We start from the raw sequence: 461,373 nt of genomic DNA on the forward strand, positions 1-461,373 counted from the left end.
ATCTGGTCCATGGCACGCCATCTTTTCAGGTCCATGAAGCGTAATCCTTCCGCCATCAGCTCGTTGCGGCGCTCGCGACGAATGTTGTACAGCGTTGCCGAAACGAGCCGGTTGCCTGAGTAAGCGCCCCAGTCATTGGTTTCCTTGGTCATCTGGGTTGCGGCGATCGTTTTGTCGATATCCGTACTCACTTTGGCACGTGCCCTGATTTGCTGCCAGTAGGTAGTTGCATCGCCGTCCAATGCGCTTGTTTTCTCATAAACTGCTTCTATGTAGTTCAGGTAAGCTTCTACCGCCCTGAAAGTGATCGATCCGGTATATCCGGCGCCGTTTCCGCAATGCGCGGCGTCGTATGTGAGTCCCTTGCGGATCGTGTAGCCGGTGGAGTATTTTTTCTCGTAGCTCGATTCCCAGATTTGCGGCGTCGGCTCGATTTCCGTGGCGTGCGTACCCTGGGCCAGGTTTAGCAGCACATTCTTCTGTCCGGGCTCTTTCAGGAACAGGTTCAGACGGCCATCGCGCCCTTCGCGAACGGTGCTGATGAAGTCGTCCCCCTTGTAGCCACTGCCGGCTGCGTAGATAGGAAGGCCGTTGGCCATCAAAAAGCTCTCCACCATGCTCCGGGTCAGTCCATTGGCATAGTTACCTGCTTGCGCATTCACAGGCACATTGTGCGTGACGAGCGTGCGGTTATACTGGCGCCAAAGCAGTACTTCGCTGTATTGCGACATGTTTTCGGCGCTGAACATGTTAAAATAAGGGTTCTCGTTGTTAGCCGAGAGAATGATGCCGGTGTTATTTACCAATGGCACTTTGGAAGCCACCTCTTTGGCTGCGGCCATAGCCTGAGTCAGGAAGTAGTCTATCTCGCCGTCGATGCTTCCGGATGGGAACTGGTAGTTGGCGTTATATTCCTTCGCAGCTCCGGGCCAGTCGGTTCCTTTGGGTACAAATGCGGTTCCTTTGAAATATTTGAGCCAGGTACCTTCAAAAAGCGCTACGCGCGATTTGAGCAGGTAAGCCACATTGCGCGAAAGGCGGTTGGTTCCTCCAACGGGCGCAGTAGGTTGCATCATGAGCGCGGCCGAATCAAGGTCGGAGATGATGAATCGGGCCACCTCGTTACGCGGATTGCGGACGCTGGCGGCTGCGAGGGTTTCCTGGTTGTCGGGCAGCGTGGTGCGTAGGATCGGGAAGTCGCCCAATGCCTGCAATTTTTTGAAATATTCAAAAGCACGCAGGAAATACACCTCGCCGATATAGTGACGGATGTTGGCTTCATTACCCGTAATTTCCCCGTTTTTCAAACGTGGTACTGCCGTTTGGAGGAAGTAATTGACCTGGAAAATATTCGCGAAGTTCCAGTCGCCGGCCGTGGAAGGCACACGCCACAATCCCGGCATATACTTGTTGTCCAGCGCGGGGATAGCCATATCGTCGGTGTTACCGTCGTAGCCGAACGTGCCGAAAGACCAGTTGGCGTGGGATGGAAGAATGTCCGGGTAACGTCCTACGGCATAAGCCGCAAGCTGGGACTCTTCGCGCAGGTAATCATCAGGAGTAATGTTGGACAGCGGTGACTGGTCCAGGTAATCGTTGCAGGACGCCGCCATCAGTCCACAGACGATCGCCAATGCCGTGCTTAGTTTTTTATACATTGTTCTGCTCATTGTGACTGATTTAGAAGGTTAAACTGAGGCCCGCGGCGTATACTTTCGATAATGGGTAAACACTTCCGCCCGAGCCTCCGTCGATGGTTTCCGGGTCAAACATTTTGGCTGTTTTCGTCCCTGTGAGTAGGTTCTCGCCCGAGATGTAGAAACGGAGCTTCTGGATCGCCAGCTTTTTGGTGAGCGCCGACGGCAGGGTATAACCGAGCTGAATGTTTTTCAGACGGATGTAGGAAGCGTCCTGCAAATAGCCGGTTTGGGTCTGCTGGTTTTTGCCGCTGCCGAAAATGGGGCGTGGATAGTAGGAGTCCACATTGGCGCCCAACGGGTGGTTAGGATCGGCACGGTAGTAGTCTTCGTGCTCCACCAGGCCCGTCGAGAACCAGATGTTGCTGGTAGCGCCCCAGAAGAAGTAGCTTCCCTGCCAGAAATCGCGTTTCATCACACCTTGTACGAAGCCGCGGAAATCGAAGCCTTTCCAGTCAAGGTTGATATCTACGCCGAATGTGTAGCGGGGCGTGCTGTTACCGATCAGGCGTTTGTCGCCGGGGTTAGCCAGCGTGTTGGCACCCTCGTTGATCACACCGTCGCCGTTCAGGTCGGCATACATGATATCGCCGGCTGCCCATTGCGAGCCGAATGCACTTTGACCACCATTAGGCAGGCTGGCCAGGTGAAGATCCATTTCTTCCTGGGACCTTGCAATGCCGACGGTCTGGTATCCCCAGATATCGTTCATTTTTTGTCCTTCGCGGTACCTGGCCAGGTCGTTGGTAGGGTTGGGGTATTTCGTAATGGTGGTTTGGTAATCCGAGAGCAGGAAGCGCACATTATAGCCCAGGTCGTTTTTCAGGCGGTCGTTCCAGGCGATCTCAAATTCCCAGCCATTGGTTTTCAAGTCGGTATTGTTGGTATTGGGAACAGCGGTTCCGAGGATGTCCGGCAATGTAGGTGCGGGGCCGACCATATTGACGGTTTTTCGCGAGAACCAGTCAAATGATCCGGTCAGGCGATTGCCCAGCAGGCCGAAATCAAGCCCCAGGTCGTAGCTCTTGATCGTTTCCCAGGTCAATGTCGAGCTGATCAGGCCGGGAGCGCCTGCGGTATTCGGGCGGGCACCGCCGATCAGCCAGGCGCCATTGGCGGTGCCGATAGGCTGCGTCACGTAGGTAGGATAGAAGTCTGTCGACCCATCCGCGGCTTTCTGGTTACCCAGTTGGCCGTATGATCCTCTGAATTTCAGGTTGTTGATAAATGAAATGTTGTCGGCAAAGAAGCTTTCGCGCGCCATATTCCATCCCACCGACACGGACGGGAACAACGTCCAGCGTTGTGCAGCACGGTATCGCGACGAGCCGTCATACCGCAGGTTCCCTTCGATCAGGTATTTGCCGTCGTAATCATAGTTAAGGCGTCCGAAAAAGCCGGCTGTTGCCCAGCGGTGATAAGCGCCGCTCACGGCAGGGGCTACCACAAGCCCATTCGCGTCGGTTCCGTTGGTCGTGTTGATCGTCGGTAGTTCGGGCACCATAATGCCGTTGCGGGTGGCGCTCAGGTTGCGGAACTTGGTAAGCTCGGTCTGAAAGCCGCCCATTACCTTGAAGAAATGCTTTTGGCCCAATGTCAGGTTGTACTCCGAATACAGGTTGGCATTGAAGTAGTTTTCCTTGTTGGCATATTCGTACACCTCGGAATTACGGCTATAAAGCACCGGGTTACCTGCCACGTCATAATTGTAGGTGCGTTGTACATCCCAGTGGCGGAAGTCGTTGCGGGTGCGGTAGTTGATCTCGCCGAAAGTTTTCCATCCTTTCACAGGTTCGAGCACCAGTTGGAGTTGCTGGTAAAGGAAATCGGTCTGGTTGCGGTCTTTACCCCCTTTGTCCATTCCCAATGCCGGCGAAGGCGAGCTGAACAGATTGCCATTCGGGTCGTACAGCGGCAATGTCGGCCAGCCCTGACGTCCCAGGTTTTCGTAGAAACCGTTGGTCAGTTGGGACGGACGGTTGTAATCTTCGCGGATGAAGCGCGTCGAGTAGTTTACCGACAACTCATCGGTCAGCTTGGTATTGATTTTCGCGGTGGCACCGTAGCGGGTAAAATCGTCCTGGTTGAAGCTCATGAGCCCTTGCTGGCCCATGTAGTTACCCGAGAGGTAAACCTGCGTTTTGTCGTTTCCGCCGCTCAGGCTGAAATTGTGCTCCTGCGAAAGCGTGCGTTTGCGGAACATAGCCTCGTACCAGTCCACATTGGCATTACCGGAAGCATAGCCATCCGCCCAAACCGATGGGTTGGTAGGGTTCGGAATGGTGGTAGTGCTAATGGTGCCATTCTGATAATCTTTAATGCGCTGCAAATGCTCGGCACTGAAATGGGGCGCGCTGCCGCCGTTCTGGCCCGCGTCGTTGAAGTACAATGCGAAAGTGTAGGAATCCATCATTTTCGGCATCAGCACGGGCGTCGTCGAGCGCAGGCTATTGTTGTAGTTGATCGACAGCTTGCCGGACTTCCCTCTTTTGGTCGTCACCAAAATTACTCCGAATGCGGCCCGCGAGCCGTACACGGCAGCAGCGGCGGCATCCTTCAATACCGAAATGCTTTCGATATCCTGGGGGTTAATAGCATTGAGCGAGCCTTCCATTCCGTCCACCATGATCAGCGGGCTCGACGAAGAGTTTCCGATGGTTCCGGTGCCACGGATGTTGATGCTCGGGTTGCTGTCTAGCGAGCCATTGTTTTGTGAGATGTTCAAGCCCGTTACAAGACCCTGCAATGCCTGGGTCGCATTGCGGACGGGGCGGTTTTCGATCGCCTTCGCATCCAGGCTGGCTACGGCGCCGGTCAGGTTGACCTTTTTCTGGGTACCAAAACCTACCACCACTACTTCTTCCAGATTGCTGCTCTGGCTGTTCAGCGTGACGTCGAGGTTAAGCGCACCCTTTGAAGCCGCCTGGCGCTCCGCCAGATTGATTTCGGTAGGTTCATAACCGATAAAAGTAAAAACCAGAATAGCGTCGGGGGCTACATTGAGCTTGTAGTCGCCGCTGGCGTCGGAAATGGTCCCGGTGGAGGTCCCCTTCGCCAAAATGCTGACCCCGGGCAGTGGGCCCTGAGTGTCGCGGACTTTGCCCGAAACCGATACGGTCTGCGCGTGAGCGGCAGCGGCGGTTAAGACGAAAATGAATAAGGCGCAGGACAAAAACCTGCGCAGATCAGGTAGCTTTTTTTTCATCATGGAGATGGGTTTAATGTGAGGCGTTTGAGGTTGGGTGTGAGGCTAGGGCTAGTTTCTTGTCATATTTACACTTTTTAAATTGGTGGCAGGGTTCCATCTTTTTCGATTGCTGTTAACTTTGTGTTATGAGGCAGTTCTTACTTTTAGACAATTTTTGCCCATACGCCAGGAAGTCACAACTAATCATAAGAATAGTTCAAATTTAGGTTCTGTGCGGCGTATTGAAGGGGTGTTTTTCGTCAATTACAGGGTGTTTTTCAAAATTCATGTAAACATTCTGTTAGCAAAGTACAATTAGTAATTTCTTAGGCCTAAGGCGGTTTTCAGACGGACACCCTGGTATATTTCTTGGAATGGAAAGAAGTAATATGATAGCGAAGGTAGTGCGGCGGGGCGCCTGGTTGATGGTTTTTATGGCCGCATGCGCGGCTGTAAATGCACAGCGTGCAACGGAAAATTTCAAGTTCGATCACCTGACGGTCAACGACGGATTGGCGCACAGCGACGCCATGGCGGTTACCCAGGACCGCCAGGGATTTGTGTGGGTAGGGACCAACAATGGGATCAACCGGTACGATGGCTACCAGTTGAGCACATATAACCTTCCGGCCGTGAACGCGGCGGGGACGTCCGCCAACCGGGTGCAGGTCGTGCATGTGGATGGGGCGGGCAGGATTTGGGCGGGTACCGAGGGTTCGGGCATTTACTTTTATCAGGCGGATGCGTTCGTCAGCATTCAGGAAGCGTTTTCGGACGAGATAGGAGCCGGCTCCCGGCGGTTGGTTTGCCAAACCAGCATTCGCTCCATGGCCAGCGACCGGATCGGTAACCTGTGGGTGGCCACGGCCGATTTCGGTGTGGTAAAGATTCGCTTCGACGAAGCCCGCCGCATTGTTGCCGTGTCGCAAATTCCGCTCACATCCGCACGCGCATACCATGCGTTGAATGTGCTGCCCGACACGTCCGGGCATATCTGGATCGGCACAATGGGCAGAGGCCTCTGGGTGCTGGCGCCCGGCGCGAGCATCGCGGTAGCGGTAGCCACCCTTTCCGAACCGGACATCCGCGCCATGTACCAGGATGAGTCCGGACGCGTCTGGATCGCCTCCGACCAGTATCTATATCAATGCCAGAGAACGGGCAATGCGATTACATTCGACCGTATGCCCTACAATTTTCGTGGTACCCAATGCATTTCCAGCGATTCGTACCGCCGCCTGTGGATCGGGACCAACTTCGGTTTGGTGATGCTTCGGCACGTTCCCGACGATCTGCAATCCCTTTCCGCCGTCGATTTTCAAGTGTTTTTGCCGGATGAAAACGCACCGGGCAGTATCAACTCATCGCGGGTGCACCAGGTTGCCCAGGACTCTTTCGGCAATCTCTGGCTGGCCGCATCTTCGGGCGGGCTCAACCGGCTTCATCTGAACCCGAAACCTTTCGGGCATCTGTACCGGCAGAAGGGCATTACCTCGCTCGCTAATAACTATGTCAATGCCATCGCGAAAGACGAATATTCGGGGCTGATCTGGCTAGGTACCCGTAATGGGCTATCCATTTATGATCCGGTGACGGCCAAGTATCAAAATCTGATGCATCGCTCGGCGGGCGGGGGCAACAGCGGCGTGGATGTATCGGCCATATTGATTACCGACCGTTATGCCTGGGTCAGTGCGCGGTATGCAGGTCTGCACCTGGTTGATCGCCAGAATGGTTTTAAAATTATCCGTACACTCAAAACGGACCCTTATCCATCCTCTTATGTGAGCATCGAACGGTTGGCGGAAGACGCAAAGCATCGCGTGTGGGCGGCAGGCGTCGGCGCAGGGCTATTCCTGTACAATTCCGATGGGGCGCTCATTGCCAATTTCAATAAAAACAATAGCCCCATAGCCAGTGATGAGTGCAGCTACGTGATCTGTGAGCCTGGTTCGGACGTGATCTGGGTCAGCACGAGGAATGCGGGCGTGTTGCAGCTCCGGCTCGATGGGAACAAACTCGTGATGCTGGCACATTTTAAGCATGAGCCGGGAAACGGCAACAGTCTCAAAGTCAACTATGCCTGGCCATTGCTCAGGGATCAGGATGGTTCGGTATGGGTCGGGACCATCGGTGGCGGCCTGCATTGTATCCGGCGAAAGGGCAGCAAAATGTTGGTCGAGCGCTACGACGGACAGGTAGCGGCTAACGACATTGAGAGTATTCTGAAAGACAGTGAGGGAAATTTGTGGCTAGGGTCGGATGGTCTTTACAAATTCAATCCCGCAAATCGCGCCGTATGGCATTACCGGGTAGGGGACGGGCTGCAAAGCAATTCGTTCAAAATCGGCTCCGCGTTTAATGCAAAGGACCGCACGATGTATTTCGGCGGGACCAACGGCGTCACTTTCTTCGATCCCGGGGATATCGCATCTAATCCGACTCCTCCGCTTGTGAGGATTACGGGCCTGAGCGTGCTGAACAAAGGTACCGGGGGAGGAGAGCAAATGGGTACCTCCATGGTGCGGCGGCCATTCAACAGTGCGGAAGGTGCGGAGATCAGGGCTTCCGAGAATGAATTTTCCATTGAATTCGTGGGGCTGAGCTACCTCACACCGGAAAAGCAACGGTACGCATTCATGCTCGCAAATTTTCACAGCGACTGGGTATACCTGCCTGCCAACCAGCGGATCGTAAGCTTTGCCAATTTGCCGGCGGGCGAATATGTATTTAAAGTAAAGGCCAGCAATGGTGACGGCGTGTGGTCGGCAGAGCCTGCTACATTGAGGATACGGATTCTTCCTCCCTGGTACCTGTCATGGTGGGCATATGGTATTTACCTGGTGATGGCCGTTGGGGCGCTACTGCTTTACAAGCGGGTGGCCACCAGCCGGATCAAACTGAAGAACAAACTGGAAATACAGCAATTGCAGGTCGAGAAGGAAAAGGAGATTGCCGAAATGCGAACGCAGTTCTTTACCAGCGTTTCCCACGAGTTCCGGACGCCATTGACCCTCATCCTAGGACCGATGGAAGAATTTATCGCGTCCATGAGCGGCTCCGAATCCATGAAAGAGAAAGTGACGCTCATGCACCGCCAGACCCGCAAACTATTGGACCTGGTCAATCAGCTGCTCAGTTTCAAGAAGGCGGAATCGGGCTATGTGAGCCTGGCGGCCAGCGAGCAGGATGCGACCGGGTTTGTCACGGAGATTTACCAGATTTTCGCCGCGAAAGCCCGTGAATGCAGTATTGATTATGTTTTTGAGGTACCCGGCCATCCTGTGTTCCTGTTTTTTGACCCCCATAAACTGGAAATCATTCTGACTAACCTGCTATCCAACGCATTCAAATACACGCCGTCCAATGGCAGGGTGAAGTTGCAGGTTTCCGTACATGGACAGCCGGAAAGAGATGCGGTGTGGAGCGGGAGGGAGATAGTCGATAATTATCTGGAAATGACCGTTTCGGACTCTGGTTCAGGGATTGCAGGCGGCGAGTTGGATAAGATTTTTGATCCCTACTACCAGGCCACCCACACGGGGCCGGATATGGTCGGAACGGGAATCGGCCTGGCGCTGGTCAAAGAATTCGCGCAGGCGCATCATGGCGAAGTTACAGTCCTCAGCGAGGTGGGCAAAGGCTCCGCATTCACCGTGAAATTGCCTTTCGGAAGCGCACACCTTACCGACGCCGAAATCGCCCGCGAGCGGCCTGCCGAACCGCTGTATGCCCGTCAGGAACCGGACATCGCGGGAGGGCCGGCGCCACTGGCGGGGCAGGGCGGCAAGGTGCTCATCGTAGAAGACAATGAGGATCTCGGGGAATATCTGAAAGGTGTTTTTCAGGGACATTACCAGGTGACGCTGGTCGGCGACGGAGCGTCGGCCTGGGAACTGATGGAAGATTTGCAGCCCGACCTCGTACTCAGCGACATCATGATGCCCGGACTCAATGGTTTGCAGCTTTGCGAAAAAATTAAACACAATCCCAAAACGGCCCACATTCCGGTGGTGCTCCTGACTGCCCGCGCTGCCGCCGTGCAGGAACTGGAAGGGCTGAGCACCGGGGCCGACGACTACATTGCCAAACCGTTTAATGTGCAGTTGCTATCGGCCAAAATCCGCACGTTGCTCCGGAACCGGGACATTTCGAAGGACTTCTACCAGCGTCAGATCCTGCTTCAACCCGCCAGCATTGCGATACCTGACGAGGAGCGGCTTTTCCTGGAAAAGGCTATGAAAATCGTCGAGACGAATCTCACTAACCCGGAATTTAATGTACAGGCGCTGGTGAGCCAAATGGCCATGAGTCAGTCGGTGTTTTACCGGCGGATTAAAAGCCTGACGGGCCAGTCGGTGATCGAGTTCATCAAAGACATTCGCCTGAAACGCGCGGCGCAGCTACTGAAAAGCCCGCATATACGCATTTCGGAGGTGGCATTCCAGGTCGGTATCGAAGACCCGAAGAACTTTCGTGTATCATTTCAGAAACTTTACGGAAGCAGTCCGTCTCAGTACGCGAAGCTGCATAGGGAAGGAAGGGAAGGCTACGCCGACCATATTGTGGCGGATAAGGACGAATGGGATTGATCAAAAACACCTCCTAGTTGCCGAAAAATACCCGTCCATGAAGGGAAGTGCGGGCTAGTTTTGTCATTCCAAAACCAATGATGACATTCCAATGCTCAAATTCCTGAACCCATTCCTGATTTGCGCTGCACTCGGCGGTGCCCCTGCGTATGCCGATGCCGAAACTATCGACAGCACTGCCAGCCACACGACCGGTGATAAACAATTCCAGCCAGGCGCCGTATGGACCGATACCGACGGCAATGTGATCAATGCGCATGGCGGAGGCGTACTTTACCGCAACAAGGTGTATTACTGGTATGGCGAAATCCGCGGTGAGAAAGAATCGAAAGGGGTAAATGTGTATTCCTCCAAAGATTTGCACGAATGGAAATATGAAGGACTGGCGCTGGCCACGAGTCAGGATTCCACCAGCGACATTGTCCAGGGCTGCATTATCGAGCGTCCGAAGGTAATTTACAATGCAAAGACGCGAAAATACGTCATGTGGTTTCACCTCGAACTGAAAGGGAAAGGTTACGAAGCCGCGCGAGCCGCCGTGGCGGTAAGCGATAAGCCTACCGGTCCATTTGTGTTTCAGAAGAGCTTCCGCCCCAATGGCAACATGTCGCGCGATATGGGGCTCTTCGTCGATGACGATCAGAAGGCCTATCACATTTACTCGTCCCGCGAAAACTACGACCTGCGTATCTGCGAGCTTACCGCCGATTATCTGTCGCCCACACCGAAGGATTCGCTCTTGTTTAGCAATCACCGCGAGGCGCCGGCACTCTTTCGTCGCGGGGATCAATATTATCTGATCACCAGCGGCTGCACGGGCTGGGCTCCCAACAAGGCGAGTATTCACGTAGCCCGCTCGCTGTTTGGCCCATGGACAAATACCGGCGACCCCATGCGCGGGCTCAAATCCGAGCTCACCTTCGGGGGGCAATCCACCTACGTGCTCCCCGTGGCGGGAAGGAAAGACGCATTTATTTTTATGGCCGATATCTGGAAGCCTTCCGACCTGAAAGACAGCCGCTACATATGGCTGCCCATCCGGTTTGAGGTCGGGCAGCCGCTGATCGAATGGCGGGATCAGTGGGATCTTTCGCAGATGGGGAACTAAAAGAGGTTCTATCTTTACCCTCCGCTTTTTCGGCCTGGTCACTTTCCGGTAAAGCTTGCCGCAATGCATTCCCCTGCCGGATCCGTTCGGCGTCAGACTAGTCGAGTAATGGGTCGGATGAGTACAATAGCCGTCGCACACGATACCCCACATTATCCCCCAATCCCATCTCCCGCAAACGCCAGGCATTGCATGGCGGCCAAACTCCATTGCGCAACGCCGTTGGTGGAGATACCAGGCGCCTCCTCCAACGGATTCAAAACATCCGGTGCCTGAATGAGCATGGTACGGTCGATAAGCTCGCGGGTGCCGCCCTGCCCGCGATTAAACTCCTGCCAGGCACGTTGGGCCAGCTTTTTATCGCCCGTAACTTTTGCGGCAAATGCAGTGAGCCGTGCGTGCCCCTGCTGTAAATTCAGCTTTTTAAGGCTTTCTCCCAATGCGGCTTTCTGCTCCTCCGGCGTCGCGTTGTAGAGGCGGCAATAGTCTATCCAGGCTTGTTTGAATGCCTTATCATCGACCAGCCCCGTGAGTTCGTAGCATATTTCCGCCAGGCCGAATACGGCGCTCAGGTGCGATACAGAAATTTTCCCGGCCGGTTCGCGTTGGAATGCGCCGGTATGAAGGTTCAACAAAGATGATCCCGTGAAAAAGCCATGCGGCTGGGCGGCGATGGTGCGCATGCTGTTGAGCAGTTTGTCGCGGATGGCCTTGTTCTGCGTGCGCTCCCATTCTGTGAGCCAGGCACTGGCTATGGCACCCCAGTCGGTACCGAAGGATACGGTGGCAAAGTCGGAGTTTTCGGTGTTTTTAGGCGCGGCGGCATTTACTTTCCGTACCGGAACGATGGTTTGCAAGGTTTTCACGGCGTCGATCTGCTCGCGCACAAGGTCGCCTGTGCGCTCGTCGGCGGTGAGATAATAGAAAAACCGCCGGTTGGTAGCAGTGCTGATGCGCAGCTGTTTGGCGCTGCAACCCCAATGCATCACATTGTGCCGTGACCCGAGTGGCGCGAACGGGCCGAGATGGTGCACGTCCACCTCACCCGTATGGCGCGTCATGGCTTCGGCCAGGCGAAACGCATCGGCGCGACCGGTGCGGAGGAAATGGTACCAGAGCCAGATGTCGGTCGATAGCTCGGAGTTGTCCCAGGCAAAGCCGCCGACATCATATTTCCACACGTGGCGGTCGGTGTCGTAGGAATGCATGAAATCGCCATAGTTCCAGAAACCATACCAATGCCGCTCGTCCACCTGTTTTTGGTAGTAATCAAAATAAAAATCGAGCTGTTTCTCGATCTTTTCTTTGGCCGGCACAGAGCGGTCGGGCAGGCTGAATGCGCCGCCGAAAACGCCGGTTGCCGCCAGGTAAGCAGGAGTAGGGAGCAGCGCCGGCGGCGACTGGATCTGTCGCCCAATGCCCGCTAGTGCCGCATTGTCTGGTGTAGCCGGTAAAGCCCAAAGCTGTATTTCGCTCGTGCGCGCCACGCCGTAAGGCCTACCGAAGCCCGGCTCGTAATCCTCGTAAGTGATTTCCAGCCCTTCGAGCTGTTCGGCGTAGGTATCCTGACCCATGCCGTCGTGGTAAAACCGCATATCCATCGGCTCCGCGCGTGGTGCCCACAGCCAGAGCGTCACTTCACCGTTTTCTTTGTCGGCATTGCGGATATCGAGCTGGGCGGGGTGACTTTGCCAGAAGTTGCGGATGCCGAATGCCATCCCACCCGCCGGCGTTCCCAGGTAGCCCGTCCCCGCCGACCGTTTCCCGTAGGCTGATTGCAGCCAGCTATGGCCCGGTTTGGTTTGTTTTTGTATTTCAAATGCGTCGGGTGTAGGCTGGAAAAGCGTAAAGCTGCCGAACGCGGGGATGTATGGCAGTCTTTTGGATACATTATCCGGCAGTTGCTCGTTGCCGGGCGTTGCTTTGCCTGCCACCTGCGCTTCGGTGAATGCCTTGCCCGGGTCGCGGCGCAGGCCGGTGAGCCCCCGTACGGCTTCCGCGAAAATGCCGTCGTTCTGGCCTACGAAGCGGATATGCCGGTTATGCAGCGCCTGGTTTTGAAAAGGGACATCAAACCGAATGCCGATGCCGCGGATGAAATCTTTGTTTTCGTCGGCATCATAAATAATGGTATGCATCAGCCGCACCGACTCGCTTTCAGCATAAAAATAAAGCCGTATGGTGAATGGCAACAATGGGCGTTTTGCATCTGCGTGGCTGCCTTCCACTTTCACGACGGCCCGGACAGGGCCGTTTTGCTCAACGGTCAGTTTGGAAATCTTGCCCTCCAGGCGATTTACAGAAAAGCTCGTCTCTTCATCATCAGCGCTTTGTTGCTGCACCAGCAGCACCAGACGTGCACGAGTGGCAGTGGTGTTGTTTTCAACGGAAAGCGTTTCGAACAATGCATTCCCATCTTTTGCAATCACGCATTGCAGCTTGCCGGTATCGACCTTGAAGTGCGATGCCGTTTCCGCGATCAGTAGCTTATCCGACTGCTTTTTGGCTTGAATGGGTTGAATGGACCAGTTATCCTGCGAGGCTTCCGTGTGTGCGAGCGCATGCGCGGTCCATTTGAGCGTGCCGTCGGGCCAGTAGGCGAGGGGCCAGCTCTGAATGGGCTTCTCGACACGGTCGGCTAGCAGCGCAAACCCGCTATTGGCCTTCACGGCCCCTTTCGGCCAGGGTACGCCCCAGGTAGCGCCCTGCACAGGCGCGCCGGGCTTTTCGAGCCAATGCAGCGGGGCAACAGGCGCTAATGCAGATGACGCCAGAGCGGGGCTCACGGCGAGATGTCTGGCGGATGCGGCTGCCGCGGCGGCTATCAATGAGTTTTTTACAAATTTTCTGCGCGTTACTTTCTTCATGTCAATACAGGATAAGGGCTTTTTACGTGCTTGCCGCAATGCTATGAGATGGCAAATTATAAAAGTTTTTTAGTATATCGGTATTGTAGATTAAATAGATTATATACTTTTGTGTCGATCCTACAATTAATCTATAAAATTGTATATTTTGAATATATAGTTGATGAATTGGTGAAATTGGGCATGTTTCATAGGATTTTGTCAGCCGCATTTAATAATCCAAAATAAGCTGAACTCGTCAGCAGAGCCGACATGATCGCAACATATCGGTGCATTTGCAGACAATTCCTTCCCGTGTAGAACCGCCCTGCACGGATAGGGGATGCTTTATTCAAATAATTCAAAAAAATCTCAATGAGTACCAACACCAGCGACCACAGGTCACCGATTTTATGAAGCAACTTTTTTATCATCTCAGCATCGTCGTCTGCCTGGCGGGGGCGTCGGTCGTGGTGCATGCGAAGCCCGCCGACACGAAGCGCCCGGCAGCCGCAGCCCGTGTCCGCAGTGCCGAAAGGACATTGAAGGGTACCGTCAAAGACGACAAGGGTGAGGGGCTACCTGGCGTGAGCGTGGTTATCAAGGGTACCACCCGCGGATCGCTTACCGACGAAAAGGGAAATTTTGAACTCGCTGTCCCTGAGCAAGGTGCAGAGCTTGTATTTTCTTTTGTGGGTTATGTGCAACAGCAGATTGCCGTGAAAAACGAATCGCAGCTGAACGTGGTGTTGCTTTCGGACACAAAGGCGCTGGACGAATTCGTGGTGGTTGGGTACGGAACGCAGAAGAAAAGCGATGTGACCGGCGCGATTTCGAGCCTTTCCGAAGCGCAGATCCGCGAAAGGCCTGTGCAGAACGTGGTGCAGGCCATGCAGGGCAAAGTAGCGGGCGTCGATATTACGACCAACCAGCGCCCCGGCGAGGTAGGGCAGATCCGCATCCGAGGTAACCGGTCCATCAATGCCTCCAACGAACCGCTTTATGTCATCGACGGCGTGCCGCTCTCGGCCAGCGAGGTGACCGCCATTAACCCGAACGACATTGCTTCCGTCGAAATTCTGAAAGATGCTTCTGCCACAGCCATTTATGGCTCCCGCGGTGCGAACGGGGTGATCCTGATCAATTACAAGGAAGGTAAAAAAGGCAGGACCAATATCAGCTACGATGTCAGCTACACTTCAACGAAAATCCATTCGATGACCGACTGGATGAACGCCGGGCAGCTCCTGAACTGGCAGCGGCAGGCGCATATCAATGGCGGTACCTACACCGGCAAATACGGCACCGCGCCCGACCCGAATTTTGACATTCAAACATTTGGCGGCGGCGAGGAATATGGGATCAACAGCATTCGCACCGCTTACGAGTGGAACGAAGACGGCACCGTGAAACTCCGGGCCGCTACCACTGAGGAGCAGGCCGCCGGCTATGCCGCACAGGTACCGGTTTATAACGCCGCCAACCTGTTCGACCAGAAATGGGGCGACCTGGTGACCCGTACCGGCCGGACGCAGAACCATTTGCTCTCGCTCTCGTCGGGTACCGATAAGTCGCGGGTCTATTTGTCGCTGGGCTATCTCAATCAGCTGGGGACGCTGAAAGACCAGGATTTTAATCGCTATTCGCTCAATCTGAAAGGAGACATTACACCCCGAAAATGGCTGACAGTCGGCCTGGCACTGAATGGCGTGTACTCGTTGCAGAACTACGGAACATCCGAAAACGCATCGAACAGCGGCGCCAAGGACTCCTACGGACAGGCGCTCGCGCTCATGCCTTATGCACGCGCATTCGATGATAACGGCCAGATATTGAACACCAACCGGGAAGGCTTGTCGGCGCACAATGTGCTGCTGAACATCAATAATTCCACCAACGAGCATAAGCTGGCCTCGCTGCTTTCGAATGTATATGCCGAGATCCGTTTCACCGACTGGCTGAAATTTTCGAGCAAATTCGGGGCGCAGTACAGCGATAAGGAGTATGGCTCTTTTTATGGCGCAAATTATACCAACCCATTCAGCGCAGTAGGCACCGCGCCGTTGATCGGTTATAATTCACACAACAAGTCGCTCGGATGGACGTTGGAAAACCTTTTGTTTTTCGATAGACAGTTTGGCATACATCATTTGGGTGTGACCGCATTGCAATCCTTGCAGCAGAACACCAACAATTCCATCAACATCCGCGCCCAGGGCATAACCTTCCCGTCGTCGCAATGGTACAATCTCGCAGCGAACGCGATTGGCAATCCGATGGGCTATGGGACCTCGTACAGCCGTTCGGCGCTGGCGTCCTTTATGGGACGTATCAACTACGGTTTGCTCGACCGCTTCCTGGTGACCGTCACCGGCCGTTGGGACGGTGCTTCTGTGCTCGCCGAAGGCAACAAATGGGAGTTTTTCCCGTCGGCTGCATTGGCGTGGAAGCTGGAAGAGGAGCAGTTTGTGAAGCAGATCGACTGGATCAGCCAGTTGAAGCTCCGGTACAGCTGGGGCCGCACGGGTAATTCTTCGGTAGCGGCCTATTCAACCGGCGGTTCCATTATCGGCGCGGCCTACGTTTTCAACGAAACGCAATATGCCGGCTACAAGTCGGCAACAATGCCCAATAGTGCATTGCGCTGGGAAAAAACGGCGCAGCAGAACATTGGTCTGGATTTTGGCTTGCTGAGAAACCGGATTTCAGGTTCGATAGAAATGTATAAGGCCCAGACAAGCGATTTGCTGATGTCACGCTCGATCCCGCCGGTGCTGGGTTACACAAGCATTTTGAGCAATGTGGGCAAAACCGAAAACCGGGGGATTGAAATAACTATTTCCTCTGTGAATGTGCATCAAAAGGATTTTACCTGGAAAACCGATTTAAACTGGTCGGCGAACCGCGAGAAGATCCTCGAACTGACCAACGGTGCTACCGACGACCTTGCCAACGGCTGGTACATCGGTCAGCCGATCTCGGTTTTCCGCGATTATCAGTACGACCGTCTCTGGCAGAACACGCCCGAAGACCTGCGCCTGATCGAATTATACAAGAAGATCGGCAACATTACCGCATTGCCGGGCCAGGTGAAAGTCAAAGACCAGCCGCTGGTGCAAGTGGGAGAGGGGGCAAACGGTTCCAAATCGGTGACATTGGCGAGCGGCGAGGTGGTGAATTACCTGGATAACGGGTTTGGCACGATCAACGACAGCGACAAATCGATTCTCGGTAGCAACCGCCCGTCATGGACCGCAGGTCTGACCAACACATTTGGCTACAAAAACTTTGAACTAAGTTTCCTGCTGCAAGCGCGCATGAACAACCTGTACTATGGCGCATTACAGACCTATGGCCGCCGGGTTGAGAATGACACCTGGAGCCCGACCAACGCCGGGGCAACCTATCCCCAACCGACCACGGCGACATTTACCAACTATAATTATGTACGCAATTATGTGAACGGCTCGCTGGTAGCATTGCGCAATGTGTCGCTGACATACACGCTCGACCAGGCCATTGCAGATCGTTATAAAATCGGCAGCGCACAGATCTACGCGCAAGTGCTGAACCCGTTCATGTGGGGCGGAGCGGCTGTGAAAGCGGGGTTAAACCCCGAAGATCTCACCGGCTGGGATACCACCGGAGGCGCGCAGTCGGGCGGGCAGACGAACAACACCATCCTGAACCGCAGCCTGGTGCTGGGACTTAGAATTACCCTTTAACAAGCATTTCTACCGATGAAAAAATACATCTTACCCATTCTCTTTTTGCTCCCGCTGAGCTCATGCAAGGAGTTTCTGGAAGAAAAAATGGTGTCAACCATTACACAGGACTATTTTGAAACCGAAAAAGGCGCCGAGGAACTTGTGGTAGCATCCTACAATACCCTTCGCTGGAAATACGGTTTCATGGAAGGCCCTTATCTGTTTGAAACCGGCACCGACATCACCGAGCCAACCGACAACAACTGGGCGACGATCAGCCCGGCCGTGTGGGCGCCTGCGGGTGAGGCGGGCAGCTATGCCAATAACCTGATGGGCTATTACGCGACGCAGCTGCTCGGGAGTTATCCTATTATTAATGACTGCAATAAGGCTATCGAGATCATTACGGAAAAGGCGCCGGGCAAATTTGGCTCGGACAAGCAATATGCTAACCAGCGGCTGTCCGAGGTATATTTCCTGCGTTCATGGACCTTCTATATGCTCGTGACACAGCTCGGTGACGTGCCTATGCCGCTACGAAGCAACAATTCCCTGCCAGCTGTTTTCAATTTTCCAAAATCGACTTCGGCGCAGGTGTACAGCCGCATCATCGCCGATCTCCGCTTCGCGCATGAGCATTTGCTTGCAGTCCAGGCCGAGCGGGGGCGCATTACAAAAGGTGCTGTATCGCATTTGCTCGCCAAATTGTACCTGCAACGGGCGCAGGGCCAGGAATTCAAACAATACCGCAATGCCGACGGTACCGTCAATCCCGCGGACGCCAATGCGCATCTGGGACTGCTTTTCAAAGGCCAGGGGACAGCTGACCTGGATTCGGCCCGCATTTTCGCGACCGAAGTGATCGACGCGTATGCATTGTCCAACGGCGGGCAGTTCGGCGGTCTGGCAGCCAATTACTGGGATCTGTTCAAAACGGCGCGCGGCGATTGGAGCAACGAAAGCAATAAGGAAATCATCCTGCAAGCCTCATACGGCAACAACCTCGACAATGGCCGTTACGGCATGCGTACCACCGCCGCATTTACCTGCGATTATACCAATGCGGCCTGGAACATTCCTTCCAAAACCTGGGCCTACGGCCTCCGCAAAGGCACGGGCTTTCTGCCCACCGACTGGGGTTATGATGTTTTTACAGACAAAATCAATGATTCCCGCTTCGAAAAAAGCTTCCAGATCGAATACCAAAGCGCCTCGTTCGACAATGCGAGCTTGCAGGACGGGCCTGGTCTGGCTTATACCGATGCCAACAACAAGTCGCTGGCGTGGACGGCTGAGGAGGCCAATTATTTCAACACCAACATTCAGGCCGGTTACAACCGTCCTTCATGGGGCGGGCGCAAGGCAGTGGCCGGTCAACGGAAAGTAGGGCAGGGCGACCTGGGGCTGGTGTTTTTGGAAAATACCAAAGAAACCGCCATCGACATTAACCAGGCACTGGCCCAGCCTTATGTGTTGTACCCGCGTTGGGTGAAAAAGGGCGGTGAATATTACTATCGCAAAACGGGCGTCGACCGCTTGTCTTCCAACACCGGCCTGCTGATCGGTCGTACGATCCGGCCGTCGTCGCGTAAGTTTATCGACCCGAACCGAAGTACGGTGGACAACCACTTCGGGACGCGTGATGTGGCGATATTCAGGCTGGCGGAAACCTACCTGATCCGTGCGGAAGTGTATGGCAGGCAGGGCAATTATGCGGCGGCGATCGAGGATATCAATGTGCTGCGTGCCCGTGCGGCTTACAAAACCGGCGAAAGTCGTGCGGAGGTGCTGGCGAGGTTATATCCGGGATCGGAAAACCTCACGGCCGCTGAAAAAAGCTATCCTTACGCTGCCGCGATGGACACTTATGCTAAAATCAAAGTCGATGTGTCGTACTGGGACGGTGCTTCGGACAAATCGCGGCTGGAAAATTATCCACCTGAGGCGAACAGTTCTGCGAAGCGATTTATTCACTTTATTTACAACGAATACTCGCGCGAATTCAACTCGGAACAGATTGTGTACGAGGGCATCCACCATGCAGGCATTCAGCTGGAACGCGTGCTGCACCACAATCAGCTCGCATCGTCCAAAACCGGCAACTGGCCCGTGGCCGACAATCCGGTGAATGCGAACGGGCAGAATGGCAACGGCAAGGGTGTTTTCCGCGCCAAGGATACATTCAAGCCGTTCCCGCAGTCGTACATCAACATGCTGACCGACGAAAAAGGCGCACCGCTAAGCACCGACGCCATCCGGAATTACCAGAACCCGGGTTACAATTGATTTTTTGAAATACAAATAAAATGCTGATGCTGAAAAGGTTAAATACATGGGTGCTGCTCATGTTGGTCGGCGCCCGGGCTATGGGGCAAACGTTTGAAAGGCCCAACATCGTTTTTATCCTTGCCGACGATCTCGGCTATGGCGATCTCGGTGTGAATGGCCAGAAACTCCTCCGTACTCCGAACATCAATCCACTGGCCAAAGAAGGCATGAGATTTACCGACTTTCACGCAGGCGCGCCCGTGTGCTCGCCCTCCCGCAGCGTGCTCATTACCGGGCTGCACACGGGGCATACCACCATTCGCGGGAATGCGACCATCCGCGGCGGTATTGCAGGTAGCAAAGGCAAGCAGACCGTTCGCAGGACCAACCTCACCGCTGAGGATTTCACGATCGGGAAGCTGATGGGGCAGTCGGGCTACACCACCGCGCTCACCGGTAAATGGCACCTGGACGGCTACGATACCCTCGCCACACCCATTCACCGCGGATTCGACCAGTTTTCGGGCTGGCTGATTGCCTACCCCGGCACTTATGCCAACGGCTACTGGCCCGCGCAACGGTATATCAATGGGGAGCTCAAAAACGTGGACCGCAACCAGAACGGCCGGAAAGGCTACTACGCCGACGACCTCACGACTGACGAAAGCATTGCATTCATGATGGCACAGCGCGGGTCGAAAAAGCCTTTTGTGCTGATGATTAACTACAACAGCCCGCATTCGCCCCTCGACGCTGTGGACAGCACGGTGTTCCAGAAGGAAAATTGGCCGCAGGATATGAAAATCTACGGCGCCCAGGTGCATCACCTCGACGAGAATGTGGGGCGCATCAAAAAGTGCCTGATCGAAAGCGGCTTAGCGAAAAACACCATTGTTTTCTTCTGCTCCGACAACGGCCCGCGCTCCGAAGGTACCCCACAGCAAACCGCCGTCGCCGAGTTTTTCGACTCCAACGGCCAGCTGCGCGGCTACAAGCGTGACCTGTACGAAGGCGGCATCCGCGTTCCGATGATCGTGTGGGCGCCGGGAATGGTAAAACCAGGCACGGTGAGCAAGGAACCGGCCTACTTCGCCGACATTATGCCGACATTTGCGGACATCGCCGGGTCGAAAGTGCGGTACAGCACCGACGGCGCCAGCGTGTTGCCGGCCATCAAAGGCAAATCCGCCGCGAAGCCGCGTTTTCTGTATTGGGAATTTTTTGAAAGGGGATTCGAGCAGGCCGTCCGCTACGGGAAATGGAAGGCTGTGAAAGCCAAAGGAAGGCTGGAACTGTTCGATCTGGACAAGGACATCAGCGAAACGAACGATGTAGCAGCGCAGCATCCGGATGTGATCGCCAGCATTGAAAACTATCTGAAAACCAGCCGGACAGAATCTCCGTTCTGGCCGGTGGAGGTAAAATGAAGGGATATTTAAAGCCAACAGGCAGGGCAGCGCTGGGCGTTGCGCTGCTCTTTTATATTCATGCCCATGCGCAGCCCGAGGGTGGGCAACCAGTTCATGCCCAAACAGCAATCCGGCAGACAGCTGGCAGCAACGTAGCCCATATGCCGAAAGGAAAGCTACTGTATTCCGACGACTTCACCGGCGAACTGGACACGACCCGCTGGCACCCGGAAATCGAGCCGGTAGCGGGCAGGCATTCGGAGGTGCTGACTGAAAATGGCCGACTGATCCTGAACACTGCCGGAGGCGTCACCGTATGGTTCAAGCCCCGGCTGGAAGGAAATATCCGCATTGAATATGACTGGACGGTGCTCGTCGACTCCGGGCAGAACGACCGGCTATCGGATCTGAACCAATTTTGGATGGCGACTGACCCACTTGATACAAATCTGTTTACTCGGCAAGGAAAGTTTGAAAGTTATGATTCGCTTTCACTTTACTATGTCGGATTTGGCGGGAACGGCAATACGACCACGCGTTTTCGAAAATATCGCGGGGATGGGACGAAGCCATTGTTGAAGGAATATCTGGATTCCGGGCATCTGTTGAAGGCAAATCATACCTACCATATTGTTATAACCGTCGTTGACGGGCGGACTACTTTTTCGGTGGATGGGAATGTGTTGTTTGATTTTGCGGACGCGTCCCCGCTGACAAAGGGGTGGTTTGGGTTCCGGTCTACCGCGGCGCGGCATGGAGTGGGTGGGTTTCGGGTTTGGCGACCGAAGTAAGTAAACCGTAAACATTACTCCTATTCTCTGGTATTTCTTTCAGTGTGAGACGTTCCGGTAAAAAGAAGTTTTCGTTCTGATAATCTTGGTACAGGCAGAGAAGATTCGTCATGAAAGTAAACATTGTTTACCAAATATGAGTGACTTAGTCTCTTATTTTGGGAAAATAAAAAAAATCAAAATGAAAAAACTGGAATTCGACGCTGGGTCCTATCAAGGGCAGGTTTTACCGCTTCTAAATGCAAGTCTGGCTTATTGTTTCAGACACAATTTGACCAAGCTCGTCTACACATTTAGGGGGAGCGGCAGAATGGAAAGCTATCCATCGAAAATGCGTGAATCGATTACCGTTAAGATGCGATATCCAAATGGTAAGATATTTAAGACGTACACTTTTGAAGGGTATCTTGAATGGCAATTCAAAGACTGCATTCAATTTGAGGTTATCCCTGGGACGATTGTCATCAGTTAAGCTTTTACGACTCCAAACTGACCTCGGGAATCCTTTCATGAACTCAGTTCGTGATCATTATGAAAAGCGGTCGCTGGCTTGCTTGACCACAGGATAGATGACCTTTGGGACATTTTTAAATCATTGCAAGGAGGTGGTATTTTTCTTCCAGCGTGTTGAGTGAATGAGGGGCGGCATCCCGTATACAAAGATAAAAGCCAGATAATCATACAAATTATCTGGCTTTTGTCTTGCCATGGAATGATGTAGCCTTCTGTGCAACCTCCTTTCGTTATGCCGTTACATCCCTCCGGGATTGGTGGAAGTGAGGGGGCACCCTTTTTCTACCAATGTTACGTGCCTGACGGCACTATCATGCAAAATACCAAATCGCGTTAGCGATGTGATATTGGTAGAACGATAGAATTAAGCTCATTCGTGAATGCCGTAAGCATGTAACATTCGTTAGACGGCTTTACTTGCTTTGAATACAATGCTCAGATGCCCGACGCTGCCTGATTGAAAGGATTTATCCTTGGGTGTTTCACGATTTCGTCAATTCACTACCAATGTTACCTGCCTGAGGGCACTATCATTAGGGACTGTGAATGCAGTAGGCATATAATCTGGTAGGATGATATTACTTGTCATCGTAGTGACCTTTTGCTGCGATCACATGGACGGTAATGGTTTGATCAATAACCTGGTAGACAAGCCTGTGCTTTTTGTCTATCCTTCTTGACCACAATCCGGCGAGGTCGTGTTTAAGCGGTTCTGGCTTGCCTATACCATCGTACGGATGTTCTCCGAGCTCTTCAAAGAGCCGACTAATGCGCCTGATCAGCGCTTTGTCCCCGGTCTTATATAGAAGTGAAAGGTCTTTTTTTGCTTTGTCAGAAATTGTTACAAAATATCTGACCATATGTTTTTGAGGTCGCGGATGGAAGTCACTCTTCCGGCCTTGACATCCTCAATGCCCTCCTTAATGGCATTCAGAATCCTGGGGTCCGAAAAGAAGACATCAGTTTCAATACTTTCATCGAGAGGCGTGAGTAAAACTGATTTCTTGTTCTTTCCCCGGTGAATAATCACTCGTTCCGTCTCGGCCAAATCCAGATAATCCTTCTGTTTTCCCCGAAATTCTCTTGCTGATATGATTCGCATGGGTGTACCTTTTTGTGTACACGAAGATAGGCAGAAGGCAACTACGATACAACCCCCTGCTGTCCAAATTTAATGCCAGAATGCCGCAGGCATGCAACAGCAACCAAATACCCGCCCCAATCAACTTTAACATTTCATTAACCATCGTTAACAAGTCCTTTGAACACGCCCGAATAAAAACCGGTATGTTTGCCAAAAACCTTGATAACCAATAGAGAAATGGCAAAAAGTTTATACCTGTTTGCATTGCTGGTGGTGGCTTCCTGCGCGCTGTGTGAGGGGCAAAATGTGACGAACCTGCCGAAAGGCGGGAGTATTTCCGACACTATGCGCACCGTCACTTCGCACGGACCCGAGCGCATTACGCGTAACATTATTCAGGACCGGAATGGGAATATCTGGATTGCTGCATTTGATGGAATTTTCCGGTACGATGGCAATTCGTTTACGAACATCACCAACCAGGTGAGTTCGGCTCGCTTCTTTTCGGTTTTGGAAGATAGGCAGGGCAACCTCTGGTTCGGCACGATCGGTTCGGGCGTTTATCAATATGATCCCAAAAAGGCGGACGGACAGAAATTCCGGCATTTTACGACGGCCGAGGGGCTTATCGACAATCGGGTGCCGCATATTTATGAAGACAAATCCGGCCGTATCTGGTTTGGGACGCTGACAGGGGCGAGTCGCTTCGATCCGGGACAGGTAGTCGGGAAGCAATTTCAAAATTACCGCATGAATGGCGCGTGGCCTTTTACGGGCCTTGAGAACGGCGATCTTCCGCCGGATGACCACGATGATGTCAATTCGATCATCGAGGATAAAAACGGGAAGTTCTGGTTTGGGACAAGAGGCGACGCCCGCATTTTTGATGGAAAAGCATTTACCGTCATCAGGCATGAGGGGCAGACGTTCACAAACGTCCGTACGATCATGGAAGACAGGAGGGGAAATGTCTGGCTGGCCGGCGGGGATGGGTTGTGGCGTTACGATGGCAGTACATTTACCAATTTTACAGACGATTTTGTAGGGTTTGTCTATGAAGACCGGGCGGGAAATATCTGGACGAGTTCACAAAGCACGTTTAGCGGCAAATGGGGCATTTCGCGCTACGATGTAAAATCCTTGTCGGATAAAAAGCCGGTGGCAACCAAAATAGATTCGGACTATAAAGCTAATGAACAGATGACTTTCGGGCTGATGGAGGCTAACGACGGCAGCATCTGGTTTGGCTCTTTGGGGGGCGTGTACCGTTATGATGGTAAGACAATTAAAGACTTTAAAGGTAAATGATTCGTCGATAGCGTGTCGGGTCGACAAGCAACAGCCCGGCAATCACGCTGATTGCCGGGCTGTTGCTGTAGGAGTGCATGATTCAATCCTACTTATAACCCTCATTCTGTACCAGATTGGGGTTGCGATCGATCTCGCTCTGCGGAATCGGGAACAACACCTGGTAATCAAATGCCGTTTTGCCCCGTCCTTTGGCGAGTTCGATAAACTTCCCATGACGGATCAAATCCTGCCGGCGAAGCTCCTCGGTGAAGAATTCCCAACCTCGCTCTTTGAGAATGTGGGCCCGGAACGCGTCTTTGGTGCCAAATGCGGAAACCGATAACGCGGGAAGTCCGGCTTTGGCCCGGACCTGGTTGATGAGCCCGACGGCCGCAGCGCCCGGGCCGTCGAGCTCGTTCAATGCCTCGGCTTTGCTGAGCAGGATGTCGGCGTAGCGGACAACAGGGAAATCATTGCCGAGGTCGGCGCCCGTAGCGGGCAAATCTTCTTCAAATTTGAAACTACGCTTGTCGTCCTGGCCGAGAACGATGTGCTTGCCGCTCAGGTCGTCGTATTCGGTCAGGAATGCCTCGCGCCGCTGGTCTTTCGGGTCGAACGAGTCGTAGAAGCCCGAAAGGGTTTTGAGCTGTGTGGCATAGTTGGCCTTGGCGGCGCCTTTGTATTTGTAATTAGGCGGGGCGGCATGCGGCAGATAATTGGTACCAAGCCCCGGCTGAGCCAAATGAGGCCTTACGTAAATAAATTCGCTGTTTTTCTCATTGGCGAGCTTGAACAGGTCCGTGCGGTTGGCCGAGTTGAAAAGGCTGTACGCATTTAAATCGATCACCTTTTGGGCGGTTTCGTTCGTCTTTTGCCAGTCTTTGTTGTTCAGGTAAAATTTGGTCAGAAAGGCGAGAGCTGCGCCTTTGGTAGCGCGGCTGTATTGCCTGGCGGTGACGGGAAGGATATCGGCCACGGCGGTCAGCTCGTCGGTGACGAATTTTATAAATTCTTCCTTACTGGCACGGGTAGGGCGGTCTTCGCTGCTGCTGATGCTGTTGGTGATGAGCGGGGTTGGGCCGAAAAGGTCGTATAGCGAAATGTAGCCGCTCGCACGCAGGAAGCGGGCTTCGGCAATAATCTGCTTTTTGCGCTCCGGGTCAAAATCGATATTGGGCACGTTGTCTATCACGAGGTTAGCGCGGTAAATAGCGCTGTAATAGCGTGTCCAGGCCACGTCGAAAAACTCGTGGGAGGCATTCCAGGTGAAATCTTCGAGCGGCTGCGCGAGCCCGCGGAGCCCGCCTTCGCGGATGATGAGCAGGTCGGTGGTGACCTCGGCCATCACGAGTATGTTCCGGAAGCCGTCGGTTCCCTGTTTCTGTTCAAGGGCGTAGGCAGCATTGAGCAATGCCTCGGCATCGTCAGCGGTTTTGAAGAAATTATTAGGGCCAAAAGAAGAATACACTTTCTCTTCAAGCGGCTGATCGCAGGCCGCGGCACCAAGTATTAACAGTATATAAAGAAGTTTTTTCATTGATTTTCAGAAAATTAGAAATTGATACTCACGCCCGCGGTGTAGGTGCGCGAAAGCGGGAACGCATTGTAGTCGGCGCGGACGTTGGAAGTCCCGAATGCGCTCACCTCGGGGTCATAACCGGTGTATTTGGTAATTGTAAAAAGGTTCTGGCCGGTTAGGTACACCTGCAAACCTTTGATGTGCCGCCATTTGGCCGACGGAAAGTTGTACGTCAGCTGTACCGATTTTAACCGCAGGTACGATGCATTCTCGACGGCCCGGCTGTTCACATTGCTCGTGTAGGAAACGGCCACCGGCACGCCCGAGGAATTGGCATTGGTCGGGTTGGCCGGTGTCCAGCGGTCTGTGTAGCTTTCGGCGAGCCGGTTACGGCGGAAAGAGATCGGGTTCTCTGATTCGGTCCGGTTAAGGTTAAAGAGTTTACTGCCCTGCACGCCCTGGAAGAAAAACGAGAGATTGAAAGCACCATAGGTGAAGTCGTTGTTCAGGCCGTAGGTGAAATCGGGGAACGGCGAGCCGAGAAGTGTCCGGTCGGCCGAGTTGATCGTGCCATCCTTGTTTACATCGCGGTATTTGTACTCACCGGGACGGGAGAGTGGCTGTGGGGATTTTGAAATCTCTTCCCCCTGCTGGAATACGCCATCCACCACGTAACCATAGTAAGCATTGAGCGGATCGCCTTTGCGGATAATGGTGAAATCGTTGGTAAACCCGGCCGAACCGCCCAGAATGTAAGGCAATGTGCCGAGGTCGGTCACCTCGTTTTTCACGATCGAGAAGTTCAGGCTCGACCGCCAGGTAAATGGCGCCGTCACGTTAACAGATGTCAAGGTAAAGTCGAAACCGGTATTTTTCAGTCCGCCCACGTTTTTGAATGTAGTCGTAAAGCCGCTGGTGCGAGGGATCGGGAGTTGGAGAAGCAGGTCTTTGGTTTGTTTATGGAAATAATCGATGCTGCCCGACAGCCGGTTGGCAAACAGGCTGAAATCCAGACCAATATCGAGTTGAGTGGTCGTTTCCCATTTTAAGTCCGGATTCGGAAGCTGAGTGGTCGAAATACCCACATAAGGCGCACCGTCAAAAATGGCCTGCCCCTGCGGACCGAGCAGCACGAGCGATTTGTAGCTGCCGATATCCTGGTTACCGGTCACGCCGTAGCTCGCGCGGAGTTTCAAGTCGGTAATGGTGTTGATGTTTTTGAGGAAAATTTCGTCCTTCAAGCGCCAGCCAACGGCTACCGATGGGAAAATGCCGTACTTCTTGTTATCCCCGAACCGCGACGAGCCGTCGGCGCGAATGGAGGCTGTGAGCAGGTATTTGTCGAGCAGGTTGTAGTTGACGCGCCCCAAATAGGAAAGCAACTGGTTCTTGGTACGACCGGAACCGAGCGAAAACGTGGTTTGCGCACCCGCGGCAAGGTTGTCAGTGCCCAACGCGTCGAGCGGGAAGTTTTGTGCCCCGGCGGAAAGCGAGCTTACGACAAATTCCTGATAGGTATATCCACCGAGAATTTCGAGCTGATTATCCTTGTTGAGCGCCTTATTGTAGCGTGCCGTAAATTCCACCAGGTTGTTCGAAGCATTGCTCGTGAGCACGCTCGCGATGCCTTTCGTCCCCTCGGCGCGTTTGGTGAGGCGGGAGGTGAAAATATCGCGGCGCGAGTCCTGGCGGTCAGTACCGAAATTGATCCTGGCGGAAAGCTCCGGCAGGAAGTAGTATTCTGCAAAAACGCTGGCAAATGTGCGGTTGGTGGTGGCGAAATCGCTCACTTCGCGTGCGAGGCCTACCGGGTTTTCCAGGTTCACAATCTGCGTCTGGGTCCAGGTGCCGTCCGGATTTTTGATGGTGAGGGTAGGATCCTGGAAAATGGCGGTGTTGATTACCCCGGCACCTTCATTTACGCTCACACCATTAGGAACGAAATCGTCCTTCACCTGGCTGGAATTGAGATTTAAGCCGAATTTGAACTTGTCGCCGGTATAGTTCAGGTTCACGCGGCCGACATACTTTTTAATGCCCGAGCTGATCACGACGCCCTTCTGGTCGAGGTAGTTCAGCGAAGCATAGTAAGTGAATTTGTCCTGGCCGCCGGAGAACGAGAGCTGATGGTTCTGCAAATAGCCTTTTTTGAAAATTTCATTCTGCCAGTAAGTGCCCTGGCCTACTGCGGCGATCTGCTCAGCGGTAAACTCCGGGGCTTGTTTCTGGTCGGCGCGCAGGTCATTGAGCAGCGCCATATATTGCTGCGCGTTGAGCATGGGAACGCGTTTGGTCACTTCCGACACCGCGCCGGAAAGTGAATAATTCACGTTCAGCTTACCCTTTGTGCCCTTTTTCGTTGTGATCAGGATCACGCCATTTGCGCCACGTGAACCGTAAATCGCTGTTGCCGAGGCATCTTTCAGGATCTCCACCGATTCGATATCGTTGGGGTTCAATGCATTCAGCGGGTTACGCGGCGCCTGCTCATTTACGAGCGTGGAGCCCGGCACCACCGAGGTATTGTTTACAGGCAGGCCGTCTATCACATACAATGGCTCATTATTCGCATTAATAGAATTGGCGCCGCGAATGCGGATCGTAACGCCGCCACCCGGCTCCGAGCTCGACTGCGTCACCTGCACGCCTGCGGAACGGCCGGCAATGAGCTGGTCTACGGATGTTTGCACGCCTTTGTTAAAATCCTTGCTATCCAGCGAATTAACGGAACCGGTCAGGTCTCGCTTTTTTTGCGTGCCATAGCCGACTACCACGAGCTCGTTCAGCTGCCGGGTATCGTCGCTAAGCTGAACGTCAATCTGAGAACGTCCCTTCACTTCGAGCTCCCGGGTAATGTAGCCGATGGCCGAAAACACGAGCACGGCATTGCTTTCGGCATTGATCTCGAACTTGCCGTCGGCATTGGTGGTAGTGCCGGTCGACGTATTTTTAACCAGGACATTAATGCCCGGCAACACCGATTGGTCGGTAGCGGATGTCACTTTTCCTTGAATGGACACAGACTGTGCGTGGCTTTGCAAGGACGCAATGCCGGCCATGAGGGCACAAATCAATCGGCTGGGATGGGAACGGAGAAATGGAATCATGGGTGATGCTTTTGTAACTATACTTATTTGATGGGCAAAGTAAAGTTATTTTAAAATTTTAAACTACTAAATTGGTAGATTAAATAGTTTGACTAATTTTGTGCACCAGCCACCACCAAATTACGCTTCCTATGTCCGGACGGGCAGGGGGCGACTTCACTCACTTAATTAACCATTGTCATGAAAAGGCAATTTTTTTACATTTTGGAGCTGGTATCGATTTTCTTCCTGGCCGCATTTACATTCGGCGACAGTCCCTACGAAAACGAGATCCGCCAATGGCATGAAAAGCGTATCGAGAGCCTGAAAGCGGAGTCGGGCTGGCTGAACCTGGCCGGCTTGTACTGGCTCAAAGAAGGTTCCAACACGTTCGGTAGCGCAGAGCAGAACGACATTCTTTTCCCGGCCGACAAAAGCCGTCCGTTCCTGGGGGAAATTGTTTTGGAGAAAGATAAAATCACCCTCAAAGCGAAAGCGGACGCGCAGATTTTTAACGGCGATCAGCCGGTGACCGAGCTCGACATCAGCCCTGCGGGCAAGCCGGTAACCTTGAAGCACGGCCCGTTGCGCTGGTTTGTGATCAAGCGGGGCGAGAAGTATGCGATCCGCCTGCGCGACCTGGAAAGCGAATACCTGAAAGGATTTACGGGCATCGAGCGCTATCCGGTCCAGGAGAAATGGCGGGTGAAGGCGCAGTTTGTGCCGACCAAAGGCCGCACGGTGAGCATTACCGACATTACCGGCCGCACCGACGAGCAGGCTTCACCCGGTAAATTGGTATTTACCGTCGATGGGAAAGAATACAGCCTGGATGCCGTGGGTAAGCCCGAAAACCTGTTTATCATCTTCGCCGATCAGACCAACAAGCACGAAACTTACGGCTCGGGCCGCTTCCTGTACTCATCCGTTGAGGCCGACGGCACGGCCTGGCTCGATTTCAACAAGGCCATTAATCCCCCTTGCGCGTTTTCACCTTATGCGACCTGTCCGCTGCCGCCGAAGCAAAACAAGCTGGCGCTGGCCGTGGTGGCAGGCGAAAAGCGCTACGGCGATCATTGACAGCTCTAAAAATTGCACGCATTTATAAAAACCATCACCATGCGAAAGCTTACTTTTCTGCTCACGCTGTTGTTCTGCGCTGCATTCGCTGCGCAGGCACAGCATGTTGCTCCCGGAAATATCGTGAAAGCCGATGACCAGGCATTGGCCAAAATCAAAGCCGGCAAGGCTTACCTCGTAGATGTACGCACGCCCCAAGAATTCGACGGCGGACATTTGCAATATGCAGCCAATATCAATTTTAACAGCCCCGACTTCAAAGCGCAGATCGCCAAACTTGACAGGCATAAGCCGGTGTACCTCTATTGTCGCTCGGGCAACCGCAGTGGAAAGGCAGCAGACACGCTCAAAACACTCGGTTTTCACACCTATTACAATATCGGCGGTTTCGAACAACTGAAAGCCGACGGGTTCCCGGCCGAGCAACTGCAAACACAGGCAGCGCGGAAATGAAAAAGGAGTCGGGACGAAGCGTAATCACTGAAATTCGGCCAGCTCGGGCGTGCGTATATCTATATCCGGTATCGCTTCACAGTTAAGTTTATATCGGGACTTCCGCGTTTCAGCGGGTGAAGGAATTTTGCTGGCCATCATCCTGGGGACAGGCGCTTTTGCCGGTCCGGGCGTGCTGACAGGTAAAGTGACAGGCGGGGATGGCGCGGTCGCCGGGCGATCATTTTCCACAGCGAACTGGATGCTAGAATGGTCAACATCACGTCGTCTATGTGAAATGAAAGATCTCATCCAGGCTGACAACGGTGACCTTGTTTTTGGCGGTTTTCGGTGCTTCTGATAATTTCTCGGCCAGTATCTTAGTTGGCATCGGACGAAACTTCTTGAATAATCCAAGGCCATTAAAAAATCGGAGCATGGATGCGCTGGCATTTTCACCAAACCGGTCTGAATTCTTTCGGAGCAACAGGCCCGGTTTGAATATAATCAGGTTTTCAAAAGCTAGTTTTTTTATCTCTTCTTCCAATTCGCCTTTAAGCCTCGAATAGAAGACATTGCTGTCGGGTGAAGCACCGTAAGCGGATAAAAGCACCATTTTCGGCACGCCATTCCTGCGTGCAATTTGGGCAAATTCTAGCGGGATTTCATAATCGATATGTCGTTGCTTTTCCTTCGATCCCGCGGCTTTGAGCGTAGTCCCCAGGCAAGAAAACAGCACATCGCCATGAATCTGGCCGGATACGTCTTTCAGATTATCGAAATCTGTGAGTACCTCGGTGAGTTTGGAGTGGGTGATGCCCGTGGAGCGGCGCACGAAAATCGCCACTTCGCGGTAGTCGGGATCACTTATAGTAGTATCCAGAAGATCTTTGCCTGTGGCACCCGTAGCACCGATGATGATTGCTTTCATATCCTATAAATTTAGTAGTTGATAAGTCTTTTTTTAGCAAAAGGTGGCGACATTTATTGATCGCCACCCCAGTGAAAGCCGCCGGTAGGGCGAGAAATTGATTTTTACTTTCATGGCCGTGTTATTGCGCGATTTTGATCAACAGATCCGACACGGTGCGGGGCTGCGAAAGGAAGGGCGAATGGCTTGTATTCACCGGGTATACCGCCCTGATACCGGCCGTGGCGATCATTTTGTCTTGCAAGCCCGGGCTGATCACTACGTCCTGCGTCGTTTTGATGTAAGCCTTTTCCACCGAGCCGAAGTTGGCACTGGTCAACGACACTTTATCGCCAAATGGGATAGAGGGTTCCGCGCGGTAATTGGCCAGTACCTGGTCTTTGGCGGCTTGTGAACCGTCGCCGATAAATAATGCGGTAAGGGCTTCACGCTTCACGTCGAGCGTCAGGTGGTCTGCGGACAGGACAAGCTGCGGGCCGAGCTTAGAGTCCGGATCGCTCTGCGAGAGCTCGCCCAGGCTTTGTCCGGAAGCCGGAAGAAATGCGCCGATGTACACCAGTTTGCTGATTTTGCCCGGGATCTTTTCAGCTGCACCCGTTACCACCATGCCGCCCATGCTGTGACCGACCAGGATCACTTTGCCGTCTGTTTGGGCAAGGGCGTCGACTACCTTATCGATATATACGTCCAGGCTGAGCGTATGCGCCGGGCTATTGTCGCTTCCGTGGCCGGGCAGCTCCACTACGATTACTTTGTTGCCCTTACTTTCTAAATCTGCCCGTACGGCGTCCCAGACGTAGGGAGCTTGCCAGGCCCCATGCACCAACACGTAGGTATTGGCTTTTGAAATGGCGGGCTCATCGCTTTTTGCACAGGATGAGCACGCGAAAACTGCAAGCACTGCGGATAGCAGTGACGAAATCGTCTTTTTCATTTTGAATAAAAGTTTGATTGTTAAAGATATGAGTATGCCTACTTTGTTTGACGGTGTTCGGCGGTTTCCGTTTTCTTGAATTACCGCTCGCAGCTAGGTGCGGGAATGTCAAAACCGTTCAGAATGGTGGCAATCAGGCAGTAGCCTCCGACCAGGAAGAAGAGCTCGCCGGAGGCCAGTGTGGAAATCACCGGCGGCGCGTCGGAAACAATGATCGCCTTGCCATCTGCGTCGTGGCCTGTCACAACGCGTCTGACTGTGTTTTGCTGCGTGTTCATGATTTTGATGTTTAAAGAGTTGGCGAATGATTTAATGTCTTTTTGCTTTTTTGAATACAAATACCCCCAGGTAATGGAAGATGATACCAGTGCCCCAGGCGCCTGTCTGCCATAATGGCCAGAGATAAGCCTGGTTGGTAACAGACCAGATGAGCCAGAGGGCCGGCACCGAAATCAGGAACACAAGCACGTGGATATTGAAACCTTTTTTGAAATCGACGGGAGCAGTAGCGCCCATTTGTTTTCCGTGTAGCATGACGTTTAATGGATTGAGGTTTTATGAAACAGAGTGATATGTTGAAATGAGTTTGCGGCCGAGCTTGGCTACCTTTTCAAGCCATTTGAGCCGCTGCATGTCGGTTGTTTTCCGCATGAAACCGAAAGTGGTAAACCGGATCGGGTCGAAGCCGACGTAGCCGAACACGATGTCTTTCAGGATCTGGTACTGCGATGCGCGGTAGATGATGTAGTACCACCATTTGGGCGTATCCATCGTGACCAGGACCCGCATGCTTTTGCCTTTCAATAATTTGTCAGGGAATATTTGGCCTGACTGGTGCTTGAAGGCAAAGCCGGGAAGCAGTATCCTGTCGATAAACCCTTTCAGCTTGGCAGGCATGAAACCCCACCAGTTGGGATAGGCCAGTACCACGTGGTCGGCCCAGCTCAGGAGCTCCTGCGCATTTTTGAGGTCGGCTTCGAGCGGCATGTCCGAGCCGCTGCGGTATCCGTCGTGCAGGGTTACGTCGAAGTTCAGTCGGGATAGGTAAATCGTTTTGCAGATTGCGTCGGCGCTTTCGGCGCCCATTTCGTATGCATCGAGTAGTGCCTTGCAGAAGGAATTTTCGGATGGGTGGCCCAGGATGAGTAATATGTGCTTTGCCATTGCATTATCATGTTTAAATTGACAATACAAAGTTGCTACCCGGGCGGCGGGCGTACCTGACACAAATGTGTCAAAAAACTATTGATGTGCTAATTTCTGTCGGATGCGGGTAAGCGTCTGGCGTTCGATGCCGAGATAGCTGCAAAGGTGGGAGAGGGACACCCGGTTGAAAAGGCCGGGATGTTTTTCGATGAACGTCAGATAGCGCGCTTCGGCGGTTTGAAAGATGAAACTTTCAATGCGCGCCTGCTGGCGCTTTAAAATCTCTTCGGCTACTAGCCGACCGTACCGCTCAAAGCCGGTCGATTGCTGGTAGACCCATTGCAAATCTTCATAGGAAAGGCAAGCCATGACGGTCGGTTCCAGGCACTGGATCGTGTAGTTGCTGGGCTGGCGGGTCAGAAAGGAGTGGTAATGCGTTGCATAATCGCCTGCCTGGTAGAATCCCACGGTTATTTCATCACCCGCGGAATCGACGTAAAATGACCGGACCAGACCTTCCGTGATGAAACCTATTGCCTTCTGGACATTGCCGGCCTCGATAAAAAATTCCTTCTTTTGAAAATTCTGAAATGAGAGTTTCGAAGCAAACAATGATAGCTCGTGATCCGTTAACGAAGGACAAATTTGCTTTAAGGACAAAATATATGCCTGCTTTGCTGATTCCATGAAGAGCCTACTTTTTCAATTAAAACCTGCCCGGATATAAATTTACTCCAAGAGGGAGGTGCATTCTAATGTAACCTATAAATTCCATCTATGTGACTTCGACATCGGAATAATCGGTCGTGGCTGTTGCGCAACTCAGGAAGTGATATCTTACATAGACTTCCTGATCCTTATTACACCTGGTATGCCAAGCGAAACTGATGGCCCTGAGGGCATTCCAGAAGTTCCAGAAAAGGGTTACGCAAGCGAATCGTCCAGGGCAAATCGGTTAAAAAAACGTGACAAATTAGCGTGGATAAGTTGGTATGAATTCGGTTCGGGCATTAGAGGGAACTTTGGGTACAGCGGGTTTCGCTGTCAGATGGCGCGGTACAATTCGTAAAAACGTCTCCTTTTTACCGACTTTTGTATCCCAATAGTCAGTCAGCTTATGCGGAGATTTGCCTTGTATTTAACATAGTAGAAAGCAATGGCAAAAACAATTTTTATTACAGGGGCGTCCCGCGGATTGGGACGCATTTGGGCAGAAGCATTTTTGAATGAAGGGCATCAGGTAATCGTAGCGGTAAGGAATACGGATTCACTGCAGGCGCTGGTTGAAAAGTATCCATCCCGTTTGCTTGCTTTAAAATTAGATGTAACTGATAAAAAAGCCGGATTTGAAGCTATTACAGCTGCAAAAGCCCATTTTGGAAAGATCGATGTGCTGATAAATAATGCCGGATACGGACACATTGGCGCGATTGAGGAGCTGAATGAGCAGGAGATCAGAGAGCAGTTTGAAACCAATGTTTTTGGCTTGTTATGGCTCACTCAGGCAGTAATACCCATCATGCGTGAACAAAATTCAGGCCATATTATCCAGGTTTCAAGCGCATTAGGATTGGTTGCGTTTCCGACGCTTGGCATTTACAGCGCATCCAAGTTTGCCGTCGAGGCGATCAGTGACAGCCTTGCGAGTGAAGTGAGCGGCTTCGGAATAAAGGTAACGATTGTCGAGCCAAACGGTTATCTCACGGAGTTCGCCACTTCTTCCGGAGTACAAAGTGAGCCGATAAGTTTGTACGATGGGGTGAGATCTGCGTTGAATGAGACAAACAATCTGGAAGATTGGGGCGTGCCGGAAGCGACCGCCGAAGCCATGCTCAAACTTATTAATTCGGAAAACCCGCCTTTGAGATTGATATTGGGTAAGGCCGGTTTACAGTGGATTAAACACACATATGCAGAGCGCATGAGAACGTGGGAAGAATGGCAGGATGTTTCCATTGCAGCACACGGCAAATAACACTTTAAATGGTAGCCCTTTCAACGGGGCTACTTAACCGATTCTCAAAATGAACCATTTCGAAAGTATCAGCGCATTCAACCAGGCTACCGGGATGAAACCGCCGGAGCATCCAATGTTTAGTATTCTGTCTGCCAATAAAGACGACTATTGGGCCGGCGACTTTGAGTTTATGGCCGATTTTTACATTATTGGTTTTAAAAAACTGGTTTCGGGAAGTGTGCTTTACGGGAAAACCAAATATGACCACGACCTTGGGACGATGTCATTCTTCAAGCCGCGTCAAAAAGTTACGTTTAAGGATGTACACCTGGAAGAAGCCTGTTTCCTTATTCTGGTTCATGAGGATTATCTGTCAGGTTCGGTGCTGCACAATGAAATAAAAAAATATCATTACTTCGATTATGATATTAATGAGGCGCTGCACCTTTCGCCAAGTGAGGAGGAGACGATCTGGACGCTGATGCAAAACATGAACAAGGAGCTTCATAACAATACGGATGCATTTAGTCAAACCATCATTCTGAGTCATTTGGGAACGCTCCTGAAATATGCGGAGCGTTTTTACAAAAGACAATTTATCAACCGGGCGGAGATTACGGGAGCAATTGCCACCCGGTTCAATGAAATGCTGGCTGCCTATTTTGCAGGAGATGAAGCTCATAAATCTGGTCTTCCGACCGTGAGCGCACTTGCTGAGAAGCTGCATTTGTCGCCGAGATATCTGAGTGATCTGCTCAGGCAGGAGACAGGTAAAACGGCATTGGAGCTGATTCACTTGTATTTAATTGCCGAAGCTAAAAATCTGCTGAAAGGAACAGGTTTGAATATCAATGAAATTTCTTCCGTACTGGGTTTTGAAAACCCCAACTATTTCTCCCGTTTGTTTAAGCGAACGGTCGGGCTTACACCACACGTTTTTCGGCAGCAAAGTTTGAACTAACGAACGCCTATTTAACTACTACCCGCACCCGGTCCAGGTTTTGAATGCGGGTATATGGGGTTTTGGCGTTTCCGTCCCGCTGGGCGGCAACCCTGAGCGTTGGGAAATAGGTACCGGGTTTTGAAAACTGATAGGTAGCCTCTATTGTGACGCGGGAACCACTCTTGCTCGCTGGTGTGATCTTGCCTGCGACAGGGAATGCATCAGCATTTTCAAAACTCCATCCGGGCGTCCTTTCGACCTCTTTGGACAGGCCTTCGAAATTCCAGGCGGCGGCAACGACCTTTCCCATGTTTTCAGGGACTTCGACTTCCGCTTTAAATGTGACAGATTGGCCGGCATTGATCTCAGCCCGCTTGCCTCCATTCGCCATTAGCGTAACGACAGGCTGAATGCCTTTCCGTTCATTGGCAGTGGGTGGTACAATCACCTGGCCTGCATCAATTTTGTATTGAGTGGTGGCAGCCGGAGCGATGTCTTTTTCAACCCAGGCACTCAGATCAAGTAATGCCTGCTGCAATACACCCAGGTAACCCACCGTCCGGGTTGGATCGTCTTCAATGGGCACATCTCCGTGAAGCGCGTGGTCGGTGTACCATAGTCTGAAATTGTCATTCAGCTTGTCACCGAGATTGGCCTGCACCTTAGAGCGATACCAGTCTGCTTGCCAGGGGAAAGCTTCCCGGTCCCAAAGTGACTCTAATAATATCATTTTACCTGTAAACTTACCGGTTGGCAGCACGCCGGCAGCTCCACGTGTGAACAGCGGCCCAAGTAGCATTGGCCGCTGCGGATAAAGCGGTTTGCCCTCTTTGTCAAGGAATTGATCATAGACATAGTATTCTTTGCCAGGCACTTGATGACGATGGTAAGTCTGAACAGCCAGGAAATTGGAATTGTCGACCTGAACCCGGTCGCCGGGCTTTACCTGCGCAAGCAATGACGCTTCGGCGGGACCCAGTACTACTTTGTCTCCTGCGATTTTGGTTATCTGTAATGTTTTGCCCGCACCTGCACCGCTTAATATCAGCAAATCACCTCCCAGAAAATCAATGTCAGGTAGCACATCTGTCAATTGAAAAGCGACCGGCATTCCTTTATCCACGCCACCGATGGCTTTCCAGGCGGCATCGGCTGTTCCCCGCTCGGCAGGCGACATGGCCTGTGTCAGTCCCAAGCTTACCGCCTCGTCAATCGTAATTCCTGCTTTTATAAGGCTTTGCTGCTGAATACGGGCTTTGGCCAAAGACGCGGGTGGGTTAGCGCCCAAATATCCTGGTGTATTCCAAAAGTCTTTGTCAAAATAGGTTTTATCAGCCCTGACCACGCCCTGGTACAGCACTAAAAAACCATGAATACCCATTTTTTTATAACCAAACCAGGCTTTTGGCGGAAAACCCATCCTGGTTACTTCCAGGAGCGCTTCTTTTTCTTCCTGATTCAATGTGGCATACATATCGCCGCTTCCGCCCGGCTCCAAGGCATCGATAATTTGCGGAAACTTATCTTTGAGCACGCGCATGGCATGCATACGTACGGTGAAAACATTGGGAATAGCCATCGGTGAACCCAGTACATACGGCACTACGCCATCCCAAACGCCGTTCGTATTTTCAATGCTGCCCACCGTTCGGTATGCGCCTCCGCTCCCTCCAAACGCGTAACCATACGGCCGCTTGCCGCCGTAAATTTCCGTGGCTATTACCCTGGAAAACTGCGCGGTAGCAGCGTTTACCCTAAAAGCACCCAGGGTGGGATCTGCTGATTCAGGCTTGGCAAAGTCGATGCGTCCGCCACCATTTGTTTCGATGAAATATGAGTCGTGTGTGATCGCAAATCCTATTTTATCTTCCTCGCCGGAAGCTCCCTGCGACAGATTTTCGTTATCGGGGAAAGGTGTAATGTACTGGAAAAAGCGGCCCTGGTAGCGTTCCTTCGGTGGGAAATACAATGAGAAACGTGCGCCTGTGCCTTGGAAACCGCCATGCACATAGCGATGGCGAACGGGTTTATCCCGCCACTCGTCAACGTCTACATACGGCTTTGCAAACAAAGTATCCTGGGTAGTAAACTTTTGAGCAAGCTTGCTGCTCATCGGCAGCAAACTGGTTTGTGCGTGCGTGATCATGCCGTGGGTAAGCAAGAAACACACCCAGAGGTTACGAAAAGTATTGGCTGGCATCGCTGTATGTTTAGTGTTGATCGGTGACTGTCGGGTTTTCTGCCGACTCGGATATTGTAAGCGTCTGAATGTGCTTTTCCAGTGCTTTTAAGCCTTCTGGCGTACATAGGCCCCGGATATAGTTGGCCGTTGTTTGCAGTAAAAGATCCATGGCAGATAAGCCGAGCTTTGTAAAAGCTTCGTTTGCCACGGACGCGCGGTGCAGCACGAATACGCTTCGTAAGGCAACTTCGGGCAGGATGTCGCTACGGAAAGCACCCTGCACCATTGCCCGGTTGATGACCGACAAAAAATGTTGTTCGAATTTTGGCCCAATGACTTTCTCAACCTTCCGTGCCAGGCCCGGATAATAGTATTCAAGATCCCTGTAAAACGATTGGTTGATCTGATATTCCATTTCAACGGCGATTTGCCAGATTTCAAAAAAATGACACGCCGCATTTTGCTCATTGGAAAGATTTAAGAGCTTCTCATATTCTGTATGATGATACAAATACAAGGCTTCTTCCAGCAACCCTTCTTTACTCTGGAAGTATTTATAAATGGTTTTAGTAGAAATACCCAGCCAATCAACGAGTTTCTGATTGGACATTTCCCTAATACCGTGTTTCAGAAACAGGGTTAGCGATTTTTGTAATATTTCCTCCTTCATGGCACCTGATTTTATCCTGAATCCTATGCAGGCTCCAAAGTCATGTAATTGATAATCTGATTATTTCAGCCTTTTTGCCGTCGCCTCAAAGTCGTGCACTGTACCTTTTAAGTGATCCTGATCAACTTTTGTCAGATCCAGAATAGTTTCACCTCCTTGTGAGGACTCGAAGTAGACGACCAGCTTTTCAGCACTTTCTTCGACTCTCAATATTTTGCGGCTGCTGCTGGAAGGATCCGACTTTTCGATGAGTTCTCCCGTCAGTTTTCCGTCTTTTCGGATCAATTCGGTCAGAAACGTGACATCACCTTTAGGTGAGTTTAACACGGTAACTTCCCACTTCCCCGCGAAGAAGTCAGAGGTCTGCGAAAAACAGGTAATACTGGCACTTAACAATAAGGAAAAAATGATACTTGCGATTCTCATGATTTATTGTGTTTGAAGTGGAAGATAACCGGAGTTTGATAGAATAGTCGGCAAGCACTTTACTGGAAATTATTATTGCACCAATAATTTCCAGTAAAGGTGATGGAAATTTTTTAATAAAAAAAAGTTTCCATCAAAATGTTAACCGCGACAGGCGGGACATTGGGTGCGAAGAGGATTGGTGAGGTAATGCAGCCAGTATCTTACAGGCAGTAACAGGTGCCGGGTAGGAGTGGCCGTTCTGATCCTTTGGTTAAATTGAACCCAACCTGGCAGCAACGCCCGCCCGTCGGCAATTATATGAGGGGCATGAGCGCCACGTCGGCTATCGTTCATAGATATCAGCAGAAAACAGATCTAAACCTAAAATTATGAGAACGGTCAATCCCTGGATCAACTTCAATGGTAATGCAGAAGAAGCATTTACTTTTTACAAATCGGTCTTTGGCGGAGAATTCACCAAGATCGTCCGTTTCAAAGACCTGGCTAGCGATGAGTTTCCCGTGCCGGAAAGCGAAGCAAATAAAATAATGACGATTGCTTTGCCTTTGGGAAAACACAATGTGTTGATAGCCAATGATGTTCCGGAGTTTATGGGACGGGTAAACGAAAACGAAAACAGGTCGAAAATCGTAATCAGCGCAGAAAGTCGTGAAGAAGCGGACAGGTTGTTTGACGGACTATCAGCGGGTGGAAATATTGAAGGGCCGATGAACGACAGTCCGTGGGGCACTTATGCCGGAATGTTCAGAGACAAATACGGGATTGAATGGATTGTGGAATTTGACCCGAGTTATAACGGGTAGGCTTGGCTGGAAAATGCCGTTTTGGGCTTCCTGAGCGTTGATCACACTTAGATCGTTTAGCCGCGGAGCCGGCTACCTGTTTGTAGAAAAGCAGATTGGTGGTTTGTTACAAAGGCCCCAGCGGGGCCTCCTGATTCCTGATTAATTACATTTCTGAGGTGGCTCCTCCGGAGCCGGATAATACCCGTTAAATTCAATTTTCTATAAACAGGTTGCTCCTCCGGAGCGAAATTTGGCATTTGATAAATTACTTGAAATCAATTTTCACACACTGAGACCTTCTTTTAAAGGCAGGGCATTCACGATTTCCAGCAGTCTGTCTGAAAGCTTAGCTGCCATATTTTTTTATCTCAAATCATCAGGTATCAGTCCCTGTTTTTCACAATATATACCGATCCCGCCGGATCGGTGATCCAATGCATGTTCTCGGGAAGTTCTTCCAGTTCGTCACACGTCGAAATGCCTTGCGATTTCAGGTATTCAGTCGCTGCCGGGACATTATCCACATTAAGTTCCAGCCACGTTTCGGAATGCGTGTAATTGTCGACGCAATCCAGCCACATCACATTGCTGCCAAAGCTAACCCGGTGGGTTCTTGAAACCGTAGGGTTTTTGATAGGGCGTTCCTCCACGTCGAGTCCCAGTATCTCGCGATAGAAGCGAACCGTTTCGTCGTATTTGTTCTTCGGGATTTTTACGGCAATGTTAATGCCGCCTTCAAATTTGATTTCCATTGAATTTCCTTTTTTTGTTCGGCAACGTTTCATTCATCCTTCATTGCAAAGCTAATGTCGGCTACAAACAAACAGGTGGGGCAGAAAGGACAATGATGCGGGCGAATCGGACATTCAAATGGTATACCAACCAAAGTGAGGATATAGGGTACGCTGAGATGACGGCATATGCGGGTAAGTGTGTCGACTATCTGTCCCAGCCAGCTGCCGGATAATAAGTAAACGTTGTTAGCTTTGTTACAGTTACTTAAATTCAATCCAATTATTCATCCGGAATTCCGCGCTTCCTTACGGCTTACTTTGACGACTGCTGCGAAGCATATGAAAAGGTAAAAAATCCAAATTAGTTTTCTGCTGTTGAAATGCGTGCTTGCGCTTCTTTACTGTCGGTACACCCTTCTGTGTAGGTGGCAGTTGTCATATGCTGCTTACTGTTTTTTGTAAGCAAACCCCCAATGCGTAGTAAAAATAGATTCCTACAAAAAATGGCCAAGCAAAAGAAAGAACCCTCCAAGGGCCTGTCAGGCAACGATGATCGCCTGATAGAAAATTTAAAAAAATTCGTTCGTACTCAGGGCGCGGATTACCTCAATGATGCGAACATCTCTTCCATCGGTATTGGTTACAAGGAGGTGTCCGGCAAGCCGACAAAGGAAGTCTCTATTCAGTTTACCGTGCGGAAAAAGGCAGTGCCTGAAATGCTTGACGAGCTTGAAACAATTCAAATCCCCAAGTCATTTATTATTGATGGGGTCGAGGTTCCAACGGATGTAATCCAGCGAACCTATGATCCATCATTTCGTGTGGTTGGAGAAAATGTCGTTAATTCCAGGAAAACCAGGCTCGATCCCATTGTGCCTGGGGTAAGTGTTGCAAACGTGAAGGTAAGTGCAGGCACAATCGGTGGAATTGTATTTGATCGTGAAAACGGAACGCCATATATTCTGAGCAACTGGCATGTGCTTCATGGACCCGAGGGCAATATCGGAGACGACATTGTACAACCAGGTCCACACGATGACAATAGAATAAACCTCAATAAGTTGGGTAAACTAGTCCGCTCGCACCTGGGTGCCGCAGGCGACTGTGCTATTGCCAGCATTGAAAGCCGGTCCGTTAATCCGGAGATCTTCGAGCTGAACGTAATACCGGAAAAACTCGGAGAGCCAGAATTGGGCGACAAGGTTGTTAAAAGTGGCCGCACGACCAATGTAACGCACGGAATTGTCACGCGTATCCACACCATTGTTAAAATCGACTACGGGCGCCCGGTCGGTGAGCAATCGATTGGTTGCTTCGAAATCGGTCCGGATAACGACCATCTGCCCGATGATGGCGAAATTAGCCAGGGCGGTGACTCCGGATCGCTGTGGTTGTTTAAAAGCAGTAACGGAAAACCATCGAATATCCTGGCAGGATTACATTTTGCCGGAGAAGGACAGAGCGATCCGGATGAGCATGCTTTGGCATGCTACCCGCGTTCGGTGTTTGACAAACTAAACATATCACTCACGTCAATTCAACCGGGCTTACCGCAGTTACAGAAAGTTGGTTACAGTCGCAGCTTTCTCGGGCCCGAGGTTGATACACCGCGAATGTCGCCGAACAAACGGAACGATACCGTTAAGGTCGATGGAGCAGAAGTGATCCATTACACACACTTTTCGCTGGCTCAGAGTAAATCGCGTCGGTTTGCATTTTGGGTTGCCTGGAACATCGATGGGAGCCGTATCAAGAAGATTAGCAGAAACGACATAAAATTCGATTTTGATCCCCGGATTTCGAAAGAGCATCAAGTGGGGGATGCATTGTACGCAGGCAACCGCCTTGATCGTGGTCATATTGCCCGACGCGCCGACCTCGTTTGGGGGGATGATACGGAAGCCCGCCAGGCCAACAAGGATTCTTTTTACTTCACCAATATAACCCCTCAGATGGATAACTTCAACCAAAGCGCACTGCGTGGCATTTGGGGGGAGCTTGAAAACAGTGTATTCGAGGAGGTCGATGTGGATAACCTCAGAGTGAGTGTTTTTGGTGGCCCGGTGTTTAGCAGCGGCGACCGGGAATTCCGGGGTGTAAAAATTCCGCGCGAGTTCTATAAAATATTGGTATACGTAGAGGCTGGTAAACTCAAAGCCCGGGCCTTCATCCTTACTCAAAATCTGAGCCAACTGGAAGTGTTGGACTTGAAAGAGTTTCGCGTTTTTCAGGTTAAGCTAAGTGAAATTGAGGAGCGCTGTGATTTTACCTTGCCCGACAATTTAAAAGAGGAGGACGACTTTGCGGAACTCCTTGAAAGAGTGCCCGAAGCAGTAGCCGATCGCGAGCCGTTAGCTTCGTTGTCCGATATCATTTGGTAATGAACCTGCGATCTTCGAATTTGATCAAAGCCCGACTAAAAGGCCTGATTTTTTAAATGCATGCCGATAATGGCCCGCTTTTCTGTTGGTTTTCGGGTGCTATTGCAAAACGGGTTAGAAAGCACTTCTTAGCGCGCTTTCTAACCCGCTTTCGCTTTATGCGGCTGCATTCTCCCCCTTTAAGCACGGTTTTCCCGGCTGCCGGACAGGCTAAACGGTGCGCTAATCACCGATGATTCCTCAGGAAAAGAAACACCTTTCGCTAAAATAGTGAAAGGTGTATTGCATTACTCAACGTCTAGCACCCGTTGCGCAGAGCGTAAATGACTGATTTATTGGTGAATGGATTATTGCTTTACAAATCGGAGATTCTCGGTAAAGTTCTTGCCTCGTAAAACAACATGGTACAGCCCGGGAGGAAGGCTTTCCATATTCATTTCATACCCACTGTTGTATTTGTCGCTCAGAGGAAGCGAAACGACGGTCCGCCCGGTCTGATTGATGATCCGGATATCGAAGGCCTGACCTTTATGCAGCAACGGGTGGAATTTTAATTTTCCGCTGGTGGGGTTGGGATATACAGCGAGGACGTTCGCGGTACTCTTGATTTCGAGCGCGCGGATCTGTGAGTATTCGTATTTACCGTCGTGATCGAGCTGTTTCAAACGGAAATAATAGGTTCCGGCTGACAGGTCGGTAACGGAATACGAGTAGTGGTGGGCAGATCTTGAATCACCATAACCGTCTACGAAGCCTACTTTGACGAATTTTCTGGCATCCAGGCTCATTTCAATTTCAAAACCTGCATTGTTGGTTTCTTCGGAGGTTTCCCAATGAAGCAGCGCAGCATTTTCGCCGTTCGCGGCCGCATTGAATGATACCAGGGTAACAGGCATCGGGGAGCCGATTGTGAAATTGACGTTAGAAATGTCAAAGAAAACGTTGGGCGTATTGCCCAGGGCAGTACTGTTGCTGGCCGCGATCTTTATCCTGGCCTTATCCGTATTGACCAGTGGCAGAACTACCACTGCCGTGCCAAGCAAGTTCAGTACCCCTGATGCCAGTACCGTGGGAAATGTCACCCCGCCATCTGTCGATAGGGATATGTCAACCAATGTGCAGTTTACGGGCGCGCCGGCTGTTCCGTTAACACTCCAGGTAACCGTTATGGGGCCGGCCAGGGGATATTGTCCAACTGGTCCGAGCAAGCTGCCGGGCGTGTCGTTGGTGATCAAAAAAGGCCCCGAATTGCCGTCCACGTTCACGGTCACCTCCGCTGAGGCTACACCGCTGTTGTTATCGCGGACCGTTAATTTATGTGTTGTAACAACGCCGACAGAAGGCAACTTGTCGCCAATGGCGTAGTTTAATCCATCCAAAATAGAAGTCAACCTGGGAAAGTAGCGGGTTCCGGCAGCTTGCGGGGCATACGATCTGAAAAACGGCGGGCGGGAAGCGTCGGAAATTACAGTGGCTGTAAGCGCCTCCTTGTTAGCTTCGTCGCTGATATTCGTTCCTTCCCACGAGTAGCTCAAAATATCCCCCGGATCCGCGTCGGTGGCCGAGCCGCTCAATGCAAACGGCGTCGATTTCGGGATCGTGAAGCTTGTTTGCATAGGGTCGATGACGGGAACGGCATTATTAGTGGCTGTGGAGGTGTAGCACGACAAGGTTGAAATAAAGGTATTGGCCTGGTCGTAGTTGACCGCGTGAAAGTTCAGGATAGGCGCGTAACTTTCTTCATAGTCGTCATTTCCGACTAGTCCGTCCGACGCATTGGTATTATTGCAGGTGTAACCGTAACTCATAATGGTTGTGCCCGAGCCAGGTTCCACGGAAGTGTCATAAGCCCTGGTGGTGCAAACGGGCACATTGCTGTTGTAGCTGTGGCTCATGTCGAACTGGTGGCCTACTTCATGCTGGATGAGCTGTTGGTCGAACACATCCGCATAAGAGCCGTCGCCAACCCCGGAAACTCCCTGCCCTTTGGACGAGGCATCACATACCGAGCCGCGCGCGGCGATCCCGCCGCCTGAACCGCCCGCATAACCGAGTACGTGTCCGACGTCATATCCGCTGGTGATCACGTTGTCAAGATTAGCCTGGTTTTCGTCCAGCATTTTGCTTTGGTCGTCATTGGTGTAAGGGTCGGTGGCGGCGTCGGTGTACACCACCGTTTCGTCGCTGACCAGCGTGAACGATACGCTCAACTCTTTTCTATATACGCCATTCATGTTATTGACATAGTTGGTGAGCGCAGCGTAAGCCAGAGCAGCCGTTCCACCTTTTTGCGCGGTGAACTCCGCGTCCGCCGCCATAGCCAGCCTGAATGTTCTTAAAGTAGCCCCGGTTGAAGCTGTTGCCGAGCTTCTTTTGTTTGCTCCGTCTAACTTCAATTTATTTGCGCGGCTTTCCACGTCGAGCGTTCCGCAGCGGTTGTTGGATGTTTTTTCGGCGGCATTTTTTGGATTGATTGCATCCCGCGAAAAATAGCTTCGGTAGGTACTATCGGCCGCGTTTGTATTGGTCTTTTCAAAATAAACGGCATCGTTTCCAACACCGAGGATAATCGCACTGAATCCTGCGACAGTAAAATTGATACGAACCGAATACTCCTTTTTTACAACTCCATTTCCGGCGTAAGTCTTGATTTCGGGATGTTTTGCGGCAATTTCCGGCGAAAGAATGGGCGACTCGAAAATCTCGAAAAGTACCGCATCTCCATCCGGGAGGGGAATTTCCAGCGCTAAACCACGGGTCGATTTACTTTTAAATTCCATCGGCGCACTGAGCAGGTAACTTCGCAGATCTCCCGTTTTTAAATGATAAAGGGAAAATTTGGAGATTTTCTTTTCGACCGTTTGACCGGTCCGCGCATTTGCGTCGGCAGGAGAGAAAAACCCTGTTTGGGCGGCCGCGTCCTGAATCCCAAGGATCGCCAGGAAAGCGATGAGGTGTTGGTAAATCTTCTTTTTCATGTAGAAATTTTAATATATCCGGAAAACGATTGAGGTTAACGATTATAATGGGGGTATTTACGCTTCAACAGGGCTGCTCATATGCCTTTAATTCCTGTCGGCGGAGTGAAGAAGTATGTTGGCAGCGCAAAAAGTAAGGCAACGTAAAAGCGAGTTTGACGACGTCATGTTTCATATCGCCGGGCAAATCTAATGCAATTTTCTATCGACCCTCAAAGTGGATATATCAGAATTCCTGAATTTTGACACAAGTTAATAAGCATTGTTATCCGCGTTGCGGATTTTTAATAAGGTAATACGTCAGTGTGCCTGCGACTCCTATTGTTGTTCACTGTTAATATGCCTGATAAAGACAGACGGCGTTACTCCGGTAAAGTCCTTGAATACCGCCGCAAACTGACTATGGGAAGAAAAGCCTGACGCTGTGGCCAGGGTACTAATCTTATGCTGCCTCCATACCGGATCGTTTTTTAGCATGTCAATTACAAAATCGATACGAAGTCTGTTTATGTAATTATTGAAATCGGTCTTTTTATATTTTTTAACCAAATATGAAAGGTACTTTGTGTTAGTGTCGAGTTGTGCAGACAAGGATGCCAGCGAAAACCCATTTTCAAGAAAAGTATTGGATTTTTCAAATTCAACCAGCTTTTCCAATAAATGCCGTTCGGTTTCAATCGGCATCATCCGCTTTTCGGTATTTTCATCGCTGCTTTCTGCTTGGTCTTTTTCAGTGCCATTATTATGAAAAGATTCGTTAAATGGTGGCATACTCACTGCATCTGTCGGGGGCTGATGATCCGGTCCCAGAATTTCTTTTGTATTTAATCGTGCGAGAATATTCCTGACCTGGGTTAGCTCACGTTTTTGTTTTCTTTGGTATAGCATAAAGAAAACACTTCCGGAAAGTATCAATAAAATGGAAGCCATGATAGCGGCATTTTTCGTGTTACTTATCGTTTCCGCTTTTTGCCCATCGCGTTCCAATTGGGTGTACATTCTATTGAGCAATTGCGTCCGTTTATCTAATAGGGTGTCAGTTATTGAAATACTCTTTTCTTTTGCCGTCGTGAGCTTTTGCCGGTCCTTTGTCAGTGAGTAGTACCGTTTTGAGAGCTCGTAGGTGGCGTCTTTTAATTGCAGGTACTCCGATTCGTCGGCAAAACGCTCGGCTTTGTCCAGGTACTTTTTCGCCTCCGTTAAGTTACCTTTTTCCATTAGCGTTTCGGCCAGGCCTTTGTAGATCAGGCCCGTTACGTAGTGAAGTGGGGCCGACGGGCTCAGGGACAAAGCCTTATGGTAATGAACGAGGGCCGTATCATACCGGGCAAGCAGACGATAATTGTCTGCCAGGAGCCGCTCGTTATTCATAATATTAAATTCTCTGTTCTTCTCGATCAGCAGAATGCTTTTCCCCGCCTCCTGAAAATGGGTTATTGCCTGTTTATAGTCTTTTTCGTCCATACTGGTAAAGCCAAGTTCCTGCAAAAGCAACCCGCGCGTACTGTTCGCTTGCGCGTGGTCGGTTATTTTGGGGACGATTTCCAGTGCTTTTGAAGAATAGTTTCTTGCCTTGCCGTACAGCTCCATCATTCGGTACAACCCTGCCAGGTACCCGTTTGCCCTTGCCTGCCAGGCGTAATCGGCACTTTCGTCAGCGAGTTGCTCGACTTTCAATGCATATTCAACCGACTTATCCAGCTGCTCCTTTTGCTGATAGAGCCTGGCTATGAGCATCAGGCACCGGAGGCGATGCGTAGATGTGGATGATGATCGATACAATGAATCGGCCGAGGCGACTGCGGCATCAAGATTTGTATTGGCCGACTCCTTCCAAATCTTGTCATACACCTGATCAAAGGCTGGTTGCTGGGCATTGGAAAAAAAGCCGGTGACCAATAATATTCCAATTAACGGGTTCGGGATGCGTCTTCTGATCCCAAGGATTAGCCGGGTCAACATAATTCGTATACAAAATATTTAGTAAGAGGACGGTTTCCTAAGCCGTTCACGGCCCTGTTGCAAAGTCCAGATAGGGAAACCTGGCAGGCAAAGGTATTTGCTTTACGTGTAATGTGTAAACTTGAAACGATGATGATCGAATTCCGGCAGCTATCATTGATGATTTAGCCTTATTCAAAATAAAAAACCGCCCGTTTCCGATTCTACGGTAAACGGGCGGTCGCCTTAAAGACCCGGTCGGTTCGTTGAATAAGCTCTACCTAGATTCTGACCGGATGATAGATGTTCACTTCCAGTGGATTATCTCCTAAAACTTCGACCAGATAATACTTGCCTGCGGCGGTTTTGCAGGCGATAATGGTCTTGGCAGGCATATAGTTTGTCCAGAATGCGGAGCCTGCCGGGGCATTTGCGATAGGCACCTGGTTGAACGACAGGGTGGCCAGGTACGCCGGGGTGATGGATGCCACGTCTACGATTTGAAGATTGTGGAACGACACTTTCACCGGCTTCAATGCGGCATAGCACCCGTAGGCACCCCAGCCGATGTCGCCGCCGTTCTCAGCGGTAATTGCAAACGGGCTGAGCAGATTGAATCCCGTTCCTTGCGACGTTGTCAGCGTTTTTACGAGCCTGAATGCGGATTGGTAGGGAGCGATTTTGCCCGACAGGCCGCCTCCTGCGAATGCGGCCGCGTCGGATTGTGCATTTGCGAGCTCAGTCGTGCCGGGGCTGCCGGCTGGTGTCGGCTCCTGGGGGTTGCTGCAATTGAAAAGAAAGCCTGCGATTACAAAAAGTGCAAAAAATTCAAAATTTTTTTTCATGACTAATAAATTGACTTAATTATGTAAATAGAAATTTAATTCGAGTTATTTAACGGTATAGTTCAAATATTTCGAAACCAATTGAGAGGTTTTTGATATGGGACTATCCCGGTTTTATTATAAATCTGAAACAAACGTAGAATGCAATGGCGAAGGTTTGGTACTAATGCTATCCATCGGTCACTCTACGTTATTTACCGGTGGATTTTTTAGGATTTTCGGCTTGCTACCAAAAACAATGATAATTGTTGATGCTAAGGCCGGCGGCGTTTCCATTGTCAGTACCGGAAAGAACTTTTCGATACATTCTGCCATTGTATCCACTTTAATAATAAAAATGTCAATGAATAGGTAAGTTGCTGTTTTTATGGGCTTTATCTTATTGTGTCCACCGTGTACTAGCTAACTTATGAGCGCGTCCGATTTGCTTAGAGTGATTTCGCTGTCGTCTGTCCTTCTTACAGCAATGGCTTTTTCATGTCAGGACCATAACGTTCCGGATCCGGAACCGGTCGCCAACTGTAAGCGCATCGACGGAACCGACCGCGCGTTGCCATGCGAATTTGAAATTACAAAGCTGGAATTCCTGCGTAACAACACCAACAATGTGGTCAGGACATTCCTGCCGGGCGACAGTACGATCGGATTGCCGATTAATGCGTCCCTTCGTTACGTTTGGGGTTCCATGCATGCTGGTTTGCAGATGACATACCGGATGCGTGTATATGTTAAACGGATAGCGCCCGCATCGTTCCAGCCGGTTGGAGGATATGAAATCCAACCTTACCAATTGTCGCCTTCCGGACCTCCGGGAGATCCTCTTCCGCCAATATGGGATGATCTTATTGGCGGACCTTATGGGCTGAATCCCCCTGCGGCGACGGCAAACGATCCGCTTGATATGAGCATGGCCGTGGGCGAGACCCGTAGCTACGTGACCACGCTTGATTTAATGTACAATGTCGAATATTTGCAAGGGCAATATTTCGGGCACCTGATGATCGGGATTATCAATAACACCACTGCTTTGACTCTGCTGGCGCCACCTTACAACTATAACAGGCTGAGGGATATTCACGAAACGAGGATCGCAGTTAAGCCTAATCTGGATTGCGAACCCGGGGCGAATTGCTATTAATGCAGCAAGCGGAGGATCTTGTTGTCCCGTCAAACCTTCAAGAAATTTCGCTTCGACCCAATAAATATCTCCATCTCGCGAAAAGAAAAAGTATTTACCATCACTTGTGACGAATGGACAGAATTCGTATGCACCGGTGTTAATTGTAACGCGTAGCTTGACGCCTACCAAAAGCAACGGCCCAAATTGCTCCAAGCAATGGCTTGCCGTGAATTTAAAAAGTATGTCTGCTAACGAGCGCCCCCGCGTTTTAAAAACATGTTCCAATCCTTTGTGATATCGGCACTGTTCCACGCCTGGCCTGATATATGGCCGTAATCCTGACGAGGACTACGGCCTTTTGTATTACAGTTTAATCAGATTAAGGGTCGCCAACGGCCCTTTTGCTTGTTGCAGCTTGCTGCCGGTAGCCAAATCGCCCAGATCGACCGGTGCGAAGCCGATCGATTCGATGAGCTGGCTCACCTGCGCTTTTGCGCCCGGATCATTGGAAGAAACAAAAAGTACCCGGTTGCCGCCTGCGAGGTGCGGATCTTCGGCCAGCGTTTTATAAAAAATCGTATTAAATGCCTTGACCACCTTTGCGCCCGGGAGAAGTGCCGCCACTACCTCGCTGGATGCTCTCTGTCCGAGGTCTTCCACTTTAAAGTCCGGTGCGTAAGTTATAAAATGGTTTGTCGCATCAATAACTGTTTTCCCATTCCAGTCCACGATTTCTGTGAGAGTCCGTATTTGCGACCAGGGTAGTGAAAGTAGAACGATGTCCGCGTTGGCAGCTTCCCGGACGGATCCTGCGCGTGCATTTTTGCCAAGTTCGGCTACAACACCTTGGAGCGATTCGGTTCCGCTTTGGTTACTGAGTATGACCTTGTGCCCCGCTGCTACCAAATGGCGGGCGACGGTCTGGCCGATGTGGCCGGCCCCTATAATTCCTATTGTCTGTTCCATGATTTTAAGAGGTTTGGCTGACCCCGGAAACGGGGCCAGGCCAGTTTTTGTATGACTATAATTCTGTGAGCGGACTCAAATGCCCTCCGGTGCAGAGGATGAAGCGGGAACCGGAGTGGCAAGCAATTGCAGTTCCCAGGTCAGGCTTGTTCCCACGTTGCCCATGTGGTCGACGAGCATTTCTGCCAGCGCCGGCACGGTTTCGGTGCGGGCCCAGTCGCGCTGCAGTTCCGAGGCAAATACTGTCCAGGTAATGGGTACAGCACCTGCTTGTACCATCCGCATCACGGCCATTTCATGCGCTTCAAGGCTTACGCCGCCGGATGCGTCGGTCACAATGTAAACTTCGTATCCTTCGCCCAAAGCCTGGATAACAGGCATGGCAAGGCATATTTCCGTCCACAAGGCAGCCATTACAATTTTCTTTTTCCCGGTCGCTTTCACCCAGTCCGTCACCCTGGTGTCTTCCCAGGTGTTGATGAAGGTGCGGTCAATGGGCTTTTGATCAGGAAAAATGTCTTGCAGTTGTTTGATCAAGAAGCCGCCCCGGTGTTCGACTACCGTTGTGAAGAGAGTAGGCACGCCGAATGCTTTTGCGGATTTGGTCAGTCCCACGACGTTATTGATAATCGTCTGGGTGTCGTGGCTTCTGAGCCCGGCAAATTGGAATGGCTGGTGATCGATCAATATCAATGCACAGTTGTCCGGTGTCAGCAATGCTCCAAGTCCTGCCTTCGTGTTCAATGCGGTGTTCGCTTCCATGATGTTTTGTTTTTTTGAGTTAAGAATTTGATCGTCTCGAATGCCGCCTGTTGTTTTTCGTTTGGTCGTTTTCGATGATGCAAAGTTGGGGTATGGTTGCGACGGGAATTTTGACCTGGATTAAGAAATGCAGTTGATATGGATCAAGAGAAATGTGCTTTTTTAGATTATCGGATGGTTCGGCCTAAAAGCGAAAGACCGCCTCAGTAACTACCAAGGCGGTCTTTCACTTTCTAAATCCGCTAGCGGGCCAGTACCTGCTTTCGCACCCTGCTCATGGTTTCTGGGGTTAGGCCAAGGTAGGATGCGAGCATGTTTTGGGGAAATCGCTGGATAAATTCGGGGTTAGCCGCCATCAAATACCGGTATTTTTCTTCGGCTGTCATAGTAATGCCCGCTTCAATCCTTTTTTGGGCGGCGATCGAATGGTTTTGGTCCAGGATATGCGCCATTTTAAGGAAAGAGAGTGACTGTTCTTTTAAAATGTTCAGTTTATCGAGAGTAGTCACCAACAGTTCCGAATCTTCAACGGCATCGATGTTGTACCGGGACGGCGTCTGACCAATAAGGCTGCTACGGTCGCTGATCCACCAGTCTTCGATGGCGAAATTGGCTATGTGTTCAAAACCGTCGTCGTCAATGCTGTATTGCCGTAATGCGCCCGTGACCACGAAAGCCATATACCGGCAAACGGTGTCCTGATGCAGCAAGAACTGACGTTTCCTGAGGCGCTTGACCTCAAATGCTTTTTCTATGAAAACAAATTCTTCGTCCGGGATCACGGCAGACGTCACACGATCGATGTATTTGCGCAGCTTGTCGTACATGTTTAATAAAAAGGCCTTTAAGCAGTATGTTTCGGGTTGCCCGAAATTAGCCTTTTTCTTCCTAATCGAAATAAGCGGGACAGAAGTCCGAGCCAGCAAGTGTAATAAGCAATGCCCTTTCACTTTGGCAAAGTCCTAGAATTTAAATGAAATACTCGCCAGCAACTGCCTTGGCGACTGAGGGTCGAAGTTCATTCCCCAATATTTCCGATTGGTCAGGTTGTTCAGTTTAAGGCCGAAACGGTAGCGTGGCTGATCGTAGAAAAGCGTGGCGTCCCATCGCGTGTACGAAGGGATCGTCAGCGCACCCAGTTCATTGTTCTCGTAGATCGTGCTCAGATAATTTCCGCCTGCGCCAATCCCCAGGCCTTTCAGCGGAGATGATACAAGCCGGTAGCTTGCCCACCAGTTGAACGCATGTTTCGGAAAGCCATATTTAAGCCCTTCGTTGGCGGCCGTCGATTTTTTGTATTCCAACTCATTGTAACCATAGCCTAATAGCACGTTCAATCCATTGACGGGGCTCAGCGTGATATCCGCTTCAATACCCCTGCTCACATTCGAACCGTCCTGAACTGAAAACGCAGTATTGCTAGGGTTGGGGCGAATTACATTCGTGATATCGATGTTGTAATAACTCACCGAACCAACGATGCGGTTGTTCCAGGTATTCAGTTTCGTTCCCACTTCCCATTGGTTTCCGAACTGAGGTTTGGGCGTGAAAATCGATTGGTCGGGCTGGGTAATAGGCGCGATGTTCTGAAAGCCGTTCATGTAATTGGCGAAAATGGCGACTTTGTCTTTCACTGGCTGATAGACGAGACCGAATTTCGGAGAGAAGGCAGTTTGCTCATAGCCCCCGGTACGTTCACCGCCGTTTGTGGAAGTTCCTTTGTTATTGAAATGGTCCACGCGCAAGCTGACCATTGCCATCAGTTTATCGGTAACGTTGATCACCTCGGAGAAATAAGCGCTGAGTGTCTGTTGTTTGGATTCCGTAATGTTGACCGAACCAATGCCTGCAACCAACTCGTCGATCCGTGCAAGCGACATCGGTTTAATGGACCTCCTTACGTTGATCGTATCGTAGGTAATCGTGCCGTACGCCTGGTTTTTATTGATCAGACCGTACACGTCGACACCGGCAACAATGCGGTTTCGGAGACCGCCGATGGCAAAGTCGCCCGTGAAATATTGCTGAAACTGGGTAGAAGTACTGAAACTGTTACGCCCCGAGGAAAGCCTGCGCACAACCGTCGAGTCGCTCGTCCAGACTGCCGGATAAAAGTAGTTTACATTATCATAGCGTACGTTGCCAAGTGCATACTGAGTGGTGGAAGTCCAGCTTTTTGAAATTTTGTATTGTGCCTGAATGTACGCATTGGACGTTCCCATCTGCAACAGCGGGTCATTGCTGTTGATCGACTGACGATAGCCGAGCGGCATATCCTTGATGTTTTTGAAACTCACATTCGCAAATGAGTTTGAAGGCATCGTGCTGCGCTGCGTTCGGTAAAACTCAGTTTCAAAAAGCAGGGTAAGCCGGTCGCTGGCTTTGTAGCTCAGGCTTGGAGCCACAGTTACAGCCCGCGCCATACCGAATGCCTGAAATGAGTTTTCACGATGCCCGGCCGCATTGACGCGAAAGAGCAATGTTTTGTCTTCGTTAACCGGCGTATTTAGGTCCACCGTGATCCTGTTCAATCCCCAGCTGCCGGTAGAATAGCCAATTTCGCCGGCTGCCTTTTCAAAGGGTTTTTTGGTAACCAGATTGGTAAAACCACCGAAAGAGATCAGGCTCGATCCGAACAATGTCCCCGACGGGCCTTTAATCGCCTCGACCCGCTCTACGTTTACAGGATCAATCCCCGCGCTGAGCTGTGCAGCCATGCCATTCCTGATCTGGCTGGTGACCCAGGAACCGCGCATGACCATATAAGTAATCCCATTATTCACACCACCGAAAGAAACCGTCGCACCGGGCACATTCCGGAGCAGGTTTTTGTAATCGACTGCGATCTGTTCGACGGCAAGCTCTTTGGTTACGACATTGTACACCTGCGGATTTTCGAGGTTTTTCAAAGGAAGCCGGGCTACGTAAGGGGTTTCTTTCTGCCCGAACTTATTGATATTGCCGGTAACGGTCACCTCTGACAGCGTTTTTGTCTCCTCCTTCGACCGGTTCGTTTCGGCGGTAGGTTTTTTTTCGTCGTCGGCCGTTTGCTGTGCGGTCAGATTATTCATACAGAGTAATGATACGAGCAGGGAGAGCAGGTATTTCATGTTGAGGAATGTTTAAAATTTAACGGTTACACTGGCGGAGAAACGTCTTGGGGTCTGCGGCTGCAAAGACGTATTCCAGTATCTTTCATTGTTGAGATTGTCTAATTTGAACCCGATCCGATAGCCCGGCTGATCGAAGAAAACGGTGGCATCCAGCACCGTGTAAGCCGGGATTGTGAACTCGCGGGACGTATTGTTGATCACAAACTGTTCGCCGCTGTAATTGAACCCCACGCCCAGGCCCAGGCCCTTGGCCGCACCCGAAGTGAGGCGGTAACTGGCCCAGGCATTGGCTGTGTTTTCGGCGCCCGAGTTAGTCGGGCGGCGCCCATTTACATTTTCGTTGGCTTTCACGAGCTTACTCGCATTATATGCGTAGCCTGCGAGAATGTTCAGTCCATTAACGGGGTTGATGATCAGTTCAAAATCGACACCCTTGCTCGTCTGGTTTCCGTCCTGGATCTGAAAACGGTTTCCATTGACGGGATCCCGCTCCATATCGCTACGCACCTGGTTCACTACCCGAATATCGTAGTAGCTGATCGTGGCGCTGATTTTGTTGTCCAGCACATCCAGTTTCACCCCCGCTTCCGTCTGATTGGCAAACTGGGGTTTGAAATTGGAAACGCTTCCATCCGGCTGGTTTACAGGTGCCACGAACTGGTACCCGTTCATATAGTTGGCAAACAGGGCAACCTTGTCTTTGACAGGCTGATACACCACACCGAATTTTGGTGACAATGCCGTTTGCTTGTATAGCCCGGTCGTAGCATTCGTGGAATAGCTGTAAGAACCTTTATTATCAAACCGGTCTACCCGAAGGCTGAGCATTACCATCAGGTTTTCAGACAGATTGAAAACATCGGAAACGTAAGCGCCGAGGTAATTGTATTTAGATGCGCTTCCGCTGTTGAGGGCAACCGTAGCGACTTTGTTTTTGAGCTCGTTGATGCTGATCGCCGCGTACCGTTTGCCCGGGTTGACAAAATTGACCGTGTCGTAAACCGCTCCACGCGTGTTGGGAAAGTCGAAATGCATCGAGCTGTAATCTAAACCGGCCACGATGCGGTTGCGAAAGCCGGCAATTTTAAAATCGCCGATAAAATTCTGCTGGACCTGCGTGGCAACCTGGCGGGTAAACTGATCCCAGATATTGCGGGTGACCGTGGAATCTGTTATCGTATTCAGTGTCATGGCGGGAAATTCAAATTCCACCAGACTGGTGCCGATATTGGTCTGAGAGATCCACTGGCTGCTTATTTTATAATTGATCTGCGAATACAGATTTTGTGTCCGGGTAGAAGCAATGATCGAATTGTTGGTGAATGATTGCTTGTACCCGATTTTCAGCTGGTCAATGCGGGACGCTTTCACATTGGTGGAGGCGGTGGTATTCCCATAAATGTTGGTGCCCTTTCTCCCGTAAAGTTCGGCATCAAAAAGAACCGACAAACGATCATTCACTTTGATGGACAGGCTGGGTGCAACCAGGTAGGTCTTGGAAAATCCGGCGTCCTGAAAGCTCTTTTCACTGTGAAGCGCCGTGTTCAGCCTGAGTAAGACGGTTTTCTCATCGTTCAATGGCGTGTTGATATCGGCTGTGAGGCGGTTAAGGTCCCATGATCCGGTTGTGAATGAAACCTGTCCTTTGAAGACGTCGAAGGGCTTCTTCGTTACCCGGTTGAAAAGTCCCCCGAAAGTAGACAAGCTTGCGCCGTACAGTGTGCCGGACGGGCCTTTGATGGCTTCGATCCTTTCCAGGTTGGCCGGGTCGATTTCAGCAACCGAAGAGGTGCCAACGCCATTTCTGGCTGCATTGCCGAGGTTAAAGCCCCGCGTAACATTCATGTAACGCCCGTTGCTGGAATGGGCCACGCCCGTGTTGGCACCGGGTATATTCTTGAACGCGCTTTTGTAGTCCGTCACGATCTGCTCCTGCATGATCTCTTTGGAAACCACATTGTACACCTGCGGGTTTTCAATGTTTTTCAAGGGCAACCGGGCGACATGCTCCGACTCTTTTTGTGCAAAACGGTTGGTGTTTCCCCGCACGAGCACCTCTTGCAGCACCTCCGCATTTTCTTTCAGGGAAATGGCCGGAACGGTCGTCTCACCGCTTACTTCTATACGTTGCTCGGTGGTACTGTAACCAACCAGCTGAATGGACAGGGTATGAATGCCCAAGGGTACTTTTTTGAAACGAAAATTACCCTTGCTGTCGGTAATCGTGCCGATCTGCAAGTCCTTAATGCCTACTGTTACAAACTCTGCCGGCTGTCCATCGGAAGTAAGGACTTTGCCTCTCAGACTTCCGTTTTGCGCCACGGATTGAGCCATGGGAAGGATCATTAGAAAAAATATCAGGTATAATCTGCTCATTGTTAAGATGGTGGAGTGGAAAATTAATTGTTATATATTAATAATTAGACTAATTATAATTAACAAAACTAGGCACGGGAAACCGCCGATCAAAATTTCCTGGCAAGTATTATCTGAAAATGGAGATCTTAAAAGCTGGTCTAAGGAACAGATTCCACGATTCGCATGTGGCAACCCGGAAAAATGATCCACATTGGGTAGGAGGGGAGATGGATTTAATCCTCGACGGTTACAAAATATGACGGACCAGTAAACCGCTGAAAACTGGCACATCTTTTTTGACATCAATAGCCGTTCATCGTGAATGCGGCCGGAAACCCGGAAACAAATGGGCGGCCAACGTTATTTGTCATTAAGAGATTTGGAGCAATGAAACCAGCGCATTCGAACGCCAGAATTGTTTACTATACCCATCCATTGTGCCCGGTCAGTTGGCGTATGCAGGAAAACTGGCAGGAATTCATATCAACATTCGGCCGCCTCCTGAGTTTCAAATTTTGTATGGCGACATGGAAAGCCGAAGATGAAAACCCCGGTGCCGGCTGTAAAACCGCTTACGTGAAGGCATGTCAGGCTGTGAAGGCTGCTTCGCTGCAGTCGCAATGGGCGGCCCATTTTTACCTTGACGCGCTTCGAAATGCAGCCATGGCCGAGCAGCGGGATATTTCCCAGGTGAACGTTTTAGTCGACATCGCCAGGGAAGTCAGTCGGACACACCGGAACGTGTTTGATTTACAACGTTTCGGAGAAGATTTTAATAGTCCCGCTACGCGTCGCGCATTACATGATGACGAGCTGAAAATCCGCGTCAACAAAGTCGAACACATTCCCACCATCACATTCACGGTAGACGGTAAGGGCATCAAAGCAACGGGGTTGGTTACCACCGAGGAGTTAAAGCGTATGCTCGGAAGAATCACGATGCAAGTATCCGCGAACCGGTCTCCCGGAGAGTCGATTAATCGGTGAAAAAGCATCCTGAGAACGAAAGTAAAGGCCCGGCGTGCCGGGGCGCCACCGTCACCGCTCCTTATAGAAGTTCGCGAGCGAGGATTTTTTTACAGGATAATGGCACTAGTTCGTCACCGACGTGCCATACTAGCATGGTACTTGTGTGCTTGGCGGCCGTTATGGGGCTAGGAATAGCTGAAAAAGGTTTCCGTTGGTTAATTTTTGCTACCTTGGAACCCGGTTAAACGTCTGTCAAATCGGCTCATGGAGATACTACCAACAGCAACCTACCTGGGAAATACCTCGGCAACCTGCCTGACAAATGGTATTTGGACAAGTGTAACCTGCTATACGCCGGAAAATCTTCCTAATGTGTCCCTGCACGCCCATGCGAACCCGCATGTAACAATGCTTTTGGCAGGGGCAACCCTGGAAAAACGGCAACGAAACGAGTGTTATCGCCGGGCAGGCGAAGTGGTTTTCTTCCATGCCGGTGAACCACACCAAAACACTCAGACCATTCCGGGCTCACGCAATTTTAATATCGAATTTGCCCCTGATTTTTTTGAAACTTACGGTGTCGGAGAAGAGCATATCAGTGAGGCTATCCACAATGATCCATTTGCTGCACTTGTGTTCCTGAGGGCATACCGCCATTTTTTGCATCACGATCTTTGGGCAGGCGATTCGATCGCAATGGCGGTTTTCAGCTTGCTGGGTACCCGGATTAAGATTTATAACCAGCCCCCCAGGTGGGTACGGCAAATTTCGGAATTGCTGGCAGACCGCTGGAACGAGCATGTGAGTTTGCAAGAGCTTTCCCTGGAAACGGGCGTTCATCCCGTGACTATTTCGAAATATTTTCCGAGGTATTTCGGCGGCACTTTGAGCGACTACATGCGAAAGCTGAGGGTCAGAAATACCCTTGCAATGATTAAAAATACGCCCCACAAGCTGACGCATATCGCGTACGAGGCCGGATTTGCAGACCAGTCGCATTTCACAAAGGCTTTCAGGGAGGTAACAGGATTTTTACCCAAAGAATACCGGGCCATATGACGCGCTAAGCTGATACAATTTTTTGTGATTGAGGTGCAGCAACTTTGTCTGAAAACCCAATCAACCAAACCTATGTTGTCCATTAGCCGCGCGTGCTTTTATTTAAGTACAATCTTCTCCATTATTAGTTTTCAAAGTGTTTTCTCCCAAGGGCTTCCACCCGGGGAAATCGATGCAGCCATTGCCAGTATGGCCCAAAGTATTGACACCGCCTACGTTTTTCCTGAAAAAGGACAAAAAATAGCAGCGTATCTTCGATCAGAGCACAAGCGGGGTAGTTTTAGTAATGCTAAAAACTGGAAAGACCTGGCCGCGGCGATTTCCAAAAGTTTACAGCAGTTCAGTCAGGACGGGCATTTATATGTCAGAAATGATCCCCAAACCGTCAAAGAGCTGCAAAGTCCGCCGCAGGATCAGCCAGACAGTACCCCGCAAAAAGTTGCCTTTAATCCCTTTTTCGATGGGAAGGACGTTGTCGAACGGAATTTTGGTTTTCGCGAGGTAAAAGTGCTGGAAGGCAACATGGGTTATATTAAAATCTCGGAAATCAATATCTCGGTTAAAAGTCTGCCCATACTATTTGCCGCCATGCGCCTTGTGGCAAATAGCAAAGCGTTGATCATTGATCTGCGAAACAATGGGGGAGGGGGCAGCAATGTGGGTAGCGTGCTGGAAAGCTTTTTTCTTCCGGCGCAGACGCCTTTGCTCGATTTCAAGACCAGAAACGGAAGCAGTCATATGGAAAAAACAGTTGACTGGCTACTTGAACCCCGGTATGAAAAGCCCTTGTTCATTTTGGTTAACCAGGGTACGGCGTCTGCCGCCGAAGCATTTGCCTTTGCCCTGCAAAAGCACCGACGTGCCAAGGTGGTGGGGCGGAGATCGGCCGGCGGCGCGTTCATGAACTCATGGTATCCGGTCAATGAACACCTCTTTATCTCCGTTTCCACAGGTGCACCGACTTTGCCCGGTACTAATCAAAGCTGGGAAGGGGATGGCATCCAGCCTGACTATCCGGTCGCTGAGGGAGCAGAGCTGACCACGGTCGCCGGGTTGCTGAAATAAAACACCACGCGGACCGCCGATCCAATGCCGGGAAAAGTATTCATTCTTGACTAATGCGATGCCACACACCAGCTCCCGTGATGCGAGGGCTGGTATGCGGCATGCGCTGTTGTTGATCAGGCTATTTGACGTCGGGGTATTTTCCGAGGATCTGCATGGCCTCTTTTGCGAACTGTTTGCTAAGGCTACCTGCGTCGTTCACAGGGTTCTCCATGGACCCGCGCCAGAGCAGTTCATTATTTTTTGCGTCGATCACATCGATGATCAGGGTGCCATCGGTATAGTGCTCCTGATGATAACCCACGTTCCAGGGATTATAGTATCCCGCGTATGCTATCGGGATCAACTGGCCGTGGAAGTAGTAGGCCCTGGGCCCGAAACCATATCCATAATAGGGGTAAGCCGGTGCATTGGGTACATTCTCGGTCTTCTGCGCCGTAAAAATATGGTACATCAAAAGCAGGTCGGGGTTTTGGTCGTCCTCGACGATACCTTTTTTGGCAAATTCGGTTTTGACGGCTGAACGGATGTTTTCCTCCGTGATGGAATTGGATAGCTCGGGAAGCTGCGAAGTTTTTTCTTCGGGTTTTACCCATGTGTATTTTTTATAGCTGGCCAGGTGAGCGGAATCTACCTGATCAACCTTAACTGAGGCGCAGCCGGCCAGTGCAAATAACATGGCAGCCACGATGGCATTGATGCTCGTTTTCATGAGTGGGCAGGTTTTATAAGCGTGATGCGAAAATTTTGGAAGTGGCTAGATATTCTTTTTGATGTAGGCTTTCAGCTTCGCGGTTTGTTGCTTCAAATCTGCCCTGGCTTTTTGGGCATCCGCGTCGGCGCCATGTTCTGCGGTTTTAAGGAGAGCGCGTGTTTCGGCGATCAGCTGCTTGCCTTCCTGTTTGACAGATGCCTCAGTGTCGGCAGTTTTTCTTTCCAGTCCGTCCAAAGCCGTCCTGAGATGATCGTTGGATTTGACATCAAACTCGGGAAGGTTTTCCCATTTTTCGATAGTATAATGCGTAACCATCAATTCAGCTGGCCAGAAGCCCTTTTTAAGTTCCGCCGACGTAAGCTTACCTTCGCCGGCAAGTTTTTGCAATAGCTTCAAATGGCCGACGGATTTTGCGAATTCGACTCTGAGCTCGCCCTTGTCCTGCACTCCTTCCTTTTGAATGGCCGAAATTCCTTCACCGATTTCCCGGGTTGCTTTTTTATAGTCTTTACCGTCCAGGTATTTCACTGCCGTATCGAAATGTCTTTCCGATGGGGCCAAAACCGGTTCCGGGATCTCCTCGGTTTTGTAAGTGGTATCATAGGCGACTTTGTCGTCTTTGAGTGAATCGGCCTGGTATTGTACTTCGGCTTTTTTCTTGCTTTCACACCCTGTTTGCAGGATGCCAATGCTCAGGGCCGCTATTGTCGTCGAGAAAATGGTCCTTGTTTTCATGATTTCAAGTTTTTGGTTAGACAGGTCTGTTGTCAATTTGGCTGCCGCCAAAGTCAAACGAAAGTAGAGGCTGTCGCCGCAGCTGGCAATGCATGATCGTTGAAAAGCGGGAAAGTGTCGTTGAACGCTACGGATGGATCGTTGAACCCCCGGGCAGGCACGGTATGCGATCGATCCGGCTGGAATGGTCAAATGCAAAAACGCCGGGTTTGGCCCGGCGCTTTTGTATTACTCGATAGGGAATCGTGGCTTTTTACTTCCTGACCGCTACTTTATGTGACAATTCTGAACCGTCGGCGTGCTTTGTCACGAGGACGTACATGCCCGGAGCAATGCCTTTCAGATCGATTTCTGTCTGCGCTTTACCTGCGCTGTAAATCGCCGTCCCGCTGGCCGTTATTAGTTGGATACCGGTGATCGCGTTTTGCGAATTGGAACGGATGAAGAGCCGCTCGCTCGCGGGGTTCGGGTAAATAGAAACACTTTCTTCGGCATTTTCTGCCATTTCGGCAGCCATGCGCAAGCTGGGTACCATTTCCTGCGGTGGCGGAGAGACGCTTTTTCCTGATACCAATGTGGAAGGGTAGCGCCACGGGCCGTACATCTGGCCGGTTATAGCAAGTACCGGGTCGAATTTCACCCTTGCCCTTACTTTCGTGCCCGGCGAAAGTTTTGTTACAGTCGCGACGATGTTTCTATTTCCAAAAGAAGTTCCCAGATCGACATAGGCCGGTGTCGATCCTGTAAACTGTACGCTGCTGGCAATAGATGTGTTGGGAGAGCGTGAAAAAGGCTGCGAAGGAATTTTTGTTTCCCAAACTACCTTGGCCTTGGTTCTTCCCAGGAAGGACTTGATCACGAGATTGATATCGAACGTTGGATTTGCATCCTGCCCGGGAAGACCTGGCGCATAGGGTGTGAGCGTGCCGGCATTGTGAACGGTGAGGTTGCCCATCCTTGCTGGCGGATAAGATTGTTCGTTCGACGAGACAAATTCTCCACCACCGAAAAAGGTCCGAATCCTTCCGGCATCCTGAGCAGTCGGTGTATCGAATCCAGGTATGCCGACAATAATATCCGAAAACCCGTCGCCGTTGACATCACCGGCGCCCGACACTGAAGTGCCCATTTGATCCATTACAGCCGCGCCTCTTGCATACCAGCTGGTAACGGTCCCGGTCCCGCTGGCGCCCCAGTAGTTGCCCGGGAGAACATCAAAGCCGCCGAACTGGGTTGCCGGTGAATAGTATCCGGGCGAACCTACGACCACGTCGCTGTAACCATCACCGTTGAGATCACCTGCGCCGGAAACGGAGGTCCCAAAAGCAGCATTGGTCCCTGAGCCGTAATAGAAACTTTTTAATGTCTCCTGAAACCCGCCCGGTTGGCCGTGGTACACTGCAACGGCACCTGCTTTCGAAAGACCATGACCAGGAATACCTATGACGGCATCCAACAAAGCATCTCCGTTCACATCGCCGGCAGCCGCCACCGAAGCCCCGAAATGCGCATAAGCATTATCATTCTTGAAGTAGGTAGTGGAATTGTCGACGCCATTGGCAGAACCGTAGTAGATCCACGCAACGCCACCTTCTACCGCAGCCGTATTCGTTGTCGGCGCTCCCACGATCAGGTCGTCGAACCCATCGCCATTGCTATCGCCCAGGCCGGCTACCGCGGCGCCCATGCTGGCGTTATTGCTTTTGCCCGGGAGGATTTTGGGGGTAGTGATCAAACCTGTTGCAGCGCCGTAATACACGAATGCCGCCCCTCGTACTTCATTGTTTACCTTGTATTTCGGTGCACCGATCACGATATCTGCATAATGGTCGCCATTCAGATCTGTGGCACTGGAAACCGCAGCTCCAAATAATGAGCCGTTGGATGGTTCTGTGAGCGTAACGTAATTGATGGTGTCGGGGCCGGTCGGCGTACCGTAGTAAATCCTTGCTTCGCCTCCGTTTCCGGAGTTGGTGTAATTAGGGTTGCCAATAATTATGTCGGCATAGCCGTCGCCATTAATATCGCCTGCACCTGCAACGGTACGACCGAACGTGATGGTCATTCTTTCTGTATACCAGGCCTCGTTAATGCCGTACTCCGAGCCGTAAGCGATTAAGGTCCTGCCCGAAGCAGCGGGGTCGGTCCCCGGTGCGCTGATCAGTACGTCATCGAACCCGTCGCCATCAATATCACCGGCGTCGGCCACCACCGACCCGAACCGCCTTGAAGCCACCGAATCGGTCAGCCAGGTTCCAGAAGATTCATTGCCGGGTATGCCACCTCCGTGGTAAATCAGTGCGGTACCTTCGTCGGTCTGTCCATTGTCATAAGGATATGCACCGATGATCAGGTCGCTATAACCATCTCCGTTTACATCACCGGCAGGTGCCAGTGCCGAGCCCAGCCAGGCGTCCTGTTGCTGACTGGTGATCGTTACATCGGACCAATTATACTGCTTGGAAAAACCACCATAATAGACGAATGCGCCGCCTTCGTTAAGTTTCTCACTGTCGTAATACCGCGCCCCAACCATAAAATCGGAGAATCCATCGCCGTTCGCGTCGCCCGCTCCGGCAACTGCCCATCCAAATTGTGCTTCCCGCTGATTTAGCGTGATCATCGTCTTGCCATATACCGGCTCTGACGGATCGGTTCTTCCGAAATACAGGAATGCTGCGCCCTGGTTCACTTGTGAGGCATCATACAAGTATGCACCTATAATGATATCGGCATAATGATCGCCATTTACATCCCCTGCCGGAGCAATGGAGTGGCCGAACCGTGCATCGACCTGGTCGGATTCGAGTCGGTAAGGATTAGTTGTGACCAGACCGGCAGCACTTCCTCTATAAATAAAAACGGCACCTTCGTAAGCCTGTCCGTTCGAATACAACCGTGCGCCGACCATTACGTCCGTATAACCATCCCCGGTTAGATCGCCGGCGGAGGCTACCGAATAGCCCATCATGGCACCGGCCTGATTAGCTTCCAGTGTCACCGCAGCTAAACTGACGCTTGCAGTATTACCATAAAAAAGGAATGCCGCCCCTTCGTTGAGCTGGCCATTGTCGTACTGATGCGCCCCGACCAGGATATCGCTACGCCCGTCGCCGTTAACATCCCCGGCCATGGCCACGGAGATACCGAAGTTTGCACCAGTTTGATTGATTTCCAGGCTTTTAGCTGGTGTTGTGCCGATGCCTGTCGCACTGCCCAGGTACACGAACACTGTACCCTCGTCTGTCTGACCGCCATCATAATAAGGCGCTCCTACCAGGATATCACTGTAACCATCCCCATTTACATCTCCTGCCGTAGACACCGAGGTGCCCGATTGCGCATTCACCTGGTTGCTTTGCAGGACCTTCGCCGCCAGGCTGATGCCTGCCGCTGTTCCCGGAAACACGAACGCAGCGCCCTCGTCGGCTTGCCCGTTGTCATATTTCGGCGCCCCCACGATGACATCGCTGTATCCGTCTCCGTTCACATCGCCGGCAGTGGAAACGGAATAACCCATCCAGGCATAGCTCTGATGTATTTCAAGGACCTTATTCGCATAAACAGCACCACTATTTGTCAGCGGGTCGATCGTTACGGGGAAGCTTGCGTTTTCTACCGCCACTTTAATTGCAATCCGGTTGTTGGCGTAGGCGAGTGTGGCGTCGAGGATTTTGCCGTCGGCATCCCAGCATTTTAATCCATTGTAAACAAGCTTATTCGGCTGGCCATCCTCAGTGGCTCCCGTTACAAAATGGAGTTCATTTTGGCCCACATCACGTACTGTCGCGCCTGAAACAGCCAGTTTTACTTCGAGCGACTTCACACCTTCGGGAGCCTGCTCAATAATGAAATTCTGACGGATACCTTCTTCGCTATTAATAAATTCTTCTGAAAAATGACCGTGGTCAATCACTGCCTTATTTTCAGAATGCGTAACGGCGCTTTCCGGCGCTGCGGCATAGAGCAGTTTATTGTCAGCGAATATCCCTTGATTCAAAAGTTTTACCGTAAATCCCGAATGGGTCGAATCGACGCGTTTCCGGATCGTCAGGGCGCCGGGCTCGTAGGTTGCGCGCAGGTTTTGTTTGCGGTTAGGACTTTGGAAACTGCGCGTCTGATGGTCGTAAGTGATGTGATATTCCCGGCTTGCAATTACGTTCCTGATGTTACGAATAGCCGCGCTGTCGGGAAGAAGGGCTTTATCGTTTGCAGTCGCTGTTTGGGAAGGTTTGTTTGGTGTTTTTCCGGAAGAAAAAGTTTTGTCATCCTTTTGAAGGATCCAAATGCAAAATGCAAATAGAGGAAGAAAGAGGTACTTGTAAATTTTTTTCATTGGCAATTTTAATGAACAATAAAGAATGGGTAATTATCAGAGAGTAATAAGCAATTGGCACGACGAATATAACTAGAGTTACTAATTAATAGTTAATAAAACGCCCGCAGATCGATGATTTGCGGGCGTTTTGTTTTTGTTCAGAATCCTGCTATCGCCCTTGCCGGGCGAAGGCGTTTAAAACCAACCGGCTAAAAGCTGTGCGGGTAATAATGGTTGACAACCGTACCGTCCTCCATTAAATCCACGATGGCGTAACCGGGAGGCGTCTGTTTGTAGTAACATTTGCCGGCAGATTCCTTATCTCCGTCTTCCCACCAATATCCGCTGAGTGCGCCATTGCAGTAGTATTCGACATTATTGTAAACGGCACTGTCCTGCAAATGGATGTGCCCGCTCAGACAAGTAATCTTTTTATCCTTGTGCTTATCAAACAACCCGCTGATGTACTTCGCGTCGGTGTGGTTACCCCCGTCGATAATGGTGCACACGCCAAGTATGGGATAATGGCTCAAACACATTACGGGGGTTCCGGCAGGTAATAGGGCAAGGTCGTTTTCAAGCCATTTACGCTGTTCGGTATCCAGCGAACCGGAGTTGTTGTTACTATCGAGTATAACAAAATGCCATCCTTTTTTATCGAAGCTATAATAGCGGCCTGGGATGCCCAGTTGTTTTACCACATGTTCCTTTCCGTACATCGCATCCTGCTTGTCGGGCGCGGCCCACCACATGTCATGGTTGCCAAGACAGCTGTGCATTTCATATTCCTTGAGTTCACTCCGCAATGTTTTCCAAATGTCCCACTGCTCGTTTACTCTTTCGCGGGTAATATGGCTGTAATCGGCTGCGTAAATGGTATCGCCTCCATTGAGGAAAAAATCGATCTTGTGTTTTTTAATTTCTTCGATGCATTGGAGAAAACGATTGGGCGCATGGTGCTCCGGCCGAATATGTATGTCGGTAATATGGGCAACACGCAACACTCTTTTCTTTTTTGCGCTTTGCCCGCTTGCAAAGGCACCGCTGCCGCCTAGTGAAAAAGTGCCCGCCGTTAAAGCAATATCTTTTAAAAGTTCTCTTCGTTTCATAATTAATATTTAGGATAACCAGCCATCTTTTCAGCCGTCTTTTTCGGTTCGACAGCCCGGATCTCATTCCCTCGTCGTCATTCCCATCCCGGGGATTGTTTCAAGTTTTTATTAAGAATTGTTTGTTCCAGGGGGACCGGGAAGTAATAGTATTTGGATTCATTGAAGTTGCGCGGTTGTTGCTTGTCGCGACCAAACATAATGTGGCCGGAGGTGCCCTGCGAAAGGTAAAAACTGCCGTCGGTAAGGTAATATTTCACAATTTTAGCTTTCACATCGGCGGGTAGTCCTGCCAATGGAGCCTCATCTCCTGCGGCTTTAAGTATGGCAATATCTTCGACCCCGTCGCCGGTGACGTCTATACCTCCGAGCGCTGGTACATAAATCCCCCTGGTGTCCTGGCCCAGCAGCGCGCCGCTTTTCCAGCGATAGAGATCGTCGAAACGCAGGCCCTCGCAGGCCATTTCGGTTCGCCGTTCGCGACGTATTTCGAGGATCAAGCCCTTCCCGGCTCCTGCCACGGCAGGGTACCGGCCAGCCAGATAAGGATCAGGCAATGCATTTGCGGCCGCCAGGTTTAGGTCGGGCATTCCGACACGACGTCGCAGCAGGTTGATCGTCTTATCCAGGTCGCCTTGTGTAATCGTGCCCAGCTCAGCCTTTGCCTCTGCGTGAATCAATAGTATTTCAGCATAGCGGAAAATGGGCAGGTCGGTATAGTTCAGGGCCCAGCCTCCTCTCAGCGCCGGGTCACGCGGGTAGAATTTTAGTTGAAGATAACCTCCGAAACTCGGCTTGATCACGTAAGGGGCGTTGGTAGCCGGTACATTAGAGAATCCCGGGGGCATTATCGTTTCAGCCATCCGCGGGTCGCGATTGCGGAACACTTCGGTAAATGTTTTTTTGTCATATCCTGCCTGTGAAGTAAATGCCGTACCGTCCTTCATCAGAAATTCGTTGGCCAGGCTTCCGCTTAATGCCCATTGCCAATCCAGTACCACGTGGGTGTTGTTGGCCACTCCGTCTTCCTTGCTGTTTTTTTGAAGAAATATTACCTCTTTATTTGCGGATAGATTGTTGCTTGAAAACAGCGTACGGAAGTCAACAGCGCCGTTTCCCGTGTTATGGATCTCAAAACCACCTTCTTCTATGATTTTTTGGGAAGCACTTACGGCCCGTTCCAGAAAACGGGATGCTGTCCCTTTTAAACCCAGCTCGTCGTGATAAGTTCTGTAAGTGCCTTCGTGCAGGGCCACTTTTGACAGAAGGGCTAGCGCTGCCCACCGGGTAATCATCGTCTTGTTGGTACGTGCCGGCAAAACATGGGCGGCGGCAAATTCCAGGTCGTTCATCACCGAGTCGACAACGAGTACTCTCGGGTCTCTTGCCTTGTAGAGCATTTCCTCGTCTTCGGTGCCCATTACGTGAGAGTACCAGGGCACATCGCCGTACCGTTTAACCATCCGGTAGTAGAATAGGGCCCGGAAAAAGCGGGCAACCCCGATGTAATGGTTAATCACAGCCGCGTCTCCGGTGGTCTTCGACGTATTGTCGAGCATGTAATTAATCCGGCGAAGCTCGCCCCATGTGTTCCAGCCTCCTACGTTGCCGGGTGTTATGCCGCCGCGTATAAGGTTATCCGTCTCGTTGCCTCCGGTATTAATGGAGATATTGTCGGAATACAAGTCTTCCCAGCTGGCCCCCAGGCTTCCATAAAGGCCGTTGGTGTAAGTTTCGAGGTCGGCTGGCGTATTGAAAAACTCTTCTTTCGTGATAGCCGTTTGCGGGTTTCGCTGAAGGAAATCATCTTCGCAGGACGACAGCAGAAAAAAGCCCGCCAGGATTGTCAGATATGGAATTACTTTCATTTCAGTAAGGAATTTCAGTGTTAGAAATTAAAATTCAACCCGCAGGAGTAAGTGCGTTGGAACGGATAGGCCGCATTTCCAAATGATTCGGGATCCAGGCTCACTTTGAGGTGGGAAATCTCAAAAAGGTTTTCTACGCTGATGTAAAAACGGACCTTGTCCAATCGGGCCTTCCTGAGGAGGGTTTGTGGCAGACTGTATCCAAGCGTGAGATTTTTCAAGCGGGCATAGGCGGCATTTTGCATGTATCGCTTGTTGGGTATTCCCAGCTGTTCCATATTATCCTCGGCAGCATACGCACGAAGGGCAGGGAAATAGGCATTGGGGTTTTCGGGTGTCCAGTGATCCATATTCTGTACCGTCACATTCGTCCACGGCTGGGAGTATACCCCCCAGAAGTAAATGTTAGAGCCGCCCGGATACCACTCCCGCTTTCCGATTCCCTGCAGAAATGCCCTGATGTCAAATCCTTTCCAGCCTCCCGACAGATCAATTCCGTAAGACAGGCGAGGGCTGCTGTTACCAATTTTGTACAAGTCACCGGGGTTGTCGACCGTACTGTTCCCCTTGTCGACAACGCCGTCGTTGTTGCGGTCTTTGAATTTAGGATCCCCGACAAAAAACTGATAAGACTGATCGTCGGTACCCATTGCCCGTTGGTCGGGATGGTTTTTTAACTCCTCCTGATTCTGAAAAAAACCTTCGATTTCAGCTCCCCAGATTTCGCCGATTTCCTGTCCGACATAATAGTTGCTGAGAAGTCTGGTGGGGTTGTCGAACCGGGTAATTTTGGTCTTGTTGTCGGCAAGCGAAAAGTTGACATTGTAAAAAAACGGGGAACCCGCGAGCTCTCCCTTGTCCCGCCAGCTTAACCGAAGCTCCCATCCGTCGGTTTTAAGGTCACCGGCATTGACGCGTGGCACTCCGGTCCCGAAAACGGCCGGAAGTGTCTTGCCGGCGATCAGCATATCCCGAGTATAGCGGGTGTATTTATCGAAATTAAGTTCGAGCCTGTTGCTGAAAAAGGCAAGATCTACGCCCATATTAAGGGTTGATATTGTTTCCCAGCTGAAATTATCGGAAACAGCACCGGGCGCGTTGACGGTCACAGGGCGTCCGGTGCCCAGTATCTGACCCACCTGGGCACTGCTCATGGTAGGGATATAGTCGTAATTTCCCACCGCGCTCTGGTTGCCCAGAGATCCAAACGACCCTCTTACTTTAAACAGATCCAGTTTCAGGCTATTCCTGATCGGGTTGAAGAAACGTTCCTCCGATACCAGCCACCCTGCAGAAGCGGATGGAAAGAAACCCCATCTTTTGTTTTCAGGGAACCTGGACGTACCATCGTATCTTCCGTTCAATTCGAGGAGGTAGCGGTTTTTAAAATTATAGGCTAACCTGTAAAACAGACCACGGAGGGCATAATCACCGATGTTCTCCGATACCTGCATGGTGCCGGTGCTCAGTCCTATCGACGGAAGAGCATTGGCTATTAGATTGTTGCGTCGTGCAGTATAAGTTTTTGCAATCCTGTATTCCTGGTTGTAACCGACAAGCCCCTGAATGAAATGGCTGCCAATATTTTTATGGAAATCCGTATAAAGGTTATAAACCGTATAGTTGGTGTTGGTACTGCTGTTCTGTGCCCAGGTAGTGGTGCTGCCGGTAAACGCCACCGGATTGTTGGGGCCTGTTTTGTAGCCTATCGGAATATCAAATGAGTTTGTAAAGGATGCTCCGCGGCGGAATGTCGCTTCGCCCTTCACATCCCACACATCTTTGATCAACGCAGCATGAAAGGAAAAGGTGGTTTGAAAATCGTTGGTTTTAGTATCGGCCCTTCCGCCTTCCGACAGTCGGCCCAATAAACCGGCGCCTGCGGAGGTCCAGCTTCCGTCGGGGTTTTTCGGGACGTCCAACGAACTGGTTCTGTTTACATTCCAGAAAAAGTCGCCGTTTATGAATACCGGCGTATCATATTTGCTTCCTGTCAGCAGGGTGTTATTGGAAAAAGTAAGCCATTTGGTTGCATTCAAATCGACTTTCCCCCGTGCGTTGTAGCGGTTGTATATGTCGTTTCCGTAGCGCAGCATGCCATCCTGCCGGTAATAGTCGCCCGAAAAATAGTAGCTTACCTTATCTGATTTTTTTGACAGGCTTAAATTGGTGTTATACGTAGGCGCGCTGCTCATGTACGCCTCTTTCATCCAGTTGGTGGCGCCATAATAGGCCCAGTTGGCCGGATTGGTAGGGTCGGGGATGACGGCAGGCAGGGAAGGATCGGCCGATCGCTCTTTCGCATACGCACGTACTGCATCCGGATACAAGTTGTAAAGAGGCACCGCAGCGTCGTGTTTGTATTGCATCACAAGGTATGGATCGGTCACCAGGTCAGGTAACTTACCCACCGTTCTGAAGGCCATGTTGGCATTAAGGCTGACGTTCATTTTATTGCCTTTGGCCGTTTTGGTCGTAATCAGTACCACTCCGAATGCAGCACGGGCCCCATAAATGGCCGCTGCGGCGGCATCCTTCAAAACCGACACCGTCTCAATGTCGTTGGGGTTGAATAACGCAATTTCGCTCATGGTGAAGGGCACATTATCAACCAGTATCAACGGTTCGCCACCATTGATACTCGTGAAACCGCGGATGTTGAAATTAGCCGCCGTGGTAGCCCTGCCATTGCTTAATGCGATGTTCAGGTTTGGAATAAGTCCCTGTAATCCAGCCCCGAGACTGTTAAGCGGCCGGCTTTCCAGCTGCTGAGCGGTGACTGCGTCAACAGCACCGGTAAGGTTTGCTTTCTTTTGAACGCCAAATCCAACAACGACGACCTCATTCAGGTTTTTATCCCCGGGTACCAGGCTGATCCGGAGCTGGCCCGAACCGGGCGCCTTCACTTCCTGGGTGATATAGCCGATGAAAGAGATCACGAGTACCGAATGCTCGGTTACTTCAATGGAAAACCTCCCATCCTCGTCGGTAGTTGTTCCGGAGTTGCTGCCTTTGATACGAATATTAGCCCCTGGCAGCGGCCCTCCGGTTTCGTTCCTCACTTCCCCTTTCAATAAATCGGGTAAGGCTGCCTGGCTATGAGAGCTGATCACTACCAGGTTATTGTTGAGAACTTTATAATAAAGCGAGCTGTTTTTCAGAGCGTTATCCAGCACTTGCTGAACAGACTGGTTTTCAACTTCCACATCTACCCTGGCATTTTTCGGCAACCTGGTGTCCTCGTATAAAAAGCGATAGTCGGTCTGCCTCTGAAGCATGGAAAACAGCTGCTTCAGATCTATATTTTTAGCCTTAATGCTGACCTTGTTCTGTCCGTAGCCTATTGCAGAGACTTGCAAACACACTACAATCGACAGTATTGTAGTTAATTTCATGACAATGAGCAGTTTGCGAAATTTGGCATGGTTATCCCACAACGATTGGGGCACAATCATTTTTTTCATAATTTTACAGTACTTAAAGTTTTAAGAAATGATACAGACGTCCGCTCAAAGAAGTATTGTATCGTTTTTGAAATGAATAAGCATAGAAAGAGATGTTAGCGCATCTCTTTTTTTATGCAAAAGGGTCGGGTCAGGGTTAAGCCATAGGGTAGGGTTTAGGTTATTTAATGATTATGGTCCTTCCGTTCTGTTCAAAATGGAAGGGAATGATGATCTGCAATGCCTGAAGGGCTTCCACTACACCTTCATTATTAAAAACCCCGGAAAATTTTCTTTGCCTTAGGCCGGGCTCACTGATCTGAATATCAACATTATACCACTTTTCCATTTTGTCGATCACCTTTTCGAAAGGCTCGTTGTCAAATACGAGAACATTGTTAACCCACGATACTTCCGGTATCACCTTTGCCAGCGAACTCTCTTTTAGCGCTTCGATCCGGTAGTGTGGTGTGACCTTTGGAGTACGCCCTTTTACATTTTCTGACGCAACGCTGTTCAAGGCAGTTTCAGGGCCGTCGACTGCGATCGTTATCTTTTCGTTCGGTTTCAACTGTATTTTGTGGTTGGGGCGGGAGAGGTCGGTAAGTTCCACCGATCCGTGGATCAGGGAAGTCTCGACCTTATCGCTTTGAGGGTAACTCTTTACGTTAAACGCCGTACCCTTGACGAGGATGTTTACGCCTTTGGCATGCACGGTAAGCGGTACGCTGGCATTGTGTGCCACATCAAAGAAAGCTTCTCCGGTGAGCACGATTTCTCTTTTTTGTTTTCCGAAATCGCTGTTATATGTCAAACGACTTTCCCCGTTGAGCCACACGGAGGTGCCATCCGGCAGCACTTTTTTCAGTCGCTTTCCCCGTTCGGTTTGCACGACAATATTTTCCCGCTTTCTTTCTGAGGGAACTCCCGCCAGATCATCTTTTCTGCTCCATCCGGTATAATAAATTGCGGATACGGCTACGAGCAGGATGCTGGCTGCGATGGATAGCCATCGCCCATGTTGTGCATATGTGAAAACGAACGGCTTGCGGGTGCGGGGCGCGGCCGAATTGTCCCAGTTTCTTTCCGGGAACTGCTCTTCCAGCTTTTGCCGCAGATTTTCCCAGGCCCGGTGTTTTCCGTCATTGTTTTTTCTGAGTGCCTGGGGCTGCTGAAAATAAAAGCTGTATAATTCGACCTTAGCGGCAAGTTCGGGGTCATTTTTAAGGTGACCGTCCAATGCCGTTAATTCATCTTGGGTGGCTTCTCCGGCGAGCTTTCGCGCAATCAGTTTCCAGACTTGATCGTTTGTCATTAGTGTCAGTTCAGATAGGACTTCTGAACTAAGGATCCCAAAACGGAGAGAATCACCTAAATGGCGGGAAAGTTTTTTTTTAAATTTACTGATTCAGCAGAGAACCAATCGATTCAGTGATCTTTTTCGTGGCGATCGCCATCTGAGCGTCAATCGTCTTGACGGAAATATCCAGTATCTGGGCGATCTCCTTGTATTTGAGGCCGTCCTCCCGTACCATCTTAAAAATTACCTTGCATTTGGGCGGCAAGCTTTCAATGGCACGTTCGATCTGCATGACAGTTTCGTTGGAGATCAGTAATTCTTCCGGAGATGCCGTGCCTGCCGCTTCGCCTTCATTCACCAAATCCTCCCAGTTAATCTCACACCGGCGGTTTTCACGAGCGACCGATTTGAGCGAAAGGTTTTTTACCGACACATAAAGGTAAACCTGAATATTGTTGACTTCCCGTAACCGCCCGCGGTTGCCCCACAAATTGACGAACGTATCGAGTACCACTTCCTCGGCAATCTCCTTGTTTTTCAGGATCGTGTATGCGCATGCAAGCAGAAAGTCGTAAAGGTATAAAAACAGCTTCCTGAAGGCCGATTGGTCGTTAAACAGAGCAATTCTCTCGGTCCAATGTCGAAGCTGTTCCTTCATTTTAGAAAATGTGAAATTTCAAGATAAAATGTAATCTTAGTCAATTGCCTCAATTTTCAAAAATTAAATTTTTGTGAACTCCGTTTTCCTGAGCCTGCCGGACCGCCGCCGATACTGCCATTCGCAACGTCGCGACAGATATTTTCATGGTTTAATATATATTAACAAAATAAATTCGGATTGCCCTGCTTTTTAGTAATTATCCCATGCGTTTAACGCGCTTGTTCACTAATTTACCCCTATTTTACTTTTGGTTGATCTTCTTTTAAAGTGCGTTTTATACCAAATCAATTTCGTTTTGTAAATATATACTTTACTTTTTAGATAACCCCAAGTTTTGGCTTTATCTTTTGCCTTTTTAGGTTGGTAAGATCCTTATTTCCTGCTGGTTTCGAAGACTACTAATTTTATCTGGGTACCGATTGCCCCTATACGTGCTTCATCTCGCCAGTCGGACGGGATTTCCTGCGTAATCCTGTTGATGACAATGCCTCGGGAGTGGACGGCTGTCAGCAGCAGTTGCTCTTTTTTGGCATTACGGAGTAGCACGCTGGACCGGGCATCGCCGCGCAGCAGCAGGCCGCTTTCCTTCGGGCTTTGAGACTGAAAACCACCTTTCCCATTACCGAGCAGCAGAAGCCCGGTCGATGCGTCCTGCCTGCCCATATTTACTTCATTCGGGTAGAAGTTGCCCGTCAGGATCACATCCTTATTCCGGTCTGCGTTTACATCTGCCACCACGATCCCGAATACCGGTGCCATCTGCGCCTCCACGGGCAATGCCGAGACTTTAAACCGGCCATTTCCCTGGTTTTCGATATAGGCGGATTGTAAAAAGGTGGCCTGTGTTTTGTAGGCACCGTTTTTCTCATCGTCACTCAGCAATTCGTCAAAGCTGGTTTTTGCGTAGTCGATATAATGCGGGAATTTCCTCCGGAACTGGATCACCTGTTGGTTCAGCGCATCGCGCGGGACACTTGGATAACTTGTGCCCTGGATAAAATAGCCCATCAACGGATCGAAAGTGCCGTCGTTGTTGAAGTCTTTGGCGACGATCGTCACCGGTTCGGTTTGCGAGGCGCGGTAGAAAGTGTTGATTCCTTCGTTGCCCGCTATCAGATCGATGTCGCCATCGCGGTCGAAATCCGCTGCGGCCAGGCTATTCCACCAACCGGAATAAGGACCCAGCGCAGCCCTGGCCGCCTGCGTTTCCCGGAACCGGGTTTTATGATTTTTAAAAATGCGTATGGGCATCCATTCACCGGCAAGGATCAAATCGTCGAGACCGTCCTGGTCCGTGTCGGCCCAAACGGCGGCACATACCATCCCGGCCGACAAAAGTTCGGGGCAATAGGCTTTGGTAATGTCTTTAAAATTGATTTTGCCTCCGCGGGAATCGTTGCGAAGCAGATAGGCGCGGGCCGGTAACGGGTATTTACCGGGAATCATCCTGCCCCCAATGAAAAGGTCCTGGTCGCCATCCTTATCAAAATCGTTGGATAGCACACACGAGCCGCTTACCGGAATGGCGGGTAACGCTCCCGGGGGAGATTGGGTGAAATTTCCCCTGCCATCGTTCACGTAAAGCTGCACTTCGTAGAATGCGCGGTCGGTTTCCGGCATCTCATTCCCGCCATTGACCACAATCAGGTCTTGATCCCGGTCACCGTCGGCATCGAAGAATGTGGCGGAAATGTTTTCATGTAGCGAATCCTGAGCGATGGCCTTTTTGGCAAATGTCCCCGACGGTTGCTGGAAATAGATGAAAGGCTTCCCTTTCTTGTAGCTTGTACCTGCGAAAAAGTCATCAAGCCCATCCTGATTGGCATCGCCTACCGCAATGGCAAAGCCGCTTTTGGAAAGCATTTTGTGCAACGCGGCCGTTTGTTTGAAATCGATGAAATCGGACTTTTCATGCACATAATCAAGTTTCAGATCACGGGTAATATCGGTGAAGAACGGATCAGCCCGTGGCGCCTCCGTTCGGGGTACTGCTTCGGCGTCCTTCTGCATGAGCTGCAATCGCTGGTCGGCGGCAATTTGATATAGTTTCTGTGACTTCCCGCCGGGCCAGGTTACCAACAGACTGTCGATCGCCGTTCCGTTCGCCAAACCAAAATGCAGGCCGGTATTCATCGATGAGAGGAAACCCCGCGCGGGGAACATTTCCGCGAACTGCACCTGCTTCCCCTGCCAGATCGTGACGGAACTGCCTACGCCATCCAGATTGCCTCTATTGCCTTTTAAGATCAAGCTGAGGAAGTGCGTGCCGGATTTTTCCCGGCTTTGGTTTTGATAAATAAATGGTTCGGAATCAATATTGTTGACGACCAGATCCAGGTCACCGTCGCCATCCAGGTCGGCATAGGCGGCACCGTTGGAATATGATAGTTCGTCGAGCCCCCAGGCTTCCGATGCATTATCGAACGAAAGGTTCCCCGTGTTTTTATACGCGTAGTTCGGGATTTTCACCTCGGGCACTTTCTTGATGAGCTCCAGTGCATTCAGTTGCTTGAAATTGTTGGTGCCAAAATTTGAAAAGTCTTCCTTGAACTGGATAAAATCGCGGTCGGTCACATCGCGACGGTAGCCGTTTGTGATGAACAGGTCTTTCAGCCCGTCGTTGTCGTAATCGGCGATGAGCGGCGCCCAGCTCCAATCTGTTTTCGATACGCCGGCCAGCAGCCCTATCTCGGAAAATAGCGGGACTTCAGGTTCGTTTTGACTGTTTTTTTGAAAACTGCCCAGGTTCAGTTGCAGCGTGTTCCGCATGTATTGCAGCTGGTAACCGTATTGCGGCGATATGCTCATTTCCTTGCGGTCGTAGTCCTGCCCTGCAAGCATTTTCTTTTGCCGCAGGTTGTCTTCCGGGAGCATATCGAGCTGAAAAATATCCGGGTAGGTGTCGTTGTTAATGTCGGCAATGTCCACGCCCATTCCGAAAAGGCTTGTATGCCCGGTGGCCTCGCGGATCACATTGTTGAAGGAAGGCTTGGTTTTCGCCCTGGCATTCAGGTACAGCATATCGCTGCTGATGAAGTCGTTGGAACAATAGATATCCGGATAACCGTCTTTGTTCAGATCGCTGATCGCCAATCCCAGGCCAAGGCCCTCGTATCGAATGCCGGCTTGTCTGGAGATATCGGTATATCTGGGCACGCCCCTTGCGTCGGCTCCCTCGTTAAGATAAAGTTTTCCCGTACTGGGGTAGGAGCCGTCGTTGTATGTCTGCCGGATGAAATTCGGGTTTTGCAGGTCCGGGGCGGTGTTCATCAGATAGGCATCCAGGTCGCCGTCCAGGTCGGCGTCGAAGAAGGCGGTTTGGGTAGTGAACGAGTTGTCGTTCAACCCGTATTCCCTGGCAAGCTCCCTGAACACCGGCACGCCGCTGGGGCCGTTTCCCTGGTTTACAAACAGCAGGTTTTCCGAGTCGGGCATCTTGATGTGTTTGGCAACACTGATGTAGATATCGAGTAGGCCATCCTGGTTGATATCCACCATCGAAATGCCGCTGCACCAGCGTGTTGTGGCTACGCCGGCTTTTTCAGTAATATCTTCAAATGCCCATTCCCGGGAGAGCGTATCGATTTTACTAAGGTATAATTTGCTGCTGACCTGATTGCCGCCAAAGAAAATATCAGGTTTGCCGTCCCCATTCACATCGCCGACACCCACACCGCCTCCGTTGTAGAAGTTCGTGAAAGTGAAAGGGTTGATGGAGTCATTCGGTGTGAGGCGGTTGACGAAAGTAATGTGTGTTTCCCCGGAAGTATGGCCGGTGAATAGTCTGTCGTTTCGCTTCTTGCACGACTCCAATGAGCCGGATGCCCATAGCGTAACGAAACAAAAGACACCGGTCATCAACCGGTGCCATTGTGCATTACGATTACTGCTTACGGGCTTAGTAGCCCGGGTTTTGGTCTTTGGCTTCAATTTTCGCATTGTTGTCTACTTCCTGTTGCGGGATAGGCAACAGCTCATGTTTTTTGGCCTGGAAATATGCCAGGGGCTCGGTTTTTAGTTTGTTGAGCTTTCGCCATCTCAGAATGTCGCGGTTGCGGATCTGCTCGCCATTCAGCTCTACGCGCCGCTCGTGCATGATCGCCGCGAAAACCTGGTCTTTGGTCGTTACCGGGTATTTGGCGGTAGGGTAGGCAGGCATCGAAACGCTTTTCCTTGCCCTGATCATGTTCAGGTATTTAACGGCCTGAGGAATGTTACCGAGTTCGTTTTCCACTTCCGCCAGCGAAAGAATGGTTTCCGCGAAACGCATAATACGCTGGTTGATCCCACCGGTCAGGAACGATTCATTCATTTTGTACATCAGCGAATATTTTTGCCAGCTCACCTTTTGGGTTACGCCATCAACGACCGACGCGTTGCCATTCTGTTGTCCATCCGTAAGGGTGGAAGCCCCGTTGTTATACTTCTCCCCGGTGAAGTAAAATGAATCGTCGTAGCGCGGATCGGTTTTCGCGTCGCCTTTGGTGGCTTTTTCAAACTCGGCAAGCAACCCGTTCGATGGGATCACATTACGCCATCCTATGGCTGAATATTCCTGGGTACGAACAGTTTCCGTACCGGCCGTAGCGCCGTTGCCGTCTCCATCCCAGTTGTAAACTCCGCCCGAGGGATAGAAGTTGACCTCGAAAATCGATTCTTTATTGAACTCGGTTTCTTCCAGGAAGTTGTCGTTGTAGTTGTCGACCAATGCATACACGTTGGAGTCGTAAACCTTCATCAGCTCGGTTTTGGCGCTCTGGTAATTGCCCTGCTGCATGAAAACACGTGCCAGCAGCATTTGTGCGGCGCCCTTGGTTGCCCTGCCCTGGTTGGCAGCATTGTAGGTCGCCGGCAATGCATTCTGGATTTCCTGCAGTTCGGTGGTGAGGTAGGCGTATACTTCGGCCTCCGTCGACCTGGGCAGACTGCCGTCTACGTCCTTTACGTAGTTTTTGTACAACGGCACGCCACCCCACATGCTTACGAGCTCGTAGTATGCATATGCGCGCAGGAAACGTGCTTCCGCAAATAGCCGGGCTTTGTCGGCATCGGTCAGATCGGTTACCTTGTCGGAATTGTCGACAACCGAATTGGCGCGGTGAATTAGCCGGTAATATGCCAACCAAACCGTTCCCATGACCGAATTGCCCGTGTCGTGCGTGCCTAGCAGCAACTGGTTGCGCGGGGTTTCAAGCTGACCGCCTCCGGCAGCCATGTCGTCGCTCCGCAAATCGTGCAGGAAAAACCATTCGCGTGCCACCAGATTGTTGGCTTTCAGCATCGAATACACACTTGTGACGCCACTCGTGAGCTCCGACCCATTTTTATAATAGCCCTCCACAGTTACCCCGTTCGGATTGCTTTTGTCCAGCACGTCTTCGTTGCAGGACAGAACCATACCCATGAATAGCGAAGCGGCAATGATGATATTTCTTTTCATTTCAATTCTTTTAAATGCTGATTAGAAACCGAAACTTAATCCTACCTGCAATGTTCTCGGCTGCGGGTACATCCCGTAGTCGATCCCGTTTATCAGCTGTGTACCGGTAGCCGTCGAAGAGCCGTTGACGCCAATCTCAGGGTCGAGGCCGGAATACTTGGTCAGTGTCAGCAGGTTGGTGGCCGATACGTAGACCCTGGCTTTGGTGATCGTATTGCGCGTCAGTGCGGCTAGCCCCTTCGAAGGGATCGTGTAGCCGATGCTGAAATTCTTGATACGCATATACGACCCGTTTTCGATGAAACGGTCGCTGGTACGGCTGTTGTTGTTGGGATCGCCGCTGACGGCCCTGGGAACATCGGTGTCGGTGTGGGTTGGCGTCCAGGCATCGAGCACGTCGGTACCGGCGTTGAACAACCGCAGCATTCCCTGTTCGATGACCTTGGTGCCATTGTAAATTTTGTTCCCCTGCACGCCCTGCAAATAGAGCGAGAAATCGAACCCTTTGTAGCTGCCGCCGAAATTGGCCCCATAGCTGAATTTGGGTATGAAGCTTCCCAGGTACTGCCGGTCGTTGGCGTCGATCAGGCCGTCGCCGTTCAGGTCCTTGAACCGGATATCGCCGGGAGCAGCGGCAGGCTGGTATTTCGTCTGGTCGTTGCCGTCGATCGCGTTATACTGGGCGATCTCTGCTGCGCTCTGGAAAATGCCATCCACTTTCCATCCGTAAAACGACTGGATCGGGTGTCCGGCTTGGGTTTTGGTGATATCGAAACCGCCGAAATCATCGTTTTTGCCGTTAAAAAGCGCTGCGCTTTCGGTAGCAAGGCTTACCACTTTATTTCGGGTGATATCCATGTTCACAGAGGCATTCCAGGTGAAGTCGCCGTCCGTTTTGTTGTACCCCAACTGGAACTCGTAGCCCCAGTTTTTCATCTTGCCGATGTTGGATAGCGGCGAGGACGAATATCCCAGGGAGTTCGGGATCGGCACTTCGAGCAAAAGCCCGTCGGTATTGCGGTTATAGCGTTCCGCTGTGAATGTAATGCTGTTGTTGAAAAGAGCCAGGTCAATACCCAGGTTGGTCATTTCGGTACTTTCCCATTTGAGTTGGGTGTTGCCCAGCGAGCTGAAATACGATCCCAGCAACTTGTTGCCGCCAAACACGTAGTTGGAATTATCGGCCTGTACCAGCGATTGCCATGCGTAGCTGCCGATGCCGTTAAAGCCGGTTTGTCCGTAGCTGGCCCTGATTTTCAGTTCAGATATAGCCGGAATGTTTTTCAGGAATTCTTCCTCGCTGATACGCCAGCCGAGCGATAATGAAGGGAATGTTCCCCATTTGTTGCCCGGTGCAAACCTCGACGAACCGTCGCGGCGCACAGAAGCGCTGAGCAGGTATTTTCCGTCATACTCGTAATTCAAACGCCCTACGTACGATATGAGGGCACTTTCATCGAGTGAGCTGGTCGCATTCGGATTGGAAACACCCTGCATCTCATCGATGTCGTTGTTCGGCCGGTAACCCGAGCCGTTGAGGGTATTGGTCCGGAAAGTCTGCCTGTCCACGATCGCGGTGACGTTCAGCATATGTTTGCCGAAGGTTTTGTCGAACGTAAGTTGGTTGGTGACGACCGGCGAAAAATAGTTGGTTCGGCCATTCCGTATTTCATACTGCGTCCGCGATTTGTACCCGTCGTTATAGATCGGGAATTGTTCGTTGGATAATGCGCTCACCACGTCGGCGCCAAAGCTGAAACGGTATCTCAAAAAGCTCGTCAGGTTAACCTCTGCGAACAGGGATGCCAGAACCTTAATGCGTTGGTTACGGGATACGTCCATCGTGGCAATCCGTAGCGGGTTGTCAGGATCGCTGCCGTCGGCGGCAGTAGGGGAACTGTATCCGCCTGGCTTGGTCGGGTCGGTGACAGGCCAGTAGGGGAGATTGCGGATCGCCTGCATGACGAGCGTGCGGCCGCCGCCGAAGCCCTGCTCACCGCGCGTCTTGTCATAGGAAAATGTAAGCGTCTGGCCGATTTTCAGGAATTTGGCCACCTGATGGTCTGAATTGATCCGGAAATTGGCACGTTTGTAATTGGTGCCCACCAGAATGCCTTCCTGATCGAAATAGCCCGCCGACGTAAAGAAACGCGAGACATTGTTGCCTCCGCTCACCGAAAACTGGTGCTGCTGAACGGGCGAATTTCTGAAAAGGACATCCTGCCAGTCGGTATGGGTTTGCGCAAAAGTCTGCGAAGCACCGGGGTAAACCGGCTGGTTAAGATCGGACAGCCTGCCGGGCATTGCGATGCCTGCATTGCCCAGCAAAGCGGTGGCGTACTGAATGTACTGATCGGTATTGAGGAGGTCCAGCTTTTTCCATGCCGATTGCGTTCCGAAATAGGAGTCGACATTGATATGCAGCTTCCCGTCTTTCGATCCTTTTTTCGTGCTGATGATGATAACGCCGTTCGAAGCCCTTGAACCATAGATGGCTGCCGAACTTGCGTCTTTGAGAACTTCCAGGGACTCGATGTCTTTCGGATCGAGGTTGTTGAGGTCGCCTGACGGGATGCCGTCGATCACATAAAGCGGCCCGGAAGCGTAATTAATGGAGCCGATGCCCCTTATACGCACGATAGGTGTTTGTCCGGGGCTGCCATTATTCACGACGCGGACGCCCGGTATACGCCCCTGAAGCGCCTGCTCGGTGCTAACCACCGGTAGGGCGGTCAACTCCTTGGGCGATACGGACGAAACGGCGCCCGTCAAAGAAGATTTCTTCTGTGAACCGTAGCCAATCACGACCATTTCTTCCAATGCCTGGTTTTCCATAGACAGCTTTATGTCGATCCGCGACTGACTGCCCACGGTAACCTCCTGCTTTCCGTAGCCTATAAAGCTGAATACCAGTATGCTACTCTCTGAAGGCACCGTGATGGCGAAATCCCCCCGCGCATCCGTACTCGTGCCGATGCTGGATCCTTTTAGCGTGACATTGACTCCGGGTAAGGGCTCGTTATCTTCGGTCGTCACCCGGCCGGTTACCTGCTTGTCCAAACGCACAGCCGCCACCACCTGGCCCGATGCGACCCAGGCCAGTAATAGCAGCACCAGGGCAGACCGGAACCTTGTTGCAAAATTCCGTTGTAAAAGGTCTCTCATAGGTTAATTTGGTAAATGTTAAATAGACACTTATTAATAATGCAGAAAAAATTTCCATGCAGCGTACTGCATTGCAAGGACTAAGCTCCATCAGGACCGGAAGGCTGCGATCAGGAAATCGAAAAGCAGTGACTTTGTGATTGTGATGGATTTAAATGACAAATAATTGTACTCGTCAAAGGTTAGATAATTTTAGTCAAATGTCAATAGAACACTTAAAGGCATACCCGCTCTCAACGGTTTCTCGGGGTGGTTTGAACATTTGTTCCTATTATTTGAACAAATGTACTCACGGTGGTCTGGGGGGCTGCGGTACTTTTGCCCACCGTCCGGGTCAGGACTCAGATTACTAAATGATGATCAAACGTTTTATCTCCGCAATCCTGGTTGCAGGCATTTTTTCCGGCCATTCTGCCCTGGCCCAAACCACATTGGTCAATCCGGTCTTAACGGGTTTTTATCCGGACCCGAGTGTGGTCCGGGTGGGCGCAGACTTTTACCTGGTCAATTCCACATTCTCTTACTTTCCCGGCATTCCGGTATTTCATAGTAAGGACCTGAAAAACTGGAAGCAGATCGGGAATGTGATCGACCGGCCTTCCCAGATGGATTTCATGGGTGAAAAACTGACAAGGGGGCTTTTCGCTCCGGCTATCAGCTATCACAATGGTACTTACTATGTTACCTGTACCGATATCGACCATGACGGAAACTTTATCGCGACGGCCAAAAATCCGGCGGGCCCATGGAGTGACCCGGTTCGTGTGCCGCAGGTACGCGGGATAGATCCGTCACTGTATTTCGACGATGACCAGAAAGCATACATCGTTTATAACAGCGATGCACCCGATAGAAAACCTTTGTATCCCGGGCACAGAACGATCCGCATTTTTGAAATCGATCCGGTTACATTGAAGGTGATTGGCGAGGAAAAACAGCTGGTCAACGGCGGTGTGGATCTGAGCAAGAAGCCGGTGTGGATTGAAGCACCGCATATCCTGAAAAGAAATGGGTGGTACTATTTGTATGCCGCAGAAGGCGGTACTTCGGTGAATCACACGGAAGTGGTTTTTCGCAGCAAGTCGGTTTCGGGGCCGTATGTCCCCTATGAAAACAACCCGATCCTAACACAAAAGGGATTGCCGGACGACCGTAAAGATCCGATCACTTCGGCAGGCCATGCGCAGTTCGTCGAAGGCCCCGACGGAAAAACTTATGCTATTTTCCTCGCCGTAAGGCCTTATGAGGGCAATTTCTATAACACGGGACGGGAAACTTTCATCGCACCGGTCGAGTGGAAGAATGACTGGCCCATTATCAATCCATCGGGCAAAGAGATCAAATATGAATATGCTGTCAATTATCCGGAGGTAAAACAAAAAGATGCGCTCCCGCAGGCCGGCAATTTTCAATATACCCTGACTTTCGAAAAGGCATTGGATCCCGCGCTGCTTTTTATGAGGACTATCGACCAAAATTCTTTCTCGTTATCGAAGAAAGCCGGGTTGACGATGAAGTTAAAACCTGAGACGATTATGGAAACGGGCAATCCTTCGTTCATCGGCAAACGTCAGCAGCATTTGTACTGTACCGCGGAAACGGAACTTGAGTTTTCAGCCGGATCTACCAGTGAAAAAGCGGGACTGACCATTTTTCAGGACGAATCCCATTTCTACTTTTTAAGTAAATCGGTTGAAAACGGCAAGCCCGTCGTACAGCTTTTTAAAAGCGGTACTGATGGAAAAAACATGGATTTGCTTGCTCAAATGCCTGTCGCAGACGTTTCCGGTCCGGTTAAACTGCGTATCGTAGCCGAAGGAGGTACTTACAGTTTCTATTTTTCAAAAGGCAATTCCTGGCAGTTACTCAAAGACAAGCTGGACGCGAAGTTCCTGAGCACCCAGGTTGCGGGAGGCTTCATCGGCTGTTTGTTCGGCATGTACGCCACCTCGTCAGGCGCGCAAACGACCAACACTGCTTCTTTTAAATATTTGAAATACAGCGGCAACGATCCGATGTTCAGGAAGCTGCCGCAGTAGTATGGCCCGTACCAGATAATCCATAAAAAACATAAAATACTCGTCAATGAAGCAGTTACAGTTGCTGGATTACATCATTTTCTTTGTTTACTTCATTATCGTTTCAGTATACGGATACTGGATTTACAACCGGAAAAAAAGTGAATCGGCATCGACCAAAGATTTCTTCCTCGCCGAAGGTTCACTGACCTGGTGGGCGATCGGCGCTTCTCTGATTGCTTCCAACATTTCTGCCGAACAGTTTATTGGCATGTCCGGCAACGGGTTTTCAATGGGGTTGGCCATATCCAGTTATGAATGGATGGCGGCGGCGACACTTGTGATCGTTGCGCTCTTTTTTATGCCGATATACCTGAAAAACCACATTTTCACAATGCCCCAGTTTCTTAGCCAACGTTATAACCCAACGGTGAGCCTGATTATGGCGATCTTCTGGCTGGGTTTATATATTCTGGTTAACCTGACTTCCATACTTTATCTGGGGGCTCTGGCGGTTTCCGGTATTTCCGGGCTGGATTTTAACTTTTGTATGTGGGGACTCGCCATTTTTTCGATCGTGATAACCATCGGGGGAATGAAAGTGATCGGCTTTACCGATGTTATCCAGGTGTTTTTTCTCATCATCGGCGGGCTTGCGACAAGTTATATCGCCATTAATCTGGTATCGGAAAACTTCGGTACGGCAGGCTTGTTGAATGGCCTGAAAATGATGAAACAGCATCATGACGATCACTTTCACATGATCTTCAAGCCTGGCAGCACGCATTACATGGAATTGCCGGGGCTGACGGTACTGCTGGGCGGGATGTGGATCGTGAACCTGAACTACTGGGGCTGTAATCAGTACATAACCCAGCGCGCCCTGGGAGCGGATCTTAAAACCGCCCGCAACGGACTGCTGTTCGCTGCTTTTTTGAAACTGCTTATGCCTGTAATTGTCGTATTGCCCGGGATTGCCGCGTATACCCTTTATAACCAGGGATTATTTCAACAGGAAATGACTGAAAACGGTGTTATCGTGGCAGACAAAGCGTATCCGGTACTCCTGAACTTGCTGCCGGATGGTTTAAAGGGGCTCTCTTTTGCCGCATTGACAGCCGCGATAGTCGCGTCTCTTGCTGGGAAGGCCAATAGTATTTCAACGATTTTTACCCTGGATATTTTCAGGAACTACATCGGTAAAGACAAATCTGAGGCACAGCTTGTCGCCATCGGGCGTATTGTTATCGTCGTATCGATGATCATGGCTATCCTGATTTCCCCCTACATGGGAATAGACAAGGCGGGAGGTTTTCAGTTTATTCAGCAAATGACGGGCCTGCTGTCCCCGGGCATTTTTGCGTCGTTTATCATGGGCTTCTTCTGGAAACGCAGCAACTCGGCCGGCGCCTTGTTCGCGATTGTCGGCGGCTTCATCATAGCCTTGGGTATGCACAACAACTGGCTCCCTTTTGTCGACTGGACACAAGTGCCTTTTTTGGATAGAATGGGTTGGGTGTTTGTGATCTGTGTCGTGGGAATGTTTGTATTGAGCTATGTTTTGCCGGATGAGAAAAAGGGCCTCGTTATCGATGCCTCGATGTTCAAGGCCCATCGGAGCTTCGTACTCGGGTCGGCTATTGTTCTGGTGCTCCTCTTTGGTCTGTATGCATTCTTTTGGTAGGACTAGCGCCGCTCAGCTCGTCGTTATGCGCTCGCTCTGAATGCTTTTTAGTACTTCATAGCTGTGGATACGCGCTCCCGGATCGTAGATGTGGCTGGTAACCATCAACTCGTCGAGTTGGGTATGCTTCTGAAAGTAGGCGAGGTCGCGGCCTATGGTCTTTCTGTCGCCGATAAATGTATACTTCATCATCTGTCTCACGGCCGCTTCCTCGTATTCTCCCCAAAGCCCTTCCATGCTTTCAACGGGTGGCTGCAAAGCCCGGCGCTTGCCTGTTATGATTCCCGTTGCGAGCTGGAAAAACGAAGTCGCAAGCCGCTCGGCTTCCTCATTCGTGTCGGCGGCGATCACATTTACACAGGCCATCACGTAAGGTTGGGCAAGATATTGCGATGGCCTGAAATTCATGCGGTAGAGTTCTAGCGCGCTCATGAAATGTGTGGGTGCGAAGTGGCTCGCAAATGCATAAGGTAATCCGAGATGGGCCGCGAGCCGCGCACTATCGGTACTCGATCCCAGGATCCATATCGGTATTTCCAGCCCTTCCCCTGGGATAGCTCGTACCTTGGCACTTTTGTTTTCTGCTGAAAAATAGGTTTGCAATGCGATCACATCGTCGGGAAAATCCTGGGCGGATTCCATGTAGTTACGCCTGAGCGCCCGTGCGGTAACCTGGTCGGTCCCCGGGGCGCGGCCCAACCCTAGGTCAATGCGGCCCGGATAAAGCGATGCCAGGGTGCCGAACTGCTCGGCCACCACCAGCGGAGCATGATTAGGCAACATAATACCGCCGCTGCCGACACGTATTGTATTTGTGCCGCCGGCAATGAAGCCGATCAGTACCGAAGTGGCCGTGCTGGCCACGCTTTCCATATTATGGTGTTCGGCGAGCCAGTACCGTTTATAACCAAGTTCCTCCACACGCTGCGCGAGCCGCAGACTGTTCCTGAAAGTTGTAGCTGCACTGTTCCCTTCTGTGATCGGAGCGAGATCAAGAATGGAAAATGGTATATCCTGAATAAGTTTGTCTGCCATGTCGATTCATTAATACTGAGAATGCTGCTAGTAAAAAGCATTTAATCAGCTTCCGAGTTCCTTTTTGGCCGAACAAACGGCTAATCAACAGACAAGGATGCCGGTGTGTCGGTTGTTGCATACCCTTGGTTCGGTGATGAACCAAAGTCTAACAGCTGATTGTGCGAAAAATTCAATGAATCACCCTGATTACTCTATGAATTCCCGGTTCTGATCTACGAGCGGGTTGGTTTTCAGATAAGTGGCTTATTTTCTGGTGTTTAATGGGTTGTTTGGTCGCTCTGTCGTTGTTTAGTGCCTGTCCGTCGAATCTATTTTGAGGGGTGAAGCGGGGTGTTTAACATTGTATCGGAAGTCGGGAGCGGAGTCGTTCCCGGCGGGTCTTAAACAATCATATTTAAACAGAAGCATCCATGAAAACGCTCATCACATCCGTACTTTTAACAGCCTCTATCGCTCTTTCCGCAACCGGATATGCAAAACCCTCGACAATAGCCTTCAAACCCGGAATGGAAGAGGTCGAAACCAGATTTTGGGTGGTAACCACGACCAATGGAAAAATTGAGGTTAACGTTATCAAAGCAGAAAAAGAAGTGTCTGTCAATGTGATTGATCAGTTCGGGCACACATTGGCATCTAAAACCATTGAAAAGGGCGACGCCGCTACCCGTACGAAATTTGACCTTAGCCAGCTGCCCGACGGGGCTTACAGAGTTGTGTTGATCGACGGCAAACACAAAGAAGTGAAAAACATCGAGTTAAACACCCGGTCGGTAGAGGCTCAGCGCATTGTTTCTTTGGGATAGCAGGCACTGGCAACCATTTGGCACGCCCGGCTTATCACCGGGTTTTTGCAAGGGTATGAACGTGAAATTGTGTGACGACCGGGTGAAACAAGTCTTTCAAACAAGCAGCGCGGCATGGTCATCCGGCTCTTCGCCCCGCAGGATCCGGTCGATATTTTGCAATGTTACCTGGGCGATCTCGGCAAGTGCTTCTTCGGTAAAAAATGCCTGATGGGCTGTCACGAGTACATTTGGGAAGCTCATCAGGCGCTGGATGGTATCGTCTTCTATGATACTTTGCGACAGGTCTTTAAAAAACAATTTTTCTTCCTGCTCGTACACGTCTATTGCCAGATTGGCCACATGTTTGCTCTTTAAGGCGTCAATGGCATGCGCTGTATTGATCAGCCCGCCACGGCTGGTGTTGATCAATGTCACGCCAGGCTTCATCATGGCCAGTGTACTTTCGTTGATCAGGTAATGCGTGCCGGGAGTCAGGGGGCAATGGAGAGAAATGACATCGGACGAGCGAAGCACCGCTTCTAGTGTATGGTACTCGATACCTGACAATTGCAGTTCATTGTTGGGAAACGGATCGTGCGCGAGAACCCGGCAGCCAAAACCTCTCATAATCCTGCAAAAAGCGCTCCCGATTTTACCCGTGCCGATCACACCAATTGTTCTGCCGTGTAAATTGAACCCGAGCAGACCGTTTAATGAAAAGTTCTGTTCCCGTACCCGGTTGTATGCTTTGTGGGTTTTACGTATTAGTGTCAGCAGCATTGCGACCGTGTGCTCGGCCACAGCCTCGGGAGAGTATTCCGGAACCCGGCACACGCGTATCCCATGGGCCCGGGCGGCATCCAGGTCCACATTGTTGAAGCCGGCGCATCTCAGTGCTATGACTTTGACGCCCTTCTCCGCCAACACCGAAATGACCCCGGCATTCACCTTGTCATTCACGAACACGCAAACGGCCGCCTGGTCGTTTACCGCATTCGCGATGTGGGGGCCCAAATGGGTTTCCAGATACTCGATCTCAAATCCGTAAGCGCGATTGTAGATATCGAAAAACTGTTTGTCGTAGGGCTTTGCGGAGAAGAAGAGAATTTTCATGCGTGGTTGTCAATGGCATTCAGGCGGTAATTTACTTTATATCGTTACTAAGCCGAAAGGGTTGCATCCGGGGGTATCCGGCTTCCTATTCCGTACGCAAGCTTTTCACGGGATCGAGTAGTGCCGCGCGAATAGCCTGATAGCTTACTGTAATAAGCGTGATTGCCAGCGTTCCCAAGCTCGCGGTCATGAAGATCCACCAGGAGATTTGGGTGTGATAGGCATATTTTTCGAGCCAGCGATCCATCATATACCAGGCGATGGGTGTTGCCAGCAGGCAAGAAACGGCCACCAGCATGATGAAATCACCTGAAAGAAGTTGCCATAGACTACTAACGGATGCTCCCAGCACTTTGCGGATCCCAATCTCTTTCGTCCGTTGTTCTGCAATGAACGATGCCATTCCGAAAAGTCCCAGGCAACTGATGAAGGTCGCCAGACCTGTAAATATGGCGGCCAGCCTGCTGATCCGTTCTTCGGCAGCGAATTTTAGCGCATATTCCTGATCCGCAAACTGGAAACTGAACGGTGAATCCGGACTGTATTTTTTGAAAGTAGTTTCAATGTTTTTCAGCGCTGTGGCGGCGTTGGATCCGGGGTTAAGTCGCGCCGTCATGAATCTGCCGGCCTTTGGATGGATGAAAAATATAGACTTTTTGACGGGATCATAAGGAGATTCCATCACCATATCTTTAATTACGCCAATAATTCTGAAACGCCTTCCATCCCAGGTTACAGTTTCTCCAATGGCATCATTGAAATCCCGTTTCCCAAGGCCCATAAACTTAACCGCCGACTCATTGACCACAAACCCGGCAGAATCCGAAGACAGGCTCCTGGTAAAATCACGCCCTCCGATGAACTCCCATCCGACTGTTTTTCCAAAGTCATGCGAAATGCCAATCGTCGCAAACTCGGAGTGCAGGCCGGGATCTTTCCCTTTCCAGTCGAAACCTACATTGGCCGAAAAAACCTCCGTAGGCGGGGACGCCGATTCTGCTAACGAGGTCACGCTCCCGGTTTTAACAAGATCATCGAGCACAGCATCAAAATGGGTATGAATGTCCTTGTTATTAACGAGCATAGTCACCAGGCCCCGCCTGTCGTAGCCGATAGGGCGGTTTTTCGCATGCAGGATTTGCTTGTAAACAACCACGGTCCCGATCATCAGCATCACTGAAACCGTGAATTGAAGGACGACGAGGATTTTTCGGGGCAGTGCCGCACGAAGCCCCAAAGTGCTCCATTTACCTTTCAGCGCCTTGATGGGTTGAAAGGAAGACAGGTAAAAAGCGGGGTAGGAGCCGGCAATGAATCCCGTGAGAAGTGCGAAAGCGATTACGCTGACCAGAAAGATCGGGTCCTGCCAGGGAATCTGCATTTGCTTGTCGGCAATTTCATTGAAGGCCGGCAAAGCCAAGCGGGCCAGCACCAGCGAGATCACGAAGGCAAGCAGTACAACCAGGAACGATTCACTGAAAAACTGGCCGACCAATTGGCGTTGCATCGAGCCGATCGCTTTACGGATGCCGACCTCCCTGGCGCGTTTTCCTGAGCGTGCCGTGCTAAGGTTCATGAAATTAATGCATGCCAGCAGCAGTACAAATACGCCAATGGTGCCAAAAAGCCATACAAATTCAATGCGCCCACCCACATTGCTGCCATTCAGCCATTCGGAATGCAAGTGCCAGCGACTCATGGGATGCAGCAGGATTTGGGGCTTGAATTTCAACTCATCTTTGCCGGTTTTTCTAAGTTTGATATCCCTGATTTTGTCTGAAACTGCATTTACATCGCTGTTTTTCGAAAGCTGTACGAGGATCTGAAAGGAGCTGTTTTGCCATTCATTATTTTCCACCGCCTCCTTCACCCATTCGGTAGAAGAAACAAACAGATCGAATGGGGCTATGAACGCCAGTTCGTGAAACTCTGAGTTATAAGGAATGTCTTCGTAAACTCCGGTCACCCTCACATCCAGGTTTTTATTGATTTTCAGCATCTTATCTATCGGGTCGGAATGCTTGAAAATCGCTTTTGCCGTCGATTGGGAAAGCAGGACCGTGGCAGGATCTTTCAGCCCGGAAGCACTTCCGCTGACCATTTTGAGGGAAAGCATTTCTGCCGCACCTGCCGACATGAAGTTACCTGGTTTTGTAAAACTCGAACCATTGTAGGCCAGTGCGTGCCTTTGGAGCCAGGAGGTAATTACTACACGCTCTAAATCATCCCCGAAGTTGGTTTGCAACTCCCTGAACAATGGCGCAGGAACATTGTTGCCGGTATTAACCTCCCCGTCGAGCGTTTGCTGCTGCATTACCCGTGCGATCCGGTCGTAGTGTTGATGGTATTTGTTGTAAGAGAATTCGTCGTAGATCCACAGGCCAATCAGCATGGCGACCATCATTCCAACCGCAAGTCCGCCGATATTGACTGCCGAGTACGTCTTGTTCCCGGCAAGGTTACGCCAGGCTATCTTGAAATAATTGCGAAACATCACTGGTTCGGGTTGATTGTTTACAAAATATCAGCTAAATGCGGGAATAACAATGCTCTCTACTTTCTTCCACGTAATGCTGTGGGAGCCGTCATTGTCCGTGGGATTGTGATGAAGTGTGAGTACCACCAGGTCGAGATCCGGGACGATGTACAGCATTTGCCCTCCATAACCAGCCGCATAAATAACCGGGAACGCTCCGGTAGGGGTCCTGGCGGTTCCGCGCCACCACTGGTAGCCATAGCCGAAATCCTTATTTCCCTGGTTCGTCGGAAGGATAAATGCCGTGCTCTCCCTGATCCAGGTTTTCGAAACAACCTGCCGGCCGTTCCATCTCCCGCTGTCAAGCACCATCTGCCCGATTTTCAACAAGTCCCTCGGCCTGAGGAAAAGCCCGCCGCCGGTGTGAATTTTACCGCCTATGCTGGTCCAGGCGAAGTGATTTATTCCCAGAGCTTGGAAAAGTGTTTCTTTGGCGTAATTATCTGCCGGTTTTCCAGTCGTATGCAACAACACGCCGCCCAGAAGGATGGAAAGGCCGCTGTTGTATTCGAACCTGCTTCCCGGCTTATCCACAGGGTCGGGTTTTTTAGACAAAACATATTTGTAAAGATCGCTGCTCTGATTCATCCGCACAGCGTCATTCTCGGGGTTGGAATAGGGAATGTCCTCCTTCCAATCCAGGGCCGCGGACATCGTTAGCGCATGCCGCAATGTCGGGGATGAAGCATTTGTCGGGGCAGAATCGGAGTATTGCGGAAAATAGCTTTTCAACGGCTCGTCCAGATTTTTGATCAGTCCCTGTTCGCGCGCGATGCCAAACAGAAGTGAGGTTACACTTTTTGTAGCCGACTGAATGCTGTGCAGCCGCTCCCGGCCGCCCAGGTAAAAGTATTCTTCGAGGATCAGCTCTCCATGCTGTGCCACCAGGAAGGCGTCGAGACCATGGAATTTGCCCAGCAGAGTTTGCTCGAACAACTCGTTCAGTGGTTCCGAATCTGCCACGGACTTGCGTAAAGGTCTCACCGGCCACCCATCGCCCGTTACTATTGGAGGCTGGTATATCCAGCTTTTGACCGGCTGCCCGTTTTTGCCTGCCCTGGCGGGTACCTGCGCCGACCAGTGCGGAACTTTGGTAAAAGTCAGATTTTCAGGCTTTTGGTTGGGGATATTCAGCACACCTTTGATGGTCTTTTTGTCGTCATAAAGCGACCCTTTAAATGCTGCACCGCCTCCCAGATTCAGCTCGATCATTGAATCTTGCACATTCACAGCTTGTAACTGGCTAGCGGCCATCAGTTCCGGTATCTCGAACCGTCCGCTCCATTTACCCGTGATATCCTGGCTCAGTTGGATATCCAGGGCGCTTTTTAATCCGGGGACCGTCTCCAATTCGGTGTGCCATATGCCAGCCACTTCGCGCCCGCCCGGTAAACAGGAGGTGGTAAGCAAGAAGACCCAAATGAATTTGCAGTACTTGTTGATCGATTTCAACTGGCTAAGACGGTTGGCGATTCAAAATGTAACCAATTAATACAAAGAAATAAAATAAAGTTTATACGCAGCACCTTATATCCCGATCATCCATTTGTATTCTTCCAAATTTGAGATGACGTTGATCAACGACGAGTCGTTTTGAGCGGATGCGGTAAAGTTCAATCGTTGCTGTTTTGTATATTTTCAATATTTTTTGCAACGAAATAAAGCAGGTTATCGCGAAATCCTTTTCTTTGTCAAAAAACTTCACATCATTTATCCAACGGAGATCAACCGGGATGTCTACTTTTACGAGAGCTGAATCAGATTTGAGTGGTGAACTGCTTATCTGGCATCGTTTCAGGCAAGGGGATATGCAGGCTTTTCAGTCGCTATACCAACGCCATGTTAGAAGTCTGACCAGCTACGGCCACCGGCTGACGCCCGACAGGCAGTTGCTCGAAGATGCCATTCACGACCTTTTTATTGACCTTTGGCGGAGAAAAGAGCATCTTAACGATGCGGATAACATCCGGTTTTACCTCTTCCGGGCATTGCGTAACCGGCTTTCGCGCAACGGCAGAAACAATATCTTCGAGCAAGCCGAGGATATCGACGGATTCCTCGACTACCTGGTCGCGCTGTCCAGTGAGCAGCAGCATATCGACTCCGAGGGCGCAGAGGTACGCACGCAGCGCGTGCGCCAGGCGGTCGAGAGTCTTTCGGACCGGCAGAAAGAGGTCATTAACCTCCGTTTTTACCACGGAATGAGCCTTGATGAAATTTCAGAGCTGATGGGTTTATCCAAACAAGGCGTGAGTAATCTGCTCTACAAAGCCTATGCCGTGCTCCGTACACGGCTTGGTGAACTGACGATTATCTCGCTGTTGGTGCCTATGGGCGAAATGCACGCGTGGATGGTGTAAAATGATTTTGAGAAAATTGCCGGAAGATAGGTTAGTTTTTAACCATAGTTGTACCTCTTAGTTGTGCGCGTACCATTTATCCCTGACCATGAATGATGAAAGTTTAAATATCGAGGATCTTTTAGGCAATGACTCTTTCATAAGCTGGGTGCTGCGAGACGAAGATGCACTATTATGGGAGGCAATTCTCCGGTCTGATCCGGGCAAAAAGGAGCTCGTGGAAAAAGCATCGAAGATCGTGCTGGCATTGCACCGGGCCGAGGAGGAGGTAGTTCCTTTGATGGACCAGCAAAAGCTTTGGGCAAGGATCGAATCGACCGCAGAGAGCCGGGAAGAACTGCCGATACATGTCAAGCAGGAGCGGAAAATGTTCAAATTGCTGCTGATCGCAGCGGGTGTGGCGCTTATTGGCACATTAGGCGTTTTCCAAATCATGCGCAACGACGGCAAACGCGTTACCTATAAAGAGCTGCTTACCCATGCCAAAGTGGAAAATCAGCTTATTGAAAAGCAAAACCAGGGCAATGCGGCCATGGAGCTACGGCTCGAAGACGGCACGATTATTACTTTGGGCAAAAATAGCAAGCTGAGCTACCCGGCGCATTTTCAAAAGCAAAAACGGGAGGTTTTCCTCAGTGGAGAGGCATTTTTTAATGTAACCAAAGACCCTTCACGGCCATTCCTGGTTTATGCCAATGAGACCGTGACGAAGGTACTGGGAACGAGTTTCGAGATCAGGGCATTTGAAAACAGTCAGGATGTGACCGTGCACGTCAGGACCGGGCGGGTGTCGGTGTACAGGCAGAGCCGTATCCAGACGGACGATCCTGAAACGACCGGATTGGTATTATTGCCCAATCAAAAAGGGACATTTAACCGCGACAGTGAAGTGCTGGTCAAAAACCTCGTTGAAGAACCATTGCCTATCGCTCCGATTGCCGAGACGAAAAAGACCAGGTTCGATGAAGTTCCGGCCACTGAGGTTTTTGCGGAAATTGAAAAGATATACGGGGTACAGATCCTCTGCGACCATGAGTTGCTGTCCAAATGCATTATTTCGACCTCTATTCGCAATGAGTCGCTGTATGATAACCTGGATGTCATTTGCCGGACGATCGGCGGAACCTATAAAGAAATCGACGCGCAGATCGTGATCGATTCGAAAGGCTGTTACTGATGATGGTGATACCTTTCTCTGACTGCCACTTTTCCGGATAATTGATAAAAAAACAAAAAATAATTTCATCACAAGGGTTAGTTTTTTTCGGGACCTGTACCTGTATAAATAGAGCGGCCGGATGTTTCCGGTGCTATTCATTTTGCAAGCATGTTCCGTTGCTTACACCGGTGGTCCGGTAGAGGATTGCTATGTCTATTTTTTTGCAATGGCCTCATTGCGATTGTCACCTAACTTAATTCAAATATGGAAAACAGATTGGCTACCTAGGAAAAATGCGCCATCGAGGACAGTTTGCCGCACCCGGCGGACCGGGATGTTTATTCAAAAATGAAAATCAAAACAGGTATGGGCATTTTTACGAATGAAAAAAAGGTTTTTCAGTTCCTGTGCACGACGATGAGGCAACTGTTCATTGCCGGGTTCGCGCTCGCGCTCGCAGCGGGACTAAGCTACGCGTCACCCACGTACTCGCAGGAGTTGCTCAAACAACGTATATCAATTAGCGTTAGGAATGCATCGTTAAAGACGGTCCTGAAAAATATCGAAGAGCAGGGGGACCTTTCCTTCTCGTATCAAAAGCAAGTGATTGCCACCGACGAGAAAATCAACCTGGAAGCAAAGAATGAATTGCTGGAAGATCTTCTGAAACGTGTGCTTTCGCCGAGGAACATCATGTACCAGGTGGTGAAAAGCAATCAGATCATTCTTTCCAGGGCACCCGATGAGGGAAAAGGGCCAACCGGCATGCTGCCCGGCAATGTGGCGGAACCATTGATGGAAAAGCAGATCGCCGGAAAAATCACCGATGAAAAGGGGGAAGGGCTGCCAGGAGTAAGCGTGGTATTGAAAGGGACGCAAAAAGGAACGACTTCCGAGGCGGACGGCACCTACCGCCTTGCCATTCCGGATAACGACGCGGTGCTGATCTTTTCCTTTGTAGGCTATATTTCCGAAGAGCGGCAGGTAGGCGCCCAATCGATTATGAATGTCGTGCTGAAAGTCGATAACAAAGCACTGGAAGAAGTGGTAGTGACGGCCTACGGACAGAAGCAGCGCAAAGAGGCGGTGGTGGGCGCGGTGACGACGATCCGTCCGGGTGAGCTGAAAATCCCTTCCAGTAACCTCACGACCGCCATCGCGGGCCGGCTCTCGGGCGTGATCGGTTACCAGCGGAGCGGCGAGCCGGGTGTCGACAATGCCACATTTTTTATACGCGGCATTACCACATTCGGGTACAATAATTCGCCTCTGATATTGGTCGACAACGTAGAACTCACCGTGACCGACCTTGCCCGGCTGCAACCCGATGATATTGAAAGCTTTTCGATCCTGAAAGACGCCAGTGCGACGGCCTTGTACGGAGCCAGGGGGGCGAACGGGGTTGTGTATGTGACCACCAAGCAGGGGAAAGCGGGAAAAGCGAAGATCAACTTTCGGGTGGAAAACTCTGTTTCCATGCCGACCCAGAACGTGGAGCTGGCCGATCCGATCACCTACATGAAATTGTATAATGAGGCCCAGCTGACGCGCGATCCGCTCGCGGCGATCAAATACCCTCAAAACCAGATCGAAAACACCGGCAAGGGCAACAATCCCTACATCTATCCTTCGACAGACTGGCGCGATGTCCTGTTTAAAAAATATACTCAGAACCGCCGCGGGAACCTGAGCGTATCGGGCGGCGGAGAGGTGGCCCAGTATTATGTGGCGACCTCGTTCAGCAATGACAATGGAATGTTGAAAGTGGATAAGATGAATAACTTCAACAATAACGTCAAGCTCAACAGCTACTCGGTCCGCTCCAATGTCAATATCAATCTGAGCCCGCAAACGCAGCTGATTGTACGGTTATACGGAAATTTCGATGATTACAACGGACCTATCGACGGCGGCTCGGGTATCTACCAGAAGGCGCTGAAAACCAGTCCCACGTCCTATCCCGCCTATTACGCTCCCGACAAAGCCAACGAGGCCACAGACCATATTCTGTTCGGGAATTTCGATCTCGGACAATACCTGAACCCTTACGCGGATATGGTGAAAGGATACAAACAATATTCAAGGTCCAAAATGCTGACGCAGCTGGAACTGGCCCAGAAACTTGACTTTGTCACAAAAGGACTTAGCATAAGGGGTATGGCGAATATCAACCGGTCGTCGTATTTCGACGTCACAAGAGCCTATAATCCCTACTTCTACCACGCCGCCTCGTACGACAAGCAGGCGGACACCTACACGCTCAACTGGCTTAATCAACAGGCTAGCAACGAATTTTTCAGTGAGCCCGCCACGGAATACCTGAACTACAATCCGGGGGCCAAAAACCTGGAAAGTTTCCTTTACTTGCAGGGTACGCTGGATTATTCGAGGGTTTTCCGCGAGGTGCATTCGGTGAATGCGACGATGGTGACGACATTGCAGCAGAGCCTGAAGGACAATTCGAGTGTGGGGCAGGTACAATCCTTGCAACAATCGCTTCCCAGCAGGAATACGGGCATTTCCGGACGATTGTCCTACTCGTTCGATAACCGGTATTTCGCCGAGTTCAACTTCGGTTATAACGGCTCGGAACGGTTTCACAAGTCGAAGCAGTTCGGTTTTTTTCCGACCATCGGCGGTGCCTGGGTCATATCGAACGAGGATTTCTGGAAGCCGATGGAGCGCATTGTGAACAAACTGAAAATCCGCAGCTCGTACGGTCTCGTGGGCAACGATGCCATCGGAAGGCCCGATCAGCGTTTCTTCTTTCTTTCGGAGGTTAACCTGAATAATTCCTCGAGGGGGGCATCTTTCGGGTATAATTCGAGCTACACCCGTAACGGCGTGTCGATCAGCCGGTATGAGAACAAGGATATTACCTGGGAGACCTCCTATCAGACCAATTTGGGACTTGAATTTTCCATTCTTCAGAAACTGAATGTGATCGCCGAAATCTACAAGCAGAGACGTGCCAATATCCTCATGGAACGTGCTTCGATCCCTACCACAATGGGACTCGCCGTCACGCCTTCGGCCAATGTGGGGGAGGCAAAATCAAAAGGGTTTGACCTGGCGGTGGATTTTAACCAGAATTTCAAAAATGGCGCCTGGCTGGTTGCAAGAGGAAACCTGACAATGGCAAGGACCGTGTACTCCATTTTTGAAGAGCCGGACTACAAAGACCGTTACCTGTCGCGGGTTGGGCAGTCTATCAACCAGCCCAGGGGACTGATCGCCGAACGGCTTTTCATTGATGAGAACGATGTGAAAAATTCTCCCCGTCAGAACTTCGGGGTGTATGGCGCCGGCGATATTAAATACCGGGATATTAATCGTGATGGCCAGATTACCAATGCGGACTTTGTCGCGATAGGCCACCCGGAAACGCCCGAAATCACCTACGGCTTCGGTTTGTCCGCGGGCCACGGACAGTTTGACCTTTCGCTTTTCTTCCAGGGGCTGGGTCGGGAGTCCTTTTTCATCAACCCGGTCGCTTCGGCCCCTTTTATCAATTATAATAAAGATAATAACGGGGATGGTAATCTGTTTCCAGCAAACCTGATCGGTGAGAATGCTTTGTTAAAAGCATTTGCGGACAGCCACTGGTCGGAGGAGAACGGCGACATTTATGCAGTCTGGCCCCGGATGTCGACAGTTGCGAACGAAAACAATTCACAGCGAAGCACATGGTTCATGCGCGACGGCTCATTTATACGCCTGAAAACGCTGGAAGCGGGGTACACCGTCAAGGGCCGTTTTCTGGAAAATCTGAAAGTGACCAATTTTCGGATCTACTTCAACGGGACGAATTTACTGACATTCAGCAAGTTTAAATTGTGGGATCCCGAAATGGGCGGAAATGGCCTGGGCTACCCGGTCCAGAAGGTTTTCAATATCGGTTTGAATATGAATTTCTAAGCATCATATTATGAAATTACTGTACACCAGTTTTTGCCTTACGGCCTTACTTGTCCTGATTACCGCGGGCTGCCGGCAATACCTCGATATTGTCCCGGATAACGTAGCGACGATCGATAATGCATTTAAAATGCGTGCGGATGCGGAAAAGTACCTTTTTACCTGCTACAACAACCTGCCGCAATTCGGCAACGAAGGCGCCGATCCCGGTTTTATGACGGGCGACGAATTCGCGACCGTGTACCCGGTACTCGGAAATATCAATGGTAACCTCTACCGGATCGCAAGAGGTGAGCAGAACATCGTTTCGCCTATCGCCAACTTTTGGGACAGCAAATATTTCCAGGCGCTCCGCGAATGCAATATCTTTCTGGAAAACATCGACAAAGTCCGCGACCTCACCGAATTTGAAAAGAAACGTTGGGTGGCCGAGGTGAAATTCCTGAAAGCCTATTACCATTATTACCTGGCCAGGATGTACGGCCCGATCCCGATCATCAAAAAGAACCTTCCTATTTCAGCGTCGGTGGAAGAGGTAAAAGTAAAAAGGCAACATGTGGATTCGGTTTTCAACTATACCGTAGAACTGATCGACGAAGCTGCGCAGGATCTTCCGGTGGTTTTACCTAATGAATTTTCCGAACTGGGGCGTATTACCAGGCCCATTGCGCTGGCGATCAAGGCCGAGATACTCACCACGGCCGCCAGCCCGCTTTATAATGGCAACCAGAACTACGCCAATTTCAGGAATAAGGATAATGAACCGCTGTTCAGCAATACGGCTAGCCCCGAAAAATGGCAGCGGGCCGCTCAGGCTTGTCGGGAGGCGATCACCGCCTGCGAAGCAAACGGGCACAGGCTTTATGAATTTGTGCCCCGTTCGGTAACCACGAAGGTTTCGGATACTACCCAGCGCCTGATGTCGATCCGGGCGGCGGTAACCGACAAATGGAACGTGGAGCTCATCTGGGGTGCTTCCAATTCTACGGGTGGCGGCAGCCGGGGTTTTCAATCATTGGCGCAGGCCCGGCTCAGCCCGTTTACCGGCACGATCCCCAATGAAAGCATTGGTTCTATGCTCGCCCCGCCGATCCACATCGCCGAAATGTTCTACAGCAACAATGGCGTGCCGATAGAAGAGGACAAGAGCTACAAGTATGGGACCCGTTTTACTGCGTTGCGGAAGGCATTGCAAAGCGAACGGTACTATATCCGGGAAGGCTACACGACGGTACAGCTCAATTTCGATCGCGAACCCCGGTTTTATGCCGACCTGGGTTTCGACGGGGGGATTTGGTTCGGGCAGGGCAAAAACGACGACGACAATACCTGGGTACTCGAAGGAAAACTCGGACAAACAGGTGGCAGACAAGGTGCTTCGCTGTATTCTGTGACGGGCTACTGGCCCAAGAAACTGGCCAATTATAACAACACCATCAACGACCCCGCACAGCAATACAACGTGGAAGGCTATCCCTTTCCGATCATGCGCCTCGCGGACCTGTACCTGTTGTACGCGGAAGCATTGAACGAGTCGCAGGGACCATCCGCAGAAGTGTATGCCTGGATCGATAAGGTCCGGACGCGGGCGGGCTTGAAGGGAGTAGTGGAATCGTGGACCAAATACTCTAATAAACCCTCCAAATTCAGCAGCAAAGAAGGTTTGCGCGAGATTATCCAGCGCGAAAGGTTGATCGAACTGGTTTTCGAGGGAAAGAGGTTCTGGGACCTGCGGAGGTGGAAAGTAGCGGAAAATTATCTGCAAAGGTCGGTGAATGGCTGGGATATTGCCCAGCGCGAGGCGGTCAACTACTACCGGGTCAAGCCGATTTACACGAGTAGTTTTAGTCTGAAAGACTATTTCTGGCCAATCTCCGAGAACTCCCTGATCGTCAACCCGAACCTTGTCCAAAACCCAGGCTGGTAAACACTGCTGTCTATGAAAAAGATAACGATATTATTATCAATCGTGTGGGCGCTCGCATTGCTGAGCTCCTGTACGGATGCCGACGACATCCGCAAACCCCTGGGCGCGGACACCGAGAAGCCCGGCGTGGTGACCAATACCTCGGTAGTCAATTTTGCCGGCGGCGCTACCATCACCTATTCGCTCCCGAAAGATGAAGACCTGCAATATGTGGTGGCCGAGTATGCGATCAACAAAACCACGGGTAAGATGAGCGAAGCGAAGGCATCGCACTACACCAATAAACTGACTGTCGAGGGCTTCTCTGCCGGCGGTGATTATGAGGTAACCTTATATTCGGTCGATAAAAGCGACAATAAATCGGAGCCTGTCAAGGTCAGGATCGCGCCCCAGGAGCCGCCCGTCCAGACCGTTTTCAACTCCCTGCAACTGGGTGTCGACTTCGGCGGACTGAATGTTGCTTTCAATAACCCATCCGAAGCCAAGCTGGCGATCGTAGTGATCACGGCAGACAACAATGGGGATTACATCCCGGTCGAGACGCTGTACACGCAGGTCAAAGGCGGCTCATTTGCCGCCCGGGGATTTGATACGCTCAGCAGGAAGTTCGGGGTATATGTGCGCGACCGCTGGAACAATTACTCCGATACAGTTTACAAGGAAGTAAAACCATTTTTTGAAAAGAAACTGGATAAAACCCGCTTCCGCGAATATGTGCTGCCGACAGACGAAGAGAGCGGTTACGGCTGGCAGCTACCGTTTTTGTGGGACGATCTTGTGTCGGAACCCGGCTTCCACACCATCCCGCTTTCCGACCGCGATATGCCGATCCACTTCACATTCGACCTGGGAACCGCGGCAAAACTAAGCCGGTTCAGGCTGTGGCAACGACAGGGCGACTGGTTTTATAAACACGGTAATCCCCGTAAATGGACGATGTGGGGCAGCGAAAAAGCACCTAATCCGGACGGAAGTTTCAACGGCTGGACCAAGCTCATGGATTGTGAATCGATCAAGCCGTCGGGGAGCCCTTATGGCGTGAATACCGGCGACGATATTGCCTATATGTCGGCCGGGGAGGAGTTCGTGTTTCCGCTTTCGGCACCCAAAGTGCGCTATATCCGCATGCAGATCCATCAGAACTGGTCCGACACCAAGTTTGTCCATTTTACCGAACTCACCTTCTGGGGCGATACCAAATAATTTAAAACTGAGATATGATGGTTATCAAACATAAAATCGCAGGACTACTGGTGCTTCTTTTCGCGTCGGCCTCTTGTACCGATTGGGACGATTTCAAAAAATACCAGGCAGGCGGGGAGATCGTCTACCCCGGGCGGGGCGATACCGTATTGGTAGCGTCGGGAAGAAACAGGACGCAATTGCTGTGGGTCCTTAGTGCGGACCCGCGCGTGACCGGTTATAAACTTTACTGGAACAACAAGGCCGACTCCCTGGAAGCGGCCGTGCCTTCGGACCTCATCGGCGACACGGTCAGGATCATGATCGATCCGTTGGCAGAAGGGTCGTACAACTTTGAGATGTACTCGCTCGATGCAAAAGGGAACCGGTCGGTGCCGCTGCGTTTCAACGGCAGGACATTCGGGGCGAATTATGAAAATGGCCTGCTCAACCGCACCATCAGCACGGCTTCTTATGACTCGACCCTGAAGATGTTGCAGGTAAGCTGGAATACACCCGACACGGTAAACATCAATACCGAGCTGAAATACATTGCCACTGACTCAAAGACGAAATCCATACTAGTCGGGCCCAATGTGCAGGAAAGTAAAATACCTGACTGGAAACCCGGAACGATCCTGAACTACCGGTCGTCCTTCAAACCGGATAGCAAAGCCATCGATATTTTTACCGTTACCCGTTACGACACCATGTCGGTGCGGAAGCCGGAATGACCGGGGCAATCGTCGCGTGATGGGAAATATCAAAAAGGGGATACAAGCCGGCATCCCCCTTTTTGGTAAAAAAAAGCTCCCACTTAATCTATTCCCTGTGTTATCGTCCAGGTGTTATCCGCATTAAGCGTAGCATTCATTGAAAAAATACCGTAGGGGAATTCAATCTTCACCGGACTGTTGATCTCCGACGGGTCCAGTACCTGGCCTTGTTTAAGATTTCCGAATGTAATCCAGTATTCAAAGCGCGGAGTGAATACGAAATTCATATTGGGTTGCGCCTGTACTGCAACGGTAGGTACGCCGGACATCCCAATACCTACGCTGGCCTGGCGGATCGCAGTGGTATTGGCGGAAATAATGCACAGAGAACCCTGCTGGTGCCAATCCTGTTGATTTGCAAATTTGTAATCACGTTCTTCTTTGATGAGTGTTATTTGATTTCTACCGGTCAGATCGGTGGGAGCATTTTCTCCCGGATAAAAAATGACACCCGGCCTTAGCTCGCCGGTTTTGGCCCAGAAGAAATAGAGGTCGGTATTCCATGATATGGCCAATTGCGTATGCGGAGCGGCCGATTCCACACGCCATGCCAAAGGGAAAACATCCGGATTGGGACTGTTGTGATTTTGCTGGAAGACGCAAAAGCTACCTGATGAGCTGGAATTGTTAACAAAATTGATTGTGAAGGTTGCCATAATTTGATAGATTCTAGGTTAAAAAAAATGTTTCCTGTTACCTAGAATTTGTAACCCAATTTTAGAAAGCATTTCATTTATCAATCTACTTCTATTTCTTATTAATAGTAGTTTGACAAAAAATGCCTGTAAAGTTACTCCCTGGGGACGATACTAAGAATGCGGGATAAGGAAACGGGCTGCCTGGAGTTAAGTCCCCGGGCGGCCCGTTTTAAGGTAATCCAGACGTTTGCCGGTTAATTCCAGGCGTTTGCTATGTCTTTGGCCACATTTGGATTGTAATTCTTTTCCACGTCAGGTATCGGAAAAAGTACGTTTTTGTCCTGGAAAGGTTGCTTGCCATCTCCCGGTTCAGCCGCGCGTTGCGCGTTGATCGTCTGCTTGGCAATTCCCCAGCGGATCAGGTCGAAATACCGGCTTTGCTCGCCGCAAAGTTCTACCTGGCGTTCACGCATGAGGATTTTCAGCGCGTCCGCCTGTGCGCCCAATGCAGTGTAAGCGACGGCGCCCGAGCGTTTCCGTACCTGGTTGATCAGCGCCAGCGGGTCGGCACCGGTTTTTCCCTGCTGGATCTGCGCTTCGGCAAGCATCAGCAATACGTCGGCAAAGCGGATCACCTGCCCGTTAATGGAGCTTTGCGGTCCTCCATAAGAAGCGACTTCATTATAGTACTGGTATTTTTTCCAAACATAATATCCCTGGGGATCGTCGGCTTTGAACGGGAAATCGATCGGTCCGCCGGCGCATTTCTGGCAATACTGGGTGTCGCCGCCACTTTCCTTGCTGCCATAAAATGTAAACTTCGCACGCGGGTCCACGTAATTGGCGCCGGTAGCCGGGTTGGCATATTGAAACGATTTGACGGTAGTAGTCGAAATGTAAACATTAAACCAGTCTTTGAAACCATATTCCTGCGCACGGTCGGAATGGGTGGCCTTGCCGCCCCATGTTTCCTGCCCGCCGAAAACGTAGTACTGGTTGCCAATTCCCCAGTCGGTCCATTTCGCATTCATGATCTGGAAAATGTTTTCAGGACTGCTCTGGTTCGTCGAGCTGAACAGGTTCTCGTACGACGGGTCCAGCGAATATGTGAAAGGCGCGGTAGTCAGTTGTGCCAGCGTGGTTTCCGCCTGCGCCCACTTTTTCTGGTACAAATAGGATTTTCCGAGCAAAGCCACTGCCGCCCCTTTGGTAGCCCTGCCGAGTCCCGTTGCGGCGTCATAAGATACTGGTAAGTCGGCTGCCGCCAGTTTGAGATCGCTTTCGATCGTCGCCCAGATCGCTTCCGTGGAAGCACGCGAAGGGTAATTGTTCGCCACGGTGCTGTCGTAAGCGGTGATCAGCGGTGCCTTGCCCCACAGGTTGACAATGTTGAAATAGGCATACGAGCGTAAAAACCGTGCTTCGGCAATGTACTGTTTCGCGGCCTGCTGGTCGGCCGGTGCCGCGGGGTTCCATACTCCGGCTCGGTCGATTACCACATTCGACCGGAGGATCAGCCGGTAGAGGCTGTTCCAAAGTTGGCCGATCTGCGCCTGGCTGGTACCGAACGAGTAGTCGGCGAGTTGCGCCATGTCGCCCTGCAGGTTGGTTGTCTTCTTGGCTTCATAGCCGAGCATATCGAAAATAAAGTAATACTCGCGTGCCCAGAGTCCGTTGTGCAGTAATGTAGCATAGGTTGCGATGACCGCCTGGTTGAGCCCCTCAGACGATTTAAAATAGGTGTTGTAATCGTAGGCGCTCTGGCTTTCCAGTTCCAGTTTGGATTCATCACATCCGGCCAGCTGAAAAGCAGCGATTAGTCCTGTCAGAAAATATATGATCTTTTTCATGTTCACTTCAAGTAAGTTTTCTCCTAACCATTAAAACCCAAGCTGCAGACCACAAAGTAATGTCCTCGGCTGCGGCAACTGCTGGCGGTCGTCGATACCGCGCGAGAAGATGTAGCTGCCGCCGTTCTGCGTGCTTACCTCTGGGTCGTAGCCTTTGTATTTGGTGAAAGTCAGAAGGTTTTGTGCCGCCGCATACACCCGGATACTTTTAAATACCTTGCCGCCGCCAATACCTTCAATCAGGTTCTGAGGCAGGGTATAGCCTAATGTGACGTTGCGTAGACGCAAATAGGCGCCGTTTTCGAGCCACCAGTCGGAGGGGCGCAGGTTACCGTCGCCCGTCGCGCTCTGTCCTGCACGCGGGAGTTCAGCCACATCGCCGGGCTTGCGCCATCTTTTCAGGATTTCGGTAGAAGCATTATGCCCGGTCGATTCATTTTCTGTCACGAATTTGAAGGCATTCAATATTTTCAGACCCGAAACACCTGAAACTACCACGTTCAGATCGAAGCCTTTGTAGCTCGCACCCGCATTGAAACCATAGACAATTTTGGGAATAGGGTTACCGAGGATCTTCTGATCCGTGGAGGTCACTTTCCCGTCTCCGTCGAGGTCTTTGAAAATAAAGTCGCCCGGCAGCAAACCTGCCTGGTATTTGGTAGTCGCATCGCCCGCCTGTTCCGCCGCTTTCGCATTCAAAGCATCGATTTCGGCCTGATCTTTGGCTACGTGAGATAGTTCATAACCAAAGAACGACCCGATCGCCGACCCTGCGGCCGTATAGGTGAAGGTAGGGAGGTTACTAAATGCCCCGGCCTGAATAGGAGCGGCAAATTCGCTTCCGAGCGAATTGACAATGTTCTTGTTGTATGCCAAATTCGCGCTCACATTGTACTGGAAACCTCCCCGTGCCTGGTCGCGGTAGCCTACCGAGAACTCAACGCCCTTGTTTTGCGCGCTGGCTGCATTGGCATATTTGCTGGGTTGCCCGCCGCTGGCCGATGCTCCCGTACTTCCGGAAACCGGTACACTCACGAGCAGGCCGGAGCTTTTGCGGTTATACCAGTCGACGGTAATGCTCAGCCTGTTGCTGAGAAAGCCGAGATCTAAACCAATGTCGGTCTGGTCGGTCGACTCCCAGCGGATATTCGGGTTGGATAATGTATTGATGGTGGTACCCGGGCTGAATCCTTCGTTTGTGCCCAGCGAATACACCAGGTTACCATTAGGGCTACCGCTATAAGTAAGTACCGACGTCACGCCTGTGGTCGGGATCGTGTTGTTACCCGTCCTGCCAAGCCCGAAACGCAACTTTCCGTCACTCAGGAAGTTCAGATTGTTTTCAATGAAAGCTTCATCGACGAAGCGCCATGCAACACCCAGACCATAGAAATTCCCGAAACGGTTGTTGGCACCGAAGTTCGAGGCACCGTCGCGGCGGAAACTTCCCGTGAGAATGTATTTGTTGTCGAAAGTATAGCCTAAACGTGCAAAATAGGAGATAACCGAAGAGCGCGCATAGCCATAATTAGAACCGGTAACTGCCTGCGACTGGGCCACGCTGATGTTCTGAATGGCGTCGTTCGGGATTTTCGTACCGGTCGCATTCAGGCCGGATGAATTTCCAGGGTCGAGATAGCTGTTACCGAGCGTTGCAGAAACACTGTGTTTTCCAAATACCTTATTATAGGAAAAGTAGTTTTCAAGCGTATAAAAAGAGTAGTTGCTGAAACCCAGCGTTGCCTGTTGCGGATTGGTCAGGTTATTGCCCCCGGTGTAGCCATATTGGTAGCTGCGGTTCTTGCCGCCACCGATTTCGGCGGAAAGCTGGGTGCGGAACCGTAAGCCGGCAATGATATCCACTTCGGCAAAAACCTGCGGGAAGAACACGAAGCCGGTGTTGACGGGATGGTTTAGGTTAATGGCCGCGAGCGGGTTGTTCCCATTACTGAAATCGTCCACGTTGGTGGTATTGGAATAACCGCCGGGAATAGCCGGGTCATAAATAGGTTTATAGGGGGCGTAGTAAACCGCGTCGGAAATGCTCGCCAGCTGGCCGTCGTCTTTGGTATACCGGATATTCAGGCTTTGTCCCAAATGAAACCGGCCGAGGGTTTCGTCCAGCGCAAACCGGGCATTCAGCCTGCTGTTGGTGAAGTTCTTGACAATGGCCTGTTGTTTGATATAACCGAGAGAGAAATTATAAGCTACTTTTTCGCCGCCGCCGCTGATATTCAGGTCGTTTTGTGAGACAAGCCCCGATCTGAATATTTCTTTCTGCCAATCGGTACGGTCTGTGGTGACCTCCGAGGTGTTGAATTTTTCGGGCAGGGCCGAATTGGTTGTTGCCGCGAAGTCTCTCAGAAGATCAATATACTGTGATGCATTGAGCAAATCCAGCGTCTTCCAGGCCTTGGCAACGCCCCATTGGGTGTTGAAGTTGATGCGCGGCGCGCCCGATTTACCTCTCCGGGTAGTAATGATCACCACGCCGTTGGCAGCTGCGGAGCCATAAATGGCGGTGGATGAGGCGTCTTTGAGGATTGTGATATTTTCAATATCCTGGGTCGCCAGCGTGTTGAACATCGTTTTACTGCCCTGGATACCATCGATGACGTAAAGCGGATCGACGCCGGTAAAGGAACCTGTACCGCGGATAAGGATCTGGGCGTCGGAGCCCGGTGTTCCGTTCGATTGCAAAACCTGTACGCCAGCCGATTTTCCGATCAGCAGTTGCGAAGGATTGGTAGCCGTGGTAGCACCGGCGTCTTTTGAAGATACGATATCCACAGAGCCGACTACATCCTGTTTCCGCGAGCTTCCATAACCGATCACCACCACTTCGTTGAGCGATTTATCGTCGGGCGCCATTGAAACATTGATTACCGCCCGGTCGCCCACAGCGATTTCCTGCGTTTTATAGCCTACGAAACTGAATACCAGCACTGTTTCTGTATGGTTCACTTCAAATTGGAAGTTGCCGGCAGCGTCCGTCAGGGTACCAAGCTGGGTTCCTTTCAGGCGTACACTCACGCCCGGGAGGCCGTCGCCGTTCTCGTCGCTCACCTTGCCTTTGAGCAGCTGCGCGAGCATGTCCCTCATTTGAATGGTGAGTTGCCCGGCGCTTTTGGTTTGCAGTTCCTTGCTGGCTTTGAGCAATATGCGGCCCGAGGGCGTAACCTGGTAGGAAATCTGGAGTGGTGCCAGCAGCGTTTGCAATGCGGCCGACAGTTTCTGGTTGACAACGTGGATAGCGACCGGACGCTCGGCGCGGATTGCCTTATTGCTGTAAACAAATTTTACGTTCGCTTTCTGCTCCAGTTGGTCGAGCACCGTCGCCAGTTCCACCTTGTCGGCGTGGAGCGTTACGTTTCGTTCCAATACCTCCTGCGCCTTGCTGACGTGCGCCGCGTAGGTGAGACTGGAAAAAACGATTGAAAAGATAAGCTGGGCCAAAGAAATTCTCATGAGCAAGCAAAGCGATGCCCGGTTTTTTCGGTATCGGTTTTTTTTCATAGTTTAGAAAGGTTTTTTATAACTAATGAATATCCCGCTGCTGCATCTTGGCGGATTCCCGGCAGCAGGAAAGTACTGACCGGCAGGATAGTTTTCTGCCGGTTTCTTTTTTGACTTTGGTCACATTTATCGCATAGGGTCGTATTTAGGTTAAACAAAAATTTATTTGCAGCCGGCCGCTGACACCAGGATACGTGTACCCTGAACCTCGTAAGAACCGTCGTTGGATTGGCAAATCAGATCGAGCTGGTCGAATAGCGACATGTTTGTAAGATCACCGGTAAACGTACACTCATTTACCGCTTCCCCCGAAACCACGATGTCTACACCATAGGCATCTTTCAGGCGTTGAAAAATCTCTGGCAATACAGTGTTTTTATAAATCGCGGGAGGTAGTTCGGCATGGGCTGTCAGCAGCACGGGTTTGTCGACCAGGCTGGTCATCAGGTGCCCGCTTTCTTCGAAATAAGTCACACGCTGGTTCGGGGTCAGGATCACACCTTTGTTAAACCGGTGCTTGCCTGGGGATGAAGGTTTGTCGGTACTAATGCTTTCGTTTTCAAAAACAGAAACCTTCCCGCATACCACTTCAACCTGCATCTGGTGCTCTTCCCCGGCTTCTTTTACCCAGAAACTGGTTCCGAGGACTCTGGTCACCAACTTTCCGCTGTATACGAAAAACGGGCAGTGGCTGTTTTTGGTTATGTTGAAAAAAGCATCGCCGCTAAGCTCAACTTCGCGTTTACCGGCAGAAAACTTACGCGGGTAGGTCAGTCCGGCGCCAGGCGCAAGGGTTACCTCGCTGCTATCGTCCAGCTTGATAGGCATGGGTTGGGCGGTATTGTTATGGGTAGAAACCAGGCCTTCACGACTCGCTTCCGGCAACAATGCGCCGGTTACGGACTTTCCCTGAGAGGATCGGCCCGAATAAAAATAAAACAGCGATAGCGACACGATCAGCGCGGCGGCGATGGAAGAAAACATACGCACCGTATTCCGGGAGAAGCGTGGTAACATTACCGTTCTCCTTTCCGGTACTTTGCGGTCGTGTTGAATGGCTATCCACATCCGGGCTTTCAGAAGCGATTTTTCGGTATCCGAAAGCTCGGTTTGCGGCACATCGCTTTGTACCTGTTCGTACCATTGATGGATACGGTCTTTTTCCGCGGGGGTACATCGTCCCTCCCGGTATTTCAAAAGCAGGTTTTCGATTTCGTTATAGTTCACAGGTTCAGGGGTTGGCTGGCACAGACTACCTTTTGTCTGGTTTAACCTCTAAACCGTATTGGTAGCCGGTTGTCCCTGAATGTTTTTAAAATATCCTGGAAAATTAATGTAAAATGTAGAATTTGAAGCCGAACTTCTTCTTAAAATGCAACGTGGAGACGACGCCAGTGCAACGCCGCTTAAAGCCGGGATCAGGAAAAAAGGCTGAGGAGCAGTACGAGCAACGTTTCGTTCAGATATTCACGGACGGCCTTGGAGGCTTTACCCAGGTGGTACTCGACCGTCTTGTCGGAGATGCTCATGAATTCCGCGATCTGCGCAACCGTCCAGCTCTCTATCCGGCTGAGTTTGAATATCTCCCGGGTCCTGGCCGGAAACGGTTTAAGGCCCTCGTCGATATTGTGGAGCAGTTCGTTATAAGCCACCTCATCTTCGGTACAATGCTCATGCTGACTTGCAAAAGCCTGATAATAGGCAAGATACCGGCTTCTTGGCCCGGCTTTCCGGATGTAATCGATGACCTCGAAGCGGACAGCTGAGAAAAGGTAGTAATTCAATGCGGTAGTCCGCAGGTTGTGCCGCTCGTTCCAAAGGCGGGTGAAAATGTCCTGGACGATCTCTTCGGCGATATGTCGTTGGCCGAGTTTATGAAATGCCGCCCGGTACAGCGGATACCAATACTGGTCGTAAATAGCCGTAAACGCCCATTCATGTCCGGCGCACAAAGCTTCCAGCATTTGCTGGTCAGAAACTGGTTGGCTATCCGGCATTACAGTGAAGAGGTGTCAAATTTACATTTTTCCCAAAGTTATATTTTTTAGGTTAATATTTACATTCATGTCCCGCACATAGACACAGCTATTTTTTCATGAGCCCATGCTTGAACTGAAAGCTCGCTGCCTGGTACCAGGCTACCGCCTCGTCAGTCAAATGTCCGTTCGGTAAAGTCTGGCGGGCGGATCCGTCTTTAAAGTCGGGTGTGAATGTTTCAGTAACTCTCTGGGGCTTCAATACGATCAGAGAATCGTTTTTGACATATCCGAGGCTTTGATAAGTGCTTACGAATGCCCGTTCCCGGCCTGTTTCGAGTTTGAAAATATCGTATCCAAAGAACTTGCTGCGGTAAGAGAAATGGAGCAGTCCCAAAATCGTCGGCCCAATATCGATCTGGCTCATGAGCCTCGGCATGGTCCCCGCCTTGATAAAACCCGGTGCGTAAACCAGCAAAGGGATCTTGTACCGGTTGACCGGCAGGTCGGTCTTGCCGGCGCTGGACGCGCAATGGTCGGCCACAATGACGAACACCGTATTCTTGAACCAGGGCTTGCTTCGAGCCAGACGGATAAACTGACCGATCGCGAAATCCGTGTATTTGACAGCGCCTTCCCGCCCCGTGTGCGACGGGATATCGATCCTGCCTTCCGGGTAGGTATAGGGACGGTGGTTGGAAGTGGTCATAATGTGGGCGAAAACGGGTTTGCCCGCCCGCGTCGCCGCGCTGATTTCCCGGCTGGCCAGCTCAAAAAGATTTTCGTCGGCAACTCCCCAGATGTTTTCATAATCGATTTCTTTTTTTGAAAGCGCTGTCCGGTCTACAACCCCGTAGCTGTTGTGACCAAAGAAATACCCCATGTTATCGAAGTACCCATACCCGCCATAAATGAAGCGGGCCTGATAGCCTTTACTCCGCAGCACGCTGCCCATCGAGAAGAGGTCCTCGTTATGGGGCCGGCGCACAATCGACTGGCCGGGGGTGGGCGGTGTGCATATTGATAACGCTTCCAGGCCGCGGACTGTACGGGTACCTGTGGCGTAAAGATTGGTAAAAAGCAGGCTCTGGCCGGCGAGAGAATCGAGGAACGGAGTAATTCCCTGCTTATTTCCGAAGCTGCCGAGAAATTCGGCACTCAGGCTTTCAACACTGATCAGGACGATGTTTTTATGCAGTTCCGTGCCCGTGTTGACAATGTCTCTTTCGATGGAGTATGGCTTACCGTCAATAAAGTGGCTTTCCGGCGTTTTGACCAACTTATGAATCAGAGAGGATACCTGTTTGTCATCCAGTTTGGTATAGAACTGGTTGTAATCCAGTTCATTATTGCGGTAGGCAGCAAATAGCTCGTACATTCCGTTGCCGGCAAGCTCGTTGACGTAGATATTACTGCTGAACTGCCTGAACTTGTTATCCACCATCACAAAAGCTGCTGCCGCTGCAAGGAAGTACACGCCCAGCACGAGCGACCGCCTACCAAAACCCATCGGAGGAAAAGCCCATCGGGTGGCGCTCCATCGGGTGGCCACCCGGGATATCAACACGGTTAATAACGCTGCAAGCACCAATAGCACACCGACGATCACCTCTACCGGGTAAGACTGGCGTATATTCCCCACGACTTCCTGCGTATAAACCAGGTAATCGACGGCGATGAAATTAAACCGGGAGCCGAATTCGTCCCAAAAGACCCACTCGGAAACTGCATTCAACAAAAGCAGGAACACGAGGATGAAGAGCAAAACGAAAGAAATTATGCTGAATCCGGCCTTGCCTGTATACCTCCGGGGGACCACCCAGCCGAGAAGCATCACCGGAAGAATGAAATACAGGGAATTGACCAGGTCGTAAAACAGACCGATGCCAAAAATGCCGAGCATATTGGCGACATTGTAATCCACGCCGTTCCCGGCTTTCAGCATGAGGGTAATGCGGGTCAGCGTGGAAATCCCGGTGAGCAATGCGGCTAACAGGATAGCACGCGTCAGAAAATCTGATTTTGAATTGGATGTGCCTGTTTTTGTAACTCCCTGGGTGGCAGTGGTCATTTCTTGCAGAATTGGGTGGTGTCAGTCAGGCTTGAATACCCGATTTGTGCGTGAACCTACCCTTGAATTCTGAATTCTTTTTGAATTTTATACAGCAAGCCTGCCATGCATGCCGTACAAGTGATCAGTTTAGAGGTGTTGGCGTGCTACTTATTCGTATTGATAATCAATATTCCATTAGCACCCCTTGCGCCGAATGCGGCGGAATTTCCGTATCGGACGGCAGATATGGATTTGATGTCGCGGACGGTCATGGAATTCAATATCGGAATAACGGTGTCGGTGCCGTTGTAAAAGACATTATCCAGCATTAGTGCCACGGTATTATCAAAGCTGGCATTCGCATTGAGATTCGTGTTGTTCTCCACAAAATGGACTTTGTAGTTATTGGATGCAGCATCGAAAGTGACGCGCAGTCCGGGGATTCTTTTCAACAGATCAAAAACGGAACCCGAGTTATCACTTTCGCTGATCGACATAACATAGTCGGGCTTAATTAATCCGTCTTCTTGTTTTGCCGCATTTTGTATTAAACAATCTTTGTTTAAAAGGGTTTGCTGGCTTTCAATTGCGGGTAATTTCAAATCTGTGGCGATTGTTTCTTTGGCCCGATTTGGATTTTGAATGAGGGTAATCGTAGTGGGGGGAGTCTTGTCGTCGGGGAGGGGATAGTCAATCGGGAGCATTTCGGCGAAGCCTTCTCTGGCCCAGGCGTCGTGAATAGTGATTCCGTTCGGCGTTATTAACCATCCGTTGTCCGTAAATGTGCAGTATAGATTGGGCAGGATTATCTGGGAATATTTGAATGGATAGTCAGAAAAAACCGAAGCACTATTGTAAAGCCTTCGTTGAAACACCAGCAACGGATACCTGGAATGTAAAACAAAATACCCTTTGGTTTTATCAAATACGCAGACGGAATCGGCGGTGACAGGAGAGAAATTGCCACCGGTTACCTCCTTTTCCAGGGGGATTTTTGTCAGATAGAACTCCCTGGTCGTTTTCATGGTGAATATCTCAATACCATTGGCTTCCAGGGTGTTTTTTGAAAGCGACACAAGAAAATTGCGGAACGAATCCCTGAAAGCCATGCCGCGGTTGTGGATTTGCTTTCGCTGTTTCTCCGGTTCGTCGGCAGGCCAGGATTCGAAGAATTTATACCCGGAAAGGAATGTTTTTCTTCCGTTCGACTCAAATTTGTTCATGTGAAATGTGACTTTGTACCCCAGCGCCGGGTTTTCAATCACAATGGGCTCGCTGCTCACTGCCGTCAGAAGCCCGGTCGCTTCGTCGATACCAAGCGTGATCGATTCCTGGTTCAGGATTCTGCATTGCCTCGCAAAGGGGGAATCGCCCAGCAGACCGTTTTGGAAAATCCTCCATTTCCGACGCCAATGCTTGTCGTGCTTTCCCTTGATGATGACTTCCCGTATCGTATTGTTCAAATCAAGCTTGAACACGACATTCGCCGTCCGGCCCGGGATTGCCTGCAACTGTTTTACTTCCGGCTTATAGCCTACGAATGAAGCGACCAGCTCCGCTTTTTTGTACCGCGCCGGAACATTCATGCGGAATTGGCCGGCTTTGTCAGTCGAAGTGCCGATGGAAGTATTGTTGATGTAAACGGAGACTAACGGCAATGCTTTTCCGGTCTCGTCATAAACAGTACCCGCTATCTGCCACGTCTGGCCCTGGGAACGGCAAGGGCTGGTCAGAAAGAGCAAAAGCACGCAAAAGCAGCACAATAGCCTGCCGTAAGCGCCGGCTGCCGATGCACAGTAAGATTGACGAAGTCGGCTATAAAACATAGTTCACTGTTTCAAGCATGCTATTCAGTGGTAAAATAATAAACTTGGGTTACAACTGATAATGGATCGGGAGCGTCTACCTGATAAAACTCGTCGTCATGAAAACACTTTCACTTTTTATCTTAGCCCTGTTCGTATTCGTGCAATGCAAGAAGGAAAACCGCGATCCGGCACCTGAAATTACATCGATTGTTGGCAAATGGCGCATAGTGGAATACAGGGAAACTAGCGGAGACTCCATCGTTACGCGTCCGGTACTGAAAGCAAATTCTTATATCTATGAATTCCGGTACGATGGGGTACTTTTGAATGGAAACGGATATGTGCCATGCTGCCTTCCATCGGAATATTCTTTAAACGGAACAACTTTCGTGCCGAAGCCCGCCACGCCCGTTGAGTTAGATCCTATTTGCGCGACTTCCTTGTGTGGGATCTGCCCTGATATAAAACTGACGCAAACTGCCCCGGATAGCCTGATCATGGAAGCGTGCGGAGGAGCTTTGAGCGTCTTCGTCCGTGAAAAGTGACCCGGCGAATTTTATGAGGTGCCTGGACTGACCGATCGCTTTTTGTCATAACCGGAAATGCCTTGTAATTTCACCTTTTGAAATAATCAATCGGCAAGGCCATGGATTTAACCAACATTTTACAGCAGATCGAGTTTATCAAGGAGATCGACAAGCTCAAATACATACAAAGAAAAACCAGGCTCTTCAATAGCGACAGGAACGAAAACGACGCCGAACACAGCTGGCACCTGGCGGTGATGGCCATTGTCCTGGCCGGGCATTCCAATGTGCCGGTCGATATTCTCAAAGTTGTCAAAATGGTGCTGATACACGACATTGTCGAGATCGACGCAGGCGACACCTTCATTTACGATACACAGAAGAACCACACGAACACCGACGATGAGCGCCTTGCAGCAAACCGGATTTTCGGAATGTTGCCCCCGGAGCAGGCCAGCGATCTGATCGCCGTCTGGGAGGAATTTGAAGCGGGAGAAACCGCCGAAGCCCGGTTCGCGCGGGCAATGGACCGCCTGGAACCACTTCTGCAAAACAGCTCCAATGGTGGCGGTACCTGGAAAGAGTTCGGGGTGAAATATGAGAAGGTATACGAGAAAAAGAAGGTGATCAGGGAAGGATCGGACTCGCTTTGGGCCTACGCCGAAGCGCTGATCAACGAAAGTGTCGAAAAAGGGATCCTGGAAAAGTAGCAGGGCACTCCTCCTGGCCCGATAGCGCCTCGCCTTTGGTCTACATTATCGGCGGTTGGTCTACAATATTTTTCATGAACGGGGTATTTGTCTTCCTTTACACATCTCGTTCAAGATTAAATATTGTGCTATGATAACTTACAGGAACTTATTCATTGCCATCTTTTTAGTGGCCGCATTGGCATGCTTCACCCGTGAGCGCGGACTGGCGCCTCTGAAAAACATATATGCATGGAAACAGGTGCTGCCCCCGGGTAACGGATCGCATGCCTATGAATGGAAACCCGGCACATTCCCGATGGGGGTCATCCCGCATGTCGCATTCGGCGGGAAGCTCTGGATGACGGGCCAGAAGGCATCCTGGTCTTCGCCGGACGGTATTACCTGGACGCGCCACGAGAAAAAGGACTGGGGCGAACGCATTTATCTATCGGGCATTTACTTCGCCGGTAAGCTCTGGATGTATGGCGGAATGCGCTACCAGGAGCGGCAGTTAATCAATGAAATATGGTATTCCAAAGACGGCTCCGACTGGCAGCAGGCGGGCAGTGCTGCCTGGGCGCCGCGGAAAGGACATGCGCTCGTTGTTTTCAAAAACAAACTGTGGCTTTTCGGTGGTACTTCCAAAATATCGCGGGATTTCGAATCACTGGAAATGAAAAATGACGTCTGGTCGTCGTCCGATGGGCTGACCTGGACCCGGGAAGTGCAGCAGGCGCCCTGGGCTCCCCGGGATTCGCCGCAGGTGGTGCTGCTGCGGGATGCACTTTATCTGATAGGCGGCCAAGGAATGGCCGACGTCTGGTGTTCGACGGACGGGAAAAACTGGACGGAAATCACGCCGGAAGCTGGCTGGAAGAAACGCTTCGACATGGGCGTACAGGCGTACGACGGCATGCTGTGGCTATTTGGCGGCCGGGATATGAACCCCGACCACCATAAGGGCGCCCTGAACGACGTATGGTTTTCCTCGAACGGGGCCGATTGGGGCCGTTATGCCGAACATGCCCCGTGGAGTGTCCGCAGCGGGGGCAACAGTGTGGTATTTCAGAACCAGCTGTGGATTTACAGCGGTAAACACACCGGCGCCGATCCGGTTTGGAAAGGGGATGTATGGGTGCTGCAAAAAGTCGGAAAGCACTGACGACGGAATCCCATACCCGAGCAATTGTCTCCGTATGGTGATATAGGAAAAATTAAATTAAAAACTTTAATCACAATAAATGACTAAGAAATAGCGAAGCCTGTCTTTTAGTTTCCGAGGGGCATATTCCCGGGGAAATCCATGAGGTCGCTAATGAAGAAGCTTGCTTTTGGGAACGGTGGAAAAATGGTAGTTGCGGCATTCTCATGCCTGTTGCTGCTGCTGGGATGCGGCGTTGAAAAGCCGGAAGAAGTGGCGCTGGCATTGAAGGAAATACCCGGCGAGCTGGATTTTAACTACGACGTCAAACCGATTCTCTCCGACAAATGCTTTGCCTGCCACGGCCCCGACTCCAAAAAACAAAAAGCCGGATTACGGCTGGATACCGAGGAAGGTGCTTATAAAGCGCTGGAAAATATAGAAAATCGGCAGGCGACCTTGTGGCCCGCCGGTGCCCGGCATGCAATCGTTCCGGGCGATCTGTCTGCCAGTGAAGTTTATGCCCGTCTCATTTCGCAAGACCCGGATGTGAAAATGCCGCCACTGGCTTCCAACCTTACATTATCAGTTAAGGAAATAGCGGTACTCACGCGGTGGATCGAGCAGGGAGCTAAATACAAACCGCATTGGTCGTTCATCAAACCCGAAAAACCCCGGTTGCCCAAACCGGCGCTGGCAGGGTGGGCGCGTATGCCGATCGACAACTTCATTCTCGAAAAGCTGGAAAAGGCAAAACTGTCGCCATCGACCGAAGCCAGCCGCGAAGACCTGATCCGCCGGGCCAGTTTCGACCTGACCGGCCTGCCGCCCACACTCGCAGAAATCGACGCATTCGTGGCGGATAAGTCGCCTGATGCCTACCCGAACCTGCTCGACCGCCTTCTGCAATCGCCTGCCTACGGAGAAAGAATGGCCAGTGAGTGGATGGACGTTTCGCGCTATGCCGACAGTGACGGTTACCTCGACGATAAACACCGCGACTTTTCACCCTGGCGCGATTGGGTCATCAGCGCCTTCAACCGCAACATACCCTATAACCGGTTCGTGACCATGCAGCTCGCCGGCGACCTTTTACCTGACAAAACCAAAGAAACCATCCTGGCCACGGCATTCAACCGGCTGCACAAGAAAAGCTCGGAAGCCGGGATTGTATTTGAGGAATACCGCGTGGAATACAATGCAGACCGCGTGCAAACCCTGGGGCAGGGCATCCTGGGCCTTTCGGTACAATGCGCGCGCTGCCACGATCACAAATATGACCCTATCAGCCAGGAGGCATATTATAAAATGTTCGGGCTTTTCAATAGTACCAACGAAACCGGAAGCCCTGTCTACGGCCCCGACCAGACACCTGGTCCTGCATTACTCCTTACCACGAAGGAAAATGAAGAAATGCTCCGGTTTTTCGACCGTAAGATCACAGGACTGACTAACCAGCTCACCAGTAGTAAGGACAACCCGGGAGATCAGCTGAGCAAGTGGCTGAATAGCGGAACACCGTCTGAAAAGCTGCTCGGTCAGAAGATCCGTGAAAGCTTGGTAGCCTATTACCCATTTGAAAAGATCACCCAAACGGCCGATGGCAAGACGGTCATGCCCAATGCGATCAATCCAAAGCAACTTGCCCAATGCAATGAAATCATCCTGAAACCCGGCGTGAAGGGCAATGCCTATTTTGTGTCGGATTACAATTCTATTAAGCTGGGCAACAACATCGGCTGGCACGAAAGGACGGAGCCCTTTTCGGTTGAACTCTGGATTAATCCGAATACCGTCTATCCCGACGCAGGCATATTTTACCATTGCGAAGACCTGCGCCTTGGCTATAAGGGCTATTCGCTGCGGCTGGTAAACAATAAATTACAGTTCATCATCGCGCATTCCTATCCGCAAAACGCCATTCAGGTAAGCACGCTCGCGCCAGTGCCCGTGAAGAAATGGACGAAGGTTACCGTGACTTACGATGGTTCCAGCAAGGCGGCCGGGACAAGGATTTATGTGAATGGAGAACCGGCGAAAACGGTGGCCGACATTGATCATCTTTACAAAGGTATTTTGTATGAAAAAGATATTCATACTTATGGTTTTCAGGGCTTTATGGTCGGCCAGCGGAACCTGCTTATTCCTTTTAAAGACGGTGGGATTGACGAACTGAGGATTTACGATAAAGCGCTGACGGCCCTTGAAATCTTGTATAACCATAATCCGGAAAAGGCGGCCGGCATGCTGAAAGCGCAGGTTTCCCCTGATCAGCAGGCGATGGTGAAGGATTTTTATAATGCGCATTTCAATGCAAAGGCCCTGTCGTTGCGCGATAGCCTGAAAGCGAGCATGGACGTGCAGAACCGGTTGATTAACAGCATCCCGGAACTGATGGTCATGGGCGACCTTCCCAAGCCGCGGCCGACTTACGTGCTTGCGCGAGGCGCCTATAACGCACCTGGTAAGCAGGTGACACCGGGTGCGCTGGATGCAGTAATGCTTTTTGAAGGAAAATTTCCCCAAAACAGGCTGGGACTGGCGCGCTGGCTTTTCGACAAAAACAACCCGTTGACGGCACGGGTATTCGTTAACCGGATCTGGCAAATGCATTTCGGAAACGGCATCGTGCGGTCTTCCGCAGACTTTGGTAACCAGGGTAACCTCCCGTCGCATCCCGAACTCCTCGATTGGCTGGCCGTCGATTTTATGGATTCCGGTTGGAATATTAAAAGGTTGCATAAGCTGATCATGCTCTCGGCAACCTACCGGCAAACGTCCAGGACAACGCCCGAATTGCTTGAAAAAGACCCGGATAATACCCTGCTGGCAAGAGGTGCGCGATTCCGGTTTACGGCTGAAATGATACGCGACAACTCGCTTGCGATCAGTGGGCTGCTGGTAAAACGGATTGGCGGCAGAAGCGTTTATCCATATCAGCCGGCAGGCCTGTGGGACGAGCTGAGCGACAAGGTGTGGCGTTACAAATACCAACAGGAACCCGGCGAGGGACTGTACCGAAGAAGTCTCTATACGATCTGGAAACGAACTTCGCCACCACCGTCGATGCTGATCTTCGACGCGCCCGAACGAGGAGAATGCGTAGCGAAGCGCCGCTCGACCAGCACGCCCTTGCAGGCATTGGTGCTGCTGAACGACCCGCAGTATGTGGAGGCGTCCAGGGCATTGGCGGAGAATGTCCTGCACAAATGCAAGTCGGGCGGAGCTAATGCCACAAGCCTCGCATTCAGGTTGATAACCGGCCGGAAACCCGACCGGACTGAGCAAAATATTCTCGCTGATTTTTACACGGAAGAACTCAAACGCTTCCGCGCCCAGCCCGCACAGGCGCTCGAATACCTGCGTACGGGCGAGCGAAAGTGGGATACGACGCTGCCGCCCGCGGAAATAGCCGCACTGGCAACGGTTTCCAATTCGATCATGAATACCGACGAGGGGCATACCCGCAAATGATATGGTTATGGAAGATTTGAAAAAGGTATTAACGCAACTCAACCGCCGCGATTTTCTCACAAAGGCAGGCCTCGGTTTCGGTTCAATTGCACTTTCAAGCATTTTGCAGGCTGGTACCTCGCCGGGTGCTCGAAGGAGCGAGGAAGGCAATAGTGAATCGGCCGTGACGCCGTTTGTACGCGGCCCGCATTTTTCTCCCAAAGCCAAGCGGATTATTTACCTGTTCCAAAGCGGCGGGCCTTCGCAGCTGGAAACATTCGATTACAAGCCCGCGTTGGCCAAATGGCACGGCCGCGAAATCCCGGATTCCATTAAATCGACGCAGCGAAACTCGGGGATGGTAGCAGGTCAGTCGACGTTTCCCTTGGTCAAATCGATTTATGATTTCAGGCAATATGGCCGGTCCGGCGCGTGGGTGAGTGAGCTTTTGCCCTATACGGCCGGCATTGTGGATGAATTGTGTATCGTGAAATCGGTATTTACGGAGGCGATCAATCACGAGCCGGCGGTGATGTTCGTACAGACCGGCTCCCAGCAGAGTGGCCGGCCATCGATGGGCTCGTGGCTGAGTTACGGATTAGGCTCCGATAATCAGAATTTGCCGCATTTTATGGTGTTGATATCCAAGGGCATAAGCGGCGATCAGCCGTTGAGTACCGCGGCCTGGGCCAATGGATTTCTGGCGTCGCACCACCAGGGTGTGCAACTCAGGGCGGGGAAGGATCCGGTACTTTACCTCCAAAACCCGTATGGGGTGCACAAGGAAGACCGGCGCCGCGCATTGGACCGCATTAAGGAGCTGAACGAGCACCAGTACACGCTTTGGGGCGACCCGGAAATTCAGTCGAAGATCAGCCAGTATGAAATGGCGTATAAAATGCAGACTTCGGTGCCCGACGCGGTGGATACCTCCGGTGAGCCCGAGTATATCTACAAAATGTATGGGGAAGATGCGCGCAGGCCTGGCACTTTCGCTGCAAATTGCCTTCTAGCCCGGCGTATGGCCGAGCGCGACGTGAAGTTTATACAGCTTTACCACATGGGTTGGGACCAGCACGGCGACTTGCCGAAAAACATCGCCAAACAGGCCAGGGATGTCGATCAGGCCTCGGCAGCGCTGGTGAAAGACCTGAAACAGCGGGGACTACTGGAAGATACACTGGTAGTTTGGGGTGGAGAATTTGGCCGTACCAGCTTTTCACAGGGCAAGCTCACGGCCGACAATTACGGCCGCGACCATCACCCCGGCTGTTTTTCGATGTGGATGACTGGCGGCGGCATTAAAACCGGCCAGGTTTACGGTGAAACGGATGAGTTTAGCTACAATGTCGTGAAAGACGGTGTGCATGTACACGATTTCCAGGCGACATTGCTACACCTGTTCGGGCTCGATCACGAGAAGCTGGTATTCAAGCATCAGGGCCGTCGGTACCGGCTCACGGACGTGCACGGAAAGGTCATTAAGGGACTGATCGCCTAACCCACCCATCCCTGACCCCTCCCGACTACATCTGACCCTCCTGACTATTAATGACCCCTCCTGACCATCCCTGACCGTCATTTAGTTCCGGTAAACCAGTCTTCCACGATGCACGAGCGCTTTCACAGGCGAAATACGTGCAACAGCCTCGGCCGAGCAGCTTGCTTCCACCAGCACAACACTCGCTTCGTCGCCAGCCTTTGGCCATTGCTGTTTCCCTTTGTCGTCGAGCGGCAGGATATCGCCGGTAGCCAGTTTCAGGCAGCGCGACAGGTCCAGTTCCGTCGAATGGCCGTAAAGTTGCGCCATCAGGTTCGACTTCTGCAATACGCTTCCCGATCCGAATGTATTCCAGTGATCCACAATGCTGTCGTTGCCCGTCATCACCTTTACGCCGTAACGGTAGAGCGTCGGAATAGGCATGATGGTACTGCCGAATGGAATGGTTGAAATCACGCCTACGCGTGCGTGAGCGAGCTTTTCGGCAGTTTCTTCCAGTTTCGGCTTTTCGAGCCGCGCGAGTACGAAGCAATGGCTGAGGAACGTTTTGCCTGCCAGTGTCGGATTTTCGATTACTTTTTGGGTCAGGTATTCTACTGTCCGCAGGCCCGGCTCACCGCCTTCGTGCAGGTGAATGTCTATGCCTTTTCCGTGGTCCAATGCAAGTTGTACGATGAAGTCGATCTGCTTTTCGACGCTGCCGTCGATGGCATTAGGGTCGAGGCCGCCGATGAAGTCGATATCCATTGCCGCGGCTTCTTTCATCAATTGTTCGGAATGCGAATAGAAAACCCCGTGCTGCGGAAATGCGACGAGTTCAGTCCCGAATGTAGCCTTCTTATTTTCAATCGCCTTTTGAAGATTTTTCAGCGAATCCAGCTTCGAAGTCGGTTCGATATTGACGTGACTTCTGGCAAAGTTCGTCCCTTTCGATTGCAGCAGTTCGATGATCTTTTCGGCGCGGTAGGTCGAAGTTTTCAGGAGTTCGGGTAACGTTTTCCGCTCAAATTCGATCATATCCTTCACCGACCGGTTTTTCGCCAGCCGTGCCTTCCACGGGCCTCCGTAAAAAGTTTTATCCAGGTGAATATGCATATCCCTGAACGCCGGCAGCATCAGTTGTCCTTTGGCATCCGTAGCATCGGCTTTGGGATCGTTAGGGAGCACAGCGCTGATCTTCCCGTCCTCGATCCTGACAAGGAAAAGGCCGGTTTCGGTGGCGATTACTTCTCCGTCTTCATACACGAAGCCGGTTTCCAGCCGCACATTTTTCAGCGTCCATTTTTTTGCCGGCTTGTGGCCGGTTCCCGCTTGCTGCGCCGCGCCGGAAGCAAATGTACCAGGCTTTTTGACGAGTATTTCGCCCGCCAGCAACAGACCGGAACTTTGAATAAACGTTTTGCGGGAAATGGATTCCATGTGTATGGGATTAAGGTTTATGCAAAATTAACCCCGATAGCGCTTTGAAACGATGCGCTATTTATCCCATAACTTGTAGAATTTATAACGCATTGCGAAAAGCACGTGGCGAGAGGCCTGTCTGAGCCTTAAAGAAGTTGGAAAAATGAGGAAGATCACTGAACCCAAGTTCAAAAGCGATTTCCTTCGCGGATTGTCCTGAAACCAGCAGGAGGCGCTTTGCTTCCAGGCCGACGCGGTTATGAATCAGGAATGTAGCCGGTACATGTAAATGCCTTTTGCAGAGAATATTCAGGTAGTTGGGCGAGATATTGAGCTGGTCCGCATAGAATGCCACGGTCTTGTGGGTTTTGAAATGCATATCCACCAGCGCGTGGTATTTAAAAAGGATAGGGTTGGCACGATAGGCGCCGATATCCTCGTAGATGCGCTCGGCTTCGCGGCTTACCAGTTGCAAAGCCATCCGGCTGCGAAGTTGTACCATATCCCAATCGACAGCAGCCGCACCCAGTTCGCTTTCCAGGGATTCCAGCTCGTAGCATATTGCCTGGAAGACGTCGTGTGGTAAACCGATCACCTGGTGGTTCCGGTAGGATATAAACGACAAACGCAGGAAGTTGGAGGATGTCTCAAAAGCGCGCCGCCCGACCATCAGCTGAAATCCCGAGGTGTCCTCGTCGAGCTCCCAGCGATGTACCTGGCCCGGAAACAGCAAATGCACCTGGTTGCCCTTCACGGCATAATCAACGAAGTCAATGGAATGCGTGCCGCCGCCTTTTTTCACGACAAAAAGCATGAAGAAGTCGTGCTTGTGCGGCTTCTCGATCCGGCTCTTGCCGTCTACCTCATGGCGCAAAAGCTTATAGCCCGACTCCGCAGAAGAGTCGAAAGCATCGATGCCAAGTGTCGGAAATGCCGTTTTTGTATTCATAGGCTGAATTTACAAAAAATGCGGCTAGGGGGTTCCCGGTTCTTATTGTAAGGTCAAACAGCTTTATCGCGCCGCGCCGGACGCCTGCGGTTGGTGGTACGATTTCGAATATCTGCCCGGTTTTGGAGCCAGGGATTATCATTTTACTACATTTGTATATAAAATCTATAATTTTTATAGACTATATAACCAATCGTTGTAAAGAGGCATGAAGACTTATCAACTTAAACTAACTTATCCTGAAACGCTTAGCGTGCACCACATCACGACATTGGTAGAGTCGGTGCGGGGTGTGAAGATCCAGCGGCTGAATATCATCGGACGCGGACGAGAGTTCGTCGGAGTCCTGGTGGTAGAAGCTGCGGGGCTGCTGCATTATGATTCGCTGATCGAGCGGATCCGGTCGCGGCAGGAGGTACTGCTCGACGAGCCCGAGGTGGCGGCATTGTGACCTTTAAACGGTTGCAACGCCCTCAGGATCGGGATGGTAACAAATGGGCCATCCGATCTTTTGTAGTAAAATGACAACCACCGAAGATGCTTAAAACATTTAAAATCTGCATTGTTCTCAACGTGATGCTGTCGCTCGGGGCGGCCGTCGCAACGGCGGCCGTCGCATCGGCGACCGACTCCAAAAAGCCCAACATCGTGATCATTATGGCCGATGACCTGGACAGCCGGCAACTGAGCTGCTATGGCGGCCAGAACCTGAACACGACCCATATCGATGCGCTGGCGAAGGACGGGTTGAAATTCCATAACCTCTTTACCTCGGAGGCCATGTGCGTGCCTACGCGGGCGTCGCTCTTCACGGGGCTGTATCCCGTGCGGCATGGCTCGTTCCAGAACCACAAGCCGGTGTACGACAACCTGAAAAGCGTCGGCCATTACCTGGCCGACCTGGGTTACCGGGTAGGACTTACCGGCAAAGACCACGTTACGAAGCCGAAAAGCGTTTTTCCATTCGATATTGTGAACGGCTTCGAGCCCAACTGTGTGGCGCTAACAGACGAGTACCGGCTCGACGACGTGAAGCAATACATAACCACGAGCGACAAGCCTTATTGCCTTTTTGTAATGAGTATCAATCCCCACGCGCCGTGGACGGTAGGCGATACCACCGAATTTGACGCTGCCAAACTCAAACTTCCCGCCAACTGGGTGGACACGCCCGTGACGCGCCGGCAGTTTGTGAAGTACTTGGCGGAGGTGCGTCGGCTCGACGACCAGGTGGGGGAGATCAATGCATTGCTGAAAGAGACCGGGCAGGACAAAAACACGATCCTGATCTTCCTCGGCGAGCAGGGCGCCCAGTTTCCCGGTGCGAAATGGAACCTGTACGACACCGGTCAGCGCAGCTCGATGCTCATCAAATGGCCCGGAAAAGTGAAACCGGCCTCCGAAACCAAAGCATTGGTCCAATACGAAGACATTACCCCGACGCTGATCGACATCGCGGGCGGGAAACCCGTTGCAGGCCTCGACGGGCGCAGCTTTCTGCCTGTTATCTCCGGCAAAAACAAGGAAGCGCGCAATTACGTTTACGGCATTCATAACAACATTCCCGAGGGCGATCCTTACCCGATCCGCAGCATCCGCGACCATCGGTACAAGCTGATCCTTAACCTCGCTTCCGACAAGCCATACTACAACCGCTTCATGATGGACCGCAACCGCAAGGACCGCAATACGGTGTGGTTTTCGTGGGTGGACGATACCGCCGATCCGAAGGCCAAAGCGATCACCAGCCGTTTCGAAAACCGGCCAGCCATGGAGTTTTATGATACTGAACAAGACCCGTTTGAACTGAAAAACCTGGCGGCCGATCCCCAATACGCGCAAAGCATTGCCGGGCTGCGGACAGCGCTCGAAGGTTGGATGAAGCAGCAGGGCGACGAAGGTGCTTCCCTGGATAAGGTTTACCCTAAAAAACAGGAGGCTAAATAAGGTGGCATCGTACTCCCTTAAAATATCGATTTGTAAATAGATTTTTATGCTGAAAAAAGTAGTTCTGGCGGCGCTGCTCTTCTCGTTGGGACAATGGGATGCCCATGCACAGAAGAAGCAGGCCCAGGCACCGAACATCGTCCTGATCGTCTCCGACGACCACAGCGCGCCGTTCCTGGGCAGTTATGGTTACCCGCAGATCAAAACACCAAATATCGACCGGCTCGCGCAGGAGGGCATCCGCTTCAACCGCGCGTACACGACCGCCCCGCAATGCGTACTCTCGCGGGCGGCGATCATGACCGGGCGCAACACGCTCGATGTGCAGATGACCCGCTTTTCCGCCCCGCTGGACGCGTCGGTAACGGCCTATCCCGAACTGCTGCGCAAAGGCGGCTACTACACAGGCATTCTCGGGCGGAACTTTCACCTGGATGGCAACCGCCGCGTGCCCGAAACGGTGACCGTTTTGGAAAAATATGGTTTGGAAACCTTTAAAAACCGCGTCGATTACCTGAATGTGACCGGCAACCGCGATAGTATTTTCCAGCAATACACCGAATTCCTCGATAAGGCGCCTAAGAACAAGCCTTTCTTCGTGCAGGTAGGTTACAGCGACCCGCACCGGATTTTCACTGCCAAAGATTTCGAGCCCGACCCGCAAACGCTCACATTACCCGCGCATTGGCCCGACACCAAAGGCGTAAGGGCGGATTTTGCTTCCTACCTGGGCGAAATCCAGCGGCTCGACAGCGACGTGGGCCGCGTGCTCGAAGACCTGAAAAAACGCGGACTGGAACAAAATACGCTCGTCGTCTTCATCGGTGATAATGGCGGTGCATTGCTGCGCGGCAAGGGCACATTGTACGAGCTGGGCATTCACGTGCCGCTGATCATCCGCCATCCGGGGCTGATCAAAGGCGGGCAGGTAAGCGAGGCGCTCGTGTCGGGCATCGACATTGCGCCTACTTTCCTGAGCGTGGCCGGAATCCCGGTTCCGAAAGATATTACCGGCAAAAGCCTCACGCCCGCATTCACGAACACACAGTATGCCGGCCACGACTACATTTTCGCCGTCCGCGGCGCACACGGGCAGGGGTTGCCAACCAATTCTTCCAATTTCGACCTCGGCAGGACTATTTTCAACAAAAAATACAAGCTGATCTACAATGCGATCTGGCAGATTCCCTACCATCCCGTCGATTTCGCCGGGCAACCCTTTTGGCTGGATCTGAAACAACAACACGCCGAAGGCAAGCTCGACGAGAAATACGACAAACTCCTCTTCGCCGATCGCCGCAAAATGTTCGAAATCTACGACCTGCAAGCCGATCCGGATGAAACCAATAACCTGTCGGGCAAAGCGGAAGTGGCTGCGATCGAGCACGATCTGAAAACCCGCTTGCAGGAATGGATGATTTTGAACCGGGATTATTTACCGCTGCCTATTGCGCCGGAGAATTGAGGTTTGCGGTTCATGGCCCCAGCAAATGCCATGAGGCGCCACCGACCAGATTGAAATTATTAACCACCAGTAAGCCTGTTGCCGATGTTTCGCCGTCAGTTCCTCCAAAATGCTGCCACACTGCCCACACTCGCGCTGGATTTTCCAGCGAAGGATGCGAAGCTTCTTATCACGGGTATCCGCATTCAGGAAGTCAAAGTGAACCAGCGCGGCAATTGGCATTTTGTCGAGCTTTTGACCAATAAAGGCCTTACTGGCCTGGGGGAAGCTTCGCATGGGTTTTCGGCAGCGGTGAAAGACGGCGGGAGCCAGTTGCGAACGGAGCTGAACAGCTTGTTTCAACTTGTAAAAGGGGAATCGCCCTTTGCGGTAGAGCAGTACCGGCAGCGGGGTTTTCAGAAGGCATTTGAGCGCGGCAAGATTGCCATTACAGCGTTTAGCGCCATTGAGCATGCGTTGTGGGACTTAAAAGGAAAGGCGCTCGGCGTGCCGGTGTACGAGTTGCTCGGCGGGAAGTTGCGCAATGCGTTGAAAGTGTATGCCAATATCAACAGGGCTACGAACGGGCGCGACGCCAATGGCCGCAGGCTAATCGGCGCGTTCCAGGCGAATGCCGAAAATGCCTTGAAAAGCGGCTTCAAAGCTGTGAAACTGGCGCCTTTCGATGATATGAAGCCTTTGAAAACCTCCAATGAAACCCAGATCGCTTCCGATATCGACTATGCCGTCAGCTGCATTGAGGCCGTGCGGCAGACCATAGGACCGGATACCGATCTGCTGATCGACGTCCACAGCCATTTGAACCAGGAGCTCGCCATTGCTACGGCCAAACGTTTGGAGAAATCCAAATTGTACTGGTTTGAAGAGCCCGTCGACCCGCAGCAATTCCCAGCCGAAACCCGCGCTATTACCGAGGCAACGGTGCAGCCATCGGCCGGTGGAGAGTCGATTTTCGGCAGGCAAGGCTTTGCGGAACTGATCGCCACGCGCGCGCTTGACGTGATCATGCCCGATGTGAAGCATTGCGGGGGCATCCAGGAGCTGCGTTTTATGGCTGCCTTGGCCGAAACGGCGGGTAACATCGCCATCGCCCCGCATAATCCCAGCGGTCCGGTTTCCACGGCCGCTAGTGTGCAGGTATGCGCTTCTATTCCCAATTTTTCCATTTTGGAATATGCCTATGGCGAAGTCCCCTGGCGTGCGGAACTGCTATCGCCCGCAGAACATTTCGAAAATGGCTCGATCCGCGTGCCCGACGCGCCGGGGTTGGGGCATACATTGAATGCAGCGCTGGTTAAGAAATACGCGGTTTGATGATTGGCATCGTGCATCAGGTGGCTCCGATGGAGCCTTGGCATATCGCATGTATATTATTTTATAAACAGGATGCCGCGCTGCGGCCGAGCGATCGGCAAACCTTCGTCGGCAATCCATAGTCGGCGGTCGAACTCAGCCGATCCGCTTCGCATTCGTCGCCTCCACCCATTCACAAACCTCGCATTCCGCGCAGTTGACGAGCTTTCCTGCGCCTTCGCCGCTTGGCACGTTACCGCGGCGGACGCTGCCGCATTTAGCGCAGGCAATGTAATCGCAATTTTCGTTGCCGGTGAGCTTGCGTTGCAGCTCGTCGGGGAAAATGGGCAGGCCATATCTGACCTCGTCATCGGCATAAAAAAGAACGCTGAACTCGCCGGATGTTTCGATCAGCACGGTGCGGACCTGGCCGAGGTGCTCCACATTGCGCAGGCGCAGTTCGGCGAAAAATTCGTCCTGCGAAAGTCCCGAATTCCGGAACGAGTCGGTGAGTAATTTGCCGTTGCGGATCACATAAAGCGGTTCGCCTTCGAGGATTTTTTCAACTTTGACAAAACGGTCGGAAAGGCGGGTAACGAGCGTATAAAGCGAGATGACGACGAGAAATACGATGAATGCAGGCAAAATGCCCACATCTTCATAAAACATCGGATCGCCTGCGGCGGAACCCAATCCGATAATAAGGACCAGTTCAAAAATAGATAGCTGCTTGATCCCCCGCTTTCCCGACGCCCGGAGCGCCAGCAGGATGATCACAAACATAATAATGGTCCGCACCACCACTTCCAACAGGAACGTAAAGGGATGGTCGTGCATGAGGATTTTCCTCAGTTCGGCAAATTCGGGCATATCAATAGCATTTACCCCTATACGTACAAAATGTATGCCGCGGGGCGGATAATGCCTCGGCCGTTCCGCGACCCCGATAATCACTCCAAGCGGGAGCTGTTCAGCGGCGACCAAAATGCCAGACAGACCGCGACGCAAGTGCAGGGCACATTTTCAATTGCTATCTCGGTGCCGATGAGCAAATTAATTGTCAGTAGGCTAAAATGGTAATGTAAAAGAGGTCTGTAAGATTGCTTGCAGACCTCTTTACTTTTTATTTCCGCAGAAAAAACCGGCTTGTCGCTTCGGTACCGTCCTTGCGGGCCACTTTCAGCAAATAAGTCCCTCCGGGTACATTTTTGATATCCAGCTCGCCGTCTGCAGCCACTTTAACGTCCTGATGGAGGCGACCGGAGAGATCGGTCAGCATCACCCGGGTAATGCCAGAGGGATTGCTGACGTACACTGGTCCGCTGGCAGGGTTTGGAAATACCCATTGTCCGGCGCCGTGCCACTCGACAAGCCTGATGCGGCTGTATGCGTGCGTGCCGTCGCGGTCGATCATGTTGAGGCGGTAAAAGTTTCGCCCACCGGATGGTTGCGCATCGGTAAAGTTGTATTCTTTACGTACAACGCTTTCACCGGTTGCTTTTACGGTTCCTGCCACGGCCCAGGCCTTGCCATCGATGCTGCGCTCGATCTCAAAACGGTCGCTGTTGATTTCCTCCGTCGTAACCCACGTCAGAAGCGCCGTCTGGCCCTCGGGTTTTGCGTCGAAAGAAGCCAGCGTGACCGGCAGCGGAGTGACGCGTGAAGCTAATGTGTAGGCCGTATAGGCGTCGGGCACCAGGGGGCTGAGGGTTGTGATGGACCCCGCCGTTAGGCTGCTGGCACCGCCGAGGATGGAAGTAGCATCAACCTTCGAGGAGATCGGTACCCATTGTGAGCCGTTCCAGCCCGCGATCGTCAGCTTGTCGAGCTGTGCGCCTGTGAGACCGGTAACATTGCTGCCGGCATCCCAGGTAAGCGTAATCGCTGTGGAGTTTGTACCGTTGATATCCCAATATTCGATCGTACTGACGGCTTGCAACGTACCGTCAAATGTAGCGGATGGAAAGGGGCCGCCAGCTGGAAGTACGGGGTAATTACCGCCTCCGAGGTCATCGGTAATGGCCGAGGTGGGGTCCGAATGATAGTAGGCGCCATGGGTGGCATCGGCCGCTGCGGCGAACGGGCCGTAGAAACCGTTGTCGCCCACCGGGAAAACAAATAGGGAAGTTCCATATTTGCGCACATAACCATCCACATGCGCGGCATCGGATGCGCCGGTATGCGAGGCGGTTTCGGTGAAATTAAGCACGCCATTGGGATCGGACCGCACTGTGCCGATAATGCCGGGCAATGCACCGCTACCTCCGTTCCCAAAGTCATGCGCCCCGAAGAAGGTCATCTGAGCGCCTCCGAAAATATAGGTGTTGCCCGAACTGCCCTGCTGGGCCCGGGCCGTTCCCGACAAGGCGATCAGCGCAAGGAATGCACCTCGATGCACCCACGATCCTGAGTAAGTTGCTGTTTTCATATTACCGGGTCGGGTTATTTGCCAATGGCTGTGCCGGAAGCATTGTTATTAGAAGCACTTTTCAGCAGTCTGCGCAGCGACGACACTTCTTCCTGCGAGAGGTTTTTTTGGGAAAGTTCGGCCGTCAGCGATGCATTTTTTGCTTTCAGTTCAGCCAGTTGCGCCTGCAACTGCTCGATCAACGCCTGTTGCTCCTGAACCGCCTTCACGATCAGTGGGGTGACTTTTCCATAATCCACGAGCCACGGTTCTGTTTTGGGGTCCTTACCGCCGATGGTCACCGCATTGGGGAATATTTTGTAAAGGTCCTGAGCGAGGAAGCCGGTAAGCCGGTTTTTCTTTTCATCGATTTTGTAGTTGTAATCCGCTACCCGGACTTTCATCAGGTCGGCCAGGCCATATTTTGTCTTACCGATGTTCTCTTTTAGGCGAATGTCGGAAGTAGTATTGTATTGCACGGAGTTCACATTGTTGGCCGGGCTGCTGATGGAGCCGATGGTATTGCCCGAACGGTTGAATATCTGCCAGTTCAACGCTTCGCCTCCCCCGATCGTCTTTGTCAGATACAGGTTTGCGCCTACCGATGAGCGCTGTACGGCGAGTGTACCGGCTGGATTGAGTTCGACGCCGTCCTCGCTGGAAGTACCCAGGATCATCGCACCGGTAAATGCTCCTGCGGGCATAACACGGGTGACGCCCGCTACCTGCAGACGGGAGTTAGGAGCGGTAACACCCGTTCCGATTCCGACCAAACCGGCTTGGGTAACCGCCATGCGTACGCCACTGTGGTCCTGAATGGTAAAAGCGAGATCTCCCAGGGAGGCATCGCTGCGCATGGCGATACGCATAGGGTAGGTATCGCTGGTCGTGTTGGTAAAATCGATATAGCCATTGGTAACTCCTGCATTCGCCGATGGGTCGCGGAAGAGTTTGATCCCGCCATCCGGTGTTATTCTCGTGCTTTTCAGGTTGTCGGTCGTGCGTGCTTCCACATGCCCGTTCCGGTAAATCCACGCGCCTTTGGTACCGCCGGCATCGTTGGTTGTTCCTTTGAGATACCAGGCGGTGCGATTGGGCGATACATAGCTAGCCCAGCTGCCGCCTTTACAGATGAACTGCTGCCCGAAGGTCGGACTGGTTTCCAGCGTGTCCGTATACAGTTCGCCGTCCGTACAACTTCCGGCCGGCTGGCCTCCGCCGAAAGTATACGTGTAGTTCGATTCGCTGGAAGTAGCCACCCATTTCGTTCCGTCATTATAATAAAAACCGGGTGTAACGTCGTTGGCAGTAGCTGTGTTGTAGACGGTCATACCGGCCACATGTGCGTTGAGCGGGGAGGGATTTGTAGTTTGCGTAAGTGGAAGACGGGGCAATAATAATCCCTTGCTGGTACTTTCGACTTCGAGCATGGAATTGGGGTTAATGGCAGTCGGGTTATCACCGATCTTCACCTGGGCAAACAGGGGCGAAGCACAGAGGCTTAGTCCGAATATCGCTGCCGCGACACGTAGATTCTGGATTTGTAAAAGTCTGATTTTCATAAGTTAAAATTATTTAGAGGTTAAAATTTTAAGGCATGCACCGCATGATGAACGTTCTCAGAACGGCGCTGTCGAAATATTTCTTAACCGAAAGGTCAGGACTCGTGGATGAATTTGTTGTACCCGAAAAGGGCGGTTTTTGTAGAAAAATTTCTATAAAACATATTATTATGTCATGCGCTTCCGTAAATCAATTGGATTGTTTATTAGAGGAATTTCCAGGAGATATGTAGTACTTCGGGGGCGAAAAGTAGTAATTGTGGGAAATACACATATTTTAGTAAATTCATAGATAAACAGCATCTGGCGCGCAATAATTGAACAATGAGAATCCTCCTGACTGCGCTGATTTTTCTTATCCTGTACGGCTTCCCAACGGCTGCGCAGCCGGAGCGTTTTATTGTTTCACAGTACAATACCGACAATGGCTTGCCCCAAAACAGTGTAAAAGACGTCGCATTCGATGAATGGGGCTATTGCTGGCTTGCCACGGAAATGGGGATGGTACGATATGACGGCCAGCGGTTTGTAACTTACGGGACCTCAGAGGTGCCGGGCTTGAAATCCGCTCGTGTGGAGGGGCTGGCGAGTGATGCGCGCGGTACGCTATACGCGAGGCAGTACGGAGGGCAGATCATCAAAGTAGCGGTTTCGGGAAGCCACGCCGCACCCGGGCCGGTTTTGTTGCCGGCGTGGTCGCTGCATGTGGGTCGGGATGGCATGGCGGTCGACGATAAGGGAATGCTCCGTAAGCTGGCCTATTTCTACGGACACCTGGGACAGAAGCCATTCCTCTTTTCTTCGAGTATTTCAAACAATGAAGTTTATCTCAGAAACGAGCACAGCCTGCTCTATTTGTCGCCCGGGCTGAGCGCGCCGGTGGAAATCAGGGATTACACGGGCCGTAAGCCGGTACATGCCCTGTTCGGCGGGCAATTTCTGGCGTCTATACTACCCGGAAACCGGGTCGAGGCCTGGAAGAATGGCAAGCCATTGCCTGCCTACACATCGATTGACGGGTCACTGGCCTCCAATGCTCTTTTTCTTTCCGGCGATTTTCTCACCTTTCCCTGTTCCGGCGGCTTTTACGCATACGCTGGCGATACCCTTTACAAAGTCGCCCTTCGCAACGGACGTCTGCATTCTGAAATCGAGCTGGCGGGTATTCATGTACCTTTTTTAAGTTGTGTCCGCTTCGTACCGGAACAGCAGGCATATTACCTCGGTTCGATCACAGACGGACTGTTTGTGGTACAAAAAAAGCAGTTCACCGGTCCGCCGTTTCCATCTCCTGTTCTGGGTGGAAGCCTTTACGCGCAGGTCAGGGCTGGCGACGACCGTCTGATCGTGAAAAACCTGCTGATTTCGATGAGTCAGCCGCCACGGCAATTGCCGATTGACTCGGGTATTGCTTCCTGGTTTTTCGCACCGGGTAACGGGCAGCTATATTATGAGCAGAATTACAAGCTCCGTAAGCTGGACATTGCGGGTGGCCGGAGCCAAATCGTGGCATCGGAACAAGGGATCGTCCATATGAGTCAGGCCGGAGACGGACGTTACTTTTTTGCTTCGGCCAGGGGATTTGGCAAAATCGAGCATGACAAGAGTGTTGGGTTCAAGGAGTTTCCGCAAAAAGCAAATATCCTGTTTGCGAAGCAGATCCGTCCCGGCCATTTCCTGGTTTGCACTGAAAAAGGCCTGAAATGGTATGATTACGAGCGTAACCGAATCGATAGATCAGTGCTGGAATCCATGTCGATACGAACCGTACACGCGGAATCGGCCGGCAAGATATGGATTTCGACTTATGGAAAGGGATTCTATTTCATGCAGAACAAAAAGCTTCATCGCATGCCCGCAGGCCCGCGACAAGCTCTTACGACCGTTCATTCTTTCATTGAGGATGGCCACGGCTATTTCTGGTTGCCAAGTAACAATGGCCTTTTTAAAGTACGGAAAAGCGAATTGCAGGCATATGCCGAACGGCGTCAGGACAAGGTCAATTTTTTCCGCTTCGACCGTTCCGACGGCCTTCCTACCAATGAGTTCAACGGCGGGTGCGATCCTTCGTATGTGTGGTTGAAAGACAGTCTTTTATCGCTTCCGTCAATCAAAGGACTGGTTTGGTTCTATCCTCATAAACTCAAACCCTATTACCCCGACCGTGGTATTTTTGCCGACAGCCTTACGGTGAAGGGCCATCGGGTTGCACTCAATGCAAAGGGCATTACGCTCTCACCCGATTTCAAACGGCTGGCTGTCCAGGTATCGTCGCCTTATTTCGGCAATCCCGAAAACCTCGATCTCGAATACCAGGTTGCCGGGCTGGATCCCGATTGGCACAAAGTCGAGAAAAACGGGCAGATTAATATCACCAGTCTTCCGCCCGGCGATTACAAACTTCTCGTGCGGCGGAACAGTGCGGATATTACCGATAGCGCGACCCGTTTTGTGCTGCCCATCGATGTGGAGCCCTGGTTCTATACTACCTGGTGGTTTTACCTGTTTTGCATTTGCTTATCGATCGGGATTGGTTATCTGCTATTTAAACGACGGCTCACCAAGCTGCAAAAAGAGGCCCAGGAGCTCGAAAATATCATCTCAGACCGGACGCGTGAGCTAAAAAATGCAGTGGACGAGCTTGCCACCTCGGAAATGGCTTTGCTGGAAAGTAACCGGTTCAAGGACCATGTGATTACGATGGTGCTCCACGACATGCGGTCGCCGCTCCGGTTTATCTCCCTCATCAGCGGCAAACTTTTGAAAAACCATACACACCTTACGCCTTCGGACCTGGACGCGTACCTGGGCGACCTGCATATGGGCACGCAAAACCTGCTGGGTTTTACCGAACAGTTTTTTATGTGGATCAGCACGCAGCAGCAGGGGTTCAGGATTAATAATAACCTGTTCCCCGTAAATGCTTTATTTGAGGAGATCGCCTCGCTGTATAAAGAGCTTTTTAAGGTCAATCGTAACCGGCTTACTATCGTCCATACCGACCTGGAATGTGTTTCGGATTATCAGATACTCTCGGTCGTGATCCGGAACCTGATCGATAATGCCAACAAAAACACCTATGACGGGGAAATCCGGCTCTCATGCCGGGAGGAGAACGGCCGGCTCCTGATAACGATCAGCGACACGGGCCTCGGACTGAACGACGAGCAGATCGCCCTGTTCATGAGCCGCGACAGGCAGGCCGGTAACCGCGGTACGGGGAGTCTGCTGATCCACACCATGCTCGATTACATCCAGGGAAGCATTTCGATCGCCAGCGAGCCGGGGCGGGGGAGTACCTTTACGATTCTCCTTCAAAATCTGCATCAATTTGATACATCTGCGCAAGATGGTTCAGTTCTAGCAGGTTCTTGATTTCCAGCTTGTCGAAAATACGGCAACGAAAGCTGCTGGCGGTGGAGGCGCTGATAGAAAGCGTGTTGGCAACTTCGAGTGCGCCATAGCCTTTGAGCAGCAGCAACGCCACTTCGAACTCGCGTTTCGAGAGCTTATCGAAGGGCGTGTTGGCCACATTACCGACCAATGCGTTGGAAAAAATCTCGTTCTGAGACCTGGAAATATACTTCCGGCCCTGGCTTACCGCATGGATCGCCTCGGCCAGTACTTCGTCCGGTTCGGTTTTGTTAACGTACCCGAATGCGCCTTCGCGTAAGAAGCGGGCAGCGAAAACTTTGTCGGGCTTCATCGTCACGATCAGTATTTTAAGATTCGGCCGGATGCGCAAAATATCCGGGATCAGGGCAAGTTCGTTGGTTTCGGGCATATTCAGGTCCGTGATCAGCAGGTCGAATTCCTGCCCGGTAATTTTCCCGATCACTTCACGCCCGTTTTCGGCAAATTCTACGATCACGCTGAACCCCAGGACTTCTTTGACGACCATCTGCAGCCCCTTTCGGACAAGCTGGTGATCGTCGGCTATGAGTATGGAAAGTGGCATATTTAAACGGGCCTTTCAGGATTACAGTTTCATCGTAATGACTGAAATTAACGCTTTTTACACTGAATTACAAAACGGCGGAAGGGCATTAATGTGATAATACCGAGGCCAGTTCGATAATGTTGATGACATTTTTCTTCAACATCACAGTCCGCTTGATGGTGCTGACCGTGCTGTGTCTGACATTCAATGCCGCCGCTATTTCCGAAGTTTTCATACCACTTATCAGCAGGTTCGCCACCTGTTGTTCACGGGGAGAAAGCTTGTTCGGTTTTCTTTGCAGATTGTATTTGAGGAAGTTGCGTATCTGCGCCTGGTTGCCCGGGTCGAACAGGTATTCGTAGCTAAACTTATTCAGCGTGCCTTCGCAAATGTACCGCCGCGATTCCAGTACTTCCCGGAGGCAAGTCTCCGTTTCCTGGTCGGTACTTCCCTTGGAAATGCACGCGCTGGCCCCGGAAAGTACCAGCGAGAGTGCCTTTTTGTAAAGGTTATCATTGTACATAATGACCCACGGAATGGTATTATGCCGCTGGATTATCCTGCTATCGATGCCTGTTTTTTCATTCACACCAGCGACTACCAGGTCAATTTTATGGTGCAAAAGATGCTTAGAAAGGCCACTAATCGTATGCGTTTCAAAGAAAGTAAACTCGTTTCCGAGATTTTTGAAAAACTCCCTAAGACCCGTCAGGGTAATAGGATGCGAGTCGTATAAAATTACGTGAAGCATATAATGATGCGTAATTACGAAGAGGTTTGCCGGCATCCGGCTTTTGGTATACGTTAGTCGAGTGTCTGGATCGCCTGTACGAGATTGGTCACGGAAAGCTTGCGGAACGCGCGTGCTTTAAGGGTGCTTACGGTACTGGTCTGTATCTGAAGGCGGTCGGCGATCTCACCCGTTTTCAGGCCCGTTTTCAGTAGCGATGCCACCTCCCGTTCACGGGTGGTAAGTTCGCGGACACGCGGGCGATAGCTTTCGGCGCCATTTCGGATAGCTCTGAACCGCCAGTATTCGGCATTCACATGCGCCTGGGTGGTGGCGCATACGTGACGGCGCCGTTGAAGTACGGCCGAAATGCCTTCTCTGAGTGCCGTGTCGGTGCATTTTTTCGATATGCATGCTCCTGCGCCGAGCGCCATCAGGTCCATGGCGTTTTCCGCACCTTCTTCGGTGTATAGCACGGCGGTTTTGGGAAGTATGGCGGAAATCGCCTGACTGTCGAAGCTTTCCGTTTCATTGACGCTCAGGATCACGAGGTCGAAGCGTTGGGTGGTCGCATATTTGTAAAACTGACGTGTGCGGCCTGCTTCGGTCACTTTTATCCGCATATCCATGGTATCCAGCAATAGCCGGATCCCTTTGCGGGAAATGGGGTGCAGATCAAATACTAATACTTTAAGGGTGCTCTCGGATTTCATTATCAGGGGTGGTCGGTTATTATTGCCGGTACAAATATTCACCAACGGCGCATGATTTGTAGTGGCTCTTCGCCGACGCCTTTGTGGCTTTGGAGCCACAAAGGCAAATTCTTCCCTCCCTCTGGAAACCTGAAAACCGCCCCTAGCTAATTGTTCTCCTGAACCGGTACAGAAACGGCGCCTTGTTGGCCGCCCCGGTAAACTTCTTTTCCAGCCTTTCCAGCACATCCAGGTCGAGGATCTTTTTCTGAAAATTGTTTCGTGCGAATGCCCGATCAAAGATTGATTCGTAAAGCTCCTGCAATTCGCGCATTGTGAAAGTTTCGGGCAGCAGGTTAAATGCAATGAGCTTCTGGTCGAGGTTGAGCTGCAAAGTTTCCAGCGCGCAGCTCACCATTTCGGCATGGTCCATGATCATCGGCGGCAAATCCCGCACCGGGTACCAGTCGATGGATTCGTCGAGGTCGGTTTTCCGTGGCACTACTTTGTTGATATCCACCAGTGCGTAATATCCGATGGAGACAAACCGCCTGGTAATCCAATCGAACTCCTTCCGGTCGAACCGCTCGTCGCCCAATGTATCGCCATTCAGTTCGATCAGGCGTTCGAGGAACCGGATGTTCGAGCGCGGCGAGTTGCCAAAAACCCTGAATTGTTCGAGATATATGTCCTTAATGCCCGTGCGGTCTTCCAGAATGCGGCGTGCCGCCTCGTCGATCCCCTCGTTCTGATAAATAAAACCACTCGGCAAGGCCCAGAAATCGCCGCGAAAGTTCAGCTTAGGTACCAACACGCTTAGCTGCGAATCCTGATAGCCAAAAATGACGCAGTCGATGGAAAGCTGCTGAATGTAACCCTGTCCGCTCGGTGATTGTATGTCCTTCATGTAGTAGTCTCCCAATTTTAACCCAACAATATCGCAGATACGGCCCTCCCGCCCAAAGCGGAAGGCGGAAACATTTTACCGACCTGTTCCGGATCAATACGCGTATTTACGTTAATGTGACCAGTTATTGTATTGTTTAGGTAATTAATAGTATAAAATTTATTGTCTCAAAGATAGACAATAATGCTTTTTACCGTACATTTGAATGTCACTAATTCAAACGATTAACCAGATGAAGAGAAAATTACAGGGAGTGCTGCTTTGCTGTGCATGGCTCCTCGTAGGTCAAGTTATGGCACAGGCGCCTAAAATGCAGGTGCTGGTTTTCAGCAAGACGGCGGCGTTCAGGCATCAGTCGATCGGTGCCGGGAAAAAGGCGCTCAGCAAAATGGCGACCGAGAAGGGTTTTGGCGTCAGCTTTACGGAAGACGCTGCCCAGTTTAAGGAAAGCAATCTTAAAAAATACAACGCCGTAATTTTTCTGAATACAACCGGGGATATTCTCGACGCCGATCAGCAAAGCGCATTCGAACGCTACATCCAGGCCGGAGGGGGCTATGTGGGCATCCATGCGGCCAGCGATACGGAATATGAATGGCCGTGGTACGGTGCATTGGCCGGAGCCTGGTTTCTGGACCATCCGATGCCCGACAATGTGCAGAAGGGGAAGTTTATCGTAACCCAGAAAAACCACTGGGCGACACAAGGAATGCCCGACGAGTTTGAGCGAACCGACGAATTTTACAGTTTCAAGAATATTTCTCCCAAAATCAATGTAGTTCTGAAAATCGACGAGAAAAGCTACAAAGGCGGTAAAAACCCGGATTTTCACCCGATGAGCTGGTACCAGGAGTTCGACGGAGGCCGGTCGTTCTACACTGCCATGGGGCATACCGACGAAACCTTCGAAGAGCCGCTTTTTCTGAACCATCTTTGGGCGGGCATTCGCTATGCCACCGGCGGGGACGCACCCAAGCCGTTAGATTTTGCCAAAGCGCGTCCGGAAGAAAACCGTTTTTCAAAAGTGATCCTGGCCGAAAAGCTCGACGAGCCTATGGAACTGAGCGTGCTGGGCGATGGACGCATTCTGTTTATCCAGCGGAAAGGAGAGGTACTTCTTTATCATACCAAAACCAAAGAACTGAAAACCATTGCCAAACTGCCGGTGAGTACGAAATATGTGAGCAAGGAAGGTAAGGAGTCGATGGGCGAAGACGGTTTGCTGGGGCTGAACAAGGACCCGAATTTTGCGCAGAACCATTGGATTTACCTCTATTATTCCGACCCGAACGAATCCAAGAACGTACTGGCCCGCTTTGAGCTGAAAGGCGACGAGCTGGACCTGGCTTCGCGCAAAATACTGCTGGATGTGCCTACGCAGCGCGAAGAATGCTGCCACACCGCGGGCTCCATTGCCTGGGACAAGGACGGCAATTTGTACCTTTCCACCGGCGACAATACCAACCCGCATGGCTCGAACGGATACAGTCCGAGCGACGAGCGCCCGGGGCGCGAGGCGTGGGACGCACAGAAATCATCGGCCAATACCAACGACTTGCGGGGCAAGATCATACGCATCAAGCCGCAGCCGGATGGTGCGGCTGGGGGCGCGCCCTACACCATTCCGGAGGGTAATCTTTTCCCGAAAGGAACGCCCAACACTCGCCCTGAAATTTACACCATGGGCCATCGTAACCCCTTCCGGATTTCGGTAGACCAACGCACGGGCTACATATACTGGGGGGAAGTGGGGCCTGATGCCGCCAAACCCGATGCCAACCGCGGCCCGGCTGGCCACGACGAGGTGGGGCAGGCCCGGAAACCAGGCAATTTCGGCTGGCCGCATTTTGTAGGCGATAACAAGGCTTACAACAAGTATGATTTCACGGCGAACCAGTCTGGGGAGAAGTGGGATGCAGCCGCACCGACCAACAATTCGCCCAGCAATACGGGCCTGAAAGTACTACCGCCAGCACAGAAAGCATTTATCTGGTATCCCTATGACGCCTCTCCGGAGTTTCCGCTCGTAGGTGCGGGCGGGCGCAACGCGATGGCCGGGCCTGTATTTTATTCGGACGATTTCAAGAACGCATCCGGTGCTTTTCCTGCCTACTACAATGGCAAGCTGCTGGTGTATGAATGGATGCGGGGCTGGATTATGGCCGTTACGATGGATAAGGAGGGGAGTTATACCTCGATGGAACGCTTCATGCCCAGCTACAAATTTTCCAATCCAATGGATATGGAATTTGCACAAAACGGAGACCTGTATATGCTCGAATATGGTTCGGGCTGGTTCTCCGCCAACGACGACGCCCGCCTGATCCGTATTGAATACAACGGCGGTAACCGTAAGCCGAAGATCGAAATGGCTGCCAGCAAACAAGGCGGCTCCGCGCCGCTGGCGTTGAAACTGACCGCCGCCGGTACCGACGATGCCGACGGTGACGCATTAACCTATTCATGGAAAATCACCTCCAAAAACGGGTATATTAAAACCATGAATACCCAGGATGCACAGCTGACACTCGCCAAAACCGGGCTTTACAAGGCTACATTGACGGTAAATGACGGGAAAGGCGGTATTTCGACGCAGTCGCTGGAAGTTACCGTCGGTAATGAAGCGCCGGTACTGAGCCTGGATATGCCGGGGGCCAACAAGTCGTTTTTCGTGCCAGGTAAGCCGTTTCTGTATGACGTGAAAGTGAAAGATAAGGAGGACGGAACGCTAGGAAGCGGCATCGATGCCGATGCTGTGGCCGTGAACATCGATTACCTGCCCGAAGGCTTCGACAAAGTGGCGATTGCCCAGGGACACCGCTCCGCCGATGAGGCAGCCGGCGGAGCTGCAAGGTTTGCAACAGGTAAGAAACTGATTGAAGCGAGCGATTGCAAGGCCTGCCACAGTATCAGCAAGAAATCGATAGGCCCCGCTTACACGGAAGTCGCGCGGAAGTATAAAGGCAACAACTCAGCGGTGGAAATGCTCACAAAGAAGGTGATCAACGGCGGGGGCGGCGTTTGGGGTGAAACGGCCATGGCCGCGCACCCGCAGCTTTCTGCGACCGACGCTTCGGAAATGGTGAAATACATTCTGAACCTTTCCGGCGACGTGGGAGCGAAAGCCTCGTTGCCTGTAAAAGGAAGCTATACCGCCGCATTACCGAATGGCGACAAAGGCAAGGGCGTTTTCGTGGTGCGTGCAGCGTATCAGGACAAAGGTGCAAAAGGCTTGCCCGCCCTTCGTTCGGAGCAGACGTTCGTGCTTCGGAATTCGGTACTCGACGTGCATGGCTTCGACGTGTATGAGGATGTAAATAAAATGGCGTACGGCGGCAATAACCTCGCCATCCCTGCCAAATCCGGCGCGTACATGGGCTTGAAGCAGGTCGACCTGAATGGCGTATCGGCCTTCCGCATCATGGCCATGGCCCCCAAACCGCAGCTGAATGCGTTGGGCGGCAAGGTGGAGCTGCGGCTGGATAGCCCTACCGGCAAGATAATAGGCGAATCGGCTTTCCTTGAACCGACAGACAAGATGGACTTCAAGCCATCGACCCTGGACATCCCTGTGAAACTTCCGGCTGGCGATGGCAAGCCGCACGATGTATATATGATTTTTGTAAACCCTTCGAAATCATCCGGCAGTCTGATGGTGGTAATGGGTGCACAGGCAGTGCTGGAATCGACGCCGCAATAGCAGACGTACCGGATAGGGATTTTCCTGGATGAGGTTGTATCAAGTAGTGTTAAGTTGTCACCCTGAGCGAAGTCGAAGGGTATTTGCATCGCGCATTTGCCCTTCGACTTCGCTCAGGGTGACAATGAAGTATTTTTGATACTACCTCTTGCTGTTCTATTTGTTTACGACTTGCGCAACTTCCACGCGATCGAGCGGATTCCGGGCGGGGCCGGTCAGAACTTCTCCCTGGCAATTGAACCGTGCACCATGGCATGGACAATCCCAGCTCTTTTCGGAGTCGTTCCATTGTACAATGCATCCCGCATGGGTACATACGGGATCAATTACGGTAACTTCGCCGCTTTCATTTCTGTAAATACCTACCTTCTGACCGTCATATTCGACGATCTTGCCGCTACCGGCGGTGATCTCGGCCAGTGAATCGATTTCCTCGATGCCCAAACGGTCTCCTACGAAGCGACCAACGACGTCCGCATTTTCCTTGACAAATTCAGTGAAGCCCGCCACCGGTTTGACCCTTCCGGGATCGAATAGTTTTTCATACGGACTGGCCCCCTTCAAAATCAGTTCGCTGAGTACAATCGCCGAAACGGTCCCGAGGATCATTCCGTTGCCGTTGAAGCCGGTTGCGGTGTAAATGCCGCCCGAGGCCCCCGGTAGCTGCCCGATGTAAGGAAGGCCATCGGCCGGAACGTAATATTGCGCCGACCATTGCGTAGCGATCTCGTCCACCGGGTAACATTTTTTGGTATAATCAATCAGGTCGGCGAATGCCTGTACCGGATCGCCGTGGCCGGTTTTGTGGTCGTGCCCGCCTGCTACGAGGTATTTCTGGCCGTCGATCATGTGCGTGCGGAAGTAGTGGTAGGGGTCCTGCATGTCATAAATCAGGACATCGGGGTAAGCGTCTTCTTTTAACGTTGCCGCGATGACGTAGCTGCGATAAGGCGCATTGCGGAAATGCAGCACATTGACACCCCCTGGCGGAATGTGCGTCGCATACACGACCGATCTCGCCCTGATCTCCCGGTCGCCTGAATATGCCGTATGGTATTCGTCGTTCGAATCAATGCGGTCTATGAGCGTGTTTACAACTACCACGCCGCCAAGGTCTTCGAATGCTTTTTGAAGGCCCAGAATGTATTTTAATGGATGGAACTGTGCCTGCTTGTCGAAAACGACGGCTTTCCGGAACGGCAGGGGCGCAGGCGCATCGGGCGCGGGCCCGGCCGTCACCCCTGCACGCAAGGCGCTTTGATAGAGATCGTCGAGTTGCTTGGTTTCCTTGTCCGTTTCGGCATATACATAGGCTTGTTTCCACTCAAAATCGCAGTCGATCCGGTGGGTTTCCACCAGATTATGAATGAGCGCTACCGATTCGGCAATGGCCTGGGCGAACTGGCGGGCTTCTTCCTGCCCGAAATCGCTTTCTACTTCTGCAAACGTCGTGTCTGCAAAAGTGTTAATATGAGCCGTGGTACCGCCTGTCGTGCCATATCCCGGCGAATGGGCATCGGCGACGATGCATTTGCGGCCCTCTTTTTGAAGCAGTAAGGCCGTAGTGAGGCCGGTAATGCCCGCTCCAACGACAAGTGTATCAAATATTTCGGAAGCAGATGTGGTTGCCCGTTGCGGACTTTCGGCCGTTACGCCGGCCTGCCAGAGGCTGTCGTTGGCGCCATCGCGTTCCATACGCTTGGTGGCGGTACCGGCCTTTTGTATATTGTTGAAGTTTGATGATGTGTTCATATCTATTTAAATTGTTGCGTGCATCCCGGACAAAATCCATGCCAGTGCTTTCCGTTGATTGACAGACCTATGACCCCAAAAACCGCCCTGCTGCTGGCATTTATTGCCCTGAAATTCCTGTTACAATATTTCCTCATTATTCCCGGTTACGAACTGCACCGCGACGAGTACCTCCACCTCGACCAGGGTAACCACCTGGCGTGGGGTTTTATGTCGGTGCCGCCGGTTACCTCCTGGGTCGCCTGGCTCATTGGTGTTTTGGGGAATGGCATATGGACGGTCCGGTTCTTTCCGGCATTGTTCGGAGCGCTGACGATGCTGGTGGTCTGGAAAACAGTCGAACGGTTAGGCGGGGGTTTATATGCCTGTCTGCTTGCCGGGTCCTGCACCCTGTTTTCGGTTTTATTGAGGCTAAATCAGTTGTTTCAACCTAATTCCGTCGATGTCCTGTGCTGGACGACGCTTTATTACTTTCTGATCTGTTTCATACAGTCCCGGGACCGTCGCTGGCTCTATGGCTTTGCAGCCGTGTTCGGGATTGGTGTTTTAAATAAATACAATATCATATTCGCCGTCGCAGGCCTGCTTCCGGCCCTGCTGCTCACACCGCAACGTAAGCTGCTGCTGAACAAACACATTTATCTTGCCATGTTGCTGGCATTCCTGATGATCCTGCCTAACCTCATCTGGCAGTACCAGCACAATTTCCCCGTTTTTCACCATATGAAACTGCTGGCCGAAACCCAGCTCGTGAATGTAAAACGCGCCGATTTTTTAAAGGAACAACTCTTGTTTTTCATAGGATCATTATTCGTCATTGCGGCAGGATTGTATGGTTTATTAAGCCACAAACCCTTTGCGCCATTCCGCGTGTTCTTTTTCTCCATCATCATTACGCTTGCAGTCTTTACCTACCTGCGTGCGAAAAGCTATTACGCCATAGGCATCTACCCGGTTTACATTGCCTTCGGGGCGGTATACATTGGTGCCAAAGTGAATGCAGTCTGGCTACGCGGGGTCTTTGTTCTGATTCCCGTTGTTCTTTTTATACCGTTGTTCAACGTAGCATTTCCGAACAAAACACCTGAACAGATCGTCGCCAATCCCGGGCCTTATCAAAAGCTGGGCCTGCTGCGGTGGGAAGATGGCAAGGATCACCAGTTGCCCCAGGACTTCGCGGACATGCTGGGCTGGCGGGAGCTGGCGGCCAAAGTCGATGCAGCTTACGCGTCAATGCCCGATCGGGAGAGGACACTCGTCCTTTGCGATAACTATGGGCAGGCAGGGGCTATTAACTATTATACCAAACAGGGTGTCCGCGCGGTAACTTTTAACGCGGACTACGTGGATTGGTTCGACCTGACCAAAAAATACAAGCACCTGGTCAGGGTTAAAAACTGGTGGGAACGGGGAGCGGAAATGAAGGAAACCGGTCCTTTGTTCGCGACGGGTTATGCAGCGGATTCGGTCGGCAACCGCTATTCCCGGGAGTGGGGGACGACGGTCTTTATCTTTCGCGACGCCCGGATCGATATTAATGCGAAAATAGAAGAAGAAATTGCTGAGGAGCGATGGTAACCGGCACAAAATCTGGCGGGGAAAAGGCAAAATAAGAATGTTTTAAAATAGGATTATTGAAAGAAAATGTATAGATTGATATAGGTTTTTAGTTTCATACACACGCAGTTACAGTTTGTTAAGATTTTAGTCTATTAAACTTAACTTATATGAAACCTCCTCTACAATCCTTTCTGAAAATGGTCCTTTTTTACACCATTTTCCTGATCAGCACTGTTCACACTTTTGCTCAAACCTGGAATCAGATTATCAAAGTTACCGCGCAAAACAATGACGCTTCTTCGGCAAGAAGTGCCAACGATGAGTACGGATATGCTGTGTCAATATCCGGAAATTATGCTATCGTTGGATCCTATGGTGAAGGAGAGGACGGAAATGGGTTAGATACGGTTGCATTGACGGGAGCTGCCTACATCCTTTACAACAATGCCGGAAACTGGGTCCAGGTAAAAAAGATCACAGCACCTGTCCGTGAGTACGCTGACAACTTTGGGGTTTCTGTCTCAATCAACGGGGACTATGCCATTGTTGGCGCTCACCAGGAGGATGACGATGCGCTGGAGACTAATACTTTGTTCAATGCAGGGTCGGCTTATATTTTCAAAAAGGACCAGGGAGGGCCGGACAACTGGGGTTTGCTGAAAAAAATTACGGCTTCCACACGTGATGTACAAGACAGATTTGGTTATTCGGTATCGATCAGCGGCAATTACGCCATTGTAAGTGCGTATTTAGAAGATGACGACGTGAATGAAACCAATACGCTGGACAATTCGGGGTCGGCTTATATTTTCAAAAAGGACCAGGGGGGTACGGACAACTGGGGGCAGGTAAAAAAAATAACGGCTTCTGTACGCGGCATCGTAGATTGGTTCGGCGTTTCTGTCTCCATAAGTGGCGACTATGCCATCGTGGGAGCCAATTTTGAAGATGAAGACAGCCTGGAAACCAATAGTATGGATGGATCAGGATCCGCCTATATTTTTAAGAAAGACCTGGGAGGGGCTGACAATTGGGGACAAGTGAAAAAAGTCGCGGCCTCCGACCGGGCTAGCGGCGACTCTTTTGGCTGGTCTGTATCGATCGACGGCGATTATGCCATTGTTGCGGCTTATACCAAGGGCGGTTATATTTTTAAGAAAGGTCAGGGAGGGGCCGATAATTGGGGGCAGGTACAAAAAAGGCCCGGCGGGGGCGCTTCGGTGGCAATAAGCGGTGATTATGCGGTGATGGGTGGACAAGGTTCGGCTGATTTTTTTGAGAAAGACCTGGGAGGGCCCGATAATTGGGGGACGATGCAGAATATCACCCACGGTGGCAATTTTGGTGTTGCGACATCGGTGAGCGGAGATTTTACCCTTGTAGGTGCATATTCAGACGATAACTTCGGGGCTGCTTATATTTTCAAATTAGGGCCGCCGCTGCCGGTTACACTGATCACTTTTGAAGCTGTTAAGAAAGAAAACCAGGTGCTGCTGAGCTGGGCGACAACCATGGAAAGCAATTCGGCATACTTTGATATTCAAAAAAGTGTTGATGGCCATATCTGGAAAACGCTGGGACGTGTATTGGCGGCCGTTAATAGTGATCAGCTTAGGTCGTACGCTTTCCTGGATAAAAATCCCCTGGATGAGGACTCCCCGGGCCACGTATACTTGTATCGCCTTAAAATGGTGGATCTCGTCGCCGGTGCGCTGGGGTGGGACGGCATGGACGGCAGTTTTGCTTTCAGCAGGATTATTAGTCTTTCATTTGCTCATAACTGGCGAACCATCCTTTACCCTAATCCCGTATCCGACAAACTATATTGTGATCCGGCAGAGGCAGCAAAATTAGAGTCGATTACAATGGTCAACAGCGCCGGACGGATCATGTTACGGTCTTTTGAAGGTGCCAGGGCAGGTATTCCCGTCGATCGGCTCACGCCGGGCATTTACGTGGGGCAGATCAGGGAAAAAAGCGGAGCTGTGCAGTACCAGAAGATAGCCGTGGTGCGATGACCAGCGCACCCGTTTAGAGTTTCATACACACGCTGTGATAGTTGTTTAAAGTTTTCAATCTTTTAAACTTAACTGACATGAGACCTCCTCTGAAATCTTTATTGATAGTCGTTTTCTTTTACGTCATTTTTCAGGCTGGCACTCTGAATGTATTTGCTCAAAGTTGGGATCAGATTATCAAAATTACGGCAAGTAACAATGGAGGTTCGTCGGCAAGAAGTATCGATGACAGCTATGCATATTCGGTGGCGATATCCGGCAATTATGCGATTGTTGGTGGCCTTAGGGAAAATTCCGATGCAAACGGGTTAAATAGTCTTTCGGGTGCCGGGGCCGCCTATATCCTGTTTAATGATAATGGCAATTGGGCACAGATAAAAAAAATTACGGCGCCGATACGTGGTTTCGGGGATTCTTTCGGCCTGTCTGTGGCCATGGACGGAGACTACGCCGTCGTTACCGCTTTTATCGAAGATGAAGACGCCGCTGAGACTAATACGGTGCAGGATGCGGGCTCTGCCTATATATTCAAAAAAGACCAGGGCGGAGCAGATAACTGGGGGCTGGTAAAAAAGATCACAGCTCCGGTCCGAAGCGTGGCCGACCAGTTTGGTTCTTCAGTCTCGATCAGCGGTGACTACATCATTGTGGGGGCTTTTAACGAAGATGAAGACGCTGATGAACTCAATTCTTTGAACGATGCGGGTTCTGCATACATATTCAGAAAGGATGAGGGTGGTACAGAGAACTGGGGGCTATTGAAAAAAATATGTGCCGGGACCCGCGCGGCTGATGACTGGTTTGGGTACTCGGTATCCATTAATGGCGCCTTCGCCATTGTGGGGGCCTACCGGGAAGATGAAGACGCTCTGGAAGCCAATACCTTAAATTCGTCGGGTTCGGCTTATGTTTTCGGGAAAGACCAGGGCGGGACTGATAACTGGGGATTAGTGAAAAAGCTCACCGCGGCAGTACGTGCTGCCGGCGATACTTTTGGCAGTTCGGTGTCCATCAATGCTGATTATATCATCGTAGGGGCTCCGTCGGAAAGCGAAGATGCTTCGGAAGCCAACTCGCTCTTTTCTGCCGGTGCTGCTTATATCTTCAAAAAAGACCAGGGTGGAACGGACAATTGGGGCCAGTTGAGGAAGATCGTTCCAGCTATTCGTGCCACAAACGACATTTTCGGGGGTGCGGTATCCATCAACGGTTCGTACGCAATTGCCGGTGCCCAGGGCGAAAGAGAGGATGCGTCGGAAGCCAATACCTTAAACCGGGCGGGAGCTGCTTATATCTTTCGAAAAGATCAGGGCGGCTCCGATAATTGGGGGCAGGAGCAAAAAATCGTCGCGGCCGTGCGTGCCGCAAGCGACGACTTTGGTGTTTCGGTGGCTATTGGCGGGGCTTATGCGATCGTAGGGGCCTGGCAGGAAGATGAAGATGCGCTGGATGCCAACAGCATATTGAATGCAGGGTCCGCCTATATTTTTCACACCAATGGCCCGCTTCCCGTTACACTGGCCACCTTTGAAGGGGTTGAAAGTGAAAATCGGGCGCTGCTGAGCTGGGTGACGACTGCGGAAAGCCATTCGGATTACTTTGACATTCAAAAAAGTGGTGACGGGCGTATGTGGAAGGGTTTGGGACGTGTGTCGGCGGCCGTCAACAGTGACGATCTCCGTTCGTATGCTTTCACAGACGATAATCCTCTGGACGAAGATTCTCCGGGCAATGTAAGCTTCTACCGTCTCAAAATGGTGGATATGGATGGAAGTTTTGCTTACAGTAGGATTATCAGCCTGTTATTTGTAAAAAACGCCGGCGCAGTTCTTTACCCTAATCCCGTGTCTGACAAACTGCACATTAATCCCGCCGAGGCAGTCAGAATCGAATCCATTATGATGATGAATAATGTGGGGCAGATTGTGTTACAGTCTTTTGGAAACGATAAGGCGGGCATTGCCGTAAATGTTCTCGCTCCCGGGATTTATCTGGCGCAAATCAGGAAAAAAGGGGGAGCTGTCCGGTTTCAAAAGGTGATTGTGGCACCGTGAACAACCACCGGCATTACCCGATGATTTTCGCCCGGTGCGCCAGGCCCCAATAATGCAGTTCTTCCAAAACTTTTTCGAGCGACGCGCCGTGCTCGGTGATGGAATATTCTACCGTCGGAGGAAAAGTGTCGAAGACGCGCCGGTTAATCAGCTGGTTCATTTCCAATGCTTTCAGTTCTTTGGACAGTATCTTGTCGGTGATGCCGGTCACTTCCGCCGAGAGCTGCCGGAAGCGTTTCGGCCCGGACGACAGCGCGAAAAGGATCAACAATTTCCAACGCCCTTCCAGCGCTTCAAGGGCGTCGCGGATCGATAATGCGGTTTTGGGGCAACCGTTTCCTGTCAGCATTTCAAGTTTTTGATGATGTAGGTTCCATTACTACCCGTTCGGATAGTACTATCCAATCGGGAAAGTACTATCGAACGGAAAGCGAAGGTAAATACTTTTGCTTTCTCACAAAACATCATCTTATGTCGATCAGGAAATCTTCGAAATTGCTGCATACCGCGTTGTGGATTACGCAGGTGCTGCTAGCGGTTGTGCTCATCTGGGCCGCTTACATGAAATTGTTCCAAACGGCGGAAGCACTTTCTGCCATGTGGCCATGGACGGGGCAGGTACCGCCGGTGGTAGTCAAACTTACGGGCCTTGTCGATTTGCTGGCTGGTCTCGGTCTGGTGTTGCCTGCATTGTTGAACATTTGGCCCGCATTAACCTATTTTGCGGCCGTGGGCGTGGTACTGCTAATGGTTTGCGCCATGGCCTTTCACCTTTCGAGAGGCGAATCGCCCGTGTTCAACGTGGTGTTTGCCGCGTTTGCAGCATTGGTAGCGTGGGGCAGGTGGCAACCTGCCGCCTCCCTTTGTTAAACTAGTTAAAATTTTTTTTCAAGTTTTGTCCAGATCTGAAAAGTCGGTTGTCATTAGGTTTTTTAACTCAAAAAATTCTCAGAAAATGGAAACCAGACTTAATTTCTTCGAAAAAGGACAAAATGCAGTGAAGCCGCTTTTCAATCTTAACGGCTATATCAAAAAATCGACACTCGGTCGCCAACTGGTGGAGCTGATCGACTTCCGCATATCTCAGATCAACGGATGTGCATACTGCCTTGATATGCATTCCAAAGAGCTGCGTGCCATGGGCGAAACCGAGCAGCGTCTGTATGGCCTGAGTGCATGGCGCGAAGCGCCTTATTATACCGACCGCGAACGCGCCGCATTTGCATGGGCCGAAGCGGTAAATGCCTTGCACGTGACCGACGAAGTATATAAGGAAGTAGCCGCACAGTTTACCGAAGAGGAAATCGTGGACCTGACCATGGTTGTTTCTGCGATCAACAGCTGGAACCGTATCAACATCGCATTCCCGGCCGGTATCGGAACTTACCGCGTAGGCATGTTCGGTTGATTTGCCAAAACTGATTAGATTTCGCATTCAAACTGATTAGCCACTTTTTTAAAACGGTACCGAATCATGGACGAGTTCTTATTGGTATTCCGGCGCGATTTCCAGAACCGGGAAATTCAGCCATCCCCCGAGCAATTGCAGGAGCATTTCCAGAAATGGCATGCCTGGTATGATAAAATGGCCTCCGAAGACCGGATCGTGCTCCGGAGGCGGTGGGACGGGGAAGGGCTGGTGGTGGATGCCCGGAAGACCGTGCTCAATGGTCCTTATGCTGAGATCAAGGAGGCGATCGGCGGGGTGGTGATCATTCGGGCAGCGGATTACGATGAGGCTGCCGAGTTTGCCAAAGCCGTGCCCATTCTCGAAATCGGCGGGACTGTGGAAATCAGGAAAGCACTCTGATTGCAGTTTGCTGGCCCTTTTTTGATATTTTAGGGGCTGACCATCGACGCCCGGCTTTACTGGCCGACGCGCGACGGTCAGTCTCTAAAATATATCATGGAGGAAAAAGAACTGCTGCCACACCTTTTCAGGACCGAATATCGCAAACTAGTGGCCGTGCTCTGCTACCTTTTTGGGATCGAGCATGTCGAAATCGCCGAGGACATTGCGAGTGATACATTTTTAGCTGCCGCCGAAACCTGGGCTATCAAAGGAGTGCCCGAAAACCCGGCTGCGTGGTTGTATACCGTCGCGAAGAACCGGACGAAGAACCATTTGAAGCGCAATTCGGTGTTCGAGCAGAAAGTGGCATCTGAGATCCGCTATTCGTCGGACAAGGAAGCGGAGATCGAAATCGATATGTCGCCAAAAAATATCACGGACAGCCAGCTGGCGATGATTTTTGCCGTTTGCAGCCCACTGATCCCGGCGGATTCGCAGGTGGCCCTCGCGCTGAACCTGCTTTGCGGGTTTGGTGTGCAGGAGATTGCGGATGCCTTTTTACTGAACAAGGAAGTCGTGTACAAGCGCATCCAGCGCGCGAAGGAGAAATTGAAGGAGGGAAACATCAGTATCGAACAGCCAAGTGTGGCCGAGATAAGCGAGCGGCTGGATACGGTACTGACCACGATTTATGTACTTTATTCCGAAGGTTATTATTCTATTTCCCAGAATGCTACATTGCGTAAGGAGCTTTGTGCGGAGGCTATGCGGCTTAATTTTCTATTAGTTGATAACGAGCTGACCAATCGCCCGGAAGCAAGCGCATTGCTTTCGCTGATGTGCTTCCATTCTTCGAGATTCGAGGCGCGTATGAATCAGAATGGCGAAATGGTGCTCTACGAAGATCAGGACGAATCGCTGTGGAACCGGGAACTCATCGAACGAGGAGCGTATTACCTGAGCCGAGCTTCCACCGGTGAGAAGCTCAGCCGCTACCATCTCGAAGCCGGCATTGCCTATTGGCATACCCATAAGGAAGATTCGCACGAAAAGTGGGAGAACATCCTCGACCTGTACAACCATTTGCTGGCCATCGAGTATTCGCCTATTGCCGCCTTGAACCGGGTTTATGCTTTTGCCAAAGTCAATGGGAAGGAGGCGGCGATTGTAGAGGCGCGGCATTTGAACCTGACCAATAACCATTTTTACTACTCGCTGCTTGGTAATCTCTATGCGGGTATCGATGAAGCACAGGCCATTGTCCATTACGAGACGGCCATCAGCCTGGCGCATTCGGATTCCGACAAGGCGATCCTTTTCAGGAATATCGCACGTTTGCAGGATAATGCGGGTTGATATTTTATATTAGCCCAATCTAATCTTGTCAATATGTCAAAGTTATTTTCACCTGTTACGATTAAAAGTATCCAGTTCAAAAACAGGATCATCGTTTCCCCCATGTGCCAGTACTCGTCAGTCGACGGGTTTGCCACGGACTGGCACCTTGTTCATCTCGGCAGCAGAGCCGTGGGCGGAGCGGGCCTGATCATCACGGAAGCGACCAGCGTGTCGCCCGAGGGCCGCATTTCGCCCGAAGACCTGGGAATATGGAAGGACGAGCACATCGAAAAACTCGCGCAGATCACCGCGTTCGTTAGCGCGCAGGGATGCGTGCCGGGTGTGCAGCTTGCCCACGCAGGCAGGAAGGCGAGTACCGCCGTGCCCTGGAAAGGTCGTGCCGAAGTGCCTCAGAGCGAGGGCGGATGGCAAACGGTTTCCGCTTCCGCGATCCCATTCTCGGATACGTACCCCAAACCGATCGCATTAGACGCTGCGGGTATCGATAAAGTAGTCTCCGACTTTACTGCCGCCGCTAGAAGGGCGTTGCAAGCGGGTTTTAAAGTGATTGAAGTCCACGCCGCCCACGGTTATCTCGTTCACCAGTTCCTGTCGCCGCTCAGCAACCACCGCACCGACGAGTATGGTGGAAGTTTCGCTAACCGTATCCGCCTGTTACTGCGCATAATCGACGGAATCCAGACCGTCTGGCCGGCCGATCTGCCATTGTTTACACGCATTTCAGCCACCGATTGGGCAGAAGGCGGCTGGAATCCGGACGAATCCGTACAACTTGCACATATCCTCAAAGAAAAAGGTATCGACCTGATCGATGTGTCGTCGGGTGGACTGGCGGCTCACCAGCAGATCACCGTCGGTCCGGCTTATCAGCTGCCGTTCGCCTCACGTATCAAACGGGAAACAGGCATTCTGACGGGCACCGTTGGTATGATCACCAATTCCTTGCAGGCCGAGACTATTCTTGTGAATGGCGATGCGGATATGATCATAATGGCAAGGGAAATATTGCGGAACCCTTACTTCCCATTGGAAGCGGCCCGGGATTTGAAGGAAGGGGTTGCGTGGCCGGTCCAGTATGAGCGGGCTAAGTGGTGATGGATATCTTCGATTACCCCGCACTTTCCGGCCACGCCCTGCTTACGCGTAAGCCAGCCTGTTGAGGATCGGCGAATTATCGATAATAGGTTTCATGCGCAGATCGGGCGCAATTTCAATGTAGGAAATGACGCGGATATCTTTGTAATCCGGATTAAATTCCTGAAAATCCCTGATCAGCATGTCTTCGGAGAAGTGTGATTTTGCTTCAAAATCGTACGAACTGGTTAAAATTACCCCATCTTGTTGGGCCGACATGGTAAGCATATATTTGGGCATAAGGCTATTGATATGAGTGGTTTTATGTGAAAAAGGTCGTTTGCGACAGGGAAAGGCTCTCCCTTACCTGCCATTCATGCAAAAACCTTGCCGTAGAGAGGGCTTTACCTTTTTAGAAAAACAGGGTTTCTTTGCTACCACGGTAGATGATATTTATGAAAGATCTCAAAAACGAAAAAACATTAGCCGCCAAAGAAGCGGTCAAGTACCTTTCCAACGGGCAGGTCGTCGGCCTTGGCTCCGGAAGCTCGGCCTATATTGCTATTGCAGAAATCGGGGAGCTCGTGAAGAATGGGCTGGATATTAAAGGTGTTCCTACGTCTGAAAAGACGAGGGAGTTGGCCGAATCATTGGGTATTCCTTTGCTGAAAATCGAGGATGTCGATTCGATCGACATTACCATCGACGGCGCTGACGAGTTTACCGAAGATTTGCAGCTCATCAAAGGCGGGGGAAGTTTTCTGCTGAAAGAGAAGGTGGTTGCTTCGCTGTCCAAACAGGAAATCATTATTACTGATTCTACCAAGAAAGTAGAACTGCTTGGCAAGTTTACGGTGCCTATTGAGGTGATTCCCTACGCGCGAAACTATGTTTTGGGACAACTTAAAAAGTTGAATGGTGCCGGGAAAATTCGACTCGTTGAGGGTAAACCATTGATTACAGAACAAGGAAACCTGCTGATTGACGGAGATTTTGGATTGATCCAGGATCCTGCATTACTGGCGGATCAATTAACCCGCATTGTTGGCGTCGTGGAGCATGGGCTGTTTATTAATATTGCCACCGAGGTGATAATGGGTGTGGATGGTGGTACCGAAACATTTACCAAAGCCTGAGCAGCATTTTTGAAATAAAATACAAAAGCCGTCGGATCTGGTCTGACGGCTTTTTGTGCTTACTACACTTAACAAAGACGCTAACTATAGTGTATGTAGGTCTGAGTGGAATCTATTTCCAGCCGCCGCCGAGGCTGCGGTAGAGGTCTACGCGCGCTACGAGCGATTGGCTGCGGATGAATGCGAGGTTCAGTTCGGCCTGCAAGGCATTGCCCTGGGCCGTGATCACTTCCAAATAGTTGGCCATATCGCTTTGGTAGAGCAATTGCGCATTGGAAATGGCCTGTTGCAGGATATTCACCTGGTTGCTGGCAATGGCTTCCTGCTCTTTCAGTTTTTTGGTTTGAACCAGAGAATTGGAGACTTCGCCCACCGCATTCAAAACCGATTGCCGGAATTCCAGTACCGATTGCTCACGCTCTATTTTGGCCACTTCCAGGTTGGTTTTCAATTGCCTTCTGGCGAATATCGGCCGTGCTATGGTACCGGCTGCAATCCCGAACAACGATCCGGGAATGTTGAACCAGTTGCTCGATTTGAACGATTCGATACCACCGCTGGCCGAAATTATAAGCGACGGGTACATGCTCGCCTGAGCTATGCCCAGCTCTGCATTCGCGATCAGTACCGACATTTCAGCGGCGCGAACATCGGGTCGGCGGCTTACGAGCGCTGCCGGTACACCGGTAGCAAGGCTGTCGTTCGCCTTGAAATCGGCCAGTTTTACTTTGCGGTCGATCGCGTTCGGCATTTGGCCGGTCAGCACTTGCAATGCATTTTCCTGAATGGCTATATCCTGTTCCAATTGCGGAATGAGCAATGCGATGGCTTCGCGCTGCGCTTCCGATTGTTGCACGGAAAGCGAGGTTACTTCACCGGCGTCTTTCAGCAGGTTGGTCAGTTTCAGGGTATTGTTGCTCAGTTCCAGGTTGTGTTTGGCAACTTCCAGCTGTTTGCCGAGCATGAGCAGGTTGAAAAAACCTTTTGCGATATCGGCCACGAGGCGGGTCTGGACCGCTTTGGTAGCTTCATAAGTTTGCAGGTACTGGCCCATGGTGGCTTGCTGCTGGCGGCGGATCTTGCCCCAGATATCGGCTTCCCATGACAAATCTACCGAGGCAATGTAGTTCTCGATATGGCTCGATTTCAGGAAGCTGCTGGCGCTGAGTCCGTTCAAACTGTTGTTCGAAGGGCGGTTATAAGTGCCGGCAACACGCAGGTCGAGGCGGGGAAGTTGCAGCAATCTCGCCTGTTTTACCTGCTGTTGTGCGATATCGATGCGTTTCAGCGCGATTTGCAGGTCGTAATTGTAGGCAATGCCGCGCTCGATGAGCCGTTGCAGCGTTGTGTCGGGGAAGAATTCCTTCCAGCCCATATCCGCGATGGTGGCGGTGTCGCCATAAGGCACACTGCGGTATTCGGTGGGCAGTGCCAGTTCCGGGCGCTGGTAGTCCTTGCTCACCTTACAAGAGGCGAGCAGGGTTACCAGCAGAATCAGAACGGGTATTTGCGTTAATCTAAATGTATTTTTCATGATGTTATTCTAATAATGGACTAGTGCGCTTCTGCCTCGACCAGTTTCGGCTGTACGGGTTTTTTAACGACTTTTTCCTGCAAATACTGGAATATCACGTACAGGACGGGGATCACAAATACCCCTAGGATTACGCCCGTTAGCATACCGCCTACCGCACCGGTACCGATCGACCGGTTACCGAGGGCCGAGCCACCGGTAGCGCGCATCAGCGGCAACAGACCAACGATGAATGCGAACGAGGTCATCAGGATCGGGCGCAAACGCAGGCGGGAAGCTTCCAGGGCCGATTCGACGATGGTCATACCTGCTTGCCGGCGCTGCACGGCATACTCGATGATCAGGATCGCGTTTTTCGCGAGCAGACCGATGAGCATGATCAGACCAACCTGTACGTAGATGTTGTTTTCAATACCCATCCAGTTGATAAACAGCATTGACCCGAATACACCGAGCGGGATCGTCAGGATCACGGCAAACGGCAGGATGTAGCTTTCGTACTGCGCTGCGAGCAGGAAGTACACAAACACGAGGCTCAAAACGAAGATCAGGATGATCTGCGAGCCTGAGTTGATCTCTTCACGCGTCATACCGGTCCATTCGGTTTTGTAGTTGTTCGGCAGGACCTTCTCGGCTGTTTCCTGCACAGCGCGGATGGCATCACCGGTACTGTAACCCGGTTTCGGCGTTCCGTTGATCATGACTGCGTTGTACAAGTTGTTGCGGGTCACGGTTTCTGGTCCGAACACACGTTTCAATTTTACCAGCTGGTTGGCAGGTACCATTTCACCTTCGGTGTTTTTAACATAAATACCATCCAACGACGACGGATTCTTGCGGTACGACGGATCGGCTTGCGCCATCACTCGGTAATATTTCCCGAACCGGTTGAAATCCGACACAAAACTGGACCCGTAATAGATCTGCAACGTTTGCAGCAGCTCGTTCACAGGTACATTCAGCTGTTTGGCTTTATTATTATCGACTTCCAGCATAAACTGCGGGTTACCCGTGGCAAATGTCGTGAATGCGTAGGCAATCTCGGGGCGTTGCATCAATGCGCCAATGAATGCATTGGTAGTTGTGCTCAGTTTTTCCAGCGAACCGTTTCCACGGTCTTGGAGCATAAACTCAAAACCACTGACGTTACCGAAACCATCGACAGTCGGGAAGGTGAAGAAGAATGCATTCGCATCGTTCACCGCCCGCACCTGCTGTGACATCATACCAACGATCTGGTTGAAATCCTGTACCTCGCCGCGCTCTGCCTTCGGTTTCATGCGGATAAATCCTACACCATAAGGCGATGCATTGGAGTTGGAAATGATGTTCATACCCTCCACAATATACCGCTGATCGGCGATAGGGGAGCGTTTTACGATACTATCCACCTGTGCCATCGCTTTGGATGTACGATCGAGCGAGCTGCCCGGAGGCGTGTTGAGCGCATACAGGAGGAAGCCCTGATCTTCGGTTGGAATGAAACCGGTTGGAGTGGTTTTGGTGAGCCAAAGTGTTGTCCCTGAGATTACGACCAATCCGATGATGGTCACCCATTTGCGACGGATCAGGAATTGCAGGCTTTTTACGTAGCGTCCGGTCATTGACTCAAACCCTGCATTGAATGCGGCGAAGAAGCGAGCTGCAAAACCTTTGCGGGTTCCATTTCCTTCTTCCGCATGCGGGTTTTTCAGGAACAATGCACAAAGCGCGGGGCTGAGTGTCAATGCGTTCAGCGCGGAAATCAAAATGGCTATGGCTAATGTAAATGCAAACTGCCGGTAAAACACCCCGGCGGGACCCTGCATAAATCCGACCGGTACGAATACTGCGGCCATCACGAGGGTGATTGAAATGATCGCACCTGAAATTTCATTCATGGATTCAATCGTAGCGCTTTTCGCCGCCAGGTGCGTTCGCTCCATTTTGGAGTGCACCGCTTCGACGACCACAATGGCATCATCGACCACGATACCGATGGCGAGTACCAACGCAAAGAGCGTCAGAAAGTTGATCGTGAACCCGAAAAGCTGCATGAAGAAGAACGTACCGATAATGGCTACCGGAACCGCAATGGCCGGGATCAATGTCGAGCGGAAATCTTGCAGGAAGATGAATACAACGATAAACACAAGGATGAATGCTTCCAAAAGTGTCGAACGTACCTGGTTGATCGACTCGTCGAGGAAGTCCTTCGAGTTGTACATGATGGTCGTTTTCACGCCTTTTGGCAACGTTTTGGAGAAATCGTCGATCAGTTTTTCGGCCTGGATCAGAATGTCGTTCGCATTGGTACCGGCGGTCTGGAACACAGCCACACCGGAAGAGGCATTGCCATTCAGTTTACCATTCGAAGAATAGGTATACGAGCCGAATTCAACCCGCGCCACGTCTTTGAGGCGGATCACCGAGCCATCGCTATTGGCTTTGATGATAATGTCCTCATATTCTTTGTTCTGCGTGAGTTTTCCCTTGTATTTCAAAACATATTCGAAAACCTCTTTGCTCGCTTCTCCCAAACGGCCCGGGGCCGCTTCAAGGCTCTGTTCACGAATGGCACCTGTTACTTCCTGAGGCGAAAGTCCGTAAGCTGCAAGACGGTCCGGTTTGAGCCAGATACGCATCGAATAATCGCGCGTACCGAACGGCTGCGCCTGACCGACCCCCGGTATACGTTGTAGCTGAGGTACGAGGTTGATCTTAATGTAATTCAAAAGGAACGTCTCGTCGTAAGTACTGTCGTCGCTCGAAAGCGCCACGAACATGATGATCGAGTTCTGCTGCTTCTGCGTGGAAATACCGGCTTGTACAACTTCCTGCGGAATCTGGCTTACCGCTTTGGAAACGCGGTTCTGCACGTTTACCGCGGCGATATCGGGATCGGTACCCTGTTTAAAGTACACGTTCAGCGCCATGGTACCGTCGTTGTTGGACGATGACGTCATGTACGTCATGTTCTCAACCCCGTTCACGGCTTCTTCGATAGGCGTTGCCACTGCGCGGGCAACCACTTCGGCGTTCGCGCCGGGATACACGGCGGTCACCTGGACCGTCGGCGGTGCGATGTCGGGGAATTTCGTTATCGGCAGCGTAGTGAGCGATATGATCCCCAGGAGCAATATCAGGATGGATATTACCGTCGAAAGGACGGGCCTTTCTATAAATTTCTGAAACATATTGTTTGAATTTGTCCCCGTTCACGGGGCTCATGATCGAGTGTTTTGGCAAAGCGGGAGCGGTCCATCGCATTGGTTAATGCGATGGTGCTCTGCTAATTGGTGTGGAATTCGTAAACCTTTTACACCCCGGCTGCTTAAATCGGATTGGCGTGCAGCAGACTGTCCATCGACATTTTCTGCGGAGCGATGGCCATTCCGTCGCGCAACCTGTCAAGTCCGGCGTATACGATCTTTTCTCCCGGTTTCAAACCTTTGGAAATCAGGTAGTAGCGCCCGCTGCGATCGGCGACCGTAACAGGACGGCCTTCGACTTTATTGCTATCGAGCACGGTGTAAACAAACACCTTGTCCTGCAATTCGAATGTAGCTTCCTGAGGGATCAGTACCGACTTCGTAAGCTGACGCGGAATGCGGATCCTGCCGGTGTTACCCGAGCGCAGCAAACCGTTTCCATTCGGGAACGTCGCGCGGAAGTTGATCGCACCCATGGTTTTATCGAATTGTCCTTCAACGACTTCTACTTTTCCTTTTTGCGGGTAAGTGCTGTTGTCGGCCAGTACGAGCTCAACCGGCGGGATGTTTTTGATCTTCTGTTCAATCGTATTGCCTTCGAATTGCTGCTTGAAGTCGAGGAAATCGAGCTCGCTCATCGAGAAGTAAACATGGATCTCTTTCGTTTCGGAGAGGACCGTCAGTGCTTCCGTGGTGTTCTTGCCCACAAGGCTACCCGTTTTGAAAGGAATGGTGCCGATATAGCCATCAGCCGGTGCGGTAACCGAAGTATAACCGACGTTGATCTTCGCTGCATCCACGGCCGCCTGCGCCTGCGCGACGTTAGCCTTGGCCGCATCGTAAGCCGCTTTCGCGGTTTTTAGCTGAACGTCCGATACCACTTTGTTGGCCACCAGTGGGGTAAGCTTCTCGACATTGATCGAAGCGCTTTCCAATGCGGCTTTTGCCGATTGCAGACTGGCTTTTGCAGTATTGAGTTGCTCGGTATACGGACGGGCGTCGATATGGAACAGGACTTGTCCCTTGCGAACATATGCGCCTTCGTCTACGGAAATACGGTCGAGGTAGCCATCTACCTGCGGACGGATTTCGATATCGCGGCTTCCTTCGATGGAAGCAGTGAATTCGCGGTGCGCGGTCACTTCGTGATCGCTAACGGTGATAACCGGCAGGGCCTGTGCAGGTGCTGCCGAAGCGGGAGCATTGGCGGTGGATGAACCACAGCTATATATGGCTGCGGAGCCCGCGGCCAGCAACAGGAATGCAGCTAGCCCTTTTGCTGTTTTTAGTTGGACGGTTTTCATGGATGTGGACATTTTTGCGGTGATAATCAGTTGTTTGTGAATAGGTAGTGAAGTTATTATTACTAACGGTGTTAACCTAAAAGGAAAAAAATTACAGGTTTTTGATGAAAGCATTAACAGAATCGTCCATTACTTTTTTGTTCATTTGAGAGTCGTCGATATCCGAGCAACGCATCATTACGATTGAAATCAGACCGTGGAGTACTGACCAGAACGCATGAATTTTAAAGCAAGTTTCCTCATCGGAAGATTTTTTATCGGTAACGATTCCTTCAATTGCCTCTCCTATGTGGTCGCGGAAGCTGTTGAACTCCGGTTTTGCCTTGCCCGGGCTTGAACAGGGCATTCCCAAACCGTACATGAGCTGATAGTATTCGGGATTTTTAAAAGCAAAGTTCCAGTAAGTCTCGGCATGGGCCCTTAACCGCTCTTCCGGATCCGCATGTTTGCGCTTGTCTTTTTCCAGCAATCTATCGAGTAACCGGAAACCGTCCATAGAAAGTTCAAAGAGAATCGCTTCTTTATTTTCGAAGTGATCGTAGATCACCGGTACGCTGTATTCGATGGCGTCGGCTATCTTCCTGATTGACAGGGATTGCCAGCCTTCTTCTTTAACCAATTGCAAGGCTACCGCCAGGATATTGGTCCGCATATTTTCTTTCTGCCGTATTTTTCGTTCGAGGATTCCCATGGTAATGCAATATTTACCTAACGATGTTAGCAAAGGTACGACGGCTTTTTCAGAATATCAATCGCCGACCGGTATCGTACAGGTTACCTTTGCACTGACTAGTTAGCGATTAAAATCGTGCCCGAACGGAATGGGTCAGGGAGCGGCTGCCTGTGCGACAGGCATTTCGTTGTTGCCAAAAAGCCGCTCCTCCATCTTGCGATCGTGCCCGTACACATCCCTGCGGAACTGCAAATTGCCGTGCTGATCGACCCAGGAAGTGAAATAGCCGATAAAAACCGGCACCTCGTTTTTGCCGCGGAGCCGCACATATTTTTCTTTTCCCGCATTCATCGCCGCCGTAATTTTTTCGTCAGTCCAGGTACTGTCGCGGCGCAGGAGCCATTCCGCCATTTTTTTAGGTTCTGAAAGCCGGATGCAGCCGTGGCTGAATGCCCGCTGACTTTCCTTGAAGAGACTTTTGCTTGGCGTATCGTGGAAGTAAATGCTATAACTGTTTGGAAATAAGAACTTTATAAGTCCAAGTGAGTTCGATTTTCCCGGTTTCTGCCGCACCGATCCGCCGTTCCACTCCATGTTGTGGCGTGCCAGATAGTTCGGGTTTTTCTTGATTCCCGGCAGAACTTCCTTTTTGAGAATGCTAGCAGGCACGTTCCAGTATGGGCTAAACACGATCTGATTTAAAGTACCTGAAAAAATGACAGTACTATTGGCCTCCGAACCTACCACTACCGCCATATCGAATGACAATTTGCCATCTTCGTAAGCATGTAAAGTAAATTCGGGGATGTTCACGAGAATGTAATCGGTAGGAGGAGCGGCGGGCATCCAGCGAATGCGCTCCATATTAATGAGCATCTGGCGAATGCGGCTCGCTACGGGCACATTTAATTCCCTGAAAAACGCCGGGCCAGCGACGCCCGTTTGTTTTTGCCCGACACGCTGCTGAAAATGCCTAACGGCGTTAGTAAGCGTGGTATCAAAAACAGGTGTGCTATCAGGCTCGGGAAGGTCGCCAAGTAAATGCAGCCGGGCTTTCAATACGCTCACGAGCGTATCGCGATCGCCCTCACGGAGTTTTTTCGAAGCGGCGACAGTATCCGGTTCGCCGTTCCGGGTCAGTTCGTAATATTGTAATACTTTTTCTTTCAGTAAATTATAGTGACGGTTCACGGGTTCATACGCCGTTACGTTTTGCCCTTTGTTTTTCAAAAGTGAATCCAGAAAAACTTCCGGGTTCAGCTTCCGGCGGGGAATAAACCAGTTCAGTTCCTGCGTGTTGATCTTGTGGTCGCCGGAATAGGCGAGGTCGGTGTAGCGGAAAAATTGTTCCGTCAAGGCAAGCTCGGCGTCGACTACCAGCGCATTATCGGGACTGATCTTTTTCAACTGGGAAAGTGAATCGATAACCTTATCGAGCGACGGATTGTACAGCGTGCTATCGCCCGAGTAATGGATGTAATCGTTGCGCAGGCTCTGGAAAATGGGTACAAATTCAGCCACGCCATCGGGAAAAAACCAGGCATACTGGTAATTCCGGTGATTGTAAAAGCTCCGTAGTTTGGCATTCAGGCTATCGCCGAGCGAATGTGCGGTGATGTAGGAAGCGAGGGCCGTCGTATCGATAAAAAGTTCTGTGAAAGAATTTTCGACCGTAATGGTGGTGTCGCGGACGGCAATCTCTCTTTTCGTTTCCGACGTCTGTCGGCAGGCGGCCCCAACAAGTGCCAGGGCCATGAATAATGCGATTTTCTTCATATAGGTACAAGGTCGCGGATCGCTCCAATATAATGTCTTTGCCGTTAGAAATCCCATTCTGACCGAAGGATTATCAAAATTGGAGGCCCCACCCGGCCCATATAGTTTCGCCGGAGATTTGGTTTTTTGTTGTTGATTTGGACCCGGACGCTAAGCTGCTGATACTTAGCTCCGGGTTTTTTTGTGTTTCAGGATTTGTCCCGATACGACGTCAACAGTGCGCGGGAGCGGACAACTTTCAGAGCGGCGCTCCCGGAATCTTCTTTAATCATTTTCAGCGAAAAGGTTTGCCGAGCCTTCGGAATTAGATTTTTATTATAATCACACAAACCCCTTACACGAGCGCCGGATTCACATTTAATTTGTCATGATTTTTCCGGTACACCAATTCAACGAACTCATGACACTTCTCAGTTTTGCACTTCGGATCAAGGAAGTCAGGGACTTACAGAATACCTATGCAGCCACACGGGATATCGACGTTCTCGCCCGTCTGAAAGATATGGAAAGAGAGCTCGACAGGTTGATACACAGCATTGTAACTACGCCGCGTAACCCCTTCTAATGTTCTTGCCGGCGGCGTGAAACTATAACGCTTGACGTCGCCGGCGTTCCTTGCCCGAACGATGGGTAATATCGGACAACTGGTAACTTTTAAAAGCAACCAATCTGATCCGACCTATGGCCCATTCACGCCGCGACTTTCTTAACACCGCTTCGGCTCTTGCCGCCGGAGCCGGTCTTTCAGCCCTTGTTCCCTCGTCCGTTTCTGCTTTTGCGCCGGTTTCGCCTGCCGATAAAATCCGCATTGGTGCCATCGGCGTCAACGGAATGGGCTGGGCCGATCTGAATGCGATCCTCAAAAACCCGGGCACTGAGTGCGTGGCACTTTGCGATGTAGATAAAAATGTGCTTGATAAACGGGCGGCCGAATTGGCAAAAGGGGGCGCGAAAGTTAAAACATACGGCGATTACAGACAGTTGCTGGCCGACAGGGACGTCGATGCAGTGGTGATCGGCTCGCCTGACCATTGGCATTGCCTGATGATGGTCGAGGCCTGCCAGGCGGGGAAGGATATTTATGTTGAAAAACCGATCGGGAATTCCATTGCAGAATGTCGTGCGATGGTCGCGGCCCAGCAGCGCTACAACCGTGTGGTGCAGGTAGGTCAATGGCAGCGCAGCCAGAAGCATTTCCGCGATGCCATCGACTTTGTGCATTCCGGCAAGCTCGGGAAAATCAGGTTGGTGAAAGTATGGGGCTATTTTGCATGGGTCAACCCGATCACCAAACTACCGGACGGGGATCCGCCAGCGGGTGTGGATTACAAAATGTGGCTGGGTCCGGCTCAAAACAGGCCGTTCAATGCAAATCGTTTCCATTTCAATTTCAGGTGGTTCTGGGATTATGCGGGCGGGCTTATGACCGACTGGGGCGTGCATTTGCTCGACTATGCATTGCTGGGTATGAAAGCCGCCAACCCCAACAGCATCATGGCCGCGGGAGGCAAATTTGCTAACCAGGATTCCGGCGCCGAAACCCCCGACACGCTCACAACCGTGTTCGAATTCGACGATTTCAATATCCAGTGGGAGCACGCCATGGGTATCGACGGTGGCCCATACGGTCGGCAGCACGGCATAGCCTATATCGGCAACAACGGTACACTTGTACTAAGCCGCGATGGCTGGGAAGTAATTCCCGAAGGCAAACGCATGGAAGCCGTGCCGTTTCAGAAATCAGTGGATAACGGGCTTGACCTGCACGCGAAGAATTTCATCGAAGTAGTAAAATCAAGGAGAATGACCGATCTGAATGCGCCTATTCAGGTGGGGGCGGACATTGCCATATTCTCGCAAATGGGTAACATCGCCTATCGCACAGGCAAGAAAATATATTGGGATGAGGAAAAAGGAAAGTTTACAGATGATGAAGCCAATAAGCTGATCGCCAAGGAATACCATAATGGCTACAAGCTGCCTTCTGTTTCATAAACTTTTAATTGAATATGAAAAAGATCTGTCTCTGGTTGATTTTCTTCCAAATAGCCTTCTCACACACGGGCATAGCGCAGCAGGTGCGTAAGGCCGGCAAGACCGCAGGCGCGAAACGGTACCTGTACGTGGCGACGCCCGGCATCAGGGATTACCTGGGTTACGGCGGGCACGGGTTGCTGGTTTTTGATATGGATAACAACCACCGGTTCGTCAAAAGGATCGCCACCCGTGGGCTGCATCCGAATGGAAAGCCTTCCAATGTAAAAGGCATAGCCGTCAGTCTTCCGCTGAACAGCATTTACGTCAGCACGCTCGAAGGGCTTCAACGCATCGATCTCACGACGGAAAAGGTTGTTTGGGAAAAGGCTTTCGAAGGTGGCTGCGACCGGATGGCGATCTCGCCCGACGGCCGCACCATGTACCTTCCGTCACTGGAAAAAGGTTTCTGGAATGTAGTGAATTGTGAAACGGGCGACATTATCAAAAAGATCAATGTGCACAAAAGGGCGCACAATACGATCTATGGCGCTTCGGGTAACGCCGTGTACATGGGCGATATCGCCAGTCCCTGGCTGCATATAGCCGATCCCAAAACGCACGAGCTAACCCGGAAAGTGGGCCCGTTTGCCGACTACGTGCGGCCATTTACCATTACAGCCGACGAGTCGCTGGCATACATCACGGTCGACAGTCTGCTGGGTTTCGAGGTAGGGGACATTCAGAAAGGTACGAAAATAGCGCATATCGAGGTGGAAGGATGGGAGCGTGGGCCCGTGCGGAGGCATGGTAATCCGAGCCACGGCATCGGCCTCACGCCCGACGAGAAAGAAATATGGCTTTGCGACGGCCATAATATGCGGATGCATGTTTTCAGCGCAAAATCACCCTACCAGCAGCTGACCACGATTCCCGTGCGGGATATGCCCGGCTGGGTAGCATTCAGCATGGACGGCCGGTACGCGTATCCTTCGAGCGGGGAGGTAATCGATGTGAAAACCCGGAAAGTCGTCGGGACATTGACGGACGAGTTCAATAATAGCGTGTCCAGCGAGAAAGTAATTGAGGTCCAGTTTGTTGGCGATAAACCTGTACGCGCGGGCGACCAGTTTGGTGTCGGGCGTGCGGGGAAACGTCAGTGAAGTGTTTACAAAATGGTAATGCACTTGCCGGAACTTGCTTTCCGTCAAAGGTCTTTCTAACTTATTAAGGGTGATCGCGTGGTATCCTGCTTTTACCCGGCTTTATGAATGAGAGACAAAAACGGCTAAAAGAGCGCCGACTTATCAAGCTTTCCATCATTACCGGTTCGGTATTTACGATCTGGGCCATTGTGGTCGGTATCGCCGGCGATTCCAAGTCCATTATTTTCGATGCCCTTTTCTCTATGGTCGGGATCAGCCTGTCGGGCGTGTCGTTGCTGGTGAACAATTTCGTCCGTAAGCCCGACGACGACGACCTGCCGTTTGGTCGCGCACAATTCGAGCCGTTTTCGATAACCCTGCAATCGGCGGTTATTATTTTCCTCTGCTTGTATTCGCTGGCGACTTCAATCATGGACATGATCGGCGGCGGCAAGCTCGTTGAGCTAGATATTGCCCTGCCTTACCTGATCGCCTCCATCATCGGCTGTTTTTTACTCTGGTTGTATTTCCGAAGAATGGCGCTGCAAATCCGCTCGGAGTATGTGCGCATCGAAGCCACGGAATGGCAGCTCGACGCGCTACTCAGCACGGGCGTGCTCGTGGTGTTGTCGTTGGGGTACTTTCTGAGAGGAACATCGCTGGCCTACCTCATCCCGTACCTCGATCCGGGAATGGTAATCATTATTTCCATTCTCTTCCTGCGCATTCCCGTTCGGACGTTTTGGAAAAACATCAGGGAATTGCTCCAATTCGCGCCCGACGACGAGGTGGAAGAAAAGATACACCAGGAAGCGGAAGCCATTTCGAAGCATCACGGCTTTACCGACGAATATGTACGCGTGATCAAAACCGGCAGCAGCTATACCATCGAAATCGATTTTCTGTTACCTGAAGAGCTCGCGCACACGCAGGTGAAGCAGCTCGACGCGATCAGGCAGGAACTTTATGAACGTATCCGCGGGGACTACAAGATGTGGCTCAACATTTCATTCACTACCGAGCGCAAATGGATGATCTGAGCCAAACTAACGCTGCCGCCCGAGTTGCATTTGCTTGGGGGTAATGCCAAATTTCTTTTTGAATGCCTGGATGAAGTTACTGCTGGTAGCGTAACCCACAACGTCCGCTACTTCCTCGACTGTCAAGCCCGAATCGAGCAGCAGCCCGCGGGCGTGGAGCATCCGTTTTTCTTGAACCAGTTCGTACACACTCGTATTGTATTTCAGTTTGAAGCCTTCGCGGATCTGGTGTTCCGAAAGACGTGAGTTTGCTGCAATGTCTTCCAGCGACTGTGCGGTCAGAAAATGCGTGCTGAGGTATTCGTAAATCTCGGCAAGCTGGTGGCCAATGCCTGAATGCATATGTGCGGTATGGTGCCCTTCCCGGTACTGCTGTAATTGAAGGGCAAGCAATTCGAGGATTTTACCGTTCAGGTACATTTCCGAAAGATCGTCGGCAACCGGAGCATGCAAAATGCGGTGAAGTACCGAATGCATTTCAGCACTAACGGGCGCCGCTTTTCCAAAAAGTGCCAGTGGCTGGCCGCTTTCCAGCGCTTTTTCAAGATGCCCGACGGGACTGCCATTTTGTTGCAGGAATCGCAGTAAATGTTCTTTTTTGAGTATTAATGCAAGATATTCAAAGCCTTTCTGGCGATTGTAAAAGATATCCGAGTCGAAATTTTCGGAATAATAAATATTGTATTCGGCCGGTCGCAATGGATGGTCGCCCGGAATATCGCGGAAATGCGCATTGGAATAGCCGGTCAACTGGAAATGCAGGCTGACGTGCGGATCGCTTTTCATGCCCCGGATCTGCATATCTTCCAAAAAGTCGGCCTGGAACCGGATAATTCCGAAGTTACGGGCATAGACATTCTTCACACGATGGTTCACAAACGGGATCCGCGGTGCGTCGTGTTCGAAAGTATCTACCGAGGGCTGTGAAAGGAATTTCCTGCCCGCGATCTCCCGGTACGATTCATTATCAATAATATAGGCCATGCGCAAATTTCAATGTTTTTATCGGCTATCCCAATATTTTTCGAAACCGGAGGCACCTACCTTTGCCGGAAAATCGCTTAAATACAGTCATGAATATTTTAGTAACAGGTAGCGCGGGGCATTTGGGCGAGGCGCTCATGCGTACGCTCCGCGCGCAGGGTGCGCCGGTCACAGGAATAGACATCAACCCGTCGGCCTACACGGATCTGGTGGGTGACATTGCAGACAGGAGCTTTGTCAAATCGGCCATGCGCGGTATTCGTGCCGTGATCCATACGGCTACGTTACATAAGCCGCATGTGGCAACCCACAGCAAACAGGATTTTGTGGATACCAATATCACCGGTACGCTCAACCTGCTCGAAGAGGCTGTACTGCAAGGGGTTTCAAGCTTTATTTTTACCAGTACCACCAGCACATTCGGTGCGGCGATGAACCCTGCAAAAGGCGAGCCGGCGGCATGGATTACGGAGGATGTGGTCCCGCAGCCCAAGAACATTTACAGCGTGACCAAACTCGCCGCCGAAAGCCTCTGTGAGTTGTTTCACCGCAAGAGCAAACTGCCGGTGCTGATCCTCCGCACCTCCCGTTTCTTTCCGGAAGATGACGATAATGCCCAAACCCGCGAGCTTTATGAAACCCCCAACGTCCAGGCGCTGGAATTGCTCTATCGCCGCGTTGATATCGCCGACGCCGTCACAGCGCATCTGCTAGCCATGGAAAAGGCCGGACCGATCGGATTTGGCAAATACATTATTTCGGCCACCACGCCGTTTTTGCCCGCACATTTGAAAGATTTACATACTAATCCAGCGGAAGTGGTCCGCACACTTTACCCGGAAAGCGAAAGGCTTTTCGATGCAGCAGGCTGGAAGCTATTTTCAGAAATCGATCGCGTATATGTGAACGAGCGTGCGCGGCGCGAGCTGGGTTGGGAGCCAGTGTATGACTTTGCGTATGTGTTACAGTGCCTGCGAGAGGGAACGGATTTTCGCAGCGAACTGGCGCGGGAGGTCGGGAGTAAGGGGTACCACGAAGAGGAGTTTGAGGACGGGCCGTTTCCAGTAGAGCCGTAGTTTGAATTGATAGCTTTTGTTACATGCCTACGGCATTTAGTGAAAATGTAAGATCTTGTTTTCTACCAATATTACATCGCTAACGCGATTGATATGCCGATGCAAGTGCCGTTAGGTACGTAATGTTGGTAGAAAAGGAATCCGTTTACTCCATCAATGTGCAAATCTCCACAAGAAACCCATTCGGATCACGCACGTAAGAAACGGTCTGGCCCCAGGGCTTGGTTTTAGGTTCTGAAACCAATATGGCCCCAGCGCTCAATGCATTTTGAAATACTTCTTCTACATTGTCGACGGTAAACCCAATTTCGATTCCGAACGGCTTCGCGGTCAAGCTGCTTTCGGTGAAACCACCCGGGATATGAGACTGAACGAAATCCGAAGCTGCAAATGAAAGCGTCGTGCTACCAGTGATCAACTCACCATAATCGTTATCGGGCGAAATGAATTTCTTTTTAAAACCGAATGCGTTTTCATAAAACTCGATTGACGCTGCTACGTCCTTGACGTACAGGATGGTGTATGCGAAATTTGCCATGTTATTGAGGCTAGTTTTTTGGTAATGATTTGGCTTGATGACAGTACAAAACTAGCAATAGCTGGTGTAGCGCTGTTTGGAAAAATGCGACAAAATCAAATCTGCGAAGGGGCGACACCCGTATACCTTCGGATTTCATTGCTGAGATGTGCGTGGTCATAATATCCGGCTTCAAGCGCAATGTCGAGCAGGGATTGCCTTTTGCTTTTTTTGATCAATTGCATCGCATATTTGAAACGCATTACATTCAGAAACTCCTTTGGACTGAGGCCTATATGCTCTTTGAATGCCCGTTGCAACTGGCGGACTGTTGTGCAATGGTTTTGTGCAAGTGTAGACACACCGATCAAACCATTTTTGGATTCAACCTCTGCAATGATCGGTATTAAGGGATGCGGCCTGTTTTGCAGCCTTTTCAGGAAAAACTGGTCAAGGTAATGTTTGGGCTCATAGTTAACCCCACGAAGGTCGGGAGCGAGTTTTGCTTCGAATTCGGCTGTCTGATCGGTGAATTCATGCATGGATGCATAGCCGTAAAAAGCGGCAAACCCGGCTGGTCTGAAACGTACGCCGATTAAATGAGAGGTGGGCGAAACGGCGGTTTCGATAGCGTGTGACATCGTTCCAACCAGGTAGCTTTGTTCACTTTTCATAAAGAAACCGTCCGGATCCGGTAACTCGTCATCGCCGAGATTCATGATGATATCGACGCATCCGTCGGGCATGATAGTTTCGACGGCCATAGGCGTATTATCACCGAATACCTGCCAGTATGCATCGATGTAGGGCGTCAAAGCCGTGTGGGGACGATATTCAATATAAGCCATGTTATTTGTTCCCCGCCGCAATCACCGGCAGTACAAACTGCCAGGCCGCATTAGCAGGCTCCTGATGTTCTTTTTTGACAATTTCATCCAGTTTCTTCAAAATATCAGGGTGCTTCTCGGCAAGGTCGGTGGTTTCGCTGCGGTCGCTTTTGAGGTTAAAGAGCTGCCACGGATTGCCGGGATTCTTACGGAGGTCGGTTTTTACACCCTTCCAGTCGCCCATGCGGATGGCGATCTGGCCGCCTTTTTCGGGGTATTCAAAATAGAGGTAAGGGTGTTTTTTCTGCCTGTTGGTTTGTCCTAATAGTTCGGGCAGAAAAGAAATGCCGTCGCTCGGAGGCGCAGGTTGCCCGGTCAGTTCCGCTAAGGTGGCCAGAAGATCGAATTGCGCGGAAATGTGGTCGGTTACCCGGCCTGCTTTGATCTTCCCGGGCCAGCGGGCAATGAACGGTTCGCGGATTCCTCCTTCGTAAACATCCATTTTCAAGCCGCGCAGCCCGGCCACGCTGTTGAAAAATTGCGCGTTCACGCCGCCATTAAAAGTGGCGCCATTATCGCTGCTGAACATCACGATGGTGTTCTCGTCCAATCCTGATTCTTTCAATTTATCCAAAATAATACCAACCTGATCGTCCAGAAACGTGATCATGGCCGCGTAGGTCGACAGGGGATATTTGGTGGAGGCGTAACCCTTTTCGCCATAGTAGGGCTTTTCGTCGAACAACCCGATGTACTTTTTGACGTATTCATCCGGCGCTTGCAGCGATACGTGGGGAAGGGAATAGGGCACGTACAGGAAAAATGGCTTTCCCTCGCTCCGTTCGATAAATGCCAATGCTTTTTCAGTCATTTTCGCCGGGGCAAACTCTTTGCCTTTGAAAGAACCGAAGTCGGCATCGGTGGCCGTGGCGGGGTCGATCTTGCGATGTACGTCCTGCCACGGCTGGGCAAGGGTGTCCCAGCGGTCGTTTTCCCACAAATGCGAGGGATATTGATTATGCGCCTGCTTCTGATCGAGGTAGCCGTAGTAGTAATCGAAACCTTGCCTGGTAGGCGTGCCTTCGGTGTTGTTCATGCCCATGCCCCATTTGCCGGTCAGTGCGGTAGCGTAGCCTTTTTGTTTCAGCAGTTCGGCCACGGTAAACTCGGCGGCGGGTAATGGCATTTGGCCGCGTTCTTCCTCGTCCCGGAACGTGCCGAGCTCGAAGTTACCGCGGATGGCCGAATGCCCCGCGTGCTTGCCCGTCATGAGCATAGCGCGCGCAGGTGCGCATACGGGCGTACCTGTGTAATGCTGCGTGAAGCGGATGCCTTCTCTGGCGAGGCGGTCGAGGTTGGGTGTTTTGATCTTCTGTTGTCCGTAGCAGCCGAGTTCTCCGTAGCCAAGGTCGTCGGCATAGATATAAACGATGTTTGGGAGCTGTTTCGCGGACGGTTTGGCAGTTTGGGCCATCGCGGCCTGGCTGACGAGTAATAAAAGTAGAAGCAGGTTCAATGGCCTCATTCCGGTGTGGGTTAGATTTAGTCGGGCCGGAATTTAACCAAAATTTAACCACGGTAACGGGCAGTGATTCAAAAATATACCTTGCTATATTTGTCGCCGTATTTAATACTAAACCCATATGTCTGAAAAAGCCAAACCCGGAACACCGAAGCAACCGGGCATATTCAGCTTACTGGCTCCATACAAGGGGTTGATCATACTGCTCCTGCTGTTCGCATTACTGAGCAACGGCATCAATCTCTGGCTGCCGAGGCTGGTGGCCGACGGCATCGATGATTATACCCGCCAGCATTTCGACCTGAACGCGATCCTTGTCGAGTTTACCGGCGCGGTGATCTTCATATTCGTGTTTGCATACCTGCAAAGCATTATTCAGACTTATGCCTCCGAAAAAGTGGCCCGAGATCTTCGGACAAGGTTATCGGACAAGATTTCAAAGCAAAGTCACGAGTTTATCGAACAAACTACCGCCGCAAAGCTGCTGACCAATCTCACTGCCGACATCGACTCGATCAAAATGTTTGTCTCCCAAGCCATTGTAGCGATCGTATCGTCGATATTCCTCATCATCGGCGCGAGCGTATTGTTGCTGAGTATCAACTGGAAACTGGCATTGACGGTCCTGGCGATCATTCCCATTATCGGAGGGATGTTTGCCTTTACTTTGAAGAAAGTCCGTGCATTGTTTGTACAAAGCCGCGAGGTGATCGACTGGCTCAACAAGATCATCAACGAGAGTATTCTGGGCTCGGCGTTGATACGGGTCGTCAACTCCCAGCAGCTGGAATATGCGAAATTCCTGGAAGCGAATACCAAAGCGAAAGGTTTCGGGCTTGCCATTCTGAGCCTTTTTGCCGGGCTTATTCCCGTGGTGACGTTTACGGCGAACGTTTCGATGCTGACGATCCTGGTGCTCGGCGGGCATTTCGTGATCGAGGGTGATATGACTCTGGGTAGTTTCGCGGCGTTCAACAGTTATCTGGGCATTCTTATTTTTCCAATTCTTGTCATTGGTTTTATGAGCAATGTGATCGCCCAGGCGACGGCTTCCTATCAGCGGATTTCTTCTGTTTTGAATGTGGCGGACCCCATCGAGCCCGGTGCTTCGACCGCTTTGTTGAACGGGAATGTCGCGTTGGAGCAGGTAACGGTTCGTTACGGCGAAAAGCCGGTATTGAAAGACATCAGCCTGTCGGTCAACGCAGGGTCACGCATTGCCGTGATCGGTCCGACGGCCGCCGGGAAAACGCAGTTGTTGTATCTTTTGACAGGACTCATTAAGCCGCAGGAGGGCAGCGTTACCTTCGACGGCCATCCGATCGACTATTACGAAAGTGAATCATTTCACCGTCAGGTAGGATTTGTTTTTCAGGATAGCATCATTTTCAATATGAGTATTCGTGAAAACATCGCGTTCAGCACGACGGTGACGGACGAATCTCTGCAAAAAGCCATTGACACGGCAGAGCTGACGGCATTCATCGAAACCTTACCCGACGGCCTTGATACCATTGTCTCCGAGCGCGGCGCGAGTCTCTCGGGCGGACAAAAGCAACGGATCATGCTGGCCCGGGCCTTGGCTGTCGACCCCAAAATACTGTTACTCGACGATTTTACGGCGAGGGTGGACGGTACTACCGAAAAAAAGATCCTGGCGAATGTGGAGCGGAACTACCCGGGCATTACATTGATTTCAGTGACGCAGAAAATCGCAGCTATCGAGCATTATGACCAGATCGTAGTGCTGATGGAAGGCGAGCTGATCGGCTGCGGCACACATGACGATCTGATGCTGACAAGCCCCGAGTATGTGCAGATTTTCAATTCGCAACAAAGCACCAGCAACTATGAACTACGATCTTAACAAACTATCGGAGCAGCAGCAGAAAACCTCCACGCTGAAGGCGCTCGGGAAGTTGCTGAAACTGATCTCTCACGAGCGGGGAAACCTGGCGCTCGCGCTGGGAGCGATTACGTTGAATACGACGGTCAACCTGGTGGGACCGTACCTGATCGGTCGGGCGATCGACCGGTACGTGGTGACGAAGCAGTTCCATGGATTGCTCATTTTCGGAGGCATTTTGCTGGCGATGTACCTGCTCGGACTGGTTACCGCCTACACCCAGACGAAGCTGATGGGCGGGGTGGGGCAGCGGCTGCTTTTTACGCTCAGAAATGCGATTTTCAACAAGTTGCAGCAGCTTCCGGTCGCGTTTTTTAACCAAAACAAAGCCGGTGACCTTATTTCCCGGGTTAACAACGACACCGACAAGCTGAACCAGTTCTTTTCGCAGTCCTTAATGCAGTTTGTTGGGAGTATCTTTACGATGCTCGGTGCGGGAATTTTTTTAATGGTTATTAATGTAAAACTAGGTTCGGCGGCATTGGCACCGGCCGTCGTGATCCTGATTTTTACGATCGTACTTTCGCCCTGGGTGAAAGCAACCAATGCCAGGAACCTCAAAAGTACCGGTGCGCTGAGCGCCGAGATCCAGGAAAGCCTGAACAATTTCAAAGTTGTGATCGCATTCAACCGCCGCGATTATTTCAGGCAACGTTTTCAGATGGCCAACCTGGAAAACTACCGCACGGCCATTCGCGCCGGCCTGGCCAACAATGTTTTCCTGCCGACCTATTCTTTGTTTTCCAATATCGCGCAGCTTGTTGTGCTCACCTACGGCATTCATCTGATCAGCCTGGGCGAGTTCACCGTTGGATTGCTGGTGAGTTACCTGGCCTATGCGACTAATTTTTACAATCCCTTGCGGCAGCTGGCAGCGTTATGGGCCAGTTTTCAGGTGGCAATGGCCGGGTGGGACCGTGTTTCGCAGATCCTCGCATTGGAAACCGACCTGCTGCCGCTAGCGGAAACTGCCGTTGAAACCGACGGCGCATTGCTGGAATTCCGGGGCGTTCGTTTCGGTTACGACAGTCGTGAAATCCTGCATCAGGTCAATTTTAAGCTCGAACGCGGCAAAACTTACGCATTGATCGGTCCGACGGGCGGAGGAAAAACCACCACGGCATCGCTCATCGCGCGCCTGTACGACCCGCGCGAAGGCACGGTACTGCTCGACGGCCGCGACATCCGCACCTATACACCTGAGGAGCGGAGCCGGAAGATCGGCTTCATTTTGCAGGAACCTTTCCTCTTTTCCGGGACTATTCGCGAGAATATCCTCTATGGCAACGACCAGTTGAAAGAGTATTCCAACGACAGGCTGGAACAAGTGATCCGAAGCGCCAATCTGGGTGAAATACTCGCATTGTTTGAAGACGGGTTGGAAACAAAAGTTTCGGCCACCGGGGATAGCACGAGTCTGGGCCAGAAACAGCTCATCGCATTCATGCGCGCCGTCTTGCGGAGCCCCGAGCTGCTGATTCTCGACGAAGCAACCGCTAATATCGATACGGTCACAGAAAAGCTCCTCGGCGACATTCTGAAACAGCTTCCCGATTCCACAACCCAAGTCATCATCGCCCACCGCCTCAACACCATCGAAAACGCCGACGAAATATTCTTTGTCAACTCGGGTGAAGTGAACCGCGCAGGCTCGCTGGACGATGCAATGGGTATGTTGCTGAAGGGGAATCGGGCCAGCTAGGAATTTTCAATTTTACTGATGTGCTGAATGAGTGGCATAAGGTCACAACGAAAACCAACTCCAACATCCGTTTGGGTTGGATTGAATTCGATGACATCGTGTTGTGAAAAATCTATCCCTGAGAATTTGGGATAGGGCATTAGTTCTGCGGGTTTGATTTTTGTTTCCTGATCCGCTCGCTGATCCTGTGAATGGTGGCCCAGGCTTGTTCATTGGCAAGATAACCGCCTGTTTTGATTGCTTCTGACAATGCTTCTGCTTCACGTCCCACGACCGGTTTGGAAATGGTATCGCCTGAGTATTTCATTTTGTGTGATGTTTAAATGAATGAATTTCAGCGAGCGGTTATCTGCCTGGGTAATTAGAATCAGAGCCGCATTGGAACGTAAGTATCAACAAAATTACAAATTAACCTGGATAATGAAAGAGAGATATTTCATGCCTGTTGCGTAGCGGTGGTAAGCGTATTTTCGCAAAGCACCCACATCGCCTCGCGGCATATCTTTTCGGCGTCGATCATGGGCAGGAAACTTTCGTGGGAGCAGAAGGAGAAATCCATTTTGCCGGCGAAGGTACTTACTACCAGGGTGTTCGGGTTGCGCCAGGGGAACCCTACGGAGGGGCTATGGATCGCCCGCACACGAAAGTTGTTATAGCTCACAGGAATGTCCAGAACGCCCATGTTGGAAATGGTAATGTCGTGGCTGCCTTTTGTGGAGCGCATATGCCTGAGCAGCGCATTTGTGGAGCTGTGGAAATATTCGGTAATGAATATCATTTCCGCTGCATTGACGCTCTCGGCCTTTTCAACAAGCAACTGCTTCATGCGACGGCTTTCCTGCCAGAAGTCATTTTGCGCGTCTTTCCGGCTTAGCGAAAGCTCTACGATAGGGGCGAAGGCAAACAAATGGTCCCGGCCAATGTCTGGCAGGTAGCGCCGGATGTCGACGGGACTGATGACCTTGTTTCGCGAGGCCTTTCCCATGACCGACTGGTGTGCAAGCAGCGACGCTGTGCACAATGCCGCCTGGACTGTCGTTTTCTCAGCCTTGCATTTTTTGACCACATTGGCCGTCGTTTCTTCGTCGAGGGAATCCGTGAGCAGATAATAATCCCCTTCGCGTGGCGCAGGTTTAGGGTTCAGAACGGCGAAAAGGCCTTTTGCCAGGGACGAAAACAGCTTGCCTTTCCAATGGATTATCCTACTTTCACGGATGGAGGCCGGAACCAGTGAATCGACTGATTGAAAACCTTCATAGGGTTCCAGGACCTTATCGGGGTTGTCGAGCAGAAGTAGTAGCTCACGCATAAGCGTTACGAAACCGGAACCGTCGCACACGCAATGCGGGCATACAAGCAGCAAATCGGACACCGTTTCGGATCTGAGCCATACTAACCGCGCCGCGGGCTCTCTCGTCATATCAAATTGCCGTTCCCATTCCGCCAGACTTATTTCTTCCCATTGAACGTCAGATGTCCGCTCGATAATGTCGAGCCGGATAGGCGAAATGTTCGGATTGGTAATGAATGAGGGGACATTTGTCGTCGTTCGTTCGACATTTACGCGCAGCAGAGGATGCCGGTTTTGAATTTTTGCAAGCGCATTAGTGATCTGCGGACCGGACAGATTTCCTTCGACAGTTGCCACAAAAACGCAATTGACGGGCGCAAGTCCATCGGCGTACATAATGCGCTCTCCGACAATCATTTGTCTGTTCATTTCAATCCTGGATAGTAACGGGTTTAGTCTCTAATAAATGCTTTCTCAGCAAGGCCATGGCAGTGCTGGTAATGCGTTCGCCATCTTGCTTGGTGATATATTGTTCTTCGGAGTGAAATGCGAAATCCATGCGGCCGCCGAATGTCGACACCGATACTTTCGAGGGATTGCCCATCGGGAATCTTGAAAACGGGCTGTATACTTCACGAACCCTGATAGATCCGTAGGTTTCGTTTAAAGGAACGCGGCCGATGTTGGCGAATGCAAAATCGTGAACACCTTTCCCGGCTTTGGCATATTTGATGGCCTGAGGGTACAACGGTACCAGGTATTCGCTTAGAAAGAGGAGCTTTGGCGCATTTGTTTTGGCCAGCTGTTTGTACAAACTTTCCTTTATTGCGATAGTCTGCGCGCGAAAACTGGTGTTATCCTTCGGTGTTTTCAATCCGACCATCGATGGAAACGCAAACAGGTGATCTTTCTCTATTTCGGTAAAAAACCTGCGCATGTCCACGGACGAAAACATTTTTCCGCTCGTAGGTACATTGCGCGCGCGCTCGAACGCACGCATGAAGACAAGGATCAAGGCGGCGTTCAGGTTGATGTCCCTTTCCTTACAGGTTGACAGCAATGCCGCCGTTTCAAATTCACTGAGCTTCCAGCGGATTGTGTAAAACCGGTCTTTCCGAACTGCCTTCATTCCGCTTACGCACCAGAGGAAAATGCGGGTAATGCCGGCGATGGACCTGGCGGCGAGTCGGTTGAGCAGGTTCCGCCGCATTTCGGCGGGTACAAGTGCTTCCGGGTAAAATGCGGGGTAAGGGTGCAGTATGGTATCGGGATTGGCGAGGCATTCGAGCAGTTCCCGCATGAGGCTCATGATGGAAGTGGCGTCGCCGATGCAATGGTGGCAAACCATCAGCAGCTCGGAAACCTGTTCTGAGCGTACACATACAAGCCTCGCCAGTGGGGTATTGTTTTGGTTAAAAGGCGTGCCCCATTCGGTTTCGGCTTCCGTTAGCCAGTCTTCGTCCGAATGCCTTGCAGTAATGCGGTATGGAATGGGTTCGATCGATTCCTGTGTGACGTACAAAGGAAGGCCGTCTGCCCTGGTTTCTACGGTTACACGCAGGAAAGGATGTTTTTGCTGTATTTTCTGCAATGCATACCTTACGTCATCCTCTTCAAAATACCCTTCGACTTGTACCGGAAACACGACATTCACGGGCGTATCCGCGCCCGCGTACATGGAGGCTTCCAGAAAACCCATCCTTCTTTTCATAGGCGCACGGAATCTGGCATGATGACGGTTTCAAAGAGGATTTCCATGGCTTTTTCGCGGATCTGCATGGCCGTCGTCGGGGGCATAAACGCCTGGTTTGAGACGAATGAGAAATCCATCTGTCCATTAAAGGTGGTGGTAATGATGGTATTTGGGTTCGCGAACGGGCCTATTACCGTCGGACTGTAAACCGTGCCGACTGTAAAATTCCGGTATTGGACGGGAATATCGAGTTTACCCATGTTGGAGAACATGAAATCGTTGCCCACTTTGGCATAGGTCAAAAAGCGGCGTAGCATATGAACCGAGCGATGCGAAGCCTCCATGATCATGGTAAATTCATAGGGATTCAGTTTGTTCATCTGTTTGGAAACGTGTGCCTGCAATGTTTGGGCTTTTTCCCAAAAATGGGTCCCGACGGATTTTCCGAGACTGATATTGAGGGCTAATCCGTATGAAAAGAGCATATCCCGCTTCACCTCGGGCATGTAACGGCGGATATCCACCGGGCAGGTAGCCTTGCCATGCGCCCCGGCGCCATTTATCGCTTTAAAAGCTTCCATTAACGCTAATCCGATGGCCGTGTTGACCGTAACACCTTCCTGTTTGCATTGCGCAAAAAGTGCTTTCGATTGTTCCGCCCCCAGCTTCCAGTTGATCAGGTAATCCCCCTTACGCGCGTCTCCCTGACGCGGGTCGCCGGAGCGCCGACCGATGCTCCGGCGACCGTCCTGAGGTGGTAGTGGTTTGTTTTTGGTTGAAATAAATAATGAACCCAGCGACAACCCGGCGTGTACCAGTGCGGCTGAAAATTTTGCTTTGAAGCGGTTGCGGCGGTTATGCAATATTTCGGCAGGGATCAGGTCGCTGATGCTTTGAAACGCCGGTGCTTTACCGATTTCAGCCTGGGGATCATCGAGTAATGCTAAAAGGTCGTTAAGCAATGCCACGCCCGAACCGCCGTCGCACATACAGTGGTGGAAGGCCATGATGAGGTCGGAAACATCGGTCGAGCGAATCCAGGTGATACGCAGCAACGGGCCATTTTGTATGTCAAAGGAAGTCCCCAACTCGTGGACCGTTTCGTTGTTCCAATCGTCGTCACCCTCCCGTTCGACGATCCTGAGCGGAATCTCCGGCCGGGAAAGCGGTGTATAAAAATAGGGTATACCAGTGGCACCGATCCCAATGGCCGTCCGGAGCATCGCATACTTTTCCTGCAAGCGGGCAAGCGCGGTACGAAGTTGGGCATGGTTAAGCTGACCGTTGATTTTCAATGCATAAACCCCGTGAAATGGCTCGCTGCCATCGCCAAAAAGCACCCTTTCGAGGAAAAGCAGGTTTCGTTTCATCGGCTACGCATTTTCGGTTATACGATTTGTAAGCGCGAAATCTTCGAGTAACGCCACCGCCCTCGCATTGCCGCCGGCCGCGTTGAAAGTGTCGCGGATATGTCGGGCAGCATTTCGGTATTTCGGGTTTTCGAGCAGTTCCCGCATGGCATTCTTAACATCGGCCACGCGGAGGCGTTTGTACCTTACCTTAATACCGCAACCTGCATTTTCGATCAATGCCGCGGTGTGGAAATGGTCATAGGCAATAGGGGTGATGAGCATCGGCAGGCCGTTCATAAACGTGTCGTTCACGGTATTGAAACCGCCGTGGCAAATCACCGCATCCATTTTAGGAATAATATCGGCCTGGGGCACAAACCCCTGGACAATGAAATTCTCCGGCCATTCATCGATCACCGACGGGTCGGTAGCGGCCACGATCGTGACAGGCTCATTGCCGAATGCTTCGATGAGTTTCAGGAAAAATTCTTTTCTGATATCGACCAGCAATGTGCCCAGCGACACAAATATTTTGGGCGTAGTGGCTTTTTCAAGTCTGTCCCAATCAAAAGGCGTCTCGTTCGGGCGACCTTTAACGGGGCCTACAAACTTCATATGCGGATCGGGTTCGGTAAATCCGGCAAACTCCCTGGACGTGAATACGATATTCATCTGATGAGAATGGATCACAAAGTCGTCGGTGTAAATACCTAGCTCGTGTTGCAGGCCTTTGATCAGGTTCTGCTGCCATTCAAAGATTTTGGGTGCCGAATTGGCCGTATCGCCCATTACGTCCGGTGGCACAGGCGTGGTGGTAACACACGGAATGCCTTTGAGGTAAGCCACCAACGCGCCGGCGAAGGTAATGCAGTCGTTCACGATGATGTCCGGCTGGAAATCGTCGGCAACACGTGATACGCCGGGCACCATGATCCTTGCGAAAGGAATGTAAGTTTCTTCCAATGCGAGTTTCATTACCTCGGGTCCGGAAAGGGAAGGGCCATCGTCCTGTCGTTTCAGGATGCGTTCGATCTCCTCCTGATACGGTGCGAGTTCGGCTTCGGGCAGGATATAGCGCCCGCCCTCAGGGATATGCTTGTCCGCGAGAGGGATAAGGCCCGTCCAGGCTACTTCGTGACCATGGGCAAGCAAACTAGCGCCCACACTCAGGGTAGGGCTGATATGCCCGAAAAACGGAGGTACTACAAATAGAAATTTAGCCATTCTGGAAGACATTCTGGAAGACTTTGACTGGTATCTGATCGAGCCACTGTGCTGCGGTGCGGGTACCGCCGGCCTGCGCGAACGAGCCCTGGATACGCTCGGCCGCGAGCCGGTAAGACGGATCGTTTAATGTATCGTTGACCGCGTTTTTAAGGTGCGGTGCTTTAAACCGGTTGAAATTGAGCCTTACGCCGCACCCGTTCGCCACCACGCGCCCGGCTACGTGCGACTGGTCATAGGCGATCGGGATCACCACCAGCGGTAACCCATTTGACAGGGCTTCCGAAACGGTATTGTGGCCCGCATGGCACACTACGCCGTCCAGCTGTGGCAGTAGTTCAAGCTGCGGCACGCGTTGTTGTACCAAAAAATTGGAAGGCCAGGATTCGAACAAAGCCTCGTCGGAAACCACAATCACAAATATTTTCTCGCCGCCGAATGCTTCGGTCACTTTCGAAAAGAAATCTTTTTTGAACTGATGATCGAAGGTGGTACCAATGGAAATCAGGATTTTGGGAACAGTTTGGCTGTTTAATTTTTCCCAGTCAAAAGGAATGTCGGCAATGCGATTGCTGATCACAGGCCCGGGAAAGCGGTAGTGTTCCGGCAGTTCCATTTCCCCGAAAAATTCGCGTGAGGTAAAAACGAGCGTGAGCAAATCCGAGGTAGCAAGCGATTTTTGACCTTCAATACCCAGTTCCTGTTGCAGCCCAATGATCTGATTTACTTCCCATTCATGGATTTTGGGCAAATCTTCCATCATTTTCACGGCCGCCGGGGCGGTTACTGAGGTAGCGTAGGGAATATCGAGCAAATGTGCGGCCATACCGCCCGCAAAAACCTGGTGGTCGTTGATAACGACCTCGGGCTGCCAGCTTTGCAGCAGCTGCATGATGCCGTCGAACATATAGCGGTTCAGTGGCACGAGCACTTCCTCGTACAGGAACTTGATGCTCTCGATGCCATAGACGTTCTTTTTGGTAATGATATCGAGGTATTCGGCATTGGCCTGCTTTTCGGAATCGTCCTGGTCGTAGCGGATCACCAGCAACTGGCCGCCGGAGGGCAGCTTTGCCTGCAACTGCTCGTCGAGGCTGATCCACGCTACCTCATGGCCCATCGCAAGAAGCTCCGCGCCGACACTGAGCGTCGGATTAATGTGGCCGGTTAGCGGCGGTACGATAAATGCGTATCTGGCCATTTAATGGTGCATCAATAAATCGGTTTGATAAAGGTTGAGGTCCTTCAGGAAGAACTTCGCAAGCTCGGTACCAATTACCTCCGGCTGCTGGACGGGCACATTGTGGTCACCCGGGGCAAGCAGCAGCGTCGCGTTTTTTATCCTCGAAGCCAGCGTCCGGCCAGAGGGTACACAATTGGATTCTTCACCATAGATCAGCAGCGTTTCATGCGAAATCTCCGCTACTGCCGGGTCATTAAAAAAGCCTTTTTCACCCTCCATATCCGACCGGATGGAAGTTTCATTAAACAAAAACTCGTACATCTGGTGGTTCTTCTCCAACTGTCTTTTTCCTGCAAGTAAACGGGTCGTGTCGGCAAAGTTTTCGATGTAATGGATCAGAAATTCCTTGCTGTAAGTATCGATGATCGTCAGCGTTTCCTGCTCACTCGGGTCGGGGCCTTCGATGATCGCCAGCTTGCCTACGCGCTCGGGAAAGCGGGTTGCCATTTTGAGTGCCACCAGTCCGCCGTAACTGTAACCAGCCAAATGCGCCTTTTCAATACCGAGCTCGTCCATCAGATCGCGCACGTCGTTGGTCATCGAGGTGAGGTCGTAGCCGGTTTGCACTTTTTCGCTCATGCCGTGACCTTTCATATCGAAGAGCACCACGCGGAAATGCTTCGCGAGCATGGGTGCGATGTTGAAATAGTATACGGCCAGGTTGCTGAACATGCCGTGGATCATGACGATGGTCTCCCGGCCTTCGGGGTTCAGTTCCTGTACGTGCAGGCGGACATTCGGCAGATTGATTATTGGCATTCCTGAATGTAATTGACGATGTTTTCAAGTTTCAGCTGGATGATCTCGTCGAGGTCCATGTTGGACAGCCAGCCGGTGAAATCGATGTTGGAACCAAAGTGGTTTTTGACTTTTTCCGAAAAAGCGACAATCTCGATGCTGTCCATTTCAAGGTCTTTGGTGAATGAGCTGGCAGGCGAAATATCCATTTCCTCCACAAATTCCTCGCCGATCACCTCGCTAATGAACTGGTTGAGTGTTTCAAAAATCTCCTCCTTGCTCAGCTTGTTTTCTTGTATCAGTTGGTCCATCCGATGATGTAATTAAAATGTTTGATAGTATTGATCCATGTATCCTGAATGCGCAGTGCATCTCCATTAATCTCCTCGATCTGATAGGCCTTCGGATTACCCATCAGCCCTTTGCCGAGCATCTTGCCGAATGCTTCCTTCGCTACCCAGCAGCGCGTCATCCAGTCATCCTGGTCGCGGCCTTCGAGCAGTTTCATTTCGGAAGGCGTGAAGACGATCTCGGTAAAGCCTGTGCTCCGGGGCTGAATTTCCTCGATATCGATCCCTACCGGACCTTTTTCACTGGCTATGGCAACGGCTTCCAGGTTCTTGTGTGCCAGCGAGATGTGGATTCCGTCCGTCATCGGGCCATCCGGAAAGGGCTTACCCACTTCATCCGACCTTATTTCGAATTCGATCGGGAAGTAAGCCTCCCTGCGTGCCCGCAGCAGGAGCATACGGGTGGCGTCCTTGGCTGCTACCCGGCTGATCATCCATTCCTTCTTTTTAGTAGGCATTAACCCCCGCTGGTGCCGTTTTTCGGGTTGATTGAAATATCTTTTTAGAATAAAATCCCAGGAAACGACGCGTTGGTAGGCATTGCGGAAAAGAAACACCCCCGGCGCCACTTCTTCAGACAGTACATTCTCCAACGGGGCCATGGACACATTCCAGAGCTTATCGTCTATTTCCAGACGGCGGTTTTGCCAGCCACGGATGATCGACCATACCTTGCCGTCGCGTCTGAGGATAAAATCCGCGGTAGCGAATTCGTCGTTGAGCTCGGTGAGACGGCAGGTGCATTCGAAAATGCCCGCCTGATCTTCCATATTGCCGTAAAACTCTACCTCGTTGATTTTTACCGGGAATGCAATGCGGTCTTTGGTTAATGTGAGTTGGAGCCAGAGGCCGAAAAGCTGGCCTGCATTATCGAGTAGCGAGCCCTTCCCCGTGCCACCTGCAATGAGTCCGGTAATCCCGTTTTTGGAAACACTTATTACTTTCCGGATACCCTGGTAAGCAGGCCCATGGAACATATTTTCGCGGTAAATCTGCTCGGGCGTGATGGTGATACCGAGCGGTTCACCGATATCGTAGCCATTCACCTCGGGTATACCCTTTGTTTCAGAAAGCTGTACTTCCGCATTGGCATATCTGTCCAGGTCCAGGTAAACGTGATTTGGACTTTTCCATTCACCGGTAACGGTTTCGCGAAACGGTTCCACCACATTCATCCATTGGAATACCTTAATACCCATGATCTTCTGCACGCGCAGTTCCGGCGCCTGCTCGCGGGCGATATCGCCGAAAACCTCGAAGATCATCGTCATCGGGATCACCGGGTCCATGTCCTCCACGCAATGCCAGCCCGGCTTTTGTTTGAGAAGCGAGTGGTCGATGAGCCACGGACTGTTTTGTAATGATATATCGAGCTGTTTTTTGAAAGGCAATCGCTGAACGGGCGACTTCATGGCTGTCGGTGGTGCAGCAGGCAGGGCAATGGGTACGGCAGTGGCCCTGTTGCGGAACAGGCCCGCTAGTTCCGACTGCACGTAGGCGATCTCGTCGAGGTTCGCCGACAATGCTTTCATGAGTGGATGCGCCACATCATCCAACGCGAGTTCTTTTTTTGGTTGATGCAATGCGATTTTCTTCAATGAATCCAGCTGCGTTACAAATGGCGAGCCGAGTTCGAGCTTCATCGGTTTGCGCTGGGCGGTCTTTTGCGATTCGATACCCATGAAAGCGAGGTCGATGCTTTTACCTTCCACAAACAATGCGGCCATTACCCGCTGCAATTGCTGTACACCGCCGCGGATCGGCACATTCGATGCGATGGCGCTGTATGGTTTGCCTTTTAGCGTATCGTCCACAAAACCAACGAGCCCACCTGAGCCCACCTGCACGAACATCCGCACATTCTCTGCGTACAGCTTTTCGGTGAGCTCACGGAAGCGTACTGGTTTTACAAGATGTTCGATACTCAGCGAGCGGATTTCATCGAATGATTCAGGGTAAATGTCCAGCGTGGTGGCCGACCAAAGCGGAATGGCTGTTGGCTGAAATTCCATCGTTTCGAGCCCGTCCAGGATCCGGTCCAGCTTGTCCTTGACGAAGGGCGAGTGGAAGCCGGACTGGAAGGGTAGCTGCTGATGGAAGATCTGATGGGTGCGTAAAATGGCCGAAAAATCCTCGACTGCCTCGATGGTACCGCAGAGAATGACCTGCTGCGGACAGTTGTCGATGGACAGGTAAATATCCTGCTTGCCTTCCAGCCATGGTTTGAGTTGATCGTACCCGCAGCCTACGGCGAGGAATTTCGTGTTTTTTACCTCAAAAAGCTCGGGGTTTAGCCGGGTAAGGAGTTGCAGCACAGACGCTTCGGAAGCCAATCCCGACGAGCGTCCTGCAAGCCATTCTCCCAAGCTGTGCCCGGCATTCATGTCCGGTTTAACGCCCAGTTTTTTGATGGCGGAGTCGAGTATCCTGCTCTTTTCGAGCAGTTTCATAGCGGTATTGAAGACCGATTGCTCGTCGCTGGTTTCACTGGCTTCATAGCGGGGCAGCTGGAAATAGTCGGCTACGCTGTCGGTTTCTCCGCCTGCCAGGCCGTCGAGACCGGGAAAGAGGAAAGCCGTTTTGCCACCGTTTGTCAGCAAAGGTTCATGTGTATACCAAATGTCCTGCTTGTTTCGCCAGATATTGTTTTTGGTAACTATTTTAATGGCCCTGGCAATGCGCTCGGGTGTGGGTTCGAAGATCGCGAGGCGATAGTTGCCCGCACCGGTTTCCTTTTCACCGGTTTCCAATGCAGTAAGCAGCGCCTCGTGCGTGGGGCGTGCGAGAAGTAAAACTTCGTCACGCAAAGGGACATTTGTGCTGATTTTAGATGCATTAACTGCATTGGTTCGCGGACTTTTGTCCCAGCCTTCCAGCACGACGTGTGCATTGATCCCGCCAAACCCGAAGGCATTCACGCCCGCGTAACGCGGCAAACCTGACTGTCGCCAGTCGGTAAGCTGTTTTACGGGTTCAAAACGCGTATCGGTCAATGCTTCCACGGGCTCTTCACAATGCAGGGTAGGAGGTAGCTGGCCGTGATACAATGCCAGCACCGTTTTAATGATCCCCGCGATACCCGCAGCGGGCATAGCGTGCCCGATCATCGATTTGACGGATCCGATACCGGCCTTGGTGCCACTTTGCCCGAAAACGGCCGCAAGTGTTTCCAGTTCAGTCTTGTCACCGAGCGGTGTGCCGGTTCCGTGTGCTTCCAGGTAGCCGATCTGGTCTGTGCTGATACCCGCCATTTCCCATGCCTGGCGGATCGCCTTCACCTGCCCGTGCACGGTGGGGCTCATCACGCTGGCACCCGCGCCGTCGCTCGATACGCCCACGCCCTGGACGACAGCATAAATACGGTCGCCACTGGCGATAGCGTCGGAAAGCCTTTTTAATACAACAAACCCACAACCCTCGCCGATGAGCAGCCCGTCGGCGCGCTGGTCGAAGGGCCTGATCTGCTGGTTTCTGGACAATGCGCCCAACTGGTGGAATATGCTCCAGAACGGTGCATTCTGGCAGGCGTGTACGCCGCCCGCGATCATCATATCGGCCCGGCCGGAGTTTAGTTCTTGCACCGCGTGATCGATTGCGAGCAGTGAACTCGCGCAGGCCGCATCCAGCGTGTAAGCGGTACCGCCCAGGTCCAGCCGGTTTGCTACCAGGGAAGCAGTGAGGTTGGGGATCAATCCCATGGCGGTATCCGCAGAGAAACGTCCCTTTTTCTGCTGGAATTCATTTTTTACCTTTTCAAGGTCTTCGCTTTTGAGGTCGGGCAGGATGCTCTGCAGCACTTCCACGATCTGTTGCCCTGTGCGCACGATCTCGATCGCACGGGTAGCGCCCGGACCTGTGTAGTTGCCTTTGCCTATGATAATGCCTGTTTTGGCAAAATTGGCGCCATTGCTGAACGCGTGGGCATCTACCAATGCTTTGTGCGCCAGGCTAAGCGCAAGCAGCTGTTCCGGCTCGGTACCTTCCACGGCCAGCGGCAAAATGCCAAACTGGATCGGGTCGAATTCGGCATAATTGTCTATAAAACCACCGCGGCGGCAGTAAAACCGGTCCACAGCGGACGCTGTTACCACCTGGGCGTTCGCATTTTCTTCAAAGAAAAGGCTTCCCATCCGGCTTTCCGGCACGGTTTCGATGGCGTCCACACCGTTACGGATATTTTCCCAGAAGGCGTTGAGGTCGCCTGCCCCGGGGAAGATACCCGACATACCGATAATGGCTATATCTGCATTTCTTTTCATGATGGTCACAAGTTGTTCAATGCGTAGCGCTTGCTATTCGGCCATGATCAGTACCTGGCTTTCGGTGCCGTATTTCAGTTCATTGACAAATGTTTCCATGCCGTCGCCGAGGGGGATCAGCGGGATCCCGCGGCGTTCGTATTCCCTTTCGAGTGAAGGCGATACCATGCCGGTACCTTTCCACGGACCCCAGTTAATGGCCGTTACCTTGCCCTTGATTTTCTTTTGGAGTTCCCGCGCATATTTGTCGAGCACGCTGTTGGCGGCGGCATAATCGGTTTGCCCGCGGCTACCGTAAACGGAGGCAACGCTCGAAAACAGGGTCACAAATTGTACGTCATCCCTCAAATGCTCGGCCAAAACGCGCAACGGTGTTACTTTGGTCGACATAACGCGCTCAAACGATTCCGGTGTTTTCTGATGGAACAGCTTGTCTTCCAGCAAGCCCGCCCCGTGGATCACCCCATCGATGCGGCCGTATTGATCGTACAAACCTTCTACCATCGCAATCAGCGCTTTTTCGTCACGCAGGTCGAGCGAGTAGTACGTTACCGTCGAACCATTCGCTTCCAGTGCCGAAATGGTACCGAGGATCTGGTTCGCCTTGTGGACTTCTTCCGTCTTTTTCTCGATCTCTGCCGGGGTTTTAAATGCTCCCGAGGAAATGATGCGCTTGCGGATTTCCTCCTTGTTTTTTATGCCCGCAAACGACTGGTCGGGCTGTGTGCGCGGGTCGGCGGAACGTCCTACGAGCACATAATTGCAGGGATAATCTTTCGAGAAACGTACGGTTAGCTCGGCAGTAATGCCTTGCGCGCCTCCCAGTGCGAGTATGACCGATTTTCTGTCCAGGTGAATGTCCGGAGCGGCGCCGGTGACGATTTCGGAGGGGATCAGCTCCACAGTCTGGCGCTGATTACCTTCATAAACCACCTCGCAGGGCTCATCGGTATGCAGGATTTCGTTCAAAGTGATATCCGCAATTTTATCCGCCGAAAGCTGGGAGGTAATGCTCACCAGCCGGCATTTGGTTTGGTCATATTCCTTGTCAAGGCTTTTCAAAAGACCCGCGTAGCCCTGGAAATGCCGTAGCAGCTTTACGTCGGTATTCTTGTCGAGCACGCTCTGCGTGTCCGAAATGGTGTAAATCCATCTTACCTTGCCGAAATCCAGTTTTTTGATCAGCGAGAACGATTCGATGATCGTCGGTTTCAGACGGGAAGTGAAAATATTGAGAATGATCAGTCCATCGAAGCCTTGCAGGGATTCTTCCGTTGAAATAATGCTCACATCCGCACCATTCCGTTCAAAAAGGGCCTTAATAGACTTGGCCACATCGCCGGCATCGTCGGTTACTGCGAAACGCTTACCTTTCAATGCCGCGGGGTTCGGGGCCGGGATCAGGGAAGGCGTCAAGCCGAACCGCAGGCGTGAAAGCTTTTCGTTCAATACCGGCTTCGGGACGGACGTTACATTCAGGCTTTCTGCTTTTTGAATGGAGTCCTGTGCGCCTGATAACGCTTCCGAAAGCCAGTCGATCAATCCGTTCAGGGTTTTGATGGACGCCAGCTTTTCAACCAGCTCTTCGCCTCGTTCCTGGTAGATCCGGATCAGGCCGTCGATATTGTTTTTCAGCTCGCCGATGATCTCCATGCGCTTGATAGAGTCGATGCTGAGGTCGGCTTCCAGATCCATATCCATACCCAGCATTTCCTGCGGGTAGCCGGTTTTGGCACTCACCGCTTCCAGCAGCACCGATTTAATGCGGCTTTCGGGCCATTCTTCGATAACTCCGTCCTGTGTTACGGATAGTTTGCTCAATGGCACATTCTCGGTAGCGGCAGTGGCTGCTGCCGCCTGCTGCTGATGTTCGGTAATCCAGTTAATGAGTAAATTCAGTGTTTTGATAGCTGCCAGCTGTTCGATCACCGCCTCTTCACTTTGCTGCCCGGCGTCGAAGCCGCCCAGTTGCTTGCGTAGCTCGCCGATGATCTCCATCCGTTTGATGGAATCGATGCTCAGATCGGCTTCCAGGTCCATGTCCATGCCCAGCATTTCTTGCGGATAGCCCGTTTTATCACTAATCACCTGCATGACCAGCGCTTTCACATCTACAACAGTCCTGGTCGGTGCCGTATAAGCTGCAACCGGCTGGGCTTCCTGCAAGGCATTTCCGATGACGATTGGAACAGGTACCGGTGCATGGCCAGCCAGCCCGCCCAGGGCAGGTTCGTAACCTTCGACAGGTCTGGAAGGCGACTGTCCAAGGTAACCCAGCACCACATCTCGCTGTGCCTGAATGAGGTATTTTACGCTGTTGAGGTACTCATGAACCACCCGCTCAGCTTCGGTTCCCGCCGTAGCGACGGTCGCCGGCTGCTGGAATGCGGCCAGTTTCAACGGTGTGGTTACCGGCAATGCCCCGTGTTCCGGTAATTTGCCGTGCAACGGAAGTGCCATTTGGCCGTCTACGAGCCAGGTAGTGACGCTCTTGCGGTATTGTTCCGGTTTGTCGAGGTCGAGCACGCGGGCGTCGCGATCTTCGAATAGTTTGTTAAAATCAATATTTCTGCCCGTGGCGACATAGCCAGCCAGGGTGTGCAGTAACTGTACAATTCCCGGCTGGTCTTTGTCTTCGGTGTGGAGGCAGATTTCTTCTTTTCCTAAAATCGATTTGGTAAGGCCCGTAAGCACTTTGCCCGGTCCTACTTCCACAAAAATGCGGGCGCCGTCCTCATACATTTGCGCCACTTCTTCCGAGAAACGCACTGGTCTCACCAGGTGATCCGACAGGCGTTCCTTGATCGCTTCCGGAGAAACAGGGTACGGGGCAGCCGTGGTGTTTGACCAGACGGTTAACGCAGGCTCGTTGAACTGAACGTCACGCAAAACCTCCGAATAAAGCCCTTTCGAGCCGGCAAGAAGCGGGCTGTGGAACGCGCAGGCGACTTCCAGCTGGCGGAAAGATATTTTCATAGCCGTCAGTTTCGCAGTCAGCTCGGCGATGGCCGGCGTGGTACCTGCCAGCACCCATTGACGCGGCGAGTTGTGGTTTACCGGGTAAATATGGTTGATCTCCGACACAATGCGGGTCAGTTCGTCTTCCGGGCAGTTCACGGCCACCATGGCTCCTTTGTCGTCGCCGATCGCGTCGAGAATGGATTTCGCCCGTTTTTCGCTGAGCGGAACGAGTTGGTTTGCTTCAAAAACCCCAGCAAAACACAAGGCAGGTAGCTCGCCGTAGCTATGGCCGGCTACCATATCAGGTTGTATGCCAAAGTCTTTCAGCAGTTCTGCCATCGCCAGGTCGACTATCCCTAGCAGCGGTTGTGCAAGGCGTGTATCTTTGATTTTCTCCTTCTGAATGCGGGCGGATTGTTCGTCGAAAACGGCATCCGGGAAGATAATCTGCTGGTAGGCAGGATGTTTCTTCAATAACTTCCGCATGGCGGGGAATGCCACGAACAGATCGCGCGCCATATCTACACGCTGGCTGCCCTGGCCGGGGAACATGAACGCTACTTTGCCGGTAAGGTTTTGGGTGTAATAAATCCCCTTCGCTGCCGTACCGGTTAGCGTTTGCGTTTCCCGGGCGCCCGCCACCAGGTTCAGTTTGGCACGGGCATCGTCATGATTTTCAGCTACAATGCAAAGCTGCACCGGCTGGCTGCTATATAGATTGAGGCTATTAGCTACATCCCGCAATGTAACCGATTCATTTTCAAGAATATTATGAGCGTTTTTTACGAGCTTCAACGCTTCCGCCAGTGTTTCTCCCCGAAACACAAGCATTTCAGCCGGCCAGACCTTCACGGATTTGCGCGGGTTTCCGGCAGAAGCGCTTTCGATCACGGCATGGAAGTTCGTTCCGCCGAAACCGAATGCGCTGATGCCCGCAACCCTGCGATTGTCCGTCCAAAGCGCTGGTTTGGTCTGGAATGCGAACGGGCTGGTTGCCGGATTATAGTAAGTGTTTGGCGTTTTCAGGTGAATGGTCGGCGGCTTGATACCGTGGTACACCGCTAAGGCAGCTTTGATAAGGCCCGCAAGCCCCGCTGCACATTTGGTGTGGCCGATCTGCGTTTTCACAGAGCCCAGATGTGTCTGGCTGTTCAATGCGCCGGAAGCCAGCATCATTTCGGTCAATGCGCTGAGTTCGGTTTTGTCTCCAACCACCGTGCCTGTGCCATGCGCTTCCACAAGGCCCAGTTCGGCCGGGGAGATACCAGCCTGATCGTAAGCGCGTTCCAACGCTTTTACCTGACCCGATTTACGCGGGGCGGTGAGGCCGAGGCTTTTGCCGTCGCTGGAACCGCCTACACCCTTGATGACCGCGTAAATGGTATCGCCATCGCGCAATGCGTCTTTTTCGCGTTTCAGCACCACCATTGCCACCCCTTCACCCAATGCGATACCGTCCGCATCCGCGTCGAAAGTGGCGCAGCGGCCCTTGCGGGAGAGTGCGTGGGTGCTGGAAAACATCAGGTAGTCGTTGATACCGTTATGCAGGTCGGCACCGCCGGCGAGGACCATTTCGGAGCGGCCCAGCACGAGTTCCTGGCAAGCCAGGTCGATCGCCGCCAGGGACGAAGCGCAGGCTGCATCCACGGTGTAGTTACGGCCGCCCAGGTTCAGGCGGTTGGTAATGCGGCCGGAGATCACGTTCGCGAGCACGCCCGGGAACGAATCCTCGGTCAGTTTGGGTAGCGCGTCGTCGAGTTCTTTGGGGATTTCTCCGAAAAATTGCGTGTATAGCGAGCGGAATCCATAATTATTGGCCAGGTCGTTGCCGCCCTCTGCGCCGATGATCACCGACACGTTTTCACGGTTGACATCCTGGCCGTACCCTGCATTTTCAAGGGCTTGCCGGGCCACGAGCAGGCTCAGCAATTGGGTAGGGTCGATGGCGGCCAGCGATTGCGGTGGAATGCCGAATTCCAGGGGATCGAAATCTATTTTTGGGATGAAACCACCCCATTTCGAATGCGATTTGCTGCCGTCCGAAACGGTAGGGTTGTAATAAAGCTCCTTGTTCCAGCGGGCGTCAGGTACCTCGGTAACCCAATCGGTGCCGGCCAGAATATTGGCCCAGAATTCCTCGATATTGCGGGAACCGGGATAGATACAAGCCATTCCCACAATGGCGACGTTCAATGCCTTCTTCTTTCTTCTCGGCGCTTTCGGCAGGTTTGCCTGGCCGATGTATGTGTAATTGCCGGTTGCCACGTCTTCGTGCAACTCGTTCATGGTCATGATTTTGTCGAGCATCGAGGCTGCCTGGCCAATCATATACATGCCGCGGGACATCTGCTCTTCTTCTCCGATTTTCACCAGGTTATCGGCCTGTCTTTCAATCCCTTTGGCAGCGATGCGTAACCGGCCGACGTTGAGCTTTTCGAGCTCCGCCCAAATCTCTTTTTTGTCCAGGCCAGCCTGTTCCATTCTTTCTTTTTCCGCATTAAAATCAGCGGTGAAAGGCGATTCCAGGCAACGCGTTTCGTGGCCGGGAGCGGTTTCGAGCAGCACAGTTTCGGTATGCTCCAAAGCCTGTGCCTGGAACCCCGGCAAAATGGCGCCGGTGGCGACGGCTTCCTGCGTGTACAGGTAAGCAGTACCCATCAAAACACCGACTTTGATGCCTCGCGCGGCCAATGGAGCCGTCATCACGGAGATCATTGCAGCCGAAAATGCATCGTGAATCCCCCCGGCGAAGAACACTTCCAGTTGATCGGTCTGTTCTTCCTGCAAAAGTCGGTTGATCTGTTTTTCCCAAAGTACAAAACTAGAAAGCGGTCCTACGTGGCCGCCGCATTCACGGCCTTCGAAAATAAACCTCCTGGCACCTTCTTTCAGGAACATATCGAGCAATGGGGCCGATGGAACGTGCAGGAATGTCTTGATACCCAGCTTTTCCAGTGGTTTCGCCTGGGAAGGGCGCCCACCTGCGATGAGCACCACCGGCGGCTTCTCTTCGGTAATGTAAGCAAGCTGTTCCTCGCGGAGCTCCGGGTCTGCAAAACCGAGGATCCCGACGCCCCACGGTTTATCGCCCGCCAGTCCACGCGTTTCGCGGATCAGATTTCGTGCTTTTTCGCCTTTCAGGAGTGATAATGCCACAAAAGGTAGCGCTCCGGCATTGGCGACGGCCGCAGCAAATGCCGGCACATCGCTGACGCGTGTCATAGGACCTTGGGCAATGGGGTAGTGTGTGCCGAGTGCCTGTGCCAGCGGATTGTGGGCTGCCAGTGGGTTGAGATGTTTGGCCTGTCGCAAATGGCCATTCATGGCCTCTTTAAATGCAAAAACGAGCCGGGGGATCTTCTTGTATTGTTTAACAAGGTCGGTACCGATGGCGATGTCCTGTCCCATCGGGATATAACCCTGGTCGAGGTCGAGCGTGTGCAGGTAGGGATGCAGGTCGTCGCGGGCGGGTTGTGCAGGCAATGCCGGCGAGTTGGGCCGCACGAGTACCCGAAAACTGTCGAACACGCGGGTTTCATTGCCGCTTAGCTTTTCGCAGATGGTTTTAAGTGAAGCTGGTGCCGAGCATTCGGGAAAATGGAGGAGCTGACTGTCGAGAACGACGCCGCGGCCGCCGAGAGCGGTCACCGCAGCTGCATTATGGACACCAATCCCGCCTTGTACCCAGACCGGGATATCGCTAACCTCCCTTATTATACGTTGAAACAGGATAAAGGAAGAATCGTTGCTCACCAGGCCGGCTCCTTCATTGCCCTTTACGATAATGCCCGTCGCGCCGGATGCTTTCGCATGCCGCGCTTCGGCCACGCTGCGTACCTGGCTGATGATTTGTATGGAATGGGTAGGTTTAGGAAATGTCAGACCATATGGTAGGATTACTAGGATTACTTGTTCAGGCAGAGAGATATTCAGAGGTGAATTTTCGGAGTAGCATACACCAAAGGGCTTTTTGCTTTTGGCGACCATTTTCCCCAATGCATTCGTAGCGATTTGTTGATCCCGCCCGAGGTGGATTACGGGGAAAGCGCCTGCCTCCGAAAGCGCTAATGCCAGCGCTACATCCGGCCGCTCCATCGGGCTAACACCGATTATTTCCAGGTTTTTCATAACGTAGTATTTTTAGTAAATCTCTATTAATCAGCTCTGTTTGAGGATTGTGGCTGGCAGGGTCAGGAGAATTACGGATGGTTTCAACTGATATCGTCCGGTTCATGTCGAAATATACGTAATTTATAATACGAGAAATTACTTCTAATGTTAAATTGAATTTTTACTACAAAGAATAGCCACATGTGTGGTACTTATTCGTGAAATAATTTCATCATTTCGACTATGCTGAATAGCAGAACGATGTAGCCAAAAAATAACCGCCACCCCGGAAGCGGAATGGCGGCAGATTTTTGGTATTTGTCGTACGTTTTTGTGGTCTCAGTATGCCAGTTTCAGCCCGGTCATGTAGAGATCGTAGCCTCCCTTGCCACCGGGACGGTTGGAAGAGAAGATCATCAACCGGTAGTTAAAATTCGACAAATCAGGAAGGATCGGACGGTAAACTACTCCCCTAAACTGTCGCAATAGGCAAGCAGCCTCTGCAGGTCCTTTTCCTTGCCAAAATCAACTGGTTGTTCTTTCAGGTATTGACTAATCTGTTTCTTATGTGCAGGGTATAGTTTTTTGATGCTGCCGGGACTGGGAACGTAAAAACGGTTGTTGTTATCGATGAGGTAATTGGCCGTACGGTAGGAGAATACGCCTTCCGCATTCGGAGTGAGCTTTTTGGTGGTTGCGGACTGATCGCTGGAATAGGAGCGGTAAGTAGTGACGGACGAGGCGGTGTAGGAAATGCCATAAGGTCCGCCTTTTTCAGTGCCGATCCTGGCCAGTACCTCGCGTTTGCCCAGGCTGGCGCGATTAAAGATGCCGACAACCTCGCAATACCCGAAACGCTTGTCGAACCGGTAGGACTTATCGCCGACCGTAATGTTTTTCAGGATTGCCTTATCGGTGATTTCCAGGGTATCCCGTTTTGCATCTACAAACAGCATATGCCCGCCTATATAATTGTAATTGAAGCGCGCTTGGGATGTACGACCGTCGATAAATTCAGCTTTTCCTGTCGTAAACTGAGGAAACTGATAGCGATCGGCATAGGGGATTACCCTGTCAGGATACTCACCCGCTTTTACCTTGAATATTTTAGGTTGCTGAGAATAAGCCAGATATGGAAAAGTGGCTAGTAGTATCAGGATTCGGGCTGTTAGCGTATTCATGGGAGAGCTTTGAGGTACTATTCTAAAAAGCAGGACGGGTGATAATCTACGCACCGGGGTGTCTTTAATATATCCCTCAGGTAAAACTGATGAATGCCAGGTATGCAATGATGATCACCGGAAGTCCGCTAACTGTGAGTGCCCAGCCCGGATGCCCTGCCCCGAGCAGGAAATACGCCCCCGCCGCGCATGCGATGAGTAAAAGGATCGGAAGGAATATCATACCCTTCCCAGCGGAATCCTGCCCGCTGCTGAAAAGTGAAAAAAAGAGAAACAGCGCAGTCGCTGCGTCGACAAGCATGCAGGCGTAAACGATTGTCTTCATAGGTTTTTATGTTTAGTCTTTTAGTTCAATCCAGACAGGGGCGTGATCGCTGGTTTTTTCCCAGCCGCGCACCTGTTTGTCGACTCCCGCAGTCGTAAGCCGTGGCGCCAGTTGCGGGCTTAGCAGGAAATGGTCGATGCGCAAGCCGGCATTGCGGGCGAATGCATTGCGGAAGTAATCCCAGAAGGTGTAGATCTTTTCATTGGGATACAATGTCCTGATGGCGTCGGTCCAGCCCTGAGCGATCAGTTTTGCAAATGCGGCACGGGTTTCGGGCCGGAAAAGCGCGTCGTCGACCCAGCTTTCGGGCTTGTAGACGTCGAGTTCCGTAGGCATTACATTGAAGTCGCCCGTAAGCAGCACAGGTTTGCCGGTTGCCAGAAGCTCTCCCGCGTGTGTGATGAGGCGGTCGAACCAGCGAAGTTTGTAATCAAACTTGGGCCCCGGGGCCGGATTGCCATTCGGGAGGTACAAGCCAGCGATCGTCAGTCCGCCGATTTCGGCCTCTATGTAGCGGCTATGGACGTCTTCCGGGTCTCCGGGCAGAGCGCGACGGATTTCGCGGGGAACGTCTCCGCGTGAGAGTATGGCGACGCCGTTCCAGCTCTTCTGACCGTGCCAAATGGCTTTGTAGCCGGCATCCAGGATGGCCTGTTCGGGAAATTTCTCCTGAGGGGCTTTTAATTCCTGTAAACAAACAATATCCGGCGCCGTTTCATCCAGCCAGCGAAGCAGCACAGGCAGGCGGCCATTTACACCATTGACGTTATAAGTCGCTATTTTCATTTTTTCGGTAGTTAACGGGACATGGGCAGGGTGATCACAAATGTCGTGCCCACTCCCGGGTTGGTTTCCGCCTTGATCATACCCTTGTGGTTGCGCACGATCTTACGGCAATACGCAAGCCCTACGCCTTCGCCCTGCTTGAAAGAGCCGGTCGGAAGACGGGCGAATATGTCGAATACTTTTTCGAGCTGGGAATCACCTATCCCGATACCGTTGTCTTCCACCCTGATCTCGGCATAAGCCATTTGAAGTGGTTCCGGCAGCAGATCGTCGATTTCATGCAGCGCCATTACGCGGCTGGAAATCCGGATGCGGGGCGGTTCCCGATGCCCGCAAAACTTGACAGCATTATCGATCAGCTGGAAAAACAGCTGCTCCATTTGATCGGGTATGGCAATGATCGACGGCAGCCGGTCGGTTTCTACGGTGATGTTCCGGCGTTCGATCTGCGGTATCAGCTGCGTGGTTACGTCGGCCACGACCTGCCCCAGGTCCACGTTGGTAAATGCGCCGGTGTCGTTCAGTCCGGAAAAGTCGGACAAATCCTTGATCATCATCGAGAACTGCTGTGCGCTGCTGCGGATCCGCACAGCCAGCTCTTTCGCCTTTTCGATCTCGTAACGGTCCGTGGCGTTCACGAGCATATCGCTGAAAACCCGGAGCTTGCGGAGCGGTTCCTGCAAATTATGGCTCGAAATATGGCGGTACTGCCTGTTTTCATCGTCCGAAATCAGCAACTGGGTAGCCAGGTCGTGCATGGCCGTACGCGTGCGTTCCATGAGCGAGAGGCTGTCGAGGTGAAAGGCAAGTAACTCCGCGAACAGGTGAAACATCCCGATCACCCGAGGGTTCTGCAATTGGTTGGGCCTGGGATCGATCGCGCACAAGGTCCCGAAAAATTCCCCGCTTTTCAGCATAATAGGCAGGGAAATATAGCTCTTGAAACCATATATCCTGGGCGTGGGATGCCCGCTGTAAAATTCATTTTCATCGACATGGTCGATTACGACGGCCCGGCCGCTGTCCCGGATTTCATTGCAGATCGTCGTGCCGATTTCCAGCTCCTCGCCCGGTTTTAGCCCGAAATCGATCTCGTCCTGCACGCTGCAGGCGATCCAGCGGTCTTCCGTCACACGGGCCACTGCTGCGAAGCCCATGCCTGTCGAGCGACAGATTACCTCTAACACGGTTTGAACAATAGGTATTTGTTTAACCTTTTCAACGTCGGCAAATAAAAAGTCGTCCGGTTGTACCATTTTTTGAGTGCGGAATAGCGGGTGGATTAGTAAATTTAGGTGCCGGGTCCCGGATAACCTAGACTTCCTCTGCATGAAAATCTTCCTGCTATCTCTGCTCATCGCCGTTGCAGCTTATCTGATCGCGGCTGTGGGTGGTTATTTTTTGATTACAAAATTGTCTTCCAACACGCACGACAGGTCCATGGAGGCGACTATGACGGCCGCTTTTGTATTGGGGCCGATTGCGGCGATTATTGCATTCATTGTGGCGTATCTGATGCTACGGGCAAATTGAGGCGCTTTGCGAATTTTATGAGGTCCTCCGGCGGAACCTGGCCCAGCAGCGCATACTTTTCCAGGCTTTGTTTTACTTCCGACGTCGCCGTCCAGCCGCCAGCCGTGGCATAATGCAGGTCGGCGCCGTGGTCGAGCAGCAGTTCGCAGATCGTCCACAGCTCGTAGTCGGCAGCTTGAGTCAGGATTGCCGTGCCGTTTGATACACCTTCCTGCCCTGGAACCTTAGCATTGGGGTCGGCGCCGCGTTCGAGCAGCATACGAACCCGTTCCGTTTTGGCAGGCCGGGCCGGTTCCGAATTTTCGCCGCATACGGCCAGGTACAGGAGCGGGTAGCGGGTACCGGCTTCGAGCGCTTTTGGGTCGGCACCGTGGTCAAGGAACCATTTCAGCAGCACTGGCGAGTATTCGAGCGAGCGGAAATGTGTAGGCGTGTGTGCCGGATCGCCATTATCGATCTTTGCGCCCTTCTGAATGAGTATTTCAAAAATTTCGATGAGTTTCGCAGGATCGGCTTCGAGGCCTTGCTGTACTGCGAGATCGAACAACGTGGTTTGTTCCCGGCCGGCTTTGTTGAGGTCGGGTATGGATTGGGCCAGATCGGCACGCAGCTTTTCCGCATCGAGCGCTACGATGTCGGCCGCAAGTTTTTGCATGGCCTCGTCTTTGAAATAATAGGAACCGTCTGCGAATGCCGCATCTTCGCGCGCCCATGTAGCTTCCCGCCATTTGCTGACAATCGGACTAGCGATTAGCATAAACACCGCCATCACTACCGGTGCAACGCACAGCACGAGTACCATGATGCGTGTAAACTGGAACGGCAACAGGTTAATGCCCGCCAGAATGAACAATGGTACAAATAGCATCATTATATACCCCCTGGCCATGCGGTCGTCCATGGAACCGGACCGGCCGAACAGCAGCAGTCCAAGCAGGAGCACGGTATAGAGGCCCAGAAGGCACCAGCTCGCGAGTGTGATTGTTTTCATACCGCGAAATTAATCAGCCCGGGTCGCTCGTAGCGATTTGTAAATCAGCTTCTTATTTTCCGGTCGGACAGCCCTGTCGTCTCGTCAATGCGCGGCGATAAATTCGTCGAGCAATGCCTTTACGGGATGGTAGTAGATTTCAGCCCGGCGGCTCGGGCGGATGTCCCAGCCGCGGTCGTAGTTGACGATGCAAGCACCGATGAAGTTGTTCGTAGCTTTTCTTACCGCCGGGTCCCAGATAGATAGTTTCGAAATACGGCCTTTCTCCATAGCCGTTTTGGCTGGTGTTTTCAGGATCAGGGCCGAAAACTCATATTGGTTTACAGTTCCCGAAAGCCATACTGCCCCTTCGATCTGCGGATCGCTGCTTTGATCTTTTACTTTTGTGCGGATCTGCGCCTGGCTCTTTACCGGCACGTCCGTCTTTTTGCTTTTCAGGTAAGCGTCGATAGCCCGCATGGCGTGCTCCGCCGGATCGACTCCGTCGAACTCGCTGAGTTCGTAAAGTCTTTTAATTTGATAGTCAGTAAGTTGTATGTGTTTCCGATAAACTTTTTGCTTCACCATAACCCCGTCTAAATAGCGCACATTCAAACATACACAGCTTCCGGGATGGATTCAATGGCTTGCGTGCTTTTTGTGCCATGGGGGTAGAAATTTGGATTTATACCGATTCTTGATAAGCTATTCGTCTTCTGAGAACCACTCAGTGTCGCTTTCAAACTGTTACGAAGAGGAGGTTTATTATTCGAATAACATATTTGAATAGTGCAATAAATGCTTCGATTGTTTTGCAATTTTTTGCTAAAAGAAAATAATCGTAAATGTGTCGGTCCTACACTAACGTGGGGTTGAGTAGAAATTGTACTACCCACTGCAAACGTTCCCGGTATCGTGTGCAGAAATAAATCTCGCAAAATGTTTGGGAGAATCGAAGGGGTCAAATAGACTTGATCGTGGTTTCAATTGGACTTTATCAATGAAAGCCAGCGATTGTCTTGAAATAGTTATATTCTAAATGACTCAATTACATGAGAAAACCACTTCTACTCATCTTCACCCTGCTGCTGGCGGCTTTGGCCGTGCAGGCGCAGAACCGCGCACTGAAAGGGGTTGTGATCGATGGCGTTTCGAAGGAACCGATGCCAGGGGTTTCGATCCTTATTTCGGGCACCAATTCGGGAACGGCTACCGATGTCGAGGGGAAATTTACATTGAATGTGCCGGAAAGCGGAGCTAACGTGATTATCAGCTATGTCGGATTTGTAAAGCAGACGATCGATGTTGCCAACCGTGGTTCGCTCACGGTGGTGCTCGAACCGGATGTGAAAGCACTCGAAGATGTGGTAGTAGTGGGTTATGGCGAGCAGAAGCGCTCGCATCTCACGGGCGCCGTCGCGACGGTCAAAATGAAGGAGCTGGACGAGCTGCCGGTCGGGGACATTTCTTCCGCATTGGCGGGTAAGCTGCCGGGCGTCAACATTTCCGGCGGTACCGCGAGGCCGGGCACACCTGCGTCTATTGTAATCCGTAATCCTACGAAAGCCTCCAAAGACGGCGGCAGCAACTCTCCGCTCTTCATTATCGACGACGTGATCCGTTCCGAAGCAGATTTCCAGTTGCTGGACGCTTCCGAGATCGAAAACCTGTCGGTACTGAAAGATGGCGCGGCCGCAGTCTATGGCGCGCGTGCCGCATTAGGGGTAGTGGTAGTGCGTACAAAACGCGGAAAGGCGGGCAAGCCGACGGTAAGTTATACCACGACCGTGGGCGTTTCGGACGCTTCGTATAAATCGAAAATGATGAACGGCGTCCAGCTGGCGACCTATCTGAACGACTTCAACCGCAGCCGCGGCCTTGCAGCCAACGACCCTGAGTACTACTCGCCCGACGAGCTGGAATATTTCAAAAACAACAATAACAACTGGTTCGATATGGCCTGGAAACCGTCGCTGAATACCCGCCACGCGGTGAATATCAGTGGCGGTACCGAACGGGCGACCTTCTTTGCGGGCGCTACCTATTTCGCCCAGAATGGGAATGTCGATAATATCAGCTACAAGAAATGGAACTTCCGCGCCAGTACTGACGTGAATGTGACGAAGCATATTAAAGTGGGTCTGGGTGTGAGCGGTAACCTGTCCGACAACAAGTTATTCTACCTTAAACAAGGTGGCGAGAACGTGGAAAAAGACGTGACGAACCTGCTCAACACGCCGCAATTCATCCCGCCTTATGTGGATGGTCTGCCGGTATTACTGCCGGGGGGCTCTGCTTCATCAGGCTTTCATTTCTTCGAAGCGCAAAAGCTGAACAACTATACCCGTGCCCGCAATGTGGTGTTGAATGTGAATGCTTACCTGGAATATAATGTGCCGTTCATCCGCGGCCTGAAACTCCGCACGGTGTACAACAAAAACCTCGGCAACGATTGGGGAAAGCAGTTCGGTACCTATTATAAGGTGTACGGTTTCTCGATGCTGGGGGAAAACAAGCACATCTACGGCGGTACGCCCAATGTGCCTACCCGCCTCAACAACGGCGACCGCTTGCGCTTCAACCCCGGCTATACCGATGGTTATCAGCTCAACTTCAACCTGAGCTATGCGCGGGATTTCGGAAGGCATTCGGTGAGTGCGCTGGCGCTGGTGGAGCAGTCGGAAATTTATACCGAAAGCATTGCCACGATGAAGGAAGGTATTTTCGAAGGCGGCAACGATTACCTGATGTCAGCATTTGGTGCCAAAGACATCGGTCCGAATGCGGCCAATGAAAGCGGTATCCTTTCCTATGTGGGGCGTTTGAACTACTCCTTCGCCGACCGATACCTGTTTGAGGTCTCGTTCCGCCGCGATGCTTCCACGAAGTTCGCGCCTGAATACCGCTGGGGTACATTCCCGCAGCTTTCGGCAGGGTGGGTGATGTCCGAAGAGCGTTTTTTTCGTGAAAAATTACCTTTCATCAACAACCTGAAACTGCGCGCGTCGATAGGTTTCCTCGGCGGCGACCGCACAGCCGCCTGGCAATGGCTGCAACGCTACACGCCCCAGGCTTCCAATGGAGCCGTGTTCGGCGGCAACAGCGACCGCATGGTGGGTATCAAACTCGAAAAACTGCCGAATTACTACGGTCGCTGGGATGATGTTACCAAGAAGAACGTCGGTATCGACGCATCTTTCCTGAATAACCGCTTGTCGACGACCATCGATGCCTATCACGACCACGGTTATAACCTTCTGACGACGCTAGCTTCATCCGTACCGCTGACGATCGGTTCGGTGATGCCGGCCGAGAACTTTGAGACGGTTAACTCGTTCGGTCTGGAATTTGCAACGGGTTGGAGCGACCGTATCGGCAAGAACATCGATTACAACATTGGCGCATTCCTGGCATGGAGCGACAATAAGAACATCCTCGTGGATGTGGCCACCACCAACCGTGGTAGCTGGCAGGACCCAACGGGCCGGTCCAGCGACCGCGGGTTGCAGGGTTACCGCTACCTGGGCATGTTCCGCTCGCAGGAGGATGTCGACCGCTATCTCGAAAAGAACCCGGATTACACGATTATGGGTTACGCGCCGAAGCCGGGGATGCTTTATTACCAGGATATCCGAGGCCCGCGCCAGACCGATGGCAGCTATGCGGCACCGGATGGCAAGATCACCGAGGACGACCAGGAGTACCTGACGAAAAAGGAGAACAACCATTACACATTTGGTCTTTCGTTCGGATTCGGGTTTAAAGGATTTAAAGTGGATGTCGTGACTGCCGGTTCTTTCGGCGGGCAGGGCATTGTGGATGGCGATGCGCGCAAGAAAGCGGCCAAAGACGTTTCCCGCCCCGTTTTCTGGGCAGACCATTACACGCCGGAAAACCCGAATGCGAAATATCCCGACCCTTACTGGGAAGAAACGTATACCATGGTGTCGTCATTCTGGTTCCGCAATGCATTTGCATTCAACATGCGCAGCCTCAATGTATCGTACCAGCTGAGCCAGAGCGTCGCGAAAAGGCTGGGGATCAGCTCTGCGAAAATCATTGGAGTAGGTATGAACCCGGTCACCTTCTTCAATCCATACGACTATAAGGCTGCGTCGGGCGCCTACAACGTGTACCCGCAGATGCGCACGTGGTCATTGGGATTAAACCTTACACTCTAAAAATCGGTACAGCGATGAAAAAGCATTGGATAATAGCAGCATTTCTTGGCCTTGCGTTGACTGGCTGCGAAAATATACTGGACAAAACAGATCTTTCCGCATTCAACGAGGAGCAGGTTTTCAACGATACCCTGCTGGCAAAAGGCTACGTGGATTATGTGTATGACCAAAACCTGCCCACCTGGCCCAGCGGCGATTTTTTGAAATGCACCGACGAAATCGGTGGCGAGTCGCGGTTTTTCGAAGGCACCGTGCAGGTTAATACCGTGCAGGATTTCGGGATAGGCGTGAATGCGACCAACAATTATGGTAAACTCCGCTCGATCAACCAGTTTTTGGCCAAGTTACCGAACGGCGGTTTGAGTGAGGATGCCAAAAAGCGCCTGATGGCGCAGGTGACGTTCTTCCGCGCATTCCGTTACTGGGACCTTGTGCAACTTTATGGTGGCGTTCCCATGGTGCTTGAACCACTCGAAGGCGTAGGCGAGGAGGCCAAGGAAGCAGCCGCCATCCCGCGCAGCAGTACTTCCGAGAGCGTCGCGCTGATCGTGAAAGATCTCGATTACAGCATTGCCAACCTGCCGGGGCGTTGGGGCAATACCAACGACTGGGGGCGTATCACGAGCTGTGCCGCGGCAGGTTTTAAAGGCCGTATCCTCCTGCATTATGCCAGCCCGCAGCATAATCCCGGCGACCTCGCCGAACGCTGGCAGGCGGCTTATGATGCCAACAAAAAGGCGATCGAACTGCTTTCCGCTAACGGTTTCAAGCTCCACAGCAGTTTCAGCGATCTGTGGTTCCAGGAAGTGAATAATCCCGAGGCCGTTTGGGTAACCTGCTATAATAATAAGGTAGGCGACCAGATCAACAAGAATATGACCTGGGATAACAATACGCGGCCTTCTTACCTCGGTACTGCCGGCGGTTCCAACCAGCCTACCTGGGAAATTGTACAAGCATTCCCGATGAAAAGCGGCAAGAACATCGAAGAAAAAGGCTCCGGCTACGATGCGCAGCTTTTCTATAAAAACCGCGATCCGCGCTTCAACCAGACCATCGCATTCAACGGTGCTACCTGGGCCATCAACGGCAATCCGAACTACCGGTTATGGACCTATTTTGTAAACAACAAAACCGTAGAGCAGAAGGCTACTTCCACCGGTTTCTATGTGCGCAAAGCCATCGACCCGAACCTCGCACCGGGCGCAGTTGCCAATGCCGGCACCGACTGGATCGAAATGCGTTATGCCGAGGTAATGCTCAATTTCGCGGAAGCCGCTTGCGGCGTGAATAAGCTGGATGAGGCATATGCACAACTGACCGAGCTTCGCAAACGGGCGGGTATCGAGCCGGGTGCGGATGATAATTATGGCTTGAACCCCAAAATGTCGCGTGCTGAAATGTTTGAAGCTATTTTGCATGAAAGACAGGTAGAGCTCGCATTCGAAGGGAAGCGTTTTTATGATCTGCGCCGCTGGAAGAAATTTGAAACAGTACTGAATGGCAAAAGCCGCAACGGGGTGACGATCAACCTGAAAGCATCTGCCCCTAACGATTTTGCGGTGAAACGCGATGGCATGAACCTGGATTCTGTTTACAAAAACTACCTGGAAATTGTGCCTAAAAAGCTGGATACCAAATACCTGGTAAACTGGAAGCCGGAGTATTACTTCTTCGCGATCCCGCAGCAAGCATTGACCAACAATCCGAAGCTCGAACAGAACATAGGCTGGCCATCCGGTACGTTTGATCCGTTGAAATGATGTTCAATGTCGGTGTGAGAAGATGTAAAATGTCAGTCTGAGCGCAGTCGAAGACAGTCCATACGGTGACATCGTGCATGCCCTTCTACACGCCCGGCGGCCCGGTCCGCTCAGGGTGACAAAAGGCGCTCAGGGTGATAAGCCTTCCATAAGAAAATAGTTAAGTTCTTGATCAATTTTAACGGTTAGACTATAAAATGATATCAATCCCAAAACTTTCACTCCAACTAGGCATTGCCAGCCTGCTACTCGGTTCGGCAGCGTTCGCACAGTACCCGAAAATCCCTGCTGCGGCTAAGAAAACGAGCGATTCACTCCTGGCAGAAGCTGAGCGCAAGTCGGAGATCGCATGGCAGAAGGCTTTGCCGATCATTGAAGCGGAAGCCAAAAAAGGCAAGCCATATATTCCCTGGGCGGCTCGTCCTGTGGATCTGCCGCAGTCCGATATCCCTGCATTCCCGGGTGCCGAGGGCGGTGGCGCATTCAGTTTTGGCGGGCGCGGGGGCCAGGTTTATGTGGTGAAAAGTTTGGAAGACAGTGGGCCGGGAACGTTGCGCGATGCCTGCGAAAAGGGCGGAGCGCGTATCATCGTGTTCAACGTGGCGGGTATTATCCGTTTGAAAACGCCGCTCATTATCCGCGCACCTTACATCACCATCGCGGGGCAGACGGCGCCGGGCGACGGTGTTTGCGTGGCGGGCGAGAGTGTGTGGATCAATACGCATGACGTCGTGATCCGGCATATGCGGTTCCGGCGGGGCGAGACGTTCGTAGGCCGCCGCGACGATTCGATCGGCGGTAACCCGATCGGCAACATCATGATCGACCACGTGTCGGCGAGCTGGGGGCTGGACGAAAACATGTCGATGTACCGGCATATGTACAACGACAGCACGGGCATTCAGGAACAGAAGTTGCCGACCGTCAACATTACCATCCAGAACTCGATTTTTTCAGAGACGCTCGACACCTGGAACCACTCTTTCGGCAGCACGCTGGGCGGTGAGAATTGCACGTTCATGCGCAATTTGTGGGCCAATAATGCAGGCCGTAACCCGTCGATCGGCTGGTTCGGGATATTCAATTTTGTAAACAATGTAGTATTCAACTGGGTGCATCGCTCGATCGACGGCGGCGACTACCGGGCGATGTATAATATCGTGAACAACTACTTTAAACCCGGACCTGAAACGCCGAAGGATTCACCGGTCGGACACCGGATACTGAAACCGGAAGCGGGTCGCAGCAAGTTGAAATACCAGGTTTACGGCCGTGCCTATGTGAGTGGGAACATCATGGAGGGCTACGACAAGATCACCAAAAACAACTGGGACGGCGGCGTGCAGGTAGAAGAGCTTCCGAATGCCGGCAAATACACCGACAATATCAGATGGCACGAGCCGCTTCCAATGCCCCAGTTCCCGATCATGAGCGCCAAAGAGTCGTTCGATTACGTGATCGCGAATGCAGGCGCCACGCTCCCCCGCCGCGATCCCGTGGACGCTCGTGTGACCACACAGGTACGTACAGGAAAGATCAATCCGCTGGATAACGTAAAATTGCCGGAGAAGCAGTTCGAGCACCGCCGCCTGCCGATCGATTCCTATAAAAATGGGATTATCACCGACATTTCGCAGGTGGGAGGCTATCCCGAGTACAAAGGAATGCCTTACCCTGATTCGGACGACGACGGTATGCCTAATGACTGGGAAACCAAATACGGTTTGAACCCGAAAGACCCTTCGGATGCCCGGAAAGACATGAGCGGCGACGGTTATTCGAACATTGAGAAGTTCATCAACGGCATCGATCCGAAGAAGAAAACGGATTGGAAAAACCCTAAAAACAACCACGATACCCTGGCTTCATTAAAAGGAGCTCCGGGCCAAAAATAGGATTGCTTTGGACAGACTGAGATACTTGGTTAAGGTGATGAAATTCGATACGATCCTGTCTCTGGCAGGATTGTATTTTCTTTTGGTACCCGGTGTTTTTGGGCAAAGGAAACAAAAAAAGGCATCACCGGTGGCTCTGGCAGAGGACGGGCGGCTCGCCTATGCACCCGATTCGCTCGGCAACCGCATTGTCGATTTCTCGTATGCGGGCTATATGGCCGGCGCTCACGAGATCCCGGATGCGCCTATTCGCGTTACCGTACCTGCCCGTGAGGGCGACGCGACGGCCCGCATTCAGGCGGCGATCGATTATGTCGGTAACCTGCCTTTAGATGCGAAAGGGCTTCGGGGCGCGGTGCTGCTGGGCGCCGGCGTGCACAAGGTTTTGTCAGGTGTGGTGATGAAGAAGTCGGGTGTTGTTATACGTGGGGCTGGAATGGGGGAGAATGGAACTGTGCTGCTCGGTGACGGGCGCACGCGGGAGACGGTGGTGCGTGTTTTTGGAGGAGATAATGTGGTATTAAAACCTAAACTGCGTGTTACCGACGCTTATGTGCCTGTAAATGCAATGCGTTTTGAAGTCGAAAATGCAGGCTCCCTGAAAGTGGGCGACCGCATTCGCGTCGTGCGGCCTTCTACGGCTGAATGGATCAAAAGCCTGGGAATGGAGGAATTTGGAGGCGAAACGGGCTGGCTGGGCTGGAAACCCGGGCAGCGCGATATTACGTGGGACAGAACTGTAACGGCTATCTCGGGGAACAACATTACCATCGACGCGCCCATCACCACGGCGCTGGATGCCCAAATTGGCGGCGGGTTTGTAGTCCCTTATCAATGGGCAGGCCGCATTAGTCATGTTGGAGTTGAAAACATCCGCATTGAATCGACATTTAACCCAAATAACCCGAAAGACGAGAACCATCGCTGGATGGGTATTACCTTCGAAAATATTGAAAATGCCTGGGTGAGGCAGGTCACGTTCCGGTATCTGGCGGGTTCGGCGGTGGCGGTTTATGAATCTGCTTCCAAGGTCACCGTCGAGGATTGCAAGTCGCTGGCGCCGGTTTCCGAGATCGCCGGGCAGCGCAGGAACACTTTTTTTACGCAAGGCGGGCAGACGCTTTTTCAGCGTTGCTATGCCGAAAATGGTATGCATGATTTCGCGACGGGCTATTGTGCACCCGGTCCGAATGCATTTGTCCAGTGCGAATCGCGGTTACCAAACGGATTCAGCGGGCCGATTGATAGCTGGGCTTCGGGTGTGTTGTTTGACATCGTGAATGTGGACGGAAATGCATTGAGTTTCAAAAACCGGGGACAGGATGGGCAGGGGGCCGGGTGGACGGCCGCTAACTCGGTATTCTGGCAATGCGCGGCCTCCCGGATCGAGAATTTCGCACCGCCGGGAGCGCAGAACTTTGCATTCGGGGCATGGGCGGCATTTGAGGGCGACGGTTTTTGGGAAAATGTGAATGAGCATATCCAGCCACGAAGCTTGTATTACGCACAGCTAGGTGAGCGCCTGGGCAAGCGGGTTTTGGCCAAATCGTTTTTGGTCCCCAAAGAAACAGAAGCATCCAGCAGTCCGAGCCTTGAACAGGCGGCCGCACTGGTAGCAGGTTCGCATCAGCCAGCCATTTTGTTGCCGGACTGGATCGATCAGGCGGCACAACGCAATCCCATTACAGCGGCTGGCGGGACGGTCAGATCCATTGATGAAATTGGCTTTATCAAAACAAAAAACACTACCCCATTAGCTGCATTGACGATTCGCAACGGTCGACTGGTGCGTGGAAATGAGCTGGTAACCGGCGCCCGGCACGAGGTACCCTGGTGGCGGGGTAGCATCCGTCCGCACGATGTAAATGCAGCCCAGCCTCACATTACCCGCTACGTACCCGGGCGGGTGGGCAAGGGATTTACCGACGACCTGCAAATGATGACCGATTTGCTCCAAGCGCAGCATGTTGCCGTGGTGGATCATAACTACGGCCTTTGGTACGACCGCCGCCGAGACGATCACGAGCGCATTCGCCGCATCGACGGGGAAACCTGGCCGCCGTTTTACGAGCAGCCATTTGCGAGAAGCGGAAAAGAAGCCGCCTGGGATGATCTCAGCAAATACGATTTACAGCATTATAATGAATGGTACTGGAATCGCTTGCGCGAGTTCGTGACGCTGGCCGACCAGAAAGGGCTTTTGTTGTACCATCAAAATTATTTCCAGCATAATATCCTCGAAGCCGGCGCGCATTACGCGGATTTCCCGTGGCGGACGGCCAATAATATCAACCAAACCGGTTTTCCCGAGCCGCCGCCTTATGCCGGAGACAAGCGCATTTTCATCGCGGATCAGTTTTACGACATTAGTATTCCGGAGCGAAAAGCGCTGCATACGGCCTACATTCGCCAGTGCCTCGACAATTTCACCGGGCAAAGCGGCGTCATTCAGTTTATAAGTGCCGAGTATACGGGGCCGCTGCATTTTGTGCAGTTCTGGCTGGATGTGATCGGCGAATGGGAGCGGGAGAAGGGCAAAAATGCTTGGGTAGCATTGAGTACGACCAAAGATGTGCAGGATGCTATTCTGGCCGATCCGAAATATGCCGCATTGATTGATGTGATTGACATCCGTTACTGGCACCGTCGCGAAAATGGCACGGATTACGCGCCGGAAGGCGGCAAAAGCCTGGCACCTCGCCAGCATGCACGCATTCAGAAGGTAGGCAAAGTGTCATTCGGCTCCGTGTACAACGCTGTTTTAGAATACAAAAATAAATATCCTGAAAAGGCTGTGCTTTACAATGCCAATGGCGCAGCGCAAAATGCCTGGGCGGTGTTGCTGGCGGGTGGCTCGGTGAGCGCGGTGCCGGCTTTGCCTAAGGCGTTTCTGGAAGCGGTGCCGGAAATGGAGCCTTCCGAATCGAATGGACAGTATGTTTTGTCCAAAGCAGGCCGGGGAGTTGTGATTTATCAGGAGGGTAATGCGGCTTTGCAAGCGGATCTGACGGATTTTAGTGGTAATTATCAATTGCAGCGGATCAATGCGCGAACGGGCGCTGTCGTTGGCAAACCGGAAAAAGTAAAAGGAGGAAAAGTGGTTTCGCTCGTTTCCAGAGAGGCGGATCCTGTGATCTATTGGTTTTCGAAAAAGTAATGAGGTATTTAAAAATTGGTTTTGGATTAATTGGCATAGCCCTGTTGGGCCTGACAGGTTGCGCGCGAAAAACGGCAGGACCGGCGATTTTGAAAGCAGAGGATTACCGCCATCACGTGACCTATTTCAACCGGATGGAGGATGAAAATAAGGTGAATGCGATCCCGAATGCGCAGTCCTGGGAGTGGATGAAGGCCAATATCCCACTGTTCGATTGTCCGCAGGATAATTTTCGCGAGATCTATTACTACCGCTGGTGGACCTATCGCAAGCACATTCATAACACGCCGCAAGGCTTTGTGATCACTGAATTTCTCGTGGACAGGAGTTATGCAGATAAATACAACATGATCAGTTGCGCCCTCGGCCATCACATTTACGAAGGCCGTTGGCTGCACGATCAGCGCTATCTGAACGATAATGTGCATGTATGGTTCCGCGGTAACGATGGCGCGCGTATGAAAAAGCTGCTCAATTTCAGCAGCTGGACGGCCGACGCGTTGTATAACCGCTACAAAGTGACGCAAGACAAGGCTTTCCTGCTCGATATGCTGCCCGATCTGAATTCGGAGTACAAAGCCTGGGAGAAAGACCGCCGCACCGAAAGCGGGCTCTTCTGGCAGACCGACGTGAAGGATGGGATGGAAGAATCGCTGAGCGGCGGCCGCAGGGAACAGCATGCACGGCCGACGATCAACAGTTATATGTATGGTAATGCCAAAGCGCTGTCGGCTATTGCCGCATTGAAGGGCGACCAGGCGCTGGCCGGGCTTTATGAAAGTAAAGCCGATACATTGAAGCGATTGATCGATAGTAAGTTATGGAATGCCGACAGTGCTTTTTTCGAAACGGTAAAGAAGCGGGGCAAAGGGCCTTTTGCAGGTGTGCGCGAGGCGATCGGGTTTATTCCGTGGTATTTCAATTTACCCGATGAAAAGCACGACGCGGCCTGGAAGCAAGTTTCCGATCAGACGGGTTTTAATGCGCCATTTGGCCTCACTACCGCTGAGCGCAGACATCCCGGTTTCCGCACGCACGGTTGCTGCCAGTGCGAATGGGACGGAGCCGTTTGGCCGTTTGCGACAGCGCAGACATTGACGGGCCTCGCCAACCGCCTTAATGCACCCAAGCCGGAGGTGGTGGCGGACACGACGTATTTCGGATTACTCGAAAAGTATGTGGAATCGCAGTACTATCGTGGCAAGCCCTACATTGGCGAGTACCTGGATGAAAAAACCGGTTACTGGCTCAAAGGCGATCAGGAGCGCAGCCGCTACTACAACCATTCGACATTTAATGACCTGATCATCACCGGCCTCGTGGGGCTGCGCCCGCGTGCGGATGAGGTGATCGAGGTGAATCCGCTCATTCCGGAAAATAAATGGGACTGGTTTTGCCTCGACGACGTGCATTACCACGGAAAGCGACTTACCATTCTCTGGGACCGCGACGGGACGCATTACAAAAAAGGCAGAGGCTTACAGGTTTATGTAAATGGCAAAAAAGCAGGCTCAGCCGACAGGATTTCAAGAATTTTAATTAACCCATAACCCTGCGTCACCGCATGAATTTCAATCTGACAATGCGAAAAATATTAAAAAAATGGCTGTTAGGCGGCGCATTCTGTGCGTTGGCACTATCGGTAAATGCTCAGAATTTCAAGGAGGGCATTTCGGTGGATGAATTCATTTTCGAAACCGCCCCGTTCCCCGAAAGCCACGCATCGACCATCGCCGAAACGCCCGCGGGCCTCGTTGCGGCCTGGTTCGGAGGCACAAAAGAGCGGAACCCGGATGTAGGCATTTGGATAAGCCGTTTAGAAAACGACAAATGGACGCCGCCGGTGGAAGTTGCGAACGGCATTGTGAATGAAAAGCTGCGCTATGCTTGCTGGAATCCGGTTTTGTATCAGATACCAAAGGGCGAACTGATGCTTTTTTACAAAGTAGGGCCTAATGTGGCCGGCTGGAAAGGCTTTTTGATCACTTCCAAAGACAATGGCAAAAGCTGGTCGAAACCAAAAGAATTGCAGGAGGGATTTTTGGGGCCTGTTAAAAACAAACCCGTGCTGCTGTCAAACGGCGAGCTCTGGTGCCCGTCCAGTACTGAGGGCGAGGGTGGCTGGCGGCTGCATTTCGAGGTGACGCCCGATTTTGGAAAAACCTGGCGGAAGGTAGGGCCTCTGAACGATGGCAAAACGATCAAAGCCATTCAGCCGAGCCTGCTCACTTACGTAAATGGCGATATGCAGATCCTTTGCCGCAGCCAAAGTCGCTCGATCGTCGAGTCGTGGTCGAAAGATGGCGGTAAGACGTGGTCGGAGGTGGCACTGTCGGCTTTGCCCAATAACAACTCGGGAACCGATGCCGTGACTTTGAAAGACGGTCGGCAACTGCTGGTTTATAACCATGTGAAACCGCCGGCTGGCCAGCCGAAAGGCCCGCGCACGCCGCTGAATGTCGCCGTTTCCAAAGATGGGAAAAGTTGGGAGGCGGTGCTGGTTTTGGAGGATTCCCCGATCAGCCAGTATTCGTATCCGTCGGTGATCCAGACTGCCGACGGGATGGTCCATATTGTATACACCTGGCGTCGCCAGCGTATCAAGCACGTTAAAATTGATCCCTCGAAGCTGAGAGGAAAGGCGATCGTAGAAGAGCAGTGGCCTATTTGATTTTGAACCAATGAAAAGAAGAAACTTCCTGAATGCATGTGCGGCAGGATTGGCGGCATTGCCGCTCTCGTCGTGGGCGGCTGAAATGCCCGGTATGTCGAAAAAATCGCGCTATAAGATTGCCGTGATCGACTTGATGATACTGAAACGCCAGAAATTGAGCGCATTACCCCTTGCCGGTGAAATCGGCGCAGACGGCCTGGAGGTAGACATGGGCGGCCTGGGTGACCGGCCGACTTTTGACAACAAGCTTTCGGACCCGGCTGTGCGCCAGCAATATCTCGACAAAGCAAAGGAATTGAACCTCGAAATATGCTCACTGGCGATGACCGGCTTTTATGCCCAGTCGTTTGCCAAACGCGATGGCGTCGAAAAGATGGTGGGCGATTGCATCGAGACGATGAAACAGATGAACGTCAGGACGGCTTTTTTACCGCTGGGTATTCAGGGAGATCTGGTCAAAAATCCGGAATTGCGACCAGTGATCGTAGAAAGGCTCAAAACGGTTGGTAAAATGGCTGAAAAGGCGGGTGTGGTCATCGGGATCGAGACCGCGTTGGACGCAAAAGGGGAGGTGGAGCTGTTAAGGGAAATCGGTTCTAAATCCATCCAGATCTACTTCAACTTTTCGAATCCACTCAAAGAAGGCCGGGACCTTTGCGAGGAGCTGCGGATTTTAGGGAAAAACCGCATTTGCCAGATCCATTGCACCGACGAAGATGGCGTTTGGCTTGAAAATAATACGAGGTTGGATATGAAGAAGGTCAAAACCACGCTCGACAAAATGGGTTGGAAAGGCTGGCTCGTGATCGAGCGCTCGCGCGATGCGTCCAGGCCGAGGGATGTGAAAGGTAATTTCAGCGCAAATACGGCTTTTATGAAAACGATTTTCCAGTCCTGATCATCCATTCATGTCTGCTCGCTTCTGCCGGTCCATTCTGATTTTATTTATCATTTTCAACAGCCTGTGGGCAGCCGGGCAAAGTTTTTCTCCCGAACATTACAATTTAAAATGGACTAGCCAGAGCGAAAATGCAGGAGAATCGATGCCTTGCGGCGGCGGGGACATTGGGTTGAATGTGTGGGTGGAGAAGGGCGACTTGTTATTCTACATTTCGCGCAGCGGTGTTTTCGACGAAAATAACGTGGTTCCCAAGCTCGGGCGCGTACGTGTGAGGCTTTCGCCGAATCCGTTTAATGGAGGCAGCAGTTTCCGGCAGGAGTTGAAGCTAAATGAGGGATGTACTGAAATTTCAGGTAAAAAAGGAAAACTGAGTGCCACCGTAAAGGTTTGGGTAGATGTTTTTAAGCCTGTAATTCACGTGGACATCGAGGGAAACAGCCCTGTTGCGGCTCAGGCATGGTATGAGAGCTGGCGAACGGTCCCCGGCGAACTGAAAGGTAATGCCCGAAGCGCTAGTTCATACAAGTGGGCAAAATCCGCCGTTGTTGTTCATCCCGACAGCGTCCGGTACGAGAACAACGGTGTGCTATTTTATCACCGGAACCGGGACTCAACGGTTTTTGACGCGATTGTTGCCCAGCAAAAACTGGAAAATGTTAAATCAAAGCTTTGGAACCCGCTGAAAAACCTGACTTACGGAGGCTGGATGGAGGGACCCGGTATGATCGCAGATCATGCAACATTGGAGGGGAGATACGCGGATACGCCGTTCAAGGGATTTGGACTGAAAAGCAAAGCTCCCTCGCGCCACGTTCAACTAAGTGTTTACCTGCATACCGACCAGCAAAATGATATTTCCGTTTGGAAAAAGGGGCTTTTGGGAATGATTGCCCAGGCAAAGGAAGAAGAGAGAACGGCCCGGCAAAAAACGCTTGACTGGTGGAAGCAGTACTGGCAGCGGAGCTATATTGCGTTGAACGTCAGTAAAAAGGACACCGCCTCGCCGGTATGGCAGGTGGGGCGCAATTACCAGCTTTTCCGCTATATGCTCGGGTGCAATGCATTCGGAACTTATCCGACGAAGTTCAACGGCGGGCTCTTTACTTATGACCCGGTTTTTGTCGACACTGCCTATCACTTCACAGCCGATCACCGCAACTGGGGCGGGGGCACTTTTACCGCACAAAATCAGCGGCTAGTTTACTGGCCGATGCTCAAAAGCGGCGATTTTGAGATGATGAGGCCGCAGTTTGAGTTCTACCAACGCATATTAGGCAATGCAGAAACGCGTACCCGGCATTATTGGGGACACGAGGGTGCCTCGTTTACCGAACAGATCGAGAATTTTGGCCTGCCCAACTATGCTGAATACGGTTCCAAACGTCCGGATGGCTATGACCCTGGTTTGGAATACAATAAATGGCTGGAATATCTTTGGGATACTTCACTGGAATTCTGTCTGATGATCCTCGAACAGGAGCGTTTCGCCGGTTCGGACATTTCAACCTATTTGCCGCTGATAGAGAGTTGCGTCGTTTTTTTCGATGGGCATTACCAATACCTGGCTGCAAAACGAAGCGCGGCGAAGCTCGATCAGAACGGACATTTGGTGCTTTTTCCGGGCAGTGCGGCCGAAACTTACAAAATGGCGTATAATTCCGTCACAACGGTGGCGGGCTTAAAAACAGTGCTGGAAAGAATGCTTATGCTGCCGTCGCGGTATGGCACGGAAGAGCAGCGCAAGCGCTGGAAGGGCATTTTGGGCAGGATTCCGCCACTGAGTTTCCGTGAAATGCAAGGCCATCGCACGATTGCACCCGCGCTGGCGTGGGAGCGCATTCAAAACACCGAAATTCCGCAGCTCTACCCCGTCTTCCCTTATGGAATGTATGGCATTGGCATGCCCGACCTGGAAACGGCCGTCAATACCTGGAAATATGATACCGAAGCCATTAGGAATCGTAACCATACCAGCTGGCATCAGGATAACATCTTTTGCGCACGGTTAGGCCTGACTGACGAAGCGGCTGCATTAACCATCAAAAAGTTACAGGATTCCGGCCGCCGCTTCCCCGCATTCTGGGGGCCTGGTCACGATTGGGTTCCTGATCATAACTGGGGAGGCTCGGGGATGATCGGTTTACAGGAAATGCTCATGCAAACGGTGGACGATTCGATTTACATTTTGCCCGCCTGGCCTGATGATTGGGATGTGCAATTCAAGCTTCGCGCGCCGCTGAGTACGGTCGTTGAAGGGGAGTGGAAAGGTGGCAAAATGATGTACTTGAAAGTGACACCTGAGAGCCGGAAAGATGACGTAATTTGCTCTAAATGTGAGTTTAATCGCTTTTAAACGATTGCAAACGTTTAAATGAAGATAGCGCCTTGACATGCCTTAGAAATAGTGCTAGTTTTGAAAGAAGGTAAATCATCTCTCAAACTTAGACCACGCACTTGAAATATGACTACGAATACAGAAAACAAAAACGAATTAGGTAATCCAACCGCATTTGGAATTGCGCTCGGATTAGCAATAAGCATCTTCTTTGGCCCGGCAGGCGCAGTCATTGGTTTTATTATTGGCGCGGCTCTTGGCTTCTGGTTCGACAAAAAGCAAAATCATCCTGTTAAGAAGCCATCTGATAACGCCAATGCAGGCGCCGGACAGCATTCAACTATTCATTGCAATCATTAAGAGCAAGTAATGATTGTATGGAAAAGTACTTCAATCAATACTCCATCTCATTGGCAATTAGCCTAATGGGTTGCTTGGTCTATGCGATCGTTGTGACGATCAGGTATGGATTTCAGAACATACCGGAAAAAGATGTGGTGATCATTTTTGCCGACTTTTTAGCGATCTGTTCTGCTTTGAAGATCATTTACTTGTCATTTGATGCAACCGTTTGTCCTCCCGAATCTCGGATCGACCTGATTTTCTTGGGACTTGGCGGCGTAATGATGTTGATAGTATCAAGTAAAAACATCGCGTCGAAGTTCAGGCAGCCGAATCTGCCGAATAATTGTACACAAGGCAATATACCACATAAATAAATCAATATTTTTCCATTGTTTTTAGCTTTGTTTTCGATTGTTTTTCTTTTCTTTGTTTTAATATTAAGAAATGATTTAACAAGTTCAAAACAAGGCTTCCGGAATGTTGAACGGCCCATTTGTGCTGGCGATCGATCAGGGTACGAGCAGTACTAAAACAGTCATTTTTGACGAGAAGGGAAAGGTTGTGGCGCGGGGGAGCGAACCCTTGCACACAATGTACCTCGATGGCGGTCTGGTGGAGCAGGACCCTCAGGAAATTTATGAGAACGTACAGACGTCGGTTGCGAAATGCATTGCCGATTTTATTTCAAAAGAAGGACGTATAGAGGATATCCGTTCGTGCGGTATTTCCAATCAGCGGGAGACTTTCGTGTTGTGGGATAAAGAAGGAAAGCCATTGCATAATGCGGTGGTTTGGCAATGCAAGCGTTCGACTTCCGTTTGCGACCAATTGCGGGCGGAAGGGTTGGAGGATATGATCAGGCAAAAAACCGGTTTGCTGGCCGATCCTTACTTTTCAGGTTCCAAGGTAATCTGGTTGAACCTTCATCATGAAACGATAAATAAGGCGATTGAGGAGCGTAACGCTTTTTTTGGAACGGTAGATACCTGGCTTCTGTATAAACTGACTAACGGAGCGGCATATCTGACTGATCATACCAACGCATCGCGCACATTGTTCTTCAACCTCGAAACGCTATCCTGGGATGAGGAGTTGATCCGGTCGTTTGGGTTGAATGGCCTGCATTTGCCTGATATTCAGCCGTCTTCTTCGTATTTCGGCGAGACTGATTTTGGAGCTTTGTTACCCCGGTCAATACCGGTCACGGCGATGATCGGCGACTCGCATGCAGCTGCTTTCGGGGAAGGTTGCTTTGGCCCCGGTATTGCGAAAGCCACATTGGGAACCGGTTCTTCCATTTTAATGAATATCGGCCCCGAACCGAAACCTTCGCAGCAGGGCATGGTGACAACGATCGGTTGGAGCGCGGGCGATAGGGTAGAATATGCGCTCGAAGGCGTGATTGTGACTTGCGGGGCGACGATCGAATGGCTTAAAACCCATCTCGGATTGTTTAGCGATGTCAGGGAAACGGAGTCGATGGCGCGTTCGGTGAGCGATAACGGCGGCGTTTATCTTGTCCCGGCGTTCAGCGGACTTGGCGCGCCGCATTGGGACATGAACCGCAAGGCGTCGATAACCGGTTTGACATTTAATTCAAACAAAAACCACATCGTGCGGGCGGCGCTTGAATCCATTCCATTTCAGATCAAGGATGTGATCGTTGCGATGGAGACCGATACGAGCATCGCGTTACAGGAATTGAAAGTCGACGGAGGGTTAACGTCCAACAATTTCGTCATACAAATGTTGGCGGATCTGCTTGAAAAGCCGGTGGTTAATCTCGGGTTTCCGGAAGTATCGGCATTGGGCGCTGCATATCTTTCAGGTTTATATTCAGGAGTTTATCCCGACATCGAATATTTGCGGAAATTAAATGAGGGCCATTCTTCGGTCTTGCCCCATGCTGCCAATGATGTGGTAAAAGCCGCCTATCGCGGTTGGCAGGATGCTATCGGCTCTGTGCCGCAGGTTTATATAACGGATTGATGATGAAGTTTTTTTATTTAATTGTTGCGTTTTTTTGGTGTGCTTTTTCAGCATCCGGACGAGATCTTGTGGAGCGCCCCGTGGAGCGCTGGGAGCGATTTGAAGTTACGCTGACAGGGCCGCAAACGGGTAACCCTTTCACCGATGTGAATCTGTCCGCCGAGTTTTCAAACGGCACTGAAAAAGTAAAGGTGGCTGGTTTTTATGACGGTAAGGGTCAATACAAAGTGCGGTTCATGCCGCAAAAGACAGGCGAATGGACCTATCAAACGATCAGCAATCGTAAATCACTGAATGGTAAAAAAGGTGTTTTCAGTTGCGTAGAGCCGGGGCGGGACAATCATGGACCAGTCCGCGTAGCTGATACTTACCATTTTAAATATGCAGACGGCAAGCGTTACTATCCATTTGGAACAACCTTATACGCCTGGACGCACCAGCCCGAAGGTTTGGAGGAAATTACCCTGAAAACGCTTGCGAATGCGCCATTCAACAAGGTCAGAATGTGCGTTTTTCCAAAATATTACTCGCATGTAGAGAATGAGCCGCCATACTATCCTTATGTGAAAAAGTCTGAGAGTAAGGATGCGAAGGGTGAGCCGAAATTTCAGTGGGATTACTCGCGTTTCGAACCGGCCTTTTTTCAACACCTCGAAAAGCGGATAGACGACCTGAAAAAGCTGGGTATCGAAGCTGACGTGATTATTTTTCACCCTTATGATAAGGGGCACTGGGGATTTGACAGTCTTGGTAAGGAGTACGATCTCAAATATATACGGTACCTGACAGCCCGTTTGGCGTCATTCCGGAATGTCTGGTGGTCTATGGCCAACGAATTCGATTATATCAAAACCAAACCGCGCGCTGACTGGGATATTTATACCAAAGCGGTGGTGAATGCGGACCCATACGGCCATCTCTGTTCGATCCATAACGGGAGTGTTTATTACGACAACTGGAAGCCGGAATTTACGCATGTCAGTATCCAAAATGGCTCGACCGTCGAGGACTTTGGTCGGGCGACGTTGCTGAGAGATGTGTTTTTCAGGCCGATGGTTTATGACGAAGTGTGTTACGAAGGCGATTTGCAGCAACGCTGGGGCCATTTGAGCGGGGAAGAAATGACTGAGGCGTTCTGGCAGGGGGTGATCGCGGGTACGTACGTGACACACGGAGAAACTTATAAGAACGAGGGCGACACGATTTTCTGGGCCAAAGGCGGCCGTCTGATCGGCAGCAGTCCCGCGAGGATCGGATTTTTAAGAAAGATACTCGAAGAGGCTCCCGGACCGCTGGAATTGTCCGATCCGTGGAAAGACCATCGTACGTCGCGTGCCGATAGTACTTATTATCTGATGTATTTGGGTAAAAATATGCAAGCAGAATGGGAATTCAGTCTGCCACGCAAAGGAGGGCCAAAAGCCGGGCAAAAATTTAAGGTAGAGGTCATCGACGCCTGGAATATGACGATCGACGATCGTCCCGAGGTTTTCGAGATAGCCGAAGCTGTGGACTACCGCGTTTATGATAAGAAAAGAACAACGATTCGCTTGCCTATGAAGCCCTACCTGGCACTGCGGATTAAGGAATACCGGGAATGATAAAAACTTTGATTGGTTAACATAGATAGTAAAGGATTAAAAAGACCGGATCATGTCCGGCCTTTTTTTGTTTTTCCTTTGCGAAAACTCGTTCATGAAGCCAGTGGCATTAGGACTGATTCATACGTCGGCTACGCATAATGGCATTTGAAGTGGGTCTGCAAAATGGCGGAATGCCATCGGGCCTTGCCGGTACAATGCGAATATGGGTACTGTTGGCTTAGCCGCAGCGGTGTTTAGTCCCTGGACGAATATTTCGGGTTCGATTTTAGCGAATCACTGGTGCAGGAAAGAGATGGTAGGGTGGAGGAGATGGAAGATGGCAATGTGATTAAGGAGCAAGCAATGTAAAATCGATATGTCTGTAAAAATGACTTTGACGTGCAACATTCAGCTCTTGCTGATCGAAAACTCCGGCGCCGAGTTCTGCTTGAATTAGATATGCGAGGCTTGGTTTGAGCGCAGGAAGGTCTGTTTTGACTATATCGAACACCATTTCATAGTCAATGCCTGTGTAATCATGAGCTACCCGATTACGTAGGCTCCTAATTTGCCGAAAAGGAACATTGGGGTACTTGTCTCTCAAAGTTTCCGATAGCCGGTTTGCTTGTTCGCCAATGTTGATTAACAGCAGCAGGCTGGCATTGAACTGCATTTGATCATCATTTTGGAAGAAATCGAATGCATTAGTGAATCGGGTAGCGTACACCTCAATTTTGCCGATTGATTCAAGGATTATCAGTAAAGGTAAAAGGTCATTGGAGTTAGCGTGTGACATATTTCAGATCTTGGCGAGCGCGATACACGATGATGGGATCTGCGAATTTTTCGGGCACGAGGTCTACTTTGATATTAAGGAGATATTGTAATTTTTCCTTTAATTTTTCACGCACTCGATATTCCATATTTTGTTCTAAAAGAATGTCGATGTCATGATACTTTTCTCCACGCGCAAATGACCCGAACAGTCCCAACTTACTGATCCCGAACTCTTCGAAAATTCGCTCTTTTCGCAATATGGATTCTAGTTCGCGTATTGTCATAGCTCCTATTTTTCTCAAATATATCAAATTGTCCTTCAAAGTTTGCCTCTTTAACCACTTCAGAAGAGTCCTCTCCACCAACCTGTCCGCCTTTAAAGTTAACCTCCACCCCGCCGGAAGGCGAACCGGGTGCAAACGCGCGGCAGAGTGGTGCGCCGGGGGGGGATGTGGCGATCATTTCAACGGCCTTGATGCCCATCGTTTGCGCGACACGTCCGAGGTGTCGTCACCGGTGAACTGCCTGAATTCGGATAGGTTGCCTTGTTAGGTCGAGCTATTATTCTTTCTATTTGTTTTCAGGAAACCTATCTTATGCTTACTAATACAGTTCTTTTTGATTCGATTAGAAAATGGCTAAGTGCCTCTTTTATGCGCCTAGAAGTTACAAAAGCAGGTTTGTGACAATTATTTATAAAAATAAGACATAAAACATTTGCAAATATTTTTTTAAAATAAATTTGTTTATACTTTTCGTAAAAATTAGAATAAAAAAGAAAGAAAAAGAAGATTACTATTTCCCTAACCGTTTGAACTTTTATGAAACAACTCTTACGCATCATTCTGGCATGTCTGCTGGTCATCCAGGCGGTCCATGCGCAGACGCTGTCAGTGAAGGGCAGGGTGACGGGTGTAAGCGACGCCGACCCGCTGCCGGGTGTGAGTGTCGTCATCAAGGGCACGCAGCGCGGAACAACTACCAACTCGGACGGAGCGTTCCAGATCGACGTTCCGGACCAAGCTACTGTTCTGGTATTCAGTTTTGTAGGTTACAAATCTGTTGAGGAAACTATCGGTGCCCGTACTGAATTTGGCGTGAGGCTTGTGCCTGAAAACAAATCACTCGAAGAAGTGGTAGTGGTAGGGTACGGAACCCAAAGCAAGCGCGCGGTGACGGGCGCAGTGATTTCCGTTAATTATGACAAATTCAAGGACCGTTCGTTCAGTAACGTTACCCAGTCGCTCGCCGGAACACTGCCGGGAGTGAATATTTCACAATCTCAGGGTGCGCCAGGCGCTTCGCCGGTGATCAAGATCCGTGGGATCAGCTCGATTACCGCCGGTACCAACCCGCTGATCGTCGTGGACGGTGTACCTTTGGAAAACTTCAACCTTAACCTGATCAATCCGCAGGACATCGAATCGATCGAAGTGCTGAAAGATGCTTCTTCGGCCGCCATTTATGGTTCGCGCGGATCGAGCGGGGTGATTATCGTTACGACAAAAACCGGTAAGCCTGGCAAGGTGAATGTGAGTGCGAACGTCGAATATGGTTCACAGAAAGTAGTGCGCCGTGTCAAAATGATGGATGCGCAACAGTTCATCGAGACTTATATCGATGCAAAAAACAACGCATGGACCGCGCAGGGTGGCAATGCGGGCGATCCTAATAGCGCCAGGCCAACGACATTGCGCATTCCGGAAGACTTTACGACCAATCCGCAACAGTTCGGCAAAGGTACCGACTGGCAGGATGTGATGTTCCGCACTGCGCCCTCGTATAATGCGCAAGTGACGATTACGGGCGGTACCGAAAAGACGCAATACATGTTTTCGGGAGCGTATCTGGATCAAACGGCCGTCCTGGATGCAAACTACTACAAGCGGCTGGCCGTGCGTTCAAACCTCAAAACGCAGATTACCAAGCGGCTTAGCGCGGGCTTGAACATTGGCATAACCTCCATTTTTGACCGGACGGAAGGTACGCAGGGTAAAAGTGACGTGATCAGCCTCGGCCTGCAAAGCGACCCCATTTTCCCGGTTTACAATGAAAACGGCAACCTCGGTTTCCGCGACCCTAACTCGGCCTGGTTCCGTTTTACGTCCTATGCCGATATGAACCTCTGGCACCCGTACTCGCTTACACGCGAGGTCGATAAGGGGCGGAAGTCGTTCAATACATTGGCGACGGGTTACCTGGAATACGAATTCCTTGACGGGCTACGCTTCCGCACCAGTCTGAGCGGCAACCTTTACAATATGAGAAGCAATTTTTATTGGAATGATAAACAGAAATACGGCTACTCGGCCGTCCTGGCCGCGCAGGGTAATGCTAGTGATGCTTATATGCTGAACTGGCTGAGTGAGAATACATTGACATATGATAAGAAGTTTGGCGAGCACGCATTTACCGGTCTCCTCGGCTACACCAGCCAGAAGCAGCGCGACGAAACCATGTATGTGGCGGCCAACAATTTCCCGAACGACCTCGTGCACACGCTGAATGCCGGAACAGTTACGGCCGGCAACACCACCGCCAGTGAATGGTCGCTGCTTTCCTACCTGGCTCGCGTTCAATACAATTTTAGAAACCGGTATTTCCTCACCGGTGCACTGCGCCGCGATGGTATGTCGCGCTTTGGCGAGAATAACAAATGGGGTTATTTCCCTTCTGTTTCGGCAGGTTGGCTGCTTTCCGATGAGGCATTCATGTCGGGTGTGACGGCTGTTAACAACCTGAAACTCCGTGCGAGCTATGGGGTAACCGGTAACAACCAGATCCCTAACTACGGTGCGATCAGCCTGCTGGCAGCAGCGCAATATGTGAATGGTACCAATCTGGCGAACGGCTTGAAAGTGAGCAGCCTGGCAAACCCCAATTTGAAATGGGAGAAAACAAACCAGTTCAACCTGGGTGTTGACCTGGGCCTTTTCAATAACCGCATCAACCTTTCGGCGGAGTTCTATAATTCCGTCACCCGGGATATGCTGCTTTTCGTACCGGTGCCGGACATTACCGGTTTTTCGACCCAATTGACTAACATCGGTAAAATGCGCAACCGCGGGGTGGAGTTGAATATTTCTACAAAAAACCTGACAGGGGCATTCACCTGGACAACTGATTTCAACATTTCCCGAAATCGCAACAAGGTGCTGCAACTGGGACCTGGCAATGCGCCGATCCAGTACGTCGATAACGTTGTGACCGTGCGTACCGAGGTAGGGCAACCGGTTTCGAATTTCTATGGCTACATTTTCGACGGAGTTTTCAAAAACCAGGCGGAAATAGATGCATACCCTCACCACACCAGCACGACGCCGGGCGACCCGAAAGTGCGCGACGTGAACGGCGACGGCAAGATCAGCGATGCCGACCGGACGATACTGGGTAACTATCAGCCCAATTTCACTGCGGGTATTACGAATACGGTGGGTTATAAAGGATTTGAATTGTCATTTCTGTTTCAGGGTTCATTCGGTGGTGAAATTGCCAACAACAATGTGCGCTACCTGGGTACATGGGACAACGGCCGAAATTTCTTTGCGAGTATGTACAACTACTGGCGCTCCGAGAGTGAGCCGGGGGACGGAAGGCATTTCAAGCCGTCGGTGAATTACCTCGGTTTGCAGAAGCAATTTTCTTCCTACTGGGTCGAGGACGCCACATTCGTGCGGTTGCGGAATGTGCGCGTGTCGTATGCCTTACCCGCGAAATGGGCATCGAAACTGAAAGTAAGCAGTGCACGGGTGTATGTGAATGCAGAGAATGTGCATTTGTGGAGCAAATACACGGGGTATGATCCGGAAAATACGACTTACGGTACTACTTCCTATTCGAGCAGCATGGAAACTGCCGGCTCGTACAGCAGCGGCAATGCGCCTGTACCAGGTGCATTCCAGGGGGTTGATTATGGGTCTTATCCGTTGCCTCGGGTGATTACCGTTGGGATCAAAGCTGACTTTTAAATGCCACCACGGTGTCTTCGGGACAACTCAAAACTTGAAAACAATGAAAAAATATGTCAAAACCTTAGCCTTGGCAGCTTTAATAGGAAGCACTTGGAGCTGTAAGGACTCATTTCTCGAACTGGCGCCGGTGTCTAACCCCAGCGCGGAGAATTTTTACAAAACAAGATCGGATTTTGAAACGGCGACGAATGCGGCCTACAACACGCTTTACACCGTGTACCACCCGCAAGGCCCCGTTTCGTACGCCGGCGAGCTGATGTCCGATAACGTTACGATCTTCAACATTTCGGGTAACCAGGCCGACAAATGGCAGTTCCGCGACTACACGCTCGCGCCTGCGAACACGATGGTTTACCAATTCTGGCAGGATTTCTACCGGTCGATCTACAACCTGAATATCATTCTCGATAAAATCCAGAACGCGGAGCTCGATGCCGCATACAAAGTGCAAACGCAGGGCGAAATGCTCTTCCTGCGTTCACTATATTATTACAATATGGTGCAGCTCTGGGGCGACGTGCCGCTGGTAACCCGCCCGATGAGCGCTGCGGAAGCGTACGACATCCTGCGCACGCCCGTAACGGAAATCTATGCGCAGATTACAAAGGACCTTATTGAAGCCAAATCCAAGCTGTCGGCGACTTCCACCATTGCCGGACGAGCCACGAAAGGCGCCGCACAGACCTTGCTTGGTAAAGTTTATCTGACGATGGGCGATAAAGCCAATGGTGTGAAAGAGCTCAAAGAAGTGTACGACAGCAAGCAATACGATCTGCTGCCGTCCTATACGTCGCTTTGGGACCCTAAAACCAAGAATACCAAAGAATCGATCTTCGAGATCCAGTTCCTGGGAGGGTCCGCAACAGCACCTTACAGCAACTATTACCTCGAATTTTTCCCGAATTCCAATGCATTGGGCTTTTATGGCGCGGGAATGAACCAGGTTGTGGACGATATCTGGAATGAATACGAAAAAGGCGACGGCCGCCGCGAGGCTTCGATCGATACCGGTTTTACCGATGCAAAAGGCAATTTTACGAAAGCCAGATTTCCTAAGAAGTGGCAGGACAAAACCGCACCGCTGATCAATCAGAATATCGCAGCGAATAACAATTTCATGGTGTTGCGCTACGCGGATGTGCTGTTGTTACTCTCCGAAGCGACGGGCGACGCCGCCTACCTGAATCAGGTCCGCAAACGGGCCGGGTTGCCATTATATGGAGAGGCCGGTTACCCGGCAAAATACAACACGGTAGCACTGGCCGTCGAGCACGAGCGCCGCGTGGAACTCGCATTCGAGTTTCATCGCTGGTTCGACCTGAAACGTACCAACAGGGTCATCGACGTCCTGACGGCAAAAGGCAAGCCGGTAACGCAGAATAAACTGGTTTTCCCAATCCCAAATATTGTCAGAGACCAGAATGGCAGGATTACACAAAATGCAGGGTATTAGAGTTTATGAGTTCAGAGTTTATGAGTTTCAGAGTTTAGAGTTTCAGAGTTTATGAGTCAAAAGTAAATATGCTGGCTCATAGAAATTAAGCTAGTAAACTTTAAACTCCTGAACTCTGAACTCTAAACTCTTGAACTCCGCAGATGACACCTGGAATGGTCGCGATATGAAGGTTAATATGGGTAAAATCGGCGGTTCGAAAGTGAATGCAAGCTGGTATGATCCGAGGACTGGCAAAACCAAAGTTCTAGAAAAAATAAAGAACAAAGGAATTAAAACATTTAACCCGCCGGGGGAGGTTAGAAACGGGAATGATTGGGTTTTGGTGTTGGAAAATAGCGTTATGCAAAAAGAATTGAAAGGAATGCTCGCCGTTTTGCTTGCCACGGGCAGCGTCCATGCGCAGGATACGGTCCGTTACACAGGTAAAACGCTTGTGAATGTCGACTACCACCACGGCCAGCTCAGTCCGGCCATTGGCGTGCATTCGTACCAGACGTTGCGGGCCAACCGTACCGATGCGAGCGGGGATTCGGCTATTACGTGGACCTACAACCACGCGCCGATGCTGGCGTATTGGAATGGCAGATTTTATCTGAATTACCTCAGCAACCCCGTCGGCGAGCACATTCCGCCGGGGCAAACCCTTTTACAGACATCGAAGGATGGCAAAAGCTGGACAAAACCGGTAGCCATTTTCCCGCCTTATAAAATTCCCGACGGTACCAAAAAAGAAGGACATCCCGGTGTGGCGAAAGACCTGTACGCCGTAATGCACCAACGGATGGGTTTTTATGTCTCCAAAAGCAACCGGCTGCTCACCGTGGCCTATTTTGGAATGGTACTCGATGCCAAAGACGACCCGAACGACGGTCACGGCATTGGCAGGGTCGTGCGGGAAATCAAAAAGGATGGCACTTACGGCCCGATCTATTTCATCAGGCATAATGCTTCTTGGAAACAGCCTTCCGATTATCCGATGTATACCGAAAGCCGGGACAAAGGCTTTGTGGAAGCCTGTGAGGAACTGCTCGCCAACAAGCTGGTAACCCAGCAATGGGTGGAAGAAGCCGATCGTAATGATCCGTTGATCAGTTTGAAAGGAGAATATAAAGCATTCAGCTACTATCACTTACCCGATGGCAGGGTGGTAGGACTTTGGAAAAATGCATTGACCAGTATTAGCAGAAACGAAGGTAAAGCCTGGCTGTACAATCCCAAACGTGCCCCGGGTTTTGTAAATAGCAATGCCAAGATTTGGGGGCAAAAAACGTCTGACGGCAAATATGCGACGGTTTACAACCCTTCCGAGTTTCGCTGGCCGCTGGCGATTTCCGTGAGCGATGACGGTTTGAACTACAAAAATCTGCTGCTCGTGAATGGCGAGATCACCCCGATGCGTTACGGCGGCAACTATAAATCCTACGGCCCGCAATATGTCCGCGGAATTACGGAAGGCGACGGCACGCCACCCGATGGCAACCTTTGGGTGACGTATAGCATGAACAAGGAAGATATATGGGTGTCGGAAATACCGGTTCCCGTGCGGGAGAAGGCCGAAAAACATGCTTCCGACCGCTTCGCGCAAATGCCCGATGGTAAGGAACTCGCCGAATGGAATATTTACAGTCCATTGCAGGCGCCTGTGTCGATTGGAAAAGGGCAGAATGGTAAAGTTCTGATAATCAAAGATATCGATCATTTCGACTATGCGAGAGTAGAGCGCGTTATTCCTGCTTCAAAAAAACTGATCGCTGAATTTTCAGTGAGCCCTGGCCAAAACAATACCGGCCTGCTCGACATTGAATTCCTCGACGCAAAGGGTACGCCGGGCATTCGTTTGTCTTTTGATTCGACGGGCGTGTTCCGTACGAAAGCGGGGTATCGCAACAAAAATCTTTTGAATTACCAAAAGGGCCAGCGTTATGAGATCAAGGTACAAGCTAATGTCGAAACGCGGCTTTACACGGTTGTCGTGAACGGCAAGCAGGTTGGAACCGGCGTGCTTTTCGCCCCGCTGGAAGCTATAAGCCGCATTGCATTCCGCACGGGCGACATCCGCCGCTTCCCGGATGCCGATACGCCGACGGACCAGATGTACGATCTGCAGAATGGTGGTATTCAAGACCTGGAAGCTGTTTTTGAAATAGATTATTTGATTACCAAGTCATTTTAAATGAAAACTACTAAAACCATTATCGCGCTCTCGCTGGGATTGGGGCTGAATGCATTGGCACAGGAGAATGCGCTGGTGAATACTTCGCAAAGTAAATTTGTAAAACTCCATGGCACCGACATGACGGCCGTTCAATGGACGCAAGGCTTTTGGGCAGACCGTTTTAAGGTATGCCGCGAAACCATGGTGCCGCAGCTCTGGAAAACCTATACCGACCCGAACCTGAGCCATTCCTTTCGCAATTTCGAGATCGCGGCAGGGTTCGAGTCGGGTAATTTCAAAGGGCCTTCTTTTCATGACGGCGATTTTTACAAAACATTCGAGGCGGTAGCGAGTCTCTATGCCGCCACCAAAGACCCGAAACTGGACGAACTGATGGATAAAACCATCGCGGTTATTGCCAAAGCACAGCGAGCGGATGGCTATATTTATACAAAAGCGATTATCGAGCAAAAACAGAACGGTGAAGGCAAAATGTTCGCCGACCGGCTGAGTTTCGAGGCGTACAACTTCGGCCACCTGATGACCGCCGCATGTGTGCATTACCGGGCTACCGGAAAAACGAGCCTGCTCGACGTCGCCAAAAAAGCGGCCGACTTCCTGATTACTTTTTATAATGCAGCCACGCCGGAGCAGTCGCGCAATGCCATTTGCCCGGCGCATTACATGGGTCTTTCGGAGCTTTACCGCACCACGCGCGACGAAAAATACCTGACGCTCGTGAAACACCTGATCGCCATCAAAGGCGCCACGGAAGGTACGGACGACAACCAGGACCGCATTCCGTTCCTTAAACAAACCAAAGTAATAGGTCACGCCGTGCGCGCTAACTACCTGTACGCGGGCGTTGCGGACGTGTACGCGGAAACGGGCGACGAGGCGTTGCTCGCGCAGCTGCACACGATGTGGGACGACGTTACCCAGCACAAAATGTACGTCACCGGCGGCTGCGGCGCGCTTTATGATGGGGTATCACCCGACGGCACCTCCTACAAACCCGACGAAGTCCAGAAAATCCACCAGGCTTACGGCCGTGATTATCAGTTGCCCAACTTCACCGCCCACAACGAAACCTGCGCCAATATCGGCAACGTGCTCTGGAACTGGCGTATGCTGCAAATCACCGGAGAGGCCAAATACGCTGACATCGTGGAGCTTGCATTGTACAACAGCGTGCTTTCTGGTATTAACCTCAAAGGCGACAAATTTTTGTATACCAATCCATTAGCCTATTCCGACGCATTGCCGTTCAAGCAACGTTGGGAGAAGGACCGGCAAGCTTATATTTCCAAATCCAACTGCTGTCCGCCTAATACGGTCCGCACCGTCGCCGAGGTAGCCCAGTATGCTTACAGCCTTTCTGACAAAGGCATTTTCTTCAATTTGTATGGCGGGAACAAGTTTCAGACAGCCGTAAAAGGCGGCAACCTCCGCTTGACGCAAACCACTGATTATCCCTGGTACGGAAAGGTTTCCGTGACATTGGAAGAAGCGCCGAAGGAAGCCATTTCCCTATTCTTCCGCATTCCGGGCTGGTGTAGCAACGCCACTTTGGGGGTGAACGGTAAGAGCGAATCTGTAAAATTGGTTTCGGGTAGTTATGTCGAAGTGAAAAGGGCCTGGAAATCAGGTGATAAAGTTGAGCTGGTGTTCGATATGCCTGTTAAACTCATCGAATCCAACCCGTTGGTAGAAGAAACGCGCAACCAGGTCGCCGTGAAGCGCGGGCCGGTAGTTTATTGCGTAGAATCCATTGATTTGCCCAAAGGTAAAACTATTTTTGACGTCGCTATTGCTGCTAAAAATAACTTTAAGCCTTCTTTGTTGACCATTGAAAACAGCCCGGTCATGAGTCTACAAGGCGACGCGGTACTGGTAGATAATTCGGACTGGAACAAGAAGTTATACCGCGAAATCTCTGCGGAAGCTCCTAGAGCGATCCCGGTTCGGCTGGTACCGTACTATGCCTGGGGGAACCGGGGGCATGGGGATATGTCGGTTTGGTTGCCGCTGGTACGGTGAGGTAGTTAAGCATTATCCAGCAGAAGTCCCGGATCGATGCCTAATTTTTGATATACTGCTTTTAAGAAAGGTACGTCGGGCTCCTGTTTGCCGTTTAGGATTTGGGAGAGTTTTGTCTTTCCCAATCCCAGCATTTCGGCAAGCCCGGCTTGGGTTAGGTTAAGCTCGAAACGCTTGCGTTCAACCATTTCAGGGATTGTTTCGGGAGGAGGGAATGGGAAATGTTTATCTTCATACGCTTCGGCGGCGAGCGCCATATCGCGAACTTTGTCCTTCTCGGCTTCTGTAAGATTGGCCTCTCCTCTGTTCATCAACTCGTAAATTTCATCCATTGCGGATTCATACTCGGCCTCGGTGTTGTAGGTGATTTGTTCGGTGCTCATAGCTTCCTTTTATAATTGACAGTTGAAGCATTAACTTTGTTATACTCGGAATGCGTACCTAAAAATACGATATAAATCGTTCGTCTGTCGAAGTGGACAATAGCAATTAAACGATGTTCATTTCCATTTACATTAAACACATATCGGTCATTGCCAACGTAATCAGCGGAATTGAATGATCTTTTCAAATCCGCGTGACATGACCAATCTGATTTCTTTGTCGTTCGATACCATTGGTCTAGTGATTGTCTAACATGCGGATGTGAACTAATGTAACGATTAATAGTGGATTTTGATATGATAGCCGTCATCCGAGATAGGGGTGGTAAACTTCTCGAATATCGACTACAGCGTATTGGCATTTGCAATTTTGTGCCCGAACTGACTTGATCCGTTATCAAACGGATTTTACCTCACAACTCCCTCACCCAAATATTCCGAAAACTCACCCGGCTTCCATGCTCCTGCAACTGCAATGGCAACTTCGACTCGTGGTATTTATACTTCGGATAGCCCTGGTATACCATCGGGCCCTGTAACTCGACATGGTTCAAAATCAACACATTATTATGGAAAACAGTCATGTATGCGGGCTTTTCGACCGTTTTGTCCGACCGGAAAATGGGGGCTTCGAAAATGACATCGTACGTCTGCCAGGTTTGGGGCTTGCGGGCAGCGTTTACGAGCGGGGCGTGTTGCTTGTAGACGCTGCCGGCCTGACCGTTGTAGTAGATTTTGGTATTGTAATTCCAGGATTCGTAAATCTGTAATTCGTAGAGACCCATCATGAGCACGCCGCTGTTGCCCCGGTTGAAATCCTTGTCTTCCGACGGATCCGGCGTGCGCCATTCGAGGTGGAGCTGCATGTTGCCGAACTTTTGTTTGGTGCGGATGTCGGTGGCCTTGGGTACGATGGTTATCGCATCACCGTCGGGCTTCCATTTCACGGGCGAGCCGTCGGGGTGTTCCCATTTGTTCAGGTCGGATTGCCCGCTGTATAATATGATAGCGTCCGAAGGCGGCTGCGAGTAGGTTTCGCCAGGCGTTACCAGCGGTGGTTTTACCGACCAGTCTTCCGTTGCCGATGGGGCGGGCAATTTTTCTTCTTTTTTGGATTGCGCAATGGCTAAGCTGTTGATGACCAGTAGCAGTATTCCGGCGAATAGCGGTTTCATAGCAAGGGTGTTCAAGTATGTCGGATTAACAAAGTCAAGCAAAAGTCAACTGCTTGTGGTTATATAAAGAAATAATAGCACAATAATTCACTATTGTTTTCAATTTTCTGTTTTTATTTTCTTTTATTTACGTAAATTTGCTTTTGATAAGTTTACGTATTCTATTTGAGTTGTGAACGGGTTTATTTTCTGTCGGTATGTGACGAATTGTTTCTTTTCCATCTATTTTTAGGTAAAAAACAAAAGTTAACACAATGCTGGCAAATCAGAGAAGAGAGAAAATACTTGAACTGTTAAAAGAAGACGGCTCGGCGAAGGTGGTCGACCTTGCCCGGCTGTTTAAGGTAACCGAAGTAACGATACGGCAGGACCTGGACAAGCTCGAAAAGGATGGCCTGGTGATCAAGGAACACGGCGGCGCGTTTTTGAAGAATGTCGAAGACCAGGTGCGCAACTTTTCACTCGCCAACCAGGAAAATCTCGATAAAAAGGAGCTGATCGCGGCCAAATGCCTGGAATTTATTTCCAATGGTGATACGATCATCCTCGATTCGGGTTCTACCACGACCGAGATCGCAAAGAAGCTGCGGGGAAGCAACAAGCACCTGACGGTCATTACCAATGCGTTGAATATCGCATTAATCCTAGGGGCCGAAACGGGCATTGAGGTGATTATGACGGGAGGCGAGTTCAAGCCGCCGACCTTGTCGCTGACAGGCCAGAAAGCCGCCGACTTTTTTAAAGGCCTGAATGTGCAGAAGCTCTTCCTCGCCACGGCGGGATTGTCGCTCAAAGCGGGCCTCACATACCCGAGTATCGCCGACCTCGTAGTGAAGAAAGCGATGATCGACGCCGCAGATACGACTTACCTCGTAGCCGACTCGACCAAAGTAGGAAAAAGCGCATTCGCAAGCCTGGGAGCCCTTTCGCTGATCGACTACATCATCACCGACGCCGGGATCGAAGAGAAGCATCAGCAGCTGTTCCACGACAACGAAATCGAGTTGATTATTGCGGAATAGTCAATGATTGAATGATTGAATGACTGACCGGGTCGCCGGTGCGATGATTGAATGATTGAATGAGCCGCCGTGGAACGGTGAATGATTGAATGATTGACCGGGTCGCCGGTGCGATGATTGAATGATTGAACGAGTCGCCGGCATGAAGATTAAATAATTAAAGCTTAAAGCCTAACGCTTACAGCTTAAAGCCTAACGCTTACAGCCCAAACAAAAGCCGACAGCCTCATATTCCATGACCATGAAAAGTATCGGAGTCATTATAGGTAACAGGGATTTCTTTCCGGATCGGCTGGTGGCCGAGGCTCGGGTGGAGATTGTTGATTTACTTAAAAAATTAAATATCAATGGGATTATGCTCGATACCGAGGCTACCAAGCTGGGTGGCGTAGAGACGTTCCAGGATGCGCAGAAATGTGCGGCGCTGTTCCGGGCACATCGGGATGAAATTATGGGTGTGCTTGTAGTTTTGCCCAATTTCGGCGACGAACGCGGTATTGCCGAGACGTTGAAGCTGGCCGATTTGAATGTGCCCGTGCTGGTGCAGGGTTATCCCGATGACCTCGACAAGCTGGATGTAGCCCGCCGCCGCGATTCGTGGTGCGGCAAGATTTCGGCCTGTAATAACCTGTATCAATTCGGTATCAAATACACGCTTACCACCAAGCACGTCGTGCATCCGACAGATCCTTCATTCATTAAAGACCTGAACGATTTCGTGGCGGTTTGCCGGGTTACCAAAGGTCTGCGCAATGTGCGCATTGGTGCCATTGGCGCTCGTCCGGGCGGGTTCAACACGGTGCGTTACAGCGAAAAGATATTGCAGCGAAATGGTATTTCGGTTGTGACGGTCGATTTGTCGGAGATTTTGGGTAATGCCAATAAGCTGACGGCCCAGGATGCAAAAGTGAAGGAACGTTTGGATAAGATCACTTCCTACGCCTCCCGCGGGCGCACGCCCGATGAAGCTTTGATACAAATGGCGAAGCTGGATGTGGTTCTGGGAGATTTTATTGAAGCAAATGCATTGGACGCTACGGCGATACAATGCTGGACTTCGGTGCAGCAGAATTATGGTTGCAATGTGTGCACGAGCATGAGCATTATGAGCGAAAATATGATGCCGAGCGGCTGTGAAGTGGATGTGACGGGTACATTAAGTATGTATGCGTTGCAACTCGCATCAGGCTCGCCGAGCGCGCTGGTGGATTGGAATAACAATTACGCCAACGATGATAATAAATGCGTGCTCTTCCATTGCGGTAACTGGGCGAAGTCGTTTTTGCCCGATATCGAAATTTCGACGGCGCCGATCCTCGGCACGTCGGTAGGAGAGGAAAATACCTGGGGTGCACTGGCGGGGCGCACGCCTGCGATGCCGCTCACGTACGGGCGCATCAGCACGGACGACCCGCGCGGGGTCATGAAGGCGTACGTAGGTGAGGGTCGGTTGACGGACGATACGCTGAAAACCTTCGGTAACCGCGCCGTAGCCGAGATCCCGAACCTGCAAAATCTCATGCAATACATCTGCCGCAATGGTTTCGAACACCATGTGGTGATGAATGCATCCAAAACGGCAGGTATTTTAAAAGAAGCATTGGGCAATTACATGGGCTGGGAAGTGCAGGTTTTCGACGAACCTACACAACAACCTTCTCCCACGCGCGTGCCCGACCGCGAACTCGCGTCGCAGAACTGAACCCTGAGCTATCGGTAAATTACAAATACCGGCACAATGCCGGATTAATGCTAAAAGTCATGTCGGAAAAGGAGCTGACGCAGAAATCGGTGGAGTACCGCAAGAAAATACTCAAATACATCTATCAGGCCAAAGCGGGTCATACCGGCGGCAGCCTGTCGTGTATCGATATTTTGAACGTGCTCTACAATTATACGATGGACGTTGATCCCGGCCATTTCGACTCGCCGGACCGCGACCGGTATATTCAAAGCAAAGGGCATACCGTGGAAGCATTATATGTAGTGCTGGCATCGCGCGGCTTTTTTCCTGAGTCGGATTTGGAGACTTTGTGCAAATACCAGTCGCACTACATCGGGCATCCCACACGCAAGGTGCATGGCGTCGAGCAGAATACCGGCGCATTGGGCCACGGCCTGTCGCTGAGTGTGGGCACGGCCATCGCCGGCAAGCTTGACAAGCGTGACTACCGCGTGTTTACCGTCCTCGGCGATGGCGAGTTACCCGAAGGCTCCAACTGGGAAGCGGCCTTGTCGGCCTCGCATTACAAGCTGGATAACCTGTGTGCGATTTTGGACAAAAACACATTGCAAATCAGTGGCCCGACCAGCGCAGTGTGCAATACAGATCCTGTGGATGAAAAATTCGGGGCATTCGGCTGGGCGGTACGGCATGTCGACGGCCACAATATCGCCGAACTGATGGCCGCATTCGATGCATTGCCATTTGAAAAAGGTAAGCCCAGCCTCATTATCGCGCATACCGTGAAAGGCAAAGGGGTAAGTTATATGGAAAATCAATTGAAATGGCATCACGGCGTACCCGATCCGAAGCAGTATGCCGACGCGATACAGGAACTGGACCTTCTGGAAGAAACACTTTCCTGAACCGTTCGGCGATAATCAATTTAAATGCAAGAAATAGTGGATGCGACTATCGAGAACATTGCTGTGAGCCAGCGCACTAACCTGGAAGTTTTTTCGGGTACATTGCAGCACCTCGCCCAAACCGACAGGGACATTATCGTGGTAACAAGCGATTCGCGTGGCTCTGGAAAGTTAGTGCCGTTCGGGCAGAAGTTTCCCGAACAGATTATCGAAGTGGGCATTGCCGAGCAGAACCTGGTTGGCGTTGCCGCTGGCCTGGCTTCGACGGGCAAAAAGGTTTTTGCCGTATCCCCAGCCTGTTTCCTGACAGCCCGCGCATTGGAGCAGATCAAAAATGACGTTGCCTATTCCAACAATCCGGTCAAGTTGATCGGTATCAGTGCGGGGGTGAGCTACGGCGCATTGGGATCTACCCACCACAGTTTGCATGATTTCGCCGTTTTGCGAACGATTAACAACATGATGATTGTCGCCCCGGCCGATAATTTCGAAGCAGAACAGGCCATTTTACTGGCGGCCGAAAGCGATATCCCCGTGTACATCCGTTTTGGCAAAAAACAAATGCCGCTGCTTTCGGAGGACGAGAAGACTTTCGAATTCGGAAAAGGACGCATTGTACGCGAAGGCAGCGATCTTACCATAATTGGCGCGGGCGAGACGGTTGCGCCGGCCTTACGCGCTGCGGAAAAGCTCAGGCGGGAGCACCATGTGGCGGCTGCCGTAGTGAGCATGCATACGATCAAACCGCTGGATTACGATCTTTTGCGAGATATCGCCGCTACCGGGCAACCGGTTATCACAGTAGAAGAGCATAGCGTTTACGGTGGCCTGGGTGAGGCCTGTGCTTCGTTTCTGATCCAGCACGATTTCCATAACCGGTTCAAGATCATGGGTATTCCCGACGAATATACAGTCACCGGCTCTCAAACCGAGATTTTCAATCATTACGGTATTTCAGAAGGTGGCATTGCCGCCGCGGCACTCGGCCTTATCAGTTAATCGCTCGTCCATGTAAGTGTAAACAAGCGGTTAATTAGTCGTTGTAACATCAGGTCTTTTTCGAATAGGGTTATTTGGTCAAAATTTATGAAACTGATAAGACAGATATTCTGTGGTGCCCTGCTGCTTTGTGCCGGCGCCGCTTATACGCAGGAGGCGAAACACCGGGTACTGGTGCTGACGGACATTGAAAACGAGCCGGACGACACCCAGTCGATGATCCGGTTTTTGACCTATTCCAATCAATGGGACATCGAAGGCCTCGTTGCCACGACTTCCATTCATCAGCAAAAACGCGTCGCACCGGAAAAGATCAAACAGCTTATAGAAGCGTACCGGAAAGTCCGTCCGAACCTGCTTTTGCACGAAAAAGGTTATCCCGAAGCAGATTACCTCGTGAGTGTCACCAAAAGTGCCTATCCCGATTTTGGCCTGAATGCCGTGGGCAAGGGCAAAGATTCCGAGGGTTCCGAGTGGATTATCAAGGTAGTTGATAAAAAAGACGACCGGCCTGTCTGGATTCCCGTTTGGGGCGGCGCCAACTGCCTGGCACAGGCGCTTTGGAAGGTGAAAATGACTCGTTCACCAGAGGATGTGAAGAAATTTGTATCCAAAATAAGAATGTACACGATATCGGACCAGGACGATACCGGTCCGTGGATCCGCAAGAATTTCCCCGAAGTATTTTACGTAGGCAGCCCCGGTTACCATGCAGCGGGTGCTTACCATTACGCGACCTGGTCGGGTATCAGCGGCGACAAGTTTCACGGACGCTTCGCCGGCGCCAATTTTGAAATCGTAGACAATCCCTGGCTCGACGAGCACGTACGTAGCCACGGCCCGATGGGAAAGGAATATCCATTCACAAAATTTCTCATGGAAGGCGATACGCCCTCGTTCCTGGGCCTGATCAATAACGGCCTCAACGATCCCGAGCACCCCGAATACGGCGGCTGGGGCGGACGATACGAGCTCTATACGCCACGCACACTTAAATACTTCTATGAGCCAGAAACCCGGCCGATCTACACCGACGCGATGGACGAGGTGAAGGGTATTGACGGCGCCTACCATACCAGTAATAAAGCCACATTATGGCGCTGGCGTGAGGCATTCCAGTATGATTTTGCGGCTCGGATGGACTGGACAATCAAGCCTTACAAAGAAGCGAACCACCCCCCGAAAGCCGTCGTGAAAGGCGGAACGCGCATGAATGCGAAAGTAGGTGAAACCGTGCAGCTTAGCGCCGAAGGGTCCCGGGACCCCGACGGCAATGCGTTGGCCTACGAATGGATCTATTATCCTGAGCCGGGCAGCTATAATATCAAGGAATCTATCGGCATCAAGGATATAAAGGCAGCGCAGACGTCTTTTGTGGCTCCAAAGGTGGAAAAACCGGAGACTATTCACGTGGTATTGGCCGTGACCGACAATGGTACGCCTGCGCTGACGCGTTACCAGCGCTTGATCGTAACCGTGTATCCGTGAGACCGGTTGCCTAAACCCATTGAAGTATGAAAATCAGCATAAGTTACAGGATAGCACTTTTTTGCGTCATTTTCGGACTTGGATTTATCGGTTGTAAAACAAAAGAATCCGAAGATGAGCCAAAAAAAATTGCCATCGTGATCTCGACGCTCAATAACCCGTGGTTCGTTTTCCTCGCGCAAAAAGCCGAGAAGAAAGCGAAGCAGCTGGGCTACGAATCCAAAGTTTTTGATTCACAAAACAATACCGCGCAGGAGACTGACCATTTCGATAATGCGATCGCCTCGGGTTATGATGCCATTTTATTTAATCCTACCGATGCCGACGGTTCCATTGTGAATGTGAAGAATGCGGTGGCGGCCGGCGTACCCGTGTTTTGTATGGACCGGGAAGTGAATGCGAATGGTGCTGCTACCTCGCAAATCCTGTCGGATAGCTATTCTGGCTGCGTGGCGATCGGCAAATACTTTGTCGAGACATTGAATAAGAAAGGTAAATACGTGGAAATCCTAGGGATGGTGGGGGATAATAACACCTGGAACCGATCGAAAGGCTTTCACAGCGTGGTCGATTTCTATCCCGGGTTGAAAATGGTAGCTCAGCAAAGTGCCGATTTTGACCGTAACAAGGCTATGGAGGTCATGGAATCCATCCTGCAAGCGCACCCGGATATCGACGGTGTTTTTTGCGGAAACGATGCAATGGCCATGGGGGCTTACCAGGCGTTAGTAGCTGCCGGAAAGGCCGGCCACGTGAAAGTATTTGGTTTTGACGGCGCTGAGGATGTTGTCAAATCGATTCAGGACGGGAAAATCCTGGCAACCGGAATGCAGTTTCCCGAGGTAATGGCGCAAACCGCGGCCACATTTGCCGATGAATATTTTAAAGGTAAACGTGATTTCCCCGGCAAAATGCCGGTGGCTGTGGAGTTGGTAAAAAAGGATAATGTCGAAAATTATGCCGCTTACGGCGAAAAAGAATAGCTATGCCCAAACCGATCCGATACCTGCTTTGCGTGGCGGTGATTGCATTGCTGGCTTACAATTCAGTGTATTTCAAAAAACTGGATGAAGTGAAGGCCGGCAGTGCAACGTTTGACGCCGCCGGTTATACCAAAGATTTCTGGGAGAAAAAACTGACGCCGGGCCTTTCCAAAGCCGTCGATCTCTACACGTTGACCGCACTTTTGAAAACAGACAAGGAAAAGGCATTTGACGAGCATTCACACGCATTGGGTATTGGTAATATCCGCTATTTTCTCGTCAAAGGCGAGGGTATTGTGAATGGGGTGAATGAGAATGAGGTGAAGGTGGAAGTTGGGGAGAAAGAAGTGCGCATTGCTACCGAATACATTTTCGGTAACGCGGTCCGAGATGCTTCCGGTGCGATCGATATCAATGCGTTTACGAATTCCATGGATTTCAATAATGTATCGGCCGAAATCAACAAGCTGATACGAGAAAAAGTAGTTCCGCCATTTAAATCCAAAGCAAGGAAAGGTGATCGTGTGACATTTTACGGCGCCATTGAACTGAACCGCGAGCACCTGCAGGTGAATGACATTGAAATCATTCCGGTAAGTCTCCAAATCGAAAAGCCATGACGGACACAGCGACATTGTTGGAAGTGAAGAAGGTTACCAAGCGGTTCCCGGGCGTGATTGCGCTGGATGATGTTTCGCTGTCGATCAAGGCGGGTAAGGTTACTGCGCTGATCGGTGAAAATGGGGCCGGGAAGTCGACACTGATGAAAATCCTGTCGGGCGTCTACCCCGATTTTGAAGGAGAATTTCATTACAAGGGAGAGCCCACGAGGTTTTCAGACCCAAAAGACGCGCAGCAACATGGTGTAGCGATCATCCATCAGGAACTGAACCTGATTCCTTATCTAACCATCTCTGAAAACATTTTCCTGGGGCGCGAGCTGGTGACGCAGTATGGTACGATGGACAAAAGCCGCATGCGCAAGCGCACACAGGAACTTCTCGACCGGTTGAAACTGAAAGTCAATCCCGATTCGCAGGTTTTCAAGCTCAAAGTGGGGCAGCAGCAGATCGTCGAAATTGCGAAAGCATTGCTTACCGACGCTGAGTTGATCATCATGGACGAACCGACCTCGGCCATCACCGGTGCGGAGGTAGAGGTTCTGTTTGACATTATAGCTGATCTCAAAGCCCGTAATAAAGCCATCGTTTACGTTTCTCATAAGCTCGACGAGCTCTTCCGCATTGCAGACAATTACGTCGTGCTTCGCGACGGCAAAAGCATTGAATCCGGCGAAATGGCAGGAATGACGCAGGATCGGCTGATCAGTAAAATGGTAGGGAGAAAAATCGACGTCATGCGTAAAACTGTCGGTCGCGGCGTGTGCGAACCGTTGCTGGAAGTGAAAAACCTGAGCCTGAAAAGCCGCCTGAAGGCCGGTAATGTGCTTCATAATATCTCATTTAATGTAGGTAAAGGCGAAATCGTCGGCCTTTTTGGACTGATGGGCGCCGGACGGACCGAGCTGCTGGAATCGATCTTTGGGCTGCACCCCGCGCATGCGAGCGGGCAGGTGCTGATCGGTGGTCAATCCGTTTGCTGCGACTCTCCCGCTCGTGCCATCGCCGCCGGGCTCGCGCTCGTACCCGAGGACCGGAAAAAGGACGGGTTGGTGCTGGGACTGGGTGTGAAGAACAATATTAGTCTCACCACATTAGAAGAAATGGAAAAACTCGGCACGCTCAACGATGCGAAAGAATGCGAGCTGGCTGATCACTATATCAGTGAATTGCGGATTAAGACACCATCGAAAGAACAACAGGCGAAGAACCTCAGCGGGGGCAATCAGCAGAAGATCGTGCTTGCCAAATGGCTCGCAACGCGCCCGAAAGTGCTTTTGCTCGACGAACCGACGCGCGGCATCGACATTAATGCCAAAACCGAGATTTACAAACTCATCATCCGCCTGGCCGACGAAGGATTGGGTATTCTCGTGGTGTCGTCCGAGCTTCCCGAAATCCTGGCCATTTCCGACCGCATTCTCGTGATGTCCGAGGGCCGGCTAACCGGCGAGTTTCTGGCCAGCGAAGCGTCGGAGGATGGAATTTTGAAGAAAGCAATAAGCTTTAAGCAGTAGGCTATAAGCTTTTGAATATTAATTGCAATATATAAACCATCAAAAAGCATACAGCCTAATGCCTATTGCTTACAGCACTAAAAATCTCGCCAAATTCCAGTCGCTCATAGCATTGTTCCTGCTATGCCTGACATTAAGCATCCTGTCGGACAAGTTTCTGACGTTTTCTAACCTTTGGAACGTCATGCGGCAGATTTCGGTCAATATCTGTATCTCGGTAGGCATGACGCTCATCGTGCTTACGGCGGGGATCGACTTGTCGGTGGGCTCGGTACTGGCATTATGCGGCGCGATTACGGCCGGTTTACTCAAAAACGGTATTGAAATACCTTCTGAAAACCTGTACGTCGGGTTTACTGTCCTCGGCGCGATCCTCGCAGGCGGGTTGACCGGCTCGGCGTTGGGTGCATTCAATGGTTGGGCGATTACGCGGTTCAATGTGCCGCCGTTTGTTGCTACGCTCGCGATGTTGACCGTCGCAAGAGGCCTCACCATGCTCTGGACGGGTGGTTTCCCGATCAGCGGGCTGGGGGAGACGTTTCTTTTTATCGGTACCGGCTGGTTTTTGGGTATTCCGGTGCCGGTATGGATCTCCATCATCGTGGTGGCGCTGGCCGTCTTCCTAACCGACAAGACGCGGATCGGTCGCTACATTTACGCCATTGGAGGCAACGAGAGCGCCTCACGTTTGTCAGGGATCAATGTTAATCAAGTTAAAATCATCGTCTATACCATTGCCGGAGCGCTCGCAGCGGTGGGCGGGATCATGGTTACTTCACGCCTCGACTCCGCCCAGCCCAACGCGGGCATCAGCTACGAACTGGACTCGATCGCGGCAGTCGTGATAGGCGGCACCTCGCTCTCGGGCGGGCGCGGAAGCATCCTCGGCACGGTGCAGGGCGCGATTATCATTGGGGTGTTGAACAATGGTTTGGTACTATTGAATGTATCCCCGTTCTGGCAACAGGTGGTGAAGGGGTTGGTGATCTTGCTGGCGGTAATTATTGATAAGTCGAATGGGAGGGGGGAATAAGCGGGCTATCTGTGCTACACTCCAAAAACGATTTCGTTTATATGTGAAATAAGTCTCTCCAATGCGTGGCGACTTAATCGGTTGTATGGAGCTCCATTCAGGGGGCGAACTTTTGCATCAGTTACATAAGTAATCAGGTGGGTCCGGACTTGTGAGCTCATTTTATTGTTCGCTTTTTGTAGCATTGAGTTTTCAACTTTAAATGTGAATTTGTCATTTACATTGTTGGATGACATCATAACACAAACGTAAGTCCTATCATGAGCGTACACATCAGCCGTTGACAGTACGACCGCAGAATGTGTTATGTACTTACCGGTTGAGGGAATCAGGAAATCAAATGAAACGATGTCGCCGGGGGCAAAAGGCATAAACTTACAACTTAGATGTAACGGAGGTAATACTTGCGTTGTAAAGAGCCTCCTTTAGTAGCTCATCGGTGGGCATAACAGGCAGATGTTCTGTCGCTTTTAAGTGGAGTTTCGCTTCAAATTTAAAAATAGTCATTTTGTACGCTTTGAATGCGGCGGTCAGCGTGGCATTATCGATTTTGCCAATGGTTTCCTCCATTTTTTCCAGCACAGGCAGCATGGTTTTTATGAAAGTCGACCCGTTGTTCAATTGCTCAGCATCCATGTCAGGAATCAGCGCCATTTGCTGTTTTATTAGCTTTGTGTCACGAACCAGGCTTCGCTCGACACGAACGATTATCCAATCGGAAAATGATCTGGTGAAAGCCCTTATAAAACCGGCAATACGGGCAGCCCAAGATGTCTTGCGGGCTTCGTACCTCATGATTGTTAATGGTGTTCCGCTCATGGTTGTCAAGGGATTTGTTGATGAATAACAATGTAAAAATACCCTGGAAAATACTCTATTGCAAGCCAGTGATATTGCGGTTTTGCAGGTAATGAGCAGGGGGGGCTATATAAATGTCCCAATGGTCAGGCTTAATGATCAACCGTTGTCAATAATTTTAAAATGAATCCATTTCATTCAGAATAGTTCGCGAGGCAACTTGGTATTGTCTTGATTATCTGTAAATTATCGCATTCACTCAAAATTTGCGTAATGCGAGACCATGAACCCCTTATCGACGAGCTCCTGGGGCGTTTCAGGCAGGAAATCGGTGCCGACCTTGAAAAGTATTCCAATCATGTTCACCGGGTTTTCGAGACCTGCGTCATGCGCGATGCAGATCCCGCGAATCGGCAGAAGTATGCCATTGCAGCGGTATTTCACGATATCGGCATCTGGACGGCCCGCACCATTGATTACCTGTCACCTTCTATCCTGGAAGCCGAACATTATCTGAACGCCACACAGGACGCCGCGCTGATCCCCGAGGTTACGGCCATGATCTACTGGCATCACAAGATCCGGCCGTACGAAGGTGCATTTGGTACGACGGTGGAAGTTTTCCGGAAAGCGGATTGGACGGATGTTTCGTTGGGCCTGCTCACCTTCGGAAGTGATTGGAAAAAGCTCCGCAGGCTGCGCGTGCAGTTCCCGAACGCGGGGTTTCATTGGTTTTTGATACGGGAGATCGGCGCCAATTTTTTGCGTCACCCGTTGAATCCTCTGCCGATGTTTAAATCGTAATTGCACGCAGCTACGTATAGTCTCAGCGTTAGTGGATGGGGTATGATTGTTTGGTGATTAAATGAGATGATTGATAGTAAGAATGCTCCGTTGGCTGCTTTTTGTTTTCGGACCTGACTAAAATTCATCCGTTTTCATGAAGGCGTTAACCCGTTCGGACCTGTATTTCGAGGAAGAGCAGAAGCTGTGGCGCGAAATGCTGGCGGGGGATGTCACCGCTTATGAACACCTCATTAACCGCACGTACGATCTCCTTTTTCATTATGGAACGAAGTTTAACAGCGACCGCGAACTGATCAAGGATTGCATTCAGGACGTTTTTCTCGGAGTATGGGAAAAGCGGGATGCGTTGAATCATGAAATTCCCCCCAAACCTTACCTGCTCGCTTCCCTGCGCCGCCGCCTGCACCGCCTCGCGTCGCGACTGCGGATGGATTGTATGGATTACTATAACGAATCGGACATTGTTTTCGACCTCGAATTCAGTGCCGAGTACCAGCTGATCGAATCTGAAAACGACCGGTTGCTCGCCTCGCGCATGACCGAAATGCTCAATGAACTCCCCAAAAGGCAAAAAGAAGCCGTTTTTCTCCGTTTTTATAATGATATGGAGCGCGAAGAGATCGCGATGGTGATGGACATTCAGCCTCAGTCGGTTTCCAACCTCTTGCAAGAGGCTTTCAAGTTTATCAAGTCGCATTGGAAGACCATCATTTCAGTGGTTTTAGCGCTGCCGTTCTGAATTTGAAATACTTCATTTAAAAATTTCAAAAAAAATCAGAAAAATACAGTATCCCGCCGCCGGGGTGGTCTAATGGTGTTTGAAAAGCTAGATTTTGAACATGGACCGTTACAACGATTTCAGTTTGGGGGAGTTTGTCTGGGACAAATCGTTCCGCAGCTGGGTGCTCAATCCCACGCGCGAAGATGACGAAACCTGGCAAAACTGGCTCGTTGCCCATCCTGAAAAGCGTGAAATGGTAGCGCGGGCCCGCCAGTTGGTATTAGCGATCCGGCCGTCAAATTCCCCACTGCCAAATCCTGAAAAAAGGATGGCCGTCGAGCGAATCGTTGAAAGGCTGGAAACGAGAAACCTGGAAAATACCGAGACCGTGCATTTGCCCTGGTACGCAGGCCGCGCCGTGCGGATTGCCGCGATGCTGGTACTATTCGCGGGGCTCGGATGGCTATTCTGGCTGCGTCACCAGCCGAAAGCGCTCGATTATGACCAACTCGTTGCCGCCACGAACGTGGAAATGCGCGAAATAGCGAACACCACCGCACAGCCACTGACGATCAGCCTCGAAGACGGCAGTCGCATTACCCTCGATCCGGGCAGCAAAATGAGCTATCCGGCTCATTTCAACGGCACGAAGCGCGGTGGTCGGCGGGAGGTGTTTCTTTCAGGAAAAGCGTTTTTCGACATTGCCAAAGATCCTTCCAAGCCTTTTTTTGTATATGCCAATGAATTGGTAACCAAAGTCTTGGGTACCAGTTTTACGGTACGCTCCTTTGCCGATGAGCGGGAGGTTTCCGTGGCTGTAAAAACGGGCAAAGTGGCCGTATTTTCAAGGGAGGATCCCGATGCGACGGAGAAGCAAAGTTCCCGCGAGCTTACTGGCGTGGTAATAGAGCCTAACCAGCAGGTGGTCTTCATTCGTAAAACCGTAAAAATCATAAAAAGCCTCGTTCCGGAGCCGGAAGTTGTTGAAAACACTGGAACGGCACCGCATTTCGAGTTTGACGACGCGCCTGTGTCCGCCGTATTCAATGCGTTGCAGAATGCTTACGGCATCGATATTATTTACGACAAGAATATCATGGACGAATGCCCGATTACCGCTACGCTCACGGAAATGTCGCTGTACGAGAAGCTGGACCTGATTTGCAAAGCCGTAGGCGCCAGCTACAAGAGTATCGACGGTCGGATCGTCGTGGAAGGGAAAGGTTGCAAAAATAACTAAACGAAAAAGCCGGCCCATGCGCCAACATGGCCGGCCCTAATATCCTCAGTGGTTAGCAGACCGTCACATCTCATGGTTATGGGATGAGGAGGAAGATTTTGCCAAGTTTCAATTAACAAAACCGTTCAAATTTATGAAAATACCGGTACAGTTCCATCGTAAATGGTTAGTTCTTATGCGAATAAGCGTAGCGCAATTGATAATGTCGGTTTGGCTGGTCGGGAATGCGTTCGCGGCGGACGTGCGTGCGCAGGAACTGCTCAATAAGCGCATTAGCCTGCAAGCGCAAGACCTTGAAGTGAAGAAAGTCCTGCACCAGATTGAAAAGCAGGCCGGAGTCCGGTTTATATTCAGTTCCAAAAAGATCCAATCGGGCCGGAAAGTAACGATTCAGCAGTCAAATCAGGAGCTTTCGAAGATATTGGAAGAGTTTTTGGTGCCGCTGGGGCTTACTTATGAAGTTTCGGGCAAGAATATCGTGATCCGTCCTTCTGAAACGCCGAAATCGAGTCCTGGGGAACCTGAGGCATCCGTGAAAAGCGGCTGGCAGGCGGCTGCCGAGATCTCCATTAAAGGGCGTGTGACCGATGCGGACAAGAACGAGCCGTTACCGGGCGTGAATATTCTTGTTAAGGGTACCCAAACGGGCACGTCCACGGACGCAAATGGGAACTATATACTAGCAGTTGAAAATGCCAACACTGTGCTGATTTTCAGCTTTGTAGGCTATGAGCCGCAGGAAGTGCAGGCAGGAGGCCGTACGGAGATTAATATCGCCCTCAAAACCGACCAGAAATCGCTCGAAGAGGTGCTCGTGGTAGGCTACGGAACGGTAAAGAAGAGCGACGTCACCGGCTCGGTAGCTTCTGTAAAATCACAAGAGCTTACCGCATATCCCGCACTGGGGACTGTACAAGCATTACAGGGCCGCGCTGCCGGGGTGCAGATCCAGGCCAACAATGGTGAACCCGGTTCTAGTTTCAAAGTGCGGATCCGTGGAGGAACCTCTATCAATGCAAGCAGCGACCCGATTTACGTAGTGGACGGTTTTGTGGGCGGTACATTGCCGCCGCCGGAGGATATTGAATCCATTGAAATCCTGAAAGATGCTTCGGCGACAGCCATTTACGGATCACGCGGCGCCAACGGCGTGATTATGGTGACGACCAAAAAAGGCACGTCGGGTAAGCCGCGTATCGATTTCAACACCTCATTTTCCAGCCAGAAGGAGATCAACCGCCTCGATTTGCTGAATGCGCAGCAATTTCTTGCCTACGTGCAGGAGGCCCGGCCTGCCATTGTTTCGCAAGGTGCCGATACCGACTGGCAGGACGAAATATTCCGTCGCGGCGGTATTCAGAACCACCAGTTGTCGGTAGCAGGCGGCAGCGAGGCGGTGAAATACTATGTTTCCGGTGCCTATTATGACCAGAAGGGTATCATCCTCAATTCGGGCTACAAGCGGTATTCTGTGACGAGCAATATCGATATCAATGCGACTAAAAGACTGAAACTGGGGCTGAACCTGTTTGCACAACGCGTCTCGCGCCAGCAATCAAAAACGCAGGAAGGATCGGGCGGGCTCACGCCGGGCGTGATGTCCGCAGCGCTGAAATTCGAACCCGATCAGCCTATCCGCGATGCCAATGGCCGGTTTACGGTAGGACGGCTGAGCGATCCGATCGATAATCCGTATGCCATTGCGACACAGCTGGAAAACGAATCGCTTGCCGACCGTATACAGGGTAACCTCTATGCCGAGTATAGCATTCTCAAAGATCTGAAATTCAGGATTACCCTCGGCGCAACCACCAACAGCGGCCGTACGGGCATATTTACGCCCACTACCTTGAACGATGGCCGCAATGTAGGCGGCTCCGCGACCGTGAATGGGAACAAAAGCACTTTGCTTTTGAATGAAAACTATTTGACCTACACCAAAAAAATTGGTGCATTGCATGACCTTTCGATCATGGCCGGGTATTCGTATCAGAAGTCGTCGAGTGAAAACTGGGGAGGCTCCGGGCAGTCGTTTATTACCGATGCCGTTTCGTACTGGAACTTGGGCGGCTCGTCGGTCTGGCAAAGCCCCAATTCTGGACTTACGGAATGGGTGCTGGCATCGTATTATGCCCGTTTGACTTACTCTCTGGCTGATAAGTATTTGTTTACGGCTAATATCCGTCAGGATGGTTCTTCGAATTTCAGTAAAAACCACAAATGGGCCACGTTCCCCTCCGGCGCATTTGCCTGGAAAATGTCGAGCGAGCCGTTTATGCAAAATATCTCGGCGATCAGCCAGTGGAAATGGCGGGTAAGCTATGGGCTGACGGGTAACCAGGCCATAGAGCCGTACCAGACGATGGCCCGTTTCTCGAATGTATACACGATCATCAACGGCACACCGGTGAATGCGGTCCGTCCTACTACCGTCGCCAACGACGATCTCACCTGGGAAACAACGCATCAGTTTGACCTCGGCGCCGATGTGAGTTTGTTCAGCAACCGTATCAACCTCGTGGCCGACTACTACCGCCGCGTGACCAAGGACCTGCTTTTCAGCGTACAATTGCCTCAGTATTCGGGTTATACCAACCAGTTGCAGAATATTGGCGAAGTTGAAAATAAAGGCTTTGAGCTTACATTGAACACCCGCAATCTCGTAGGTGCTTTCAAATGGAGCACAGACATTAACTTCTCTTTGAACCGCAATAAAATCCTGAAACTGCCGGCAGGAACGGACATTCTTTATGGCTCCGCCCCAGGGCATATGGTAGGAATGGGGCAAACCCAGGTATTGCGTGAAGGTTATCCTGTGGGCAGTTTTTATGGCTGGATCTACGACGGCGTGTACCAGGAGGGCGATAGTTTCATTCCCGGCGGCGGTTTTGAAGTGATAGCAGGAGGGGAGAAGTTCAGGGATATCAATGGTAAAAAGGATGCGAATGGCAGGCTCACCGGCGAGCCCGACGGAACACTGAACAGCGACGACCGCACCATTATCGGTAACCCGCATCCGAAATTCACCTGGGGCATGAACAATGATTTCAGCTGGAAAGGACTCGACCTGAATGTATTCTTCCAGGCCTCGAAAGGCAACGATTTGCTGAGCTATACATTGATGGAACTCAATCTGCTATCGGCCATCAACAATGCGACTACCGAAGCATTAAACCGCTGGACGCCCACAAATACCAATACGGACGTGCCCAAAGCGGCAGTCGGCAGGACGCGCAGGGTATCGACGCGGTGGGTCAAGGATGGGAGTTTTGTCAGGATGAAAAACCTCGCGGTAGGTTATAATTTTCCAAAACCCGTGCTGGAAAAGCTGAGGATCAGCAAGCTGCGCATTTATGCCAGCGCCCAGAATATCCTGACTTTCACCAAATACAAGGGCTACGACCCCGAGGTGAACTATTCCTCGGACGGCAATACCGACAGCAACCGCAACCTCGGCCTCGACTACGGGAGCTACCCGAACGCCAAATCCTACACAATAGGCCTGAACCTGGGTTTTTAAAGCACTAAACGGACATGAAAATGAAGCATATATTCAATAAATCAATATTCCTTACGGCGACAGTTTCGCTGTTGCTGGGCTGTGCGGACCTGGATGAAAAGCCGGTAGGGTTGCTCGCGCCGGAGGCATTGTTCAGGACTTCCAAAGACGTGGAAACGGCCATCATGGGTGCCTATGGCTGGATGGCCACCGAGCGGCTTTATGGTCGCCAGTTCGTGTCGGCGCTCATGCTCAGGAGCGATATGGAAGACATCGGCGACCGCGGCACGCCTGCCGAACGCCAGCAGGTAAACGACTTCAACATGGATGATAATAACAACATGGTGAACCAGTTCTGGCCGGTTTGGTACCAGGTGATCAGCGCTACGAATGCGGCTATTTTTGGTGCGCAGGGACTGAATTTACCTGAGGCTACGGGTAATCCGCTCACGGCCGAAGCCCGTTTCATCCGTGCTTTCGCCTACTTCCACCTCGTGCAGGTATTTGGCGACATTCCCTACATCGATTATTTTATCAGCAATCCGGAGTCCGTCAAATCGATTTCCAAAACGCCCGCGGCTACGGTGTATGCCAATATCATCGCCGACCTGGAATTTGCCAAACAATGGCTGCCCGACAAGCAGCTGTCGGAAGTGCGTAGCCGCGCCACGAAAGGGGCCGCCGCTTCGTATCTGGCATCGGTGCACCTCACAATGGGCCAATACCAGAAGGCTTATGCCGAAGCGAAATGGGTAATCGATAACAAAGACAAGTTCGGATACGCACTCGAAGCGGATTTCCAGACACTATTCAAAGCGCCGCAAGCCCCGAATATGAAGGAGCATATTTTCGACGTCGATTTTCTGGGCCAGAAATCCGGCGAGGGCGGCGCCAACGACGACATTATGGCGCCCATGACGGGCGTACGCGGAGGCGATGCGCCACGGAGCGGATGGAGTGTGATTGTCCCTTCGCTAAAAGTATACAGTACCTGGGACGACCGCGACTACCGGAAGGAAGTGAGTTTCGAAGATTCGCTGCTTGTGGGCGGAAAGCTGGTGCCTTACACGCAGTTCACGAATACGAAACGCCCGCATATCGCTAAGTATGCCCGTTTTGCAGGTAATTCCAATTCGGAAGGCCGCTTTTCTGATCACAATTATGCCGCCATGCGTTACGCCGAAATTCTGCTGATCGCCGCCGAGGCGTCGGTGGAAGTCAACGGCCCGAATGCGGAAGCATTGGGTTATATTAATCAGATCCGGGCAAGGGCCAGAAACTGGGCAGGCAAACCGACGAATTTCCCGGAGGATGTCAAGGCTGGCCTGGCCAAAGAAGCAATGATCGACCTCATCCTCGACGAACGTCGCCTGGAACTCGCATTCGAATATAAACGCTGGTACGATATCAAGCGCCGGAACCTGGGCGAAAAGGTTTTCAAAGGCCCCAACGCCCTCGAACCGCACGATAATTTCAATCCCGCCCGCGACTACCTGATGCCGCTGCCGCGTGTGGAATTGCAGGTGAACCCGAATTTGATGCCGCAGAATCCGGGGTATTAGTTTTGAATGATTGAATGATTGAATGCTTGAATGATCTGCTGTCGAACAGGGAAAGAGAGAATGATTGAATTCTGAAGGTGAAAAAGGTCGCGGGGTAAAAATCGCGTAGCGATGTAATATTGGTAGCAATCGAGCGGATCAAAAAATGCGAATAAATCTCGCCAGGGATGTAACGACAATGCCGTGGCAATGCGCCTGCGATGCATTGTTGTTACATGCCTGACGGCATTGTCGTGGTGTTGGTCTGTTCGAAAACTTTTTGGATTTCGTCGCTTTCTTGCATTGTTAAAAAAAATGTCCGCGCTGTAACTTGATCTGTAACTACATTATCTGCGAGTAGTAATCTTGTTTGAATGAGTCGCGGTTGCAGCCAGCCCTTTTCTCCGCCTTTCAGTTCGGCAGGAACAAGCGGTTCGCTGAAATCGTAGGCGGCCTGTTTGAACAGGAATACCAAAACCGGAGCGCCTTCTTCCCATCTTACATGGCATTCGACGTTTTCTGAAAGCAGGTCGTCGGGAAAGTGCGTGTTTTTGAGGATAATGTCGAGCGTATCCGCGCCTGGGAGTACACGTATGTAGGGGGAGCGTTCGGGGATTGGCATAGTTTTCAAAATTTCTTTGCATAATGAACAAAACCCGCTCTGGAATGATTCAGGGCGGGTTTTTTGTGCCATGTGACCAAGTTTTAATAATTGTGACGTTTTTGTGACGTCGTTTTTTAGTCTTTCGGTGACATAGGATGCTTTATTTGTCCGTCAATCCCAAACCACCTTTATTTTCAAATTATATGGAAGAATCTTACATTGGTGAAATCAGATTATTTGCCGGAAACTTTGCTCCTCGTGGATGGCTCTTTTGCGATGGTAGCCTTTTATTGATCAAAGACTACGAGGTTCTTTTTGTTCTCCTCGGGACCGCCTACGGCGGAGACGGAGTGACCAACTTTGCATTGCCGGATTTACGCTCGCGCGTTGCACTTGGGCAGAGCGAGCTCTTTCCTATCGGGCAAAAAGCCGGTATGGAAACAATCCAGTTGGCGCTGGATGAATTGCCGAGGCACTCGCATACGCCGGCATGCAGCACTTCGGGTATTGCGAACACGAAAGACGCTACAAATGCTTTCTGGTCGGCTGCGCCGGCAGGAGGGCGCCGGTACGCTTCAGGTAAAGGAGACACAAGTGCTCAGCTAAGCTTCGACAGCGTGGAGAAGGCGGGTAGCAGCGTCCCGCATGAAAACAGGATGCCGATTCTTGCGATGTCCTATATCATCGCAATTGTGGGAGTGTTTCCGAGTAAATCCTGACTATTACTAACCTTTAACCAAGATTCCAATGGATAATTATCTTTCCGAGATCAGGCCATTTGCCTTTCCATTTGTCCCAAGAGGGTGGCTTCCCTGTGACGGCAGGTCCTTGCCTACTGCCACTAATCTTGCGCTCTACCACTTGATAGGTAACACCTACGGTGGTGATGGAAATACTTTTAAACTACCAGACCTTCGTCAACGTGTGACGATTGGCAATGGCCCGGCTTATCCCTATTTCGCCCAGGGGGGCGAGGAGAGGCACCCCCTTACGTTTGATGAAATGCCAAAGCACACGCACCAGGCTGTTGCGAGTACTATTAACCGGGATAGTGCCGAGCCTCAGGGACATTATTGGCCTGCCGATTCAGGGTATACCAAGGAAAGTAATGCAAGCATGAGCACGCTGGCCCTCGCGGAGGTCGGTTGGGGCAAGGGGCACAATAACATGTCGCCCTACCAGGTTATCAACTATGCTATCGCTATCGAGGGAATCTATCCGGGAGATAAGTTCGGTGGTGGATACCTTGGAAGCATCGCGCTGTTTCCCGGAAAACTGGCATCGGAATCTTTTGTTCCCTGTGATGGCCGTCTGTTGCCCATTGCAAATAATACGGCGCTATTTTCTCTCCTTGGCTCATCCTACGGCGGTGATGGTAAAACAACTTTCGCACTGCCCGATTTGCGGGGAAGGGCGCCGGTATGTTTCACAACGCGCAGAGGCGATTTCGGACTGACGGAATACCAGCTTGGTCAGGCTGCGGGCGCAACGACGGTAACGCTGACACCCGACGAAATGCCATTTCACTATCACCCGGCCGTGGCCAGTATCAAAGGCAATTTGCAAAGTCCCGAAGGGCAGGTATGGGCCAACGACGATAATCGCCCGCCGGTCAAATGCTTTGCCAGCCAAAAGGGCGCGGGCGCACCCATGAACCGAACTGCCCTGGGGGAAGCCGGCGGCGATCAGCCGCATAACAACATGATGCCCTTTCAGGCAATTCAATATCTGATCGCGCTCAATGGCATTTACCCTACGCGCTCCTGATTCTTTTTAACCACATTATCTATGATGAAAACTTCTACCGGCCTTCGCCTGTTCAGGATCTTGGCTATTGCATTGCTGGTGTCCGGCATAATGCCCGGTGTGTATGCAAATACCTTCAATGTAACCCAAACGAGCGATGGCAACGCCACCTCGCAATTGCGGGGCGCGATCCTGGCGGCGGATGCGCTCGTTGGTGGGCCGCATACGATTAATGTGCCCGCAGGAACTTACAATCTCACGCTGGGGCCGATCAAAATTGGGACCAAAGCCCAGAATCTTTCGATCATAGGGGCCGGGGCGGCTTCTACGATCGTAAATATGACCGCCACGATGCAGAACCGTATCCTTTTGATCAACGAGTTCGCCGATGTGTCGGGTGTGACGACTGCTATTTCCGGCATCAAGTTCACGGGTGGGAAAAGTCCGGGTAACTATGGAGGCGGCGCCATTCTTTGCGGCGGGCCAAACAATGTTGTCAGTATCACCAATTGTGCGTTCGAGGGCAATGTGTCCACAGGCCGTGGCGGCGGCGCGCTATCGATAGGGGGCGGTGGCGTGATCACTGTCGACAACTGCATATTTACCAATAATCAAGCCAATGTTACAGACAGCGACAACGCCAGCGGCGGGGCGATACTGATCAGCTACATAAGCTCGACCATCACAGTCACTGGCAGCATGAGTATTACGAATTCTACCTTTACCGGCAACTCCGTGTCGTCAACGCATTTTACCTACGGCGGGGCAATTCACGTGCTTGCGGAGCAGTCGCCGCAGAGTCCTTCTTTTTATACCAAAATAGAAAAGAACAAATTTATCAATAACAGTACCTCACTGACTACTGACAGTGAAGGCGGCGCTATATCCATTCTCAGCGATTTTACGGTGGATGTCAACTATAATCTCTTTGCCGGTAATACGCTGGGCGGCTCGGTAAAACAGGCATTGTCGGCGCGCAAATCGGGTGATGGGGCGGTGAACGCTGCCAACAACTGGTGGAGCTGCAATACCGACCCGCAGGCGGCGGGAACATGCAGCGAATCGGCGCAGACGATCGGTGTGCTGGGTACCGGCACCCTGACGACCACGCCATGGCTCGTGTTGAAACCTACTGTTGGCAGCCCGTCGCTTTGCGTGCCAGCTGCTAACCAGACTACCGTCACGGCCAGCTTCTTGACCAACTCATCCGGTACGCCCGTACCGCTATCCAATTTGAGCCAGCTGATCGGCCTGCCGGTCAGTTTTAGCGCCGTGAATGGTAGTATTTCCGGTGCTCAGGCCATCATTCAGGCAGATGGCAAGGCCAGCGCCACCTACACCGCCAGCAGTGCCGGAAATGGAAGTGCGAATGTCATGGCCGGGCATTTGACGGATACTGATCCGGCGGGTCGGGTGGCGATCAATACGGGTGCTGCACCAGCTATCACATCGGCTCCGGTGAACGCCATAAGCTGTACCGGAACCTCGTCCGCTGTTTTCGCGGTGACTGCCAGCAGCGCTACCACGATGTCCTACCAGTGGTATCTTGGAAATTCGCCCTTATCCAATGACGGTAAATATAGTGGCGTCAACACGGCCATGCTGACGGTCAACAACATCGGTGCCGGTGATAGCGGCGGTCAATTCAAGGTCAAAATCAGCAACAGCTGTGGCGACGCTTTCTCGAACAGCGCGCTGTTGACTATCGTTGCAAACCGTTTGTATGTCGCGGAAGGAGCGTCCGGAGGAGGTTCGGGTTGGGAAGATGCCCTGGGCGACCTGAGTACCGCGCTGAATGCGGCCTACGGCTGCACGGGTATCACCGAAATATGGGTGAAAGCAGGTACCTACAAGCCTTCCGGATTTCCCTATAATGCAAGTCTGACGGGCTCGCGGAACAACGCTTTTTACCTGATTGACAACGTTGCCATCTACGGAGGTTTCGAAGGGGACGAGACAACGCTCGGTCAGCGGGATGCGGGCGCGAACCAGACGATCCTTTCCGGCGACATCGGTGCGCCTTCCAATGCCTCGGATAACACCTATCATACCCTTGTTTCGGTGCTCAATAGCGCTACGGCCCGGCTCGACGGCTTTATCGTCCGGGATGGTAACTCTGACGGCGCAGGTATTGAGCAAAATATCCTGGGCTCAAATGTGATTGCTTTCGGAGGAGGGGGGCTTGTGCTGTATACCGCATCGCCGGTAGTTGCGAACTGCGTTTTTACAGGAAATGCCGGTTTCGACGGAGCGGGTATTTATGTGTTCGGAGTATCGGCTGACCCGTTGATCACCAATTGTATCATTGCCGGTAATTCTGCCGCGAACGGCGGTGGCGGTATTTTCAATGGCTATAACAGCGGTGCTACCATTCAGAACTGTACCATTGCGGGGAATTCGGGGGCGATCCAGGGCGCGGGAATGCATAACTATCTGCTGGCGCACCCGACTGTTTCCAATACGCTGATCTGGGGAAATAGTGGCCCGGCACCAGCCGGCATCTACGACAATTCGGCCACGCCCAATGTATTGTTCTCTCTTGTGCAGGACGGTCATGCCGGAACTTCTATTCTAAACCAGGACCCATTTTTTACAAACCAGTCGGCTCCCGCCGGTGCTGATGGGAAATGGATGACAGCCGACGACGGATTAAAACCGCTTCCTTGCAGCCCGGCCATCAATAAGGGAGTGAATGTTTTTGTGACTGCTCCGTCGGATATTCTACGGCAGGTGAGAATTTTTGATACAATGGTCGATATCGGTGCTTTCGAGCTCCAATCTTACCGTGACGGGACCAGTTTGTCACAGGACGGTGATGTGGCGACAAACAATGTCATTGGTGGTACGACCTCTGGTTTTTTAGCCACCGGATGCCGTGTTTTGGCACAGGTAACGCCTATGGGCGCGGCGCCCGTCATCGGGAGCGTGCAGGCGAAGACGTTCGTGGAGGGAGGTATCATTAGCAGCGGAGCGGTGAATTTTGTACAAAGACATTACGAAATCCTCCCGGCGGCTAATGCAGAAAATGCGACCGCCCGGATCAAACTGTTTTTTCTTCAGTCCGAATTCGATGCATTCAATGTGGGCGAAGGTGCTGCAAAACTTCCGGCGTCTCCTTCGGACGGCGCGGGTAAGGCCCATCTGCTTGTGGTTCAATATCACGGCACATCGGCCACAGGGCAGCCCGGCTCGTACAGCGGCGACACAACCACTATTGATCCCGATGATAGCGATATCGTCTGGAACGGTGACCTCAACCGGTGGGAGATCAGTTTTAATGTGACCGGTTTCAGCGGGTTCTTTGTCAGCAATGCCGATCCGCTGCCTTTGAAACTCGTCAGTTTTACGGCCAAAGCGGTTGAAAAAAACACATTGCTCGAATGGCTCACAGCCGAGGAGGTTAATACCAGCCATTTTGAAATACACCGCAGCGCCGACGCACGGCACTGGGAGGTATTGCCCGAACAACCTGCCGCTTTTGGCAGCGGGGGGCATCGTTACTCAGCACGCGACGTCGAGCCTCTGGCCGGATTGAATTATTACCGCTTAAAAATGACAGATCTAGACGGATCATTTGCATATAGTCAGATTGTCACGGCAGAGCACCGTAATACATTTCAAATGCAGGTATTCCCTAACCCGGCAACGACATTGCTGCAATTGGAATGGACGGCGGGAAGTACGGTTTCGGGTAATGTCGAACTGCTCGATACGAAAGGTGTAGTAGTGATGCGTAACGAGCTGAAAAACGGGAAAGTTACATTGTCGGTAGGTAATTTGCCCAAAGGCATTTACCTGTTGCGCGTACGAAACGGCGCGGTGGTACAGACGCGGAAAGTGGCGATCGAATAAGTCAGATTTGCATCACGACTTCTTCCAGGCTCTGGTCGTCGGGGACATCGATTTTTTTCAGCAACCGGTATTTGGTCGTACGCACGGCATGGCTGCTGATGCCTAATGTGACCGACATTTCCTGGTAGCCCAGGCCCAGTTTGGCGAGGGCAATGAACCGGATTTCCGCCTGCGTGAGATCGGGGAATTTCTCGCGGAGGCGATGGAGATAGTCGCCATGCGCCTTGCCGAAAAGCTTTTTAAAATAATCCCAATCCTCCTGCGTCAGGATGGTACTTTGACGCAATTGCATCAGGGCCTCGGCATCGGGGCTCTGTTTGCTTTCCAATGCTTCGATCTGCCTGCTTTTTTCGGAGATATTACGGGCAAACTCGTTCAATTGCAAGGTCGCGTTTTCCAGTTCCTGTTCCTTTTGCCCGATTTTGAGCTCCTTTAAAAGCTGGGCCTGCTTGTGCCGTTTGCGTTGGGTTCGATAAACGTAGATGGCCACGGCCGCAACGACCAGCACGAGGATTAGTGAGAGATTGCGCTCAGTTATTTTCAGTTTCTGGTCGGATTCTGCCTTTTCCATCTTGCCCCGAAGTTCTTGTAACTCCATTTTCTGATGTGCCCGCAGCATTAGTTTTTCATTGTACTTGCGGTTCATGCTATCCTTGGCAAACAATGCAGAGTCCAGATATGCCTCCGCCAGTTTCGGGTTACCCCGCGCGGCAGACAACTTTACCAGAACTGTGTACACGTCCTGGAAATGCCTGTATCGTTCGGGATCCGTAACATCCAGATAATGCCGGGCCGTATTGATAAGTTGCCCGGCCTTATCGAAAGCATTGTTTTTTAAATGGATATCCGACTGAGTGATCAGCGACTGGGCAGCCAAACCATAATCTTTTTGTAGAATGGCTTCATCGATATTGGCTTGCAGCAAAGGCATCGCTTCGGTATAATTGCCTCGCAAATAGGCATTTTCGCCAAGTCCACCCTTTGCGATGGCCGCCCAAACCTTGTAGTTCCCCGGAGATTCTTTGCGAAGCACCCTTCGGAAATAATGATCGGACGAATCGAGATTGCCCAGCTTCCGGTAAATAACGGCGGTTGTAACGAGCGCCGAGTTATGCCCGGCATACATATCCGGGTTGAATTTTAAAGTCAGGATCTGCCCGAATAGGGATAATGCCTTTTTATAATCCGAAAAATTGTAGTAGGCGTGGGCAATATTGCTCAATGCATAGCTTTTGTCGGGAAATTCATCTGTACTTGATTCATTCAGAATGCTTTCCATCTGAATGAAGGTTTCAAATGCCAATTCGTAATTTCTGCCGTCGGACCAATAATAATCCCCGAGCACTTTAAGCGACCGTGCGTTAAGCTGTTTGTTGTGTTGCTCGGCACTTTTTGTCACGAGCTCATTCAGCATCGCGGCAATGCGAGGGGTCTGGCTTCTATGCCAAATGGTGAGGTAATAGGCTTTCAATAGGTCCGATTCCAGTTCCAGATCGTTGTCGTGGCGGGCTTTTGCCCAATCCTTCATGGAGGCGATCTCACGAAATACCGATGTCGAATCGCCGTTGTCGATGAGCCGGGTGTAGATTTTGCCCAGGTCTTTACAGCGCTGAGAATAGGTTTTGTGTAGTAAATGCTCCCATTGAGCATGGGCCTTACCAGCATTCAATGCAACCAAGATGAACAGAAAAGTGACGAAGGAACGGTTCATGGGTTAGCGAGGCAAGGTTGGACCTGTCACTAAAAGGGTTTAACGGAGGTAAAAGTAATGCTATAAAGAAGTGGTTAACAGTAGTTATGAATCGAATTACTTTACGGTTTGAGTTTGGATATGGAGGAATAAGCCGAACATTGTGTAAAACTGTATTTTTTATTGATTCATTTAAATGAAATGAATAATTGCTACAAGAAATAATGCGGCATTCTTGTAGATTTAAGGTACATATCTGTTTTCATGAAAACTGCCGCCAGCCTCGGTTTGCTCGTACTGCTGCTGTCCCACTCGCTGGGGTGGTCGTTGGCTGTGCTTTTTGCTGGTAAAAAAGGGGATATGCCCGAGCGGCGGGAAACTTCGCAATCTCATACGTCGGCCTGGCACCGGTTTGCCGAATTGTCGGAGCGCATGCAGGAAATGCAGCTCGCCAAGGCCCCGCCTACACCGCTGGGAAGTGCATTGAAAATGCTGAACGACCTTGCAAAGACCTATTTACCGGGTGCGGTTTTCAAAAGCGAATGGCAGGAACAGTACAGTTTTCTCCGCAAATCCGTCTGTTTCGCCGAACCATTCCACCTGCCCCTGGCCGACGTGCCGGGCCAGGCCACGCCTCCTCCTGAAATGATCGGGTAATATGTTTGAAAATGCATTGCTGCTGCCGGCCATACACGCCGGACAGAGCGTGTGTGCATTGTGCAATCTTAATTCATTCAACCTGATTATTCCCAAAAATATGATAACTATTCCCACAGAGCCGATAGGGAGCATTCCGCGGCCCGTATACCTGCAACAAGCGATGCAGGCCTATACCAAAGACGAAATTACTTCCGGCGACCTCGCCAGGCTAATTTCCCAGGCTACCCGTGAAACGATCAAATCGCTTGAAGAAACCGGCTCGCCCGTCATCTCCGACGGCGAACAAAGCAAACCCAGTTTCGCGACCTACCCCATTCACGGTGCATTGAACCTCGGCGTGGGCGGCGTAACCATTCCATTCGCAGACGGGCACACGCGGCAGTTACCCGTGCTGACGTCGGGCCCGTTCCGTTACCGTAATTTTGCGGTGGATTACCTGCGGGAAGCGCGACAACATACGTCGCTGCCCGTAAAGCAAGCTGTTATTTCGGCTTCGGCCATGAGCCTGCTCTATCCCGCTGCTGGTATCGAAGATTATTCACAAGCCCAGTTTATCGCCGACTTGCTCGATCAGGCCGAGACCGACATTCGTAAATGCCTGAACGAACACGCCTACAATGTCCAGATCGACTTCACCGAAGCCCGCCTTGCGCTGAAACTCGACCCCGGTAAAGGGCTTTTGAAGCAATTTATTGATCTTAATAACCAGTTACTGAGCCGGTTTTCAGCCGACGAACGCGGCCGGATAGGCATTCATACCTGCCCCGGCGGCGACCACGATTCGACCCACAGCGCCGATGTGCCCTATGCAGACCTGTTGCCATTATTTTTTCAATTAAATGCAGGAAACTTCTATCTGGAATATGCCGGCGAGCACGACAAAATAGCTGTATTGGAGTCGATCCGCGAGAACATCCGGCCCGGGCAGCGGGTATTTCTTGGCGTGACCGACGTCCTGAACCCCCGCATCGAAACTCCCGAGGAAGTCCGTGACCTGCTCCTGCAAGCCGCAGAATATATCCCGCTCAACCAACTCGGCTCCACCGACGACTGTGGTTTTTCCCCCTTCGCTGACGACGTTTCGACCGCAAGGGAAATAGCATTCGAAAAGATCAGAGCGAGGGTGGTTGGGACGAAGCTGGCGGGCGCTGCGCTTTAATTTTGACCGGGTTGTCGGTGCGATGACCGAACACGTAGTCATGTGTTGTCAGGAGTAGTCATGAAACTGTCAGGTTAAAAAAACTGCACCTGACCATACCTGACTATTCTTCACCACACATGACCTCTTCATTCAATCATTCAATCATTCAAAATTTACCAATGCCACACATCCAATTCGAATCCGGTTTCCCCGGCATCCTCGGCCCGATGCGGTTCAGCCCTCACACTGCTGAGCCGATGAATTTACTTGCCAACGCGTTAATGTGTTCCGACGAGGGGCTTACCCGCGGCGAGCGCGAACTCATTGGTACTTACGTTTCATCTCAAAACGACTGCTTTTTCTGTCAGACGATCCACGGCGCCATCGCCAGTGCTTACCTGGAAGACGAAGACTGGTCGTTCGTAAAAAGTGTAAAGGAAAACTATCCTGACACCGACCTGTCTGACAGAATGAAAGCACTGTTATCGATCGCGGGCAGCGTGCAGCGCGGCGGAAAGCACGTCACTGCGGAGCAAATCGCCCGCGCCCGCGAACACGGCGCCGACGACCGCCAGATTCACGACACGGTACTCATCGCAGCCGCATTCTGCATGTTTAACCGTTACGTTGATGGCCTTGCAACCACTGCGCCGACGGACCCGGATGTATACCGGATCCGGGCGCTGAATGTGATTAAGAATGGATATTCGGCGGTGAAGGGGTATGAGTGATCGGTTCGCAGTAGCCACCCCACATTACGAAAAAGGAGTTGCCGGCAAAAGGTAACTCCTTTTTCATATGTATCTTACACGATCCAAGAACCCAGCCATTTCAAACAGTTATGAAAACACATTTTCCCGCATTGCTTCTCACCGTATCTATTCTAACATCCTGTGGCGGCCCGGAAACGGGACAAAACGCCGAAAAATCACCCGCTGCGGAGCTCGAAGGCACCTGGAAACTCCTGAGTGGTACTTTGATCGAGAAGGGGGATACTACTGTGACTGACTATACAAAGAACGTTTCCTTCATTAAAATCATCAACGACAGCCACTTTGCCTTCTTGCAGCACGATCTGAACAAAGGAAAGGATACTACCACAGCGAGTTTTTCCGCCGGTGGAGGGGCCTATACCCTGAAAGACAGTGCCTATACCGAAAAACTGGAGTATTGTACGGCCCGCGAATGGGAAGGAAACGAGTTTCATTTTACAATTTCTATTCAAAACGATACGCTCGTTCAGCGCGGAGTAGAGAAGGTGGAGGCGGCAGGAGTGGAGCGATTGAATATCGAGAAGTATGTGCGGGTGAAATAATATGTAACAAAAAAAGCCGGAGGCGATATGTCCTCCGGCTTTTGAAAATGATTTGCTTGGTTCTTATTTCGCGGGCTCCTTGGTAGCCGTGATCGGGAATTCTCCGTCTTGCGAAACGATTGTGCCGCTGAGCTTGTCGCCGTCCTGGGTCATGGTCACGGTAAGGATGCCGCCCTGGAAATCCAGTTTGAAAGTCACTTTACCCTGGTCTATGGTCAGTTCTTTCATTTCCATACGTTCCTGTTGGCCGAGGTAACCGGTAGTTTTGTCGTCTTTTTGCTCGAATGTCATGAAGCCTGTTTCGTACTCGGGCGGTACGTTGGAAACGGTATATTTCCAGGTTCCTACAAGCTCGTTGGCTGTTTTGATGTTTTTAGCTGTTACTGCGAAGATGGTAACGGCCAGGATCATGGTTAGCAAATACTTTACTTTCATTGTGTTAATGGTTTTTGCTTGAAAGATTGGTTATCGAATAGCATTGAGGCCCAATTTAGGAAAAAGCGGATATGTTGCGATCCCGGCAATGTTATATTTTCAGTAACTAAATTACCATCGGTGTTAACGACTGATTAACGGTATCCTGTTGGTGATTTGACGGGATTTTGTTTTTACCGCTCAGGCTTTGATGTTCTTCACCAGCATTTGTACCGTAGCCAGTACGTGGTCCATATTAGTATAGTCGTTGGTCGCTTTCGAAAACATGACGCCGCCTTCGATCAATGAGATAATAGAAACAGCCATCTCTTCCGCATTGACCCCTTTCCGGAATTCGCCGGCCTCGGTACCCTTTTCGATGATGTTGACCAGGCTCTTTTTCCAGCCGAACAGCGCCTTCGCCGCGCTCAGTTGCAGTGGAACGTTCGTGTCGTCGGCCTCTACCGCCGTGTTGAGGATCGGACAGCCACCCCGGTTGCCCACGCTCGCTAGCACTTCCTTGTAAACCCGGCCGTACACCATCAGTTTTTCGAAATACGATCCCGCTTTTTCCAGCTGGGCCTGCACCGTATTGAACACGAGTGACCGGTTGTATTCAAACACGGCCAGGGCTACCTCTTCCTTGTTTTCGAAATTTCCGTAAATGCTGCCCTTCGTGAGGCCCGTAGCTTCGGTAATGTCGGACATGGACGTACCGGCATACCCCTTCCGATTGAAAATCTCGGCGGTTTTCTCGATAATGAAATTTCTGGTGCGCTCGGCTTTGGTCGTTCCTAAGTTCATAATACAAATATACCAATTGGTATTTATTATTGCAAATGCTTGGCCCTGATGTTTGTTCCAAAGTATTTAGCACATTCCTGAATTAGGAGATTGGCGGAAGGACCTTTCCGCGCAGTTCGCCGAAGCCGATCCGGACATCGCCATTTTGCCCGAAACCACGCATGATCACTTCGTCGTGATCTTCCAGAAAGCGCCTCTCGATACCTTCGCCCAGTTTTATAGGTTGTGTTCCATTCAGCGTGGCTTCGAGCAGGCAACCTTTTTGGGAGATGTCCTTACTGCTGATGGTGCCGGTGGCAAGCAGGTCGCCGGTTTGCAGATTACAGCCCGTGACAGTGTGATGGGCTATCTGCTGCGCTACTGTCCAATAAATACCGCGTGCATTGGTTTGGCATACAGAAAACTCTTCGCCGTTGTCGGGCCTGATACTGACGGAGAGCGAAAGATCGAAATTCTGACGTGGCTCGTTTACCAGGTAAGGGAGCGGCTCCGGCTGTTGCGGCGGCGCGGGTACCCGAAAATGCTGCAATGCTTCCCAGGTTACAATCCAGGGCGAGACGCCCGAAGCAAAGTTCTTGCTCGTAAATGGCCCTAGTGGCTGATATTCCCAACGCTGAATGTCCCGTGCCGACCAATCGTTAAAAAGCAGCGCCCCGAAAATGTAATCTTCTGCATCCGCAACTGAAACTGGCTGGCCAACAGACGAGTCTTTGCCGATAACCCACGCAAGTTCCAGCTCATAATCCAGCGCATTGGTCGGTTTGAAGGCGGGAGTACCGTTTGCCTGACCGATTTGACCACGCGGCCTGGGTACAGGCGTGCCGGAAACGATAATCGAGGAGGCCCGGCCGTGGTAGGCGACGGGCAGGTGTTTCCAGTTGGGAAAGAGCGGATTCTCGGGCCGGAAAATCTTTCCGACGCTGAATGCATGCTCCTCACTCGAATAGAAATCGGTGTAGTTGCCTACTTTCAGGGGCATATGCATTCGAACGCTCTTTTGGGGGATCAGCAGGTGGTCGGAAAATTGTTTTAAGACCGACTCGCTGTCGCACAAGGCTGTTTGGATGATTTTGCGCACATAATCAGAAAACCCCCGACCGAGTGCTACCAGCTCATTCAATACCGGTTTCCTGAACGCGCTCCCGGCCTCGGGGTGATGCGGGAACATATTCAACCCGTGGGCCGTAGCCAGATCCACAACCCAATTGCCGATAGCCACGCCCGCCCGCGCGGGCCGTTCGTCGCTGAATATCCCGAAAGGCAGGTTATGGATGGAAAAGTCGGAATCGGGCGGAATAGGAAGCCAGGGTCGTAACATTTTTGTACGGAATTTTTTAAGCTTGTTGGGCCAGATAAGCTTCCAGCAACGGCTCAATGCCCGTTACAGACTCGTAAAGCTGGTCGTAGGATTGAATCACAAAATAATGGTCCTGATAGCGGTCGATATGGTAGGGCGTATCGAGCACGAGGGCAAGGTCGAAGTCGATTTTTTGAACGTCGGCGGAAAGGCAATACCGGCTTTCCCCGGAAGAGGAAATGATGCCGCCGCCATAAATTTTCAAATCGCCGTTTTCCCGGATCAGCCCGAACTCAACGGTATACCAGTATAATCGCGATATGCGTTCCAGGATTTCCTCCTGATCGATATGCCTTAATGCGACTTCGCTCAAATGGGCCATAAAATCGCAGAATGCCTGGTTGCTGAGCAGCGGCACATGCCCGAATGTATCATGGAACATGTCCGGTTCTTCCAGGTAATCGATCTGCTCGGGCTTGCGCAGCCAACTCGACGCCGGGAATTGCCTGTTGTATAAATGCGTGTAAAATTCCCGGTGAGGGATCAGGCCCGGTACCACGTAAACTTCCCAACCCGTCAATGCACGAAGCGCCGGGTTGGTTTCGCGTTCGAAATGCGGGATATGACCGGCAACGAATTTTACTTTTTCGATGCCTTCGAGGTAGGCGCGGCTGGCGATGCGGGGTAGCAGTTCCATTTGCCGCTCGAAAAGCTGTTTCCACATCCGGTGGTCAGCTTCCGTATATCGTTCATACTCCTGGTTCATGGTTGAAAAAGGGTTGAATTAAAGCGTGCCACGTAGCATTTGTTCGCGCTCGATCGCTTCGAACAATGCCTTGAAATTTCCTTTTCCGAACGATTGGGCGCCTTTTCTTTGGATAATTTCAAAAAACAGGGTAGGGCGCGGCATGACCGGCTTGGTGAAAATCTGCAACAGGTAACCCTCATCATCCCGGTCGACCAGAATGCCCAGCTCACGCAGGCTGGCGATGTCTTCGTCGATATGCCCTACACGGCGGAGCAGGTCGTCATAGTAGGCGGTCGGTACGCGTAGGAACTCCACGCCCCGGTCGCGCAATGCCCGCACAGTATCGACAATATGGTCAGTAGCTACGGCAATATGCTGCACGCCCGGGCCGCCGTAAAAATCAAGATATTCCTCGATCTGCGACTTCTTTTTCCCTTCTGCCGGTTCATTGATCGGAAATTTGATCCGCCCGTTGCCATTGCTCATGACCTTGCTCATCAGCGCCGAGTAATCGGTTGAGATATCCTTATCATCAAAAGAAACCATCATTTTAAAACCCATTACCTCCTCGTAAAACTTTACCCACCGGTTCATTTCGTTCCAGCCCACATTACCCACCATGTGATCGATATAACGCAACCCGACCGGCTCGGGAGAATGCTCGGGCTGCCAGGAGACAAATCCGGGAAGGAAAACGCCGTCGTAGTGCTTTCTTTCAACAAAAACATGTACAGTATCACCATAAGTACAAATGCCCGATCGCACGGTTTCTCCATGATCGTCCCGCTCGGTAACGGGCTCCAAAAACGGCCGTGCGCCCCGGCTGACAGTCTCCCGGTAAGCCGTTTTGGCATCATCTACCCATAATGCAATGGCCTTCACACCGTCGCCATGGCGGTCGATATGCGCTCCGATAGCAGTGCCGCCGTGCAATGGCGAAGTGAAGACCAGGCGGATCTTGTCCTGCACCACCACATAGGATTCACGATCGGTAAGCCCGGTTTCGAGCCCGGCCATCGCCAAAGGCTGAAAACCAAATGCATTCCGGAAATAATGCGCCGATTGCAATGCATTGCCAACGTAGAGTTCTACATAATCCGTACCGTTGATAGGCAGGAAGTCGGTCGCGGCGGGCTGTGGCGGAGGTGCTGTGAGTGTGGACATGGGTTAATGATTGAATGATTGAATGTATGAATGATTGAATGATCTGCTTTGGAACTGGGAATGTGTGAATTTTAACCGGGTCGCCGGAGCGATGATTGAATGAATTCTGGAATTGAATAATGTGAATGTCGTTAGGCATATAACATTGGTAGCAAACCGGACATCCGCATATTCTCCGAATGCCCTTGGGCATGTAACGACCATATATGGCTTCCTGTACCAGCAGGCTTTGTTATTACATCCCTTACGGGATTTGTCATACACTTCGAACCTTTTTGCTACCAATATTACATCGCTACGCGATTTGATATTTTGATTTTGTAGCGAAATCCTCTTTTATGGTGGCTCATTCATACATTCAATCATTCAATCATTCAAAATTCACTCCTTCCCCCCAACTCGCAAAATACCGCCCGTCGTCGATCGCCATCGCTTGTTCGGTGAGCATGAGCGGGCGGAAGGTGTCGACCATGACGGCCAGTTCCTGGGTTTCTTTTTTGCCGATGCTCCGCTCGTATGCGCCCGGGTGCGGGCCGTGCGGGATGCCGCCCGGATGTAGCGTAATGTGCCCTTGTGCGATGTCGTTGCGGCTCATGAAGTCGCCATCGACGTAGTATAACACCTCGTCGGAGTCGATGTTGCTGTGGTTGTAGGGCGCGGGAATAGCCAGCGGGTGGTAGTCGTAAAGCCTTGGGCAAAAGGAACATACCACGAATGCGTCGGTCTGGAATGTCTGGTGCACCGGTGGCGGCTGGTGAATGCGCCCGGTAATGGGTTCGAAATTGTGGATCGAAAAGGCCCAGGGATAATTGTACCCGTCCCAGCCGATCACATCGAACGGATGTGTTTCGTAAGTGACCGGATGGATATGGCTTTGCTTTTTAATTCGGACCAGGAAATCGCCGTGCTCGTCGTGGGTTTCGAGGTCGCGCGGGAGAATGTAATCGCGCTCGCAATATGGCGAATGCTCCGTGAGCTGCCCGAAATGGTTGCGGTACCGCTTGGGCGTGTAAATGGGCGAATGCGATTCGAGGTAGAGCAGACGATTGTCGGGCCCGTCGAATTCGATCTGGTAAATGGTGCCTCTGGGGATCAGTACATAATCGCCATAGGTAAAAGGCACCTGCCCGAATGGTGTCCGGATCTTTCCCGAGCCCCGATGGATGAAAAGCAGTTCGTCGGCGTCGGCATTTTTGTAAAAGTAAGTCATCGGCGCACCGGTAGGGGCCGCCAGGCCTAGAATCAGGTCGCGGTTAACGAGCAAGGGCGTGCGACTGTCGAGGTAGTCCGCGGCAGGTTTTACATCGAAGCCGATCAGCTTCCGCATGGTCATATTATTTGTCACGGCAATCCGCGGTGTCACATCATAAGGCTCGCCCAGCGATTTCACCTGCGTGGGCCGCCAGGTGTGATAGAGGAGGGAAGACATGCCTTCGAAACCGATCGTCCCGAAGAGTTCTTCATAGTAAAGCCCGCCGTCGGTTTTGCGAAACTGCGTGTGCCGCTTGGGCGGGATGGTTCCTAGTTGTTGATAAATCGGCATGTGCTTCGAGATTGTAAGTTAGCCAATAGTTGTCTATGCAATTATAGGAAAAACAAAGCAATATTTAAATATTTTTTTGTATTATTTTAAAAATATAAAAAACTGATCCGTTTAATAAATTCTACGAATGGGATCTATTTGTTCTATTAAATAATAGGAATAAATTTGAACGCATTTTAGGCCGGTCAACCCGGAATTGCCTGAAAATGAATTCCATCCTACCTGAATAAGGCATTTGCCCGCTCTGTTGTTGATTCTTGACACAGGATTTTTCTTTCAACTCAAATCATCCAGCCATGAGGAAGCACTACCTCCATTTGCCCGGGAAGGGTATTCTTACATTATTACTAGGCCTGATGCTGTCGGTCCCGGCACAGGCGCAGATCAGCCAGTTCATTCATGTCGACCAGTTCGGCTATGCGCCGGCCGCCGAAAAGGTGGCGGTGCTGAGCAACCCCGTCGCGGGATATAATGCTGCATTGGCCTACACGCCGCCTGCGACCATGGAAGTGCGAAACAGCATTACCAATGCGCTGGCGTTCACGGGGCCGGTCGTTATTTGGAATAACGGAAACACCCAGGCTAATTCGGGAGACCAGGGCTGGTGGTTTGATTTTTCGGCGCTAAACACCATAGGTACCTATTACGTATTCGATCCGGTTAGTAACGAGCGCTCGGCGGTGTTCGAGATCACGGCCAATCCTTATGGTAATGTGATGCTGGCCGCCGTGAAAATGTTCTATTATAACCGTTGCAACATGCCGAAAGCAGCTCCGTACGCACAAAGCAAGTGGACCGACGGAAACAATTTCATGAATGCATTGCAGGATCAGCAATGCCGGTACGTGTACGATCAGGCTAACGCAGCATTGGAAAAGAACCTGACCGGCGGCTGGTTCGACGCAGGGGATTATAACAAATATGTATCCTTCACACACAGTCCGCTGCACGACCTGCTGTATGCGTACGAGGAAAATCCAGCCGTTTTTTCGGATAATTTCAATATCCCCGAAAGTAAAAACGGCATTCCCGACCTGCTCGACGAAGTGAAGTGGGAGCTCGACTGGCTTTTTAAAATGACGAATACCGACGGTAGTACCCATAATAAAATGGGTAGCCGGAATTACAGCGAGAACATTTCGTCGCCACCGAGTGCGAATGTGGATGGCCGCTATTATGGTCCCGTTTGCACATCGGCGTCCGCGACTATCGCTTCGGTTTTCTCGCATGCAGCCCTTGTGTACGCGGGCATGCCGGCGCTCGCCACCTATGCGGGAGAGCTGGAAGCAAAAGCCGTGAGTTGCTTCAATTATGTGCTACCGTTTTTTAATTCGAATACCCTGCAAACTAACTGCGATGACGGCAGCATTGTGTCGGGCGATGCCGATGTGCCGGTCGGTCCGCAGCGGAATATGATGGTGATTGCGGCGATTTATCTTTTCGAACGGACTGGTAACAGCATTTACAATCAATTTGTGATCAATAATTATGCGGGTACTGATGTCATGAGCTCCGGCTATTGGGGTGTGGATGCCACCGAATTACAAGACGCATTGCTGCGTTACGCAAAACTCCCGGGCGCAAACCCGACCGTCGCGACGGCGATCCTGAACTCAGCAGGGACGGCCGTGAACGGCAACTGGAACGACTTCTTCGGCTGGACGACGGCTGATCTTTACCGCGCATTCATGCCCGACTGGTCGTACCACTGGGGCAGCAACATGCCCAAAGCCGACTATGCCAATGTAAATCGTACGATGCTCAAAGCCGGGCTTGGCAATCCGGCCAGCCTGCGACGCAAGGCAACGGAGCAGATTCATTATTTCCATGGGGTTAATCCACAGGGAATGGTGTATTTGTCGAATATGTACGCGGCAGGCGGCGACCGCTGTGCCAACGAAATTTACCATACGTGGTTCAACGACGGTACCATTTACGACAATGCCCTCACATCGCCGAACGGCCCGGCGCCGGGATATGTAGTGGGTGGACCTAATGCCGATTACACGATCAACAGTCAATCGCCGCCCTACGGCCAGCCGCGCCAGAAAAGCTACCTCGACTTCAATACTGGCTGGCCTACCAACAGCTGGGAGATCACCGAGCCGGCGATTTATTATCAGGCCGCCTACATTCGCTTGCTCGCGCATTCGACATTGCCTGTCGAGGACCCGCTTCCCGTGGAGCTAGCCGGTTTTTATTTGAAGGAGCTGGATAAAAGGCAGGCGCAATTGTACTGGAAAACTGTTTCGGAAACCGACAACGACCGTTTCGAAATAGAGCGCTCTGCTGACGGCTTCGATTTCCGCCCGATAGGGGAAGTAAAAGGGCACAGTACCACCTCCGTGGCGCAGTATTATACTTTCATCGACACGGAAGTACCTGCGGCAACCACGTATTACCGCTTGAAACAGATCGACACCGACGGACAGTATGTGTACTCCAAAATCATTGCATTATACCGAAACGGCGAAGTCGCATTCCGCATTGGTCCCAACCCGGTCAACGATTACGTGGAGCTGGAAATGCCGCCGCATACCGGTACCGCGACTGTGAAGCTGACCAATATGGCCGGCGTAGAGGTAATGCGCTGCGACACGGATGGTAGCGGCCGGATGTCAATTCCGAATCTTGCCAAAGGCATTTACATTCTGAGCGTGGAGAAGGGCAGTGAAAAGCTTTTTACGCAAAGGATTTTCAAAAACTGAACGCCTAACGGGCAGCTACAAACGAAAATGTAGCTGCCTGTGATTTTGCCGAGTTTAGTGTTGCCCGGGCGCGGGGTTTCTTTTCGGCATGATCAGGCTGTCGGCCGGATATTTTGCCTTGAGTGTGTCCATTTGCGCCTTGGCCCACTGGATAAGCCGCTCGCGTTGGGCGGTGGTGAGCTTTGCGTCCGCGTGCATACCCAATGCGGTATACGATTTGAGCGGCATAGCGTCATCTTCGACCATTTCCACGGTTTCTTCCAGCTTATGGTTCTGCCGGGCAATGGACAGGCTTGTGAATGTCGAGAAATTGAGGTGCCGCTTGCCGTCTTCGACGTGTTCGTTCATCCACCATGCCACAGGCTGGATGTTATAGTACCATGGATAAACGGTTTTGTTACTATGGCAATCGTTACAAGCGACTTCCAGGATATTCTTCACGTTGGCCGGGACGTCATACTTCGTCGCAATATTCATCGACTGGTCATCGGACAGGTTTTTTTCGGGGCGGATAAACTGAATGATAATGAAAGCGGCAAGAAGGGCGAGTAAAATTTTTCTGAACATGTCCGATGGTGATTAGATTAGGTCTTAATATGCTTAATAATTCCGTCAATGCCCATTTTTACTGCCGCTCTATCCCCTTATTTTTTCGATAGTGCACGGGCGACAGGCCCATTTGCTGTTTGAAGAGCCTCGAAAAATAGAACGGATCGTCGATTCCAATGGCGGAAGCCACTTCATTTATCCGCCATGTACTGAAGTGAAGCAACTGGCAGGCCTTCTGAATGCGGAGATAGTTGAAGTACTCGATCGGTGCGTAGCCGGTGTCTTTTTTGAATTTTCTGGAAAAAAATGAAACCGATAAATTTACCGAACGGGCAATATTATCCAGTGTAAGGGAATTTGAAAGGTTTTCCTGCATATAAAGAATCGCCTTTTCGGTAGGGCTTGCTGCCGATGCAGACAGCTTCTGCGAGCCAAAATGCTCCGGTGCGATAAATGAGGAGAGATAGTGCGGCAACGTCAGATTGGCATGCAGCAGGTTGGATGCACTATATCCTTTCAGCAAAGTCGTGGCGATATGCGTGAAAAGTGCGTTGCGCTCCTCGGAAAACCCTACCTGCACGGCTCTTGCAGGTTCACCGTCACGTCCCATAACGGCAGCTGTGGCTGCATCGCAATAGGCGCCGGTGAGGTGAAGCCAGTAAATGCTCCACGGATTTATTTTATCCGCCCCGTAGGAATGAGGTACGTCCAATGGCAGGATAACAACTTCGCCCGCGCGTACCTGAGCGATGTTCCCGCCCAGTTCGATCCAGCCCTCGCCGTCGCTGCAATACAGCAGGATAGCCTGTGAAATGCCGTTTGGCCGCTGATAATAGTGGTGTAACGCTTTGGGATAATAACCCATTCTTGCAATGAATAACTGGCTGATCAGCGGCAACTGTTCGCAATGGGATGTCGCTACTTTGGGTATTTCAATGATCAGCTCTCCTTCGAAGCCCCTGCTTTTGCGCATAATGTGTGTTTTAATGAGATGGTAGTGAGCTGGATAAAGGTAAAATAATCCATGTTTTGGACAAAATAGTTCATTCGTTTATTTCCTGGAAAAACTGAGTTTTGTGATAGTTAGTACTATTCCTAAATCCCACTATCATGGCAAAGCAACTTTTGACACATGCTCAAATTCAGCAGTACGATAAGGACGGATATCTGATCGTCCGCGGATTTTATGACAAAGAGGAAGTTTCGCGCCTCTACCACATTGCGATAGACGATGCGACAATCAGCAAGCATGCTATCAATGTCAACGACAGTACCGGTAAGCGGAGCAAGCTTTCCCTTTGGTACAAGCCCGGGGATGATGTGTACGGCCTGCTGACCAGAGGTAAAACGCTCGTTGGGGCAGTAGACCAGCTGCTGGGGCGCCAGCCTGGGGACGAAGGCCATTCGGTTTGCCATTACCATTCCAAGCTCATGCAAAAGGAGCCATGCGTGGGTGGGGCCTGGGAATGGCATCAGGATTATGGTTATTGGTATAAAAATGAATTTCTCTATCCCGAACAGATGATGTCGGTAATGATCGCCATAACAGATGCGACGGTGGAAAACGGCTGCCTGCAAGTTATCAAAGGGTCGCATAAAATGGGAAGGGTGGAGCACGGCTTTTCGGGCGAACAGGTAGGCGCTTCGCAGCGCTATGTTGACCTTGCGCTCAGGGCCATGGAGCACGTTTTCGTGGAGTTGAGTGCTGGCGACGCGCTGTTCTTTCATAGCAATATCCTGCACCGGTCGGAAGCCAACTTGTCGGACCGCCCGCGCTGGTCGCTGATTTCGTGCTACAACCGTTCCACTAATGTCGGGCACAACGAATCATCCTCGTCGGCCGCGAGCATTACACCCATTGAAATCGTCCCCGACGAAGCGCTGCTTACCTGGGACACCGCCGGCCTGACCGAGTCGGAAGCTGATTTTCTAAGCAAGGAAGCAGACGTATCACTCAAATAAACTACACTATGGCACACGCAGCCGGCACGTTTTCCGGTTTGGACATCACCGGGCCAGTCCGGATCAACAAAGGATATGGACCGGTGACGTGCGTGACGCTTTCCGAAATCTTCCCGAACCGCATCCGCGGGAATGCCATGGCGGTGGCCACACTGGCATTATGGATCGCCAATTTCTTCACAACCGCGCTGTTTCCCGTCATGAACCAGTATTTCGGTGTGCCGGTCACCTTTTTGATCCATGCGGCGATATGCCTGGTTTACTTCTTTTTTATCCGGACCAGCATTCCCGAAACCAAAGGCCGTACCTTGGAAGAGATCGAAAAAATATTACAAAAACGCTGATTGCCAATTAAATGACTGTTGAGTTTTACGCACCCGAGTGGGGGAATACCCTGCCGTTCGATACTTTTTGCAAAAATGTAAAAGCCGTTGGCTATGATGGTGTAGAAATGGCACTGCCGTTCGATCCGGCCGAGAAACGGACCATCCTTGAAACACTGGCTGCCAACGATCTCCGGCTGATCGGCCAGTACTGGCAGTCATTCGAGAAGAATATCGACGAGCACGCCGCAAACTATGAAAAATACCTTCGTAACCTGATCGAAGCCCGGCCTGTACTGATCAACTGTCAGACAGGCAAGGATTATTTCAATGCAGCGCAGAACCAAAGGCTTTTCACGCTCGCAGCAAAGCTATCTGCCGATTCAGGCATTCCCATTATCCACGAGACACACCGGGGCAAAAGCCTTTTCGCAGCCCACGTTACGATGGGTTACCTCCAATCCAATCCCAACCTCCGCATTGCGCTCGATATCTCGCATTGGTGCAGCGTACACGAGTCGCTTTTGGCAGACCTTCCCGATGAGGTATCCCTCGCCATTTCCCGTACCGATCACATTCACAGCCGGGTAGGCCACCCGGAAGGCCCGCAGGTAAATGACCCCCGCGCACCCGAATGGGAAGAAGTGCTGAACGCACACCTCAGCTGGTGGGACCGCGTTGCAAGACTTCATGTCCAAAACGGAACGAGGCTTACCATCACCACCGAATTCGGACCTGCACCTTACATGCCCGCCATGCCCTATACGCAAATGCCGCTCGTGAGCCAGTGGGATGTGAACGTGCACATGATGCACCTCCTGAGAGACCGTTATTGGCGGATTTAGGATACTTAGGCTAATTATTTTTTAGCATTTTAATTGAGAAAGATTTTACCGTTAAATAAAATATTTGTCATTAAAATACTGACAATGAGTTGGTTTTCGCTACACAAGGACGAAATGTGATACCTTTGAGGAATTTGTACAGGGATTTTGCTTGTTTAACGCGACTCCGGATTTTGTTCCGGTAATGAGTTAATTCCTAAATTTGCTTTATAGTAACCCCCCTCGATCTGATAACTATGAGCATCCTTTATGTTGACCATGAAATTAATAATCTGAATTCCTTTAAGGCGACCTTCCGGAGAGATGCCGAAATTTTCCTGGCTAATTCAACCGAAGAAGGGTTTAAAATTCTCGACGAGCACAAGATAGACGTCATTTTCGCTGATCACCAAATGCCGGACATGACAGGGCTGGAATTTCTTAAACTGGCTTCCGATCAATATCCTTCCAGTATGCGTGTGCTGCTTACAGGCAATGCGTACACAGAAGAGTTTCGTTGGGCAGCCGGAAAAGGGTATTTCCATAGCTATGTGAATAAGCCCTGGGATGAACAGCAGCTCAGGACGTTGATGATTTCACGTTTATATTAGGTATTGATTATCCCCATGCGAGAGCGCCGGCGGCCAATGTGGCTTCCGGCGCTCTTTTTTTGGTGCAAACGCCTATGTTGCAAAAAAAATTGCCACACGAATATTTGTTAAGAATATATTGACTACATTGGAGAATCAAGATCCGACATTCTTCATCTATTTGCCGGAAGGCTAAACCTTAACCAATGAAAAGAAGACACTTCATGCAGATGTCGGGCTTTGGCTTGGGCGCTATGATGCTCTCGGAGGTACCCGTCATCGGGAGCCCTGTGGCCGAAGAGCGGCTGCTCAACCCATGGCTCGATGCCACAATCAAGAAAAGGCTTGCTGAAACAGCGTTGAATGCCGCCCGTGACAAGGGGGCCACCTACACCGATGTACGTATCGGCCGCTATTTGCAGCAATACCTCTTTACCCGTGAAAAGCAGGTCCAGAATATCGTTAATGGCGAGTCCTACGGCATCGGGATTCGGGTGATCGCTAACGGGACCTGGGGATTTTCGGCCACCAGCGACGTCACGCCCGACGGTATCGCCAAATGCGCGGCGACGGCCGTAGCGATCGCCAAAGCGAACTCTAAGTTTCAGAAAGAACCAGTAGTGCTTGCTGCGCAGAAAGGCGTAGGCGACAAGACCTGGAAGACGCCGCTTACCAAAAATGCATTTGAAATACCCGTCAGGGAAAAGATAGACCTGCTGATGAAGGTCAATGGTGCCGCCATGGATAATGGGGCCAACTTTGTAGCTTCCAACCTGTTTTTTGTCAACGAACAAAAATATTTCGCCTCTTCCGATGGCTCCTTTATCGATCAGGACGTGCATAGGATCTGGCCTACATTTACAGTAACGGTGACCGACAAGGCGTCCGGCAAGTTCAAAACACGTGACGCGATAAGCTCGCCCATGGGCATGGGATACGAATACCTTGACGGGCTGGCCACCGAGAAAATCGCAGGACCGAACGGTCTGGTAGGTTACCGCAATTCCTATGATATGGTCGAGGATGCAGTTATGGCAGCCAAACAGGCGAAAGAGAAAGTAACCGCCAAATCGGTTGAGCCGGGGAAATATGACCTTGTTTTAGACCCGAATCACCTCGGACTCACCATTCACGAGTCGGTAGGGCACCCTACCGAGCTCGACCGCGTGCTGGGCTATGAGGCCAATTATGCCGGTACCAGCTTTGCGACGCTCGACAAATGGAAGACGAAGAATTTTAATTACGGCAGCAAGCTGGTCAATATCGTCGCCGATAAAACACAGCCGCATACGCTGGGAGCTGTGGGCTACGACGACGAGGGTGTCCCTTGCAAGGAATGGGATATCATCAAGGACGGAATTCTGGTCAATTACCAGGCTATCCGCGACCAGGTACAGATATTGGGAGAAAAAGAGTCGCACGGCTGCTGCTACGCCGACGATTGGAGCTCAGTTCAATTCCAGCGCATGCCGAATATCAGCCTCAAACCGGGTACCGAGAAACGCAGCGTACTGGATATGATCAAAGGGGTCGAAAAAGGTATTTACATTGTCGGAAGAGGTTCTTATTCTATCGATCAGCAGAGGTATAATTTCCAGTTTGGAGGGCAGGTTTTTTATGAGATCAAAAACGGCGAAATCGCCGGAATGCTCGAAGATGTGGCGTACCAATCCAATACCCAGGAATTCTGGAATTCATGTGCGCAGCTTTGCGACAAGGACGATTACCGCACATTCGGCTCGTTTTTCGACGGCAAAGGCCAGCCCTCGCAGATCAGCGCCGTCTCGCACGGAAGTTCGACCACGCGGTTTAACGGGGTGAATGTTATTAATACCGGGAGGAAAATTTAAGGAGGGAGGAAGGAGGAAAGGGAAGAAAGGGAGGAAGGAATTAAAGTATATCCCCTTAGTCCCTTTCCTCCTTCCTACCTTTCCTCCCTCCTCCTAGAGTCCATCGATCATAAAAAGACATCACGCAATGGCAATCCTTTCAAAAGAAGAAGCTAAAAAAATCATAGATAAGGTCCTGGCGTTTTCGAAGGCTGATGAGATTAGCGCGTCGCTTTCAGGCAACCGGACAGGTAATATCCGTTACGCACGCAATTCGGTGTCGACCAGCGGCGAAACGACCGACATGTCACTTTCCGTTACCGCTGTTTACGGCAAGAAATCGGGCACGGCGACCATTAACGAATTCGATGATGCCTCGCTCGAAAAAACGGTACGTCGGGCAGAGGAAATCGCGAAGCTTGCGCCTGATAACCCGGAGTATATGCCGATGCTCGGGCAGCAGCAATATGTAGATACCCATGCATTCGCCGATAGTACGGCGGGTATTGACGCTGAATACCGTGCCAAAGCCGCTTTCGCCAGCATTGAGCCTTGTTCTAAAAAGAACCTGACCGCGGCCGGCTATATGGAAGACACGAGCGGATTTGCGGCATTAGGGAACAATAAAGGGCTTTTTGCCTACAACAAATCCACGTCGGTAGAATTTTCGGTGACGGTCAGGACGGCGGATGGCACCGGCTCGGGCTTCGTGCAGCGCGACTATAACGATGCCTCTAAATTGAATTCCGGGACGGCCACGGAAATTGCCATGCAGAAGGCACTGGCATCGGTGAATGCCAAGGCGCTGGAACCGGGTAAATATACCGTTATACTCGAACCCACAGCCGCACACGACCTCATCCTGAACATGATGCGGAATATGGACGGACGCAGCGCCGACGAGGGCAGGAGCTTTCTGGGTAAAAAGGGCGGGCAGACCCGATTAGAGGAAAAGCTCCTCGACGAACGAGTGACCATCTATTCCGACCCCACAAATACCGAAGTACCCGGCTCACCCTTCGCCAACGATGGCAGGCCTCAGGAGAAAGTGACCTGGTTTGAAAACGGGGTGGTAAAAAACATGTACTACTCGCGATTCTGGGCAGAAAAAAAAGGTGTAAAAGCTATCCCGTCACCGGATGGTATCATTTTCCCCGGCGGCAACGACTCGCTCGCCGACCTCATTAAGGGCACGGAAAAAGGCATTCTTGTCACGCGTTTCTGGTACATCCGTACCGTCGACCCGCAAACGTTGCTCTACACGGGCCTCACGCGCGACGGTACTTTCTACATTGAAAACGGGCAGATCAAATATCCCGTGAAGAACTTCCGGTTCAACGAAAGCCCGGTAATCATGCTTAATAATGTGGAGGCTATCGGAAAATCCGTGCGTACCAACGGCAGCCTGATACCCCCGCTTAAAATTCGTGATTTTACGTTTACAAGCCTTTCGGACGCAGTATAACGGGTTCCGTAATCCATTTAAACTGCTATCCTGCCATCCATAACAGGTGAGTTGAAACAAGTGGAGCCATTCATTAACTTATGAATTGCACTTTTTTAGCTCACCCAATCAATCCTATTAGCTAAACATCTACACTTTGAAACGACGAGATTTTATCCAAATGGCCGGGCTTGGAACGGGAGCGTTCATGTTGCCGGGTTTTGCAACGGGCCGTCCTGTATCGCCTGAGGCTTTGCTGATGGCGGGTGAGGACGTGGCTGTCAAAAAGCGGCTAGCCGACGCTGCCCTCAATGCGGCCAAATCCAAAGGCGCTTCCTATGCCGATGTACGCATTGGCCGCTACCTCAATCAGTTTGTTACCACCCGCGAAGACAAGGTCGAGAACATCGTTAATACCGAATCATACGGGGTAGGCGTGAGGGTCATTGCCAACGGCTGCTGGGGGTTCGCCGCGGTGGTGGATGTTAAAAGTGAAATGCAGATGGCGAAGGCGGCGGAAGAGGCCGTTGCGATTGCCAAAGCGAATGCGAAACTGATGAAAGAGCCGGTACAGCTCGCTCCGCAAAAAGGTTTTGGCGAAGTAAGCTGGAAAGCGCCTATTAAGAAGAATGCTTTTGAAGTACCTATCAAAGAAAAGGTGGACTTGCTGCTCTCGGTGAACGATGCCGCTTTGAAAAATGGGGCCAACTATGTGAATTCGATCCTGTTTCAGGTGAATGAACAAAAATATTTTGCGTCTACCGACGGCTCCTACATCGATCAGGATATTCATCGCATATGGCCGCTTTTTAATGTAACGACCATTGATCCCAAATCGGGTAAGTTTGAAACGCGCCGGTCGCTGAGCGCACCGATGGGGATGGGCTACGACTATTTACAGTCGAACCCGGCGGACAAGGTAACCGGCATCACGACCCGGTACAACAAAGGGTACGACATGCTCGAAGATGCGACAGCCGCGGCCAAGCAGGCCAAGGAAAAGCTGACGGCCAAGTCGGTGGAAGCGGGCAAATACGACCTGATCCTCGACCCCTCGCATTTGTGGCTGACCATCCACGAATCGGTAGGCCACCCGTTGGAACTCGACCGTGTGCTGGGATATGAGGCCAATTTTGCGGGAACTTCGTTTGCGACCCTCGATAAATGGCAATCCAAGAACTTCCAGTACGGCAGCAAGCAGGTCAACCTCGTGGCCGACAAGTTGCAGGTAGGCTCGCTGGGGGCCGTCGGCTGGGATGATGAAGGGGTTAATACCAAACAATGGGATCTGGTGAAAGACGGTGTGCTGGTGAATTATCAGGCGATCCGCGACCAGGCGCACATCATCGGTGCAAAAGAATCGCACGGATGCTGCTATGCCGACAGTTGGAGCTCGGTTCAGTTTCAGCGGATGCCGAATGTGTCGCTCGCGGCGGGCAAAACACCATTGTCGGTGGATGATATGATCAAAGATGTCAAGAAAGGCATTTACATTATTGGTGATGGCTCGTTCTCGATCGATCAGCAGCGCTATAACTTCCAGTTCGGGGGGCAGCTGTATTATGAAATCAAAGACGGCAAGATCGCGGGTATGCTGAAAGATGTGGCTTACCAGTCGAACACACAGGAATTCTGGAACTCGTGCGTGCAAGTGTGTGACGAGCGCGACTACCGTTTGGGAGGTTCGTTCTTCGATGGCAAAGGACAGCCGATGCAATCCAGCGCCGTATCGCACGGCAGTTCGACGGCAAGGTTCAACGGCGTTAATGTTATAAATACCGCGAGGAAGATTTAAAAGGGAGAATGGAGGAAAGGGAGAATGGAGGAGGGAAATAGGGATAATCCCTCGTCCCTTTCCTCCATTCTCCTTCCTCCCCTCAACCAAAACGACCATCAAAAAAGTATTACGCAAATGGCCATTATACTAACTGAATCAGAAGCAAAAGCATTATTGCAAAAAGTGCTGAGCTATTCCAAGGCCGATGAATGCGAGGCCAATATATTGGGCGAGGAGCGGGGTAACCTGCGCTATGCCCGGAACGAAGTGTCGACGAGCGGATCGCTGATCAACCAGAATTTGCAGGTGCAATCCGCATTCGGGAAGAAAGTCGGCGTAGCAACCATCGATGAGTTCAGCGACGAATCGATTGAAAAAGTCGTCAGGCGGTCGGAGGAACTGGCCATGCTGGCGCCGGAAAATCCCGAGTATGTAGGCGTGCTTGAACCGCAGACTTATTTGAAATCCAATGGTTTTTTCGAATCCACGGCAGGCATTAATCCTGCTTTTCGCGCCGATGCGGTCGCCAAAAGCCTCGAACTGACCCGCACGGAGAAGATGACGGCCGCCGGCTTCCTGGAAAATCAGAAAGGTTATTCGGCCATGATGAATTCCAAAGGCCTTTTTGCCTATTACCCCAGTACCAGCGTCAATTTCTCGCTCACGGTACGCACGCCCGATGGCAAAGGCTCGGGTTATGTGGCCAAAGGTTATAGTGATGTAAATAAACTGGATACGGCCGCTGCTACGAAAATCGCCATTCAGAAATCCAAAGGTTCGGTCGACGCGAAGGCGCTGGAACCCGGCAAATACACGGTCATCCTCGAACCGACGGCCGCGGCAGTACTACTGGAAAATATATTCTTCAACCTCGATGCGAGAAGCGCCGACGAAGGCCGGTCGTTTCTCAGCAAAGCGGGAGGCAAAAGCAAGTTGAACGAGAAAATCGTCGACGAGCGCGTGAATATCTATTCGGACCCGATGCATCCGGATTTGCCTGCGTCGCCCTGGTCGGGTGATGGGCAGGCGGCCAACAAGATCAGCTGGATAGAGAATGGGGTAGTCAAAAACCTCGTCTATTCGCGCTATTGGGCACAGAAAAACAATGTAAAACCGGTGCCATTCCCCACGAACGTGATTATGGCGGGCGGTACGGCAAGTATGGAAGAGCTGATCAAATCGACCCAGCGTGGTATTTTAGTAACCAAACTCTGGTATATCCGAGAAGTCGACCCGCAAACGCTCCTGCTCACGGGCCTCACGCGCGACGGCACTTTCTATATCGAGAACGGCGTGATCAAGCATCCGATCAAAAACTTCCGTTTTAACGAAAGCCCGGTGATCATGCTCAATAACCTGGAAACGCTCGGCAAACCCGAACGCGTGGTGAGCACCGAGAGCAACAGCAATTATCTGATCCCGCCGATGAAAATCCGCGAGTTCACATTCTCATCGTTATCAGACGCAGTTTAGTATTGAAACCTTTTTTCTTCACGAGAATCCAATACACCTCGGGTAACTGGGATACCGACCAGCGAATGCCGTCCAATTTGCTGCATTCGCTGGTTGAGTACACCACCATCCCGGTCGATGAGAAGGAAAAAGTGGTCCAGCTAAGCAGTAATGAAATATTTAAAAGCCCGTTCTGCTATTTGAGCGGGCACAAACTGGTGGAATTTTCAGCCCAGGAACGCGATCATTTCAAACGGTATGTGCAAAATGGCGGATTTGTGTTCGTCGACGACTGCAACCACGACATCGACGGACTTTTTGCCAAATCTTTCGAGCAGGAAATGGCCCGGACATTCGGCCCGAAAGCCTTGCAGAAGATTCCCAACAACCATCCAGTTTACCACAGTTTTTTCAAATTCGACGACGGCCCGCCCACCACTTCCTTTGAGCTGAACGGCTGGGGAGACGACCTCGTACACGACTATCTCAAAGCCATTACCATCAACGGGAAGATCGGCGTCCTGTACAGCAACAAGGATTACGGCTGCGAATGGGATTATGATTTCCGGAACAAACGATTCCTGGCCGTCGACAATACGCGGTTTGGGGTGAATATTGTTGTTTATGCGTTGACGGGATAGGGAGGAGGAAGGAGGAGGGGGAGTCTTAATTTCATGGAATCACTATTAATTATCAAAATTTGGAAACCTCAACGGCTACATCACACTACCGCTCGCTGGTGGCTAAGCTGCCACTCCTGAAAGCCGAAATTGCGAAAGTAATTGTTGGACAACAGGAGGCGATTGATGAAATACTGATCGCATTGCTGGCGTCGGGACATTGCCTGTTGGAAGGCGTACCCGGGTTGGCAAAGACATTGATGGTCAAAACAATGTCCGAAGCATTGCATATGAGCTTTCGCCGGATCCAGTTCACGCCCGATCTGATGCCCGGCGATATTGTCGGCACCGAGATTTTGGAAGAGGACCATGAAACGGGCAAGAAGTTCTTCAAATTCAACCGGGGGCCGTTATTTGCCAATGTGGTACTCGCCGACGAGATTAACCGGACGCCGCCAAAAACGCAGGCGGCGCTGCTTGAAGCGATGCAGGAGAAGAGCGTAACCTACGGCGGCGAAAATTACGCATTACCTAACCCATTCCTGATCATCGCCACACAGAACCCCATCGAGCAGGCCGGTACCTATCCGCTGCCCGAGGCCCAGCTCGACCGGTTTTTGTTGTATATCAAACTAAGCTATCCCAGTGAGACCGAGGAGTTGGACGTGTTGCGAACAACCACCGGGACCGCAAGGCCGGAGATTGGGCGGATACTGTCGGACACGGAAATGGCCGATCTGCAAAAGCTGACGCGGCAGGTACACATTGCCGATGAACTATTAGTCCGAATTAACCATCTGGTGCGCTCCACGCGGCCAGAAACGACCCAGTCGGAGTTTGTGCGCGAGTGGTGCGACTGGGGTGCGGGCCCGCGCGCGGGGCAAGCGCTCGTGTTGTGCGCAAAGGCCCGGGCGGTCTTGAACGAGCGGTTTTCGGTTGTGCCGGAAGATATCCGCACATTGGCATACCCCGTGCTGCGGCATCGCATTGCCATGAATTTCCGGGCCGAGGCCGAAGGCATTACCAGCGACCAGGCTATTCAGGAGTTGCTGAATACGCTGCCATAGTTTAATAGAAATACCGATTGAAATGCAAAAAACAACCGGATTACTGGCATCCAGCCTTATCAAGCTCAAAAACCTGCAACTGACCGGGAAACTGGTGAGCGAGGAACTGATGCTGGGCATTCATTCCAGTAAGCGGTCGGGTATCGGCATTGAATTTGAACAATACCGCCATTACGAGCCGGGCGACGATCCGAAACGCATCGACTGGAAGTTGTTTGCAAGGACAAATAAACATCTGGTCCGCGAGTCGTCGACCGAAAGTGACCGCCAGATCCGGTTCGTACTGGATTTGTCGGGATCGATGAATTACACTGAAAACGGTGTCAGCCGGCTGCAATACGCGCAAATCCTGCTGGCGTCGCTGGCCTACTTGTGCTACATCCAGAATGATGAGATGAGTTTGTATGGATTGAGGGAGGGCCGGGTGGAAACGATCAGCGGCACGGGCTCGGCTTCGTCGGCCAGGCAGGCATTTCAGAAAATACTGGTAGGACTGGAAAAAGCAACAGCGAGCGGCCCCTGGGGTACCTCGGCACTGGGGCAGGCCGAATTTCAGTCGCGAAAAAAAGAGCAGCTTATCTTCGTGAGCGACCTGCTGCAAACCGGCGACGAATGGCTGTCATGGATATGCTCTTTGGCAGGCCCTTACCGGGAAATCGTGATCTTCCAGCTACTGGGTGACCAGGAGGAGGATTTTGATTTGAAAGGATTTTACAGGTTTAAGGACCTGGAAAGTGGACAGGAGGTCGAGCTTGATGCGGAGACCGTGGGCATGCAGTTCAGAACTGCTATGCAAGGCTATCTGGCCGATTTGAAAGCGGCATTGCAAATCCCGCATGTGCGCCTCGTGCGGGCACGGATGAGCGAGCCCGTGGGAATGGTATTGAAGGCATTTTTAACGAGAAGAAAAGGCTGATGGCATTCCTGCAACCATATATGCTCTGGGGAATGCTGGCCATAGCGGTACCGGTGGCTATCCATTTTTGGTACCAGAAAAGGGGCAAAACCATTGAGTGGGCCGCCATGCGCTGGCTTGGCGAACAAACCACGCTGCAACACCGCGGCATGCGGCTCCATGAGGTTTGGCTGATGATCGTGCGGTGCCTGGTGGTTTTGCTGCTGGCTTTGGTATTGAGTAAACCGGTCGTCGGGTGGCTCAACAATGGCGGCCGGCCGGAGGTCATCCATCTGGTACAGGCCGACAGGCTTGTTATCGATACCTACCGTTTTGAACTCGAAAAAGCGCAACGCAGCGGCGAGCGTATCTATTGGCTCGGTACTTCCCCGCAGAAGGCAATTGACCTTACCAAAATGACGGTCCCTGCTTCGCAACCGAAGTATTTACAACAGAATATTAATGCATTGTCGGACGGTGGTGGGAAAGATTTCAGATTGTATTTCCGGAATGACGATGATTTGGAAGCCCGGGTATACGTTCCCGGTAAATACCAGCTTTTTCCGGCTGCCGATTCTTTGCGGAAAAGTGAGGTTGATATTTTTAAAAATAAACCGGCTTTCGGACGAGTAATCCGGGTTTTTCTGGATTATGACGATGCCGGGGAACGGCAGACTGTCCGCGCAGCACTTACAGCGTTGAGGGAGGTCTACGGTTTTCAATTTCAAATAGAAGAGGAAAAAAGCCCGGGTCGCTATGAATGGGTGTTTACCGACCGGCCGATGGCCCGTCCACAGCCCGGAACGGTTTATGTCGTATCAGGAAATGCCCCGCAATGGAATGCTCCGGCTAACGTCATTCAGCTGCGCGATACATTGAGAATGGCAAATTCGGAATTGGTCGAAAGTGGCAGGCTGCCGGAGTGGCTCGGCGATCTGTTTGTAAAAGAGCTGGGTTTGAAAACTGCTAATCCTCCTTTGAGCAGAAGTCAGCTCAATGCATTGTTTGAAAAAATACCCGCCACGGGTGCGCAGGCAGAGGCTGCATTGCGTCCATGGCTGCTGCTGATTTTGGTATTATTGATGGCCGCGGAACGCTGGTTGGCACTGCGCAAAACGGTAAGGAACCATGGCTGATCTGAAAAAACTCATCAAGTCGGTTAACACGCACATACAATGGCTTGGTATTATTAAAAGCTCGTTGATGGGTATTTCAACGCAGCTGGTAGCCAATACCTTTTTGCCCTTCGACCCGTGGTTGAGCCCTTTGGCCGGCTCTTTCGCCTCGTTGATCGGCTGGTGGATACACAAAGTAGGCAGGGACAAAAAGGATGTCGCCATTTCGCTGATACACAACCATAACCCGGAGGCCGAATATAGCCTTGACCTTCTCGACAGGGATGATCTGAACATTGCCGAGCAAATGCAGCTCGAAAGGATCGGACAGCGGAATATCAGATTTACCCGGCGGATATTATACCGGGGCATGTGGATCTATTTGCTTGCACTGGTGCTGGCAACGGCCGTTAACGATGGGTGGCCAGCTATCCGGGACCGGAATGCAGCGCCGGCAAAGGCAAAAACAACGTCGTCGGCCGAAAGTAAGGAGCAGGCGCCGGTTATGCCAAAGTTTGAATCAGCAGGGGTGAAAATAGTGCCTCCTGCCTACACGGGCCTGCCGCAAAGGAAATCGGGCGACCTGAATGTCAGTGGGATCGTCGGTTCTCAGATTGAATGGTCTGTCTGGTTCGACCGCCCGGAGCAACTGTCGGTACGGATCGCCAATAGCCGGGGTGAAGAAGTTGGTTTGCGTCAAATCAATGGTGTATTCGTGCATCAGGACCGTCTTGCTGGCTCCGGCCTGTATTCCATTAAGGGTTACTGGAAGGACTCGCTGGTATATCAATCTGATTTTTACAAGCTCGAAGCGCTACCTGATCTCGCGCCCCGTATTGAACCGGCATCGAAGGAACTATACCAATATCATTATTTAAAAGACCCGAAAAGGATACGGATATCCGCTAAAATATCGGATGATTTCAGGGTCAGGCAGGCATTTATCGTTGCTACCGTGGCGCGCGGTTCAGGCGAGAATGTAAAGTTCAGGGAAATGCGGCTGCCGCTTAGCCCCGCTGATTTCAGGGAAGCCAACATTCAGAAAACCATCGATCTGAATGCATTGAATTTCACTCCGGGCGACGAGCTCTACTATTATTGGGCAGCGATCGATAATCGCACGCCGGAAGCTAATTTTAGCAAGTCGGATACGTATTTTGTTGTGTATAAAGATACTGCGAACGTCGAAGAGTCTGAGTTGGCGACCATGGCCGTGAACGTCATGCCGGAGTATTTCCGGAGCCAGCGGCAGATCATCATCGACACCGAGAAGCTTATTGCCAAACGAAAGAAGCTGAAAAAGACTGAATTCAATTCCGTTTCCAACGAAATTGGCTTTGATCAGAAAGTGCTCCGGCTGCGCTATGGGCAGTATCTGGGCGAGGAATTTGAGACGACTATCGGTGGTGGGGATAACCCAGCGGCCGATGCTGGCAATATCATCGACGCATTCACGCATCATTCCGACGGTCAGGGGGAGGGTGCCGAGTCACGCGTGGGAGAACCTCGCACGGGCGAACCCGCCCACGCTGACGAGCATGCACACGAGCACAAGCAGGAGCCTGCGGGAGAAAAGGACCCGCTTGCCGCTTTGATGGAGCAATATACCCACTCGCATGACGATGCGGAAACCAATACTTTTTACGAGCAATCCACGCGCAGCCTTTTGAAAATGGCTTTGGAACAAATGTGGCAATCGGAGCTGCATTTGCGAACCTACGAGCCCGAAAAAGCGCTGCCATTTGAGCATAAGGCATTGGAATACCTCAAAACTGCCCAGCAGAAGGCGCGAACGTATGTCAAAAAAAGTGGTTACGACCCGCCACCGATCAAGGAAAAAGAGAAGCGGCTAACCGGCGAGCTCAAAGAACTCGCGACAAAGTGGGAGTTTGAAAAAGAATTTAACCAAAAACAAACCGGTGCGCTGGCGGCGGCATTGCTTGGTTATCTGGAAAAAGACAAGTTAGCCAAGGCCGATCAGGCGAAGCTGGCACAATTAGGGTCGGAAATGGTTCAGCGGCTAACCGGCAGCGAGCCGTTCAATGGAGGCTTGCAGAACTGGAATATGATCGCGGCACTGCAAAAACTGGTGGCAGGGAGGGCATTGAGCGACTCCGAGATGAATGGTTTGAAGCAGGATTTGTATAAACGAACCGATGCCGCATTGCAGAGCCGCTCGCCGTGGCTGGCAGGGAAAAAGTTAGAGGCCGCATTCCGGAAAGCACTGCGTTAGGCCGTTTCACAGAATTGAGCAAGAATTAAACACTGAATGATCCATACCGATTTCAACTGGACCGGGCCTTTGAACCTAATGCTGCTGCTGGCGGCAGTGGCCTTGCTGGCGCTGCAATGCGGGTTATTGTACACGCGGCACCGCCACTCCGGACGATTTGGTATCCGGTTGTTTTTGAATCTATTGGTGTGGCTGAGTGTCGTGGCCTGGATAGCAGACCCGTATTTGCAATCCGGAGCCAGTTCGAAAGTAGGGCTGCTGATCGCTGAAAACGTATCTTCCGGGGTTACCGGGCGTATTCGCGACAGTCTGGTCGGGGTGGAGGTGATCCGGGAGGATGAAATCGCGAGCAGACAAGTGGACACGCTGGTTATAGTGGGGCAGGAGTTCGACGACAAGGTTTTTGCATCGATCCGGCAACTGAAAAACCTGCCCGATTTGCATTGGAAGCCCTACTTTGCCCCGGGCGAGCTACGTGACCTGCATTGGAAAGGCATATTGCGAAAGGGCGAAATGCAGCGGATTGAAGGAAGCATTCAAACTGCGGACAAAAAGATGTTGCGGGTGCGCTATGCCGGCCATACACTCGACAGTGTAATGCTGAATCCCGGTAGCAACAATTTCAGGCTTGCATTTCCTGCATTCAGCGAAGGACGCACTACCACCAGCCTCGATCTTGACGGCCAAACCATCGACACGCTCGGCTTTTTTTCGCAACCCGGGCAGATGTTGACGATCCGCTTTCTTCTCGATAACCCTGATTTTGAAACGCGCAACCTGGCTACCTGGCTTGGAAAGCAGGGCCATTCGGTGCTGTATGACGCCACATTGTCAAAGAATATCCGGAGTAAGCTGAATATTAACCGGGCAACGGAGCCTGAACTGATCATAACAAACGTTTCGAATGCAGTCGACCCGGCTATCAAAAAAGCTGTTAATGCAGGTAAGAGTGTGCTTTTTCTGCAATCGGGAGATCCGGTAGCCGAGCTCCGTTCGATCAATAATGCATTGGGTACACGCTTTCAAACGGTGAAAACTTCAAATGATGAATCGGTGCCATTATCACCGTCGCTGATGGCCCGGCCTTTCCGTTTCGAACCACGGGATTTTCAGGTAAAAACGCCGCACTACCCGGTGGCAACCGAAACGACGACCGGGAAGATCGCTGTTAGTTTGCTGAATGAAACCTTCCCGATGCAGTTGGCGGGGGATAGCATGGCTTATGGAAGAGTCTGGAACGAAATTCTCGCATACGTACGTCCCGCGCAGGCATCCGTGATCGAGTGGGACGCGCCGGTCTTTCGCAATGTGCCGGTGAAGATTTATTTGAACAACTTTCAGGCTGTTTCAAGATTTTTAACCTTGGGGCAGGATACGATTTCCACCACCATTTCTGCATTGAACGACCGTTCGGCTACCGCTACTTTCTTACCGGTGCAAAATGGTTGGGTACCTCTTCACGATTCGTTGAACACGGAACTTTACGTGCAGGACTACCCGTCGCTGCGATATGCTTGGCGCATGCAGCATTTTATTCAATCAACACAACAAGTAAACGCAGGTACGCGCCTGACTGACAATGCGGTTTCAACCAGAAAACTTCCCGGCTGGGCCTGGTTTTCCTGGCTAATGCTCTGCCTGGCTGCGCTCTGGATCGAGCCGAAACTGTAATGATCAGCGTCTTTCGATGTCTTCCAGGCTAACCTGCCGGGGAAACCGGGCGAAGTGCATATTGGGCTCGTTTAGGGCGTATCCATCCTGTATGGCTTGCCGGGCCTTCTCGAAATAGACATTCTGGCGTTGATTTCCCGTGATTTTCAGGGTCATGGCCATATAGTAGTTAGCCAACGGATGCATTTCATACAATTGCAGGCATTCACTGAGCTTCTGTTCCGCCTGATCGAATTCGTTCATCAGATAATATAAAATGCCGAAATACAGAAGAGAGTTGAAATGGATATCGTTGCGGCCCTCTCCGCGCCTTTGCTGGGCAATGTCTTTCTGGAAATATTTTTCGGATTCCTGGTAGTTCCCTGATTCCATATGACTTATTGCAATGAAAAATGAGAAGGTATGATCCATGGTGAATGCATTGGGCGTGAGCTGTTCCGCTGCCAGCAGATCGGTGATGGCCTTTTCATAATCGTGCGTCAGCATACAATGCAAATATCCCCGGTACGCGAGCCAGCGCTTTGGGTCAAGCGCTACGGCGGTGTCGTTGTAGGCGATCGTTTTCCCGAAGTTGCCCAGAAACATTTGCCGGATCCCCTTCTCCTGGTACACCTCGGCGATGTTGGGGCATATGGCGAGAAGAGAGTCGAAAGTAGCATCCCAACCCAGACTTTCGGGGCCAAATATACGGGCTTTTTGTGCATAGGTGTGGAAGAGGCTGTCCTGAACGTGTTGGGAGGCGCAGTCCGGTTGAGCCCACGCGTCCGTAAACGCAGTGGTCATTAAAAGCAGCAATAGCGGAATGCATCTCATAGTTCCGGATCTCACCGTAATTTAACCTTAAAATCACTCAGATTTTAACGACTGCGTCGGGTTGGCCAGGGCTGCGCGAACTGACTGGAAACTGATGGTTGCTAGCGTGATGACGATTGTGGCGAGTCCGGCTGCGGCGAATATGTCCGTTCCAATGGTGACATAATAGGCGAAATGGTCCAGCCAGCGCTGTGTGAGCCACCACGCAAGCGGACAACCAATGGCAATGGCCAGGGCGACCAGCATGAGGAATTCCCGCGACAGCATAGCCACGACACTGCCCGTGGTGGCACCCAGTACTTTGCGGACACCAATTTCCTTCCGGCGACGCTCGGCCGTGAATGCAGCCAGGCCGAAAAGTCCCAGGCAGGATATCAATATAGCCAAAGCGGCAAAATACCTGGCCAGTTGGGCCACGAGCTTCTCGGAGGCGTACTGGATCTGATAATCACGATCGAGGAAGTCGTAGTCGAATGCGTAGCCAGGATTGAAGCTTGCGTAAAATGCCTGTATGCGTGCCATGGTCGCGGGTAGTTGGTCTGGCTGAATTTTGACGATCGCCAGCATGGTTTCCTGAGGTGATAGTTTGAAAATGAATGGCTTAATGGCCTCATGCATGGAGTTGAAGTGAAAGTCTCGTGCTATGCCGACAATGTGACTCTTCCCGCCGTCGACCGTAATCTCTTTACCAATAGGATCGGTAATGCCCATTTGCCGGACGGCGGTCTCATTCAATATTACAGCCATCGTGTCTGAGCCGAAATCTTTTGAAAAGCTTCTCCCGGCGAGCATAGGAATGCCCAGCGTTTCGGTGAGGCCATAATTAACGGGCATTTTATAGAATCGGATCTCATCTTTTTGGTTTTTTCCATCCCAGCGAACGCCAGCCGATGGCAGGGACGCAGGCAGTATGATTTTTTGCTGGATACTTGAAGAGCTCACTACGCCCGGAATGGTTTTGAGTCTTTCGAGAAATGCCTCGGTTTGCGTTGCCGCACGCCCCTCCATTTCAAAATACACAATTCCCTCTTTTTCATAGCCCGGGTTTTTACTTTGCACATAATCGATCTGTTTGTAAAACACGACTACCGAAATGATGAAGATCACCGAAACAGCGAACTGGAACACGACAAGGCCTTTCCGGACCCAGAGTTCGCCCATGCCGTGCAGCAATTTGCCTTTTAAAGTGAGGGCGGGATTAAACCGGGAAAGGTACAATGCGGGATAGCTGCCGGAGAGCAGGCCGGTGAGCAGCAGAATAGCCACCAATGCCGCCGTGAACTGCGCGCCGAACTGTAAGGTGAATTGCTTGTTTGTGATTGTATTAAAATAAGGTAATGTAAGCCAAACAATGCCTAACGCGACTAGTAATGTGAGAAAACTCATCAGGATCGATTCACCCAGAAACTGGAATATGAGCGTCAGCCTGCCGGCGCCTAATGCTTTTTTGACACCCACTTCCTTAACCCTTACCGACGCTTTGGCCGTTGAGAGGTTCATGAAATTGATGCAGGCAATGAGGAGGATAAATACCGCAATGGCACTGAACAGCCGCACATATTCGATCCGACCCCCGGATTGCACGCCATTTTCATATTTGCCATAGAGGTATCCGTCGGAATATTTCCGGATGAATAATGTCGCATTGGAGTCGTTGAAGTGTTTTTTTGCGTAGCCTGCCAGTTTTGCTTCCAATAAATGCGCGTCGGCGCCGGGCCTCAGCACTAGGTAGTTATGAAACGGGCCGGTAGCGGTATTAGGCATACTGCCTTGGGGTAGTATCTCATCCCAGGCCGCGAGCGGTATCAGCAGTTCCGACTGCTCGCTCGAATTGTGGGGCTGATCACGGAATACGCCGCTTACCTGGCATTTGCGCGAAAATGCCTGCCATTTCCATTCCACCAACTGGTTCATCGCCTTTTCGGGCGATCCGAAAAGGCGGATAGCCATCTGCTCGGAAATTGCTACGGTGTTTTTGTCGGTAAGGACCGACTCCGGATTACCTTGTGTTAAAGGAAAAGAAAATGCCTTGAAATAATCGGGACTTACGAAATTCCCTCCCGCGCTAACAGTCCGTCCGTCGTGGGAAAGACTGAATTTCTGAAACCAGACAGGAGGCGTCGTCGAAACGGCCATTTCGACTTCGGGCATATCCCGGGGTAGAAACACCCTCAAAATTCCACCCGTGCCTTCCGAAGTAACCAGCCTGTCTCCGCCTTTCTCGTGAACCATTACCTGGTAGAGGCGGGCATCCTTGTCGTGAAACTTGTCGAAGCGGAGCTCATCGGCGACCCAGAGATAAATAAACAGGGTACAAATGAGACCGGTGGTAAGTCCGACGGCATTCAGGAATGTGAATTGCCGGTTTTTGGCAAAGTGCCGCCAGGCATAGGTGAAGTAATGGTTTAGCATTGCAGGGCTCAGGTTGGAAACGGTTGGGTATTTTTCAGCGCTTTTTCTCGTAAAATAGGGTGTAAGATGTCGTACGGCTGCCCACGCGTACTCCCGTCTTGCCCGCGCTGGACCCGCCTCACGCAGGCGTCGCGCGAAGATTTCATCCAGGTTTCCCTGAATATCTTCCAGAAAACGCGGATTCACAAACTTTTCGAGCAGGTAATCTGCCCAGCGTGGCGGACGGTGTTGAGGCATTTCCATGCGTTTTTGAAATGATCCAATGGACAATAAAGGTAATTAGGCCTCATTCCGACCTCAGGCTGCGGATAGGGTTCATCGTCGCGGCTTTGATGGCCTGGAAGCTTACCGTCAGCAGGGTGATCGCCAGCGTACCGAGGCCCGTCAGAGCGAAAATCCACCAGGTAATCGTCGTGCGGTATTCGTATTTCTGTAACCAGCCATCCAGGAAATAGTACGCGCCGGGTGTGGCAATAAGAAATGCAATGCAAACCAATAGTACAAAGTCGCGGGACAACAGTCCCCAAACGCTCATAACCGTCGCGCCAAGCACTTTTCTAACCCCAATTTCCTTGGTCCGCTGCTCGGCGATGAACGACGCCACACCGAAAAGGCCAAGGCAGCTGATCAACACGGCAAGTATCGAGAAGAAAGTGGTCAGTTTACCGATACGCACTTCGTCGGTGAACTTCCGGGCGTATCTTTCATCAATAAATTCGTATTCGAATGGCGAACCCGGATCATATTTGCCAAAAACCGATTTGATCTTTTCGATGGATTTGGACGTGCCGGCCGCGGGGTTGAGACGGATGTTAATCACATTGCCCTGGCCTGACGAAATGCAGAAAAATTGTGGTCGGGCTGGGGCATAGGGAGAGTTCACGACAATGTCCCTGATCACACCGACGATCTTGTAAGGCTTTTTAAACCAGGTCATCGGCTCGTCGACAGGATTTTGCAAACCCATGAATTTCACGGCCGTTTCGTTCACGACGAGCGCGACGGAATCTGTCGCAAACTCCCGCGAGAAATCGCGCCCCTGCACAAATTGCCAGCCAACGGTTTTTCCATAATCATAGGAAACCTCGTCGAACGAGAAATCGACCGACTGTTCCGGATCTTTGCCTTTCCATTCAAAACCGCTCGTGGATGACCATGTTTCCGTGGTAGGACTGCCGGATTCGGCCATTTCCGCAATAGCCCTGTCACTTTTCAGGTCTTGCCGGACAGCTTCGAAATGCTTGTGGATTTCCGGGGTCGAGGTGAAAATGGAGATGAGGCCGTTGCGGCTGTAACCTACGGGACGATCTTTGGCAAACTGGATCTGCCTGAACACGACGGCTGTTCCGATAATCAGTATGATTGAGACGGTAAACTGCACGACAACCAGCACTTTCCTCGGCACAGCAGCGAAACGTCCTGCCCGAAAAGTGCCTTTCAATACTTTTACCGGTTGGAATGAAGAGAGATACAATGCGGGATAGCTGCCTGCGATAATGGCCGTGACAATACTGAAACCAACACCCGCCAGCCAGAACTCGGGGCGGGACCACGGCATGGTGATTTTCTTGTCGGACACTTCGTTGAAAAACGGCAGGCATAGCACCACCAGCACGATCGAAAGCACAAATGAGAAGCCTACTACGAGAAATGATTCGGAGAAAAACTGCATGATCAGCTGGTTTCGCACCGACCCGACCGCCTTACGAATGCCCACTTCCTTGGCCCGTTTTTCGGAACGCGCCGTGCTGAGGTTCATGAAATTGATGCAGGCCAGCAGCAATACGAACACGCCGATGGTACCGAACAGCCACACGAACTCGATGCGCCCTCCCACACGGTGGCCTTCCTTGAATTCCGAGTAAAGATGCCATTCACTCATCGGGTTCAGGAAAACGTCGGGCTTATATTTCAGTTGCTCCTTATTGATATTTCTCTTCTTAATGTCCTTGATGCGCGCCGATGCCTGGTCGATATCGGCCTTGTCGATCAGCTGAACAAAAGTCTGGTAGGCATTCGGCCGCCACGGGTCCTCCATGGTTTTGAGCCAGGGATTGGCGATGATCATCAGCTGCCAGGGCATCATGAACGACATTTCGCGGAAAGTGGTGTTGTTAGGGAAATCTTCGTAAACCCCCGTAACCTTCACATTGAGGTTGTTGTCGATCTTCATGGTTTTGTCGATGGGATCGGCATCGCCAAAAAAGGCCTTGGCGATGGATTCCGAAAGCATGATGGAGTAGGGGTCTTTCAAACCCGAGCGTGTTCCGCGCAGCATACGCAGGCTGAACATTTCGGGTGCGTCCGGCTCGATGTACGACCCGCTTTTATTGAATTTCTTATCGCCGTTGGCCAGGATATGCCAGTTGTTCCAGGAAGCCATGACAACATATTTGAAGTCGGCCCCATAATTTCGCCTGATTTCGTCCCCGATGGGAAACGGCAGGGAAGTCTGCGTGCCGATCTGACCGTTGAATGTCTGATGTTGCCACACCTGCGCAATGCGGTCGTGGTTTTGGAAATACTTGTCGAATGACAGCTCGTCGTAAATCCATAGGCCAATCAGGATGGCGACGGCCATTCCCATGGCCAGGCCGGAAATATTGATAAAGCTGTAAGCCTTGTTTTTACCCAGCGTGCGAAGCGAGATTTTGAGATAGTTTCTGATCATGGCAGGACTGAAAATATAGGTGGGTGAATAGGTGCGGGGTTTACGTTTCATGAAATATGGGCGTATGTAGCGTGCGGAGGCCAGCAGGTACCGCAGGCGTGCCGTTCGGGCGCTTCCTTGCCGCACCTGCCGTGCATATACCTCGTGCAGGTCGCCGAGGATGTCTTCCAGGAAATGCGGCGCGATGATGATCGTCAGCAGCCTGTCTATCCAGCGGGGCGGGCTGTTGTGTTGCGGTTTCTTTTCCATATTACGAAAAGCTGAGTTTCGGTTGCAGCTTTTCGGCCGGAATAGCCTGCCAGAGTTGCTGGCGGATCTCGTTGATCTCCTGCAATGCACGGTTGCCGTAGTTGGTAATGCTAAAAAAACGTTTCCGCCGGCCGCCGCGCTCGGCTGTGGCGCCGCCCATTTCGGAAGTAAGGAATCCCTTTTCTTCGAGCCGGTATAAAGTGGCGTGCACCGCGCTCAGTGAAATGGAACGGCCTGTATATTCCTGTACACGTTCCCAGATCGTCACGCCATAGGCCTCTTCGTTGCAGCCAGCCACTACCAGCAGGACGATTTCTTCAAATTCTCCCAGAAAAGCTCTTTTCATATCCGGATAACCTATTAGTTATAATAATGCAAAACAAATACTTTGCCAAAATGCAGAAATGCGGTTTGCAGCTATGCTAGGCGCTTTTTGGTCAGAGGCGCCTGTCCGAAACCGAACAGTTTTGTTCGGGGCTGGACGCGGATGAAAAATTTTTTGTAAATCCTGTAACGTTTCCGGCAGCCGGTCGTCTATGTCCTTGAATATGGATTTACAAGCCTTCAACAAACGCATTCTTCCCGTCCAGGGACGCCTGTTCCGACTGGCGCAAATGTTTCTTCGCAACCGCGAGGAGGCTGAGGATGCCATTCAGGATGTATTCCTGAGGCTTTGGACTAATCGGCAACAGCTGGAAAGTTATCAGAGCGTGGAGGCGCTGGCTGTGCAGATGACGAAAAACCTTTGTCTGGACCGCCTGAAATCCCATTATAAACAGAAAACGAGTCACGAAACGGATATGGTAGCCCTGCAGGCAGCGGACGTATCGCCTTACCGGCAGGTCGAGAACAGCGACAGCGCGGGTCTGATGCACCGGCTCATCGGTGAGTTGCCCGAACAGCAGAAACTGGTACTGCACCTGCGCGATGTGGAGGAGTACACTTTGGAAGAGATAGAAGAGGTGACGGGATTGAGCAATGCGAATATCCGTACGATCCTCTCGCGGGCAAGACAGAAGTTGCGTGAGAATTATTTAAAAGCTGAGAATTATGGCACCGGATATTGAAAAGCTATTAGAAAAATATTACGACGGAGAAACGTCGCTGGAAGAGGAGCGTGCATTGAAGCAGTTTTTCCAAAGTGGCGACCTGCCGGAGCATTTGCAAAGCCACGCGGCGCAATTCGGGTATTTTGCCCAGGCCCGCAAGGAGCAGCCATCACTGAATTTCAACCATGAGCTGACATTAATGCTCGATCCGCCGAAGCAGGGGCCGGTGCGCGCGCTGGGAAGCTGGTTGTTGCGCGTTGCGGCGGGGTTGGCGCTGCTGATCATCGGTTTTGGTGCGGGTTGGTTGTTTCAATCTAAATATGAAAACGGCGATTCGTTGGCTGCTTTGAGCGGAGAAAAGAACGGGGAAATTGCGGAAATGAAAAAGGTGCTTGCATTTGAACAGATGAACAGTACTTCGGCAAGCGAGCGCATACAGGCTGTGAACCACAGTTATGAGATCACCGACGCAGACCGGGATATTACGCAGCTCCTGATCAATACCCTCAATTTCGACCCGAATGTAAATGTAAGGCTCGCTGCTTGCCAGGCATTGACGCACTTTGCCGGTGAAGCCGAGGTGAAGGAAGCGCTGATCCAATCGCTGGCGATACAGACGGACCCTAATATCCAGATCTCGCTCATTGAAGCGCTCGTAGCGATCAAGGAAAAGCGGGCGGTGGACCAGTTCCAGCAGCTCGCCCGTAACCAGGAAGTACTCGATGTCGTGCGCCTGAAGGCGACCGAAGGTATGAACCGGCTACAACCAGGGGTTTAAACCCCTGGCGGAGGAGCCTTTTGAAAGCAATCAATTTAATTTTTTATATCAAAACCATGAAAAAAGTACTGTTAATCAGTGCGGGCTTCCTTTGGGGCCTTAGCATTGCGTGCGCCCAAACTCCCGAGTATAAGACGAAACTGGCCAACTCGAAAGATAAAAAAGTGGTGTTCGAGCTTTCGGCCAGCACGGTCAAAATCGAGGGGTATAATGGCGATGAGGTGATCATCCAGGCATCTTCGGGATTTGAAGCGCCGCCGGACCGGGCCAAGGGACTGAAACCGCTGTATTATACGGCGGTCGATAACTCGGGCATCGGACTTTCGGTAACACCCGATGCCTCAGGCCTGAGGATTGAAAAGGCAACCCGCAAGTCGATCAAATACACGATCAAATTGCCGCGGCAGGTGGCTGTGAAGTTCGTAGAAACCAACTGGCAGGGAGGTTCAGGGCTTTCGATCTCGAATATGGATGGCGACCTGGAAATCAAAACGAACAACACGAATATCGTCCTCAACGACATTACCGGACCCGTGGTGGCCAACACCACGAGCGGCGAGGTAACCGTCACCTTCTCGAACCTCGCGCAAGGCAAGCCGACGGCCATCTCGTCGATCAGCGGGGACGTGGACATTACCTTGCCCGCTACGGCCAAATCGAACCTGAAACTGCGATCCATTAACGGGGAAATGTACACCGATTTCGATCTCGGCGTGAAAAGTACCAAGGACGGCATGTCCAAAGTAGGCGGTATGGCCAACGTCGACGGGGCGATCAACGGCGGCGGCGTCGAAATGACGCTCAACACGATCAGCAGCAACATTTATATCCGTAAGCAGAAATAACACCTAAAACCTGCATCTATTGCCATGAAAAAGATATTATTATCGGCCATTATCTGCGCCGTATGCGGGCCCGCTTTTGCCCAGAAGATCATCGACAAAAAGCTGCCTTACGAATCCGGTAAGACCGTGAACCTGAACCTGCGCTTCGGCGATAGCATTCAGGTCCGGTACTGGGACAAGCCGGAAGTGTCAGTGCATATGTCTGTGAAAATCAACCAGAACAAGCTGAACGACGCGTTTCTTGTAACAACGAGCACCACTTCCGGCGAAATCATTCTCAAAACCGATTTCGACAAGGAAAAAATAAAGGAGGGAAAAGGGGAGGACTGCCCGGGGCAGAAGTCTTCGTGGAGCAGCGACGATGGCGGCAAGAATCGCTACTACGTGTGCAGCGAGATCAACTATCAGGTTACGCTGCCCCGCCAGGCCAAGCTGAAACTCGAAACCATCAATGGCAATATCGATATTCAGGGCGCTACTGCCGGCGTAGCTGCCAAAACGATTAGCGGCTATGTGGACATGACCTGGCCAAAATCCAAAGGTGCTAATGTGGCCGTTAAGACCATCACCGGTGAGGTTTATTCAGATCTGGACATCGATTTCGGCAACAAAAAAGAGAAGAACCCCATCGTGGGTTACCTGCTAGAAGGGAAGATCAATGGCGGCGGGCCGGAAGTAAAACTGGAATCGATCAGCAACAACGTGTATTTGCGTAAAAAGGAGTAGCCGGTCGGGATCGTTGTTAACGGGGTGTGAGGCCAGGATCTGGCCAGGCACCCCATTTTTCGTATATACCTCTCCGCACAGAACTCATGAGCTTAATGCTCCGTTTTACCTGGCTGGCCAGTGGGTATTACGTTATGGTAGAAACATTCTTTGATCTTTCATCAAATATCTGATATTCAATGGGTGGCGCACTTTGTGTAGTCCTTTGTAGTAAAAATTTAGTGGCCACTGAAGGGATTTGATAGCGCGAATTTCTCCCCCCATCGAGGGCTTATTACACCCTCAAATTCAGTGTTCTTACCCCAAAACAGGAAACTGATCGCCGCGAAAGGACTATACTTGCAGGATGGTACGAAAATCGCACACTTGATTGAGTATCAGAATAGTTCTTTATTTGTAAAAACACAAAATCCTCTCATGAAGACGCAAAGCAAATATTTGGAAGAGATCAACAGACTTCTGGCTGATTATCTTCTCGAAATCGAGAAATCAGATTTGAAACCTCTGTCAGCCCAGGTTTATCAGGTACAGTCAAAAAACTTTGTAAGGTGGATCAACGGTGAGTTTACGCCGGGTGAGGTGAAGAAGTCGAAAAAGCAAGCGCAGGAAAAATCCGGAAAGTAGCCGAGTAGAGTTACACACACAAGGTCAAATCGTTATTTACTCCGTTCCTCTTTTTTCATCACCATTCAGGCCAGCGGCCAGCCAGATTTCTATCAAAGCATTGAAAACAAAACACCTTCTCGGTAGTACCGGAAGGTGTAAGTTTACTCAACGTGTATTAACGTACTCATACGTTCAAATTCAAGGCTCCTGCTTTCATCTCCCCGATCATTCACTTGCAGGATTTTACAAATTTAGCACCCCCCCAAGAAAGGCATTGTAGTTTGCCATTGTTTTGTTTGTGGCAATTTCTCTACATTATCTATCGCGTTTTTTAGGTAGATTTGGCTCTTATCGCATCGTCGGCCCCCGACGGCGAACAGCGATTTAGAAAACGTTAATACATGATTCGATCGATACTGGAATGGCCTGTCCGAAAACAGCTAGAGGGTGAAACCAATATCCTCAATCGGGCTCGTATCAAAGTACTTTCTTACGCGCTTAACCTCAAAATCCTTACAACAACGCTCCTGCTGATTTTCTATCAGTTGGAAAATTATCGTGTTCAGGCGGTTAGATCGGCCGTTTTGCTGACAATCGTGGTCGTCTATTACATCGCCGTTTCGAGTGGTTTTCAATGGCGCAAAGCCGCCCATGCTGCCATGGTGATCTTTATGATCATTATCTGGACCAACCTTTATATTTTCCAGAAAGGGTTTGACCTGGTGACGTTGCAATACGTTGTCGTCGTCAGTGTGGCCGCCTTTTATGGCCTCGGCAATCGCTGGGGGATCGTCTACTCGACCATTGCACTGGTGCCGTTCATTGTGTTTGTGCTGCTGGGGCGCCACCTGGGAAGTTACATTTCGTGGGGGCCGCACGGTTCCGGGCGAATAACGATCGCGATCCTGCTTTTTCAGAATTTTACCCTCATTGTGCTGATCAACTACTTCTTTTTCAGCTCGTTTTATGAGACGATCGACGACCTCGATGCGCGCCGGGACGAATTACGCGTGAGCCTGGACAGCCTGGAAGAGTCGCAGAGGAAACTTGAAAAGGAACATATCCACCAAAAGCACCTGATTGCCAGCATTTCCCATGATATTAAAAGCCCTTTGCGTTTTCTGATGACCACCACCGGGCGCCTCGCGCGCAACCATCCCGATATGGCGACGGTGAGGGCGATCAGTCAGTCGAGCTACCGGCTCTATCACTTCATGAAAAACCTGCTGGAATACACCGAGTTCCGGTACAAGAATTCCAGTGTCGAGTTTACCTACCTCGATCTGAACGAAATGGTGGAGCAGAAATTTGCCATTTTTATGCAGGATGCGGAAGTGAATGCCAACCGGTTTGTGAATGGGGTTTCGCCCGGCGTGATTATTAAAAACAACCCGCAGCTGGTCAGCATTGTTCTGCATAACCTGATTGATAATGCTAATAAGGCTACCAACGGCGGTACCATCAGTGTTACCCATGAGGATTTTCGCGAAGAGGTTCACCTGATTGTCAACGATACCGGGCCGGGAATGGAAAGTGCCGTGAGTGAGTGGATCAACAGCGAAGCGAAGCAGCTCCCGGAGAACGAAAGCGCATCGCAGAATTTTGGAATGGGACTGTTGATCGTGAAGGAGATCATCAAACTTATACGCGCCCGCCTGTTCGCGAAGCCCAATCACCCCGTCGGCACTTCGGTTCATATTATTTTTTTAAAATAAATGGGATGTAGTCAATTTTCTACACAAAATTTCATTTATATTAAACTACTTTTAAAACTGATTTGAAGTAACGGTATCATTAATGAAGACAGTTTTGCTGGTAGAAGACCATTCCATTGTGAGAATGGGCGTGAAATTATTAATTGAAGATTTTTTACCCTCGGTAACCGTCATCGAGGCCGCAACTTTTAGTGAAACCCTCAAACTACTCCAATCCAGATTTTTTGATCTTGTCATTCTGGATATCAAGATTCCCGGCGGCGAAGCCTTTAATATGATCGGGAAGATCCGCGACATCCAGAGTAAGGTAAAAATTCTGATTTTTTCTTCACAGGATGAGGAATTGTACGCAATCCATTATGTCAAGGCCGGGGCGAACGGCTATTTGCCCAAAGATACCAGCAACGAGGAACTGGAAAAAGCGATCACTTCCGTCATGGCGGGCGGCACCTATATCAGCAATGTGATCCAGGATCAGCTCGTCAACAACACCCTGCTCGAACGGGAAAGCAAGGAAAGCCCGCTGGAAATCCTGTCGAACCGCGAGCTGGAAATCATGGATATGCTGTTGACAGGAAAATGGACGAAGGATATTGCCCTTAATCTCAACATTAAGGAGAGCACGGTGTCGACCTACAAGGCACGGATATTCGAAAAGCTGGAAGTGACCAACATTCTTGAATTGTTCAAGAAAGTTGAAATTTACAAGCGGCGGAAGGCCGGATTCTAAGGGGAAAAAAGGCTGATTGAACTTGTACTATATTTGTGTAGAACTCCTACGGTGAGTCATCGATATATTAGGAAACTGCAAATAAACTCAGGCTACTTCATATTTCATTTCTAATATTTACCTTTGCTGATGGAACTGTAACGGCCTTGTCGCGGTCCTTATACCTCTATCGTAATGTGTTATTAAGAATGGAAAGATCGATTAAACTTTCAAAGACAGAAGAACTGCCATTTCTGGGTGGCGTAATGATTACAGTAACGGCGGGCGCCGCGCTCTGGACTTCTCTCATTTATTGCATCTCCCTGCTTTTCTGATTTTTGCAACGCCGCTCGTTCGGAGTGCGCGGTTGTGTTAAATTAAGTTAAAGCTTCGTTATCAGCGGTTTTTGTTAACTTTTTTTAAGATCGCCGGTTTGATGCCAAGGTGTCGTGTTGAATAGTTTTGGTGCTTCATCCAAAACATCTTCAAACATGATATCCTTAAAGAAATGGAATGATCTGGCAGGATTGGCCGTATTGGCCATCAGCCTGGTCACCTATGTCATCACCATGGAGCGGACCGCCAGCTTCTGGGATTGCGGGGAATTCATCGCCTGCGCCTTCAAATTGCAGGTCCCGCACCCGCCCGGTGCGCCTCTTTTCCTGCTTATCGGACGGTTGTTTTCGCTGCTGGCCCTTGGCAACGTCACTCAGGTGGCATACTGGGTCAACATGGTTTCCGTGCTGAGCAGCGCGTTTACCACTTTTTTCCTGTTTAAAACGATCTCTTTGCTCGCATGGAAGCTCATCGGGAAGAAGCGCGAAGAAGGGAACGTCGCTGATACATTACTGGTGACTGCCGCCGCGGTCGTGGGTGCGCTCGCGTATGCGTGGTCAGACTCCTTCTGGTTCTCGGCAGTAGAGGCGGAAGTTTACGGGCTATCGTCTTTTTTTACCGCCATTGTAATCTGGACGGTTTTTAAATGGGAAGCCATCGACGACCCGGCTACGGGCAACCGCTGGCTGATATTGACGGCCTATCTGGTGGGCCTTTCCATCGGCGTCCATTTGCTGAACCTCGTGACAATTCCTGCATTGGCACTGGTATATTATTTCAAAAAATACCCCAAACCCGGGTTCCTTGGAGCGTCGATAGCATTTCTGACGGGGCTTTTGATGCTCGGTATCATCAATGCCGGGATCATTCCCGGTTTGCCGGAGCTTGCCGCAAAATTCGAGATCTTCTTTGTGAACTCGCTGGGGCTTCCCTACAATACGGGTATCGCTTTCTTTACGATCCTGTTTTTGGGCGGGCTCTTTTGGGGAATCCGGTACTCACACCGGACTGGGCGTGCCCTGCTGAATACGGGCTTGCTCTCCCTTGCGTTTATCCTAATAGGTTATGCTTCGTACGCGCTGGTGCTCGTGCGGTCGGGCTACAATACGCCTATCAATGAGAACAACCCCAGTGATGTCCTGCGGTTTGTGTATTATCTGAAAAGGGAACAATATGAAAGCCGACCGCTGCTTTATGGCCCGTCATTCGTTTCACGGCCTGTAAGCCAGAAGCGCGGAGCACCGGTGTATACTAAAAAAGACGGGAAATACGTGCTGATCGACTATAAGCCGATATATGAATATGAACCGGGCAGTAATATGTTACTGCCCAGAATGTACAGTTCCCAGCCAGGGCATCCTCAACTTTACCAGCAAATGACCGGAGTAGCCGAGGGCCAGAAGCCAACGATGCGGCATAACCTCTCGTATCTGTTTTCGCACCAGCTGGGACATATGTACTGGCGCTATTTCCTTTGGAATTTCGTCGGGCGGGAGAGCGACAAGGAGGGTGCTGGTACCCTGTTGCCGTGGCAGGCGGGCCAATCGTTTCCCGAAAGCATTAGCCGGAACCGCGGTCATAACAACTTTCTCATGCTGCCGTTTTTCCTCGGTATCGCAGGGATCATTTACATGTATTATTACCGGCGGAAGGACCTGCTGATACTGGGCTTCCTTTTTGTCCTGACGGGCGTAGCCCTGGTAATTTACCTCAACTCGCCGCCCACAGAGCCACGCGAACGCGATTACATTTACGTCGGTTCATTCTATATTTTTTGTATCTGGATCGGTTTTGGGGTAATGGCAGCAGCGAAATTCCTGGAAAAGATCATTCATAAGCCTGCATTGCGGGCGGGAATGGCCGGCCTTGCCTGTTTTTCAGTACCCGCGATCATGGTCGCGAAAGGTTGGGACGACCACAACAGGGCAGACCGTTACCATTCAGTAGATTTTGCCCGCAATATCCTCAATTCCTGCGCACCCAATGCGATTCTCTTTACTGGCGGCGATAACGACACTTTTCCGCTTTGGTACGTGCAGGAAGTGGAAGGCTTCCGGACCGACGTGCGTGTTTGCGTGCAGACTTTCCTGGGTGCGGATTGGTATATCGAACAACTGAAACGGAAGATCAACCGGTCGGACGCGCTTCCGTTGTCGCTGGATTCGGGTAATTATCAACTGGGGAAAAATGAATATCTGCCGTTTTATGAAATAGCTTCCGTAAAAGGCGGCATTAACCTGAAAGAATATCTCGAATTGATCCGGCAGGACAATAAGGCCATCCAGGTGCCACTCACGAGCGGCGATATGACGTCTATATTACCGTCGTCGACGCTGTTCCTGCCCGTCGATACCCGGCAGGTGGGCAAAATGAACATGATCAAACGTGACCTGCTGCCTTACCTGGCTGATTCGATGAGCTGGAAAATCGGTGAAACAGACTTGTTGAAAGGCGATCTGGTGATGCTGGACATCATTTCAAGCAATAACTGGAAAAGACCGGTGTATTTCTCGACGACGATGGGCTCGTCGCACAACCTGGGCTTGCAGGAATATCTTCAGCTGGAAGGTTACGCCTATCGCCTGCTGCCTGTGCGGGTACCCGGGGCATCGGACGGATACGTAAACTCGGACATTATGTACGACAATATGATGCACAAAATGTCCTGGCGTGAGACAAACAATCCGGAAGTGTATTACGACGATACCTATCGTGGCTCGCCGGTAGTCACGGCGAGGCTCTCGTTCTTACGTCTCGCGCAGCAGCTGATCGCCGAGAACAGGATCGATAAGGCAAGGAAGGTGGTCGACCAGGCAATGGCGGTAATGCCCGACGATACGATCCCGTACGACCAGGTATCGGCCGGATTCATCGGGGCATTGTTTGATGTGGGGGAAAAAGAAAAGGCACTCGATTCTGCCCGTGCAATGGCCATCCGTTCGGACGAAAACCTGTCGTGGATCAAGCAAAAAGACGGCGGGCGCAACCGCGACGTGAATACCGACCTTTTTATCCTGCAAAGCATTGTCCGAGAATGTCGGCGAGCGAAGCAGGACAAGGCAGCGGACCACTTTGAAGCAATCTTCAAAAAACACCTGCTGGCCTTCAATGTGTACGGTGGCTAAGTTTTCCGGGCAAGGTTTTTTAATCCGTGTGTCTATACTCAATCAAACACATTTCATGGAAGAAAAGACTTTGCCCGAAAACGGTTCGCTGGTGCGGTTCATGCGAAACGACGAAGAGGATTGGCGCGACGGGGAATATGATGCGGAGAACAAAATGTTCATTGAGATTTATTCGACAGAACTAACTACGCACAACTGGACGGATGTGGGGAAATGGGAGCTGCTGGACGTTTGACAGACGGCCTAAGTACCCGGACGCCCCCGGTTGGCATTGCTTTTTAGGCATGAAAGCAAGATCAACCTGGGGAATATGCTGGAAGAACTTTGGTATAAGAATGCCGTCATTTACAGCCTCGATCTTGAGACTTTTATGGACGGTAATAATGATGGTACGGGCGACTTTGAAGGTCTTTGCAACCGGCTCGACTATTTACATGCATTGGGATTGGACACGATCTGGCTGGCGCCTTTCCAGCCTACACCGAATCGTGACAATGGCTATGATATCAGCGATTTTTATGGTGTGGATGCACGCCATGGTTCCAGCGGCGATTTTGTGGATTTCATTCACAAGGCCCGCAAGCTGGGGATCAAAGTGATCATCGATCTCGTCGTGAACCACACTTCCGACGAGCATCGGTGGTTCACAGAGTCGAGAAGCTCCAAGGATAATCCCAAAAGGGACTGGTACGTCTGGTCGGATAAGCGTCCGAAAGGATGGAACAAGGGAATGGTTTTCCCCGGTGTGCAGAAAGCCACCTGGACCCGCGACAAGAAAACCGGAGCCTATTATTTCCATCGATTCTATGAATTTCAGCCCGATTTGAATACGGATAACCCGGAGGTTCGGGCGGAGATCAACCGGATCATGGGATACTGGCTGGAACTGGGCATAGCCGGCTTTCGGGTCGATGCCGTGCCTTTTATCCTTGAATCGCCCGACCCAGACGGGAAAGAAAGTCCACTTCATTTTGAATACCTCAAAGAAATGAGGCGCTTCCTGCAATGGAGGCGCGGAGATGCCGTACTGCTGGGGGAGGCTAACGTGCTGCCCGAGGAAAGCAAGCAATACTTTGGCGATGAAGGGGACGGCATTCATCTGATGTTTAATTTCTTTGTAAACCAATACACTTTTTACGCGCTCGCGACCGCCGATACGCGCCCCCTCATACATGCGCTCGAAGCCACGCGTGAGAAAGCGCCGGGCAGCCAGTGGGCTTTTTTCCTCCGTAATCACGACGAGCTGGACCTGGGCAGGTTGAAACCGGAAGAGCGGCAAGTGGTTTTCGACCGCTTCGGGCCGGAAAAGCACATGCAGCTCTACGACCGTGGCATCCGCCGCCGGCTTTCTCCCATGCTCGGTAACCGGCAGCAGACCGAACTGGCTTACAGCCTGATGTTCTCGTTTCCGGGAACGCCTGTAATCCGTTACGGCGACGAAATCGGTATGGGCGACAACCTCGAACTGAAAGAGCGTGACGCCGTGCGTACGCCGATGCAATGGACGGGGGAAACACAGGGCGGTTTTTCAAAGGCAGAAAAGTTGGTAAACCCGGTGATAGATGACGGGTATTATGCCTATGAACACGTCAATGTAGAAAACCACCGGCGTGATACCGGTTCTTTGCTGAACTGGATGACGGCGCTGATCAGGTTGCGAAAAGAATGTCCGGAGATTGGCTATGGCGACTGGGAAATCATGGAAACCGGATATCAGGAAATCATGGGCATGCGCTATTCCTGGAAGAACAGGGTGTTGCTTATATGGCATAATTTCAGTGAGAAATCGATGGAACTGGTGGTACCCGAGCGCCAGGCGGGCACGGGACGGCTGATCGACCTGATGAACAACATAGAAAGTGTGCTCGATCATAAAGGCAGGCACACGATTACACTCGAAGCTTATGGTTACCGGTGGTTCAGGGCCGAGGGATAGCAAACGGCCGATAGTGGAGGCGATATATTGCACGAAAAAGTAATACAAACAGCAAAATTTGGCACGCTTGATAACCCATCGGTGCTATTAGGACATCTGCGCCGAAATCCAATTGATTTGATCAAAATATCCATTTAATTCGCAGACAATCCGGCCGGATCTCTTTCCGGCCGCATACCTACTCCGTTCCTGTCGCGGGTTGCCGCGGGACTTTATCGATCAGTTTTTCAGGAACTAAAACAGGTATGCCTATGGATTTTCTACGATTTCAGGATCGCCTATTGCCTTTTCGCATTTTTACTGTCTGGCTGTGTTGCATTGTCATTGCTTCACTTACACAAGCCAAAGGGCAGGAAACACCAAAAGATCTCGTTCTGCAGGGCTCACCGGATTATGCAAGTCTTTCTGAAAATGGCAAACAACTCTTCGACGGGCTGACAAACAACCGTCGCTCACCTGTGGAGACGATTATCGTGCGAATGCGGCCCATCGAGGAAGCGTTGGTGAACAACCGCTTGTCCATCACCATTCCGGGACGGGCGGAGCGTTATGAAGTGCAAGTGAAAACCATCGAATATTCTGATGAGCGGAATTATAAAGTTTACGGAACGGTGGGCGAAAGTCTGCTGTCGGTATTGCTCACATCCCGCAACGGAATGAAAGGCGGTATGATCCAGGGGCCGGACCGGTCTTATGAGATCTGCGATCTGGGCGAGGACGGGCAGCTTCTGCTAGCGCACGAGAATGATTCCGGAAAGGCCAACTTTTGCACGTCGGGGGTCGGTGCGGCCATTCAAACCCAGCCGCAATCCGGTCGAAACGAGCGGGGCAGAATGCCGGGAGACAATGCGAAGATAGAGCCTTGTACGAGCGGTATACGGGTGCTTTTTCTGTATGGGAACAACGTAAGCCCAGTTTCGGCTACCAACCATGCCTATAATACCCTTGATGTGTTCAATCAGACGGTAACGAATAGTGGGGTGGCCGGTACCGCGTATGTACAATTGGCAGGGGTTGTGCAGACGACGTTTACGACAAAGAGCTACTATATCAAAGAAGATGCACTTGCTTTGAGCAATACAGCGTCTGTTCAAAATCTGTGCAATCAGAATAAGGCAGATCTTGTACTGTTGTTTTCCTGGGACGGCCACGATGCCGCGGGCGGAGTTCCGGATCCACCAGCTTATAAGCATCCTAACAGCAGCCGTAGTTTTGCGATCGTTGATTGGAACTACCCCAGTATTCCGGTAGTGGGAGCGCATGAGCTAAGTCATCTATTTGGCTGTAACCACGAGAACGAGAACTTCGGCCTGCCGTACGCGCAAGGATATATATTCTCGGGCGTCAATACATTGGTTGCAAATGGGAATGCACCAGGTAGTAAAATCCTATATTATTCCAATCCAAATAAAACCTTTGCCGGATCGCCAATGGGCGACGCTACTCATAATAATGCGAAGGTAATGACGGACAAGTCGCCGATCGTCAAGGCGTTCCGCCCTGAGCCTAATGTTTTGAATGGCTGGATTTCCGGGCCGACCAGTGGATATGCGTATCAGGTTTATACATACGAAGCTATTGCAAAATGTGGGAGCCCGCCTTATTCGTATCAGTGGAAGGAGTCTTCGGATGGGATAAACTATTCGGGTAACGGCACCGGAGAGTTTTACAATGTCGGGCTGTACCACAACGGCAGTCATCAGTTTTATCTCAAATTGAAAGTCACATCGTCAGATGGGCAGGTGTCTGAGAACTGGATGCAGATCTGGGTGGATGACGATCTTAATGGCGGATATCGGAAGGGGCAAAAGCAGGATGACTCATTGCAACCCGAGGGTGGTGAGGCGGTATTGCGGCCTAATCCGACATCTGGTCTGGTGGAAGTTGTTTTCAATGCCGAAAAAGCCATGAAAGTAGAAGCGGGGTTATCGGATTTGAACGGTCGGGTGCGTGTACAAAACCGTACTTTCCAATGCATAGCGGGGCGAAATGTGATTGCGCTTGATCTGGCGGGGAAGGGTCTGGCACCAGGTATTTACATTGTCACCATCCGCGGAGGCGGCCAGATCATTCGAAAAAGGGTAGTCTATCAAACCACATTTAAGCCATGAAACAATACAGCTATATACTAATCCTACTGTTCTCTGGCATATTATCCTGCGAAAAACATCCGCCCTTGAACCCGAGGATGGTGAACCAGTTTATCACCGGCGAAGTCAATGGCGTTCCATTCAAATCGGCAATGACGGTAGAACTGGGTGCATTTGTGAGACAAGATTGGTGCGACAAAGTTGTAATGGACATGGGCCTGGTTAGGAAGATCAGTGGGGAAGAATATCAGGTGATCATTCTGAATTATTTCCATGCCAAGCCGGGCAATTATGTACCAACCGATAGGTTTGTTAGCCATAAGAAAAACGCTGTGTGCTCTTTGGATTCAATCAACATCAGCTCATATTTCAAGTTGTTTCCGGGAGACGATATAACGACGGACGATTACAGACTCGTGGAAGGCCCATGGAACTACTTCAAGGTTTTTTACTATGATCCTGACAAGAAAGAAGTTCAGGGACAATTCGGCGCAAAATTTGTGCGGATCAATAAGCACCAGCGGGCGAAAACAGCGGTAGACACCATTACTTATACCAATGGCAAGTTCATCGTCTCAAACATGTATGTCCAGGAGGTCTTTACCGAGCCGCGATAGCGCCCAGTAAAGCAAAAGGCAGCCGCCCGATTTGACACGGGCGGCTGCTTGGAAAATTCTAAGAAACTTACAAACCGAACCCAACAGCCAGCCCCTTCACAGGACCGCTGAACGGAAATTTGTGCGTAGTGGCCCCCGTTGCCAGATCGAGCGTGTAGAAGCTGGTGTTGGCTCCTACCGTGAAAATTGCGTAACCTTTACCGGTGACATTACCAATGTCGAAGCCGATGCCCGGAGCTACGTCGATGCCGAGTGGTTTCGGATCGGCCATCACGCCGTTGTTGGGAGGGGTTTGTGTGTAAAGTGTGTTCGATTGGCTGTCAATGTCAAACAACATGGTCGATGAGGTGCCCGGGTAACTGTTTGTATAGGCAACAGCCGTAATGAATGGTGTTGGGCCCGCCATGCCGATTTTAAGCGGTTGGTCGACAGCCGTGGTACCGTCGGTGACGTTGATGCGCAGGTTTTGGCCATTGTCGCTCACGACGCGCAGGCGGTCGGCTACCGGGTTGAAATCGACGCCAAAGTAAGTGCCGCTGAGCATTACCGGCGTGTTATCTGCCAGTTTAAGGCTTGCAAGTTCAGTGGCAGCGCCGTTACCGAGGTCGATACCGTAAATCTTATTGTTGTTACCCAATGCGTAAAGTCTGCCGTTAGCCGGGCGGATATCGAGGCCTTGCAGCATAACACCCGGAATGGCGGGAATCATTTTGGTACCGTATTCCATCCCGTTTTCGGGATTGAAAATTTTCAACATTCCTCCGTCCGTTAATGCATAAGCAACCGGCATGGGTGGGATGGCGATTCCGATTACATTCACACTGGCAGGGAAATCTCCCAGCTTTTGAAGTTTTCCGGTCGTCAGATTGACAAAATCCAACTCCCATTTATCGCCGAATTTTACCGAAGCGATGGGATAGACGTCAGACGGGTTTACGTCGGGTGAAATATCGAAACCACCGACTTCCTGGATATTCAGCCCGAGTGGTCCAACCGGCACCAAACCGCCTGGATTGGGCGGGTTTTGGATGTATAGCATGTCGGTAGAAGCGTCGATATCGTAAAGTGTCGTGCCCGCGCCCGCAGGAGGGGCTGTAACGCCTGCACGACTGTTGGTATAGGCCACCGCACCGATCATCGGGTTGGCATAACCATTCAAGGGCGAGTCGCCCGGAACAATGGCGCCCGTTTCAGGATGAAGACGCAGGTTTTGCGTTGAGCTGGTCACCACACGAATGCGGTCGACGGTGGGGTTGAAGTCGAAACCGACATGGCCACTCAATGTAGCTGCAATGGGCGCCGTACCGATACGGGTTGCCTTTCCCTCCTGATCGCCGGCTTTGACATTCACCTGATAAAGGTTGTTCATCGAGCTGATCGCATATAACTGTCCGGTGGCGGGGCGAAAATCGATTCCTTTCAGCATATCGCCCTGTTCGAGGCCGGTTACCGCAAATGAACGTAACGGCGCAGCGGTGTTCCTGATATTAACCTCATGTAGCTGGTTATTATCCGACAATGCATAGAAGATCCTGTCGGGAAGCGAGGGTCCGGTGGGAGGCACGCGGTGATCGTCACAAGAGTACAGGCAGAGCGATAGGATGAAGGCAAAGGCAGCAAATACCGGCCTCATTCGAAAGTCGAGTAATTTCATAGGAACGTTATTGAGTTATGTGGTTTGATAAACCACATACGTTGGCAACGCGACTTTGGATTTATCCGTTATGTTAAATTTTCAATCTAATTTGATCTTACTGACTAAAACCAAAGTGCGGCCCGATCCAATGATCGCGCCGCATTTCTAACCCCGACCATTTTAACTATTCTACAAAAACTTTCAGGCTCTCTGAGGCGACGGATGCCTTGTTCTCGATAACCAAAGTGTAGACTCCCGGAGCGGCCGGGCCATTGATATTCACAAAGAATAAACCCTCGCCGCTGACTGCCTTAATCTTAACCGGAACGTCTTGACCCGCTGCGTTGTAAAGTTTCAAACCGGAAGCGCCGGGAGCGGAAACTGTAAAGCTTCCCGAGTTCGGGTTTGGATAAACAAATGCTTCGGTTCCTGCATTCACACGCGCAGCCACGATCCGTGACAAGGTAGTAGTCCCGTCAAAATCGCGTTGGCGAAGACGGTAGTAGTAAAGCATGGGACGCTGTACGTCCGAATCTACCCAGATATACTCGGAACGGGAAGAAGTAGTGGCATTACCTGCTACAAATCCGATGACAGAGAAGTTGATCCCGTCTGTGGAACGCAGGACATCGAACCCTTCATTTTGCTCTTCCCAGGTAGTAGCCCAATGCAATGTCACTTTTCCTTCATCGGAAGCAGCCGAGAAGGAGATTAGTCTCACCGGTAATGCCGGTTCGAGATGTAGCCCTACGAGTACCGGATCGTGGTCGGACGAGCGATATTGGTCGCCGCTGTAAAAGTTTGTAACCTGGCCAGCGGATTTGAATTCGGTATTATAATCGAGCACACTCGGTTCATCGGCATTAATATGGTATTTATCTGCGCCGGTAACCTGTTTCGCCAGCGACGAAGTCGCTAATGCATGGTCGAGCGAGCCGGTGAAGCCATCGAAAACATAGGAATAGGAAGTGGCAGGCAATAAGCTGCTGTAACCCGCATTGGCCAGGACGGTAATCGGATCTTCGTTTGCATAGGCATTCAGATCACCCAGGATGAGGTAATCGGTATCGGTGGTGCCGGTCGGCTTAGTTGCCAGCCATGCTGCAAGGTCTTGCGCCTGGCGTACCCGTGTGCCGTTCGACTCTCCCTGGCCGTCGCCCGCATCCGCGTCGCCTTCGCCATTGGCACTGGAACTTTTGGATTTAAAATGGTTGACAACCACTGTAAATTTTTCAGAGCTCTGAATTTCGGTAAATGTCTGTGCCAATGGTTTGCGGCCAACTACGTCGAATGCCGTCTGCCCCGTTGGATAACCGATGCTTGTTTGCCCATAGTGGTCGGGCATCGTGGCAGCGGCACCGTCCGGTGTAACTTTGGCTGGTTTGTAAATAAGCCCTACGGTAATTTCATCGGTTGCTATCGTTCCGGGGTTGATAAACGCATAAGTCCCGCTGGCACCGGCACGCGCATTGAGCCCGTTGACAAGATCCTGAATGGCACTGTTGGGGCCGTAATCGTCCCTTTCCAGTTCCATTAATCCAATCACATCCGCTCCCGAGGTATACAGTGCCTCGATCACCTTGGTTCTCTGGCGTGTAAATTCTGTTTGGGTGTCGGCCCCGCGCGAAGTTGGGAACCCACCGCCTGCGCCGTCGCCATTAAAATAGTTGAGCACGTTTGCGCTGGCAATTTTTAGAGTCGCGCCGGCACCGAGGTCGGGAGGCGTGGCAGGTCGCTCGTTGGCAGCAGTAAAGTTGACGCCCGAAGAAGTCTGAATGCGGTAACCTTCCAGTCTTTCATCGAGAATACCTGTAATGCCCGTAACCTGGTCGCCCCCGCGCAATGTATTCGTGGCGCTCAACGGATTCCCGCCGCGTCCGAAAATAACCGGGTCAGGATTTTGGGTGGTGCGTCCGTCGTCCAGATAGATCTTGCGTCTTGCGGTTTCGGAAAGGTATGCGGCGTAACCGGCCACGCTCGGGGCATTAAATTGCGTGTACTGATCCAACCGGCCGTCTGTCCCGGTCGCATTACCCGGGCCGTCTGCCGACAATACCACCTGACCATAGCGGCCCAGTTGGAAATATTCAGTGACAAACAGATTGCCGCTTGCGGCGCCTAAGTTAACCAGCATGCCTTCGTAGCGTTCCAGATCGGCGACATTAGCCACAGGCAGCGTCACATTGGTGATCGTCGGCAGAGTAGTGGTACCCAGTTTTTCAAAAGCGCTGATGGATTTTAGCTCGGTGAGACTGGTGGTAAAACCGCTGGTAGTACTTACAAAATCAATCACTTCTCCCGAAATGCGGACAAGGTCACCCGCTGCTACCGATACGACACCTGCGGCATCAGCCGCTACATTGTATACAAAAATGCCCTCGGAAGTAGTGGGATCAGCATCCGTATCGGCGTCTTCTTCCTGTACGTAAAAGCCGTTGAGGCCTGTCGAGCCCGTGAACGTGCGGGTAACAATTCCTTCGATCGTAAGCGGGCCTGTGAGTGCTGCCGAGCTGCCTGAGCCCTGGATCTGGTGAATTTTGGTGGCTACGACGGGCGGATTGCCAAGAATAATGCGTTCGCTTCTGAATTTTTTATAGTTCGGTTGTGCCAATTCCTTTGCAATGGTGCCATCGTTGTAAAAGATGTTGTCGCCATTGTCGACCAGCACCTGGATTTCGCTGTTGTTGGCAAGCGGAGAAGGCAGGTCCACTATCGATTCGAAGCTACCCTGTGCGTTCAGGGCCGTCAGGTTGGCCGAGCGAAGTACGGGAGCATCGGCAGGGTCACCGGTCCAGGTATAAAACCGGAAATCTTTTGGCGCAATGCCTGTTGCTCCGTCTGCCGGGCCGGCCAGGATCAGGTATTCCCCAGTGGCATTTCTTTTAATCTCACGAATGCCCCTGCCGCCCAGGTCGAGCAGGATCGGTGTTCCGAAGGTGGCCGGGCCGGAAGTCGGGTTGCCGGAGAAAAGCGAGGTCATATTCGTCCACGGCACGATCAGCGCGAGTGTGCGCGTGCTGGTGGATTGATAGGGAGCGCGGAAGCCGATGTATCCCGTTGTTCCATCGGGGGCAATAGTGAAACCTTCAATATTGAATCCGTCGAGCTGAGGGTCTTCCGGGATATTGCCGGGAGTGGCGCTGGCTACCAGCCCCAGCGCATTGCCATTTGCAACGTCCCAGGCCAGCAAGTCGGTTTTCAAATCATCATAACGGCCAATATAGGATAGTGTGGCAGCAGCTCCGCTCCCCGTCAAATCTGTTGCGAAAACGCGGCTTCTGTTCGGGCGGTTGTTGCCTCCGGATGCATTGCTGTGCGATCCAAGCCAGTAGATGCGGTTACCTATCATCACCGAGGATTCAATATCGACCTCCCGCGGAACGCCGCCGGAAATGTCGGTAAGGCCTAGCGACGAAGTGTAGTCAAAACCATTGACCGGCAAACCCGAGTTTTGGCGGTTGTAAAGTCTCAAAACCTGATTTTCATCATCGGCAACCAGCATATAGTCGCTGTCGACGGCCTGTGCGGTGGATGCATCGCTCACCTGCGTGTGAAAGCGTGTGGACGAGGGCGCGCCCGAAGCTGCCGAAGCGGCATATTTAATCACATACGAACTACTCAGCCCGCCATCCGATACCGTTACCGTAATATCGGTGTAACCTACTCCAACGGGTGTGATTTTAAGATTGCGGCTCTGGGCATCACCCATCGTGACGGACAGGTTTGCATCCGTTACCACAGCCGTATTGCTGCTCGTTGCCGTTACCGACAGTCCCGATGCCGTCGTCTCCACATCGCTCACATTGAATTCGATGCCCAGCGTGCTTGCTGGATCGGTCGGGTCGTTGATAACGCCACTTACAAATGCGGTGGGGCCTGCGGCCGGGCTGTTATCGGGAACGGATAGGTAGGCGGACGTACGTTCTGCATCGATTGCCGTTTCATTGTCAGCGATGATTACCGGCGCATTTTCGTTGGGCGCTCCGTCGTTGTCGGTGATGGCAATGGATTGTGCTGTTGTCGAACCTAACGCAATACCCGCCGACGCGCCTGAGATTGTCAGAATAGCGGTTTCAGGACTTTCTGCATCGTTGTCATCAGCAACGGTGAACGTCACAGAGCCTGTGGTGGCGCCGTTTGGAATAGTAATAACATTGCCGGACAAGATATAATCGGATGGCGTAACGGCCGTTCCGGAAACGGTAAGGTCGACAGTCTGGTCACCTGTCACGGCAACGGACGACGTGGCAGTGACGGTAATGACGGTTTGGGCCGCTTCGCTACCCGCGTTGCTGCTTACGGAGAGGTTTACCTGGGGCAACGTGGTACAGGACGTCAATGCGGCATCGCCGCTCGCAATGATCAGGCCCGCAGCGCCTGCCGTTGGGTTAACGGTGTTGATGGTTCCGGTAGGCCATACGCCGTCGTCATCCGTGGCACATCCTACAATGCTTGCATTCGCGGCGCTGAGTTGCTCGATGCGCCTTATGCCGTTTGCATTGTTATTAGGGATGATGGCGTTCCATCCACCCGGGGACGTCGTGTAACCCGGAACTACGCTGGCGATTGTCGTACCGATCGATTCGGCAGGCGCAATGTAAAGTGGACGGCCGCTGCCTGCGGTGTTGTCATAGATCGCAATCAGGTTTTTGCCCGTTGCTCCCGAGGTATTTTCTTTCAAAAATGAACCATTATTAACTCCGGCAGAGGTACTGTAAGCCAATGTTCGGATGGCTACATCGAGTGCTCGGCGGAACAGGATTGTCCCCGAATTATTGGCGATCACAATGGTTGGCAAAATCAAGCTCCCCGGATCAAACCTGGCATTGCCGGTGTTCACAAACCCGAACCAGCCCGTGTAGCTGCCGGAAGCGTCCGTCGTGAAAGACTCGTAACCACCCGCCGTACTGACGGACGGGCTGGAAGTATACGTGTAGGTGCTTCCATCAGAGCTGATGAGCAATGGGTTACCGGCTCCGGGGTTGGTCCCGCCCAGGTTGTCGGAGATGGCGGCCTGGGTGTAGAAACGGTAGGTGGTAGCAGGAGTCAGCCCGGTGACAGTCGCACGGTACATGACCGGTAGGCGGGTACTGGTGCCATTGCCCATGAATTGGGGCGTGAGCACGGAAAGAAAGCCGGATTGCGTGAGGTTTTGGGTTTGCCCGGCGAAGGCCGCCAAAAGGAACAGCCAAAGTATTCCCACGCGAGTCTTCCCGGACGAGCGCAAATTCGTAAAAGGTTTCTTCATGTTTTGAGATTGAATTGAATAATAGCCGGAACGATCGGAGAGTAGCCAGTGTGAGACTTAAATCAAGCTTCAAATTTCCTTTAAAAGGTGTTAGGGCGTCGCAGGCAGGAGATCAATAATATGTTATGATTGGGAGTCGTTGGGAAACATTTGCTTAACCGGCGTGCCGTTAAAAAAGGAGTGCCTGCCTTTCGTTTCCCGTCGGGATAGAAAAATAATCGTAGCGTTACATTTAATTAATAATCAAATGTTTAGTTTGAATTGATGCAACGTTGGTTCCGGGATAGTAGGATGCGAGGATTAACTTGAACTATCCTGCTAAAATGACAACGACGGGCACAGGTTACTGGAAACCTTCGACCATAAAGTATATATTGCCGGGAATATTCTCAACGATCCATCACTTTCACACATGCTAACATTCTCATTATCATCGCTTAGAGCGGTACTTACGTGTGCCGTTACCGTGGCCTCGGTAAGCAGCTCCCTTGCCCAGGGCGCGAGCGTGCTGAACACCTACGAACTGGTTCAGGACGGTGTTAACAACAGCTACCAGCAGCCGGTGCCCAAAGGGCCTACGTCTATCCCGCAAACCATGGCTTTCTTTTACAATAAAGGCGGAAGTACCGATGAGGGGATTTATTTCCAGAAGTTGAAATCGGAGTTGGCGGTGACATTCAGTTTTGACGACCAGCCATATATTAATGTACCCCAGCATGTAACGGGGATGACTTTCGGGGCAGCATCGGGCGCCAGCAGTACGCATGTGCGGGCGGTGCCGGTGATCAACACTAACTATTACTTCGAAGATACAGCCCGCAAAATCTTCACATCGCATCCGCAGGGGCCTAAGGGCAGGGGTGTGAACCTGTTTATGAATGCCGGGTTACAGATATTTCTTTCGGCGAAGCCATTGCTGGCCGCTAATGCACCTAAAACCGACACGAGCCGGTATTATTACGGGAAGTTGCGGCTACAATTCAACAAGCCGGTCAACGACCCGGTGATTTCGTTCATCGGCCTTGGCGCGACCACCAATTTCGGAGGTAAGAGGCTTGGTTTTGCCACGGAACTCGAATTGCAAACGCCATCACTCACCTTGACGAAGCTTTCGGGGAGTGACGAACTGCAAATCGACATGACCAAAACGAAAATCCTGCATTCCAAAACACCGATTACCGGCAACTGCGGCAATGGTGCAGCCTGTGGTAGCATACTGGTCAATGGGTCGCAAATCACTACGCTGATATTCAATGTTTACCTCCGGCCGGATGGCGGACCGGGTGTTTGGGGTACGGAGAAGGTCAGCAACTCGGGCGATATGTGGCACATTACAGTATCTCTGCCAGAGCAGTAGCCTCTTTTTCTTCCGGTTTTTCCGCCCGCATAATCCTCTCGCGGTGCATTTCTCCCCAGGTAATGAGCGATTCGATCACGGGCGACAAAGTGTCGCTGTAAGGCGTCAGCTCATATTCGATTGAAACAGGAAAGTCAGTGTAGACGTTTCGAGTGACAAATCCGTTGATTTCCAGCTCTTTCAGTTCGTTGGAAAGGACTCTCGCCGATATGCCGTGAATGGCCCGCTGGATATCGTTGAACCTTCTATGCCCTTCCGCAAGTGCGATAATGATCCGCAGCCTCCATTTGCCGCCAATAACATATAATGCGTCTCCGGCTGCATTCAGTTTGTGGTTGCATTGCACAGGAGTTGGCCTTGGCCCGTTGTGATGAGTAAATGCCATGTTGATGTCTGCTAACTAAAAGGTTATTACTAACCTTTTGTGTATTACTATCATTTGTATAGTAAAGGTAGCTGGTTTTGACAAAAAATCAAAACAGATATGAAAGCAAAAAAACGCTACGATCGCCGCATCGTTCCGCGACCCTTTGATTTTTTTGCCCGGGAAAACTTCGGTTAACGCAGACACCTGATATCAAGGTAACCTGAAAGCCATTACAGAGCCTGATGGATTTTCTTTGGTTCCGCCAACCGACAACGCCACGTATTGCTTGCCGCCGCTCATGTAAGTGCAGGCAGTCGCGTTGGCGATGCCTGGAAGGGTAGTTTGCCAGACGAGCTTGCCGGTTTTTTTGTCGAATGCGCGGAATTTGCGGTCCTGGGTGCCGCTAATGAAGATGAGGCCGCCGGCAGTAACGATCGGCCCGGCGGAGCCTTCCTGGCCGGTTTCGGGAGCTCCGCTTTCCTGGCGTCTTTCGTCGTTGCCCAGGGGTATCTGCCATTCGTAATCGCCTGTACTGAGGTTGATCGCATTGAGCGTTCCCCATGGCGGGCGCAGCGCGGGGTTGCCTTGCGGGTCACGGAAATGGCCGTAGGCAGTGAGATTGAGGTATTTGTCGGCCCCCTTTTGGGTTTGACCGGTTTCTTGCTTAGTCACTTTCGCGGAATTTTGCGGGCGGTCGAAAAGGAATGCGATAATGCCCTTTTCTTTTCCTTTGATCGCCGATGCGAAGGCAGGCATTTTTCCGCCGCCTTTTTTGATCTTGTCGAGCGCAGCCTCGCGCGTCATGCGGTTGCGCAGGCCGATGAGCGACGGATAGTTTGGTTCGTCGCCGTTTTTGTCCTTGCCATGGCATGCGACACAGTAGGTCGTGTACAGCGTTTTTCCCTGATCAAAAACTGTCTGGTCTTTGGCTTCCTGTTCCGGATCGACCTTTTTCATCGACTGGATTTCCGGTGAATCATTAGATTTTACAAAAAGTACCGTAGAAGCCGGGTCATAAGCCGCGCCGCCCCATTCCGCGCCGCCGCGGGTACCGGGGAGCATGAGCGTGCCTTTGAGGTCCGGCGGAGTGAACAGGCCCTCATACCGCAAAGAGCGGAATTTTTTGAAAATCGAGTCGTGCCCGGCGTCGGAATAATGTGTCAGGTCTGCCTCGGTCATCCATTGCCGGGCAAATGGCTTGGGTTTCAACGGGAATGGCTGTGTCGGCGACGCCTCTTCTCCCGGAATGTGCGACGCGGGTACCTTTCGTTCCTCGATTGGAAACAACGGTTCTCCGGTTTCACGATTGAAAACAAAAACAAACCCATGCTTGGTAACCTGTGCCACCGCGTCGATTTCTTTCCCGTCGCGTCTGACGGTCACCAGGTTGGGTGGCGCGGGCAGGTCGTAATCCCAAAGATCGTGGTGGACGAGCTGGTAATGCCAGATGTACTTGCCTGTTGCGGCATCCAGTGCCACCACGCTGTTCCCATACAGGTTATTGCCTTTCCGGTCGGCGCCATAAAAGTCGTAGGACGGGGAGCCCAGCGCCAGAAATACGATACCCCGGCGGATGTCCAGGCTCATTCCGGCCCAGTCATTTACGCCCCCTGCGTACTTGTAGGCATCTTTGGGCCAGGTTTTGTAGCCGGGTTCGCCGGGAAGTGGAATCGTATGGAATGTCCATTCCAGTTTGCCCGTCTTGCAATGATAGGCGCGGATATAGCCGGGCTGTGCGCCATATAGTTCGGAAACTTCGGCGCCCATAATGAGCAGATCTTTGTAGACAATACCCGGCGAGGTCGGGATTACTGAAATGGTCGATGGATCGTCGCGAAGGCCGACATTCATGCTCACCCGGCCATTCTCGCCAAAACCGGGAACAGGTTTCCCCGTTCGCGCATCCAACGCGAAGAGGTTATCGCCACCGGTAAAGAAGATACGTTTGTCCGGTTCGCCGCCGCTATCGCGCCCTTCCCAGTAGGTCACTCCGCGACTTACGCCACCACCTTCCGCCCCGTCGAACGGATCGAATGACCAGATCTGCCCGCCGGTTTCGGCATCGAGGGCATACGCCCAGTGCTTTGCGGAAGTTGTATACATGATGCCGCCGACAATAATCGGATTGCATTCGCTACTTCCTGCCCGGCTGCCCTCCTTTATGTCCTGATAGGCGTGCGTCCAGGCCAGTTGCAACTTGCTTGCGTTCGAGGTGTTAATCTGGTCGAGGCCCGAATAGCTGGTACTCTCCGCATCGGCCTTGTAAACGCTCCACGAACGGTCGGTTTGTTCCCGGTTTTGATAGGCTACCAGCCCGGCAAACGCAGCAATAGCGGATAGTGTGAGCAGACTTTTTCTGAAAGACCGCTTTTGAAATTGGTTAATTCCAAACATAAAAAGGGAAGCAACGCTTCTTCGTAAGGTTTAGGGAACGCGAGATATCGTTGATACTCATGCTGTAAAGGCATTTGGGGCCGCGTTTTACTATTGTGTTGAGAGGGAGGAGGGAAGAAAGGGAGGATGGAGGAAAGGGAGGATGGAGGATTGGGAGGAGGGAGGAAAGGGAGGATTGGGCGCTCCTGGTTATTTCAGGAGCGCTTCGAAGATTCTGACCATGATGTATCGTAACAGAAGCGGGAGGCTGCTGCTAATGGCTGCAACACCCCGAATCGCCCTTGAAATCTTCATACTTGTCGTGGTGGCGCATCCAGTCCATGGTACCATCCTCATTTCTCCCTTTCGGCGTGAGATCGAGGTAGTTGTGCGCGCCGATGAGAATGTCGCCGCCCCTGGAATAGCTGGAATAGGTGTGGAAAATGTTACCTGTCCGGTCTTTGTAGAACACACTTGTTCCGGGCGATTCGGAACCCTCGTCGTGTTTGGAATACTCAAAATTATAATAGATAGTGCCATTCTTTAATTGTTCGTTCGTGAAAGACACATGGTAATCATAGTTGAAATCGCTGCCGTAGGATGAAACCCAGTTGAATTTCCAGCCCATCCGTTTTTTGAAAGCAAGGAGTTTTTCCAATGGTGCCCGGGAAACGACTACCACCGAAACGTCGTGGTGTTTCAAATGGAGATTGGCGCCATCGATGTGGTCGGCCAGGAACGAGCAGCCCGGGCAACCTTCTTCCCATTCCGGGGCAAACATGAAATGGTAGACGATGAGTTGACTTTTGCCATAAAAAAGATCGGAAAGCCATAGTTTCCCCTCTGTACCCTCGAAAATATAGGCTTTATCGACCTTCACCCAAGGCAGCTCGCGCCGCTGTCGGCTAAGCTCGTCGTTGAGCCTGGTAAGTTCTTTTTCCTTTTTAAGAAGGTCCTTTCGCGCCTTCGTCCATTCTTCCCGGGATACGGCCCTGTGCGTTGCGAGGCCTTCTTCCAGGCGGTCGGCCATGGTGTCTAATTGCTTTTCCATTCGTTTCCGGATTTAGTTCAATACAAAACTCACGAATAAATCGGGTAAACAGCGAGTGTAAAAACGTCTATTTGAGGGGGTGTTTGAGACAAATTGGAATTTTGAAATATTAATACCGGCCTATCTGCTTCTGGTACGATTCTTTACGCCTTCAAGCCACACAATTAATCATGTTCATCAACTAAATATAAATCGTCATGAAATCTTTGAAGTTGAATATCATCGCATTAACCATATTGGGTGGAACCGCAGTCGGCGCAAGTTCAGCACTGGCGCAGACCACCACTCCGGCAGCTACACCATCGAGTACGCAGCCCGCTACTGTGCCGAGTACGACACAACCGTCGACCTACCCGAGTAATACCACGCAGCCTAAAACGGTCCCCGGAGCCACTGTGCAACCGTCCGATTTGCCGGGCGCTGTGAAACCGGGTACTACTGTAACGCAGCCATCGCCAACAACGGTGCCAAGCAGCACCACGCAGCCATCGACCGTGCCGTCAAGCACCGTGCCAAGCAGTGTTACCACGCCAAGCAGTACGACATCACCCAGTAGTCCGTCTCCGACCGTTCCCGTAACCCCGACCGATCCGAACGCCGTTCCACGCACAACCACTCCGGGCAACTTGCAGCAAGGCTCGAACCCGCGTAACAGTAACGTGCCGAGAAGCACCATTCCGGGTACGACGACAGACCCATCGCAGGTCCCTCAGAGTACTACTATTCCTTCCTCGAATGTGCCGGGCAGCAGTACCACCCCGACCAAAATTCCATAAGGGCCGGTGCCGGTATGAAATAAGAAAATCAAAAGAATCGGAAGCCGGGCATTTCATGTGCCCGGCTTTTATAAAACTTCTCAACCTAAAAGCAAATAGCAAATGCCAAGCATAATAAATCGTGATGAGACGGGACGACTGGAACCGGGAGTGGTTCTGGCGGTGTCGGGGGCAGAGTCGGAGAATGATGCGATCCTAGCTATCGAAAACTTCCTGCGGGTAAACCGGAAGGAGCACTTGGAATTAGCCGTGCCCGAAAAATCTGAGGATGGTACTTTTGAAATCCGGTTGGAGTAAATAGCCGATCGGCATTAAGACTTGTCTTTCAGGCCGGATTCGATCTGTTCTTTTCCAAGGGCCATGGCCTCGAATTCTTTCGCTGGATCGAACCAGTTGTTACCGCTCACATCGGCGATCGCCGCGACTTTTCCGTGGCGTATTTCCACGAGAACTTTCGAGCTTTTCAATTCGTCCCAGTTATCGACGCGGCAAACCTGCATACATCTGTAAAGGAACCTGCCCAGATACGGCGGGTCGGCAGACTCGCCTCCATTCATACCGGACAAAAATACTTCGTGCCCACCAAACGTATATTTCACTCCTTTCAGATTCAGTTCCAGTTCGGCGGTAACGTATAATTGTCGGTGGGTGTAGATATGTACCGCCTTAATTGTTCCAATTTCCATCATAAATTACGTTGATGTAGGAGATATAAGGCACCAAAACCATGCCGATGTACCCCTTCTTTTTCGTCGATAATGTTGTTCGGCCCCATTATGCCGTTTGAACGGCAATATATACGTTTCAGGGTAAAAATGTAGTAGTAGTATTACGAATTGTTTAGAATTACGCGTATTTTTTAAAAAATATGTTGTAGAAAAATTCTTCAAAATGTTTCAGGCTGACCCGGTAGAACCATATTTTGGCAAAAATTTTTTGCCATTTACGAAAATGCAAGGGTATGGAAATGAGGTGTTAACATCTTTCTCAAAAGGTTTTAACACAAATTGTTTCCCGCTATGAAAACGCTGCTGCTGGCTTCGCTTTTTCTTCATCAGGCTTTGCGTATGTATACGCCCCCGAACACCGCCTGCAACGTGGCTGCGGAGTGCTTGACAACCTTACAGGCAGAACGGCAGGGTGCCTACCTGTTCCCCGGGTTCGTAAAGGGGGTGGTTTACTTCCGGAACGGCACAAAGCAGACGGCGCTCCTGAATTACCACCGACTGAGTGGCCAGATGCAGTTTCTGAATGCGCGGACGGATACATTGCTGTTTACGGCCAAGTACCTGATCCATTACATTGAAGTGGGGCAGCGCAGGTTTCTGCTCACCGAAAAGCACGCGGATATGGAGGTGATCGGAGGCACAGGCCGTGTCCTCTTGGCGGCAAAGGTACAGCCCGAACCGGCAGGGAATAAACTCAGCCACTCGGGTCAGCATTTTTCGGCCTCGGAAGGTAATGCTGCCCACGCATTGATGGTAAGTAACAACGGAGGGAATTTTCAATGGGAAAACAATGCCTCCGGTCACCACTGGCAGGTGAAGCCTACCTATTTCCTCGTCGATCGGAACAGCGTTGCGCATCCTGCATCGCGGCGCGCCTTCATGGCCGTGTACGCCCGCAACAGACGTCCGCTTGCACGCTACCTGCGCGACAACCGTATTGATTTCAACAATGCGGAAGATCTTCAAAAGCTGCTCGTCTTTTGCGACGGCCTTACCTCCCTTTAGCTAAAATTGGCCGTTTGAACATTTGAAGGGAAATCAGAAGGTAATTGTCCGCAATTGGTTAAGTTAGCGTGTTGAAAGTGATGTATTTACAGAAAACTGCGCGCTATGAAACTACCTTTCCTACTGCTTTTTTTACTTCTTGCCGTAAAGATTTTCGCACAGGAATCCGGCAGTGATTTCCTCACTTCCGACATTGCACAGCTCGAAAGCAGGAGCGCGGGGCTACGGGTCAATGCGGCCAGTCTGCGCGTCATTGCCTCTAACAATTTTGATGTGAAGTACTACCGCTGTGAATGGGAGGTTGATCCGGCGGTTAATCATATCAAGGGCAGCGTAACGTCCCATTTTGTGATGAGTACTGCGGGAACCAGTATAACCGTCGACCTTTCAAATGCATTGACGGTCTCGGCTGTGCAGCAGCGGGGTAGCAATGTCGCCTTTGTGCATGCCGGCGATGCGCTGACTATCACATTGCAGAACCCGCTCGCGCCGGGGACGAAGGATTCAGTTACGGTCAGCTATGAGGGGGCTCCGCCTGCGGCCAATGGTGCTTTTGTCGTTACCACGCATGGTCCGTCCGCTACACCGGTTCTCTGGACATTAAGCGAACCCTACGGCAGCCGCGACTGGTGGCCGTGTAAAAACGGCCTCGACGATAAGGCTGATTCGCTGGATGTTTACATCACGCATCCTGCAACTTACAAGGCAGCTTCAAACGGACTCCTGCAAAGTGAAGCCGCGGTGGCGGGTTCTAAAATCCGGACGCATTGGAAACATCGCTACGCAATCGCAAGCTACCTGGTAGCGATTGCGGTGACCAACTATATCGTACTGGACAACAGCGTTCCGATCGGAGGGACCAATGTCCCTTTCAAGACGTACTGTTACCCGGAGAGCCAGGTTACCTTTCAGAACGGCGCGTTGAACGCCCTTAATGCGATGGTGCAGTTCAGTAATCTTTTCGGTGATTATCCCTTCAAAAACGAAAAATACGGCCACGTCCAGTTTGGCTGGGGCGGAGGAATGGAGCATCAGACCTGTTCTTTCATGGTCAACATGGGCGAAACACTCATTGCCCATGAGCTTGGGCACCAGTGGTTTGGCGATAAGGTCACCTGTGCGAGCTGGCAGGACATCTGGCTGAACGAAGGCTTTGCGACGCATCTTGCCAGCATTTATACGGAGGCGAAATATCCGGCCAATACGAAAACGACCCGTGCCAATGAAATCAACACGATCACTTCGCTGCCCGGCGGCTCGGTGTGGGTAGATAATGTGAATGATGTAAACCGGATTTTCAGCAGTCGCCTGAGTTACCTGAAAGGATCACATTTGCTCTATATGCTGCGCTGTATCCTGGGCGACGCTACGTTTTTTGCTGCCGTGAACAACTACATTAACGACCCCGCGCTGGCTTACGGCTACGCTACCACGGCAAACCTGAAAGCCCACCTGGAGACGGCCAGCGGGAAAGATCTGACCTATTTTTTCGACCAGTGGTTTACGGGGCAGGGATATCCTTCGTACCAGGTAGAATGGTACCCGACGGGCAATTCGGTGCAGGTCAAACTGAACCAGACGCAATCGCATGCATCGGTCGGTTTTTTTCGGTTGCCGGTGCCGCTGCTCTTTCGCAATGTCGGCACCAATCAGCAGAAACTGGTCATTTTTGAAAATACTACAAACGGGCAGTTTTTTGTAGATAACCTTGGTTTTGAGGCCACGGAGGTGATTTTTGACCCGGACGTTTGGCTGATCACGCGGAATAATACACTTACTAAAACCTCTGGACCGCTGCCGGTAGTATTTAGTCAATTCAGTGCGGAATGCCGGGGTAACAATGCGCGGCTCAGCTGGGCTACGACGGACGAGGTGAATGCGGATTATTTTGAAATACTCGGCAGTAAAGACGCCCGGAATTGGAATGCGATCGGTACGGTGCCGGCAATAGGTAATTCGAAAGAAACGAACGAATATTTTTTTTATGTAGAGACTGCATTAAACCAGGGTTATTATCGCATTAGAGAATATGATACCGATGGAAGCACGCAGGAAACGCGGATTGTGGCTGCGCAATGCGGTGGTGCCGAGCCCTTGAAAATTTATCCGAATCCGGTTACGGATTCTTTTACGCTCGAAAGCTCGCTAAACAGAACGTTCCCGGGTAAAGCGCCGGCCAAAGGTCTGTTGCTGTATAACTTAAAGGGAAACTGTTTTTTGCTTGAACCCATAGCTGAGCATGGTAGGGCATTTACATTTGACGCACGGTCATTAGCGCCCGGACTGTATTTCGTGGCTCCCGGCAATGGGCAGATGATCTCGAAATTATGGAAGAGATAGGCGGCAGAATCTCACTTTCAAAAGAACTCACACTATAAACAAACGAACAATGCAAGCTTTATTACTTTCCGCGTTCCTTGTAACGCACTTGATTCCAGGGCTTTTGAGAGGCCCTTATCTTCAATCCGCCACAGCTACGAGCATTATCATCCGCTGGCGAACTGACGTTCCCACGGACAGCCGTGTAGCTTTCGGCCCTGCACCCGGCTCATTCACTGAGCATGTCGATAGCGCGGCACTGAGGACAGAGCATGAAGTGAAGTTGACCGGACTGCAACCATCAAAGCGATATTACTATTCGATAGGCTCTTCCCAGGAAGTATTGCAGGGCGATTCCGACAATTTTTTTGAAACCGCCCCACCGCCGGGGCAGCATGGAAAATACCGAATCGGGGTGTTTGGAGACTGCGGCAACAATTCTGTGAATCAAATCAACGTACGCGACAACCTGGCCGGTTTTCTCGGAGATAACTACATGAATGCCTGGCTATTGCTCGGCGACAATGCCTATCAGGCAGGGACGGATGCCGAATATCAAAGTGGTTTCTTTAATATTTATAAACAAAAATTTTTAAAGCAATCGCCGCTGTATCCGTGCCCGGGCAACCATGACTATGCCAATAATGCGCAGCGCCAGGTTGATCACGCGGTACCTTACTATAATATTTTTACCCTTCCGGTTACCGGTGAGGCTGGTGGTGCCGCCTCGGGGACAGAGGCTTTTTATTCATTTGATTATGGTAATATCCACTTCCTGTCGCTCGACTCCTATGGCAAGGAAAACGGCGCCACCCGGTTGTACGACACATTAGGTGCGCAGGTTCAATGGATTAAGGCGGATTTGGCAGCCAATACAAATAAGGAATGGGTAGTGGCGTACTGGCACCATCCACCGTTCACGAAAGGTTCCCACAATTCCGATACAGAAACAGAACTGGTGAATATCCGCGAGAATTTTATCCGGATTCTGGAAAGGAATGGCGTTGACCTGATACTTTGTGGCCACAGCCACGACTACGAGCGTTCGAAGCTGATGAAGGGACATTATGGCGTGGAAAGTTCGTTCAATGCCGCCGATCACAATATAAGCCAGTCGTCAGGCAAGTACGACGGTTCGCCCGACTCATGCCCGTACCTGAAAAAATCATCGGACAACCAGGGCACCGTGTACGTGGTCGCCGGTTCGGCAGGTCAGTTGGGCTCGACGAAGGCCGGTTACCCGCATGACGCACTGCCGATGGCAGATAGCCAGCACGGCGGCGCCCTGCTGCTGGAAGTGGAAGGGAAGCGACTGGATGCCAAATGGATTGCGTCCGATGGGATTGTTCGTGACCAGTTTACGATTGTGAAAGATGCCAACGTCAAGACATTGTTTGCAATCGAGAAAGGTGAAAGCGTCACGTTATCAGCTTCTTACGTGGGTGAATACCAATGGAGTACCGGTGAAAATACCCCGGAGGTCACAGTGAGCCCAGCGACTACAACCGAATACTATGTACATGACGCCTACGCCTGTCTTTCCGACAGCATGACGGTGGAAGTTTCCGATCCGCTGCCCGTGCAGTTGATTAATTTCTCGGGCTCGTTCGGGAATGGAGCCGTCGATTTGCGCTGGCAAACGAGCGAGGAAACCAATGCAGGTCATTTTGTAATCGAGCGGTCGCTGGACGCGCGCCAATTCAAACCTGTTGGCGAAGTTGCCGCCACAGGCGACTCGCGTGAAACGAGGAACTACTTTTACCGCGATGCGGAAATCGCGGACCGCGGGGGAAAATTGTACTACCGGCTTGTCGAGGTGGATTTGGATGGCCGGCAGCAGACTTCAAGGGTCATTGCCGTATCACTCGCTAATGCGAATGACAGCTGGATTCGCGTGCAGCCCAACCCTTCAAACGGAAAAGAAATTTCCGTAGAAATTGCAGAACAACTGGGTAATTGTGAATTAACCCTGACTGATATAACTGGTCGCCTTCTTGAAAAAAGCAATGTGTTTTCAGACAAAAAACCGCTTAATATTTCTTTCGGAACGAGAAAGTCCGGGGTTTACATTATTACTTTGATTATCAACGGTGATAGCATTTCAAAGAAAATAATTGTTGAATAAAATTTAATATTCAATCATATAATTCCACAGAAGCTACCGGTATTAGCGTAATGGGTTTTGAGCTGCGATTCTTCAACCGAAATTCAACACCAATGCGCTATTCTTCTTATTTCCTCTTACTGATTATTGGTATTCTTTTTCAAATGACCGGATGCGGGCAGGAGAAAAATTTCGTTAGAATATCAATAACCTATCCAAAAGCGGCTGGTGATACCGTCATAGTTGGAAGAACCAATATGATAAGCCTGGCCGGTATCGAGCTTGGAAAGACCCGATTGGATAGTGCCGGGAAAGGTACGATTGAAGTAGAGGTGGATGAGCCACTTTTTGCATATGTCTATGGTAAACACATGGCAGTGGGCCTTTTGATCGGACCTGGCGACGAGGTTCAGATCCTGCCGTCTTCGAAAGGCGCGAAGCTGGCGATGCGGTTTGAAGGCGACGGGGCAATTGTCAATCAAATTTATAATGAATCAACGCAGCTCGGAAACGATTTTAATAAATGGAACGGTACTTACGCTTTCCGGCTCGGTTCAGAAGAATTCTTAGAAGCAAAAGACTCGCTGCAAAGAAGTTACGATCAATTATTGGCTAAGCTAAAATCGAATAAGCAAGTGTCTGCGGAAAGGGTAGACATGCTGACCCGGCAAACAGCTATGCATGTTATTTTCTACCAATATAATTTCGTTGCGGGAAAAGACTCGTCGGAAATCCTACCGTCGGTCTGGAAAGTTGTTCAGAAATTTCCGGTTGATACAATCGCATTAAAAACAGGTATATACGACTATGCTTTGATAGCCTCAAATTTTTATAGAGAGGAAATCAGCAATGCTATTTATGAAGAGAACGAAAAAGTAAATGAGGATACTTTGGAGTCTATTTTTCCATTTTTAGTGGAAAAGAAAATAAAAGCCAGCCGATATCCGAAACCAATTGAAGATTTTCTACGCGTGAAAAGTGCCAGCATTCAAATCGGATTGAATGGCCTCACACCCAGTCTGCATGAGCTGGCGAAGAAGTTGGAACAAGAAATTCCATTTAACGATTTTAAGAGCGTGATACGGGAAGATGTGGCCCGGTGGGAAAAAATCGGTCCGGGAAAGCCAGCGCCCGATTTCGCAGGCATTACCCCAGACGGCAAGAAATTGGCACTGTCCGATTTGCGGGGGAAAGTTGTGTATGTCGATATCTGGGCAACCTGGTGCGGCCCATGTGTCGGAGAGTTTCCCGATTCCAGAAAGGTGCAGGCTGAATTCAGGGGCAATGATAAGATCGCATTTCTGTTTGTGTCTACCGATCGGGATACTTTGGCCTGGAAGAAAATGGTGGCTGCCGGCAAAGTACCGCCGGGGTATCATATGCTTAATGGCTCGGACAAGCCAGAGTCGGTCTGGGATTTATATCACGTATGGGGTATCCCGCGTTATTTGTTGATCGACGCGCAAGGGCGGATTGTGACGACGCATGCCGTACGGCCATCATCCGGAAACGTCCCGGCGGAATTGCGTAAACTACTGGCTAACAATCCCGTTGCTTCGAGATAATTCTTCCTGCCTAGCAAGCCGTCGCCAACCCGAACTCCGCCAGCGCCCGTGGAAAATTCCGCCCTTCATGACCTGAACGGCTGAGTTTAACCAATGCAAACCGTTCGAGGACATCGAGTTGCACCCATTGGCTGGTGGAAATGACCGGGCAGTTCCATTCCTGCACCTTCTCGCGTACCTCCGCAGGCACGTGCGTATGTACCCATGCGGGATCGAGGTTTTTGAGCAGGCTGGGCACGGTGCTGGTGTATTTCCAGACCAACCCGTTCACCAATGCGGCATATGCGTCGATTTCCTCCGTCGAATGACAGGGAAGTTCGGCAAGCTGGTCTTTTTCCTGGTAATTGAATTTGGCCCAGTCGGAAAGTTGCAGCTTCACGCAGCAGGTATCGAGCTTATAGCGTACGATCATCGGAATGCAGCGCAGGCTATCGACAAAATCGCTTTCGAATGCAAAGAAACGGGTTTCGACGGCTGGTACGGATGTCATGATCAGGCAGGTTCGAGGTTTGACGATCGGGTTAATTCAACAGGCAGGAAAATAGCTTTGCCACTATCGCAGGTGGGGCAGCAATAGTCGGCCGGAAGGTCATCGAAGGCGGTCCCGGGAGGGATATCACCGAGAATGTCGCCAAACTCGGGATCATAAATGGTCAGGCAATCAGAGCATTGGTGCACCATCTTCACCGTTTTGACAGCCATCTTGGCTTCGTCCGGCTCGGACAGCATAGTTTTCAGAGTATCCCTTGATCGCTGATTGTTAAACCGCCTGCAAAGACGTTCCAGCTGGGCAGGCAAATGTATTTTGAACAAACCCTTTTCAAACAGCACTTGCGTGCGGCTGTTGGGGTTGAAATTTTCGGTATAATAAAGGTCGTAAACACTGAATAGCGGCAATTGCCCGATCCGCAGTAAGGGTCTTTTCCGGATAAGTACCGAGCCGAAAACTTCGGATTTCGGGCGGGTCTGTATACCAAAGCAAAGTCCGAAAGTACGGGTGTCGTTTTTGGAAAAATACCGGATCAGTTCGTTTTTAAGCGCGGCGCCATCGCCGTTGTGATCCTCGGTTTGCCAGGCGAGCTCATTCGCCGCATGGCGGACATTGATATTGTGTTTTCCAAGAATGTTGCTCCAGGCCTCGCGGTGCTGGTCTTCTATTCCTTTAATAACCAGCGATTTCCATGGTGTGGCGCAAATCTCGCCGACCCGCGTTTTGAGGCACAATGCACATACGTCGAGCAGTAATTCGATCGGAAACTCTTCGTCGCGCCGGTAAAGTCCAAGCCAGGTGCGCGATTCGTATCGGTTGAATCCTTCGTAATAGGGCAGGGAGAAAGAAGGTAATTCCAGCTCCTGTTGCGATGATTGAAAGACGTAGCGGATACGTTCGTTCACAGCGGCTTTCAAGGCACCTTCCTCATTAAGACCTTCTTCCAGCATGCATTCTTCCACCACCTTCGACAGCCGCCCGATCTCATTGGTGTAAATTAGCCCGTCCCATTTGAAAACCGTATTGGTTTGCTTCAAACGCACATATAAGTACCAGAAATGCGGCTCGGGCGATGAAATGAAATTGAGGTTACCCGTAAAAAAAGGGGTGAAACTCTGGTTTGAATCGGAAATGTTGATTTTCAGGCCCGGCCGGAAGCCAGCTTCGGCATCAAAACTATCGAGTACCGAATGGTATTCACTCGCATTGAGCCATTGCCCGGTCCGGAAAACCTCTTCGCCGCAGTAAGAACTCACGATATTGGGCCGACGGTCGGTGTTGACCTCGTAAAAAATGCCCAGCTTTTTAAAATCACGCTCCAAAAACCGCATATCCTCGTAATGCGCGGTCATCATCAGCTGCTGCCTCGATCCGAACCGTACCTTACGGACATTCGCATCCCACGCCGCCGAAAGAATGTCTTTCAGGTGCCCCGGCGAGGCAATCCCGCCCGGCAGGTTGATTTTGATGTGGTAATAGTCGCGCATCGTTTTACGGTTTTGTAGTCAGGTGTTGTCAGGAGTTGTCAAGTATGGTCAGTGGTGGTCATGGTTTGTCAAGTGTGTGGTCAGGAATTGTCAGGATTATTAAAACTACAAATGACTTAATGACTATTCCTGACAACACCTGACCATTTACTACATCGTTACCAAACTGCTTTCAAGTGCCTTTTCAAGTATCGACCTTACCTCTGGCCGGCAAGAGCCGCAGCCGGTTCCGGCGCCGGTGGTTTGGCAGAGCTTCTGGAAATCGCCGCAACCGCCCGCGATTGCTTTTTCCAGGTTTCCCTGACCCACATTGTTGCAGGAGCATACGAGTTTGCCGATTACCGGCTCTGCTTGCTGGCTTGCGCGGAGGAGCTGCAAACGTTTTTCGGAAAGTTCCACGCCGTTGGCGATCAGATCGCGGAATTCGAGGAATTCGTTTTTATCGCCAATCAGGATCGCGCCTACAAGCTTGTCGCGGTGCACGATGCACTTTTTATAATAACGTTTTGACTTATCGATGAATACGATCTGTTCGTAAGCCAGGTCGTTGGCCGGGACATCGGTGATGCCGATACTGCTAAGCTGTAAACCCTCCATTTTCAGGATGTTCATCGACGTGCTGCCTTTGTAGGGTTGCGAAATGTCGCCCGCGAGGTAATTCGCGATCACCTCCGCCTGTTGCTCCGCGGCCAGGGTGATGCCCCACATTTGCCCGTTCCATTCGGCGATTTCTCCGGCGGAATAGATCTCCGGGTCGGAGGTTTGCATATAATCATTCACCACGACGCCGCGCTTGCAGTCGAGGCCGGCGCTTTGGGCCAGTTCAATGGTCGGAACGGTACCGATCGCCAGCACAACCACCTGGCAATCAATCTTCCGTCCCGATCTTAGCCTGATCCCTTCCACGGTATCCGAACCCGAGAAGGTGGCCACTTCATCATTGAAATAACATTCTATTCCCCGGTCGAGCAGCTCCTGGTAGAGCAGTTCGCTGGCGAGTGGGTCGAGTTGGCGTTCCATAAACCGGCCGCTGCGTTGGATGACGGTCACTTTCACATCCATTTCGCGGAACGAAGCTGCGAGTTCAAGACCCAGGATTCCACCGCCGACGATCACCGCATGCGGGTCCGGCTGTTTCAGGAATGGCAGCAGTGAATCCGCGTCGAGCCGTGAGCGCATATTGAATATCCCGGGCAGGTTAGGGACGCCTTTCGGCATGAATGCCTTGCTGCCCATACCCAGGATCAGCTTGTCATAATGATGCTCGGTTCCGTTACTATCGATCACGGTTTTGTGCTTGCGGTCGATATACACGATACTTACGCCCTTATGCACTGTAATGCAGTTTTCGGCGAACTGGTCTTCCCGCAATTTTACAAGCTGCTCCCAGGTTTGCGAGCCGCTGATGTAGTCGGGCAACATTACCCGGTTATAAAACGGATATATTTCTTTTGAAAAAACATGGATCTCATCATTCGCATTGAGCTGGCGGTAACTATTGATAAAGCCCAACCCGGCCGATCCGGCACCAATGATGATGATTTTTTCAACCGGTTTTTGATATAAACTGACTTGTACCGCCGAAAATTTGAAGTCAGGTTCCTTGGATTTGGGGTCAACCAGCGCATTGGTGAGGTTATTGGCCCTGACCAGGCTGCTGCCCAATATTTTGCCCCAATGCATCGGCAGGAAGCAAAGTCCTTTCCTTACGTCCTCAGTGATCTGCGCCTTCACGCGCACCTCCCCGCGACGGCCATTTACCGTCACCAGGCTGCCTTCGGCGATGCCCCGCGCGCGCGCGTCCTCGGGGTGGATTTGCAGGAAAGGCTGGGGAATATGTTTGTTTAATTTCGCAACGCGCCCGGTTTTGGTCATCGTGTGCCACTGGTCACGGATCCTTCCGCTCGTTAACACGAGCGGGAATTGATCGTCGATGGGTTCGGAATGGTTCTCGTCCGGTACGGCGTGAATTTTTGCTCTTTTGTTTGCCGTATAGAATTGGTGGTCGGTGAAGAGGCGTTTGGTACCCGGGTGGCGGACATCCGCCGATCGCTCCGCGTCCATTCCTGACAGCGGCCATTGAACGCTGCGTTTTTCTTTCAATAGCTTGTGACTGACACCGGTAACGTCGATCGTCGTTCCCGCAGTAACCTTTACATATTCGTCGTAAACCTCCGAGGTGGTTTTGTAATTAAATGATTTTTCAAAGCCCATCTTCTGTGCAAAGCGCCAGAGGATCTCGGAATCGGGTAATGCCTCTCCAGGGGCGTCGACCACTTTGGGGAGGTAGGTAATGCGGCGTTCGGCGTTGGTCATGCTGCCGTCCTTTTCGAGCCAGGCTGCCGCCGGCAGTACCACATCGGCAAAATGCACGGTATCGGCGCGGTTGGAGACATCCTGAACGACGACAAAGCGCGACTTTTTCAAAGCACTTTCCACCGCGTTCATGTCCGGCATACTTACCAACGGGTTGGTATTGATGATCCAGATTGCTTTCAAACGGTCGTCGGCCAGCGCTTCGAACATTTCCGTAGCAGTAAGTCCGGGCTTGTCGGCAATGCGGACGGGCGTGTTCCAGAATTGCTCCATTTCGTGGCGGTGTTCGGCATTCACTACCTCACGATGGCCCGGAAGGATATTGGCAAGGCCACCCGTTTCCCGACCGCCCATGGCATTCGGCTGGCCGGTGAGCGAGAATGGGCCGTTGCCAGGTCTCCCTATTTTACCGGTAATTAAATGCAGGTTGATGAGCGAAAGGTTTTTGTTTACACCGATTACCGATTGGTTCAAACCCATGGTCCAAAAGGAAAGAAAACCTTTTGAACGGCCGATCCATTCGGCTGCCAAGGCAATGTTGGCGGAAGGGATACCGCAAATATCGGCCGCTTCCGCCAAGGTGCGCTGCATTACTTGTAGCCGGAATAAATCAAAACCATCGGTGTGGTCTGCAATAAACCGCTCATCGAGATAATCGTTTTCGATCAGCAAACGGCCGATCGCATTGTTGAGGACGATGTCGGTGCCGGGGCGGATCTGCAAATGCAGGTCGGCCGAGCGGGCGGTGTCGGTCACGCGCGGGTCTACGCAGATAATTTTCGTATCCGGGTTTGCCGTTTTGTGCGCTTCCACACGCCGCCAGATAATGGGATGGCACCAGGCGGGGTTAGCGCCGGTTACGTACATGACATCGGCCGCCTCGATGTCGTCGTAGCAAACGGGAACGCTATCCTCGCCCAGTGACAACTTGTAACCCACCACCGCCGAGCTCATGCACAGGCGGGAGTTGGTGTCGATATTGTTGGACCCGATGAAACCTTTGATCAGCTTGTTTACAAGGTAGTACTCTTCCGTGAGGCATTGGCCGGAAACATAGAATGCTACCGAATCGGGTCCAAATTTTTTGATCAATGCTTTAAAAACCGCTGCCGTCCGTTCCAAAGCCTCGTCCCAGGTTGCACGCTGCAGGGGCATGGAACGGTTGAGGCGCACCTGCGGATAGAGGAGCCTGTCCGACTGGTCCATTACCGTGTAGTGCAGGTTCATACCCTTCGAGCACAGCATTCCCTTGCTCGAAGGGTGGTCTTTATCCCCTTCGAGACTCAACTGGCCATTACTTTCTTTCGTCACTACGACCCCGCAGCCTACGCCGCAGTAACAGCAGGTCGATTTGTAGGAATTTGGGGTTGGTTTCATTTTAATGAGTGAATGACTGAATGATTGAATGATCCGCCGTGGAACGGGGAATGAGTGAATGAGTGAATGATCCGCCGTGGAACAGGGAATGATTAATGACGACTGACCGGGTCGCCGACGCTATGACTGAATGAATCAACTGAAAGTTCTTTGACTGGCCCGGAGGGCCATCGTGTTTGTAGCCAATTCACATAATTGTCGTTTGGCTCCATCGGAGCCTCCTGTATGGCAATGTTCCGGTTGCTATAAACAGGTCGCCGCTCGCTGGCCTTTACTTTATGCTTTGACCTCGGCTGGTTCCAATTGGCCTGTTTCGGCGGTAATGCTTTGTGTTTTTTCAAAATTGATCAATGCCACGATCGCTGCGATGCAGGCGATGGCGACGCCGATGTACATGAATGCTTGTGAATAGGAAATCTCGCTTGATTTGAAGAGGAAACCCGCGAGTACCGCGCCTACATTACCACCTGCGCCTACGATACCACTTACGGAACCGATCGCTTTTTGATTAATGAAAGGCACGATCGCATAAGTAGCGCCATTAGCCATTTTGAGGAACATTGCGAAGCAAAGCATGGTAATTACCGCACCTATAATGCTGCCGCTTTGCGCAAACAATGCAATGCCGATTCCTTCCAGGACGAGCAGTAAAGCAAGCAGGCGTCCTTTGCCCAGCATTCCCCATTTGTTACCTACTTTATCCGCCACGATTCCTCCCACAGCGCGGGCGAAAATGTTCATAAAACCGAACGTACCAGCCAGAATACCTGCTGTTGCCAGTGAAGTATCAAAGTTTTCAAAGAAATACAACGCAGCTACATTGTCGAAAGTGATCTCAATTCCAAAACATGCGCCGTAGGCCAGGAACAATGCCCAAGTGCGTGGGTCACGCATGGCTATGCCAAGCGTACCTTTCGCTTTTGCGGCTTTTGGGTTGGCAACGGCCAGGTCTTCGAAGTTACCGGCCGGAGTGTCTTTGGTGAAGAAATAATAGACGAATGCAAAGATCAGCAAGGCAGCGCCGGGAATGACCATCGCAATTCTCCATGCCGACTCCGGCAGGTAGCCTGCGCCTACAAATGCTGCGAAAATCAAGGGCATAACCATGTTGGTGATACCGCCGCCGAGGTTACCCCAGCCGCCGGCTACCGCATTGGCCGTTCCGACGATCTTTTTGTCGAACATCACCGAGGTGTGGTACTGTGTGACAACGAATGACGCGCCGATCACACCGATAGCGAGGCGGAACAACAGAAATCCTTCGTAGGAATCGACCAGGCCGACCGTCATGACCGGAATGGAGCCGAGACCCAGCAATGCCGTGTACGTTTTGCGCGGTCCCCAGGTGTCGCAAAGTTTTCCGATCGCGATCCGGGCAATCACCGTAGCCGCTACCGAAGCAATGATAATGTTACCGATCTGCGGTTTGGTCAATCCCAGGTCGGTTTTAATGACCGTCATCAGCGGGGCCAGTCCGAACCATCCGAAAAAACAAAGGAAGAACGCCATCCAGGTCAGATGGAAGGTACGCATTTGTACGCCCTTGAAACTAAAAATGTTGAGTTTTTCAAGCGGCTTATTGGTCGTTTCCATAGTAATAGAGTTTGAAATTGATGGTTATGACAGACTTATTTCAGGAATTCAGGTTTGATATTGATCATCAGGTAAGCCCAGTTGGACATTTTCTGCGGGTTTTTCACACCCTTCACCTGCGCGAGGCTGTTGGTTGAAAAGAATGTGCAGTAGCCGCCCTGGAAGCTGATGGTCTTCGTCAGGTTGTAATTGGCGATGATATCGAGTTCTTCGCCGAAGCTGGACGAAAGTTTCCGGTTATCAGCCACACGTACCTGCGCCGCGCTGGCGAAATGGTGGAGATCGGTATTGATGGAAAACTTTTCGGAAGCCTTAATGGTCGTATTGATATAGAGATCCGAGAGTCCGCCCTTGCCGAAGCCGTTGGCTGCGTAGAAGTAATCCATTTGTCCCCAGAACTTGTGCGGCGTGCCGTAAAGCGGGTCAAATGTGTGGTTCTTGGCCGAGCCGGTAGCTGTGCCGGAGGTGTAGTCAAAGCCGGGACCAATGGAAAATGCACGGCTCATCGCATACAACCCCCGGACAGAATACATATATGCGCTCAGCTTCGCACCATCCTTGTCTTTGCCGGTTTGATAAAAAGCATTGGCGGTCAGCGTCCAGTTCTTGCCGATTTTGGTTTGCAGGTATGGGCCGATGGTAACGCGGCTCCGTACACCGTTGGTCAGCTTTTTAACGCCCGCCGTATCCAATGTATATTTCTGAAAATCGTCCTTTACAACGAGGAAAGAAGCATTTCCCTGTTTTAACTTTTTACCTAAATAGAGAAACTGCAGCGACTTGTACATAGTCCCGATCCCGTTTGTGCCAGCGGGGTAGCCTACCGGCACGCCGTCGTACAAAGTACCTGTTTTGAGCTCACGGTTTTGGTTATACGCAACACCCAAATGTGCCGTGAAGCCGTTGAAACCGTATTTGATCAAAGCCGCATCGTGGCGCCGCGCTTGTTGCAGCCAGTCGAGGTTGCCGAGTACTCGGCTGTCGTCGTAGAGGAATTCCTGCCGTCCGATTTTCAATGCAAACTCTTTGCCGAGTTTGGTCTGGTTTGTATCGAGCAGGCTGATCTCCCCCCAGGCTTCGTGCAGCATCAGTCCATTCATGGCCGAACTGGTAATGCGGTTGTTGGTCGAGGCGTCCTGCCCCCAAACACGCACATCCTGAACGGCGACGAAAAACTGTGTCCGGTAACCTTTGTAGCCCGCATTCAGCCGGGTGCGCTGGGAGGTGAAAAAGGCCGGCTTTTCGCCTTTGGAAAGCATCGTGCCCTGTCCGTCGAGCAACTCCGTCCGGGTCCGTAACTGGCCCGAAAGGCTGAACTGCGCCATGGTCTGCGTCGGGGCCAGCAAGCCGGTCCCGGTAATACCCAGCAAAAGGAGGTAAACAGCTTTTCTCATTGTAATTTATGTTTAGGTTGGAGTGAAAGCGGGTCAAAACGCCATCTGCATATTTTGCAGGTATTCCAATGCATAAGCGGGGCTGAGGGCTACTACTTCGCCCATCACCATAATCGCCGGTGTGCCGATCCCGTTCTCGCGTACGAGCCGGGGCATTTCCCAAACTTGCCCTACCACGCTCTTCTCATCCGGCCGGGTGCCGTTTTGGATCACCGCCATCGGCAAATGGCCGCGTCCGAAGTGTTTGTATAGTGCGCAAATCTCTTCCAGTTTATTCAAACCCATCAACACGATCACCGTTGCGCGTGACTGGGCGGCAAGCCGGAGGTCGTCCGAAAGCTCGCCATTCTGGGTCGTGCCTGTGATCACCCAAAAGCTCTCGCTCACGCCCCGGCGTGTTACCGGGATGTCGAGCGAAGCGGGAACTGCGATGCTGCTGGAAATGCCGGGTACCATTTCGCATGCGATGTCGTGGTCCTGTGCGTATTCAATCTCCTCATGCCCCCGGCCGAACACGAACGGGTCGCCGCCTTTGAGCCTCACCACGTGACCGCGCTTACGGGCCAGGCGGACGATCAGCCCATTGATCTCGTCCTGCGAGAAGGAAGGGTTCCCCACTTTCTTGCCTACATACATCTTCAACGCGTGGGCCGGTGCAAAATCCAGGAAAGCAGCGTTGGCGAGCTCGTCGTACAGTACCACATCCGCGGTTTGCAATGCGCGCATTCCTTTCAGTGTGATCAGTTCGCTGTCGCCAGGGCCGGCTCCTACCAGTGTCAGTTTCGCTTCCATCTCTTATATATAATAGAGTGAATATTAGAAATGTACTATATATAGTGTTTTGTAACTATATCAATTATTGGTTCAAATTTACTATTCAAATTTTATAAAACAATCATTTTGCCAAAATTTATGTTTGTTTTTGATCATATTTACGAATATAAAATTAGGATTTACTGAAAACACGATTTACTTTTGACTTATCGAAAAAGTGACAATACACACATAATATTAAAATAGTACAACAAAATAATTATGTTTTCACAAATCAATAGTTATTAATTACTATGAAAACTATTTCAAACACCCGGATCGTCGTAGTTGGCAATGGTATGGTGGGCTACAAATTCTGTGAAAAGCTCCTCTCAAGAAAAAAAGACGGACAGGATTTTGCCATCACCGTATTTGGGGAAGAGCCTCGTGCGGCCTATGACAGAGTACATTTGAGCGAGTTTTTTGCAGGCAAGACGGCAGATGACCTTTCAATGGCCGGTGTCGACTGGTATGTTGAGAATGGAATACGGCTGTTTTTGTCCGATCCGGTGGTGGATATAGACAGGGAAGAGAAACTGGTGCGTTCACACCATGGACATATAGTATATTATGACTACCTCGTAATGGCAACCGGCTCCGGAGCGTTCGTTCCTTCGATCCCGGGTGTTGAAAAGGACGGGGTGTTTGTGTACCGCACGATCGAGGATCTGGAACTGATCCAGTCGTATGCTAAAAAAGCGAGAAAAGGTGCAGTGCTGGGCGGAGGTTTGCTGGGACTGGAAGCAGCAAAGGCATTGCTCGACCTGGGACTGGAAGAAGCGCACGTAGTTGAATTCGCCCCTCGGCTCATGCCAAGGCAAATCGACGATGCTGGTTCGCGTATGCTGCAAAGCCAGCTCGAATCGCTTGGTTTGCAGATACACCTTTCAAAAAGTACCCAGGAGATCAAAGGCGAAGACCGCATAGAAGGAATGCAGTTTGCCGATAACAGCTTCCTGGATGTGGATATGCTCGTGATTTCGGCGGGTATCCGTCCGCGCGACGAGGTGGCCAAAATCGCGGGCCTCGAAACGCACCCACGCGGCGGTATCGTCGTAAATAACCAATTGCAAACCTCCGACCCGTCGATTTTCGCGATCGGGGAATGCGCATTGGCCCATCATATGATCTACGGCCTCATCGCGCCGGGTTATGAAATGGCCGACGTCGTTGCTGCCATGCTGACAGGCGGAGAAAAGGAGTTTCTTCCCTACGACATGTCGACCAAATTGAAGCTGATCGGTACCGACGTAGCCAGCTTTGGCGACCCGTTCGTGGAAGAACCTGCCTGCAAAACGATCCGCTACGAAAACAAGGCAAAAGGGGTTTACAAGCGAATTAATGTCAGCCAGGACGGCAAAACCCTGCTGGGCGGAATTCTGGTAGGGGAAGCCGAGCAATACAATATGCTGCTGCAAACCTGCAAGAGCAAAACCATTCTGCCGCCCGACTCGGAAGACCTCATCCTGGGCTCCCGCGGGGGCGAAGAAGCGGGCGCGGGCGTGATGAGCCTGCCCGACGACGCGCTCATATGCTCGTGCGAGGCCGTTACCAAAGGCATGATTTGCCATGAAGTGGGTGAAAACGGCCATCATACCGTAGACGCATTGAAAAAATGCTGCAAAGCCGGTACGGGCTGTGGTGGCTGTATCCCGATGGTGAAAGACCTGATCGCGGGTGTGATGAAGGAAAAAGGCGTTTATGTCCGCAATGTGATCTGCGAGCATTTCGATTATTCACGTCAGGAACTGCTGGATCTCGTGAAAATGAATGGGTTGAAAACCTACGGCGCGGTACTCGATCACCATGGCAAGGGAGATGGTTGCGAAGTCTGCAAACCGCTCGTAGCCTCGGTGCTGGCCAGTCTTTGGAATGAAAATATCCTCGAAAAAGACCGTGCGGTAGTGCAGGATTCGAACGACCGCTACCTGGCCAATATTCAGAAGGGCGGTACCTATTCGGTCGTTCCGCGGATTCCGGGCGGTGAAATTACGCCTGAGAAACTGATCGTGATCGGACAGGTGGCGCAGAAATATGGTTTGTATACCAAAATCACCGGCGGTCAGCGCATCGACTTGTTCGGCGCTCACCTGGGCGACTTGCCGGATATATGGGAAGAATTGATCGACGCAGGCTTTGAAAGCGGCCATGCCTACGGGAAATCGTTGAGAACGGTGAAAAGCTGCGTAGGTTCTACATGGTGCCGTTTCGGGGTGCAGGATTCGGTGACTTTTGCGATTGAAGTCGAGGACCGCTACAAAGGGCTGCGCTCGCCGCATAAACTGAAATCGGCCGTATCGGGCTGCGTGCGCGAATGCGCGGAGGCGCAAAGCAAAGACTTTGGGATTATCGCTACCGACAAGGGCTGGAACCTGTTTGTATGCGGCAATGGCGGCGCGAAACCGCAGCACGCGCAACTGCTGGCCAGTGATGTGGACAAGGAAACTTGTCTTCGTCTCATCGACCGCTTCCTGATGTTTTATATTAAGACAGCGGATCCTTTGACGCGTACCGCTACCTGGCTTAACAAAATGGAAGGTGGTATGAACTACCTGAAAGCCGTGGTCGTGGACGACGTGTTGGGTATTGCGGAGGAGCTAGAACGCGATATGCAAAACCTGATCGACGTATACAAATGCGAATGGCGCGAAGTGGTGGAAAATCCTGAGCTCCGCAAACGCTTCACACATTTCGTGAATACGCCTATCAAGGACCCGACCATCACATTTGCAGAAATGCGCGAGCAGAAGCGGGCAACCGAGTGGGCATGATGCTGTATTGCGCTTCAGTACCGCCCCGTCCCAGGGTTGAAACCCTGGGTTATATCAATACTATCTCTTAACCCAAGGCTTCAGCCCTGGGTGGCACAACGATCAACCTTACAGACAGATGGAAACGATCACCGACACAATGAACCAAGTAACCTGGCACATGGCATGCTATGTCGACGATATCCCCGAAGACGGCGGGGGCTGCGCATTTATCAGTGGCAGGCAAATTGCCATTTATAACTTTGCAAGAAGAGGGGAGTGGTATGCGACCGACAACCAGTGCCCGCACCGCCAGCAAATGGCACTTTCCCGTGGAATGATCGGCAGCCACGCAGAAGAACCGAAAGTAGCTTGTCCTTTTCATAAAAAAACCTTTTCATTGCAAACCGGACAGTGCCTGAACGACGACGAGTACCGGATCAATACCTTCCCGGTGATGGTCAAAGAGAACCGCGTCTACGTCGGCCTGTAAACAGACCGATCACTAACCCAGGGTTTTAACCCTGGGCTGTACCAAATGGAAAGACTCGACAAACGTGTAGCAGGTAGCCTCACGCGATTTTATGTAGTGGCATTGTGTGTGGTGGCTTTGCTTACCGTGAGCGGTTTGTTTCTCATCAGGCGCACGATCAGAAACCTCAATCATGACAGCCGTGTCGTGAATGTAGCTGGTCGCCAGCGAATGCTTAGCCAGCGGCTTACCAAGCTTGCCATATTGAAGATCAACGGCATTGCCCATAGCGATTCCGTGCATTTCGGCTCGTTGCTCACGTTGTGGAAAGACAGCCACGAAGATCTCGTATCGAGAAAGCTACCCGTCGAAAGGGGTTATGTTACCTGGAAAAGCCAGCCGCTGGACACCATGTTCCGCGAGCTGGCTCCCGTTTTTGACCGTATTTATCAAAATCTGGTCATCATCGGCGGCGATAGTTCCGACCTGGCCGCCAAACAGCGGGCGTTGGCGCAGGTTCTCGCCAGTGAGCCGCAATTTCTGGTTCAGATGGACCGCATTGTGTTTCAGTTCGACAAAGAGAGTTTCGAAAGGCTCCAGAACCTGGAACGCATTGAGTGGATACTTGATTTAATGACAATCCTCGTGCTCGTTGCGGAAGGCCTGCTGATTTTCAGGCCCGTCGTAAACACTACGCGCCGCGTCGTGCGGATGCTTACGGAGTCGGAGGATGCATTACAGCTCTCTAACCAGAAATTAAAGGAGGCAAATAATCAGCTTGTTGAAACGCAAAAGGAACTGCTGCGCCTGGAAGAAGAAAAATACGAGTTACAGCTGGCCGAGGATCGTGTCAGGGCGGGTGCGTTGATCGAGGGGCAGGAGGAAGAACGAAAACGTTTTGCACTGGAATTGCATGATGGAATCGGCCAGATGCTTACCGGCCTCAAATTGCACGCGGAGAAATTGAAGGCTGTTCAGTTTCACGACGAGAAACATCAGAAGCGCTTCGAGCAGCTGGTCGTGCTTATTCAGGATATCATTCACACAACCAGACAGGTATCATTCAACCTGATGCCCTCGGTGCTCAGCGATTTCGGGCTGGCATCGGCATTAAAACTGCTTTGCCAGCAGGCCGCTGACTTGTCGGGGATCAAAGTTTTGTTCGAAGGCGAAACGGGCGAACGGATCCCAATGTCCGGCCCGATAGAGATTGGCCTGTACCGCATTGCGCAGGAGGCGTTGAACAATGCCGTGAAACATGCGAATGCGGATCAGATCAAGATAAAATTGGAACAAAATAAGAATCGCATCGTTTTGGAAATTGCGGATGACGGAAAAGGATTTTTAATTAGTAATTTAAAGTCAGAAGGCCAGTTCCTCACCCGTAACGGGATGGAGAATATCCGTACGCGCACCCAGCTTCTGAATGGAGAAATTGAGATTATTTCGAAAGTGGATAGTGGTACGAAACTGGTCGTTCGGGTTGATTTATAATGACTTGTTACTGATTAGCTGACCACGTATGCCTATTCGGATTTTAGTTGTAGATGATCATTCGGTGGTGAGGCAGGGCATTATTACCCTGCTGGAAGATGAGGAAGACCTGGTCATCGCGGGCGAAGCCTCGGACGGTGATGAGGTGTGGGATATGGTCGAGAAAGTGAAGCCGGACGTAATCCTGCTCGATCTGACAATGCCCCGTATGTCGGGCCTGGAAGTGATCAAACAGATCGTACCGGTATTTCCGTCTGCGAAAATCCTCGTATTCAGCATGCATAACAACACCGATTACATGCTTTCGTCGGCATTGAACGGTGCATCCGGCTACCTGGAAAAGGATACCGGCCGCGATGAAATGCTCAAAGCGATCCGCGCGATTGCCAAGGGAGAACTTTATTTCCCGCCCTATGCGTCGTCGGTGATCATCAAAAACCTCCTCAAACAGCTCTCCCGCTCGTTCGATCCCCGACCCGTGCAGGAAGAAATCCAGGAAAAATCGATCTGGAAAATTATTACCCCACGCGAACAGCAGATACTCAGATGTCTCACCGAGGGCATGAGCAGCAAGGACATTGCCGAAAAGTTCGATATCAGCTCCAATACGGTCGCTAATCAGCGCGCCAGTATCATGAAAAAAGCCAATGTGAAAAACACCGCAGAGCTGATCAGCCTGGCGATGAAGTAACCTATGGCGTGATTTTTATGCGATCCAATCCCGATTACCGGTTTCAAAAACGAGCCGTCAACAAATCTGGGAAACAATGGATAGGATATGGGCATTGATATTGAGCTTCATGCTGCTGGGCACAGCGGCAAATGCTCAGGTTAAATCCGCTGCCAAAGGGGCTTCATCAAAGAAAAAAATTGTCTTCATCGCGGGTCCCGACAGTCATGGCAAGGGCGAACACGAGCATAACGGTGGCTGTACATTATTGGCCAAGGCCCTGAACGACAGCCTGCCCGGTGCCGAGGCCGTGGTGGTACGTAATGGCTGGCCACAGGACGAATCCGTGCTGGATAATGCAGCCGCTGTCGTTTTCTTTCTCGATGGCGGCGGTAGTGACCATTTGGAATTGGTGCATGCCGCCAAAATGGAACAACTTATTGCTAAAGGCACCGGTATTGTCAATCTGCATTTTTCCCTCGAAGTCGATGCGAAGGCTGGCGGCGAGCGTTTTTTAAAGTGGATAGGAGGGTATTTTGAGATTAACTGGTCGGTAAACCCCGTTTGGGAAGCCAGCTTTGCCAGGTTCCCGGATCACCCCGTCGCGCGCGGCGTCAAACCTTTCAGTATCCTCGATGAGTGGTATTATCACATGCGGTTCCCGGCGGAGATGAAAGGCATAACACCCATTTTGCAGGCACTACCGCCAGAATCAACCCTGAAACAACCCGACGGCACGCACTCTAATAACCCGGCCGTTCGCGAGTCGGTGATCACGAGAAAGGAAATGCAAACACTGGCCTGGGCCTTCGAGCGACCCGACGGGGGGCGTGGGTTTGGCTTTACGGGCGGACACATGCATAAGAACTGGCAAAACGATAATTTCCGCAAGCTCGTGCTCAATGCCATCGCCTGGGCGGCCAAAATCGATATCCCTGCCGAAGGTGTCCCTTCCGCGACCCCTACTGAAAATGAGTTGAATGCCCTTACTAAGCGGGTAAATTAGGCTCCCGGGATTAAATTTTTTTAATCTGTAAATTTCTTTCGCCGGTTTTGCGTTAATCATTGCAATATCCCCGGTGGTCCTGACAAAGACGGAAGACGAAGCAGGCCGTAGCCGTTTGTTTTGAAGTCAAGATGAAATACGGTTTCCACGAACCGCGCAAGCGCCCTATCAAGATTATTATGCTACTGTTAACCCTGTTACTTGCAGGACAACGGTCGGCCTACGCCCAGACAGATTCCGCTGCTATTGCTCAAAGGGCAACTATCGTTAAAGATACGATCTCCGCACAAGGCGCCGCTGCCGCGCAAAACAAGGCCAGGCTCTTCTTCAATTTTGACGCGCGGGGCACATTTATCCAGCACAAGCATATCAACGTGTTTGGGGTTAATGCCGGGATCACTTTCGGCGAAAAGCGTAACCGGCTCACGGCGGGCTATTACTGGCTGGGTTACAATGCCGCCCGACGACTCGTTAACTGGCGGAAAATACTTCCCAACCCATTGAACCTCTCCTATTACACGGCTACCGACGTCCGCTTTGCCAACTTCGCCTACTGGCATACGGCGATCCGCAACAAGCGTTGGGTATTATCCACTCCCCTGGAAATAGGGATCGGAAATGAGAGCACCCGTTTCCGCGACCTGTTCGACGGTGCCTCTTCCGGCTCGCGAAAGGACTACTTCATCCCCCTGCAGGTAGGTGTCTATGGCGAGTACCGTGCCTTGCGCTGGGCGGGTATCAATTCACAGATCGGCTATCGGAATGCCCTATCATCCGGCGAGTTCCGCAAGCGGTTCAGCGGTTTTTATTATAGTTATGGAATAAATCTCTACCCCGAGGCTATCTGGAAGGATTTCAAGAAGTGGAGCAGGAAAAAAGCGAAGTCTCAGGCGGTTGATAATGGAGTGTCGCCGGTCGGGAATTGAGGGGTATCGAGGCTTCGTATTCAATCCAGCCGTTTGTAAATTGGCTAAAAAGTGATTTACCATGAAAGCTATACGCCACCAATCCGCTTCTAAGCCAAAGAAAGCGATGCACTCAAATGGAGAACTTGAACAGTCGCAAAAGCGACCTGGCATTACCGATGAACCCGGTAGACGCAAGCTAGGGCTTTATGATGGAATGCCCGGTTACTTTATGAGCGATGATTTTTGTATAACCACAAAGGAAGAATTTGATATATGAAATACCTTTTGGACACGCACACTTTAATCTGGACAATACTTGAAAGCTCTAAATTATCTCTTAAAGCCGCTGACGCAATTTCGGACAAGAAGAATCAAATCTACGTCAGTTCAATTACTTTTTGGGAAATCTGTATAAAAATGGGCTGCGGCAAGTTGGTTTTAGGCAGTTTGAAGTCAGAGAACCTTCCTAAGATCTGCACAAATTGGGGGTTTCAACTATTGGCGTTGACTCCCGATCAGGCCAGTACCTTTCAACAAATAACGGCTAAACATCATAAAGACCCCTTCGACAGAATGTTGATCTGGCAATCGATGTGTCATGATCTGATCTTTATCACCGACGACAAAAATATCGGTAAATATAAATCCGACGGCCTGCAAGTAGCCTGGTAATCTCCATTTCAAGCCATTTTTCAACGAATTTCAATGCGCCTCTTGCGTTTTCAATTTCTTTAAACTTACTTTGTCTATCAAATTAGTAGATTTTATCTGTTAACCACCAGCAGACGAGATCAAGTCACAATCTTTTTCAAACATGAAATCGATGGATCGTTATTCTTCGCGCATTAGTATTGTGCCTATGGTGGGCCGTTCCGGTTATTCTTTCGCAATTGCACCCTGTTGCTGTTGTTGAGCTGCACTGACGACCGTCTGTGTCGTCGCTACCTGATTTTTCATCCTATTACATTCCATTCATTAGGCCGTGGGTTGACAACCCATGCTTCCAACCACTTTTACATCATGAAAAACTTTAAGACAATCTTTCTGGCGGCAGGTCTGGCGCTCGCTGCTTTTCCTTACGCATTCGCGCAGGAGTCCAACGAAAATAAAGTGATCATTACCGGTGTGCGTTTCGCTTATCCGCTGGTCGACAAATGGATCAAAGAGTATACCGCAGCCAATCCTAAGGCGCAAATTGTGATCGAAACGCGTACGATCACCGATCCAGCGAAATACGACTTGCTGATCGAAGCCTATGATCAGGAAAAGGAAGTGAAGGACACCCGCGAGTATATTTCGATCGGTCGCTATGCGTTGCTGCCGGTGGCGAATGCAAAATCGGCATTTGCGAAGGAATATGCAGATAAAGGGTTGAATGAGAAGACCTACAAACAGATCTTCTTCCACGATATTTATGCCGAAAAAGACAAGTCGCTGACGACGCAGTACACGATCTACACCCGCCTGCAAAAGGCCGGGGCGCCGCTCACGTTCGCCAAATATTTCGGATATGAGCAGCAAAATATCAAAGGGAAAGCCATTGCCGGTGCCGATGAGCATCTGATCAAGGCGCTTTTGAAAGACGAGACGGGCATTACCTACACCACGCCGGGCCTCGCGTATGACCTGCAAAGCCGTAAGCCGCTGGAAGGGCTGACGATCATCCCGGTCGACCTGGATGGCAACGGCCGTGTTTCGAAAGAGGAAAAAGCACTGGAAAACCTGGATCAGGTAATCGCAACGCTGGAAGCGGAAAAAGTGAAAAATGTACCGGTGGAAAACATTCATTTTTCAATTGCGAAAAATAACTCGAATCCCGAAGCCAAGAAGTTCCTGCTTTGGGTAGCGGCGAATGCCGACAAAGACCTTCATCAATTCGGTTATCTGAAAGCCGATGCCAAACGCCTGGCCGACGAGAAAGAGAAACTGGAAAGATTTCAGGCTGTAAAGTAAGGTTTGCACGCCCGCGGGCGCGATGTCGTGTTGCGCCCGCGGATTTGCCTCCCATTTCTACAAAACCTTTATGAAAAAACGACTACTATCCGCCCTGACCTGGCAGCGGCTGGGCCTTTTTATGCTCAGCACTGCCGTTTTTAGTCACGCATCAGCACAGCACGACCCCGTTCGGCCTTTCGGGGGAAAGATCGGGAAGACGATCGAAGAAACGGAGCAATGGTGGCAGGAACAACCCAAAGCGCCCAAAGGCGCACCTAATGTGGTATGGATCCTGCTCGACGACGTGGGTTTCGGTGCGACATCCGCATTCGGCGGACTTATTGATACCCCGAATTTCGAAAAGCTGGCGAAAGGCGGCCTGCGCTATACCAACTTCCACACCACTGGCATTTGCAGTCCGACGCGTGCATCTCTGCTCACGGGCAGAAATCCGCATGCGGTTGCCATGGGGCATCACGCCGAACTGGGCATCGGAGCGCCTGGCTACAATGGCAATATCCCGTTCGAAGCGGGGACGGTGGCCGAGATTTTCAAGGAAAACGGCTATAACACATTTGCATTAGGTAAATGGCACGGCAATCAGCCACGCGACCTCACCATCGCCGGACCGTTCAATCGCTATCCGACCGGTCGTGGCTTCGAGCATTTTTACGGCTTCCTGGGTGGCGCAACCGATCAGTGGCACCCGCAGTTGGTAGAGGAAACTTCACCGATCGATATCGAGCCTAATACCAAACATTTAAACCAGCTACTGGCCGATAAGGCTATTTCCTACATTGCCAACCAGAAGTCGGCCGATCCTGAAAAGCCCTTTTTTCTTTACTTCGCGACCGGTGCCGCACACGCGCCCCATCACGTGGCGCGCGAGTGGAGTGATCAGTACAAAGGCAGGTTTGACGGCGGTTGGGACGAGTACCGTGAAAAAGTATTCCAGCGACAACTTGCCGGCGGATTGGCACCGAAAGGTACGCAATTGCCTCCGAGGCAGACCGGTATCAAGCCCTGGAACTCGCTTTCGGCTGACGAAAAGAAGATTTACGCCCGTTTCATGGAAGTATATGCCGGGTTCCTTTCCTACACCGACTATGAAGTGGGAAGGGTAGTGGATTACCTGCAACAGATCGGTCAGTTGGACAACACGCTGATCTTTCTTGTGGTGGGCGATAACGGCGGAAGCAAGGAGGGGACCTACACCGGCACGGCGGGAACGGCAGAAAAGTCGTCCGGCGACGATATCAAGTACCTTTTGTCGCAATACGACAAACTGGGTACCGAATACAGCTACCCCAATTATCCGCTGGGCTGGTCGCAGGCTACGAACACGCCATTCCGGTACTGGAAAAGCGATGTGAATGCAGAAGGCGCATCGCACACCACGCTCATCGTGCATTACCCGAAAGGCATTACCGACAAAGGCGGCCTTCGTGCGCAGTATACACACGTGACCGACATCCTGCCGACGACCATCGAGCTAACCGGCGTGACGGTGCCTGCCGAGATCAATGGCTACAAGCAATGGCCGTTTCACGGTACCTCACTGGCCTATTCGCTCAACGATGCGCAGGCTGGGGCGCGGCATACGCAGCAGTATTATGAGCTGCACGGCGGCAGGGCTATTTACAAGGACGGTTGGAAGGCAAGTGTTTACCATCCCCGGAACACATTCGGCGAACAGACGACAGATGTCAATTTCATCGCGGATTTCAAACGCGACAAATGGGAGCTCTACAATATCAATGAAGACTGGAACGAGATCAACGACCTCGCTGCCAAACATCCCGAAAAACTGGAAGCATTGAAAAAACTGTTCGATGAAGAAGCGGAGAAATACAATGTGTACCCGCTCAAAAACTTCCGCGCCGGGCTTACGCCACCACCCATCCGCCCGAAAACCGTGATTTATGAAGGGACAACGATCAAAACGAGGGTTTACATCGGAAAAGGGCCGGTGGATATTACCGCCGAAATCGAAACGGGCAAAAATGCGGAAGGTGTAATTTTTGCGAATGGCGGGTTACTGGGAGGAAGCAGTCTTTATATCAAACAAAACAAATTGCATTACCTGCTCCATGACGGCGTTAAACAGGTTTTGTTGACGTCTTCAAAAGCGCTAAAGGAAGGAAGGAGCACGATTCAGGTGCGGTTTTCGGCTGATAAAAAGGTTATCTTGTCGGTTAATGGCGAGAAAATGGCCGAACAGGCGGATATGAATGCTACTAAATATCTCGCCTCTGCCTCTTCCGAAGGGTTCAGCGTCGGGAAAGACCTGAATTCGCCTGTGACCAGGGATTATCCCGGTACCTTTGCTTTTACCGGTGCCGTCAAGCAGCTGGTGATCGAGCAGCGTGAGCAGGATCAGGAAAAAGTAGGTCTTTTGCAAAAGGAGAATTAATACTAAACAGCATTCAATGAGAAAACTTCTGAAAGGGACGGCAATGCTGCTGGTCACCTGGACCCTCGCCTGCACAGCGCAGGCCCAGACGCCCCGTAAGCCGAATATCGTCGTCATCCTTGCCGATGACCTCGGCTACGGCGATATCGGTACATTCGGCGCGACGGACGTTCGAACACCCAATATCGACGGGCTGGCTGCGAATGGCATCAAACTGACATCATTCTATTCGGCCTCGCCCGTGTGCAGCCCCACGCGCGCGGCGCTCATTACCGGCAGGTATCCGCGCAGGCTGGGGATCGATCATGTGTTTTTTCCGGAAAGCTTTACCGGTATCCCTTCCGAAGAGGTTACCATCGCCGAGGCTTTAAAAGGCAATGGCTACCGCACCGCTATTTTTGGAAAATGGCATCTGGGCCATCACAAGCAGTTTTTGCCATTGCAGAATGGTTTTGATGAATATTACGGCATTCCGTATAGCAACGATATGATGGGCGTCGTGTACCTGCGGGGTAACGATGTGGATAGCCTTAAGGTAAACCAGAACTACATTACGCAGACCTACACCAAAGAAGCCGTACGCTTCATCGACCAGAACAAGGACAGGCCGTTTTTCCTGTACATTACGCACAACATGCCGCACGTGCCGATCTACGCTTCGCCGAAATTTGAAGGTAAATCCAAAAGAGGTTTGTACGGCGATGTGATCGAGGAGCTCGACTGGAGCGTGGGAGAGGTGGTGAAAGCATTGAAAAAGAATGGTCTGGAAGAGAATACGCTGGTCGTTTTCACGAGCGACAATGGTCCGTGGCTGATCTTCGATGTCGAAGGTGGCTCGGCGGGGCCGTTGCGGCAGGGTAAGGGAACCACTTTCGAAGGCGGGCAGCGTGTGCCGACTGTCGCTTACTGGCCGGGCAAGATCAAACCGGGAACAGTTTATGACGATCTGGCGACGCATCTGGACCTTTATCCTACCATTATCAGCCTTACCGGGAGCCAGAAAACGCAAACCAAAAAGCCGCTGGACGGCGAGGATATCAGCCCGGTGCTTTTCGGCACCGCGAAACGGAAAGGGGATGAGTTTGCCTATTATTCCAACGGCGTCATAGAAGCCTACCGCAAGGGTGACTGGAAGATCCGGCTGCCGCAAAAGGATGTGAAGGTCGGCAATGCGGTGATTGTCCCTGCTGCGGATACATTGTTGTTTAACCTGAAAACCGACATTGGTGAGCAGAATAACCTTTTGAAATCGAACCCGGCGAAAGCGAAGGAACTGTTGGCCTCATTGGATGCCTATAAAAAGAAGATTGGCAATACCCCGCCGCCACTCGTGCAGCGGATGCCTTCCGACGACAGCCACATTAAAAAAAGAGCCGAGCGGGCTGCTGGAAAAAGTACTGGTAAATAAGTAGTTTTGGAATGGTTACGCATTTGATAACCATTCCATTTTTTACTTTAAAAAGAGCCATGAAAAAAATTGCCACCACCGCCCTCGGGCTTTCATTCGCCTTGTCCTTTCTGTTTAATTCTGCCAAAGCGCAGGATATCGCGCTTAAACCGGCTTCGCTTACGCCCTATCAGGTTACCGTTGCTGCTGTCGATTACAAGGGAAAACAGGCCATTGCGCTGGAAATGCCAGGCATGCCGACCAATGAAAAGACCGTGGCCGTATTGAAAGACATTGATTTCCACAACGGTACCATCGAAGCCACCATTTCTGGCCAGCCCAGGGCGAACTCCGGTGAAGGCGCACGCGGATTTGTCGGGATCGCGTTCAGGGTGGCTTCGGATACTTCCCAAATGGAGCTCTTCTACATCCGTCCGACCAACGGGCGTGCCAACGATCAGGTGCGCCGAAACCACTCGACGCAATATGTGTCCATGCCCGGGTTTCCCTGGGAAAAACTGCGTAAAGAAACCCCTGAAAAATATGAAGCCTATGCCGATATGGTACCGGCAGAATGGACGAAGGTGAAAATTGAGGTAAAGGATGAAACTGCAAAGTTTTACGTCAATGGCGCTTCACAACCGACGTTGATCGTGAACGACCTCAAACAGGGGAAAGACCTTCGCGGAAGTGTGGGTTTGTGGATCGGGCCGGGATCGCTGGGGCACTTTACGGACCTAAAGGTGACCAAGCTCGACTAATTGTGCCATACGGTAAACCATCGGCTTAAAATATCCCAATAATAGAAGTCCATACTTGTATTATTGGGATATGTAAGTTTACTTTGCCTACGGAATTTATAGAGTAATGATTTGATCGGACTTCCTGTCGACCGGAAATAACCACCATTTCCAAAAGGTACATTTACAAATGCCTGTAATGCTTTAAATACAGGGTCAGGATTTCACGTACGTGTTCGGTTACGTATATTTATTAACGTTTCGTTTTAAGCGTGGTGCCGTTGCCACGATGATCTGTCGTTGTCGATGGCATAACGTGTGTTGTAGTTTGAATGGCGCTATCGTCAACGCCGAGCAGACCGGTGTGTCCGGGTGGCATTACTGTTTTACAGACAATCAAAATCATATCAACTTCGGAATAACTATCATTCAAATGCAAAAGCAACCCATCGCCCAATTGCTCTTTCTTGCAATACTCCTTGTGGCGCAGGCCGCCTTCGCTCAAAAGAAACCCAATGTGATCGTGATCCTCGCCGACGATCTCGGTTATGCCGACCTGGGTTGCTACGGCAGCGAAATCCCGACGCCTAACCTCGACCAGCTTGCACAAAACGGTGTGCGCCTCACCAATTTTTACAATACGGCACGTTGCTGCCCCACGCGCGCTGCGTTGCTTACGGGAGTATACAGCCACCAGGCGGGTATCGGGCACATGATGGACGACAAGGGAGCCGACCACCCGGCTTACCGCGGTCAACTGAACCACAATAGCGTAACCATTGCAGAGGTGATGAAAAGCGCAGGCTATTTTACGGCCATGACGGGCAAATGGCACGTTGGGCACCAGCATGGCGTGTACCCATCCAACCGCGGCTTCGACCGCTCCCTGCACGCGCCTGCGGGAGGTTTTTATTATGGTAGTGGCAATAATGCAAAGCTGTTCCTGAACGGCCAGGAAATCCCGAACGACTCGGACAAATTACCAAAGGACTGGTACTCGACCGACCTTTGGACGGATTACGGCCTGCGGTTCATCGACGAGGCCGTGGCTGAGAAAAAGCCGTTTATGCTTTACCTCGCACATAATGCGCCGCATTTTCCTTTGCAGGCACCCGAGGAGGATATTGCCAAATTCCGTGGAAAGTACCTGAAAGGCTGGGAAAAGCTGCGGCAGGAGCGTTATGAGAAGCAGATCAAAATGGGTCTCGTTGACCCATCGTGGAAACTGCCGCCCATTAACCCGAATGTCAAAAAATGGGACAGCCTGAGTGATGCAGAGAAGAAACGTTACGACGATATGATGGCGATTTACGCTGCGGTGATTTACCGGCTCGACAAAAGCATCGGCGATCTGGTGGCAGGCTTGAAAAAGCGCGGCGTTTTTGATAATACCGTTATTCTTTTCGTATCCGACAATGGCGGTAATGCCGAGCCGGGACTCGAAGGCCGTTACGAAGGTGACCAGCCAGGTACTGCGAAATCGACCGTTTTCCTGGGCCAGGGTTGGGCGGAGGCAGCCTGTACGCCATTCTGGGCCTACAAGCACCACACCCATGAAGGCGGTATTTCTTCGCCGGGCATTATCTCCTGGCCTGCGGGCATTCCCGCATCGCGTAATGGCCGGTTCGAACGCCAGCCTGCACATATTATCGATATTATGGCTACTTTAGTTGAGCTGGGTAATGCGAAATATCCGGCGACGTATGCGGGTAACACGATTCAGCCGCTGGAAGGAGCCAGTTTGAAACCCGCGTTCACAGGTAAGCCGGTCAACCGCAAGAACCCGATTTTTTGGGAACACGAAGGGAACCGTGCCATCCGCGACGGAAAATGGAAATTGGTAGCCGAAAAAACGGAGAAATGGCAATTATACGACATCGAGAAAGATCGCACGGAACTGCACGATCAGTTCGAAAAGCAACCGGAAATCGCCCAAAAACTTGTTGCCAAATACGAGGAATGGTATAAACGCGTAGGGGCCGAGGACTATGAGAAAACTTTCAAATGGTTTTATGATTACGATAAAGCCAAACAGGAAGCCAATTCCGGAGGCGGGAAGTAGCGATTTCAGGACTCCGTCGGAGCCTCGTTTTTAACGGTTAATTCAAACAAATGAAAATGATAAAAAACCATCGGATTGCTTTCGGGCTATTGTTACTTATTATTCCGGCAATTGTTACAACTGCTTTTGCCCAGAAGAAGAAATACAATGTACTGTTTATTGCGGTCGACGACCTCAACAATGACCTGGGGACTTATGGTAACGCCTTCGTAAAATCTCCAAACATCGACCGGCTGGCCAGGCGGGGTGTGCGGTTCGATAAGGCCTATACCCAATTTCCGCTTTGCAGCCCCAGCCGTTCTTCGCTCCTCACGGGCCAGCGACCCGATGTGACGAAGATCTATGAGTTGCAGACGCATTTCCGCAAAAACCTGCCGGACATCGTTACGTTGCCGCAGCTTTTTAAAAATAACGACTATTACAGCGCGCGGGTAGGCAAAATATACCATTACGGCGTGCCCGGCCAGATCGGTACCGACGGGCTGGACGACCCGGATTCGTGGAACTACCGCGTGAATCCCAAGGGCCGTGACAAAACCGAAGAGCCGTTGATCAAAAACCTCACACCCGACCGTGGGCTCGGAAGCGCACTGGCCTGGCGGGCTACGGAAGGCACGGACGAAGAACAGACCGACGGGATGATCGCCAGCGAAGCCATTAAAATTATGACGGAGAAGAAGAATGAGCCGTTTTTTCTTGCCGTAGGCTTTTTTAGGCCGCATTCACCTTATGTGGCGCCTCAGAAATACTTTGATATGTACCCGGTAGACAAGGTGCCGCTTCCCAAAGAGGTCCCGAACGACCTCGACGACGTTCCCGAAGCTGCATTGTTTACCAAGCCACCGCACTGGGGCCTTGATGAGGCGAAGCGCCGCGAGGCATTGCGGGCCTATTATGCTACTATTACATTTATGGATGCGCAGGTGGGCAGGCTGATCGACGCGGTCGATAAACTGAAACTGGCCGAAAAGACCATTATTGTGCTATGGAGCGATCATGGCTATAACGTCGGCCAGCACGGGCAATGGATGAAACAAAGCCTTTTTGAAAACTCTGCGCGTGTACCGTTGATCATCTCCGTTCCAGGCGGTACAAAAGGAAAGGCATCTGGTCGGACGGTCGAACTCGTGGATATTTATCCGACACTTGCTGAGCTTTGCGGGCTCGATCCGAAGCAGAATTTGCAGGGTAAAAGCCTTATCCCGTTACTCAAAAACCCGGGTGCGGTTTGGAATAAGCCCGCTTATACACAGGTTCGCAGAGGTCAGATCTTTGGCCGCAGCGTGCGTACGGAGCGTTTCCGCTATACCGAATGGGACGGTGGCAAGGCAGGCGTGGAGCTTTATGATCATCAAAAAGATCCTGGCGAGTTTACGAACCTGGCGAAGGATAATAGTTTCGTGATCACGGTAAATGAGCTGGCTGTATTGTTGAGAAAAGGCTATCCGGAAGCGGAGCAGCAGGCTGGAAAGTGATGCTGAGATATGCGAATGCTCACGATCGCCCTCGCCCTTGTATATGGGTTGCCGCCGCTCCTGTTAATCTACTTCATAAAGTTCGGGCAGTCTTCGCTGAACTCCATTGTACCCCTCGTATTCATATTCTTCGAAATCATTGATCTTGTGATCGTCCAGGTCTTCAATGTTGTTGAATACCCTTACACGATCGATGAAGGCTCGTTCTTCCTGTGAAAGGCATTCAAAAAGAATGTCGATAATCAAATCCATCTTCTCGTATCTATCCATTTTGACGAGTGATGGTGCGCTTAGTCCAAGGGTATATTTATCCTTTTTCAAACCATGATATGCGGATGCCAGGCCAATGGCATCTACCACCAGGCCTTCTTTTCGTTTCTCATGAAAGACATCTTTCAACCGTTTTACCAATGCTGACTTATCCATTGCATTACTTTTTTAACAGAACTGATAAATTGCCTGACCAAATGTTGACGGCATGACCAAACCTCAATAAATTTACGGATTATCGTCGAAAACTGAATGTTCGCAAACTACATTCTCTTAGTAAGAATAGAAAGGATTCAGAAAATAGGATAATCAACCGGCACGCCAAAATGTCCGAATGGCTCTACCCATCTCACTAAATTTTTCCAACTCTTTTTTTGTCACCTCTTGCATTCTTAAAACCTTTTATTGATCTTTGTCTATCGAATTTATAGATTTATCGAGAACGAAGGGAGAGGTTAGGCTCTGTGATCTTCTGGCAACCTGTGACTCGTCAAGGTGCCCCAACCTAATTCTGTTGATAAATCTGAGAATCCAACCACAGTGAAGAATCTGGTAATGCGTAGTAGTACAGGCTGTTGTAAGCTGTGGGATTGCTGTGCGTTGCTGCCGACAAACTTTGATCAACAACAAACAAGAGGCAAATGGAAATTTATCTGGATAATGCGGCCACGACCGCGCTAGACCCGGAAGTGATTGAGGCGATCCTGCCATTTCTTACCACACATTATGCCAATCCTTCGTCGGCTCACGGCGCGGGCCGGCGAGTGAAAGAGACCGTAGATCGGGCGCGCCACACGGTCGCGCAGCTGCTGGGCGCTTCACCGGACGAGATTTACTTTACAGCCGGTGCGACCGAGGGTATTAACCTCGCATTGTCGGGCGCGATTCAGGCTTATGACCTTAACCACGTCATTACAAGCCGTATCGAGCACAAAGCGGTTTTGCAAACGCTGAGGCGCCACGAAAGAGACGGTGATACCGAAACCAGTTTCGTGAAACTCGATGAGCGGGGCAATGTAGACCTGTACCACCTCGAAAATCTCCTGCGGGCTAACCCGCGCACGCTCATCGCGCTCATGCATGGGAACAACGAGATCGGCAATGTGACGGATATTCAGGCGATCGGTGTGCTGGCGAGGCGGTACAATGCCGTATTTTTTACCGACACAACCCAGACGATGGGCAAGGTACGATTCGATTTAGAGGAAGCGGATATCGATTTCCTGGTAGGCTCGGCCCACAAGTTTCATGGTCCGAAAGGTGTCGGATTTGTCTATATCAATAAAAAGCACCAGCTGAAACCGCTGATCTACGGTGGGGGGCAGGAGCGTGGCCAGCGTGGAGGGACCGAGAATGTCGTCGGAATTGTGGGACTGGCGAAGGCGCTGGAAGTGTCTTACCGCAACCTGGAAACAAACCAGAATAAGATCAGCAAGCTGAAACAATATCTGGTATCGAAGCTGGCGATCAGCGGGATCGGGGGGATTTGTTATAATGGCGAGAGTAAATCCTCTGAAAACAGCGTCGCTAACGTGCTCAGTGTCTCGTTTCCCTGTTTGAGCACGGGTAGCATTGTTACGAAGCTGGATCAGGTGGGAATCGCAGGTTCCGGCGGCAGTGCCTGCTCGGGCGGGGCCGCATCGCATGTAATTCAGGCGCTGGCGACCGAGCCCGACAAGGAGAATGTGCGGTTCTCGTTCAGCAAATTCAACACTTTCGAAGAGCTGGACCACGTCGTGGATGCCATTGTGGGGATTTACGAATCCGATCCGGCCGTTGCTACCGGCAAGGCCTGGAAAAAGATAGCAAGTTGGGCATAAACTGGCGGAAAGCGGCGTCAGGGTATTGCATTCCGGATAGTTATATTACATTTGTATATTAAATCTATAAAATAAGTAGAGTAAATTTTCAATTCACATCATGAGAAGAAATTTAGTGTTGATTTTCCTCCTGTTCAGTGTCGCCTGGCTACAACCGGCCCAGGCACAGACGATCCAGGTTACCGGTAAGGTGACCTCCACAAAAGGCGAAACGCTGCCCGGCGTCACAGTCCTTATCAAAGGTACTTCCAAGGGTACATCCACCAGCGGCGATGGCAATTACACAATCGAGGCCGACGCCGGTTCGATATTGAAATTTTCGTTTATCGGTTTAAAATCCACTGAATTAGCTGTCCCGCGCGATGGCAAACTCGATGTGCAGCTGGAAAGCGACGAAACTATTTTGCAGGAGGTAGTGGTGACTGCGCTCGGCATTGCCAAAGAGAAGAAATCGCTCGGCTATGCGGTGCAGGAATTGCAGACCAAAGACGTAGCCGAGGCGCGGGAGGGTAACCTGGTGAATGCATTGTCGGGTAAGATCGCCGGCGTGAACATTACCAACAGCCAGGGCGGAATGGGTTCGTCGCGCATCGTGATCCGGGGGGAAACGTCCATTGCAGGCAATAACCAGCCACTCTTCGTCGTGGACGGTATCCCGGTCGATAACTCGCAGCTGGGCGCCGGAGCCAACGGCTCGCGTGATTTTGCGAATGCGATTGCGGACATTAATCCGAACGACATCGAGTCGATCAGCGTGCTGAAAGGCCCTAATGCGGCTGCATTGTACGGCTCACGCGCTTCCAATGGCGTGATTCTCATTAAAACCAAAAGCGGTAAAGGCGCACAGCGCGGCCTGGGCGTGAATCTGAACTTTGGTTATTCCTCTGAAAAACTGCTGGTATTGCCTGAATATCAGAATGTGTTTGGTCAGGGAACAGGCGGGGCATTCTCTTATGTCAATGGAAAAGGCGGGGGGATCAATGACGCTACCGACGAAAGCTGGGGACCGAGAATGGACGGCAGACTGATCCCGCAGTTCTTCTCAAATGGCGAGGCGGTTCCGTTTGTGCCGCATCCCGATAATGTGAAAAACTTCTTCGTGACCGGCCATACGCGCACGACAGGCGTGTCGGTTGCCGGTTCGAACGATAAGCTCGATTACCGTTTTTCATTCAATAACAGCAAGCAAACAGGGGTGATCCCGAATACGGATATTTCCAAAAATTCATTCGGCGTGAATTCAACATACCGTTTGAACGACAAGCTGACGCTATCGACGAGTGCGAATTTTGCCAGAAGCAGCTCGGATAACCTGCCCGGCACGTCCGGCCGCGGAAGCAGCGTAATGCTTCAATTCCTATGGTTTGGACGTCAGGTCGATACCGAATTATTGAAGGATTACAATAAAGGCGGGTTCGATTATAACTGGAACCACAGCTATTACAGCAACCCCTATCTGTTGCAATACGAAAACACCGCCCAGCAGCGCCGTGACCGCTTTTTCGGCAACGTGAATTTGTCTTATAAAATCACCGACTGGCTCACGGCCAATGTCCGCACCGGTAACGACTATTATAATGACAAGCGCAAGTTCAAGGTCGCTTACGGTACCAACGGAACACCGTACGGCTCCTACACGGAAGACAGCTACGTCGTAAACGAGAACAATACCGATTTTAACTTCAATTTCCACAAGAATGTAAGCCCCGATTTCGAGCTCGACTGGCTTGTGGGCGGTAACCTCCGCAGCAACTTCAACGAACAGAACTACCAGCAGGCGCCGCGCCTCGCAGTAGCCAATTTGTACACGCTCAATAACTCCCGTGACCCGCTGGTTTCGTACAATGTGCTACGTAAGCAAAAGGTTTACAGCGCGTTCAGTTCCGCGCAGCTGGGTTTTCGCAACTATGCGTTTTTGAACCTTACTGCGCGTAACGATTGGTCGTCGACATTGCCCACCGGCAACAATTCGTACTTCTACCCATCGGTGAATGCCAGTCTTGTGCTGACGGATGCATTCGATATCAAAAGCAACGTGCTGACTTACGCCAAACTTCGTGGTGGCTGGGCCGAGGTGGGTAAAGACACCGATCCTTACCAGCTGGTGAATACCTATCCGTTCAACCAGCCGTTCGGCAGCGCACCGCTCCTGACGGTTTCGGACGTGTTGTTAAGTGAAAACCTGAAACCGGAAATCACCCAATCGACCGAGATTGGCGCGGATGTGGCACTGTTCCGTAACCGGGTGCGATTGGATGTAAGTTATTATAATACCGATAGCTACAATCAGATACTGCGCGCTGATGTGAGCCCTTCCACGGGTTACAAGCAAAAGCTTTTGAATGCGGGCCATATTAATAACCGCGGCATTGAAGCCATGCTGAATGTGAAGCCGATCGAAACCGCATCGGGCTTTAAATGGGATATCGGGATCAACTTTTCGAGAAACCGCAGCAAAGTAGTGGAGCTCGACGATGAAGGTTTCCTGAACGATTACAAACTCGGTACCAACGGCGTGACCGTCTACGCGAGCAAAGGGCTTGGTTACGGCGCTATTTTCGGATCGGCATTTGCCCGCAACGAAGCGGGGGAGCAGATTATCGGTGCAAATGGATTGCCCACCAAGAACCCGAGCTTACAGGTACTGGGCCATTACACGCCGAAATGGATGGGCGGTATCAGCAACTCATTCTCTTTTAAAGGGTTCAATCTTAGCGTGCTTATCGATACCAAACAGGGCGGTTCTATTTACTCGGCTACCAATGCAACCGGCCGCTACACCGGCGTGCTGAAATCGACTTTGCAGGGCCGCGATGCCGATCATGGGGGGTTAACCTACTATTATCCGGGTAACAATAAGGCCGGCGTGGCCGTGCAAGTTGCGAATGCCGCTGCTGCTCCCACTGGCGCGGTCGTGTACGACGACGGTATCATTGCCCGGGGAGTAACCACCGACGGAAAGCCTAACACGGTCATCGTGCCGGCGGAACGCTACTACAAAGGCGTGTACAGCAACAGCGCGGGTATCAACGAAGCGAGTGTGTTCGACGCATCTTTCATCAAATTGCGTGAGGTGAAGCTGGGTTACACTGTCCCGCAGGCGTTTATTTCAAAATTCAAACTGCAAAGCCTCGTGTTCTCGCTGTACGGGCGCAACCTGGCTTTCCTGCAAAAGAAAGCGGACAATATCGATCCTGAAACAGCATTCAATACCGGCAATACCGGCCAGGGACTCGAATCGTTGCAATTGCCGACGACGGCTTCTTACGGTTTCAACATTTCATTAGGCTTCTAAATTGACCCATATTCATGTTTACCAATCATATTACCAAAGGATTTGTGATCGCTGTAGCCGGTCTGCTCTTTACCGCTTGCCAGGATCAACTGGAAGAAACAAACACGAACCCGAACGAGGCGATCAAGGCGCAGCCCGAGTACTTGCTTGCAAATGCGATCAAATCGAATGCGGACCTGATACTCGGCTCGGATGCCTCGATGGAAACCAGTACGCTGTTTATCCAGCATTGGGCCAAAATTCAATACACCGACCCCGACAAGTATACCGTAAGTATCGCCAACGTGCAGAACGTCTGGACGAATCTCTATTCGCAGGGGCTGACCGACTTTGCGACCATTATCAAAATCGGGGAGGAGACCGGCAATACCAATTATCAAGCCGTAGGGCTCATCCTGAAATCATGGTCGTTTCAACTGCTGACCGACCTGTACGGTAACATTCCTTACAGCCAGGCGCTGAAACTGGAAGAGACGTTGGCGCCGAAGTATGATTCGCAAAAGGACGTTTATCTTGGACTTCTGAATGACCTGAAAAAAGCGACCGACCTGATCAATGTCAGCGGTGCACCGATTGGCGGTGACCTGGTTTACAACGGGAACCTCACGAAATGGAAGAAGTTTGCCAACTCCCTGCGCCTCCGGATCGCCCTGCGCATTGCCGATAAGGAACCGGACGCGGCCAAAGCGGTGGTAGCGGAGCTGGCCAGGGACAAAACAGCCCTGATCGCTTCGAATGACGAGATCGCCCAGCTCATTTACCTTGCATCGCCGAACCAGAACCCCGTTTCCCGCGACCGTGAAACCCGGGACGACTACCGGGTCAGTAAATCGATTATCGATAAATTACAGGAACTGAAAGATCCGCGTCTGGCGGTTTTCGCCAACAAAACGGTCGATGCGACACCGACGGGCTATATTGGTGTCACAAATGGCCTGCCAGCCGATTCGGCCGCGAAGCTCGGTTTTACCAAAACTTCGAAATTGGGTGATTACTTTACCGCACCGGCATCTCCGGCGGTTTTTGTGAGCTACGCGGAGGTTTTGTTCAACCTCGCAGAAGCTGCCCAGCGCGGTTTCATTTCCGAAAATGCGGCTGACCTGTACAAAGCGGCAGTGACGGCCTCGTTGCAGCAGTTTAAAGTAGGTAATGCGGAAATCGCAGCCTACCTCGCGCGGCCGTTGGTAGCTTATCAAGCAGCAAACTATAAAAAATCCATCGGAGAACAGAAATGGCTGGCATTGTTCAGCCAGGGACTGGAAGCGTTTGCTGAATGGCGCAGGCTCGACTATCCGCAGCTGAAACCGGCCTATGCGGGCGTTTTGAACGGGAAATTGCCTGTGCGCCTCACATACCCGACAGGCGAGCAGGCGCTGAACGCGGCCAACTATAAAGCAGCCGTGGCCGCCCAGGGCGAGGACCGCCTGACGACGAAGTTATGGTTCGACGCATTCTAATTTTAACAAAATTTAATGTGGCCTGCTGGCACTTAACGGAGCTGTAAGGCGTAATGGTAATAGGGCAGCCGGCCACCGGCTGTCAAAACGAACATTCTCAACAAACCAGATAAACATCAAAACCAATGAGCAAAACGTTTTTTCTCCGGATCATCTACCGGAATGCCGGGAACCTGCACAAGATTACTTCCAGTGTGGAGTCTGTAAACGGGGCGAAGATCAGGCATCTGAATTTTATCAGTAAAGGCAAGAGTTTCGTAGGCGTGATCGCGTTCGAGGCGTCCCAACTGATCGACTTCGAGAAAATCATGACGCTGATCCGCCGCAACCGCGACATTTCGGAAGTTGAACGGATTATGGATAGCTCATTGTGCTGTTGATCGTAATCAGAAATGCAAAAGACCAGGGACGGTAAACATCCCTGGTCTTTTGCTTGAAAAGTATATATCTAGTAAGTGGCGGCTACCTGTTTGGGTTTTCTGTATTTATGTAGGTTAATCAAAAGAACACTTCCTAAAATCACGATCAGGCCTGAAATCTGTAAAAGGGTAATCGATTCATGGGCGAAGAAAATGCCCAATAATACGGCTACGACGGGGTTCACATACGCATAAGTGCTCACCTTGGTCGCGGGTTGTACTTTCAAAAGCCAGACGTAAGCGCTGAAACCGGCGATCGAACCGATGAGGATCAGGTAAATCGTTGCGAGCCAGGCATTCAGCGGAATTGCCGCGATGTCAATGGAAGCCCATTCGCCCGATATGAATGTGCCGGGGATAAATGCAATTCCCGCTGCCAGCATTTGCCAGGTCGAGTTGACGGTGGCCGAATTTGAAACCGAATTGTATTTGGAATACAAAGAACCACCTGCCCAGGCCATTGAACTCAACACTACGAGCACCATCGCGAAGAGATCGCGGCTGCTGTTCAGGGAGGACATGGTGGCCATGATTTTTTCGTAAAACAGCAAAATGACGCCTGCAAAACCGACTACCAGTCCGACGATGGTCGACTTGTTGCTTAAATTCTCAGCCCATTTCGGTTTATCCAGCAATACAAACCAAAGTGGTGCGGACGACACCATAATCGCTACCATTGCGCTGGGCAGGAACTGTTCTACCCAGATAATCACCCCGTTAGCGACAAACAGCAATAGCAGACCCGTTACAATGGCGGGCTTCATGACTTTCCAGGAAAATACCTCTTCCCCTTGCATCAGGCTCCAGCCGAGCATCAGCAAGCCGGCGATGATGAAGCGGAAGGCTCCCAAAAAGAACGGTGGAAATCCTTCCAATGCCCTCTGGATGAAGAAATAGGTGGATCCCCAAACGATGTAAACGGTGGCGAAAGCCAATACCACCATTAAAGTTGACGGAGTTTTTGTTGACGTTTGCATGGCGATTTCATTTTTCTGGTATAACTAATTGTTGCTCTTCCTTGACCGTTTCGAGGACGATCGTAGTGCGTGTGGACGTGATATTCTGTATTTTACTGAACTTGTTCCGCATGAGGTCCATGAGCGACGCCGAGTCGGCCGTGCGGACTTTAACCATATAGCAATCCTCACCTGCAATGTGGTGAACCTCCTGCACTTCCGGTATTTTGGCGAGCTCTTTGGCTGTATTATTGCTGCCCATACCCTCCGACGATTTCATGGCGATGAATGCCAGCAATGTCTGTCCCAAAGCCACCGGGTTGATCCGCGTCGTGTATTTGACGATCACCTGCTTTTGTTCCAGCTTCTTGACCCGTTCGAGCACTGCCGAGGGGGCCATTTCCAGCTCACGCGCGAGATCGGCATTCGTCATGCGCGCATTCTCCTGCATGAGGCGGAGAATGCTGAGATCGGTTTTATCGAGAACTATTTCTGTTCCGTTCATTATTCTGTGAGATTAGGGTCAGTTAGAATTATATTCAAAAATTTGACTTATATTTTGAATATAGTTCAGTTATTACAATGGCTGCTTTGTAAAAGTTCGTCATAAGTTTAAAAATTTCGAATTTTCTTCGAATTATTTGCGAAATAGGTGACGATCATGCGGAATGCTGTTTTTGTCCGTCGTTGCCTGATAATAAATCCTGAACCTACACACGCATGAAAAGACTAATAATGAGCCTGTTAGGTGTTTTCTTGTGCGCCGCCGTAGTGATGGCGCAAATCGATCAAAAAGCGACGCCGGAAACGGCCGCGCTGTATCGCAATCTCAAAAGGCTTTCTGAACAGTACATTCTTTTCGGCCATCAGCATGCTACCGAGTACGGGCACGGCTGGTCGGGTGACGCGGAGCGGTCGGACGTGAAGTCGGTGACGGGCTCGCATCCGGCGGTGATCGGTATCGATTTTATGGGACTCTCGGGGCGCCCTGCCGACGAAGTCGCAAAAACAGCCGAGGCATTGCGGAAGAACGTGATCGCTACCTACAATCGCGGTGGCATTACCACGGTGGCCTGGCATTTTTCCAATCCGGCGTCGGAGGGTGGTTTTTATTGGAAGGATGATGTTTCAAAGCCCGCCATGGCGCTGATTAAGCCAGGCGGCTCACATCACGAGCAATACAAGCTGATACTGAAAACGATCGCCGATTTTGCGCATTCGGTCAAAGGCAAAGATGGCACGCTGGCGCCGATGATCTTCCGGCCATTCCATGAATTCGACGGCGATTGGTTCTGGTGGGGCAAAGGCCATACCTCGCGCGAGGATTTTATCGCCGTCTGGCGCTTCACGGTTTCCTATCTCCGTGATCAGTTAGGTGTTCATAACTTTCTTTACGCATTCTCCCCCGATAATAAATTCACTTCCGAATATGAATTCCTGGAACGCTACCCCGGCAACGATTGGGTGGACATGGTAGGAATGGACAACTACGGCGACTTCGGCCGCGATGGCAAATACAACCTGCAAGCCGGTTTGAAAAAGCTGGAAATTGTTTCGGAGTACGCGCAAAAGGCGGGAAAACTGGCCGCATTCACGGAAACCGGCTCGAAAGCATTCCCAACCCGACATGGTGGACGGAAACACTTCTTAAAACATTAAAGGCCAGGAAACTGCAATTGGCATATGTACTGGTCTGGCGCAACGACACCAAAAGTCCCACGCATTACTACGCGCCATTTCCCGGCCAGATCAGCGAGGCCGATTTTGTGAAGTTTTACCACGATCCTTACACTTTGTTTGAGAAGGATTTGAAAGAGGTGTATAAATAAATGCGCCGTTTAATGAATGGGCTGAGCGGGCTTGCGCGTTGAGCTGTTATCGTGCGGTTATATTGTGGCCTGCGAATCAGGATTTGTATAAAATTGCGAAAAAAAACATGATGACTTTCACTCACAAGCTTACCAACACTAAAAACCTTTTCTCATTGACCGCCCTGCTATTGATCTTCATTGCGGTTTCCTGTGCCCCGAAATATAATCCAACGCCTGCGCCGGACAGGCTACTCCCTGAAATAAAGACGGTAGCAGCCACTTTTGGACAGTCGGGCAACGTGGTAGAAAATTTTTACCTTGATTTTGTAAGTCTGGGAAATGTGCCGATCGAGGAGTACGGCATCGTTTATGCGTTTTTGCCCGATACCACGGCAGTGAACCTCGTGATCGGTGGATCTTATCCCACTGCAAAATTCAAAAACGCGCCGAGGATCGGAGCGAACAAGGAAACTTTCAAAATTGTATTCCCTACCGGCATGCATGCATTATCCTACCGGGCCTACGCAAAAGTGGTTGGCGGCGAAGTGCGTTACGCTTCTAACCAGCTAAACAAAACTTACTAATGCTCCATTAGCCGTTTGATAAACATGCGATTGCCGCTTGGTGGATGGGCCGGGAAAGCGGTGATAGACGATACTATAATTGTGAAAAAACAACGCGATTATGGTTATCAATCAAAAACACATCAACTACAAACGCCGGTTTTCATGGTTGGCTATTCTATTAGCCTATATAATCATGCTCTCGTGCACCAATCATTCGCATAAGAACGATGTCAGGCCACAAGAGAAAATCTTCCCGGAAATCCATACCGGCCCTGCCACCTTTCACCCGCTTGGCGGCGTGATCGAGACTTTCGAAGTCCATTTCGATAAGCTGGGCAACATACCCGTCGAGGAGTATGGCGTAGTGTATGCATTTCTTCCCGAAACCACATCGGTGGACCTGAAAGTCGATGGTCCTTATCCAGTTGCAAGGTTCAAAGAAACTGCCAAAACCGGCTCCAATACCGAAAGTTTTAAAATCGGCTTTCCCACCGGTATGCACGCATTGACGTACCGTGCCTACGTGAAATTGAAAGGTGGCGAAGTGCGGTATGCCGAGAACAGTTTCAATAAAACCTATTAATCCTGCGCCACCCGCTCCTGAAACTTCCTGCTGACCAGATGGTAATTAAACAGTTCCACCAGATCGATCAGCACAGTGTTCGGATCGTTGGCGTTGAGGTAGGTGCGTACTTTCCGGATAAAATCATACAGCGGCTCGTAATATTTGTGGCCTGTTTCTTCCTGGAAATCCTGGATCGTAAATGCATTACCCTTTTTGAGGATCATATATACGGCGATAAAAAAGTAGGAGATTGGAAGCTTGCTGCCTTCCAGCACAGTGCCGCTTTGTAAAGTGGTGCGGAACCTGCATTGCTTGCATTGAAACTGTTGCTTCGGCGCGAGCCAGTAATGATGGGTACCGCCGCATTTCTTGCAGATGATCCCACGCCTTAACCTGAAATCCTTGAATGCCTCCGTGGCGATGGTTTCGTTCTTGTAAATATCGATCAGATTGCCCGCTTGCATAATGAAATGATAGATTGAGATATCCAAAGCTAAGAAAAAAGACAATATAATATTAAGTCTATCGAATTTATATAGAATATTTTTAGTGGTACGCTCCCGAATCGGTCAATCCACAAATTCTATTAAAACGATAGGGGAGTGAGCCAAATTTTAATCGGTGTGAATGCTTTATTGGCGAATTTTATTTCTGGCAATTGATAAATGAAAACACTATATTGGTACAATCTACGGGCGCTTGCTGATCTGGGAAATAGGCTTTTTGCGGGCCGGTGGCAGGCTCTGTGGTTCTTTAAAGGCCTGATTTATAGTTCACGTATGTTTGTGATCGTTAATCCGGTCGCGTCCCGGAAATGCCTTACGACGCAATGCAGCTCGTTTCTCATTAATAATCAGATACAGAATGGCCAAGTTAAACCAAAATCAAACTGCGCTCGGTGACGTGGCAGCACGGCAGTTGGCGATCGCAACCCGTACGGTGCCTCAATTCGAGGCGATCACGCCGCGCTGGCTGACACATTTGCTGAACTGGATTCCCGTGGAATCCGGCGTATACCGCCTGAACAAGGTGAAAGAAGGAAGTACCGCAGAAGTAGATTGTTCCCGTCGCGACGAGCGCGAGCTGCCCCATACTTTCATTGATTACGTTGAAAATCCACGCGAATACAACCTCACGGCCGTCAATACGGTGCTCGACGTGCATACCCGCGTTTCGGATTTGTACAGTAAGCCTTATAATCAGATCAGTGAGCAGTTACGCCTGACGATTGAGAGTATCAAGGAGCGCCAGGAAAGCGAACTGATCAATAACCAGGAATACGGCCTGCTTTCCAGCATTGCTGATAAACAGAAGATTTCCACCCGCCTTGGCCCGCCTACGCCGGATGACCTTGACGAGCTCCTGACCAAAGTCTGGAAAGAACCCGGGTTCTTCCTGTTACATCCAAAAGCCATCGCTGCATTCGGCCGCGAGTGTACGCGCAAGGGCGTTCCACCTCCGACGATCTCGCTTTTCGGTTCCCAATTCATTACATGGCGAGGCATTCCACTGATTCCCTCCGATAAAGTGCCCATTGAAGACGGCAAAACCAAAATCCTCTTGCTCCGTACAGGTGAAAGCCGCCAGGGTGTAGTAGGGTTGTACCAGCCGGGCTTACCGGGTGAGCAATCCCCGGGGCTTTCTGTCCGCTTTATGGGCATCAACGATAAGGCGATTGCCTCGTACCTGGTGTCGCTTTACTGCTCACTGGCGGTGCTGGTTGATGACGCGATTGCGGTATTGGAGAATGTAGAAATCGGTAACTACCATGAGTACAAATACTGACGGTTTCCCAGGCGGCTTGCCGGACGCCGGTGCTTTGGAGCGGCTCGCCAACGAGCTTTTCAAGGCATTACCGGGCGAAGTGCCGTCCCCCGTATTCTCGCCGCACCTCGAAGACCATCCGAGGGCGGAAAAAATGCTGGGAATCATTCAGCAGGAGTTCGATCGCGGGCAGTCGCACCCGCATCAGGACTTCGACCTGAACGAGCCGCAAACGAGCCTGCCCGATCCGCATTTTACCGACGGCCATGTGCCGCCGTCGGCCGCCGGGGCTGGCGTATCGCCGGCAAATATCAAGCCTGTCGGCCAGACGCCTGTCGGCCAGACGCCCGTCGGCGAGATAAGCCCGTCGTTGCCTTATCAGTTTGATACCCAGCATGACCTGACGGATGTTTTTAGCCGTATTCCAAACTTTGGCACTTCCGCGCATTTACCTTATTCGGGAGCTGCGCCATCGTTGCCGTCCTATTATTTTCTGAATGAAAATTTTACGGAAAAGCCGCACATTCCGGGCACAGCCAACTTTTTGCCACACAGCTTTTCGCCGTTTTCACCGGGTAATATTCATGTGGGTAATGACCGCGACCAGCTTGGCCGCGCCGTACAAAGTCCCATCGGCAAGATCCCGTTCGATGTAAACCGTGTCCGCAACGATTTCCCTGTTTTCAAGGAGCGCGTGAATGGCAAGCCGCTGATCTGGTTTGATAATGCCGCCACAACGCAGAAACCCAGGCAGGTGATCGACCGGATCAGCTATTTTTACGAACACGAAAATTCGAATATTCACCGCGCCGCACATGAGCTCGCAGCCCGCGCCACGGACGCTTACGAGGGCGCACGTGAAAAGGTAAGGGCATTTGTGAATGCGAGTTCGGTGAATGAGATCGTGTTCGTGCGCGGTACCACGGAGGCCATTAATCTCGTGGCCAAAACCTGGGGCGATCAGTACCTGAATGCAGGCGACGAAATCATCGTAAGCCATCTCGAACATCACGCGAACATTGTCCCCTGGAAGCAGCTGGCTGATAAGAAAGGTCTTGTCCTGCGCGTAATCCCGGTCGACGATGATGGTCAGATTTTGCTTGACGCTTACGCGGGATTATTGAATCCGAAAACCAAGCTCGTTTCCTTTACACAAGTTTCGAATGCATTGGGAACGGTGACACCGGCGAAGCAGATCATCGAAATGGCCCATGCAGTTGGCGCGAAAGTGCTGCTCGACGGTGCGCAATCCGTCTCGCACCTGCGCACGGACGTCACCGCGCTGAATTGCGACTGGTTTGTCTTCTCAGGCCACAAGGTTTTCGGGCCGACAGGCATCGGCGCTTTGTACGGAAAAGAGGAAATTCTGAATGCAACGCAGCCCTGGCAGGGTGGAGGTAATATGATCGTCGATGTTACATTCGAGCATATTCAATACCATAAGGCACCGTCGCGTTTTGAAGCCGGCACCGGTAATATTGCCGATGCGGTTGGATTAGGCGCGGCGTTGGATTACGTGAACCAGCTCGGCATAGAGAATATCCATATGTACGAGCATTTCCTGCTCGAATACGCTACCGGCCTCATGCAACATGTCCCCGGGCTTCGGCTGATCGGTACCGCGAAGGAAAAGGCATCTGTATTGTCATTTGTTCTGGATGGTTATAAAACCGAGGAAGTAGGGGCGGCGCTCAATAAGGAAGGCATTGCCGTGCGCTCCGGCCACCACTGCGCGCAGCCTATTCTCAGAAGGTTTGGCCTCGAAACTACCGTACGGCCTTCGCTGGCATTTTATAATACCTGCGAGGAAATAGACGTACTCGTGGCGACGCTGCACAGGCTTGCAGCAAGCGGTAGGGGCCGCAGAGCATAGATTTCGTAATACCGCATGTCATCACTCATCGATCTTCTTAAAAAAACGCATCATGCCGAGTGGGAGGCGACTCCCTCCTGGCATGATGCCACGGCCTGGCTCGACGATCTGATCCATTTTCTTTTCCCAAGCAATAATTTGCCCAAAAAGACCTCTTATGAAGGTATTTTGAAGAAAAATCAGATCGATCTTGAAAACATCCTGCTCAGCTACCTCGATCCGAAAAAGGTCGGCATCGAACAAAAAGTGGCTTCTTTCTACGATGAGCTGGAAACGATTTACAAGAACCTGCGCCTTGACGCCAGCAAAATTTACGAGTACGATCCCGCCGCTACGAGCGTCAATGAAGTGATTGTTTCGTACCCCGGTTTCTACGCGATCGCGGTGTACCGCATCGCCAACAACCTGAGCATCCTGCAAATCCCCGTGCTGCCCCGCATTCTCACGGAATATGCGCACGGCAAAACGGGCGTCGATATCCATCCCGAAGCCACCATCGGCGTGCCGTTTATGATCGATCATGGTACCGGCATTGTCATCGGCGCCACTTCGGTGATCGGTAAGAATGTGAGCATTTATCAGGGTGTTACATTGGGCGCATTGCAGGTTGCGAAAGCGCTTTCTAATACCAAACGCCACCCGACGGTAGGTGATAACGTCATCATTTACGCGCGGACAACCATCCTGGGAGGCGACACTGTCATCGGCGAAAACAGCGTTATCGGCGGCAGCGTTTTCCTCACCAAAAGCGTAGCGGCCAATTCGCAGGTGTTTAATACGCATCAGCTACGCATTACCAACCGGGCGGAAGGGTGACCACTGTGCGGGGCATCAGTCACGTGTTGCCAGGTGTTGTAAAGTATGGTCATGTGTTGTCAAGTATGGTCAAGTATGGTCAGGTGTTGTCATGTGTTGTCAAGTTTGGAGAAATGACTATCATGACAATACCTGACTACACCTGACCACACCTGACCACACCTGGCAATACCGCCCCTCGGTCATATCGCTTTTTTGCATAAATTGCTCCATGCCGATCGACCGCAACACCATCAAGCTTCTGAGAATCCCGTTCTCGTTTTTCCTTGCGCCGCTGTTTCTTTTCGCTTACAGCCAGGCCGAGGAAGTGGTGCACAGGCAGGCATTATGGAGCTTTCTGATCATCCATTTTCTCGTTTATCCTGCGAGCAATGGCTATAACAGCTACGTCGACCGCGACGAGGGCAGCATAGGAGGGCTGGAAAAACCGCCTCTTCCTACCCGCGAACTCTTTTACCTGACGATTTTTTTAGATGTCGCCGCAACCGTTCTGGCACTGGTGTTCGTAAATACGTTGTTCGCGTTTTGTCTCATACTTTACATCGGGGCTTCGAGGGCGTATAGTTCGCGGCAGATCAGGCTGAAAAAGCATCCGATTATCGGTTTTTTTACCGTGGTCATTTTTCAGGGGGCATTTACCTATTATATGTCGATTGCCGGCATTTCGGGCGGAGCATTGCGGCTCGATACGGCCAATATCTTCGTTTTGCTGGGGTGCTCTTTCCAGATCGCGGGCGCGTATCCGCTCACGCAGGTGTACCAGCATGAGCAGGACCTGCGCGACGGAGTTGTTACATTGAGCTACAAACTGGGCTATATCGGCACTTTTGCCTTCACGGCCGCCATGTTTGTGCTCTGCAATGTGTTTTATTATTTGTACTTTACGACCAGGGAGCTTGGAATGGTTTTTTACATTATCCAGGTGTTTTTTATCCCCATCGTGATCTGGTTCGGGATATGGTTTTCGCTGGTTTGGAAAGACCACCGCCAGGCCAATTTTCGGAATACGATGCGGATGAACTGGGTTGCGGCAATTTGCATGAATAGTTGTTTCATCGTTTTAATTATTATCAACAGAATTCCATTGAGTTATCTATCCGCCATTGAAACAGCCGTTCCCGAATATGGTTATGCACAGGAAACGCTCACCGACTTCTACCTGCGGTCGACTGATGACCTGAACACCCGCCGGAAGATTAAAATTGTCGCAGGTAAAACGGGTATAGAAAAGCGCTACTCGGTCATCGCCGATTTCGATAAAACCCCCGAAAGTTTCGAGTTCTTCAACCGGGATGCCACTTTGCTGCCCGAACCGACGCTTTCGCAGCGGATGCAACTCTATCAGAAGCATGCGACTGCATTGTCCAAAAAAGCGATCGGTCAAATAGCTGGCTTTGAGGGTATTAAAAAGCATATTACCCACTTAATTACCGTTACCTGTACCGGCCTGTTTGCTCCCGGGCTGGACGTGGAACTCATGCGCGAGTTGCAATTGAATCCTGCCATCGAACGCAGCAGCGTCAATTTCATGGGCTGCAACGCGGCGATACTGGCATTGAAGAATGCAGACGCCATTTGTAAAAGCAATGCAAATGCCAGAGTGCTCGTTGTCTGCACGGAGCTTTGCTCGATCCATTTCCAGAAGCGGTACAACGACGATTACCTGCTTTCCAATATGATTTTCGGTGATGGCGCGGCTGCTTTACTGGTGTCGTCGCAGCCTGATCACGGCTACCTGCACTCCGTGAAAATTGATGGGTTCAATTCGATGGTGCTGCACAATGGCTATTCAGATATGGCCTGGCAGCTCTCGGAGACGGGTTTTATCATGAATTTATCTTCCTACGTCCCAGATTTGATCCGGGAAAATATCGGCCCTATGCTCAAATCGGTCGGCCTTAAACCGGAAGATTACCGGCATTGGGCGGTTCATCCGGGCGGGAAACGCATTGTCGACGACTTCGCTGCTGCATTGGAGTTGGACAAATGTCTGCTGGGACCCACCTACAATGTGCTTAAAAATTACGGAAATATGTCGTCGCCTACCGTGTTATTTGTCTTGAAAGAAGTACTGGAACAGGCAAAGCCCGAGCATTTGGGTAACCGCATTTTCGCTGCCGCATTCGGTCCGGGGCTGAGCATTGAAACTATGCAGCTGCGTTATGTTCAGGCATAGGAGCTTGCAAAAGGAGCTGCTCGACCGGGATGATATTCCACCGGCAGACCTTTTTCAAAACCTCCGGGAGCTGGATTTTATCAATCACTGGCTGGGCGGTTACGACATTTCATTTGCTGCTTTAAAACGCGTGCTGCAAAAAGGCAAGCGTTACAAGCTCGTCGACATCGGTTGCGGGGGCGGAGATACGCTCAAACGCATTGCTAACTGGAACAAAAAAGCAGGCTTCTCACTCGATCTCTGTGGCGTCGATCTCAAACCCGATTGCATTGCCTATGCCGGAGAAAATCTTAAAAACAGCAATGTAGCGCTCATTTGCGACGATTACCGGAATACTTACCGACACTTGGCCAAGGTCGATATCATCCACGCCTGCCTTTTCTGCCACCATCTTACTACTGACGATCTCGAAGAGCTGGTACAGTTTGCATTGAGTAACCGGGCCATTCTGGTGATCAACGACTTGGAAAGAAACCCGGTGGCATATTATTCGATTAAACTGTTGACCAGGCTTTTTTCAAAATCATACCTGGTGAAAAATGATGCACCGCTGTCTGTTTTAAGGGGTTTTAAAAAGAAAGAATGGCTGGAAATATTGAAACAGTCGGGTGCCACTAAGTTTTCCGTGCGTAACAAATGGGCCTTCCGGCATGAAGTGATCGTTTATGGAAACGCAGACTGAACATTTCGAATGCGCGATCATCGGCGGCGGGGTGGCAGGGCTTTGCCTGGCCATTCAATTGGCGGAAAGGGACGTATCGGTGGTGGTGTTTGAGAAAGGTAAATACCCATTTCACAAGGTTTGTGGAGAATATATTTCAATGGAGAGCTGGCCTTTTCTGGAAAGGCTGGGGCTACCGCTTTCCGAGCTGGAATTGCCACGGATTAATAGCCTGGGAATCAGTTCCGATCGTGGATTTATGCTCGATCACCGACTCGAAATGGGTGGTTTTGGTATCAGCAGGTACAGCCTCGATCACCATTTGGTTGAAATCGCGTTGCGTAAGGGCGTTCGGGTGGTGCAGGAATGTCGCGTTACGGATGTGCACGGGAATGCTGCAAATGGTTTTCAAATCCGCAGCTCTGTAGGAGATTTTACCTCAAAAGTCGTTTGTGGAAGTTACGGAAAGTATGCGCCGCAATTTATTCATTTGAAAGAAGAGGCAACATCAAATGCTGATAACCAGAATTATATTGGTGTTAAATACCATATCAAAACGGACTTCCCATCCAACCGAATTGAATTACACAATTTCAGCGACGGCTATTGCGGCATTTCAAAGGTCGATCGGGACTGGTATTGTCTCTGTTACCTGACAACCGCACGGAATCTTCTGGAAAACGGGAAAGATGTAAAGCAAATGGAAGAGCGGGTGTTATATCAAAATCCATTTCTAAAAAACTACTTCACAAACTCGGAATTTGTCCATGCACAGCCGCTGATCATCAGTAATGTGCAATTCAGCAAAAAGCAGACCGGTTCGAATGATATTTTCTTGCTTGGTGACGCGGCGGGTTCTATTACGCCGCTTTGTGGCAATGGAATGAGTATGGGTATGAGGGCTTCAAAAATGCTTGCGGAGCAGTTAATTCTTTTTTTTAATGGAAAACAAACGTACGGACAGGCCATAAAAAATTACCATCTCGCGTGGAACGCGGCATTTGGAACTCGGATCAGGGCCGGTTACCATTTGCAAAAGCTCTTTGGCAAAAGCCGTACTACCGATCTGGCGTTGAAATTACTGGATCAGTCACCCTGGCTTACTTCAAAGCTGGTCTCCCTTACGCACGGTTCCGTGTTCTAGGGATTGCAATTTTCTCTCGGATTTTTGAAGGAAATATTCAAATAAAAAAGCATTGAGCAGGAGCAGCAGCATTCCGTAAAAAATGTCCTCGATAGGGATTGTTAGCATACGTATACCAAGATTTTCCGCATTATTATACCAGACAACCGGTTTTTCGGGGCCCGTGCCGGTGAGAATGCCGTTGACAATGATGAATGGAATGAGCAGGAACTGGTGTGAATAGTAGAATAAACCAAGCCACTTCGGTTTGACCTGCCATTTTAAATAGATCAGAAAAATTGCCAGCCAGCTCATGGTGGAGGATGTGTAATAGCGGCCGGTGCCGAGCAGACCCAGTATCAGGCAAAGCCCGATGAAGATCCAGGTGACAGTTTGCTCCGCTTTCAAATGCAGCTGTCCTTTCCAAAGCCTGAAACAGAAGTAAGTAAACATACAGGCGTAAGGAATGCAGATGAAAAACAGGATTTCTTCAATCGGCAGACCGAATAGCCCCATGCCTGTAAGATACTGAGGTGTGAAGCCCCAGACACCTATTTTCGTAAAGTAACTGTCCCAGATAATGAACGGGGCGGCCGAGAGCAGGATAGCCGGCCACAATGCTTTCCAATGCTTGTACAGCTTGATTTTTGGGTGGAAAGAGGCGAGCAACGGCACTGAAATAGCACCCAGGTCAACCAGCAGGTAAAGCAGTTTCATTTGGCGGTCGCTTTTTTCGCTTCGCGGAAATACCTGAGCGGCACCCATAACATTCCGAAGCACTCGCCCCCATGCTTGCCGAGGTGCTTGTGGTGCATTTTATGGGCCCGTCGGATGGCTTTCAGATAAATGGAATCGGTATTCCTGAAAACCCTGAAACGCTGGTGAATGAACACATCGTGGACGAGGAAGTAGGTAAAACCATAAATTGTAATGCCAAGCCCGACCCAGAACAGATAGTTGAACCCCGCGTCGAGCCCGAGCCATAGACAGGTAATACCGGGCGTGGCGAAAATGACAAAGAAGTAATCGTTCTTCTCAAAGAAATCACCGTCGTCGCGCTGGTGATGGTCGTGGTGAAGCGACCACAATAGCCCGTGCATCAGGTATTTATGTGCCATCCAGGCTACGCATTCCATGGCTACGAATGCGGCCAGGGTAATCAGAACGTTGGATATCCATTGTGGCATCATATTGTTTTGGAAGTGTTCAGTCCGGTCAACTTGCGATTTTATGCGCGATCACCGGCATGCAGATCTTAAACCATTCGGTGTAAGCATGCGGGTTTTGGGCTATATCGGCTTGTATTTCGGATATGGTCAGGTATTTATAGTCGCTGGCTTCGGCCGGGTCTATTTCAGGCAATGCGTCGGTAACGCCGTAAAAAACGTGGTCCAGCTCGTTCTCCGTCAGGCCGTTTTCCAGGTCGGCGCGGTATTGGAAAGTGTACAGAAATTCAAGTTCTGTTTCGATACCCATTTCTTCGCGCAGTCGTCGCACGGCGCCCTCGTGTACGGGCTCGCCCGGGAGCGGGTGGCTGCAACAGGTATTGGACCACAGGCCTTCCGAGTGGTATTTGCCGAATGCCCGTCTTTGCAGCAGCATCTCGTCTTTTGAATTAAAAATAAACACAGAAAATGCGCGGTGCAGCACACCTTTCTCATGCGCTTCGAGCTTGGGCATCAGGCCAATGGCTTCGTCGTTTTCCGTTACCAGCACAACTTGGTCGTTCATAGGATGGTGGGTTTCAGGTTTTGTATTGCGGGTCGATTCTCCCCCTACAACACAAAAACGTCACAAAAGGTCAAACTGGTGCCTCAGCAGCGACCGAAACATCAGCCCGAACTTATCGATATCCGGAATCCGTATCCGAGCATTCATGACCTTCTCAGGTGGCGTTTCCTTGATACGGAGGAATAGCTTTTTGTAATAATAATAGGCCAGGTAAACCCCTCTGCGCGAGCTTGCCGGCAACCGGCGGATACCCGTGAGCGCATCTTCGAAATCGGTCTCGATCTCCTGCTGGATCCGGGCCTTGTCGGCATGTGAAAAATGATTGAAGTTTACACCCGGGAAATAGGTCCGGCCGAGTGTTTGATAGTCGGCTTTGAGGTCGCGCAGGAAGTTTACTTTCTGGAACGCGGCACCTAGTTTCATCGCATAAGGTTTCAATGATTCATATAATGTGGTGTCATTTTCTGAAAAAACACGCAGGCACATCAGGCCCACCACTTCTGCCGATCCCAGCACATATTCCTGATAAGAGTCCTGCGTGTGTTCCTTTTTGAGCAAATCCATTTCCATGCTCTTCAAAAACGTATCGATAAGCTCCCATTCGATCCCGTAAACATGTACCACATGCTGGAAACTGTTCAAAATGGGGTTAATGCTGATCCGTTCGCGGATGGCCTCCTGTGTTTCCGTGCGGATGCGCGCCATCATTTTCTCCTGTTCGTAGCCGTGAAAGCTGTCCACGATCTCGTCGGCCAGGCGCACAAATCCGTATATTCCATAAATGGCCCTGTGTAATGCCGGTTTCAGAAAGTAAATGCCCAGGGAAAACGAGGTACTGTATAGCTGCGTGGTCTTTTTGCTGCACGACGCCGATAGTTCATCGAAAAGGCTCTTCATAAGTTAGCTGTTTAGGTATTTGAGGACTTCCTGGGCGGCGATGGTGCCGGATATGATCGCGGGAGGCACTCCGGGTCCCGGAACTGTGAGCTGCCCGGCGAAAAACAGGTTGCTAACACTCGGACTTCTCAGTTTGGGCTTGAAAATGGCGGTCTGACGAAGCGTATTGGCCAGCCCATAAGCATTACCCTGGTAAGCGTTGTAGTCGTTTTTGAAATCGGAAACACAATAGCTTTTTTTCAAAACGACATGATCGCGGATCGTCTCACCGGCAAATTTTTCGAGCCGGTCCATCAGTAACTGGTAATAATGCTCGCGGATAGGCTCCGGGTCTGGCAGGCCCGTGGCAATTGGCATCAGCACGAACACGTTCTCGTGGCCTTCCGGGGCTACCGATGGGTCGGTGACCGACGGGCAGCAAACGTAAAAGAGCGGTGCGGTCGGCCATTTCTTTTCCTTGTATATTTCCTCGGCATGCAGTCCGAAATCCTGGTCGAAAAACAAATTGTGATGCCGTAGCCGGGCAATGCGCTTGTCGATGCCGAGGTAAAAGAGCAGGCAGGAAGGGGCAAATATCCGCTCTTCCCAGTAAGCGTCCTTGTAATGCCGGTCTTGCGGCGGCAGCAATGCATGTTCGATATGCTGGTAGTCGGCACTGCCGATTACCGCCTGAACCGGTACGGATTGGCTGGTCGTATGAATATGCCGCACGCGGCCGCCCGACGTTTCCAGTCGTTCAACCGCCTCTGCGGTACGGAACTGTACGCCCGCTTGCCGGGCAATGTGCTGGAATGCATCGGCCACTTTTCCGAATCCGCCCATCGGGTAAAAAGTGCCTTGTTTGAGTCCCGAGTAGTTCATCAGGCTGTACAATGCAGGGGTATCTTTGGGCATTGCGCCGAGGAACAGGACGGGAAACTCAATCAGGGCGAGCAGTCTCGGATCTTTGAAAAACCGGCGTGCATGCTTGCTGAATGAGCTGAAAAGCTGCAATTGCAATGCCTGACCGAAAATTCGCAGGCTTATAAATTCGGTAATGGAATGGCCGGGCTTGTAAACCATATCATCCATTCCGACACGGTATTTAAATTCCCCGTCGGCGATGAACCGGCGAAGCTTGTCGGCCGCGCCTGTTTCTATTTGTTCAAATAAAGTGCATAGCTGGTCGAAATCGGCGGGGACGTCCATCACTTCATCGTCGGGAAAAGCAACAGCAAACCCCGGATCGAGCTGTTTCAAACGGTATAAATCCGCCACGCCATAACCGAACCGCTCAAAAAAGCGCTCGTAGACGTCGGGCATCCAGTACCAGCTGGGGCCCATATCAAAGGTGAAGCCCTGTTCCGAAAACGTGCGCGCGCGGCCTCCGATGGTGTCGTTTTTCTCAAAAATCGTGACGTCGTGACCGCATTCTGCCAGGATTGCGCCGGCTGCCATGCCGGCAAAACCCGCACCGATGACACCGATAGCCTTCCCGCTTGTCAGATTATGACTTAGTGTGTGCCGCATCCGTTCCGATGGTTTCAAAGAGTTGTTCAATGGATTCAATTTGACTGATCCGGGATCCATTCGCCGGGTTTTCGATACCGCCGGAAAAGCAGATCAGGCAATTTGGGAAGTCCTGCGTAAGCTGACCCAGCAGTTCCTGAGCGTGGTTCGGGGGCTGGTTGCTTACGAAAAAGGTGTAAATGTGCGTCGGCGTAATACCGTCGGCTACGGCGTGCAGGTCGGGATAGGGTACACGTGCGCCCAGGTAAACAGCGGGTTTGCCCGCACGTAAAAGCAGATAATAGGCGAAAAGAAGCCCGATTTCATGCTCTTCACCTTCATGCAGGAAGAGCAGCCATTTCTGGTCGCTGGTTTCTGGTACGGGCAAGGCGTCGATCGCCGCGAACAGCTTCTGGCGGATCAGGTTCGATAAAAAATGCTCCTGCGCGGGCAAAAGAGCATCTTTCGTCCACATCAGCCCCGTTCTGACCAGCAGCGGGTAGAGGATCTTTTCGTAGGTTACAACCAATCCCAGCCGGTTTACGGCATCGGCGAACAATTTGTTGAATGTCGGTGCATCATATGCAGCAATAGCGATCACCGCCTCGTTGATCCACGCCTCTATATGCTGGTCGGTCTGTTGCAGCCCGGAGATAATCGCGTCGATCTCACTGCGAATCTGTGCGTTGCTAAGCTGGCTGATGTGCGAAATCTTCATGCCTCGGTTGAGCAACGTACACACATTCAGGAGCTTCTTGACGTGATCGTCGTTATAGTATCGGATATTCGTGTCGGTCCGCTCCGGTTCGAGGAGGCCATAGCGTTGCTCCCAGATGCGGATTGTATGCGCCCTGGTGCTGGTAATGCGTTCGAGGTCTCTGATCGAATAGGTGGACATATTTTTGTTTAAAGTTTTTCAAAAATAGTTAAACAAAATTATTTGTTCACTTTTTTGTAGGAAAAATAAAAAATGCTGCTACTTTTGATATTGATAATATCTTATGTCTGATTTTAAAAATATCAACTCATGGGTGCGCAGGAAATTTTCTGGTCTGTCAATATCAAGTACCTCCGTTTGCGTCAGAAGCTTAGTCAGGAGGCACTGGCGGAGAAGCTCGGGATCAGCAGGGTAAAGCTCAATGCGATCGAAAGCGGCCGTACGGCCAACCCGACGGTCGATGACCTGATTAACTTTTCGGAGTATTTCCGGATGAGCATCGACAGTCTTCTGAAAATCGAATTGAGCAAGCTCTCGGACCAGAAGCTGAAAGACCTGGAAGAGGGGAGCGAGCTGTTTATGAAAGGCAGCCAGATCCGCGTCCTGGCCATTACAGTTGATAAAGAGGACAAGGAGAACATCGAATACGTGCCTGTGCAGGCGCGCGCGGGTTACCGTTCGGGCTATGCGGACCCGGAGTTTCTTGCCACATTGCCCCGTTTCAATCTGCCTACCGTGCCTAAAAATGGTACGTTCAGGATGTTCCCGACCGTCGGTGATTCGATGCTGCCTGTGCCCGAAGGCGCGGATATCATTACGAGGTATGTTCAGGACTGGACGACCCTTAAACCCGAAACGCCCTGTATCGTTATCCTGAAAGGCGACCAGGATTTCGTGTTTAAGCAAGTTACCATCAATCAATCGGGTGGAACCATGCTGCTGCAATCATTCAACAAGCAATACTTTGCCTATACGGTACCGATCGGTGAGGTGATCGAGCTATGGGAGTATTATAGCTTCCACAGTAAGGCCCTTCCGGAGCCACAAACCGACATGCAGCAGCTCATGCGGATGTTGCAGGAAATGCAGAACGAATTAAAGGAATTGAAAAAGCGAACAAGCTATAAATAGGGAAGGTGATTTGCCTACAAATAGTTGGACAAACCGGAGTTCGTGCTCCGGTTTTTTTTATATGGGGAAGAAAGTGTTTTCTTCAAATTGTTATAGTAGTTAAAATAGGGTTAAAAGGCAGCGATCGAACATTTTACCACTTCTTGAATGACAAAATTCTAGCAATATACGGCATTTGTAAGGCTTTATTGTAGAATAAGTATGGGCTTAACGCTAGTAAGAATGCTGTTGCTACATTAATACTAGTTTGTTTTCGAATGTGCATTATCTTCGATTAGTACAATTTTATTGAAAGTTGTCACCCCTGAAAACGCTGACATCACCCCAAACTAGCTTCGAATGAGCACAAAAAAAACGATTGATCGGTAAGGGCAGTCTAATTTCGTTGAGTTAACAAATGAAATCACTCAACCTCATGCTTGTCAAACCTCTATTTACTAGTTTTTTAGCGCTCCTCTTATTATATACGTATCAAGTATCTGCCCAGAGCCCTACTTCCGCTGCACAGCGGTTCAATATATTCGTCAAAGGTGATGCTACCTTGCAGTCCAACGAAACGGAGGGACCTATCGCCGTCGGTGGAAACGTGACTACCAATCAATACCAAATCAGTTTCAACAAGCAACACGGCGTGCTGTTTGTCAATGGTGCATCGATCGGCCTGGCTGTTCGCGGAGCGGTTAAGCTCAATAGTGGAAGCCTGACTGTAAACGGCGACAACTACGTTAAAATCGGAAATTGCAGCCCTTCGGATGCTTCGGGTACCAATCTGAAAGTTTGGTATAAGGACAACAACAATGCAGCCTCGACCATCCGCATTACCGGAAACGACAAGCAATACTGGGAAACACCCAACATTACGATCAATGCGAACGTCAATACATGGTCGCCGAGCGTAAGTGAAACGGTTAACCCGGTGTGCGAGAGCGTTTTCGGAACGGGAGCCAACCAGATCGACATCGAAGGAGCCTTTACGAGCTTCATCAAAAGATCGAATCAATTGAAAGAGATGGCGGATAACCTGCCAATCCGCGATCAAAACGGGAACATTATGGCTTCTGCCCCCATGGGCCCCTATCTTGATCCCAATGTTATCGGTAACAACCCCAAAATTATTGTTGATCCCAATAAGATCAACGTACTGACTGTCTCGGCTGCTGTTTGGAACAAAATCGGAAATTCAAACATTGAAGGAATCCCGCAGGGGCCGCAATTGGGCGAAACTTCGCCCAATACCAATTTCGGTCTGGTCATCAACATCGTAGACTTCCCTACTTTCTGCGGAGTGAGCGGCAGCAATAAAATCAACTTCCCTGGCTTCGGCGGCTTGTCCGACCCACAGGGCAGCTATGTGATCTACAACTTTCCGGATGCAACCAAAGGCATTACCCTGGGTGGGAATGCACAGATCAGCGGAACTATTTTCGCACCACAAGCCGATGTGGTAAAAGAGAACAACGGCAATATTAATGGACAGATCATTGCCAAAAGCTTCGTACATAAAAGCGACGAGGTTCACTTCTGGCCATTCCTGCCGTCGATCCCGGAACCGGTTGATAAAAAAATCGATGCGACTGCTTCTTCGAAATGTTTGAAAAATGCCTCATGGCTGGACTATTCGGTAACCCCGAACTACGATGCGACCGGCCAGACAGCCAAAATTGAATGGATCAATGCAGAAGGAAAAGTGATCCAGGAAGATAGCGGCTTGCCCCTTACAGGTAGTCTTCTGTTCCCCGGTGTTGCCCTGGATATCAATGGAAACGGCATTTCATGGCCAGGATACAGGCAGGAAAATAACAAATGGGTAGAGGCGCCGGACGACCGTTACGGCTCCCTGCGCCAGGACGGAGCGACTATCCGGGTGACCGTTACTCCCACGACAGTTGTGAACATTACCTTCCCGGCATCGACTACAACATGCTTCACAAGTCCGCCTCCTTCAACAGCTTTACCGGTAACATTAGGATATTTTACCGCACAAAATGTAAATTGCAATGCGGAACTGAAATGGAAAGTAACCGAAGCCAAAAATTTCTCACATTTCGAAGTCGAGCGCTCATCGGACGCCAGGACTTACAATGTTGTAGCCCGGATCGATTACGACGCCAAAAAGGCCACATATAGTTTCAACGACACACCATTTTCATCGGAATCTGTACCTGCAAAGAGCTACTATTATCGTCTTAAGCAAGTGGACAGTGACGAGACATTCGAATACAGCGCAATCCGTAACGTACAAGCCGGAACCTGCGACGCCCGGTTGGCAGTGGACTTCTTCCCGAACCCAACCCAGGACGAAATGAATGTCCGGAGTTTCTCTCCGGTGAAAAAAATCGAAATATTCACACTAGGAGGAAAGCAGGTTTACCAGGCAATGCCGGTGACCGCTCAGACAGAAATCAAAGTTAATGTTCAGGCTTTTGCGCAGGGAATGTATATTGTGAACGTGGTAAATGATGAAGGAAAGTATTCTTCGAAAGTGCTTAAAAAGTAGAATGAATTGATCTTATATAGCGTTATGTGAAACTTAAAGCTGCCGGCATCTTGCCGGCAGCTTTTTTATATGCCACCGGCTCAGGAAAGTTTTCTTCCTTTCCATTCATATTGGCCCTGCTGTGCGGCCAGACCGAAAAAGCAAACGTATAAAGGGTAGAAAATTTGCGTTAGCGGTATAAATGCGAGCGATCCCGGTTTTTGCAGGAAACTCAAAACCGAACCCAGAAAAAACCACTCCGGAATGCATTTCAACGCCAGCATACCCATGAAAGCGGAAGGGGGAACATATCCCGCTAATGCAAGTCCTCCCGCGAGCAACACGGCAAAATTGCTGGCAAATATGTAAACAGCAAGCACGAGCGGCGTTTTACTTTGATAATGTTTCCATTTGCTGGCCCAGCGCTTCCGCTGCCGGTAAAAGCTGGCCCAGCTGCGGTGGGGCGCGGTGCGGATGATGGCGTCGCGGTGCCGGAGGAAATGGACGGAGCCGGGATAGTGCGCCGCGATCTTGTGCATCAGGAACTCGTCGTCGCCCGAGGCGATATGGCGGACGCCGTCGTAACCCCCCACTTCCAGGAAAGTATCTTTTTCGTAAGCGAGGTTGGCGCCATTGCACATGGACGGGTAACCTGCCGACATTGACGCCGCACCGCTGCCGATCAGACTGGCGAATTCCACTGTCTGTAGATGGTCGGTGAGGCTGGTCTCGTCCGTGAATGTGACCGGCGAACTGATCAGTTTCGCCCCCGTGCGTATGTAACATGCCGCGATCGCCTGCAACCAGCCCGCCTGCGCCCGGCAGTCTCCGTCCGTAGTGACGATCAGTTTGCCCTGCGCATGAGAAATGGCCGTTTCGATCGCCCGCTTTTTGGGCGCCGAAGTGCGTACTTCGGGTAGGGGAATGAGCCGGATACGGGCCTGGGAGTGTTGCGCAAAGGCGCTTACGATTGCGGCCGTACTGTCGGTGGAGCTGTCGTCCATTACCAAAACCTCGAAATGGCTTGCCGGCAAGGTTTGGCGTTCCAGGTCTTCGAGCAGGGCGACGATGTTTTCCGCCTCGTTTCTGACTGGTATGATGACGGTAATAAAAAGGTCGTCGGGAATGTCGGTCGGCATCACGGGCTTGCGGATTCTGGACCAGAGGAAGGTCAGAACCAATGTGAATACCGCGTAGCTGCCCAGCAGTATCCAAAGGGTAGCTACGACCCAGGACGTGAATGCAATGCCGCTCATCTGGATTTTTTCCATTTATATTTCCAGATCAAGAAAATGCCTACTAGGATCGGGCCGAGGACATTCAGGATCCAGATCAGGAAAGTGGCGGCTATAATTTGCTCGGGAGGTAGTTTGAACGGCGCGAATACGACGAGGGCCGTAAATTCGCGTAAACCCAGGTCGCCCAGCACATTGATGGCGGGTATCAGTGTTTTAGCTAAAAAAATCAATGCAACGCATGAAGCAAGCTGCCCGACTCCAACCTGAAAATGAAATAGCGATAGTGCCAGGACAAACTGGGACAAAAAGACAAGGTAGCGAAGCAGCCCATAACCTGTGCCGGTTGCCAGTTCAGCGGGCGTATAGCGGCCTATTACATTTAAATACTCCTTTATTTTTACAAAAACTTTGCGGGAAGGCTTCCAGTTATCGAGCTGTGTTCTGAATGGCAATAAGGCGGGGCCCAGGAAAACAATGGTGAATAAAATACTGTTCACGAGTAATACTGCCGTACCGTGGATATCGAGCTGGTCTTTTAAATAAACCCAGCCGAATGCACCAGCAAGCACCGAAACGTAAAACTGAATACCATTTGAAATGAGTGCCGCGCCGATCGCTTCCAACCGGCGGTCGGATCTCAATGCTGCAACGCGCCCGAGCGTATCGCCCAGTTGTGCGGGTACGGCTACGCCTACCGCAAGGCCCGTCAATGTGCCGCGCATGGCGTCGCGGAATGAAATGGGTATGATGCGGGAGATCAGTTTTTGCCATTTAAGGCTTTCCAGCGCCCAGTTGACTGGTACGAGCACAAGCATTAGAATTATGACAGGCGCATTTTGAACCGACCATATCTCTCCGAATACGTTTCCGATATCCCCGATTCCTTTTTGTTCATTTCGGAATGTGCGGTAAATGTAGCTCAGTACGAGAGCGGTCACGACAAGTTTGATCACCCAGAGCAGGTTTACCTGGTTGCTTTTTGGCTTTGGAGGAGAGAGTTCCTTATCTTGCACCATGTTAAAAACGCAGCAAACGGAGGTTTCGGAAAAGGTTATTATCGGGGTCGATCCCGGCACGCAGGTGATGGGTTACGGGGTCATATCGGTCAAGGGACAGCAGATTTCGCTGGTTCAATACGGGGTGATTCATTTGAGCAAATATAGTACGCACGAGTTGAAGTTGAAGAAAATCTTTGAGCGCCTGACCCAGCTGATCGAGGATTACCTGCCCGACGAGATGGCCATTGAAGACCCTTTTTATGGTAAAAATGCGCAGTCAATGCTTAAACTCGGACGTGCGCAGGGCGTGGCAATGGCTGCGGCATTAGCCCGCAACATCCCTATCGTAGAGTATTCCCCCAAAAAAGTAAAGCAATCGGTTACCGGCAGCGGTAATGCTTCTAAAGAGCAAGTGGCCTACATGCTCGAAAAAATCCTGAAAATGGAACTCAGTCGTGAATTTATGGATGCCACTGACGGCATAGCCATCGCGATCTGCCATCAGTATCACGCCAATTCTCCGGCGTCCGCGGCCAGCAGCGGTTCAAAAAAAGCTAAAAAAGGCGGCTGGGGCGCGTTCGTGAGCGAAAATCCCGAGCGGATCAAATAGTAATTATCTCTTCTTTCGTATAGTATTAATCCAATTGGCCCAATGCGGCCATACGTGACGTTTGTGCCTTTGGCGATTGCAGAGGCTCATTAACAGAATTTTAATGCTGACATTAAAATTTTTTAATGGTACTAAACCAATATTTGCTTTTACTAATCAAACGTTTGTTTAATAAATTCAAACGATCGTTTGAATTTTATTTTTCAGCCGGTTACCTTTGTACCGTCATCCGCAAAAAGAAGAAAAGAATCCTTGCTGGTGAACTATTTACATGGACTACAACGCGAAACAATTGCAGATAATAGAAGTGGCGGAGCGGCTGTTTTCACAGAAAGGTTTTGCCGGCACTTCGGTCAGGGATATCGCCCAGGAAGCAGATGTGAACGTCTCGATGATATCCTACTATTTCGGTTCGAAGGAAAAGCTGATCGAGGCGCTTTTCCAGTTACGCATGACGGAATCGAGGTCCCGACTCGAAACACTGATGATGGCCAGTGAGCTTTCCGCGCTCCAAAAATTCAATGTTTTCATCGACAGTGTGATCGATCGCCTGATGGGTAACCAGTGCTTTCACAACATTATGTTGCGCGAGCAGTTGTCGTCGGAACGGACGCCCGTTATCTCCGAATATATCCGCGCCCTGAAAATGCGGAATGTAGAGCTGATCAAACGCATGATCCGTGAAGGGCAGGATGCCGGTGATTTCCGGAAGGATATCAATGTAAGCCTGGTCACGACAACGCTCTACGGGACAGTCAATTACGCCATCGCTACGCAGGACTTCTATAAAATTATTAACGGCCTCGAAGATCAGTCAGACGAGGAGTTTCAGAAGCATTTGCGCAACGAGCTTAGCCAACATCTTAAGAACTTGTTTAAATCAACAATAACCAATGAACACCACATCCAGAATTAAAAGAATGGTTAGTCTGGCAGCCGGGATTGTCTGGATTGCCGTGACCGGCCATTCGTACGGACAAAGTGCACGCACGATCAAGCTGGAAGAGGCTATCACGATGAGCCTGCAAAACAGCAAGCAATTGAAACTGAGTCAGAGCAATATCGATCTCGCGGGGCTGGGCATCCGCCAGGTCAAGGAAAACCAGTTGCCGAGCCTGAGTGTTTCGGGATCGTATCTGCGGGTGAACTCGCCGAACGTGAATCTGAAAATCAGGCAGGAGGGTAACGACAGTACCGGTAACTCGGGCGGAATGCCGAATGTACACCAGGCGATGTACGGAATGGCGAGCGCGTCGTTGCCGTTGTTTTCGGGTTTTCGTTTCAAATATGGCCTTGAATCCGCCAAATATGTGGAGCAAGCCGCGAAGCTAGACGCCGATGCGGATCGCGAGGCGGTGATTCAGAACACTGTCGCTGCTTATGGTAATCTGTACAAAGCCAAAAAGGCAGTAGATCTGGTGACTGAAAACCTCGTGAGCGAGCGTGAGCGCGTGCAGGAATTCACCAACCGCGAAAAGAACGGAATGCTTGCCCGTAACGACCTGATGAAGGCAAAATTGCAGGAGTCGAATGTGGAGCTGGCCTTGCTGAATGCACAGAACGATTTGAAAATCACTACCATTAACATGAACCTGCTGCTCGGCTTGCCGGAAGAAACTGTGCTGGAAGCAGACTCGAACAGTTTTACTGTGCTCAAAGAAGAAGGTAATGCCGCAGAGTGGGAGCAAACGGCGCTGACACACCGCAAAGATTTCGCCGCTAACGGCATCCGTCAGAAGGCGGCCGATAGCGACATCAAAGTAGCCAAAGCCGATTTGTACCCTAGCGTGGCACTTTCGGCCGGTTATGTAGCGCTTAATATCCCCGGCGTGGTTACTGTTCCAAATGCGGTGAATGCAGGTATCGGGTTTAAATATGATGTGGCGTCACTCTGGAAATCAGGTGCGAAGATCGCAGGAGCCCGCACGAAGGCTTACCAGTTGAAAACCAACGAACAGATCATTCTCGACAGGATCCACCTCGAAGTGAACACAGCCTATTACAACTACGTGCTGAGTAAAAGGAAGATCGATGTATATGCCAAAGCGGTTGAACAAGCCAACGAAAACTATCGCATTACGAAAAACAAATACGACAACAGCCTCGTAACCACTACCGAATTGCTCGACGCCGATGTGGCGCAGGTTCAATCACGCATCGACTACGAAGCCGCAAAGGCGGACGCTGTCGTAGCTTTCAAAAAACTCGAACAAACAGCGGGGGTTATTAATTAGGATTAAGGGATGAAAGGGAGAATGGAGGAAAGGGAATAGGGATTCATATTCAAAAACAGAATTACTTCCTAATGACTTCTTACCCTTCCCCCTTCCCCCTTCCTCCTTCCTCCTTCCTCCCTTTCCTCCCAACTTTCACTCATTCACTCATCGCACCGGCGACCCGGTCAGTCATTCAAAATTGAATATGGAAACCAAACAGAACACCACCGAAGAAGCGCCTAAAAAGAAAAATTCCCGCTTCCTCATCATCCTTGCCGCGCTTATTATTGGCGGAGGCTCCTGGGGTTTTACCAAGTATAACCACGGATTGCACCACGAAGAAACAGACGACGCGCAGATCGACTCAGACATTAGCCCCGTAATCCCCAGAATTTCAGGTTATGTTACTGAGATTCGCGTAAAGGATAACCAGACCGTGAAAAAGGGCGACACACTGATCGTCCTTGACAACCGCGACCAGATCATCAAACTGGAACAAGCCAAAGCGGGGCTGTTAGGCTCGGAAGGCAGCCTGACGGCAGCACACGAAACAACCAATGCATCGGCAGCCAGCGGCATTACTTATGAAGCGAACATTGCCGTGGTAGCAGCTCAGATTGAAGAGGCGAAAGTAAATTTATGGAGAGCGAACCAGGATTATGCCCGGTACGAAAACCTGATCAAAGACCATTCGATCACCCAGCAGGAGTTTGAGCAGGCACAGGCAACCAAACAAAAAGCAGAACGCGCATTGGCAGTTTTGGAAGCACAAAAAGGTGCTGCCGAACGTCAGGCGAAAGCAGCCGGCCGGCAAACCAAAGCTACTTCGGTTCAGTCGACCGTAGCAAATGCGAATATAAAAGTGCGCCAGGCCGAAATTGCAAACGCGGAACTGAACCTGTCGTACACGGTGATCACCGCGCCTACCGATGGCCGTGTATCTAAAGTGAACGCGCAACTTGGCCAGTACCTGCAAGCCGGACAGTCGCTATTCAGCATTATTTCAACCCATAAACCATGGGTTACCGCCAACTTCAAGGAAACGCAGCTGACCAAGATGAAACTGGGCCAGAAAGTTAAAATACATGTGGACGCATATCCAGAGCACGAGTTTGAAGCTCAGGTAGCATCGTTCTCGCCAGCCACAGGAGCCCGCTTTGCTCTGCTGCCGCCTGATAACGCGAGCGGTAACTTCGTGAAAGTGGTACAACGCCTGCCGGTACGTATCGAATTTACCAAAGCCGACGACGAAAAGATCGCGCAGCTGCGCCCGGGCATGAACGTGTTCGTGGACGTGGAGCTCAACTAAAAACCTGATAGCTCATGGAATTACAGGAATCACTCGTCGAATACGGCTACCGCAGGGTAGTTATTACCATCACTGCCGTATTGTGTGCGCTGCTGGAAATCGTGGATACCACGATCGTGAATGTGGCGCTCAACGACATGCGCGGAAACCTGGGCGGCACATTGTCGGAGGTGAGCTGGGTGATTACCGCCTACGCGATCGGTAACGTGATCATCGTGCCGATGACCAGCTGGCTCTCGCAGCAGTTCGGCCGCCGCAACTACTTCGCCGCTTCGATCATTATATTTACCGTGGCCTCATTCCTTTGCGGAAATGCCGACAATATCTGGGAACTGGTGTTTTTCAGATTGATCCAGGGTTTTGGTGGAGGTGCATTGCTGGTAACGGCACAAACGCTGATCACCGAAAGCTATCCACCCGAAAAACGTGGGATCGCGCAGGCTATTTATGGTCTGGGTGTGATCGTGGGGCCTACATTGGGCCCGCCGCTGGGAGGATATATCGTCGATAATTATAGCTGGCCTTACATTTTTTATATCAACATCCCGCTCGGAATTATTGCCGCGATGCTTACGATGGAATTTGTAAGAAGTCCTAAGTTCGCTAACAAAAAAGCTGCCAACGAAATAGACTGGTGGGGCATTATCCTCCTGGCCACCGCCGTAGGCTCATTGCAATATGTGCTGGAAAAAGGGCAGGAAGAAGACTGGTTCAATGACGAAATCATCGTGATCCTTTCCGTCACTACCGTATTCTCTTTCTTCTTCTTCATATGGAGGGAATGGACTTACAAAAACCCGATCGTGAACCTGCGTGTGCTGGCGAACGGTAACCTGAGAGTCGGAACGGTACTGTCGTTCATCCTCGGATTCGGTTTATATGGCTCGACCTTCATCATTCCCCTTTATACCCAGGCAACATTAGGCTGGACGGCTACGCAATCGGGTATGCTCATGGTCCCCGCGGCGATTGTGACTGCCATGATGATGCCCGTCGTAGGCCAGCTGCTCCAACGTGGCGTGAAACAGCAATACCTCGTGGCGATCGGGATGATATTTTTCTTCGTATACAGCTACTGGGGCTACCTGATATTGACACCCGACACGGGAAAGGATGCATTTTTCAGTATGCTTATCGTCCGTGGAATTGGTTTGGGTCTGCTGTTTGTGCCCATTACCACCCTTGCTTTGTCGACGCTCAAAGGCCGTGAAATTGGTGAGGGAGCCGCATTTACCGGTATGATGCGGCAACTGGGTGGCTCGTTCGGTGTGGCGGTAATCACGACCTTTATCGCGCGCCAGAACATGTCGCACCGCAACGACCTCGTGAGTAAGCTCGATGTGAACAATCCCGTTGTGCAACAGCGCGTAGAAGGCCTGCAGCATAGCTTTATGGCCAAAGGCATGACGCCGGATGTGGCGCTGAACAGCGGCTACAAGATGTTGGACTACACCGTGTCCAAGCAAGCACAGGTAATGTCGTACATGGATGTGTTCCTATACCTGGGCGTAATGTTTTTGATTTGTGTTCCCTTTGTGTTGTGGACCCGGAGCGGTAAAACGAAAGTCGACGCTTCGTCCGTGCACTAGTGTTTTTTAAGTGTAGTAGTATTGCAGAAGAAGCTCGCCGGAATCGGCGGGCTTCTCTTGTTTTTTGAAAGGGGGGAGGAAAGGGAGGATGGAGGAAAGGGAGGGTGACTAATATCATTCATGGTTCAGTAATGTTGCGCTTATGTTTTTCGAGTGCCCGGTTCAAATCTTCCTGTACGAGCCCGTTCTCTACCCAGATCTGCTCCATTTCCTGATCGATTTGCTTGGCGAAATAATCCGTTAGCAATTCTTTGATTTCTTCTTCCTGTTTAGCATTCGGTTGTTTTTCAAATAGTTTGATCATAAACAACTGCATGGAATTGAGTTTAATAGTCTGGTCCATTTTGCTACCTGGTGAGTTTGGTACAACTTGACAAGGTTTACTAATACTTGTTCTCGATAAGGCAAAAACGCTCGAGTGGCTATTATTAATGATCCTTCACTCCTCCATTCCTCCCTACATTTGCCCGAATACACGTAAGTAAAAACGCAAACAATTTGTCTGGAAATCCCGTCAGGGATGCAACAACAAAGCCATGAATGAGAGATCGGGAAAGACGTTGTTCAACACTCGGGCGGTCGTGTAGAAGCACTATTTCCCGAGTTACATCCCTGACGGGATTGACGGGTTAGCGATTCATTGTTTGTCTACCAATGTTATATCGCTACGCGATTTTTGTTTTCGAAATAGATCTCCGCGGCAACTTTTGGGAATATTCCTTCCTCCCTTTCCTCCTTCCTCCATTCCTCCCTACATTTGCCCGAATACAATCCATAATATAAGTGCACCAGAATTACCATTTCCTAAAACAACTCGCTCCCCGCCTGGATTCCGAACTAGCCGGAAGGCGCTTTGTAGAAGCATTTAGCCAGCAGAAGGACGAGCTCATTATCGTTTTCGCAGAGGAGGAGCGTGAGGACGAGTTGGTAAAACCATGCTTCATCAAAGCCACTTTAACAAACAATTTCTCTTGCCTGAGCTTCCCCGAGCGTTTCGACCGGGCGCGGCGGAATAGCGTGAATCTCTTTAATGATTTTGCAGGTGACAGGGTTGAGTTTGTCAAGGTTTGCAAAAACGAGCGTGCCATTCAGGTGCATTTTGAAAGTGGGAGGGATTTGATATTCAAACTCTTCGGGAACCGCTCGAATTTTATCGCCGTGAACACGGAGGGGGAGGTTACCCAACTTTTTAATAACAAACTGTCAACCGACCGGAGCCTGACGGTAGCCTCGCTGAACCGCGACATTGATCAGTCGTGGGAGGCGTTTGTGGCTCATGGGGGACGTTTTGAACTGCTTTTCCCGACGTTTGGAAAGGTTGCGAACAAATATCTTTCGTCCAAACTGGCCGGTAAGGAAGACCTTGCCGAGCGCTGGGCGATTGTGCAGGAGTTTTTGAAAGAGCTCGGATCGCCGGCTTTTTACATTACCAAAATTGAGAATATCCCTGCGTTGACGCTCTTTGAAACAGGCGAGGTTGTCCAGGTCTTGCACGATCCGATCGAGGCGTTGAATGCATTCTATCTGGCCTATATCCGGTTGAGCGGGCTGGATAAGGAGAAAGCCGACATCGTAAGATTGTTGAGAAAGCGCATTCAGCAAACGGATAATTACCTTGAAAATACCTTCCAGAAGCTCGTCGATCTGGAAAATGCGACTAAAAATGACGAGCTGGCCAATATTATCATGGCTAACCTGCATATCATTCCCGAGCGGGCCGACAAAGCGGAACTCTATGATTTCTATCGAGACCAGCCCATTACCATCAAACTTAAAAAAGATCTCTCGGCGCAGAGAAATGCAGAAGGCTACTATCGCAAAGCCAAAAACGAAAAGATCGAAATCGACCGGCTCAACGACAGTCTTTCCGCACGCGAGGCGGAACGGAAACGGTTGCAGGAGCATTTGGAGCACATCGAAAGTATTGAGTCGCTGCGGGATTTGCGGGCTTATATTAAAGCCAATAAACTGGAACAGGGCAATGCAGCACCTGCCATCGACGAGCTCTTCAAGCGTATCGATTTTATGGGATATACGATCCTGATCGGGCGGAATGCTAAAAACAGTGATCTGCTGACCAAACAGGCGCATAAGGAGGATCTGTGGCTTCACGCCAAAGACGTAACCGGTTCGCATGTGGTGGTAAAGAACCAGCCCGGACGGAAATTTCCCGCGCCGGTGATCGAGCGGGCGGCGGAACTGGCGGCTTTTTTCTCGAAACGCAAGAATGATTCGCTTTGCCCGGTGATCGTGACGCCGAAAAAATTTGTGCGCAAACCGAAAGGCCTGCCCGACGGCCTGGTGCTGATCGACAAGGAGGATGTCGTAATGGTTGTGGCGAAAGGGGAGTAAGCGGGGGCCAAGTGTCCTAAAAATGAAGTTTTTATTATTTATTAACAGAAATCCCCCTTTGAATAATCTTTTGCTATTGCGAACTTCGTGAGAAATTTGAGAACCGGAATTTTAGTGCAGAATGCTCGAAAGTCGTCGATTTGTTATCATTGGATTTTTTGCTTTAGTAGGTGTTATATACTTATTACGACTTTTCTACCTCCAGGTGCTGGATGAGAGCTATTCCATTGAGTCTTCCAGCAATTCCATCAAACGTGTTACCGAAATCCCTTTCCGCGGGCAGATCTACGATCGCTACGGAAAGCTGATCGTATACAATACCCCCGTTTATGACCTGCTTGTGACGCCCTACAAGGTGAGAATGGACGATACGCTCCGTTTTTGCCAGGTTTTGGGCATTGAACGGCACGATTTCGACAGTTTGATGGCCGCCGCGAGCGCATATAGCCGCGTGAAGCCGTCGCTATTTCTGCGGCAACTTTCAAAAGAGGATTTTGCTTCGATCCAGGACATTATGGTCGATTATTCCGGCTTTGAGTTTGCCAAGAGTTCCTTGCGCACATATACCGCGCCTACGCTTGCGAATACGCTCGGGTATGTGAGCGAGATCACCAAGGGCCAGCTCGAAAAGCAGGAAGAGCCTTACTACCGGCAGGGCGATTATATCGGGCAGAGCGGTGTGGAGCGCATTTATGAAAACGAACTGAGAGGAAAAAGGGGAACGAAGTTTGTCATGCAAAACGTAGCTGGCGTGTACAAAGGCCCCTGGAAAAACGGGGAACTGGATACCATGGCGGTGGCAGGCGAAAACCTGTACACAGGCCTGGACCTGGAAGTTCAACAATATGCAGATAGCCTTATGCTCAATAAGGTGGGCAGTGTGGTAGCTATCGAGCCGAAAACGGGACAGATCATTTCGATGGTTTCTGCGCCAACCTACGATCCCAACAGCCTGGCTAGCCGTTATTTCTCTAAAAACTTTGCAGCATTAGCGCGCAACCCGTACAAACCGTTGTTCAACCGGCCTGTAATGGCGAGCTATCGTCCCGGTTCCACCTTCAAACTGATCCAGGCGTTGATTGGCCTGCAAGAAGGGGTTATTACGCCTGGAAGTGGTTTTACACATGCCAACTGCCCGGTTGGATGCCATAATCATCCCGCGACGAGCACAGTGGCGCTCGGGGTGACGCATTCCTGCAACCCCTATTTTTACAATGTATTCAGGAGATTGATTTATAAAAACAATATCAAAAACACTTTCAAGGCCTCGGCCGTAGGTCTGGACGCGTGGCACGACGACATCGCCAAGTTCGGGATCGGACAGCGGCTCGGGATCGATTTGCCGAGTGAATACAAAGGGAATTTACCTAATAAAAAATACTACGACCGCTTCTACGGAGAATACCGCTGGAAATTTTCGAACATCTATTCACTCAGTATTGGCGAGGGTGAGCTATTGATCACACCCTTGAAAATGGCCAATGTAGCCGCCATTATCGCCAACAGGGGCTATTTCTACACGCCGCACGTGATCCACGGCATCGGCGACAAGAAGAGCGTCAAGCCGGAGTTTCTTGAAAGGCATGAAACAGGGGTAGAACCACACAATTTTGAACCGGTGATCGAAGGGATGATCGGGGCCGTGGAAGCGGGTACGGCGCGGCGGTCGCGCGTGGAAGGCATTTCCATTGCCGGTAAAACCGGTACCTCGCAGAACAAGCGCGGGGATGACCATTCGATTTTTATCGCGTTCGCACCGGTGGAAGATCCTAAGATCGCCATTGCGGTGTTCGTGGAGAATGCCGGGGCGGGAGGTTCGGCGGCGGCGCCAATCGCTAACTTGATCATTGAAAAGTACCTGTCCCGCAAAGTGACCAACAAGGCGCTGGAAGAGCGGATGATGAAGCTCGACCTGATGAGCAAAGTAGTGCTGCCGACGACTAAAAAGCCCGGCGAAACGGAAACGAAGAAAAAAACGGAAGAGGTGAAACAGCCCACAGGCGACCCGAACGACCCGTCCAATCGCAGACCGGGCGCGCCGCACCCGGCCAACCCTGCCGCCATGAGGGGGCCTGTAACTTTGCCAAGGCAAAGCCCGCAAAAAGCACTTTAAGAACTTACAAACCGATATTAAAATGGCTGAAAGCAAGCCGATTACCAAGAATGTGGACTGGATGGTGGTGCTGATTTACATCGCTTGCCTGATCATTGGCTGGTTGAATATTTATGCCGCCGTGTACAATCCCGAAACGCAAACCAGTATGTTCGACCTTTCGAACAATGCGGGAAAACAGCTGATGTGGATCGGAACGGCCGCATTGCTCATCATTTGTATCCTCGTGATCGACTATAAGTTTTACGAAACCTTCTCGTTCGTCATATATGCTGTGGTCATATTCCTGCTGGTGGTGGTGTTATTTGCGGGATCGAACATCAACGGGTCACGTTCCTGGATCAAATTGGGGAGTTTTTCATTGCAGCCGGCCGAGTTCTCGAAACTGGCGGTGAGCCTGGCGATCTCCAAATACCTGAGCGATCCGGCAATCAGCCTCAACCGGAAATTAAAGGATTACTATCCGATCATGGGCATCCTCGCATTACCTGCGTTCCTGATCCTGCTGTCGAACGAAACAGGTTCCATGCTGGTTTTTGCCTCGTTCGCGATCGTGCTATACCGTGAGGGAATGCCTGGTTTTATTCCCGCTATCGGGATAATCGGTGCGGCTTTGCTGATCATTACCTTGCTTTTTGTGAAATGGTACATTGCGGGTGCTATTATCGTGATTGCCGGGCTGGTGATCTGGCTGATGCCGGTCATGACACGCCGGCGCGGTGGCCTGTGGGCCACGATCATCGTCGCGTTTGCCATGATCGGGATTGTCTTCGGAGTGGACTTCTTTATGAACAATGTACTTCAAAAGCACCAGAGGGGCCGTATTATGGTACTTCTTGACCCTGATTCCGACCCGCGCGGCATCGGCTGGAATGTAATCCAGTCGAAGATCGCGATTGGTTCCGGTGGGATGACCGGTAAGGGATTTTTACAGGGAACCCAAACCAAATTCGACTTCGTACCTGAGCAGAGTACCGACTTTATTTTCTGTACAGTGGGAGAGGAGCATGGTTTCCTCGGTACTGCTGTGGTAGTGTTTCTTTTTATTGCAATGATAACCCGGCTCGTAGTGCTCGCCGAACGACAGCGCAGCCGGTTCGCCAGGGTATACGGCTACTGTGTGGCGGGTATAATTTTCTTCCACTTCATGGTCAACATCGGCATGACGATCGGGCTAATGCCCGTTATTGGTATCCCATTGCCATTTTTCAGCTATGGCGGGTCGTCGCTATGGTCGTTTTCCGTACTTCTTTTTATTTTCCTTAAAATCGACGCACAGCGGCCGTTCACGTTGTCGAGGGGCTAGTGGGTGAATGACTGAATGACCGAATGATTGAATGATCCGTCGTGGAACGGGGAATGATTGAATGAATAGCCGGGGATGGAGCTGAGCTTCTGCGCGAATAGGCCGTTGGCCGTAAATGGGTATTTGAACCTTAGTAAATCGCGTAGCGGTGTAATATTTGGTAGAATCCAAAAAGGTAAGACGTTTTAAAATCCAGTCAGGGATGCAACAGCAAAGCATTGGAGTGGTTGTTACATGCCCAAGGGCATTTTAGAGCTTTTCGAAGATTTTTCCTACCAATATTACATGCCTAACGGCATTTGAGCTCGCACGAACCGCATTTAAAATTCCAATATTCATTCGATCACTCCTCACCCAACGGTGCCCCATTCAATCATTCAATCATTCAATCATTCAAAATTATCACATCCTCCCCGCCGCCAAAACGAGCAATACCCACCCCACGATCAACGCCAGGCCTCCGATAGGTGCTGTGGCGCCGAATTTGGTGATGCCTGTGAAGCAGATCGCGTACAGAGAGCCGGAAAAGATGATCACGCCTACTGCGAACGCATTACCTGACCAGCCTAGCAGTTTCACGGCGTCCTCGCCTGCGCGTTGCATGAGTATGCCCACGAGCACCATTGCGAGCGCGTGGTAGAACTGGTATTTCACCGCTGTTTCAAAAGTTTCGGTGCGGCCGGACGCTTCCAGCATTCCTTTTAATGCATGTGCGCCGAATGCGCCGAGGGCTACGGCCAGCGCGCCCAGGATTCCACCTGCCTGTATCATGAATTTCATATCGTAAACCGGTATTAAGTATGGGTTAAATTGTAAAGAAGATGATTTACCGTTTGCTAGAATCCCGGCAAATCAGGCCGGTAAAGTTAGGCGAGGGCACAGGTGCGACCAACTCTTTATGGCAATTTTATTAACTTGCGCGCTTTGGAATGGCATTTCGGAATGCCGCTCATCGTGGAAAAGACTCGACCAATGACCATAGAACGCTTCATTCAGCTGTGGACGCACCGCTATCATAAATACACACACATTGCAAAGGCGCATTGGAAAGGCCGCCGGGCCAGGGCGCATTTCCGGGGCATTAAAAGCGGTCTGAAAAAAGGCCGGGAACTGATCGCCATCATCCGTACAGAGCATTTCGGGGACATTGTAGCGGCCGAGCCGATCTCGCGCTATGTGCGCGAGCAATATCCCGATGCGCATATTGTATGGTTTGTTAAGCCTGCTTTTGCGGAGCTGGTCAGCCACAATCCTCATGTGGACGAGGTTTTTAAAGAATTCTGCGTGACCGAACGGCGTGTGCTCATGGAAGGGAATGTGTTCGACAGAGTTTTTGAGCTGCAATTCAAGAATAACAACCATTGCCCTAAATGCCAGGTGTATACCGAAAACCCGGTGGCATTGAAGCGCGACATTAATGTTTTGAATTATTTCGATTACGGCAATCTGCTGGAAGTTTTTGCCCAGACCGGAGACCTGATCGCCCCCAAAACATCCTTCCCGGCCGATGATGAGCCAAGATTATATTTGCAACCGTCCCACAAAGCGAAAGTAGATGGCCTTGGTTTACCCGAAAAATACATTGTCATGCATTGCCGCTCTAACTACGAGCCCAAAGACTGGCCGGCCGATCGCTGGAACCGGCTTGTGCATTGGCTGGCGGAAGCATACGATTACCAGTTGGTTGAAATCGGTTTGGAAAGCAATCTGAGCATACAAACACCCGCATACCGAAACCTGTGCGGTCAGCTGAGCATTCTCGAAACCGCCGAGGTGATCCGTCGCGCTTCTTTCTTTATCGGGCTCGATAGCGGGCCATCGCATTTGGGCAATGCCACCGGGACATTCGGGATTATATTGATGGGTGCCCTCAATAACTTCCTGAATTACAACCCTTACTCGGGTAAATATGGCCGGCAGGAGAATGCGTTACTGGTAAGGCAGGCGGGCTTGCCCTGTGCGCAGCTTCCGTTTGAATTTGTTCGGGAACAGGTGAAATCGGTGCTCGAAAAGAGTGCGGACAACGCGCCGAAAGTGCTATCGTGAGCCAAAGATCGCGCTTCCTACGCGTACGAGCGTGCTGCCTTCTTCCTGGGCAATGAGGTAATCGCCGCTCATGCCCATCGAGAGTTCGCGCATGGTGACCTGAGCGCTTTCGTACCTTTTGAACGATTCGAAGGTGTTTTTCAACCCGCGGAATTCAGCCCTTACCACATCCGGATCGTCAGTGTTCGAAGCCATCCCCATTAACCCGACGATTCTCACGTTTGTCAATGCGGCTAGCTCGTCAGATGTAATGATTTCCAATGCTTCCTCTTCTGAAAGGCCGAACTTGGTTTCCTCCCGGGCGATGTAGATTTGCAGGAGGCAATCGATGACGCGGTCGTTTTTTTTAGCTTCCTTATGGATTTCTTTCAATAGTTTCAAACTGTCGACCGAATGCACCAGGCTAACAAACGGCGCCATGTATTTGACCTTGTTGGTCTGCAAATGCCCGATCATGTGCCATTCGATGTCCTTGGGTAGCTCTTCATACTTCGCCACCATCTCCTGCACCTTATTCTCGCCGAAAAGCCTTGCGCCTGCCTGGTAAGCTTCGGTCAGCAGACTGGTTGGTTTGGTTTTTGTAACCGCGACCAGCCGTGTTCCTTTGCGTAATCCTTGTTCTATCTTTGCGAGATTGTCGGCTATGGAAGGCATGTGAGGGGACTAAAAAATTGATAATTAAGCCGTTAATTCAAGAAATTATTGACCGGAGGCTATAAATCGCGGTTTGCGTGTTTCAAAATTGAAAAAAACATACTTCTTTTACCAACTAAATTCAAAATTTAACCTTCTGTATGGACTACAACCAGGAACAAAAGCAAGACAGAAAAACTCTCCTATGGGCCGCGTTGGCCGTTTTGCTGTTGCTTAATTTGGTGCTTGTGTACTTTATATACCACGAAAAGCAGGAAAACCTCGCGAAGGACGAGATCATCACCGCCAAAACCGAGGAAGTTCTTTCTATTAAAACCAAACTGGACTCCATTTCCACAGAGCTTGACATTAAAATTGCGGAAATCCAAAAACTGGGCGGAAGTGTAGACTCGCTCGTGGCGTTGAAAGCACAGCTGGAAAAGGATAAAAAGGAACTTAAAAACGCCAATACCTATTCGGCAGCGAATTATAACCAGAAGATCAAAAACTACGAATCGGTATTATCGGAAAAAGACGGCGAAATTGCCCGTCTCAGACAAGAACTGGGTATAGCTACTACCAAAAACGAGGAGTTGAATCAAAAAGTGACCGGTCTGGAATCGGAAAAACAACTGCTGGCTGATTCCGTTACCACCTATTCTGCTCAAAATAAGGAGCTTGCTGAAAAAGTAACACTGGCTTCCGCGCTCCATGCCGAGAATGTCACTGTCAATGCGGTTTCTTCAAAAGGTAAAGAACGCGAGGGGGGTAAATACCGGGCCAAACGCATCGATAAGCTGAGAGTGAACTTTAAACTGGCCGAAAATGCCGTTGCAAAGCAGAACGAGAAAGAAATTTACCTGCGTGTACTCGATCCGGACGGTGCTGTGCTGTCGGATATGGCTACGGGTTCAGGTTCGTTTATGTTTAATGGTAAAGAGTTGATTTATAGCTCAAAACAAACGGTGAGTTTTACAAATACAGGCCAGTCGGTGGATATTTTCTATGGCCGCGGCGGTATCCCGATGAAAGACGGCAAATACGCGATCGAACTTTACAGTGAAGGTTTCAAGATCGGTCAGGGCGATTTCACGGTGAAATAACAGTCGTAAGTTTCGGTTAAGTCATTGCAGGGCTTGGAATTTTAAATTTCAAGCCCTATTTTTGCACCCTCATTTTGATGATTGCATCGAAATGAGGTTTTTAATTTATCATACAATAACCAATTACCGTATGTCTAAGCAATATGAAACGGTGTTCATTCTAACTCCCATTTTGTCTGAGGCCCAGGCAAAGGACGCCGTTGAAAAATTCACGACAATCATCACCTCAAACGGTGCTAAGATTGTACATGAAGAAAACTGGGGATTGCGCAAGCTGGCCTACCCTATCCAAAAGAAAAACTCAGGTTTCTATCACGTAGTAGAATATACTGCGAATGAAGGAAACGTGGTAGATGTTTTGGAAACCGAGTTCCGTCGTGACGAGCGCGTTTTGCGTTTTATGACTATCGCCCTGGATAAGCATTCAATTGCTTACAACGAGAAAAAACGTAAGGGTCTGGTAGGCAGAAAGAAAGAAGAAGCAACTGAGTCAAAAACCGAAAACGCATAAGCTATGTCACTCGTAAACGAGCCGGTTGAAAAAAACATTAACCGCAAAAAATACTGCCGTTTCAAAAAAGCAGGCATCAAATACATCGATTACAAGAATCCAGATTTCCTTTTGAAACTTGTAAACGAGCAAGGTAAAATCCTTCCACGCCGCCTGACCGGTACCAGCCTGAAATATCAGCGCAAAGTGTCGCAAGCGATCAAAAGAGCACGTCACCTGGCACTGTTGCCGTTTGTTGCTGACCAATTGAAATAATACAGTAAAGAGCTACCAAAATGGAAATCATACTTTTAACAGATATAGCAGGGGTAGGTTACAAGAACGATATCGTGACTGTGAAAGCGGGTTACGGTCGTAACTACCTGATCCCTCAGGGTTTTGCGTTGCTGGCAAATGCCTCCAACCGCAAAATCGTTACTGAAAACGTACGTCAGGCTGCGCACAAAGCTGAGAAGCTGAAAAAAGACGCGGAAGACATCGCAACGGCGATCGGCGACCTGACAATCGACATCAAAACTGTGGTAGGTGAAAGCGGCCGTATCTTCGGACGTGTTACCAACACACAGGTTTCGGACATCCTCAAAGCAAAAGGCTTCGATATCGACCGTAAGAAAATCACTGTTGACGACGTGAAATCAATCGGTTCGTACTCCGCATTGATCGACCTTCACAAAGAAGTGAAACATAAAGTTACGTTGAACGTTGTTGCAGCGGAAGATTAATTGTTTCAAAAGAGCATAAAAAAAGACAACCCGAAAGGTTGTCTTTTTTTATGCTCTTTTGAAAAGCTTTAGGCAATAAGCTTTAAGCTATATGCTCAATGTACCTGCAGCCTACCGCTTACAGCCTATTGCCCAAAATCACTTCACCGCCGGAATCCGCAGCACCTGCCCCGGATAAATCAGATCGGGATCTTTCAACATAGGCTTGTTGGCTTCGAAGATGATCGGGTATTTCATCATATCTCCGTAAACGGTCTGGGCGATTTTGGAGAGGGTGTCGCCTTTAACGACGGTATGATAGGTCGCTTCCGGCTCCGGCGTGGCTACCAGCAGGCGGTTATCCACTACGCTCACGCCTTCCACGTTACCAACCGCCAATGCGATTTTCTCGGCGTCCTCCTGTTTGGCCACTTCGCCTTCAAGGGTAACGGTGTCGCCTGATGTTTTCACCGTCAGGCTATTATAGGCAAGTCCGAGCGACTTGACATGCGCGAGCAACGCACTGGCACGTAAAGGTTCCGCTTCGGGGGTAGGGGCTGCCGCAGGGGTATCTTTTCCGAATACTTTTTCTCCAACGCCTTTAATAAATGAAATTAAGCCCATGTTTTTTGGTTTTGGTTAGATAATAGATTTGAGTTTGTAAATGAAAGGTAGCGGTAATGTTAACTTTCTTACCGGTAAGATGCAATTATTATGCCAAATTTGCCAACGGATATTGATTTGATAATATGGGTTTTTCCCGGCGCAACTTTGTACTTTTGCAGCTGGTCTCAACTACGCTGAATCTGCATTAAGTCTCAATGAACCGCACCACATCGCTTGCCAGGTTACAAAATGAAGTGTTCGATATCTGTATCATTGGCGCGGGTGCCAGCGGGGCCGGATGTGCCCTGGATGCCGTTCTGAGGGGATATAAGGTAGCCCTGATCGATAGGAAGGACTTTGCTTCCGAAACGTCCTCCCGTTCCACCAAGCTCATCCACGGCGGTGTACGCTATCTGGAACAGGCATTTAAAAAGCTCGATTTCGCCCAGCTCAAACAGGTCCGCCACGGCCTGGAAGAACGACACATTGTGTTGAAAAATGCGCCGCACCTCGCCCGCCCGCTGGCGCTGATGACGCCCGTCAATTCATGGTTCGAAGGTTTGTATTTCAAAATCGGGCTGTCGCTTTACGACACGTTCGCTACAAATGATACGTTGCCCAAAAGCAAATGGCTCAATAAAAACGAAGTCCTCAAAAAAATCCCGACGCTCGACCGTAAAAAGCTCCATAGCGGCGTGCTGTATTATGACGGCCAGCTAGACGACGCACGGTATTGCCTCGCGTTGGCACAATCGGCGTCGGAGAACGGGGCAGCGGTAGCCAATTATGTAGCGGTAAATGGTTTTGAAAAAGACGCGGGCGGCAAGCTGAGCGGAGTACAAGCCACCGACTCGCTGAGCGGGAAGGCGTTGACGATCCGCGCCAAGCTGATCATCAATTGTACCGGCCCGTTTTCAGATCATATCAGGTTGATGGCCAATGCAACTCTAAGCGAGCGTATCCGTCCGAGCAAGGGTGTGCACCTCGCACTGCCCCATAACACGCTCAACAGTGAATATGCGATGCTGATCCCGAAAACCTCCGATGGTCGCGTCGTTTTCGCTATTCCGTTCGAAGGTTCGACGATGATCGGAACAACGGATACGGAATGCGACGAAATCGATGCCGAACCGACGCTTAACCGGGAGGAAAGGGAATATCTGGCGGCCACGCTGAACCCTTACCTGGCCAAGCCGATTGACCCAAGTGAGCTCAGGGCGGGTTTCGGGGGACTACGCCCATTGCTGGCAGCCGATCCATCCAAGTCGACCAAAAGCCTTGTCCGCGATCATGAGGTGGAGATCGACGATGCATCGGGATTGATCAGCCTGCTCGGCGGAAAATGGACGACCTACCGCCTGATGGCAAAAGACACGATCGACGAAGCCGATAAGATCCTCGGCGACGCCCGTACATGTGAAACAGCTGACTACGTCCTGGCCGGCGGGGAAAACTACCGGGCGAAAAGCTGGCAGGACATTCAGGCACAATATGCTTTGCCGGAAGATATTTCAAGACACCTCGTGCGCAAATACGGCTCGCGCGCCCACCTGGTAGCGTCGCTTGCACGTGAGGATGCCCAACTGAAAGAAAGGCTTAGCAGGGAGTACCCGTATATCCGCGCGGAAGTGGTGTACACAGTTCGAAATGAAATGGTAGTGACACCCCGCGACTTCCTGGCCCGGCGTATCCGCCTCGAAATTACCGACTGGGATGAAACCTTAAACGCCCTGCCCGTTGTTGCTGATCTAATGGCGCGCGAACTGGGCTGGACAGAGCAAGAAAAGGCGAGGTATGCCGATTCGTACGCCACGGAAATCAGGAAGTTTATATCGGATGCCCGATAGCCGCATTCGATTGCCGCACTCACCAGAGCGTTATTTTTTTAGAATGTATATTACTGATTTAGCCTGCATATCGCCCCAGCGTACCTTTGACAATGCTTTTTTTGAAGGCGATATCAAGGTGCATGAAGACGACAGGTATATGGCGATAGAGCCTGCGTACGGCCAGCTTATCCCCGCCGGACTACTACGCAGAATGGGCAAAGCCGTGCGAATGGGGGTAGGCGCTGGCCTTCCGCTTATTCAGAATGAAAAAATCGAGGGCATTATCCTGGGTACCGCGAACGGCGGTCTCGAAGATTGTCTCAAATTCCTTAACCAGATCGTCGATTATAACGAAGGCACGCTTACCCCGACCAATTTCGTGCAAAGCACACCCAATGCCGTGGCGGGTAATCTCGCATTATTGAGTAAAACGACCGGCTACAACACCACCCACGTGCACAAAGGCCTTGCATTCGAGGCCGCCTTGCTCGACACCATGCTGCTGCTGGAAGAAAAGCGTGGTAAAAGGTTCCTGGTAGGCAGTATCGAGGAGATCTCGGATTATAATCATAATATCGATTTACTGGCGGGCTCTTTCAAAACAGGACATTTCACTTCGGAAAACTTGCTCACGCTCGATTCACCAGGCTCCGCAAATGGCGAAGGTGCAGCGATGTTTGTAGTGGATGCGGAACGTTCAGAAGGCAGTAAGGCGCAGGTAAAAGACGTATTTCAAAGCAACAACCTTGCCGAAAATGAGATTGCCGAAATTGTAGAAGCCTTCTTGCAACGCAACAACTTGCAGCCCGACGATGTCGATGCGGTAATCCTGGGTATCAGTGGCGATAACCGTTCTGATCACTGGTATTTCAATCTCCAAAAGGCCCTGTTCGGACAAAGCAATTGCTATACCTATAAAAATATGGTAGGCGATTATCCTACGGGATCCGCCTTTGCAACGTGGATGGGCGTGCATATAATCTCAGGTAAGCGCGTGCCGGATGCGTGTGTGCAGGCTCAAAAAAAATCCCGTACTCCGAAGCATATACTGATCTATAATCATTACAAGGCTTCGCAGCACGGGTTTATATTACTGGGTTCCTGATAAGCCCTCAGGAACCGGCTTCCTCGGCTTTTTCTTTCATTTTAATGACCTTCGCAAGCGTAGGCAAGATCGTGTCGTGCTTTTTAACGAACGGGTTGGTCTGGTCCCAGACGTACCCTGCCAGTACCGAACAGATTTGCCGTTTAATGTCCTCGTCGATCTGCTTTGCAAATACGATCGTCTGAAAATCACCCGTGTACCAGCCCGAAACGTAGCTGCGGAACACGTCTATACCTTTTTGAATTACGTCTTCATAATCCTTTTTCCAATCCACTGCTTCTCCCTGTAAATGCCTGTGCGTCATTTTTGCCGAAAGAAGTCCTGAGGCGGTCGCGAATGTTACGCCGGACGAGAAAATAGGGTCCAGGAACTCGGTACTGTTGCCTGAAAGCACAAAACCTTCGCCCGCCATTTTCGTAACGCCGATCGAATACCCTAAAATCGCCCGGGGCTCGAACTTGAACTGCGAGTCGGCAAAGCGGCCATTCAGATCGCCGAAGTTTTTGATAAACTCTTTGTATTTCTCTCCATTGTTTTCGGCCAGGTTTTCGATCTTCTCCCTGTCGCCCACAATACCGACGGAAGTGGAGCCATCCGAGAACGGGATTGCCCAGATCCACGACTTGTTGTTGTCGAACGAATGGACAAATATGTTGTTGCTAGCCGTTTCTGAGCGGTTTTTATCTTCCAAATGCGAGAAAACGGCCCCGCGTGGCGTGAATGAAGAGGGTTTGCTCAAATCGAAAAGCCGGGGCAGCACCCGTCCGTAACCACTCGAATCGATGATAAATTTGGCCTCAATGCGATGCGGGTTGCCTTCGGCATCCTTATAATCCACGATTTGTTTTTCAGGGCCGCACGTTACGGCAGTCACCTCGCATTCGAAATTAACATCCACACCTTTGTCACGCGTCGCCTCGGCCAGCTTACTGTCAAAATCGGCCCGCTTCACCTGCCAGGTCCAGGTCCAGCCTTTGGTGAACTGGTCTTCGAAGAGGAACTCGCAGCGTTTTTCGCCGCGCATGAATGCTGCTCCCGTTTTTTTCTGGAAATTCAATGGTTCTATCGCCTCGCGCAGCCCGGCTTCTGTGAGATGTTCCATGCAGCAGGGCAGGAGGCTTTCCCCGATCTGAAAGCGGGGGAATTTTTCTTTTTCCAGGATCGTGACATCGTAACCCTGGTTTTTCAGGTAAGAAGCCGCGACAGTTCCGGCAGGGCCGGCGCCGATCACCAGCACATCGACAGTTTGCATATTCAGGCGTTTTTTACTTTTTGAATGAGTTTTTCTTTATCTACAAATGAGAAGCACGTTACAAATGCGCTGACGGTCACGCCTAAAATTCCGTGCAAGGATACATTCTGGCCCGTCAGGTGCAAGTTGGGTATTTTGGTGCGTGTATTGATCCGCGTCTTCATCGGTGAAGCGGAATCCTTGATAATGCCGTACATCGTTCCGTTACCATTGCCGATATAGTCCCGGAATGTGAGCGGCGAAGCACTGTGTATTGCCTTGATTTTGGCCGAAATGCCTGGGAAAACGGTTTCCAGCCGTGCAATTACCCGCCCCTCCCTGTCCCTTTTGAACTGTGCATATTCCGCGTCCCGCTTGCCGGGCTCTGCTACGGTACTGAAAGTGCCGGCCCATTCGGCCGTTTCGGCAGCATCCATATAGCACATGATCGACATCGAATCGGCATATTCGCCTTTTTTGGAAATAAAAGGCGTGCAAATGAAATAGGTCTGGGGCCAGGTAGCCTTGTCGTACTCAATGCCTTCCCAGACGTCGTCGCTATGGTGCTGGTAAATGTTGTAATTCAGGTATTCAAAACTGTTTTCGTGGAATGAAATGTGCACCAGGAACGTAGAGATGCTGTTTTCAAGGGTTTGTACCCGGTTTTTATAAATGCTCAGAAAGCGTTCCTGCCCGAAAATATCGATCGTAACCGCCGGGTGGACGTTGGAGATAAATTCCTTGCCGCGAAAAGTCTCGCCATTTTCACAAACCACTTCCGTAATGCGCCCCTTGTCATCATAATTGGCCGCTATTACCTTTTTATGCTTGAAAATCTCCCCGCCATGCTGCCGCACCGCCCGGCTGAGCTGAATGGCGATCTGCGAACCGCCGTCCACAAACTTGTAGGCGCCCGTCAGATAGCTTTTCAGGATCAGCGCGTGGACGTAGAACGGCGTTTTTTGTTTTACACCTGCATATAAAAGATTGTTGCCCGCAAGCACATTTTGCAACCGGGTATTGTCCGTAAGCGATGCGATGTAGTCGTGCGCATTGAGACCCAATATGTTTTCGTCCGCAAGATAGCCGTCGCCGGATGTTTCAAGGTTGTATAGCGGGAACTTCGAACAGGTTTCGACTACCTTTTCGCAAAAGGTCCTGATCGCTTGGGCGTCATCGGGGAAGTAGGAGACCAGTTTTTGCTCAAAACGGTCCAGTCCTTGTGCATAGGCATATTCGCAGCCATCGTCGAAGCGGATAAGGTCGAACTGGTCTTCGTCGAGCCGTTTGAGTTTCAGCTTGTCGAGAATGCCGAAATATTTAAAGAACTGATAGAGATTTTCGCCTTCGTCCAACCCGCCCACATAATGCACGCCGGTGTCGAAAATGCTCTTGTCGCGGCTATAAACCTGCAAATGCCCGCCGATTTGGTGGTTTTTTTCCAGCACGACCACGCTATGTCCTTCCATAGCCAGAATAGTGGCGCAAGCCAGACCGCCCAGTCCGCTTCCAACAATCACAAAATCGTATTCCTTTTGCACGGCGGAAGTTTGCATTTAAATAGCTAATGGGAAAATCCTAGTTAGTAATCGGCGTAGTAAGAGGTTGCTGAACGGAAGTTTTGCGCAATACAAAAAGAACATTGGACGTGTTTGCCGAATGCTCCTGCATTTCATAACTAAAACCATACCGCACGGCAAAGTCGCGGATGTCCCGGGATGAAAAGAAATGGAAATCATCCGTTTTCCGGTTGAATGCGAACAGACCCGTCGACAATGCTTCTGTTTTTTGCGTATTCCCGTGTTTGGCGGTCAGATCGGTGATGCCGTCGCGGATAAAAAGCAACCCGTCCGGAGCCAGCGCCGCCGCGCACCGATCGAGCAAAATACGTTGTTTTTCTTTGGATAAATAATGCAGCACATCATTTAAAAAGATGACGTCCTGTGTGCCCAGATCAGCGGCCATGATATCCTGGGATACAAACCGCAGGTTGCCGGTTTTGTTGTAGCTGTTGGCCGCGATTTCGATTTTTTCTTCGTCGTAATCTATGCCCGTGATCACCCGCTCTTCATTTTTATAATGCAGGAAGAACGACAGGTAGCCATAGCCGCAGCCGATGTCCAGAATGCGTTTCCGATCTCCGATCAGCTGGTTATAATAGGTAAAATTCTTGCTTTCCAGTCGCCATTTTACTTTGAAATACCACTCTAAAACCGGCCCTTTGAACACATAGTTGGTGAAAACCTTGTGTTTAAGATAGCCGGTTCCCTCCATTTCATCCTTGAAAGCGGCAAATTCCTGCTTAAAGAATGCGGCGATCTGTTTTGTCTTGTCGCGCAGCGTCGTGCCCCAGCGGGCGTCCGCGTACGTAATGCGCGGGAGCACGCGTACGTTGAGCGCACCCGGACGGATGAGAAAATCGTTTTTGGGAAGCACGTCGTGTGCGCCGTGAAGTAACAGGGGCTGAATGTCGAGGCTCAATTGCTCGGCGAGGTAGAATGCGCCTTTATGGAACCGGGCGATATTACCGTCCTCCGACCGGGTGCCTTCCGGGAATATGAGGATGGAATAGCCGTCGGCCACCAACGCTCTCACCTTTTCAATGTTCTCCTCGGGACCATCTTCGCTGTACACATACCCGGCATACCGGATAATAGGCCCGAAAAACGGCGACTTGTACACCCAGCCTTTTACCATCAACACGATCTTCGGATGCAGCATGATGCCAAGCAGAATGTCGAGGAACGAGGTGTGGTTGGCAATGAAGATCACCGGTTTATTCATGTCGAGGTTTTCCCGGCCCGAGATATTTTTTCGCACATGGGGACCGGAGTAAATCACTGTTTTGGCATAAAAAGACAGCGAATTATTGATCGCGGCCTTCTTTTTCTTCTTCGACATCGGTAACAGCAGAATCGTCACCAGCTTGGAATGCAAAAACAGACAGCCCGAAAGGAAGTAGGTAAAGCTCGAAAGGCTGATTACAAACGGAAGCAGGGTGACCGGCGCCTTCTTTTTGCTAATGCGTTTTTGTACAAAAAGATCGAAGAAAACCGGCTGGAACACGAAGGAAATAAACAGAATGCAAACAATACCGAGTACGCTGACGAGCGAAATCGAATGGATAGCGGGGTGCCTGGCAAAAATCAAAACGCCGGTGCCGATCAGGGTCGTGGTTGCTGATAATGCAATGGCCGCCTGGTAGGAACGCAGGGTATCTTTGCCTGATTTATATTTACTCAAAAGACCGTCGGTAACGAAAATGCTGAAATCGTCGCCCAGGCCGAAGATGAATGTCGTCACGATCACATTCACGAAGTTGAATTTGATGCCGAGCATCGCGGCGATACCTAAAATCCATATCCAGCTGATCACCATCGGCAGGAACGAAAGCAAGGTGAGCTCGATGCGGCCATAAACGATGAGCAACGTAAAAAATACAATGGATGCCGAAATGAGTAACAGGTAATTGAAATCGTCCTTCACCATCGTCAGCAACTCGCCCGCCAGCTCACCCCGATCAAACAACTCGACGCCATTTATGGCCCGCAGCTCTTTTTTGACATCCGTCAGCTTCGCCTGGTCTACCACCACCGTGGAAATAAAAGTGGTACCCGAAGCTTTGATGTCGATCAGGTTATCGACGCCGAGCTCATTGAAAAGCGTATCCAGCGAGACATTTGATGTGCCCCGCCCGGCAATCCAGCCCTTGAAATCATTGAATGCATAGGCATTGAAGCCGTTTTTGGCGGCGGCCTGGTTGAGCACGCGGAAGGTGGAATCGGTGCGGCCGGGCGTCCAGAATTCCTGCCAGCGGCGCATGCGTTCACGTTTGAGGTCCTGCGGGATCAGCAGCGAACCGGAAGATACGAAACTGATAATGCGGCCCTGGCTGCGTAATGCGGCCAGTTTTTGATAGACATCGTGATTGACCTGTTCTGCGACGGCACGGCGTGGGTTGGCGGCGAAAACGTAAATGCGCTTTTGTTTACGTGGATTAATGCCCGTAAGTGCTTCCTCCCTCCCGCTCAGCTCCGGGTCCTGGATACTGAGGTTTTCAAAACCGGCATCGAACTCGGTACCCGTCGAAAAGTAGAGGAATATCGCTGTCAATACCGCGATCGCGGCTAATGTAGCGCCCCGCCATTTGTCGGGGATGGTAGGAATGCGGAACGAGCTGTGTTCGCCGGGGATTTTCTGGATATCGAAGCGGGTAGCGGAGAGGATTACCGGCAATGCGGTGAGCGTGAAAAGCGCCGCGCCGAAAAGTGCCAGGGACGAAAATAGCCCGAAATCCTGCAAGACCGTCGAATTGGCGAAATGCAATGCGCTGAAAGCCATGACCGTCGTAAAACTGCCGGTCAGCAGTGGCCCGCTTACTTCCTTAATGGCGACGGGAATGGAGTGGGTATGCCTGAGGTGTGTGAAGAAATGGAAGGCGTAATCGAGCAGGATGCCGAAGATCACCGCGCCCGTAGCGAGGGAAATCCCCGAGATCTCCGGGCGGATGTAGCCGATCACGCCCAAAGCGAAGAGCGCGCCGAAAATTCCGGGTAATGTAATATAGATAGGAATGAGCAGCTTCCGGTAATAAGCGATCAGCAGCGCCAGGATGCCCGCCAATGCGAGAAACGACGTAAAATAGGAGTCCTGTTTCACCTGTATCGCATTCCGCGCCGCGATTTCGAACGTACCGAAATAGGAGAATTTGTTATACCGGTGCTGGCGGTTCCATTTGGTTTTAAATGCCTCCATAAGCTCGAAAAGCGCCACATTCTTGTCCGAACTGCCCGAATCGAAGCTGGTGGAAGCGAAAATGAGGATGTTTTTCCGGTCGGCGGTGAACATGATACCGTCGTCCATCACCATGGCATTGCTATTGTTGGCGGCGTTGAGCTCCCGGAAGTACTGGCCGGTAATGCCCAGCGGATCGTTCAGGACAAATTGTTTCAAAAACGAGCCACCCGGGGTGAGCAGCTGGTTATAGGTGGATGCTACCGATGCGCGGATCGAGTCGGGGGCAATACGTGACTGAATGTGGTGATAGTAGAGCTGATCTATGAGCACAGGAAAGTGGCTGTACACATATTGATATACATCTTCCTGCACATTGGGGCGCTCGGCCTGGATGTTGCGGACATAGCCGTTGGTATAGCGGCCCAGCGAATCGGTAAAATTTCCGGCCAATTCCCGCGCCGCGTCGGCATCCGTTTCAGGGGATATTTCGAGCGAGAATACGATCTGGTTGATGATGTTTTTACTTTCCACCAACCGGTTGAACTCCTCGAAGCTCTTGCCTTTCGGCAGGGTCGCAAAAATGCTTTCGGTTACTTTTAGCCGCGCAATGCCGGCCAGGAGAATACTGACAATGACGAGCAGGCTAGCAAAAAACGCGGATTTGTGACTTGAAAGGAATTTATTTAGCCTTAATAGTAAATCTCCTAGCATTGGCAGGGGAAACGTGAATGTCCGACAAAATTAATGAATTGTATCACTCCGGCAACTTCCGTGCCCGCTGCCGCTTACCGGTTCGTGTTTGCCAAAACGGCGAAAAAAGATTTATTTTACACCATATTTAATTATGCCAGCACTAAATGAATCGTATTTCATTAGCTCAGATCGAGCAGTATGCTTTTGAAAAGAAGGAATTTATCTTAGCCGAAGACGCCCTCCATCAAGTATCCCAATCATTTGCCTTTTTAACGAATTTCTCCAAAGACAAAATCATATATGGTATCAATACCGGTTTTGGCCCTATGGCGCAATACCGTATCGAAACCGACCAGCTCAACAATCTGCAGTACAACCTGATCCGCAGCCATTCGAGCGGGGTAGGGAGGCCGCTGAATGAGATGTATGCGCGCAGCGTGATGCTCGCGCGCCTGAATTCTTTTTTACAGGCGAACTCAGGTGTGAGTACTGCGGTGATCAGGCAATTAGTGACGTTTTTGAATAATGGCGTCGTGCCGGAAATCTTCGAACACGGAAGCGTAGGCGCGAGTGGTGACCTCGTGCAGCTTTCACATTTGGGTTTAAACCTGATTGGCGAGGGGTTTGTGTACGACAATGGCGTACGTCGCAAAACGGCCGAAGTATTGGCGGAAAAAGGTATCAAACCGCTTAAAATGGAGCTCCGTGACGGCCTGGGGCTGATTAACGGCACATCGTGCATGACCGGCATGGCGGCGGTGAACCTCATTTATGCCAAAAGACTGGTTCAATGGGCCATTACCGCGTCGTCGATGATCAATGAAGCCATTGAATCCTTTGACGACTCTTTTTCCAAACAGCTGAATGCCGTAAAACACCATAAAGGTCAGCAGGTTGTGGCGCAGCATATGCGCGATTTTGTAGCCGGAAGCGGCCTGATCCGCAGTCGCGAAGAGCTTTTCCGCGACGATACGGCCATGCAGAAGACGGAATTCGAGCGTAAAATACAGGAGTATTACTCGATCCGCTGCGTGCCGCAGATCCTCGGCCCGGTGCTGGATACGATCCAATATGCGCAGGAAGTAGTTGAAAATGAATTGAATTCAACCAACGATAACCCGATCGTGCGGCCCGAGGACGACAACGTTTTCCATGGTGGTAACTTTCACGGTGACTATATTTCACTGGAAATGGACAAGGTGAAGCTGGTTTTGACCAAGCTGACAATGCTTATGGAACGCCAGCTCAACTTTTTGATGAACAGTAAGTTGAATGGTAAATTCCCGCCGTTCCTCAATGCAGGAACCTGGGGTTTGAACTTCGGTTTTCAGGGCGTACAGTTTACAGCTACATCCACAACGGCCGAATGCCAGGCATTGTCGACTTCGGTTTACGTTCACAGCATTCCGAACAATAACGACAACCAGGATATCGTCAGCATGGGTACAAACAGCGCGGTGATCGCGAAGCAGGTACTTGAAAACGCGTTCCAGGTAATGTCGATCCACATCATGGCGATATGCCAGGCGATTGATTTGCTGCACCCCGAGGAGAAAGAGAGGCTGTCACCCAATGCGAAATCGGTTTACGCCCAGATTCGCCGTCACGCCAGTTTCGTGACAGACGACGTGCCGCAGTTCGAAAGTATTGCCGCCGTTTTTGAATATATCAAAGAAACCCCATTTCACTTATGAATTGCGCATTGGTAACCGGTGCATCCAGGGGACTTGGCAGGGCCATCGCGGTCCAGCTCGCCAAGGACCATGGTTTACATATATTGGTCAATTACGCCTCCAACCAGGCAGCGGCGGAAGAAACACTGGACGAAATCCAGGCCAATGGCGGTAGTGGCGAGTTACTGCCTTTCAATGTGCAGAACAAGGCGGAGGTGGACGAAGCATTGAACGGCTGGCGCGAAAAGAACGAAGACAAGTTCATCGGTGTTCTCGTGAATAATGCGGGTATCACCCGCGACGGGCTGTTTATGTGGATGCCGGAGAAAGATTGGGACGATGTTCTGGATATTTCCGTAAAAGGTCTTTATAATGTAACCCAGAATGCCATCCAGCAAATGCTGCGGAAGCGCTCGGGCCGGATCGTGAATATCGCATCGGTGTCGGGTATGAAAGGCGTGGCGGGCCAAACAAATTATTCGGCAGCGAAAGGCGCGATCATCGCAGCTTCGAAGTCCCTGGCTCAGGAGGTCGCCAAACGGAAAATTACCGTGAATGCCGTGGCGCCGGGTTTTATCACCAGCGACATGACCAAAGATCTCAACGAGGACGAACTGAAACAAATGATACCGATGAACCGTTTTGGCAAGGCGGAGGAAGTGGCGCACCTGGTGAGCTTCCTGGTTTCCGACAAGGCAGCCTACATTACGGGAGAGGTAATTAATATCAACGGAGGAATTTATTCATAATCCATGAGCCAAAGGGTTGTTATCACTGGAATCGGCATTTATTCCTGCCTGGGCAAAAACCTGGACGAGGTTACGCAGTCGTTGTATGCCGGTAGAAGTGGTATCGTGTTCGATCAGGTCCGGAAAGACTTCGGTTTTCGCTCGGCGCTCACCGGCATGGTACAGGAGCCCGACCTGAAAAACTACCTCTCACGCCGCCAGCGGGTGGGGATGCACCAGCCCGCGGTGTATGCGTATATGGCTACGCACGAGGCGCTCGCATTGTCGGGCCTGGATACCGATTTTCTGGAAACGACCGAAACCGGGATTATCTACGGCAACGACAGTACTGCGGCATCGGTGGTCGAGGCTGTCGACAAAGTCCGTGAAAAGCACGATACGACGCTGATCGGCAGCGGCGCTATTTTCCAGAACATGAATAGCACCGTCAATATGAACCTTTCGACGATATTCAAGCTGAAAGGGATCAACTTTACCCTGAGCGCTGCTTGTGCGTCGGGCTCGCATTCGATCGGAATGGGTTACCTGATGATCAGCCAGGGCTTGCAGGAGCGCGTGATATGCGGGGGCGCACAGGAGATCAATGCATCCGCCATGGCGAGCTTCGACGGGCTGGGGACATTCTCCGTACGCGAATCGGAGCCGGAAAGGGCTTCCCGTCCATTCGACCGCGACCGCGACGGGCTGATCCCGAGCGGCGGTGCGGCTACAGTGATCCTTGAATCCTATGAAGCTGCCGTAAAACGCGGCGCACCTATACTGGCCGAGCTGATAGGTTACGGCTTTTCTTCCAACGGCGACCACATTTCCAATCCGAGTATCGACGGCCAGACGCGCTCCCTGCAAATGGCATTGAAACAGGCGGGAATCACAACCAATGAAGTCGACTATATTAATGCCCACGCGACATCAACGCCCGTCGGGGATGGCAGCGAGGCGCGGGCTATTTATGAGGTTTTCGGCGGGGATGTGCCTGTGAGCTCCACCAAATCGATGACTGGCCATGAATGCTGGATGGCAGGGGCAAGCGAGATCGTTTATTCGCTGCTTATGATGCAGAATTCGTTCGTGGCGCCCAATATCAACTTCGAAAATCCCGACGAGGATTCTGCTAAAATCAATATTATTCCCGAAACCAGGGAGCAGCAGATCAATTGTTTTCTTTCCAATTCGTTTGGCTTCGGCGGGACCAATTCGACGCTGATCGTCAGGAAAATCTGAAAGCGGGCAAGTGACCAACCGGCTCCCGTGGAGGTCACATTACTACTACAACTTCGTGAACGGCGGTGTGGCGCCATGCGAAATTTCGTATTTTTGTTAACCTCCGATATTCCATCTGCCAACTGCAATGATTTCCAGTGGAATTTATTGTGCAAAGGGGTGTCTTTTATTTGAAAATTTGGGAATATTTTTAAACTATCAGGAAGAATAAACTAATTTTGCAGCTATGTATGCTAACGATGTTAAAATGAGTTGGGAAGAAGTTATTGAAGAGACGAGGGATTTTTTATCTGAGGAGTTTGAGGTAGACCGGGATTTGATTCTTCCTGAAAACAGTTTGAAAGACACGCTGGATCTGGACAGTCTTGACTACGTAGACCTGGTTGTGCTCATAGACGAAAACCTCAATATTAAGCTCACTGGTGAAGATTTCAAGGAGATCGTGACCTTCGGTGATTTCTATCAGCTTGTCCGCAAGAAACTCGCATTGTAAAAATGAGCCGTTGGGACGGTAAGACCAAGGGATCGTTAACGGGTTACAAAATTTTCCTGTTTTTTATCAATACCCTGGGCCTGGGCTTCGCCTACGGGCTTCTGCGGGTGGTTACTTACTACTATTATCTTTTCGCGGCAAAGCCCAAAAAGGCTTTGCTGGATTTTTATCAGAACACCCTTCATATCGCGGGTTTCGATGCCAGAAAAATGGCACGGAGGAATTTCTATATTTTCGGGCAGACGCTCGTCGACCGGGCCGCGTTCCTGCTGGGAAAAGACCGGCAGTTCTCTCACGTTTTTGAAAACGAACAATACCTGATCGACATTCGCGATGCCGGAAAAGGTGGTATTTTGCTGAGCGCGCACGTGGGCAACTGGGAAACGGCCGGTAACCTGCTGAAAGGCCGCATTACCCCGACGATCAATATCGTCATGCTGGATGCCGAGGTCGAAAACATCAAGAAATATATGGATCTGTCGACCGGCGGTTCGCGGTTCAGGGTGATTGCGATCAAGGACGATCTTTCTCATATTATTGCGATCCGCAATGCATTGGTCAACAACGAATTCGTGGCTATTCATGCGGACCGTTACCTGGAAGGTGCCAAATACATCGAATTGGATTTCCTGGGACGAAAAGCCAAATTCCCCTACGGCCCGTTCGTGATCGCCTCGAAGTTCAATGCGCCGGTGACCTTCGTTTTTGCCGCCAAGGATGGCAAATACAGCTATCATTTGAGCGCTACCAGGCCGATCGAGGCGAAAATGAAGCCGGAGGAAATCGCGCGGCTGTACGTGGACGAACTGGAACGAAAAGTGAGGGCATTCCCGGAGCAGTGGTTTAATTATTTTAATTTCTTTCAAGAATGATCGTCGCAAAAGAGGTTATCACCGACTATATCCCGCACCGCCCGCCCTTTGTGATGGTCGGTAACCTCATTAGCGCCACGCGTGACCGGTTTGAATCGGATTTCGAGGTCGAGAGCGACAATGTACTGGTCCGGGATGGTTTTTTCCTGGAAACGGGGTTGATCGAGCACATTGCGCAGACCTGCGCGGCATCGTTCGGTTACCTGGACAGGGAAGAGGGCGGTGAGCCGAAAATTGGTTTTATCGGTGCGGTCAGCAAAGTACTTGTGACTGAGTTGCCTCCCGTTGGCACGACGATCCGAACCGTTGTAACACCCCTCCATCAGCTGGGAAATATTTACCTTGTTAAGGGCGAAAGTTTCCTGGATGGGCGTATATTGCTGGGATGTGAACTAAAAATCGTAGTAAGCGAGTAACCCCTAATAACTGATTGCATGATTTCTTCCGAAATAGATATAGACATCCGATTCAGCGAAACCGATGCCATGGGAGTGGTGTGGCACGGCAATTATCTGAAATTTTTTGAGGACGGCAGGGAGGCTTTCGGGAGGAAATACGGATTGGAATACCTTGATATTCACGCTAAGGGTTATGTGACGCCCATCGTCAAATCGGAGATCGATCATAAGGCGCCCGTCTATTACGGACAGGCCATTAAAGTCATTACCAGATATATTCCTACCAAATCGGCGAAGATCCAGTTTGAATACGAGGTGCTCAACGTCACCACGGGGCAGGTTTGCGCCACCGGCAAGACGATGCAGGTCTTCCTGGACCGCGATTCCCGGGAGCTGGAACTGATCACGCCGGATTTTTACAAGGAATGGAAAGCGCAGTACGATCTATGATTTACATTGGTGCGGAGGTCATCGTAAGCCCTTTGGGTGATAACGCGGAGGCTAACTGGCAGGCGCTCAGTGAGAACCGCAGCGGTATTGCACTTGCGCAGGGCGTCGGATTTAACGGGGAGGATATTCATTTAGCAAAAATTACCGGCCTTAGAGGTCCGTTGCGCTTTCAGCAACTGGTTATCAAGGCATTGTCGGCACTCAGCCGGCAGATCGATGCATCGATACTGTCGTCCGGGAAAACAATCGTACTGATCAGTTCCACGAAAGGCGCGCTGGACGATAACCTGCATGATCAGTTCAGCGAAACCTGCGCCTCCGTTATGCACCAGTTCAACCTCGCGCATTTACCGATGGTAATTTCAAATGCCTGTATCTCGGGTGTTCTCACCCTGAATGTGGCAGGTAACATGGTTGAAGCCGGTCAATACGACCATGTTGTCGTGATTGGCTGCGACGTTGCTTCCGATTTTGTACTCTACGGATTTCAATCGCTGTTTGCCGTGAGCGGCCAGCCTTGTGCACCTTTCGATGCGGCGCGGAACGGCATTACTTTGGGAGAAGGTTGCGGGGCTGCATTGATCTCTTCCACGAAATCGGTTTTTCAAAATGCGCCACTGGAACTCCTCACGGGCGCGAGCGCGAACGATGCGAACCATATTTCGGGGCCGTCGCGGACTGGTGAGGGACTGGTACGAAGCGTGAGCCGCACAATGCAGAAACACGGAATCGGCAACGAAGAGATAGATTTTATTTGCGCACATGGAACGGGTACGGTTTTCAATGATGAAATGGAAGCCATCGCATTTGACCGTATCGCATTGTCGGATAAGCCATTGAACAGCCTGAAAGGCTATTTCGGGCATACGCTCGGTGCGGCAGGCGTGATCGAAACGGCGGTCTGTATGCAGATGGTCAGGAATAGTATGCTGATAAAAAGCGCGGGATACCGCAATGCGGGCACGTCCAGGCCTTTGAATATCATTCTTGAAAACGAACCGAAAAGACTACGGACCATTCTCAAAACCGCATCGGGCTTCGGCGGGGGAAATGCTTCATTGATGATCAGGGATTTATGAAAGTGATTACAGCATATTGCAACCTCAGTGCCGACGAATGCCTCCTGAACGGCGACGTGGTCGCGCGGCGGGACGCAGGTTCCGAAGATTCCTGGTTCAAGCAGATTTATCGGCAGCAGGGTTTGGGATATCCTAAATTTTATAAAATGGATGGGTTGTCCCAGGCTGGTTACCTGGCTTCGGAGCTTATCAAAAAGGCCAGTCCGGGCATTTCAAACACTTATACGGATGACGAGATCGCGCTAGTATTCGCAAATGCCTCGTCAAGCGCCGAAACCGACCGCCGGTTTATGCAAACTTATGAAGCCGGCGGATCTCCGAGCCCGTCGCTTTTCGTATATACCCTGCCTAATATCGTGTTGGGAGAAATCGCCATTGCGAACAAATGGTACGGTGAGAATATGTTTGCTGTTTTGCCTAAATTCGCTCCCGGTTTTTACCTGGACTACGGGCAGATCCTGCTGGGCTCGGGGAGTCGCGCACTGCTTTGCGGATGGCTGGAAGTGACAGCCAATACCACGGATGTATTCCTTTTCCTGGTGGAAGAGAGAGAAAGCGGAACGGAATTCAACACCGAAAACCTTCTTCACCTGTCGCAGGCCACTTCGGTCGCAACATTTTAACGGACGCTCAATTAATCAGAAGTATGGATAGCTTAAAACAAGATTTAAAAAAACAGATTATCGAACAACTCAACCTGGAAGACCTTTCGGTGGAGGACATCGCGGACGACGCGCTGCTTTTCAACGACCAGGGCCTTGGGCTCGACTCGATCGACGCGCTCGAACTGATCGTGCTACTCGAAAAATACCACGGTATCCAGCTCACCAACCCGGAAGAGGGTAAGGAGGCTTTCAAATCCATCAACACGATGGCGGAGTATATCAATAAAAGGAAAGCAGCTTAACCAACACACCGAATGGGCGTTTGCATTACCGGTATCGGCGTCGTGTCGGCTATTGGCATGTCGGCAGGAGAGAACCTGAACGCTTTGCGGGAGGGAAAGACGGGTATCGGGCCGCTGCATTACCTGCGGGGAACGAAGGCATCGCTGGCCGGCGAGGTAAAGGTTTCCAACGACGACCTGCGCAAGGCATTGAACGTGCGTACCGAATACGTTTCCCGTACTTCCCTGCTTGGTTTGCAGGCGGCACGTGAAGCCTGGGGCGATAACAAGCGCTCCGGCGTGATCCGTACCGGCATTATTTCGGCGACATCCGTAGGTGGTATGGATCGCAGCGAAGTTTTTTACAAAGATTATTTAGCCCAAAATAACCCGGACTACAAGCTGCTGACCTCGCACGACAGCGGCAGCACTACCGAACGCATTGCCAGGGAGCTGGGCATTACGGGCTACATTAATACACTTTCCACTGCTTGTTCCTCCGGTGTCAACGCCATTATGCTGGGCGCGAGACTGATCCTGCAAGGCGCACTCGACCGCGTGCTCGTGGGCGGTTCCGATGCCCTCAGCGGCTTTACGATCGACGGTTTCCGGTCGCTGATGATCTACGACGACCAATGGTGCCGACCATTCGATGAATCCCGTGCTGGCTTAAATCTGGGTGAGGGAGCAGGTTTTCTGTTATTGGAAGGTGAAAAGAGCCTCGAATTGACAGGTAACACGCCCATTTGCAACGTCAGCGGTTGGGCGAATGCTGCCGACGCTTACCATCAGACGGCCTCGTCGCCGGACGGCAAGGGTGCCACGCTGGCGATCGGGAATGCGATCCGCCGCGCGGGAATAGGGCTGGATGAGATCTCGTACGTGAATGCGCACGGGACAGGCACGAAGAACAACGACCATTCGGAATCAGTAGCATTGCGAAACGTGTTCGGCGACCGCATTCCGCCATTCAGTTCCACCAAAGCATTTACAGGACATACGCTGGCCGCCGCGGGCGCGATTGAAGCGGTGTTTTCGGTGCTGGCCATCCGGAATAACCTGATTTTTCCCAACCTGAACTACCATAATCCGATTGTGGAAACGGGCCTCGTGCCGGCAACGCAACTGGGTACAGCGGTGGAAGTAAATGCGGTGCTCTCCAATTCATTTGGTTTCGGAGGGAATAATTCATCATTGGTTTTAACAAAATATGCATAAACCGGCATTGTACCTATCGGCGGCGTCCACGATTTCGCACCAGCCTACCTTTCGCAATCCTGGTTTTTCGGTAGCGTTAGGGCCGGTTGAAGCGTCTTCTGTATTGATAAACCCTGATTATAAAGCATACATAGAAGCCGGTTTGCTGCGCCGGATGAGCAAGATTCTGCGGATGTCGGTGGCTTGTGCCAAAGATTGCATTACGCAGGCCGGCATCGAACAGCCGGACGCGATCGTCGTAGGAACCGGATTGGGCTGTTTGCAGGACACCGAAAAATTCCTGAATACTTCACTCTCAGTAGAGGGATTGCTTCCACCGACTTCATTTATCCAATCGACGCACAATACCATGGCCGGGCAGATCTCACTGAGCATCAGTAACCACGGCTATAATATGACGCACACGCAGAACACCCTTTCATTTGAGCACGCATTGCTCGATGCGTCGATGCTCCTGCGCGAGGGTGACCGCAATGTGCTCGTGGGGGCAGCCGATGAGCATATTGATATTCTGAATGATATTGCGGTCCGGCTGGAAGCAGAGTTATCTTTTGAGGTGACCGCCCCGCTTACTTCGGGCGCTTCTTTTTTTATACTTTCAACTGAAAATCAGGGTGACTCCAAAGTGGCCCTGGCAGATGTGTACACCTGCGGCGGAACTGAAAACGGGCAGGAGGAAATCGACGCATTTCTGGACCGGAACGGCATGCAGGCTGGCGATATCGATTTGGCATTGTACGCAGGCGCGCCCGTGCCAGGTGTGGGACGTAACCTGGATTACCTCTCGCTGGCAGGCATTTATCCAACGGCTTCTGCATTTGCCCTGCATTACGCTATGGACTTGCTCGGAACAAACAGTGACGTAAAGAACGTGTTGATTTGTAATGCATTGAGAAAAAGTAATTTGGGATTAACCCTTCTGAAAGCTGTTGAAGCATAACCTTCTCATATTCTTCTGTATCACGGCGGCGGCGCTCAGTTCCATTGTATTTTGGGAAACAGATTATCTGTGGCTCGTGCTGGCCGGCATTGCATTGCTTTTTATCGGTGTAACGGCTTATGGATCAGCGCAGATACAAGTCAATTATTTCGTTAAATCCATTAACAAAGGGAGCCGTACAAAAGCCATCGCGCTCACCTTCGATGATGGTCCGGATCCTGATTCGACACCCCGCATTCTCGACACACTGCGGGAAAACGATCTAAAAGCGACGTTTTTTGTGATCGGCAAGAAGGCTGTGAATCATCCCGCGCTGTTGCGGCGGATCGTGGACGAAGGACATACGATCGCAAACCATTCGTACAGCCATCATTACCTGATTGCCCTGTTTTCATCCCAGAAGCTCCGCACCGACATTCAGCGGTGCAACGAAGCGATACGCGACATTACCGGCTGTGTTCCGTTGTTTTTCAGGCCGCCATTCGGTGTGACCAACCCGCGCTATGCCGCTGTTCTGAAGGATTTGCAGATGCAATCTATCGGCTGGTCACTTCGAAGCATGGACACCCGGGCGAAAAACAAGTATCAGCTCATTCAGAAAATCATTTCAAAATTAAAACCCAAAGACATCGTTCTGCTTCATGATCATTTGCCGCTGACAGCCGAAACATTACCGGACGTGATCGGGCATTGTCGTGAAATGGGAATTAAAATCGAACCGCTCCCGCGATTGATCGGGAAGGAACCTTATGAAAAGCATTAAAATATTCATGACGTTGGCCGTACTAATGGCAGCCGGTTTTGCGCGGGGCCAGTCGTTCAAACCGGCGGCCAATCCGGAAAAGGTGCTGGCCGAACTCCGGAAGACCTCGCAGGCCACCTCGTCCATTCAGGCATCGTTTACCGAAGAAAAATATCTGGCGGTGCTGAAAGAGCCGGAAAAGTCGTCGGGCTTGTTCTATTACCAGCAAAAGGACAAAATGCGCTGGGAGCAGCGGACGCCTTCGAAATACATTATCCTCATCAACGGGGATAAGTTGCGCATTCAGGAAGGAAATAAGGAAAAGAATGTGGGGCAGGCGGGACGTATGGCGGCGCAAATCAAGGAGTTGATGATCGGGCTTGTTAATGGGGATTTTCAGCAGAACAAAGGGTTCTCATCGGCGGTGCTGGAAGACAGCGACCATTACCAGGTTGTGCTGACGCCGGTAAATCGTCGGTTGAAAAACATTTATTCTAAAATTGCGATGAATTTCTCTAAAAGTTCGCTGCGCTTGAAAGAGCTGTCGTTTTTCGAGAAAGGCGGTGACAAAAGCCTCATGAAGTTTCAGCAGGAGAAATTTAATCAGCCGATCGCCGAAAACCTTTTCAAAGACCTTTGATAACCATGCCTTTGAGCAATCTTTATACGATTACAGCCATTGACCACATCCCCGGCGAGATCGTTTCCACGCTGCAAATGGACGCCGCGCATCCGGTGTTTGAAGGGCATTTTCCCGGCTCGCCAGTGCTTCCGGGCGTCGTGCAATTGGAAATGGTGAAAGCGGTCTTGTCAAAAGCGTTGGGAAAGACATTCGCATTGAAGGAAATGAGCACATGCAAGTTCCTCGAAGTGCTGAACCCGGCCGAAACACCCGAACTGACGATCCATATTCAATACAAACTTGAGGAAGAGCTGCTCGACGTAAATGCTTCCGGCAAGGATGGGGAAAAGACCTATTTCAAAGCCGGGGCCAGTTTCCGTTCATTCATTTAAACCCGACATTCAAAAGCCACAATGACCCTCTCGGACATTCAATGCTGTGTGATCATTCCTACCTACAACAATCGCAACACATTGCGGCGGGTGATCGACGGCGTTTTAAAATATGCTGCCGGTCAGGAGGTGATTGTAGTGAATGACGGCTCTACGGACGATACGATGACGATCCTCGCCGCCTATGGTGCGAGAATCCGTGTGCTGGATAATGTCGTTAACAAAGGAAAGGGATTTTCCCTTCGAAAGGCTTTTGCCGAGGCGAGACGGCTGGGTTTCGAAAATGCCATTACCATCGATTCCGACGGCCAGCATTTGCCCTCCGACATTCCGCTTTTCATAGAAGCGGCGATCCAAAACCCGGGAGCATTGCTGATGGGCTCGCGGAATATGGAGCAGGAAGGTGTGCCCGGGAAGAGCTCTTTCGGGAACAAGTTTTCGAATTTCTGGTTCAAAGTGGAGACCGGGCTTACCTTGCCCGACACCCAAACCGGTTTTCGCCTCTATCCGCTCGCACCGCTGAAAAGGATGTCGCTTTTCACGACCAAATTCGAGACGGAGATTGAGGTGATCGTCAAAATGGCATGGAAAGATGTGCCTATCGTGCCGATCAATATCCAGGTTATCTACGACAAAGACGAGCGGGTGACGCATTTCCGGCCATTTCGCGATTTTACGCGGATCAGCATTCTCAACACCTGGCTGGTGACGCTCACGCTGGTTTATTATCTTCCGAGACGGCTGTTTCGCTACATTCAAAAAAAAGGCCTTTGGAAAATTATCCGTGACGAGGCCGTAAAGCCCGACGAAACCAATTTCAGCAAAGCCAAATCGGTCGGTTTCGGCTTTTTTATGGGTATTGTGCCGATCTGGGGCTTCCAGCTGATGGTGGGTATTCCGCTATCGATCGTTTTCCGGATGAACAAGGTGCTCTTCCTCACTGCGGCGCATATCAGCATTCCTCCGGCCATTCCTTTCATCATTTACGCAAGCTACAAGTTCGGCGGGCTGTTTTACCGCAATGGCGTGCAGATTACCTCTCTGGAGAACCTGACGCTGCAGTCTATTCATGTCAACTTTGTACAATATTTTTTAGGTGGCACGCTCCTTGCTGCAGCCGTGGGTGCAGCTGGTTTCATAGCCAGTTTTCTGCTGCTGGCATTACTTCGTCCGAAGCGCTGAAACGGACATTTTTGGGTCTGTTTTTCATTGATTATCCCAAATAATTCATTTTATTATTCTATTAAATCTCCGGTGCATGGCCGTTGGGTTCTTTCTCTGTTAATACTTGAGAGCCAGTTTGTTATCAAAACAATGCTTTCGAAATGGCTCAAGAGCTCTCAGAAATCTTATAAAATCTATACGAATTGATCAAAAATAAGGGTTTTGCGATTTTGTTATGAGGTGCCTTTCTCTATATTTACGAGAATTATAAAACCATTTAACCAAATCGTTGATCATAGCATGAGTAACATTACCTATTTAGTGCCGGCGTTAGGCCTTGTTGGCTTGCTGGTTATGTTCTTCAAAAGAGGCTGGGTTGTCCGGCAGGACGCAGGTTCTCCTGAAATGAAAACCATAGCGGATGCAATTGCAGACGGAGCTCTGGCCTTCCTCAAAGCCGAATGGCGTGTACTCATTGTTTTTGGTCTGATTGTGAGTGTGATACTGGGCTACTCCGGTACATTGGTTGAAAATTCAAGTGCATTTATTGGCCTATCATTCCTGGTGGGAGCTTTTATTTCTGCTTTTGCAGGCTACATAGGTATGAATATCGCCACCAAATCGAACGTGCGTACCACGCAGGCGGCACGTACGAGCCTAACCAAGGCGCTCGAAGTGTCGTTTACCGGTGGTTCCGTAATGGGTATCGGCGTCGCGAGCCTCGCAGTACTGGGCCTGGGCGGCTTGTTTATCATTTTGTACGCTACTTTTATCGGCGATAGCACCGATGTGAACGGCCTTCCTATGGAACGCGTGCTGGAAGTCCTGGCCGGTTTCTCTCTCGGCGCCGAATCCATCGCGCTTTTCGCGCGTGTAGGCGGTGGTATCTACACGAAGGCAGCTGACGTTGGCGCCGACCTCGTGGGTAAAGTGGAAGCCGGTATCCCGGAAGACGATCCGCGTAACCCTGCCACCATCGCTGATAACGTGGGTGATAACGTGGGTGATGTAGCCGGTATGGGGGCCGATCTTTTCGGCTCTTATGTGGCAACCATCCTTGCTACCATGGTGCTGGGCCGCGAGATTATCGCACAGGGCACCGACAACTTCGGTGGGATCGCGCCGATCCTGCTGCCGATGGTGATTGCGGGCGTCGGACTTATTTCTTCCATTTTAAGCATGTTCCTCGTGCGCGTAAGCGACGATCATGGCAATGTGCAAGCCGCATTGAACCGTGGTAACTGGGGCTCGATCATATTGGTGTTGGTGGTAAGCTATCCGCTCACATTATGGATGTTGCCGGAAGGTAACCTCAACATCCGCGGTGTTGATTTTACGGCAATGGATGTGTATTGGGCAATTCTGTTGGGTTCGATTGTAGGGGCTATTATGTCGATGGTGACGGAATATTATACTGCAATGGGTAAGCGTCCTGTTCAATCTATTGTTAACCAGTCGTCTACCGGGCATGCTACCAACATTATCGGTGGTCTTTCTGTCGGTATGGAGTCAACGGTAATCCCTACGCTGGTACTGGCGGCAGGTATCTTCCTGAGCTATGAAATGGCTGGACTGTATGGCGTGGCAATCGCTGCGGCGGGTATGATGGCCACCACCGCAATGCAATTGGCTATCGACGCATTCGGACCGATTGCCGATAACGCAGGCGGCATCGCCGAGATGGCACATTTGCCGGAAGAAGTACGCGGCCGGACCGACATCCTCGACGCAGTGGGTAACACGACGGCAGCAACCGGAAAAGGTTTCGCGATCGCTTCTGCAGCATTGACTTCCCTGGCCCTGTTTGCGGCATTTTGCGGCGTGGCAGGCATTAATTCGATCGATATCTACAAAGCCAATGTGCTTTCAGGGCTGTTCGTCGGGGCGATGATACCGTTTATTTTCTCCTCACTCGCTATCGCGGCAGTAGGACGTGCGGCGATGAAAATGGTAGAAGAAGTACGCCGCCAGTTCCGCGAACTGCCGGGCATTATGGAAGGTACTACCAAGCCGGAATACGACAAATGCGTGGCGATCTCGACGCAGGCTTCCATCAAGGAAATGATCGCTCCCGGACTGATCGCACTGCTGGTTCCGGTGATCGTCGGCTTCCTTTTCGGACCGGAAGTACTTGGCGGAACGCTGGCGGGAGTTACCGTTTCAGGTGTTTTGATGGGTATTTTCCAAAACAATGCAGGTGGTGCATGGGACAATGCTAAAAAGTCTTTTGAAAAAGGAGCGGTGATCAACGGAGAGACATTCTATAAAAAATCGGAGCCGCATAAAGCTGCGGTAACAGGAGATACGGTCGGTGACCCATTTAAAGATACATCCGGTCCATCAATGAACATTCTGATCAAACTGATGTCGATCGTGTCGCTCGTGATCGCCCCGCACATCGGTACCGGTTTACATGAAACGGGCAGTGTGAAGGTCGATGACAAGGCACAGGTTGTGACCGTCGCTGCGGAAATAGACGAAAAAGCGGAAACTACCACCCCGGTGCTGCGGCTTGAAAAGAAAGGGGAGTAGTATTATCGTCACATCACATATTGCAAAGCCCGGCGATGAGCCGGGCTTTGCTGTGTTACAGTTTTCAAAAATGCCGTTAGGCATATAACATTGGTAGCCAATTATGACCATGAACCATAACAAATGCCCTTTGGGCATGCAACAACATTAACATCTTTGCCACGTCGTCCATTTTGTTGTTACATCCCTGACAGGATTTTGCCGATGAACTGTTATTGAATCTTTGCTACCAATATTACATCGCTACGCGACTTATTCCGATCATACTGCGGATTGTCGACTCTCGCACGCCAGACCTCAAAATCATCCCAGCTTCTTTTTTAAATACTCCAAAGATAACTTATAAGCGTCCGCAGCCGCGTTGGCGTCGTATTTCGGGTTGCTGGGATTGGCGAAGGCGTGGACGGCGTCGTACATTTTAATCGTTACTTTTTTGCCGGCGGCTTTCATGTCCTCCTCAAACTTGGCGACAGTGGCTGGCGGGATGCCCTGGTCCTGGCTGCCGAAAATCCCCAGCACGTCGGTATTGAGCTTTTTTAGTTTTTCAATGTCGCTTTCGGGACGGCCGTAGTACATCACGCAACCGACCACCTGGTTGCCACCCGCGATGGCATTTTGCAGGGACAGCATGCCACCGAAGCACCACCCGATGCTGGCGATCTTTGCATTGGTACCGGCATACTGAACACCGCCCTTAGTAATAGCCGCCAGGCGCTCGGCGGGTGTGCTTTGCATGAGTTTGCCCGCTTCTTCACGCGTAGTGCCCACTTTACCGTCGTACATATCCAGCGCAAGTACATTCACGTCGCCGAGGTCTTTGTGCAGTTTAGCGGCCTCCTGTTTGACATAGTCGTTCAATCCCCACCATTCCTGGTAAACAAAAAGCCATTTGTCGGACTTTTTGGGGGATTTAAGCAGAAAACCGGATGCGTTTTTTCCATCGGATGTAGGAAAAGAGACGATCTCACCTGCTCCCTGATAGGTAAATGCAAGCGGCGTTTCGTGCAGCATCTGAAAAGCCGGGCTGGCAGCGAGTTCCGACATCGCATTGGCAGGCGTGTGGCAGAGCGGAATGGAGGTTGCGGCAGTTTCCCGGGCAGGCAGGTTCACTTTCAAAAGAAAGATGGTCACCAGAACAAAAATAGCTTTCATAAGTGCAGGTCAGAAGTAAATAGTTAGGATTCTAATATTAAATATATACAAAATATGGCCAAAAGGTAATACAGGTAGCGCGGGGCTTTTATTGCAGATTAATGAAAATATTGTACTTATAGAAACCCAGGAACTTAATGTGCTCGCACACCCGTTAACTTTGCATTGAGTGAATGTAAGTCCATGAGCCGTAAGCAATACTTCTTTATTATCCTGATCCTCGGATCGCTGGCGACAGTCAGTCCTTTCTCTATCGACATGTATCTGCCGGGCTTCCCGCGGATCGCGTCGGATCTCAAAACCACTATCGACAAAGTACAACTTTCGCTAACCAGCTATCTGATTGGTATTTGTATCGGACAAGTGCTTTACGGCCCGCTGCTCGACCGCTTTGGCCGCAAGAAACCGTTGTACGCCGGGCTGATCCTCTACGTGATCGCTTCATTCGGCTGTGCCATGACGTCGTCCGTGGATGCACTGATCGCTATGCGCTTTTTCCAGGCAATGGGCGGTTGTGTCGGGCTCGTCGCTTCACAAGCGCTCGTAAGTGACCTCTTTCCCGCCGATAAACGCGCCGAGGTCTTTTCACTCATTACATTGGTTATTGCCGTTTCACCCATGATTGCACCGACTGTCGGTGGCTATGTGACGGCTTCCATCGCATGGTACTGGATTTTTGTCATCCTGGCCGGTATCGTCAGCCTGATTATCATGGCGATTTATTTCTTCTTGCCCACCGGCAGGAGCGCCGATACCACCGTTTCGCTTCGTCCCGAGGCGGTATTGAGCGGCTATTTGACTGTGGTTTCGCAACCCCAATTCTTAATTTACACGCTCGCGGGTGGTTTGGCAACGGCCGCGCCATTTGCCTATATTTCGGGCTCTTCGGATGTGTTCATGAATATCTATAAAGTTTCTGAACAGCAATACGGCTGGATTTTCGCATTCCTGGCCGTAGCCATGATCGGTTCCACCCAACTGAACCACTTTCTGCTCAAAAAATACACGAGCGAGCAGATCATTCGCTTCACGCTCATTTACCAGAGTATCGTGGGACTGTTCCTGATTGTCGGCGTGTACAACAACTGGTTCGGGCTCTTCTCGTTGATCGGAACGATGTTCGTTTTCCTTACCGGACAAGGCCTGACCGGCCCCAATGCCTCGGCGTTATCGCTGGCACCTTTCCGCAAGCATACGGGTAGCGCGTCGGCGCTGATGGGTAGCTGGCGTATGGGCGCGGGAGCCGTCATTTCGGCCATTGTGAGCTTCCTGCATAATAACACAGCTATGCCAATGGTGGGCATGATGGCCTTCTGTGCCTTCGGCGGGCTGGTCATTCTTCACGCAGGTAACGTGGTGGTGCGTCACCGTGCCGCACGGCGAGACGTGGAGGACGAGGTTTCGGTGCTGCTCTAGCGCAATACCTTAATGGCGTTGAAGAGCATGTCCATGAACGCATCCCGGTCGATGTCGTACGCTACGGTCGCATTGGGTTCCATTTGAAGGGTATTGTAAAAGTCTACGACCGTTGCCCCACGGGTGAGTTCGCCTTTTGTTTCCACATCGACATAGCACGATTTTGTCTTAAAAATTCCCGGGTTCATCAGCCAGGCAATGGCACATGGATCGTGTAGCGCTGCACCGCCATTGAGCTCGACACGATTTTCGCGGTAAAAAATGGAGAAGAAATCCATCAGGTCCGCAGCTGCTTTGCCCGTCTGGTTACCCAAAGACCTTAAAAGTTCGATATCTTTTTGAAAAACAAGCGCTTTGTGCGTAACGTCGAGCCCGCACATGGTAATGGGCACACCGGCTTTGAATACGATAGCCGCAGCCTCCGGGTCGGCGTAGATGTTGAATTCGGCGAGAGGTGTCATATTGCCGCGGAATATGCCACCGCCCATCAGCGAAATGCGTTCAATTTTATTTTTGAGATGCGGGTAGGCGAGGAGAAATGTCGCGATGTTGGTCAGCGGGCCGGTAGGCACGATGGTAACGGGCGCCTCCGACGCTGAAAGTATCTTAGCAATCCCTTCCACAGCGCTGATCGGCTGCGGCTGCATGGCCGGTGTCGGTAGTGATGGCCCGTCCAGACCGGTTTCGCCGTGCACATAATCCGCAATGACCAATTCCCTGAACAGCGGTTTGTCGGCACCGTGGTACACCGGAATGTCCGTTGCTCCGATGAGCGTCAGCACTTTCAAAGCATTCTGTAAAGTTTTCGCCTGCGTCTGGTTGCCGGCGGAAATGGTTACGGCTTTGATATCGAAACGTCCGCTCCCGTAAGCGAGCATGAGCATCAGCGCATCGTCATGGCCGGGATCGCAATCTATAATGACCGGTATTTTATGCATGTTCCTGAAATGAATCTAGTTCGTGTTGATAAGGGGCCGAGCTTTGAGCACCCATGCGCGTGACGGAAATGGCGGCTGCACGGCAGGCAAAGTGGCTGGCTCGTTCAAGGGTTTCGCCGTCGGCGAGCGCTTTTAGCAATGCGCCATTAAATACATCCCCGGCGGCCGTCGAATCTACGGCTTCTACGACAGGCGCAGGAATAATTCCCGTAAAATTTTCGCTGGCCAGGTAAATGCCTTTACTTCCAAGGGTGACGATGACGTTCTGCACACCCTGCGCGAAAAAATACTGCGCAGCCTTTTGGAGCGCCTCTTCACTCACAACGGCAATGCCTGTCATAAGCTCGGTTTCCGTTTCGTTTGGTGTGATCAGGTAGAGGTCCCTGAGGAATTCAGGCCCCAGCCGCATGGCAGGGGCAGGGTTAAGGATAGCGCGGACTTGCTGCCGGGCGCATTTGGCCAATGCCCATTGAACGGTCTGCGCCGGAATTTCCAGCTGGAAAAGGGCCAGACCTGCCTGCTTGAACGCCTCGTCGGGAATATCGGCGGGATGAAGGTCCATATTGGCACCGGAAGCGACGACGATTTCATTCTGTCCCTGCGCATTGACCGTAATAAGGGCGACGCCTGAGGCCAGGTCCGGTGATTCGGAAACGAACCGGATGTCGATGCCCTCTTTGGCAAAGCCTTCACGGGCCTGTTTTCCAAAGATATCATTGCCCGTTTTGGCCACGAAACGTACATCGGCTCCAAGCCTGGCGGCCGCCACGGCCTGATTGGCCCCCTTGCCGCCGGGATTCATCAGGAATGTTCCTCCAAGCACCGTTTCCCCAGGCTTCGGAAAAAGCTCCGTTTTAACCACCATGTCAGTGTTGGAGCTGCCGATAATCAGCACTTTCTGCTTCATTTCCGTTTCGCAATTGATTTTGTGTCGACCAGGATTCCGAGGCCGTAGTGGTACGGGTAGTTATACAGTTGCTGACCAGTCGCCCTGGCAATGTCTTTCACAGCTTTGCGGACCTCCGGAAAGCTTTCCGTGTCATGGAAAATCACGCAGTCGCTGTGCCGCGCCGCCCATAATCCGCATTCAAAAGTTTCTTTGTAACTGTGGACGATGTCGACGTGCGCGAGGTTATAGCGCTGGTTGTCGCGGACGATCCAGTCGCGGTAGTCGGACTTCACGAGGTGTATGTTGCCATAGGGTTTCAGCCTTTCCCTGGTTTGCTGAAAATGTTCCAGTTTGTTTTCCGTGTGAATATCACCTTCGAAGGTATCGACGCCTGTTACCCTCTCGAAGAAATTGGAAAAAACGACAGACGAATAGCCAAATTCAACGCCGAACTCAATGCATTTTTCCCTGTCGAGCCCAAAGCGGTTGATAATATCACCGATGATCATTTCCAGGCCCTTCCATGCCGATACGACGTCGAGCAGTTTTTCGGGTTCACTCAAATTGGTCGGCCTGTACGGCCGGATGTCTTCCAGGAAATTCTCCCTGACAAAAGTTCTTAATCCCATGGCTTGACAGAATGTTGTCTGCGCAAATTAATGTGCCCCCGCTTGTATTCATAGTGTGGAATAAAATAAAAGCGAACGAATAGTTTCGGGGTTGTCCATAATTTCTTAGGGTAGTTGTAGAAGAATTTTAGTTTTTTTTGCGAGATAAAAAATGCATTTGTAGCATCTACGGAGGCTATTTGCCTGATAACTACCACCTTTTTACCGATAGCTAAGTAATTTGTAGAAGTAATTAGCTTGTTTTTGTAACATATTATGTGACCGAATTATTTTATATTTGATGTAGAATTGAATAATCTTATGGTATGATTAGAATTTGTTCTATAACTCTACTCGCATTGTTTTTCTTGGGAAGTAACCGTCTGGTGAGCGCACAGGATAATAGCGCGATTTTTACAAAGCGGGACCTGCCTATTGGCATCGTAAGTTTCGGGACAGCAGTAACTTCCGGGGTGCTTGGCGAAGCGGCTTTTATAGACGGATATGTCAAAAAGGCGGGGACTGATTCCTTCATTTTTCCGGTAGGGGACAACGGCGCATTCCGTCCGTTTTCTGTCGCCTCGGACCAGGCGCTTGGAGCGTATTTCGGAGTGAATCCTGCTGTCGCTGTGACAAGTAACCCGGCCGGCGGAGATTATGGTGTGCTGCCGGCCGGAGGGCCTTTCAACACGACCAGCCTCGGGGATGGCCTGGCAGCTGTGAGTACCAGCGAATACTGGGACATCAACGGCACTTCGGCGAGCAAGATTACCCTTTCCTGGAACGACAACAGTGCGGTGAATAACCTGGTTACCAATCGGGGACTTTCCAAATTGACCATCGCAGGATGGGATGGCAGCAAATGGGTGAACCTGCCGGCTACGGTGGACGCCACCTCGCTTTTTGGTCAGCCGAGCACGGCATCGTCCGGGTCGCTGACCACCATTCTCGACGTAGTGCCCGATACCTACAATGTTTACACGCTCGGTGCATTGCGAGATGGCGCTTTGCCGGTGGTATTGGTAAGTTTCACGGCTATTGCGCGGGAGCATGCAGCCTATCTCGAATGGTTTACATCCGAAGAAATCAACAGCAGCCATTTTGAAATCGAACGGAGCGGCGACGCGAAGTCGTGGCAGCAGATCGGCAATGTGGCGGCAAGGGGCGAGGGTGTAGCTACGGTACCGGTACCGATGCAATATGGTTTTACGGACGAAAATCCATTAGGCGGTACTAGTTTCTACCGGCTGAAAATGGTAGACCGCGCACCCGGTACGCCGGAGCGGGACCATAGCAACCAAACCTTTGCTTACAGCCGCATTGTGAAAGTAGCTATGAATGGCCAGCCCGACTGGGCCGTTTACCCTAACCCGGTTGCGGAAAAACTGTTTTTCTCCCAAAATATTAAACGAAATCTGGCTTCAGCGCGGCTTACGGACGCTAGCGGGCGGACCATATATGTGTCCCGCGAAGCTCCTGGCGACGGCATCGACGTGAGCCGGATGTCTCCCGGACTTTACCTGCTGAAATTCTCTTTTACCGACGGGTTGTCAAAATCTTACAAAGTGCTGATCAACAGATGATCACTTGCCCAACCGAACGGAAAATATTAATTCAATGACTTATGGCTTATCTTGATCCCTATACAGTACCACTTACTGCCAACAAGGCGGCACACCTGCTCAGGCGAGCTACTTTTGGCCCTACACGGCAGGAAATCACCGCTTTTACCGGCCTTAACCCGGGCACGGCGGTAGACCAGCTGTTTGCAAATGTCAGCTATACGGCGTCGCCTCCGCCTCCGATCGACCTCACGCCCACGAGCCCCAATTACCAGAAGCCGCTGACGAGCTTCCCGTTTATTTCCGCTAAAAGCGGGGAACACAGCGTGCATTTGCGCTATTGGTGGGTGGGGTTAATGCTACTCCAGAACGGCAAGCCGTCGGTACTCGAAAAACTGACCGCTTTCTGGCAAAACCATTTCGTGGTTTCACAAAACGTGATGGCCGACTACCGCTACATGTACCGTTACCTCAAATTCCTGCGCGACAACAGCCTTGGGAATTTCAAGACGATGACGATCGGGATCACCAAGGATCCGGCCATGCTTATCTTCCAGAATGGGCACGGGAATAATAAAGACCATCCCAACGAGAACTACGCGAGGGAGTTGCAGGAGCTTTTCACAGTAGGGCAGCAGGACTACTATGGTAACCTGAACTACACGGAAGAGGACGTGAAAGCGGCAGCAAAAGTGCTGACGGGTTGGATGGTAACCAATTACTACGTGAACGGGACCAGCGATTTTACTGCGAATTTCCACAGGAACTATCACGACTCGTCGAACAAAACCTTTTCGGCCAAATATGGCGGCATTACCATCCAGGGACGCACCGATGACGCCGGTGGCGACGCCGAGATGAACGAGTTGATAGACATGCTGCTGGGGCATCCCGAAACACCCAAGCACATTTGCCGGAAACTTTACCGCTGGTACGTCAATCAGAATGTGACGCAGGATATCGAAAACAATGTGATTGTTCCGCTTGCAGCTTTTTTTGCGAGTCCGGAGAATAATTACAACATCAAGCCGGTACTGGAAAAGCTGCTTAAAAGCCAGATATTTTTCAGCGATGAGAATGTAGGTGCTATCATCAAATCACCAATGGAGTATCTCATTGGCATGGGACGCTATTTCGAGCAGCCATGCCCGGATATGATGAGCGATACGGCAGCTTACGTGAATTATGTCCGGTTTTTCCTTTGGGGAATGGGCGCTATGAACCTTGAAATCCTTACTCAGCCACTTGTATTTGGCTATCCGCCTTATTATCAGGTAGGTTATTCCAAAAACTGGATCAACGGCTCGACGATCACCGCACGCCGCGGCAATAGCGACACGATGATTTTTCCCAGCCTTGTGGTCAAGCCGGGATATACATTGGGGATTGATTTTCTGAATTGGATCCAGCAAATCCAGCCGAATTTTGCTAACAGTTCAGCCACTCCGGCCATTACTCCGGATGAGGTACTGGCCGCTTTCTCCAAAAACCTATTTGCGATAGACCTTTCGGACACACAGAAGAACTACCTCATCGACGTGGTCTTTATGAATAACCTGCCACGGATCGAGTGGCGTTACGAGCTGAATGCTTACCGGAACGCCCCAACGAACGTCAACGCGCAGAACGCTGTGAAAAACAGGTGCAGCATGCTGATGCGGTATCTGATCAGAATGGCAGAATATGAGGTGTTTTAATTAGAAATTGTATGAAAAGAAGAGACTTTCTGGCATCAGCCTCAGCCATAACGCTACCTGTAATGGTAAACGGATTTGGCATAACCAGCCTCAGCAACCGTTCATCTCTCGTGCAAGCGCTCATGGGAACGGCTGCGGCTGCCACCGATCGCGTCCTGGTGATCATTTATCTGAATGGGGGAAACGACGGGCTCAATACGGTCATACCGCTTCAATACTATTCCAAATATCAAAGTATCAGAAGCAATATCGCCATCCCGCAGAACAAGGTATTGACACTCTCAGGCATGGCGGAGGCGGGTTTGCACCCGTCGATGACCGGGATGCGGGAAATGTACAACCAGGGACAGCTTGCGATTGTTAATTCGGTATCCTATCCGAACCCTAATCAGTCCCACCACCGGTCGTCGGATATATGGATGACGGGTACGGACGCTAACCAATATGTCAACAGCGGGTGGGCTGGCCGTTACCTCAACAACCGTTTTCCGGGTTATCCGCAAAATTACCCCAATGACCAGATGAAGGACCCGCTTGCCTTGCAAATCGGTGTGCTGAACTCGACGAGCTTGCTGGGGCCGCAAAGCCCGATGAACATTTCGGTTGAAAACGTGAACAACTTCTATGCGCTGCTAAATGGCGGCCAGGGGATGGCGTCGACCGATTTGCCCTGCTGCGAGGCCGGGGAGATGATCAAGCACGTGCGTCAGCAGCAGTTGCTGTCGACCGGTTATTCGGGCCAGATCAAAAAGGCTTATGATCTGGGTCAAACCCTGGCCACTTATCCGGCTGCCGGCACAACGACCGAACTTTCGGAACAGCTTAAAATCGTGGCAAAACTGATCCACGGAGGTTTGCAGACCAAAATTTATTTTGTGGAGCAGGGTGGATTTGATACGCACGGCGACCAGGTGTCGGCAAGCGATACCACCTTGGGAAATCATGCCAATCTGCTCAAACGACTTTCAGATGCCGTGTCTTCGTTCCAGAATGACCTGGTTTTGCAGGGAACTGCCGACCGCGTGGTGGGTATGACATTCTCGGATTTTGGGCGGCGTGCCAATTCCAATGCATCGAGAGGCACGGACCATGGAGTAGCTGCGCCGATGTTCGTCTTCGGCAAGGGTATCAAACGGCAAATGGTAGGCGTAGTACCCGATCTGAACAACGATCTCGAACCACCGACCACTTCGCCTACCAATGAGAACCAGGAGGTTAAAATGCAGGTGGATTTCCGCAGAGTGTATTCGGATATCCTTCGGGACTGGTTCGGCGCCGATGGTTCCACCACCGATTCATTGCTATTCAGGAACTTCAAAACAACGTCCCTGTTCTCGAATGTGATCGAAACTACCGCGTCGGGCGCGTGGATCGACCGGTCGATTTGGTCGGCCGGGCGGGCGCCGGGCGTGGCCGATTACGTGCGGGTGAACCCGGGCCATGTCGTGACGATCGGGCAAAATATTACCGTCAGGAATATCGAGGTCGAGGGCAGCGGAGAGTTGAATATCCTTGGAAACTTTACGATTAATACTACGGGATAAAGAAAGTATTTGTCGAATACCTTGCCGAAAGTGCCGGAGAACATTGATTTCTTCCGGCACTTTTCGTTTACTTTACGATGCTCAAAACACGATCTTTCATGAAAAAACTGGTTTATTACGCATTTGCCGCCACGGTCCTGCTCACTCAGGCCTGTCAGAAAAAATCAGAAAAAGCAGACGTTACTATGCCACCGATTAGTGAAGTATTTGCCCGCTATTACGAAGAAAGGCTTCCCCTATACCCTCTGGAAGCGACTATGAACGGCGATAACCGCTATAACGACAAGATGTCGGACGACCTCTCGCAGGCCGGAAAGTCGCGGATGACCGCTTTTTACAGGAAATACCAGGATGAACTCGCGAAATACGATCGTGGAAAGCTTACGGACGAAGAAAAGGTAAGCTGGGACCTCATTGAATGGGAATGCAGTATTAATCTCGAAGGTTTGAAATTTCCGGTTGAACTGATGCCGATCAACCAGATTTTCTCGACGCACCTGATGATCGGTCAGATGGCAAGCGGAAGCAGTTTGCAGCCGTTTAAAACTGTAAAGGATTATGACAACTGGCTGAAAAGGGTGGACGGCTTCGTGGTATGGTGCGATACTGCCGTTGTGAATATGCGCAAAGGAATCAAGCTTGGCTACGTTTTACCGGCTCCCTTGATCAAAAAAGTGATCCCTCAGCTGGCGGATATGGACCACGGGCCTGTGAAAGAACATCTTTTTTATTCACCTGTTAAAAATTTCCCCAAAGACTTTTCCGACGAGGACAAGGCGCGGCTTGAAAAGGAGTATGCCACGATGGTGGAATCGAAGATCATTCCGACGTTCCAGAACCTGCATATCTTCATGGAAAAAGAATACCAGCCAGCCGGCCGCAATACCGATGGCTTCGCAGCTCTTCCGAATGGCAAGACTTTGTATAATTATTATATCAAATATTACACGACGACCGAACTGACAGCCGAGGAGATCCACGAGATCGGATTGAAGGAAGTGGCCCGGATTTCCGCTGAAATGGAGAAGGTGAAAGCGCAGGTAGGTTACAAGGGTGACCTGAAATCCTTTTTCAATGCCGTGCGGACCAACGCCAAACTGATGCCATTCACCAAGGCCGAACAGGTAATCGCGCATTTCAACGAGATTCACGAACGGATGAAGCCAAACCTCACCAAGCTTTTCGAACTGACGCCTAAAACGCCATTCGAAGTGCGGAGGACCGAGGCATTCCGGGAAGCTTCTGCTTCTGCCGAGTACAATCCTGGGCTTCCCGACGGCTCACGTCCGGGCATATTCTACGTGCCCGTGCCCGATGCCAAAGAATACAATATTGTTTCGGACGAAAGCCTTTTCCTTCATGAGGCCATTCCTGGTCACCATTACCAGATTTCGCTGCAACAGGAGAACAAGGCATTGCCCGAATTTCGCAAGAATTTGTGGTATAGCGCTTATGGCGAGGGCTGGGCATTATACACCGAGTCGCTGGGCAAGGAGCTGGGGCTTTATACCGATCCCTACCAGTACTTTGGCATGCTGAGTGCCGAAATGCACCGCGCGATCCGTCTGGTCGTGGACACCGGGCTGCATTCAAAAGGCTGGACGAGGAACCAGGCCATTAAGTACTCGCTCGATCACGAAGCAGAATCAGAAGAGAGCATTACAGCCGAAGTGGAGCGGTACATGGCCGGTGCGGGGCAGGCATTGTCTTACAAGATCGGCCAGCTGAAAATCCGTGAACTCCGTTCGAAGGCGGAAAACGAAATGGGTGCCAAATTTGATATTCGCGCATTTCATAAACTGGTGCTCGAATCGGGTTGTGTGCCGCTGAAATTGCTGGAAGAAAAGGTAAACGCCTGGATCAAAGCGGGCAAGTAAGCCAACATCAACAAGAAGAAGTTCAAAAAGAGCAACGCCGGTCCGGCGTTGCTCTTTTTGCTTGTAAAGAAAATAATTCAGGATGAGCAGTATAGAACAGGACAGTTTGCTGTTTTTGAATTGGTATTATTGCTTCAATAAATGTGCATTTTTTTAGTTAAGTTTATATACTGAGCAAAGAAATGTCACAAGAACCTGAACCCATGATGATGTATTTAAGGACTAGTTTTTTGCTGCTGGCGGGAGCGGTGGTATTTGCTTTGGGCTTCCAGTCGTGCAGCGACAAGCCAGGGGGCACAGCCGAGGAGAAGCTACCCGAGCAGGTGAGCTACAATTTTGATATAAGGCCCATTCTTTCCGATAAATGCCTGGCCTGTCACGGCCCCGACGCCAACAAGCGTGAGGCAGGCTTGCGCCTCGACGATCCGGCGAGCGCTTTCGCGGCGTTGAAGGACAATCCCAAAGCACATGCCCTGGTGGCAGGGAGACCCGATCATTCGGCGGTTTACTTGCGTATTACCACCGAGGATACCACGCTCCGGATGCCGCCACCCGCGTCCAATCTCAAACTATCGCAACGCGAAATCGACCTGATCGGTAAATGGATCAATCAAGGTGCGAAATACGAAAAGCACTGGGCATTTGTGGCGCCTAGAAAGCCGAAAGTGCCGGAGGTTGATCACGAGGACTGGGCTAAAAACGACATTGACCATTTTATTCTTGAAAAACAGGAACAGAAAGGGCTCGAACCGAGTGCAGAAGCCGATAAGGAACGTTTGCTGAAACGCCTGAGCCTCGACCTGAACGGACTGCCGCCGAGCTTGCAGCTGATGGATGAATTCCTGGCCGATAATAGCCCGAATGCCTACGAGAAAGTGGTCGACAAATTGCTCGCCAATCCGACTTATGGTGAAAAAATGGCGATCCACTGGCTCGACCTCGCCCGCTATGCCGACTCGCACGGCTACCAGGACGACGGCTACCGTACCCAATGGCCGTGGCGCGACTGGGTGATCCACGCCTTCAACAAAAACATGCATTACAATGATTTTGTAACCTGGCAGCTGGCCGGTGACCTGCTTCCGAACTCTACCAAAGAGCAACTACTGGCCACGGGCTTCAACCGGAACCACAAGATTACCGAAGAGGGTGGGGTGATCCCGGAAGAGTACCGCATTATGTACGTGACCGATCGTAACGACCTCTTTGGAAAGGGATTGCTAGGCGTTACGCTTGAATGCGCGCATTGCCACGACCACAAATATGATCCGTTCTCGCAAAAAGAATATTACCAGATGTTCGCATTCTTTAATAATGTGAATGAGGTCGGGATCGAATCGGTGATCGGCGGACCGGAGACATACGCCAAGAAACCGCTGATGGAGATCAGCAACGACGAGGTCAAGAATATCCTGACCTTCATTAACAAGCCCGATACCAACCGGCTCATCGTGTCGGTAATGGGCGATCTGGACACGCTTCGCAAAACTTATGTGCTCAAACGCGGGGCTTACGACGCTCCCGGCGAGGAAGTGCAGGCCGGTACCCCCAACGCGATCCTGCCATTTGATAAGAAATACCCTAAAAACCGGCTGGGCCTCTCACAATGGTTGTTTGATAAATGCAATCCTTTGACGGCGAGGGTGTATGTGAACATACTCTGGCAGGAGTTCTTCGGAAAGGGCATCGTTAAAACTTCCGGCGATTTCGGGATGCAGGGTGAGTTGCCGACGCACCCCGCTTTGCTCGACTGGCTGGCTGTCGATTTCATGGAACATGACTGGGATATCAAACGGTTTGTGAAGCAAATGGTGATGTCGGCTACTTACCGGCAATCGGCGGTGGTAACGAAAGAACATCTCGCGCGCGACCCGGATAATGTATACCTCGCGCGCGGACCGCGCTACCGCATTCATGCGGAGTTTGTGAAAGACCTTGTACTCGCCAGCAGCGGGTTGCTCAATCGTACGATAGGCGGGCCGAGTGTGAAGCCTTACCAGCCTGCGGGCTTGTGGGAAGGAGCTACTTCGGGGCGCGGGCTGCTGTCGGTCTATAACCAGGATCACGGCGCAAGCCTTTACCGTCGCGGCATGTACACGCTCATCAAACGCACCGTTCCGCCGCCCACGATGGCGATCTTCGATGCCAGCAACCGGGATCTGTGCGAGGTAAAGCGGTTGAAAACCAATACGCCGTTGCAAGCGCTGGTCATGATGAACGATCCGACGGTGCTGGAAGCCTCGCGGGTGCTGGCGGCGAAGCTGTTGCAGGAAAAAACGGGTACGGAAGAAAAGATCAGGAAGGCATTCAGGCAGATCGTCTGCCGCACGCCGAGCCAGAGAGAGATGGAAGTCCTTACCGGCTATTATGACAAGGAACTGAGAGAGATCCGGCCTGAAAAAGCCGCCAAAATGATCTCGGTCGGGGAGTATCCCCTTACCAAAAATGTCGACAAAAAGGCATTGGCAGCCTTGATGCGCGTCATTTCGACGATTTACAATCTGGAAGAAACCATCACGAAATCTTGATGGCTATCGGCTGTCGGCAGTCGGCTTTCGGATGATTAGAAAAGAAGTACTTAAATAAAGCCAAATTTTAAAAATAAAAGCCGACGGCCGATAGCCGAAAGCCGAAGTATAAAATAATGGAAAAGGAAATCATTGAACACGGATTTAGTTTCAACAGAAGGCGTTTTCTGTCCACGATGAGCCTCGGGATAGGAAGTGTGGCACTGGGCTCGCTGCTCATGCCTGATCTGCTGAAAGGAGGAGGATTGGAAGAGGAAGGCCTTGCGCCGGGTATCCCGCATTTCGCGCCGAAGGCTAAGCGTGTTATCTACCTTTTTCAAAATGGTGCGCCTTCACAGCAGGAGCTATTTGATTACAAACCTAAGCTTCGTGAGATGTTCGGGCAGGAAATACCGCCTTCGGTCCGTGGGACCCAGCGGCTTACCGGCATGACGGCCAACCAGGCGTCGTTCCCGCTTGTAGGGTCTTTTGTGGATTTCAAACAATATGGCCAATCCCAGGCGTGGGTGAGCAATCTCATGCCTTATACTTCCAAAATTGTCGACGACCTGTGCATTATTCGCTCGATGTATACCGAGGCTATCAACCACGACCCCGCCCTGACGTTCCTCCAAACCGGCTCGCAGCAGGGTAACCGGCCTAGTATGGGCTCCTGGCTGAGTTATGGGCTTGGTAACGAGAATAAAAACCTGCCGAATTTTACCGTTTTGCTTTCACGCGGCGTCGGTAACGGGCAGGGAGTATATTCCAAATTGTGGTCTAACGGCTTCCTCGACTCGGTGCACCAGGGTGTGCAGTTCAGCAAAGGAGAGGATCCGGTGCTTTACCTGCGCGATCCGGACGGAATGGATCGTAAAGAGCGCCGCGATATGCTCGACAAGCTTTCGGAGCTGAATGATTTGTCATACCAGGAGTTCGGCGATCCGGAAATTGCGGCGAAGATCAAGCAGTATGAAATGGCTTACCGTATGCAAACCGCGGTGCCGGAGGTGATGGATTTGTCCAAGGAATCGGATGATATTATTAAGCTCTACGGTCCCGAATGTCTTGTTCCGGGTACGTACGCGGCCAACTGCCTGCTCGCGCGCAAGCTCTCCGAAAACGGCGTGCGGTTCGTACAGCTCTATCACCAGGGCTGGGACCAGCACGGCAACCTGCCATTTGAAATAACCAAACAGGCGATGGACGTCGACCAGGCCTCCGCGGCTTTGGTAACCGATTTGAAACAGAGAGGTTTGCTGGACGAAACACTCGTGATCTGGGGTGGTGAATTCGGCCGCACGAGCTATACCCAGGGCAAGCTGACCCCCGAAAACTACGGACGTGACCACCATCCGCGTTGCTTCACTGTATGGATGGCCGGAGGCGGGATTAAACCCGGCATTGTGTACGGCGAGACCGATGAACTAGGCTATAACATCGCCAAAGATCCGGTGCATGTGCATGATTTTCAGGCTACTATATTGCACCAGCTGGGATTGAACCATGAGAAGCTGATATTCAAGCACCTGGGCCGCCGTTACAGGCTTACCGACGTTTCGGGCAAGGTGGTCCGGGATATTATCGGCTGATTTTATTTGAAGTTGTTATCATTGATCAATTTTTGGTGGAATTTTAAATGCATTTGAAACTCAGGTTTTTCGCGGAACAGTTATTAGTTGCTTCCAATATTTTCATACTGTTTTTACTGCTCTTCGAAAGTAAACTGGTGATTCCGGCCTGGCTGCAGACTATTGGCCGGATGCACCCGCTTATCCTGCACTTTCCGATCGTGATCCTGCTCCTGGCTATGCTGCTGGAATTTTTCCGTTTCAAGCCGGAATATGCAGGCAATGCATTTTACCGCAACTTTCTGCAAGGCTTACTGCTCATAGGGGCACTTTTTGCCGCCGTGACGGTGATTATGGGGCTGTTTCTATCGCAGGAAGAAGGTTACAAAGGCGCTACGCTCGCCTACCATAAATGGACTGGGGCGGGAATCTTCTTTTTTGCCTCGGTAATGTACTGGGTAAGGAATGCCGGATGGTACCGATCCGCCACAGCAAAGGCAGGATCATTGTTGGCCGTGGTGGCGCTGATCCTTACCGGGCATTATGGTGCCGCGCTTACGCATGGCAGCAATTTCATATGGGAGCCTATTTCAAATAAGCGAGAGATGGCGTCTGTTCACGTGGATCAGGCGGTTGTATATGCTCATGTGATCCGCCCTATTCTCGAACAAAAATGTACAAGCTGCCATAACCCCGATAAACTGAAAGGCGAACTGGTCCTTACCGATCCGCAGTCGATCATGAAAGGCGGGAAATCGGGCAAGCTGCTCGTCCCCGGTAATCCCCAAATGAGCCTGCTGCTGCAACGGGTGCATTTGCCGATGGAAGAAAAAAAGCATATGCCGCCGTCGGGAAAGGCGCAGCTTACCTTGCAGGAGATCTCGTTGCTTACGTTATGGGTTAAGCAAAAAGCAGATTTCAACAAGAAACTGACCGATTTGCCCGAATCGGACTCATTGCGGATGCTGGCTACTGCATTTTTGCAACCGCATGATCTGCAGGTGGAATACGATTTTCCAGCGGCCGATGAGGAAAAAGTCAAAGCCCTTAATACCGACTACCGTACGATCCTGCCTTTGGCCCGCGAATCGCCGGCATTGGCTGTAAATATTTATAATGCGTCGGCCTATCATGTGAGCCAGCTGGACGAGCTAGGCGACATTCGCAAGCAGGTTATTTCATTGAACCTGAATAAAATGCCTGTTAAAGACGCCGACCTGAAAAGTATAGCGAAATTTGAAAATCTTCGCAAGCTCGATCTCAATTTTACGGATGTCAGCGCGGCGGGGTTAAAGGAACTTGCAGGCCTGAGGCATCTGCACAGCCTCACATTGTCCGGTACAAAGCTGGACCTGAATGGTCTGAAAGCGTTGCTGCCGCAATTGAAGAGCGTTAAAACGGTGGCGGTATGGGATACCAAACTATCGGCTGCCGACGTGAAGCAATTGCAGGAGGCTCATAAGGGCATTGAAATCATCGGAGGTTTCAAAGATGATGGCAAGAATCCTTTGAAGCTCAATCCTCCTCAAATGAAAAACGCTTCCCCGATTTTCGCGCAGACGCTGGTTGTGGATATTCAGCATCCTATTAAAGGCGTAGATGTGCGTTTCACGATGGACGGCTCGGAGCCCGACAGTGTTAAATCGCCATTACTCGACCGTAAAACCGTGATCAACAGCAATACCACTATTCGAGCAAAAGCCTATAAAAATGGTTGGTACGGCAGTGATATGATCGTTTTCGATTACTATAAAAGTGCCTACCAGCCCGATAGCGGCACATTGCTTGCGCCACTGAACCGCGTGCACCAGGCCGAGGGCGTGAAGACGTTCTTTGACCATAAACTGGGCGTTATCGGCGCAAACAATCCTGCCTGGGCCAATAATTGGGCGGGGGTAAGGGATAACGACATGGCTTTTGTGTCGGAATTTAAAAAGCCGGTCATGCTGTCGTCGCTGGGCGTACGCTACATGGTGGAAGAAGATACCGGTATTTTTCCGCCGGAACTGGTCGAAATTTGGGGCGGAACCACGCGCGAGAATATGAAGCTGCTCACAAAATTCAATGCGCCAATGCCAGTAAAAGGGGAAAAAGCTGCGCTGCGAAGCGTATCGGGGTCATTTAAGCCGCAGCAGGTTTCCTATATCAAAATAGTCGCCAGGCCGCTGACTAAAATACCGGAATGGCACCGTAGCAAAGGGAAAAGGGCGCTATTGCTTGTGGACGAAATGTTCTTGAATTGAAGATGTGATAACTAGGCTTTACCCACTCTGCGCCACATTTCCGCGCAGGCCCGTGCATTGTGGTATGGGCATTTCCAGAAGTTGATCTTGTCGCCTTTTACCGGCGTGCCGTCCTCTTTCACGGTACCAAACCATTCACCTCTTTCATGGTCGACGAACTCGTTGACAATGTAATCCCAGCTTTTTTCGGCTTTTGTTTTAAACTGGGAATCTTTCGTGAGTTGGTAGGCATTGTAAAAACCTACGAGTTGTTCGGCTGCGACCCACCAGCTGCGGTCGGTTTGCGTATGTTTCGTTTCCGGATCGTATTCGTAGTTCAGTGCGCCGTCAGGTCCGAGGCCTTTGGATGCGGCTGTTGCCATGGCGATGGACTTCTTTTTCATTCGGGCGATCAACTTCGCGTCGTGCAGGATCTCAGCCGTTTCGAAAAGCAGCCAGGATGCCTCAATATCATGTCCGAATGAAACGATATGGTCTTTCGGCTGCCATTTTTCATCAAAAAACAGCTGCATCGTTTCTGTTTTAGGGTTAACGATATGCGTGATGATCGCGTCGAGCATTCCGGCGGTCTGCTTTTTGAGCTTTGCATCGGGCCATACGCTGTACAGATTCGTGTAAGCTTCCACCAAATGCAAATGGGTGTTCATGCTCTTGTTCCAGGGACTTTTGCTCAGGATATAATCGTCCGTAGCCGACCAGTCGCGGGCGAATGCCTCCCGGTACCCCCCGTTTACGGGGTCGAAGGCATGTTTTTCGATCACTTCAAAAAGCGATTGCGCTTTTTCCAATGCCGGTTTGAAATGGGTAACACGGTAATATTCCGCCAGTCCGTACATTGCAAATGCATTGCCGTAGATCTGCTTTTTCGTTTCAAGTGGCGAGCCGTCCGCATTCACAGACCAATACACGCCGCCGTGTTCAGTATCAAAAAAATGTTTGACCAACTGCTGATAAGCCCGGTCGGCCAGCGTCAGGTATCTGGCCTCTTTCAGCAACCGGTGTGCGAGCGAGTACGTCCACAAAATCCGCCCGGTAAGCACTACGGACCTGGCCGAGTCCTTCACGGGCTGGTTTTCATAATTGACCCGCCCATAAAATCCGCCTTTTTCAGGATCAGGCCCATATTTTTCCCAGTAATCAAGAATGGCAATGAATTCCTTTTTGAATGCGTCGGCTGTAAATGCGGCCATGTTTCCGGGTTGTTTTTTCACAAAAGCAACGCGACGGTTTTTCATACTTGCTGTATTTCCTACTAGAAATCCGTTCTCAACTGTTCTTGTTTGAGCAGCGATTTTAGCAGGGTATCCGATGTGAGAAAAAGATCCGCTTCTTGCTTCAGCGCGATTGCGGTTGCCAGCTGAATGCTGTCCAGCGACCGGAGGCCAATCACGCCATACTTGCTGAGAAAGTTACAGGCATCTTCAATGATGTCCTCGGTGATCGGGACAAACTTGTATTGACTGGCATCCTGATCAAACAAATAAATGATTTCCCTTACAATCTCGTCAGTCAATTCGCCGGTTCTCCTTTTTTTCCACAGTGCCGATAGGAGCTCAACACGGGAAAGATCAGACAGAATGATTGAAGATACAAGGCCACTATCCAGCACAGCGTCCACTGACTTGCTGTCTGGTTCTTCATGATAAAGTTTTATCAATGAAGAAGTATCAAGAAACAGACGCACTATTGATTACGTCTTTCCAGAATTACTTCCTCGGAAAGCGAACTTTTGAGGTTTTTCAAAATCTGCCTGCTCTTACTGAACGAAAAGTCGTGCCATTTAAGGATTTTCGGAGACGGCGGTAAAACATCCATGTCGGGAAAGTTGACAACGACTTTTACCGGCAGATCGGTAACGGGATTCGAATCCAGTCGAATTGTGCCGTTTTGGTAAGTTCCTTTGATTTCGAGCATAGTGGTATACAGTGGTATGTTGAAATGTAAAGTTACTATTTTTCAATGGCTTGAACCACACTTGTCGTGCATTCGTAAATAGCCAAAAGAAAAGCCCGACACGCAATGCATCGGGCCCATCTTTGACCGGGGCGGCTTGCTTAATCACCCTGGTTTTCTTCCTGGCTCTCGTGGTTATCGCCGCCGAGGCTGTAATAGTTGTTCTCTTCGTCTTCCCGGCCAATTTCCTCGTCTGCGTCGTCATATTCCGAACCCGGAACGTCGAGGTCTTCGCCGGTCAGGTCGTCCTCGAAAGACTTTTCGTTCCAATCATCGGAATCTATTTCCAGGGCGCGCTTGGTACGGGAAATATCTTCCGGATCGATATCCGGGTCGATCAGGCCCTGGCGGAAAATGTCTTCGTCCGCCGGATAATTTCCGGGAAGGTCATCATCATATAGTTCATCGTCCTTATCGTTTGGGTACATAGCTGTAATGGTTAAGTGTACTAAAATCAGATAGTCGGTTTTCTGTTTTTCAGGTATTGGTTAAAAAAGCATTCCCCAACGCTTTTACCTAAAATAAATGTTTTCACCCAATTTTACGATTGCATGCAAAGAAAATTAATCCGGTACTCCGGTGCCCTGGCGGTACTGACCGCCGCCACCGCGTTGTTCGGCTATCGAAACGAAACCCCCGACAAAACCCCTCTCTACACGCCCGTTGATGCAAAAGAACTAAAATTACCGACAGGCTTTTCGGCTACGGTGCTAGCTACGGACCTCGGAGCTACCCGGCATATGGTGGTGGGTAAAAACGGCGACATGTATGTAAAGCTTTCCAAACTCAAAGACGGGAAGGGCACCTACCTTTTGCGCGACACGAATGGCGACGGCGCTATCGACGAACAGAAACTTTTCGGTGATTACCCCGGTACCGGCATTGCTATCAAGGATGGGTTTCTGTACAGCTCTTCCAATAAAGGGGTTTTCAGGTATAAACTGAATGAAAAAGACGAAATCATCGATTTCGACAAGCCAGAGAACATTGTAAGCGGATTAACGGATCACGGTCGCGACAATGCGAAGCCTATTACCCTGGACAACAAGGGAAATATCTACGTGACAGTAGGTTCGTATAACGACAATTGCCGCGCAGCCGGCTCGGCCAAAGGCATGTCGCCCTGTACGATACTCGATTCGGCGGGCGGGATCTGGCGTTTCAAGGCAGGACAGCTCAACCAACAGTTTTCCGACGGTGTGCGCTACGCTACGGGCGTGAAAAATGCAGTTGGTATCGATTGGGATAACAAAACGAATGCGTTATATGCGACCACGCACGGTCGCGGCAAGTTCGATGATATGTATCCGCAATATTACACGCCCAAACACAGCGCCGAGCTGCCGGCGGAGACGCTTTACCGCCTGAAAGAAGGCGATGATGCGGGCTGGCCATACATTTATTACGATCATTTTCAGAACAAAAAAATGCTTGCGCCGGAATATGGCGGCGATGGCAAGAAAACGGGCGGAGAAAAGGCGATCGATCCGTTGGTGGCTTTCCCCGCGCATCTAGGGCCTAATGCATTGATGTTCTACACAGGCAATATGTTCCCGGCACGATACCGCAACGGCGCGTTTATCGCCTTCCACAGCCAGTCGGCGGAGTTGAAGAAGGGTTACCTGGTGGCGTTTGTGCCGTTTGTGAACGGTAAACCGGGTAGATGGGAAATTTTTGCGGACAATTTCGCAGGGACGGACCTGGCAAAACCAACCGGACCGATCCAGCATCGCCCATGCGGCCTGGCGCAGGGACCCGACGGCGCGCTCTACGTCACCGACGACCTGAATGGTACTATTTTTAAAATTGCCTACAAAAAGAAATAATCAAAGGCTCATGCCGCCATCCACGAAGATGTTCTGACCGGTGATGAACCGTCCTGCTTCCGAACAGAGCAGGACGGTCATTGCCGCGCAGTCCTGCACGTCGCCCAGATCCCCGCTGGGTGTTTCCATCCGCTTGTTGATGCGCTCGGGAACAGGCGGGACGTCCTGTTCGAGCCGCGGCGTGCCTATTACTCCAGGAGCCAGGTTATTGACGGTAATATTTTTGTCGGCCAGCTGCATCGCCAGGTTTTGCACCATATTCAGAACCGCCGATTTGGTGGCGGCGTAGACGATCATCATAGGGTGAGGCTTGGCTTGCTGAACGCTTCCGATCGTGACAATCCTTCCCCAACCTTTGTTTACCATCCCGGGCACGAACGCCTGCATCAGCAGCAAGGTCGATTTGAAGTTTGCATTGACCTGAATTTCAAAATCATCCTCGGTTACCGACTCCCATTCGGTGGGGATTTGCACGGAGGCATTGATCACCAGAACGTCAGGCACTTTGCCGATAGCGGCGACCTGGGCTGCCACGGCGGTAACACTGCCGTTTCTCGAAAAATCGGCATGCACGAGTGATGCTTTTCCCCCTTTTTTCACGATTTCGTCCGCCACGGTTTCCGCTTCGAAGCGGTCCTTGCGGTAATGCAGGATCAGTTCTGCACCATATTCGGCCAGGGCGAGTGCAATGCCTTTGCCGATTCCCTGGCTCGCACCGGTCACGAGCGCGGTTTTACCGTTGAGATTGAATTGATCAGAAAGTTTCATGGTACGGGATTGTTTGACCTCAGTTTTACCAATCCCGTGCCAGAAATGAGGGAGTTATGCTTCCGGCAAGGTGGCAAAAGCCCTTACCGGGAATGTGCCCACGCCCTTGAACTTCGGCGGTACGGCGCTGAAAAGGTAACCGGAAGCGGGTAGTTTGTCCAGATTGCAAAGGTGCTCGACGATCAGAATTTCGGCACCGAGCAGAATAGTATGCACTGGGCGACTGTTACCGCGGGTGTCGTCAATGTTATGGCTGTCGATCCCCACCAGTTTTACGCCGCAGTCGCGCAAGTATTCGGCCGCCTCGCTTGTGAGGAATGGGTGGTTTTCGAAATAGGCTTCCGTATTCCAGCTTTTCGACCAGCCGGTATGGACCATCACTGCCTTGTTGCGGATTTCCAGATTTTGGAAAAACTCAATCCCTACTTCCAATGTGGCCGTCGCATCGATGGTAACGGCGTCAAGGTTCGCAAATGCTTCGAGCTGTACCTCCGACAGGTCTTTTCCATGCGCATATCGGTGAAACGGACAGTCGATGTAAGTGCCTGTGTTGCTGATCATTTCTATTTTGCCGATCTGAAACTCAGTACCTTCTTCGTATTTGCCTTTGGAATCCTCACGACTGAGAAAATCGCAGATAACCGGTGCTGGCAAGCCTTTGTAAGTAATCAGCCCATCGAAAATGGTGTGGCTCAAATCAACCAAAAGTTCCGGCGACGGCTGGTTTACGGGCTGTCTTTTGTGTTTTTCCTGAATATAAAATTTATTGAGGATCTTCACTTTCCCGACCATCAACAGCCGGAGATCTTTTATAATATAATCGGCCAGTTCTTCATCGGTAATCGTTTCGCCAGCAATGTCGAGCCGGAAATCCTGTCCCTGAATACCTCCGCCGTTTGTAAATTCAATATCAAAATCAAAAACTACCCTGTGGTCCATTTGTTAGTTGAATATATTTCAGAAGTCAGTGTCCGCTTTGTCCAGTTCCATTTCCTTGATCCAGATATTGCGGTAATATACATCATGGCCTTCCGATTGTAGTTTCAGGCCGCCGGGTGTATCGGTAATGCCTTTTCCGCCGTCGTTGCCTCCATCGATACCGGAGTTCTTACCACCCCAAACCTGGCTGATCTTCTGGTTGGTATGCACTTTTTTACCGTTGAAATATAGCGTTACCATGGGCTGCTCTACCAGTTTCCCGTCTTTAAAACGCGCCGCGCGGAAGAGAATATCATACGAATTCCACTTTCCGATGCCATTGTAGGCGTAATAGGGGGATTTGGATTCATTGATCACCGCCCCCATTCCGTGCGAGGTGGTATCGCCGTCGAGCACCTGGATTTCATACCGGTTTTGGAGGTAAACACCGCTATTGCCGCCTGGCTTGGTAATCAGAAACTCCACGTGTGCGCGAAAATCCTTGAATTGTTTTTTGGTAACAATATCCGCCGAACCGTACAAGCCGCCCGCCGAGGCCGGATCGTTGCAGTTGATCACCGTGCCCTTGTCGACAGGGTCGTTTACCACCGTCCATTTGATCGGAGGTTTTGCCGCAAACCGTGGACCTTCCCAGTAAATCCATTTTTCGTCGAGCATTTTGCGGCTGCCGTCGAGGTACACTTCCGCGCCTTTGGGCGCTTTCACGCCTACGCCTACCTGTGCGCACGCAAGCCCGGTGAACGCAATGGCGAGTGCCTGGCCCAGGAAAATGCTTTTCAGTTTCGAGAAATTTCGGTTCATATTGTTGTCGTTTTTATGCTGGGATATAAGGGTTTGAAATTTTAGAATTACTCACTGCTCCACTATAACTTCTCGTCAAAGAGCTTCAAGATGCGCTTGTACTCGTCAGTCCAGGACGATGCTTCCACAAACCCGTGATCTTCCATGGGGTAGGAGGCCAGCTCCCAGTTGTTTTTACCCAGCTCGATGAGCCGCTGCGACAGGCGTACCACGTCCTGATAATGCACATTCACATCGACCATTCCGTGGCAGATCAGTAGATTATTTTTCAACCCGACGGCGTGGTAAATGGGCGAGCTTTTGCGGTAAGCGAGGCTGTCGGCCTGCGGTTCGTTGAGGATATTGGCCGTGTACGACTGGTTATAGGCCGCCCAGTCGGTTACAGGGCGCAATGCGGCACCGGCCGTGAATACATCCGGTGTAGTGAACAAAGCCATCAATGTGATGAATCCGCCATAGGAGCCGCCGTAAATGCCGATTTTTTTAGGGTCGACGCCGTAGGTTTTCACAAGCCATTGCGCGCCGTCGGTGTGGTCGGTGAGGTCTTTCCCGCCCATGAAACGGTAAATGCCCGTACGCCAGTCACGGCCGTAACCCGAGCTGGCCCGGTAATCCATGTCGAGTACCGTGTATCCCTTGTCGGTGAGCAGGTTATGGAACATATACTCGCGGAAATACTGGCTCCACCATTTATGGGCATTTTGCAGATATCCCGCCCCGTGGACGAATATCACGGCCTTTCCGTTCGATTGTTTCGGTTCATAAACCCGCGCATAAATGTTCTGGCCGTCGCTGGCCTTGATTGTCACCACCTTCGCCTCGCGCCAGGGGTAGGAGAGGAATTCCGGTGAAACCGAATGCGTGACCTGAACGGGCTGCGCGTTTTTGGCGGCCGTATTGTCAAGCAAATAGAGTTCCCATGGCGCATTGCTTTTAGAGAACCGGATGGCGATGTTTTTCTCGTCGGGTGAAAGTGTCATCTCGTGTGCGCCCGGCGTGTGCGTGAGGCGTATGCGGGCGCCACCAGCTACCGACATCCGGTAAACATGCTGTTCGCCGGGGTGTGCTTCGTTGGTGATGAGGTAGAAATGTTTTTTATCCTTCGAAAGCACCACATTTTGCACCTCGAAACGGCCCGAGGTCAATGCTGTTTTTTGGCCGGAAGCAATGTTGAATGTGTACAAATGTGAGTAGCCTGTTGCTTCGCTCTGGAAATAAATCGTCTGGTCGTCGAGCCAGCCAATTTCTCCGGCACTTTGAGGGTAACCGCCCACGCCCGGTCCACCGATCCAGGCTTCATCGCGCTGGCGGTCGAGGAGTTTCAGGGACAGTATCGCAGGATCGAGGGACATGATCCAGCGGTCCTTACTATCGTGCGAACGGATTACGACGACAGCATTTTGCCCGTTATCCGACCAGAATGGCCCGTGGAAAATGACTTTCCGCTCCTTTTTCTTCCAGGCACTGTCCTGTTTGGGATAATCTTTAAGGTAATCGGGTTTGTCGTAAATGCCCGGTATCGCCTCTGTGGCCACTTTTCGTGCCGTGTCTTTTCGGACATCATATACCCAAAACTCGCTTTCTGGCTCCGGGGCACCCACCTTTGTCCGTGCCGGAATATCCTCGGTAAAGCCGCTTTCCGTCACATAGTTCGGAACCAAGGTCGATTTGGCGCTTTTGTCTACCTGCGTAAGGCGGTAAGTAACATAACGGCCGTCGGGGCTTAGTTGCTGGTTTGATACGTTTTTATCGCCCAGGTAAATCTCTTTGGGCCGGACAGGCTTATCGGCCTCGGTTATCTTCTTGCCCGCGTCCTTTTTCCCTTTCCGCTCTTTGAGCACGTCGAACATCGCGAGTTGATCTGCTTTCAGGAATTTTTCCTGCCCGCCGACGTTGTCTTCCTTTTTTTGTGTACCTGTTTTAAAATCTGTCAGCTGACTAATGAGGCCGGATGTCAGCGCAATGCCGAACAGGTTGTTGCCACGCTCGAAAATGACAGTACTTTCGTCCAGACTGAATGCCGGATTGGTCTCCCTTTCGGTCGTATTGGTGAGCTGCCGGATGCCAAAGTCTTTGTAATTCACGATAAAAATGTCACCATTCTTTTCATAAAGCCGCAAGGAGTGTGCGCGGTTGTAAATACCTTTTTTACCGGGCATCTGCCGACGGTCGGCAGGGGCAACTTTTGTGATCTTTTTGCCTGCCAGAGCATAAGCATACAGGGAATCGGAAAGATTTTTATCGGGATTCCAGTTGAAATACACTGTTTTGGAATCATCAGCCCAGGTAATGTCGGTTGGCGAGGTCCCGATCCACATTTTCGGGTCACGCATGATTTTCTCGACTGTTAGCGGGGCAAGGGATTGGGCTTGGAGGCTGTTTGCAAAAATAAATGAGGTAAGAAAAGTGAGTTTGCGAAAATGCTTCATGTGTTGAGGTTAGGAAATACAATATAAATCAGTTGTTGTGCGCAACCTTTTTGTCCTGGTAGGCAATAGCTTTGATCAGACGAATGTTGTTATACTCCTCAATAACAACTGTGTCCTCGGCCGGGATAATCCCGCGCTTGATCCAGTTGCTGACCGTTTGCGTATTGGAAATATTGAACCGTCTGCAATATTCGGCTACTGTGACCCAGTCGTGCAGCTCGTATATTTTACCATCTTTCGACAGGTAGTCTTGAGCCTTCGCCAAAGTTTTCCGTGCAGCGTTCAGCAGTTCGTCGAGCTGCTCAGGTTTTGTTTCGGTGATTGTTTTCATATGTTCGGTGAATGAAATCCGTATTATTCCCTCTTTTCCAGTTCGGCAAGCACCTAATCCGCATCCGGACCTCCATCACGTTCATAGTGTGCTTTTTTTATCACAATATACAAAATGTTACGCTTCGTAACGGAATCGGGAGGGGGATTTCATTTCTATTGACCGTGAAAATGCTATTTTTGAGCGTATCCTTGATCCAATGACTTTATTACGCTCCCTGATTTATACAACGGCCGTATTGCTGGCCGCCTTCGCCTGCACCCGCCAGGAAGGTCCACTCCCGGAAAAAGGTGTTTCTTTCGCTCTGAACCAGTATCGCAGGCAACACATCGACAGCGTCCGCTACGAGATTGAGCTGGATATCCCGGCAGGGAAAACTGCGAAGATTTCGGGAAAGGAGACAATCTCTTTTCATTTGGACGCACTCGATTCGGCGCTTGTGCTGGACTTCAATGCGGATGCCGACCATTTGCTGGAAGTGCATGTAGGAGGAGAAAAAGTGCCTTACCGTTTTGTGAATGAGCACATTGTCATCGAGGCGAAGTATTTAAATAAAGGCAAAAATGAGGTAGGTATCGATTTTATCGCCGGTGATCAGTCGCTGAACAGGAGCGACGATTATTTGTACACGCTTTTCGTTCCCGACCGTGCTTCGACGTGTTTCCCGCTCTTCGATCAGCCGAACCTTAAAGCAACTTACCAGCTCACTTTGAAAATGCCTGAGGGCTGGGAAGCGGTTTCGAATGGAAAGCTGGATACGAAAACGGCCGGAAAGGGCAAGCGCATGTATCGGTTCGGCGAGACGAAGCCGATCAGTTCCTACCTTTTCGCATTTGCGGCGGGAAAATTTTTCAAGGAGACAAGAGTACTGGATGGCCGGGAGATGACCATGTACTACCGGGAGACGGACACTTCGAAAGTTAGCCGGAATAGGGACGAGGTATTTCAGCTGCACGCCAAATCCCTGGCCTGGCTCGAAAAATACACTGCCATTAGCTATCCTTTCGGGAAGTTCGATTTTGTGTTGCTGCCATCCTTCCAATATGGAGGAATGGAGCATCCGGGGGCTATTTTTTACAATGAGCCCTCATTATTTCTCGATGAAAATGCCTCGGTGAACCGTAGAATGGCCCGTGCGAGTGTGATCGCGCACGAGTCGGCGCATATGTGGTTCGGCGACCTGGTGACGATGGATTGGTTCAACGATGTGTGGCTCAAAGAAGTATTTGCCAATTTTATGGCGGCCAAGATCGTCCACCCCAGTTTTCCGGAAATCAACCATGAGCTGAGATTTCTTCTGGCGCATTATCCGAATGCTTACGAGGTTGACCGGACAGCGGGAACGAACCCGATTTTGCAGCAACTCGGCAATCTTAAAAACGCCGGTACGCTTTACGGGGCAATTATATATATGAAAGCGCCGATCGTGATGAGGCAGTTGGAGCGAAAGATCGGAGAGCGGATGATGCAGGAAAGTCTGCGGGAGTATTTGAAAAAATATGCATTCGGAAATGCGCGCTGGGACGATCTGATCGGCATTATCGACAAGCGAACACCGCAGGACATTGCCACGTGGAGTAACGTGTGGGTGAAAACGCCCGGAATGCCGGAGTATGCTGTTGAAGCGGGCAAACTGGTGCAGGTGAAGGATGCATCGGGGCGTATCTGGGAGCAACCACTGGTTTTGAAGACATTGCAAAATGGCCGGTTCGTTTTCCCCGATCATGACGGAACAGGTTATGGTTATTTTAAAATGGATACTGCTTCCAAAGCGTGTTTTTTTGAACATTACGGCAATGCCGAGACGTCCGATCCGGTTTTCAAAGGGGCTATGTTGGTGAATATCTGGGAAGGATTGCTGCGCGGGGACGGCCCTGCGCCGGAAAAGCTGCTGAATTACACCTTGAATGTATTGCCCAAAGAACAAAACCCGCTTTTGGTCGACTATCTGCTCGGTAACCTGCAAAGCAATTGGTGGGTGTTTTTAAATGCAGGCCAGCGGGCTGCGCATCAGCAGAGGATCGAGCAGGTTCTTTGGCGGCTTTTGAACAATACTGAGGATAAAGGCATACAAACATCCTAT

At 51.1% G+C, this 461,373-nt stretch carries 346 protein-coding genes, 1 pseudogene and 1 riboswitch (2 of these 348 cut by a window edge); of the genes and pseudogenes, 197 read left to right on the forward strand and 150 right to left on the reverse strand.

The annotated features are described in order from the left end of the window. Positions 1 to 1,670, reverse strand: partial view of a RagB/SusD family nutrient uptake outer membrane protein gene (locus AAHB90_RS03920; RefSeq protein WP_342083599.1) — the 5' portion only. It extends 325 nt beyond the left edge of the window; only the first 1,670 of its 1,995 coding nucleotides appear in the window; it begins with the start codon at positions 1,668 to 1,670; the stop codon falls past the left edge of the window. Between the two features lie 10 nt (positions 1,671 to 1,680). Next, positions 1,681 to 4,905: a SusC/RagA family TonB-linked outer membrane protein gene (locus tag AAHB90_RS03925; RefSeq protein ID WP_342083600.1), complete on the reverse strand. Its 3,225-nt coding sequence runs from the start codon at positions 4,903 to 4,905 to the stop codon at positions 1,681 to 1,683. Positions 4,906 to 5,258: 353 nt separating this feature from the next. On the opposite strand from AAHB90_RS03925, the gene AAHB90_RS03930 reads away from it, so the two are divergent. Together AAHB90_RS03930 and AAHB90_RS03935 are read left to right on the forward strand one after the other, a co-directional pair. Continuing rightward, the gene (locus AAHB90_RS03930) at positions 5,259 to 9,476 is read left to right on the forward strand and encodes a hybrid sensor histidine kinase/response regulator transcription factor (protein WP_342083601.1); all 4,218 of its coding nucleotides are present in this window, start codon (positions 5,259 to 5,261) and stop codon (positions 9,474 to 9,476) included. Between the two features lie 91 nt (positions 9,477 to 9,567). Further along, the gene (locus AAHB90_RS03935; protein ID WP_342083602.1) at positions 9,568 to 10,584 is read left to right on the forward strand and encodes a glycoside hydrolase family 43 protein; all 1,017 of its coding nucleotides are present in this window, start codon (positions 9,568 to 9,570) and stop codon (positions 10,582 to 10,584) included. A gap of 152 nt (positions 10,585 to 10,736) precedes the next feature. On the opposite strand, the gene AAHB90_RS03940 is transcribed toward AAHB90_RS03935, so the two are convergent. Further along, positions 10,737 to 13,451, reverse strand: a complete 2,715-nt coding sequence (locus AAHB90_RS03940; RefSeq protein ID WP_342083603.1) for an exo-rhamnogalacturonan lyase family protein — start codon at positions 13,449 to 13,451, stop codon at positions 10,737 to 10,739. Between the two features lie 392 nt (positions 13,452 to 13,843). On the opposite strand from AAHB90_RS03940, the gene AAHB90_RS03945 reads away from it, so the two are divergent. The 4 genes from AAHB90_RS03945 to AAHB90_RS03960 are packed head-to-tail and all read left to right on the forward strand — an operon-like array spanning position 13,844 to position 21,605. After that, complete coding sequence (locus AAHB90_RS03945) at positions 13,844 to 17,155, forward strand: SusC/RagA family TonB-linked outer membrane protein (RefSeq protein ID WP_342083604.1); 3,312 nt, start codon at positions 13,844 to 13,846, stop codon at positions 17,153 to 17,155. A 15-nt stretch (positions 17,156 to 17,170) separates the two neighbouring features. Continuing rightward, positions 17,171 to 19,423 (forward strand): RagB/SusD family nutrient uptake outer membrane protein, encoded by a 2,253-nt coding sequence (locus AAHB90_RS03950; RefSeq protein WP_342083605.1) that lies wholly within the window; start codon positions 17,171 to 17,173, stop codon positions 19,421 to 19,423. 26 nt (positions 19,424 to 19,449) lie between these two features. Then, positions 19,450 to 20,832 carry an arylsulfatase gene (locus AAHB90_RS03955; protein ID WP_342083606.1) on the forward strand — a complete coding sequence of 461 codons (1,383 nt, stop codon included), beginning with the start codon at positions 19,450 to 19,452 and terminating at the stop codon, positions 20,830 to 20,832. Continuing rightward, complete coding sequence (locus AAHB90_RS03960) at positions 20,829 to 21,605, forward strand: DUF6250 domain-containing protein (protein WP_342083607.1); 777 nt, start codon at positions 20,829 to 20,831, stop codon at positions 21,603 to 21,605. Before AAHB90_RS03955 ends, AAHB90_RS03960 begins: the two co-directional genes overlap by 4 nt. 1,091 nt (positions 21,606 to 22,696) lie before the next feature. Here the strand turns inward: AAHB90_RS03960 and AAHB90_RS03965 are convergent. Continuing rightward, positions 22,697 to 22,978 carry a Txe/YoeB family addiction module toxin gene (locus AAHB90_RS03965; protein WP_342083608.1) on the reverse strand — a complete coding sequence of 94 codons (282 nt, stop codon included), beginning with the start codon at positions 22,976 to 22,978 and terminating at the stop codon, positions 22,697 to 22,699. Then, complete coding sequence (locus AAHB90_RS03970) at positions 22,960 to 23,220, reverse strand: type II toxin-antitoxin system Phd/YefM family antitoxin (protein ID WP_342083609.1); 261 nt, start codon at positions 23,218 to 23,220, stop codon at positions 22,960 to 22,962. Before AAHB90_RS03970 ends, AAHB90_RS03965 begins: the two co-directional genes overlap by 19 nt. A 219-nt stretch (positions 23,221 to 23,439) precedes the next feature. On the opposite strand from AAHB90_RS03970, the gene AAHB90_RS03975 reads away from it, so the two are divergent. Further along, on the forward strand, positions 23,440 to 24,510 hold the full coding sequence (locus tag AAHB90_RS03975; protein WP_342083610.1) for a ligand-binding sensor domain-containing protein: 1,071 nt from the start codon (positions 23,440 to 23,442) through the stop codon (positions 24,508 to 24,510). 88 nt (positions 24,511 to 24,598) lie between these two features. Here AAHB90_RS03975 and AAHB90_RS03980 read toward each other — a convergent pair whose 3' ends face one another. Together AAHB90_RS03980 and AAHB90_RS03985 are read right to left on the reverse strand one after the other, a co-directional pair. After that, positions 24,599 to 26,029: a RagB/SusD family nutrient uptake outer membrane protein gene (locus tag AAHB90_RS03980; protein ID WP_342083611.1), complete on the reverse strand. Its 1,431-nt coding sequence runs from the start codon at positions 26,027 to 26,029 to the stop codon at positions 24,599 to 24,601. A 14-nt stretch (positions 26,030 to 26,043) separates the two neighbouring features. After that, positions 26,044 to 29,118, reverse strand: a complete 3,075-nt coding sequence (locus AAHB90_RS03985; RefSeq protein WP_342083612.1) for a SusC/RagA family TonB-linked outer membrane protein — start codon at positions 29,116 to 29,118, stop codon at positions 26,044 to 26,046. Positions 29,119 to 29,298: 180 nt separating this feature from the next. Here AAHB90_RS03985 and AAHB90_RS03990 point away from each other — a divergent pair, with 180 nt between their 5' ends. Both AAHB90_RS03990 and AAHB90_RS03995 read left to right on the forward strand, forming a co-directional pair. Beyond that, positions 29,299 to 30,177 carry a DUF1684 domain-containing protein gene (locus AAHB90_RS03990; RefSeq protein ID WP_342083613.1) on the forward strand — a complete coding sequence of 293 codons (879 nt, stop codon included), beginning with the start codon at positions 29,299 to 29,301 and terminating at the stop codon, positions 30,175 to 30,177. A gap of 39 nt (positions 30,178 to 30,216) precedes the next feature. Continuing rightward, positions 30,217 to 30,630, forward strand: a complete 414-nt coding sequence (locus AAHB90_RS03995; RefSeq protein ID WP_342083614.1) for a rhodanese-like domain-containing protein — start codon at positions 30,217 to 30,219, stop codon at positions 30,628 to 30,630. Positions 30,631 to 30,898: 268 nt separating this feature from the next. On the opposite strand, the gene AAHB90_RS04000 is transcribed toward AAHB90_RS03995, so the two are convergent. From AAHB90_RS04000 to AAHB90_RS04025, 6 genes are all read right to left on the reverse strand, one after another. Next, entirely contained in the window at positions 30,899 to 31,540 is a 642-nt protein-coding gene (locus AAHB90_RS04000; RefSeq protein WP_342083615.1) for an NAD(P)H-binding protein, read from the reverse strand. A gap of 121 nt (positions 31,541 to 31,661) precedes the next feature. Continuing rightward, positions 31,662 to 32,474, reverse strand: a complete 813-nt coding sequence (locus AAHB90_RS04005) for an alpha/beta fold hydrolase (protein ID WP_342083616.1) — start codon at positions 32,472 to 32,474, stop codon at positions 31,662 to 31,664. Between the two features lie 80 nt (positions 32,475 to 32,554). After that, entirely contained in the window at positions 32,555 to 32,752 is a 198-nt protein-coding gene (locus AAHB90_RS04010; protein ID WP_342083617.1) for a hypothetical protein, read from the reverse strand. Between the two features lie 31 nt (positions 32,753 to 32,783). Continuing rightward, positions 32,784 to 33,008, reverse strand: coding sequence for a 2TM domain-containing protein (locus AAHB90_RS04015; RefSeq protein ID WP_342083618.1), 225 nt, complete (start codon positions 33,006 to 33,008; stop codon positions 32,784 to 32,786). A gap of 21 nt (positions 33,009 to 33,029) precedes the next feature. Beyond that, on the reverse strand, positions 33,030 to 33,638 hold the full coding sequence (locus tag AAHB90_RS04020; RefSeq protein ID WP_342083619.1) for an NAD(P)H-dependent oxidoreductase: 609 nt from the start codon (positions 33,636 to 33,638) through the stop codon (positions 33,030 to 33,032). Positions 33,639 to 33,716: 78 nt separating this feature from the next. Then, the gene (locus AAHB90_RS04025; RefSeq protein ID WP_342083620.1) at positions 33,717 to 34,307 is read right to left on the reverse strand and encodes a Crp/Fnr family transcriptional regulator; all 591 of its coding nucleotides are present in this window, start codon (positions 34,305 to 34,307) and stop codon (positions 33,717 to 33,719) included. Between the two features lie 469 nt (positions 34,308 to 34,776). On the opposite strand from AAHB90_RS04025, the gene AAHB90_RS04030 reads away from it, so the two are divergent. Next, positions 34,777 to 35,595: an SDR family NAD(P)-dependent oxidoreductase gene (locus tag AAHB90_RS04030; RefSeq protein ID WP_342083621.1), complete on the forward strand. Its 819-nt coding sequence runs from the start codon at positions 34,777 to 34,779 to the stop codon at positions 35,593 to 35,595. Positions 35,596 to 35,644: 49 nt separating this feature from the next. Continuing rightward, positions 35,645 to 36,538 carry a helix-turn-helix domain-containing protein gene (locus AAHB90_RS04035; protein WP_342083622.1) on the forward strand — a complete coding sequence of 298 codons (894 nt, stop codon included), beginning with the start codon at positions 35,645 to 35,647 and terminating at the stop codon, positions 36,536 to 36,538. 7 nt (positions 36,539 to 36,545) lie between these two features. Here AAHB90_RS04035 and AAHB90_RS04040 read toward each other — a convergent pair whose 3' ends face one another. The 3 genes from AAHB90_RS04040 to AAHB90_RS04050 are packed head-to-tail and all read right to left on the reverse strand — an operon-like array spanning position 36,546 to position 39,798. After that, positions 36,546 to 38,720 (reverse strand): hypothetical protein, encoded by a 2,175-nt coding sequence (locus AAHB90_RS04040; RefSeq protein WP_342083623.1) that lies wholly within the window; start codon positions 38,718 to 38,720, stop codon positions 36,546 to 36,548. A 10-nt stretch (positions 38,721 to 38,730) separates the two neighbouring features. Further along, complete coding sequence (locus tag AAHB90_RS04045; RefSeq protein WP_342083624.1) at positions 38,731 to 39,372, reverse strand: TetR/AcrR family transcriptional regulator; 642 nt, start codon at positions 39,370 to 39,372, stop codon at positions 38,731 to 38,733. A gap of 60 nt (positions 39,373 to 39,432) precedes the next feature. After that, complete coding sequence (locus AAHB90_RS04050) at positions 39,433 to 39,798, reverse strand: hypothetical protein (protein WP_342083625.1); 366 nt, start codon at positions 39,796 to 39,798, stop codon at positions 39,433 to 39,435. A gap of 371 nt (positions 39,799 to 40,169) precedes the next feature. Here AAHB90_RS04050 and AAHB90_RS04055 point away from each other — a divergent pair, with 371 nt between their 5' ends. Next, positions 40,170 to 40,604 (forward strand): VOC family protein, encoded by a 435-nt coding sequence (locus AAHB90_RS04055; protein WP_342083626.1) that lies wholly within the window; start codon positions 40,170 to 40,172, stop codon positions 40,602 to 40,604. A 365-nt stretch (positions 40,605 to 40,969) separates the two neighbouring features. On the opposite strand, the gene AAHB90_RS04060 is transcribed toward AAHB90_RS04055, so the two are convergent. Further along, positions 40,970 to 41,338, reverse strand: a complete 369-nt coding sequence (locus AAHB90_RS04060; RefSeq protein WP_342083627.1) for a VOC family protein — start codon at positions 41,336 to 41,338, stop codon at positions 40,970 to 40,972. A 485-nt stretch (positions 41,339 to 41,823) separates the two neighbouring features. Between AAHB90_RS04060 and AAHB90_RS04065 the strand changes: the two genes are divergently transcribed. After that, a complete protein-coding gene (locus tag AAHB90_RS04065) occupies positions 41,824 to 43,701 on the forward strand; it encodes a DNA/RNA non-specific endonuclease (RefSeq protein ID WP_342083628.1) in 1,878 nt (625 codons plus the stop codon). A 347-nt stretch (positions 43,702 to 44,048) separates the two neighbouring features. Here AAHB90_RS04065 and AAHB90_RS04070 read toward each other — a convergent pair whose 3' ends face one another. The 3 genes from AAHB90_RS04070 to AAHB90_RS04080 form a co-directional block, all read right to left on the reverse strand. Then, the gene (locus AAHB90_RS04070; RefSeq protein ID WP_342083629.1) at positions 44,049 to 46,679 is read right to left on the reverse strand and encodes a reprolysin-like metallopeptidase; all 2,631 of its coding nucleotides are present in this window, start codon (positions 46,677 to 46,679) and stop codon (positions 44,049 to 44,051) included. A gap of 318 nt (positions 46,680 to 46,997) precedes the next feature. Further along, positions 46,998 to 48,641 (reverse strand): helix-turn-helix domain-containing protein, encoded by a 1,644-nt coding sequence (locus AAHB90_RS04075; RefSeq protein ID WP_342083630.1) that lies wholly within the window; start codon positions 48,639 to 48,641, stop codon positions 46,998 to 47,000. Positions 48,642 to 48,901: 260 nt separating this feature from the next. Next, positions 48,902 to 49,465: a hypothetical protein gene (locus tag AAHB90_RS04080; protein WP_342083631.1), complete on the reverse strand. Its 564-nt coding sequence runs from the start codon at positions 49,463 to 49,465 to the stop codon at positions 48,902 to 48,904. 409 nt (positions 49,466 to 49,874) lie between these two features. On the opposite strand from AAHB90_RS04080, the gene AAHB90_RS04085 reads away from it, so the two are divergent. Beyond that, positions 49,875 to 50,603, forward strand: a complete 729-nt coding sequence (locus AAHB90_RS04085) for a hypothetical protein (RefSeq protein WP_342083632.1) — start codon at positions 49,875 to 49,877, stop codon at positions 50,601 to 50,603. A 345-nt stretch (positions 50,604 to 50,948) separates the two neighbouring features. On the opposite strand, the gene AAHB90_RS04090 is transcribed toward AAHB90_RS04085, so the two are convergent. From AAHB90_RS04090 to AAHB90_RS04110, 5 genes are all read right to left on the reverse strand, one after another. Further along, complete coding sequence (locus AAHB90_RS04090; protein ID WP_446717872.1) at positions 50,949 to 51,551, reverse strand: NADPH-dependent F420 reductase; 603 nt, start codon at positions 51,549 to 51,551, stop codon at positions 50,949 to 50,951. Positions 51,552 to 51,626: 75 nt separating this feature from the next. Continuing rightward, positions 51,627 to 52,313 (reverse strand): hydrolase, encoded by a 687-nt coding sequence (locus AAHB90_RS04095; protein ID WP_342083633.1) that lies wholly within the window; start codon positions 52,311 to 52,313, stop codon positions 51,627 to 51,629. A gap of 242 nt (positions 52,314 to 52,555) precedes the next feature. Further along, positions 52,556 to 53,140, reverse strand: coding sequence for a Crp/Fnr family transcriptional regulator (locus tag AAHB90_RS04100; protein ID WP_342083634.1), 585 nt, complete (start codon positions 53,138 to 53,140; stop codon positions 52,556 to 52,558). Between the two features lie 135 nt (positions 53,141 to 53,275). After that, complete coding sequence (locus AAHB90_RS04105) at positions 53,276 to 55,423, reverse strand: TonB-dependent siderophore receptor (RefSeq protein ID WP_342083635.1); 2,148 nt, start codon at positions 55,421 to 55,423, stop codon at positions 53,276 to 53,278. A gap of 12 nt (positions 55,424 to 55,435) precedes the next feature. Continuing rightward, the gene (locus tag AAHB90_RS04110; RefSeq protein WP_342083636.1) at positions 55,436 to 57,802 is read right to left on the reverse strand and encodes a TonB-dependent receptor; all 2,367 of its coding nucleotides are present in this window, start codon (positions 57,800 to 57,802) and stop codon (positions 55,436 to 55,438) included. A 369-nt stretch (positions 57,803 to 58,171) separates the two neighbouring features. Here AAHB90_RS04110 and AAHB90_RS04115 point away from each other — a divergent pair, with 369 nt between their 5' ends. The 3 genes from AAHB90_RS04115 (at position 58,172) to AAHB90_RS04125 (ending at position 60,877) form a co-directional block, all read left to right on the forward strand. Continuing rightward, on the forward strand, positions 58,172 to 58,771 hold the full coding sequence (locus AAHB90_RS04115; protein ID WP_342083637.1) for a DsbA family oxidoreductase: 600 nt from the start codon (positions 58,172 to 58,174) through the stop codon (positions 58,769 to 58,771). Between the two features lie 246 nt (positions 58,772 to 59,017). Next, complete coding sequence (locus AAHB90_RS04120; RefSeq protein WP_342083638.1) at positions 59,018 to 59,812, forward strand: helix-turn-helix domain-containing protein; 795 nt, start codon at positions 59,018 to 59,020, stop codon at positions 59,810 to 59,812. A gap of 72 nt (positions 59,813 to 59,884) precedes the next feature. Beyond that, the gene (locus tag AAHB90_RS04125; RefSeq protein ID WP_342083639.1) at positions 59,885 to 60,877 is read left to right on the forward strand and encodes a S41 family peptidase; all 993 of its coding nucleotides are present in this window, start codon (positions 59,885 to 59,887) and stop codon (positions 60,875 to 60,877) included. 121 nt (positions 60,878 to 60,998) lie between these two features. Here the strand turns inward: AAHB90_RS04125 and AAHB90_RS04130 are convergent, their stop codons facing one another. From AAHB90_RS04130 to AAHB90_RS04180, 11 genes are all read right to left on the reverse strand, one after another. After that, on the reverse strand, positions 60,999 to 61,589 hold the full coding sequence (locus AAHB90_RS04130) for a DUF4136 domain-containing protein (protein WP_342083640.1): 591 nt from the start codon (positions 61,587 to 61,589) through the stop codon (positions 60,999 to 61,001). A 45-nt stretch (positions 61,590 to 61,634) separates the two neighbouring features. After that, complete coding sequence (locus AAHB90_RS04135; protein ID WP_342083641.1) at positions 61,635 to 62,327, reverse strand: hypothetical protein; 693 nt, start codon at positions 62,325 to 62,327, stop codon at positions 61,635 to 61,637. Positions 62,328 to 62,580: 253 nt separating this feature from the next. Further along, on the reverse strand, positions 62,581 to 66,663 hold the full coding sequence (locus tag AAHB90_RS04140) for an FG-GAP-like repeat-containing protein (RefSeq protein WP_342083642.1): 4,083 nt from the start codon (positions 66,661 to 66,663) through the stop codon (positions 62,581 to 62,583). A 191-nt stretch (positions 66,664 to 66,854) separates the two neighbouring features. Beyond that, on the reverse strand, positions 66,855 to 67,754 hold the full coding sequence (locus tag AAHB90_RS04145; RefSeq protein ID WP_342083643.1) for a metallophosphoesterase family protein: 900 nt from the start codon (positions 67,752 to 67,754) through the stop codon (positions 66,855 to 66,857). A gap of 77 nt (positions 67,755 to 67,831) precedes the next feature. Further along, a complete protein-coding gene (locus tag AAHB90_RS04150; RefSeq protein WP_342083644.1) occupies positions 67,832 to 69,622 on the reverse strand; it encodes a RagB/SusD family nutrient uptake outer membrane protein in 1,791 nt (596 codons plus the stop codon). 20 nt (positions 69,623 to 69,642) lie between these two features. Beyond that, positions 69,643 to 73,017 (reverse strand): TonB-dependent receptor, encoded by a 3,375-nt coding sequence (locus tag AAHB90_RS04155; protein WP_342083645.1) that lies wholly within the window; start codon positions 73,015 to 73,017, stop codon positions 69,643 to 69,645. Positions 73,018 to 73,246: 229 nt separating this feature from the next. Then, complete coding sequence (locus AAHB90_RS04160) at positions 73,247 to 74,380, reverse strand: FecR family protein (RefSeq protein WP_342083646.1); 1,134 nt, start codon at positions 74,378 to 74,380, stop codon at positions 73,247 to 73,249. An 85-nt stretch (positions 74,381 to 74,465) separates the two neighbouring features. Beyond that, positions 74,466 to 75,023 (reverse strand): RNA polymerase sigma-70 factor, encoded by a 558-nt coding sequence (locus AAHB90_RS04165; protein WP_342083647.1) that lies wholly within the window; start codon positions 75,021 to 75,023, stop codon positions 74,466 to 74,468. Between the two features lie 375 nt (positions 75,024 to 75,398). Beyond that, positions 75,399 to 78,965 (reverse strand): VCBS repeat-containing protein, encoded by a 3,567-nt coding sequence (locus tag AAHB90_RS04170; RefSeq protein ID WP_342083648.1) that lies wholly within the window; start codon positions 78,963 to 78,965, stop codon positions 75,399 to 75,401. Further along, positions 78,925 to 80,466, reverse strand: a complete 1,542-nt coding sequence (locus AAHB90_RS04175; RefSeq protein WP_342083649.1) for a RagB/SusD family nutrient uptake outer membrane protein — start codon at positions 80,464 to 80,466, stop codon at positions 78,925 to 78,927. The genes AAHB90_RS04170 and AAHB90_RS04175 overlap by 41 nt, the downstream gene beginning before the upstream one ends. 21 nt (positions 80,467 to 80,487) lie before the next feature. Beyond that, entirely contained in the window at positions 80,488 to 83,631 is a 3,144-nt protein-coding gene (locus tag AAHB90_RS04180) for a SusC/RagA family TonB-linked outer membrane protein (RefSeq protein WP_342083650.1), read from the reverse strand. 356 nt (positions 83,632 to 83,987) lie between these two features. Between AAHB90_RS04180 and AAHB90_RS04185 the strand changes: the two genes are divergently transcribed. Together AAHB90_RS04185 and AAHB90_RS04190 are read left to right on the forward strand one after the other, a co-directional pair. After that, on the forward strand, positions 83,988 to 85,670 hold the full coding sequence (locus AAHB90_RS04185) for a glycoside hydrolase family 43 protein (RefSeq protein ID WP_342083983.1): 1,683 nt from the start codon (positions 83,988 to 83,990) through the stop codon (positions 85,668 to 85,670). A gap of 46 nt (positions 85,671 to 85,716) precedes the next feature. Continuing rightward, on the forward strand, positions 85,717 to 87,333 hold the full coding sequence (locus AAHB90_RS04190) for a sodium:solute symporter family transporter (protein WP_342083651.1): 1,617 nt from the start codon (positions 85,717 to 85,719) through the stop codon (positions 87,331 to 87,333). Positions 87,334 to 87,345: 12 nt separating this feature from the next. Here the strand turns inward: AAHB90_RS04190 and AAHB90_RS04195 are convergent, their stop codons facing one another. Beyond that, positions 87,346 to 88,368 (reverse strand): LLM class flavin-dependent oxidoreductase, encoded by a 1,023-nt coding sequence (locus tag AAHB90_RS04195; RefSeq protein ID WP_342083652.1) that lies wholly within the window; start codon positions 88,366 to 88,368, stop codon positions 87,346 to 87,348. A 413-nt stretch (positions 88,369 to 88,781) separates the two neighbouring features. On the opposite strand from AAHB90_RS04195, the gene AAHB90_RS04200 reads away from it, so the two are divergent. Further along, positions 88,782 to 89,174 (forward strand): hypothetical protein, encoded by a 393-nt coding sequence (locus tag AAHB90_RS04200; protein ID WP_342083653.1) that lies wholly within the window; start codon positions 88,782 to 88,784, stop codon positions 89,172 to 89,174. A 96-nt stretch (positions 89,175 to 89,270) separates the two neighbouring features. Here AAHB90_RS04200 and AAHB90_RS04205 read toward each other — a convergent pair whose 3' ends face one another. The 3 genes from AAHB90_RS04205 to AAHB90_RS04215 form a co-directional block, all read right to left on the reverse strand. Further along, positions 89,271 to 90,269: a 2-hydroxyacid dehydrogenase gene (locus tag AAHB90_RS04205; protein WP_342083654.1), complete on the reverse strand. Its 999-nt coding sequence runs from the start codon at positions 90,267 to 90,269 to the stop codon at positions 89,271 to 89,273. 85 nt (positions 90,270 to 90,354) lie between these two features. Continuing rightward, entirely contained in the window at positions 90,355 to 92,763 is a 2,409-nt protein-coding gene (locus AAHB90_RS04210) for an ABC transporter permease (RefSeq protein WP_342083655.1), read from the reverse strand. 30 nt (positions 92,764 to 92,793) lie between these two features. Further along, positions 92,794 to 94,257, reverse strand: a complete 1,464-nt coding sequence (locus AAHB90_RS04215; protein ID WP_342083656.1) for a serine hydrolase domain-containing protein — start codon at positions 94,255 to 94,257, stop codon at positions 92,794 to 92,796. Positions 94,258 to 94,538: 281 nt separating this feature from the next. On the opposite strand from AAHB90_RS04215, the gene AAHB90_RS04220 reads away from it, so the two are divergent. The 6 genes from AAHB90_RS04220 (at position 94,539) to AAHB90_RS04245 (ending at position 104,085) form a co-directional block, all read left to right on the forward strand. Continuing rightward, a complete protein-coding gene (locus AAHB90_RS04220) occupies positions 94,539 to 95,165 on the forward strand; it encodes an RNA polymerase sigma factor (protein WP_342083657.1) in 627 nt (208 codons plus the stop codon). Between the two features lie 88 nt (positions 95,166 to 95,253). Continuing rightward, positions 95,254 to 96,342 (forward strand): FecR family protein, encoded by a 1,089-nt coding sequence (locus AAHB90_RS04225; RefSeq protein ID WP_342083658.1) that lies wholly within the window; start codon positions 95,254 to 95,256, stop codon positions 96,340 to 96,342. Positions 96,343 to 96,672: 330 nt separating this feature from the next. Further along, complete coding sequence (locus AAHB90_RS04230) at positions 96,673 to 100,242, forward strand: SusC/RagA family TonB-linked outer membrane protein (protein WP_342083659.1); 3,570 nt, start codon at positions 96,673 to 96,675, stop codon at positions 100,240 to 100,242. A gap of 10 nt (positions 100,243 to 100,252) precedes the next feature. After that, positions 100,253 to 102,169 carry a RagB/SusD family nutrient uptake outer membrane protein gene (locus AAHB90_RS04235; protein ID WP_342083660.1) on the forward strand — a complete coding sequence of 639 codons (1,917 nt, stop codon included), beginning with the start codon at positions 100,253 to 100,255 and terminating at the stop codon, positions 102,167 to 102,169. Positions 102,170 to 102,181: 12 nt separating this feature from the next. Continuing rightward, positions 102,182 to 103,372 (forward strand): DUF5000 domain-containing lipoprotein, encoded by a 1,191-nt coding sequence (locus AAHB90_RS04240; protein ID WP_342083661.1) that lies wholly within the window; start codon positions 102,182 to 102,184, stop codon positions 103,370 to 103,372. A 14-nt stretch (positions 103,373 to 103,386) separates the two neighbouring features. Beyond that, positions 103,387 to 104,085: a DUF4998 domain-containing protein gene (locus AAHB90_RS04245; RefSeq protein WP_342083662.1), complete on the forward strand. Its 699-nt coding sequence runs from the start codon at positions 103,387 to 103,389 to the stop codon at positions 104,083 to 104,085. Positions 104,086 to 104,168: 83 nt separating this feature from the next. Here AAHB90_RS04245 and AAHB90_RS04250 read toward each other — a convergent pair whose 3' ends face one another. From AAHB90_RS04250 to AAHB90_RS04280, 7 genes are all read right to left on the reverse strand, one after another. Beyond that, on the reverse strand, positions 104,169 to 104,783 hold the full coding sequence (locus AAHB90_RS04250; protein ID WP_342083663.1) for a hypothetical protein: 615 nt from the start codon (positions 104,781 to 104,783) through the stop codon (positions 104,169 to 104,171). Between the two features lie 236 nt (positions 104,784 to 105,019). Further along, complete coding sequence (locus AAHB90_RS04255; RefSeq protein ID WP_342083664.1) at positions 105,020 to 106,615, reverse strand: RagB/SusD family nutrient uptake outer membrane protein; 1,596 nt, start codon at positions 106,613 to 106,615, stop codon at positions 105,020 to 105,022. 30 nt (positions 106,616 to 106,645) lie between these two features. Further along, positions 106,646 to 110,131 carry a SusC/RagA family TonB-linked outer membrane protein gene (locus tag AAHB90_RS04260; RefSeq protein ID WP_342083665.1) on the reverse strand — a complete coding sequence of 1,162 codons (3,486 nt, stop codon included), beginning with the start codon at positions 110,129 to 110,131 and terminating at the stop codon, positions 106,646 to 106,648. A 162-nt stretch (positions 110,132 to 110,293) separates the two neighbouring features. Further along, on the reverse strand, positions 110,294 to 111,358 hold the full coding sequence (locus AAHB90_RS04265) for a FecR family protein (protein WP_342083666.1): 1,065 nt from the start codon (positions 111,356 to 111,358) through the stop codon (positions 110,294 to 110,296). Positions 111,359 to 111,549: 191 nt separating this feature from the next. Next, positions 111,550 to 112,128 (reverse strand): RNA polymerase sigma factor, encoded by a 579-nt coding sequence (locus tag AAHB90_RS04270; RefSeq protein WP_342083667.1) that lies wholly within the window; start codon positions 112,126 to 112,128, stop codon positions 111,550 to 111,552. 88 nt (positions 112,129 to 112,216) lie between these two features. After that, positions 112,217 to 114,178, reverse strand: coding sequence for an LTA synthase family protein (locus tag AAHB90_RS04275; RefSeq protein WP_342083668.1), 1,962 nt, complete (start codon positions 114,176 to 114,178; stop codon positions 112,217 to 112,219). A 146-nt stretch (positions 114,179 to 114,324) separates the two neighbouring features. Then, positions 114,325 to 115,986 carry a carboxypeptidase-like regulatory domain-containing protein gene (locus AAHB90_RS04280; RefSeq protein WP_342083669.1) on the reverse strand — a complete coding sequence of 554 codons (1,662 nt, stop codon included), beginning with the start codon at positions 115,984 to 115,986 and terminating at the stop codon, positions 114,325 to 114,327. A gap of 98 nt (positions 115,987 to 116,084) precedes the next feature. Here AAHB90_RS04280 and AAHB90_RS04285 point away from each other — a divergent pair, with 98 nt between their 5' ends. The 5 genes from AAHB90_RS04285 to AAHB90_RS04305 all read left to right on the forward strand — a co-directional run bounded on the left by AAHB90_RS04285 (position 116,085) and on the right by AAHB90_RS04305 (position 123,282). Continuing rightward, entirely contained in the window at positions 116,085 to 116,513 is a 429-nt protein-coding gene (locus tag AAHB90_RS04285) for a hypothetical protein (RefSeq protein ID WP_342083670.1), read from the forward strand. Between the two features lie 101 nt (positions 116,514 to 116,614). Continuing rightward, positions 116,615 to 117,205 (forward strand): HD domain-containing protein, encoded by a 591-nt coding sequence (locus AAHB90_RS04290; protein WP_342083671.1) that lies wholly within the window; start codon positions 116,615 to 116,617, stop codon positions 117,203 to 117,205. 130 nt (positions 117,206 to 117,335) lie between these two features. Further along, a complete protein-coding gene (locus AAHB90_RS04295) occupies positions 117,336 to 118,349 on the forward strand; it encodes a hypothetical protein (protein WP_342083672.1) in 1,014 nt (337 codons plus the stop codon). A gap of 153 nt (positions 118,350 to 118,502) precedes the next feature. Beyond that, positions 118,503 to 121,802, forward strand: coding sequence for a DUF1553 domain-containing protein (locus AAHB90_RS04300; protein ID WP_342083673.1), 3,300 nt, complete (start codon positions 118,503 to 118,505; stop codon positions 121,800 to 121,802). 7 nt (positions 121,803 to 121,809) lie between these two features. Beyond that, positions 121,810 to 123,282 (forward strand): DUF1501 domain-containing protein, encoded by a 1,473-nt coding sequence (locus tag AAHB90_RS04305; RefSeq protein ID WP_342083674.1) that lies wholly within the window; start codon positions 121,810 to 121,812, stop codon positions 123,280 to 123,282. Positions 123,283 to 123,363: 81 nt separating this feature from the next. On the opposite strand, the gene AAHB90_RS04310 is transcribed toward AAHB90_RS04305, so the two are convergent. Both AAHB90_RS04310 and AAHB90_RS04315 read right to left on the reverse strand, forming a co-directional pair. Then, complete coding sequence (locus tag AAHB90_RS04310; RefSeq protein WP_342083675.1) at positions 123,364 to 124,701, reverse strand: amidohydrolase family protein; 1,338 nt, start codon at positions 124,699 to 124,701, stop codon at positions 123,364 to 123,366. An 82-nt stretch (positions 124,702 to 124,783) separates the two neighbouring features. Next, positions 124,784 to 125,632, reverse strand: a complete 849-nt coding sequence (locus AAHB90_RS04315; protein WP_342083676.1) for a helix-turn-helix transcriptional regulator — start codon at positions 125,630 to 125,632, stop codon at positions 124,784 to 124,786. Between the two features lie 208 nt (positions 125,633 to 125,840). On the opposite strand from AAHB90_RS04315, the gene AAHB90_RS04320 reads away from it, so the two are divergent. The 4 genes from AAHB90_RS04320 (at position 125,841) to AAHB90_RS04335 (ending at position 130,358) form a co-directional block, all read left to right on the forward strand. Beyond that, on the forward strand, positions 125,841 to 126,083 hold the full coding sequence (locus tag AAHB90_RS04320; RefSeq protein WP_342083677.1) for a hypothetical protein: 243 nt from the start codon (positions 125,841 to 125,843) through the stop codon (positions 126,081 to 126,083). Positions 126,084 to 126,169: 86 nt separating this feature from the next. Further along, positions 126,170 to 127,579, forward strand: a complete 1,410-nt coding sequence (locus tag AAHB90_RS04325) for a sulfatase family protein (protein ID WP_342083678.1) — start codon at positions 126,170 to 126,172, stop codon at positions 127,577 to 127,579. A gap of 46 nt (positions 127,580 to 127,625) precedes the next feature. Next, positions 127,626 to 129,044, forward strand: coding sequence for a sulfatase family protein (locus AAHB90_RS04330; RefSeq protein ID WP_342083679.1), 1,419 nt, complete (start codon positions 127,626 to 127,628; stop codon positions 129,042 to 129,044). A gap of 84 nt (positions 129,045 to 129,128) precedes the next feature. Beyond that, positions 129,129 to 130,358: a mandelate racemase/muconate lactonizing enzyme family protein gene (locus AAHB90_RS04335; protein WP_342083680.1), complete on the forward strand. Its 1,230-nt coding sequence runs from the start codon at positions 129,129 to 129,131 to the stop codon at positions 130,356 to 130,358. Positions 130,359 to 130,493: 135 nt separating this feature from the next. Here the strand turns inward: AAHB90_RS04335 and AAHB90_RS04340 are convergent, their stop codons facing one another. The 3 genes from AAHB90_RS04340 to AAHB90_RS04350 form a co-directional block, all read right to left on the reverse strand. Continuing rightward, on the reverse strand, positions 130,494 to 131,207 hold the full coding sequence (locus AAHB90_RS04340; RefSeq protein ID WP_342083681.1) for a DUF421 domain-containing protein: 714 nt from the start codon (positions 131,205 to 131,207) through the stop codon (positions 130,494 to 130,496). A 253-nt stretch (positions 131,208 to 131,460) separates the two neighbouring features. Then, on the reverse strand, positions 131,461 to 132,765 hold the full coding sequence (locus AAHB90_RS04345) for a T9SS type A sorting domain-containing protein (protein ID WP_342083682.1): 1,305 nt from the start codon (positions 132,763 to 132,765) through the stop codon (positions 131,461 to 131,463). Positions 132,766 to 132,779: 14 nt separating this feature from the next. Beyond that, positions 132,780 to 134,306: a tail fiber domain-containing protein gene (locus AAHB90_RS04350; protein WP_342083683.1), complete on the reverse strand. Its 1,527-nt coding sequence runs from the start codon at positions 134,304 to 134,306 to the stop codon at positions 132,780 to 132,782. Positions 134,307 to 134,630: 324 nt separating this feature from the next. Here AAHB90_RS04350 and AAHB90_RS04355 point away from each other — a divergent pair, with 324 nt between their 5' ends. Next, positions 134,631 to 137,681, forward strand: a complete 3,051-nt coding sequence (locus AAHB90_RS04355) for a sensor histidine kinase (protein ID WP_342083684.1) — start codon at positions 134,631 to 134,633, stop codon at positions 137,679 to 137,681. On the opposite strand, the gene AAHB90_RS04360 is transcribed toward AAHB90_RS04355, so the two are convergent. From AAHB90_RS04360 to AAHB90_RS04375, 4 genes are all read right to left on the reverse strand, one after another. Further along, positions 137,608 to 138,264 carry a response regulator transcription factor gene (locus AAHB90_RS04360; RefSeq protein ID WP_342083685.1) on the reverse strand — a complete coding sequence of 219 codons (657 nt, stop codon included), beginning with the start codon at positions 138,262 to 138,264 and terminating at the stop codon, positions 137,608 to 137,610. The two genes, AAHB90_RS04355 and AAHB90_RS04360, sit on opposite strands and share 74 nt — an antisense overlap. Positions 138,265 to 138,352: 88 nt before the next feature. After that, positions 138,353 to 138,997 (reverse strand): helix-turn-helix transcriptional regulator, encoded by a 645-nt coding sequence (locus AAHB90_RS04365; protein ID WP_342083686.1) that lies wholly within the window; start codon positions 138,995 to 138,997, stop codon positions 138,353 to 138,355. A 53-nt stretch (positions 138,998 to 139,050) separates the two neighbouring features. After that, a complete protein-coding gene (locus tag AAHB90_RS04370) occupies positions 139,051 to 139,689 on the reverse strand; it encodes a helix-turn-helix transcriptional regulator (protein ID WP_342083687.1) in 639 nt (212 codons plus the stop codon). Between the two features lie 142 nt (positions 139,690 to 139,831). Next, positions 139,832 to 140,566 (reverse strand): NUDIX hydrolase, encoded by a 735-nt coding sequence (locus AAHB90_RS04375; RefSeq protein WP_446717879.1) that lies wholly within the window; start codon positions 140,564 to 140,566, stop codon positions 139,832 to 139,834. A gap of 241 nt (positions 140,567 to 140,807) precedes the next feature. On the opposite strand from AAHB90_RS04375, the gene AAHB90_RS04380 reads away from it, so the two are divergent. After that, positions 140,808 to 144,275, forward strand: coding sequence for a ThuA domain-containing protein (locus AAHB90_RS04380; protein WP_342083689.1), 3,468 nt, complete (start codon positions 140,808 to 140,810; stop codon positions 144,273 to 144,275). A 156-nt stretch (positions 144,276 to 144,431) separates the two neighbouring features. Here the strand turns inward: AAHB90_RS04380 and AAHB90_RS04385 are convergent, their stop codons facing one another. Then, positions 144,432 to 146,027 carry an FAD-dependent oxidoreductase gene (locus AAHB90_RS04385; RefSeq protein WP_342083690.1) on the reverse strand — a complete coding sequence of 532 codons (1,596 nt, stop codon included), beginning with the start codon at positions 146,025 to 146,027 and terminating at the stop codon, positions 144,432 to 144,434. Positions 146,028 to 146,096: 69 nt separating this feature from the next. Between AAHB90_RS04385 and AAHB90_RS04390 the strand changes: the two genes are divergently transcribed. The 3 genes from AAHB90_RS04390 (at position 146,097) to AAHB90_RS04400 (ending at position 151,659) form a co-directional block, all read left to right on the forward strand. Next, positions 146,097 to 147,605, forward strand: a complete 1,509-nt coding sequence (locus tag AAHB90_RS04390) for a glycosyltransferase family 39 protein (protein WP_342083691.1) — start codon at positions 146,097 to 146,099, stop codon at positions 147,603 to 147,605. Between the two features lie 149 nt (positions 147,606 to 147,754). Further along, on the forward strand, positions 147,755 to 149,605 hold the full coding sequence (locus tag AAHB90_RS04395; RefSeq protein WP_342083692.1) for a T9SS type A sorting domain-containing protein: 1,851 nt from the start codon (positions 147,755 to 147,757) through the stop codon (positions 149,603 to 149,605). A 77-nt stretch (positions 149,606 to 149,682) separates the two neighbouring features. Then, complete coding sequence (locus tag AAHB90_RS04400) at positions 149,683 to 151,659, forward strand: T9SS type A sorting domain-containing protein (protein WP_342083693.1); 1,977 nt, start codon at positions 149,683 to 149,685, stop codon at positions 151,657 to 151,659. Positions 151,660 to 151,672: 13 nt separating this feature from the next. Here the strand turns inward: AAHB90_RS04400 and AAHB90_RS04405 are convergent, their stop codons facing one another. Next, entirely contained in the window at positions 151,673 to 152,008 is a 336-nt protein-coding gene (locus AAHB90_RS04405) for a winged helix-turn-helix transcriptional regulator (RefSeq protein WP_342083694.1), read from the reverse strand. A gap of 122 nt (positions 152,009 to 152,130) precedes the next feature. On the opposite strand from AAHB90_RS04405, the gene AAHB90_RS04410 reads away from it, so the two are divergent. From AAHB90_RS04410 to AAHB90_RS04430, 5 genes are all read left to right on the forward strand, one after another. Then, positions 152,131 to 152,529, forward strand: a complete 399-nt coding sequence (locus AAHB90_RS04410) for a DoxX family protein (protein WP_342083695.1) — start codon at positions 152,131 to 152,133, stop codon at positions 152,527 to 152,529. An 85-nt stretch (positions 152,530 to 152,614) separates the two neighbouring features. After that, entirely contained in the window at positions 152,615 to 153,067 is a 453-nt protein-coding gene (locus tag AAHB90_RS04415) for a carboxymuconolactone decarboxylase family protein (protein ID WP_342083696.1), read from the forward strand. A gap of 66 nt (positions 153,068 to 153,133) precedes the next feature. Next, positions 153,134 to 153,469, forward strand: coding sequence for a YciI family protein (locus tag AAHB90_RS04420; protein ID WP_342083697.1), 336 nt, complete (start codon positions 153,134 to 153,136; stop codon positions 153,467 to 153,469). 96 nt (positions 153,470 to 153,565) lie between these two features. After that, positions 153,566 to 154,807, forward strand: a complete 1,242-nt coding sequence (locus tag AAHB90_RS04425) for an RNA polymerase sigma factor (RefSeq protein WP_342083698.1) — start codon at positions 153,566 to 153,568, stop codon at positions 154,805 to 154,807. A gap of 33 nt (positions 154,808 to 154,840) precedes the next feature. Then, complete coding sequence (locus AAHB90_RS04430) at positions 154,841 to 155,905, forward strand: NADH:flavin oxidoreductase/NADH oxidase (RefSeq protein ID WP_342083699.1); 1,065 nt, start codon at positions 154,841 to 154,843, stop codon at positions 155,903 to 155,905. A 42-nt stretch (positions 155,906 to 155,947) separates the two neighbouring features. Here the strand turns inward: AAHB90_RS04430 and AAHB90_RS04435 are convergent, their stop codons facing one another. After that, on the reverse strand, positions 155,948 to 156,163 hold the full coding sequence (locus AAHB90_RS04435) for a hypothetical protein (RefSeq protein WP_342083700.1): 216 nt from the start codon (positions 156,161 to 156,163) through the stop codon (positions 155,948 to 155,950). A 176-nt stretch (positions 156,164 to 156,339) separates the two neighbouring features. On the opposite strand from AAHB90_RS04435, the gene rpiA reads away from it, so the two are divergent. Continuing rightward, positions 156,340 to 157,020, forward strand: coding sequence for a ribose-5-phosphate isomerase RpiA (gene rpiA / locus AAHB90_RS04440; protein WP_342083701.1), 681 nt, complete (start codon positions 156,340 to 156,342; stop codon positions 157,018 to 157,020). Positions 157,021 to 157,132: 112 nt separating this feature from the next. Here the strand turns inward: rpiA and AAHB90_RS04445 are convergent, their stop codons facing one another. The 5 genes from AAHB90_RS04445 to AAHB90_RS04465 all read right to left on the reverse strand — a co-directional run bounded on the left by AAHB90_RS04445 (position 157,133) and on the right by AAHB90_RS04465 (position 165,477). Then, positions 157,133 to 158,554, reverse strand: coding sequence for an efflux transporter outer membrane subunit (locus AAHB90_RS04445; protein ID WP_342083702.1), 1,422 nt, complete (start codon positions 158,552 to 158,554; stop codon positions 157,133 to 157,135). A 20-nt stretch (positions 158,555 to 158,574) separates the two neighbouring features. Further along, complete coding sequence (locus tag AAHB90_RS04450; RefSeq protein ID WP_342083703.1) at positions 158,575 to 161,730, reverse strand: efflux RND transporter permease subunit; 3,156 nt, start codon at positions 161,728 to 161,730, stop codon at positions 158,575 to 158,577. Between the two features lie 137 nt (positions 161,731 to 161,867). Then, positions 161,868 to 163,049: an efflux RND transporter periplasmic adaptor subunit gene (locus AAHB90_RS04455; protein ID WP_342083704.1), complete on the reverse strand. Its 1,182-nt coding sequence runs from the start codon at positions 163,047 to 163,049 to the stop codon at positions 161,868 to 161,870. 91 nt (positions 163,050 to 163,140) lie between these two features. Beyond that, positions 163,141 to 163,740, reverse strand: coding sequence for a TetR/AcrR family transcriptional regulator (locus AAHB90_RS04460; protein ID WP_342083705.1), 600 nt, complete (start codon positions 163,738 to 163,740; stop codon positions 163,141 to 163,143). A 135-nt stretch (positions 163,741 to 163,875) separates the two neighbouring features. Then, a complete protein-coding gene (locus AAHB90_RS04465; protein WP_342083706.1) occupies positions 163,876 to 165,477 on the reverse strand; it encodes a L,D-transpeptidase family protein in 1,602 nt (533 codons plus the stop codon). Positions 165,478 to 165,898: 421 nt separating this feature from the next. Here AAHB90_RS04465 and AAHB90_RS04470 point away from each other — a divergent pair, with 421 nt between their 5' ends. The 4 genes from AAHB90_RS04470 to AAHB90_RS04485 all read left to right on the forward strand — a co-directional run bounded on the left by AAHB90_RS04470 (position 165,899) and on the right by AAHB90_RS04485 (position 169,657). Beyond that, positions 165,899 to 166,063 carry a hypothetical protein gene (locus AAHB90_RS04470; RefSeq protein WP_342083707.1) on the forward strand — a complete coding sequence of 55 codons (165 nt, stop codon included), beginning with the start codon at positions 165,899 to 165,901 and terminating at the stop codon, positions 166,061 to 166,063. A gap of 116 nt (positions 166,064 to 166,179) precedes the next feature. Beyond that, positions 166,180 to 167,493: a Gfo/Idh/MocA family protein gene (locus AAHB90_RS04475; protein ID WP_342083708.1), complete on the forward strand. Its 1,314-nt coding sequence runs from the start codon at positions 166,180 to 166,182 to the stop codon at positions 167,491 to 167,493. Between the two features lie 14 nt (positions 167,494 to 167,507). Further along, entirely contained in the window at positions 167,508 to 168,635 is a 1,128-nt protein-coding gene (locus AAHB90_RS04480) for a YncE family protein (protein ID WP_342083709.1), read from the forward strand. 104 nt (positions 168,636 to 168,739) lie between these two features. Beyond that, positions 168,740 to 169,657 (forward strand): cation diffusion facilitator family transporter, encoded by a 918-nt coding sequence (locus tag AAHB90_RS04485; protein WP_342083710.1) that lies wholly within the window; start codon positions 168,740 to 168,742, stop codon positions 169,655 to 169,657. A 6-nt stretch (positions 169,658 to 169,663) separates the two neighbouring features. Here AAHB90_RS04485 and AAHB90_RS04490 read toward each other — a convergent pair whose 3' ends face one another. Beyond that, complete coding sequence (locus AAHB90_RS04490) at positions 169,664 to 170,641, reverse strand: helix-turn-helix transcriptional regulator (RefSeq protein WP_342083711.1); 978 nt, start codon at positions 170,639 to 170,641, stop codon at positions 169,664 to 169,666. 89 nt (positions 170,642 to 170,730) lie between these two features. On the opposite strand from AAHB90_RS04490, the gene AAHB90_RS04495 reads away from it, so the two are divergent. Continuing rightward, entirely contained in the window at positions 170,731 to 171,717 is a 987-nt protein-coding gene (locus tag AAHB90_RS04495; RefSeq protein WP_342083712.1) for an NAD-dependent epimerase/dehydratase family protein, read from the forward strand. A 145-nt stretch (positions 171,718 to 171,862) separates the two neighbouring features. Here the strand turns inward: AAHB90_RS04495 and AAHB90_RS04500 are convergent, their stop codons facing one another. From AAHB90_RS04500 to AAHB90_RS04510, 3 genes are all read right to left on the reverse strand, one after another. After that, positions 171,863 to 172,255, reverse strand: a complete 393-nt coding sequence (locus tag AAHB90_RS04500; RefSeq protein WP_342083713.1) for a VOC family protein — start codon at positions 172,253 to 172,255, stop codon at positions 171,863 to 171,865. A gap of 95 nt (positions 172,256 to 172,350) precedes the next feature. After that, positions 172,351 to 173,082, reverse strand: a complete 732-nt coding sequence (locus tag AAHB90_RS04505) for a helix-turn-helix domain-containing protein (RefSeq protein WP_342083714.1) — start codon at positions 173,080 to 173,082, stop codon at positions 172,351 to 172,353. A 1-nt stretch (position 173,083) separates the two neighbouring features. Further along, on the reverse strand, positions 173,084 to 174,586 hold the full coding sequence (locus tag AAHB90_RS04510; protein WP_342083715.1) for an arylsulfatase: 1,503 nt from the start codon (positions 174,584 to 174,586) through the stop codon (positions 173,084 to 173,086). A 118-nt stretch (positions 174,587 to 174,704) separates the two neighbouring features. On the opposite strand from AAHB90_RS04510, the gene AAHB90_RS04515 reads away from it, so the two are divergent. Next, entirely contained in the window at positions 174,705 to 176,450 is a 1,746-nt protein-coding gene (locus tag AAHB90_RS04515) for an ABC transporter ATP-binding protein (protein WP_342083716.1), read from the forward strand. Next, entirely contained in the window at positions 176,434 to 178,191 is a 1,758-nt protein-coding gene (locus tag AAHB90_RS04520) for an ABC transporter ATP-binding protein (RefSeq protein ID WP_342083717.1), read from the forward strand. Before AAHB90_RS04515 ends, AAHB90_RS04520 begins: the two co-directional genes overlap by 17 nt. 139 nt (positions 178,192 to 178,330) lie before the next feature. Here AAHB90_RS04520 and AAHB90_RS04525 read toward each other — a convergent pair whose 3' ends face one another. From AAHB90_RS04525 to AAHB90_RS04590, 14 genes are all read right to left on the reverse strand, one after another. Then, the gene (locus tag AAHB90_RS04525; RefSeq protein ID WP_342083718.1) at positions 178,331 to 178,498 is read right to left on the reverse strand and encodes a hypothetical protein; all 168 of its coding nucleotides are present in this window, start codon (positions 178,496 to 178,498) and stop codon (positions 178,331 to 178,333) included. A gap of 129 nt (positions 178,499 to 178,627) precedes the next feature. Next, positions 178,628 to 179,911 carry a condensation domain-containing protein gene (locus AAHB90_RS04530; RefSeq protein ID WP_342083719.1) on the reverse strand — a complete coding sequence of 428 codons (1,284 nt, stop codon included), beginning with the start codon at positions 179,909 to 179,911 and terminating at the stop codon, positions 178,628 to 178,630. A 1-nt stretch (position 179,912) separates the two neighbouring features. Continuing rightward, positions 179,913 to 181,193 carry a condensation domain-containing protein gene (locus AAHB90_RS04535; protein ID WP_342083720.1) on the reverse strand — a complete coding sequence of 427 codons (1,281 nt, stop codon included), beginning with the start codon at positions 181,191 to 181,193 and terminating at the stop codon, positions 179,913 to 179,915. Further along, positions 181,190 to 182,545 carry a condensation domain-containing protein gene (locus AAHB90_RS04540; RefSeq protein ID WP_342083721.1) on the reverse strand — a complete coding sequence of 452 codons (1,356 nt, stop codon included), beginning with the start codon at positions 182,543 to 182,545 and terminating at the stop codon, positions 181,190 to 181,192. The genes AAHB90_RS04535 and AAHB90_RS04540 overlap by 4 nt, the downstream gene beginning before the upstream one ends. Positions 182,546 to 182,548: 3 nt before the next feature. After that, positions 182,549 to 183,751, reverse strand: coding sequence for a glycosyltransferase (locus tag AAHB90_RS04545; RefSeq protein WP_342083722.1), 1,203 nt, complete (start codon positions 183,749 to 183,751; stop codon positions 182,549 to 182,551). Next, on the reverse strand, positions 183,744 to 184,952 hold the full coding sequence (locus AAHB90_RS04550) for a glycosyltransferase (RefSeq protein ID WP_342083723.1): 1,209 nt from the start codon (positions 184,950 to 184,952) through the stop codon (positions 183,744 to 183,746). The genes AAHB90_RS04545 and AAHB90_RS04550 overlap by 8 nt, the downstream gene beginning before the upstream one ends. Further along, positions 184,953 to 185,753 (reverse strand): alpha/beta fold hydrolase, encoded by an 801-nt coding sequence (locus AAHB90_RS04555; protein WP_342083724.1) that lies wholly within the window; start codon positions 185,751 to 185,753, stop codon positions 184,953 to 184,955. It lies immediately after the preceding gene. Further along, a complete protein-coding gene (locus AAHB90_RS04560) occupies positions 185,744 to 186,043 on the reverse strand; it encodes an acyl carrier protein (RefSeq protein WP_342083725.1) in 300 nt (99 codons plus the stop codon). Before AAHB90_RS04560 ends, AAHB90_RS04555 begins: the two co-directional genes overlap by 10 nt. Continuing rightward, positions 186,031 to 190,341: a type I polyketide synthase gene (locus AAHB90_RS04565; protein WP_342083726.1), complete on the reverse strand. Its 4,311-nt coding sequence runs from the start codon at positions 190,339 to 190,341 to the stop codon at positions 186,031 to 186,033. Before AAHB90_RS04565 ends, AAHB90_RS04560 begins: the two co-directional genes overlap by 13 nt. Positions 190,342 to 190,374: 33 nt before the next feature. Next, positions 190,375 to 197,430 (reverse strand): SDR family NAD(P)-dependent oxidoreductase, encoded by a 7,056-nt coding sequence (locus AAHB90_RS04570; RefSeq protein WP_342083727.1) that lies wholly within the window; start codon positions 197,428 to 197,430, stop codon positions 190,375 to 190,377. Between the two features lie 446 nt (positions 197,431 to 197,876). Next, positions 197,877 to 198,593 carry a hypothetical protein gene (locus AAHB90_RS04575; protein WP_342083728.1) on the reverse strand — a complete coding sequence of 239 codons (717 nt, stop codon included), beginning with the start codon at positions 198,591 to 198,593 and terminating at the stop codon, positions 197,877 to 197,879. A 76-nt stretch (positions 198,594 to 198,669) separates the two neighbouring features. Then, entirely contained in the window at positions 198,670 to 198,918 is a 249-nt protein-coding gene (locus AAHB90_RS04580) for a hypothetical protein (RefSeq protein ID WP_342083729.1), read from the reverse strand. A gap of 12 nt (positions 198,919 to 198,930) precedes the next feature. Further along, positions 198,931 to 199,704 carry an exodeoxyribonuclease III gene (gene xth / locus AAHB90_RS04585; RefSeq protein WP_342083730.1) on the reverse strand — a complete coding sequence of 258 codons (774 nt, stop codon included), beginning with the start codon at positions 199,702 to 199,704 and terminating at the stop codon, positions 198,931 to 198,933. 11 nt (positions 199,705 to 199,715) lie between these two features. After that, positions 199,716 to 200,960: a sensor histidine kinase gene (locus AAHB90_RS04590; protein WP_342083731.1), complete on the reverse strand. Its 1,245-nt coding sequence runs from the start codon at positions 200,958 to 200,960 to the stop codon at positions 199,716 to 199,718. A gap of 73 nt (positions 200,961 to 201,033) precedes the next feature. Here AAHB90_RS04590 and AAHB90_RS04595 point away from each other — a divergent pair, with 73 nt between their 5' ends. Further along, on the forward strand, positions 201,034 to 201,237 hold the full coding sequence (locus tag AAHB90_RS04595) for a hypothetical protein (RefSeq protein WP_342083732.1): 204 nt from the start codon (positions 201,034 to 201,036) through the stop codon (positions 201,235 to 201,237). Here AAHB90_RS04595 and AAHB90_RS04600 read toward each other — a convergent pair. Both AAHB90_RS04600 and AAHB90_RS04605 read right to left on the reverse strand, forming a co-directional pair. After that, positions 201,203 to 202,228: an ankyrin repeat domain-containing protein gene (locus AAHB90_RS04600; RefSeq protein WP_342083733.1), complete on the reverse strand. Its 1,026-nt coding sequence runs from the start codon at positions 202,226 to 202,228 to the stop codon at positions 201,203 to 201,205. The two genes, AAHB90_RS04595 and AAHB90_RS04600, sit on opposite strands and share 35 nt — an antisense overlap. Positions 202,229 to 202,312: 84 nt before the next feature. Beyond that, positions 202,313 to 202,795: a DUF7678 domain-containing protein gene (locus AAHB90_RS04605; RefSeq protein ID WP_342083734.1), complete on the reverse strand. Its 483-nt coding sequence runs from the start codon at positions 202,793 to 202,795 to the stop codon at positions 202,313 to 202,315. A gap of 464 nt (positions 202,796 to 203,259) precedes the next feature. Between AAHB90_RS04605 and AAHB90_RS04610 the strand changes: the two genes are divergently transcribed. From AAHB90_RS04610 to AAHB90_RS04665, 12 genes are all read left to right on the forward strand, one after another. Beyond that, on the forward strand, positions 203,260 to 206,388 hold the full coding sequence (locus tag AAHB90_RS04610; protein ID WP_342083735.1) for a SusC/RagA family TonB-linked outer membrane protein: 3,129 nt from the start codon (positions 203,260 to 203,262) through the stop codon (positions 206,386 to 206,388). 14 nt (positions 206,389 to 206,402) lie between these two features. After that, complete coding sequence (locus AAHB90_RS04615) at positions 206,403 to 208,151, forward strand: RagB/SusD family nutrient uptake outer membrane protein (protein ID WP_342083736.1); 1,749 nt, start codon at positions 206,403 to 206,405, stop codon at positions 208,149 to 208,151. A gap of 197 nt (positions 208,152 to 208,348) precedes the next feature. Then, on the forward strand, positions 208,349 to 210,046 hold the full coding sequence (locus AAHB90_RS04620) for a pectate lyase family protein (RefSeq protein ID WP_342083737.1): 1,698 nt from the start codon (positions 208,349 to 208,351) through the stop codon (positions 210,044 to 210,046). Positions 210,047 to 210,053: 7 nt separating this feature from the next. Next, on the forward strand, positions 210,054 to 213,203 hold the full coding sequence (locus tag AAHB90_RS04625; protein WP_342083738.1) for a DUF6298 domain-containing protein: 3,150 nt from the start codon (positions 210,054 to 210,056) through the stop codon (positions 213,201 to 213,203). Further along, the gene (locus tag AAHB90_RS04630; RefSeq protein ID WP_342083739.1) at positions 213,203 to 214,753 is read left to right on the forward strand and encodes an MGH1-like glycoside hydrolase domain-containing protein; all 1,551 of its coding nucleotides are present in this window, start codon (positions 213,203 to 213,205) and stop codon (positions 214,751 to 214,753) included. The genes AAHB90_RS04625 and AAHB90_RS04630 overlap by 1 nt, the downstream gene beginning before the upstream one ends. 32 nt (positions 214,754 to 214,785) lie before the next feature. After that, the gene (locus AAHB90_RS04635) at positions 214,786 to 215,874 is read left to right on the forward strand and encodes a sialidase family protein (protein ID WP_342083740.1); all 1,089 of its coding nucleotides are present in this window, start codon (positions 214,786 to 214,788) and stop codon (positions 215,872 to 215,874) included. A gap of 10 nt (positions 215,875 to 215,884) precedes the next feature. Further along, entirely contained in the window at positions 215,885 to 216,775 is an 891-nt protein-coding gene (locus tag AAHB90_RS04640) for a sugar phosphate isomerase/epimerase family protein (protein WP_342083741.1), read from the forward strand. A 10-nt stretch (positions 216,776 to 216,785) separates the two neighbouring features. Further along, positions 216,786 to 219,131 carry a DUF5703 domain-containing protein gene (locus AAHB90_RS04645; RefSeq protein WP_342083742.1) on the forward strand — a complete coding sequence of 782 codons (2,346 nt, stop codon included), beginning with the start codon at positions 216,786 to 216,788 and terminating at the stop codon, positions 219,129 to 219,131. A 108-nt stretch (positions 219,132 to 219,239) separates the two neighbouring features. Then, positions 219,240 to 219,473 carry a hypothetical protein gene (locus AAHB90_RS04650; RefSeq protein WP_342083743.1) on the forward strand — a complete coding sequence of 78 codons (234 nt, stop codon included), beginning with the start codon at positions 219,240 to 219,242 and terminating at the stop codon, positions 219,471 to 219,473. 17 nt (positions 219,474 to 219,490) lie between these two features. Next, positions 219,491 to 219,832: a hypothetical protein gene (locus AAHB90_RS04655; protein WP_342083744.1), complete on the forward strand. Its 342-nt coding sequence runs from the start codon at positions 219,491 to 219,493 to the stop codon at positions 219,830 to 219,832. A gap of 103 nt (positions 219,833 to 219,935) precedes the next feature. Continuing rightward, positions 219,936 to 221,447: an FGGY family carbohydrate kinase gene (locus tag AAHB90_RS04660; RefSeq protein ID WP_342083745.1), complete on the forward strand. Its 1,512-nt coding sequence runs from the start codon at positions 219,936 to 219,938 to the stop codon at positions 221,445 to 221,447. A 68-nt stretch (positions 221,448 to 221,515) separates the two neighbouring features. Beyond that, positions 221,516 to 223,048 carry a DUF5060 domain-containing protein gene (locus AAHB90_RS04665; RefSeq protein WP_342083746.1) on the forward strand — a complete coding sequence of 511 codons (1,533 nt, stop codon included), beginning with the start codon at positions 221,516 to 221,518 and terminating at the stop codon, positions 223,046 to 223,048. Between the two features lie 331 nt (positions 223,049 to 223,379). On the opposite strand, the gene AAHB90_RS04670 is transcribed toward AAHB90_RS04665, so the two are convergent. The 3 genes and pseudogenes from AAHB90_RS04670 to AAHB90_RS04680 all read right to left on the reverse strand — a co-directional run. Beyond that, positions 223,380 to 223,826 (reverse strand): HepT-like ribonuclease domain-containing protein, encoded by a 447-nt coding sequence (locus AAHB90_RS04670; protein ID WP_342083747.1) that lies wholly within the window; start codon positions 223,824 to 223,826, stop codon positions 223,380 to 223,382. After that, entirely contained in the window at positions 223,813 to 224,091 is a 279-nt protein-coding gene (locus AAHB90_RS04675; RefSeq protein ID WP_342083748.1) for a nucleotidyltransferase family protein, read from the reverse strand. Before AAHB90_RS04675 ends, AAHB90_RS04670 begins: the two co-directional genes overlap by 14 nt. Next, positions 224,024 to 224,296 (reverse strand): annotated as a pseudogene (locus tag AAHB90_RS04680) (hypothetical protein); the annotation flags it as partial. The pseudogene AAHB90_RS04680 and the gene AAHB90_RS04675, both read right to left, overlap by 68 nt. 332 nt (positions 224,297 to 224,628) lie before the next feature. Between AAHB90_RS04680 and AAHB90_RS04685 the strand changes: the two are divergent. The 4 genes from AAHB90_RS04685 (at position 224,629) to AAHB90_RS04700 (ending at position 233,429) form a co-directional block, all read left to right on the forward strand. Continuing rightward, positions 224,629 to 227,775, forward strand: a complete 3,147-nt coding sequence (locus tag AAHB90_RS04685) for a SusC/RagA family TonB-linked outer membrane protein (protein ID WP_342083750.1) — start codon at positions 224,629 to 224,631, stop codon at positions 227,773 to 227,775. A 43-nt stretch (positions 227,776 to 227,818) separates the two neighbouring features. Then, positions 227,819 to 229,231 carry a RagB/SusD family nutrient uptake outer membrane protein gene (locus AAHB90_RS04690; RefSeq protein WP_342083751.1) on the forward strand — a complete coding sequence of 471 codons (1,413 nt, stop codon included), beginning with the start codon at positions 227,819 to 227,821 and terminating at the stop codon, positions 229,229 to 229,231. 130 nt (positions 229,232 to 229,361) lie between these two features. Continuing rightward, positions 229,362 to 231,407: a putative collagen-binding domain-containing protein gene (locus tag AAHB90_RS04695; protein WP_342083752.1), complete on the forward strand. Its 2,046-nt coding sequence runs from the start codon at positions 229,362 to 229,364 to the stop codon at positions 231,405 to 231,407. Further along, positions 231,408 to 233,429: an aceric acid hydrolase gene (locus tag AAHB90_RS04700; RefSeq protein WP_342083753.1), complete on the forward strand. Its 2,022-nt coding sequence runs from the start codon at positions 231,408 to 231,410 to the stop codon at positions 233,427 to 233,429. It begins immediately after the preceding gene. Positions 233,430 to 233,434: 5 nt separating this feature from the next. On the opposite strand, the gene AAHB90_RS04705 is transcribed toward AAHB90_RS04700, so the two are convergent. The 3 genes from AAHB90_RS04705 to AAHB90_RS04715 are packed head-to-tail and all read right to left on the reverse strand — an operon-like array spanning position 233,435 to position 234,987. Next, positions 233,435 to 233,812 carry a helix-turn-helix domain-containing protein gene (locus AAHB90_RS04705; RefSeq protein WP_342083754.1) on the reverse strand — a complete coding sequence of 126 codons (378 nt, stop codon included), beginning with the start codon at positions 233,810 to 233,812 and terminating at the stop codon, positions 233,435 to 233,437. Beyond that, positions 233,809 to 234,174, reverse strand: coding sequence for a type II toxin-antitoxin system HigB family toxin (locus AAHB90_RS04710; RefSeq protein ID WP_342083755.1), 366 nt, complete (start codon positions 234,172 to 234,174; stop codon positions 233,809 to 233,811). Before AAHB90_RS04710 ends, AAHB90_RS04705 begins: the two co-directional genes overlap by 4 nt. A 51-nt stretch (positions 234,175 to 234,225) precedes the next feature. Next, positions 234,226 to 234,987: a 3-keto-disaccharide hydrolase gene (locus AAHB90_RS04715; protein ID WP_342083756.1), complete on the reverse strand. Its 762-nt coding sequence runs from the start codon at positions 234,985 to 234,987 to the stop codon at positions 234,226 to 234,228. Positions 234,988 to 235,241: 254 nt separating this feature from the next. On the opposite strand from AAHB90_RS04715, the gene AAHB90_RS04720 reads away from it, so the two are divergent. The 9 genes from AAHB90_RS04720 (at position 235,242) to AAHB90_RS04760 (ending at position 245,238) form a co-directional block, all read left to right on the forward strand. Next, positions 235,242 to 236,009: a DeoR/GlpR family DNA-binding transcription regulator gene (locus tag AAHB90_RS04720; protein ID WP_342083757.1), complete on the forward strand. Its 768-nt coding sequence runs from the start codon at positions 235,242 to 235,244 to the stop codon at positions 236,007 to 236,009. Between the two features lie 241 nt (positions 236,010 to 236,250). Continuing rightward, positions 236,251 to 237,711 (forward strand): L-fucose/L-arabinose isomerase family protein, encoded by a 1,461-nt coding sequence (locus AAHB90_RS04725; RefSeq protein WP_446717873.1) that lies wholly within the window; start codon positions 236,251 to 236,253, stop codon positions 237,709 to 237,711. A 59-nt stretch (positions 237,712 to 237,770) separates the two neighbouring features. Further along, a complete protein-coding gene (locus tag AAHB90_RS04730) occupies positions 237,771 to 238,598 on the forward strand; it encodes a transketolase (RefSeq protein WP_342083759.1) in 828 nt (275 codons plus the stop codon). Positions 238,599 to 238,622: 24 nt separating this feature from the next. Next, positions 238,623 to 239,597, forward strand: coding sequence for a transketolase family protein (locus tag AAHB90_RS04735; RefSeq protein WP_342083760.1), 975 nt, complete (start codon positions 238,623 to 238,625; stop codon positions 239,595 to 239,597). 87 nt (positions 239,598 to 239,684) lie between these two features. Further along, positions 239,685 to 241,085 carry a DUF1593 domain-containing protein gene (locus tag AAHB90_RS04740; RefSeq protein ID WP_342083761.1) on the forward strand — a complete coding sequence of 467 codons (1,401 nt, stop codon included), beginning with the start codon at positions 239,685 to 239,687 and terminating at the stop codon, positions 241,083 to 241,085. A 26-nt stretch (positions 241,086 to 241,111) separates the two neighbouring features. After that, the gene (locus AAHB90_RS04745) at positions 241,112 to 242,068 is read left to right on the forward strand and encodes a D-ribose ABC transporter substrate-binding protein (protein WP_342083762.1); all 957 of its coding nucleotides are present in this window, start codon (positions 241,112 to 241,114) and stop codon (positions 242,066 to 242,068) included. Between the two features lie 2 nt (positions 242,069 to 242,070). Next, positions 242,071 to 242,688, forward strand: a complete 618-nt coding sequence (locus tag AAHB90_RS04750; RefSeq protein ID WP_342083763.1) for a DUF2291 domain-containing protein — start codon at positions 242,071 to 242,073, stop codon at positions 242,686 to 242,688. Next, positions 242,685 to 244,205, forward strand: a complete 1,521-nt coding sequence (locus AAHB90_RS04755) for a sugar ABC transporter ATP-binding protein (protein ID WP_342083764.1) — start codon at positions 242,685 to 242,687, stop codon at positions 244,203 to 244,205. The genes AAHB90_RS04750 and AAHB90_RS04755 overlap by 4 nt, the downstream gene beginning before the upstream one ends. A 58-nt stretch (positions 244,206 to 244,263) precedes the next feature. Beyond that, positions 244,264 to 245,238: an ABC transporter permease gene (locus tag AAHB90_RS04760; RefSeq protein WP_342083765.1), complete on the forward strand. Its 975-nt coding sequence runs from the start codon at positions 244,264 to 244,266 to the stop codon at positions 245,236 to 245,238. Between the two features lie 14 nt (positions 245,239 to 245,252). Here AAHB90_RS04760 and AAHB90_RS32735 read toward each other — a convergent pair whose 3' ends face one another. Next, positions 245,253 to 245,609: a type II toxin-antitoxin system PemK/MazF family toxin gene (locus AAHB90_RS32735; RefSeq protein ID WP_446717874.1), complete on the reverse strand. Its 357-nt coding sequence runs from the start codon at positions 245,607 to 245,609 to the stop codon at positions 245,253 to 245,255. A 4-nt stretch (positions 245,610 to 245,613) separates the two neighbouring features. Continuing rightward, positions 245,614 to 246,057, reverse strand: a complete 444-nt coding sequence (locus tag AAHB90_RS04765) for a hypothetical protein (protein ID WP_342083766.1) — start codon at positions 246,055 to 246,057, stop codon at positions 245,614 to 245,616. A gap of 252 nt (positions 246,058 to 246,309) precedes the next feature. Between AAHB90_RS04765 and AAHB90_RS04770 the strand changes: the two genes are divergently transcribed. From AAHB90_RS04770 to AAHB90_RS04790, 5 genes are all read left to right on the forward strand, one after another. Beyond that, positions 246,310 to 246,840: a hypothetical protein gene (locus AAHB90_RS04770; protein ID WP_342083767.1), complete on the forward strand. Its 531-nt coding sequence runs from the start codon at positions 246,310 to 246,312 to the stop codon at positions 246,838 to 246,840. 136 nt (positions 246,841 to 246,976) lie between these two features. Beyond that, positions 246,977 to 247,582: an RNA polymerase sigma factor gene (locus AAHB90_RS04775; RefSeq protein WP_342083768.1), complete on the forward strand. Its 606-nt coding sequence runs from the start codon at positions 246,977 to 246,979 to the stop codon at positions 247,580 to 247,582. 100 nt (positions 247,583 to 247,682) lie between these two features. After that, complete coding sequence (locus AAHB90_RS04780; RefSeq protein ID WP_342083769.1) at positions 247,683 to 248,804, forward strand: FecR family protein; 1,122 nt, start codon at positions 247,683 to 247,685, stop codon at positions 248,802 to 248,804. Positions 248,805 to 248,979: 175 nt separating this feature from the next. Then, positions 248,980 to 252,324, forward strand: a complete 3,345-nt coding sequence (locus tag AAHB90_RS04785) for a TonB-dependent receptor (RefSeq protein WP_342083770.1) — start codon at positions 248,980 to 248,982, stop codon at positions 252,322 to 252,324. 20 nt (positions 252,325 to 252,344) lie between these two features. Further along, positions 252,345 to 253,865, forward strand: coding sequence for a RagB/SusD family nutrient uptake outer membrane protein (locus AAHB90_RS04790; RefSeq protein WP_342083771.1), 1,521 nt, complete (start codon positions 252,345 to 252,347; stop codon positions 253,863 to 253,865). Between the two features lie 211 nt (positions 253,866 to 254,076). Here the strand turns inward: AAHB90_RS04790 and AAHB90_RS04795 are convergent, their stop codons facing one another. After that, positions 254,077 to 254,466 (reverse strand): hypothetical protein, encoded by a 390-nt coding sequence (locus tag AAHB90_RS04795; RefSeq protein ID WP_342083772.1) that lies wholly within the window; start codon positions 254,464 to 254,466, stop codon positions 254,077 to 254,079. A gap of 185 nt (positions 254,467 to 254,651) precedes the next feature. Between AAHB90_RS04795 and AAHB90_RS04800 the strand changes: the two genes are divergently transcribed. Genes AAHB90_RS04800 through AAHB90_RS04810 form a run of 3 tightly spaced genes read left to right on the forward strand, consistent with a single transcriptional unit; the run spans position 254,652 to position 260,046 of the window. After that, positions 254,652 to 255,167 carry a phage tail protein gene (locus AAHB90_RS04800; RefSeq protein ID WP_342083773.1) on the forward strand — a complete coding sequence of 172 codons (516 nt, stop codon included), beginning with the start codon at positions 254,652 to 254,654 and terminating at the stop codon, positions 255,165 to 255,167. A 28-nt stretch (positions 255,168 to 255,195) separates the two neighbouring features. Then, entirely contained in the window at positions 255,196 to 256,215 is a 1,020-nt protein-coding gene (locus AAHB90_RS04805) for a phage tail protein (protein ID WP_342083774.1), read from the forward strand. Positions 256,216 to 256,236: 21 nt separating this feature from the next. After that, complete coding sequence (locus AAHB90_RS04810; RefSeq protein WP_342083775.1) at positions 256,237 to 260,046, forward strand: right-handed parallel beta-helix repeat-containing protein; 3,810 nt, start codon at positions 256,237 to 256,239, stop codon at positions 260,044 to 260,046. Position 260,047: 1 nt separating this feature from the next. Here the strand turns inward: AAHB90_RS04810 and AAHB90_RS04815 are convergent, their stop codons facing one another. Continuing rightward, the gene (locus tag AAHB90_RS04815) at positions 260,048 to 261,757 is read right to left on the reverse strand and encodes a tetratricopeptide repeat protein (RefSeq protein WP_342083776.1); all 1,710 of its coding nucleotides are present in this window, start codon (positions 261,755 to 261,757) and stop codon (positions 260,048 to 260,050) included. A gap of 243 nt (positions 261,758 to 262,000) precedes the next feature. Between AAHB90_RS04815 and AAHB90_RS04820 the strand changes: the two genes are divergently transcribed. From AAHB90_RS04820 to AAHB90_RS04835, 4 genes are all read left to right on the forward strand, one after another. Then, positions 262,001 to 262,393 carry a hypothetical protein gene (locus AAHB90_RS04820; protein WP_342083777.1) on the forward strand — a complete coding sequence of 131 codons (393 nt, stop codon included), beginning with the start codon at positions 262,001 to 262,003 and terminating at the stop codon, positions 262,391 to 262,393. 100 nt (positions 262,394 to 262,493) lie between these two features. Beyond that, positions 262,494 to 263,555, forward strand: a complete 1,062-nt coding sequence (locus tag AAHB90_RS04825; RefSeq protein ID WP_342083778.1) for a cobalamin-independent methionine synthase II family protein — start codon at positions 262,494 to 262,496, stop codon at positions 263,553 to 263,555. A 161-nt stretch (positions 263,556 to 263,716) separates the two neighbouring features. Then, positions 263,717 to 264,268, forward strand: a complete 552-nt coding sequence (locus AAHB90_RS04830) for a carboxymuconolactone decarboxylase family protein (protein WP_342083780.1) — start codon at positions 263,717 to 263,719, stop codon at positions 264,266 to 264,268. 110 nt (positions 264,269 to 264,378) lie between these two features. Next, the gene (locus AAHB90_RS04835) at positions 264,379 to 264,852 is read left to right on the forward strand and encodes a hypothetical protein (protein ID WP_342083781.1); all 474 of its coding nucleotides are present in this window, start codon (positions 264,379 to 264,381) and stop codon (positions 264,850 to 264,852) included. 63 nt (positions 264,853 to 264,915) lie between these two features. Here AAHB90_RS04835 and AAHB90_RS04840 read toward each other — a convergent pair whose 3' ends face one another. The 6 genes from AAHB90_RS04840 to AAHB90_RS04865 form a co-directional block, all read right to left on the reverse strand. Further along, positions 264,916 to 265,287: a hypothetical protein gene (locus AAHB90_RS04840; protein WP_342083782.1), complete on the reverse strand. Its 372-nt coding sequence runs from the start codon at positions 265,285 to 265,287 to the stop codon at positions 264,916 to 264,918. A gap of 180 nt (positions 265,288 to 265,467) precedes the next feature. Then, entirely contained in the window at positions 265,468 to 266,070 is a 603-nt protein-coding gene (locus tag AAHB90_RS04845; protein WP_342083783.1) for a TetR/AcrR family transcriptional regulator, read from the reverse strand. 82 nt (positions 266,071 to 266,152) lie between these two features. Further along, positions 266,153 to 267,388: a fumarylacetoacetase gene (fahA, locus tag AAHB90_RS04850; RefSeq protein ID WP_342083785.1), complete on the reverse strand. Its 1,236-nt coding sequence runs from the start codon at positions 267,386 to 267,388 to the stop codon at positions 266,153 to 266,155. 16 nt (positions 267,389 to 267,404) lie between these two features. Beyond that, positions 267,405 to 268,133, reverse strand: coding sequence for a phenylalanine 4-monooxygenase (locus tag AAHB90_RS04855; RefSeq protein WP_342083786.1), 729 nt, complete (start codon positions 268,131 to 268,133; stop codon positions 267,405 to 267,407). 18 nt (positions 268,134 to 268,151) lie between these two features. Then, positions 268,152 to 269,279 carry a 4-hydroxyphenylpyruvate dioxygenase gene (hppD, locus tag AAHB90_RS04860; RefSeq protein ID WP_342083787.1) on the reverse strand — a complete coding sequence of 376 codons (1,128 nt, stop codon included), beginning with the start codon at positions 269,277 to 269,279 and terminating at the stop codon, positions 268,152 to 268,154. 370 nt (positions 269,280 to 269,649) lie between these two features. Beyond that, positions 269,650 to 270,822: a homogentisate 1,2-dioxygenase gene (locus tag AAHB90_RS04865; RefSeq protein WP_342083788.1), complete on the reverse strand. Its 1,173-nt coding sequence runs from the start codon at positions 270,820 to 270,822 to the stop codon at positions 269,650 to 269,652. A 296-nt stretch (positions 270,823 to 271,118) separates the two neighbouring features. Here AAHB90_RS04865 and AAHB90_RS04870 point away from each other — a divergent pair, with 296 nt between their 5' ends. Then, complete coding sequence (locus tag AAHB90_RS04870) at positions 271,119 to 273,530, forward strand: glycoside hydrolase family 9 protein (protein ID WP_342083789.1); 2,412 nt, start codon at positions 271,119 to 271,121, stop codon at positions 273,528 to 273,530. A 54-nt stretch (positions 273,531 to 273,584) separates the two neighbouring features. On the opposite strand, the gene AAHB90_RS04875 is transcribed toward AAHB90_RS04870, so the two are convergent. Both AAHB90_RS04875 and AAHB90_RS04880 read right to left on the reverse strand, forming a co-directional pair. Continuing rightward, a complete protein-coding gene (locus AAHB90_RS04875) occupies positions 273,585 to 274,097 on the reverse strand; it encodes a heme-binding domain-containing protein (protein WP_342083790.1) in 513 nt (170 codons plus the stop codon). A gap of 58 nt (positions 274,098 to 274,155) precedes the next feature. Next, on the reverse strand, positions 274,156 to 275,052 hold the full coding sequence (locus AAHB90_RS04880) for an AraC family transcriptional regulator (protein ID WP_342083791.1): 897 nt from the start codon (positions 275,050 to 275,052) through the stop codon (positions 274,156 to 274,158). Between the two features lie 137 nt (positions 275,053 to 275,189). Between AAHB90_RS04880 and AAHB90_RS04885 the strand changes: the two genes are divergently transcribed. The 14 genes from AAHB90_RS04885 (at position 275,190) to AAHB90_RS04950 (ending at position 291,881) form a co-directional block, all read left to right on the forward strand. Then, positions 275,190 to 276,041, forward strand: a complete 852-nt coding sequence (locus AAHB90_RS04885) for a phytanoyl-CoA dioxygenase family protein (protein ID WP_342083792.1) — start codon at positions 275,190 to 275,192, stop codon at positions 276,039 to 276,041. Positions 276,042 to 276,049: 8 nt separating this feature from the next. Next, positions 276,050 to 276,385 (forward strand): MFS transporter, encoded by a 336-nt coding sequence (locus AAHB90_RS04890; RefSeq protein WP_342083793.1) that lies wholly within the window; start codon positions 276,050 to 276,052, stop codon positions 276,383 to 276,385. Between the two features lie 11 nt (positions 276,386 to 276,396). Next, entirely contained in the window at positions 276,397 to 277,209 is an 813-nt protein-coding gene (locus AAHB90_RS04895; protein WP_342083794.1) for a sugar phosphate isomerase/epimerase family protein, read from the forward strand. A 236-nt stretch (positions 277,210 to 277,445) separates the two neighbouring features. After that, positions 277,446 to 277,799, forward strand: a complete 354-nt coding sequence (locus AAHB90_RS04900; protein WP_342083795.1) for a response regulator — start codon at positions 277,446 to 277,448, stop codon at positions 277,797 to 277,799. A gap of 185 nt (positions 277,800 to 277,984) precedes the next feature. After that, entirely contained in the window at positions 277,985 to 279,628 is a 1,644-nt protein-coding gene (locus AAHB90_RS04905; protein WP_342083796.1) for a TldD/PmbA family protein, read from the forward strand. Positions 279,629 to 279,755: 127 nt separating this feature from the next. Further along, positions 279,756 to 281,072: a TldD/PmbA family protein gene (locus tag AAHB90_RS04910; RefSeq protein WP_342083797.1), complete on the forward strand. Its 1,317-nt coding sequence runs from the start codon at positions 279,756 to 279,758 to the stop codon at positions 281,070 to 281,072. A gap of 136 nt (positions 281,073 to 281,208) precedes the next feature. Next, positions 281,209 to 282,846, forward strand: coding sequence for a TldD/PmbA family protein (locus AAHB90_RS04915; RefSeq protein WP_342083798.1), 1,638 nt, complete (start codon positions 281,209 to 281,211; stop codon positions 282,844 to 282,846). A gap of 117 nt (positions 282,847 to 282,963) precedes the next feature. Further along, on the forward strand, positions 282,964 to 284,301 hold the full coding sequence (locus AAHB90_RS04920; protein ID WP_342083799.1) for a TldD/PmbA family protein: 1,338 nt from the start codon (positions 282,964 to 282,966) through the stop codon (positions 284,299 to 284,301). Positions 284,302 to 284,303: 2 nt separating this feature from the next. After that, complete coding sequence (locus tag AAHB90_RS04925; RefSeq protein ID WP_342083800.1) at positions 284,304 to 284,921, forward strand: DUF4159 domain-containing protein; 618 nt, start codon at positions 284,304 to 284,306, stop codon at positions 284,919 to 284,921. A gap of 59 nt (positions 284,922 to 284,980) precedes the next feature. Further along, entirely contained in the window at positions 284,981 to 285,967 is a 987-nt protein-coding gene (locus AAHB90_RS04930; RefSeq protein ID WP_342083801.1) for an AAA family ATPase, read from the forward strand. A 22-nt stretch (positions 285,968 to 285,989) separates the two neighbouring features. Continuing rightward, positions 285,990 to 286,883: a DUF58 domain-containing protein gene (locus tag AAHB90_RS04935; RefSeq protein ID WP_342083802.1), complete on the forward strand. Its 894-nt coding sequence runs from the start codon at positions 285,990 to 285,992 to the stop codon at positions 286,881 to 286,883. Next, positions 286,883 to 287,998 carry a BatA domain-containing protein gene (locus tag AAHB90_RS04940; RefSeq protein WP_342083803.1) on the forward strand — a complete coding sequence of 372 codons (1,116 nt, stop codon included), beginning with the start codon at positions 286,883 to 286,885 and terminating at the stop codon, positions 287,996 to 287,998. The genes AAHB90_RS04935 and AAHB90_RS04940 overlap by 1 nt, the downstream gene beginning before the upstream one ends. Next, on the forward strand, positions 287,991 to 290,210 hold the full coding sequence (locus AAHB90_RS04945) for a hypothetical protein (RefSeq protein WP_342083804.1): 2,220 nt from the start codon (positions 287,991 to 287,993) through the stop codon (positions 290,208 to 290,210). Before AAHB90_RS04940 ends, AAHB90_RS04945 begins: the two co-directional genes overlap by 8 nt. 36 nt (positions 290,211 to 290,246) lie before the next feature. Then, a complete protein-coding gene (locus tag AAHB90_RS04950; protein WP_342083805.1) occupies positions 290,247 to 291,881 on the forward strand; it encodes a hypothetical protein in 1,635 nt (544 codons plus the stop codon). Positions 291,882 to 291,884: 3 nt separating this feature from the next. Here AAHB90_RS04950 and AAHB90_RS04955 read toward each other — a convergent pair whose 3' ends face one another. The 4 genes from AAHB90_RS04955 to AAHB90_RS04970 form a co-directional block, all read right to left on the reverse strand. After that, complete coding sequence (locus AAHB90_RS04955; RefSeq protein ID WP_342083806.1) at positions 291,885 to 292,664, reverse strand: tetratricopeptide repeat protein; 780 nt, start codon at positions 292,662 to 292,664, stop codon at positions 291,885 to 291,887. A 63-nt stretch (positions 292,665 to 292,727) separates the two neighbouring features. Beyond that, positions 292,728 to 295,343: an ABC transporter permease gene (locus tag AAHB90_RS04960; protein WP_342083807.1), complete on the reverse strand. Its 2,616-nt coding sequence runs from the start codon at positions 295,341 to 295,343 to the stop codon at positions 292,728 to 292,730. Positions 295,344 to 295,392: 49 nt separating this feature from the next. Further along, the gene (locus AAHB90_RS04965) at positions 295,393 to 298,026 is read right to left on the reverse strand and encodes an ABC transporter permease (RefSeq protein ID WP_342083808.1); all 2,634 of its coding nucleotides are present in this window, start codon (positions 298,024 to 298,026) and stop codon (positions 295,393 to 295,395) included. 1 nt (position 298,027) lies between these two features. Beyond that, positions 298,028 to 298,372, reverse strand: a complete 345-nt coding sequence (locus AAHB90_RS04970; protein ID WP_342083809.1) for a PadR family transcriptional regulator — start codon at positions 298,370 to 298,372, stop codon at positions 298,028 to 298,030. Between the two features lie 202 nt (positions 298,373 to 298,574). Between AAHB90_RS04970 and AAHB90_RS04975 the strand changes: the two genes are divergently transcribed. From AAHB90_RS04975 to AAHB90_RS05030, 12 genes are all read left to right on the forward strand, one after another. Further along, on the forward strand, positions 298,575 to 299,093 hold the full coding sequence (locus tag AAHB90_RS04975) for an RNA polymerase sigma factor (protein WP_342083810.1): 519 nt from the start codon (positions 298,575 to 298,577) through the stop codon (positions 299,091 to 299,093). Further along, entirely contained in the window at positions 299,077 to 299,853 is a 777-nt protein-coding gene (locus tag AAHB90_RS04980) for a HEAT repeat domain-containing protein (protein WP_342083811.1), read from the forward strand. Before AAHB90_RS04975 ends, AAHB90_RS04980 begins: the two co-directional genes overlap by 17 nt. Before the next feature lie 56 nt (positions 299,854 to 299,909). Next, positions 299,910 to 300,698, forward strand: coding sequence for a DUF4097 family beta strand repeat-containing protein (locus tag AAHB90_RS04985; RefSeq protein ID WP_342083812.1), 789 nt, complete (start codon positions 299,910 to 299,912; stop codon positions 300,696 to 300,698). A gap of 24 nt (positions 300,699 to 300,722) precedes the next feature. Then, positions 300,723 to 301,424 (forward strand): hypothetical protein, encoded by a 702-nt coding sequence (locus AAHB90_RS04990; protein ID WP_342083813.1) that lies wholly within the window; start codon positions 300,723 to 300,725, stop codon positions 301,422 to 301,424. Between the two features lie 417 nt (positions 301,425 to 301,841). Further along, entirely contained in the window at positions 301,842 to 302,048 is a 207-nt protein-coding gene (locus AAHB90_RS04995; RefSeq protein ID WP_342083814.1) for a hypothetical protein, read from the forward strand. Positions 302,049 to 302,431: 383 nt separating this feature from the next. Beyond that, positions 302,432 to 303,745: a sensor histidine kinase gene (locus tag AAHB90_RS05000; protein ID WP_342083815.1), complete on the forward strand. Its 1,314-nt coding sequence runs from the start codon at positions 302,432 to 302,434 to the stop codon at positions 303,743 to 303,745. 82 nt (positions 303,746 to 303,827) lie between these two features. After that, a complete protein-coding gene (locus AAHB90_RS05005; protein WP_342083816.1) occupies positions 303,828 to 304,475 on the forward strand; it encodes a response regulator transcription factor in 648 nt (215 codons plus the stop codon). Between the two features lie 470 nt (positions 304,476 to 304,945). Continuing rightward, positions 304,946 to 307,915, forward strand: a complete 2,970-nt coding sequence (locus tag AAHB90_RS05010) for a glycosyltransferase family 117 protein (RefSeq protein ID WP_342083817.1) — start codon at positions 304,946 to 304,948, stop codon at positions 307,913 to 307,915. A 55-nt stretch (positions 307,916 to 307,970) separates the two neighbouring features. Next, positions 307,971 to 308,150, forward strand: a complete 180-nt coding sequence (locus tag AAHB90_RS05015; RefSeq protein WP_342083818.1) for a hypothetical protein — start codon at positions 307,971 to 307,973, stop codon at positions 308,148 to 308,150. Positions 308,151 to 308,225: 75 nt separating this feature from the next. Further along, positions 308,226 to 309,851, forward strand: coding sequence for an alpha-amylase family protein (locus AAHB90_RS05020; protein WP_342083819.1), 1,626 nt, complete (start codon positions 308,226 to 308,228; stop codon positions 309,849 to 309,851). 251 nt (positions 309,852 to 310,102) lie between these two features. Beyond that, positions 310,103 to 311,962 (forward strand): T9SS type A sorting domain-containing protein, encoded by a 1,860-nt coding sequence (locus tag AAHB90_RS05025; RefSeq protein WP_342083820.1) that lies wholly within the window; start codon positions 310,103 to 310,105, stop codon positions 311,960 to 311,962. Further along, a complete protein-coding gene (locus tag AAHB90_RS05030; RefSeq protein ID WP_342083821.1) occupies positions 311,959 to 312,558 on the forward strand; it encodes a hypothetical protein in 600 nt (199 codons plus the stop codon). Before AAHB90_RS05025 ends, AAHB90_RS05030 begins: the two co-directional genes overlap by 4 nt. 67 nt (positions 312,559 to 312,625) lie before the next feature. On the opposite strand, the gene AAHB90_RS05035 is transcribed toward AAHB90_RS05030, so the two are convergent. Next, positions 312,626 to 314,212: a DUF4394 domain-containing protein gene (locus AAHB90_RS05035; RefSeq protein WP_342083822.1), complete on the reverse strand. Its 1,587-nt coding sequence runs from the start codon at positions 314,210 to 314,212 to the stop codon at positions 312,626 to 312,628. 166 nt (positions 314,213 to 314,378) lie between these two features. Beyond that, the gene (locus AAHB90_RS05040; RefSeq protein WP_342083823.1) at positions 314,379 to 319,442 is read right to left on the reverse strand and encodes an ExeM/NucH family extracellular endonuclease; all 5,064 of its coding nucleotides are present in this window, start codon (positions 319,440 to 319,442) and stop codon (positions 314,379 to 314,381) included. A 412-nt stretch (positions 319,443 to 319,854) separates the two neighbouring features. Between AAHB90_RS05040 and AAHB90_RS05045 the strand changes: the two genes are divergently transcribed. Further along, complete coding sequence (locus AAHB90_RS05045; protein ID WP_342083824.1) at positions 319,855 to 320,799, forward strand: hypothetical protein; 945 nt, start codon at positions 319,855 to 319,857, stop codon at positions 320,797 to 320,799. Here AAHB90_RS05045 and AAHB90_RS05050 read toward each other — a convergent pair. From AAHB90_RS05050 to AAHB90_RS05060, 3 genes are all read right to left on the reverse strand, one after another. Beyond that, complete coding sequence (locus AAHB90_RS05050) at positions 320,774 to 321,184, reverse strand: winged helix-turn-helix transcriptional regulator (protein ID WP_342083825.1); 411 nt, start codon at positions 321,182 to 321,184, stop codon at positions 320,774 to 320,776. The genes AAHB90_RS05045 and AAHB90_RS05050 overlap by 26 nt on opposite strands. A 192-nt stretch (positions 321,185 to 321,376) precedes the next feature. Continuing rightward, complete coding sequence (locus tag AAHB90_RS05055; RefSeq protein ID WP_342083826.1) at positions 321,377 to 323,560, reverse strand: outer membrane protein assembly factor BamB family protein; 2,184 nt, start codon at positions 323,558 to 323,560, stop codon at positions 321,377 to 321,379. Positions 323,561 to 323,813: 253 nt separating this feature from the next. Beyond that, on the reverse strand, positions 323,814 to 324,590 hold the full coding sequence (locus AAHB90_RS05060; protein ID WP_342083827.1) for a DUF899 domain-containing protein: 777 nt from the start codon (positions 324,588 to 324,590) through the stop codon (positions 323,814 to 323,816). Between the two features lie 197 nt (positions 324,591 to 324,787). Between AAHB90_RS05060 and AAHB90_RS05065 the strand changes: the two genes are divergently transcribed. Continuing rightward, a complete protein-coding gene (locus AAHB90_RS05065; protein ID WP_342083828.1) occupies positions 324,788 to 325,366 on the forward strand; it encodes a hypothetical protein in 579 nt (192 codons plus the stop codon). Positions 325,367 to 325,468: 102 nt separating this feature from the next. Next, positions 325,469 to 325,663: a hypothetical protein gene (locus tag AAHB90_RS05070; RefSeq protein WP_342083829.1), complete on the forward strand. Its 195-nt coding sequence runs from the start codon at positions 325,469 to 325,471 to the stop codon at positions 325,661 to 325,663. A gap of 14 nt (positions 325,664 to 325,677) precedes the next feature. Here AAHB90_RS05070 and AAHB90_RS05075 read toward each other — a convergent pair whose 3' ends face one another. Then, positions 325,678 to 326,055, reverse strand: a complete 378-nt coding sequence (locus tag AAHB90_RS05075) for a hypothetical protein (protein ID WP_342083830.1) — start codon at positions 326,053 to 326,055, stop codon at positions 325,678 to 325,680. A 330-nt stretch (positions 326,056 to 326,385) separates the two neighbouring features. Here AAHB90_RS05075 and AAHB90_RS05080 point away from each other — a divergent pair, with 330 nt between their 5' ends. The 4 genes from AAHB90_RS05080 to AAHB90_RS05095 all read left to right on the forward strand — a co-directional run bounded on the left by AAHB90_RS05080 (position 326,386) and on the right by AAHB90_RS05095 (position 333,087). Then, positions 326,386 to 327,099, forward strand: a complete 714-nt coding sequence (locus AAHB90_RS05080; RefSeq protein WP_342083831.1) for a hypothetical protein — start codon at positions 326,386 to 326,388, stop codon at positions 327,097 to 327,099. Between the two features lie 105 nt (positions 327,100 to 327,204). After that, positions 327,205 to 329,439, forward strand: coding sequence for a M1 family aminopeptidase (locus AAHB90_RS05085; protein ID WP_342083832.1), 2,235 nt, complete (start codon positions 327,205 to 327,207; stop codon positions 329,437 to 329,439). 49 nt (positions 329,440 to 329,488) lie between these two features. After that, on the forward strand, positions 329,489 to 331,543 hold the full coding sequence (locus AAHB90_RS05090; RefSeq protein WP_342083833.1) for a metallophosphoesterase: 2,055 nt from the start codon (positions 329,489 to 329,491) through the stop codon (positions 331,541 to 331,543). Between the two features lie 92 nt (positions 331,544 to 331,635). Then, positions 331,636 to 333,087, forward strand: coding sequence for a TlpA family protein disulfide reductase (locus tag AAHB90_RS05095; protein WP_342083834.1), 1,452 nt, complete (start codon positions 331,636 to 331,638; stop codon positions 333,085 to 333,087). Positions 333,088 to 333,097: 10 nt separating this feature from the next. Here the strand turns inward: AAHB90_RS05095 and AAHB90_RS05100 are convergent, their stop codons facing one another. The 6 genes from AAHB90_RS05100 to cobA form a co-directional block, all read right to left on the reverse strand. Continuing rightward, positions 333,098 to 333,577, reverse strand: coding sequence for a nitrate reductase associated protein (locus AAHB90_RS05100; RefSeq protein ID WP_342083835.1), 480 nt, complete (start codon positions 333,575 to 333,577; stop codon positions 333,098 to 333,100). A 2-nt stretch (positions 333,578 to 333,579) separates the two neighbouring features. Then, the gene (locus AAHB90_RS05105; protein WP_342083836.1) at positions 333,580 to 335,064 is read right to left on the reverse strand and encodes a rubredoxin; all 1,485 of its coding nucleotides are present in this window, start codon (positions 335,062 to 335,064) and stop codon (positions 333,580 to 333,582) included. Positions 335,065 to 335,214: 150 nt separating this feature from the next. Further along, on the reverse strand, positions 335,215 to 338,757 hold the full coding sequence (locus AAHB90_RS05110) for a molybdopterin-dependent oxidoreductase (protein ID WP_342083837.1): 3,543 nt from the start codon (positions 338,755 to 338,757) through the stop codon (positions 335,215 to 335,217). Positions 338,758 to 339,033: 276 nt separating this feature from the next. Next, positions 339,034 to 340,350, reverse strand: a complete 1,317-nt coding sequence (locus AAHB90_RS05115; RefSeq protein ID WP_342083838.1) for an MFS transporter — start codon at positions 340,348 to 340,350, stop codon at positions 339,034 to 339,036. 35 nt (positions 340,351 to 340,385) lie between these two features. After that, positions 340,386 to 341,744, reverse strand: a complete 1,359-nt coding sequence (locus AAHB90_RS05120; RefSeq protein ID WP_342083839.1) for an alginate export family protein — start codon at positions 341,742 to 341,744, stop codon at positions 340,386 to 340,388. A gap of 33 nt (positions 341,745 to 341,777) precedes the next feature. Beyond that, positions 341,778 to 342,536, reverse strand: coding sequence for a uroporphyrinogen-III C-methyltransferase (cobA, locus tag AAHB90_RS05125; RefSeq protein WP_342083840.1), 759 nt, complete (start codon positions 342,534 to 342,536; stop codon positions 341,778 to 341,780). Positions 342,537 to 342,811: 275 nt separating this feature from the next. On the opposite strand from cobA, the gene nirB reads away from it, so the two are divergent. The 14 genes from nirB (at position 342,812) to AAHB90_RS05195 (ending at position 359,869) form a co-directional block, all read left to right on the forward strand. After that, positions 342,812 to 345,328 (forward strand): nitrite reductase large subunit NirB, encoded by a 2,517-nt coding sequence (gene nirB, locus AAHB90_RS05130; protein WP_342083841.1) that lies wholly within the window; start codon positions 342,812 to 342,814, stop codon positions 345,326 to 345,328. Between the two features lie 118 nt (positions 345,329 to 345,446). Further along, positions 345,447 to 345,800 carry a nitrite reductase small subunit NirD gene (gene nirD, locus AAHB90_RS05135; RefSeq protein ID WP_342083842.1) on the forward strand — a complete coding sequence of 118 codons (354 nt, stop codon included), beginning with the start codon at positions 345,447 to 345,449 and terminating at the stop codon, positions 345,798 to 345,800. A 45-nt stretch (positions 345,801 to 345,845) separates the two neighbouring features. Next, positions 345,846 to 347,273, forward strand: a complete 1,428-nt coding sequence (locus AAHB90_RS05140; RefSeq protein ID WP_342083843.1) for an ATP-binding protein — start codon at positions 345,846 to 345,848, stop codon at positions 347,271 to 347,273. A 28-nt stretch (positions 347,274 to 347,301) separates the two neighbouring features. Continuing rightward, positions 347,302 to 347,964, forward strand: a complete 663-nt coding sequence (locus AAHB90_RS05145) for a response regulator transcription factor (RefSeq protein ID WP_342083844.1) — start codon at positions 347,302 to 347,304, stop codon at positions 347,962 to 347,964. A gap of 76 nt (positions 347,965 to 348,040) precedes the next feature. Further along, entirely contained in the window at positions 348,041 to 348,949 is a 909-nt protein-coding gene (locus AAHB90_RS05150; protein WP_342083845.1) for a ThuA domain-containing protein, read from the forward strand. A gap of 179 nt (positions 348,950 to 349,128) precedes the next feature. Beyond that, positions 349,129 to 349,875 (forward strand): hypothetical protein, encoded by a 747-nt coding sequence (locus tag AAHB90_RS05155; RefSeq protein WP_342083846.1) that lies wholly within the window; start codon positions 349,129 to 349,131, stop codon positions 349,873 to 349,875. A gap of 61 nt (positions 349,876 to 349,936) precedes the next feature. Beyond that, on the forward strand, positions 349,937 to 350,134 hold the full coding sequence (locus AAHB90_RS05160; protein WP_342083847.1) for a hypothetical protein: 198 nt from the start codon (positions 349,937 to 349,939) through the stop codon (positions 350,132 to 350,134). Further along, positions 350,131 to 350,529 carry a type II toxin-antitoxin system VapC family toxin gene (locus tag AAHB90_RS05165; RefSeq protein ID WP_342083848.1) on the forward strand — a complete coding sequence of 133 codons (399 nt, stop codon included), beginning with the start codon at positions 350,131 to 350,133 and terminating at the stop codon, positions 350,527 to 350,529. The genes AAHB90_RS05160 and AAHB90_RS05165 overlap by 4 nt, the downstream gene beginning before the upstream one ends. A gap of 348 nt (positions 350,530 to 350,877) precedes the next feature. Next, positions 350,878 to 351,810 (forward strand): hypothetical protein, encoded by a 933-nt coding sequence (locus AAHB90_RS05170; RefSeq protein ID WP_342083849.1) that lies wholly within the window; start codon positions 350,878 to 350,880, stop codon positions 351,808 to 351,810. 70 nt (positions 351,811 to 351,880) lie between these two features. Then, complete coding sequence (locus AAHB90_RS05175; protein WP_342083850.1) at positions 351,881 to 354,205, forward strand: arylsulfatase; 2,325 nt, start codon at positions 351,881 to 351,883, stop codon at positions 354,203 to 354,205. A 16-nt stretch (positions 354,206 to 354,221) separates the two neighbouring features. After that, entirely contained in the window at positions 354,222 to 355,613 is a 1,392-nt protein-coding gene (locus tag AAHB90_RS05180) for a sulfatase family protein (RefSeq protein ID WP_342083851.1), read from the forward strand. A gap of 59 nt (positions 355,614 to 355,672) precedes the next feature. Further along, entirely contained in the window at positions 355,673 to 356,353 is a 681-nt protein-coding gene (locus AAHB90_RS05185) for a hypothetical protein (RefSeq protein WP_342083852.1), read from the forward strand. Between the two features lie 412 nt (positions 356,354 to 356,765). Continuing rightward, complete coding sequence (locus AAHB90_RS05190) at positions 356,766 to 358,394, forward strand: arylsulfatase (RefSeq protein ID WP_342083853.1); 1,629 nt, start codon at positions 356,766 to 356,768, stop codon at positions 358,392 to 358,394. 56 nt (positions 358,395 to 358,450) lie between these two features. After that, a complete protein-coding gene (locus AAHB90_RS05195; RefSeq protein WP_342083854.1) occupies positions 358,451 to 359,869 on the forward strand; it encodes a sulfatase in 1,419 nt (472 codons plus the stop codon). Between the two features lie 63 nt (positions 359,870 to 359,932). Here AAHB90_RS05195 and AAHB90_RS05200 read toward each other — a convergent pair whose 3' ends face one another. Next, positions 359,933 to 360,295 carry a hypothetical protein gene (locus AAHB90_RS05200; RefSeq protein WP_342083855.1) on the reverse strand — a complete coding sequence of 121 codons (363 nt, stop codon included), beginning with the start codon at positions 360,293 to 360,295 and terminating at the stop codon, positions 359,933 to 359,935. A 274-nt stretch (positions 360,296 to 360,569) separates the two neighbouring features. Beyond that, a riboswitch (SAM riboswitch) is annotated at positions 360,570 to 360,663 on the forward strand. A gap of 117 nt (positions 360,664 to 360,780) precedes the next feature. On the opposite strand from AAHB90_RS05200, the gene AAHB90_RS05205 reads away from it, so the two are divergent. The 4 genes from AAHB90_RS05205 to AAHB90_RS05220 all read left to right on the forward strand — a co-directional run bounded on the left by AAHB90_RS05205 (position 360,781) and on the right by AAHB90_RS05220 (position 367,091). After that, positions 360,781 to 361,959 carry a cysteine desulfurase family protein gene (locus AAHB90_RS05205; protein WP_342083856.1) on the forward strand — a complete coding sequence of 393 codons (1,179 nt, stop codon included), beginning with the start codon at positions 360,781 to 360,783 and terminating at the stop codon, positions 361,957 to 361,959. Positions 361,960 to 362,059: 100 nt separating this feature from the next. Then, complete coding sequence (locus AAHB90_RS05210; protein WP_342083857.1) at positions 362,060 to 365,254, forward strand: SusC/RagA family TonB-linked outer membrane protein; 3,195 nt, start codon at positions 362,060 to 362,062, stop codon at positions 365,252 to 365,254. A gap of 14 nt (positions 365,255 to 365,268) precedes the next feature. After that, positions 365,269 to 366,711 (forward strand): SusD/RagB family nutrient-binding outer membrane lipoprotein, encoded by a 1,443-nt coding sequence (locus AAHB90_RS05215; protein ID WP_342083858.1) that lies wholly within the window; start codon positions 365,269 to 365,271, stop codon positions 366,709 to 366,711. A 125-nt stretch (positions 366,712 to 366,836) separates the two neighbouring features. Beyond that, complete coding sequence (locus tag AAHB90_RS05220; protein ID WP_342083859.1) at positions 366,837 to 367,091, forward strand: hypothetical protein; 255 nt, start codon at positions 366,837 to 366,839, stop codon at positions 367,089 to 367,091. Between the two features lie 68 nt (positions 367,092 to 367,159). Here AAHB90_RS05220 and AAHB90_RS05225 read toward each other — a convergent pair whose 3' ends face one another. Together AAHB90_RS05225 and AAHB90_RS05230 are read right to left on the reverse strand one after the other, a co-directional pair. Beyond that, positions 367,160 to 368,107 (reverse strand): EamA family transporter, encoded by a 948-nt coding sequence (locus AAHB90_RS05225; protein ID WP_342083860.1) that lies wholly within the window; start codon positions 368,105 to 368,107, stop codon positions 367,160 to 367,162. Positions 368,108 to 368,114: 7 nt separating this feature from the next. Beyond that, positions 368,115 to 368,591, reverse strand: a complete 477-nt coding sequence (locus AAHB90_RS05230; RefSeq protein ID WP_342083861.1) for an Lrp/AsnC family transcriptional regulator — start codon at positions 368,589 to 368,591, stop codon at positions 368,115 to 368,117. Positions 368,592 to 368,806: 215 nt separating this feature from the next. Between AAHB90_RS05230 and AAHB90_RS05235 the strand changes: the two genes are divergently transcribed. The 4 genes from AAHB90_RS05235 to AAHB90_RS05250 all read left to right on the forward strand — a co-directional run bounded on the left by AAHB90_RS05235 (position 368,807) and on the right by AAHB90_RS05250 (position 371,046). Continuing rightward, positions 368,807 to 369,745: a glycoside hydrolase family 26 protein gene (locus tag AAHB90_RS05235; protein WP_342083862.1), complete on the forward strand. Its 939-nt coding sequence runs from the start codon at positions 368,807 to 368,809 to the stop codon at positions 369,743 to 369,745. Between the two features lie 17 nt (positions 369,746 to 369,762). Further along, positions 369,763 to 369,915: a hypothetical protein gene (locus tag AAHB90_RS05240; RefSeq protein WP_342083863.1), complete on the forward strand. Its 153-nt coding sequence runs from the start codon at positions 369,763 to 369,765 to the stop codon at positions 369,913 to 369,915. Between the two features lie 107 nt (positions 369,916 to 370,022). Beyond that, entirely contained in the window at positions 370,023 to 370,481 is a 459-nt protein-coding gene (locus tag AAHB90_RS05245) for a hypothetical protein (RefSeq protein WP_342083864.1), read from the forward strand. Positions 370,482 to 370,581: 100 nt separating this feature from the next. Then, positions 370,582 to 371,046, forward strand: coding sequence for a hypothetical protein (locus tag AAHB90_RS05250; protein WP_342083865.1), 465 nt, complete (start codon positions 370,582 to 370,584; stop codon positions 371,044 to 371,046). On the opposite strand, the gene AAHB90_RS05255 is transcribed toward AAHB90_RS05250, so the two are convergent. Continuing rightward, the gene (locus AAHB90_RS05255) at positions 371,043 to 371,492 is read right to left on the reverse strand and encodes an IS1595 family transposase (protein WP_342083866.1); all 450 of its coding nucleotides are present in this window, start codon (positions 371,490 to 371,492) and stop codon (positions 371,043 to 371,045) included. The genes AAHB90_RS05250 and AAHB90_RS05255 overlap by 4 nt on opposite strands. A gap of 400 nt (positions 371,493 to 371,892) precedes the next feature. Between AAHB90_RS05255 and AAHB90_RS05260 the strand changes: the two genes are divergently transcribed. From AAHB90_RS05260 to AAHB90_RS05285, 6 genes are all read left to right on the forward strand, one after another. Next, positions 371,893 to 372,813, forward strand: a complete 921-nt coding sequence (locus AAHB90_RS05260) for a family 2A encapsulin nanocompartment shell protein (protein ID WP_342083867.1) — start codon at positions 371,893 to 371,895, stop codon at positions 372,811 to 372,813. Beyond that, a complete protein-coding gene (locus AAHB90_RS05265; protein WP_342083868.1) occupies positions 372,797 to 374,665 on the forward strand; it encodes a family 2A encapsulin nanocompartment cargo protein cysteine desulfurase in 1,869 nt (622 codons plus the stop codon). Before AAHB90_RS05260 ends, AAHB90_RS05265 begins: the two co-directional genes overlap by 17 nt. Before the next feature lie 15 nt (positions 374,666 to 374,680). Then, entirely contained in the window at positions 374,681 to 375,481 is an 801-nt protein-coding gene (locus AAHB90_RS05270; protein ID WP_342083869.1) for a serine O-acetyltransferase, read from the forward strand. Between the two features lie 211 nt (positions 375,482 to 375,692). Beyond that, on the forward strand, positions 375,693 to 377,657 hold the full coding sequence (locus tag AAHB90_RS05275) for a UbiA family prenyltransferase (RefSeq protein WP_342083870.1): 1,965 nt from the start codon (positions 375,693 to 375,695) through the stop codon (positions 377,655 to 377,657). Next, positions 377,644 to 378,339 carry a methyltransferase domain-containing protein gene (locus AAHB90_RS05280; protein ID WP_342083871.1) on the forward strand — a complete coding sequence of 232 codons (696 nt, stop codon included), beginning with the start codon at positions 377,644 to 377,646 and terminating at the stop codon, positions 378,337 to 378,339. The genes AAHB90_RS05275 and AAHB90_RS05280 overlap by 14 nt, the downstream gene beginning before the upstream one ends. Then, entirely contained in the window at positions 378,323 to 379,462 is a 1,140-nt protein-coding gene (locus tag AAHB90_RS05285) for an NAD(P)/FAD-dependent oxidoreductase (protein ID WP_342083872.1), read from the forward strand. The genes AAHB90_RS05280 and AAHB90_RS05285 overlap by 17 nt, the downstream gene beginning before the upstream one ends. On the opposite strand, the gene AAHB90_RS05290 is transcribed toward AAHB90_RS05285, so the two are convergent. Genes AAHB90_RS05290 through AAHB90_RS05315 form a run of 6 tightly spaced genes read right to left on the reverse strand, consistent with a single transcriptional unit; the run spans position 379,424 to position 384,455 of the window. Further along, positions 379,424 to 380,158, reverse strand: coding sequence for a lycopene cyclase domain-containing protein (locus AAHB90_RS05290; protein WP_342083873.1), 735 nt, complete (start codon positions 380,156 to 380,158; stop codon positions 379,424 to 379,426). The genes AAHB90_RS05285 and AAHB90_RS05290 overlap by 39 nt on opposite strands. Then, positions 380,155 to 380,631 carry a beta-carotene hydroxylase gene (locus tag AAHB90_RS05295; RefSeq protein ID WP_342083874.1) on the reverse strand — a complete coding sequence of 159 codons (477 nt, stop codon included), beginning with the start codon at positions 380,629 to 380,631 and terminating at the stop codon, positions 380,155 to 380,157. The genes AAHB90_RS05290 and AAHB90_RS05295 overlap by 4 nt, the downstream gene beginning before the upstream one ends. Positions 380,632 to 380,656: 25 nt before the next feature. Beyond that, positions 380,657 to 381,172, reverse strand: a complete 516-nt coding sequence (gene idi / locus AAHB90_RS05300) for an isopentenyl-diphosphate Delta-isomerase (RefSeq protein ID WP_342083875.1) — start codon at positions 381,170 to 381,172, stop codon at positions 380,657 to 380,659. A gap of 60 nt (positions 381,173 to 381,232) precedes the next feature. Further along, positions 381,233 to 382,069 (reverse strand): phytoene/squalene synthase family protein, encoded by an 837-nt coding sequence (locus AAHB90_RS05305; RefSeq protein ID WP_342083876.1) that lies wholly within the window; start codon positions 382,067 to 382,069, stop codon positions 381,233 to 381,235. A gap of 3 nt (positions 382,070 to 382,072) precedes the next feature. Then, positions 382,073 to 383,578 (reverse strand): phytoene desaturase family protein, encoded by a 1,506-nt coding sequence (locus AAHB90_RS05310; RefSeq protein ID WP_342083877.1) that lies wholly within the window; start codon positions 383,576 to 383,578, stop codon positions 382,073 to 382,075. Further along, positions 383,556 to 384,455, reverse strand: coding sequence for a MerR family transcriptional regulator (locus AAHB90_RS05315; RefSeq protein ID WP_342083878.1), 900 nt, complete (start codon positions 384,453 to 384,455; stop codon positions 383,556 to 383,558). The genes AAHB90_RS05310 and AAHB90_RS05315 overlap by 23 nt, the downstream gene beginning before the upstream one ends. 129 nt (positions 384,456 to 384,584) lie before the next feature. Here AAHB90_RS05315 and AAHB90_RS05320 point away from each other — a divergent pair, with 129 nt between their 5' ends. Continuing rightward, positions 384,585 to 385,406, forward strand: coding sequence for an XRE family transcriptional regulator (locus AAHB90_RS05320; protein ID WP_342083879.1), 822 nt, complete (start codon positions 384,585 to 384,587; stop codon positions 385,404 to 385,406). Between the two features lie 397 nt (positions 385,407 to 385,803). After that, positions 385,804 to 387,903 (forward strand): choice-of-anchor A family protein, encoded by a 2,100-nt coding sequence (locus AAHB90_RS05325; protein ID WP_342083880.1) that lies wholly within the window; start codon positions 385,804 to 385,806, stop codon positions 387,901 to 387,903. Between the two features lie 80 nt (positions 387,904 to 387,983). On the opposite strand, the gene AAHB90_RS05330 is transcribed toward AAHB90_RS05325, so the two are convergent. After that, on the reverse strand, positions 387,984 to 389,153 hold the full coding sequence (locus AAHB90_RS05330) for a glycosyltransferase family 2 protein (protein WP_342083881.1): 1,170 nt from the start codon (positions 389,151 to 389,153) through the stop codon (positions 387,984 to 387,986). Further along, positions 389,135 to 390,136 carry a lysylphosphatidylglycerol synthase transmembrane domain-containing protein gene (locus AAHB90_RS05335; RefSeq protein ID WP_342083882.1) on the reverse strand — a complete coding sequence of 334 codons (1,002 nt, stop codon included), beginning with the start codon at positions 390,134 to 390,136 and terminating at the stop codon, positions 389,135 to 389,137. The genes AAHB90_RS05330 and AAHB90_RS05335 overlap by 19 nt, the downstream gene beginning before the upstream one ends. Between AAHB90_RS05335 and ruvC the strand changes: the two genes are divergently transcribed. The 5 genes from ruvC to AAHB90_RS05360 all read left to right on the forward strand — a co-directional run bounded on the left by ruvC (position 390,135) and on the right by AAHB90_RS05360 (position 395,842). Further along, positions 390,135 to 390,728 carry a crossover junction endodeoxyribonuclease RuvC gene (gene ruvC, locus AAHB90_RS05340; RefSeq protein ID WP_342083883.1) on the forward strand — a complete coding sequence of 198 codons (594 nt, stop codon included), beginning with the start codon at positions 390,135 to 390,137 and terminating at the stop codon, positions 390,726 to 390,728. The two genes, AAHB90_RS05335 and ruvC, sit on opposite strands and share 2 nt — an antisense overlap. Before the next feature lie 271 nt (positions 390,729 to 390,999). Further along, positions 391,000 to 391,644 carry a TetR/AcrR family transcriptional regulator gene (locus AAHB90_RS05345; protein WP_342083884.1) on the forward strand — a complete coding sequence of 215 codons (645 nt, stop codon included), beginning with the start codon at positions 391,000 to 391,002 and terminating at the stop codon, positions 391,642 to 391,644. After that, entirely contained in the window at positions 391,622 to 392,962 is a 1,341-nt protein-coding gene (locus AAHB90_RS05350; RefSeq protein WP_342083885.1) for a TolC family protein, read from the forward strand. Before AAHB90_RS05345 ends, AAHB90_RS05350 begins: the two co-directional genes overlap by 23 nt. A gap of 187 nt (positions 392,963 to 393,149) precedes the next feature. Next, positions 393,150 to 394,253 carry an HlyD family secretion protein gene (locus tag AAHB90_RS05355; protein WP_342083886.1) on the forward strand — a complete coding sequence of 368 codons (1,104 nt, stop codon included), beginning with the start codon at positions 393,150 to 393,152 and terminating at the stop codon, positions 394,251 to 394,253. Between the two features lie 14 nt (positions 394,254 to 394,267). Beyond that, positions 394,268 to 395,842: a DHA2 family efflux MFS transporter permease subunit gene (locus AAHB90_RS05360; RefSeq protein ID WP_342083887.1), complete on the forward strand. Its 1,575-nt coding sequence runs from the start codon at positions 394,268 to 394,270 to the stop codon at positions 395,840 to 395,842. A 118-nt stretch (positions 395,843 to 395,960) separates the two neighbouring features. On the opposite strand, the gene AAHB90_RS05365 is transcribed toward AAHB90_RS05360, so the two are convergent. Beyond that, positions 395,961 to 396,185, reverse strand: coding sequence for a hypothetical protein (locus tag AAHB90_RS05365; RefSeq protein ID WP_342083888.1), 225 nt, complete (start codon positions 396,183 to 396,185; stop codon positions 395,961 to 395,963). 440 nt (positions 396,186 to 396,625) lie between these two features. Here AAHB90_RS05365 and AAHB90_RS05370 point away from each other — a divergent pair, with 440 nt between their 5' ends. The 3 genes from AAHB90_RS05370 to rodA all read left to right on the forward strand — a co-directional run bounded on the left by AAHB90_RS05370 (position 396,626) and on the right by rodA (position 401,613). Continuing rightward, the gene (locus AAHB90_RS05370) at positions 396,626 to 398,194 is read left to right on the forward strand and encodes an NFACT RNA binding domain-containing protein (RefSeq protein ID WP_342083889.1); all 1,569 of its coding nucleotides are present in this window, start codon (positions 396,626 to 396,628) and stop codon (positions 398,192 to 398,194) included. Positions 398,195 to 398,315: 121 nt separating this feature from the next. Beyond that, positions 398,316 to 400,307, forward strand: coding sequence for a penicillin-binding transpeptidase domain-containing protein (locus tag AAHB90_RS05375; RefSeq protein WP_342083890.1), 1,992 nt, complete (start codon positions 398,316 to 398,318; stop codon positions 400,305 to 400,307). Positions 400,308 to 400,329: 22 nt separating this feature from the next. Beyond that, positions 400,330 to 401,613, forward strand: coding sequence for a rod shape-determining protein RodA (gene rodA / locus AAHB90_RS05380; protein WP_342083891.1), 1,284 nt, complete (start codon positions 400,330 to 400,332; stop codon positions 401,611 to 401,613). A 402-nt stretch (positions 401,614 to 402,015) separates the two neighbouring features. Here rodA and AAHB90_RS05385 read toward each other — a convergent pair whose 3' ends face one another. Continuing rightward, positions 402,016 to 402,393, reverse strand: a complete 378-nt coding sequence (locus AAHB90_RS05385; protein ID WP_342083892.1) for a DUF423 domain-containing protein — start codon at positions 402,391 to 402,393, stop codon at positions 402,016 to 402,018. A 192-nt stretch (positions 402,394 to 402,585) separates the two neighbouring features. Here AAHB90_RS05385 and AAHB90_RS05390 point away from each other — a divergent pair, with 192 nt between their 5' ends. Next, the gene (locus AAHB90_RS05390) at positions 402,586 to 403,659 is read left to right on the forward strand and encodes a glycosyltransferase family 9 protein (protein WP_342083893.1); all 1,074 of its coding nucleotides are present in this window, start codon (positions 402,586 to 402,588) and stop codon (positions 403,657 to 403,659) included. On the opposite strand, the gene AAHB90_RS05395 is transcribed toward AAHB90_RS05390, so the two are convergent. Beyond that, on the reverse strand, positions 403,651 to 404,313 hold the full coding sequence (locus AAHB90_RS05395; RefSeq protein WP_342083894.1) for a YggS family pyridoxal phosphate-dependent enzyme: 663 nt from the start codon (positions 404,311 to 404,313) through the stop codon (positions 403,651 to 403,653). The two genes, AAHB90_RS05390 and AAHB90_RS05395, sit on opposite strands and share 9 nt — an antisense overlap. Before the next feature lie 140 nt (positions 404,314 to 404,453). Between AAHB90_RS05395 and AAHB90_RS05400 the strand changes: the two genes are divergently transcribed. The 4 genes from AAHB90_RS05400 (at position 404,454) to rplI (ending at position 406,628) form a co-directional block, all read left to right on the forward strand. Further along, positions 404,454 to 405,395: a hypothetical protein gene (locus AAHB90_RS05400; protein ID WP_342083895.1), complete on the forward strand. Its 942-nt coding sequence runs from the start codon at positions 404,454 to 404,456 to the stop codon at positions 405,393 to 405,395. Between the two features lie 130 nt (positions 405,396 to 405,525). Continuing rightward, a complete protein-coding gene (rpsF, locus tag AAHB90_RS05405; RefSeq protein WP_090383041.1) occupies positions 405,526 to 405,906 on the forward strand; it encodes a 30S ribosomal protein S6 in 381 nt (126 codons plus the stop codon). Between the two features lie 3 nt (positions 405,907 to 405,909). Continuing rightward, positions 405,910 to 406,161: a 30S ribosomal protein S18 gene (rpsR, locus tag AAHB90_RS05410; protein WP_015811483.1), complete on the forward strand. Its 252-nt coding sequence runs from the start codon at positions 405,910 to 405,912 to the stop codon at positions 406,159 to 406,161. Positions 406,162 to 406,181: 20 nt separating this feature from the next. Then, positions 406,182 to 406,628 (forward strand): 50S ribosomal protein L9, encoded by a 447-nt coding sequence (gene rplI / locus AAHB90_RS05415; RefSeq protein ID WP_342083896.1) that lies wholly within the window; start codon positions 406,182 to 406,184, stop codon positions 406,626 to 406,628. A gap of 138 nt (positions 406,629 to 406,766) precedes the next feature. Here the strand turns inward: rplI and lysM are convergent, their stop codons facing one another. Continuing rightward, complete coding sequence (gene lysM / locus AAHB90_RS05420) at positions 406,767 to 407,231, reverse strand: peptidoglycan-binding protein LysM (RefSeq protein ID WP_342083897.1); 465 nt, start codon at positions 407,229 to 407,231, stop codon at positions 406,767 to 406,769. 197 nt (positions 407,232 to 407,428) lie between these two features. Between lysM and AAHB90_RS05425 the strand changes: the two genes are divergently transcribed. Both AAHB90_RS05425 and AAHB90_RS05430 read left to right on the forward strand, forming a co-directional pair. Beyond that, positions 407,429 to 409,060 carry a glycerol-3-phosphate dehydrogenase/oxidase gene (locus AAHB90_RS05425; protein ID WP_342083898.1) on the forward strand — a complete coding sequence of 544 codons (1,632 nt, stop codon included), beginning with the start codon at positions 407,429 to 407,431 and terminating at the stop codon, positions 409,058 to 409,060. Between the two features lie 43 nt (positions 409,061 to 409,103). Continuing rightward, the gene (locus tag AAHB90_RS05430) at positions 409,104 to 410,147 is read left to right on the forward strand and encodes a beta-ketoacyl synthase chain length factor (protein WP_342083899.1); all 1,044 of its coding nucleotides are present in this window, start codon (positions 409,104 to 409,106) and stop codon (positions 410,145 to 410,147) included. Between the two features lie 7 nt (positions 410,148 to 410,154). Here the strand turns inward: AAHB90_RS05430 and AAHB90_RS05435 are convergent, their stop codons facing one another. The 3 genes from AAHB90_RS05435 to AAHB90_RS05445 are packed head-to-tail and all read right to left on the reverse strand — an operon-like array spanning position 410,155 to position 416,826. Then, entirely contained in the window at positions 410,155 to 411,399 is a 1,245-nt protein-coding gene (locus AAHB90_RS05435) for an NAD(P)/FAD-dependent oxidoreductase (RefSeq protein ID WP_342083900.1), read from the reverse strand. A gap of 2 nt (positions 411,400 to 411,401) precedes the next feature. Continuing rightward, positions 411,402 to 412,934: a phytoene desaturase family protein gene (locus AAHB90_RS05440; RefSeq protein ID WP_342083901.1), complete on the reverse strand. Its 1,533-nt coding sequence runs from the start codon at positions 412,932 to 412,934 to the stop codon at positions 411,402 to 411,404. A gap of 22 nt (positions 412,935 to 412,956) precedes the next feature. After that, entirely contained in the window at positions 412,957 to 416,826 is a 3,870-nt protein-coding gene (locus AAHB90_RS05445; RefSeq protein WP_342083902.1) for a 1-acyl-sn-glycerol-3-phosphate acyltransferase, read from the reverse strand. Positions 416,827 to 416,972: 146 nt separating this feature from the next. Here AAHB90_RS05445 and AAHB90_RS05450 point away from each other — a divergent pair, with 146 nt between their 5' ends. From AAHB90_RS05450 to AAHB90_RS05530, 17 genes are all read left to right on the forward strand, one after another. Further along, positions 416,973 to 418,502, forward strand: coding sequence for an HAL/PAL/TAL family ammonia-lyase (locus AAHB90_RS05450; protein ID WP_342083903.1), 1,530 nt, complete (start codon positions 416,973 to 416,975; stop codon positions 418,500 to 418,502). After that, positions 418,499 to 419,230 (forward strand): 3-oxoacyl-ACP reductase FabG, encoded by a 732-nt coding sequence (fabG, locus tag AAHB90_RS05455; protein WP_342083904.1) that lies wholly within the window; start codon positions 418,499 to 418,501, stop codon positions 419,228 to 419,230. The genes AAHB90_RS05450 and fabG overlap by 4 nt, the downstream gene beginning before the upstream one ends. 3 nt (positions 419,231 to 419,233) lie before the next feature. Further along, positions 419,234 to 420,451, forward strand: coding sequence for a beta-ketoacyl-[acyl-carrier-protein] synthase family protein (locus AAHB90_RS05460; protein WP_342083905.1), 1,218 nt, complete (start codon positions 419,234 to 419,236; stop codon positions 420,449 to 420,451). A 247-nt stretch (positions 420,452 to 420,698) separates the two neighbouring features. Beyond that, the gene (locus tag AAHB90_RS05465) at positions 420,699 to 420,944 is read left to right on the forward strand and encodes a phosphopantetheine-binding protein (protein WP_041736282.1); all 246 of its coding nucleotides are present in this window, start codon (positions 420,699 to 420,701) and stop codon (positions 420,942 to 420,944) included. A gap of 2 nt (positions 420,945 to 420,946) precedes the next feature. Beyond that, complete coding sequence (locus tag AAHB90_RS05470) at positions 420,947 to 421,816, forward strand: lysophospholipid acyltransferase family protein (RefSeq protein ID WP_342083906.1); 870 nt, start codon at positions 420,947 to 420,949, stop codon at positions 421,814 to 421,816. Then, complete coding sequence (locus AAHB90_RS05475; protein ID WP_342083907.1) at positions 421,813 to 422,232, forward strand: hypothetical protein; 420 nt, start codon at positions 421,813 to 421,815, stop codon at positions 422,230 to 422,232. Before AAHB90_RS05470 ends, AAHB90_RS05475 begins: the two co-directional genes overlap by 4 nt. Before the next feature lie 18 nt (positions 422,233 to 422,250). Further along, positions 422,251 to 422,664 (forward strand): acyl-CoA thioesterase, encoded by a 414-nt coding sequence (locus tag AAHB90_RS05480; RefSeq protein ID WP_342083908.1) that lies wholly within the window; start codon positions 422,251 to 422,253, stop codon positions 422,662 to 422,664. Then, positions 422,661 to 423,743, forward strand: coding sequence for a beta-ketoacyl synthase N-terminal-like domain-containing protein (locus AAHB90_RS05485; protein WP_342083909.1), 1,083 nt, complete (start codon positions 422,661 to 422,663; stop codon positions 423,741 to 423,743). The genes AAHB90_RS05480 and AAHB90_RS05485 overlap by 4 nt, the downstream gene beginning before the upstream one ends. Continuing rightward, on the forward strand, positions 423,740 to 424,366 hold the full coding sequence (locus AAHB90_RS05490; protein WP_342083910.1) for a hypothetical protein: 627 nt from the start codon (positions 423,740 to 423,742) through the stop codon (positions 424,364 to 424,366). Before AAHB90_RS05485 ends, AAHB90_RS05490 begins: the two co-directional genes overlap by 4 nt. A gap of 23 nt (positions 424,367 to 424,389) precedes the next feature. Continuing rightward, positions 424,390 to 424,650, forward strand: a complete 261-nt coding sequence (locus tag AAHB90_RS05495; protein WP_342083911.1) for a phosphopantetheine-binding protein — start codon at positions 424,390 to 424,392, stop codon at positions 424,648 to 424,650. 12 nt (positions 424,651 to 424,662) lie between these two features. Continuing rightward, entirely contained in the window at positions 424,663 to 425,847 is a 1,185-nt protein-coding gene (locus AAHB90_RS05500; RefSeq protein WP_342083912.1) for a beta-ketoacyl-[acyl-carrier-protein] synthase family protein, read from the forward strand. After that, positions 425,840 to 426,787, forward strand: a complete 948-nt coding sequence (locus AAHB90_RS05505) for a beta-ketoacyl synthase chain length factor (RefSeq protein WP_342083913.1) — start codon at positions 425,840 to 425,842, stop codon at positions 426,785 to 426,787. Before AAHB90_RS05500 ends, AAHB90_RS05505 begins: the two co-directional genes overlap by 8 nt. Continuing rightward, positions 426,777 to 427,550 carry a polysaccharide deacetylase family protein gene (locus AAHB90_RS05510; protein ID WP_342083914.1) on the forward strand — a complete coding sequence of 258 codons (774 nt, stop codon included), beginning with the start codon at positions 426,777 to 426,779 and terminating at the stop codon, positions 427,548 to 427,550. The genes AAHB90_RS05505 and AAHB90_RS05510 overlap by 11 nt, the downstream gene beginning before the upstream one ends. Then, on the forward strand, positions 427,537 to 428,169 hold the full coding sequence (locus AAHB90_RS05515) for a LolA family protein (RefSeq protein ID WP_342083915.1): 633 nt from the start codon (positions 427,537 to 427,539) through the stop codon (positions 428,167 to 428,169). Before AAHB90_RS05510 ends, AAHB90_RS05515 begins: the two co-directional genes overlap by 14 nt. 5 nt (positions 428,170 to 428,174) lie before the next feature. Beyond that, complete coding sequence (locus AAHB90_RS05520) at positions 428,175 to 428,543, forward strand: 3-hydroxyacyl-ACP dehydratase (protein ID WP_342083916.1); 369 nt, start codon at positions 428,175 to 428,177, stop codon at positions 428,541 to 428,543. 21 nt (positions 428,544 to 428,564) lie between these two features. Then, a complete protein-coding gene (locus AAHB90_RS05525) occupies positions 428,565 to 429,725 on the forward strand; it encodes a DUF2062 domain-containing protein (RefSeq protein ID WP_342083917.1) in 1,161 nt (386 codons plus the stop codon). Positions 429,726 to 430,007: 282 nt separating this feature from the next. Then, positions 430,008 to 432,239: a sodium-translocating pyrophosphatase gene (locus AAHB90_RS05530; protein WP_342083918.1), complete on the forward strand. Its 2,232-nt coding sequence runs from the start codon at positions 430,008 to 430,010 to the stop codon at positions 432,237 to 432,239. A 303-nt stretch (positions 432,240 to 432,542) separates the two neighbouring features. On the opposite strand, the gene AAHB90_RS05535 is transcribed toward AAHB90_RS05530, so the two are convergent. Continuing rightward, the gene (locus AAHB90_RS05535) at positions 432,543 to 433,391 is read right to left on the reverse strand and encodes a dienelactone hydrolase family protein (RefSeq protein WP_342083919.1); all 849 of its coding nucleotides are present in this window, start codon (positions 433,389 to 433,391) and stop codon (positions 432,543 to 432,545) included. A gap of 183 nt (positions 433,392 to 433,574) precedes the next feature. On the opposite strand from AAHB90_RS05535, the gene AAHB90_RS05540 reads away from it, so the two are divergent. Beyond that, positions 433,575 to 434,807 (forward strand): multidrug effflux MFS transporter, encoded by a 1,233-nt coding sequence (locus AAHB90_RS05540; protein WP_342083920.1) that lies wholly within the window; start codon positions 433,575 to 433,577, stop codon positions 434,805 to 434,807. Here the strand turns inward: AAHB90_RS05540 and rihA are convergent. The 3 genes from rihA to AAHB90_RS05555 are packed head-to-tail and all read right to left on the reverse strand — an operon-like array spanning position 434,804 to position 437,263. Then, entirely contained in the window at positions 434,804 to 435,745 is a 942-nt protein-coding gene (gene rihA / locus AAHB90_RS05545; protein WP_342083921.1) for a pyrimidine-specific ribonucleoside hydrolase RihA, read from the reverse strand. The genes AAHB90_RS05540 and rihA overlap by 4 nt on opposite strands. Further along, positions 435,738 to 436,652 (reverse strand): ribokinase, encoded by a 915-nt coding sequence (rbsK, locus tag AAHB90_RS05550; protein WP_342083922.1) that lies wholly within the window; start codon positions 436,650 to 436,652, stop codon positions 435,738 to 435,740. The genes rihA and rbsK overlap by 8 nt, the downstream gene beginning before the upstream one ends. Further along, positions 436,649 to 437,263, reverse strand: a complete 615-nt coding sequence (locus AAHB90_RS05555) for a class I SAM-dependent methyltransferase (RefSeq protein ID WP_342083923.1) — start codon at positions 437,261 to 437,263, stop codon at positions 436,649 to 436,651. Before AAHB90_RS05555 ends, rbsK begins: the two co-directional genes overlap by 4 nt. A 305-nt stretch (positions 437,264 to 437,568) precedes the next feature. Between AAHB90_RS05555 and AAHB90_RS05560 the strand changes: the two genes are divergently transcribed. From AAHB90_RS05560 to AAHB90_RS05590, 7 genes are all read left to right on the forward strand, one after another. Beyond that, entirely contained in the window at positions 437,569 to 438,825 is a 1,257-nt protein-coding gene (locus AAHB90_RS05560) for a T9SS type A sorting domain-containing protein (protein ID WP_342083925.1), read from the forward strand. Positions 438,826 to 438,866: 41 nt separating this feature from the next. After that, positions 438,867 to 440,501 (forward strand): DUF1800 domain-containing protein, encoded by a 1,635-nt coding sequence (locus tag AAHB90_RS05565; protein ID WP_342083926.1) that lies wholly within the window; start codon positions 438,867 to 438,869, stop codon positions 440,499 to 440,501. Between the two features lie 11 nt (positions 440,502 to 440,512). Beyond that, entirely contained in the window at positions 440,513 to 442,045 is a 1,533-nt protein-coding gene (locus AAHB90_RS05570; protein ID WP_342083927.1) for a DUF1501 domain-containing protein, read from the forward strand. Between the two features lie 98 nt (positions 442,046 to 442,143). Then, positions 442,144 to 443,922 carry a DUF885 domain-containing protein gene (locus AAHB90_RS05575; protein ID WP_342083928.1) on the forward strand — a complete coding sequence of 593 codons (1,779 nt, stop codon included), beginning with the start codon at positions 442,144 to 442,146 and terminating at the stop codon, positions 443,920 to 443,922. A gap of 182 nt (positions 443,923 to 444,104) precedes the next feature. Then, the gene (locus tag AAHB90_RS05580; RefSeq protein WP_446717875.1) at positions 444,105 to 446,450 is read left to right on the forward strand and encodes a PSD1 and planctomycete cytochrome C domain-containing protein; all 2,346 of its coding nucleotides are present in this window, start codon (positions 444,105 to 444,107) and stop codon (positions 446,448 to 446,450) included. A 116-nt stretch (positions 446,451 to 446,566) separates the two neighbouring features. Next, positions 446,567 to 448,021, forward strand: a complete 1,455-nt coding sequence (locus AAHB90_RS05585; RefSeq protein WP_342083929.1) for a DUF1501 domain-containing protein — start codon at positions 446,567 to 446,569, stop codon at positions 448,019 to 448,021. Between the two features lie 47 nt (positions 448,022 to 448,068). After that, complete coding sequence (locus tag AAHB90_RS05590; RefSeq protein WP_342083930.1) at positions 448,069 to 450,243, forward strand: c-type cytochrome domain-containing protein; 2,175 nt, start codon at positions 448,069 to 448,071, stop codon at positions 450,241 to 450,243. An 11-nt stretch (positions 450,244 to 450,254) separates the two neighbouring features. Here AAHB90_RS05590 and AAHB90_RS05595 read toward each other — a convergent pair whose 3' ends face one another. From AAHB90_RS05595 to AAHB90_RS05610, 4 genes are all read right to left on the reverse strand, one after another. Beyond that, a complete protein-coding gene (locus tag AAHB90_RS05595) occupies positions 450,255 to 451,478 on the reverse strand; it encodes an AGE family epimerase/isomerase (RefSeq protein ID WP_342083931.1) in 1,224 nt (407 codons plus the stop codon). A 17-nt stretch (positions 451,479 to 451,495) separates the two neighbouring features. Continuing rightward, complete coding sequence (locus AAHB90_RS05600; RefSeq protein ID WP_342083932.1) at positions 451,496 to 451,927, reverse strand: type II toxin-antitoxin system VapC family toxin; 432 nt, start codon at positions 451,925 to 451,927, stop codon at positions 451,496 to 451,498. Continuing rightward, a complete protein-coding gene (locus AAHB90_RS05605) occupies positions 451,927 to 452,157 on the reverse strand; it encodes a hypothetical protein (protein WP_342083933.1) in 231 nt (76 codons plus the stop codon). The genes AAHB90_RS05600 and AAHB90_RS05605 overlap by 1 nt, the downstream gene beginning before the upstream one ends. Positions 452,158 to 452,297: 140 nt before the next feature. After that, positions 452,298 to 452,624 carry a hypothetical protein gene (locus AAHB90_RS05610; RefSeq protein WP_342083934.1) on the reverse strand — a complete coding sequence of 109 codons (327 nt, stop codon included), beginning with the start codon at positions 452,622 to 452,624 and terminating at the stop codon, positions 452,298 to 452,300. 123 nt (positions 452,625 to 452,747) lie between these two features. Between AAHB90_RS05610 and AAHB90_RS05615 the strand changes: the two genes are divergently transcribed. After that, complete coding sequence (locus AAHB90_RS05615; RefSeq protein ID WP_342083935.1) at positions 452,748 to 454,022, forward strand: PQQ-dependent sugar dehydrogenase; 1,275 nt, start codon at positions 452,748 to 452,750, stop codon at positions 454,020 to 454,022. Here the strand turns inward: AAHB90_RS05615 and AAHB90_RS05620 are convergent, their stop codons facing one another. The 5 genes from AAHB90_RS05620 to AAHB90_RS05640 form a co-directional block, all read right to left on the reverse strand. Then, the gene (locus AAHB90_RS05620; protein WP_342083936.1) at positions 454,023 to 454,790 is read right to left on the reverse strand and encodes an SDR family NAD(P)-dependent oxidoreductase; all 768 of its coding nucleotides are present in this window, start codon (positions 454,788 to 454,790) and stop codon (positions 454,023 to 454,025) included. 54 nt (positions 454,791 to 454,844) lie between these two features. Beyond that, positions 454,845 to 455,729, reverse strand: a complete 885-nt coding sequence (locus AAHB90_RS05625) for a cyclase family protein (RefSeq protein ID WP_342083937.1) — start codon at positions 455,727 to 455,729, stop codon at positions 454,845 to 454,847. An 18-nt stretch (positions 455,730 to 455,747) separates the two neighbouring features. Further along, positions 455,748 to 456,530, reverse strand: coding sequence for a 3-keto-disaccharide hydrolase (locus tag AAHB90_RS05630; RefSeq protein WP_342083938.1), 783 nt, complete (start codon positions 456,528 to 456,530; stop codon positions 455,748 to 455,750). Positions 456,531 to 456,592: 62 nt separating this feature from the next. Further along, positions 456,593 to 458,959 (reverse strand): S9 family peptidase, encoded by a 2,367-nt coding sequence (locus tag AAHB90_RS05635; protein WP_342083939.1) that lies wholly within the window; start codon positions 458,957 to 458,959, stop codon positions 456,593 to 456,595. 28 nt (positions 458,960 to 458,987) lie between these two features. Next, a complete protein-coding gene (locus tag AAHB90_RS05640; protein WP_342083940.1) occupies positions 458,988 to 459,290 on the reverse strand; it encodes a helix-turn-helix domain-containing protein in 303 nt (100 codons plus the stop codon). Between the two features lie 199 nt (positions 459,291 to 459,489). On the opposite strand from AAHB90_RS05640, the gene AAHB90_RS05645 reads away from it, so the two are divergent. Continuing rightward, positions 459,490 to 461,373, forward strand: the 5' portion of a protein-coding gene (locus tag AAHB90_RS05645; protein ID WP_342083941.1) for a M1 family metallopeptidase. 636 nt of this gene lie beyond the right edge of the window; the window shows 1,884 of its 2,520 coding nt (coding positions 1-1,884); it begins with the start codon at positions 459,490 to 459,492; its stop codon lies beyond the right edge, outside the window.

It is taken from the genome of Dyadobacter sp. OTU695, assembly GCF_038440355.1.
GTDB lineage: Bacteria > Bacteroidota > Bacteroidia > Cytophagales > Spirosomataceae > Dyadobacter.

Excerpts from the sequence above, each read along its gene's own strand:
- AAHB90_RS03925 (WP_342083600.1), bottom strand. The coding sequence starts at position 4,905 with ATGATGAAAAAAAAGCTACCTGATCTGCGCAGGTTTTTGTCCTGCGCC.
- AAHB90_RS03930 (WP_342083601.1), top strand. The coding sequence starts at position 5,259 with ATGGAAAGAAGTAATATGATAGCGAAGGTAGTGCGGCGGGGCGCCTGG.
- AAHB90_RS03935 (WP_342083602.1), top strand. The coding sequence starts at position 9,568 with ATGCTCAAATTCCTGAACCCATTCCTGATTTGCGCTGCACTCGGCGGT.
- AAHB90_RS03940 (WP_342083603.1), bottom strand. The coding sequence starts at position 13,451 with ATGAAGAAAGTAACGCGCAGAAAATTTGTAAAAAACTCATTGATAGCC.
- AAHB90_RS03945 (WP_342083604.1), top strand. The coding sequence starts at position 13,844 with ATGAAGCAACTTTTTTATCATCTCAGCATCGTCGTCTGCCTGGCGGGG.
- AAHB90_RS03950 (WP_342083605.1), top strand. The coding sequence starts at position 17,171 with ATGAAAAAATACATCTTACCCATTCTCTTTTTGCTCCCGCTGAGCTCA.
- AAHB90_RS03955 (WP_342083606.1), top strand. The coding sequence starts at position 19,450 with ATGCTGAAAAGGTTAAATACATGGGTGCTGCTCATGTTGGTCGGCGCC.
- AAHB90_RS03960 (WP_342083607.1), top strand. The coding sequence starts at position 20,829 with ATGAAGGGATATTTAAAGCCAACAGGCAGGGCAGCGCTGGGCGTTGCG.
- AAHB90_RS03965 (WP_342083608.1), bottom strand. The coding sequence starts at position 22,978 with ATGGTCAGATATTTTGTAACAATTTCTGACAAAGCAAAAAAAGACCTT.
- AAHB90_RS03970 (WP_342083609.1), bottom strand. The coding sequence starts at position 23,220 with ATGCGAATCATATCAGCAAGAGAATTTCGGGGAAAACAGAAGGATTAT.
- AAHB90_RS03975 (WP_342083610.1), top strand. The coding sequence starts at position 23,440 with ATGGCAAAAAGTTTATACCTGTTTGCATTGCTGGTGGTGGCTTCCTGC.
- AAHB90_RS03980 (WP_342083611.1), bottom strand. The coding sequence starts at position 26,029 with ATGAAAAAACTTCTTTATATACTGTTAATACTTGGTGCCGCGGCCTGC.
- AAHB90_RS03985 (WP_342083612.1), bottom strand. The coding sequence starts at position 29,118 with ATGATTCCATTTCTCCGTTCCCATCCCAGCCGATTGATTTGTGCCCTC.
- AAHB90_RS03990 (WP_342083613.1), top strand. The coding sequence starts at position 29,299 with ATGAAAAGGCAATTTTTTTACATTTTGGAGCTGGTATCGATTTTCTTC.
- AAHB90_RS03995 (WP_342083614.1), top strand. The coding sequence starts at position 30,217 with ATGCGAAAGCTTACTTTTCTGCTCACGCTGTTGTTCTGCGCTGCATTC.
- AAHB90_RS04000 (WP_342083615.1), bottom strand. The coding sequence starts at position 31,540 with ATGAAAGCAATCATCATCGGTGCTACGGGTGCCACAGGCAAAGATCTT.
- AAHB90_RS04005 (WP_342083616.1), bottom strand. The coding sequence starts at position 32,474 with ATGAAAAAGACGATTTCGTCACTGCTATCCGCAGTGCTTGCAGTTTTC.
- AAHB90_RS04010 (WP_342083617.1), bottom strand. The coding sequence starts at position 32,752 with ATGAACACGCAGCAAAACACAGTCAGACGCGTTGTGACAGGCCACGAC.
- AAHB90_RS04015 (WP_342083618.1), bottom strand. The coding sequence starts at position 33,008 with ATGCTACACGGAAAACAAATGGGCGCTACTGCTCCCGTCGATTTCAAA.
- AAHB90_RS04020 (WP_342083619.1), bottom strand. The coding sequence starts at position 33,638 with ATGGCAAAGCACATATTACTCATCCTGGGCCACCCATCCGAAAATTCC.
- AAHB90_RS04025 (WP_342083620.1), bottom strand. The coding sequence starts at position 34,307 with ATGGAATCAGCAAAGCAGGCATATATTTTGTCCTTAAAGCAAATTTGT.
- AAHB90_RS04030 (WP_342083621.1), top strand. The coding sequence starts at position 34,777 with ATGGCAAAAACAATTTTTATTACAGGGGCGTCCCGCGGATTGGGACGC.
- AAHB90_RS04035 (WP_342083622.1), top strand. The coding sequence starts at position 35,645 with ATGAACCATTTCGAAAGTATCAGCGCATTCAACCAGGCTACCGGGATG.
- AAHB90_RS04040 (WP_342083623.1), bottom strand. The coding sequence starts at position 38,720 with ATGCCAGCCAATACTTTTCGTAACCTCTGGGTGTGTTTCTTGCTTACC.
- AAHB90_RS04045 (WP_342083624.1), bottom strand. The coding sequence starts at position 39,372 with ATGAAGGAGGAAATATTACAAAAATCGCTAACCCTGTTTCTGAAACAC.
- AAHB90_RS04050 (WP_342083625.1), bottom strand. The coding sequence starts at position 39,798 with ATGAGAATCGCAAGTATCATTTTTTCCTTATTGTTAAGTGCCAGTATT.
- AAHB90_RS04055 (WP_342083626.1), top strand. The coding sequence starts at position 40,170 with ATGAGAACGGTCAATCCCTGGATCAACTTCAATGGTAATGCAGAAGAA.
- AAHB90_RS04060 (WP_342083627.1), bottom strand. The coding sequence starts at position 41,338 with ATGGAAATCAAATTTGAAGGCGGCATTAACATTGCCGTAAAAATCCCG.
- AAHB90_RS04065 (WP_342083628.1), top strand. The coding sequence starts at position 41,824 with ATGGCCAAGCAAAAGAAAGAACCCTCCAAGGGCCTGTCAGGCAACGAT.
- AAHB90_RS04070 (WP_342083629.1), bottom strand. The coding sequence starts at position 46,679 with ATGAAAAAGAAGATTTACCAACACCTCATCGCTTTCCTGGCGATCCTT.
- AAHB90_RS04075 (WP_342083630.1), bottom strand. The coding sequence starts at position 48,641 with ATGTTGACCCGGCTAATCCTTGGGATCAGAAGACGCATCCCGAACCCG.
- AAHB90_RS04080 (WP_342083631.1), bottom strand. The coding sequence starts at position 49,465 with ATGAAAAAAAATTTTGAATTTTTTGCACTTTTTGTAATCGCAGGCTTT.
- AAHB90_RS04085 (WP_342083632.1), top strand. The coding sequence starts at position 49,875 with ATGAGCGCGTCCGATTTGCTTAGAGTGATTTCGCTGTCGTCTGTCCTT.
- AAHB90_RS04090 (WP_446717872.1), bottom strand. The coding sequence starts at position 51,551 with ATGGAACAGACAATAGGAATTATAGGGGCCGGCCACATCGGCCAGACC.
- AAHB90_RS04095 (WP_342083633.1), bottom strand. The coding sequence starts at position 52,313 with ATGGAAGCGAACACCGCATTGAACACGAAGGCAGGACTTGGAGCATTG.
- AAHB90_RS04100 (WP_342083634.1), bottom strand. The coding sequence starts at position 53,140 with ATGTACGACAAGCTGCGCAAATACATCGATCGTGTGACGTCTGCCGTG.
- AAHB90_RS04105 (WP_342083635.1), bottom strand. The coding sequence starts at position 55,423 with ATGAAATACCTGCTCTCCCTGCTCGTATCATTACTCTGTATGAATAAT.
- AAHB90_RS04110 (WP_342083636.1), bottom strand. The coding sequence starts at position 57,802 with ATGAGCAGATTATACCTGATATTTTTTCTAATGATCCTTCCCATGGCT.
- AAHB90_RS04115 (WP_342083637.1), top strand. The coding sequence starts at position 58,172 with ATGAAACCAGCGCATTCGAACGCCAGAATTGTTTACTATACCCATCCA.
- AAHB90_RS04120 (WP_342083638.1), top strand. The coding sequence starts at position 59,018 with ATGGAGATACTACCAACAGCAACCTACCTGGGAAATACCTCGGCAACC.
- AAHB90_RS04125 (WP_342083639.1), top strand. The coding sequence starts at position 59,885 with ATGTTGTCCATTAGCCGCGCGTGCTTTTATTTAAGTACAATCTTCTCC.
- AAHB90_RS04130 (WP_342083640.1), bottom strand. The coding sequence starts at position 61,589 with ATGAAAACGAGCATCAATGCCATCGTGGCTGCCATGTTATTTGCACTG.
- AAHB90_RS04135 (WP_342083641.1), bottom strand. The coding sequence starts at position 62,327 with ATGAAAACAAGGACCATTTTCTCGACGACAATAGCGGCCCTGAGCATT.
- AAHB90_RS04140 (WP_342083642.1), bottom strand. The coding sequence starts at position 66,663 with ATGAAAAAAATTTACAAGTACCTCTTTCTTCCTCTATTTGCATTTTGC.
- AAHB90_RS04145 (WP_342083643.1), bottom strand. The coding sequence starts at position 67,754 with ATGAAACGAAGAGAACTTTTAAAAGATATTGCTTTAACGGCGGGCACT.
- AAHB90_RS04150 (WP_342083644.1), bottom strand. The coding sequence starts at position 69,622 with ATGAAAGTAATTCCATATCTGACAATCCTGGCGGGCTTTTTTCTGCTG.
- AAHB90_RS04155 (WP_342083645.1), bottom strand. The coding sequence starts at position 73,017 with ATGAAATTAACTACAATACTGTCGATTGTAGTGTGTTTGCAAGTCTCT.
- AAHB90_RS04160 (WP_342083646.1), bottom strand. The coding sequence starts at position 74,380 with ATGACAAACGATCAAGTCTGGAAACTGATTGCGCGAAAGCTCGCCGGA.
- AAHB90_RS04165 (WP_342083647.1), bottom strand. The coding sequence starts at position 75,023 with ATGAAGGAACAGCTTCGACATTGGACCGAGAGAATTGCTCTGTTTAAC.
- AAHB90_RS04170 (WP_342083648.1), bottom strand. The coding sequence starts at position 78,965 with ATGCGAAAATTGAAGCCAAAGACCAAAACCCGGGCTACTAAGCCCGTA.
- AAHB90_RS04175 (WP_342083649.1), bottom strand. The coding sequence starts at position 80,466 with ATGAAAAGAAATATCATCATTGCCGCTTCGCTATTCATGGGTATGGTT.
- AAHB90_RS04180 (WP_342083650.1), bottom strand. The coding sequence starts at position 83,631 with ATGAGAGACCTTTTACAACGGAATTTTGCAACAAGGTTCCGGTCTGCC.
- AAHB90_RS04185 (WP_342083983.1), top strand. The coding sequence starts at position 83,988 with ATGATCAAACGTTTTATCTCCGCAATCCTGGTTGCAGGCATTTTTTCC.
- AAHB90_RS04190 (WP_342083651.1), top strand. The coding sequence starts at position 85,717 with ATGAAGCAGTTACAGTTGCTGGATTACATCATTTTCTTTGTTTACTTC.
- AAHB90_RS04195 (WP_342083652.1), bottom strand. The coding sequence starts at position 88,368 with ATGGCAGACAAACTTATTCAGGATATACCATTTTCCATTCTTGATCTC.
- AAHB90_RS04200 (WP_342083653.1), top strand. The coding sequence starts at position 88,782 with ATGAAAACGCTCATCACATCCGTACTTTTAACAGCCTCTATCGCTCTT.
- AAHB90_RS04205 (WP_342083654.1), bottom strand. The coding sequence starts at position 90,269 with ATGAAAATTCTCTTCTTCTCCGCAAAGCCCTACGACAAACAGTTTTTC.
- AAHB90_RS04210 (WP_342083655.1), bottom strand. The coding sequence starts at position 92,763 with ATGTTTCGCAATTATTTCAAGATAGCCTGGCGTAACCTTGCCGGGAAC.
- AAHB90_RS04220 (WP_342083657.1), top strand. The coding sequence starts at position 94,539 with ATGTCTACTTTTACGAGAGCTGAATCAGATTTGAGTGGTGAACTGCTT.
- AAHB90_RS04225 (WP_342083658.1), top strand. The coding sequence starts at position 95,254 with ATGAATGATGAAAGTTTAAATATCGAGGATCTTTTAGGCAATGACTCT.
- AAHB90_RS04230 (WP_342083659.1), top strand. The coding sequence starts at position 96,673 with ATGAAAATCAAAACAGGTATGGGCATTTTTACGAATGAAAAAAAGGTT.
- AAHB90_RS04235 (WP_342083660.1), top strand. The coding sequence starts at position 100,253 with ATGAAATTACTGTACACCAGTTTTTGCCTTACGGCCTTACTTGTCCTG.
- AAHB90_RS04240 (WP_342083661.1), top strand. The coding sequence starts at position 102,182 with ATGAAAAAGATAACGATATTATTATCAATCGTGTGGGCGCTCGCATTG.
- AAHB90_RS04245 (WP_342083662.1), top strand. The coding sequence starts at position 103,387 with ATGATGGTTATCAAACATAAAATCGCAGGACTACTGGTGCTTCTTTTC.
- AAHB90_RS04250 (WP_342083663.1), bottom strand. The coding sequence starts at position 104,783 with ATGGCAACCTTCACAATCAATTTTGTTAACAATTCCAGCTCATCAGGT.
- AAHB90_RS04255 (WP_342083664.1), bottom strand. The coding sequence starts at position 106,615 with ATGAAAAAGATCATATATTTTCTGACAGGACTAATCGCTGCTTTTCAG.
- AAHB90_RS04260 (WP_342083665.1), bottom strand. The coding sequence starts at position 110,131 with ATGAAAAAAAACCGATACCGAAAAAACCGGGCATCGCTTTGCTTGCTC.
- AAHB90_RS04270 (WP_342083667.1), bottom strand. The coding sequence starts at position 112,128 with ATGCCGGATAGCCAACCAGTTTCTGACCAGCAAATGCTGGAAGCTTTG.
- AAHB90_RS04275 (WP_342083668.1), bottom strand. The coding sequence starts at position 114,178 with ATGACCACTGCCACCCAGGGAGTTACAAAAACAGGCACATCCAATTCA.
- AAHB90_RS04280 (WP_342083669.1), bottom strand. The coding sequence starts at position 115,986 with ATGTTTTATAGCCGACTTCGTCAATCTTACTGTGCATCGGCAGCCGGC.
- AAHB90_RS04285 (WP_342083670.1), top strand. The coding sequence starts at position 116,085 with ATGAAAACACTTTCACTTTTTATCTTAGCCCTGTTCGTATTCGTGCAA.
- AAHB90_RS04290 (WP_342083671.1), top strand. The coding sequence starts at position 116,615 with ATGGATTTAACCAACATTTTACAGCAGATCGAGTTTATCAAGGAGATC.
- AAHB90_RS04295 (WP_342083672.1), top strand. The coding sequence starts at position 117,336 with ATGATAACTTACAGGAACTTATTCATTGCCATCTTTTTAGTGGCCGCA.
- AAHB90_RS04300 (WP_342083673.1), top strand. The coding sequence starts at position 118,503 with ATGAAGAAGCTTGCTTTTGGGAACGGTGGAAAAATGGTAGTTGCGGCA.
- AAHB90_RS04305 (WP_342083674.1), top strand. The coding sequence starts at position 121,810 with ATGGAAGATTTGAAAAAGGTATTAACGCAACTCAACCGCCGCGATTTT.
- AAHB90_RS04310 (WP_342083675.1), bottom strand. The coding sequence starts at position 124,701 with ATGGAATCCATTTCCCGCAAAACGTTTATTCAAAGTTCCGGTCTGTTG.
- AAHB90_RS04315 (WP_342083676.1), bottom strand. The coding sequence starts at position 125,632 with ATGAATACAAAAACGGCATTTCCGACACTTGGCATCGATGCTTTCGAC.
- AAHB90_RS04320 (WP_342083677.1), top strand. The coding sequence starts at position 125,841 with ATGAAGACTTATCAACTTAAACTAACTTATCCTGAAACGCTTAGCGTG.
- AAHB90_RS04325 (WP_342083678.1), top strand. The coding sequence starts at position 126,170 with ATGCTTAAAACATTTAAAATCTGCATTGTTCTCAACGTGATGCTGTCG.
- AAHB90_RS04330 (WP_342083679.1), top strand. The coding sequence starts at position 127,626 with ATGCTGAAAAAAGTAGTTCTGGCGGCGCTGCTCTTCTCGTTGGGACAA.
- AAHB90_RS04335 (WP_342083680.1), top strand. The coding sequence starts at position 129,129 with ATGTTTCGCCGTCAGTTCCTCCAAAATGCTGCCACACTGCCCACACTC.
- AAHB90_RS04340 (WP_342083681.1), bottom strand. The coding sequence starts at position 131,207 with ATGCCCGAATTTGCCGAACTGAGGAAAATCCTCATGCACGACCATCCC.
- AAHB90_RS04345 (WP_342083682.1), bottom strand. The coding sequence starts at position 132,765 with ATGAAAACAGCAACTTACTCAGGATCGTGGGTGCATCGAGGTGCATTC.
- AAHB90_RS04350 (WP_342083683.1), bottom strand. The coding sequence starts at position 134,306 with ATGAAAATCAGACTTTTACAAATCCAGAATCTACGTGTCGCGGCAGCG.
- AAHB90_RS04355 (WP_342083684.1), top strand. The coding sequence starts at position 134,631 with ATGAGAATCCTCCTGACTGCGCTGATTTTTCTTATCCTGTACGGCTTC.
- AAHB90_RS04360 (WP_342083685.1), bottom strand. The coding sequence starts at position 138,264 with ATGCCACTTTCCATACTCATAGCCGACGATCACCAGCTTGTCCGAAAG.
- AAHB90_RS04365 (WP_342083686.1), bottom strand. The coding sequence starts at position 138,997 with ATGCTTCACGTAATTTTATACGACTCGCATCCTATTACCCTGACGGGT.
- AAHB90_RS04370 (WP_342083687.1), bottom strand. The coding sequence starts at position 139,689 with ATGAAATCCGAGAGCACCCTTAAAGTATTAGTATTTGATCTGCACCCC.
- AAHB90_RS04380 (WP_342083689.1), top strand. The coding sequence starts at position 140,808 with ATGAAGAGAAAATTACAGGGAGTGCTGCTTTGCTGTGCATGGCTCCTC.
- AAHB90_RS04385 (WP_342083690.1), bottom strand. The coding sequence starts at position 146,027 with ATGAACACATCATCAAACTTCAACAATATACAAAAGGCCGGTACCGCC.
- AAHB90_RS04390 (WP_342083691.1), top strand. The coding sequence starts at position 146,097 with ATGACCCCAAAAACCGCCCTGCTGCTGGCATTTATTGCCCTGAAATTC.
- AAHB90_RS04395 (WP_342083692.1), top strand. The coding sequence starts at position 147,755 with ATGAAACCTCCTCTACAATCCTTTCTGAAAATGGTCCTTTTTTACACC.
- AAHB90_RS04400 (WP_342083693.1), top strand. The coding sequence starts at position 149,683 with ATGAGACCTCCTCTGAAATCTTTATTGATAGTCGTTTTCTTTTACGTC.
- AAHB90_RS04405 (WP_342083694.1), bottom strand. The coding sequence starts at position 152,008 with ATGCTGACAGGAAACGGTTGCCCCAAAACCGCATTATCGATCCGCGAC.
- AAHB90_RS04410 (WP_342083695.1), top strand. The coding sequence starts at position 152,131 with ATGTCGATCAGGAAATCTTCGAAATTGCTGCATACCGCGTTGTGGATT.
- AAHB90_RS04415 (WP_342083696.1), top strand. The coding sequence starts at position 152,615 with ATGGAAACCAGACTTAATTTCTTCGAAAAAGGACAAAATGCAGTGAAG.
- AAHB90_RS04420 (WP_342083697.1), top strand. The coding sequence starts at position 153,134 with ATGGACGAGTTCTTATTGGTATTCCGGCGCGATTTCCAGAACCGGGAA.
- AAHB90_RS04425 (WP_342083698.1), top strand. The coding sequence starts at position 153,566 with ATGGAGGAAAAAGAACTGCTGCCACACCTTTTCAGGACCGAATATCGC.
- AAHB90_RS04430 (WP_342083699.1), top strand. The coding sequence starts at position 154,841 with ATGTCAAAGTTATTTTCACCTGTTACGATTAAAAGTATCCAGTTCAAA.
- AAHB90_RS04435 (WP_342083700.1), bottom strand. The coding sequence starts at position 156,163 with ATGTCGGCCCAACAAGATGGGGTAATTTTAACCAGTTCGTACGATTTT.
- rpiA (WP_342083701.1), top strand. The coding sequence starts at position 156,340 with ATGAAAGATCTCAAAAACGAAAAAACATTAGCCGCCAAAGAAGCGGTC.
- AAHB90_RS04445 (WP_342083702.1), bottom strand. The coding sequence starts at position 158,554 with ATGAAAAATACATTTAGATTAACGCAAATACCCGTTCTGATTCTGCTG.
- AAHB90_RS04450 (WP_342083703.1), bottom strand. The coding sequence starts at position 161,730 with ATGTTTCAGAAATTTATAGAAAGGCCCGTCCTTTCGACGGTAATATCC.
- AAHB90_RS04455 (WP_342083704.1), bottom strand. The coding sequence starts at position 163,049 with ATGAAAACCGTCCAACTAAAAACAGCAAAAGGGCTAGCTGCATTCCTG.
- AAHB90_RS04460 (WP_342083705.1), bottom strand. The coding sequence starts at position 163,740 with ATGGGAATCCTCGAACGAAAAATACGGCAGAAAGAAAATATGCGGACC.
- AAHB90_RS04465 (WP_342083706.1), bottom strand. The coding sequence starts at position 165,477 with ATGGCCCTGGCACTTGTTGGGGCCGCCTGCCGACAGACGTCGGAAACG.
- AAHB90_RS04470 (WP_342083707.1), top strand. The coding sequence starts at position 165,899 with ATGACACTTCTCAGTTTTGCACTTCGGATCAAGGAAGTCAGGGACTTA.
- AAHB90_RS04475 (WP_342083708.1), top strand. The coding sequence starts at position 166,180 with ATGGCCCATTCACGCCGCGACTTTCTTAACACCGCTTCGGCTCTTGCC.
- AAHB90_RS04480 (WP_342083709.1), top strand. The coding sequence starts at position 167,508 with ATGAAAAAGATCTGTCTCTGGTTGATTTTCTTCCAAATAGCCTTCTCA.
- AAHB90_RS04485 (WP_342083710.1), top strand. The coding sequence starts at position 168,740 with ATGAATGAGAGACAAAAACGGCTAAAAGAGCGCCGACTTATCAAGCTT.
- AAHB90_RS04490 (WP_342083711.1), bottom strand. The coding sequence starts at position 170,641 with ATGGCCTATATTATTGATAATGAATCGTACCGGGAGATCGCGGGCAGG.
- AAHB90_RS04495 (WP_342083712.1), top strand. The coding sequence starts at position 170,731 with ATGAATATTTTAGTAACAGGTAGCGCGGGGCATTTGGGCGAGGCGCTC.
- AAHB90_RS04500 (WP_342083713.1), bottom strand. The coding sequence starts at position 172,255 with ATGGCAAATTTCGCATACACCATCCTGTACGTCAAGGACGTAGCAGCG.
- AAHB90_RS04505 (WP_342083714.1), bottom strand. The coding sequence starts at position 173,082 with ATGGCTTATATTGAATATCGTCCCCACACGGCTTTGACGCCCTACATC.
- AAHB90_RS04510 (WP_342083715.1), bottom strand. The coding sequence starts at position 174,586 with ATGAGGCCATTGAACCTGCTTCTACTTTTATTACTCGTCAGCCAGGCC.
- AAHB90_RS04515 (WP_342083716.1), top strand. The coding sequence starts at position 174,705 with ATGTCTGAAAAAGCCAAACCCGGAACACCGAAGCAACCGGGCATATTC.
- AAHB90_RS04520 (WP_342083717.1), top strand. The coding sequence starts at position 176,434 with ATGAACTACGATCTTAACAAACTATCGGAGCAGCAGCAGAAAACCTCC.
- AAHB90_RS04525 (WP_342083718.1), bottom strand. The coding sequence starts at position 178,498 with ATGAAATACTCAGGCGATACCATTTCCAAACCGGTCGTGGGACGTGAA.
- AAHB90_RS04530 (WP_342083719.1), bottom strand. The coding sequence starts at position 179,911 with ATGAACAGACAAATGATTGTCGGAGAGCGCATTATGTACGCCGATGGA.
- AAHB90_RS04535 (WP_342083720.1), bottom strand. The coding sequence starts at position 181,193 with ATGAAAAGAAGGATGGGTTTTCTGGAAGCCTCCATGTACGCGGGCGCG.
- AAHB90_RS04540 (WP_342083721.1), bottom strand. The coding sequence starts at position 182,545 with ATGAAACGAAACCTGCTTTTCCTCGAAAGGGTGCTTTTTGGCGATGGC.
- AAHB90_RS04545 (WP_342083722.1), bottom strand. The coding sequence starts at position 183,751 with ATGGCTAAATTTCTATTTGTAGTACCTCCGTTTTTCGGGCATATCAGC.
- AAHB90_RS04550 (WP_342083723.1), bottom strand. The coding sequence starts at position 184,952 with ATGGCCAGATACGCATTTATCGTACCGCCGCTAACCGGCCACATTAAT.
- AAHB90_RS04555 (WP_342083724.1), bottom strand. The coding sequence starts at position 185,753 with ATGCCAATAATCAATCTGCCGAATGTCCGCCTGCACGTACAGGAACTG.
- AAHB90_RS04560 (WP_342083725.1), bottom strand. The coding sequence starts at position 186,043 with ATGGACCAACTGATACAAGAAAACAAGCTGAGCAAGGAGGAGATTTTT.
- AAHB90_RS04565 (WP_342083726.1), bottom strand. The coding sequence starts at position 190,341 with ATGAAAAGAAATGCAGATATAGCCATTATCGGTATGTCGGGTATCTTC.
- AAHB90_RS04570 (WP_342083727.1), bottom strand. The coding sequence starts at position 197,430 with ATGAAAAACCTGGAAATAATCGGTGTTAGCCCGATGGAGCGGCCGGAT.
- AAHB90_RS04575 (WP_342083728.1), bottom strand. The coding sequence starts at position 198,593 with ATGAATACGCTAACAGCCCGAATCCTGATACTACTAGCCACTTTTCCA.
- AAHB90_RS04580 (WP_342083729.1), bottom strand. The coding sequence starts at position 198,918 with ATGAAGACAATCGTTTACGCCTGCATGCTTGTCGACGCAGCGACTGCG.
- xth (WP_342083730.1), bottom strand. The coding sequence starts at position 199,704 with ATGAAAATAGCGACTTATAACGTCAATGGTGTAAATGGCCGCCTGCCT.
- AAHB90_RS04590 (WP_342083731.1), bottom strand. The coding sequence starts at position 200,960 with ATGGTACAACCGGACGACTTTTTATTTGCCGACGTTGAAAAGGTTAAA.
- AAHB90_RS04595 (WP_342083732.1), top strand. The coding sequence starts at position 201,034 with ATGAAAATCTTCCTGCTATCTCTGCTCATCGCCGTTGCAGCTTATCTG.
- AAHB90_RS04600 (WP_342083733.1), bottom strand. The coding sequence starts at position 202,228 with ATGAAAACAATCACACTCGCGAGCTGGTGCCTTCTGGGCCTCTATACC.
- AAHB90_RS04605 (WP_342083734.1), bottom strand. The coding sequence starts at position 202,795 with ATGGTGAAGCAAAAAGTTTATCGGAAACACATACAACTTACTGACTAT.
- AAHB90_RS04610 (WP_342083735.1), top strand. The coding sequence starts at position 203,260 with ATGAGAAAACCACTTCTACTCATCTTCACCCTGCTGCTGGCGGCTTTG.
- AAHB90_RS04615 (WP_342083736.1), top strand. The coding sequence starts at position 206,403 with ATGAAAAAGCATTGGATAATAGCAGCATTTCTTGGCCTTGCGTTGACT.
- AAHB90_RS04620 (WP_342083737.1), top strand. The coding sequence starts at position 208,349 with ATGATATCAATCCCAAAACTTTCACTCCAACTAGGCATTGCCAGCCTG.
- AAHB90_RS04630 (WP_342083739.1), top strand. The coding sequence starts at position 213,203 with ATGAGGTATTTAAAAATTGGTTTTGGATTAATTGGCATAGCCCTGTTG.
- AAHB90_RS04635 (WP_342083740.1), top strand. The coding sequence starts at position 214,786 with ATGCGAAAAATATTAAAAAAATGGCTGTTAGGCGGCGCATTCTGTGCG.
- AAHB90_RS04640 (WP_342083741.1), top strand. The coding sequence starts at position 215,885 with ATGAAAAGAAGAAACTTCCTGAATGCATGTGCGGCAGGATTGGCGGCA.
- AAHB90_RS04645 (WP_342083742.1), top strand. The coding sequence starts at position 216,786 with ATGTCTGCTCGCTTCTGCCGGTCCATTCTGATTTTATTTATCATTTTC.
- AAHB90_RS04650 (WP_342083743.1), top strand. The coding sequence starts at position 219,240 with ATGACTACGAATACAGAAAACAAAAACGAATTAGGTAATCCAACCGCA.
- AAHB90_RS04655 (WP_342083744.1), top strand. The coding sequence starts at position 219,491 with ATGGAAAAGTACTTCAATCAATACTCCATCTCATTGGCAATTAGCCTA.
- AAHB90_RS04660 (WP_342083745.1), top strand. The coding sequence starts at position 219,936 with ATGTTGAACGGCCCATTTGTGCTGGCGATCGATCAGGGTACGAGCAGT.
- AAHB90_RS04670 (WP_342083747.1), bottom strand. The coding sequence starts at position 223,826 with ATGTCACACGCTAACTCCAATGACCTTTTACCTTTACTGATAATCCTT.
- AAHB90_RS04675 (WP_342083748.1), bottom strand. The coding sequence starts at position 224,091 with ATGACAATACGCGAACTAGAATCCATATTGCGAAAAGAGCGAATTTTC.
- AAHB90_RS04685 (WP_342083750.1), top strand. The coding sequence starts at position 224,629 with ATGAAACAACTCTTACGCATCATTCTGGCATGTCTGCTGGTCATCCAG.
- AAHB90_RS04690 (WP_342083751.1), top strand. The coding sequence starts at position 227,819 with ATGAAAAAATATGTCAAAACCTTAGCCTTGGCAGCTTTAATAGGAAGC.
- AAHB90_RS04700 (WP_342083753.1), top strand. The coding sequence starts at position 231,408 with ATGAAAACTACTAAAACCATTATCGCGCTCTCGCTGGGATTGGGGCTG.
- AAHB90_RS04705 (WP_342083754.1), bottom strand. The coding sequence starts at position 233,812 with ATGAGCACCGAACAAATCACCTACAACACCGAGGCCGAGTATGAATCC.
- AAHB90_RS04710 (WP_342083755.1), bottom strand. The coding sequence starts at position 234,174 with ATGCCAATACGCTGTAGTCGATATTCGAGAAGTTTACCACCCCTATCT.
- AAHB90_RS04715 (WP_342083756.1), bottom strand. The coding sequence starts at position 234,987 with ATGAAACCGCTATTCGCCGGAATACTGCTACTGGTCATCAACAGCTTA.
- AAHB90_RS04720 (WP_342083757.1), top strand. The coding sequence starts at position 235,242 with ATGCTGGCAAATCAGAGAAGAGAGAAAATACTTGAACTGTTAAAAGAA.
- AAHB90_RS04725 (WP_446717873.1), top strand. The coding sequence starts at position 236,251 with ATGAAAAGTATCGGAGTCATTATAGGTAACAGGGATTTCTTTCCGGAT.
- AAHB90_RS04730 (WP_342083759.1), top strand. The coding sequence starts at position 237,771 with ATGTCGGAAAAGGAGCTGACGCAGAAATCGGTGGAGTACCGCAAGAAA.
- AAHB90_RS04735 (WP_342083760.1), top strand. The coding sequence starts at position 238,623 with ATGCAAGAAATAGTGGATGCGACTATCGAGAACATTGCTGTGAGCCAG.
- AAHB90_RS04740 (WP_342083761.1), top strand. The coding sequence starts at position 239,685 with ATGAAACTGATAAGACAGATATTCTGTGGTGCCCTGCTGCTTTGTGCC.
- AAHB90_RS04745 (WP_342083762.1), top strand. The coding sequence starts at position 241,112 with ATGAAAATCAGCATAAGTTACAGGATAGCACTTTTTTGCGTCATTTTC.
- AAHB90_RS04750 (WP_342083763.1), top strand. The coding sequence starts at position 242,071 with ATGCCCAAACCGATCCGATACCTGCTTTGCGTGGCGGTGATTGCATTG.
- AAHB90_RS04755 (WP_342083764.1), top strand. The coding sequence starts at position 242,685 with ATGACGGACACAGCGACATTGTTGGAAGTGAAGAAGGTTACCAAGCGG.
- AAHB90_RS04760 (WP_342083765.1), top strand. The coding sequence starts at position 244,264 with ATGCCTATTGCTTACAGCACTAAAAATCTCGCCAAATTCCAGTCGCTC.
- AAHB90_RS32735 (WP_446717874.1), bottom strand. The coding sequence starts at position 245,609 with ATGCCTTTTGCCCCCGGCGACATCGTTTCATTTGATTTCCTGATTCCC.
- AAHB90_RS04765 (WP_342083766.1), bottom strand. The coding sequence starts at position 246,057 with ATGAGCGGAACACCATTAACAATCATGAGGTACGAAGCCCGCAAGACA.
- AAHB90_RS04770 (WP_342083767.1), top strand. The coding sequence starts at position 246,310 with ATGCGAGACCATGAACCCCTTATCGACGAGCTCCTGGGGCGTTTCAGG.
- AAHB90_RS04775 (WP_342083768.1), top strand. The coding sequence starts at position 246,977 with ATGAAGGCGTTAACCCGTTCGGACCTGTATTTCGAGGAAGAGCAGAAG.
- AAHB90_RS04780 (WP_342083769.1), top strand. The coding sequence starts at position 247,683 with ATGGACCGTTACAACGATTTCAGTTTGGGGGAGTTTGTCTGGGACAAA.
- AAHB90_RS04785 (WP_342083770.1), top strand. The coding sequence starts at position 248,980 with ATGCGAATAAGCGTAGCGCAATTGATAATGTCGGTTTGGCTGGTCGGG.
- AAHB90_RS04790 (WP_342083771.1), top strand. The coding sequence starts at position 252,345 with ATGAAGCATATATTCAATAAATCAATATTCCTTACGGCGACAGTTTCG.
- AAHB90_RS04795 (WP_342083772.1), bottom strand. The coding sequence starts at position 254,466 with ATGCCAATCCCCGAACGCTCCCCCTACATACGTGTACTCCCAGGCGCG.
- AAHB90_RS04800 (WP_342083773.1), top strand. The coding sequence starts at position 254,652 with ATGGAAGAATCTTACATTGGTGAAATCAGATTATTTGCCGGAAACTTT.
- AAHB90_RS04805 (WP_342083774.1), top strand. The coding sequence starts at position 255,196 with ATGGATAATTATCTTTCCGAGATCAGGCCATTTGCCTTTCCATTTGTC.
- AAHB90_RS04810 (WP_342083775.1), top strand. The coding sequence starts at position 256,237 with ATGATGAAAACTTCTACCGGCCTTCGCCTGTTCAGGATCTTGGCTATT.
- AAHB90_RS04815 (WP_342083776.1), bottom strand. The coding sequence starts at position 261,757 with ATGAACCGTTCCTTCGTCACTTTTCTGTTCATCTTGGTTGCATTGAAT.
- AAHB90_RS04820 (WP_342083777.1), top strand. The coding sequence starts at position 262,001 with ATGAAAACTGCCGCCAGCCTCGGTTTGCTCGTACTGCTGCTGTCCCAC.
- AAHB90_RS04825 (WP_342083778.1), top strand. The coding sequence starts at position 262,494 with ATGATAACTATTCCCACAGAGCCGATAGGGAGCATTCCGCGGCCCGTA.
- AAHB90_RS04830 (WP_342083780.1), top strand. The coding sequence starts at position 263,717 with ATGCCACACATCCAATTCGAATCCGGTTTCCCCGGCATCCTCGGCCCG.
- AAHB90_RS04835 (WP_342083781.1), top strand. The coding sequence starts at position 264,379 with ATGAAAACACATTTTCCCGCATTGCTTCTCACCGTATCTATTCTAACA.
- AAHB90_RS04840 (WP_342083782.1), bottom strand. The coding sequence starts at position 265,287 with ATGAAAGTAAAGTATTTGCTAACCATGATCCTGGCCGTTACCATCTTC.
- AAHB90_RS04845 (WP_342083783.1), bottom strand. The coding sequence starts at position 266,070 with ATGAACTTAGGAACGACCAAAGCCGAGCGCACCAGAAATTTCATTATC.
- fahA (WP_342083785.1), bottom strand. The coding sequence starts at position 267,388 with ATGTTACGACCCTGGCTTCCTATTCCGCCCGATTCCGACTTTTCCATC.
- AAHB90_RS04855 (WP_342083786.1), bottom strand. The coding sequence starts at position 268,133 with ATGAACCAGGAGTATGAACGATATACGGAAGCTGACCACCGGATGTGG.
- hppD (WP_342083787.1), bottom strand. The coding sequence starts at position 269,279 with ATGTCCACACTCACAGCACCTCCGCCACAGCCCGCCGCGACCGACTTC.
- AAHB90_RS04865 (WP_342083788.1), bottom strand. The coding sequence starts at position 270,822 with ATGCCGATTTATCAACAACTAGGAACCATCCCGCCCAAGCGGCACACG.
- AAHB90_RS04870 (WP_342083789.1), top strand. The coding sequence starts at position 271,119 with ATGAGGAAGCACTACCTCCATTTGCCCGGGAAGGGTATTCTTACATTA.
- AAHB90_RS04875 (WP_342083790.1), bottom strand. The coding sequence starts at position 274,097 with ATGTTCAGAAAAATTTTACTCGCCCTTCTTGCCGCTTTCATTATCATT.
- AAHB90_RS04880 (WP_342083791.1), bottom strand. The coding sequence starts at position 275,052 with ATGCGCAAAAGCAGGGGCTTCGAAGGAGAGCTGATCATTGAAATACCC.
- AAHB90_RS04885 (WP_342083792.1), top strand. The coding sequence starts at position 275,190 with ATGGCAAAGCAACTTTTGACACATGCTCAAATTCAGCAGTACGATAAG.
- AAHB90_RS04890 (WP_342083793.1), top strand. The coding sequence starts at position 276,050 with ATGGCACACGCAGCCGGCACGTTTTCCGGTTTGGACATCACCGGGCCA.
- AAHB90_RS04895 (WP_342083794.1), top strand. The coding sequence starts at position 276,397 with ATGACTGTTGAGTTTTACGCACCCGAGTGGGGGAATACCCTGCCGTTC.
- AAHB90_RS04900 (WP_342083795.1), top strand. The coding sequence starts at position 277,446 with ATGAGCATCCTTTATGTTGACCATGAAATTAATAATCTGAATTCCTTT.
- AAHB90_RS04905 (WP_342083796.1), top strand. The coding sequence starts at position 277,985 with ATGAAAAGAAGACACTTCATGCAGATGTCGGGCTTTGGCTTGGGCGCT.
- AAHB90_RS04910 (WP_342083797.1), top strand. The coding sequence starts at position 279,756 with ATGGCAATCCTTTCAAAAGAAGAAGCTAAAAAAATCATAGATAAGGTC.
- AAHB90_RS04920 (WP_342083799.1), top strand. The coding sequence starts at position 282,964 with ATGGCCATTATACTAACTGAATCAGAAGCAAAAGCATTATTGCAAAAA.
- AAHB90_RS04935 (WP_342083802.1), top strand. The coding sequence starts at position 285,990 with ATGCAAAAAACAACCGGATTACTGGCATCCAGCCTTATCAAGCTCAAA.
- AAHB90_RS04940 (WP_342083803.1), top strand. The coding sequence starts at position 286,883 with ATGGCATTCCTGCAACCATATATGCTCTGGGGAATGCTGGCCATAGCG.
- AAHB90_RS04945 (WP_342083804.1), top strand. The coding sequence starts at position 287,991 with ATGGCTGATCTGAAAAAACTCATCAAGTCGGTTAACACGCACATACAA.
- AAHB90_RS04950 (WP_342083805.1), top strand. The coding sequence starts at position 290,247 with ATGATCCATACCGATTTCAACTGGACCGGGCCTTTGAACCTAATGCTG.
- AAHB90_RS04955 (WP_342083806.1), bottom strand. The coding sequence starts at position 292,664 with ATGACCACTGCGTTTACGGACGCGTGGGCTCAACCGGACTGCGCCTCC.
- AAHB90_RS04960 (WP_342083807.1), bottom strand. The coding sequence starts at position 295,343 with ATGCCTCAACACCGTCCGCCACGCTGGGCAGATTACCTGCTCGAAAAG.
- AAHB90_RS04965 (WP_342083808.1), bottom strand. The coding sequence starts at position 298,026 with ATGGAAAAGAAACCGCAACACAACAGCCCGCCCCGCTGGATAGACAGG.
- AAHB90_RS04970 (WP_342083809.1), bottom strand. The coding sequence starts at position 298,372 with ATGAAAAGAGCTTTTCTGGGAGAATTTGAAGAAATCGTCCTGCTGGTA.
- AAHB90_RS04975 (WP_342083810.1), top strand. The coding sequence starts at position 298,575 with ATGGATTTACAAGCCTTCAACAAACGCATTCTTCCCGTCCAGGGACGC.
- AAHB90_RS04980 (WP_342083811.1), top strand. The coding sequence starts at position 299,077 with ATGGCACCGGATATTGAAAAGCTATTAGAAAAATATTACGACGGAGAA.
- AAHB90_RS04985 (WP_342083812.1), top strand. The coding sequence starts at position 299,910 with ATGAAAAAAGTACTGTTAATCAGTGCGGGCTTCCTTTGGGGCCTTAGC.
- AAHB90_RS04990 (WP_342083813.1), top strand. The coding sequence starts at position 300,723 with ATGAAAAAGATATTATTATCGGCCATTATCTGCGCCGTATGCGGGCCC.
- AAHB90_RS04995 (WP_342083814.1), top strand. The coding sequence starts at position 301,842 with ATGAAGACGCAAAGCAAATATTTGGAAGAGATCAACAGACTTCTGGCT.
- AAHB90_RS05000 (WP_342083815.1), top strand. The coding sequence starts at position 302,432 with ATGATTCGATCGATACTGGAATGGCCTGTCCGAAAACAGCTAGAGGGT.
- AAHB90_RS05005 (WP_342083816.1), top strand. The coding sequence starts at position 303,828 with ATGAAGACAGTTTTGCTGGTAGAAGACCATTCCATTGTGAGAATGGGC.
- AAHB90_RS05010 (WP_342083817.1), top strand. The coding sequence starts at position 304,946 with ATGATATCCTTAAAGAAATGGAATGATCTGGCAGGATTGGCCGTATTG.
- AAHB90_RS05015 (WP_342083818.1), top strand. The coding sequence starts at position 307,971 with ATGGAAGAAAAGACTTTGCCCGAAAACGGTTCGCTGGTGCGGTTCATG.
- AAHB90_RS05020 (WP_342083819.1), top strand. The coding sequence starts at position 308,226 with ATGCTGGAAGAACTTTGGTATAAGAATGCCGTCATTTACAGCCTCGAT.
- AAHB90_RS05025 (WP_342083820.1), top strand. The coding sequence starts at position 310,103 with ATGGATTTTCTACGATTTCAGGATCGCCTATTGCCTTTTCGCATTTTT.
- AAHB90_RS05030 (WP_342083821.1), top strand. The coding sequence starts at position 311,959 with ATGAAACAATACAGCTATATACTAATCCTACTGTTCTCTGGCATATTA.
- AAHB90_RS05035 (WP_342083822.1), bottom strand. The coding sequence starts at position 314,212 with ATGAAATTACTCGACTTTCGAATGAGGCCGGTATTTGCTGCCTTTGCC.
- AAHB90_RS05040 (WP_342083823.1), bottom strand. The coding sequence starts at position 319,442 with ATGAAGAAACCTTTTACGAATTTGCGCTCGTCCGGGAAGACTCGCGTG.
- AAHB90_RS05045 (WP_342083824.1), top strand. The coding sequence starts at position 319,855 with ATGCTAACATTCTCATTATCATCGCTTAGAGCGGTACTTACGTGTGCC.
- AAHB90_RS05050 (WP_342083825.1), bottom strand. The coding sequence starts at position 321,184 with ATGGCATTTACTCATCACAACGGGCCAAGGCCAACTCCTGTGCAATGC.
- AAHB90_RS05055 (WP_342083826.1), bottom strand. The coding sequence starts at position 323,560 with ATGTTTGGAATTAACCAATTTCAAAAGCGGTCTTTCAGAAAAAGTCTG.
- AAHB90_RS05060 (WP_342083827.1), bottom strand. The coding sequence starts at position 324,590 with ATGGAAAAGCAATTAGACACCATGGCCGACCGCCTGGAAGAAGGCCTC.
- AAHB90_RS05065 (WP_342083828.1), top strand. The coding sequence starts at position 324,788 with ATGAAATCTTTGAAGTTGAATATCATCGCATTAACCATATTGGGTGGA.
- AAHB90_RS05070 (WP_342083829.1), top strand. The coding sequence starts at position 325,469 with ATGCCAAGCATAATAAATCGTGATGAGACGGGACGACTGGAACCGGGA.
- AAHB90_RS05075 (WP_342083830.1), bottom strand. The coding sequence starts at position 326,055 with ATGATGGAAATTGGAACAATTAAGGCGGTACATATCTACACCCACCGA.
- AAHB90_RS05080 (WP_342083831.1), top strand. The coding sequence starts at position 326,386 with ATGAAAACGCTGCTGCTGGCTTCGCTTTTTCTTCATCAGGCTTTGCGT.
- AAHB90_RS05085 (WP_342083832.1), top strand. The coding sequence starts at position 327,205 with ATGAAACTACCTTTCCTACTGCTTTTTTTACTTCTTGCCGTAAAGATT.
- AAHB90_RS05090 (WP_342083833.1), top strand. The coding sequence starts at position 329,489 with ATGCAAGCTTTATTACTTTCCGCGTTCCTTGTAACGCACTTGATTCCA.
- AAHB90_RS05095 (WP_342083834.1), top strand. The coding sequence starts at position 331,636 with ATGCGCTATTCTTCTTATTTCCTCTTACTGATTATTGGTATTCTTTTT.
- AAHB90_RS05100 (WP_342083835.1), bottom strand. The coding sequence starts at position 333,577 with ATGACATCCGTACCAGCCGTCGAAACCCGTTTCTTTGCATTCGAAAGC.
- AAHB90_RS05105 (WP_342083836.1), bottom strand. The coding sequence starts at position 335,064 with ATGCGCGACTATTACCACATCAAAATCAACCTGCCGGGCGGGATTGCC.
- AAHB90_RS05110 (WP_342083837.1), bottom strand. The coding sequence starts at position 338,757 with ATGAAACCAACCCCAAATTCCTACAAATCGACCTGCTGTTACTGCGGC.
- AAHB90_RS05115 (WP_342083838.1), bottom strand. The coding sequence starts at position 340,350 with ATGGAAACGACCAATAAGCCGCTTGAAAAACTCAACATTTTTAGTTTC.
- AAHB90_RS05120 (WP_342083839.1), bottom strand. The coding sequence starts at position 341,744 with ATGAGAAAAGCTGTTTACCTCCTTTTGCTGGGTATTACCGGGACCGGC.
- cobA (WP_342083840.1), bottom strand. The coding sequence starts at position 342,536 with ATGGAAGCGAAACTGACACTGGTAGGAGCCGGCCCTGGCGACAGCGAA.
- nirB (WP_342083841.1), top strand. The coding sequence starts at position 342,812 with ATGAAAACTATTTCAAACACCCGGATCGTCGTAGTTGGCAATGGTATG.
- nirD (WP_342083842.1), top strand. The coding sequence starts at position 345,447 with ATGGAAACGATCACCGACACAATGAACCAAGTAACCTGGCACATGGCA.
- AAHB90_RS05140 (WP_342083843.1), top strand. The coding sequence starts at position 345,846 with ATGGAAAGACTCGACAAACGTGTAGCAGGTAGCCTCACGCGATTTTAT.
- AAHB90_RS05145 (WP_342083844.1), top strand. The coding sequence starts at position 347,302 with ATGCCTATTCGGATTTTAGTTGTAGATGATCATTCGGTGGTGAGGCAG.
- AAHB90_RS05150 (WP_342083845.1), top strand. The coding sequence starts at position 348,041 with ATGGATAGGATATGGGCATTGATATTGAGCTTCATGCTGCTGGGCACA.
- AAHB90_RS05155 (WP_342083846.1), top strand. The coding sequence starts at position 349,129 with ATGCTACTGTTAACCCTGTTACTTGCAGGACAACGGTCGGCCTACGCC.
- AAHB90_RS05160 (WP_342083847.1), top strand. The coding sequence starts at position 349,937 with ATGAAAGCTATACGCCACCAATCCGCTTCTAAGCCAAAGAAAGCGATG.
- AAHB90_RS05165 (WP_342083848.1), top strand. The coding sequence starts at position 350,131 with ATGAAATACCTTTTGGACACGCACACTTTAATCTGGACAATACTTGAA.
- AAHB90_RS05170 (WP_342083849.1), top strand. The coding sequence starts at position 350,878 with ATGAAAAACTTTAAGACAATCTTTCTGGCGGCAGGTCTGGCGCTCGCT.
- AAHB90_RS05175 (WP_342083850.1), top strand. The coding sequence starts at position 351,881 with ATGAAAAAACGACTACTATCCGCCCTGACCTGGCAGCGGCTGGGCCTT.
- AAHB90_RS05180 (WP_342083851.1), top strand. The coding sequence starts at position 354,222 with ATGAGAAAACTTCTGAAAGGGACGGCAATGCTGCTGGTCACCTGGACC.
- AAHB90_RS05185 (WP_342083852.1), top strand. The coding sequence starts at position 355,673 with ATGAAAAAAATTGCCACCACCGCCCTCGGGCTTTCATTCGCCTTGTCC.
- AAHB90_RS05190 (WP_342083853.1), top strand. The coding sequence starts at position 356,766 with ATGCAAAAGCAACCCATCGCCCAATTGCTCTTTCTTGCAATACTCCTT.
- AAHB90_RS05195 (WP_342083854.1), top strand. The coding sequence starts at position 358,451 with ATGATAAAAAACCATCGGATTGCTTTCGGGCTATTGTTACTTATTATT.
- AAHB90_RS05200 (WP_342083855.1), bottom strand. The coding sequence starts at position 360,295 with ATGGATAAGTCAGCATTGGTAAAACGGTTGAAAGATGTCTTTCATGAG.
- AAHB90_RS05205 (WP_342083856.1), top strand. The coding sequence starts at position 360,781 with ATGGAAATTTATCTGGATAATGCGGCCACGACCGCGCTAGACCCGGAA.
- AAHB90_RS05210 (WP_342083857.1), top strand. The coding sequence starts at position 362,060 with ATGAGAAGAAATTTAGTGTTGATTTTCCTCCTGTTCAGTGTCGCCTGG.
- AAHB90_RS05215 (WP_342083858.1), top strand. The coding sequence starts at position 365,269 with ATGTTTACCAATCATATTACCAAAGGATTTGTGATCGCTGTAGCCGGT.
- AAHB90_RS05220 (WP_342083859.1), top strand. The coding sequence starts at position 366,837 with ATGAGCAAAACGTTTTTTCTCCGGATCATCTACCGGAATGCCGGGAAC.
- AAHB90_RS05225 (WP_342083860.1), bottom strand. The coding sequence starts at position 368,107 with ATGCAAACGTCAACAAAAACTCCGTCAACTTTAATGGTGGTATTGGCT.
- AAHB90_RS05230 (WP_342083861.1), bottom strand. The coding sequence starts at position 368,591 with ATGAACGGAACAGAAATAGTTCTCGATAAAACCGATCTCAGCATTCTC.
- AAHB90_RS05235 (WP_342083862.1), top strand. The coding sequence starts at position 368,807 with ATGAAAAGACTAATAATGAGCCTGTTAGGTGTTTTCTTGTGCGCCGCC.
- AAHB90_RS05245 (WP_342083864.1), top strand. The coding sequence starts at position 370,023 with ATGATGACTTTCACTCACAAGCTTACCAACACTAAAAACCTTTTCTCA.
- AAHB90_RS05250 (WP_342083865.1), top strand. The coding sequence starts at position 370,582 with ATGGTTATCAATCAAAAACACATCAACTACAAACGCCGGTTTTCATGG.
- AAHB90_RS05255 (WP_342083866.1), bottom strand. The coding sequence starts at position 371,492 with ATGCAAGCGGGCAATCTGATCGATATTTACAAGAACGAAACCATCGCC.
- AAHB90_RS05260 (WP_342083867.1), top strand. The coding sequence starts at position 371,893 with ATGGCCAAGTTAAACCAAAATCAAACTGCGCTCGGTGACGTGGCAGCA.
- AAHB90_RS05265 (WP_342083868.1), top strand. The coding sequence starts at position 372,797 with ATGAGTACAAATACTGACGGTTTCCCAGGCGGCTTGCCGGACGCCGGT.
- AAHB90_RS05270 (WP_342083869.1), top strand. The coding sequence starts at position 374,681 with ATGTCATCACTCATCGATCTTCTTAAAAAAACGCATCATGCCGAGTGG.
- AAHB90_RS05275 (WP_342083870.1), top strand. The coding sequence starts at position 375,693 with ATGCCGATCGACCGCAACACCATCAAGCTTCTGAGAATCCCGTTCTCG.
- AAHB90_RS05280 (WP_342083871.1), top strand. The coding sequence starts at position 377,644 with ATGTTCAGGCATAGGAGCTTGCAAAAGGAGCTGCTCGACCGGGATGAT.
- AAHB90_RS05285 (WP_342083872.1), top strand. The coding sequence starts at position 378,323 with ATGGAAACGCAGACTGAACATTTCGAATGCGCGATCATCGGCGGCGGG.
- AAHB90_RS05290 (WP_342083873.1), bottom strand. The coding sequence starts at position 380,158 with ATGAAACTGCTTTACCTGCTGGTTGACCTGGGTGCTATTTCAGTGCCG.
- AAHB90_RS05295 (WP_342083874.1), bottom strand. The coding sequence starts at position 380,631 with ATGATGCCACAATGGATATCCAACGTTCTGATTACCCTGGCCGCATTC.
- idi (WP_342083875.1), bottom strand. The coding sequence starts at position 381,172 with ATGAACGACCAAGTTGTGCTGGTAACGGAAAACGACGAAGCCATTGGC.
- AAHB90_RS05305 (WP_342083876.1), bottom strand. The coding sequence starts at position 382,069 with ATGAAGAGCCTTTTCGATGAACTATCGGCGTCGTGCAGCAAAAAGACC.
- AAHB90_RS05310 (WP_342083877.1), bottom strand. The coding sequence starts at position 383,578 with ATGCGGCACACACTAAGTCATAATCTGACAAGCGGGAAGGCTATCGGT.
- AAHB90_RS05315 (WP_342083878.1), bottom strand. The coding sequence starts at position 384,455 with ATGTCCACCTATTCGATCAGAGACCTCGAACGCATTACCAGCACCAGG.
- AAHB90_RS05320 (WP_342083879.1), top strand. The coding sequence starts at position 384,585 with ATGGGTGCGCAGGAAATTTTCTGGTCTGTCAATATCAAGTACCTCCGT.
- AAHB90_RS05325 (WP_342083880.1), top strand. The coding sequence starts at position 385,804 with ATGAAATCACTCAACCTCATGCTTGTCAAACCTCTATTTACTAGTTTT.
- AAHB90_RS05330 (WP_342083881.1), bottom strand. The coding sequence starts at position 389,153 with ATGGAAAAAATCCAGATGAGCGGCATTGCATTCACGTCCTGGGTCGTA.
- ruvC (WP_342083883.1), top strand. The coding sequence starts at position 390,135 with ATGTTAAAAACGCAGCAAACGGAGGTTTCGGAAAAGGTTATTATCGGG.
- AAHB90_RS05335 (WP_342083882.1), bottom strand. The coding sequence starts at position 390,136 with ATGGTGCAAGATAAGGAACTCTCTCCTCCAAAGCCAAAAAGCAACCAG.
- AAHB90_RS05345 (WP_342083884.1), top strand. The coding sequence starts at position 391,000 with ATGGACTACAACGCGAAACAATTGCAGATAATAGAAGTGGCGGAGCGG.
- AAHB90_RS05350 (WP_342083885.1), top strand. The coding sequence starts at position 391,622 with ATGAACACCACATCCAGAATTAAAAGAATGGTTAGTCTGGCAGCCGGG.
- AAHB90_RS05355 (WP_342083886.1), top strand. The coding sequence starts at position 393,150 with ATGGAAACCAAACAGAACACCACCGAAGAAGCGCCTAAAAAGAAAAAT.
- AAHB90_RS05360 (WP_342083887.1), top strand. The coding sequence starts at position 394,268 with ATGGAATTACAGGAATCACTCGTCGAATACGGCTACCGCAGGGTAGTT.
- AAHB90_RS05365 (WP_342083888.1), bottom strand. The coding sequence starts at position 396,185 with ATGGACCAGACTATTAAACTCAATTCCATGCAGTTGTTTATGATCAAA.
- AAHB90_RS05375 (WP_342083890.1), top strand. The coding sequence starts at position 398,316 with ATGCTCGAAAGTCGTCGATTTGTTATCATTGGATTTTTTGCTTTAGTA.
- rodA (WP_342083891.1), top strand. The coding sequence starts at position 400,330 with ATGGCTGAAAGCAAGCCGATTACCAAGAATGTGGACTGGATGGTGGTG.
- AAHB90_RS05385 (WP_342083892.1), bottom strand. The coding sequence starts at position 402,393 with ATGAAATTCATGATACAGGCAGGTGGAATCCTGGGCGCGCTGGCCGTA.
- AAHB90_RS05390 (WP_342083893.1), top strand. The coding sequence starts at position 402,586 with ATGACCATAGAACGCTTCATTCAGCTGTGGACGCACCGCTATCATAAA.
- AAHB90_RS05395 (WP_342083894.1), bottom strand. The coding sequence starts at position 404,313 with ATGCCTTCCATAGCCGACAATCTCGCAAAGATAGAACAAGGATTACGC.
- AAHB90_RS05400 (WP_342083895.1), top strand. The coding sequence starts at position 404,454 with ATGGACTACAACCAGGAACAAAAGCAAGACAGAAAAACTCTCCTATGG.
- rpsF (WP_090383041.1), top strand. The coding sequence starts at position 405,526 with ATGTCTAAGCAATATGAAACGGTGTTCATTCTAACTCCCATTTTGTCT.
- rpsR (WP_015811483.1), top strand. The coding sequence starts at position 405,910 with ATGTCACTCGTAAACGAGCCGGTTGAAAAAAACATTAACCGCAAAAAA.
- rplI (WP_342083896.1), top strand. The coding sequence starts at position 406,182 with ATGGAAATCATACTTTTAACAGATATAGCAGGGGTAGGTTACAAGAAC.
- lysM (WP_342083897.1), bottom strand. The coding sequence starts at position 407,231 with ATGGGCTTAATTTCATTTATTAAAGGCGTTGGAGAAAAAGTATTCGGA.
- AAHB90_RS05425 (WP_342083898.1), top strand. The coding sequence starts at position 407,429 with ATGAACCGCACCACATCGCTTGCCAGGTTACAAAATGAAGTGTTCGAT.
- AAHB90_RS05430 (WP_342083899.1), top strand. The coding sequence starts at position 409,104 with ATGTATATTACTGATTTAGCCTGCATATCGCCCCAGCGTACCTTTGAC.
- AAHB90_RS05435 (WP_342083900.1), bottom strand. The coding sequence starts at position 411,399 with ATGCAAACTGTCGATGTGCTGGTGATCGGCGCCGGCCCTGCCGGAACT.
- AAHB90_RS05440 (WP_342083901.1), bottom strand. The coding sequence starts at position 412,934 with ATGCAAACTTCCGCCGTGCAAAAGGAATACGATTTTGTGATTGTTGGA.
- AAHB90_RS05445 (WP_342083902.1), bottom strand. The coding sequence starts at position 416,826 with ATGCTAGGAGATTTACTATTAAGGCTAAATAAATTCCTTTCAAGTCAC.
- AAHB90_RS05450 (WP_342083903.1), top strand. The coding sequence starts at position 416,973 with ATGAATCGTATTTCATTAGCTCAGATCGAGCAGTATGCTTTTGAAAAG.
- fabG (WP_342083904.1), top strand. The coding sequence starts at position 418,499 with ATGAATTGCGCATTGGTAACCGGTGCATCCAGGGGACTTGGCAGGGCC.
- AAHB90_RS05460 (WP_342083905.1), top strand. The coding sequence starts at position 419,234 with ATGAGCCAAAGGGTTGTTATCACTGGAATCGGCATTTATTCCTGCCTG.
- AAHB90_RS05465 (WP_041736282.1), top strand. The coding sequence starts at position 420,699 with ATGAGTTGGGAAGAAGTTATTGAAGAGACGAGGGATTTTTTATCTGAG.
- AAHB90_RS05470 (WP_342083906.1), top strand. The coding sequence starts at position 420,947 with ATGAGCCGTTGGGACGGTAAGACCAAGGGATCGTTAACGGGTTACAAA.
- AAHB90_RS05475 (WP_342083907.1), top strand. The coding sequence starts at position 421,813 with ATGATCGTCGCAAAAGAGGTTATCACCGACTATATCCCGCACCGCCCG.
- AAHB90_RS05480 (WP_342083908.1), top strand. The coding sequence starts at position 422,251 with ATGATTTCTTCCGAAATAGATATAGACATCCGATTCAGCGAAACCGAT.
- AAHB90_RS05485 (WP_342083909.1), top strand. The coding sequence starts at position 422,661 with ATGATTTACATTGGTGCGGAGGTCATCGTAAGCCCTTTGGGTGATAAC.
- AAHB90_RS05490 (WP_342083910.1), top strand. The coding sequence starts at position 423,740 with ATGAAAGTGATTACAGCATATTGCAACCTCAGTGCCGACGAATGCCTC.
- AAHB90_RS05495 (WP_342083911.1), top strand. The coding sequence starts at position 424,390 with ATGGATAGCTTAAAACAAGATTTAAAAAAACAGATTATCGAACAACTC.
- AAHB90_RS05500 (WP_342083912.1), top strand. The coding sequence starts at position 424,663 with ATGGGCGTTTGCATTACCGGTATCGGCGTCGTGTCGGCTATTGGCATG.
- AAHB90_RS05505 (WP_342083913.1), top strand. The coding sequence starts at position 425,840 with ATGCATAAACCGGCATTGTACCTATCGGCGGCGTCCACGATTTCGCAC.
- AAHB90_RS05515 (WP_342083915.1), top strand. The coding sequence starts at position 427,537 with ATGAAAAGCATTAAAATATTCATGACGTTGGCCGTACTAATGGCAGCC.
- AAHB90_RS05520 (WP_342083916.1), top strand. The coding sequence starts at position 428,175 with ATGCCTTTGAGCAATCTTTATACGATTACAGCCATTGACCACATCCCC.
- AAHB90_RS05525 (WP_342083917.1), top strand. The coding sequence starts at position 428,565 with ATGACCCTCTCGGACATTCAATGCTGTGTGATCATTCCTACCTACAAC.
- AAHB90_RS05530 (WP_342083918.1), top strand. The coding sequence starts at position 430,008 with ATGAGTAACATTACCTATTTAGTGCCGGCGTTAGGCCTTGTTGGCTTG.
- AAHB90_RS05535 (WP_342083919.1), bottom strand. The coding sequence starts at position 433,391 with ATGAAAGCTATTTTTGTTCTGGTGACCATCTTTCTTTTGAAAGTGAAC.
- AAHB90_RS05540 (WP_342083920.1), top strand. The coding sequence starts at position 433,575 with ATGAGCCGTAAGCAATACTTCTTTATTATCCTGATCCTCGGATCGCTG.
- rihA (WP_342083921.1), bottom strand. The coding sequence starts at position 435,745 with ATGCATAAAATACCGGTCATTATAGATTGCGATCCCGGCCATGACGAT.
- rbsK (WP_342083922.1), bottom strand. The coding sequence starts at position 436,652 with ATGAAGCAGAAAGTGCTGATTATCGGCAGCTCCAACACTGACATGGTG.
- AAHB90_RS05555 (WP_342083923.1), bottom strand. The coding sequence starts at position 437,263 with ATGGGATTAAGAACTTTTGTCAGGGAGAATTTCCTGGAAGACATCCGG.
- AAHB90_RS05560 (WP_342083925.1), top strand. The coding sequence starts at position 437,569 with ATGATTAGAATTTGTTCTATAACTCTACTCGCATTGTTTTTCTTGGGA.
- AAHB90_RS05565 (WP_342083926.1), top strand. The coding sequence starts at position 438,867 with ATGGCTTATCTTGATCCCTATACAGTACCACTTACTGCCAACAAGGCG.
- AAHB90_RS05570 (WP_342083927.1), top strand. The coding sequence starts at position 440,513 with ATGAAAAGAAGAGACTTTCTGGCATCAGCCTCAGCCATAACGCTACCT.
- AAHB90_RS05575 (WP_342083928.1), top strand. The coding sequence starts at position 442,144 with ATGAAAAAACTGGTTTATTACGCATTTGCCGCCACGGTCCTGCTCACT.
- AAHB90_RS05580 (WP_446717875.1), top strand. The coding sequence starts at position 444,105 with ATGTCACAAGAACCTGAACCCATGATGATGTATTTAAGGACTAGTTTT.
- AAHB90_RS05585 (WP_342083929.1), top strand. The coding sequence starts at position 446,567 with ATGGAAAAGGAAATCATTGAACACGGATTTAGTTTCAACAGAAGGCGT.
- AAHB90_RS05590 (WP_342083930.1), top strand. The coding sequence starts at position 448,069 with ATGCATTTGAAACTCAGGTTTTTCGCGGAACAGTTATTAGTTGCTTCC.
- AAHB90_RS05595 (WP_342083931.1), bottom strand. The coding sequence starts at position 451,478 with ATGAAAAACCGTCGCGTTGCTTTTGTGAAAAAACAACCCGGAAACATG.
- AAHB90_RS05605 (WP_342083933.1), bottom strand. The coding sequence starts at position 452,157 with ATGCTCGAAATCAAAGGAACTTACCAAAACGGCACAATTCGACTGGAT.
- AAHB90_RS05610 (WP_342083934.1), bottom strand. The coding sequence starts at position 452,624 with ATGTACCCAAACGATAAGGACGATGAACTATATGATGATGACCTTCCC.
- AAHB90_RS05615 (WP_342083935.1), top strand. The coding sequence starts at position 452,748 with ATGCAAAGAAAATTAATCCGGTACTCCGGTGCCCTGGCGGTACTGACC.
- AAHB90_RS05620 (WP_342083936.1), bottom strand. The coding sequence starts at position 454,790 with ATGAAACTTTCTGATCAATTCAATCTCAACGGTAAAACCGCGCTCGTG.
- AAHB90_RS05625 (WP_342083937.1), bottom strand. The coding sequence starts at position 455,729 with ATGGACCACAGGGTAGTTTTTGATTTTGATATTGAATTTACAAACGGC.
- AAHB90_RS05630 (WP_342083938.1), bottom strand. The coding sequence starts at position 456,530 with ATGAACCGAAATTTCTCGAAACTGAAAAGCATTTTCCTGGGCCAGGCA.
- AAHB90_RS05635 (WP_342083939.1), bottom strand. The coding sequence starts at position 458,959 with ATGAAGCATTTTCGCAAACTCACTTTTCTTACCTCATTTATTTTTGCA.
- AAHB90_RS05640 (WP_342083940.1), bottom strand. The coding sequence starts at position 459,290 with ATGAAAACAATCACCGAAACAAAACCTGAGCAGCTCGACGAACTGCTG.